We start from the raw sequence: 459,311 nt of genomic DNA on the forward strand, positions 1-459,311 counted from the left end.
CAGATATATTGATTTTTTCCGTAGCCGCCGATAAGACCCGGATCGGTCGGGCCGTAAAGCGTAATATTAGGGCGATCCAGCGCCGCTGTCAGGTGGCTTAGCCCCGTATCAACGGAGACCACCGCCGTTGCGCCAGCCAGCGCTTGCGCCACGCCGTCGAGTTTCATGCGCGGCAGGACGTCCACATAATCAAACCCTTCGGCCAGACGTTTTGCCCGCGCTTCTTCGTGCGGTGCGCCCCACGGCAGTTTAATACGCAGCCCGGCGTTGCCCAACAGGCCGATCAACTCACGCCAGTGTGCTTCCGGCCAGTGCTTGTCGTCACGGGTCGTTGCATGAAGGAAAATCAGATAAGGCGAGCTTTCTTGCGGCGAACCGTGCAAGAAATGCTGCGAAATGGCGTAATCGCCCTGCGTCTCAGGCTTTGCATAACCGAGGCTTTTTGCAAACAGCTCGCGGGTGCGTTCCACGGCGTGCTGCTGCTTAGCGATGTGGTGGCGGCGGTTGTAAAACAGGCTTGCCAGCGGTTCGCGGGCGGTTTGCCAGTCCATGCCGTGTTTGACGCCGTGCGCCAGACGCGTCACCAGCGCCGCGCTTTTTACCAGCCCTTGCGCATCGATGATGGCATCGTAATGTTGAGCCTGCACCGCATCACGAAAGGCTTTGCGCTCGGCTTTAATGGGGGCGGAGAACCACGCTTTACGCCAGCGGCGGATCGCCACCGGGATCACGCGGTCGACCGCTGCATGCCAGGTGGGGATCTGCGCGAAGCCTTCTTCCACCACCCAGTCAAAACGAATGCCGGGAATGGCCTGCATCGCGTCCGTCAGCGACGGCAGCGTATGCAGAACATCACCCATGGAAGAGGTTTTAACGATCAATACCCGCATCCGTTATCCTTCTTCCTTCAACAGCAGATCGTTGAGTTCTTCCAGAACGCGTTGCGGTGTAATGTCGATCAGGCTTTGGTGGTAGCCCTCCGCTGCATCGCCTTTACGCACTTTGTGGTAGCCGCTAATCAGGCGGATCACGCGCGCTTTATGCGACAGCGGGGGTGTGAAATCCGGGCTGCTTGGGCCATACAGCGCTACCAGTGGGCGGTCCAGCGCGGCGGCGACGTGCATCAAACCGGAGTCATTAGTGACCACGGCTTTACAGGCGGCAAGCAGAATAACCGCCTGCTCCAGCTGCGTTTCGCCGGCCAGATTGCGACACCAGGCCTGCTGTTCGTTGCTCAGCGTGGTGAGAATTTCGTTGCCCGCCTCGTGGTCTTTTGCCGAGCCGAAAAGCACCACCTGGTAGCCTTCGTCGATCAGCTGTTTCGCCAGTTCCGCGTAGTGATAGTGCGGCCAGCGCTTTGCCGGGCCGAATTCTGCGCCAGGGCAGAACCCGATGATTGGGCGTTCGGACGAAATACCAAACGCGTTACAGGTCTGGGATTTTTCACCCTCATGCACCTGTAGCTGCGGCCACAGCAGCGGCTGCGGCAGGTCTTTCGCGCTGCGCATCACGCCTTTGTCGTAGGCCAGCGCGACATAACGCTCGACCATCAGCGGCCAGGCGTCTTTATCCAGCACGCGTGCGTCGTTCAGCAGGCCATAACGCATTTCCCCTCGCCAGCCGGTGCGATGCGGTACGCCTGCAAAGAAGGGCACTAAGGCCGATTTAAAGGAGTTAGGCAGGACATACGCGCGGTCGTAGCGCTTCTCGCGCAGGCTATGACCGAGCTTGCGGCGTTCGCCGATTTCCAGCGCCCCGTGGCCGAGCGGCATCGGGATCGCCTCGTTGACTTCCGGCATGCGCGACAACAACGGACGGCACCATGCAGGTGCCATCACGTCGATTATCGCCTGGGGATAGCGCGCCTTGAGCGTGCGATAGAGACTTTGCGACATCATCATGTCGCCCACCCATGACGGGCCGATCACCAGAATTTTCATACTTACGCGTCGCGGTTCAGCCAGGCCATGTATTCCGTTACGCCTTCGGCAACGGTCTTGAACGGTTTGTCGTAACCCGCTGCGCGCAGGTTGGTCAGATCCGCCTGGGTAAACGCCTGGTAGCGGCCTTTCAGTTTATCCGGGAACGGAATGTACTCGATGCTGCCTTTCTTGTGGTACGCCAGCGTTGCGTCAGCCACCGCCTGGAAGGATTCCGCGCGGCCCGTACCCAGGTTGAAGATACCGGACACGCCGTTTTCCCAGAACCACAGGTTTACGGCGGCTACATCGCCCACATAAACGAAGTCACGCTTGAAGCCGTCGCTGCCTTCAAACAGTTTTGGGCTTTCGCCATTATTCAACTGGGTGTTCAGGTGGAACGCTACGCTCGCCATGCTGCCTTTGTGGCCTTCGCGCGGCCCGTAGACGTTGAAGTAGCGGAAGCCGACAATCTGGGAGTTCGCTTCTGGCAGGATCTGACGCACATACTCGTCGAACAGGAATTTGGAGTAACCGTAGACGTTCAGCGGCTGCTCATATTCGCGGGATTCGATGAAGTCAGAGGTGCGTCCGCCGTAGGTTGCCGCAGAAGAGGCGTACAGGAACGGAATTTCACGCTCCAGGCAGTAGTGCAGGATCTCTTTGGAGTACTGATAGTTGTTGTCCATCATGTACTTGCCGTCCCACTCGGTGGTGGAGGAGCATGCACCTTCATGGAAGATGGCTTCGATCTCGCCGAACTCTTCACCTGCCATAATCTGGATAAGGAAGTCTTCTTTATCCATGTAGTCAGCAATGTTCAGATCCACCAGGTTGACGAACTTGGTGCCGTCTTTCAGGTTGTCCACCACCAGAATGTCGGTGATGCCTTTGTCATTGAGAGCCTTAACAATATTGCTGCCGATAAAGCCCGCGCCGCCGGTAACGATGATCATAACTGTAACCTTTGAAGTGTGGAGTCCGGGGACAATCCCGGACGCTAATGTTTCTATCATATCATTAGTATGGCTGCCCTTCAGCCATTCACCGATATGCAGCAGGGGTACACGTGATTTATGCTGCAAAAACGACAAGAGATAATGTGTCATCTCGTCATGAAGTATAGGTTTGGGTAATATGTGCCGAAATTTGCCGAGTCTGGAGAATTGCAATGCGTGGTGATTTTTACAAACAGTTAAACAGCGACCTCGATACCGCACGTGCGGAAGGGTTGTTCAAAGAAGAGCGTATTATCACGTCTGCCCAGCAGGCGGACATCACCGTTGCCGACGGCAGCCATGTGATCAACTTTTGTGCGAACAACTATTTAGGTCTGGCGAATCACCCTGATCTGATTGCCGCGGCGAAAAACGGCATGGACACCCACGGCTTCGGTATGGCCTCCGTGCGCTTTATCTGCGGGACGCAGGACAGCCACAAACAGCTTGAGCAAAAGCTGGCGAACTTCCTTGGGATGGAAGACGCAATTCTGTACTCCTCCTGCTTCGACGCTAACGGCGGTCTGTTTGAGACGCTACTTGGCGCAGAAGATGCAATTATCTCCGACGCCCTCAACCACGCCTCCATCATCGACGGCGTTCGTCTGTGCAAAGCGAAGCGTTTCCGCTACGCCAACAACGACATGGTTGAGCTGGAGGCACGCCTGAAAGAGGCGCGCGAAGCCGGTGCTCGCCACGTGCTTATCGCTACCGACGGCGTGTTCTCTATGGATGGCGTGATCGCCAACCTGAAAGGCGTATGTGACCTGGCAGACAAATACGACGCGCTGGTAATGGTTGATGACTCGCACGCTGTCGGTTTCGTTGGCGAAAACGGCCGTGGTTCGCATGAATACTGTGACGTTATGGGCCGCGTGGACATCATCACCGGTACGCTGGGCAAAGCGCTCGGCGGCGCGTCTGGCGGCTATACCGCCGCGCGTAAAGAGGTAGTTGAGTGGCTGCGCCAGCGCTCTCGTCCGTATCTGTTCTCCAACTCCCTCGCACCGGCGATTGTTGCCGCCTCCATTAAAGTGCTGGAGATGGTGGAAGCAGGCAGCGAGCTGCGCGACCGTCTGTGGTCTAACGCCCGCCTGTTCCGTGAGAAAATGAGCGCAGCAGGCTTTACCCTGGCCGGTGCTGACCACGCGATCATTCCGGTGATGCTGGGTGATGCGGTGGTGGCGCAAAACTTTGCCCGTGAACTGCAGAAAGAAGGGATTTACGTCACCGGATTCTTCTTCCCGGTGGTGCCAAAAGGTCAGGCGCGTATCCGCACCCAGATGTCTGCGGCGCACTCGCCTGAACAAATTGAACGTGCGGTGGAAGCCTTTACCCGCATCGGCAAACAGCTGGGCGTAATTGCCTGAGGACGTGTGATGAAAGCGTTATCCAAACTGAAAGCGGAAGAAGGGATTTGGATGACCGACGTGCCGGAGCCGGAAGTCGGTCATAACGATCTGCTGATCAAAATTCGTAAAACAGCCATCTGTGGTACTGACGTTCACATCTACAACTGGGACCAGTGGTCGCAGAAAACCATCCCTGTGCCGATGGTTGTGGGCCACGAATATGTCGGCGAAGTGGTCGGGATCGGCCAGGAAGTGAAAGGCTTTAAAATTGGTGACCGCGTCTCCGGTGAAGGCCACATTACCTGCGGCCACTGCCGTAACTGCCGCGGTGGACGTACTCACCTGTGCCGCAATACCGTCGGTGTGGGCGTAAACCGTCCGGGCTGCTTCGCGGAATATCTGGTGATCCCGGCGTTCAACGCGTTCAAAATTCCGGACAATATCTCTGACGATCTGGCCTCCATCTTCGACCCGTTCGGCAACGCGGTGCACACCGCGCTCTCCTTCGATCTGGTAGGTGAAGACGTGCTGGTCTCTGGCGCAGGCCCAATCGGTATTATGGCGGCGGCAGTCGCGAAACACGTGGGCGCGCGCAACGTTGTGATCACCGACGTGAACGAATACCGCTTGTCACTGGCGCGCAAAATGGGCGTCACCCGCGCGGTGGATGTCTCCAAAGAGAGCCTGACCGACGTAATGGAAGAGCTGGGCATGACCGAAGGCTTTGACGTGGGTCTGGAGATGTCCGGTGCACCACCGGCGTTCCGCACCATGCTCGATACCATGAATCACGGCGGCCGTATCGCGATGCTGGGTATTCCACCGTCGGATATGTCCATCGACTGGAACAAAGTCATCTTTAAAGGTCTCTTCATCAAAGGCATCTATGGCCGTGAGATGTTCGAAACCTGGTACAAAATGGCCGCGCTGATCCAGTCTGGTCTGGATCTGTCTCCGATCATTACTCATCATTTCTCTATTGATGAGTTCCAGCAGGGCTTCGACGCGATGCGTTCCGGGCAGTCCGGAAAAGTTATCCTGAGCTGGGATTAAGTAAGGAAGCGCCTTCGGGCGCTTTTTTTATGTCCTCTTCACGTTTTTTTATCCGCAATCAGATTATTTCGATTTTCTCTTCGCTTTTTTACCCACACGCTTATAAAGTTTGTTGAACATCCGTTTACGTTTACAGTGCCTATGTTCAAGCTCACCGTTTGTTTATTGACCTGTAATTCCGCTCGTTTGCTGCGTGAGGTGCTCCCTCCGCTACTGACCGTGGCCGATGAAATTGTGGTTGTGGATTCTGGCAGTACGGATGCCACGCTTGATATCTGCCGCGAGTATGGGCTTTCTCTTCACCATCATCCTTATGCGATGCACGGCGCGCAGATGAACTATGCCATCGATCTGGCGGCAAATGACTGGGTGCTCTGCATGGACAGCGATGAGATCCTGGATGCAGAAACCGTCGATTTCATTCTGGCCCTAAAAGCCGGTGAGGAGCCTGCCGCGGACCACGCATGGCGTATCGCGCGCTACTGGCACGTGTTGGGGGAAGAGGTTCGCACGATTTATCCCGTCTCTTCACCGGATTTCCCTGTACGGCTGTTCAACCGTACCCAGGCCCGGTTTAACCACCGACCGGTAGATGACAAAGTTGAAGGCAAACTCAGCACCGTCAAAATGCCGGGGCGGGTGCGTCACGACACGTTTTACACTCTCCATGAAGTCTTCAACAAGCTGAACAGCTACACCACCCGGCTGGTGAAATATCAACCTGTACGCCCCTCTATCGGACGTGGTGTGATAAGCGCGATCGGGGCGTTTTTCAAATGGTATCTGTTTAGCGGTGCCTGGCGTCAGGGGAAAGTGGGTGTCGTGACAGGGCTGTACGCCACTGCATACAGCTTCTTAAAATATTTCAAAGCCTGGTATCAACATCAGGAGAAAAAAGAGTCCGTTGCTAAAGAGCATTCGGACTCTCATGTGGCGGAGTAAACGTCAGCCGATCAGGCTTTCTTACCCCAGCCCTGCCACTGCTGCTGAACATATTTCACCAGCGTGCTTTCACTGACGCTCTCACCAATCACCGAGAAGAAACGGGCCGCGTTGACCGGCTCAAGCGGCTGCTTCGGCTTGCAGCTCTTCACACCACGGAACGGGTTGCGCGGTGCAGGAGAGGCTGGTTGCCCCTGGTTCGGCGTGGACGTATCCACCTGCGGTTCATTAAGCAGATCGCTCGGGCGGACCAGCGTGATATCGGAAGGTAAGGTCGGCAACATCTGTTGCAGGACGCGCACTGTTGAAGGATGCGGGTGACCAATAGCAATGGCTGATCCATTTCGGCGGGCCAACTGCACGGCGCGATTGAACTGTACGCGGATATCCGCGTCGTTCTGGGTGTCGTCCAGGAACACCTTGCGCTTGATGACCTTCACGCCTGTACCCTGAGCGGCACGCATGGCCTGGCTGTTACCGATGGTCATGCTGTCGAGGAAATAGAGATTATAACGCTCCAGCGCCTGCATCACTTTCAGCATACCGTACAGGCTGGAGGTCATCGCGCTGCCCATGTGATTATTCAGCCCCACGGCATACGGCACCTTGTTGTAAGCGTCGCGGATGATACGGTCGATCTCATCGCTGCTCATATCCGGGCGCAGGGTGTCTTTTTCCAGCGGTTGCTTGCTGAGCGGTGCCATCGGCAGGTGGATCAAAACCTGATGACCGCTATTATGTGCTTTTGTCGCCATTTCACGCGCATGGGGTGCATTAGGAAGGACGGCGACGGAAATGGCTGACGGCATGGCCAGCACCTGGTTTTCGTAGTGTGGACGATAACCGAAGTCATCAATCACAATGGCGAGTTTGCCTGCGTATACCGGTGCAGCCAGCGCCAGTGCGCTGGCGACGGAGAGAACGATTCGACGAAATTGAAGCAAAACTTATCTTCCCAACCACGGCTGTGGATTGACCGCCTGACCCTGGCGACGAATTTCGAAATAGAGTGACGGGCGGCCCTGACCGCCACTGCTGCCCACAAGGGCGATGGGTTGGCCCGCGCGCACCTGAGTGCCGACGCTGACCAGCGCGCTCTGGTTGTAACCGTAGAGGCTCATATCGCCTTTACCGTGTTCGACCACCACCACAAGCCCATAACCCTGCAGCCAGTCGGCCAGGATCACGCGGCCATCGGCAATGGCTTTCACTTCGCTACCTTCAGACGCACCGATAACTATCCCTTTCCAACGTAGTTCACCCTGCAGTTGTTCGCCATAGCGATGCAGAATTGAACCGCGAACGGGCCAGTAAGCCTGACCACGCGGAGAGCCTAAACCGCCAGTACGCGACATCAGGGAACGTTCGCTCTCGGTTGGCTTGTAGGTGGTGCCTTTGCGGGAGGCTTCCTGCTGCTTATTGCGCACGGCCTGCGCTTCACGCGCTTCTCTTTCAGCGCGGGCTTTCGCCGCCGCTTCCGCACGGGCAATACTGTTGCGCAGTTTCGATTCGTTGGCGCGCATTTCGCTCAACTGGCTCTGACCTTCCTGAATGGAAGATTCAAGGCCAGAAAGGGTTTTCTTACGCTCGTTACGTGCCTGCTCGAGCTTCGCCTGCTGCGCCTGCTGCTCGTAGAGCAATGTCTGCTGCTGGCTCTGTTTCTCTTCAAGCTCCGCTTTTTGCGTAGTGACCTCTTCGCGCGTCTGCTTCAGCTGCGCGATCGTCTCCTGACGCGCCTGGTTCAGATAGCCGAAGTAGGCCTGCAGACGCTGACCGCGCTGGCTCTCTTCACCGCTGAGGATCAACTGAAGCCCGGTGTGTTCACCCTGGCGGAAAGCGGCATCAAGCTGTGCAGCAAGATTGCGTTCCTGCGCATCCCGCTGGCGCTCCAGTTTGGCAATCGACGCGTTCATCTCGTCGATCTGTTTATTCAACTGGGCGAGGGTATTTTGTGTTTCACGGAGTTTGCGCGCGGCGGCAGAGATCACCTCTTCCTGCTGCTTAAGCTGAGCGAGCAGTGCGGAGCGCTGCTGTTGCTGCTGGCGAACCGCGCGCTCTTTGGCGGCGATATCGGCCTGAATGGATTTAAGCTGGTCGCGGTCATCCGCGTGGGCGGACGCGGCGCACAGCAATACGCCAGCGCTGAGTGCGCTGGCGTAAAACAGAGGTCTGACTGATAACCTAAGCGGCTTCACGACCCATGTGATTGAAAAAATCGCCTTTCCCCTCATGGGGAGCGATTATTCCACGATGAACAGCGGCTTACCAGTCATCTCTTCAGGGATCGGCATACCCATCAGCGTCAACATGGTTGGCGCGATGTCGGAAAGTTTGCCGCCTTCCACTGCTTTCACTGATTTATCACCCACATAAATCAGTGGAACAGGCAGGTTGGTGTGGGCAGTATGTGCCTGACCTGTCGCCGGGTCGCGCATCTGTTCCGCGTTACCGTGGTCGGCGGTGATCAGCAACTGGCCGCCAACGGATTCAACCGCTTTCGCGACCTGCTCAACGCAGTTATCCAGCGCTTCAACCGCTTTAACCGCGGCTTCCATCACGCCGGTATGACCTACCATGTCGCCATTCGGGTAGTTACAGATGATGGTGTCGTATTTGCCGCTTTCGATCGCCGCAACCAGTTTTTCGGTCAGCTCGGCAGAGCTCATTTCTGGCTGCAGATCGTAGGTAGCCACTTTCGGAGAATTAATCAGAATGCGCTCTTCACCTTTGAACGGCTCTTCGACACCGCCGTTAAAGAAGAAGGTGACGTGCGCGTATTTCTCGGTTTCGGAGATACGCAGCTGCGTTTTGTCGTTCTTCGCCATCCACTCACCGAAGGTATTTTCCAGTGACGCTGGCGGATAAGCGCAAGGCGCGTTGATATCTGCGGCGTATTCGGTCAACTGGATGAAGTCGAGTTTCATCGCTTTCTTACGGGCGAAACCGTCGAAGTCGCTGTTGACGAACGCACGGGTGATTTCACGCGCGCGGTCGGCACGGAAGTTCATGAAGATCAGCGCATCGCCATCTTCCATAGCGGCATCAGCCTGGCCTTCAGCGCGGATTACAGTTGCTTTCACGAATTCGTCGTTTTCATCACGTGCGTAAGCCGCTTCCAGCGCGTCAACGGCGGTCGCGAACTGGAATTCACCTTTTGCCAGCGTCAGCAGGTCATAGGCCTGTTCAACGCGGTCCCAGCGGTTATCGCGGTCCATCGCGTAGTAACGACCAATGATGGACGCCACGCGGCCTTTACCCAGTGCGGCGAATTTATCTTCGAAGGCTTTCAGAGAACCTTCTGCGCTGCGCGGTGGCGTATCGCGGCCATCCAGGAACGCGTGCAGATAGATTTTATCCGCACCGCGTTCTGCTGCCAGCTCAACCATTGCCATGATGTGATCTTCGTGGCTGTGAACGCCGCCCGCAGAGAGCAGACCCATGATGTGAACGGCTTTGCCTGCGGCAACGGCTTTATCCACCGCACCAGCAAGCGTTGGGTTGGAGAAGAAGGTGCGTTCTTTGATTTCAACGTCCAGACGCGTCAGATCCTGATAGACGATACGACCTGCGCCCAGGTTCACGTGACCGACTTCAGAGTTGCCCATCTGACGATCCGGCAGGCCGACTTCCAGACCAGACGCATCAATCAGGGTGTGCGGACGTTTTGCCCACAGCGCATCCATAACCGGAGTTTTGGCGTTGAAAATGGCGTTATCCTGGCTGTCTTCGCGATAGCCATAGCCATCCAGAATCACCAGTACCATAGGTTTTTTAGAAACCGACATTGCGACAACCTCATGCTCAAGAGACAAAAAATTTGCGTAATTTTACTACAGCTGAATCGATCAAATAGCCGCAGAAGATCAAAGAATGCGTAGGGGCAAGGCGGTTCTCAGGAGATTTTGAGGCTTTTTTTTCGTGGCATGCCGCAGAAAATGGATTAGCTTATTGTCGCTGGCTGTATTTGCCACAGCGCACAGGTATACTCCTGTCCTGGTTTTTTTAATCACTTAGTCGGGAGTTGTTACCCCCCATGCAAGAAATTATGCAATTTGTTAGCCGCCACCCGGTTCTGAGCATCGCGTGGATTGGCCTGCTGGCCGCTGTGCTTTTCACCACGTTTAAAGGCCTGACGTCTAAAATTAAGGTGATCACCCGTGGTGAAGCGACACGTCTGATCAACAAAGAAGACGCCGTCGTCGTCGATTTGCGTCAGCGCGACGATTTCCGTAAAGGTCATATCGCGGGTGCGATCAACCTGCTGCCTGCTGAAATCAAAGCCAACAATATTGGTGAGCTGGATAAGCATAAAGCCCAGCCGATTATCGTTGTTGATGGTACCGGCATGCAGGCACAGGAATCTGCCAACGCTCTGCATAAAGCAGGCTTTGAAAACGTAACGATACTGAAAGAAGGCATTTCCGGCTGGAGCGGGGAAAATCTTCCTTTAGTTCGCGGAAAATAAGGAGTTCAGTGATGGCCAATATTGAGATCTACACCAAAGCAACTTGCCCGTTCTGCCACCGCGCAAAAGCGCTGCTGAACAGCAAAGGCGTAACGTTCCAGGAACTGCCGATCGATGGTGACGCGATCAAACGCGAAGAGATGATCCAACGTAGTGGTCGCACGACGGTTCCGCAGATTTTTATTGATGCGCAGCACATTGGCGGCTGTGATGACTTGTATGCGCTCGACGCCCGTGGTGGACTCGATCCCCTGCTGAGCTAAGAGACTTTAGGACAATTAAAAAGGGTTTTTCCATGTCAGAACAAAACAACACCGAAATGACTTTCCAGATCCAGCGCATCTACACCAAGGATGTCTCTTTCGAAGCGCCAAATGCACCACACGTTTTCCAGAAAGATTGGCAGCCAGAGGTTAAACTTGATCTGGATACCGCATCCACCCAACTGGCGGATGACGTGTATGAAGTCGTACTGCGTGTAACGGTGACCGCTTCTCTGGGCGAAGAAACTGCATTCCTGTGCGAAGTGCAGCAGGGTGGCATCTTCTCCATCGGCGGCATTGAAGGCAACCAGATGGCGCATTGCCTGGGTGCATACTGCCCGAACATCCTGTTCCCGTATGCGCGTGAATGCATCACCAGCCTGGTTTCTCGCGGTACATTCCCGCAACTGAACCTTGCGCCAGTTAACTTCGATGCGCTGTTCATGAACTATCTGCAGCAGCAGGCTGGCGAAGGTGCCGAACAACATCAGGATGCCTGATGAGCACTGTTAATGCGTCAATGACTGTGATCGGTGCCGGCTCTTACGGCACCGCTCTTGCCATCACGCTGGCAAGAAATGGTCACGAGGTGGTCCTCTGGGGCCACGATCCAAAACATATCGCGACGTTGCAACATGACCGCTGCAACGTGGCGTTTCTCCCGGACGTTCCGTTCCCTGATTCCCTGCATCTGGAAAGCGATCTGGCAACCGCGCTGGCGGCCAGCCGCAATATTCTGATTGTGGTGCCAAGCCATGTCTTTGGCGAAGTCCTGCGTCAGATTAAGCCGCTGATGCGCCCGGATGCGCGCATTGTATGGGCGACAAAAGGGTTGGAAGCGGAAACCGGACGCCTGCTGCAGGACGTTGCCCGCGAAGCGCTGGGTGATGATATCCCGCTGGCGGTGATTTCCGGACCAACGTTCGCCAAAGAGCTGGCTGCTGGCCTGCCGACGGCGATCTCGCTTGCCTCAACCGATCAGGCATTCTCTGACGATCTCCAGCATCTGCTGCACTGTGGCAAGAGTTTCCGCGTTTACAGCAACCCTGATTTCATCGGTGTACAGCTGGGCGGTGCGGTGAAGAATGTGATTGCTATTGGTGCCGGGATGTCTGACGGCATTGGTTTTGGCGCGAATGCACGTACCGCGCTGATCACCCGCGGTCTCACTGAAATGTCTCGTCTCGGCGAAGCGCTGGGAGCCGATCCGGCTACCTTTATGGGAATGGCGGGTTTAGGCGATCTGGTGCTGACCTGTACCGACAACCAGTCCCGTAACCGTCGCTTTGGCATGATGCTCGGACAGGGCAGCGATGTGAAAGGCGCGCAGGAGAAGATTGGTCAGGTGGTTGAAGGCTACCGCAATACCAAAGAAGTCCGCGAGCTGGCACACCGCTTCGGTGTCGAAATGCCAATAACCGAGGAAATTTATCAGGTATTGTATTGCGGAAAAAATGCGCGCGAGGCAGCATTGACCTTATTAGGTCGTGCGCGCAAGGACGAGCGCAGCAGCAACTAGCCGGGAACTATCGTCACCTGAATGACCCAGCCAGCGCAGAACTGGCTGGTCATTAACTATCGTCTGGAGTAAGCAATGCCGTGTGAAGAACTGGATATCGTCTGGAACAATATTAAAGCCGAAGCGCGAGCTTTGGCAGACTGTGAGCCTATGCTGGCCAGTTTCTACCACGCGACGCTACTCAAGCACGAAGATCTCGGCAGCGCCCTGAGCTACATGCTCGCCAACAAACTGGCTTCCTCAATCATGCCTGCTATCGCCATTCGCGAAGTGGTGGAAGAGGCTTATGCCGCTGATCCGGAGATGATCGCCTCGGCCGCCTGCGATATTCAGGCTGTGCGCACGCGTGACCCGGCAGTCGATAAATATTCTACGCCGCTACTGTATCTGAAGGGCTTCCACGCGCTTCAGGCTTACCGCATCGGCCACTGGCTATGGAACGAAGGCCGCCGCGCGCTGGCTATCTTCCTGCAAAACCAGGTTTCTGTCACTTTCCAGGTCGACATTCACCCGGCGGCAAAAATTGGCCGCGGGATCATGCTCGACCACGCCACCGGCATTGTCGTCGGTGAAACGGCAGTGATTGAAGATGACGTCTCTATTCTGCAATCGGTCACGCTGGGCGGTACGGGTAAAACCAGCGGCGATCGCCATCCGAAAATTCGTGAAGGGGTGATGATTGGCGCGGGTGCCAAAATCCTCGGTAATATCGAAGTCGGACGCGGGGCGAAAATTGGTGCGGGCTCGGTTGTGCTACAGCCTGTGCCGCCGCACACAACTGCAGCGGGCGTACCGGCGCGCATTGTCGGTAAGCCAGACAGCGATAAACCCTCAATGGATATGGATCAGCACTTCAACGGAATTCACCATACGTTTGAGTATGGCGACGGTATTTAACCCGCCAGCGCCATCTGACAAAAAAGCCCGGTGCATTGACTCACCGGGCTTTTTTATTACTTGCGGTATAACACTTTGATAATGTGGTAACCGAACTGTGTGTGCAGCGGGCCAGTCGGCTCCAGCACCGGGCAGGAAAACACGACTTTATCAAACGCCGGAACCATCTGGCCCTGACGGAACTCGCCTAAATCACCGCCGCGTTTGCCAGACGGGCAAATGGAGTGCTTCTTCGCCAGCTTGCCGAAGTCGGCACCATTTTTAATCTGTTCCAGAAGATCCTGTGCCAGTTTCTCTTCTTTAACAAGGATATGCAGTGCTGCTGCTGTTTTAGCCATGATCGTGCCTTGAGTGGTATGGATTAGGCTCGCTATACTACCACGCTGTTATTTCTCCCTCCTGACTTTCATTGAGTGATCATTTATGCGTTTAAACCCCGGACAACAACAAGCCGTCGAATTTGTCACCGGACCTTGCCTGGTGCTGGCGGGGGCTGGCTCCGGTAAAACCCGCGTGATCACCAATAAAATCGCCCATTTAATCCGTGGCTGCGGGTATCAGGCGCGCCACATTGCGGCCGTGACCTTTACTAACAAAGCGGCGCGCGAGATGAAAGAGCGTGTCGGTCAGACGCTGGGGCGCAAAGAGGCGCGCGGGCTGATGATCTCCACGTTTCACACGCTGGGGCTGGATATCATCAAGCGTGAATACGCGGCGCTGGGGATGAAATCCAACTTCTCGCTTTTCGATGACACCGACCAGGTGGCACTGCTTAAAGAGCTGACGGAAGGGCTGATTGAGGATGACAAAGTTCTGCTGCAACAGCTGATCTCGACGATCTCCAACTGGAAAAACGATCTGATGACGCCAGCTCAGGCGGCGGCGAGTGCCAAAGGTGAACGGGATCGGATTTTCGCCCACTGCTATGGTCTGTACGACGCACATATGAAAGCGTGCAATGTGCTGGATTTCGACGATCTGATCCTGCTGCCGACGCTGTTGCTTCAGCGTAACGAGGAGGTGCGCGAACGCTGGCAGAACAAAATCCGCTACCTGCTGGTGGATGAATACCAGGACACCAACACCAGCCAGTATGAACTGGTGAAGCTGCTGGTAGGACAGCGCGCCCGCTTTACCGTTGTGGGTGATGATGACCAGTCAATTTACTCCTGGCGCGGCGCGCGTCCACAAAACCTGGTGTTGCTGAGCAAAGATTTCCCGGCGCTGCAGGTGATTAAACTGGAGCAAAACTACCGCTCCTCCGGGCGCATTCTGAAGGCGGCGAATATCCTGATTGCCAATAACCCGCACGTGTTCGAAAAACGTCTCTTTTCCGAACTGGGTTACGGCACCGAACTGAAAGTGCTGAGCGCCAACAATGAAGAGCATGAAGCGGAACGCGTCACCGGCGAACTGATCGCTCACCACTTCGTCAACAAAACCGAATACAAGGATTACGCGATCCTCTATCGCGGCAACCACCAGTCGCGCGTTTTTGAAAAAATGCTGATGCAGAACCGCATTCCGTACAAAATTTCGGGCGGGACCTCGTTCTTCTCACGGCCTGAGATCAAAGACCTGCTGGCCTATTTGCGCGTGCTCACTAACCCGGATGACGACAGCGCGTTTCTGCGCATCGTGAATACGCCGAAACGCGAGATTGGCCCGGCGACGCTGCAAAAGCTGGGTGAGTGGGCGATGACGCGTAACAAAAGCCTGTTCACCGCCAGCTTTGATATGGGGCTGAGCCAGACGCTGACAGGACGTGGGTATGATAATTTAACCCGCTTTACCCACTGGCTGGGCGAAGTACAGCGCCTGGCGGAACGCGAGCCTGTCGCTGCTGTGCGCGACCTTATTCACGGCATCGATTATGAGTCCTGGCTCTATGAAACCTCCGCCAGCCCGAAAGCAGCCGAGATGCGGATGAAAAACGTCAACCAGCTCTTTAGCTGGATGACTGAAATGCTGGAAGGATCGGAGATTGACGAGCCGATGACCCTGACCCAGGTGGTTACCCGCTTTACGCTGCGCGACATGATGGAGCGCGGTGAGAGCGAGGAAGAGGCCGATCAGGTACAGTTGATGACCCTGCACGCGTCAAAAGGGCTGGAGTTTCCGTATGTCTATCTGGTCGGCATGGAAGAAGGTTTGTTACCGCACCAGAGCAGCATTGATGAAGATAACGTCGATGAAGAGCGTCGTCTGGCCTATGTGGGGATCACCCGCGCCCAGAAAGAGCTGGTCTTTACGCTGTGTAAAGAACGCAGGCAGTATGGTGAACTGGTTCGCCCGGAGCCGAGCCGTTTCCTGCTGGAACTGCCCCAGGACGATCTCATCTGGGAGCAGGAGCGCAAAGTGATTACGGCCGAAGAGCGTATGCACAAGGGCCAGGCGAACGTGGCGAATATTCGCGCCATGCTGGCAAAAGCCAAAGAGAAAGGATAATGATTTGTAAGCCGGGTAAGCGCAGCGCCACCCGGCAATGTACAGCGTACTACTTCACCTCAAGCACCCAGTGTACATAGCTCTGCCACTGGCACTCCTGTTCAATCATTTCCGCGCCAAGGGGATGATCTTCAAGCCAATTTTCCGGCAGCGTCAGCGTCAGTTTCTCATCGTCTGCCACCAGCGTAATGGCCGGAAGCAGATCGTCACGACGGCGGCTGGCAAACAAAATTGCCAGACGCAGCAAGCGGCACAGATGCTCGGCCACGCGTGGCGGTACGGCGTTCTGCTGGTGGAGTGAAGAGAGGTCAACCGCGTTGGTCTGGTTCAGCAGTAGCGTTGCCAGCAGCTTTTTCTGCGCCGGGGTGTAGCCCGGTAGATCGAGATTACGCACCAGATACGCGGCGTGAGCAGGTGCCTGTTTAAAATCGATACTCAGGCCCACTTCATGCAATGCACACGCACTGAGCAGTAAATCACGGCTTAACGGCTCAAGATCCCAGCTGTTCGCCACCTGATCGGCAAACAAAGAGGCCAGTTGCGCCACGCGATGTGCCTGATCGGTATCAACCATAAAACGGCGCTGAACGTTACGCAGCGTGCGGCTACGAATGTCCTGATCCACCGACAGATGTAACATCCCATAGACCAGACCTTCACGCAGCGCGCCGCCCGCCAGCGTCATACACTGGATATTCAGCTCGGTGAAAATAGCGATCAGAATGGCCAGCCCGCTGGGGAAGACCAGCGCACGTTCGAGCGTTAGCCCTTTAATTTCCAGCTCTTCCAGACGGCCGCACTGAATGGCGCGCTGTTTAAGCTGCTGGAGCTTGGCAAGCGTGATCCGCTCGTCCATCCCCTGCGCCATCATGATTTCCTGCAATGCCTGCACCGTACCGGAGGCACCCACGCACACTTTCCAGCCGTGATAGCGCAGTTCGTCCATGACCGGACGCAGCACCTCACGCGCGGCATTTTCAGCCTCGTCGAAGTTCTCTTGTGCGAGATTGCGATCGGTAAAGTAGCGCTCAAGCCAGGTTACACAGCCCATCGACAGGCTGAACAGTGAGGTCGCCTGCGCACCTGTGCCGGTGACCAGCTCGGTACTGGCTCCGCCAATATCTACCACCAGACGACGATCGTCACCGCCGGTAGTATGCGCCACACCCTGATAAATCAGGCGCGCTTCTTCTTCGCCGCTGATGACCTGCACCGGACAGCCGAGTATTTCCTGCGCTTTGGCAATAAAATCCACGGCGTTCACCGCCAGACGAAGGGTTGCCGTGGCGACAACGCGGATTTGCGTATGTGGGATATCCTGCAGCCGTTCCGCAAAGAGACGCAGACACTGCCAGCCACGTTCCATGGCTTCGGGGGAGAGGTGATTATCGCTGCTCAGGCCCGCCGCGAGGCGGACCTTGCGCTTAATGCGCGTCAGCGTTTGTATGCTTCCCGCCACCTCGCGCACAACCAGCATATGAAAACTATTCGAACCGAGATCAATTGCCGCATAAAGCGAGGTGGAGCTGAGCATATTTTCTTAACCTGAACGACGACGATTACGCGGTGCACCGGAACGGCGCGGGCCATTGCCAGAGCGGGCGCGAGTAAGGCGCTTCGGCGGCGGCAGTTCGCTTAACAGCGCTTCCGGGTTGTATTTGCTCTGCGGAATAGAGTGACCGATGTAGGTCTCAATGGCCGGAAGATTCAGCGCATACTCTTCACACGCAAGGCTAATCGAGTGACCGCTTGCACCTGCGCGACCGGTACGACCAATGCGGTGGACGTAATCTTCGCAGTCATCCGGCAGGTCATAGTTAAAGACGTGCGTGACGGCAGGAATGTGCAGGCCACGTGCGGCTACGTCGGTTGCAACCAGAATATCCAGGTCGCCACGGGTGAATTCGTCGAGAATACGCAGGCGTTTTTTCTGCGCGACGTCGCCGGTCAGCAGGCCAACGCGGTGACCGTCTGCAGCCAGATGGCCCCAGATATCTTCACAGCGATGTTTGGTGTTCGCAAAGATAATGGCGCGATCTGGCCACTCTTCTTCAATCAGCGTTTGCAGCAGGCGCATCTTCTCTTCATTAGACGGATAGAAGAGCTCTTCTTTAATGCGGTGGCCCGTTTTCTGCTCTGGTTCCACTTCCACATACTCGGCGTTGTTCATCTGTTCGAACGCCAGTTCGCGCACGCGGTAAGAAAGGGTGGCGGAGAACAGCATGTTCAGGCGCTGATTTGCCGCAGGCATACGGCGGAACAGCCAGCGGATGTCTTTAATGAAGCCCAGATCGTACATACGGTCAGCTTCATCCAACACCACAACCTGAATTGCGCCAAGGTTGATGTGATTCTGTTTTGCGTAGTCGATAAGACGGCCCGTGGTCCCAATCAGGATATCCACACCGCTTTCCAGCACCTTGAGCTGCTTATCGTAACCGTCGCCGCCGTAAGCCAGGCCCAGTTTCAGGCCAGTTGCTTGCGCCAGAGGTTCAGCGTCTGCGTGGATCTGTACCGCCAGTTCTCGCGTCGGGGCCATAATTAGCGCGCGCGGCTGGTTAACTTTGCGGTCTGCAATCGCTGGGTGAGAAAGTAAATAATGAAACGTTGACGTTAAAAACGCCATCGTTTTGCCAGTACCGGTTTGCGCCTGCCCTGCAACATCGCGGCCAGCCAGCGTCAGCGGCAGGGCGAGAGCCTGAATGGGCGTGCAGTTATGAAACCCTTTAGTTTCAAGGGCTTCGATCACCTTTGGGTGCAGGGCGAAGTCGGAAAACTTCTGTTCTGTTAAATGTGTTTTGCTCATAGTGTGGTAGAATATCAGCTTACTATTGCTTTACGAAAGCGTATCCGGTGAAATAAAGTCAACCTTTAGTTGGTTAATGCGACATCAACACGTCGTTGATGAAGGCAAAATCAACGCACCAGGCTTATTCCTGTGGAGTTATATATGAGCGATAAAATTATTCACCTGACTGACGACAGTTTTGACACGGACGTACTTAAGGCTGACGGGCTGACCCTCGTCGATTTCTGGGCTGAATGGTGTGGTCCTTGCAAAATGATCGCCCCGATTCTGGATGAGATCGCTGACGAATATCAGGGCAAACTGACCGTTGCCAAGCTGAATATCGACCAGAACCCTGGCACCGCGCCAAAATACGGCATCCGTGGCATCCCGACCCTGCTGCTGTTCAAAAACGGCGAAGTGGCGGCGACCAAAGTGGGCGCACTGTCCAAAGGTCAACTGAAAGAGTTCCTCGACGCTAACCTGGCGTAAGGTTTCTCAGCTGCGCGTCCAGAGCGCCTAAATTGTGTGGATCTCTGGACGCCCGGCTTTAGTCGTGCTAAGTTAGCTATGACTTCGTTTTAAACATATCTTGTTGTTTGAATCTGTTTTACCCGAGACTTCCCGTTGCTGACATAAACAATGCGTGAAGTTGCTAGATTCCGGGCTTGTCACTCAATCCGTCTTGTCGTTTCAGTTCTGCGTTTTTTCCCTGTAACCAGACAGCGAACAGACATGAGTTGATGGCCGCTAAACAGGCATGGATGACCCTGCCATACCATTCACAACATTAAGTTCGAGAATCACCCCGAGTTTAAGAACCCACACCATTATGAATCTTACCGAATTAAAGAATACGCCGGTTTCTGAGCTGATCACTCTCGGCGAAAATATGGGACTGGAAAACCAGGCTCGTATGCGCAAGCAGGACATCATTTTCGCCATCCTGAAGCAGCACGCTAAGAGTGGCGAAGATATCTTTGGCGACGGTGTGCTGGAGATATTGCAAGACGGATTTGGTTTCCTCCGCTCTGCAGACAGCTCCTACCTCGCCGGCCCTGACGACATCTACGTATCCCCTAGCCAAATCCGCCGTTTCAACCTCCGCACTGGTGACACCATTTCAGGTAAGATTCGTCCTCCTAAAGAGGGTGAACGCTACTTTGCGCTGTTGAAAGTTAACGAAGTTAACTACGATAAACCCGAAAACTCGCGCAATAAGATCCTGTTTGAGAACTTAACGCCGCTGCACGCGAACTCTCGCCTGCGCATGGAGCGTGGTAACGGTTCAACCGAAGACTTAACGGCTCGCGTTCTGGATCTGGCCTCGCCAATTGGTCGCGGTCAGCGTGGCCTGATTGTGGCACCGCCAAAAGCGGGTAAAACGATGCTGCTGCAGAATATCGCGCAGAGCATCGCCTACAACCACCCAGACTGTGTGCTGATGGTGCTGCTGATTGACGAACGTCCGGAAGAAGTGACCGAGATGCAGCGTCTGGTGAAAGGTGAAGTTGTGGCTTCCACCTTTGACGAACCAGCCTCCCGTCACGTTCAGGTTGCGGAAATGGTTATTGAGAAGGCGAAACGCCTGGTTGAGCACAAAAAAGACGTGATCATCCTGCTCGACTCCATCACCCGTCTGGCGCGCGCTTACAACACCGTTGTCCCGGCTTCCGGTAAAGTATTGACCGGTGGTGTGGATGCCAACGCCCTGCACCGTCCGAAGCGTTTCTTCGGTGCGGCACGTAACGTGGAAGAGGGCGGTAGCCTGACCATCATCGCAACGGCGCTTATCGACACCGGTTCGAAGATGGATGAGGTTATCTACGAAGAGTTTAAAGGTACAGGCAACATGGAACTGCACCTCTCTCGTAAAATTGCTGAAAAACGCGTCTTCCCGGCTATCGACTACAACCGTTCCGGTACGCGTAAGGAAGAGCTGCTCACCACTCAGGAAGAGCTGCAGAAAATGTGGATTTTGCGCAAAATCATTCACCCAATGGGCGAAATCGACGCAATGGAATTCCTCATCAATAAGCTGGCGATGACCAAAACAAACGACGATTTCTTCGACATGATGAAACGCTCGTAACGCAAATAATCCCAGTAAACGCCACGTTTTTACGTGGCGTTTTTCATTTATGGACTATACGCTATTACCACAGACTCCCATTTTTGAACTGTCGGTGCGACAATAGGACGGTTTGCACAGTCAAAGAAATAATTGATTGAAAAACATACAAAGGGAGTGGTAAGAGGCTGTCTTTAATCCTTCTGAGGCAGAGGCTTCATGGTTATACTTCCGGGACTAACATTTGTTGAGAGCAATCCATTGTGAATCTACTCACTGCAGTAACTGAGCTGATCAGTATTTTTTTATTCACAACCTGTTTTTTATTTATTGCGCGCAAGGTAGCAAAAAGAATTGGGTTAGTGGACAAACCGAATTTCCGTAAACGTCATCAGGGACTTATCCCGCTGGTGGGGGGGATCTCGGTTTACGCAGGCATCTGTTTCACATTCGGAATCGCGGATTACTATATTCCGCATGCCGCGCTCTATCTGGCATGTGCGGGCGTACTGGTGTTAGTCGGGGCGCTTGATGATCGATTTGATATCAGTGTGAAGTTCCGCGCCACTGTGCAGGCGGCGATCGGCGTCATCATGATGGTGGTTGGTGGCCTGTACCTGAGAAGCCTGGGTTATGTCTTTGGCCCGTGGGAGCTGGTACTGGGGCCCTTTGGTTTCTTCCTGACGCTGTTTGCCGTCTGGGCGGCAATTAACGCGTTCAACATGGTTGATGGTATCGACGGTCTGCTCGGCGGGTTGTCCTCTGTTTCGTTTGCCGCTATCGGCATCATTTTATGGTTTGATGGTCAATACAGCCTGTCAATGTGGTGCTTTGCCATGATTGCTGCCATCCTGCCTTATATCTGTCTCAACTTGGGTGTTCTCGGGCGTCGCTATAAAGTGTTTATGGGCGATGCGGGCAGTACCCTGATTGGCTTCACCGTTATCTGGATTTTGCTGGAAACCACCCAGGGTAAAACGCATCCAATTAGCCCCGTGACCGCACTGTGGATCATTGCCATTCCATTGATGGACATGGTGGCGATTATGTATCGCCGTCTGCGTAAAGGTATGAGTCCGTTCTCCCCCGATCGCCAGCACATTCATCACCTGATCATGCGCGCCGGTTTTACTTCCCGCCAGGCATTTGTTCTGATCACTCTGGCTGCGGCGATCCTTGCCGGGATTGGTGTTGCAGCAGAATATGCTCATTTCATTCCTGAATGGGTAATGTTGGTATTATTCTTGCTAGCATTTTTCCTGTACGGTTACTGCATTAAGCGCGCATGGAAAGTTGCGCGGTTCATCAAACGTGTAAAACGCAGGATGCGTCGGAACAGTGGCAAAAACACAACATTAACTAAGTAAAACCGGGACTATGATGACTCAACCGTTGGCGGGAGCGAAATCAGTGGTAACTGAGAATGAACTGGATATTCGTGGTTTGTTTCGCGTGTTATGGAAGGGCAAGCTCTGGATTGCCGGGCTCGCGTTAGGGTTCGCACTGCTTGCGCTTGCCTACACGTTCTTTGCAAAACAAGAGTGGAGCGCCACGGCGATTACAGACAGACCAACGGTTAACATGCTGGGAGGATTTTATTCCCAGCAGCAGTTCCTGCGTAATCTGGATATCAAGGCGAACCTTGCCACGCCAGATCAGGCTTCCGTGATGGATGAGGCCTATAAAGAATTTGTGATGCAGCTTGCTTCCTGGGATACGCGTCGTGATTTCTGGTCGCAGACGGATTATTACAAGCAGCGCATGGTCGGTAATAGCAAAGTCGACGCCGCGCTGCTGGATGACATGATTAACAATATCCAGTTTATGCCGGGTGACGTGCTGCGTAATATCAACGACAGCGTGAAGCTGATCGCGGAAACTGCGCCGGATGCCAATAACCTGCTGCGTCAGTATGTTGCGTTTGCCAGCCAGCGTGCGGCGAGCCATCTCAACGATGAACTGAAAGGGGCCTGGGCTGCCCGTACTATTCAGATGAAGGCGCAGGTGAAACGTCAGGAAGAGGTGGCGAAGGCCATTTTCTCTCGTCGCGTCCATAATATTGAGCAGGCGTTGAAGATTGCAGAGCAGCGCAATATTTCCCGCAGCGAAACAGACGTTCCAGCCGATCAACTGCCTGACTCCGAAATGTTCCTCCTGGGCCGTCCTATGCTGCAGGCGCGTCTGGAGAATCTGCAGGCCGTTGGCCCTGATTTTGACCTCGATTACGACCAAAACCGCGCCATGCTCAATACACTGAACGTGGGTCCAACGTTAGACCCGCGTTTTCAGACCTATCGTTATTTGAGAACACCTGAAGAACCTGTAAAACGCGATAGTCCGCGTCGCGCATTCCTGATGATTATGTGGGGGATTGTGGGTGCACTGACTGGCGCTGGCGTGGCGTTAATGCGTCGTCGCACAAATTAAGAACGCCGTCTACGATGAAGGCTGCGGCCTTCATCGCCTAATCGAAGAGAATCGATGTGAAAGTACTTACCGTATTTGGCACCAGGCCGGAGGCCATCAAGATGGCACCTCTGGTTCATGCGCTGGCCAGAGATCCTGATATTGAAGCGAAAGTATGTGTGACCGCCCAGCACCGGGAGATGCTCGATCAGGTTTTGACTCTCTTTTCTATTGTTCCGGATTACGACCTCAATATTATGAAGCCGGGACAAGGGTTGACGGAGATCACCTGCCGTATTCTGCAAGAGCTGAAGCCCATTCTGGAGTCATTTAAGCCTGATGTGGTGCTGGTGCATGGCGATACCACTACCACCGTGGCGACCAGCCTGGCTGCATTCTATCAGCGTATTCCTGTTGGTCATGTGGAAGCGGGGTTGCGCACCGGCAATCTCTATTCCCCGTGGCCGGAAGAGGCCAACCGCACGCTCACCGGGCATCTGGCGATGTATCATTTTGCGCCAACAGAAAACTCCCGCCAGAACCTGCTGCGTGAAAATATCGCGGATAACAAAATTTTTGTGACCGGAAATACGGTGATCGATGCGCTGATTTGGGTCCGCGATCGGGTACTGGCAAACGACGAGCTAAAGGCCGAACTTGCTGCGCGTTACCCGTTTTTGCATAACGGCAAAAAGACGATTCTGGTGACAGGCCACCGCCGCGAGAGTTTTGGTCGTGGCTTCGAGCAGATTTGCCATGCGCTGGCGGAAATTGCCGCGCAGAATGAAGATGTGCAGATTGTCTATCCGGTGCATCTCAACCCTAACGTCAGTGAGCCGGTGAATCGTATTCTGGGGCATGTTGAAAACGTCTTGCTGATTGAGCCGCAGGACTACATGCCGTTTGTCTGGCTGATGAACCACGCGTGGTTGATCCTGACCGATTCCGGCGGTATTCAGGAAGAAGCGCCGTCCCTCGGCAAGCCGGTGCTGGTGATGCGTGAAACGACGGAACGCCCGGAGGCGGTGAAAGCCGGTACGGTGCGTCTGGTCGGCACCGATACGCGTCTTATTGTCGAGGAAGTTACGCGCTTGCTGCACGATGAAGAAGAGTATCAGGCAATGAGCCGGGCCCATAACCCTTATGGTGATGGGCAGGCTTGTGGTCGTATTTTGCACGCACTTAAACACAATCGGGTATCGCTATGAGTTTTACTACCATCTCTGTCGTGGGTCTTGGCTATATCGGGCTGCCTACTGCGGCGGCCTTCGCCTCTCGTCAAAAGCAGGTTGTAGGCATAGACATCAACGCGCGGGCGGTGGAAACCATCAACCGTGGCGAAATTCATATTGTGGAGCCGGATCTCGACCGCGTGGTTAAAGCGGCTGTGGACGGTGGATACCTGCGAGCCAGCACCACGCCGGTAGAGGCTGACGCTTACCTGATTGCCGTCCCGACGCCATTCAAAGGCGACCATGAACCCGATATGGCGTATGTTGAAGCGGCAGCAAAATCCATTGCGCCGGTGCTGAAGAAAGGGGCGCTGGTCATCCTTGAATCCACTTCGCCTGTCGGCGCGACTGAACAGATGGCCCAGTGGCTGGCCGAAGCGCGTCCTGATCTCAGCTTCCCGCAGCAGGCGGGTGAACAGGCTGATATTAATATCGCCTACTGCCCTGAGCGTGTGCTGCCGGGCCAGGTGATGGTCGAACTGATTAAAAACGACCGCGTGATTGGCGGTATGACACCTGTCTGCTCCGCGCGCGCCAGCGAGCTGTATAAGATTTTCCTGGAAGGCGAATGCGTGGTCACCAACTCCCGCACCGCTGAAATGTGCAAGCTGACGGAAAACAGCTTCCGCGACGTCAACATTGCTTTCGCGAATGAACTGTCGCTGATTTGTGCCGATCAGGGGATTAACGTCTGGGAGTTGATTCGTCTCGCGAATCGTCACCCGCGTGTGAACATTCTCCAGCCAGGTCCGGGTGTGGGCGGCCACTGTATCGCCGTCGACCCGTGGTTTATTGTGGCGCAAAATCCAAATCAGGCTCGCCTGATCCGCACCGCGCGCGAAGTGAACGACAGCAAGCCGCATTGGGTGCTCAATCAGGTCAAAGCCACGGTAGCGGATTGCCTGGCTGACACCGGAAAACGCGCCAGTGAGCTGAAAATTGCCTGCTTTGGCCTGGCATTCAAACCGAACATTGACGATCTGCGCGAAAGCCCGGCGATGGAAATTGCTGAGATGATCGCGGAATGGCACAAGGGCGAAACGCTGGTGGTTGAGCCAAACATCCATGAGCTGCCCGCGAAACTGGCGGGACACTGCACGCTGACCGCGCTGGATGATGCGCTGACAACGGCGGATGTGTTGGTGCTGCTGGTGGATCACAACGAGTTCAAAGCTATACCGGCCGATACTGTAAAACAGCAGTATGTCGTGGATACCAAAGGCGTATGGCGTTGAGTTCACTCAATGGCGTGCTTGAGTCCCTTCAGTGGGAAAGCACTTTCTTTGCGCTTCCCTCAGCGATTGTGCGTGTGAGTGAAGATGCACCTGTACTCTCTGAGGCGGATTTCGCTGCCTGGCCGCGTGTGCAGGCCAAAATTCCGGCGCACCGTGCCGATCTGCTGGATGTGCTTCAACAGCATGGCTTCCGGCTGGTCGAAGGTGAGGTTGACCTTTCCATTACGCTTACCCGGCATGATGCACCCGGCGCGGAAATTGCAACGGAGCAGGATATCCCCGTGCTGCGCCAGATGGCGGCGCAGGCGTTTGCCCGAAGCCGCTTTCGCGCACCCTGGTATGCGCCTGACGACAGTGGGCGTTTCTATGCTCAGTGGGTAGAGAATGCGGTAAAGGGCACATTTGACCACGTTTGTCTGATTTTTCGCGCAGCGGATGGTCAGATTCAGGGCTTTGTTTCGCTGCGTAAGCTGAATGAGCGCGAGGCGCGCATCGGCTTACTCGCCGGGCGCGGCATGGGCGAGACGCTCATGCAGGCTGCGTTACACTGGGCTCAGCAGCAAAAGGTATCGACGCTGCGGGTGGCGACCCAGATGGGCAACACTGCCGCGCTTAAACGTTATATTGCGAGTGGTGCCAACATCGACGCCACGGCTTACTGGTTATACAGGTGACAAGATGATTCCATTTAATGCGCCTCCCGTGGTGGGAACTGAACTCGATTATATGCAGTCTGCTATGGGCAGCGGCAAACTCTGCGGCGATGGCGGTTTTACCCGTCGCTGCCAGCAGTGGATGGAACAGCGTTTTCACAGTGCCAAAGTGCTGCTGACGCCGTCCTGTACGGCCTCCCTGGAGATGGCCGCGCTGCTGCTGGACATCCAGCCTGGCGATGAAGTGATTATGCCGAGCTATACCTTCGTTTCGACGGCGAACGCGTTTGTCCTGCGAGGGGCGAAAATCGTCTTTGTGGATATCCGCCCGGATACCATGAACATCGACGAAACGTTGATTGAAGCGGCAATCACCGAAAAAACCCGCGTTATTGTTCCGGTTCACTACGCGGGTGTGGCCTGTGAAATGGACACCATCATGGCGATCGCCAAAAAGCACAACCTGTTCGTGGTGGAAGACGCCGCGCAGGGTGTGATGTCCACCTACAAAGGACGCGCGCTGGGCACCATTGGTCATATTGGCTGCTTTAGCTTCCACGAAACCAAAAACTACACTGCGGGCGGTGAGGGGGGTGCGACGCTGATTAACGATCGCGCGCTGGTAGAACGTGCCGAAGTGATCCGTGAAAAAGGGACTAACCGCAGCCAGTTCTTCCGCGGTCAGGTGGATAAGTACACCTGGCGCGATATCGGCTCAAGCTACCTGATGGCGGACTTGCAGGCCGCATACCTGTGGGCGCAGCTGGAGGCGGCGGAACGTATCAATCTGCAGCGCCTGTCACTGTGGCAAACCTATTACGACGCGCTGGAGCCGCTGGCGAAAGCCGGGCGCATTGAACTGCCGACCATTCCGGCAGATTGTGTTCACAATGCCCATATGTTCTACATCAAGCTGCGCGATAACGACGATCGCAGCAAGCTGATTGCCTGGCTGAAAGAAGCTGAGATTTTGGCTGTTTTCCACTATATCCCGCTGCATTCCAGCCCGGCTGGAGAAGCGTTCGGCATGTTTGCTGGTGAAGACCGCTACACCACCAAAGAGAGCGAGCGTTTGCTCCGTCTGCCTCTGTTCTACAACCTCGCGCCAGTTAATCAGCGTACGGTGATCAATACGCTTCTGAGTTATTTCGGCTGATATGTCTCTGGCAAAAGCATCCGTGTGGACCGCCGCGTCCACACTCGTCAAAATTGGTGCCGGGTTACTGGTCGTCAAGCTATTAGCCGTCTCATTTGGCCCTTCCGGCGTCGGGCTGGCGGGCAATTTCCGTCAGCTTGTTACTGTTCTTGGCGTGCTGGCTGGTGCCGGTATCTTTAACGGCGTCACTAAATACGTTGCTCAGTACCACGATGATGCGGCTCAGCTTCGCAGGGTGGTCGGTACATCTTCGGCGATGGTATTAGGTTTCTCGACCCTGCTGGCCGTCATATTTCTGCTGGCGGCATCACCCATTAGCCAGGGTCTGTTTGGGCACACGCATTATCAGGGGCTGGTGCGTCTGGTCGCGCTGGTTCAGATGGGGATTGCCTGGGCCAACCTGCTGCTGGCGCTGATGAAAGGCTTTCGCGATGCCGCCGGTAACGCACTGGCGCTGATCCTGGGTAGCATCATCGGCGTTATTGCGTATTATTTCTGCTATCGTCTGGGCGGCTACGAAGGCGCGCTGTTGGGGCTGGCGCTGGTGCCTGCGCTGGTGGTCATTCCGGCGGCGTTTATGTTGATGCGCAGAGGCGTGATCCCACTGCACTATCTCAAACCGCAGTGGGAAAAAGCCCTGGCGGGCCAGTTAGGCAAATTTACCCTGATGGCGCTCATCACCTCCGTGACGTTGCCGGTAGCCTATGTGATGATGCGAAACATGCTGGCAGCGCATTACAGCTGGGATGAAGTCGGGATCTGGCAGGGCGTGAGCAGCATTTCAGATGCTTACCTCCAGTTTATAACGGCTTCCTTTAGCGTCTGGTTGCTGCCAACCTTATCGCGCCTGACCGCCAAAAAGGATATTACCCGCGAGATTTTTCGCTCCCTGCGTTTTGTGTTGCCCGCCGTCGCGGCGGCCAGTTTTACCGTCTGGTTATTGCGCGATGTCGCCATCTGGCTGCTCTTCTCGGCAAAGTTTACCGCCATGCGCGATCTCTTTGCCTGGCAACTGGTGGGTGATGTGCTGAAAGTGGGCGCTTACGTTTTCGGCTATCTGGTGATTGCAAAGGCCTCGCTGCGGTTGTATATCCTGGCAGAAATCAGTCAGTTTACGCTGCTGACGGCGTTCTCACGCTGGCTGATCCCTGAGCACGGTGCGCTGGGGGCTGCTCAGGCTTATATGGCAACCTATATCGTTTATTTCGCTGCCTGTTGCGGCGTATTTTTACTTTGGCGTAAACGCGCATGACTGCACTGATTCACGTACTGGGATCGGATATCCCGCACCACAACCAGACCGTTTTGCGGTTCTTTAACGATGAGCTGGCATCCGGCACGCCTGATGCCCGTGAATTTATGGTTGCAGGCCAGGATAACGGCCTGAGTGCGGCGTGTCCGGCACTCAATATCACCTTCTGGCCGGATAAATCTGCGCTGGCGAAGGCGGTTGTCGCTAAAGCTAAAGCGGATCGTGAACAACGCTTCTTTTTCCATGGGCAGTTCAATACCGGCCTGTGGCTGGCGTTGCTGAGTGGCGGGATTAAGCCGTCGCAATGCAGCTGGCATATCTGGGGCGCGGACCTGTATGAAGTCTCGCGTGGCTGGAAATTCCGTCTTTTCTACCCGCTGCGTCGTATGGCGCAGGGACGCGTGGGTTGCGTTTTTGCCACGCGTGGCGATCTCAATTACTTTGCGAAGTTGCATCCCAACGTGCGCGGTGAGCTGCTCTATTTCCCGACCCGTATGAACCCGGCGCTCAACAATATGGCGAACGACACGCCGCGTGAAGGCAAGTTGACTATTCTGGTCGGAAACTCGGGCGACCGCAGTAATGAACATATCGCCGCGCTCCGTGCCGTACACCAGCAGTTTGGCGATACGGTAAATGTGGTCGTGCCGATGGGCTACCCGGCGAATAACGACGCTTATATTGCTGAGGTTCGCCAGCAGGGACTTGCGCTGTTTAGCCCGGAGAACCTGCACATTCTCAGCGATAAGCTGGAATTTGATGATTACCTGGCGCTGCTGAGAAAGTGTGACCTGGGCTATTTCATCTTTGCCCGCCAACAGGGGATTGGTACGCTGTGTCTGCTAATTCAGGCGGGGGTGCCGTGCGTGCTTAATCGCGAAAACCCGTTCTGGCAGGATATGGCTGAGCAGCATATACCGGTTTTGTTTACAGAGGATGCGCTCAGCGAGGATGTGGTACGAGAGGCGCAGCGTCAGCTGGCGCTGGTGGATAAAAATGCCATCGACTTTTTCAGTCCAAATTACCTCACGCCGTGGCACCGTGCGCTGCGTATCGCTTCAGGAGACACCCCATGAGCCAGTTGCAATTTAGCGGCTTGTTGGTGGTCTGGCTGCTGAGCACCTTGTTTATCGCCACGCTCACCTGGTTTGAGTTCAGGCGCGTGCGCTTTAACTTCAACGTCTTTTTCTCGCTGCTGTTTCTGCTGACCTTTTACTTTGGTTTTCCGCTGACCAGCATTCTGGTCTTCCGCTTTGATGTGGGCGTCGCGCCGCCGGAAATTCTGCTGCAGGCGCTGTTATCCGCAACCTGCTTCTACGCGGTGTATTACGTCACCTACAAAACGCGCCTGCGTTCTGCGAAAGAGACGGCACCACGTCGGCCACTCTTCACCATGAACCGGGTGGAAACGCATCTGACGTGGATAATGCTGATGACAATCGCGCTTGTGAGCGTGGGCATCTTCTTTATGCACAACGGCTTCCTGCTGTTTAAGCTGCAGTCCTACAGCCAGATTTTCTCTGCAGAGGTTTCCGGCGTTGCTCTTAAGCGCTTCTTTTACTTCTTCATTCCGGCGATGCTGGTTATTTTTTTCCTGCGTCAGGACAGCAAAGCCTGGCTGTTTTTCCTGGTCAGCACCGTTGCGTTCGGCATCCTGACCTACATGATCGTCGGCGGTACGCGCGCCAACATCATTATCGCGTTTGCGATCTTCCTGTTTATCGGCATCATTCGCGGCTGGATCTCGCTGTGGATGCTGGCGGCGGCAGGCGTGTTTGGCATTGTGGGGATGTTCTGGCTGGCGCTGAAGCGTTACGGGCTGAACGTGGCCGGAGATGAAGCGTTTTACACCTTTTTGTACCTCACGCGCGACACCTTCTCGCCGTGGGAAAACCTGGCGCTGCTGCTGCAAAACTACGACAAGATCGATTTCCAGGGCTTAGCGCCAATTGTCCGTGATTTCTACGTCTTTATCCCGACGTGGCTGTGGCCAGACCGCCCTGGCGTTGTGCTCAATACGGCGAACTACTTTACCTGGGAAGTGCTGAACAACCATTCGGGCCTGGCGATTTCGCCAACGTTAATTGGCTCACTGGTGGTGATGGGCGGAGCGTGGTTTATCCTGCCGGGTGCCATTGCCGTGGGGCTGATCATTAAGTGGTTCGACTGGCTCTATATGCGCGGTAATGAAGAGACGAACCGCTATAAAGCAGCGATTTTGCACAGTTTCTGTTTTGGTGCCATTTTCAATATGATTGTTCTGGCACGTGAGGGGCTGGATTCGTTTGTCTCACGTGTGGTTTTCTTCATGGTCGTTTTCGGCATCTGCCTGCTGCTGGCCAAACTGTTGTACTGGTTATTTGATAGCGCAGGGCTTGTGCACAGACGCGAGCCACGAGGCAGCACAACGCTGTCGCAAGTCTGAGTAGGAATTTTAATGACTGACACGATTTCCGCGCCGCGCTACGCGCTGCGTGGTCTGCAACTTATTGGCTGGCGCGATATGCAACACGCGCTGGATTACCTGTTCGCAAACGGACAGATGAAATCGGGCACGCTGGTGGCTATCAATGCGGAAAAGATGCTGGCGGTAGAAGATAACGCGGACGTCAAAAGCCTGATTGACGCGGCCGAGTTTAAATACGCAGACGGTATCAGCGTGGTGCGCTCTATCCGTAAAAAGTATCCTGGTGCTAATGTTTCCCGCGTGGCGGGAGCCGATCTCTGGGAAGAATTAATGGCGCGTGCCGGTGCAGAAGGAACACCTGTCTTCCTGATTGGCGGTAAACCAGATGTGCTGGCGCAGACGGAACAAAAGCTGCGCAGCCAGTGGAATGTTAACATCGTGGGCAGCCAGGACGGTTATTTCAAACCCGAAGATCGACAGGCACTGTTTGAACGCGTGCGCGACAGCGGGGCGAAAATTGTCACCGTCGCGATGGGATCTCCGCGTCAGGAGATCCTGATGCGCGATTGCCGCCAGGTCTGCCCGGATGCGCTCTACATGGGCGTTGGTGGCACCTACGACGTCTTTACCGGCCACGTAAAGCGTGCGCCTAAAGTCTGGCAAAACCTGGGGCTGGAGTGGCTGTATCGTCTGTTATCTCAACCGTCGCGTATTAAACGCCAGATCCGCCTGCTGCGCTACCTCACCTGGCATTACACCGGGCAGATGTAATCAAAATGTAGCGCGATATGCTATTCGCGCTGCATCTCTCCTGCAAAACTGCTGCGTTTATGTGCAATGCATTCATTTTTTTAATGCATCGTTTGCCATTTGGCAGAATTTAAGAAACCATTCCCACCGTATTTCAGTACCCCAAAAAATAATAACCGGCAGAAGTCGGGAAACAGCAAACACAACCGAGGATTTATGGCAGAGAAAAAACCTGAGCTACAGCGTGGGCTGGAAGCTCGACACATTGAATTGATCGCGCTGGGCGGCACTATCGGTGTTGGCCTGTTTATGGGTTCCGCAAGTACGCTTAAGTGGGCAGGTCCTTCCGTATTACTGGCGTATATTATCGCCGGGCTGTTCGTCTTCTTCATTATGCGTTCGATGGGGGAAATGCTCTTCCTGGAGCCGGTAACCGGCTCCTTCGCCGTTTACGCGCACCGTTACATGAGCCCATTTTTTGGCTATCTCACTGCCTGGTCGTACTGGTTTATGTGGATGGCGGTGGGTATCTCGGAGATCACCGCGATAGGGGTCTACGTGCAGTTCTGGTTCCCGGATATGGTTCAGTGGATACCGGCGCTTATCGCCGTGGGGCTGGTGGCGCTGGCAAATCTTGCCGCCGTGCGTTTGTACGGTGAAATCGAATTCTGGTTCGCGATGATTAAAGTCACCACCATTATCGTGATGATTGTTGTCGGGCTGGGCGTGATTTTCTTTGGCTTTGGCAACGGCGGGCACGCTATCGGTTTTGGCAATCTGACAGATCATGGCGGCTTCTTCGCCGGTGGCTGGAAAGGTTTCCTGACGGCGCTGTGTATCGTTGTCGCGTCTTATCAGGGCGTTGAACTGATTGGTATCACTGCCGGGGAAGCGAAAAATCCGCAAGTCACGCTGCGTAGTGCAGTTGGCAAAGTGTTGTGGCGTATCCTGATTTTCTACGTGGGCGCGATCTTCGTTATCGTGACCATCTTCCCGTGGAATGAAATCGGCACCACCGGCAGCCCGTTTGTCTTAACCTTCGCGAAGATTGGTATCACGGCAGCGGCAGGTATTATTAACTTCGTGGTGCTGACGGCAGCTCTCTCTGGTTGTAACAGCGGGATGTACAGCTGTGGCCGTATGCTCTACGCGCTCTCTAAAAATAACCAACTGCCAGCAGCGATGAGTAAAGTCTCCCGCGCGGGCGTACCGGTGGCAGGCGTGGCGGTGTCGATTGCGATCCTGCTGGTCGGCTCTTGCCTGAACTACATTATTCCTAATCCGCAGCGTGTGTTTGTCTATGTCTACAGCGCCAGCGTGCTGCCGGGGATGATCCCGTGGTTTGTGATTCTGATTAGCCAGCTGCGTTTCCGCCATGCACACAAAAAAGCGATTGCCAGCCATCCGTTTCGCTCCATTCTTTTCCCGTATGCGAACTATTTAACGATGGCGTTCCTGATTTGCGTATTAATCGGAATGTACTTTAATGAAGATACCCGCATGTCGCTGTTTGTCGGGATGATCTTCCTGGCTGCGGTCACGGCAGCGTATAAACTTTTTGGCCTGGGTCGCCATGCCACCACGCAGAAAGTGGAGGATTAAACGGCAAAATGTGCAAACCATAACCAAACGCGCATTTTTTTCAAAAAAGCACTAGACAGCGGGGTCGGAGGTACGTAATATCCAGCCCCGCAACGGCGCTAAGCGCCCGTAGCTCAGCTGGATAGAGCGCTGCCCTCCGGAGGCAGAGGTCTCAGGTTCGAATCCTGTCGGGCGCGCCATTTTAGTCCCGGCGCTAGAGCTGCGGTGGTCTGAGAAGTAGTCAGTACCGCGTGAAAGAATACAGTGGTGGCTATAGCTCAGTTGGTAGAGCCCTGGATTGTGATTCCAGTTGTCGTGGGTTCGAATCCCATTAGCCACCCCATTATTGAAAGAGTTGTGAATTGCGAAGGTGGCGGAATTGGTAGACGCGCTAGCTTCAGGTGTTAGTGTTCTTACGGACGTGGGGGTTCAAGTCCCCCCCCTCGCACCACGACTTTTTAATGAATTGAACTAAAAATTCAAAAAAGCAGTACATCGGCGAGTAGCGCAGCTTGGTAGCGCAACTGGTTTGGGACCAGTGGGTCGGAGGTTCGAATCCTCTCTCGCCGACCAATTTTGAACCCCGCTTCGGCGGGGTTTTTTGTTTTCTGCTGTTCCCTCTCCTGTAGTCTTATCCCGACAACCATCTCCTTTTTTGTCGCGTTTCAGCGACATATAACCTATTGATATATCTGTATTTAGTGTGTGACTGATATTGTTGTCGCTTCCAGGCGACAGATGATCACATTTTCGGGTTCCTGCGGAGGCTTAAGGCGAGCCTTAACGACAAAATTTCCTTTTATCTTAAAATGTTGCGCGATGTAAAAGTTCTGCGTGCCATGTTGGCACGTAACGTGCAATAATATACGCGTAGATGCTCATTCCATCTCTTATGTTCGCCTTAGTGCCTCATAAACTCAGGAATGACGCAGAGCCGTTTACGGTGCTTATCGTCCACTGACAGATGTCGCTTCGGCCTCATCAAACACCATGGACACAACGTTGAGTGAAGCACCAAATATGTTGTCATACAGACCTGTTTTAACGCCTGCTTTTATAGCAGGCGTTTTTTTATGTTTTAGCCACGAAAACGCGTCATCACCAGCGCAACGAAAAGCAGCGCGACGCCAGAGACTACATACAGCGCATGAAGTGCCCCTAGCATCGTCGTCGTCATTGCTGCGAGACCAGTAAAGAGAGAAGCGCTAAGCGTCTGCCAGCGCCAGGCTTTACTGCTTGCTGCCGGGATCTGTGCGATCTGAAAGCTACTAAGCACGCCAAACGTACCTGCCGCAAACACAATATTCGACGCCAGATGGGCAATAAAGATCATTCCCAGTGCAGGTGCAATCCACCCGGACAACAACGGAAGCACTCCGTAAGCAGCCAGAAAGACACTAAGACAGGCCATCAGTAGGGGAGGTTGCGTAGCAATACGCGTCAGGCTATCTCTCTTGAGCAACATCGGTCCGCAAAGTTGCCCCATATTTCTGGCGAAAAGCAGGGGTAGCGCAAGTTCTGTGGCATTCTCAGGCTGGAATTGCTGTGCCAGGGCGGGAAGTAATGCCATTGCCGGTGAGCCAACGGCTGCCAGCCCAGGCAAAATGAGGAGGCTGCGTTTTTGCCGTAGAGTTAACGTCTGCCAGCGTAATGCTACCGGCTCGTGAACATCTGCGGGTAGCGTTATCGTCGGTGCAGTAAATTCCCGCCCCGCCAGCCGTAGCATCAACAACGATCCCAGAAAACTGGCGGCATCAATAGCCAGCAAACCGGTTACCGACATTTTTTGGAACAGCACGACACCCAACCCGGTTCCTAAAAGTACTTGAGAAGCAAATATCAGATTCTCCAGACAGGTTGCAGCAGGCAGTTCTCCTTCACTGAGCCCACGTTTAAACAGCAGCGTTAGCGCAGGCCAACTCATCCCACTCAATAACGCCTCTGCGGATTGCACGGCAAGCAGGGCAGGAATGCTGTGATAATGTACGCCGAGCAAAGGAAAGAGCAGTGCGACTAAACCCAGTAACTCGGTGATTATCAGCAGAGATATCGGGGAAAACTGCTGGCATAGCCTCTCGCCAATTACGCTGCCGATAAATCCCGGAACCGTAGCCAAAAGAAATGCGAGAGTGAGCAGTAGCGGTGGCGCATCCCATTGTAGCAGTAAGCCGAAAACAACAACCTGGGTTAAGCCGTTCCCCAGCGACGAAAAGATAAAAGCGCAGGCAAGAAGGCGCAGCCAACGATGGCAGCGAAGCGCTTCAAAAAGCGCATATAAAAGCGAGTTCATGAAGATTTCCTTTCAAAAACGATTTATTCCACGCAGCAGAAGAGGCGTGTACGAAAAAAAGTTAATGAAAAGGCATCTTTACATTGGCGGGTTCGTTTCCTGATGAAGATACAACGAATGTAGCAGGAGAAGGACGATAAAAAAAGGAGGCCTTTAGGCCTCCTTCACGATTACTGTTGGGTGTTATTATTTTGCAACGTCAGCAGTAACCCGTCTCGCCGCATGGCTGCGGCCTCTTCTGGTTTATGCTGCTTGTCCAGTGAATCGGCAAGCCAGGCGTAGTCAAACGCGTCAGGGCGCTGTTTCAGCGCGGCGCGGAAGGCGAGGCTCGCCTCCTGCCATTCACCGTGCTTCATCAGCGACTGGCCCAGCGTGCTCCACAGCAGCGGGCGGTCGCCCACGGTTTTGATCTGCTGGCGCAGCGCTTTTTCGATTTGCTCAGGATTATTGGTTTTCAGACGCGGGATCACCAGCACCAGGCGGTCATCGTACTGGCGCTTAAGGCCATCAAGGATAATTTCCTGCGCCGTGTCATGGTCGTCACATTCAATCAGATGTTCCGCCATCGCCACCTGCAGTGGAACCTGCTGGCGTGTTTTACGGCTCTGATTTTTCCACCAGGTTTTCAGGCCGTCGCTGCCCAGATCGGCACGCGCCTGATCCATCAAGCCAATCCATGCCATACGCTGAAGCTCGTCACGATGTTCATCGTCACCGACATCGGCTTTCGCCATTGAAGGAATGATGTCCAGCAGCGAGCCCCAGGCACCGGTACGAATGTAAGCCTGTTCAGCAAGACGCAGCACTTCCGGGTGACGCGGGGTAATTTCCAGCAGACGGTCAATGCCGTGGCGCGCCGCGTGATTTTCATTACGCGCCAGCTGCAGGCGAACGCGGGTGATTTCCACCGGAATCGGATCTTTCGGTGAAAGCTCAGACGCACGCTCCAGATGCTGATTGGCGCGAGCTTCATCCCCACGCTGCTGCGCGGCTTCAGCGGCCAGCAGGTAGTTCACCACCGGCTGTTCAGCGTGGTCGGCATTTTTCGACATCAGCTTCTCAACCTGCTGATAATCCCCTTCGGCCAGCTTCAGCAGCGCCTGCTCGGTCTGCTTACGGGCGCGACGACGTTTACGGCCAACGAACCAGCCGCGGGTGTGCGCCCCGGTGCGGAAGATGCGACGCAGGAGCCATTCCACAGCAAACAGCACCACAACGCCGAGGATCAGGACGATCACCAGGCCCGTCACGCTGGTTTCGATATTGTAGTTATCGGTCTGGATCAGAACGTAGCCCTGATGGCCAGCAAGCATTGGCCCCAGAACGATCCCAGCGATCAGCAATAAGAAGAGTAAAAGCACTTTCAACATGATTACTCTCCTTGTGGCGCGCTTTCGGGCGCTGGCGCGGCGGCAGGGGCATCGGCGTTCGGCTCTGCCGGTACGCCGGGTTGCGCCAGAAGATTACGCACACGCGTCTGCATCAGCTTTTCCAGAATCGGCTGGCTGGCCAGTTTATCCGGCACGTTCATGGTGATGTTTTGTTGGCTCAGCTTATCAATGTCATCGAGGAACGCGGTGGTGGTTGCGTCATCGGTGTTGTAGTAAGCACGTACCCACGTAGAGACGTTATCCAGCGCCTGTTTGTAGGTCTCTTCCTGATGACGTGGCACGGCCTGGGCGGCAACCAGCAGGCGGGAGCGAATATTTTCGCGCAGATAGACATCCTGGTTTGGCGCTAACAGCGGCACAGCGGTCTCGTCGCGACGGCGGATAGTGATGAAGCTGTCCATAAAGTTCTGCCAGCTTTTTTGCAGGTTGATGCGCCACTCGCTGAGCGAGCTGGAAAGCTCAGTACCGTCAGAATCCATCGGGGAGTCGTCGTCGTTATTATCCGCAAGCTGCAGGTTATCAATCTGGTTCGAGAGCTGGTTAACCTTGAGGATGATACCGTCGTAATCCACCTGCGAAACCGCAGACAGGCTGGCGATATCTTCGGTAATCGCGCGGCGAGCATTGATCAGGCTCGGGTCGTTCATGTCTGCCAGGCTTGCATCGGCGCTTTTCAGCAGCGCGGCGGCGGTGGTGACGTCCTGATCGCTCCAGAGCTTACGTCCGGCCAGTTTCACCAGAAAATCAGCCTGAGAGAGGAGCCAGGTTTTGGCATCTGTACCGGAAATGGTCGCCACTTTTTGCTGCACGTCGCCAAGCTGTTTGGTCAACGCTTCCTGCTTGCTGTTCGCGTCGGCAAGTGCGGCAGCCTGCTGTTTAATTACGCTTTCCAGCTCGGATTTTTGTGTTTCCTGCGCTTTTTGCAACGCGGTGATTTGGTTTACCAGCGCGTCGCTGGTGGCCGTCTGATTGGTGCCCTGCTTCTTCACCAGCCCATACAGGCTAACGCCTGCGGCCAGTGCAATCGCGATGGCAATCACGCTCAGCGTCAGGCTGGTTTTGTTGCTGCCGTTTTTCTTCTCAGCGGTTTTCTCAGTCGTCTCTGGCTGTGGTGTGGTATCCACAGTCTCCCTGGTCTCTTCAACCACGGCGGAGGATTTTTCGTGTTCCGTCATTATGGCTTCCCATTTGAGAGTTATTGTAATGCGCGCAGCAGCGCATCGTTGTCGGCGTTATCAGCGATCCGAATATCTTGCCAGCCCAGCTCCTGGGCGTGGTTCGCCAGACGCTCACTGACGACCAGAAGCCGACAGCGGAGTAACCAGTTTTCACGATACCATTGCGGAATAAGCGACCAAAGCTGTTGCAACATTTCACCACTGGTGACCACCAGCGTGTTGATGCCGCGCGTGTGCCAGCGCATTGCCTCTTCCGCACCATCATAATGTTTTGCACAACGCTGATAGCATTCGCAGAACGTGACGTCAGCGCCACGTTCCCGCAGCGTTTCGCCCAGCAGTTCGCGCCCGCCGTTACCGCGTAAAATCAGCGCACGCTTTCCGGCAATAGTTTGTAATTCAGGTAATTGTAGCAAGACTTCGCTAATTTCCCGATCTAACGGGTAGCGAACGTCGATCCCGCTGGCGGTATGCAATGCCAGCGCCGTAGTGCGCCCGATAGCAAAATAGCGGGGGGGCGTTGGCCAGCTAAGCCTTTGTTGCTGTAGCTGCGCATGGGCAAACTCCACGGCATGTTGCGACAGCGCAAAGAGTAAATCACCTTCCTGCAGAGTATTCATATGGGCGGCGAGTGAGGACAACTGCCGACCAGGGGAGAATTCAATCAACGGAAAACTCCAGGCCACCTGCCCCAGTGCGCGCAGACGGCTCACTAATTGCTCTCCTGCGGGAGAAGGGCGGGTGACGAGAATACTCATGCAGGGGGTTCTCCGTTATAAACCTCGGCCAGAATTTCACGCGCGCCGTTATTCAGTAGCTCTTCCGCCAGCGACACGCCAAGCTGTTCGGCATCTTGCGGCTTGCCGCGGCGTTCCCCGCGCACCATCTGTGAACCGTCCGGTGCGCCAACCAGCGCACGCAGCCACAGCTCGCCGTCTGTCAATTCAGCATAGCTACCAATCGGCACCTGACAGCCCCCTTCGAGGCGGGTATTCATCGCGCGTTCAGCTTTTACGCGGATAGCGGTCTCGTCATGATTCAGCGGAGCAAGCAGGTCGCGGGTACGGGCATCATCCAGACGGCATTCAATACCGACGGCTCCCTGGCCCACAGCCGGGAGAGACAGCTCCGGTGGCAGCGCCACGCGAATGCGTGACTCCAGCCCCAGACGTTTCAGGCCCGCAACGGCGAGGATAATGGCGTCGTAATCACCGTTATCCAGCTTGCCGAGTCGCGTGCCCACGTTACCGCGCAGCGATCGGATGACCAGGTCCGGACGGCGTTCAGCCAGCTGGCACTGGCGGCGTAAACTTGACGTGCCAACCACGCTGCCTTCCGGCAACGCATCGAGCGAGTCATACTGGTTGGAGACAAACGCGTCGCGCGGATCTTCGCGCTCGCAGATCGTTACCAGCCCCAGCCCTTCCGGGAACTCAACGGGCACATCCTTCATCGAATGCACGGCGATATCGGCGCGGTTTTCAAGCAGTGCCAGTTCCAGCTCTTTGACAAACAAGCCCTTTCCGCCAACTTTCGCCAGTGGCGTATCAAGGATCACATCGCCGCGCGTGACCATCGGCACCAGCTCGACGCGTAATCCTGAGTGGCAGGCTTCAAGGCGCTGCTTAACATAATGTGCCTGCCAGAGCGCAAGAGGGCTTTGGCGTGTGGCAATTCTCAAAACATTGTCTAACATGCTTGTTACCGTCATTATCAATCGCTAACCATCCTAACATTGTTGACTCCCGGATGGCAGTTTTACGGTTGATGAAGAAAGAGAGGGAAAGGGCGGCGCGATAGTCGGCCACAGCCGTATTCAGGAATTTACACGTAAAGAACGATGCTACACTTGTATGTAGCGCATCTTTCTTTACGGTCAATCGGCAAGGTGTTAAATTGATCACGTTTTAGACCATTTTTTCGTCTGTACCACCATAAAGATAAGGGCGAAAAAGGGTAACGGTTATCTTTTTGAAATACTGCGGGTCCACCGTTATTCGTTTTTTGAATAACTTGTGCCACCCGGAAACATCAGGCGATACGTCTTGTACCTCTATATTGAGACTTTAAAACAGAGACTGGATGCCATAAATCAACTGCGTGTGGATCGCGCGCTTGCTGCCATGGGGCCTGCTTTCCAGCAGGTTTACAGTCTGCTGCCGACTTTATTGCACTATCACCATCCGCTGATGCCGGGTTACCTTGATGGTAACGTTCCCCAGGGCATCTGCCTTTTCACGCCTGATGAAACCCAACAGCATTATCTGAACGAGCTGGAACTTTACCGTGGCATGCCGCCACAGGAATCCCCGAAAGGCGAATTGCCGATCACCGGGGTTTACACCATGGGAAGTACCTCATCGGTAGGGCAAAGCTGTTCCTCTGACCTGGATATCTGGGTCTGCCATCAATCCTGGCTCGATAACGAAGAGCGCCAGCTGTTGCAGCGTAAATGCAGCCTGCTGGAGAGCTGGGCGGCCTCGCTCGGTGTGGAAGTGAGCTTCTTCCTGATTGATGAAAACCGTTTCCGCCATAACGAAAGCGGCAGTCTCGGTGGTGAAGACTGTGGCTCGACTCAGCACATCTTATTGCTGGATGAATTTTACCGTACCGCTGTTCGCCTCGCCGGGAAGCGTATTCTGTGGAATATGGTGCCGTGCGATGAAGAAGAGCATTACGACGATTACGTCATGTCGCTCTATTCGCAGGGCGTACTGACGCCAAACGAATGGCTGGATCTCGGCGGGCTTAGCTCCTTGTCCGCAGAAGAGTATTTTGGCGCGAGCCTCTGGCAGCTCTACAAGAGTATCGACTCACCGTATAAAGCGGTGCTGAAAACGCTGCTGCTCGAAGCCTACTCCTGGGAATACCCGACGCCGCGCCTGCTGGCGAAAGATATCAAGCAGCGTCTGCACGACGGGGAGATTGTCTCCTACGGGCTGGATGCCTACTGCATGATGCTGGAACGCGTCACCGAATACCTGAAAGCCATTGATGACACCACGCGTCTCGACCTGGTGCGTCGATGTTTTTATCTCAAAGTCTGTGAGAAGTTGAGCCGTGAACGCGCCTGCGTTGGCTGGCGTCGCGAAGTGGTCAGTCAGTTAGTCAAAGAGTGGGGATGGGACGACGAACGCTTGTCCATGCTCGACAACCGCGCCAACTGGAAAATCGATCAGGTGCGTGAAGCGCACAATGAACTGCTCGACGCGATGATGCAAAGCTACCGTAACCTGATCCGCTTTGCCCGCCGTAACAACCTCAGCGTTTCCGCCAGCCCGCAGGATATCGGTGTCCTGACCCGTAAACTGTACGCCGCATTTGAAGCGCTGCCGGGTAAAGTCACCCTGGTGAACCCGCAAATTTCACCAGACCTGTCAGAACCCAACCTGACCTTTATCTATGTGCCACCGGGCCGCGCGAATCGCACCGGATGGTATCTCTACAACCGTGCGCCAAGCATGGACTCGATCATCAGCCATCAGCCGCTGGAATATAACCGTTACCTGAACAAGCTGGTGGCCTGGGCCTGGTTTAATGGCCTGTTGACCTCGCGCACTCGCCTGTTTATCAAAGGCAACGAGGTGGTGGATTTAGCCAAGCTGCAGGAAATGGTGGCGGATGTTTCGCACCACTTCCCGCTGCGTCTGCCTGCGCCGACGCCAAAAGCGCTCTACAGCCCGTGCGAGATCCGCCATCTGGCGATCATCGTCAACCTGGAGTACGACCCGACGGCGGCCTTCCGCAATCAGGTGGTTCATTTTGATTTCCGCAAGCTGGACGTCTTCAGCTTTGGCGAGCAGCAAAACTGCCTGGTGGGCAGCGTCGACCTGCTGTACCGCAACTCGTGGAACGAAGTGCGTACCCTGCACTTCAACGGCGAGCAGGCGATGATCGAAGCGCTGAAAACGATTCTCGGCAAGATGCACCAGGACGCCGCGCCGCCGGACAGTGTCGACGTGTTCTGCTACAGCCAGCACCTGCGCGGTTTGATTCGTACCCGCGTGCAGCAACTGGTTTCAGAGTGCATTGAACTGCGTCTTTCCAGTACCCGGAATGAAACCGGGCGCTTTAAGGCGCTGCGCGTCTCAGGCCAGACCTGGGGCCTGTTCTTCGAGCGCCTGAATGTGTCGGTACAGAAGCTGGAAAACGCCATTGAGTTCTACGGCGCGATTTCACACAACAAGCTGCATGGCCTGTCTGTTCAGGTGGAAACTAACCACGTCAAACTGCCGCAGGTAGTGGATGGCTTTGCGAGTGAAGGGATTATTCAGTTCTTCTTCGAAGAGTCGGGCGATGATGCCGGTTTCAACATCTACATTCTGGATGAGACCAACCGCGCCGAGGTGTATCACCACTGTGAAGGCAGTAAAGAGGAACTGGTGCGTGACGTCAGCCGCTTCTATTCGTCGTCACACGACCGCTTTACCTACGGTTCGAGCTTTATCAACTTCAACCTGCCGCAGTTCTACCAGATTGTGAACGTCGACGGGCGTGCGCAGGTGATCCCGTTCCGTACTCAGGCGATAGCGCCAGCGGTGCCAGCGAGCCAGGATACTGCACCGCTGTTGCAGCAGTATTTCTCCTGATTTTTCAGCCGGGTGGCGCTGACGCTTACCCGGCCTACGGTCCGAGTCGCTGTTGCCGGGTGGCGCTGACGCTTACCCGGCCTACGGTCCGAGTCGCTGTTGCCGGGTGGCGCTGACGCTTACCCGGCCTACGGTCCGAGTCGCTGTTGCCGGGTGGCGCTGACGCTTACCCGGCCTACGGTCCGAGTCGCTATTGCCGGGTGGCGCTGACGCTTACCCGGTCTACGGTTCGAGTCGCTGTTGCCGGGTGGCGCTGACGCTTACCCGGCCTACGGCCCGAGTCGCTGTTGCCGGGTGGCGCTGACGCTTACCCGGCCTACGGTTCGAGTCGCTGTTGCCGGGTGGCGCTCATGCTTACCCGGCCTACGGTTCGAGTCGCTGTTGTCGGGTGGCGCTCATGCTTACCCGGCCTACGGTCCGAGTCGCTGTTGCCGGGTGATGCTCATGCTTACCCGGCCTACGGTTCGAGCCGTTGTAGGCCCGGTAAGGCGTCGCCGCCACCGGGCAACAAGACTACCTGAAACTAACTGCCTCACCCGCCTGCGCCGTGGCCGCCTGCTCCAGCAAATCCCAGAACGTTTCGCCGCTACGGTCGCAAATCCACTCGTCACCCTTCAGATCGAAGTGATAGCCGCCCTGTTTCGCTGCCAGCCACACCTGGTGAAGCGGCTCCTGACGGTTGATAATAATTTTGCTGCCGTTTTCGAAGCTCAGGGTCAGGATGCCGCCGTTGATTTCACAATCGATATCGCTGTCGCCGTCCCAGTCGTCGAGACGTTCTTCAATGGTCATCCACAGGGTGTCGGCAAGGCGATGGAATTCACTGTCGTTCATGGTTTTGTTCCTGTTTTTCGTGATGGCGGCAGTATAACGCTAAATAATTCCCGTTGCAGGAAAGCGGCAAACTCTTGCTTTTGTGTCTTCTCCTGCGATGATAGAAACAGATTTGAACTTACGGGCAACAACTAATGAAAAACGTTTTCCGAACGCTTGCCGTTCTCATCACTCTGTTTAGCCTGACTGGCTGTGGACTGAAGGGGCCGCTTTACTTCCCGCCAGCGGATAAAACCGCACCGCCACCAACGAAACCTGTACAAAGCGGTATTGAGTCTTCGACGCCGGACACGAACGATCGTGGCGACAATGGCGGCCCAACCCAGGTGAATTACTGACAATTACGTTCTGTACCCGCGCAATGGAGCAAATAATGCAGTTCTCTAAAATGCATGGCCTTGGCAACGACTTTATGGTCGTCGACGCGGTAACGCAGAATGTCTTTTTCTCCCCTGAGCTAATCCGTCGCCTGGCGGACCGGCATCTGGGCGTGGGGTTTGATCAGCTGCTGGTGGTTGAACCCCCTTACGATCCTGACCTTGATTTCCACTACCGCATCTTTAATGCAGACGGCAGTGAAGTCTCCCAGTGCGGTAACGGCGCGCGCTGTTTTGCCCGCTTTGTTCGCCTGAAAGGGCTGACCAACAAGCGTGATATCCGCGTCAGCACCGCGAATGGCCGCATGGTGCTCAGCGTCACCGATGACGAACTGGTGCGCGTGAATATGGGCGAGCCGAACTTTGAGCCGTCCTCCGTGCCGTTTCGCGCAAACAAAGCGGAAAAGACCTATATTATGCGTGCGGCCGAGCAGACAGTATTGTGCGGCGTCGTCTCGATGGGTAACCCGCACTGCGTGATTCAGGTTGATGATGTCGACACTGCTGCGGTCGAAACCCTCGGTCCGGTGCTGGAAGGCCACGAACGTTTCCCGGAGCGGGCAAATATCGGCTTCATGCAGGTGGTGAAGCGTGAGCACATCCGCCTGCGGGTTTACGAGCGCGGCGCGGGCGAAACGCAGGCCTGCGGAAGCGGTGCCTGTGCTGCCGTGGCGGTAGGCATCTCCCAGGGGTTACTGGCAGAAGAGGTTCGCGTGGAATTACCAGGCGGGCGTCTTGATATCGCCTGGAAAGGACCGGGTCATCCACTGTATATGACTGGCCCGGCGGCACATGTTTATGACGGGTTTATCCATCTATGAAACAACCAGGGGAAGAACTGCAGGAAACAGTGACGGAACTGGACGACAGAGCTGTTGTTGATTACCTGCTGAACAATCCTGAGTTTTTTATCCGCAATGCACGCGTCGTCGAACAGATGCGCGTGCCGCATCCGGTTCGCGAAACCGTGTCGCTGGTCGAATGGCACATGGCGCGCTCGCGCAAGCATATCAATCAGCTCGAAGAGAACATGACGCTGCTGATGGAGCAGGCCAACAATAATGAAAGCCTGTTCTATCGGCTGTTGCATCTGCAGGCGCGTCTGGCTTCGGCGCACAGCCTTGACGAGTTTCTCAGCCGTTTTCACCGCTGGGCGCGTGAGCTGGGTCTGGCAGGTGCGACGATTCGTCTCTTCCCTGACCGCTGGCGCATTAACGCGCCGTCCAGTTTTACCCACCTGGCGCTGAGCCGTCAGGCATTTGAGCCACTGCGTATCCAGCGTCTGGGACATGAGCACCACTATCTGGGGCCGTTGAATGGACCCGAGCTGCTGGTGGTGTTGCCGGAAGCCAAAGCGATTGGCTCGGTGGCGATGTCGCTGATGGGGCGCGACGGCGATCTGGGCGTGATGTTATTCACCAGCCGCGACGTGCATCACTACGAGCAGGGGCAAGGCACGCACCTGCTGCAGGAGCTTGCCCTGATGCTGCCTGAGCTGCTGGAGCGCTGGATTGAGCGCGTATGACGGACGAATTACTCGGCACTGACGTCACGCGCTTTCTGCGCTACCTGGGCGTTGAACGTCAGTTAAGCCCCATTACGTTGCTGAACTATCAGCGTCAGCTTGATGCCATCATGCAGATTGCCGACGAGATCGGCCTGAAAAGCTGGCAACACTGTGACGCTGCCACGGTACGCGGGTTCGTTGTGCGTAGCCGTAAAAAAAACTTAAGCCCGGCCAGCCTTGCGCTCAGGCTCTCTGCGCTGCGCAGTTTCTTCGACTGGCTGGTGAGCCAGGGGCGTTTAAAAGCCAACCCGGCGAAAGGTATCGCCACGCCAAAAGCCCCGCGCCATCTGCCTAAAAATATCGACGTCGACGACGTAAATCGCCTGCTGGATATCGACCTTAACGATCCGCTGGCCGTGCGCGACCGCGCCATGCTGGAGGTGATGTACGGAGCCGGGCTGCGTTTGTCTGAACTGGTGAACCTCGACTTAAAACATCTCGATCTGGAATCCGGCGAAGTGTGGGTGATGGGTAAGGGCAGCAAAGAGCGCCGCCTGCCGATTGGCCGCAACGCCGTCGCCTGGATTGAGCACTGGCTTGACCTGCGTGGGCTGTTTGGTGCAGAAGAAAACGCGCTGTTCCTGTCGAAACTCGGCAAGCGGATTTCCGCGCGTAACGTGCAGAAGCGTTTTGCAGAGTGGGGCATCAGGCAGGGGCTGAACAGCCACGTTCATCCGCACAAACTGCGCCACTCGTTTGCGACACACATGCTGGAATCAAGCGGCGACCTGCGCGGTGTGCAGGAGCTTCTCGGCCATGCGAATCTGTCGACCACTCAAATTTACACCCACTTAGACTTTCAACACCTTGCCTCGGTGTATGACGCGGCGCATCCACGCGCCAAACGGGGGAAATAATGCGTTTTTACCGCCCACTCGGTCAGATCTCAGCCCTGACGTTTGACCTTGATGACACCCTTTATGACAACCGCCCGGTGATCCTGCGTACTGAACAAGAATCGCTGGCGTTTGTGCAGAATTATCATCCTGCATTGAAAACATTACAGAACAAGGATTTTCAGCAACTGCGTCAGTCCCTGCGGGAGACCGAGCCGGAGATTTATCACGATGTCACCGAATGGCGTCGCCGCGCGGTGGAACAGGCGATGCTTAACGTCGGCCTGAGCGCGCGCGAGGCGGCCATTGGTGCGGAAGCGTCGATGGAGAACTTCGCCAAATGGCGCAGCCGCATTGACGTGCCGCAGGAGACGCACGATACGCTGGCAAAACTGGCGGATAAGTGGCCGCTGGTGGCGATCACCAACGGCAATGCCCAGCCTGAACTGTTTGGTCTTGGCGATTACTTTGAGTTCGTGCTGCGCGCGGGCCCGCACGGGCGTTCGAAGCCATTCAGCGACATGTATCACCTGGCGGCAGAAAAACTGGATTTGCCTCTCGGCGAGATCCTGCACGTGGGCGATGACCTGACCACGGACGTGGCCGGGGCGATCCGCTGCGGCATGCAGGCCTGCTGGATCAAGCCGGAAAACGCTGACCTGATGATAACCCCCGACAGCCGTCTTCTGCCGCACGTGGAAATTTCACGGTTGGCATCCCTCACGACGCTGATATAATCATCAATTGTTCTGTATAAATTAACAGGGTTTTGGCGAATGAAAACATTCGCCTGCCCGACATGACGTGACGGTGCCAATGGACGTTTCTTACCTGCTCGACAGCCTTAATGACAAACAGCGTGACGCGGTTGCCGCCTCGCGCACCAACATGCTGGTGCTGGCTGGAGCGGGCAGTGGTAAGACGCGCGTGCTGGTTCACCGTATCGCCTGGCTGCAGAGCGTGGAAAACTGCTCGCCGTACTCCATTATGGCGGTGACGTTTACCAACAAGGCGGCGGCAGAAATGCGCCACCGTATCGCACAGCTGATGGGCACCAGCCAGGGCGGCATGTGGGTTGGCACCTTCCACGGTCTGGCGCACCGTCTGTTGCGCGCACACCATATGGACGCCAACCTGCCGCAGGATTTCCAGATCCTCGACAGCGAAGATCAGCTCCGTCTGCTGAAGCGCCTGATCAAGGCGATGAACCTTGACGAGAAGCAGTGGCCGCCGCGTCAGGCGATGTGGTACATCAACGGCCAGAAAGATGAAGGGCTGCGCCCGCATCATATTCAGAGCTTCGGTAACCCGGTCGAGCAGACCTGGCAGAATGTCTATAAGGCCTACCAGGAAGCGTGCGATCGCGCCGGTCTGGTGGATTTCGCCGAGCTGCTGCTGCGCGCGCACGAGCTGTGGCTCAACAAGCCGCACATCCTGCAGCACTACCGCGAACGCTTCACTAATATCCTGGTGGACGAATTCCAGGATACCAACAACATTCAGTACGCGTGGGTCCGCCTGCTGGCCGGTGATACCGGCAAGGTGATGATCGTCGGAGATGACGACCAGTCTATCTACGGCTGGCGTGGTGCGCAGGTGGAAAATATCCAGCGCTTCCTTAACGATTTCCCCGGTGCGCAGACCATCCGTCTGGAGCAGAACTACCGTTCAACCAGCAACATTCTGAGCGCGGCCAACGCCCTGATTGAAAACAACAACGGGCGTCTGGGGAAAAAGCTCTGGACCGACGGCGTCGACGGCGAGCCTATCTCTATCTACTGCGCGTTCAACGAGCTCGACGAAGCGCGCTTCGTGGTGAACCGCATTAAAACCTGGCAGGACAACGGCGGCGCGCTGGAGCAGTGCGCCATTCTCTATCGCAGCAACGCCCAGTCGCGCGTGCTGGAAGAGGCGCTGCTGCAGGTGAGCATGCCGTACCGCATTTATGGCGGTATGCGCTTCTTCGAACGTCAGGAGATCAAAGATGCGCTCTCGTATCTGCGCCTGATTGCCAACCGTAACGACGACGCCGCGTTTGAGCGCGTGGTCAATACGCCAACCCGTGGCATTGGTGACCGAACGCTGGACGTGGTCCGTCAGGCATCCCGCGACCGTCAGCTTACGCTGTGGCAGGCATGCCGTGAGCTATTGCAGGAAAAAGCCCTCGCCGGACGTGCCGCCAGCGCCTTGCAGCGCTTCCTTGAGTTAATTGACGCGCTGGCGCAGGAAACCGCCGACATGCCGCTGCACGTGCAGACCGACCGGGTGATCAAAGATTCCGGCCTGCGCACCATGTACGAGCAGGAAAAAGGCGAGAAAGGCCAGACCCGTATCGAGAACTTAGAGGAACTGGTGACGGCAACGCGCCAGTTCAGCTACAACGAAGAAGACGAAGACCTGATGCCGCTGCAGGCGTTCCTCTCCCACGCCGCGCTGGAAGCGGGCGAAGGGCAGGCGGATACGTGGCAGGATGCGGTTCAGTTGATGACGCTGCACTCCGCGAAAGGTCTGGAGTTCCCGCAGGTATTCATCGTCGGGATGGAAGAGGGGATGTTCCCGAGCCAGATGTCGCTGGATGAAGGTGGACGTCTGGAAGAAGAACGTCGACTGGCCTACGTGGGCGTGACGCGAGCAATGCAAAAGCTGACGCTGACCTACGCCGAAACCCGTCGTCTGTACGGCAAAGAGGTCTATCACCGTCCGTCGCGCTTTATCGGCGAACTGCCGGAAGCGTGCGTGGAAGAGGTACGTCTGCGCGCCAGCATTAGCCGTCCGGTCAGTCATCAGCGCATGGGCGCGCCGATCTCAGAAAACGACACGGGCTACAAACTGGGGCAGCGGGTTCGCCATTCGAAATTTGGTGAAGGCACTATCGTGAATCTGGAAGGCAGCGGTGAACACAGCCGTTTGCAGGTGGCGTTCCAGGGGCAGGGGATCAAATGGCTGGTGGCTGCCTATGCTAAGCTGGAAACTGTGTAACTTTCAGAAAAATATCATTATTTTGTAATAATCTGCTAGCCTTATACATTGAAGGTCAATTAATGCCCTTCAGCGTTTCGTTGCGTGTTGACGCCACAGTTAATGCTGGCGTAACATGCGCGCACGATTACGCTAAGAGGACATTCGCCTTGGACACACCCAGTAGATACTGGCTCAATTCCCTGTCATCCAGGAACAACTCCTAAGGCTATCTCCCCTTGCTGATGGCCTTAGTGGTTGTCAGCGACTGCATTATTCCCGTCGCGCTGAGTCAGGCTGTTTAATGGTCTGAAACCCAAATTGTTTCTGTGTGCCCACCGAACTGTCCGATATTTTTTGCATTGGGAGTCCCGGTCATGTTGAGCGCATTTCAACTCGAAAATAACCGACTGACTCGGCTTGAAGCCGAAGAGTCACAGCCCCTCATTGATGCCGTATGGGTGGATCTGGTCGAGCCGGACGACGATGAACGCCTTCGCGTACAATCTGAGCTGGGGCAAAGCCTGGCGACCCGTCCGGAACTGGAAGACATCGAAGCATCCGCACGTTTTTTTGAAGATGAAGACGGTCTGCATATTCACTCCTTCTTCTTTTTTGAAGATGCTGAAGACCACGCGGGTAACTCCACCGTGGCTTTTACCATTCGCGATGGCCGCCTGTTTACCCTGCGCGAGCGCGAACTGCCTGCGTTTCGTCTCTACCGCATGCGTGCCCGCAGCCAGGCAATGGTGGACGGCAACGCCTATGAGCTGCTGCTGGATCTGTTTGAAACCAAAATCGAACAGCTGGCGGATGAAATTGAAAATATCTACAGCGATCTGGAAAAGCTGAGCCGCGTGATCATGGAAGGCCATCAGGGCGATGAGTATGACGAAGCGCTCTCTACGCTGGCGGAGCTGGAAGATATCGGCTGGAAGGTGCGTTTGTGTCTGATGGATACCCAGCGCGCGCTGAACTTCCTGGTGCGCAAGGCGCGTCTGCCGGGCGGTCAGCTGGAGCAGGCGCGTGAGATCCTGCGCGATATCGAATCCCTGTTACCGCATAACGAATCCCTGTTCCAGAAGGTGAACTTCCTGATGCAGGCGGCGATGGGCTTTATCAACATCGAGCAGAACCGCATTATTAAAATCTTCTCGGTGGTATCTGTGGTGTTCCTGCCGCCGACGCTTGTCGCATCAAGCTACGGGATGAACTTTGAGTTTATGCCGGAACTGAAGTGGAGCTTTGGTTACCCAGGCGCAATTGTCTTTATGATCCTCGCCGGGCTGGCACCGTATCTCTATTTTAAGCGCCGGAACTGGCTGTAAAAATCTGGCGGGTGGCGCTGCGCTTACCCGCCCTACGATCGAATTCCCTCTCCCCGTGGGAGAGGGTTAGGGTGAGGGCAACATCACAGCCCTTTGCGGGTCCTGCGCTGGGTATAAATCGCATCCGCGACAAATATCGCCAGCGCCACCCAGATAAACGCGAACGTCACCATCTTATCCATACCGGGTACTTCACCGTAGAACACTACCGCCAGCAGGAACATTAGCGTCGGGCCGATGTACTGGAAGAAGCCGAGTGTGGAGAGACGCAGGCGCGTCGCCGCACCGGTGAAACACAGCAGTGGGATGGTTGTCACCACGCCTGCCGCGACCAGCAGCAGGTTCAGGGACCATGGGTTGCTGTCCATATGACTGGTGGCGCTGTCGGCAATTCCGAACAGATAAATTGCGGCTACCGGCAGCAGCCACAGGGTTTCGAACAGCATCCCGGTTTGGGCTTCCACCGCAATTTTCTTACGCACCAGACCATAGAACGCAAAGCTGAACGCCAGGCCGAGCGCGATAATCGGCAGCGAGCCGAAGGTCCACAGCTGCACCAGCACGCCACAGAAGGCCAGAACCACCGCCAGCCACTGCATACGACGGAAGCGTTCGCCGAGGAAAATCATCCCCAGTACGATGTTTACCAGCGGGTTAATAAAGTAGCCCAGGCTGGCTTCGAGCATGTGATGGTTATTCACCGCCCAGATAAACAGCAGCCAGTTACCGCCAATCAATACCGCAGAGAGGGCGAGCAGAAACACCTTTTTCGGTGTTTTCAGCAGCGTTTTAACGCCTGACCACTGTCGACTGAGGCTCATCAACGCGATCATAAAGAAAAACGACCAAATCACGCGGTGAGTGAGGATTTCGTCAGCCGGTACGTAAGCGATAAGTTTGAAATATGCTGGCGCAATACCCCAAATAAAATAAGCGGCAAGGGCGAGTAAAACGCCCTGCCGCGTCTGTTTAGCATCCATCGGGAAAATCCGTTACAAAAAAGTGAAGTAATTTTACCCGATTTTATCGCCTCAACCCACCATATAAGTGGCGGTTGCGCTGGCGATATAAACCTGTTCTTCATTGTGCAGCTCGACGCGCGCCACGGCCACTTTATTGCCCGCGCGCAGCAGGCTACTGGTGGCGGTAAAGCGATTTCCGCGCCCCGGACGCAGATAATCGACGCGTAAATCAATGGTGCCCATGCGCGAGAGTCGCTGACGCAGTTCGTCTTCATTGATGGTGTCATGGCGCGTCAACGTACTGCCGACACAGACCAGCCCTGCCGCGACGTCCAGCGCCGACGCAATCACGCCGCCATGCAAGATGCTTTGCGCCCAGTTGCCCACCATCATCGGCTGGTTGTTGAAGCTGAGTTGGGCAAACTCTTTCTCATAACGCTCCAGCTCCAGACCCAGCGCGCGGTTAAACGGCATGTGGTAAACAAAAATCTCTCCCACGAGTTTTAAAACTTCTTCGGCGGTAAGCGTGGCTGACATGAGAAATGGCATCCTTGTTGTTAACAAAATGTTGATTTTATGCTTCGCGACGGAGGATTTCCACTTTCAGAAACGAAGAGGCGGAAGTTGCCGAAGAAGTCTGTAGAATGCACAGACAAAACGATTTATTAAATGTAACAATTTCAGGAGAACACCACCGATGCGGACGTATCTGGGTTGGTTACTGGCGGCGGTTGCGCTGCCCCTCACAGCATATGCGCAGGAAGCCACGGTTAAAGAGGTGCATGATGCGCCCGCCGTTCGCGGTAGCGTCATTGCTAACCTGCTTCAGGAGCATGACAATCCGTTCACGCTCTATCCGTATGACACAAACTACGTGATTTACACCCAGACCAGCGATCTCAATAAAGAGGCGATTAGCTCCTATAACTGGTCTGATAATGCGCGTAAAGATGAGGTGAAGTTCCAGCTCAGTCTCGCGTTCCCATTCTGGCGCGGCATTCTGGGGCCGAACTCTGTGCTTGGCGCGTCTTATACCCAGAAGTCCTGGTGGCAGCTTTCTAACAGCGGAGAGTCTTCACCGTTCCGTGAAACCAACTATGAGCCGCAATTGTTCCTCGGTTTCGCAACGGATTATGAATTTGCTGGCTGGACGCTACGCGACGTTGAAGTCGGTTTTAATCACGATTCCAACGGCCGTTCTGACCCAACCTCGCGTAGCTGGAACCGCGCCTACACGCGCCTGATGGCGCAGAACGGCAATTTCATGGTGGAAGTGAAGCCGTGGTATGTGTTGGGCAGCACCGATGACAACCCGGATATCACCAAATACATGGGCTACTACCAGCTCAAAGTGGGCTATCAACTGGGTGATGCGGTGCTGAGCGCGAAAGGCCAGTACAACTGGAACACCGGCTACGGCGGCGCGGAAGTGGGCTTGAGCTACCCGATGACCAAACATGTGCGTATCTACACGCAGGTTTACAGCGGTTACGGCGAGTCGCTGATCGACTACAACTTCAACCAGACCCGTGTCGGTGTTGGCGTGATGTTGAACGATATTTTCTAAGCCGCTCGAATGTTTTTGCGTTAAACGTTGAAGTTTCTCTCTCAGGCGCTGAAAATAGCGCCTGTTTCATTTCTGGCATATGGGGTTAATGTGGCGCAGGCGGAAGTATTGAATCAGGAATCGCTGGCTAAACAGGTTTTGCAGGAAACCTTTGGCTATCAGCAGTTCCGCCCTGGCCAGGAAACCATCATTGAAACCGTGCTGGAAGGCCGCGATTGTCTGGTGGTGATGCCCACCGGCGGCGGGAAATCACTCTGTTATCAGGTGCCCGCGCTGGTGCTTAACGGCCTGACGGTCGTGGTGTCTCCCCTCATTTCCCTGATGAAAGACCAGGTTGATCAGTTGCTCGCTAACGGCGTGGCGGCGGCCTGTCTGAACTCAACGCAGACCCGCGAGCAGCAGCAAGAGGTGATGGCCGGGTGCCGCACCGGGCAGATCCGCCTGCTGTATATCGCGCCAGAACGCCTGATGCTGGATAACTTCCTCGATCACCTGGCGCACTGGAATCCGGTGCTGCTGGCGGTAGATGAAGCGCACTGTATTTCCCAGTGGGGACACGATTTCCGCCCGGAATATGCCGCGCTCGGCCAGTTGCGTCAGCGCTTCCCCGAGCTGCCGTTTATGGCGCTTACCGCCACGGCGGACGACACCACGCGGCTGGATATCGTTCGTCTGCTGGGGCTGAAAGACCCGCTGATTCAGGTCAGCAGCTTCGACCGCCCAAACATCCGCTATATGCTGATGGAGAAATTCAAGCCGCTGGATCAGCTCTTGCGCTATGTGCAGGAGCAGCGCGGCAAGTCAGGCATCATCTACTGCAACAGCCGCGCGAAGGTAGAAGACACCGCCGCGCGTCTGCAAAACCGTGGCTTCAGCGCCGCCGCCTACCATGCCGGGTTAGAGAACCACATCCGCGCCGACGTGCAGGAGAAATTCCAGCGCGACGACCTGCAAATCGTGGTCGCGACGGTGGCATTTGGAATGGGCATCAATAAGCCCAACGTGCGCTTTGTGGTGCATTTTGACATTCCGCGCAACATCGAATCCTACTATCAGGAAACTGGCCGTGCCGGGCGTGATGGCCTGCCTGCGGAAGCGATGCTGTTTTACGATCCGGCTGATATGGCGTGGCTGCGCCGCTGTCTTGAGGAAAAACCGCAGGGGCAGTTGCAGGATATCGAGCGCCACAAGCTCAACGCGATGGGCGCGTTTGCCGAAGCACAAACCTGCCGCCGTCTGGTGTTGCTCAACTACTTTGGTGAGGGGCGTCAGGAGCCGTGCGGTAACTGCGATATCTGTCTCGACCCGCCGAAGCAGTACGATGGCCTGATGGACGCGCGTAAAGCGCTCTCGACCATCGGGCGCGTGAACCAGCGCTTCGGGATGGGCTACGTTGTAGAAGTGCTGCGCGGTGCCAATAATCAGCGTATCCGCGACATGGGCCACGACAAGCTGCCCGTCTATGGGATTGGCAAAGACCAAAGCCATGAGCACTGGGTGAGTATCATCCGCCAGCTGATCCACCTCGGCTTTGCCACGCAAAATATTGCCCAGCACTCTGCGTTGCAGCTTACCGAAGCGGCGCGTCCGGTGCTGCGCGGTGAAGTTGAACTCAAGCTCGCCGTACCGCGCGTCATCGCCCTGAAGCCGCGTGTGATGCAAAAATCTTACGGCGGCAACTACGACCGCAAACTGTTCGCCAAACTGCGCAAGCTGCGTAAAGCCATAGCCGACGAAGAGAACATCCCGCCATACGTGGTGTTCAACGACGCAACGCTGATTGAAATGGCCGAACAGATGCCGCTCAGCGCCAGCGAAATGCTCAGCGTCAACGGCGTCGGCACACGCAAGCTGGAGCGCTTCGGGAAAGAGTTTATGGCGCTCATCCGCTCTCACGCCGATGGTGATGACGAGGAGTAGTCAGCCGGGCAAAAAAGTGCCAGGATGGTGACTCACTGAATTATTTCCCCGCGAGCTAATTATGTTAATGCTATTTCTCACCGTGGCGTTAGTGCACATCGTTGCGCTGATGAGCCCAGGCCCTGACTTTTTCTTCGTATCACAAACGGCTGTCAGCCGCTCCCGCAAAGAGGCGATGATGGGTGTGCTCGGCATCACCATGGGCGTCATGGTGTGGGCGGCAGTCGCGCTGCTCGGCCTGAACCTGATTCTGGCAAAAATGGCCTGGCTGCATAACATCATTATGGTCGGCGGCGGTCTCTATCTGTGCTGGATGGGCTACCAGATGCTGCGCGGGGCATTGAAGAAAGAAGAGAAAAAGCCGGAAGAGCCGAAGGTTGAGCTGGCAACGGGCGGCCGTAGCTTCGTTAAAGGGCTGCTGACAAACCTGGCGAACCCGAAAGCGATTATCTATTTTGGCTCCGTGTTCTCGCTGTTTGTCGGTGATAGCGTCGGTGCGGGCGCGCGCTGGGGCATCTTCCTGCTGATTGTTGTTGAAACGTTCGCCTGGTTCACCATCGTCGCCAGCCTGTTTGCCTTACCGGCGATGCGCCGTGGCTACCAGCGCATCGCGAAGTGGATCGACGGCTTTGCCGGCGCGCTGTTCGCCGGCTTTGGTATTCATCTCATCATCTCTCGCTAAGCATGACGCGCTGACGCAAGCAGCGCGCCCACCAGCATAAACAGCGAACCGAACACTTTATTCAGGGCCTTCATCTGCTTAGGCCCTTTAATCCACGCCGCAATCCGCTGCGCCAGCGTCGCGTAGCCAATCATCACGATGATATCGACAATGATGGTGGTTGCGCCCAGCACCACGTACTGCATCACCTGCGGCTGATGCGGAACGATAAACTGCGGGAACAGCGCGGCGAGGAAAACGATGCTTTTCGGGTTGGTCAGGTTCACAAACACCGCGCGTTTAAACAGGCGACCGCGCGTTTGTGCATGGGCGAGCGTGTTAAGATCAATCGAGCCTGCTGCGCGCCACTGCTGAATGCCGAGCCAAATCAGGTATGCCGCACCAGCCCATTTCAGCACTTCAAAGGCCAGCACCGAGCGGGAGAATAACGTACCCAGACCAATCCCCACCAGCACGATGTGAATGCCCAGCCCGGTCTGTAAACCGGCGATGGACGCTACCGCGCCGCGATAGCCGTGGTTAATGGACGTGGTCATGGTGTTGATTGCGCCAGAGCCTGGTGAAAGGCTAAGGATGATGGATGTCAGCAGGTAAGCGAACCACCACTCGAAGGTCATTTGAAACTCCCGAATCGTCTGTTTTTATGCCACAATACGCTATTGTTACGTCATTTTGTGACCGGTTACGAAAAAAACTATATTCCCTGGATTACGGGGGGTGGAAACCCAATGTTTCAGCAGAAAAAGGACTGGGAAACACGAGAAAACGCATTTGCTGCTTTCTCTATGGGGCCGCTGACCGACTTCTGGCGGCAACGTGAGGAAGATGCGTTTACGGGCGTGGGTGATATTCCGGTACGCTTTGTTCGTTTCCGTGATGAGAAAAACGATCGGGTGATCGTGGTCTGCCCTGGGCGTATCGAAAGCTACGTGAAATACGCCGAACTGGCCTATGACCTGTTCCATCTGGGCTTCGATGTGTTGATTATCGACCATCGCGGTCAGGGGCTTTCTGGTCGCTTACTGTCGGACACCCATCGTGGCCACGTGGATAATTTTAGCGATTACGTTGACGATCTGGCTGCTTTCTGGCAGCAGGAAGTTGAGCCGGGCCCGTGGCGTAAGCGGTACATTCTTGCGCACTCCATGGGCGGCGCGATTTCGACGCTGTTTTTGCAGCGCCACGAGCACCGGTGTGATGCCATTGCGCTTACCGCGCCGATGTTCGGCATCGTGATCCGCTTACCTGACTGGATGGTGCGTCATATTCTCGACTGGGCTGAGGGCCATCAGCGCATTCGGGAAGGGTATGCCATTGGCACAGGACGCTGGCGCGCGCTGCCGTTTGCTATCAACGTGTTAACCCACAGTTGGCAGCGTTACCGCCGTAATCTGCGTTTTTATGCTGATGAACCGCGCCTGCGCGTCGGCGGCCCCACCTGGCACTGGGTGCGGGAGGGCATTCTTGCTGGCGAGCATGTGCTGGCAGGTGTTGGTGATGACGACACGCCGACGCTCCTGATTCAGGCAGAAGATGAACGTGTGGTCGATAACCGCATGCATGACCGCTTTTGTGAACTCCGCGCCGCTGCCGGACACCCTTGTGAAGGGGGTAAACCGCTGGTCATAAACGGCGCGTACCATGAGATCCTTTTCGAAAAGGACGCTATGCGCTCAGTCGCGCTCAACGCCATCGTTGAATTTTTCGACAGGCATAACTGATTATTGTTTTACCACCAGAGGTTGAAATCCCTATGTACCAGGTTGTTGCATCTGACTTAGATGGCACGCTGCTTTCCCCCGACCACACCCTGTCGCCTTACGCGAAAGAGACCTTAAAACTTCTGACAGCCCGTGGCGTAAACTTTGTGTTTGCCACCGGCCGCCACCACGTGGACGTGGGGCAGATCCGCGATAATCTGGAGATCAAATCGTACATGATCACCTCCAACGGTGCGCGTGTACACGACACGGATGGCAACCTGATCTTTACCCACAACCTGGATCGCGACATCGCCGCCGACCTGTTCGGTGTGGTGCATAACAATCCGGATATCGTCACCAACGTTTACCGCGACGACGACTGGTTCATGAACCGCCACCGCCCGGACGAAATGCGTTTCTTCAAAGAAGCCGTATTTAACTACTCCCTGTACGAACCGGGCCTGCTGGAGCCGGAAGGGATCAGTAAAGTGTTCTTTACCTGCGAAAGCCACGAAGAACTTCTGCCGCTGGAACAAGCGATCAACGCTCGCTGGGGCGACCGTGTTAACGTGAGTTTCTCCACGCTGACCTGTCTGGAAGTGATGGCGGGCGGTGTTTCCAAAGGCCACGCGCTGGAAGCGGTGGCGAAGCGTCTGGGCTTCGAGCTGAAAGACTGCATCGCCTTTGGCGACGGCATGAACGACGCCGAGATGCTCTCCATGGCGGGCAAAGGCTGCATCATGGCGAATGCGCATCAGCGTCTGAAAGATTTGCACCCGGAGCTGGAAGTGATCGGCACTAATGCTGACAACGCGGTACCTAAGTATCTGCGCAAACTGTTCCTTGAATAATCTTCATTTGGTTGTTTATTGTTCAGTTGTCAACTAAAGAGTTCGCTACAATGCCTGTCCTTCTTTCTGAGAGACAAGCATTGTGGCGCTACTCATTATCACCACTATCCTGTGGGCCTTCTCCTTTAGCCTGATTGGCGAATACCTTGCCGGTTCGGTCGACAGCTACTTCTCGGTGCTGATGCGCGTGGGGCTGGCGGCGCTGGTATTCCTGCCGTTCCTGCGTACCCGCGGACAATCGCTGCAAACGATTCTGCTGTACATGCTGGTGGGCGCGATGCAGCTCGGCATCATGTATCTGTTCAGCTTCCGGGCTTACGTCTACCTCTCCGTCTCGGAATTCCTGCTCTTTACCGTGCTCACGCCGCTCTATATCACGCTGATTTACGATGTGCTCAGCAAGCGTCGTTTGCGCTGGGGGTATCTGCTGAGCGCTGCGCTGGCGGTGATTGGTGCGGCGATTATTCGCTACGACAAAGTGAGCGATCACTTCTGGACCGGGCTGATGTTCGTCCAGCTCGCCAATATTAGCTTCGCTATCGGGATGGTGGGCTACAAACGTCTGATGGAGACCCGCCCGATGCCGCAGCATAACGCGTTTGCCTGGTTCTACATGGGCGCGGCGATCGTCGCGGTGGCGGCGTGGTTTATGCTTGGCAACCCGCAAAAACTGCCGACCACTTCCGTGCAGTGGGGCATTCTGGTCTGGCTGGGCGTGGTGGCTTCCGGGCTGGGGTACTTCATGTGGAACTACGGCGCTACCCAGGTAGACGCCGGTACGCTGGGGATCATGAATAACGTACATGTGCCTGCCGGGCTACTGGTGAACCTCGCCATCTGGCAGGAACAGCCGCACTGGCCGAGCTTCCTTATTGGGGGAGCGGTGATCCTGGCTTCGCTGTGGGTGCATCGCCGTTGGGTCGCTCCACGCTCCGCACAAACGGAAGGTGATCGCAGGCGTGGTTCCGCGCTGAGCGAATAAACGCTTCTGTGATCGGCTGACGCTGCTCGCCATCGCGCACGGCGGCGTACAGCCGGCTCCACAGTCCTTCTCCCAGGGTTTTGGTGACCACCAGGCCCTGGCGTTCAAAACTCTCCACCACCCAGTGCGGCAGCGCCGCGATGCCCATTCTGGCGGCAACCATCTGAATCAACAGCAGGGTGTTATCCACGCTTTTCAGCTGTGGGCTGATGCCTGCGGGCTGCAGGAAATGACGCCAGATATCCAGGCGACTGCGTTGTACCGGGTAAATCAGCAGCGTTTCTGTCGCCAGATCTTCTGGCGTAATGCGCGTTTTAGCGGCCAGCGGATGGTCCGGAGCCAGCACCAGGCGCACTTCAAAATCAAACATCGGCGAGTAGTGCAGACCGCTGCGCGGCAGAATGTCCGACGTCATCACCAGATCCAGATCGCCCTGCTGGAGCGACGGCTGTGGGTCGAACGTCACGCCGGATTTAAAGTCCATTTCCACCTGCGGCCATCTCTGACGGAAGTTTTCAAGCGCGGGAGTTAACCACTGGATACAGCTGTGGCACTCAATAGCGATACGCAGTTTAGTTTGCTGTGGCTCGTTGCAGGACTGCAGGGCGCTGGCAATCTGCGGCAACACCTGGTTCGCCAGCTGCAGCAGGATCTCGCCCTGCGGCGTAAACCGCAGAGGCTGACTTTTACGGACAAAAAGACGAAAGCCGAGGCGTTGTTCCAGATCGCTGAACTGGTGAGAAAGGGCGGACTGCGTCTGGTGCAGCGTGGCCGCAGCCGCTGCGAGCGAACCGCAGTTCCGCAACGCCTGGAGCGTTTTCAGGTGTTTTATCTCGATCATGAAAGTCCTTCACTTCGCCATGAACATTTTGCGCTTGAGGAATATACAGTACCTGCCAATTATAGATGTGTAAACATCTGGACGTCTAAATAACAAATTTCTCAAGGGGCATACCATGACAATTCGCAATCACACCCTCGGTTTCCCTCGCGTTGGCTTGCGTCGCGAGCTGAAAAAAGCGCAAGAAAGCTACTGGGCGGGTAACGCTACCCGTGAAGAACTGCTGGCGGTGGGCCGCGAGCTGCGCGCCCGTCACTGGGATCAGCAAAAACAGGCGGGCATTGACCTGCTGCCGGTGGGCGATTTCGCCTGGTACGACCATGTTCTGACCACCAGCCTGCTGCTTGGCAACGTGCCGGCTCGTCATCAGAACAAAGATGGATCGGTGGATATCGATACCCTGTTCCGCATTGGCCGTGGCCGTGCGCCAACGGGCGAGCCAGCGGCAGCAGCGGAAATGACCAAGTGGTTTAACACCAACTATCACTATATGGTGCCGGAGTTCGTGAAAGGTCAGGAGTTCAAACTAACCTGGACCCAACTGCTGGATGAAGTGGACGAAGCGCTGGCGCTGGGCCATCAGGTGAAACCTGTGCTGCTGGGGCCGGTAACCTACCTGTGGCTGGGCAAAGTGAAAGGCGAGCAGTTTGACCGCCTCAGCCTGCTGAACGATATTCTGCCGGTCTACAAACAGGTGCTGATCGAGCTGGGCAAACGTGGCATTCAGTGGGTGCAAATCGATGAGCCTGCGCTGGTACTGGAGCTACCGCAGGCGTGGCTTGATGCCTTCAAACCGGCGTATGACGCGCTCACCGGTCAGGTGAAGCTGCTGCTGACCACCTATTTCGAAGGCGTAACACCGAACCTCAGCACCATCACCACGCTGCCGGTTCAGGGGCTGCACGTTGATCTGGTTCACGGCAAAGACGATGTCGCTGAACTGCATAAGCGACTGCCGGAGGAGTGGCTGCTCTCCGCGGGGCTGGTCAACGGCCGTAACGTCTGGCGCGCCGATCTGACAGAGAAATACGCGCAGATTAAAGACATCGTCGGCAAACGTGAACTCTGGGTGGCCTCATCCTGCTCCCTGCTGCACAGCCCGATCGATCTGAGCGTTGAAACCCGTCTGGATGCGGAAGTGAAAAGCTGGTTCGCCTTCGCCCTGCAAAAATGTGAAGAACTGGTACTGCTGCGCGACGCGCTGAACAGCGGCGACACGGCGGCGATTAGCGAATGGAGCGCACCGATCCAGGCGCGTCGTCACTCGGCTCGCGTACACAATCCTGCGGTCGAAAAACGTCTGGCGGCCATCACCGCCCAGGACAGCCAGCGTCAAAGCCCCTATGAGGTTCGCGCTGAAGCCCAGCGTGCCCGCTTCAACCTACCAGCGTGGCCGACCACCACCATCGGCTCCTTCCCGCAAACGACCGAGATCCGCGGCCTGCGTCTGGACTTCAAAAAAGGCAATCTGGATGCAGCCAACTACCGCACCGGCATTGCCGAACATATCAAGCAGGCGATTATCGAGCAGGAGCGCTTAGGTCTGGACGTGCTGGTGCACGGTGAAGCCGAGCGTAACGACATGGTGGAATACTTTGGCGAACATCTGGACGGCTTCGTCTTTACCCAGAACGGTTGGGTGCAGAGCTACGGCTCCCGCTGCGTAAAACCGCCGGTAGTGATTGGCGACGTCAGCCGCCCGGAAGCGATCACCGTGGAGTGGGCGAAGTATGCCCAGTCTCTGACCGACAAGCCGGTAAAAGGCATGCTGACCGGCCCGGTGACGATTCTCTGCTGGTCGTTCCCGCGTGAAGACGTGACCCGTGAAACCATCGCCAAACAGATTGCGCTGGCGCTGCGTGATGAGGTGGCGGATCTGGAAGCAGCAGGCATTGGCATCATCCAGATTGACGAACCGGCGCTGCGCGAAGGTCTGCCGCTGCGCCGCAGCGACTGGGATGCGTACCTGAAGTGGGGCGTGGAAGCGTTCCGCATCAACGCGGCGGTCGCAAAGGACGACACGCAGATCCACACTCACATGTGCTACTGCGAATTTAACGACATCATGGATTCCATTGCCGCGCTGGATGCGGATGTGATCACCATTGAGACATCGCGTTCGGACATGGAGCTGCTGGAGTCGTTCGAGGAGTTCGACTACCCGAACGAAATCGGGCCGGGCGTATATGACATTCACTCCCCGAATGTCCCGAGCGTCGAATGGATTGAGGCGCTGCTGAAAAAAGCTGCCCAGCGCATTCCGGCGGAACGCCTGTGGGTGAACCCGGACTGTGGCCTGAAAACCCGTGGCTGGCCGGAGACGCGCGCGGCGCTGGCGAATATGGTGAAGGCGGCGCAGAATCTGCGTCAGGCTTGATGAAATGCAGGCCCGGTAAGGCGTAGCCGCCACCGGGCTTTTATTTTTACGCTTTCTTGCCACCGTACTGGCTGAACCACGTCAGCATCCGCTGCCAGCCATCTTTGGCAGATTCTGCGTGGTAGCTCGGACGATAATCGGCATTAAACGCGTGTCCGGCATCCGGGTACACCACGATCTCCGCCTTCGCGTTTGCCGCGCGCAGCGCCTGGCGCATCGTCTCGACCGTATCAAGCGGGATGCCGGTGTCCTGGCCGCCATAAAGCCCCAGCACCGGAGCATTCAAATCCGTCGCGATATCAACGGGTTGCTTCGGTGAGTTCAACGTCTTTTCCCCCACCAGCTTGCCGTACCAGGCGACGGCGGCTTTGAGCTGCGGATTGTGCGCAGCATACAGCCAGCTTATGCGTCCACCCCAGCAGAAGCCCGTGACCATAAGACGGTGCGGGTCGCCGCCGTTGCGTGCCGCCCAGCTGGCAACGTGGTCCAGGTCGGCCAGCACCTGTGCGTCCGGCACTTTGCTGACCAGGTTGCTGAACAGCGTCGGGATATCGCTGTAATCGTTCGGATCGCCCTGACGGAAATAAAGCTCAGGCGCAACGGCCAGGTAACCTTCCAGCGCCAGACGACGGCAGAGGTCGCGAATATGTTCGTGAACGCCAAAAATCTCCTGAACCACAATCACGATCGGCAGCGGACCGTCTGCCGATTTTGGCCGCGCGTGGTAAGCAGGCATATTCTCCCCCTGCGAGGGAATAGACGTCTCACCTGCAGTAATGGCTTCTTCAGGCGTTGAGACGATGGTGGAAGCATGCGGAGCCGCAGCAGGTGCAAAACCGGTTTTTTCAGTCATGGCATTCTCCGTACCAATGAGTTAGCGCAAAGGTAAATATAGTCACCAGGTTAACAACCCACAGTGCCTTATACAGTCTATCTTTTGTGCAGCATCCCACGATATAACTTGTTAATGTGATGTAAATCACTATTTTGTGGAAATTAACTGCAATCATTTTCATTCATGGTGAGTTTCATCACGAAATTAAGCCCTTTGCTTCTGTAAAGTACCGTTTTACTTCTTCTGACTAACCGACCCACAGAGGAGTCACCTATGTCCAAGTCTGATGTTTTTCATCTCGGCCTCACTAAAAACGATTTACAAGGGGCTACGCTGGCTATCGTCCCTGGCGATCCGGAGCGTGTGGAAAAGATCGCCGCGCTGATGGATAAGCCGGTCAAGCTGGCTGCCCATCGTGAATTCACCACCTGGCGTGCAGAGCTGGATGGCAAAGCGGTGATCGTGTGCTCCACCGGTATCGGTGGCCCGTCTACCTCTATCGCCGTGGAAGAACTGGCACAATTGGGCATTCGTACTTTCCTGCGTATCGGTACTACCGGTGCGATTCAGCCGCACATTAACGTGGGCGACGTGCTGGTGACGACCGCGTCTGTGCGACTGGACGGTGCCAGCCTGCACTTTGCACCAATGGAATTCCCGGCAGTGGCGGATTTCGAATGTACCACTGCGCTGGTTGAAGCCGCGAAATCTGTGGGCGCAACCACCCACGTGGGCGTCACTGCATCCTCTGATACCTTCTACCCTGGCCAGGAGCGCTACGATACCTTCTCTGGCCGCGTGGTGAGCCGCTTCAAAGGTTCAATGGAAGAGTGGCAGTCTATGGGCGTAATGAACTATGAAATGGAATCTGCAACCCTGCTGACCATGTGCGCAAGCCAGGGTCTGCGTGCCGGTATGGTGGCGGGCGTTATCGTCAACCGTACCCAGCAGGAGATCCCGAACGCTGAAACCATGAAGCAGACCGAAAGTCATGCGGTGAAAATCGTGGTGGAAGCGGCTCGCCGTCTTATCTAGTCCTCCCTTTCAAGATAAAAGGCCGGCGCGTTCGGCCTTTATTTTTTGCGTAGCGCCTCGCAGGAAAACCCTTTCAAACTGGACGTTTATACAGCACAATTCTATTTTGTGCGGTAATACATTGATGCAGGGGGCATTGTGGATCTCTCAATCCTGATTTATGCGGTGATTGCGCTGGTGGGCGTGGCGATAGGGTGGCTGATTTCAAGTTATCAGCACGCGCAGCAGAAGGCCGATCAACTGGCAGAGCGCGAGGAGATAGTTGCTGGGTTAAGTGCGGCAAAACAGCAGCTTGCTCTGAGCGAACGCTGGCGTGATGAGTGCGAACTGCTTAACAATGAACTGCGCAACCTGCGTGACATCAACACCTCGCTGGAGGCCGATCTGCGCGAAGTGACCACCCGTCTCGAATCCACCCAGTTGCATGCGGAAGACAAAATCCGCCAGATGATTAACAGCGAGCAGCGCCTCAGCGAGCAGTTTGAGAACCTTGCCAATCGCATTTTTGAGCACAGCAACCGCCGCGTCGACGAGCAAAACCGTCAGAGTCTTAACAGCCTGCTGACACCGCTGCGCGAACAGTTGGACGGTTTTCGTCGTCAGGTGCAGGACAGCTTTGGTCAGGAGGCGCGTGAGCGCCACACCCTGGCACATGAAATTCGCAATCTCCAGCAGTTGAACGCGCAGATGGCACAGGAGGCGGTCAACCTGACCCGTGCACTGAAAGGAGATAACAAAACCCAGGGAAACTGGGGTGAAGTCGTCCTGACGCGCGTGCTGGAAGCCTCTGGTCTGCGTGAAGGGTACGAATATGAAACGCAGGTCAGCATCGAAAACGATGCCCGTTCGCGGATGCAGCCGGATGTGATTGTGCGTCTGCCGCAGGGTAAAGACGTGGTGATTGATGCCAAAATGACGCTGGTGGCCTACGAGCGCTATTTCAATGCCGAAGACGATTACACCCGTGAGTCGGCGTTGCAGGAGCATATTGCCTCCGTGCGTAATCACATTCGTCTGCTGGGCAGGAAGGATTATCAACAGCTTCCAGGTCTCCGCTCGCTCGACTATGTCCTGATGTTTATCCCGGTAGAGCCTGCATTCCTGTTGGCGCTCGACAGGCAGCCCGAACTGATCACCGAAGCGTTAAAAAATAACATTATGCTGGTCAGCCCTACCACGCTGCTGGTGGCGTTACGTACCATTGCCAACCTGTGGCGCTATGAGCACCAGAGCCGTAACGCACAGCAGATTGCTGACCGGGCCAGCAAGTTGTACGACAAAATGCGTCTTTTCGTGGACGATATGTCCTCGGTTGGGCAGAGCCTGGATCGCGCGCAGGATAACTATCGTCAGGCGATGAAAAAACTCTCCTCCGGGCGCGGCAACCTGCTGGCGCAAGCCGAGGCATTTCGTAGCCTGGGCGTAGAAGTGAAACGCGAGATTAATCCGGAATTGGTTGAACAGGCAACGGCTCAGGACGAGGAGTTTCGCCTTCGCGCAGGAGAGGGTGAGCAAAAGACAGACAACAAAGACAACGATTTAGCGGCGGATTTATCGCCAGAAGAGCAGCCGACGCGTTTCTTTCGCGGTGGTTGAAACGTAGGGCAAACGCGCCCAATCTGTTACACTTCACGAACATTTGACTGATTAGCAGGCTCTGAGATGGTTGACGATTCACAAGACACGACGCACTTTGGCTTTCAGACTGTCGCCAAAGCGCAGAAGGCTGACATGGTGGCCCACGTATTTCATTCCGTGGCGGCGAAGTACGATGTGATGAATGACTTGATGTCGTTCGGCATTCATCGCTTGTGGAAGCGCTTCACCATCGACTGTAGCGGCGTGCGTCGCGGACAAACGGTGCTGGATCTGGCAGGTGGCACCGGCGACCTGACGGCGAAATTCTCCCGTCTGGTGGGTGAAACCGGCCGCGTGGTGCTGGCAGATATCAACGATTCCATGCTGAAAATGGGACGCGAGAAACTGCGTAACATCGGCGTGGTGGGTAATGTGGAATATGTGCAGGCAAACGCGGAAGCGCTGCCGTTCCCGGATAACACCTTTGACTGCATCACTATCTCGTTCGGGCTGCGTAATGTGACCGATAAAGACAAAGCGCTGCGCTCCATGTACCGCGTGCTCAAGCCGGGTGGACGCCTGCTGGTGCTCGAATTCTCTAAGCCGATTATCGATCCGCTGAGCAAAGCCTACGACGCCTATTCGTTCCACGTTCTTCCGCGTATTGGTGAGCTGGTGGCAAACGACGCCGAGAGCTATCGCTACCTGGCCGAATCCATTCGTATGCACCCGGATCAGGACACCCTGAAAGCCATGATGCAGGATGCGGAATTTGAGAATGTTGAATACTTCAATATGACGGCAGGTGTCGTTGCGCTTCATCGCGGTTATAAGTTCTGAGTGGAGGTCTCCTGTGCCCTTTAAACCCTTAGTCACCGCAGGCATTGAGAATGCACTGAACGCCTTTTTGTACCGCGCACCGGCGCTGAAAACCGCACGTCAGCGGTTAAACGGAAAGGTTTTGCGTATTGTTTTAAAAGAGTTCTCGACGCCGCTTGTGCTGGTTTTCAGCGAACGCCAGCTTGACGTTCTGGGTGAGTGGGAAGGCGAGGCTGACTGCTCGGTTATTACGCATTTGAGCGTGCTGCCCAAACTACGAGATCGTCAGCGACTGACGGCGCTGATCCGCAGCGGCGAGCTTGAAGTTGAGGGCGACATCCAGGTCGTGCAGAATTTCGTTGCACTGAGCGATTTAGCCGAGTTCGACCCGGCAGAACTGCTGGCACCGTATATAGGCGATATTGCTGCAGAAGGGATGAGCAAAGCCATTCATGGCGGTACGGCTTTCCTGCGCAAAAGCCTGCAGCGACAACAGCGCTATGCGGCAGAAGTGCTCACCGAAGAGTGGCGTATGGCACCCGGACCACTGGAAGTGGCATGGTTTGCGGAAGAGACCGCAGCGGTTGAACGTGCGGTTGATGCGTTAACCAAACGGCTGGAAAAACTGGAGGGCAAATGACGCCTGGTGAAATTCGGCGCCTCTACTTTATCGTCCACACCTTTTTGAGTTACGGGCTCGACGAGCTTATCCCCAAAATGCGTATCACGCTGCCACTTCGAATCTGGCGGCGGATGTTGTTCTGGATGCCCAATCGCCATAAAGGTCAGCCGCTGGGGGAACGCCTGCGTCTGGCGCTACAAGAGCTTGGCCCGGTATGGATCAAGTTTGGGCAGATGCTCTCTACCCGCCGGGATCTCTTCCCGCCGCAAATTGCCGATCAACTGGCCTTGCTACAGGATCGCGTCGCGCCGTTTGACGGCGAAAGAGCGAAGAAACAGATCGAAGAGGCAATGGGAAATATTCCTGTTGAAACCTGGTTTGACGATTTCGACATCCAACCCCTGGCGTCTGCGTCTATTGCTCAGGTGCATACGGCGCGGCTGAAGGAAAACGGCAAAGATGTGGTGATTAAGGTTATTCGCCCGGATATCCTGCCGATCATTAAAGCTGACATGAAGCTGATTTATCGTCTGGCTCGCTGGGTGCCGCGTCTGCTCCCTGACGGACGTCGTCTACGCCCACTGGAAGTGGTGCGAGAATATGAAAAAACGCTGATTGATGAGTTAAACCTGCTGCGTGAGTCAGCGAACGCCATCCAGTTGCGCCGTAATTTCGAAGACAGCCCGATGTTGTATGTTCCTGAGGTTTACTCTGACTATTGCAGCCAGAACATGATGGTGATGGAACGTATCTACGGTATTCCGGTATCGGATGTGGTTGCCCTGGAAAAACAGGGGACTAACATGAAGCTGTTGGCCGAGCGTGGCGTGCAGGTCTTCTTTACCCAGGTGTTCCGCGACAGTTTTTTCCATGCCGATATGCATCCGGGAAACATTTTTGTCAGCTATGAGCACCCTGAGAATCCGAAGTATATCGGTATTGATTGCGGGATTGTGGGTTCGCTGAACAAAGAAGATAAGCGTTACCTCGCCGAGAACTTTATCGCCTTCTTTAACCGCGACTACCGAAAGGTGGCCGAGCTGCACGTGGATTCAGGCTGGGTTCCGCCAGATACTAACGTCGAAGAGTTTGAGTTCGCGATCCGTACCGTGTGTGAGCCTATTTTCGAAAAACCCCTGGCAGAGATCTCCTTCGGCCACGTTTTACTGAACCTGTTCAACACCGCGCGTCGCTTCAACATGGAAGTGCAGCCTCAATTAGTTTTACTTCAGAAAACATTACTTTACGTTGAGGGCGTAGGCCGCCAGCTCTATCCTCAGTTAGACTTGTGGAAAACCGCGAAACCTTTCCTTGAATCCTGGATTAAGGATCAGGTCGGTATTCCAGCGCTGGTGCGCTCTCTGAAAGAGAAAGGCCCGTTCTGGATTGAAAAAATGCCTGAAATTCCTGAACTGGTTTACGACAGTTTGCGTCAGAGCAAGAACCTTCAGCACAGCATGGATAAAATCGCTCGCGAGCTTCAATCCAGCCGCGTGCGCCAGGGGCAGTCACGTTATCTCTTTGGGATTGGGGCTACACTGCTGTTAAGTGGCACGTTGTTGCTGATCAATCGCCCGGACTGGCAAATGATGCCCGCCTGGCTGATGGCTGCAGGCGCTGTGGTCTGGCTTGCTGGCTGGAGAAAAACGCGCTGAATTAGCGTCGCTATCGACGGGTCGCATACGTATAATGCGGCCTGACTAATTAATCATCTGTCACTGGGGAACATGTATGGGTGGTATCAGTATCTGGCAATTGTTAATTATTGCCGTCATCGTTGTGCTGCTGTTTGGCACGAAGAAACTCGGTTCTATCGGTTCCGATCTTGGCGCATCTATCAAAGGCTTTAAGAAAGCCATGGGCGATGATGAGAATAAGCAGGATAAATCCAGTCAGGATGCGGACTTTACTGCTAAACCCATCGCCGACAAGCAAGATGAAGCCAAAAAGGAAGACGCTAAACGCCACGATAAAGAGCAGGTGTAATTCGTGTTCGACATTGGTTTTGGTGAGTTGCTGCTGGTCTTTGTGATTGGCCTGATTGTACTGGGGCCGCAGCGTTTACCTGTTGCGGTGAAAACCGTTGCGGGTTGGGTGCGGGCGCTTCGCTCGCTGGCAACGACTGTACAGAACGAGCTGGCGCAGGAACTTAAGCTCCAGGAGTTTCAGGACAGCCTGAAAAAGGTTGAGAAGGCGAGCATGGAAAACCTGACGCCAGAGCTGAAAGCCTCTATGGACGAACTGCGCGAAGCGGCGGAATCGATGAAGCGTTCTTACAGCATCAACGATCCTGAAAAGGCGAGCGATGAAGCGAATACCATCCATAATCCGGTGGTGAAGGGCAGCGAAGAGCAGCGCGAAGGGGTAACGCCTTCCAGCGCAGAGCATCAGGCCGCCGCGCCAGAACAGACGCCGCAGGAATCCGAAGTGAAAAAACAGGTGCAACCGGAAGAGCCCGTTGTTAAAGCGGCTGAAGTAAAGCCCGCCGCGCCCGTTTCCGAATCATCCCCCTCGTCGAGTGATAAAGCGTAAACATGGCAGTAGATGATACTCAACCGCTCATTACGCACCTTATTGAGCTGCGTAAGCGCCTGTTAAACTGCATTATTGCGGTTTGCCTAATTTTCTTATGCCTGGTTTATTTCGCCAACGATATCTACCAGGTGGTTTCTGCGCCGCTGATTAAGCAGATGCCGTTGGGTGCAACGATGATTGCAACGGACGTTGCCTCGCCGTTTTTCACCCCGATCAAGCTGACGTTTTGGGTTTCGTTGATTGCGTCTGCGCCGGTCATTTTGTACCAGGTCTGGGCGTTTGTGGCCCCGGCACTGTACAAGCATGAACGTAAACTGGTGATCCCGCTGCTGGTATCCAGCTCGCTGCTGTTCTATATCGGTATGGCGTTCGCCTATTTCGTGGTCTTCCCGCTGGCCTTTGGCTTCCTGACGCATACCGCGCCGGAAGGCGTTCAGGTGTCGACGGACATCGCCAGTTACCTCAGTTTCGTCATGGCACTGTTTATGGCCTTTGGCGTGGCGTTTGAAGTGCCGGTCGCGATTGTTCTGCTCTGCTGGGTGGGCGTAACCACGCCAGAAGATCTGCGAAAAAAACGTCCGTATATCCTGGTGGGCGCGTTTGTTGTTGGTATGTTGCTGACGCCACCGGATGTTTTCTCGCAGACTTTACTGGCAATACCGATGTACTGCCTGTTTGAAGTTGGCGTGTTCTTCTCGCGCTTCTATGTAGGCAAGCGACGTCCACAGGACGACGAAGACGACGAACCTGAAAAGACCACAGAAGAATAAAACCAGCCGCCCGTCAGGGCGGTTGTTATATGGGGATTAGCATGTTTGATATTGGGCTTAACCTGACCAGCTCGCAGTTTGCGAAAGATCGCGATGAGGTGGTTGCGCGCGCCTTTACCGCCGGTGTGAAAGGGCTTTTGCTGACGGGGACTAATCTTCATGAAAGTGAGCAGGCGCAGCTACTGGCACAACGCTACGCACACTGTTGGTCTACTGCAGGCGTCCACCCTCATGACAGTAGCCAGTGGACAAATAACAGCGCAGAGTCGCTCCATAAACTTGCTAAAACGCCAGAGGTGGTTGCCATTGGCGAGTGTGGGCTCGATTTTAACCGTAACTTCTCTACACCGGAGGAGCAGGAAAAGGCATTCACCGCACAGCTTGCGCTGGCCGCAGAGCTTGGGATGCCGGTGTTTATGCACTGTCGCGACGCGCATGAGCGTTTTCTCGCACTCCTGGAGCCGTGGCTGGACAAACTGCCGGGCGCAGTACTGCACTGCTTTACCGGTTCTCGTCAGGAGGCGCTTGATTGCCTTAATCGCGGTCTTTATCTGGGCATTACGGGTTGGGTCTGCGATGAGCGCCGCGGATTAGAGCTTCGTGAGTTGCTGCCTGTGATCCCGGCCGACCGCCTGCTGGTTGAAACGGATGCACCGTATCTTCTCCCGCGCGATATGAAACCAAAACCAGCTTCGCGGCGTAACGAACCGGCTTATCTGGGGCATATTGTTGAGAGCGTCGCGCACTGGCGCGGGGACGATCCGCAGTGGCTGGCGGCGCAGACGGATGACAATGTGCGCCGCGTGTTCGGGGTGCAGTTTTAAACTTTGCGGAAGTCGGTGTTTTTAACGCTCTGTAACACCTGCTTGTTCAACAGATTGAGGAGCAGCATGGAGCGTGCTTCGCCATCCGGCTCAGAAAAGATAGCCTGTAATCCTTCAAAAGCACCTTCGGTGATCACCACGCTGTCACCCGCGTAAGGGGTCTCAGGGTCGGTGATGCCTTCAGGCTGTTGATAGACAGAAAGCTGGTGAATAACCGATGAAGGCACCATTGCCGGATGGGCACCAAAACGCACAAAATGGCTGACGCCGCGCGTGGCGCTAATGGTTGTGGTGTGGATCACTTCCGGGTCAAATTCAACGAACAGATAGTTCGGAAACAGAGGTTCACTGACCGTTGCGCGTTTCCCACGCTGCATTTTTTCAAGCGTGATCACGGGCGTCAGGCAGTTTACCGACTGACGTTCAAGATGTTCCTGCGCGCGCTGAAGTTGCCCGCGTTTGCAATACAGTAAATACCAGGCCTGCATAATCACTCTTTCCCTTAGTTCGGGGCGCAAGCATATCAAAACCCTGGCGGGATCGCTAAGGTGATTATAATGGCCTGAAAGGGAGTAAGTAGCGGAAGTTCACGCTAATTTAACAAAATTACAGCATCACGCTGGCTTACGCCGTATAATGAAGCGCTTACAGAGAGGCCATGACTAACTGCATGAAATACCACGATCTACGCGACTTCCTGGCGCTGCTGGAAAAGCAGGGCGAACTCAAACGCATTACGCTCCCTGTTGATCCTTATCTGGAAATGACAGAAATTGCTGACCGCACTCTGCGTGCCGGTGGCCCTGCTCTGCTGTTTGAAAACCCGAAAGGCTACTCTATGCCAGTGCTGTGCAACCTGTTTGGTACGCCTAAGCGCGTGGCGCTCGGTATGGGGCAAGAAGATGTCACGGCGTTGCGTGAAGTGGGTAAGTTGCTGGCCTTTTTGAAAGAGCCGGAGCCGCCAAAAGGCTTCCGCGATCTGTTCGACAAACTGCCGCAGTTTAAGCAGGTGCTGAACATGCCAACCAAACGCCTGCGCGGTGCGCCGTGCCAGCAAAAAGTGCTGGAAGGTGATGCGGTTGACCTGACCCGTATCCCGATTATGCAATGCTGGCCTGAAGATGCCGCACCGCTCATTACCTGGGGGCTGACCGTTACGCGTGGCCCACACAAAGAGCGGCAAAACCTCGGAATTTACCGTCAGCAACTGATTGGCAAAAACAAGCTCATCATGCGCTGGTTGTCCCATCGCGGCGGCGCGCTGGATTTCCAGGAGTGGTGTGCGGCACATCCGGGCGAGCGTTTTCCGGTATCCGTGGCGCTGGGTGCTGACCCGGCCACGATTCTGGGAGCCGTCACGCCTGTCCCCGATACGCTCTCTGAATATGCGTTTGCGGGCCTGCTGCGCGGCACCAAAACCGAAGTTGTGAAATGTATTTCTAATGACCTGGAAGTACCGGCCAGCGCTGAGATTGTGCTGGAAGGGTATATTGAGCAGGGTGAGCTGGCACCGGAAGGACCATACGGCGACCACACAGGTTATTACAACGAAGTTGATCACTTCCCGGTGTTCACCGTGACGCACATTACGCAACGTGAAGATGCGATCTACCACTCGACGTACACGGGGCGTCCACCGGATGAACCGGCGGTACTGGGCGTGGCGCTGAACGAAGTGTTCGTGCCCATTCTGCAAAAGCAGTTCCCGGAAATCGTTGATTTCTATCTGCCGCCGGAAGGGTGTTCCTATCGTCTGGCAGTCGTGACGATGAAGAAGCAGTATGCCGGTCACGCTAAACGCGTGATGATGGGCGTATGGTCTTTCCTGCGTCAGTTTATGTATACAAAATTTGTTATCGTCTGCGATGATGACGTCAACGCCCGCGACTGGAATGACGTTATCTGGGCCATTACCACGCGTATGGACCCCGCGCGTGATACGGTGTTAGTGGAAAACACACCGATAGATTATCTGGATTTTGCCTCGCCGGTTTCCGGTCTTGGCTCAAAAATGGGACTGGATGCCACGAATAAATGGCCCGGCGAAACCGAGCGTGAATGGGGTCGCCCGATCAGAAAAGATCCTGCCGTGACCGCGCGAATTGACGCGATCTGGGACGAACTGGCCATAATGAGTAACGGTAAATCTGAAGCTGACCGTTAAGCCCTATAGACTTCCCGACAGAGAGAGCGAATGACAACCTTAAGCTGTAAAGTGACCTCGGTAGATGCTATTACCGACACCGTATATCGCGTCCGTTTAGTGCCTGAAGCGGCATTCTCTTTCCGCGCTGGTCAGTACCTGATGGTCGTGATGGATGAGCGTGATAAGCGTCCTTTCTCGATGGCTTCCACGCCCGCAGAGCAGGAATTTATTGAGCTTCATATCGGTGCGTCTGAGCTTAACCTGTACGCGATGGCCGTGATGGACCGCATTCTGAAAGAACGTGAAATCGTGGTGGATATTCCGCACGGCGAAGCCTGGCTGCGTGAAGACGAGGACCGTCCGCTGATCCTGATTGCCGGTGGTACAGGTTTCTCCTATGTGCGCTCCATTTTGTTGACTGCACTGGCGCGTAACCCTAATCGTGATATCACCATCTACTGGGGCGGCCGCGAAGAGAAACATCTTTACGATCTGTCTGAGCTGGAAGCACTGAGCGTGAATCATCCTCACCTGCGCGTTGAGCCGGTTGTCGAGCAGCCGGAAGAGGGCTGGCGCGGGCGTAGCGGAACGGTGCTGACGGCAGTATTGCAGGATTACGGTACGCTGGCAGAACACGACATCTACATCGCGGGTCGTTTTGAGATGGCGAAAATTGCCCGCGACCTGTTCTGTAACGAACGTGGTGCACGTGAAGATCGTCTGTTCGGTGATGCGTTTGCGTTCATTTAAATAAAAAACCCGCCCCTGACAGGCGGGAAGAACGGCAACTAAACTGTCTCTCTTCGCCAACAGCGGTGAGATACCTCTCGTAGGCCGGGAAAGCGTAGCGCCTCCCGGCAAAAGCCCGATGGTGCGATGCTTATCGGGCCTACGTTATAGCCTTACACTCTCTCAAACACCGTCGCGATACCCTGACCCAGCCCGATACACATCGTCGCCAGACCAAACTGGGCATCTTTGCGTTCCATCAGGTTGAGCAGCGTGGTGCTGATACGTGCACCGGAGCAGCCCAGCGGGTGACCCAGCGCGATCGCGCCGCCGTTGAGGTTAATCTTCTCGTCGATCTGCTCCATCAGCCCCAGATCTTTAATGCATGGCAGGATCTGCGCGGCGAACGCTTCGTTCATCTCAAACAGATCGATATCGCTGGCGGTTAATCCCGCTTTTTTCAGCGCCAGCTTCGAGGCCGGAACCGGGCCGTAGCCCATGATTGAAGGATCGCAGCCGACGACGGCCATCGAACGCACGCGGGCGCGCGGCGTCAGGCCCAGCTCACGGGCACGGCTTTCGCTCATCACCAGCATCGCGGCTGCACCGTCAGACAGCGCAGACGAGGTGCCCGCCGTCACCGTACCGGTCACCGGATCAAAGGCCGGACGCAGCGTGGAGAGGGCTTCAACGGTCGTTTCCGGGCGGATCACTTCGTCGTAGTTGAACTGCTTCAGTACGCCGTCAGCATCGTGGCCACCGGTTGGGATGATCTCATTCTTAAACGCACCGGACTGCGTGGCAGCCCAGGCGCGAGCGTGTGAACGTGCGGCGAATGCATCCTGCATTTCACGGCTAATACCGTGAAGGCGGGAGAGCATTTCGGCGGTCAGCCCCATCATGCCCGCAGCTTTCGCCACGTTACGGCTCATGCCTGGATGAAAATCCACGCCGTGGCTCATGGGAACATGGCCCATATGCTCTACGCCACCCACCAGGCATGCCTGCGCATCACCGGTCATGATCATGCGTGCCGCGTCGTGCAGCGCCTGCATTGACGAACCACACAGACGGTTAACGGTGACGGCCGGAACGGAATGTGGGATTTCCGCCAGCAGCGAGGCGTTGCGGGCGATGTTGAAGCCTTGCTCCAGGGTCTGCTGCACGCAGCCCCAGTAGATATCGTCGAGCGCAGCGGGGTCCAGCGCCGGGTTACGCGCCAGCAGGCTACGCATCAGGTGCGCGGAGAGATCTTCCGCACGCACGTTCCGGAAAGCACCGCCCTTTGAACGGCCCATCGGGGTGCGAATTGCATCAACAATGACAACCTTTTCCATTGTGACTCCTTAAGCCGTTTTCAGCTCGCCAACCGGACGGGCTGGCTCCACTGCTGGATAATAGGGTTCGTTATGGCGCGCTTTGTTACGCAGACCTTCCGGCACTTCATACAGCGGGCCGAGGTGCTGGTATTGCTGAGCCATATCGAGATAGCGGGCACTGCCGAGCGTATCCAGCCAGCGGAACGCGCCGCCGTGGAACGGAGGGAAACCGAGGCCGTAGACCAGCGCCATGTCGGCTTCTGCCGGGCTGGCGATGATGCCTTCTTCCAGGCAACGCACCACTTCGTTGATCATTGGAATCATCATGCGGGCGATGATCTCGTCGTCGGTGAAGTCGCGTTTTGGCGGGCATACGTCGGCCAGCAGGCCATCCACCGCCGGATCTTCTTCTTTCTTCGGTTTGCCTTTGCTGTCTTCTTTATAGCGCCAGAAGCCCAGACCGTTTTTCTGCCCGAAGCGGTTGGCGTCGAACAGCGCGTCAATCGCGTCGCGATAATCTTTCTGCATACGCTGCGGGAAGCCTGCCGCCATCACCGCCTGCGCGTGATGGGCAGTGTCGATGCCGACGACGTCCAGCAGATACGCCGGGCCCATCGGCCAGCCGAACTGTTTTTCCATCACTTTGTCGATTTTGCGGAAATCTGCGCCGTCGCGCAGCAACTGGCTGAAACCGGCAAAGTAGGGGAACAGCACGCGATTAACAAAGAAGCCAGGGCAGTCGTTCACCACAATCGGCGTTTTGCCCATTTTGCTGGCCCACGCCACCACCTTCGCAATGGTTTCGTCAGACGTTTTTTCACCACGGATCACTTCGACCAGCGGCATGCGGTGTACCGGGTTGAAGAAGTGCATCCCGCAGAAGTTTTCCGGGCGCTTCAGCACGCTCGCTAGCTCGCTAATCGGAATAGTGGAGGTGTTAGACGCCAGCACGGTATCAGGGCGAACCTTGTCTTCGGTTTCCGCCAGTACCGCTTTTTTGACTTTCGGGTTTTCGACGACGGCCTCAACCACCACGTCCACACGGTCAAAACCGCTGTATTCCAGCGTCGGCTGGATAGTGGCGATCACGCCTGCAAGTTTCAGCCCATCAATCTTGCCGCGCTCCAGTTGTTTATTCAGCAGTTTGGCCGCTTCGGTCATGCCCAGCGTCAGGGATTTATCGCTGATATCTTTCATCACCACCGGCACGCCTTTCCAGGCCGACTGGTAAGCGATTCCGCCGCCCATAATGCCAGCGCCGAGTACCGCTGCGTGTTTTGGCGTTTCAACGTTTTTGGTCAGCTGTTTGGCTTTGCCTTTCACGAACTGATCGTTAAGGAAGATACCGACCAGCGCACGGGCTTCGTTGGTGTGCGCCAGCGGCACAAAGCTCTGGTTTTCGAGTTTCAGGGCTTCATCCCTGCCCAGACGAGCCGCCGCTTCAATGGTTTTCACCGCCGTGATTGGGGCCGGGTAGTGTTTACCCGCCGTCTGCATCACCATGCCTTTGGCGATGGTGAAACTCATAGTGGCTTCAATTTTGCTGAGCTTTAACGGCTCCAGCTTCGGCTGACGTTTGGCTTTCCAGTCGAGATCGCCGTTAATGGCCTGACGCAGGATGGCGATGGAGCCTTCAATCAGTTTTTCTGGCTTAACCACGCCGTCCACCAGGCCGATTTTTTGCGCCTGTTCCGCGCCGACATCTTTACCGGCAGCGATGATCTCCAGTGCGCTATCGGCACCCAGCATGCGCGGCATACGCACAGAGCCACCAAAGCCCGGCATGATGCCTAGCTTCGTTTCCGGCAGGCCAATGCGCAGGTCTGGCGTCGCCAGTCGGTAGTCGGTTGCCAGCACACACTCGCAGCCGCCGCCCAGCGCGTAGCCATTAACGGCGGAGATCGTAGGAACGGGCAAATCTTCCAGGCGATTAAAGACGCTATTGGCAAAATGCAGCCACTGGCTCAGTTGTTCTTCAGGCACCAGGAACAGCGAGAGGAATTCGGTGATATCGGCACCGACAATAAAGGCTGCTTTGTTGGAGCGCAGCAGCAACCCTTTTAAATCAGATTGCTTTTCAAGTACATCCAGCGCCTGGCCAAGACTGGCCACCGTCGCGGTATCGAGCTTATTCACTGAGCCGGGGGCATCGAACACCAGTTCGGCGATGCCATCTTCCAGCCAGTCTACGTACAGGGTGTCGCCTTTGTAGAGCATGTCAGTCTCCTGAATCCAGCAAGTGGATCTGGTCATACCAGATGAGACGGAGTGTGGAATTTATGTTAATAAAATGCAAATTACTCATTAAGAAATTGCTGCATTGATCACGGTCGGTGGAAATCACGCAGCCGGAGTCAGGTGTGCTAAGATGCGAGGACTTGAGGTCAAAAAAACGAAAGGAAGAATGATGGACTCACTGGCTTCGCTCTATAAAAATCATATCGTTACCCTACAGGAACGTACCCGCGATGTACTGGCGCGCTTTAAACTGGATGCTCTGCTGATCCACTCCGGCGAGCTGATGAATACATTTCTTGATGACCATGCCTATCCCTTCAAGGTCAACCCGCAGTTTAAAGCCTGGGTGCCGGTAACACAGGTTCCCAATTGCTGGCTGCTGGTGGATGGCGTGAATAAGCCGAAACTGTGGTTCTATCTGCCGGTGGATTACTGGCACAACGTGGAACCGCTGCCAACCAGCTTCTGGACGGAAGAAGTGGACGTCATTGCATTACCAAAAGCCGACGGCATTGGCAGCCAGCTGCCTGCTGCGCGCGGTAACATCGCCTATATTGGCCCGGTGGCGGAGCGTGCGCTGGGTCTGGATATTCCGGCGGACAAACTCAACCCGAAAGGGGTGCTGGATTATCTGCATTACTATCGCGCGTATAAGACCGACTACGAACTTTACTGCATGCGTGAAGCGCAAAAAACGGCTGTTACCGGCCACCGCGCGGCGCACGAAGCGTTCCTGTCCGGCATGAGCGAGTTCGATATTAACCAGGCCTACCTGACTGCCACCGGTCATCGTGATACCGACGTGCCTTACAGCAACATCGTTGCGCTCAATGAACACGCATCTGTTCTGCACTACACCAGACTGGATCACCAGGTTCCGTCCGAAATGCGCAGCTTCCTGCTGGACGCCGGTGCAGAGTACAACGGCTACGCGGCAGACCTGACCCGTACCTGGGCGGCGAATGGCGACACCGATTTTGCACACCTGATTAAAGACGTGAACGATGAGCAACTGGCGCTTATCAGCACCATGAAAGCGGGCACCAGCTATGTGGATTACCATATTCAGTTCCATCAGCGCATCGCGAAACTGCTGCGTAAGCATCAGATTGTGAAAGACATGAGCGAAGAGGCGATGGTGGAGAACGATCTGACCGGGCCATTTATGCCTCACGGTATTGGCCACCCGCTGGGTCTGCAGGTTCACGACGTTGCAGGCTTCATGCAGGATGATACCGGTACGCACCTGGCGGCACCGTCTAAATATCCTTACCTGCGCTGCACCCGTATTCTTGCGCCGCGCATGGTGCTGACGATTGAACCGGGGATCTACTTTATTGAATCGCTGTTAGCGCCATGGCGTGAAGGGCAGTTCAGTAAGCACTTCAACTGGGAAAAAATTGACGCGCTGAAGCCGTTTGGCGGCATTCGCATCGAAGATAACGTGGTGGTTCACGAAAACGGTATCGAGAACATGACGCGAGACCTGAAGCTGGCCTGATGGATAGCTGGCTGATACCGGCTGAACCGGTCACCTTTGTTGAGGAAATCAAGAAAAGCCGCTTTATTACGCTGTTGGCACATACCGATGGCGTAGAGGCGGCAAAGGTGTTTGTCGAGTCCGTCCGGGCTGAGCATCCTGACGCCCGTCACCACTGCGTGGCGTGGGTGGCAGGGCCACCGGACGATTCACAACAGCTGGGGTTTTCCGATGACGGTGAACCGGCAGGCACGGCCGGTAAACCCATGCTCTCTCAACTGATGGGCAGCGGCGTGGGCGAGATAACCGCCGTAGTGGTTCGCTATTATGGCGGTATTTTGTTAGGCACAGGAGGGCTGGTTAAAGCCTACGGTGGCGGTGTCCAGCAGGCACTTAATCTGCTGATAACAACCCGCAAAACGCCACTTACCGAATATACTTTGTTATGCGATTACGCCCAGCTCTCGGGTATAGAAACGCTGCTTAAGCAATTTAACGGTGTGATTGCACACAGTGAATATGAGGCAATGGTGCAATTACGCGTGGCGCTTCCTCAGGCGGAACTGGCTGCTTTTTCAGCAAAACTGGCTGATTTTAGTCGCGGCTCGTTGCAATTGCTGCCGATTGAAGAATAATCCCCACCTCACTTTTGAATACCAAAGGAAGCGGCAGAGATGCATTTTCGTGCCATTACCCGAATCGTTGGACTGCTGGTCATACTCTTTTCCGGGACGATGATTCTCCCTGGACTGGTGGCACTTATCTACCGGGACGGTGCGGGGCGCGCGTTTACCCAGACGTTTTTTGTCGCGCTGGCGATTGGCTCGCTGCTGTGGTGGCCTAACCGCAGGGAAAAGGGGGAGTTGAAATCTCGCGAAGGGTTTCTGATTGTGGTGCTGTTCTGGACGGTGCTGGGAAGCGTCGGTTCGCTGCCCTTTATCTTCTCTGAACAGCCCAATCTGAGTATTACCGATGCATTCTTTGAGTCCTTCTCTGGTTTAACCACCACCGGAGCGACAACGCTGGTGGGGCTGGATTCGCTACCGCACGCCATTCTCTTTTATCGCCAGATGCTGCAATGGTTCGGCGGGATGGGGATCATCGTCCTGGCCGTGGCTATCCTCCCTATTCTGGGCGTCGGTGGGATGCAGCTCTATCGCGCTGAAATGCCTGGCCCGCTAAAAGATAACAAGATGCGCCCGCGTATTGCTGAAACGGCGAAAACGCTGTGGCTGATCTATGTGTTGCTGACGGTGGCCTGCGCGCTGGCGCTGTGGTTTGCCGGAATGCCCGCTTTCGATGCCATCGGGCACAGCTTTGCGACTATCGCCATTGGTGGATTTTCCACGCACGATGCCAGCGTGGGCTATTTCGACAGCCCGACAATTAACACCATTATTGCTATTTTCCTGCTGATCTCCGGCTGTAACTACGGCCTGCACTTCTCTTTACTGAGCGGGCGCAGCCTGAAGGTGTACTGGCGCGATCCGGAGTTTCGCATGTTTATTGGCGTCCAGTTGACGCTGGTAGTTATCTGTACGCTGGTGCTGTGGTTCCATGATGTCTATAACTCGGCGGTAACGACGCTAAACCAGGCCTTTTTCCAGGTCGTGTCGATGGCAACCACGGCGGGCTTTACCACAGACAGCATTGCGCGCTGGCCGCTCTTCCTGCCGGTACTGCTGCTGTGCTCTGCGTTTATCGGGGGCTGTGCGGGGTCAACGGGCGGGGGCCTGAAGGTCATTCGTATTCTGCTCTTGTTCAAGCAGGGGAATCGCGAGCTGAAACGCCTGGTCCACCCGAACGCGGTATACAGCATCAAGCTGGGAAATCGAGCGCTGCCGGAACGTATCCTCGAAGCGGTGTGGGGTTTCTTCTCGGCGTATGCGCTGGTCTTTATCGTCAGCATGCTGGCCATCATTGCGACAGGTGTGGATGATTTCTCAGCATTCGCCTCCGTTGTAGCAACGCTGAATAACCTGGGGCCTGGGCTGGGGGTGGTGGCGGATAACTTTGCCAGCATGAACCCGGTCGCGAAGTGGATCTTGATTGCCAATATGCTGTTCGGGCGTCTTGAGGTCTTTACGCTACTGGTCCTGTTCACCCCAACATTCTGGCGCGAGTAAGGAGTCGTCGGTGAAAACACTTATTCTTTTCTCTACGCGAGACGGACAAACGCGTGAGATTGCCTCTTATCTGGCGTCTGAATTAAAAGAACTGGGCATTTACTCGGATGTGGTGAACCTGAATCGGGCGGAGCTGATAGCCTGGCAGGAATACGATCGCGTGGTGATTGGCGCATCTATTCGTTATGGACATTTCCACCCCGCGCTGGATCGTTTTGTGAAAAAGCATAAGGACGTGCTCAATAAGCTGCCCAGTGCGTTCTACTCGGTCAATCTGGTTGCCCGTAAAGCAGAAAAGCGTACGCCACAAACTAACAGCTACACGCGCAAGTTTTTGCTGAACTCTCCCTGGCAGCCAAAACTTTGTGCGGTCTTTGCCGGGGCGCTGCGTTATCCGCGATATCGCTGGTATGACCGCTTTATGATCCGTCTGATTATGAAGATGACTGGCGGGGAAACGGATACACGTAAAGAGGTGGTTTATACCGACTGGTCGCAGGTGGCCAGTTTTGCGCGGGAAATTGCGCATTTAACCGGCGATTCGCGGTTTAAATAAGCGTAAAGTTTGAAAAGTGAGCGAACGAAAAGTTTTTTGTATTTTGTGCTTGTCACCTCAGAATAACTCCCTATAATGCGCCTCCACTGACACGGAACAACGGCACACACGCCGCCGGGTCAGCAGGGAAAAGCGAAAACAAACGCTTGACTCTGAAGCGGGAAAGCGTAATATGCACACCCCGCGCCGCTGCGAAAGCGAAGCGGCACTGCTCTTTAACAATTTATCAGACAATCTGTGTGGGCACTCAAAGTGACATGGATTCTTAATGTCTTCGGACAATAAATGAATACCAAGTCTCTGAGTGAACATACGTAATTCATTACGAAGTTTAATTCACGAGCATCAAACTTAAATTGAAGAGTTTGATCATGGCTCAGATTGAACGCTGGCGGCAGGCCTAACACATGCAAGTCGAGCGGTAACACAGGGAGCTTGCTCCTGGGTGACGAGCGGCGGACGGGTGAGTAATGTCTGGGAAACTGCCTGATGGAGGGGGATAACTACTGGAAACGGTAGCTAATACCGCATAACGTCGCAAGACCAAAGAGGGGGACCTTCGGGCCTCTTGCCATCAGATGTGCCCAGATGGGATTAGCTGGTAGGTGGGGTAATGGCTCACCTAGGCGACGATCCCTAGCTGGTCTGAGAGGATGACCAGCCACACTGGAACTGAGACACGGTCCAGACTCCTACGGGAGGCAGCAGTGGGGAATATTGCACAATGGGCGCAAGCCTGATGCAGCCATGCCGCGTGTATGAAGAAGGCCTTCGGGTTGTAAAGTACTTTCAGCGGGGAGGAAGGCGATAAGGTTAATAACCTTGTCGATTGACGTTACCCGCAGAAGAAGCACCGGCTAACTCCGTGCCAGCAGCCGCGGTAATACGGAGGGTGCAAGCGTTAATCGGAATTACTGGGCGTAAAGCGCACGCAGGCGGTCTGTCAAGTCGGATGTGAAATCCCCGGGCTCAACCTGGGAACTGCATTCGAAACTGGCAGGCTGGAGTCTTGTAGAGGGGGGTAGAATTCCAGGTGTAGCGGTGAAATGCGTAGAGATCTGGAGGAATACCGGTGGCGAAGGCGGCCCCCTGGACAAAGACTGACGCTCAGGTGCGAAAGCGTGGGGAGCAAACAGGATTAGATACCCTGGTAGTCCACGCCGTAAACGATGTCGACTTGGAGGTTGTGCCCTTGAGGCGTGGCTTCCGGAGCTAACGCGTTAAGTCGACCGCCTGGGGAGTACGGCCGCAAGGTTAAAACTCAAATGAATTGACGGGGGCCCGCACAAGCGGTGGAGCATGTGGTTTAATTCGATGCAACGCGAAGAACCTTACCTGGTCTTGACATCCACGGAAGTTTTCAGAGATGAGAATGTGCCTTCGGGAACCGTGAGACAGGTGCTGCATGGCTGTCGTCAGCTCGTGTTGTGAAATGTTGGGTTAAGTCCCGCAACGAGCGCAACCCTTATCCTTTGTTGCCAGCGGTCCGGCCGGGAACTCAAAGGAGACTGCCAGTGATAAACTGGAGGAAGGTGGGGATGACGTCAAGTCATCATGGCCCTTACGACCAGGGCTACACACGTGCTACAATGGCGCATACAAAGAGAAGCGACCCCGCGAGGGCAAGCGGACCTCATAAAGTGCGTCGTAGTCCGGATTGGAGTCTGCAACTCGACTCCATGAAGTCGGAATCGCTAGTAATCGTGGATCAGAATGCCACGGTGAATACGTTCCCGGGCCTTGTACACACCGCCCGTCACACCATGGGAGTGGGTTGCAAAAGAAGTAGGTAGCTTAACCTTCGGGAGGGCGCTTACCACTTTGTGATTCATGACTGGGGTGAAGTCGTAACAAGGTAACCGTAGGGGAACCTGCGGTTGGATCACCTCCTTACCTTAAAGAACCTGCCTTTGTAGTGCTCACACAGATTGTCTGATGAAAAGTAAACAGCAAGGCGTCTTGCGATTGAGACTGTACGTCCCCTTCGTCTAGAGGCCCAGGACACCGCCCTTTCACGGCGGTAACAGGGGTTCGAATCCCCTAGGGGACGCCAAGCGTTAACTGATGAGGTCAGACCTCCCAGGGGACGCCACTTGCTGGTTTGTGAGTGAAAGTCACCGACCTCCATATCTCAAAACTCATCTTCGGGTGACGTTTGAGATATTTGCTCTTTAAAAATCTGGATCAAGCTGAAAATTGAAACGACACATCTTAATGGTGTGTTCGAGTCTCTCAAATTTTCGCAATCAGAAGTGAAACATCTTCGGGTTGTGAGGTTAAGCGACTAAGCGTACACGGTGGATGCCCTGGCAGTCAGAGGCGATGAAGGACGTGCTAATCTGCGAAAAGCGCCGGCGAGGTGATATGAACCCTTGACCCGGCGATGTCCGAATGGGGAAACCCAGTGTGTTTCGACACACTATCGTTAACTGAATACATAGGTTAACGAGGCGAACCGGGGGAACTGAAACATCTAAGTACCCCGAGGAAAAGAAATCAACCGAGATTCCCCCAGTAGCGGCGAGCGAACGGGGAGCAGCCCGGAGTCTGAATCAGCGTGTGTGTTAGTGGAACGGTCTGGAAAGTCCGACGGTACAGGGTGATAGTCCCGTACACGAAAATGCACATGCTGTGAACTCGAAGAGTAGGGCGGGACACGTGGTATCCTGTCTGAATATGGGGGGACCATCCTCCAAGGCTAAATACTCCTGACTGACCGATAGTGAACCAGTACCGTGAGGGAAAGGCGAAAAGAACCCCGGCGAGGGGAGTGAAAAAGAACCTGAAACCGTGTACGTACAAGCAGTGGGAGCCTACTTGTTAGGTGACTGCGTACCTTTTGTATAATGGGTCAGCGACTTATATTCTGTAGCAAGGTTAACCGAATAGGGGAGCCGAAGGGAAACCGAGTCTTAACTGGGCGTTAAGTTGCAGGGTATAGACCCGAAACCCGGTGATCTAGCCATGGGCAGGTTGAAGGTTGGGTAACACTAACTGGAGGACCGAACCGACTAATGTTGAAAAATTAGCGGATGACCTGTGGCTGGGGGTGAAAGGCCAATCAAACCGGGAGATAGCTGGTTCTCCCCGAAAGCTATTTAGGTAGCGCCTCGTGAACTCATCTTCGGGGGTAGAGCACTGTTTCGGCTAGGGGGCCATCCCGGCTTACCAACCCGATGCAAACTACGAATACCGGAGAATGTTATCACGGGAGACACACGGCGGGTGCTAACGTCCGTCGTGAAGAGGGAAACAACCCAGACCGCCAGCTAAGGTCCCAAAGTCATGGTTAAGTGGGAAACGATGTGGGAAGGCACAGACAGCCAGGATGTTGGCTTAGAAGCAGCCATCATTTAAAGAAAGCGTAATAGCTCACTGGTCGAGTCGGCCTGCGCGGAAGATGTAACGGGGCTAAACCATGCACCGAAGCTGCGGCAGCGACACTATGTGTTGTTGGGTAGGGGAGCGTTCTGTAAGCCGTTGAAGGTGGCCTGTGAGGGTTGCTGGAGGTATCAGAAGTGCGAATGCTGACATAAGTAACGATAAAGCGGGTGAAAAGCCCGCTCGCCGGAAGACCAAGGGTTCCTGTCCAACGTTAATCGGGGCAGGGTGAGTCGACCCCTAAGGCGAGGCCGAAAGGCGTAGTCGATGGGAAACAGGTTAATATTCCTGTACTTGGTGTTACTGCGAAGGGGGGACGGAGAAGGCTATGTCGGCCGGGCGACGGTTGTCCCGGTTTAAGCATGTAGGCGGAGGTTCCAGGTAAATCCGGTACCTTTTTAACGCTGAGGTGTGATGACGAGGCACTACGGTGCTGAAGTGACAAATGCCCTGCTTCCAGGAAAAGCCTCTAAGCATCAGGTAACATCAAATCGTACCCCAAACCGACACAGGTGGTCAGGTAGAGAATACCAAGGCGCTTGAGAGAACTCGGGTGAAGGAACTAGGCAAAATGGTGCCGTAACTTCGGGAGAAGGCACGCTGATATGTAGGTGAAGCCCCTGCGGGTGGAGCTGAAATCAGTCGAAGATACCAGCTGGCTGCAACTGTTTATTAAAAACACAGCACTGTGCAAACACGAAAGTGGACGTATACGGTGTGACGCCTGCCCGGTGCCGGAAGGTTAATTGATGGGGTTAGCGGCAACGCGAAGCTCTTGATCGAAGCCCCGGTAAACGGCGGCCGTAACTATAACGGTCCTAAGGTAGCGAAATTCCTTGTCGGGTAAGTTCCGACCTGCACGAATGGCGTAATGATGGCCAGGCTGTCTCCACCCGAGACTCAGTGAAATTGAACTCGCTGTGAAGATGCAGTGTACCCGCGGCAAGACGGAAAGACCCCGTGAACCTTTACTATAGCTTGACACTGAACACTGGTCCTTGATGTGTAGGATAGGTGGGAGGCTTTGAAGCGTGGACGCCAGTCTGCGTGGAGCCGCCCTTGAAATACCACCCTTTAATGGCTGGTGTTCTAACGTGGACCCGTAATCCGGGTTGCGGACAGTGTCTGGTGGGTAGTTTGACTGGGGCGGTCTCCTCCCAAAGAGTAACGGAGGAGCACGAAGGTCAGCTAATCCTGGTCGGACATCAGGAGGTTAGTGCAATGGCATAAGCTGGCTTGACTGCGAGCGTGACGGCGCGAGCAGGTGCGAAAGCAGGTCATAGTGATCCGGTGGTTCTGAATGGAAGGGCCATCGCTCAACGGATAAAAGGTACTCCGGGGATAACAGGCTGATACCGCCCAAGAGTTCATATCGACGGCGGTGTTTGGCACCTCGATGTCGGCTCATCACATCCTGGGGCTGAAGTAGGTCCCAAGGGTATGGCTGTTCGCCATTTAAAGTGGTACGCGAGCTGGGTTTAGAACGTCGTGAGACAGTTCGGTCCCTATCTGCCGTGGGCGCTGGAGAACTGAGGGGGGCTGCTCCTAGTACGAGAGGACCGGAGTGGACGCATCACTGGTGTTCGGGTTGTCATGCCAATGGCACTGCCCGGTAGCTAAATGCGGAAGAGATAAGTGCTGAAAGCATCTAAGCACGAAACTTGCCCCGAGATGAGTTCTCCCTGACTCCTTGAGAGTCCTGAAGGAACGTTGAAGACGACGACGTTGATAGGTCGGGTGTGTAAGCGCAGCGATGCGTTGAGCTAACCGATACTAATGAACCGTGAGGCTTAACCTTACAACGCCGAAGATGTTTTGGCGAAGAGACGATATTTTCAGCCTGATACAGATAACAGAATTTGCCTGGCGGCTGTAGCGCGGTGGTCCCACCTGACCCCATGCCGAACTCAGAAGTGAAACGCCGTAGCGCCGATGGTAGTGTGGGGTCTCCCCATGCGAGAGTAGGGAACTGCCAGGCATCAATTAAGTGAAGAGGCCATCCGGAAGGATGGCCTTTTTGCGTTTCAGGACATTCCTCGTTTCCATAAACTAATCACCTATCCCATCGTATATACGGTAAACTATCCCGGTTTTTGCATCAGGATAGCGTCTATGAACCACTCCCTTAAGCCCTGGAATACCTTTGGTATTCAACGGAATGCTAATCAAATTGTACGTGCCGATAATGCTCAGCAATTGCTGAACGCATGGCAAAACGCAACAGAAAACGGTGAACCCGTACTGATTCTGGGCGAAGGAAGCAATGTCCTGTTTCTCGATGATTTTGCGGGGACCGTGATCGTCAACCGCATCATGGGAATTGATGTTAAAGAGAGCGCAGACAGCTGGCATCTGCACGTGGGAGCCGGAGAAAACTGGCACCAACTGGTGCAATACACCCTCGAAAAAGGGATGCCGGGTCTGGAAAACCTTGCGTTGATACCGGGATGCGCCGGATCGTCACCCATTCAAAATATCGGTGCCTACGGCATCGAACTGAAACACGTCTGCGAATACGTTGACTGCATTGAATTAGCGACGGGAAACGCTCAGCGTTTAACCGCTGAGCAGTGCCGCTTCGGCTATCGCGACAGTATATTCAAACACGAATATCAGGATCGCTACGTCATTGTGGCCGTCGGCCTGCGTCTGGCGAAGCAATGGAAACCGATCCTCACCTACGGTGATCTCGTCCGTCTCGATCCGGCAACTGTTACTCCACGCGAAGTGTTTGATTCCGTTTGTCATATGCGCATGACTAAACTCCCCGATCCAAAAGTGAACGGAAATGCGGGTAGCTTCTTCAAAAATCCGGTCATCAGCAGCGAAAATGCGAAAGCGTTTCTCACCGGCTGGCCAACGGCTCCCCATTACCCTCAGGCGGATGGCTGCGTTAAGCTGGCTGCGGGTTGGCTTATCGATCAATGTGAATTAAAAGGGACTACAGTGGGTGGCGCTGCGGTTCATCGCCAGCAGGCACTGGTACTGATTAACCAAAACAATGCGACCAGCGATGATGTTGTGAAGCTGGCGCATTATGTTCGCCAGCGTGTGGGTGATAAATTCAACGTCTGGCTGGAGCCTGAAGTGCGCTTTATTGGCCGCACGGGTGAAGTCAATGCCGTGGAGGCAATCGCGTGAAGGACAATACTATCCCCTTAACCCTGATCGGCATTCTTTCGGATGGTGAATTCCATTCTGGCGAGCAATTGGGTGAACAATTGGGTATGAGTCGTGCCGCTATCAACAAGCATATTCAGACTCTTCGCGACTGGGGCGTGGATGTGTTCACGGTGCCAGGAAAAGGGTACAGCCTGCCAGATCCCATTCAGTTACTGAACGAAGAGACGATTCGCAGTCAGATTGGGTATGGCAATGTCGCCGTCCTGCCGGTCATTGATTCGACTAACCAGTATCTTTTGGACCGTCTGAGCGAACTGAAGTCTGGTGACGCATGCGTAGCCGAGTATCAGCAGGCTGGTCGCGGCCGTCGTGGTCGTAAGTGGTTCTCGCCGTTTGGGGCCAACCTCTATCTTTCCATGTACTGGCGTCTCGATCAGGGGCCAGCCGCAGCTGTTGGCCTGAGTCTGGTGATCGGCATTGTCATGGCCGAAGTGCTGCAGGATCTGGGGGCCGAAAAAGTACGGGTTAAATGGCCAAACGATCTGTACCTGAACGATCGTAAACTTGCGGGTATTCTCGTCGAACTTACCGGAAAAACGGGTGATGCAGCTCAGATCGTTATTGGCGCGGGGCTGAATATGGTGATGCGTAATGTGCAGAACGATGTCGTGAATCAGGCCTGGACTAATTTGCAGGAAGCGGGGATCACAATTGATCGCAACACCCTTGCAGTTCGTATGATCAACGAGTTGCGCAGTTCACTGACGCTCTTTGAGCAGGAGGGGCTTGCTCCGTTCCTGTCTCGCTGGAAAAAACTGGATAACTTTATCAATCGACCGGTGAAGCTGCTGATCGGCGATAAAGAAATTTATGGCATTTCCCGCGGCATTGATGCGCAGGGGGCATTACTTCTGGAGCAGGATGGAACCATTAAGCCCTGGGTGGGCGGTGAAATCTCACTAAGAAGCGCGGAATAAAAAAGGGAGCCAGTCTGGCTCCCTTTTTTAAATCTCTTACTGCGGATACGGCACCCAATCGCCGCCGTTCAGGCGAACATAAGGTTTGTTCTGGTACTGGATCACGACTGCATTGGCGTTTTCCGATACCTCTGCCGTTTGCGGCAGGCCGCTGGTGAGCTGGTCCCAGTTGACGCTATCTTCCACAAACAGCTTGCCGTCTACCGCGCGGGCAACCAGTTCTGAAATCGCCAGATAACTGCCTGGCTGTTCGATCTCAATTGGTGCCCCCTGATGTGGAGCCTTCATGCCGAAGAACTTTATCCCGGCAGGCACGTTGGTAATGGACGGGCTTGGGATATCACGCAGGCCGGAAACCTGCATTCTGTCGCCTTTCAGCGCACCGCCGTGCTCCGGCACGACCACCACCATCACTTTACGACCGGATTTTTCCAGCTCGGTAAAGAACGCATCCAGCTCATCAAAGAACTTCTGCGCGCGCACTTTGTAGTCTGCCGTTTTGCTCACACCAGGATAATGGTTACCGTCGTGAAGCGGCAGAGTGTTATAAAACGTCGCGCTGCGCGGGTTACTGTCTTTCTCAATGGTCTGAAGCCAGCGCTGCAGTACGGCAGTATCATCGTAGACAGGAGAGCCGTCAAAGCCCAACAGCGTAACCGGCAGGCCGGTCTGGTCCATCAGCGGTGCCTGCATACCACCTTCTTCACGCACTTCTTTCAGGAAGTTACCAAACTGACCGTTATGGCCCAGCATCAGGTGCTGCGTGAAACCGAGTCGGGACAGATTATCAAACAGATAGCACTGGTTTCCTGCTGGCTGGTAGAGGTTTTTATGCGAAGACTGACCACAGCTCGCACGCAGCAGGCGAATCGCTGCCGGGCCACTGTACGAGGTGGCCGAGTTAAAATCTTTAAACTGAATATCGAAGTGCGCCCACAGTGGGTGCGACATTAAACCAGCCGCCTCCACGTCCGCCCAGGAGAGGGAGCAGATGTTAATGACCAGCAGCTCAAACGGTTGGGCATCGGCAGGCAACGCGTCCGGGAATTTGGTCTGACGCTTTTCTTCCGCAGTGTAGAAGCTGGAGAGCCACGCATTCAGATTCGTTGAGGTCGGCGGTGCGGTTTGCGTTGGGATATCTCCCACAACAGGCGTATCACCCGCAGTCGCAACGGTTGCGGCGGCAGATCCTCCCGTGGTGGTGACCGTTGTGGTCGGTTGACCGGCAGGCCACAATGAGAAGCTCGGGCCAGCCAGCGTCAGCACATTCAGCCAGACCATAATAGCGACGACAAACACCGTGATGCGAATCCACTGAGACAGGAAGAGCCAGGCTACCAACAGCACAAATACTGCGCCAATCATCTGCCAGTTAATAAAACGCTCAACTAAATCAAGGATATAATCGCTACTGAAGCCCGCGACCTGCGAACCCTGGCTCATGATGCTTTCCGGGCCAGGCAGCCAGGTGTCATGCCAGAATAAGGCAAAGCCAACCGGAATCGCGATCCAGTGGCGTAAACGGTGCAGTTTGATGTTTGGAACAGGCATCAGCAGGAATGCCATAAACACCAGATTGAGGAGCGGGTGGAAATTAAGGTAGCCCGCCCACAGCAGACCAAACTTCACCAGAAAGTAGAAGTTCCAGCCGGAAAGGCCGCGCCAGTATTGCCAGAGCGGCGATGGTGCCGAAGTGGTAAAGGTAGAATTAGTCATGTTTTCGGTTTGCCTTGACGTTCGGATCGCGTGTCAGTGTTCCGGCTGGTTTAATGTAGCGAGGTTTTACAAACAGCACTCTGGCCGTATCGCGGATACGACGCAGTGAATGGCGAGCATAGTAGCCGAGCGGGAAAAAAATCAGCGCGCAAAGTACCACCAGTTGAATAATATCGCTGATATTCATAATGATGCGCCCTCCTGCTGCTCTGATAATAAGCGCAGTGGCTCGGGAACCCGACGCCAGACATGCCCGTCGTGCTTCGCATTGAGGATGGGGTTGAAATCACTCGTCATGGGTAACGGTTTCGCCCACTGCTCTGGTGCCAGCGTGCGCATCTGAACCAGTTCTGCGCTAATCAGACTATCTTCGAACCAAATCATGCGGTTAGAGAAGATATCTCCGGTAGGGAGGGGGAAGATATGGTTGAGGGCGGTATCAAGATCGTTCACCCGGCAGAAGGATAAAAACAGCACCAGCCGGTTATCGCCAATCGTCATAATGTCTCCGGTACGATTCGGGCGACATAATGTAAGCGCCTGCTCAACGCGGATACCCGGCACAGGACGCAGGGCGACCATGACGCCTTTTCCGTCTGCGGGCAGCAGTGTATTGCTCATCATATTGCTGACCGCATCGCAAAAGGTGTCCCATTTTTGATAGCCACGCAGTTTCATCGGTTGCGTCATTGAGAGCAGGGGGCCGATCTCTTCCGGAACATGACGATTAAACAGCTGCCCCTGGATGCTTTCGATAAGCGTCAGGCAGCGCGACAGCGGCGCGTTCCACGGTATAACCATATTTGCCCCGCAGCCCAGCAGCAGACGCTCGTCTGTCGCACGCAGGCTGGTATTGTTTTCACGCACCACAATTTTCAAGGCGCTACCGCGCTGGCGGCGTAACGTGTGAATTTGTCTCGCCAGCGTTTCGATTTGGTTATTTTGCATTAGAGAGAAAACAATGGTCGCCGCCTGTGTTGTACGGGCTTCATTAAATAAGGCTTCATTAGTTTCATACAGTGACCAGTTTTCAGAAAGCGCAGGCGCACCTTCTAATACCGCAATATGGCTGAGAATACGCTTTTCATCGCTGCGTGGCTGAACTACCGTTTCTTCCTGTCGGGCGACATGCCATTCGCCTTCGATATGTTTGAGAGTGAGTTGCTGTCGCGCACTGACTCCTTTTTCATTGCACCAGAACGCAATATCGTAAAGATAACTGTCAGTCTGGTCATGGATACTCGCCAGGCCGAAAAGAGAGCGATATTCACCCATTAACAGTGAGAAATGCTTGTCATTATTACTGCCAGGGTTAACGATCAAAAGCGTGAGATTTTGATTCCTTGCCCATTTATTGATCCTTCCTAACCAGTGCAGCAGTTTTTCGGCAGGGATATTTTGTAAGGCGTTATTTGCGCATTTAAAAATCAGTAAATAGTGATCCGGATCAATTGAGCACTGAATATCGCGGGGCAAAAAGTATAGACTATCTGTTTCCGCTGGCATGGAAAACAATCGTACCGTCTTTGGCCCCCGATCATTTTCAAGTCTGATGATTTTCTTCGGCGCTTCGCCCATTGTAATGACGGCCACGCGGGAATCCTTATCCTGCGCGGCGATCGTTTGGTTAACCAGACTGATGGCGTCTTCATTGCGATCCGTATTAATCCACCAGACTCCTCCGACTGGCATGTGGCGCAATTCGTCCCATAATGACTGGATGCCAATAGAAAATATGGAGTCCACGGTGTCCCTCTTTTCGTCGAATTTAGCTGTATCTCAGTTTACTAGCGAAAGCGTAGAAATAAACCTAACATTGAAATTAAAGAACATCAGATTTAGCATGTAAATGAAATTTCGTGGGCAGGATGCCTCGCTACATCTGAGCGTGTGATTTTATTCAAAGGGATGAAATAAGAATGCATAATAACGAACCCGGACCGCCGGTCGACTCTAGCCTGGGTTACACATTCCAAAACGATTTTCTGGCGCTTAAGCAGGCTTTCTCATTGCCTGAAATAGACTATACCGATATTTCCCAGCGGGAACAGTTGGCTGCGGCTATTAAACGCTGGCCGCTATTAGCTGAATTTGCCCAACAACAATAAGGAAGCCATTGATGGCCATACTAGGATTACAGGGCGTCCGTGGTGGAGTGGGTACAACATCCATCACTGCGGCGCTGGCGTGGTCATTACAGCTATTAGGCGAATCGGTGCTGGTGATTGATGCATGCTCCGACAATTTGCTGCGCATGTCTTTTAACGTTGATTTCTCACGCTCAGAGGGATGGGCTCGCGCGCTGCTTGATGGTAAAGACTGGCAAGATGCGGGCCTGCGTTACACATCTCAACTCGATCTGCTGCCTTTTGGTCAATTGACCACAGAAGAGCGCGAGAATGCGCTTACACATCAACATGTACTTACGCAATTCGCTCATGCCCTGCAGCAGCTGAAGGAAAAAGGCCACTACCAGTGGATACTGCTGGATCTGCCGCACGGCGTGGACCCGTTCACTCGCCAGCTGATCGCCCAGTGCGACCATATCCTCTCTATCGTGAATGTGGATGCGAATTGTCATATCCGCTTGCATCAGCAGGCATTGCCCGCAAATGCCCATATTCTGATTAACGATCTCCGCATCAGCAGCCAGATCCAGGACGATCTGTATCAGATTTGGTTACAGAGCCAGCGCCGTCTGCTGCCAATCGTGATCCATCGAGATGAGGGGATGGCGGAATGTCTCGCCTCCAAACAACCGCTGGGTGAATATCGTAGCGATTCGCTGGCAGCAGAAGAGATCCTGACGCTGGCAAACTGGTGTCTGCTGCACTACGCCGGACACCCGGAGCCAGCAGGGAGCGCGGTATGAGTCGTCTGTCGACCTGGTTACTCATTCCCCCGGTCAGTTCGCGTTTAAGCGAACGCTATCGACATTACCGGCGGCACGGTGCATCGTCGTTGAGCGCCGCATTCGGTTGTTTCTGGATGATCCTGGCCTGGATGTTCATTCCCCTCGAACACCCACGCTGGCAGCGCATTCGTGCGCGGCACGGTGAGCTATACCCGCACATTAATCCTGACCGTCCCCGGCCTCTCGATCCTGCACGCTATGCTATTCAGGCCGTCTGGCTGGTTGTGACATCGCCCCGAATGGAAAAATCCCGGCCCCGCTGGCGCAGTTTTGATCGTGCCCAGAATTTACGCGAACGCTACCATCAGTGGCTGGACAGGTTGCCCGATCGCGTAGGCGATAAAACCGGTCATCTGGATAACCACAAAGAGCTCGGGCATCTGCATCCGGGCTTACGTCGTTTTATTCTCGGGGTGATTGTCGTCTTCTCGCTTATTCTGGCGCTGGTGTGTATTACGCAGCCCTTTAACCCGCTGGCACAGTTCATCTTCCTGATCCTGCTGTGGGGCGTGGCGCTGTTAGTACGGCGAATTCCGGGGCGTTTTTCTGCCCTGATGCTGATTGTGCTGTCGCTCACCGTCTCCTGCCGCTACATCTGGTGGCGTTACACCTCGACGCTAAACTGGGATGATCCGGTCAGCCTGGTGTGCGGTTTGATTTTGCTGTTCGCAGAAACCTATGCGTGGATCGTCCTGGTGCTGGGCTACTTCCAGGTTATCTGGCCGCTCAACCGTCAGCCGGTTCCGCTGCCAAAAGACACCACCCAGTGGCCCTCGGTCGATCTCTTTGTGCCGACCTATAACGAAGATCTGACGGTGGTGAAAAATACCATCTATGCGGCGTTGGGCATCGACTGGCCGAAGGATAAACTCAAAATCTGGATACTGGATGACGGTGGCCGCGAAGAGTTTCGTCAGTTCGCACAAAGCGTTGGCGTGGAGTATATCGCCCGTACCAGCCACGAACACGCCAAAGCAGGTAACATCAATAACGCACTGAAATATGCCACGGGAGAGTTCGTCTCCATCTTTGACTGTGACCACGTGCCGACGCGCTCGTTCCTGCAGATGACGATGGGCTGGTTCCTGAAAGAGAAACAACTGGCAATGATGCAGACGCCGCATCACTTCTTCTCGCCGGACCCGTTTGAACGCAACCTCGGGCGTTTCCGTAAAACGCCTAACGAAGGCACCCTGTTCTATGGCCTGGTGCAGGACGGGAACGACATGTGGGATGCCACCTTCTTCTGCGGCTCCTGTGCGGTTATTCGTCGTAAACCGCTGGATGAAATTGGCGGTATCGCCGTCGAAACGGTGACCGAAGATGCCCATACTTCGCTGCGTTTGCACCGCCTTGGCTATACCTCGGCGTATATGCGCATTCCGCAGGCGGCGGGTCTGGCCACGGAGTCACTCTCGGCGCATATCGGCCAGCGTATCCGTTGGGCGCGCGGCATGGTACAGATTTTCCGTCTTGATAACCCGCTGTTGGGTAAAGGGCTGAAGCTGGCGCAGCGTCTGTGCTACGTCAACGCCATGTTCCACTTCTTGTCCGGTATCCCGCGGCTCATCTTCCTCACCGCGCCGCTGGCGTTCCTGCTGCTTCACGCCTATATCATCTACGCGCCCGCGCTGATGATTGCGCTGTTTGTTCTGCCGCACATGATCCACGCGAGCCTGACCAACTCGAAGATCCAGGGCAAATACCGCCATTCGTTCTGGAGTGAAATCTACGAAACGGTGCTGGCCTGGTACATCGCGCCGCCGACGATGGTGGCGCTGATTAACCCGCACAAAGGCAAGTTCAACGTCACCGCGAAAGGTGGGCTGGTGGAAGAGGAGTATGTCGACTGGGTGATCTCCCGTCCGTACATTTTCCTGGTGCTGCTCAATATCGTTGGCGTGATCGCCGGTATCTGGCGTTACTTCTACGGCCCTGAAAACGAAATCCTGACGGTGTTCGTGAGTATGGCATGGGTGTTCTACAACCTGATTATCCTCGGCGGCGCAGTGGCGGTTTCTGTGGAGAGTAAGCAGGTTCGCCGCGCGCATCGCGTTGAAATCAGCATGCCAGCGGCGATTGCCCGTGAAGATGGCCATCTCTTCTCCTGTACCGTCCATGACTTCTCGGACGGTGGCGTCGGCATCAAGATCAACGGCCAGGCGAAGGTGCTGGAGGGGCAGAAGGTTAACCTGCTGCTCAAGCGCGGTCAGCAGGAGTATGTCTTCCCGACGCAGGTTGTGCGTGTGTCAGGTAATGAAGTGGGTCTGCAACTGATGCCGCTGACCAAAAAGCAACATATTGATTTTGTGCAGTGTACGTTTGCCCGCGCGGATACGTGGGCTCTCTGGCAGGACAGCTTCCCGGAAGATAAACCTCTGGAAAGCCTGCTGGACATTCTGAAGCTGGGGTTCCGTGGCTATCGTCACCTTGCAGAATTTGCCCCGTCGTCGGTGAAATTAATTTTCCGGTCACTTACTTCACTGGTTTCCTGGGTCGTGTCGTTCATTCCGCGTCGTCCTGAGCGGGATGAAGCGAAGCAGGCGGACCCGGTTATGGCTCAACAATGATGATAACGCGATGAAAACAAAACTTTCCTGGTTATGTGCAGTGGCAATGGGGATGAGTGCGCTTCCCCCGATGATGGCTAACGCAGCCCCTGAAAACGCGGCGGCCACGCCTGCTCCAACGGTGCCTGTCGTCGCGCAAGCGACTGACCCGGTTGTGACTGCAGCGCCGGGGCAAACGGAAAACGTTGTCCCGAATCAGCCGACGGCGGGGAATACCTTGCCACCCGACCAGCAGGTTGTCGGGCAGGTGATGCCGGGCGTACGTGGTACCAGTGCGCCTGTCGTGGCGGAAAATATACCGTCACGGGAGGTGAAGCTCACCTTCGCCCAGATAGCGCCGCCTCCGGGCAGCATGGTGCTGCGTGGCATCAACCCTAACGGAGGGGTTGAGTTTGGTATGCGTAGCGATGAGGTGGTATCGAATGCGGTGTTGAACCTGGAATACACGCCATCACCGTCTTTGTTGCCCGTTCAGTCGCAGCTCAAGGTCTACCTCAATGATGAGCTGATGGACGTTCTGCCGGTCACCAAAGAGCAACTGGGTAAGAAAACGCAGGCTCAGGTGCCGATCAACCCGTTGTTCATCACCGACTTCAACCGCGTCCGTCTGGAGTTTGTCGGTCATTACCGTGACGTGTGTGAAAACCCGGCCAGCAGCACGCTGTGGATGGACGTCGGCCGTAACTCCTCGCTGCAGATGACTTACCAGTCGCTGGCGCTGAAAAACGATCTCTCGGCCTTCCCGGTACCGTTCTTTGATTCGCGCGATAACCGTCCGTTAACGCTGCCTGTGGTGTTTGCAAGTGCCCCGGATGTAACTGAACAGCTGGCGGCCACCATTGTGGCGTCGTGGTTTGGTTCCCGCTCCGGCTGGCGTGGACAACGTTTCCCGGTCATGTACGACAAAATGCCGGATAAAAATGCCATCGTGTTCGCCACTAATGCGAAACGTCCTTCTTTCCTGCGCGATCATCCGGACGTCAAAGCGCCGACCGTGGAAATGATCAGCCACCCGGATAACCCTTACGTCAAGCTGCTGGTGGTCTTTGGCCGTGATGAGAAGGACCTGATTCAGGCGGCAAAAGGTATTGCCCAGGGGAATATCCTTTTCCGTGGCAGTAGCGTGGTTGTGGATGAGGTGAAACCGCTGCTGGCGCGCAAACCTTATGACGCGCCGAACTGGGTACGCACCGATCGAGCCATCACCTTTGGCGAGCTGAAAACCTATGAAGAGCAACTGCAGTCAACGGGGCTTGAGCCGTCGCCAATCAGCCTGTCGCTGAACCTGCCGCCTGATTTGTACCTGCTGCGCACTAACGGGATCGATATCAACCTCAATTACCGTTACACCGCGCCAGCGACGAAAGACAGTTCGCGCATGGATATCAGCCTGAACAACCAGTTCCTGCAATCTTTCAGCCTGACCAGCAATCAGGAGACCAACAGGCTGATGCTCCGTCTGCCCGTGCTGCAGGGGCTGCTGGACGGCAAAACCGACGTCTCTATTCCGGCGCTGAAGCTGGGCGCGATAAACCAGCTGCGCTTTGACTTCCAGTATATGAACCCGATGCCCGGCGGATCGGTGGATAACTGCATCACCTTCCAGCCGGTACAAAATCATGTGGTGATTGGCGATGAATCCACGATTGATTTCTCGAAGTATTACCACTTTATTGCGATGCCGGATCTGCGCGCGTTTGCCAATGCCAGCTTCCCGTTCAGCCGCATGGCTGACTTGTCTGACACCATCGTCGTGATGCCAAAAGCGCCAAATGAAGGTCAGGTCACAACCCTGCTGGATACGATGGGGACTGTCGGTGCGCAAACCGGTTTGCCAGCCATTAACGTCACGCTCACTGACGATGGCAGCCAGATCCAGAACAAAGATGCCGATATCATGGTCATCGGCAACATTCCGGAAAAACTGAAAGATGACAAGCGTATCGATCTGCTGGTGCAGGCTGCCCAGTCCTGGGTCAACACGCCGCTGCGTCAGACGGAGTTTCCGAGCATCATGCCGGACAGCGGCGATCGGCAGGCCAACGTTAAAACCAGCGTCAGCTCGTCTGGCCCGATGGCCGCGATTGTCGGCTTCCAGTCACCTTACAATGAACAGCGCAGCGTGATCGCGCTGCTGGCGGACAGCCCGCGTGGCTATGCGTTGTTAAACACCGCCATGAACGACAGCGGTAAGCGTGCGGCAATGTTTGGTTCGGTGTCGGTGATCCGTGAATCGGGCGTGAACAGCCTGCGCGTAGGCGATGTGTACTATGTCGGACATCTGCCGTGGTTTGAACGTCTGTGGTATGCACTGGCGAACCATCCGGTGCTGCTGGCTGTTCTGGCCGCTATCAGCGTTGTGTTGCTGGCGTGGGTGCTGTGGCGTCTGCTGCGTATCATCAGCCGTCGTCGTCTGAACCCGGATGATGAGTAAGCCGTGATGAAAGCCTTACGCTGGTGGGTATTAGCCGCGTTGATGCTGGCGGCGACGAATCTGCGCGCCGCCTGCAGCTGGCCTGCCTGGGAGCAGTTTAAACAGGGCTATATCAGCGAGGGGGGGCGCGTCATTGATCCCAGTGACGCGCGTAAAATTACCACCTCCGAAGGGCAAAGCTATGCGCTGTTCTTTGCCCTCGCCGCTAATGACCGTAAGGCGTTTGATCTGCTGCTGGCATGGACGCGCGATAATCTCGCTCAGGGCGATTTGACGCAGCACCTGCCAGCCTGGCTATGGGGGCAAAAAGACCAGGAGACCTGGGCGGTTATCGATCCTAACTCCGCTTCCGATGCCGATATCTGGATTGCCTGGTCGTTGCTGGAGGCAGGGCGCTTGTGGAAAAACCCGGACTATACCCGCACAGGTAAGGCGTTGCTTAAGCGTATTGCCAGCGAGGAAGTGGTGAAAGTGCCGGGGCTGGGGTCTATGCTGCTGCCGGGTAAAATCGGCTTTGCGGAAGAGAACGTCTGGCGTTTTAACCCGAGTTATCTCCCGCCGCAGCTAGCGAGCTATTTTACCCGTTTTGGCGCGCCCTGGACGACGCTTCGCGAAACCAACCTGCGCTTATTACTGGAAACCGCACCGAAAGGCTTTTCCCCGAACTGGGTGCAGTACCGGAAAAATGGCGGCTGGCAGTTGAAGCCGGATGCCTCTCTGGTCGGGAGCTATGATGCTATCCGTGTTTATCTCTGGGTGGGCATGATGAATGACAACGATCCGCAAAAAGCCCGGCTGCTGGCGCGTTTCCAGCCGATGGCAACGGTGACCACAAAACAGGGCGTCCCGCCGGAGAAAGTGGATGTCGCAACCGGAAAACTCACCCGTACAGGCCCGGTCGGTTTTTCTGCCTCACTGCTCCCTTTTTTACAAAATCGTGAAGCACAAGCGGTACAACGCCAGCGTGTCGCCGATCACTTTCCCGATAATAACGCCTATTACAGCTATGTCCTGACCCTCTTCGGACAGGGCTGGGATCAGCATCGTTTTCGCTTCACCACACAGGGTGAATTAATACCGGATTGGGGCCAGGAATGCGCAAGTTCACAGTAAATCTACTCACGTTATCGCTTAGCCTGGCACTGATGCCGGTGGCTCTGGCCGTGAATTCCCCGCAGCAGAGACAACTGCTTGAGCAGGTACGGCTTGGCGAATCAACGCAGCGCGAGGATTTGGTGCGGCAGTCACTCTACCGCCTTGAGCTGATCGATCCGAACAATCCTGAGGTTATTGCCGCGCGTTTCCGCTATTTGCTGCGCCAGGGCGACTCCTCGGGTGCGCAAAAAGAGCTGGATCGTCTGAAAGGGATCGCGCCAGGCTCCAGTGTGTACCAGTCCTCCCGCAATACGATGCTGCTCTCCACGCCGGAGGGTCGACAGGCATTGCAACAGGCGCGATTACTCGCCACGACAGGTCACACTCAGGAAGCGATCACCGCATACGACAAACTCTTTGACGGTAACCCGCCGGGCGGCGATCTGGCGACGGAATACTGGAACGTCGTCGCCAAAGATCCGGCTCGTCGCAATTCGGCCATTAACCAACTGAAAAAAATTAACGCCAGCGGCCCCGGCAATACTCAGCTTCAGGCGACGCTGGCACAGCTTCTGTTTCAGAGCGGCCGTCGTGATGAAGGATTTGCGGTGTTGCAGGAGATGGCTAAATCTAACAATGGCCGCAATCAGGCCTCTGATATGTGGTATCAGCAGATTAAAGACCAGCCTGCCAGCAGCGCCAGCGTCAGCGCACTGCAAAAATACCTGAGCGTATTCAGTGAAGGCGATAACGTGACGGCGGCGCGTGCCCAGCTCGACGCGCAGCAAAAACAGCTTGCCGATCCGGCGTTCCGCGCCAAAGCAGAAGGGCTGGCAGCAGTCGATGCCGGGCAGGGCGGCAAAGCCGTAACGGAACTGCAGAAAGCGGTCAGCGCCAATCATGCCGACAGTGAAGCCGTGGGAGCGCTGGGCCAGGCGTATTCACAAAAAGGCGATCGCGCCCGTGCGGTGGCTCAGTTTGAAAAAGCGATCGCCCTCGATCCGCAGAGCGATAATCGCGGTAAATGGGACAGCCTGCTGAAGGTGAACCGTTACTGGTTGCTGATCCAGCAGGGCGATAACGCGCTGAAAGCGAATAAGACCGCCCAGGCGGAACGCTATTATCAGCAGGCGCGCAATATCGATAACACCGACAGCTATGCGGTGCTGGGGCTGGGGGATGCCGCGGCAGCGCGCAAAGATAACGAAGCCGCCGAACGTTATTACCGTCAGGCGTTGCGCATGGACCGTGGCAACAGCAATGCCGTGCGCGGTCTTGCCAATATTTATCGTGCACAGTCACCGGAGAAGGCCGCACAGTTTATTCAGTCGCTCTCCGCCAGCCAGCGCCGCAGTATTGATGATATTGAACGTAGCCTGACCAACGAGCAACTGGCTACCCAGGCAGAACAGCTGGAAAACCAGGGGAACTACGCGCAGGCGGCGGAAATTCAGCGCCGCCGCCTGGCGATGTGTGGATCACCTACCGTCTTTCGCGCGATCTCTATAGCGCCGGGCAGCGCAGCCAGGCGGATACTCTCATGCGCCAACTGGCAAGCCAGAAACCGTCTGACCCGGATCAGGTCTACGCCAGTGGCCTTTACCTCTCCGGTAACGATCAGGATCGCGCGGCACTGGCGCATTTGAACACCCTGCCACGCGATCAGTGGAACGGCAATATCCAGGAGCTGGCGGACCGTCTGCAGAGCAACCAGGTGCTGGAAACCGCCAACCGCCTGCGTGACAGCGGCAAAGAGCAGGAGGCCGAAAATTTACTTCGCCAGCAGCCTGCTTCCACGCGTATCGATTTAACGCTTGCGGATTGGGCAGAGCAGCGTGGCGATCATGACGCCGCGAAAACGGCTTACACCACCGTGTTGCAGCGTGAACCGCAAAATGAAGATGCGATCCTCGGTCTGACGGAAGTCTATATTGCTCAAGGCCATAAGGATGCGGCGCGCGCAGAACTGGCTAAATTGCCTGCTGCACAAAACGGCCAGCCGCAGTCGCTTAACATGCAGCGCCGGATTGCGATGGCGCAGGCGAGCCTGGGCGATACCGCTGCCGCAGAACAGACCTTCAGCAAGATTATTCCTCCGGCCAAATCGCAGCCTGCATCGCTGGAAAACGCGCTCGTGTTACGTGATGCGGCACGTTTCCAGACGCAAAACGGCCAGCCTCAACAGGCGCTGGAAACCTGGAAAGATGCGATGGTCTCTTCCGGCATTACCACCACGCGTCCGGCGAATAACGACAGCTTTACCCGCCTGACGCGTAATGATGAAAAAGATGACTGGCTGAAGCGCGGCGTGCGCAGCGATGCGGGCGAACTTTACCGTCAGCAGGATCTTAACGTTACGCTGCAGCACGAATACTGGGGCTCCAGCGGCACGGGCGGGTATTCCGACCTGAAAGCGCACACCACCATGTTACAGGTCGATGCGCCGCTGTCCGATGGGCGCATGTTCTTCCGTAGCGATCTGGTGAATATGGACGCCGGTTCGTTTTCCACCAATAACGGAACCTACGATCCGAAGTGGGGCACCTGCGCTGAAACGCCATGCCACGGCAGCACCAGTCAAACGGCAAATGGTGCGAGCGTGGCGGTGGGCTGGCAGAATAAAACCTGGGCGTGGGACATTGGTACGACGCCAATGGGCTTCGATGTGGTGGATGTAGTCGGCGGCGTGAGCTACAGCAGCGACCTGGGGCCAATTGGCTACACTCTGAACGCCCACCGCCGTCCAGTCTCCAGCTCCATGCTGGCGTTCGCCGGGCAGAAAGATCCCAACACCGACACCACCTGGGGCGGCGTGCGTGCAACTGGTGGTGGCGTCAGCGTGAGTTACGACAAGGGTGAAGCAAACGGCATCTGGTCAAGTCTGAATGCAGACAGCCTGACCGGGAAGAATGTGGAAGATAACTGGCGCGTCCGCTGGATGACCGGTTATTACTATAAGCTCATTAATAAAAACAACGAGCGTCTGACGGTCGGTGTCTCCAACATGCTGTGGCACTATGACAAAGATTTAAGTGCCTATACGCTGGGACAGGGTGGCTATTATAGCCCGCAGGAGTATGTCTCTTTTGCGCTACCGGTGACCTGGCGTAAACGCACCGAAAACTGGTCATGGGAACTGGGCGGCTCTGTCTCCTGGTCGCATTCGAAAACAGACGATGTGATGCGCTATCCGCTTCAGGGGCTAATCCCTTCTGATGAGCCGGGTCGCTATAGTGACAGAGGCGAAATGGAAACCGGTAGCAGCTCCTCAGGGACGGGTTATACCGCAAGGGCGATTGTGGAGCGCCGCGTAACGTCCAACTGGTTCGTGGGTCTGGGGGTGGATATCCAGGAAGCGAAAGACTATACCCCGAGCCATGCGCTTCTTTATGTACGCTATTCTGCTGCAGGCTGGCAGGGCGATATGGACTTGCCGCCGCAGCCGCTCATTCCGTATGCGGACTGGTGATCGGATTTTACTTAATCCATTTGTAAGTCTCTCTTAAAAGTACAGCAATCGGGTATACTCAGGCGCACCAGGTTTACACCCTGGTGCGCCCTGCGCTTCGAGTTTTGTGGAGAGTCATTTTGCGTGTCAGCCGTTCTTTAACGATCAAACAGATGGCGATGGTTGCTGCCGTCACGATGCTGTTTGTATTCCTCTTCTGCGTCATTTTGCTGTTTCATTCCGTACAGCAGAATCGCTATAACACGGCTTCGCAATTAGAAAGCATCGCCCGCTCGGTGCGTGAACCGCTGTCAGCCGCGATCCTGAAAGGGGATATTCCGGAGGCGGAAACCATCTTAAAACGCATTCAGCCAGCAGGAATTGTCAGCCGTGCGGATGTGGTGCTCCCTAATCAGTTCCAGGCGCTACGGATGAGCTTTATCCCTGAACGGCCTGTTCCGCTGATGGTAATGCGTCTGTTTGAACTGCCGGTACAAATCTCTCTGCCTGTTTATTCGCTCGAACGCCCGGCTAACCCTCAGCCGCTCGCCTATCTGGTACTGCAGGCGGACTCGTACCGCATGTATAAGTTCGTTATGAGCTGGGCTGCTACATTAGTGACCACTTACTTACTCTTGACGCTGATCCTGAGTGTGGCGCTCACCTGGTGTATTAACCGGTTGATTGTGCATCCGTTGCGCCGCATCGCCAGGGAGCTGAATGACCTCTCTCCACAGGAGCAGATGGGACACCAGCTTGAGTTACCGCGCCTGCATCATGACGATGAGATCGGCATGCTGGTGCGCAGTTACAATATCAATCAGCAGCGCATCATGCGTCAGCAGGATGAACTCAACAGCAATGCAACCCGTTTCCCGGTCTCCGAGCTGCCAAACAAAGCGTTCCTGATGGCAATGCTGGAACAGACCGTTGCCCGCCAGCAGACCACGGCGTTGATGGTGATCGCCTGCGAAACCCTGCAGGATACGGCGGGCGTGCTCAAAGAGAGCCAGCGCGAGATGCTGCTCCTGACGCTGGTGGAAAAGGTGAAATCCGTCCTGGCACCGCGCATGGTGCTTACTCAGGTCAGCGGCTACGACCTGGTGATTATCGCGAACGGTGTGAAAGAGCCGTGGCATGCCATCACGCTAGGTCAGCAAGTGCTCACTGTCATTAATGAGCGGCTGCCGATTCAGGGCATTCAGCTTCGTCCGAGCGCCAGCATCGGTATTGCAATGTTCTACGGCGACCTGACGGCGGAACAGCTTTATCGCCGTGCTTTCTCAGCGGCCTTCACCGCCCGCCGTAAAGGGAAAAATCAGATCCAGTTCTTTGACCCGGAGCAGATGGAAAAGGCGCAGCAGCGTCTCACCGAAGAGAGCGACATTCTGACCGCGATGGATAACCGTCAGTTTGCGATCTGGCTCCAGCCGCAGGTCAATTTGCTGACGGGTGAAGTCAAAAGCGCGGAAGCGCTGCTGCGTATGCAACAGCCGGATGGTTCGTGGGAACTGCCTGAGGGACTGATTGAACGGATTGAGTCCTGTGGCCTGATGGTCAGCGTCGGTTACTGGGTACTGGAAGAGACGTGCCGCCAGCTTGCGGCCTGGCAGGAGCGGGGCGTCACTCTGCCGCTCTCGGTGAATTTGTCTGCGCTACAACTTATGCATCCGACGATGGTGTCGGAGGTCCTGGAGCTTATCCATCGTTACCGTATCCAGCCCGACACGCTGATTCTGGAAGTGACGGAAAGTCGACGAATCGACGACCCAAATGAAGCCGTTGCCATTCTGAAGCCGCTGCGTAATGCCGGTATCCGTATCGCGCTGGACGATTTCGGCATGGGGTACGCCGGGTTGCGCCAGCTCCAGCACATGAAAACGCTGCCGGTTGATGTGCTGAAGATCGACAAAACCTTTGTCGACGGGCTGCCGGATGACAGCAACATGGTGCAGGCGATTATCCAGATGGCGCGCAGCCTGAATTTGCACATTATTGCCGAAGGCATTGAAACCGAAGCTCAGCGTGACTGGCTCGCGCAAGCGGGCGTGGAGAGCGGGCAAGGTTTCCTGTTTGCCCGCGCGGTGCCGGCGGATGTCTTTGAACAACGCTATCTTGCCGACCCTGGCAATAACGCAAAAGTGTAACTTTGTTGCTGGCTTGTGCGAGCCAGCTCAAAGTTCTTAACATTTGTGTTTCAAATTTGAACCTGGTTTATTTCTGTCCTGTTATGTGGGTGTTATTTTAAAGCCGCAGGTTAACCATGACCTTACAAAGCCTGTGGTTTTTCTTCCCAAGGACACCCTATGAAAACCTCAATCTTCAAGAGCCTTTACTTTCAGGTCCTGACAGCCATCGCAATCGGTATTCTGCTTGGTCATTACTACCCTGAACTGGGCGCACAAATGAAACCGCTTGGCGACGCGTTCGTTAAGCTCATCAAGATGATCATCGCGCCGGTAATTTTCTGTACCGTGGTGACCGGTATCGCTGGCATGGAAAGCATGAAGGCGGTAGGGCGCACCGGTGCTGTCGCCCTTCTCTATTTCGAAGTGGTCAGTACCATCGCGCTGATTATCGGCCTGATTATTGTTAACGTCGTGCAGCCTGGTGCGGGCATGAACGTTGACCCGGCCACGCTTGATGCCAAAGCGGTGGCCGTCTACGCCGAGCAGGCGAAAGACCAGGGCGTTGTCGCCTTCCTGCTGGACGTTATCCCAAGTAGCGTCATTGGCGCATTCGCCAGCGGGAATATTCTGCAGGTGCTGCTGTTTGCTGTGCTGTTTGGCTTTGCGTTGCATCGCCTGGGCAGCAAAGGCCAGCTGATTTTCAACGTTATCGAAAGTTTCTCGCAGGTCATCTTCGGCATTATCAATATGATCATGCGTCTGGCCCCGATTGGTGCCTTCGGTGCGATGGCGTTTACCATCGGTAAATACGGCGTCGGTACGCTGGTGCAGTTGGGTCAGCTGATTATCTGTTTCTACATCACCTGTATTCTGTTCGTGGTGGTGGTGTTAGGGTCAATCGCCCGCGCGGCAGGCTTCAATATCTTTAAGTTTATCCGCTACATCCGTGAAGAGTTGCTGATTGTTCTGGGCACCTCATCGTCTGAATCAGCACTGCCACGTATGCTTGATAAGATGGAAAAACTGGGCTGCCGGAAGTCGGTGGTGGGGCTGGTTATTCCCACGGGCTACTCGTTCAACCTGGACGGTACTTCGATATACCTGACGATGGCGGCCGTATTTATCGCTCAGGCGACCAACAGCCATATGGATATTTTCCACCAGGTTACTTTGCTGGTGGTGCTCCTGCTCTCCTCGAAAGGCGCAGCAGGCGTGACGGGCAGTGGCTTTATCGTGCTGGCGGCAACCATCTCTGCGGTGGGACATCTGCCGGTGGCGGGTCTGGCATTGATTCTCGGCATCGACCGCTTTATGTCTGAAGCCCGTGCCTTAACCAACCTGGTGGGTAACGGTGTGGCAACGGTTGTGGTGGCGAAGTGGGTAAAAGAGCTGGATCACAAAAAACTCGACGATACGCTGAATAATCGCCAGTCTGGCAGCAAAGCACCGGGATTATCCTCCTAATCTTGTCACAATTGCCCGCATTCCCTTGTGGGGATGCGGGCTCCTGCGCATAATAACTGTTCATACCTGTCATACTTCGACAAGATTTTTTTCGGGTATTTTTCGCTTCCGTCCGTGACGTTTTGCTGAACACGCGGTCTAATCGAAGTGTTTTCATCGTCATCTTTTAGAGTGCTCACGTCGCGAGACACTCTTTTTAACCAGGAATGTTGATCAGGGGTTCACATGCAGGGCACAAAAATTCGACTCTTAACCGGCGGTTTGCTGATGATGGCAGCAGCCAGTTATGTGCAGGCAGATGCGCTCCAGCCAGACCCGGCCTGGCAACAAGGGACTCTGGCAAATGGTTTTCAGTGGCAGGTTTTAGCCACACCGCAACGTCCAAGCGACCGTATCGAAATCCGCCTGTCTGTGAATACAGGCTCCCTCACTGAAAGCACCCAGCAGACCGGATTAAGCCACTTTATTCCCCGTCTGGCGCTCACCCAGAGCGGCAGTTTGCAGGCGGTTCAGGTACGTTCGTTGTGGCAACAGGCGATTGATCCGAAACGCCCTCTGCCTCCGGCTGTGGTCTCTTACGACTACACCATGTTTAACCTGAGCCTGCCGAACAACCGCAACGATCTGCTGAAAGAAGCACTGACCTACCTGTCTGACGCCACCGGCAAGCTGACGATTACGCCTGAAACCGTGAATTATGCGCTGAGCAACAGCGACATGGTCGCCACCTGGCCTGTGGACACCAAAGAGGGCTGGTGGCGCTACCGCCTGAAAGGATCAACCCTGCTGGGGCATGATCCGGCGGAACCGCTGAAACAGCCGGTCGATCCTGAGCAGGTCAAATCCTTCTACCAGCAATGGTACACCCCGGACGCAATGACCCTGATTGTGGTCGGTAATGTTGATAGCCGCGCCGTGGTTGAGCAGATCAACAAAGCGTTTGGCGATCTGAAAGGCAAACGTGAGACCCCCGCCCCTGTACCAACCCTGTCGCCGCTGCGCCCGGAGCCTGTCAGCATCATGACGGACAGCGTGCGTCAGGACCGTCTCTCAATGATGTGGGATACCGCCTGGCAGCCGATCCGCGAGTCATCCGCGCTGCTGCGCTACTGGCGTGCGGACCTGGCGCGTGAAGCGCTGTTCTGGCACGTTCAGCAAACGCTCAGTAAAAACAACGTGAAGAATATTGGTCTGGGCTTTGACTGCCGCGTGCTGTTCCAGCGTGCGCAGTGTGCCATTAACGTTGAATCGCCGGGCGACAAGCTGAACGCAAACCTGGGTGTGGTGGCAAAAGAACTGGCAAAAGTGCGTGAAGAGGGCCTCTCTGAAGAAGAGTTCAACGCGCTGGTGGCACAGAAAAAACTTGAGCTACAGAAGCTGTTTGCCACGTATGCCCGCGCCGATACCGATATTCTGATCAGCCAGCGTATTCGCTCGCTGCAAAATCAGGTGGTGGACATCGCGCCAGAGCAGTATCAGAAACTGCGCCAGGATTTCCTCAGTGGTCTGACCGTTGATATGCTGAATCAGGATCTGCGTCAGCAGCTGTCTCAGGATATGTCCCTGGTTCTGCTGCAGCCGAAAGGTGAACCGGAGTATGACATGAAGGAACTACAGGCAACCTGGGACGGGATTATGGCTCCGGTATCGCAGGCGGCACAGCCTGCGGCGGCAGATGATCTCCACCAGGATGCGACGGATATTCCGCAGGGCCAGTAACCTCCATCTTCACCCTCTCCCGTCCGGGAGAGGGTTAGAGGCTTACGCTGGCATTGCCTCACGTGGAATAATCGCCCCGCGATACTGAATCACGGTGCTGGCCGTCAGATGGCCACGCTGTGCTGCTGCTTCAGGTGTTCCACCCGTCAGGCGCACCGCCAGATAACCCGCACTGAATGAATCACCCGCCGCAGTGGTATCGATCACTTTTTCTTTGGCTAATTTCACCGCCGGAACCTCGACCACCGGTTCGCCCGCAATCGCCACCAGGCAAGAGTCAGCCCCGCGTTTTATCACCACTTCACTGACGCCTGCAGCCAGCGTCCGCGCGATAACCTCATCAACCGGTTTCTCTCCCCACAGGGCGTCTTCGTCGTCCAGCGTCAGGAACGCGATATCAGTGCATTGCAGCATCTGCTGGTAAACCTGCTGCGTCTCTTCGCGGCTGGCCCACAGGCGTGGACGGTAGTTGTTATCGAAAATCACTTTGCCGCCGTTGGCACGGCATTCGCGCAGCAGCGACAGCAGCTTTTCACGGCTCTCAGGGCTCAGGATTGCCAGGCTGATACCGCTCAGATAGAGATAATCAAACGTTGCCAGTTCTTCACAGATGGCTGCGGCGGCATCGCTTTCCAGCCAGAATTTGGCCGCTGCTTCGTTACGCCAGTAGTAGAACGTGCGCTCGCCAGTGCTGTCGGTTTCGATGTAGTACAGACCTGGCAGGCGGTTTTCCATGCGCTGAATGAGTGAGGTCTGGACGTTCTCACCTTGCCAGGCTTCCAGCATCTGCTGGCTGAAGCTGTCCGTTCCCAGCGCCGTAACGTAATGCACGCTAAGTGCATCGGCAGCCACCTGGCGGGCTATATAAACGGAAGTATTCAATGTATCGCCACCAAAACCGCGGCTGACTTCCGCGCCTTTTTGGGACAGCTCAATCATGCATTCGCCAATCACGGCAATTTTTTTAGACATAGTCGTGAACCTGAACAAAGTAATTAACGGTAGTGTGCGCTGAGTGGATTATGTGGTCAACTATATTAAAACGACGTTCCATTATTTTTCTTGAGCCAGCGCGTGTTCCGGCAAATTTCTGTCATCTTAATTTCATTTTCCCGGCGAACTGAACATAAAGTTCTCACCTGGCGCGCCGATAACCCAGTGACGAGTCCAGAAAGGCCATCCCCATACAACAGGACATCTGAAATGAAGTCAGAGCAGGTTATCCAGCGGCTGAACACTACGCCTGAGGCAAGTATTGAGAACTTGCAGGAGCATCGCTACTGGCTGCAATGTGAGCGAGCGTACACCTATCAACCGATCTATCGCACCGATGGCCGGTTGATGGCGATTGAGATTTTAACGGTCGTCACACACCCCTCGAACCCGTCACAGCGTATTGCGCCGGACCGCTATTTTGCCGAGGTTGCCGTTCGCCAGCGCATCGACGTGCTGGAAGAACAGCTTAAAATGCTGGCAACCAGGCGGGCATTCTTTGAGCAGCACGATATTCTGGCGTCGGTGAACGTGGATGGCCCGACCCTGATGGCGCTGCGTCAGAATACGAAACTACAGGAACTCATCGCTACGCTACCGTGGATGCGTTTCGAGCTGGTAGAGCATGTTCGTCTGCCGCAGGACTCATCGTTTGCCTCGATGTGTGAATTCGGCCCGTTGTGGCTGGATGACTTCGGCACTGGCATGGCGAACTTCTCCGCCCTCAGTGAAGTGCGTTATGACTATATCAAAGTCGCGCGTGACCTGTTCATTATGCTACGCCAGACCCCGGAAGGGCGGAATCTGTTCACGCTGCTGCTGCAGCTCATGAACCGGTATTGCCAGGGCGTCATTGTGGAAGGCGTTGAAACGCTGGAAGAGTGGCGCGACGTGCAAAATTCCCCGGCTGCTGCGGCACAGGGCTATTTCCTCTCTCGCCCGGTTCCGATGGATATGCTGGAAAACGTGATAACCACCCTCTGATCTGACCGTTTCCCTTTGTCTGAACTATAGTTTTATAGGCAAGTTCAACAGGAAAGGGGACAACAATGACAAAAACAACCAGGGTCATCTCCTGGACCGCAGGGATTTTCTTGTTGTTGATCGTGGTCGCAATCATCATTATCGCCACGTTTGACTGGAACCGTCTCAAACCGACCATCAACCAGAAAGTCTCAACCGAGCTGAACCGACCCTTCGCGATACGCGGCGATTTGGGTGTGGTATGGGAACGCCAGAAAGAGGAGACCGGCTGGCGAAGCTGGGTGCCCTGGCCGCACGTCCATGCCGACGACATTATTCTCGGCAATCCACCGGATATTCCTGAAGTCACCATGGTTCATTTGCCCCGCGTCGAAGCCACGCTGGCACCGCTTGCGTTGCTGACCAAAACGGTTTACCTGCCGTGGATCAAGCTCCAGCAGCCTGATGCGCGCCTTATCCGTCTGTCCGAGAAAAACAATAACTGGACGTTTAATCTCGCCAGCAGCGAAGAAAAAGATCCCAGTGCACAGCCTTCGTCATGGTCTTTCCGTCTCGACAATATTTTGTTCGATCGCGGGCGGATCGCCATTGACGATAAGGTCAGCAAAGCCGACGTTGAGATCCTGGTCGATCCGCTGGGAAAACCGCTGCCGTTTAGCGAAGTGACGGGCAGTAAAGCAAAAGGGGACAGCAGCAAAGCGGGCGATTATGTTTTCGGCCTGACGGCGAAGGGGCGTTATAACGGCCAGCCGCTGACCGGTAACGGTAAAATCGGCGGGATGCTGGCGCTGCGCAGTGAAGGCACGCCGTTCCCGGTGCAGGCGGATTTCCGTTCCGGGAATACCCGCGTGGCGTTCGTTGGGACGGTCAATGACCCGATGAAGATGGGCGGGGTCGATCTGCAACTGAAGTTTGCCGGTGACTCACTGGGCGCGCTGTATGAGCTGACTGGCGTGCTGCTGCCGGATACGCCACCGTTTGAAACGGACGGGCATCTGGTTGCGAAAATCAATACGGAAAAGTCCTCGGTCTTTGATTACCGCGACTTCAATGGCCGCATTGGTGATAGCGATATTCACGGCTCGCTGACCTACACCACCGGAAAACCGCGGCCGAAACTGGAAGGGGATGTCGAGTCCCGCCAGCTTCGTCTGGCCGATCTGGGCCCGCTGGTTGGCGTTGATTCCGGCAAAGGCACGAAGTCTAAAGAGGTAAAAAAAGACACTCAGCCTGCGGATAAAGTCCTGCCGTATGATCGCTTTGAAACCGACAAATGGGACGTCATGGATGCCGATGTACGCTTTAAAGGGCGCAAAATTGAACATGGCAATACATTACCCATCAGCAACCTCTCAACGCATATCATCCTCAAAAATGCTGACCTGCGTCTGCAGCCGCTGAAGTTTGGTCTGGCGGGCGGTACGATCTCATCAAATATTCACCTGGAGGGTGATAAAAAGCCGATGCAGGGACGGGCAGATATTCAGGCGCGCAGGCTGAAGCTGAAAGAGCTGATGCCGAACGTTGAATTGATGCAGAAAACGCTCGGTGAAATGAACGGCGACGCTGATATTCGTGGCGTGGGTAACTCTGTGGCGGCACTGCTGGGCAGCAGTAACGGGAACCTGAAGTTGCTCATGAACGACGGCTTAATCAGCCGGAATTTGATGGAGATCCTGGGGCTTAACGTGGGTAACTTTATCATTGGTCAGATTTTCGGAGACGATGAAGTCCGCGTGAACTGTGCGGCGGCGAATCTGGATCTGGTCAACGGCGTGGCGCGTCCGCAAATCTTCGCCTTCGACACGGAAAACGCGGTCATCAATGTGACCGGCACCGCCAGCATGGCCTCTGAGCAGCTTGATCTGACCATCGATCCGGAGAGTAAGGGGATTCGTATCATTACCCTGCGCTCGCCGCTTTATGTTCGCGGCACTTTCAAAAATCCGCAGGCGGGTGTGAAAGCCGGGCCACTGATTGCGCGTGGTGCCGTTGCGGCAGCTCTTGCCACGCTGGTCACGCCAGCCGCGGCGCTGCTGGCGCTGATTTCGCCGTCTGAAGGTGATGCGAATCAGTGCCGGAACATTTTAACGCAGATGAAGAAGTAATTTTTACCGGGTAGCGCTGCGCTTACCCGGCCTGCAGGGCTGGAGAGTTTTGTAGGCCGGGTAAGGCGTAGCCGCCACCCGGCATTAGCTTACAGCGACTGATGCTTCGTCTCATGCGTCAGCAGCAGTGCAATCAACGTCAGCGCTGCCATGGCTGCCAGATAGACACCCACATAGAACAGACCATAATTCGCCTGCAGCCAGGTGGCGATATACGGCGCAACAGACGCACCCAGAATAGAAGATACGTTATACGAGAACGACGCCCCGGTATACCGTACCTCCGTCGGGAACAGCTCCGGCAGCAACGCACCCATCGGGCCGAACGTCAGCCCCATCAGGCTCAGGCCAATCAGCAGATACGCCATCACCAGCGCAGGGCTGCCTGAACCCAGCAGCGGCGGGAAGACGAACAGGGCAAAGAGAATAATCAGCGAGGTGATGACAATCATGCTTGCGCGACGGCCAAACTTATCCGCCAGCAGGCCCGCAATCGGCACCATCACGCCAAACCCAATGACCGCCATCATCAGCATCCACAGCACTTCGTTACGCGGCAGGCCCAGGCCAACCGGTGCGGCGGCGGTGCTGTAGGTCATTGAATAGACGGTCATGATGTAGAACAGCGTATAGGTCGCCAGCATGATAAACGTGCCCAGTACGGTCACGCGGACGTGTTTGGTCAGCAGTGTGCCCAGCGGCACTTTCACCTGCTTTTTCGCCGCGGCGACTTTGGCAAACACGGGCGTCTCATGCAGGGAGACACGCACATACAGGCCAATCAGCACCAGAACCGCAGAGAAGATAAACGGAATACGCCAGCCCCAGCTCATGAACTGTTCATCCGTCAGCAACCAGGAGAGCAACAGGAACGTCCCGTTAGCGAAGAAGAAGCCAATTGGCGCGCCCAGTTGCGGGAAGGAGCCGTACAGCGCACGCTTACGTGCAGGAGCGTTCTCGGTCGCCAGCAACGCCGCGCCGCCCCATTCACCGCCCAGACCGAGACCCTGACCAAAGCGCGCCAGCGCCAGCAGCACCGGCGCTAAAATCCCGATGGTATCGTAGGTTGGCAGCAGGCCGATCGCCACGGTTGAAATTCCCATGGTCAGAAGAGAGGCAACCAGCGTCACTTTACGACCAATGCGATCGCCAAAGTGACCAAACAGCGCAGAGCCAATCGGACGTGCGACGAACGCGATGGCAAAGGTTGCCAGCGACTGTAGCGTAGCTGCTGTCGGGTCGCCCTGCGGGAAGAAGATATGCGGGAAGACGATGACCGCTGCGGTGGCATAAATGTAAAAGTCGAAGAACTCAATGGCGGTGCCAATCAGCGATGCGACGACAACTTTATTGCGCGAGTTGACCGGAACGTTTTCCGCCCCGGAATCGAGTGTGGTGGCTGTTGCTTGCATAATATTTTCTTATTTTTTGACGAACGAACGGCCATATTAGGCATAGCAAAAGCGACATTTCAATGTGTAACAAACCCACGCGCTGGCGATAAAACCAACAAAAAGCGGATAATATTTAGACCTGCAAAAACCCTTCTATGAAATGCTTCACACTTTTTAAATATCAGAGAATAAAACTGGTTTTTGGTTAAATAAAAGTTACGGACTGGATTTTAATGCTGAAAAGTTGGATCGGGCTGACGTTTTCAGCCCGACATAAGATTTAGCGGTGCGTTTTCCCCGGCATGCGCGGGTCATCTTTGTACTCGGCAGTGGCGATCCACGCGGCGCAGAACAGCGTCAGGCGGGCAAAGAAGTAGAAGAAGGCCATCAGCCCCAGCACCGAGCCAAACGCCGCTCCGGACGGAGATTTCACCAGCGACGGCAGGGTGTAGGTCATCACGATCTTGATCACTTCAAAGCCAATTGCCGCAATCAGCGTTCCGCGGATCAGCGCCTTCTTGCGCGGGCGATGACGCGGTAAACGCCAGAAGATCCAGAAGAACAGCAGGTAGTTCGCAAAGATGGATATTGCCAGCCCAATGCCGCGCCAGGCAGGTTTGAGCCACTCGATGTAATCGAGATAAAGCGCGGAGATAATCATCTGCTGCGCGGAACCGGCAACAGAGGTAATGGAAAGGGTGATGATCAGAGCCACGAGCAGACCAATCAGCGAAATAAAGTCGCGGAAATACTTAACCCAAATTTTCTCCTGGTCCTGCGGGGTACGCTCCCACACATCGCGTGACTGGGCGCGAATGGCTTCACGCAGGTTACCCATCCAGTTAACGCCGGAGTAGAGCGCGATCAGCAAACCGACGATACCGACGGTGGTACGCTGCTGCACGGCAGTATTGATGGTGCTTTTGAGCGTTGTGGCGAGCGTCGGGTCGCTGACGTTAGTCAGGATCTTATTGAAGATATCCTGCAGCAACGTCGGGTGCGACGCGAGGACAAAACCGGCCGCCGCGAACGACACCATCAGGATCGGGATCATCGATAAAAATGAGAAGTAGGTGATCGCCGCGCCGAACTGGTTACCCATACGGTCATTGAAGCGCTCAGTGGCGCGTATCAGGTGCGCAATCATGGGCAATTGCTGAATTTTTTCAGCCAGGGTGGTGGCTGTGTTCAGCGCTTTGCTGGCGGTTCCTGGCGATTTCACCTCTTCAGGCCCGGTTTCCATCTTTTTGATGGGATCGTAATCTAAATGTTGAGTTGGTCGTTGCGGGTTATTTTCCGGCGTCACGCGCATTTTCCTTTTCGTTGAGCTGGATGTTATTGAATTATAGCTCGCGGCTAGTCCACGTAATCTTTTGTGAGTTCGGTAAGCCATTCCATAAACAGATGAACCCGGCGAGAGAGGTTACGGCGATGCGGGTAAATCAACGACACGGGCATAGGTTCCGCGCGATATTGGGGCAAGACTTCAACCAGCTTCTTCGTGCGAAGAGAATCACGTACCCCGACGCGTGGCACCTGGATAATCCCCAGCCCGGCGATACAGGCCGCCTGGTAAGTCTCGGTGCTATTGACGGTTAAAACGCCACCGGTTTTAACCCACCGTGTGGTGCTGCCAGTGTAATACTCAAAGCCCTGGGGACGCGTTCCGAGGCTGGCGGAGTAGTGAATGACGGCGTGTGATCCCAAATCATCCAGTGTTTCCGGGTAACCAAAACGCGCCAGATAATCAGGGCTGGCGCAGTTTATTACCGACAATTTGCCGAGCGGACGGGCAATCAGCCCTGAGTCCTTCAACGTGCCCACACGCACAACACAGTCAAACCCTTCGCGAACCACATCGACCAGCCGGTCGCTGCTGCTCAGTTCCAGCTCAATACCGGGATACTGTTGTAAAAACGCCGGCAGTTTAGGGATGACTAAATTTCGCGCAACACCAACGGGCATATCCACGCGTAACCGCCCGCTGATGCTGGAGGGGTCGTGCTGGAACATACCATCCAGTTCGTCGAGGTTCGTCAGCAGATCTTTTGCGCGCTCGTAATAGACCATCCCGTCCTGCGTGAGGCTGACGCGGCGCGTGGTGCGGTGCAAAAGCTGCGTTCCCAGCTGGTTTTCCAGCGCCTGGATCTGACGCGAAACACTTCCTTTTGGCAGGCTTAATGTTTCCGCCGCGCGGGAAAAACTCTCCAGTTCCGCGACACGAATGAAGAGTTGCATTGCGTGAATTTTATCCATAGGCAAGGCTCATTGTTGCTTTAACTGAAACAGTGAAGCGTTTTTTACGCTATTTATTGATTTTCTATCATCTAATAAGCTCTTTCTCAATCTCCACAGCAGCCGAAACGAGGTTTCTTATGACTGAACGTATTGCATTAGTGACAGGTGGTAGCCGTGGCCTGGGTAAAAACGCGGTTTTGAAGCTGGCAGCGGAAGGGACAGGCATTATTCTGACGTATAACAGCAGCGAGCAGGAAGCGCTCGACGTTGTGCGTGAAATTCAGCAAAAAGGCGTGAAAGCGGCAGCATTACAGCTTAACGTCGGGAATATTGCCAGCTTCGATGCGTTTGCTAAAAACGTGCAGGAAACCCTTATGCGCGTCTGGCAGCGTGAGACGTTCGATTATTTATTGAACAATGCCGGAACCGGTTTATACGCCCCGTATACCGAGACCACGGAAGCCCAGTTTGATGAAGCGATGAACATTCATTTTAAAGGACCGTTTTTCCTGACGCAGCGCCTGTTGCCGATGATGAATGACGGTGGGCGTATCCTGAACGTCTCCAGCGGCCTGGCCCGCTTTACTCAACCTGGCTCCGGCACTTATGCGGCAATGAAAGGTGCGATGGAAGTGCTCACCCGCTATCAGGCGAAAGAGCTGGGCGCGCGCGGGATTTCGGTCAATATTATTGCGCCAGGCGCGATTGAAACCGATTTTGGTGGCGGACGGGTACGTGACAACGCGGAGCTTAACCAGTTGCTGGCCTCGCAAACGGCGCTGGGTCGTGTGGGCCTGCCTGACGATATCGGCGATGCCATTGCGGCGTTGCTCAGCGACAAGCTGGGCTGGATGAACGCACAACGTATTGAGGTTTCAGGCGGAATGTTCCTGTAACGTCAAATCTGAAGGGGAAGGAGCCTCTTCAGATAATCCTTAAGAGAGATATGTCGAAATCCTGGCAGATTAAAGATCGCTCGGTGATTTGTAACGTATCCGTTCATTGAGTTTTTTCTCAAAAAAGGCCTATGTAGAATCCCCCCTCGCTATTCTCAGAGGGAGAAAAACCATGCGAGTAATCATGTTTGACAGGCAGTCGATATTTATTCATGGAGCGAAACACAGTCTGCAGAAGTTAATTCCGGAAATAAATATGGCAGGGACAAGTCAGACTGATGACTTATGGGCGCTGCTCTCAGCATCACCTTCCGCTATCGTGATGATTGACGGGACATTACTGGAAGACAACGGCATGGTGATGCTGGAAGAGATGATGTCTCGCTTCCCGGCATTACGCGTGGTGATGATCCTGGCAAAAAAAGAGGCCAGGTGGGTTGAGCAGTTAATGCAGCGCAATGTGATGGCGATTGTGCCGCGTAATGCGAGCCCGGAGATGTTCTCTTCGGTTCTGGATTCCGTATCAAAAGGGATGGTCTGTTTTCCATGTGAGTGGTTAAGCATGGCTTCGTCGTCTCAGCAGGAGCTTTCCTCCCTGAGCGAACGCCAGCGAGAGGTGTTGAAATTACTGGCGGCCGGGGAATCAAATAAAGAGATTGGCCGCAATCTGAACATCAGTGCCGCAACGGTAAAAGCGCACCTTGAAGCGCTTTTCCGTCGGCTGGACGTCAAGAACCGAACCCAGGCGGCAATGTTCTACACGCGGGCCACAGCCTGAAGGAGCGCTTTTGGCAGTGGGGTTGTCACATCGAAATTGAATATTAATGCGACCAGCGTGTCGTGCTGCTGTTGGGTTAATGGTCGTGTAATATTTTCCCGCAGCAGTGCCTCGCAAAATTCAATATCGTCATATAACAAATATTCCGCCTGAACGGGGGTAATCACGCCGCGAAAAGTTTCCCACTGACGGATAACGTGGCCATAACCGATTACCCATAAACCGCTTTCATCCCGATATTTTTCCAGCGAAAGTCCTTGCTGTTTTTTAATTAACTCAATGGCAGCAGATGATGTCTTGAGCGTATGAAAGGTCATAATCGTTTCCTCTTAATTGCATTACTGTAGAGGAAAAGTTGTGCGAGAAATATCCGCCAAATGGCCGTAGATCGCCGTTTTTTCGCGAGGTGCGCCCGTTACGACTGCTGCCCTGGTGTGGCTGTAAAGCGAAGTGTTCAGATTCTCCTGAATCATTTTAAATCATTATAGAGTTGTCACTTTATTTCAACAGAAAGTCAGGTATGTTTAACCTCGTATAAATAAAAAGAAAAACGGCTGTCGGTGGCCATTTGGTTGTATTCGTTGTCTCTCAAGGAAAACAATGACGCTCAGCACATCGCATCATATCCGCGAGCAGTTTGAACACTGCCTGGCGGTTATTCGTCAGGCATCGGTGGAAATTTTACTTCTTCTGAATGTCCACGTTTCGGAAGGAAAAGATCCACGCTGGTTCCTGGAACAACTGGATAGCGCCCGCCTGGGGCTGGGCGGCTGGACAGCCGTTGCCAGACAGCTCAACCTGAACGATGCTGAAATGTCGGAGTTTACGCTCCAGCTGCGCTTGCTGCAGCAGCGCGTTCCGCAATATGAGAGTGGGCAGGATGTCAGTGAAAACCAGCTCATTGCGGCTATGCGTTTTGTCACCGCGCTGGAGCATCTGCGTCAGCAACAGCCGCTTCTGATGTACAGCACCGAACTGGCGTCGGGAAACGACATCCAACAGCAGCAGGCACACAAGCAGGTTCGTGCGATTGAGCTGATGCTTAAAGGGCTGATTCAACAGGCATGGCCTGACCCGACGCGGCTGAATAACCACCTGAAAACACTGTTTAATGCCGATCGCGTTCGCCGCTGGCTGAAATTGGGTGAAATCAATGATGTCCTGAGTGGCATGATGTTCAGCGAGCTGGCGCAGATGATCGTAGATAAAAAGGAGTTCAGCCGTTACTACGCCTCGTTGTTCAGTGACCCGAGCATGCTGACGCTGCTGGTGGAGCCGCGTAAAACCCTGCAAACTTTCCTTGATGACATCCGGCAAATCCGCAACTGCCTGACCGTGCAGCAATCTTTAAGCCCGGCTCAAATCCTGCTGCTGGATAGCTACTATTCGCAAATTACCCGCCCTGTGCAGCGTGCGTTTGAAGAGGGACGCACGCGTATTAACCCGGCGGGGCTGATGGCGGTAGATGCCAGCGAGCTGCATGCGTTCTGGGAAAAGGCGCAGAAAATGGACCGTGTGACCGGTGGCGATCTCTTTGAGGTGCGTGACACCATAGAGAAGCCGACCCAGCGCGCGGCCCGTACCCCAGAACAACGTGAACAGCTGATCTCCGGCGTGCTGTGGGGTGCCGTTGGCGTGATGGTTATCGCCATTGTGGTGGGGGGATTCTGGCTGGTGACCAGCAGTAAACCGCAACAGGCCGTCGCGAGTACGGCGCAACCCGCACAGCCGCAGGAGATGCGTGAAACGCCCTCCTCGCGAGAAACGCTGACGCGCATGGGCATCACCTGGGACGAGAATAACTTCCGTTCGGCCATTAACCGGAATGATACGCGCGTGGCGCTGTTGTTCCTGCAGGGGGGAATGGACTGGAAACTGTCATGGACAGAAGAGGCGATGTCGGCGGGCTTTGAGGGTGTGCTGGAGTTAATGCTGCGCTACCGCCAGCAGATGGTGGAGCAGAAACCGTGCCGTCGCTTTATCAACACGCTCAGCCACGCTATGTCTAACGGAGAGTCCCTTAATTCAATGCGTAAAGCGTATCTCAGGGAATTTTGTACTGTACCGGCGGTGGTGAAACGCCAGCAGCATGATGTGGAGATGGCGAAGCGCCGTGCGCAGGCGCAGCCCGATGCCAGCACAAAAAAATGGCAGTCCATCCAGACCGCCATTTATGAGGTCATTCGTTAGGGGGCGACTACGGCTCCCCGTACAGCCCAATCAATCGCCGTACCACGCCGTTGGTCCAGCCGAACCCGTCCTGCAGGGGATACTCCCCGCCGCCACCTTCCCGCGGCGTACTGCTGGCGATGTGATACTTCTCAATAAGTTTGTGGTGGGTTTTATAGAAATGATTCACCGTATGCAGCCAGCTCCAGGCGATCTCATCGCCCAGAGAGTCGTTGCCGTACTGCTTGAAACCCTGAATCGCCATCCACTGTAGCGGTGCCCAGCCGTTGGGTTTATCCCACTGTTCACCGGTCTCATACTCGGTAGCCAGAATACCGCCCGGCGTCAGCAGGCGTGCTTTGACGGCGTCAGACAGCTTCTCCGCCTGCTCATGCGTGGCCATGCCAACATACAGCGGTACAATGCTGGCGGCAGAGAAGAGTGCCAGTTCTTCGCGACGCCAGTCGTAATCCCGGTAACAGCCGTTCTCCTCATCCCACAGATAACGGTTTACTGCCGCACGTCGATCGGCGGCTTTCTGGCGGAACTGGTCGGCGGTCTCTTTATCCCCCTTTGAAGCCGAGATATTGGCAATCGCGCTCTCCAGCTTGAACAGGAAGGCGTTCAAATCAATGGGAATAAACTGGGTCGTGCGAATACTGGCGAGCCGCGACGGATCGCGTAGCCAGCGGGACGAGTAATCCCAGCCGGACGCCGCACCGGCGCGCAGATCGCGATAGACCTCATTCGGTGGACGGCCAGAGTGTCGCGCTGTTTCCACATCCTCAATCCAGGATTCATCGCGCGGGGTGTCACGATCATCCCAGTAACGGTTGAGCAACGAACCATCCGGCATACGGACTGCGCTACGGTACGCCTGGTTAAGTAGCAGCGACTCCGCACCGTCCATCCAGAAGGCGTACTCCATTTTCAGGTGATCGAGGTAGCGCTTCGCACCGCGCACGCCATCCTCTTCGAACAGCTCCACCATGAGCGCAAAGACCGGCGGCTGGGAACGGCTGAGATAATAGGTTCGGTTACCGTTCGGGATATGGCCGTAGCGCTCAATCAGCCACGCAAAATTATCCGCCATACACTTCAGCAGATCGTCCCGGCCACTCTCGGCCAGCCCCAGCATCGAGAAGTAGGAGTCCCAGTAATAGGTCTCGCTGAATCGTCCGCCAGGGACGATATAAGCCTGCGGCAATGCCAGCAGGGATGACCAGGGGATATGGTCCTGAGGCTCGCGCGTCAGCACCGGCCACAGGCTATCGATATGCTCTTTAAGCGACAGACCGGGATCGGAAACATACTCGGTGGAAAGCACCTCCGGTAACCAGAAGTGGTTTTCCACAAAGCGCGCCAGGTCGAAATCCCGATGACGGCGCACTTTGCGGTAGCGGATCAGGATATCCAGTGGGTCCATTTTCGGCGCGCAGTCAGGAAACGTTTTGCTGTCGGCAAACAACCGCGAGGACTGCACGTGCTCAAACAGTTCAAGGTAGCGATCGGCAGGGGTCAGGGCGTCGGAAGCGGGTAGACCCTCGATCATTTCCGGTTCCGGCTCTGCCTCGATCATTTCATCCAGTTTTAACTCGCAGGGATCGGTCTCGTAGCGCAGTTCTTCTGCAATCTCGAATTCGATGTTCTCGGCTGCCTGTAGTTTCTGGTTGAACATGGTAATAAGGACCTCCGGTTGTGTGTTCTAAAAGACAGGTTTTTCCGGGCGTCTTATAAGCGTAGACATTCGCTTCGGTGGATGTGGAGGGAAATGTGCGGTTGATCACGGTTTTCATGACGACGTCTAAGCGATCAAAATTAACTATCTGACTGATATTATTTATTAAAAATGCCTGGCAGCGGGTTGGGGCGCAAAACGAAATTCAGAGCATTCGTTTTGCAACCATTTATGAATATCCGGTTTATTGCATGAAAAGGCGAACAACGATTGTCATGTCATCATTGCGTAACGCCAGGTTCCCGAGATGTTCACGAAGCGAATCCTCAGAAAGGGTGTCAGGAAGTAATAACGGAAAATTACACCAAAAGCCATCGGTCGCCAGCATAACAGGCAGCGCCAGATCTAACTGCAATCGTTGATAATCTGGCTGTGTATATCGCTTCCCAATAAGACGTTGAAACAAGGTATTTCGTTCTGGCAAAGAACATACAGGTTGCTCTTCACGTATCCCGTTAGCCACAACCAGATTATACGGCAGATTGAGCCATTCAATGCTTCCATTCGCCAGGGTGCCAATCCGGCAATCTCCGGAATAAAAACAATGCTGTGTTACATTGTGGCGGTCGATAACCAGATTTGCTTAAGTTCTTCGAAATTAGATGTCGGCATGAAATAGTTTCTCCTCCAGCAGCTCCAGGGCTACTTTCATTTCTCTGGGATTGCCCAAACGTACCGCATCCATTAACGCGAGATATGCATAGAGTTCAGGATCTTGCTTTACTGCATATGGTACTGATTTGTAGAGAGGAGTAATCGCCTGGCCCATCTCCTTACCCAGTGGATCGGGCCAGACCATAATAAGTTCGCCGCCCGAAAGCAGCCTTCCGGATAAAATCGGCGCGGCAAAGGTTGTCGGAAGCCCTCTTTCAATGCGCCCTGGTTTAACAGGGAACACCAGCCGTAAACCGTATTTTATAAAATTGAATAAGACTTTCTTATTCACAGCAGGTTTGTTGCTGCTCCGATCGATTTTTATCAGGTTCACATCAAGGCAACGATAAAAACTATTATTGACTTCGCTTTTACTGAAGCCTAACGAATCGGAAAGTCCTCTGATTGTAAAAAGAAAGTCCAGATGCTTCTGCGCGGCGTTCAGCGAGTCAAAATAATGAGCATCAGGAAGGGGGGGGGTACAGGCAATGCTATCGTTATCTGAAGCAACCAACAGGTCACGAGCCGTCAGCCGCCCCAGACAGATAATTTTCGAAAGCAGGAGTAGGTCTTGCCCTTTCATATCGACTTTACGGCTCGCTGTCCACAAATTGCAATTTATGGACAAATCATTTCAGCATGATTTTAAAAAGTCAATAAATTTGTTACGGCCGAACTGCTCGTCATTTCGGCCGTAACACGATCAGCGCATTGTCACAAACTCTTCCGCCGCCGTTGGGTGGATTGCTACGGTGTTATCGAAGTCTTTCTTCGTCGCGCCCATCTTCAGCGCCACCGCGAAGCCCTGCAGGATTTCGTCCATGCCGAAGCCAATGCCGTGGATACCGACAATCTTCTCGTCCGGCCCAACGCATACCAGCTTCATGCGGCACGGCTGACGGTGGGAGGTGACGGCGGTATACATCGCGGTAAACGCCGATTTATACACTTTCACCTGGTCGTCGCCATACTGCTCGCGCGCCTGCGGCTCGGTTAAGCCAACGGTGCCGATTGGCGGGTGGCTGAAAACGACGGTCGGGATATTGCTGTAATCCAGATGTTCGTCCGGCTTGTTGTTAAACAGGCGCTCGGAAAGACGACGGCCCGCCGCAACGGCAACCGGGGTCAGCTCAACGGCACCGGTGTTATCACCGACGGCGTAAATGCCCGGTACGCTGGTGTTCTGGAACTTATCGACAACGATATAGCCTTTGTCGTTGGTTTTCACACCCGTCGCGGCCAGGTTGAAGTTGTCGGTTGCAGGTTCACGACCGATCGCCCAGATCAGGCAATCGACGGTCTGGCTGCGGCCATCTTCCAGCTCCAGTGTCAGGCTGCCGTCTGCATTTTTCACCACCGCTTTTGGCACGGCGTTAGTGTGCAGGGTTGGGCCTTCGGTGTTCATGACTTCGACAAGAGTGTCGACAATCAGCGGGTCAAAGCTACGCAGCGGCGCGTGTTTACGCACGAACAGGTGCGCTTCAGCGCCCAGGCCGTTAATCACGCCGGCCAGTTCAACTGCAATGTAACCTGCGCCCACTACGGCAACGCGCTTAGGTAAGGCAGGCAGCTCGAAGAAACCGTCGGAGTCGATACCGTATTCCACACCCGGAATGTCCGGATGGCTTGGACGGCCACCGGTGGCGATCAGGATATGATCGGCGGTGATCGTCTCGCCGTTCACTTCGATCGTTTTCGCATCCACGAAGCGGGCGAAACCATGAATGACGTCGACGTTATTCTTGCCCAGCACGTTGTCGTACGAGGTATGAATACGGTCGATGTAGGCGGTACGGCTGGCAATCAGCTTGTCCCAGTCGAAGTTATTGATCGTGGTATCAAAGCCGTAATCCGGGCCATACATATGAATCGCTTCGCGGATTTGCGCCGCGTGCCACATCACTTTCTTCGGTACACAACCCACGTTCACGCAGGTGCCGCCCAGCGCTTTGGCTTCAATCAGCGCACACTTCTGGCCGTACATGGCTGCACGGTTAATAGAGGCGATGCCGCCGCTGCCGCCACCAATGGCGATGTAGTCATAATGCTTGCTCATGGGTCTTATCCTTAATGTCTGATTGCCGCGATTGTATACCTGAAATCAATAGGTTCCATCAATGGCTGCGATTACTCAGGCACGATCCAGCTAACGGTTGCATGGCCTGTCCCGGCGGGTACAAGCGTTTTGTGCAGCCACGGCAGCACGTTGTTCATCTGCGCTTCGAGCTTCCACGGCGGGTTGATCACAATCATGCCGGAGGCCGTCATGCCGCGCTGGTCGCTGTCAGGGCGTACCGCCAGCTCAATCTGCAAAATTTTGCGGATACAGGTGGCTTCCAGATCTTTGATCATGCGTTTGATCTGCGCGCGCAGCACCACCGGATACCACAGTGCATAGGTGCCGGTTGCAAAGCGTTTATAGCCGTCGTTAATACCGGTCACCACCGCCTGATAGTCGGTTTTGATTTCGTAAGGCGGGTCGATCAGCACCAGACCACGGCGGGACACCGGTGGCAGTTTGGCTTTTAGCTGCTGGTAACCATCGGCTTTTTCCACACGGGCGCGGTTATCTTTCTGAAACTCAGAACGCAGCAGCGGGAAGTCGCTCGGGTGCAGTTCTGTCAGTTGCAGGCTGTCCTGCTCACGCAGCAGCTGGCGCGCAATTAATGGTGAGCCAGGGTAGTAGCGCAGCTGGCCGCTGCGGTTGAAATGCTTCACCACGCCGATGTACGGCTCCAGCTCGGCAGGCAGGTCGTCCTGTTGCCAGATGCGGGCGATGCCTTCAAGGTATTCACCAGTACGCTCAGCATGCTCGCCGCTCAGCTGATAACGGCCCGCGCCTGCGTGGGTGTCCAGGTAGAGAAACGGCTTATCTTTCTCTTTAAGCGCTTCAATGATCAGGCTCTGAACGGTGTGTTTAAGGACGTCGGCGTGGTTGCCAGCGTGGAAGCTGTGGCGATAACTAAGCATGGATGAATGTGTTCCAGGTAGTAAACGTAGGCCCGATAAGCGTAGCGCCATCGGGCAAAAATAGAGCGTATCGCCACAGTATACAGAAAAGTTTCCACGGCCGCGAAAGCGCAACGTCCGGCATTGAAATCCTCTACACTTAACCCCATTACTGAAAACAATATGCACAGCGCCGGATGCGCGCTTCATTCACTATTTCAACAGGACAGCGTTTATGACCAATCCATTACTGACGCCTTTTTCGTTGCCACCGTTTTCTAAAATCCTCCCTGAGCATGTGGTTCCAGCCGTTACCCAGTCGCTGGAAAATTGCCGCGCGGCGGTAGAAAGCGTAGTAGCGCAGGGCGCGCCGTACACCTGGGAAAATCTGTGTCAGCCGCTGGCCGAAGTGGACGACGTGCTGGGGCGCATCTTCTCTCCGGTGAGCCACCTGAACTCGGTGAAAAACAGCCCGGAACTGCGTGAAGCCTATGAGCAAACCCTGCCGCTGCTCTCTGAGTACAGCACCTGGGTGGGTCAGCACGAAGGGCTGTACAAAGCCTACCGCGACCTGCGCGACGGCGACCACTATGCCGAACTGAACACGGCGCAGAAAAAATCGGTTGATAACGCTCTGCGTGATTTCGAGCTGTCCGGGATTGGCCTGCCAAAAGAGAAGCAGACCCGCTACGGTGAAATCGCCGCGCGTCTGTCCGAGCTGGGCAATCAGTACAGCAACAATGTACTCGACGCCACCATGGGCTGGACGAAGCTGATTACCGACGAAGCTATGCTTTCCGGTATGCCGGAAAGCGCGCTGGCGGCGGCGAAAGCTCAGGCCGAAGCGAAAGAGCAGCAAGGTTTCCTGTTAACGCTGGACATTCCGAGCTACCTGCCGGTGATGACCTACTGCGACAACCAGGCGCTGCGTGAAGAGATGTACCGCGCCTACAGCACCCGCGCCTCCGATCAGGGGCCGAATGCGGGCAAATGGGACAACAGCCCGGTGATGGCCGAAATCCTCGCCCTGCGCCACGAGCTGGCACAGCTGCTGGGCTTCGACAGCTATGCTGATAAATCCCTCGCCACCAAAATGGCGGAAAACCCACAGCAGGTGCTCGACTTCCTGACCGACCTGGCGAAACGCGCCCGTCCGCAGGGTGAAAAAGAGCTGGCCCAGCTGCGCGCCTTCGCCAAAACGGAGTTCGGCGTGGACGAGCTGCAGCCGTGGGACATTGCCTACTACAGCGAAAAGCAGAAGCAGCATCTCTACAGCATCAGCGACGAGCAGCTGCGTCCGTACTTCCCGGAAAACAAAGCCGTTAACGGCCTGTTTGAAGTCGTGAAACGCATCTACGGCATCACCGCCAAAGAGCGGACCGATATCGACGTCTGGCACCCGGACGTGCGCTTCTTCGAGCTGTATGATGAGAAAAACGAACTGCGCGGCAGCTTCTATCTGGATCTCTACGCGCGTGAGAACAAACGCGGCGGGGCGTGGATGGACGACTGCGTCGGCCAGATGCGTAAAGCCGACGGTTCTCTGCAAAAGCCGGTCGCCTACCTGACCTGTAACTTCAACCGTCCGGTGAATGGCAAACCTGCGCTGTTCACGCACGACGAAGTGATCACTCTGTTCCACGAGTTCGGTCATGGCTTGCACCACATGCTGACCCGCATCGAAACCGCAGGCGTGGCCGGTATCAGCGGTGTGCCGTGGGATGCGGTCGAGCTGCCGAGCCAGTTTATGGAAAACTGGTGCTGGGAGCCGGACGCGCTGGCGTTTATCTCTGGCCACTATGAGACCGGCGAACCGCTGCCAAAAGAACTGCTGGATAAAATGCTGGCGGCGAAAAACTACCAGGCGGCGATGTTTATCCTGCGCCAGCTGGAGTTCGGCCTGTTCGATTTCCGTCTGCACGCCGAGTTCAGCCCGGAGCAGGGGGCGAAAATCCTCGAAACCCTGGCCGAGATTAAAAAGCAGGTTGCCGTGATCCCAGGTCCAACCTGGGGCCGTTTCCCGCACGCGTTCAGCCACATCTTTGCAGGCGGCTACGCGGCGGGCTACTACAGCTACCTGTGGGCCGACGTGCTGGCGGCGGATGCCTTCTCTCGCTTTGAAGAAGAGGGGATTTTCAACCGCGAAACCGGTCAGTCGTTCCTTGATAACATCCTGACCCGCGGCGGCTCCGAAGAGCCAATGGAGCTGTTCAAACGCTTCCGTGGCCGCGAACCGCAGCTGGATGCCATGCTTGAGCATTACGGGATCAAAGGCTGATTGTTACGTGAAGATCTGCTTAGTGGATGAAACAGGCACCGGAGACGGTGCCTTATCTGTTCTGGCCGCCCGCTGGGGGCTGGAGCACGATAAAGAGAATCTGATGGCGCTGGTGATGACTACAGCGCATCTTGAATTACGCAAGCGCGACGAACCGAAGCTCGGCGGGATTTTTGTCGACTTTGTGAGCGGAGCGATGGCGCACCGGCGCAAGTTTGGCGGCGGTCGCGGTGAAGCAGTCGCTAAAGCGGTCGGCATTAAGGGAAGTTATCTTCCGGATGTGGTGGATGCCACGGCGGGGCTGGGGCGCGATGCCTTTGTGCTGGCCTCGGTGGGCTGCCGCGTGCGGATGCTGGAGCGTAACCCGGTGGTGGCGGCACTGCTCGACGACGGTCTGACGCGCGGTTATGCGGACCCGGAAATCGGCCCGTGGTTGCAGGAGCGTTTGCAGCTGATCCATGCCTCAAGCCTGACGGCGTTAACGGATATCACGCCGCGCCCGCAGGTGGTTTATCTCGACCCGATGTTCCCGCATAAGCAGAAAAGCGCGCTGGTGAAGAAAGAGATGCGGGTGTTTCAGTCGCTGGTGGGGCCGGATCTTGACGCGGATGGACTGCTGGAGCCCGCTCGCCAGCTCGCGACGAAACGGGTTGTGGTGAAGCGGCCTGACTATGCGCCACCCCTGGCGGACGTTGCCACCACCAACGCGGTGACCACGAAAGGGCATCGGTTTGATATATATTCGGGGACGCCGGAATAGTGCGGTCTGATGCCCTCACCCTAACCCTCTCCCACAGGGAGAGGGAACAAACATTAAAAACGGCAACCCTGTTGCCGTTTTGCTTTTACCTTGTAGGCCCGGTAAGCGTTAGCGCCACCGGGCTTTTTTGCACTTACTCGTCTTCTTCGTCACGCAGTGGAACAATCAGCATATCCACGTGAACGGTGTTAATCAACTGGCGCGCGGAAGACATCAGCTTGCTCCAGAAGTCCTGGTGATGACCGCAAACCACCAGGTCCATGTCGTATTTCTTAATTGCATCAACCAGTACCTGGCCCAGATCGCCGCTGCCGCTTAAGGTTTCGGTGATCGGATAGCCCGCGTTGGTAGACAGTTCGCTCAGTGCGTGATGCGTCTCTTCGGAGATGCGTTTCTGCATATCGCCAAGGTTCACGTCGATCAGACCGGTGTAGAGGTCGGAGTAGTTCACATCAACGTGAATCAGCGAGACTTTCGCGTTGTAGGGACGTGCCATGGATACCGCTTTATCAACCAGCACTTTGCTCTCCGGAGAGAGGTCTACCGCGATGAGAATGTGTTTGTAAGCCATAGTGTTACTCCTTCCTTAAGTTATCGATGACTAAAAGAGAATGCCGTCGTCTGATACTTTCATTACGGCCCAGTTAAACATATTTTTCAAGCATTGGTGTTGATAACGATTAACCTTGTGGCAAAAAAATTAACGGATCTCCTACACTATTTAATGAGCCGTTCGGATATTAAAACGCGAACCGGATCGAATTTTAGTCATTCTTTCACTGAACTGTCTGTCAGGGCATTGGGGTGCGGTAGCTCAGAAGCCTTGCTTCGTGGGTGGACGCCGGGGAGGATGTATGATTAGCACCGTCGCATTGTTTTGGGCGCTATGCGTGGTTTGCATAGTGAATATGGCGCGCTACTTCTCATCGTTACGCGCGTTGTTAGTGGTACTTCGTGGTTGCGATCCGTTGCTTTATCAGTATGTGGACGGTGGAGGGTTCTTCACCTCGCATGGACAGCCCAGCAAACAGATGCGTCTGGTGGGGTACATATACTACCAGCGCTACCGCGATCATCACGATGAAGAGTTTATCCGTCGTTGCGAGCGCCTGCGTCGTCAGTTCATTTTGACCAGCGCCCTGTGCGGGCTGGTCGTGGTCAGTATGATTGCATTGATGATTTGGCACTGAGCATAAAAAAAGCGGGTCAGTTTCCTGACCCGCTTTTTTGTCGCCTTCAACTGATTAAATCAGCTTCAGCGAAATCCAGTACAGACCGCCAGACAGCAGGATAGACGCCGGGAGGGTGAACACCCAGGCCATCAGAATGTTGGTGACGGTTTTGCGTTGCAGACCGCCACCGTCAACAATCATAGTCCCTGCCACGGACGAGGAAAGTACGTGGGTAGTTGATACTGGCATACCGGTGTAGCTCGCCAGACCGATAGAAACGGCCGCCGTCATCTGCGCGGACATACCCTGCGCATAGGTCATGCCTTTCTTACCAATCTTCTCGCCGATGGTGGTCGCCACACGACGCCAGCCAATCATCGTACCGATACCGAGCGCCAGCGCGACTGCCATGATGATCCAGATTGGCGCGTACTCAATGGTATTGAGCATATCGCTTTTCAGTTTCTTCAGTAGACGCTGGTCATCAGCATTCACTTCCGGCAGCTTCGCGACTTTATCGGTAATATCAGAGATGCAGAGCATAATACGACGCAGCTGACCACGTTGTTCAACCGCCAGTTTGTCGTAGCTTTCGATATCGCCCAGCATACCTTTGGCACGTTCCAGCGCGTTAATCGCGTTTGCCGGATGGCAGTGGAACTCACCTGGTGCGGTAGTTGCACCCGCTTCCGGAGACGGAATCAGCTGGTCAACGCCGGTCGCTTTCTTCAACAACTCAGGGTGTTGCTGGAAGTAAACTTCAACGTTGTTAATGGCGTCACGGGTACGGGTGATTTCGTAACCGGAGGCGTTCATGTTAACCACGAAACCTGCCGGAGCCACGCCAATCAGAACCAGCATCACCAGACCAATGCCTTTCTGACCATCGTTTGCACCGTGAGAGAAAGCCACGCCGATAGCGGAAATGATCAGCGCGATACGTGTCCAGAATGGCGGCTTTTTCTTGCCGTCTTTCTTCTCACGCTCTGCTGGCGTCAGGTGGATACGCGCACGTTTTTTCGTGTTGCTCCAGTAGCGACGCAGAATGAAAATTAATCCACCTGCAACCACCAGACCGACGATAGGAGAGATGATCAGTGAGCCGAAAATCCCCAGCACTTTCGGGATGTTCAGCGCATCAACGACGGAGGTCCCGGTCATCAGAGCATTGGTTAACCCGATACCGATAATCGCGCCGATGAGGGTGTGAGAACTGGATGCAGGCAGGCCGAAATACCAGGTTCCGAGGTTCCAGATAATTGCAGCAAGCAGCATTGAGAACACCATAGCAAGGCCATGGCCAGAACTAACGTTAAGCAGCAGATCCGTTGGCAGCATATGCACGATGGCATACGCAACGCTCAGTCCGCCCAGGAGGACACCAAAAAAGTTAAATACCGCCGCCATAACAACCGCAAGCTGCGACCGCATTGCGCGCGTGTAGATAACCGTTGCTACTGCGTTTGCAGTGTCGTGGAAGCCGTTGATTGCTTCGTAAAACAGTACAAAAACCAGAGCAAGCAATAATAAAAGCCCGGTATGTAAATCCAGGCCAGCAAACAAATGTAGCATAGGACGTTACGCCATTTTGAGGACATGAACGCGGCGCATTATCCAGGACAAATGCGCAACGGGCAAAGTGAAATATAGCTTTTTTTTGATATTCCTTGGGCTTTGTTTAGCGCAGGTAAAGAAATATATTTTATATTTCAGATATATGACTGATATCTGGGTTATTTGCGCTGGTGTGACCACAGAGGAAACTTTACAATCCGCGGCAGTTAACGAAGAGGATTTTGACGTGGAAAGGTTTGATGCCGTGGTAATTGGTGCCGGTGCGGCGGGTATGTTTTGTGCGGCAATGGCCGGACAAGCGGGTCGCCGTGTGCTGCTGCTGGATAACGGTAAAAAGCCTGGCCGCAAGATCCTGATGTCCGGTGGCGGGCGCTGTAACTTCACTAATCTCTATGTCGAACCTGCGGCCTATTTGAGCCAAAATCGTCATTTTTGCAAATCGGCGCTGGCACGCTATACCCAGTGGGATTTTATTGAGCTGGTGGGCAAGCACGGCATCGCGTGGCATGAAAAGACGCTGGGACAGCTGTTCTGCGACGACTCCGCGCAGCAGATTGTCGATATGCTGATGACCGAGTGCGAGAAGGGCGGCGTGGTGATGCGCCTGCGCACGGATGTGCTGGACGTGGCGCGCGACGAACAGGGCTATACGCTGCAGCTCAACGGTGAAAGCGTCAGCGCCGGAAACCTGGTGATCGCCAGCGGCGGCCTGTCGATGCCAGGGCTGGGCGCTTCCCCGTTCGGCTATAAGATTGCTGAGCAGTTTGGCCTGAAGGTGCTGCCGACGCGCGCAGGGCTGGTGCCGTTCACGCTGCATAAACCTCTGCTGGAACAATTACAGACGCTTTCTGGCGTTTCTGTTCCATCGGTCATTACCGCCGAAGACGGTACGGTGTTCCGCGAAAATCTGCTGTTCACCCATCGCGGGCTCTCCGGCCCGGCGGTGCTGCAAATTTCCAGCTACTGGCAGCCGGGCGAGTTTGTGGCGGTGAATCTGGTGCCGAACTGCGATCTCGACGCATTCCTCAATGAGCAACGCACCGCGCACCCGAATCAGAGCCTGAAGAACACTCTGGCGATGCAGCTACCGAAACGTCTGGTGGAGTGCCTGCAGGTGTTAGGGCAGATCCCGGACGTCGCGCTTAAGCAGTTGAACAGCCGCGAACAGGAAACGCTGGTCGAGACGCTGACGAACTGGCGCGTTCAGCCAAACGGGACAGAAGGCTACCGGACGGCGGAAGTTACGCTCGGCGGTGTGGATACTCATGAGCTTTCATCACGCACCATGGAAGCGCGCAACGTACCGGGGCTCTATTTTATCGGCGAAGTGATGGATGTTACCGGCTGGCTGGGTGGGTATAACTTCCAGTGGGCATGGGCGAGTGCCTGGGCGTGTGCGCAGGCGCTTGCCGAAAAGAACGGTTAATATTGACTTTTTAGAGTGCTGCGCCCCTAACAAGGCCCACTCTTTTTATTTACTGGCTCAGGCCAGTCTGCATGGTTTTTGTGTTTTGCCTCCAGAAAAGGGTTGTGTATGTCTGCTGCTCATCTCGGTTTCCCCACGGAAACCGTTGTTGTCTTTGTTGTGATGGCCGTTGGGGCGATGTTTATCGACCTCTTTATGCACCGCCACGATAAACCGATCTCGCTGAAAAGCGCCGCGATGTGGTCCATTTTTTGGGTCATGATGGCGATGGCCTTCGCCGGGTTCCTGTACGTTCACCACGGTGCCGAAATGGCGAGCCTATTCCTGACAGGGTATGCGCTTGAAGAGGTGCTCTCCGTCGATAACCTGTTCGTGATGATGGCGATCTTTGCCTGGTTCGGCGTGCCGGATAAGTATCGTCACCGTGTGCTCTACTGGGGTGTGCTGGGGGCGATTGTTTTCCGCGGCATTTTTGTGGCTATCGGTACCAGCCTGCTGAGCCTGGGGCCATACGTTGAGGTGATTTTTGCGCTGGTCGTTGGCTGGACGGCAGTGATGATGCTCAGGCGTAATGAAGAGAGCGACGAAGTCGAGGATTACTCCGGTCATCTGGCATATCGTCTGGTAAAGCGTTTTTATCCGGTCTGGCCGAAAATCAGCAGCCACGCGTTTATTCTGACGCAGAAAGAGGTGGATGCGGAGCTTGAGAAACCCGAAAACCAGGACGTGATGGTGGGGCGCGTGAAGAAAGCAAAGCGCTACGCCACGCCGCTGCTGCTCTGTGTGGCGGTGGTGGAACTCTCTGACGTGATGTTCGCGTTTGACTCTGTGCCAGCCATTATTGCGGTGAGCCGCGAGCCGCTGATTATCTACAGCGCGATGATGTTCGCCATCCTCGGTCTGCGTACCCTCTACTTCGTACTGGAAGCGCTGAAACAGTATCTGGTGCATCTGGAGAAAGCGGTGGTGTTACTGCTGTTCTTTGTGGCGTTCAAGCTCGGTCTGAATGCGACGGATCATTTCTGGCATCACGGCTACAATATCGGCGCGACGGCGAGCCTGTTTGTGGTGCTGGGCGTGCTGGCGCTGGGGATTATTGCGAGCGTGATGTTCCCTGGCAGGAAAGAGGCCTGATTCATCGCCCGGTGGCGCTTCGCTACCGGGCCTACGGTTCGAATGTAGGCCGGGTAAGGCGCAGCCGCCACCCGGCAAAAAGGCTACTTGATGGGTGAATTCCGGCGCTTGCGCGGATGATGGAAATGCCGCCAGTGCGGGTCCTGCGCTGCCGCCAGCAGTTCATGATCGCCACGGGTATCGCCCCATGCGCGCAGGTGGTAATCGTTCAGATTGCCATAGACTTTTTCCAGCCTTGCCACCTTCTGAGCACAACGGCAGTTGTGGCCGGTGATACGCCCGGTCAGCTTGCCGTTTTTTACTTCCAGTTGGGTGCCAATCAGCTTAATGCCGAGCTTATCGGCCCACGGCTGCAGGACCAGCGCCGGAGACGCGGAGCAGATGGTCACTTCCGCACCCGAATTCACTTCAGCCGCTACCGCCAGCACGCCTGCCGGACGCATCAATTTATCCCAGTATTTTTCACAAAATGCTTCCGCCTGTTGACGTAACCAGTGTTCGTCCACGCCCGTCAGGAAGGTTCTGATCAACACCTCTTTCAGCTCATCACGCGTTAGCTTGCGGCGTACACAGTGCAGCGTTGGCAGCGCCATGCGCACCAGGCGGCCCGCGAAGTAGCGTTTACCAAAGGCAAAACGCAGGAAAGGGATAAAGCTGTCGTGATGGGTCAACGTTCCATCAAAGTCAAAGACAGAGAGCACGTTGGACCGGGCTACTGCCTCGTCGGCGATCATATTGGTCATAAATACGTCTTAGCTGAAATACACATTCTGCTCATTAGTTTACCTGCTTTACCTCTGGAGTCCTTCTGTCACGTGCATTTTTTTATCAATCTTGCGACCTGAAAGTGAGTCCATTTTTGGTCTCGATAAACGTTGGGTAAAAAATGAACTGTCTATATTATCGCCACATCGAAAGATATTTCGGAGGAACATTGGCCTCCACTGGTACGGAAAAACTCACTCACTGCTTTTTTCTTGATATGACTTTTAGATCGCTTATTTCAATACTCTCGTTAAGTTTTGCCTCATTTTCTGCATTGAGCTTTCAACTGCCTGCCTCAATGCTTGCGCCACATAATGCGTTTTTTGCCTCTCCGGCGAAAACCGCGCTTGAGCAGCCGGAAACCGGTCCGCTTCGCTCGCGTATTCTGGATCAATACCAGAAGTGGAAAGGCACCCAGTATCAGTGGGGCGGTACGACGCACCGGGGTGTGGATTGTTCTGCGCTGATGCAGCATCTGTTCAGTGATGCCGCTCATCTCAGCCTGCCACGCACCACGGGCGAGCAGATCCGGCGCGGTGTCCGGGTCGCGCAGTATCGCCTGAAAGCGGGCGATCTGGTGTTCTTCCAGACCGGTCCGCACCGCCGACACGTGGGGGTTTATATCGGTGACAGCCAGTTTATTCACGCCTCAAGCAGCCAGGGCGTGACGGTATCAACCCTGACTGACAACTACTGGCAGGCGCGCTTTATCACTGCCCGCCGGGTTGCAGGCAGTACGGCCTGATGACATTAAATAATGTCATCTACCACGCCACCGTCGACGCGTAACGCCGCGCCGGAGGTGGCGGAGGCCTGAGCTGAACAGACATACACCACCATATTGGCGACCTCTTCTACCGTTGCGGCACGCTGGATAACCGAGCTTGGGCGATTGGTCATGACAAACTCTTTCGCCAGCTGTTCCAGCGACTTGCCGGTTTTTTCGATTTCATCCTTCATCATTTCAGCGAATCCGTCCGACATTGTCGGGCCAGGCAGCACGCTGTTCACCGTGACACCGCTTCCCGCCACGAATTTCGCCAGCCCGCGCGCCAGCGAGAGCTGCGCCGTTTTGGTCACGCCGTAGTGGATCATGTCAGCCGGAATATTGCAGGCCGACTCGGATGAGATAAACACCACGCGACCCCAGCCTTTTTGCACCATGCCTGGCAATAACGCGCGGGAGAGGCGCACGCCGGACATCACGTTGGTCTGCCAGTAACGCTCCCAGGTGTCATCGTCGGTAGAATAAAAATCCTGTGGTCCATAAATCCCGGCGTTATTCACCAGAATATCGACGTCGGAAGCCACTTTCAGGAGTGAGTCTACCCCCTCCTGCGTGCTGAGATCGGCAATGGCCGCGCGTACCTGAACGCCAGGCACCACCTGCTGTAGCGCCTGAATACCTTTATTCACCGAGTCGGTGCTTCGGCCATTGATAATCACCTCCGCACCGCTTTCCGCCAGCCCTCTGGCGATGGCAAACCCAATGCCGCCGGTTGAGGCGGTTACCAGTGCGACTTTCCCCGTAAAATCGATTTTCATGATCCGCTCCTGTCTTTTTCACTGTTCAGACATAAAGCGTAGCAGTTGATGATGGAGGCCTTTCATCTACAGGGCATTAACGAAGAGAGTGGCTTATACCCTGGACATTCCGTGATGTGTAATCGACCCGGTGGTCAGGGTAAAGGGTGTCGGTGTACAGACGGCAAGGCTCAACGAACCAAGCCGTAACTGGCTCACCGAGTGGGATCGGGAGGTGCTGTCGATGCTGACAATCTGCCAGGCGCTGCCGCCACGCTGCTTCACAATGGCCTCTTTTCGCGTCCAGATGCGCCAGAAGGCGGCGAGCTTTGCCTCTGGATCTTCGCGCTCAAGCTCGGCATGTTCCGCCACGCTGAAAACGGCGTTAGCCAGCGCCTGCCAGTTTTCGTGCGGGCGTATCACTTCAATATCACAGCCCACTTCGCCTTCATCGCTCAGCAGAAGCGCAATATCATCACCGCTGTGGCTCAGGTTAAACCAGAAAGGATACGCATCCACGAAGGCGGGCTTCCCCTGTTCACCAACGATGATTTCAGGCAGAGGAGAGGGCGATAACGCGCTGGCGAGCAGCGTCCGTCCTGCAATCCAGGATGCGCTTCTCGCACCCTGAGGTGCCATATCTGCAAGCGTTGACGCCAGCGGGTCCGCGCTAAGGGTAGAGATTTTTCCCAGTAGAAACTGGTACATAGTTACGCCCGGCGTTTAATGATTATCGAGGTATGAAGGCCGCCAGAGACAGCGTGATTGCGTTGCAAACACTCGCTATTAATCTGACGGGCTTTCCCCATAATATAATCTAAAGCGCCACATTGCTCATCTGGTTGTCTTAAATTGAGCGTCGGAGCGAACCTGTCTTTATGCCTCATCCTGTCAGGCCGACTATCCCGGTAATCGGCTTTTTGGCCGACCTGGACCCAGCAGAATGGCGAGTTTGCTGCCACCTTTGGTGGTCTCCATCCAGATTTTGCATACGCTGGTCAGCGGCACTGATAACAGCATCCCGACCGGTCCCAGCAGCCATCCCCAGACCAGTAAGGATAAAAAGACGACCAGCGTCGACATTCCCAGTCGATGGCCCATCATGCGCGGTTCAACGATATTCCCCAACACCATATGCACAACAAGGAAAAGCGCGCCTACCAGCATGCATTCGTAAAATCCGTTAAACAGAAAAGCCTGAATCATCGGCGGCACGGCAGACAGCACCGCGCCGATATTGGGAACATAGTTCAGCAAAAACGCCAGTACGCCCCACATCAGGGCAAACTGGACGTCCAGCAGCGTGAGGCCAAGCCAGACGATGACCCCGGTCCAAAGACTCAGTAACGTTTTAAGCGCCAGATATTTGGTCACGCCTTTCAGGGCCCGATGCAGACCCGCAATATGAATTTGCGGATTGGTCAGGGCGAAGCGCAGTTTGTACGGTACGTGGCGCACTTCAAAGAGCATAAACACCACCGTCATCACCAGCAGAAGAATGCTGGCCATGGCTCCGGAAAGCCCGGTCATCAGCGTGGTGGCGTAGGTCATTAGCTTCTCGGAGTCCATTCTGCGCAGCATCCGCTCCGGCGAAATATGCAGGTTAAGGAAGGGCATCATCTCCTGCAGGTCTACGATCTTCCGCGTCAGCTCTCTGTTGTATTTCGGCAGCATGGTGGAGAATTCGCTGAGTGATGCCGCCAGCACGCCAAACAGCGCCGTAAGCACAATCAGCATCACCGCGACGACGATAGTGATGGCGACCGGGCGGCTAACGCCACGGCGCAAAAACCAGGTCACAAGCGGGTTGAGTACGATAGCAAAGAAAAGCGCCAGCAGGAGCTGGACAAGAATATCGGCAGCAGCATGGATACCCGCAAGGATAACCACGAGACAGGCCAGTTTTAACAAAATATGGAGTCCCGCTTTATCGGGCTGGGTGGGTGTCATACGGATTCCTTTTACCGGTAGCCCGTTAAGTGTAGTGTGCGGGATGCGCTTCGTCTGGCACTGTTAATCTTAAAGTCGCTGCTGATTTTCGCCTCTCTTCATGGTAATAGTGAAACACTGTTGCAAAACCCAGGTAGATCTCCATGCCCGAACCTGCCGTCGAACCGGCGCTGAGCGGATTGCGCCTCAATCTGCGGATTGTTTCTGTTGTCATTTTTAACTTCGCCAGTTACCTGACGATTGGCCTGCCGCTGGCGATCTTGCCGGGTTACGTTCACGACGTGATGGGCTTCAGCGCGTTCTGGGCGGGGCTGGTGATCAGCCTGCAGTATTTTGCCACGCTAATGAGTCGCCCGCACGCAGGGCGCTATGCGGATTTGTTCGGGCCGAAAAGCATTGTCGTCGTGGGGCTGTGTGGCTGCTTCCTGAGTGGTCTGAGCTACTTTCTGGCAGCGACGGCCAGCCACTGGCCGCTGGTCAGCCTGGTGCTGCTCTGCCTGGGGCGTGTGATCCTCGGCATCGGGCAAAGCCTTGCAGGAACCGGCTCGACGCTGTGGGGCGTAGGCGTCGTTGGTGCGCCGCATATTGGCCGGGTTATCTCCTGGAACGGCATTGTTACCTACGGCGCGATGGCGATTGGCGCGCCGCTTGGGGTGGTGTGCTACGCGTATGGTGGGCTGTACGGGCTGTCCATCACCATTATGGCGGTCGCGCTGCTGGCGATCCTGTTGGCACTGCCGCGCCCGAAAGTGAAAGCCAGCAAGGGCAAGCCGTTGCCGTTTCGCGCGGTGCTGGGGCGCGTCTGGCCCTACGGTATGGCGCTGGCGCTGGCAACCACCGGTTTTGGCGTGATAGCCACCTTCATTACGTTGTTCTACGACGCCAAAGGCTGGGACGGCGCGGCCTTTGCCTTAACCCTGTTTAGCTGTGCGTTTGTCGGTGCACGTTTGCTCTTCCCGAACGGCATTAACCGTCTGGGCGGGCTGAACGTGGCGATGATCTGCTTTGCTGTGGAGATTGTCGGGCTGCTGCTCACCGGGTTCGCCAGCGCGCCGTGGATGGCGAAAATCGGCGTATTCCTCGCGGGCGCAGGCTTTTCGCTGGTCTTCCCGGCGCTGGGCGTGGTGGCAGTAAAAGCCGTGCCGCAGCAAAACCAGGGGGCGGCGCTGGCAACGTATACGGTGTTTATGGATATGTCGCTGGGCATTACCGGACCGCTGGCAGGGCTGGTGATGGCGTGGGCGGGCGTGCCGGTTATCTATCTTGCGGCGGCGGGGCTGGTGGTGATGGCGCTCTTGCTGACGTGGCGGCTAAAAAAATGGCCCCCGGCGCAAGCACCGGAGGCCACGTCATCATCGTGAAAAATTACTGAATCACGATGGTGTTAATGATGTTTTCCGCGGCGGTCTGCGCTTTCTGCTGATCGTCTGCTGGCAGCGTAATCTGGATAGTCAGCAGTTTGTTATCCACCTTGCCCAGCACCACAGACGAATAAGCCGTCTGGCCTTTTGCAGAGATGATGCTGTCCAGTTGCTGGAGCGTGTGGCCTTTCAGTTCGATGGATTTATTGGTCACCACCTGCAACTGCGGGTCGCGGCTACGCTGCTGATCTTCCAGACGTTTGGACAGCACGCCCAGCTCCTCGCTGGTATCGTCGCCAACAATCACAATCACTGCTTTTTGTCCGGTTGCGTCGGAATAGACGTGCATGTTGTTCGCCTGAGTGCCGAGCTTGCCGCTCTGATCGGTCATGTCTGCTGGCAGAGAGAAACTGAGTTTGCCATCCATCAGGTTCACCGGCTGACCGGTCGCGTTGCTTTCTGCGGACGCGCCCTGAGCAGGCGTTTTGGTGTCGCTGTTATCACAGGCTGCAAGGCCAACAACCAGCAGGCCAATCCCGACATATTTAACCAGATTGCGCATTGACTTCTTCCTTTCGATAAACGGCCATAACGGCTCATTCGTTCATCTTATCACAACTGATAAAGCGAACCCTTAACCTGCCTGCAATGCGGAGATTTCAGATTTATCTGCCAGCCTTTTCAGCAGCATATTGAGCAATACGCCATACATCGGCAGGAAGAACACGATGCTGATGAGCACCTTGAAGCAGTAGTCCACGAGGGCGATTTCCATCCAGTGTTCGGCCATAAAGGCATCCGGGCTGCGCCAGAAGGCGATAAAGAAGAAGGCCAGCGTATCGCTCACGTTACCGAACAGCGTGGAGGCGGTTGGTGCCATCCACCAGCGATGGTTTTGACGCAGGCGGTTGAACACATGAACGTCAAGGATCTGTCCCAGCGCGTAGGCCATAAAGCTGGCGGCGGCGATACGGGCGACAAACAGGTTGAAGTGCGTCAGCGCCTCAAAGCCCTGCCAGCTTCCCATGTAAAACAGGGAGGAAATCACATACGAAATGAACAGCGCCGGGAGCATCACCGCGAAAATAATGCGCCGCGCCAGCGGTGCGCCAAAGATCCGCACGGTCAAATCGGTGGCGAGGAAAATAAACGGAAAACTGAACGCGCCCCAGGTGGTGTGGAAACCAAAAATGGAGATCGGGAGCTGCACCAGATAGTTGCTGGAGGTGATCACCAGCAGATGAAATAGCGAAAGCCAGAACAACGCCTTTACGCGCTGCGATTGAGAAAACTGCGTCATATTGTGACCTTTTTGAACGTTGGGGTGAGGGAACCCAATAAAAACCGCCGCATAATACTGCTTTGACTGGACTTTGCAATGGCTAATTTTCACGCAATCGTTAACCTGGTTTGCATTGATGGCAACGGGGCGTAAACTACAGCCGTTTTATTATGATCGAGAAGAAAATGACCGACCTGTTCTCCAGCCCAGACCACACCCTTGATGCCCAGGGCCTCCGCTGTCCGGAACCTGTCATGATGGTGCGCAAAACCGTGCGCACTATGCAGACCGGCGAAACGCTGTTAATTATTGCTGACGATCCGGCGACCACGCGCGATATCCCCGGTTTTTGTACCTTTATGGAACATGAGCTGGTAGCGCAGGAAACAGAAGCATTACCGTACCGGTATGTGATCCGTAAGGGGTAAACCCTCACCCCGGCCCTCTCCCAAAGGGAGAGGGAGAAAACCTTTCTAAACCATCGTTTCAGAAATTCGCGCTTTTGTGAGGCGCTTCACCTCCGCTTTTCCAGCCGTAGTCTAATTTTTAAGCGTACAAAACTAAAACACCGTTTTAACGCTTACCTCACTACCCTGGAGTTGACTCGATGAAAACGACCCTCAAGCCGTTACTGGCCGCTCTGTGTCTGTCTGCTTTTGCCTGCTCCGTTTCTGCTCAAACCATTAAAGCTGCTGATGTTCATCCTGAAGGCTACCCGAACGTGGTGGCGGTGCAGCATATGGGTGAAAAACTCAAACAACAAACCGATGGCAAACTGGAGATCAAGGTTTTTCCTGGCGGTGTATTGGGTGATGAAAAGCAGATGATTGAACAGGCGCAGATGGGGGCTATCGACATGATCCGTGTCTCGATGGCACCTGTTGCCGCCATCCTGCCGGATATTGAAGTCTTTACGCTGCCCTATGTGTTCCGCGATGAAGACCATATGCACAAAGTTATCGACGGGGATATCGGCAAACAAATCGGCGATAAACTGACCGCCAACCCGAAATCCCGGCTGGTCTTCCTCGGCTGGATGGATTCCGGTACGCGTAACCTGATCACCAAAGAGCCGATCGTCAAACCGGAGGATCTGAAAGGGAAGAAGATCCGTGTGCAGGGTAGCCCGGTTGCGCTCGCCACGCTGAAAGATATGGGGGCGAACTCGGTGGCGATGGGCGTCAGCGAGGTTTACAGCGGCATGCAAACCGGCGTGATTGACGGCGCAGAGAACAACCCGCCGACCTTTATCGCCCATAACTACATGCCAGTCGCCAAAAACTACACCCTGAGCGGCCACTTTATCACCCCGGAAATGCTGCTCTACTCAAAAGTGAAATGGGACAAACTCAGCGCCGACGAGCAGCAAAAAGTGCTGACCCTGGCGCGTGAAGCGCAGTTTGAGCAGCGCAAGCTGTGGGATGCTTATAACGCCCAGGCGCTGGAGAAAATGAAGGCGGGCGGGGTGCAGTTCCACGACATCGACAAAACGGTGTTCATCAAAGCCACAGAGCCGGTGCGCGCCCAGTATGGCGAAAAGCATCAGGATCTGATGAAAGCCATCGCTGACGTCCAGTAAACCGGAGTACGTATGTCCGAACTCTACCTGAAGTGGATGGATCGTCTGTACCTGCTCGCCATGACCGTGGCGGGCATTTCCCTGCTGGTGATGACGGTTGTGATCCCGATTGGCATCTTCTCGCGCTACGTGCTTAACCGCGGCGAGTCCTGGCCGGAGCCGATTGCCATTATCTGCATGGTGACGTTTACCTTCATTGGCGCGGCGGTAGGCTACCGCGCCGGGTCGCATATTGCGGTAAACATGCTCACGGACCGGCTGCCAGAAGGGCTGAAAACCCTGTGCGCCCGCGTGGTCGACCTGCTGATGTTGCTCATCTCCGCTCTGATGTTCTGGTATAGCCTCTGGCTGTGCGTCGATCTCTGGGAGCAGCCTGTCGCGGAATTCCCGATCCTGACCTCCGGTGAAAGCTATCTGCCGCTGCCGGTCGGGTCCGCCATTCTGATCCTGTTTGTTGTTGAACGCCTGCTGTTTGGCTCGCAGGAAAACCGTCCCGTCGTGCTGATCGGCAACCACAGTTAAGGGGTGAACAATGGATGCATTTGTTTTGTTATTCACCCTCGCCATTTTGCTGGCGCTGGGGATGCCGGTGGCCTTTGCCGTCGGGCTAAGCGCCGTGGCAGGGGCGCTGTGGATTGATCTGCCGCTGGAGGCGCTGATGATCCAGATCACCAGCGGGGTGAACAAATTTACCCTGCTGGCGATCCCGTTCTTCATCCTTGCCGGGGCGATCATGGCGGAAGGGGGCATCGCGCGACGGCTGGTGAATTTCGCCTACGTGTTTGTCGGCTTTATACGCGGCGGGCTGTCGCTGGTGAACATCGTCGCTTCAACGTTTTTTGGGGCGATTTCCGGTTCGTCGGTGGCGGACACGGCCTCCATTGGCAGCGTGATGATCCCGGAGATGGAGAAGAAGGGCTACCCGCGCGAATACGCGGCGGCGGTGACGGCCAGCGGGTCGGTACAGGCGATCTTAATCCCGCCCAGCCACAACTCGGTGATTTACTCGCTGGCGGCGGGCGGCACGGTTTCTATCGCCACGCTGTTTATCGCGGGCGTGCTGCCGGGGCTGCTGCTCGGCGTAAGCCTGATGGTGCTGTGTCTGGGGTTTGCCCGCAAATGCGGCTATCCGAAAGGAGAAAAAATTCCGTTTAAGCAAGCGCTAAAAATCATGCTCGATGCACTGTGGGGGCTGATGACGGTAGTAATTATCCTCGGCGGGATTTTGTCCGGGATATTCACCGCAACCGAATCCGCAGCCGTGGCCTGCCTGTGGGCGTTCTTTGTCACGATGTTTATCTATCGCGACTACAAGTGGAACGAGCTGCCAAAGCTAATGTGCCGGACGGTCAAAACCGTCACCATCGTGATGATTTTGATCGGCTTTGCCGCGGCGTTTGGCGCGGTGATGACCTATATGCAGTTGCCGACGCGCATTACAGAGTTCTTCACCTCGCTGTCGGATAACAAATACGTGATCCTGATGTATCTCAATATCATGCTGCTGCTGATTGGCACGCTGATGGACATGGCTCCGATCATTTTGATCCTGACGCCGGTGCTGCTGCCGGTGACTAATTCGCTGGGGATAGACCCGGTGCATTTCGGGATGATCATGATGGTTAACCTGGGGATCGGGCTGATCACCCCGCCTGTCGGGTCAGTGCTGTTTGTGGCGAGCGCGGTGAGCAAACAGCGGATCGAAACGGTAGTCCGCGCCATGCTGCCGTTCTACGGCATGCTGCTGGTGGTCTTGGGGATGGTGACGTATATCCCGGCAATTTCTTTATGGTTGCCGAGGGTGTTAGGGATGCAGTAACGCCGCTCTTCTCCCTCTCCCTGTGGGAGAGGGTTGGGGTGAGGGCATCAAGCCGCACCCCAACCCATTGCCGGGTGGCGGCTACGCCTTACCCGGACTACGGTTCGATAACGATTTTATTTCCGACGTAATAACCGCAACGCGTTCGCCGTGACCAGCACCGTCGCCCCCGTATCCGCCAGCACTGCCAGCCATAGCCCGGTCATGCCGAGCAGCGTGGTTACAAGGAAAATGCCCTTCAGACCCAGCGCAATGCCAATGTTCTGGCGGATATTGGCGCGGGTTGCCCGTGCCAGCCCAATCATCTGCGCCAGCCCGGTCAGTCGGTTGTGCGTGAGCGCCGCGTCCGCCGTCTCCAGCGCCACGTCGGTGCCGCTGCCCATCGCAATGCCGATGGTGGAGGCTTTCATCGCCGGGGCATCGTTAATGCCGTCTCCGACCATCGCCAGCGGCGCGTGCGCGTTCAGTTCTGCCACGGCACGAACCTTATCCGCAGGCAATAATCCGGCTTTGAATTCCAGCCCCAGTTCACCGGCAATCGCCGCCGCCGCGCGCGGGTTATCGCCTGTCAAAATCACACCCTGCACACCCATCTGATGCAGCGCCGTCACGGCGTCTTTTGCGTCATCGCGCAGGGTATCACGCAGCGCCAGTATCCCTTTCACCACATCGTCCTGCATCACGGCAACGACCGTCTGCCCGGCCTGCTCTAACGCCTCAACCTGCGGATGAGGGAACTTGCCCGCCGCAATAATCAGCACTTTTTTCCCTTCGACGACGGCCTCAATCCCTGACCCGACCAGCGCTCGTTGTGCGGTTGCCATCGGAATGTTCAGCCCGCGCGCCTGCGCTTCACGCACAATCGCCTGCGCCAGCGGGTGGGTTGACCCCTGCTCCACGGCGGCGGCCAGCGTAAGCAGTTCGTTTTCACTGATATCCTGCGGATACACACCGGTGACCTGCGGCTTGCCGACGGTCAGCGTGCCGGTTTTGTCGAACGCAATATGTTGAACCTGGCTCAGCTGTTCCAGCGCCGCGCCGCCCTTAATCAACGCACCGCGACGTGCCGCTGCCGCCAGGCCGGACGTAATCGCTGCTGGCGTGGAAATCACCAGCGCACACGGGCAGCCAATCAGCAGCAGCGTCAGCCCTTTATAAATCCAGCCTTCCCACGGCGCGCCGAAGAACAGCGGTGGGACGAGCGCCACCAGCAGGGCAACCAGCATGATGGCAGGCGTGTAAACCCGGCTAAAGCGGTCGATAAAACGTTCGACCGGCGCGCGGCGCTCTTCGGCCTCTTCAATCAGCTTCAGGATGCGGTCAATGGCGCTGTCGCCTGGCTCAGAAAGTACCTTCAACTGCACCAGGCGATCGACGCTGGTGGCTCCGGCAGGCACTTTTTCACCCGCCGCGCGTTCTACCGGAATGGACTCTCCGGTGAGAGCACTTTCGTCAAAGCTCGCGGTGGCGGTGAGCAGCGCGCCATCCGCAGGCAAACGCCCGCCGGCGGCGACTTCAATGACATCGCCAGGGCGCAGGGTAGAAATAGCGGTTGTTTCGCGATTGCCGTTCACGACCCGCGTGGCGGTTTCGGGCTTCAGGGCCATTAACGCACTGACGCCTTTACGTGCGCGGCTTGCCGCCCAGCCCTCAAGACGTTCGCCGATTAAGAACAGCAGCAGAACCATCGCCGCTTCCGCCGTCGCGCCGATAAACAGCGCACCAATGGCCGCCACGCTCATCAGCGTTTCGATGGCAAACCAGCTGCCGCTTTTCATCAGACGCAGCGCCTGACGGGCAATCGGGAACAGCCCGACCAGCGTGGTGGCGATAAACGCCAGGTTGCCGAACGGATGGTTAATCTGCTCCAGACCCCAACTGAGGGCCATCATGATGATGAGGGTGATCAGTGGCAGATTTTCTTTTAAAGATGACGTTTTCTCTGCGGGGACGGTTTCGCTACGCAGGGCGTAACCCGCCTTGCTGACGGCGGCTTCAATCTGTTGGCTGACGTCAGTATCGGCGCTTACCAGCAGTTTTTCAGTAGCGAACAGTACCTGAACGTGGCTGACGCCCGGCACCTGTTTGACTGCGTTTTCCACTTTACGGGCACAGGCCGCGCAGTCCATACCGTTGACCAGCCAACTGTAGCGGTTGCCGCTTTCAGGCAGCGGCGCACTATTTGTGTCGCACGCTCCGTCGCAGCAGCATTCCTCTTTCGGTGGAACCGGGTTGAGCTTAAGTGCCGAGAATTGCGGGATTTTTTTAGGTATTTCTGGAGTCGACATGGCAGTCTCCGGTAATGATAATTTTCTCATTAACCGCAGCATACACTCTGGAGTCGACTCCAGAGTCAAGCGTTATTTAGATATACAGCGAACGCACAATCAGGAAGTGTCCGGCAAAGTAACAGGCGGCGGAAATCGCGTTATCCGCGCGGAAGCGGCGGCGATAATGGCTGCCCAGCCAGACGATATTACCGAGTAACAACAGCGCTGCACCGAAGAAGGCGGACATCGCCTGCGACGTTGGACGGAAGAACCACAGCTCGCCCGCCAGCCACACCATCACCAGCGTCATGGCGATAAACGTACAGACCGGCAGACGCATCTCTTCCAGACGCGTCCAGATCACCGCGATCAGCAGCGCGCCAATCACCAGCAACACCAGCGGCAGTGGCCAGAAGAAAGAGAGCGTCATCTGGCTGGCAAAGTAGATGGTATAAAGCAGATGCGACAGGAAGAACGCGCCCACGGCATACAGCAGACGCTGGCGCGGCAGCAGAGTTAAGGCATCACCAATCAACGACGCGCACAGCCCTGCAAGCACCAGATAGCTGATGGCGTTAAACATCGGTGCCTGCCAGGCCAGCAACAGCAGGAGCAGCAACGTGACGGGTTTAAACAACCAGCGCTGCCAGGCAGGGCCGCGGTACGACGCATCGACAAAAAGCCATGCGGACAAACAGACGGCGATAAATGACCAAAGCATATTAACTCCCTGTATCTGTTAAGGCTGAAAATCAGTTTCTGATCCAGTGTAGTGACGCGGGCGGGCGTTTGGCAATGCCGGGGCAGGCAAGGTATCCTGATTTCCGCATAATCTGATGGGATTTTTAAATGAGCAAGATGCCGCTGTTTTTCATTATCGTGGTGGCGATCATCGTCATTGCCGCCTCGTTCCGTTTCGTGCAACAGCGCCGTGAGAAAGCGGACAATGACGCCGCGCCGCTGCTGCAAAAGCGCGTGGTGGTGACGAACAAACGCGAGAAAGCGCTCAATGACCGCCGTTCCCGCCAGCAGCAGGTGACGCCTGCGGGAACCACGATGCGCTATGACGCGAGCTTTAAGCCGGAAACCGGCGGGCTGGAGATGACTTTTCGTCTGGACGCGCAGCAGTACCATCAACTGACGGTGGGAGAGAAAGGGACGCTGAGCTATAAAGGATCGCGGTTTGAAGGTTTTACACCTGAGCAGTAATGCCGGGCGGCACTGCGTTTGCCCGGCCTACGGGGTTTCGTAGGCCCGGTAAGCGAAGCGCCACCGGGCAATAGCGCACCTTACTTCTTCACCTGCGCTTTAAACTTTTTCATCCACACCAGCAGTTCAAACACGCCGAAAATAAACACCCGTAGCTGCTGCCAGCCGGTCATCTGTGGGCCATCTTTCGGCAGGCCGTTTTTCAGCATCACCATCTGCAGGGCGTGCATGAATGAGGTGAAAATCAGCGCGACGTTAACGAAAATGTTCATCGGGCGCGGGAACGGATGCACCAGGTTCAAAATCAAAAACGCCCAGACGCCCAGCATCAGTAAACGTCCCAGGTTAATCAGTACCGGCATCGGAGCCTCCTTGTGCCTGACGGTGATACAGACGATAAGCGACCTGGCCTGCCACTTTTTCGCGGTGCAAATCCCAGTGCACGGGCACCGGCGGTAAACCGTTTTCCACTTCACTCTCTACATAAATAAGCGCGTCATCCGCCAGCCAGCCATTTTGCTCCAGCAGGGATAACGTCTCTTCCAGCAGCCCCTTGCGGAACGGCGGGTCGACAAAGACCACGTTGTGCGGCGTGCCCTTTTGCGCGAGAAAACTCAGCGTATTGGTGTTCACCACTTTTGCGTTGGTGGCTTTCAGCGTCGCCAGATTTTGCTGCAGCGTCTGCGCAACGCTGCGTTCCATCTCCAGCAGCGTGGCGCTGGCGGCATAGCGCGACAGCGCTTCCAGCCCTAATGCGCCGCTTCCGGCGAAGCAGTCCAGGCAATGGGCGTCTACCATTGACGGGGCCAGCCAGTTAAACAGCGTTTCGCGCACGCGGTCGGTGGTGGGGCGTAAACCGGGGCTATCCGGTACCGGTAATTTCCGGCCTCGCCACTGACCGCCGATAATACGAATTTGACCGGCCGGGGCGCGGTTGGGTTTCTTCATTTCAGGAAAGCTCTGTTAACAATTGGCCTGCGATTGCGGGCGGTGATGTCAATTAAGTAAAGTGTTAGACTATTTCATCATTTTTTTAGCTTCCATGTATATAGCGCCGCGAGGAGTGTAGTCGCAGATGGCAAAACAAAAAAAACGTGGCTTCTTTTCCTGGCTGGGTTTCGGTGAAAAAGAGCAAGAAACAGAACAGAAAACCGAAGAACAACAGGTTGTAGAAGAGCAGTCACAGCCTGAAACGCCTGTAGAGACCGCTGCGGTTGTCGAAGCGGAAGAGCCTGCCCACAGCAAAGAAGAGATTGAATCTTTTGCACAAGAGGTGGTTGAGGTCACTGAACAGGTTCAGGAGAGTGAGAAGCCAGAACCGGTCGTCATCGGAGCCGTTACCGAAGCGCCGCAGGCCGTTATCGAACACGAAGAGCTACCGCTGCCGGAAGAGGTGAAAGCCGAAGCGATTTCTGCCGAAGAGTGGCAGGCTGAAGCGGAAACCGTTGAAATCGTTGAGGCGGTGGAAGAAGAAGCGGCCCTGGAGCCAGAGCTGACTGACGAAGAGCTGGAAGCCCAGGCGCTGGCGGCAGACGCCGCGGAAGAAGCGGTTATCGTCGTGCCGGTGGAAGAACAGGCCGAAGCGGAAATCGTTCAGGAACAGGAAAAACCGACCAAAGAAGGTTTCTTCGCTCGCCTGAAACGTAGCCTGCTGAAAACCAAAGAAAACTTAGGTTCCGGATTTATCAGTCTTTTCCGCGGCAAAAAGATCGACGACGATCTGTTTGAAGAGCTGGAAGAGCAACTGCTGATTGCGGACGTGGGTGTCGAAACCACCCGTAAGATTATCGCCAACCTGACCGAAGGGGCGAGCCGCAAACAGCTGCGCGATGCCGAAGCGCTGTACGGCCTGCTGAAAGACGAGATGGGTGAAATTCTCGCAAAAGTTGACGAACCACTTAATATTGAAGGCAAAACGCCTTTTGTTATTCTGATGGTTGGCGTCAACGGCGTGGGGAAAACCACCACCATCGGCAAGCTGGCGCGTCAGTTCGAGCAGCAGGGCAAATCGGTGATGCTGGCGGCGGGCGATACCTTCCGTGCGGCGGCGGTTGAGCAGCTGCAGGTCTGGGGCCAGCGCAACAACATCCCGGTGATTGCCCAGCATACCGGTGCGGATTCCGCGTCTGTGATCTTCGATGCCATCCAGGCGGCGAAGTCGCGCAATGTGGACGTGCTGATTGCCGATACCGCAGGGCGTTTGCAGAACAAAGCGCACCTGATGGAAGAGTTGAAGAAAATCGTCCGCGTCATGAAGAAGCTGGACGAAGACGCACCGCATGAAATTATGCTGACTATTGATGCCAGCACCGGACAGAACGCTGTTAGCCAGGCGAAGCTGTTCCATGAAGCGGTAGGACTGACGGGGATCACGCTGACCAAGCTGGACGGCACCGCCAAAGGTGGGGTGATCTTCTCCGTGGCCGATCAGTTCGGCATTCCTATCCGTTACATCGGTGTGGGCGAGCGTATTGAGGATTTGCGTCCGTTTAAGGCGGACGACTTTATTGAGGCATTATTTGCCCGAGAGGACTAACAATGATTCGCTTTGAACACGTCAGCAAGGCCTATCTCGGTGGGAGACAAGCGCTGCAGGGGGTGACATTCCACCTGCAGCCAGGCGAGATGGCATTCCTGACCGGCCATTCCGGCGCGGGGAAAAGTACCCTGCTCAAGCTGATCTGTGGGATCGAACGGCCCAGCGCCGGGAAAATCTTTTTCAGCGGCCACGACATCAGCCGCCTGAAAAACCGCGAAGTGCCGTTCCTGCGTCGTCAGATCGGCATGATTTTCCAGGATCACCACCTGCTGATGGATCGCACCGTTTTTGATAACGTCGCTATCCCGCTGATTATTGCCGGTGCCAGCTATGATGACATCCGCCGTCGCGTCTCTGCGGCGCTGGATAAGGTCGGGCTGCTGGACAAAGCGAAGAACTTCCCAATCCAGCTTTCCGGCGGTGAACAGCAGCGTGTGGGCATTGCCCGTGCGGTGGTGAACAAGCCTGCCGTGTTGCTGGCGGATGAACCGACCGGTAACCTGGACGACGCCCTGTCCGAAGGGATTTTGCGTCTGTTTGAGGAATTTAACCGCGTGGGGGTCACGGTATTAATGGCGACGCACGACATCGGGCTGATCTCCCGTCGTTCGTACCGCATGCTGACCCTGAGCGACGGTCATTTGCACGGAGGCCACGGTGAATAAGCGTGATGCAATAAACCAGATTCGGCAGTTCAGCAACCGGTTTGACCGTTTCCGCAAGCCGCAGGGCGGCGGTGACAGCAATCGCAATGCGCCGAAGCGTGCGAAAGCCGCGCCGAAGCCAAATTCCCGCAAGACTAACGTTTTCAACGAGCAGGTGCGCTACGCTTTCCACGGCGCGCTGCAGGATTTGAAAAGCAAACCGCTGGCGACATTCCTGACGGTGATGGTTATCGCCATCTCCCTGACGCTGCCGAGTGTCTGTTACATGGTTTACAAGAACGTGAATCAGGCGGCATCGCAGTATTACCCGTCGCCGCAGATCACCGTTTATCTGGACAAGGCGCTCGACGATAACGCGGCGGCGCAGGTGGTTGGGCAAATCCAGGCCGAACAGGGTGTGGAGAAGGTTAACTATCTTTCGCGCGATGAAGCGCTGGGTGAGTTCCGCAACTGGTCCGGCTTTGGCGGTGCGCTGGATATGCTCGAAGAGAACCCGTTGCCTGCCGTGGCGGTAGTGATCCCGAAGCTCGATTTCCAGGGCACCGACTCGCTTAATACCCTGCGCGACCGTATCACCCGTATCAACGGGATAGATGAAGTGCGCATGGACGACAGCTGGTTTGCGCGCCTCTCTGCCCTGACCGGGCTGGTGGGCCGTGTGGCGGCAATGATTGGCGTACTGATGGTAGCGGCGGTGTTCCTCGTCATCGGTAACAGCGTGCGCCTGAGCATCTTCGCCCGTCGCGACACCATCAACGTGCAGAAACTGATTGGTGCGACGGATGGTTTCATCCTCCGTCCGTTCCTCTACGGTGGTGCGTTATTAGGTTTTTCGGGTGCATTTCTTTCATTGATTTTGTCAGAAATTTTGGTGATGCGGCTTTCGTCTGCCGTCACCGAAGTGGCGCAGGTTTTCGGAACGAAGTTTGATATCAGTGGCTTAGGGTTCGATGAGTGCCTGTTGTTACTGCTGGTCTGCTCCATGATTGGCTGGATAGCCGCATGGCTGGCAACTGTGCAACATTTACGTCACTTTACTCCCGACTAATAAAAGCGTGGTATAATCTTTCCCTGCACCGAGATGTTCGCTCTGCAGGGAAAGAGTCCCTGTTGTCTCTTCCCCGCATTATCATTTCCATGTCACATTTTGTGCGTAATTTATTCACCGTTGCACCTGGAACTTGTGGATAAAATCACTGTCTGATAAAAGAGTGAGTGCTAATCTCGTTGCTCAAACGCTTTGGCATGGTTGTTGCCTGACGGGGACAACCTGGACCAGAAGAAACATTGAGAGGAATGAATGACCAAAGAAATGCAAACTTTAGCTTTAGCCCCTGTTGGTAACCTGGAATCTTACATCCGGGCTGCGAACACCTGGCCGATGTTAACGGCCGAGGAAGAAAAGGAGCTTGCTGAAAAGCTGCATTACCAGGGCGATCTGGAAGCAGCGAAGAAGCTGATCCTGTCTCACCTGCGCTTTGTTGTTCACATTGCTCGTAATTATGCGGGCTATGGCCTGCCGCAGGCGGACTTGATTCAGGAAGGTAACATTGGTCTGATGAAGGCTGTACGTCGCTTTAACCCGGAAGTGGGTGTGCGACTGGTCTCTTTCGCCGTGCACTGGATCAAAGCTGAAATTCACGAATACGTGCTGCGTAACTGGCGTATCGTGAAGGTCGCCACGACAAAAGCGCAACGCAAACTGTTCTTCAACCTGCGTAAAACCAAGCAGCGTCTGGGCTGGTTCAATCAGGATGAAGTGGAAATGGTGGCGCGCGAGCTGGGTGTATCCAGCAAAGACGTCCGCGAGATGGAGTCCCGTATGGCCGCGCAGGACATGACATTTGATATGTCCTCCGACGACGACGCGTCCGACAGCCAGCCGATGGCCCCGGTTCTGTATCTGCAGGATAAAACCTCTAACTTTGCCGACGGCATTGAAGAGGACAACTGGGAAGACCAGGCCGCAAACAAACTGACCCATGCGATGGAAGGTCTCGACGAGCGTAGTCAGGACATCATCCGCGCCCGCTGGCTGGACGAAGACAACAAGTCCACGCTGCAGGAGCTGGCCGACCGCTACGGCGTCTCCGCTGAACGTGTGCGTCAGCTTGAAAAGAACGCCATGAAAAAACTTCGCGCCGCTATCGAAGCGTAATTTCCGCGAAGTACACCGAGAACCCTCGAATGCAAATTCGGGGGTTTTGTTTTTTTAGCGCCCGCTCTGGCGAATTTCTCCCCCCTGGCAAACACTTACTGATGCGCTAAGCAGGCGACTTTCTCAGGGGGACAGGGTGAAAAATAACGAACTGAACGACCGGCGTTTACAGGCGACGCCGCGTGGCATCGGCGTGATGTGTAACTTCTATGCCGATAAAGCCGAAAACGCCACGGTGTGGGACGTGGAAGGCAACGAGTACATCGACTTCGCCGCCGGGATCGCCGTGCTGAATACCGGCCATCGCCATCCAAAAGTTATCTCTGCCATCGAAAAACAACTCCATGCGTTTACCCATACGGCGTACCAGATTGTGCCGTACGAAGGCTATGTGTCGCTCGCTGAGCGCATTAACGCCCGCGTCCCGATTGACGGCCCGGCGAAAACGGCGTTCTTCTCCACGGGCGCAGAGGCGGTTGAGAACGCGGTTAAAATTGCCCGCGCATATACCAAACGCCCCGGTCTTATCACCTTCGGCGGTGCCTTCCACGGGCGCACCTTTATGACCATGGCGCTGACGGGCAAAGTCGCGCCGTACAAGCTCGGCTTCGGGCCGTTCCCCGGCTCGGTGTATCACGCGCACTATCCGAATGAACTGCACGGCGTCAGCACAGCAGAGGCGTTAAAAAGCCTGGAGCGCATCTTCAAGGCGGATATCGCGCCGGATCAGGTAGCGGCCATCATTCTTGAGCCGGTGCAGGGTGAGGGTGGGTTCAACGTCGCCCCCGCTGATTTTATGCAGGCGTTACGGGCCCTGTGCGATACCCACGGAATTTTGCTGATCGCCGACGAAGTACAAACCGGCTTCGCGCGTACCGGCAAACTCTTCTCGATGGAAAACCACTGCGTGAAGCCGGACCTGATCACCATGGCGAAAAGCCTGGCAGGTGGGATGCCGCTCTCTGCGGTCTCTGGCCGGGCAGAGGTGATGGATGCGCCCGCGCCCGGCGGGCTGGGTGGGACCTATGCGGGCAATCCGCTGGCGATTGCGGCAGCTCATGCGGTGCTGGACGTGATTGACGAAGAGAACCTCTGCACGCGTGCGGCGCATCTCGGTCACCACCTGGTGGAAGTCCTCAACAAAGCGAAAGACGGTTGCCCGTATATCGCGGATATTCGTGCGCAAGGCTCAATGGTCGCGGTGGAGTTTAACGATCCGCAAACCGGCCAGCCGTCACCGGAGTTCACCCGTGAAGTACAAGCGCGTGCATTGCAGGAAGGGCTGTTGCTGCTGAGCTGCGGCGTCTATGGCAACGTCATCCGCTTCCTGTATCCGCTCACTATCCCTGAGGTTCAGTTCCGCAAGGCACTGGATATTATCTCTGCGTCGCTGACTCGTTAAAGCCAGAAGCCCGACGGAAATCTCTGTCGGGCTTAGCATATATACATTTCAAATTAGCTATTCCAAAATCATAAAAATGGGGTATGTTTTAGCAGAGTGTGCTGAAAAAGCGCGAGTGGCACACCTATAAACGAAATAAAGCGCTACACAACAACATCACAACAATCGTAATAACCATAATAATGGGGAATCTCAGGATGAACATGAAGGGTAAAGCGTTACTGGCAGGATGTATCGCGCTGGCATTCAGCACCATGGCTCAGGCAGATATCAAAGTGGCTGTTGTTGGGGCGATGTCCGGTCCGGTAGCGCAGTACGGCGATCAGGAGTTTACGGGCGCGGAACAGGCGGTTGCAGACATTAATGCTAAGGGCGGTATCAAAGGCGAAAAACTGCAGATCGTAAAATATGATGATGCCTGTGACCCGAAACAAGCGGTCGCGGTGGCGAACAAAGTGGTGAACGACGGGATCAAATACGTTATCGGTCACCTGTGCTCCTCCTCCACGCAGCCTGCGTCTGACATCTATGAAGACGAAGGCATTCTGATGATCACGCCTGCCGCGACTGCACCGGAACTGACCTCGCGCGGTTATAAGCTGATCCTGCGTACCACGGGTCTGGACTCCGATCAGGGCCCGACTGCCGCGAAATACATTCTGGATAAAGTGAAACCGCAGCGTATTGCGATCGTTCATGACAAACAGCAGTACGGTGAAGGTCTGGCGCGTGCGGTGCAGGATAACCTGAAGAAAGGCAACGCTAACGTGGTGTTCTTCGACGGTATCACCGCCGGTGAGAAAGACTTCTCCACCCTGGTGGCGCGTCTGAAGAAAGAGAATATCGATTTCGTTTACTACGGTGGCTATCACCCGGAAATGGGCCAGATCCTGCGTCAGGCACGTGCGGCTGGCCTGAAAACCCAGTTCATGGGGCCAGAAGGTGTGGCGAACGTCTCCTTGTCTAACATCGCGGGTGAATCTGCTGAAGGCCTGCTGGTGACCAAGCCGAAGAATTACGACCAGGTGCCTGCGAACAAACCGATCGTAGATGCCATCAAGGCGAAGAAGCAGGACCCAAGCGGTGCGTTCGTGTGGACCACCTACGCTGCGCTGCAGTCTCTGCAGGCGGGCCTGAACCAGTCAGCCGATCCGGCTGAGATTGCCACCTGGCTGAAAGCGAACTCCGTCGACACCGTGATGGGGCCGCTGTCCTGGGATGAGAAGGGCGATCTGAAAGGCTTCGAGTTTGGTGTGTTTGACTGGCATGCGAACGGTACCGCTACAGACGCCAAATAAAAGCAAAAAGGCAACGTAAGTTGCCTTTTTTAATGTTTTCTCCCTCTCCCCGTGGGAGAGGGCTGGGGTGAGGGCAACAGGCCGCACACATCAACTCTGACGCTTCTCCCACCCGTTCGCCTGCGCCGTAAACCCTAACGCCTGCATAAACGCCGCCATCACGCCGCGGTCTTCCACGCCCACGTCGGCCATCCACCAGGAGGTGACGCTCGGGTTTTCGCGGATCACTTCTTCAATCAAATACTGCCCCACGCCACGGCGACGGGTAACGTCACGCACGCGCAGTGAATCCAGCGCGCCCTGCGTGCCGCTCAGCGTCACGCGAACGGCGGCCAGTAAACGCTCGTTAAAGCGTGCGGCATAAATGCGGTGATTCTCGTCAACGCTCAGTGATGAAGGGGAGTATTCCGGCCAGATTTTGCCCAGGTCGATATGATCCTGGTCGCTAAAGGTCACCAGACGAACGATAGTCAGTTTCATTAGCTGCTTGTCCAAATCAAAAAGAGTAAGGGCAGTGTACTCAATTTATTCCGCCAGCGGCTTCCTCTTTTTATATCCATATACCAGGTGATTAGTTTTTTGGTAACGCCATGTGTAGTTCGAAAATACATGGATCGAAAAATAAGCAGAATTTTAACCTAAATGGTAGTGATTTATTCGGCGCAATGTACCGTTATTTTATGCTGCCAACTGTGCTTTTATTTGTTTATCTCTGCCTGATTTCAGAATATTATCTTTGCTTAATCGCCTGAAAAATAGAGATTTTAGTCTGGTTTTTGACAAAAAACTGCGCTAAACCATTAAAGGCACTGGTAAAAATAGCGTTGTTCAATAAAAGTACAGAATGCTTTTTAACCATAATAAAACAAAATATAAACATCACGTCACGAATGGGGATTCAGAGATGAAAAGGAACGCGAAAGCATTAATCGCGGGAATGGTTGCACTGTCGATTTCGCAGGCAGCCATGGCGGACGATATTAAAGTTGCCGTTGTCGGTGCCATGTCCGGTCCGGTTGCCCAGTGGGGCGACATGGAGTTCAACGGCGCGCGTCAGGCCATCAAAGATATCAATGCCAAAGGCGGTATTAAGGGCGACAAACTGGTCGGCGTAGAGTATGACGACGCCTGCGATCCTAAACAGGCCGTCGCGGTTGCCAACAAAATCGTGAACGATGGCATCCAGTACGTCATCGGCCATTTGTGTTCATCCTCCACGCAGCCCGCGTCTGATATCTACGAAGACGAAGGCATTCTGATGATCACCCCAGGCGCAACCAACCCGGAACTGACCCAGCGCGGCTATCAGCACATCATGCGTACCGCTGGTCTGGACTCCTCTCAGGGGCCAACGGCCGCAAAATACATCCTTGAGGCCGTCAAGCCGCAGCGCATCGCCATTATTCATGACAAGCAGCAGTACGGCGAAGGTCTGGCGCGCTCGGTTCAGGACGGCCTGAAAAAAGGCGGCGCGAATATCGTCTTCTTTGATGGCATTACCGCAGGCGAGAAAGATTTCTCCGCGCTGATTGCCCGTCTGCAAAAAGAGAATATCGACTTCGTTTACTATGGTGGCTACTACCCGGAAATGGGCCAGATGCTGCGTCAGGCGCGCGCGACTGGTCTTAAAACCCAGTTCATGGGGCCAGAGGGCGTGGGCAATGCTTCCCTGTCTAATATCGCGGGCGATTCTGCCGAAGGCATGCTGGTAACAATGCCAAAACGCTATGACCAGGAGCCGGCAAACAAGGCTATCGTAGAGGCGCTCAAGGCGCAGAAGAAAGATCCAAGTGGTCCTTACGTCTGGATCACCTACGCCGCGGTACAGTCTCTGGCCACCGCGCTGGAACGTACCGGCAGCAAAGAGCCGCTGGATCTGGTGAAAGATTTAAAAGCACACGGGGCGAACACCGTGATTGGGCCGCTGAACTGGGATGAGAAAGGCGATCTGAAGGGATTTGAATTTGGTGTCTTTAAGTGGCACGCCGACGGGTCTTCCTCGGTCGCCAGATAATTATCCCGCCGCCCGGATTACCGGGCGGGTATAAAAAGGTTTCCTTATGTCCGAGCAGTTTCTCTATTTCTTGCAGCAGATGTTTAACGGCGTCACGCTGGGAAGCACCTACGCGCTGATCGCCATCGGCTACACGATGGTTTACGGCATTATCGGCATGATCAACTTCGCCCACGGCGAGGTGTACATGATCGGTAGCTACGTCTCTTTTATGATCATTGCCGCCCTGATGATGATGGGCATCGACAGTAGCTGGCTGCTGGTCGCCGCCGGGTTTGTCGGCGCGATTGTGATTGCCAGCGCCTACGGCTGGAGTATCGAGCGCGTGGCCTACCGGCCGGTGCGCAGCTCCAAACGCCTGATTGCGCTGATCTCCGCGATTGGTATGTCTATCTTCCTGCAAAACTACGTCAGCCTGACCGAAGGTTCGCGCGACGTGGCGCTGCCTAGCCTGTTCAACGGCCAGTGGATTGTGGGGGCCAGCGAAAACTTCTCTGCCTCTATCACCACCATGCAGCTGGTTATCTGGATTGTGACCTTCCTGGCAATGCTGGCGCTGACTATTTTCATTCGCTACTCCCGCATGGGACGCGCCTGCCGCGCCTGCGCGGAAGACCTGAAAATGGCGAGTCTGCTCGGTATCAACACCGACCGCGTGATTGCGCTCACCTTCGTGATCGGCGCAGCGATGGCGGCAGTGGCGGGCGTGCTGCTTGGTCAGTTCTACGGCGTGATCAACCCGTACATCGGCTTTATGGCCGGGATGAAAGCCTTCACCGCGGCGGTACTGGGCGGTATCGGCAGTATTCCGGGCGCGATGATCGGCGGCCTGATCCTGGGCGTGGCCGAAGCGCTCTCCTCGGCGTACCTGAGTACGGAATATAAAGATGTGGTGTCGTTTGCCCTGCTGATTCTGGTTCTGCTGGTAATGCCTACCGGTATTCTGGGCCGTCCGGAGGTAGAGAAAGTATGAAACCGATGCATTTTGCAATGGCGCTGCTCTCTGCCGCCATGTTCTTCGTGCTGGCGGGCGTCTTTATGGGCGTCCAGTTAGAACTGGATGGCACTAAGCTGGTGGTGGATACCGCCGCCGACATCCGCTGGCAGTGGGTGTTTATCGGTACTGCCGTGGTGTTCCTGTTCCAGCTTCTGCGTCCGGTATTCCAGAAGACGCTGAAAGGCGTCTCCGGGCCGAAATTCGTGCTGCCTGCTATCGACGGCTCTACCGTGAAGCAGAAGCTGTTCCTCGTGGCGCTGCTGGTGGCGGCTGTAGCGTGGCCGTTCATGGTGTCGCGCGGCACGGTAGATATCGCCACCCTGACCATGATTTACGTGATCCTCGGTCTCGGTCTGAACGTGGTGGTGGGCTTGTCTGGCTTGCTGGTACTGGGCTACGGCGGTTTCTACGCCATCGGCGCGTACACCTTTGCGCTGTTGAACCACTATTACGGCCTCGGCTTCTGGACGTGCCTGCCGCTGGCGGGGCTGGTCTCTGCAGCCGCGGGCTTCCTGCTCGGCTTCCCGGTGCTGCGCCTGCGCGGTGACTACCTGGCGATTGTGACCTTAGGCTTCGGCGAAATCGTCCGTATCCTGCTGCTTAACAACACTGAAGTGACCGGCGGCCCGAACGGCATCAGCCAGATCCCGAAACCGACCTTCTTCGGCCTGGAGTTCAGCCGTTCCGCCCGTGAAGGTGGCTGGGACACCTTCAGCAACTTCTTTGGCATCAAGTATGACCCGTCCGACCGCGTGATCTGGCTCTACCTGGTGGCGCTGCTGCTGGTGGTCATTACCCTGTTCGTGATTAACCGTCTGCTGCGCATGCCGCTGGGCCGCGCGTGGGAAGCGCTGCGTGAAGATGAGATCGCCTGTCGCTCGCTGGGCCTGAACCCGACCCGCATCAAGCTGACCGCGTTCACCATCAGCGCCGCGTTTGCCGGTTTCGCCGGGACACTGTTCGCCGCGCGTCAGGGCTTTGTCAGCCCGGAATCGTTCACTTTTGCCGAATCGGCCTTCGTGCTGGCGATTGTGGTGCTCGGCGGGATGGGCTCGCAGTTCGCCGTGATCCTCGCGGCTATCCTGCTGGTGGTCTCGCGTGAGCTGATGCGCGACTTTAACGAGTACAGCATGCTGATGCTGGGTGGTTTGATGGTGCTGATGATGATCTGGCGTCCGCAGGGCCTGCTGCCGATGACCCGTCCACAGCTGAAGCTGAAGAACGGGCAAGCAAAAGGAGAGCAGGCATGAAGCCTTTATTATCTGTTAACGGCCTGATGATGCGTTTTGGTGGCCTGCTGGCGGTCAATAACGTCAATCTGGATCTGCACAAAAAAGAGATCGTCTCCCTGATTGGCCCGAACGGCGCGGGGAAAACCACGGTGTTTAACTGCCTGACCGGTTTTTACAAGCCGACGGGCGGCACCATCATGCTGCGTGACCAGCATCTTGAAGGGCTGCCGGGCCAGCAGATTGCCCGCATGGGCGTGGTGCGTACCTTCCAGCACGTGCGTCTGTTCCGCGAGATGACGGTGATTGAGAACCTGCTGGTGGCGCAACACCAGCAGCTTAAAACCGGCGTCTTTTCTGGCCTGCTCAAAACCCCGGCCTTCCGCCGCGCGCAGGAGGAAGCGCTTGACCGCGCGGCGACCTGGCTCGACCGTATTGGCCTGCTGCAACATGCCAACCGTCAGGCGAGCAACCTGGCCTATGGCGACCAGCGTCGTCTGGAGATTGTGCGCTGCATGGTGACGCAGCCGGAAATCCTGATGCTCGACGAACCGGCGGCGGGCCTCAACCCGAAAGAGACCAAAGAGCTGGACGAGCTGATTGCCGAGCTGCGCGATCATCACGACACCACTATCCTGCTGATTGAGCATGACATGAAGCTGGTGATGGGCATTTCAGACCGTATCTACGTGGTAAACCAGGGTACGCCGCTGGCGAATGGCACACCGGAAGAGATCCGTAACAACCCGGACGTGATCCGCGCATACCTTGGTGAGGCATAAGATGGAAAAAGCGATGTTAACGTTCGACAAGGTGAATGCCCATTACGGCAAGATCCAGGCGCTGCACGACGTCAGCCTGCATATCAATCAGGGTGAAATCGTCACCCTGATTGGGGCCAACGGCGCGGGGAAAACCACGCTGCTCGGCACGCTGTGCGGCGACCCGCGCGCCACCAGCGGGCGAATAGTGTTTGATGGCAAAGACATCACCGACTGGCAGACTGCCAGGATCATGCGTGAGGCGGTAGCAATTGTCCCGGAAGGGCGTCGCGTGTTCTCGCGTATGACGGTGGAAGAGAACCTGGCGATGGGCGGTTTCTTTGCCGATCGCGATCAGTTCCAGACCCGCATCAAGTGGGTATATGAACTCTTCCCGCGCCTGTGGGAGCGGCGCATTCAGCGTGCGGGCACCATGTCCGGCGGTGAACAGCAGATGCTGGCGATTGGCCGCGCGCTGATGAGCCAGCCGCGCCTGCTGCTGCTGGACGAACCGTCGCTCGGTCTTGCACCGATCATCATCCAGCAGATTTTCGACACCATCGAACAGTTGCGCAAAGAGGGGATGACCATCTTCCTCGTCGAGCAGAACGCCAACCAGGCGCTGAAGCTCGCCGATCGCGGCTACGTGCTGGAGAATGGTCGCGTGGTGCTCTCCGATACCGGCGACGCGCTGCTGGCGAACGAAGCGGTGCGGAGTGCGTATTTAGGCGGCTAAGCCGTCTGTATCGCCCGGTGGCGCTTACGCTTACCGGGCCTACGGGATCGAGTAGGCTGGGTAAGGCGTAGCCGCCACCCGGCTTTTTTTACCCCCCACCCCCTTCACACAACCATCATCCCCCTGACGCTTTGTTGTCACTTATCTGTAAACAAACAGTTATTTTTCTGTCATTCGAGCATGTCATGTTACCTCGCGAGCACAAAACGCGTGATATCGCGCATCCGGCACAATAAGAGAGATGACAATGACATCGTTACGACATACAGCTTTGGGTCTGGCAATCGGTCTGGCTTTTGCGACGAACGCAATGGCTGTCACCACCATTCCGTTCTGGCATTCCATGGAAGGGGAGTTGGGTAAAGAGGTTGACTCCCTGGCGCAACGTTTCAACGACGCCCACCCGGATTACAAAATTGTGCCGGTGTACAAAGGCAACTACGAACAGAGCCTGAGCGCGGGTATCGCCGCCTTCCGTACCGGTAACGCACCTGCCATTCTGCAGGTTTATGAAGTGGGCACCGCCACCATGATGGCCTCTAAAGCCATCAAACCGGTCTATGAAGTGTTCAAAGACGCAGGCATTAACTTCGACGAATCCCAGTTCGTGCCGACCGTCTCCGGTTACTACACCGATTCTAAAACCGGCCATATGCTGTCGCAGCCGTTCAACAGCTCCACGCCGGTGCTGTACTACAACAAAGACGCCTTCAAAAAAGCCGGTTTAGACCCGGAGCAGCCGCCAAAAACCTGGCAGGATCTGGCGGAGTACACCGCGAAGCTGAAAGCGGCGGGGATGAAGTGCGGCTACGCCAGCGGCTGGCAGGGCTGGATTCAGATTGAAAACTTCAGCGCCTGGCACGGTCTGCCGGTCGCCACCAAAAACAACGGCTTCGACGGTACGGATGCCGTGCTGGAGTTCAACAAGCCAGAGCAGGTGAAGCACATCGCGCTGCTTGCCGATCTGAACAAGAAGGGCGACTTCAGCTACTTTGGCCGTAAAGACGAATCCACCGAGAAGTTCTACAACGGCGACTGCGCCATTACCACCGCCTCTTCCGGCTCGCTGGCAGACATCCGCCACTACGCCAAATTCAATTACGGCGTGGGCATGATGCCATACGACGCTGACGTAAAAGGCGCGCCGCAGAACGCCATCATCGGCGGGGCGAGCCTGTGGGTGATGCAGGGTAAAGACAACGGCACCTACAAAGGCGTGGCCGAGTTCCTCGACTTCCTGGCGAAGCCGGAAAATGCCGCCGAATGGCACCAGAAGACCGGCTATCTGCCGATCACCAAAGCTGCGTATGACCTGACCCGTGAGCAGGGCTTCTACAGCAAAAACCCAGGAGCCGATATCGCCACGCGCCAGATGCTGAACAAGCCGCCGTTGCCGTTCACCAAAGGCCTGCGTCTCGGCAACATGCCGCAGATCCGCACCATCGTGGATGAAGAGTTAGAGAGCGTGTGGACCGGTAAGAAGACGCCTCAGCAGGCGCTGGACTCTGCGGTAGATCGCGGGAATCAGCTGCTGCGCCGCTTTGAGCAGTCGACCAAATCGTAATCTGTGATTTGCCCGGTGGCGCTTCGCTTACCGGGCCTACGACGTGCCACATCCAGGCCGGGTAAGGCGTAACCGTCACCCGGCATTGTTCAGGAACCAAATGTCAATGTCCTCATCCCGTCCGGTGTTCCGTTCCCGCTGGCTGCCGTACCTGCTGGTCGCGCCGCAGCTGGTCATCACCGTTATCTTCTTTATCTGGCCTGCGGGCGAAGCGCTGTGGTACTCGGTGCAAAGCGTCGATCCGTTTGGGCTTTCCAGCCAGTTTGTCGGGCTGGACAACTTCACCGCGCTGTTCCATGACAGCTACTATCTTGACTCCTTCTGGACGACAATGAAGTTCAGCGCGCTCGTCACCGTCAGCGGCCTTGTGGCGTCGTTGTTTTTCGCCGCGCTGGTGGATTATGTGGTGCGCGGCAGCCGTCTGTATCAGACCCTGATGCTGCTGCCCTACGCCGTGGCCCCCGCCGTGGCCGCCGTACTGTGGATCTTCCTGTTTAACCCTGGTCGCGGGCTGATCACCCATTTCCTGGCAGAATTTGGTTATGACTGGAACCACGCCCAGAACAGTGGTCAGGCGATGTTCCTGGTGGTGTTTGCCTCGGTGTGGAAGCAGATCAGCTACAACTTCCTGTTCTTCTTTGCCGCGTTGCAGTCCATCCCTCGTTCGCTGGTGGAAGCCGCCGCGATTGACGGCGCAGGTCCCATTCGTCGTTTCTTCCGATTATCGCTGCCGCTGATCGCTCCGGTGAGTTTCTTCCTGCTGGTGGTCAACCTGGTGTACGCCTTCTTCGACACCTTCCCGGTGATCGACGCGGCCACCGCAGGCGGACCGGTACAGGCAACGACAACGCTGATTTATAAGATCTACCGCGAAGGCTTTGCGGGGCTGGATCTCTCGGCTTCGGCCGCGCAGTCGGTCGTGCTGATGTTCCTCGTCATCATCCTCACGGTGGTGCAGTTCCGCTATGTTGAAAGTAAGGTGCGCTACCAATGATTGAGAACCGTCGCGGGCTGACGATTTTCAGCCATACCATGCTGATTCTGGGCATCATCGTCATCCTGTTCCCGCTGTACGTGGCCTTTGTTGCCGCCACGCTGGACACCAAAGCGGTATTCGACACGCCGATGACGCTGATCCCTGGCGGGTACCTTTTCGAGAACATGAAGACCATCTGGACCCAGGGCGTGGGGGCCAACAGCGCACCGTTCTGGCTGATGATGCTCAACAGCTTCATCATGGCGTTTGGCATCACCGTGGGCAAAATCACGGTGTCGATGCTCTCGGCCTTCGCCATCGTCTGGTTCCGCTTTCCGCTGCGTAACCTCTTCTTCTGGATGATCTTCATCACCCTGATGCTGCCGGTGGAAGTGCGTATTTTCCCGACGGTGGAAGTGATCGCCAACCTCAGGATGCTCGACAGCTACGCGGGCTTAACCCTGCCGCTGATGGCCTCGGCGACCGCCACCTTCCTGTTCCGCCAGTTCTTTATGACCCTGCCGGACGAACTGATTGAAGCCGCGCGTATCGACGGCGCGTCGCCGATGCGCTTCTTCCGCGACATCGTGCTGCCGCTGTCGAAAACGAACCTCGCGGCGCTGTTTGTGATCACCTTTATCTACGGCTGGAACCAGTATCTGTGGCCGCTGCTGATTATTCAGGACGTCAACCTCGGCACCGCCGTGGCGGGCATCAAAGGCATGATCGCCACTGGCGAAGGCACCACCCTCTGGAACCAGGTGATGGCGGCGATGCTGCTGACCCTTATCCCCCCGGTCGTTATCGTTTTAGCCATGCAGCGTGCGTTTGTGCGTGGTTTAGTGGACAGTGAGAAATAAGATGGCAGGTTTAAAATTACAGGCAGTCACCAAAAGCTGGGATGGCAAAACCCAGGTCATTCAGCCATTAACGCTCGACGTGGCGGACGGAGAGTTTATCGTGATGGTCGGTCCGTCCGGCTGCGGCAAGTCAACGCTGCTGCGCATGGTGGCGGGGCTTGAGCGCGTCACCTCCGGGGATATCTGGATTGACCGCCAGCGCGTCACCGAGATGGAGCCGAAAGACAGAGGCATCGCGATGGTGTTCCAGAACTATGCCCTCTATCCGCACATGAGCGTGGAAGAGAACATGGCCTGGGGGCTGAAAATCCGCGGCATGGGCAAAGGTCATATCGACGAGCGCGTGAAAGAGGCCGCGCGCATTCTGGAGCTGGATGGCTTGCTGAAACGCCGCCCACGAGAGCTTTCCGGCGGTCAGCGCCAGCGCGTGGCGATGGGGCGCGCCATCGTGCGCGACCCGGCCGTATTCCTGTTCGATGAGCCGCTCTCTAACCTCGACGCCAAGCTGCGCGTGCAGATGCGCCTTGAGCTGCAGCAGCTGCATCGTCGTCTGAAAACCACCTCGCTGTACGTCACGCACGATCAGGTCGAGGCCATGACCCTCGCCCAGCGCGTGATGGTAATGAACAAAGGCATCGCCGAGCAGATTGGCACCCCGGTGGAAGTGTACGAAAAACCGGCCAGCCGCTTTGTGGCGAGCTTTATCGGCAGCCCGGCAATGAACCTGCTGGAAGGGCGCATCAGCAGCGCGGGCACCCACTTTGAGCTGGAAAGCGGGATGGCATTACCGATCAACTGGTACTATCGTGGCTACGCCGGGCGTAAGATGACGCTCGGTATCCGCCCGGAACATATTGCTTTAACCTCTCAGGCGGACGGCGGCGTGCCGCTGGTGATGGACACGCTGGAGATGCTGGGCGCTGATAACCTGGCGCATGGACGCTGGGGCGAGCAAAAAATGGTGGTGCGACTGGCGCATCAGGAGCGCCCTAAAGCGGGCAGCACGCTGTGGCTGCATCTGCCGGAAAATCACCTGCACTTATTTGACGGTGAAACAGGACAACGAGTATGAGCAACTGGCCTTATCCCCACATCGTCGCTCACCGTGGCGGCGGTAAACTGGCACCGGAAAACACCCTGGCCGCCATCGACACGGGGGCGCGTTTCGGTCACACGATGATCGAGTTCGACGCCAAACTGTCGAAAGACGGTGAGATTTTCCTGCTGCACGACGACAACCTCGAACGCACCAGCAACGGCTGGGGCGTGGCGGGTGAGCTGCCGTGGCGCGATCTGCTGAAGGTGGATGCCGGAAGCTGGTATAGCGGCGAATTTAAGGGTGAACCGCTGCCGCTGCTGGCGGACGTGGCGGACCGTTGTCGTCATCACGGGATGATGGCCAACATTGAAATCAAACCGACCACCGGCACCGGGCCGTTAACGGGTAAGGTGATTGCGCTGGCCGCGCGTGAACTGTGGGAAGGCATGACCGCGCCGCTGCTGTCGTCATTTGACATCGACGCGCTGGAGGCCGCGCAGGCTGCTGTGCCGGAGCTACCGCGTGGGCTGCTGCTGGACGAGTGGCGTGAAGACTGGCGCGCGCTGACGACCCGCTTAGCCTGCGTGTCGATCCACCTGAATCACAAGCTGCTGGATGAAGCACGAGTGAAAATGCTGAAAGACGCGGGGCTGCACATTCTGGTCTATACCGTTAACAAACCCCAGCGTGCGGCCGAGCTGCTGCGCTGGGGCGTGGACAGCATCTGTACCGATGCGATTGACCGGATCGGCCCAAACTTTAGTTCTGCGGATTATTAAGCATACTGCCGTTCGACTGCGACGGCAGCATATGCTGCTGACCGCTGTTTAACGTGCTACCACCGCTCAGCATCCCGCCGTTTTTATTCTGCAGCGGCTGCTCACGCACCTGACCCTGCTGGATGCGCTGCGTATTGGCGTTCATCTGGTTTTGCAGGCTTTGTTGCTGTACCTGCGTCTGTGTTCTCAGTTGCTGGTTCAGCATCCCTTTCTGCTGTTGCTGCTGGCTCATCATCTCCGTCTGCATGCGCTGCTGGCTCGGAATGACGTAACCCTGCTGGTTAGGGTTATTCAGGGTATTCAGTGGCTGTGCGAGCGCCGCGAACGGGAGCAGCGCCGTAAGAATCAGTAAGCGTTTCATTGTCATCTCCTCCTTTTGAGGCTTCTCTTAAGTTTACCCTGATTCAACCATAACGATGATTTTTTAGGAGTTGTGAACCAGGCTTAAGCGGGGAATATGGGCCCCTTCACCTGGAGAACAATAATGATGAAACCAACGTTTTTGCGCTGGGTAGCGATCGCCGCGCTGATGGCAGGCGGCACATTTAGCGTGGCGGCCAACCCGCCCGCGGCTCCGCCAGTGTCCTACGGCGTGGAGGAAGATGTTTTTCATCCCGTGCGGGCGACGCATGGCATGGTGGCGTCAGTGGATGCGCTTGCGACGCAGGTGGGCGTCGATATTCTCAAGCAGGGCGGTAACGCGGTGGATGCGGCGGTCGCAGTGGGATACGCGCTGGCGGTGACGCACCCGCAGGCGGGTAACCTCGGCGGCGGCGGCTTTATGATGCTGCGTACCAAAGACGGTAAAACCACAGCCATCGATTTCCGCGAAATGGCTCCCGGTCAGGCTTCCCGCGATATGTTCCTCGACGAGCAGGGGAACCCGGACAGCAAAAAATCCCTGACCTCGCATCTGGCGTCCGGTACGCCGGGCACCGTTGCGGGCTTCTCGCTGGCGCTGGAGAAATACGGCACGATGCCGCTGAACAAAGTGGTGCAGCCTGCCATCAAACTTGCGCGGGATGGCTTTGTGGTGAACGACGCGCTGGCCGACGATCTCAAAACCTACGGCAGTGAAGTCATTCCCAATCATGAAAACAGCAAGGCGATCTTCTGGAAAGAGGGCGAACCGTTGAAAAAGGGCGACAGGCTGGTGCAGAAGAACCTTGCGAAAAGCCTGGAGTTGATTGCCGAAAACGGCCCGGATGCCTTCTATAAGGGGGCGATTGCCGATCAGATTGCCGACGAGATGCAAAAGAACGGCGGGCTTATCACCAAAGCGGATCTGGCCGAGTACAAGGCGGTGGAGCGCGAGCCGATTAGCGGCACCTACCGCGGCTACGAGGTCTTCTCCATGCCGCCACCGTCTTCCGGCGGCATTCACATCGTGCAGATCCTCAACATCCTTGAAAACTTCGATATGCACAAGTTCGGCTTCGGCAGCGCGGACGCCATGCAGGTGATGGCAGAAGCGGAAAAACGCGCCTACGCCGACCGCTCGGAGTACCTCGGCGATCCGGACTTCGTGAAGGTGCCGTGGCAGGCGCTGACCAACAAGGCCTATGCCAAATCGATTGCCGATGAGATCGACATCAACAAGGCCAAACCGTCCAGCGAGATCCGCCCCGGCAAGCTGGCCCCGTATGAAAGTAACCAGACCACGCATTTCTCTGTGGTGGATAAAGACGGGAATGCGGTGGCGGTGACCTACACGCTGAATACTACCTTCGGCACCGGGATTGTCGCGGGCAACAGCGGCATTTTGCTGAACAATGAAATGGATGACTTTTCGGCCAAACCGGGTGTACCAAATGTCTACGGGCTGGTCGGCGGCGATGCGAATGCCGTCGGGCCGAAGAAGCGTCCGCTGTCGTCCATGTCCCCTACCATCGTGGTGAAAGACGGCAAGACCTGGCTGGTGACCGGGAGCCCTGGCGGGAGCCGGATTATCACTACTGTGCTACAAATGGTGGTGAACAGCATCGATTTTGGGATGAACGTCGCCGAAGCGACCAATGCTCCGCGTTTCCACCACCAGTGGCTGCCAGATGAGCTGCGCGTCGAGAAAGGCTTTAGCCCGGACACGATCAAACTGCTGGAGCAGCGCGGGCAGAAGGTGGCGGTGAAAGAGGCGATGGGCAGCACCCAGAGCATTATGGTCGGGCCGGACGGTGCGCTGTTCGGGGCGTCCGATCCGCGTTCGGTGGATGATTTAACGGCGGGATATTGATTTTGTTGCCCGGTGGCGCTGCGCTTAGCGGGCCTACAACGGCATGAACGTAGGCCGGGTAAGGCGAAGCCGCCACCCGGCAACAAACTATTTCATACGCGCCATATAATACGCATCCACATACTCGCCGTTGCGCAGGGCGTAGCGCTTGCCGGTGCCTTCAATCTCAAACCCGTGCTTTTTATACACCGCAATCGCCGGTGCGTTATCAACAAACACTGTCAGCTCAATACGGTCGACGCGCAGCCAGTTGTCGCACATGTCGATCATGGTGCGAATCAACGCGCTGGCCACGCCGCGGTTATGCCACTGTGCGCCTACGCAGATACCGAAATCGGCAACGTGGCTGCGGCGCGGTCGCTGGGCGACGTCAATGGTGAGGTGGCCGACCACGATATCATCAATGCAGGCAACCAGCTGCTTAATGCCCGGCTGCTCGCCTAGCCGCATTTGCCACATTTCCATTGAAGGATGGGGAACCTGTAGCGTGTTGTGATACACCTCCGGCTGGGCGTGGATCTGACGAATGGCGTCGTAATCTTTCGGTTCCGCGTGGCGTATCACTATTTCACTCATTCCTTCATCCTCTGTCAGTTAAAAATCCCTTCCAACATCATTGACTTTAAAATTTGCGTCAACTGCTATTTTTTGCAAAAAGTGTTGGACAAGTGCGAATGAGAATGATTATTATTGCTCTGCGTTCAGGAAGACCGTTACGGGAACCTGAAAGCACGACATTGCTCACATTGCTTCCAGTATTATTTTAGCCAGCTTTTAGCTGGCTTTTTTTTTGCCCTTTTTCTCTCTCCCCGTGGGAGAGGGCTGGGGTGAGGGCAAAACATGCGCTATGGTAAAACCCAGTAACCTTCCAAAAGGACTGAGCCATGACACTACATTGTGCATTTATTGGATTTGGCAAAAGCACCACGCGTTACCACCTTCCGTATGTTCTCAACCGTAAAGATACCTGGCATGTGGCCCATATCTACCGCCGCAGCGCGAAGCCCGAAGAGCAGTCCCCGCAGTATTCGCACATTCATTTCACCAGCGATCTTGATGAAGTGTTAAATGACCCGCAGGTGAAGCTGGTCGTCGTCTGTACTCATGCCGACAGCCATTTCGACTACGCGAAACGCGCGCTCGAAGCGGGCAAAAACGTGCTGGTTGAAAAACCGTTCACCCCGACCATCGCCGAAGCGAAGGAACTGTTCGCGCTGGCGAAAAGCAAAGGGTTAACCGTCACGCCGTATCAGAACCGTCGCTTTGACAGCTGCTTCCTGACGGCGAAAAAGGCGATTGAGAGCGGCAAGCTCGGTGAGATCGTCGAAATGGAGAGCCATTTCGACTACTACCGCCCGGTGGCGGAAACCCAACCTGGCCTGCCGCAGGACGGCTCATTCTATGGTTTGGGCGTACACACTATGGACCAGATCATCTCCCTGTTTGGTCGCCCGGACCATGTGGCATATGACATCCGCAGCCTGCGCAATAAAGCCAACCCGGACGATACCTTTGAAGCACAGCTGTTTTACGGTGACCTGAAAGCCATCGTCAAAACCAGCCATCTGGTAAAAATCGATTACCCGAAATTTATCGTTCATGGCACCAGAGGCTCGTTTATTAAGTACGGCATCGACCAGCAGGAGACCAGCCTGAAGGCCAACATCATGCCGGGCGAGCCGGGCTTTGCGGCGGATGATTCCGTGGGCGTGCTGGAGTACGTGAACGACGAAGGTGTGACGGTCAGAGAAGAACTGAAACCGGAAACCGGCGACTATGGCCGCGTCTACGATGCGCTGTTTGAAACCCTCACCAACGGCGCGCCGAATTACGTCAAGGAATCTGACGTACTGACCAACCTGGAAATCCTCGAACGGGCCTTTGAGGAGGCTTCTCCTGCCACGGTAACCCTCGCGAAATAAGTAAAAATGGCTCCTCTGGGTTTGTTCTAAATTTTTGAACAGAGGAGTCAATTTTCACCCTCTATGATCCCTGGGCGTTTGCGTCCACACTTACTCCATAGAAACGAACTGAGGGTGAAAACAATGATCTACTTACGCAAAGCAAACGAACGTGGTCACGCGAATCATGGCTGGCTGGACTCATGGCATTCATTCTCGTTTGCCGACTACTACGACCCGAACTTTATGGGCTTCTCCGCACTGCGCGTGATTAACGACGACGTGATTGATGCAGGCCAGGGCTTCGGCACTCACCCGCACAAAGACATGGAAATCCTGACCTATGTGCTGGAAGGGGCGGTTGAGCACCAGGACAGCATGGGCAATAAAGAGCAGGTTCCGGCGGGTGAGTTCCAGATCATGAGCGCGGGAACCGGTGTGCGTCACTCGGAATACAACCCGAGCAAAACGGAAAAACTGCACCTGTATCAAATCTGGATCATTCCAGAAGAAACCGGCATCACGCCACGCTACGAGCAGCGCCGCTTCGACGCGAAACAGGGCAAACAGCTGGTGCTGTCCCCGGATGCGCGTGAAGGTTCCCTGAAAGTGCATCAGGATATGGAACTGTACCGCTGGGCGCTGGCGAAAGACGAACAGTCTGTACACCAGATTGCCGCTAACCGCCGCGTGTGGGTCCAGGTGGTGAAAGGTGAAGTGTCCATCAACGGCACGAAAGCGACAACGGCGGATGGCCTGGCCGTCTGGGATGAGCAGGCGCTGTCCGTTCATGCCGACAGCGAAAGCGAAATCCTGCTGTTTGATTTGCCACCAGTATAAATAATTTCTCAACCTTCCCCTTAAACGGGGAAGGTTGAGCTTTGTCCGTGATAAACTGAGCAAATCTCTCACTTCAAGATTTCTCAGGACGATGAAAAAGAAACGCCCCGTACTTCAGGATGTTGCCGATCGCGTCGGTGTGACCAAAATGACGGTCAGCCGTTTTTTACGTAACCCGGAACAGGTTTCCGTGGCGTTGCGTGGCAAGATTGCCGCCGCCCTTGATGAACTGGGTTATATCCCCAACCGCGCACCCGATATTCTCTCCAATGCGACCAGCCGTGCGGTGGGCGTCCTGCTTCCTTCCCTGACCAACCAGGTTTTCGCCGAAGTGCTGCGCGGTATTGAAAGCGTCACTGATGCCTTTGGTTATCAGACCATGCTCGCCCACTACGGGTACAAACCGGAACTGGAAGAAGAACGTCTTGAATCGATGCTTTCCTGGAACATCGACGGCCTGATTTTAACGGAACGTACTCACACGCCGCGCACGCTGAAAATGATTGAAGTCGCCGGTATTCCGGTAGTGGAACTGATGGACAGCCAGTCGCCGTGCCTCGATATCGCCGTGGGCTTTGATAACTTTGAAGCGGCGCGTCAGATGACGGCGGCAATCATCGCCCGTGGTCATCGCCACGTAGCCTACCTGGGTGCGCGTCTGGATGAACGTACTATCATCAAACAGAAGGGATACGAGCAGGCGATGCTCGACGCAAACTTAACGCCGTACAGCGTGATGGTTGAGCAGTCATCATCCTACACGTCGGGGATTGAGCTGATGCGTCAGGCACGACGCGAGTATCCGCAACTGGACGGTATTTTCTGTACCAACGATGACCTTGCGGTCGGTGCCGCGTTCGAATGCCAGCGTCTGGGGCTGAAGATCCCTGATGACATGGCGATTGCCGGTTTCCACGGCCACGACATTGGCCAGGTGATGGAGCCGCGTCTGGCGAGCGTCCTGACCCCGCGTGAGCGCATGGGCCGCATTGGTGCAGAACGCCTGCTGGCGCGCATTCGTGGCGAGGTGGTTACCCCTAAAATGTTAGATTTAGGTTTCACCTTGTCACCGGGTGGATCTATTTAATCCGACAAATTTGAAGTAGCTCACACTTATTCACTTCGCGCACGTTTGGATATTGCTTCTCTTATGCCCCGGCAGGACAATGTTACCGATAACTGTTACCCGTAACAATTGACTGAGGGACACCTTTTGAGCACGACTAATCATGATCACCACGTTTACGTCCTGATGGGCGTTTCCGGTAGCGGTAAATCAGCCGTCGCCAGCGAAGTGGCGCATCAACTCCATGCGGCGTTTCTTGATGGCGACTTCCTCCATCCGCGCAGCAACATCATGAAAATGGCCTCCGGCGAGCCGCTGAACGACGACGACCGCAAACCGTGGTTGCAGGCGCTGAATGACGCCGCGTTTGCGATGCAGCGCACCAACAAAGTGTCCCTGATCGTCTGCTCCGCGCTGAAAAAAACCTACCGCGACCTGCTGCGCGACGGCAACCCGAACCTCTCTTTCATCTACCTGAAAGGCGATTTCGAGGTCATTGAAAGCCGTCTGAAGGCGCGTAAAGGCCACTTCTTTAAAACTCAGATGCTGGTAACGCAGTTCGAGGCGTTGCAGGAGCCGGGCGCGGACGAGCAGGACGTATTAGTGGTTGATATCGATCAGCCGCTGGAAGGTGTTGTGGCCAGCACCATCGAGGTTATTAATAAAAGGCAGTAAGTTTTGAGTACATTAACGCTTGTTTTAACAGCAGTTGGCTCTGTTTTGCTGCTGCTGTTTTTAGTGATGAAGGCGCGTATGCATGCCTTCGTTGCTTTGATGGTGGTGTCTATTGGTGCAGGTCTCTTTTCCGGTATGCCGCTCGACAAGATCGCAGCGACCATGGAAAAAGGGATGGGAGGCACGCTGGGCTTCCTGGCGATTGTGGTCGCGCTGGGCGCGATGTTTGGCAAGATTTTGCATGAGACGGGCGCGGTCGATCAGATTGCCGTCAAGATGCTGAAATCCTTCGGGCACAGCCGTGCGCACTACGCGATTGGTCTGGCTGGCCTGATCTGTGCGCTGCCGCTGTTCTTTGAAGTGGCGGTTGTGCTGCTGATTAGCGTGGCGTTCTCGATGGCGCGCCATACCGGCACCAACCTGGTGAAGCTGGTTATTCCGCTGTTTGCGGGTGTGGCGGCGGCTGCGGCGTTTCTGCTGCCGGGGCCTGCGCCGATGCTGCTGGCCTCCCAGATGCACGCTGACTTTGGCTGGATGATCCTGATTGGCCTGTGCGCCGCCGTTCCGGGGATGATCATTGCCGGTCCGCTGTGGGGTAATTTCATCAGCCGTTACGTTGAGCTGCACATTCCGGACGACATCACCGAGCCACATCTGGGCGAAGGTAAAATGCCGTCCTTCGGTTTTAGTCTGTCATTGATCCTGCTGCCGCTGGTGCTCGTTGGGCTGAAAACCATCGCTGCGCGTTTTGTGCCGGTTGGCTCTACTGCCTACGAATGGTTTGAGTTTATCGGCCACCCGTTCACTGCGATTCTGGTCGCGTGTCTGGTGGCGATCTACGGTCTGGCGATGCGTCAGGGCATGCCGAAAGACAAAGTGATGGAGATCTGCGGTCACGCGTTGCAGCCTGCGGGCATCATTCTGCTGGTGATTGGTGCAGGCGGCGTGTTCAAACAGGTGCTGGTCGATTCCGGCGTGGGTCCGGCGCTGGGCGAAGCACTGACCGGAATGGGCCTGCCGATTGCCGTCACCTGTTTCGTGCTGGCTGCGGCGGTGCGTATCATTCAGGGCTCCGCGACCGTCGCGTGCTTAACCGCCGTGGGTCTGGTAATGCCGGTGATTGAACAGCTGAACTACTCCGGCGCGCAGATGGCGGCACTCTCTATCTGCATCGCGGGCGGTTCGATCGTGGTATCGCATGTTAACGACGCGGGTTTCTGGCTGTTCGGTAAATTTACCGGCGCGACCGAAGCGCAAACCCTGAAAACCTGGACGCTGATGGAAACCATCCTCGGCACGACGGGTGCGATTGTCGGGATGATTGCGTTTACGTTGCTGAGCTAACGAGGCCGTATGTGTGTCGGGTGGCGGCTTCGCCTTACCCGACCTGCAACTCACTCCGGTTTTCTCCCTCTCCCCGTGGGAGAGGGCTGGGTGAGGGCATCAGGCCGCAGAGACTGTATTTTGTCGGGTGGCGGCTTCGCCTTACCCGACCTACAACTCACTCCGGTTTTCTCCCTCTCCCTGTGGGAGAGGGCTGGGGTGAGGGCATCAGGCCGCAGAGGCCGTATTTTGTCGGGTGACGGCTTCGCCTTACCCGACCTGCAAAAAACTCAGGTCCCGTAGGCCGGGTAAGCGTAAGCGCCACCCGGCTTTTTTACAGCGGCACGATGCCTTCCTTTGTGCGCAACCAGCGCGGCGCTTTCAGCGTATCACTGTAAAACCCCACTAAATCCTGCAACAAATCTCCTGCGACTCTTTCATCACTTTCTGACAGCAAATGCGCTAACAGCAGTTGCGTTAACAGCTGGCAATATCGCCCTAATTGATCCACTTACGGTTCGAATACCGGCACATCCATTGGCAGGTCATCCACCGTCAGGCTGGCTTTTAAATATTCCGGAACAGGTTCAAGCAGCGTAGGCTGGAGCAGTGCGAGGCAGGCTGATAGCCGTCCGCACAGCGCCATCTTCTGGGCTGGATCGTCACATTCAACCAGCACGTCTACGAATCGCTCACAGTTGTCCGCCAGCGCGGTGAAATCGGTGGTGTGATCGAATGGGGTGGTGGAACCAGACAGGGTTAGCCTTACCGGCCTCATCAGCTACCGGCGCGTCTTGCGACGCCCCCGCCTGGCCCACCATTGGAGTGTAGCTAAGCGCACGACACGATAACACTCGTGTCGCTGATGAGGTAGTTCAGGAGGCTAATCCTGACGCCTGATTTTGCAGGCGCGGCAAGAAGATACTGCGTTGGGGGCGGGGTGGCAAGAGAGGCTCTTGAAGGCGGCTCGCAAAACGAAATATTATTTTAGGGTGCGGCCTGTTGCCCTCACCCCGGCCCTCTCCCACAGGGAGAGGGTGCAAACACTAAAAACGACAACTTTCGTTGTCGTTTTGCTTTTACCTTGCTACCCCTTCATCCACGCGCGAATTCCATCCAGGAACATCTGCGTCGCCATCATCACCAGAATCAGCCCCATCAGACGCTCCAGGGCGTTCACCCCTTTCTCACCCAGCAGGCGCAGGAACAGCGACGACTGCAGCAGGATGATAAACGTCCCGCCCCAGGCAATCAGCAGGGCAATCACCAGATGGCTCATCTGATTCGGATACTGGTGCGACAGCAGCATCAGCGTGGCCAGAATCGTCGGCCCGGCGACCAGTGGGATCGCCAGCGGTACGATAAACGGCTCCTCACCCGCGGGCAGGCCGCTGCTACTGCCTTCGGCGCTTGGGAAAATCATCTTAATGGCAATCAGGAACAGGATAATCCCGCCGGAAATGGAGACCGTTTCAGCGCGCAGATTCAGGAAGGCGAGGATTTTTTCACCGGCAAACAGGAAGATAAACATCACCAGCAGGGCGATGAGCAGTTCGCGGATCATGATCGCCCGACGGCGCTTTGGCTCGGTGTGCTTCAGCACCGACATGAAGATAGGCAGGTTTCCGAGTGGATCCATAATCAGGATCAATAAAACCGCTGCGGAAATGATTTCACTCATCTTAAATTATCCCTGATACTTACTGTGGTTATTTCGATGATTAGCGCTTTTTCTGATTGCCGGGCAATCATCGATTAATTTCGCTTGCGACTTTGGCAGCATTTTGTAATGTGAAGCATATCCCAGTTCAATACTGGCTTGCACAATCAGCACACACCCTCTGCAGGAAAAAATGCTATGAAAAACGTTGGTTTTATCGGCTGGCGCGGTATGGTCGGCTCTGTACTCATGCAACGCATGGTTGAAGAGCGCGATTTCGACGCTATCCGCCCGGTCTTCTTCTCCACTTCCCAGCTCGGCCAGGCTGCGCCTTCATTCGGCGGCACCACCGGCACGTTGCAGGATGCTTACGATCTGGAAGCGCTGAAGGCACTCGACATTATTGTTACGTGCCAGGGCGGCGATTATACCAACGAAATCTATCCAAAGCTGCGTGAAAGCGGCTGGCAGGGCTACTGGATTGACGCAGCCTCTTCGCTGCGTATGAAAGACGATGCCATCATCATTCTCGACCCGGTTAACCAGAACGTGATAACCGACGGCCTGAACAACGGCGTGAAAACCTTTGTCGGCGGCAACTGCACCGTCAGCCTGATGCTGATGTCCCTGGGCGGCCTGTTCGCGCAGGATCTGGTGGAGTGGGTCTCCGTGGCGACGTATCAGGCGGCTTCCGGCGGCGGCGCGCGTCACATGCGCGAGCTGCTGACCCAGATGGGCCAGTTGCACCACAGCGTTGCGACCGAACTGGCAGACCCGGCGTCCGCCATTCTCGATATCGAACGTAAAGTCACTCAGTTGACCCGCAGCGGCGAGCTGCCGGTGGATAACTTTGGTGTACCGCTGGCTGGTGGCCTGATCCCGTGGATCGACAAACAGCTGGATAACGGCCAGACCCGCGAAGAGTGGAAAGGCCAGGCCGAGACTAACAAAATCCTCGCGACCGCGAACACCATTCCGGTTGACGGCCTGTGCGTGCGTATCGGCGCGCTGCGCTGCCACAGCCAGGCCTTCACCATTAAACTGAAAAAAGATGTGTCTATTCCGACCGTGGAAGAGCTGCTGGCCGCGCACAACCCGTGGGCGAAAGTGGTGCCAAACGATCGCGATATCACCATGCGTGAACTGACTCCGGCAGCCGTTACCGGCACGCTGACCACGCCGGTTGGCCGTCTGCGTAAGCTCAATATGGGGCCGGAGTACCTCTCCGCCTTCACCGTCGGCGACCAGCTCTTGTGGGGCGCAGCCGAGCCGCTGCGCCGCATGCTACGCCAGCTGGCGTAATATTTTGTTAAATACCGGGGGTGATTTTCACCCCCTTTTTTTGCGTACTACATGGAGTAAAACGCGTATGTCTTATTTTTTATCAGGAGTCATTTAGAGCGTTGGCTATGCTTTAAGGAAGATTTGTTTCTTACCTGAGGTTAGGACGGGGCTGAGAGGATGCCCGTTCAGGTCACATTAAAGTCGTCCCAGGCGCTAAAAAAGGACGACATAAAAAACAGGATGAATACCATGTCCGATCGTGTGGATAGAGACGTGATTAATGCGCTTATTGCGGGTCATTTTGCTGACCCCTTTTCGGTGCTCGGCATGCACCGTACAGAGGCTGGACTGGAAGTCCGGGCGCTGTTGCCGGATGCCACAGAAGTCTGGGTGATTGAACCTAAAACCGGCCGCAAGGTGGGTAATCTGGAATGCCTCGATTCCCGTGGCTTCTTCTCGGGCGTAATGCCCCGTCGTAAAAACCCTTTCCGCTATCAGCTCGCCGTTATCTGGCACGGCCAGCAAAACCTGATTGACGATCCCTACAGCTTTGGTCCGCTCTTAAAAGAGATGGATGCCTGGCTGCTGTCCGAAGGGACCCATCTGCGGCCTTATGAAACGCTGGGTGCGCATGCGGATACGATGGACGGCATTACCGGCACGCGCTTTTCCGTATGGGCACCGAACGCCCGGCGCGTCTCCGTGGTCGGGCAGTTCAACTACTGGGATGGTCGCCGTCATCCCATGCGCCTGCGCCGTGAAACCGGCATCTGGGAGCTGTTTATCCCCGGCGCGCACAACGGTCAGCTCTATAAATTTGAAATGATCGACGCCAACGGCAAGCTGCGCATTAAGGCTGATCCGTATGCCTTCGAAGCGCAGATGCGCCCGGATACCGCCTCGCTGATTTGCGGCCTGCCGGAAAAAGTTGTCCAGAGCGAGGAGCGCAAGCAGGCCAACCGTTTCGATGCCCCGATTTCGGTCTATGAGGTGCATCTCGGCTCCTGGCGTCGCCACACTGATAACAATTTCTGGCTGAGCTACCGCGAGCTGGCCGATCAACTGGTGCCGTATGCCAAATGGATGGGCTTTACCCATCTTGAGTTGCTGCCGGTTAACGAACATCCGTTCGACGGTAGCTGGGGCTACCAGCCAACCGGGTTGTATGCCCCGACGCGGCGCTTTGGCACGCGCGATGATTTCCGCTATTTCATCAACGCCGCGCACGCCGCCGGGCTGAACGTGATCCTCGACTGGGTGCCGGGCCATTTCCCGTCCGATGATTTCGGCTTATCCGATTTCGATGGCACGAAGCTGTACGAGCACAGCGACCCGCGCGAAGGCTATCACCAGGACTGGAACACGCTGATCTACAACTACGGTCGCCGTGAAGTGACGAACTACCTGGTGGGGAACGCCCTCTACTGGATTGAACGTTTCGGCATTGATGCCCTGCGTGTCGACGCGGTGGCGTCAATGATTTATCGCGACTACAGCCGTAAAGAAGGGGAGTGGATACCGAACGAATTTGGCGGTCGTGAAAACCTCGAAGCGATAGAGTTCCTGCGCAACACCAACCGCATTCTCGGTGAGCAGGTGGAAGGCGCAGTCACCATGGCGGAAGAGTCGACGGATTTCCCCGGCGTCTCCCGTCCGCCGTCAACGGGTGGCCTGGGGTTCTGGTACAAGTGGAACCTCGGCTGGATGCACGACACGCTCGACTACATGAAGCTCGATCCGGTTCATCGCAAGTACCACCACGATAAGCTCACCTTCGGGCTGCTCTACAACTACACCGAAAACTTCATGCTGCCGCTGTCCCACGATGAAGTGGTTCACGGCAAGAAATCTATTCTCGATCGTATGCCGGGTGATGCGTGGCAGAAGTTCGCCAACCTGCGCGCCTACTACGGCTGGATGTTCGCTTTCCCTGGTAAGAAGCTGCTGTTTATGGGCAATGAGTTCGCCCAGGGGCGCGAGTGGAACCACGACACCAGCCTCGACTGGCATCTGCTTGAGGGCGGCGACAACTGGCACCACGGCGTACAGCGTCTGGTGCGCGACCTGAACCTGACCTATCGCCACCACAAGGCGCTGCACGAGCTGGATTTCGACCCTTACGGCTTTGAGTGGCTGGTGGTGGATGACCATGAACGCTCGGTGTTTGTCTTTGTGCGTCGTGATAAGGCCGGTAATGAGATTATCGTCGCCAGCAATTTCACGCCTGTTCCGCGCGAACATTACCGTTTCGGCATTAATCAGGCCGGTAAATGGCGCGAAATTCTGAATACCGACTCCATGCACTACCACGGCAGTAACGCCGGAAACGGTGGGCTGGTGCAAAGCGATGCCATCGAAAGTCACGGTCGTCCGAATTCCCTGAGCCTGACGCTGCCGCCGCTCGGCACCATCTGGCTGGTGCGGGAGGGAGAATGACGCAACTCACTGCAGGGAAACCCGAACCGCTCGGGGCGAGTGTTGACGGAAAGGGGGTGAATTTCACGCTCTTTTCCGCGCACGCGGAGCGGGTAGAACTCTGTGTGTTTGACGGGGAAGGCAACGAGCACCGCTACGATCTGCCTGCGCGTACAGGGGATATCTGGCATGGTTACCTGGCCGGAGGGCGTCCGGGCATGCACTACGGTTTTCGCGTTCACGGCCCGTGGGAGCCTTCGCAGGGGCACTGGTTTAACCCGGCGAAGCTGCTGATCGACCCGTGTGCGCACCGCGTGGACGGCGAGTTTAAAGACGATCCGATTTTCCACGTTGGCTACGGTGAACCCGATCATCGTGACAGCGCATCCGTCGCACCGAAAAGCGTGGTGGTGAACGATCTCTACGACTGGGAAGACGATGCCCCGCCGCGCACGCCGTGGGGTAACACGGTTATCTACGAAGCGCATGTAAAAGGGCTGACGTACCTGCACCCGTCGATCCCGAAAGAGATGCGCGGCACCTATATGGCGCTTGGGCATCCGACGATGGTGGCCTATCTAAAGCATTTAGGGATCACTGCGCTGGAACTGCTGCCGGTGGCGCATTTCGCCAGCGAGCCGCGCCTGCAGCGCCTGGGGCTAAGTAACTACTGGGGCTACAACCCGCTGGCGATGTTCGCCCTCGACCCGCGCTATGCGGTGCACCCGGAGAAGGCGCGGGACGAGTTTCGCGATGCGGTGAAAGCGCTTCATGCGGCGGGCATTGAGGTCATTCTGGACGTGGTGTTAAACCACAGCGCCGAAAGCGATCTCGACGGCCCGACGCTCTCGCAGCGCGGAATTGATAACCGTAGCTATTATTGGATCAGGGAGGATGGTGATTACGACAACTGGACCGGTTGCGGTAACACGCTCAATCTCAGCCATCCTGCGGTGACGCATTACGCATACGAATGCCTGAAATACTGGGTGGAAACCTTCCACGTGGACGGTTTTCGTTTCGATTTAGCACCGGTGATGGGGCGGACACCGGCATTCAGCCAGCAGGCACCGCTGTTTGAGGCGATCAAAAACTGCCTGGTGCTTTCACAGGTGAAGCTGATTGCCGAGCCGTGGGACATTGGCGAAGGCGGTTATCAGGTGGGAAATTTCCCGCCGCTGTTTGCCGAGTGGAACGATCATTATCGCGATGCCATGCGCCGCTTCTGGCTTGAGAGGAGCCTGTCGCTGGGGGAATTTGCCGGACGTTTTGCCGGTTCGAGCGATCTCTTTAAGCGCGACGGCAAACGCCCGTCGGCCACCATCAATCTGGTGACGGCGCACGACGGTTTTACGCTGCGCGACTGCGTTTGTTTCAATCAGAAACACAATGAAGCAAACGGCGAAGAGAATCGCGATGGGACTAACAATAACCATAGCTTTAACCATGGTATAGAAGGGTTAGGCGGAAGTCTGGACATCATTGAGCGGCGACGCGCCAGCGTTCATGCGCTGCTGACGACGCTTTTGTTGTCTCAGGGGACACCGATGCTGCTGGCGGGCGATGAACACGGCCACAGCCAGCACGGTAACAACAATGCCTATTGCCAGGACAACACCTTAACCTGGCTCGACTGGGGGGAAGCGAACAGCGGGTTAACCCATTTTACCGCGGCGCTGATCCACCTTCGCCAGCAGATCCCCGCCCTCACCGCCGACAGCTGGTGGGAAGAGGGCGACGGCAACGTCTGCTGGCTCAACAAAGACGCGCAACCGTTGAGCGCGCAAGAGTGGCAACACGGCGTACCCTGCCTGCAAATCCTGCTTTCGGACAGGTGGCTGGTGACGCTGAATGCGACGGATGACGTCGCTGAGATTGTTTTACCTGACGGGGAGTGGCGCGCCATTCCCCCCTTTGCCGGAGCGGATAATCCGGTTGTTATGGCTGTCTGGCACGGGCCTGCGCACGGAGTGTGCGTATTCCAAAGATGATAAAAAAGGAGTTAGTCATGGTTAGATTAGAGAAGAACGATCCCTTAATGTTGGCACGCCAGCTACCATTAAAAACTGTTGCCCTGATACTCGCAGGCGGGCGTGGCACCCGTCTTAAAGATTTGACCATCAAGCGCGCCAAACCGGCCGTTCACTTTGGTGGTAAGTTCCGCATTATCGACTTCGCGCTGTCCAACTGCCTGAACTCCGGCATTCGCCGCATTGGCGTTATTACTCAGTATCAGTCGCACACGCTGGTGCAGCACATTCAGCGCGGCTGGTCTTTTTTCAGCGAAGAGATGAACGAGTTTGTCGACCTGCTGCCTGCGCAGCAGCGCGTTCACGGTGAAAACTGGTATCGCGGCACGGCGGATGCGGTGACGCAAAACCTCGACATCATTCGCCGCTATAACGCGGAATACATCGTGATCCTCGCCGGGGACCATATCTACAAGCAAGACTACTCCCACATGCTGATCGACCACGTCGAAAAAGGGGCGCGTTGCACCGTAGCGTGTCTGCCGGTGCCCGTTGCGGAGGCGACAGCGTTTGGCGTGATGCACGTGGATGCAGATGACAAGATTATCGACTTCGTTGAAAAACCGGCGAACCCACCGACCATGCCAGGGGATGACACCAAATCGCTTGCCAGCATGGGGATCTATGTCTTTGATGCCGATTACCTTTACGCGCTGCTGGAAGAGGACGACAAAGACGAAAACTCCAGCCACGACTTCGGTAAAGACATTATCCCGAAAATCACCAAAGCTGGCATGGCGTATGCACATCCCTTCCCGTTGTCCTGCGTACAGTCTGACCCGAATTCTGAACCGTACTGGCGCGATGTCGGCACCCTGGAAGCGTACTGGAAGGCGAACCTGGACCTGGCGTCCGTCACGCCGGAGCTGGATATGTATGACCAGAACTGGCCGATTCGCACGCATATGGAGTCCCTGCCGCCCGCGAAGTTTGTGCAGGATCGCTCCGGCAGCCACGGCATGACCCTGAATTCGCTGGTCTCTGGCGGGTGCATTATCTCCGGTTCGGTCGTGGTGCAGTCAGTGCTGTTCCCACGCGTGCGCGTGAACTCATTCTGTAACATCGACTCGGCGGTTCTGCTGCCGGATGTCTGGGTGGGGCGCTCATGCCGTCTCCGCCGTTGCGTAATCGACCGTGCCTGCGTCATTCCTGAAGGCATGGTGATAGGAGAAAACGCGGAGGAGGACGCACGTCGCTTCTACCGTTCAGAAGAAGGGATCGTGTTGGTCACACGGGAAATGCTGCGGAAACTGCAGGTCAAACAGGAGCGATAATGCAGGTTTTACATGTATGTTCAGAGATGTTCCCGTTATTAAAAACGGGCGGTCTGGCGGATGTTCTTGGCGCATTACCCGCGGCGCAAATCGCCGGAGGTGTGGATACCCGAGTCCTGTTGCCCGCCTTTCCGGATATCCGGCGCGGCATTCCTGATGCTCAGGTTGTGACCCGCCGTGAGACCTTCGCCGGACGCATCACCCTGCTGTTTGGACATTACAATGGCGTTGGAATTTACCTGATTGACGCGCCGCACTTATACGACCGACCGGGAAGCCCGTATCACGATACGAACCTGTTCGCGTATACCGACAACGTGCTGCGCTTTGCGCTGCTGGGCTGGGTGGGGGCGGAGATGGCGGTTGGGCTGGACCCATTCTGGCGTCCGAATATTGTGCACGCGCATGACTGGCACGCCGGGCTTGCCCCGGCTTACCTGGCGGCGCGCGGCCACCCGGCGAAATCGGTCTTTACCGTACACAACCTGGCGTATCAGGGTATGTACTACGCCCATCACATGAATGACATCGATCTGCCATGGTCGTTCTATAACATGCACGGGCTGGAGTTTAACGGGCAGATCTCGTTCCTGAAAGCGGGGCTGTACTACGCCGATCACATTACGGCCGTCAGCCCAACCTATGCGCGTGAAATTACCCAGCCGGAGTTTGGCTACGGCATGGAAGGGTTACTGCAACAGCGTCACCGTGAAGGTCGTCTGTCGGGGATTTTAAACGGCGTTGATGAAAAAATCTGGAGCCCGGAAACCGATCTTCTGCTGCCCTCACGCTATGGCCGCGACTCGGTGGAAGACAAAGCTGAAAATAAACGCCAGCTGCAGATTGCGATGGGGCTGAAGGTGAATGACAAAGTGCCGTTGTTCGCCGTAGTCAGCCGCCTGACCAGCCAGAAAGGGCTGGATCTGGTGCTTGAGGCCCTGCCGGGGTTACTGGAGCAGGGCGGGCAACTGGCGTTGCTCGGTGCGGGCGACCCGGTGTTGCAGGAAGGTTTCCTGGCGGCCGCCGCGGAGCACCCTGGGCAGGTCGGTGTACAGATTGGTTATCACGAAGCGTTTTCACACCGCATTATGGGCGGCGCGGACGTCATTCTGGTGCCGAGCCGTTTCGAACCTTGCGGGCTTACGCAGCTCTACGGCCTGAAATACGGCACCCTGCCGCTGGTGCGTCGCACGGGCGGGCTGGCGGATACGGTGTCTGACAGCTCGCTGGAAAATCTGGCGGACGGTATCGCCAGCGGGTTTGTCTTTGAGGACAGTAATGCCTGGTCGCTGCTTCGGGCGATTCGGCGTGCTTTCGTCTTGTGGTCCCGTCCGTCGCTTTGGCGTTACGTTCAACGCCAGGCGATGTCCATGGACTTTAGCTGGCACGTTGCGGCGCAGTCATACCGCGATCTCTATCAACGCTTGATGTAACGAGGCGAAGTTACTGATATGAATGCTCCTTTTAGCTACTCTTCACCGACACTCAGCGTTGAGGCGTTAAAGCACTCCATCGCCTACAAGCTGATGTTCACCATCGGGAAAGATCCGGTTATCGCCAACAAACACGAATGGCTGAACGCCACCCTGTTTGCGGTGCGTGACCGCTTAGTTGAACGCTGGCTACGCTCCAACCGCGCCCAGCTTTCGCAGGAAACGCGTCAGGTGTACTACCTGTCGATGGAATTTTTGATTGGCCGCACCTTGTCTAACGCGCTGTTGTCGCTCGGTATTTATGACGACGTCAAAAGCGCACTGGAAGAGATGGGGCTGGATTTAGAAGAGCTGATTGACGAAGAAAACGACCCTGGCCTCGGTAACGGCGGCCTGGGGCGTCTTGCCGCCTGCTTCCTGGATTCGCTGGCGACGCTGGCGCTGCCGGGGCGTGGCTACGGTATTCGCTACGACTACGGGATGTTCAAACAGAACATCGTCGACGGGCGGCAGAAAGAGTCGCCGGATTACTGGCTGGAATACGGCAACCCGTGGGAGTTCAAACGCCACAACACGCGCTACAAAGTGCGCTTTGGCGGACGTATTCAGCAGGAAGGGAAAAAATCCCGTTGGGTGGAAACCGAAGAGATCCTGGCCGTGGCCTATGACCAGATCATCCCCGGTTACGACACCGATGCCACCAACACGCTGCGTCTGTGGAGTGCGCAGGCCAGTAGCGAGATCAACCTCGGTAAATTCAACCAGGGCGACTACTTTGCGGCGGTGGAAGATAAAAACCACTCTGAAAACGTGTCCCGCGTGCTGTACCCGGATGACTCGACCTATTCTGGCCGCGAGCTGCGCCTGCGTCAGGAGTATTTCCTCGTCTCCGCGACGATTCAGGATATCCTCAGCCGTCACTACCAGCTGCACAAAACCTACGCCAATCTGGCGGAAAAAACCGCGATCCACCTTAACGACACCCATCCGGTGCTTTCGATCCCGGAACTGATGCGCCTGCTGATCGACGAGCATAAGTTCAGCTGGGACGACGCCTTTGAGGTGACCTGCCAGGTGTTCTCGTACACTAACCACACGCTGATGAGTGAAGCCCTGGAGACCTGGCCGGTCGATATGCTGGGCAAAATTCTGCCGCGCCATCTGCAAATCATCTTTGAGATTAACGATTACTTCCTCAAGACGCTGCAGGAGCAGTACCCGAACGACACCGGCCTGCTGAGCCGCGCGTCGATCATCGATGAGTCAAATGGTCGTCGCGTGCGCATGGCCTGGCTGGCGGTGGTGATCAGCCACAAGGTAAACGGCGTGTCTGAGCTGCACTCGAACCTGATGGTGCAGTCTTTGTTCGCTGATTTTGCGAAGATCTTCCCGACGCGTTTCTGCAACGTGACCAACGGCGTCACGCCGCGGCGCTGGCTGGCGCTGGCGAACCAGCCGTTATCTGACGTGCTGGATGAACACATTGGTCGTACCTGGCGTACCGATTTGAGCCAGCTGAGCGAGCTTGAACAGCACATTGATTTCCCGACGGTGAACAAGGCCGTGCGTGAAGCCAAACTGCTGAACAAAAAGCGGCTGTCGGTGTATCTTGCGCTGCACCTGAACGTGGTGGCGAACCCGAAAGCGCTGTTCGATGTGCAGATCAAACGCATCCATGAGTACAAGCGTCAGCTGATGAACGTGCTGCATGTGATCACTCACTACAACCGTATCAAAGCCGACCCGACGGCCGAGTGGGTGCCGCGAGTGAAAATCTTTGCCGGTAAGGCGGCGTCCGCGTACTACATGGCGAAGCACATTATTCATCTGATCAACGATGTCGCGAAAGTGGTGAACAATGACCCGGACATCGGCGACAAGCTGAAGGTGGTGTTTATCCCGAACTACAGCGTGAGCCTGGCGCAGCTGATCATTCCGGCGGCGGATCTCTCAGAGCAGATTTCCACGGCGGGGACGGAAGCGTCCGGCACCAGTAACATGAAGTTTGCCCTGAACGGCGCGCTGACCATCGGCACGCTGGACGGCGCGAACGTCGAGATGCTGGAGCATGTTGGGGCAGATAATATCTTTATCTTCGGTAATACGACGGAAGAGGTGGAGGCGCTTCGCAAGAAGGGCTACTCGCCACGCGAGTATTACGAGGACGATGAAGAGTTACGCCAGGTTCTGACGCAGATTGCCACCGGCGTGTTTAATTCTGACGAGCCGGGCCGCTACCGCGATCTGGTGGATTCGCTGATTAACTTTGGCGATCACTATCAGGTGCTGGCGGATTATCGCAGCTATGTGGATTGTCAGGACAAGGTGGACGAGCTGTATCGTCAGCAGGAGAAGTGGACCAGTGTCGCGATGCGTAACATCGCCAATATGGGCTATTTCTCGTCGGACAGAACCATCAAAGAGTATGCCGATACCATCTGGCATATTGATCCGGTGCGGTTGTAAAAACATTGCCCGGTGGCGCTGCGCTTACCGGGCCTACGGGATCGAGTAGGCCGGGTAAGGCGGAGCCGCCACCCGGCTTTTTTTCAATTACGACGCTAACGACAATTCACGCTTTCCCGCATGTTGCTGCAACCACTGCGCCACGCGAGACTGCTGCTCGGCGTTTAGCCACATTCCTTCTTTGGTACGACGCCAGATAGCATCCTCCAGGCGGCGAACCCACTCATGCTCAACCAGATAACGCAGCTCGGCTTCATATAATTCGTGGCCGAAATGTTCGCCCAGGTCGGCAAGCCCTTTTGCCTCGCCCAGAATCAGTTCGGTATTACTCCCGTAAGTGCGGGCGTAGTGGCGTGCCATGCCTTCGGTGATGAACGGATAGCGGCGGCGCAGTTTCGCGGCAAAATCATCGCGATTGTCACCGATGTCACCACCAGGCAGTACCGCGCCTTTCGTCCATGCCGGGCCAATGCCTTTGTAATACGGTGCCAGTTTCTCCAGCGCGTGTTCGGCCAGCTTACGATAGGTGGTGAGCTTGCCACCAAACACCGACAGCAGCGGTGCCTGGCCGTCCACGTCATGAATATCAAGCGTATAGTCGCGGGTGATGGCCTGCGGTGAGTCAGATTCGTCGTCGCACAGCGGACGCACGCCGGAGTAAGTCCAGACCACATCATCACGTGCGAGCTGTTTCTTAAAGTGCGCGTTATACACTTTCAGCAGGTAATTCACTTCGCTCTCGTCGATCTCGACGTTTTTCGGATCGCCTTTGTACTCCACATCGGTGGTGCCGATGATCGAGAATTCGTCCATCCACGGGATCACAAACACGATGCGCTTATCTTCGTTTTGCAGAATGTAGGCCTGCTTTTGGGTATGTACACGCGACACAACAATGTGGCTGCCTTTGATCAGGCGGATGCCGTAAGGGGATGGCAAATGCATGCCGTCGTCGAAGAACTGCTTCACCCACGGGCCGGTGGCGTTCACCAGACCACGTGCTTTCCAGGTGAATTTCTCGCCGGTATCCACATCTTCCGCTTCCACAATCCACAGGCCGTTTTCACGACGGGCAGCGGTCGCGCGGGTACGGGTTTTCACCTCGCCGCCTTTCTTCTCGACCATCTGCGCATTCGCCAGCACCAGACGTGCATCGTCCACCCAGCAGTCGGAATATTCGAATCCGCGCACGATTTCAGGTTTAAGGACCGATTCTGAGCCAAAACGCAAACCGTTCGAACCCGGCAGGCTGGTGCGTTTCCCCAGATGATCGTACATAAACAGACCAATGCGGATCATCCACGCCGGACGCAGGTGCGGGCGATGGGGCAGGCGGAAGCGCATCGGGATCGCCAGATGCGGGGCCATTTTCAGCAGCACTTCACGTTCGGCCAGCGCTTCGCTGACCAGGCGGAATTCGTAGTGTTCCAGGTAGCGCAGGCCGCCATGAATCAGTTTGGAGCTGGCGGACGACGTCGCGCAGGCGAGATCGTTAGCTTCCAGCATCAGTACGGATAAACCGCGTCCTGCGGCATCGACCGCAATACCGGCACCGTTGATGCCACCGCCTATCACAATCAGATCTTTGGTTTCCATAACACCCTCACGCACTTTCGTTAAAGCTCATAAATGTTCGATATCGCTCATAATAGCAAAGGAACGCGCCTTTGGTAACATCAAAAAAACAATTTAGAGTGATATGGATAACATAATGGCGTTTACCCGCCGCCAGGACGTACACTACGGGGTAAAATAGTGCGACTAACTTTTCTCCGTCACCCCTCACCCTAACCCTCTCCCCAGAGGGGCGAGGGAATGGTTTGCTCCCTCTCCCTTATAGGGAGAGGGCTGGGGTGAGGGTCAGCAGGTCGCATAAAATCTGAATAATCGAAAGAGAACTCCATGGATCAGTTTGAATGTATTAACGTAGAAGAAGCCCATCAGAAGATGCACCAGGGAACGGCGGTGCTGGTGGACATCCGCGATCCGCAAAGTTTCGCGATGGGCCACACGCCGGGCGCGTTCCATCTGACCAACGACACACTGGGCGCGTTTATGCGCGATAACGATTTCGACACGCCGGTGATGGTGATGTGCTACCACGGCAACAGCAGTAAAGGCGCGGCGCAGTATCTGCTCCAGCAGGGCTACGACGCGGTGTATAGCGTCGACGGCGGCTTCGATGCCTGGCACCGGCATTTTCCGGCGGAAGTTGAATACGCGTTTGAGCGCTAATCCCGCTATACTGTCCCCTTTTGTGTGGAAATAAGCGACCGCCGCCCATGTTGATGATCACCTCCTTTACCAACCCGCGCGTCGCCCAGGCGTTTGTCGACTATATGGCAACGCAGGGCGTCATTCTGACCGTTCAGCAACATACGCAAACCGATGTCTGGCTGGCAGATGAAAGCCAGGCCGATCGCGTCAATGCCGAGCTGGCGCGGTTTCTGGAAAATCCAGCCGATCCGCGCTATCTGGCAGCAAGCTGGCAATCCGGTCAGACCGGTAGTGGCTTGCATTATCAGCGTTTCCCTTTCCTCGCCACCCTGCGTGAGCGTGCGGGGCCTTTTACGCTACTGCTGATGGCCGCCTGCATTATCGTCTTCATCCTGATGAACGTGGTGGGCGACCAGAGCGTGATGATTGCCCTGGCGTGGCCCTACGATCCGTCGCTGGAGTTTGACGTCTGGCGCTACTTCACCCACGCGCTGATGCACTTCTCGGTGATGCATATCCTCTTTAACCTGCTGTGGTGGTGGTATCTCGGTGGTATCGTGGAGAAGCGCCTGGGCACTGGAAAACTGGTCGTGATTACGATTATCAGCGCCCTGTTAAGCGGCTATGTGCAGCATAAATTCAGCGGTCCGTGGTTTGGTGGGCTTTCTGGTGTGGTATACGCCCTGATGGGGTACGTCTGGCTCAGAGGCGAGCGCGACCCTGAAAGCGGCATCTATCTGCAACGCGGATTAATAACCTTTGCATTAATATGGCTAATTGCCGGATGGTTTGATCTGTTTGGTATGTCTATCGCCAACGGTGCGCACGTCACCGGGCTGGTTGTTGGGCTGGTGATGGCCTTTGCCGACACGCTCCATGCGCGGAAACGAACATAATTCCCAGGGATATTTCATGAAACAAACACAACGTCATGACGCCATTATCGAACTGGTCAAAAAACAGGGATACGTCAGCACCGAGGAGCTGGTGGAGCAGTTTGCCGTCAGCCCGCAAACCATCCGTCGTGATCTGAACGACCTCGCCGATCAAAACCGTATTCTGCGCCACCACGGCGGTGCCGCGCTGCCGTCCAGCTCGGTCAACACCTCGTGGCATGACCGTAAAGCCACGCAGACGGCAGAGAAAGAGCGCATCGCCCGTAAAGTGGCAAGCCAGATCCCGAACGGCGCGACGCTGTTTATTGATATCGGCACCACGCCGGAAGCGGTCGCTCATGCGTTGCTGGACCACGAGAACCTGCGTGTGGTCACCAACAACCTGAACGTGGCTAACACCCTGATGCAGAAAGACGATTTCCGCATCATCCTCGCGGGTGGCGAACTGCGCAGCCGCGACGGCGGGATTATCGGCGAAGCGACGCTCGATTTTATCTCTCAGTTCCGCCTCGATTTCGGCATTCTGGGGATCAGCGGCATCGACAGTGACGGCTCGCTGCTGGAGTTTGATTACCATGAGGTGCGCACCAAGCGCGCGATTATCGAGAACTCACGCCACGTGATGCTGGTGGTGGATCACTCGAAGTTTGGCCGTAACGCGATGGTAAACATGGGCAGCATCAGCATGGTGGATGCGGTCTACACCGACGTGATGCCGCCGGCTGGGGTGATGCAGGTGATTAAGGATAACAATCTACAGTTAGAACTCTGCTAGCGGTTGTGTCGGGTGGCGCTGCGCTTACCCGACCTACAAAATTTTCTCCCTCTCCCACAGGGAGAGGGCCGGGGTGAGGGCATCAGGCCGCACAAAACCTACACCCCGTACCCCATCATCTTCAGCAACTGCTGTGCATGCTGCACTGCATCCTGACGATGCGCCACGCCCAGCTTCTGATACAAATTGCGAATGTGCGTTTTGATGGTGGTCGCCGCAACCGCCAGTTCCCCGGCAATCTGATCGTTACTGTATCCGGAATAGATCAGCCCCAGAACCTGCCATTCACGCTGAGTGAGCGGGCTGGTGCGGATAAGTTCCGGCACTTCTGGATGATTCAGCAGACGTTCAACAAAGTTCTCATCAAAATGCGCAAATTTGTGGCGATGGTGCTGGTTAATCTCGCGCAGAATACGCTGGGCGCGATGCTGGTCCAGTTCCGGTAGCGTATTGAGCTGAATAAGCTGACGCAACTGCTGCGCCATCACTTCACCTTCAATCACGAAGTGGCTGATAAACCCGGTGCGGTTAGCCAGTTGCAGCGCCTCCAGCAGCACGCGCTGGGCATCGTTTTTACGACCGGCCTGCCAGTAAAGCTGGTTCAGCAGCAGCAGGTTACGGTTCAGGTCGCTCATCAGGCGCAGGCTGCGGGCGTTTTCGTTTAACTCTTCCAGCACGATCTCGGCAGGCTCAAACTCGCCCAGCAGGATCTGCACGCGGGCAATATTCCGCCACTGGCTTTGCAGGAAGTGGTTGTTGGCAAATTCAGGTTTTGGCGTCTGGCGCAGCCAGTTGGCGGCGGATTTTTTATCGCCGGTCATCTGCCAGTAAATCACCCGGACTTTATCGGCGTTTGACACCCAGTCGCTATGGTACTGACCATTACCGAGCAGGTTTTCCAGGCGGTTAAGGTGATTGCGCGCGTTATCCAGATCTCCGCGCGCCAGCGAGCACTGTACCAGCAGCGCCAGACACTGCAGCTGTTGCTGCGGCTGGAACCCGGAGAGCACGTCCACGCCCTGACGGGCGCAGCTTTCTGCTTCATCCAGACGCGACCATGCCCACAGCAGTTGAGCGCGAATACGTAACAGGAACTCGTGCATCGGCAGCTGTTCCAGATGTTGTTCACGAATAAGCTGGAACGCTTTTTCCTGGTTTTCCCATGCCGCTTGCAGGAACCCCTGCGCAAATAAAATCTCGCTTTGCTGGATCAGGCTCCACAAAGCGTAGTGCCAGACGTCGTGACGGCGCGCCATCTGCTCGGTTTGCTGCATGAGCGAGAGCGAACGCGTCAGGTCACCTTTGCAGTGCAGCACTTCGCCGTGTACTGACGTCGCCACGATGCGGCTGTAGAAGTTCGCCAGCGGCAATTCATCCAGTGCAACCATCGCCAGGCGTTCTGCCTCTTCCGGGTCGCCGTCGTTGATCGCGACCTGAGCACGCAGGGCATTGAATTCGCCGTGGAGAGTGGCATCCATTTCGCTCTCCATCTCCTGCTCGGCACGCGCCAGCAGGGTGTTCACTTCGCTGTAGCGATGCTGGCTCTGCATCAGCCAGGCCTGCAGCAGCACCAGACGCGGGTTCTCCAGCAGGCTTTCCCACGGTAGCGCTTTTAACGACTCTTCGAGCAGCGTCAGTTCGCTGTGGTTGAACAGCCCCCACGCGTGGTTGAGCAAAATATCGCGCAGCATACTGGCATCACCCGCGGCCAGTGCATGGTGGATAGCCTCACTCGGGAAACCTTGTGCCATCCAGCTTTCGGCCGCAGCGCGGTGGATATCCGGCAACTCGGTCGCAAGTTCCCACTGACAGCGCTGGCGCAGGAAGCTGCCAAACAGCGGGTGATAGCTAAACCATTCACCGGGATCGTCCATGCGCGTCAGGAACAGACCCTGACGTTCAATCTCTTCAAGCTGGAGCTGACCGTTTTCAATGCCCGTCACGCGCACAATTAGCGCATCGTTCATGGAACGCAGCAGGGAGCTTTTCAGCAGGAAATGGCGGGTGGAGAGATCGACGCTGTCGAGCACTTCATCGACCAGATAATCCGAAAGGTGGCTGGCGTTGATCCCTGCCAGACGCCGCGCCGACTGGTGTGTCGGGCTATTATTTTGCCGGGCGGATAACGCAATCAACTGCAGCGCCGTTGCCCAGCCTGCAACGTCATCGCACAGACGGCTGCTTTCGGACGCCTCAATCGGCGAGGTCAGGCGGCAGTCAAAGAACTGTTTCGCTTCCTGGTGGGTAAAGGCCAACTGCTGGCTGCCGATTTCCAGTAGCTGATCGCGCACGCGCAGATTGGCAATGCCTAACTGCGGCAGATTACGCGACAAGACCACCAGGGTCAGATTTTCCGGCTGATGGCGCAGGAAGAAACGCATCGACTCATGGATCACCGGATTGGTGATCAGATGATAATCGTCAATCACCACATACAGCGGACGATGCCATTCGGCCAGTTCAACAAATAGCTGTGAGAAAAGGGAAGACAGGCTGGCGTACTGGCGCTTTTGCACCATCACCTCACTGGTGACGCAGTGCCCGTTGGTTGCCTGCTGAATAGCAGCAATCAAATAGCTGGCAAAACGTTCTTGCTGGTTATCACCCTCATCAAGAGAGTACCAGCCAAGATCGCTTTTACCTGCGGCCCATTGTGAAATGAGCGTTGTTTTTCCATAACCTGCAGGGCTCGTAACCAGCGCCAGTCGGAAATTATGTGCGCCGGAAAGTTTAGCCAACAGGCGTTCGCGGACCACAGTATGGTCAAGACGAACCGGGCGACTTAATTTAGACGGAATCAACATAGTTTTCACTTCACTGTGGGGAACGAGAGAATTTATTTTTTTTGCGCTTCGTAATTAATAGATATAAGGTCGGCCAATAAGACGACTATTGCAAGTTATGTCTGGGTTTTGTGGCTGTGAATTTGCACTCTGTCACAAAACATTCCGCATAAATGCGGAACTTTCTAAAAATGGCTCACATCCCGCGTGGATGCTGGATTGTATGCTTTTAGTGCGGTATCACTGAAACGGGTTTCAGCAAGGAATAATCAAGACAAAGTTAATAAAGTTTCGGTAACGTTCAGCAAACTGAATAGTGACGCAGGGAAATCCTTATTTGCAGAAATATTATTCTACGTAAGTAATCATTTCTGCGCCGATTAATTTCTTACGAAACTGCATTTCATTTTTTTGACACTCTTCCGGGATATCTTTTCTCCTTCAGAGCACACTCGCAGAGTGGCCTCGATCACACTTTTATGCTCATCCCCGCTACTCCTCCCTGTCTAATCCCCCACGGGAGGAGGAAGAGGCGGAATGAGCCAGGCACACTAGCGCTAATGTGTTTTTTCTCTCTACAGGATGCCGATTCCCTATGTCACAGCCTACCTTCAACAAAGCTCAATTTCAGGCTGCCCTGACGCGTCAGTGGCAGCGTTTTGGTCTTCGTGCTGCAAACGAAATGACGCCTCACCAGTGGTGGCAGGCGGTGAGCGGGGCGCTCGCAGAGCAACTGGATGCTCAACCTCTGGCGAAGCCGGTGAAAGGCCAGCGCCACGTAAACTACATCTCGATGGAATTCCTGATTGGCCGTCTGACCGGCAACAACCTGCTGAACCTCGGCTGGTATCAGGAGGTAGGCGATGTGCTGAAAGAGCACGACATTAACCTTACCGATCTGCTGGAAGAAGAGATTGACCCGGCGCTGGGTAACGGTGGTCTGGGGCGTCTGGCGGCCTGTTTCCTGGACTCCATGGCAACTGTCGGCCAGTCGGCCATTGGCTATGGCCTGAACTACCAGTACGGCCTGTTCCGTCAGTCGTTTGCCGATGGGCACCAGATGGAAGCGCCGGACGACTGGCACCGCAACACCTACCCGTGGTTCCGCCACAACGCGCAGCTGGATGTGCAGGTGAACATTGGCGGGAAAGTGACGAAGCAGGGGCTTTGGGAGCCGGCGTTCACCTTTACCGGCGAAGCCTGGGATCTGCCGGTGCTCGGCTACCGTAACGGCGTGGCACAGCCGCTGCGCCTGTGGCAGGCGAAGCACGCCCATCCGTTCAACCTGACCAAATTCAACGACGGCGATTTCCTGCGCGCCGAGCAGCAGGGTATCGACGCCGAGAAGCTGACCAAAGTTCTCTACCCGAACGACAACCATCTGGCGGGCAAAAAACTGCGTCTGATGCAGCAGTATTTCCAGTGCGCATGCTCTGTAGCGGATATCCTGCGTCGTCATCACCTGGCGGGCCGCAAGCTGGCACAACTGCCGGACTTCGAAGTGATCCAGCTTAACGACACGCATCCGACCATTGCGATTCCTGAACTGCTGCGCGTGCTGATCGACGAGCATCAGTTGAGCTGGGATGACGCGTGGGCGATCACCAGCCGCACCTTCGCCTACACCAACCACACTCTGATGCCGGAAGCGCTGGAGTGCTGGGATGAGAAGCTGGTGAAAGCCCTGCTGCCGCGCCATATGCAGATCATCAACATGATTAACGACCAGTTTAAAAAATTGGTGGAGAAAACCTGGCCGGGCGATAAAGCCGTCTGGGCGAAGCTGGCGGTGGTTCACGATAAACAAGTGCGCATGGCGAACATGTGCGTAGTCAGCGGCTTCGCGGTGAACGGCGTGGCGGCACTGCACTCGGATCTGGTGGTGAAAGATCTCTTCCCGGAATACCACCAGCTGTGGCCGACCAAATTCCACAACGTGACCAACGGCATCACGCCGCGCCGCTGGATCAAGCAGTGCAACCCGCTGCTGGCCAGCCTGCTGGATAAAACCCTGAAAAAAGAGTGGGCCAACGATCTGGACCAGCTCATCAACCTGGAAAAACAGGCCGACAACGCGAAATTCCGCGAGCAGTACCGCGCCATCAAGCAGGAGAACAAAGTTCGTCTGGCGGAGTTTGTGAAAGTGCGTACCGGAATTGAGATCAACCCGAATGCCATTTTCGATATCCAGATTAAACGCCTGCATGAGTACAAACGCCAGCACCTGAACCTGCTGCACATTCTGGCGCTGTACAAAGAGATCCGCGAGAACCCTCAGGCTGACCGCGTTCCACGCGTATTCCTGTTCGGCGCGAAAGCGGCACCGGGCTATTATCTGGCGAAAAACATTATCCTTGCCATCAACAAAGTGGCTGCTGCGATCAACAACGATCCGAAAGTAGGCGACAAGCTGAAGGTCGTGTTCCTGCCGGATTACTGCGTCTCTGCCGCTGAGATGCTGATCCCGGCGGCGGATATCTCTGAGCAAATTTCCACGGCAGGTAAAGAGGCTTCCGGCACGGGCAACATGAAGCTGGCGCTGAATGGCGCGCTGACCGTCGGTACGCTCGACGGCGCAAACGTCGAAATCGCGGAGAAGGTCGGCGAAGAGAACATCTTTATCTTCGGCCATACTGTGGAGGAAGTGAAAGCCATTAAAGCCAAAGGCTACGACCCGGTGAAATGGCGTAAGAAAGACAAAGTGCTTGATGCGGTGCTGAAAGAGCTGGAGAGCGGCAAATACAGCGACGGCGACAAGCACGCGTTTGACCAGATGCTGCACAGCATGGGCAAACAGGGCGGCGATCCGTATCTGGTCATGGCGGATTTCAGAGCCTATGTGGACGCGCAAAAACAGGTCGATGTCCTGTATCGCGACCAGGACGCCTGGACCCGTGCGTGTATCCTGAACACCGCCCGCTGTGGCATGTTCAGCTCGGACCGCTCAATCCGTGATTATCAGGCCCGTATCTGGCAGGCAAAACGCTAAGGAAGCGCGATGGAGAGTAAACGTCTGGACAGTGCCGCGCAGGCGGCGGGGATCAGCCTCAGTTACATTAATGCTCACGGCAAACCGCAGTCTATTGGTGCGGACACCAAAAGGCGTTTGCTGGATGCCATGCACAAACCCGACGCGAAAGCGTCGGTTGCTCCTGTCCCCAATGTGAAGGTCTTTACTGCGGGCAAAAAAATGCCGCTGGCGGTGGCAGGGCGCGGCGAGTTTAGCTGGCTGCTCACTACCGAAGAGGGGCAGCAGCACAAGGGACACGCCACTGGCGGAAAAACAATTCATCTTCCGGCGAAGCTGCCGGAGGGCTACCACTCATTGACGCTCACCCAGGGTGATGCGCGTTATCACTGCCGGGTGATTGTTGCGCCAAAACGCTGCTATGAACCACTGGCGTTGCCCGAAGGCAAAAAGCTGTGGGGTGCCTGCGTGCAGCTCTACACGCTGCGTTCGGACAGTAACTGGGGCATCGGTGATTTTGGCGATCTGAAAAAGATGCTGGCAGACATCGGCGAGCGTGGCGGTGCCTTTATTGGACTCAACCCGATCCACGCACTCTATCCGGCTAACCCGGAGAGCGCCAGCCCGTACAGCCCATCGTCCCGCCGCTGGCTGAACGTGATTTACATTGACGTTAACGCGTTAGACGATTTCAAAAACAGCAAAGAGGCGCAGGCATGGTGGAAACTCAGTACCACGCAGCAGGCGCTGAAGCAGGCGCGCGATGCGGACTGGGTGGACTATGCCACCGTCACCGCGCTGAAGATGGCGGCGCTGCGTCTGGCATGGAAAGGCTTCGCGAGACGCGATGACGAACAGATGTCGGCCTTCCGCCAGTTTGTCATGCAGGAGGGCGAGAGCCTTTACTGGCAGGCGGCGTTCGACGCGCTGCATGCGTATCAGGTCAAAGAGGATGAAATGCGCTGGGGCTGGCCGGTGTGGCCGGAAGCGTATCAATCCGTTGATACGCCTGAAGTGAAAGCCTTCTGTAAGAAATATGCTGATGAGGTGGACTTCTACCTGTGGCTGCAGTGGCTGGCCTACAGCCAGTTTGCTGCCTGCTGGCAGGTGAGCCAGGGGTATAAAATGCCGATTGGCCTGTACCGCGATCTGGCTGTGGGTGTCGCAGAAGGTGGTGCAGAAACCTGGTGTGACCGTGAACTCTACTGCCTGAAAGCCTCCGTCGGTGCGCCGCCAGATATTCTTGGCCCGCTTGGTCAGAACTGGGGCCTGCCGCCAATGGACCCGCACGTGATGGCCGCCCGCGCGTACGAGCCGTTTATCGACCTGCTGCGCGCCAATATGCAGAACTGTGGAGCGCTGCGCATCGACCACGTGATGTCTGTGCTGCGTCTGTGGTGGATACCGTACGGTGAAACGGCCGATCACGGGGCGTATGTACAATACCCGGTTGACGATCTGCTCTCGATCCTGGCGCTGGAAAGTAAACGTCATCAGTGCATGGTGATCGGCGAAGATCTCGGTACTGTACCGGTTGAGATTGTCAGTAAACTCCGCGACAGCGGCGTGTACTCTTACAAAGTGCTCTATTTTGAGAACGACCATGAGAAAACCTTCCGCGCGCCGAAAGCGTATCCGGAACAATCAATGGCAGTCGCGACGACGCATGATCTTCCTACGCTCAGAGGCTACTGGGAAAGCGGCGACCTGACGCTCGGTAAAACGCTGGGGCTGTATCCTGATGAAGAGGTCCTGCGTGGACTGTATCAGGATCGCGAGCTGGCGAAACAGGGTCTGCTTGATGCGCTGCATAAACATGGCTGCCTGCCGAAACGCGCCGGACATAAGGCGTCGCTGATGTCGATGACGCCTACGCTCAACCGCGGCTTGCAGCGCTACATTGCCGACAGCAACAGCGCCCTGCTGGGGCTACAGCCGGAAGACTGGATTGATATGGCAGAGCCGGTGAACATTCCGGGCACCAGCTATCAGTACAAGAACTGGCGTCGTAAATTGTCCACAACCCTTGAGAAGATGTTTGCCGATGACGGGGTGAACAGGCTGATTAAGGATTTGGATAAGCGGCGAAAAGCAGCCGGGAAGACGTGATAAAAAACCCGCCATCGGCGGGTTTTTTATTGCCCGGTGGCGCTGCGCTTACCGGGCCTACATTGCTTAAGTAAGCCGGGTAAGGCGTCTCCGCCACCCGGCTTTTTTACATCAGACAACCATATTCAACAGCAGAACCCCGACTAGGCCGCACACCGAAATAATGGTTTCCAGCGCGGACCATGACTTGATGGTTTCACCGATCGTCAGGTTGAAATACTCCTTGAACAGCCAGAAGCCTGGGTCGTTTACGTGAGAGAAAATTACGCTACCGGAACCGACCGCGATAACCATCAGCTCCGGGCTTACGCCCGTCGTTGCAATCAGCGGCGCAACAATACCACCTGCGGTGATGGCCGCAACGGTCGCAGAACCCAGTGCAATACGCAGAACCGCAGCGATGGACCAGGCCATCAGGAGCGGAGAAACGCTGGTTTCATGCATCATGGCAGCGATGTATTTGTCCACGCCGCTGTCGACCAGTACCTGTTTGAACGCACCGCCACCGCCGATGATCAGAAGCATCATGGCAATGATTTTGATGGAAGAGGTCAACGTATCGTTGATCTCTTCCATCGAACGGCCACGGTTCAGGCCGAAAGTGAACATCGCAATCAGCACGGCAATCAGCGTTGCCATCACCGGATCACCCAGGAACTCGGCAACGGCCAGGAATGCATGGCCTTTCGGCAGGATCATCTCTGCCACGGCACGCATGGCCATCAGAATGACCGGCACCAGTGACGTCCAGACGCTGACGCCAAAGCCCGGCATCTCTTCTTCGGTGAACGTTTTCGCGCTGTACAGACCTTCCGGGATTGGCTTATCAATACCTTTCAGGAAACGCGCATAAACAGGGCCTGCCAGAATCACGGTTGGGATCGCCAGAATCGTACCGAACAGCAGGGTTTTACCCATATCGGCGTGGAAAATGGTCGCGATTGCGGTAGGGCCTGGATGCGGAGGCAGGAAGCCGTGCGTCACGGACAGCGCCGCCGCCATTGGCACACCGACGTACAGCAGCGGAATATTTGCCGCAGCTGCAATGGTGAATACCAGCGGCAGCATCAGCACAAAGCCCACTTCATAGAACAGCGCAAAACCGACGGTAAAGCCGGTTAATACCACTGCCCACTGGATGTGCTGCTTACCAAATTTGGCGATAAGCGTGGTGGCGATACGCTGCGCACCACCGCAATCCGCGAGCATTTTACCGAGCATGGCACCGAAGCCCATGATCAGCGCCAGGCTGCCGAGCGTACCGCCGACCCCGGCTTTAATGGAGCTGATAACTTTCACCAGCGGCATCCCTTGCATCAAACCGACTGCAAGTGCCACCAGAACCAAAGCGATAAATCCGTTCATTTTGAAGCGGATCATCAAGAGCAGTAATAACACAACACCTATAGCGACGATGACTAATGGCATGATTTACCTGGCCTTTGAATTGTTATGGGTAACGTCATTGTTTCAACGACAAAATCCGATTGTCCCAACAGGGAACAGAGCGTTAACGGCACTAATACTGATGCCTGTGAAACGATTAAGTTTAGTCGGCTGTTATGTGGGTGCTTAGTGCCCATGAGAATGATACGGGTAACATGGCGTGATTGAGAATCACCCAGGGCAGCTAAATTTGAATTATGAGACGCAGGTCAACATATAGAGGGGGGGAGGCAGGAAAACAAAAGCCGGGTGGCGGCTTCGCCTTACCCGGCTTACGATGCGTATGAACTGTTTTTGTAGGCCCGGTAAGCGCAGCGCCACCGGGCAAAACAGAAGGGCATTGAATTAGTAGTAAGAGTGCTCGCCGCGCTGGTGTTCGGTCAGATCGCGCACGCCTTTCAGTTCCGGGAACTCGTTCAGCAGTTGCTTCTCGATCCCTTCTTTCAGCGTCACGTCGACCATGGAACACCCGTTACAGCCGCCGCCAAACTGCAGGATCGCCAGACCATCTTCGGTGATTTCCATCAGGGAAACACGACCGCCGTGGCCTGCCAGTTGTGGGTTGATCTGCGATTGCAGCAAATACTCTACACGTTCCATTAGTGGGGCATCGTCCGACACTTTACGCATTTTTGCGTTTGGCGCTTTCAGCGTCAGCTGAGAACCGAGCTGGTCGGTGACGAAATCAATCTCCGCATCTTCAAGATACGGTGCGCTCAGCTCATCAACGTAGGCGGTGAGCTGGTCAAATTTAAGGGCAGTGTCAGTTGCTTCCACGGCGTCCGGAGGACAATAAGAGACACCACATTCTGCATTCGGAGTGCCTGGATTGATCACAAACACGCGGATCTGCGTCCCTTCTTCCTGATTTGCCAGCAGTTTGGCAAAGTGCGCTTGTGCAGAATCGGAAATACGGATCATAGCTTTGGCCTAATAGTTGACTAAATTACCTGGGTATAATAATACGCCCATTGGAGAAGGGCTACAAGGTACGGCACAGACACCATACCTGAACCGACGCAGCGCCGCTTCGCAAAAGCAGTCGGGAAAGTTCAGCAACGGTACTGCCCGTGGTGACGACATCATCCACAATCGCGATATGGAGGCCGTTAACGGGCAATTCAAGGCGAAAGGCATTTTTAAGGTTCCTTTTGCGCAGCCGCGCACTGAGTTGATGCTGGATTGCTGTCGCCTGCACGCGCCTCAGCGCAGAGGCGTCGTAACGGCATCTGAGCCAGCGGGCGAGCGGGCGGCAGAGCAGGTCACTCTGATTATAGCCACGTCGCCAGTGACGACGCCGGTGCAACGGCACATTCATAATTATGTCCACTGCCGGTAACCCGCGGGTACGTCGCGCCTGTAAAACCGCCAGTACAAGTAGCCGGGCGAGCGGCCGCGCCAGCGTACTCTGGTGAGAAAATTTCAGTTTATGGATGAGGCCGCTCAGCGGAGGAGCATAACCGTCCACCGCCACCAGGGCGTTCCACGGCGGGGATTTCTTCAGGCAACGCCCGCAGGGGATCACCTGGCTTGTGGCCGGTAAACCGCATTGCGGGCAGCCGTTGATTCGGCCTTCCAGCGATCGTGTACAAACGGAACAGACTCCCCACGCACTCAGCGCAAGTGGCATTCGGCATAGCCAGCACAAGCCGGGCACTGTTAGCATGTGCAACCTCCATGTAAAAAAGAGAACAGTAACTGATGAAGACACTGTGGTGGCAGACCGTAGGGACGGGAAATTGCCATCTTGTGCTGCTGCACGGATGGGGACTGAACGCTGAAGTATGGCGTTGCGTAAGTGAGGAACTCGCCTCGCAATTTACGTTACATCTGGTTGATCTGCCGGGTTATGGCCGTAGCCACGGCTTTGGCGCGATGACGCTTGACGCGATGGCGAAGCAGGTTTTGGACGCTGCGCCGCAAAAAGCGATCTGGCTCGGCTGGAGCCTGGGCGGGCTGGTGGCAAGTCAGATTGCGCTGAGCCATCCCGAACGCGTGCAGGCACTGGTGACGGTGGCCTCTTCGCCGTGCTTTAGCGCACGTGAAGCGTGGCCGGGCATTAAGCCTGAGGTGTTGACCGGGTTCCAGCAGCAACTGAGCGAAGATTTCCAGCGAACGGTTGAGCGTTTCCTGGCGCTGCAGACGATGGGAACCGAAACCGCCCGTCAGGATGCCAGATTGCTGAAACAGACGGTGCTCTCCCTGCCGATGCCGGACGTTAAGGTACTTAACGGTGGTCTGGACATTCTGAAGACGGTCGACCTGCGTGAGCCGCTGGCGTCGCTGACGATGCCGCATCTGCGTATTTATGGCTATCTGGATGGACTGGTGCCGCGCAAAGTGGTGCCGCTGCTGGACACCCTGTGGCCTGAAAGTGAATCGCGGGTGATTGCCAAAGCCGCGCACGCGCCGTTTATCTCCCATCCCGCTGAGTTCTGCGCGGCACTGGTTGCGATAAGTCAACGTGTAAACTGATTATTTCCCGTCCATCCTGGAAAAAGTTTCATACCGCAACAATACTTCAGAGGTCGTTGCGGTTGAGCTGCCGACGATGATCAAAACAACAATCTAAGGAGAGGCTGATCTATGAAACTTGTCACAGGTATTGTTACATCTCTGGTTATTGGGTCACTGTCATTTGGCGCATTTGCCGCAGAAGAGCTGGATAAAGATAAGGTCAAAGAGATGAATCTGACCAAAGTGGGGACAATCACCACTTCTGATACCACGGCTCCGATGGATGCGAAACGTGAACTGTCCAAAAAAGCGGATGAGCTGGGCGGTAAATATTTCGTTGTTACCAGTGCACAGAAAGATACGAAAGACGTTCATGCAACGGCAGAGGTTTATAAGTAATACCAAAAAGCCGGGCGGTATGGCCCGGCTTTATTAGCGCAGCGCCCACCACTCTCTGAGGCAGGCTTTCCCTTCGGGGCAGCTTTTGCAACTGCCGGACAAACAACCATCCGCATCTTCCTGAATGCGCACGGCTTTCCCCATTGCTTCCAGCCGTTGCAGCATGGCATCAATCATCGGTTGCGGCGTATGCAGGCTGTAGCTTAGCTGTTTTGCCTCCATTCTTCCCTGCAATGCCAGCAAATCACGAACCTGAATCAACGATGCCATGTGTTTACCTTTTAGTGACAGTCGCCAGCCGGGCTGCTGCAACAGGTGGCGGCGGTTTTACGTGTCGCCAGCAGGTTGACATCCACGCGGCTCCGCGCTCTGCGCAGAAGGCCAATGACAACCACGTTGAACAGGATCACCGCCAGGATGCAGACCAGGCTATAACGCGGGTGCTGGCTGAAATTGGCGGTCTGATAAAAGACCGTCGCCAGCGAGTAAGCGATGTTCAGCCCCCACAGTACCGAGAAGCCCATCCAGCCGCGGCTGGACTCGCGGGCAATCGCCCCCATCACCGAAATGCACGGAACGTAAAGCAGCACGAAGATCAGGTAGCTGTAGGCCGCTGACGCGCTGCCAAATTTCTCGCTCATCACGCCCATCGCGCCGGTCGCCATTTCGCCGTCGCCTTTGCTGGCTTCGATTGGGTTTGCCAGCACGCTCAGGCTGAAGGTGTCTTTCAGGCTCTGCCAGGTCTCCTCTACGGCACCAAGCAGCTCGTCACCGAGGTTAAATTCTGCCGGGTTAAACTCCTCTTCCTGAATGTTCTCAGCGGTGTAGAGTGTGTTCAGCGTCCCGACAACCACCTCTTTTGCCATCGCCCCGGTGAACAGGCCGACAGTCGCTTGCCAGTTATCCTCATGCACGCCAATCGGTTTAAAGACCGGCGTAATGACGCGGCTGACGGAGGCAAGGGCGGAGTCGTTGATGTTGTCCGCTGCCTGGCCGCTCAGCGTGAAGCTGTTCAGCGCACTCAGGAAAATACTGACGACGACAATCACTTTACCGGCGCGCAGCACAAACCCTTTCAGGCGTTGCCAGGTCTGGATCACCAGGCTTTTAAGATGGGGAACGTGGTAGACCGGTAGCTCCATCACGAACGGCGACGCTTCACCACGCATGATGGTATGTTTCAGCATCAGGCCGGTCAGGATCGCCATCACGATACCGAGCACATACAGAGAGAATACCGCCAGCGCCCCTTGCTGACCAAAGAAGGCCGCCGCAAAGACCGCGAAGATCGCCAGACGTGCTCCGCAGGACATAAACGGTGCCATCATGATGGTCATCAGGCGTTCACGCGGCGCATCCAGCGTGCGGGCACCCATCACCGACGGAACGTTACAGCCGAAGCCGACAATCAGCGGCACGAAGGATTTTCCGGGCAGGCCCAGCGCCTGCATCAGGCGATCCATGACGAAAGCCGCGCGCGCCATGTAGCCGGAGTCCTCAAGGAAGGAGAGGAACAGGTACATCATGCCGATTTGCGGCACCAGCGGCAGAACGGTATTGATGCCGCCGCCGATCCCCTGGGCGAGGAAGATGGTCAGCCATTCCGGGAAGTGCAGGGTATAACCGACCCACTGAATACCGTGCACGAAAATCGCGACGGAACCGGCATCGAAAACAGGCTGTAACGCACCGCCAATGTTGATGGCGAGCAGGAACATCAGGTACATCACCAGTAAGAAGACCGGCAGGCCGAGGAAACGGTTCAGAACGATTTTATCGACGGCGGCGGTAAAGCGGCTTGGTTCAGCCGTTAATGCGTTGCTGGCCACATCGCAAATCGCGGCGATAGACTGATAACGCGCATCCGCAATGTGCAAAGCAGGGTCACTCAGTTCGTCGCTCAGGCGCGCCAGCGATACGTCCAGTTTGTCTGCCGCATCGCCTGCATACGCGCGGCTGTAGATGTCACCTTCCAGCATCTGCAGGCCGAGCCACTGGCGCTGTCGGGCAGGCATGGTGTTATCCATCTCCTGCGCCAGCAGGTTGGCTTCGCGAAGCAGCGGTTGCGCGTAGTGCACCAGCTCAACATCGGTGTTGCCCGCGTGTCGGTCAACCGCCAGCTTCAGGGCATCAATACCGCGAGCGCGGGTGGAGACCAGCGGAACCACCGGACAGCCCAGACGTGAAGAAAGGGCATCGATATCAATGCGCAGCTTTTGCTTTTCCGCAATGTCGAGCATGTTGAGTGCCACGATGCAGGGAATACCCAGTTCCAGCAGCTGCAGCGTGAGATAAAGGTTGCGCTCCAGGTTGGAGGCATCGACCACGTTAATTAATAAATCCGCATCGCCGCTCAAAATATAGTGGCAGGCAATCTGCTCATCGAGGGACGTTTGAGATGAAATAGTGGTTAACGAATAGGTGCCGGGCAGATCAACCAGGGTAACCTGATTGTCTGTTGTCATGAACTGACCTTCTTTGCGCTCAACCGTTACGCCTGCCCAGTTTCCCACACGCTGGCGTGCGCCAGTTAACTGGTTAAATAAAGTTGTCTTGCCGGAATTAGGATTGCCAATTAAGCCAATAGTTAATTTTTTCATTGTATTAGACCCACTGAAACCGCTGGCTTGTTATCGGGATACGTTTTCGACTTCTAATAATGCGAGATCTTTCTTACGCAGTACCAGATTCACTCGTCGGGTTTCGATATGAACAGGATCGCCCAACGGTGCAACGCGTACAACCTGGAATGACGAGCCGGGTAGCATGCCCAGTGACAGCAGCTTCTGCCGATAGGCCGGGCTAATCTCACGGGTAAAACCGATAATTTTCCATGCACTGTCTGGAGTGAATTGCATAGCGCCTACTTTACGAGAGGTTAAATAATCTACACTGCGATGATAATGAGAATAGTTTTTATCAGCAATAATAAAAATGTGACGGAATGTTGTTAATGGTATTAATTTACGGCCAGTTTGACCTTGCTCAATATTTATTGAATTTGATGGCGGGAAGACAGGGGGATTTATTTGTTAATGAAGTGATAATTGATGGTTTAAATATGGATATGCAATCGGTTTCATATTTATTAATTAATGAGTGAGTACATCTTTATTTATTTAAATGCCCGGCAAACGTAGTGTCACCGGGCATTAACCGTATTACCGTTTTTTACCCATTGCCGCTGCCAGCGCATCCATCATCGCGCTGTTGCCCGCAGGCTGAGCGTCGCGACCGCGCGGTTTGGCGGCTTTCGCAGCCGGACGTTGCGGCTCGCGGTTGCCACCACGACGCGCGTTGGTCTCGCCTGGCTGCTCGTCCAGACGCATGGTCAGGGCGATACGCTTACGCTGCAGATCAACCTCCAGCACTTTCACCTTCACGATGTCGCCCGCTTTGACCACGGTGTGCGGATCTTCAACGAACTTGTCGGCGAGGGAAGAGATGTGGACCAGACCATCCTGATGCACGCCGATATCCACAAACGCGCCGAAGTTGGTGACGTTCGTGACTGCGCCTTCCAGCACCATACCTGGCAGCAGGTCGTTCATGGTTTCGACGCCGTCTGCAAAGGTCGCGGTTTTAAACTCAGGGCGCGGGTCACGGCCTGGTTTTTCCAGCTCTTTGATGATGTCGGTGACCGTCGGCACGCCGAACTGCTCGTCGGTGAAATCTGAGGCTTTCAGGTTGCGCAGCGCGTTGCTGTCGCCCATTAGCGCTTTCAGCGCCTGCTGGGTTGCCGCCAGAATGCGTTCCACGACAGGGTACGCTTCCGGGTGAACGGTAGAGGCATCCAGCGGGTTATCGCCGTGGTTGATACGCAGGAAGCCCGCGCACTGCTCAAAGGCTTTCGGCCCCAGTCGGCTCACCTTCAGCAACTGCTGACGGTTCTGGAACTGGCCGTTCTCATCACGCCAGGCGACGATATTCTGCGCCATCATGCGGGTTAAGCCCGCCACGCGGGTCAGCAGGGGAACGGAGGCCGTGTTCAGGTCAACGCCGACGGCGTTTACACAGTCTTCCACGACTGCATCCAGCTTACGCGCCAGCTGCGTCTGGCTTACGTCGTGCTGATACTGGCCCACACCGATAGATTTCGGGTCGATCTTCACCAGCTCCGCCAGCGGGTCCTGCAGACGACGAGCGATAGAGACTGCACCACGCAGGGAGACGTCCAGGTCCGGGAACTCCTGCGCCGCCAGTTCAGACGCGGAATAGACGGATGCCCCGGCTTCGCTGACGATCACCTTCTGCGCCGTCACTTTCGGGAACTGTTTTTGCACGTCGAGATAGAAACGCTCGGTTTCACGGGACGCCGTACCGTTACCGATGGCGACCAGCTCAACGTTGTATTTCTCGCACAGTGCCGCCACCACAACCGCCGCTTTCGCTGCCTGGCCGGTATGCGGATAAATGGTGTCGGTAGCCACCAGCTTGCCGGTGCTGTCAACGACGGCCACTTTCACGCCGGTACGCAGGCCCGGATCGAGCCCCATTGTCGCGCGCAGGCCAGCAGGGGCGGCCATCAGCAGGTCGTGCAGGTTACGGGCAAAGACGTTGATTGCTTCATCTTCAGCGCGCTCGCGCACGGTGCCCATCAGCTCGGTTTCGAGGTGCATCAGCACCTTAATGCGCCAGGTCCAGCTCACCACGCCTTTGCGCCAGCTGTCCGCCGGGGCGTTGTTCAGGCGCAGGCCGAGGTGATCAATAATGATCTGCTCGCAGTGGCTCTCTTTCGGCGGCTCGTCAAACTGCGGGTCGGCATTCAGCGAGAGTTGCAGCACGCCTTCGTTGCGGCCGCGAAACATCGCCAGCGCACGGTGTGATGGGGCGGTTGAAATCGGTTCGTGGTGATCGAAGTAGTCGCGGAATTTCGCCCCTTCTTCCTCTTTCCCTGCCACCACGGTGGAGACGATGTGGGCATTCTTCCACAGATAATCTCGCACTTTGGCGAGCAGGGCGGCGTCTTCGGCGAAGCGTTCCATCAGAATATAGCGTGCGCCATCGAGCGCGGCTTTGGTGTCCGCCACGCCTTTGTCGGCGTCGATAAACTTCGCCGCTTCGGTGTCCGGGTCGTGTGACGGCTCGTTCCACAGCAGCTCAGCCAGCGGCTCCAGACCTGCTTCAATCGCAATCTGCCCGCGCGTGCGGCGCTTCGGTTTGTAGGGAAGGTAGAGGTCTTCTAATTCGGTTTTGCTCAGGGTGCCGTTAATGGCTTTTTCCAGATCACTGGTCAGTTTGCCCTGTTCGCCGATGGATTTGAGGATCGCCTGACGACGGTCTTCCAGCTCGCGCAGGTAACCCAGACGGGTCTCCAGGTTACGCAACTGCGTGTCATCCAGACCGCCAGTGACTTCCTTACGATAACGTGCAATAAACGGCACGGTGTTCCCTTCATCAAGCAGGCGAACGGCAGCTTCTACCTGTTCGGCTCTGGCCTGAAGTTCACCCGCAATAATGCGGCAGAGCGAATCTTTCATCATGGCTATTTCATCTGTTGAGTCGAAAAAAATCAGGGGATAGTTATACGGACTGGCACGAAAAAATGCCAGCCGTGGAGGGCGCTCTCGGACTATTTTACGTACTCGATCTCATTCACATACCAGCTGGCTTCACCGCCAGGTGTCTGAACAATGGCCAAATCGCCCACTTCCTTTTTCAGCAGCGCGCGGGCCATGGGGGAATCAATGGAGATATAATCTTTACGGCCAAAAATTTCATCGTAGCCGACGATGCGAAAACGCAGGGTGTCGCCGTCATCATTTTCGATCTCCACCCAGGCTCCGAAGAACACTTTGCCTTCCTGCTGCGGGGAGTAATCGACAATCTTGAGGTTCTCAAGGCATTTGGTCAGATAGCGCACCCGACGGTCGATTTCACGCAGGCGCTTTTTGTTGTACTGGTAGTCAGCATTCTCGCTGCGATCGCCCAGGCTTGCCGCCCAGGTGACCTTTTTGGTCACTTCAGGGCGCTCTTCGCGCCACAGGTAATCCATCTCTTTTTTGAGTTTTTCGTACCCTTCGCGGGTGATCAGTGGCGTTTTCATGCGGTGACCTTCAGACTCGACATCATTGCAAACCTTGCGCACATTACGTATCACATAGAATAACCGACAGCATTAATAATGATTTATGTGATGAAATGTGCAGATAAGCTGCTGTTAAATATGCTTTGTAACAATTTCGACTAGAATTTATACCAGAATTAGCTGGTCGAACACGTGCACTTTTTTAGAATACGCTGTTATTAGACTATCCGAACCTTTGGGAGTACACACAATGCAAGAGAACTACAAAATTCTGGTCGTGGATGACGACATGCGCCTGCGTGCGCTGCTGGAGCGTTATCTGACCGAGCAGGGCTTCCAGGTTCGTAGCGTCGCGAACGCTGAGCAGATGGACCGCCTGCTGACCCGTGAGTCCTTCCATTTGATGGTGCTGGATCTGATGTTGCCTGGCGAAGACGGGCTTTCCATTTGCCGCCGTCTGCGCAGCCAGAGCAACCCGATGCCGATCATTATGGTGACGGCGAAGGGCGAAGAAGTTGACCGTATCGTGGGCCTCGAAATCGGTGCGGATGACTACATTCCTAAACCGTTCAACCCGCGTGAACTGCTGGCGCGTATCCGCGCTGTGCTGCGCCGTCAGGCGAACGAACTGCCTGGCGCGCCATCACAGGAAGAAGCGGTGATTGCGTTCGGTAAGTTCAAGCTGAACCTCGGCACGCGCGAGATGTTCCGTGAAGATGAGCCCATGCCGTTGACCAGCGGCGAGTTCGCGGTACTGAAAGCACTGGTCAGCCACCCGCGTGAGCCGCTCTCTCGTGACAAACTGATGAACCTGGCGCGTGGCCGCGAATACTCCGCAATGGAACGCTCCATCGACGTGCAGATCTCTCGTCTGCGCCGTATGGTGGAAGAAGATCCGGCGCATCCTCGTTATATTCAGACCGTGTGGGGTCTGGGCTACGTATTTGTCCCGGACGGCTCTAAAGCATGAGGCGAATGCGCTTCTCACCGCGAAGCTCGTTTGCCCGCACCCTGCTACTGATTGTCACCTTGCTGTTCGTCAGCCTGGTGACAACCTACCTGGTGGTACTGAACTTTGCGATCCTGCCGAGCCTCCAGCAGTTTAATAAGGTCCTGGCCTACGAAGTGCGTATGCTGATGACCGATAAACTGCAACTGGAGGACGGCACGCAGCTCGTTGTTCCCCCGGCGTTTCGCCGTGAAATCTACCGTGAGCTGGGCATTTCGCTCTACTCAAATGAAGCAGCAGAAGACGCGGGGCTGCGCTGGGCGCAGCACTATGAATTCCTTAGTCAGCAGATGGCACAGCAGCTTGGCGGCCCGACGGAAGTGCGCGTTGAGGTCAACAAAAGCTCGCCGGTTGTCTGGCTGAAAACCTGGCTGTCACCCAACATCTGGGTGCGCGTTCCACTGACTGAGATCCACCAGGGGGACTTCTCGCCGCTGTTCCGCTATACCCTTGCCATTATGCTGCTGGCGATAGGGGGCGCGTGGTTGTTTATCCGTATCCAGAACCGACCGCTGGTCGACCTTGAGCACGCGGCGCTGCAGGTCGGGAAAGGGATTATTCCGCCACCGCTGCGCGAGTATGGCGCGTCGGAGGTCCGTTCGGTGACGCGCGCGTTTAACCATATGGCGGCAGGCGTGAAGCAGCTGGCAGACGACCGCACGCTGCTGATGGCGGGGGTCAGTCATGACCTGCGCACGCCCCTGACGCGTATCCGTCTGGCAACGGAGATGATGGGCGAACAGGACGGTTACCTCGCCGAGTCCATTAACAAGGACATCGAAGAGTGTAATGCCATCATCGAGCAGTTCATCGACTACCTGCGCACCGGGCAGGAGATGCCGCTGGAAATGGCCGATCTCAATGCGGTGCTGGGCGAAGTGGTGGCGGCGGAAAGCGGCTACGAGCGTGAAATTGAGACTGACCTTCAGCCGGGCGAGATTCAGGTGCGTATGCATCCGCTCTCCATCAAGCGTGCGGTGGCCAACATGGTGGTCAACGCGGCGCGCTACGGTAATGGCTGGATCAAAGTCAGCAGTGGCTCGGAACTCAACCGCGCCTGGTTCCAGGTGGAAGATGATGGTCCGGGCATTAAACCTGAGCAACGTAAGCACCTGTTCCAGCCGTTTGTGCGCGGCGACAGCGCGCGCAGCACCAGCGGGACCGGCTTAGGGCTGGCGATTGTGCAGCGTATTGTCGATAACCATAACGGGTTGCTGGAGATTGGGACCAGCGAGCGGGGTGGTTTGAGCATTCGGGCGTGGTTGCCAGTGCCGGTGACGCGCGGGCAGGTAAAAGAGAGTTAATTTCCCCTCACCCCGGCCCTCTCCCACGGGGAGAGGGAGAAAACATGAAAAAAGGCAACTTTCGTTGCCTTTTTATTTTCACCTACAGCTTCGGTCCCGCACTCACCAGTGCAGTACCCGCCGGGGTATCGGTATACTTCTCGAAGTTCTCGATAAACAATTTCGCCAGCGATTCCGCCTTCTCACGCCACTGCTCCGGTGAGCCGTAGGTATTGCGTGGGTCGAGGATACGCGTATCCACGCCCGGCAGTTCTGTCGGGATCGCCAGGTCAAACATCGGCAGCGTAAAGGTTTCGGCGTTATCCAGCGAACCATCCAGAATGGCGTCAATAATGGCACGCGTATCTTTGATGGAGATGCGCTTGCCAGTGCCGTTCCAGCCAGTATTGACCAGATAAGCCTGTGCGCCAGATGCCTGCATACGCTTCACCAGCACTTCTGCATACTGCGTCGGGTGTAGCGACAGGAATGCCGCGCCGAAGCAGGCAGAGAAGGTTGGCGTTGGCTCCGTTACGCCGCGCTCGGTTCCCGCCAGTTTAGCGGTAAAACCGGAGAGGAAGTGGTACTGCGTCTGGCTGGCAGTCAGGCGAGACACCGGCGGCAGTACGCCGAACGCGTCAGCGGTCAGGAAAATCACCTTCGTGGCATGGCCCGCTTTCGACACCGGCTTCACGATATTGTCGATGTGATAGATCGGATACGAGACACGGGTGTTTTCAGTTTTCGAGGCGTCGTCGAAATCGACAGAGCCATCGGTGCGCACGGTGACGTTTTCCAGCAGCGCATCGCGACGGATGGCGTGGAAGATATCCGGCTCAGCCTCTTCAGACAGGCGAATAGTCTTCGCGTAGCAACCGCCTTCGAAGTTAAACACGCCGTCATCATCCCAGCCGTGTTCGTCATCGCCAATCAGACGGCGTTTCGGATCGGTTGAAAGGGTGGTTTTGCCCGTGCCGGAAAGACCAAAGAACACCGCCACATCGCCTTTTTCGCCGACGTTCGCCGAGCAGTGCATAGAGGCAATGCCCCGCAGCGGCAGCAGGTAGTTCATCACCGAGAACATCCCTTTCTTCATTTCGCCGCCGTACCAGGTCCCGCCGATGAGCTGGATACGCTCGGTCAGGTTGAAGGCAATGAAGTTTTCGGAATTCAGGCCCTGCTCTTTCCACTGTGGATTCGTGCATTTCGCACCGTTCATCACGATGAAATCAGGGGTGAAATCCTGCAGCTCTTCGTCGGTTGGACGAATAAACATGTTTTTCACGAAATGCGCCTGCCAGGCCACTTCGGTGATAAAACGAACGGAAAGACGGGTGTCGGCGTTAGCGCCACAGAAAGCATCCACAATGAACAGACGCTTGCCGGAAAGTTGATGAGTGACGAGCCCTTTCAGATGCTGCCAGGTTTCCGGGGAGAGTGGTTTGTTATCATTCTTCCCTTTGCCTTTATCAGCCCACCACAGCGTATCGCGGGTGGTGTCGTCTCGGACGATATACTTATCTTTCGGCGAACGGCCGGTAAAAATACCGGTATCGACGGCGATAGCACCAAGGTTCGTCAATACACCTCGCTCGTATCCTTCCAGTGCTGGATTGAGCTCTTCCTGATACAGCGTATCGTAGTCGGGGTTGTAGACGATTTCCTGGACGTCGTGAATACCATAAGCCTTGAGATCTTGCGGGGTTAAACCATTAACACGCATATCACTGCTCCTTAGCCAATATGTACTGCCTGAAATTGTAGGGTTTTTCTGAGGTTGTTAACCGCGACGGGGCTCATAGATTTACGTATCTGGACAAAACCCTTGCTAACGGAAAACGCTGCGACTCCAGTCACAGGGCGGGCAGATTATCGCAGGAATCGCTTTTTGGTTGGGGAAAATGTTCTTAAAAGGTTAAATGACGGTGAATTTAACCGAAGGAATGTGAATGTAATCGCATACATGTTGGAAAATTACGTAAGAGTTACAGTGTGAAAAACGATTCATGTCTCCTGCCACAGAAGATATTTCAGATTTTATTGTGGGGACCCATTTATCGCTTTGGTGAAACAATACGCTTTTCATGAATAAGGGATGAGAGATGGAAAACAGTGCAACGTTGTCCCCTTCAACGCGCCTTGCGGTGGTGCTGGCGGGTGCATTACAGGGTGTCATCTGCTATTTGATTACATGGTATATCGGCTACGCGGAATTGCCGTCCGATACGCTGTGGTTACTGTGCGTGGTACCTGCCACGGTAGTGATGACCACCACACTGTCGCTTTCCGTAACGTCATTCAGAACGCCTTTCCTGTGGCTGGCGTTAGGGATCGCTGGCGCTGTCGTTGCAGGTATGGGAGCCTGGCTTAAGTGGAATGTTGCAGGGCAGGATAGTTGGGAGATCAGGGAGGCGGTGCTATTTTTTGGTTTTCACCTTTTGCTGATGACACTGTTCATGCTGCCGTGGCTTCAACGGCGTTTGACGCCCTCGCCAACGGCCTCATTTTACAGCGACTTTTACAACAGAAACTGGCATAACGCCCTGACGTTGCTGATTATTTTTTTCAGCAATGGCTTGTTCTGGCTGGTGCTTTTCCTGTGGGCTGAACTTTTCAAACTTATTGGCATACGCTTTTTTGATCAGCTTTTCTTCAATTCTGACGGGTTTATTTCAGTGGCGATTGGCGTGGTTTCTGCGAGTGCGGCAGTGCTGGTGCGAATGCAGGTGCGGCTGATCCTGGCATTACAAAACCTGTTGACGTTGATAGCCACCGGCTTACTGCCCCTGCTGGCTGCGTTGGCGTTACTCTTTATTGGTGCATTGCCCTTTGTTGGCCTGGAGGCCATCTCAGCACGAATTTCCGCCGCGGGCCTGCTGACTACGTTAGCGATACTGCTGCTTTTTCTGGTGACGGTCGTCTGGCACCCGCAGCGTCAAATATTGCCTTACTATTCCCCCCTGCGCGGCATGGTTCGACTTGCCGTGATGGTTGCCCCCGTTTATCCCGTACTGGCAGGTTGGGCGTTGTGGTTGCGCATTTCACAATATGGCTGGTCACCTGAGCGTCTGTATGGCGTGTTGGTTACGATCGTCGCGCTGGTATGGGCCGTCGGTTTTTGTGTCAGCGTTCTTTTTTACCGCCGTGAACCGCAAAAGCTACAGGCGTATGTCACGCCAGCGACAGGATTACTCTCTCTCGCCTTCCTGATCTTGATCCATACGCCGGTGCTCGATCCCTGGCGGATCAGCGTTGAAAGCCATATGGCCCGTTATCAGGACGGCAGAATAACCGCGGATCAGGTCAGCCTGTATATGCTCAGCAATGCCGGACGAAAGGGACGAGAGGCTTTGCTCACCCTGCAAAACGATCCGCAGTTTATCTCAAACCCAAAGCGCCAGCGTGAGGTTAATGGCCTTCTCTCTGGAAACCGCGATAGAGCGGGGAAAATGACCGCCGCGATGCTGGAAGAGCAGATCCAGCTTGCTCCGGGGATGGCTCGTCCTGATAAGGGATTATGGCAAGCGATGCTGAGTAATCAGTATCGATTCGAGTCCTGCAGTCATGCGCAGGGAAACTGTTTGCTGATGCCGCTGGATCTGAACGGTGACGGCAAACCGGAAGCCGTGCTGTATCAATTTACCGATCGCACAATCATGGTATATACCCAAACGGATACGAGCTGGAGGCTTGCAGGAGACGCATGGAAAATGCCGGAGGGATTGACCCGAGAGGAGCTAGACCGCGCATTACGACAAGGGAAGGTTAAATCGGTTGTTAAACCCTGGGCGGATATTCAGATTTTCGGCGAACGTGTTGATATGAGCTACGATAGCTACAACAACGCGCAGTGGCGTTAACAAAAACGGCTCCTTCAGAAGGAGCCGTTTTGTCATGCTTAGTGAACCTGCGGATCGGCCGGGGAGGCGTTATTGCGGATCTCCGCGATATCCATCGAATTAAACACATAGTGTGTACCGCAGTAGTCACAGTGCATGTCGATTTCACCGTCTTCCGCCATGATGCTGTCGATCTCTTCATCAGGCAGGGTTTTCAGCGCGCCAGCACAGCGTTCGCGGGAACAGGTGCATTTAAATTCCACCGCCTGCGGGTCGTAAACCGTCACCTCTTCTTCGTGGTACAAACGCCACAGCACATCGGTCGCGGACAGGTTGAACAGCTCTTCCGCTTTGATGGTTTCTGTCAGCGTTGCCAGATGCTCGAAGTCGTTGGTCTGGGCATCTTGTGCAGGCAGAACCTGCAGCAGCATACCGCCCGCAGCAGGCTGACCGTTCACTTCACCGGTACGGATGAACAGGCGAGTTGGCAGCTGTTCGGAACGCATGAAGTAATCTTCCAGGCAGGCCGCCAGGGTATCGCCTTCCAGACCGACCACACCCTGATAGCGTTCACCTTCTTCCGGGGAAATGGTGATCACCAGGTAGCCATTGCCGACCAGCGTTTTCAGGTCCGCATTTTCAGGCACATCGCCCTGAACGCGCGCCACGCCGCGCATCTGCTGCTGGTTGTTGCCGTTGATCACTGCCAGCGTCATTGGACCGTCGCCCTGCAGTTGCACGGTGATATCACCGGCGAACTTCAGCGTGGCGGTCAGCAGGCTGGTGGCAACCAGCAGTTCGCCCAACAGGGTTTTCACCGGCAGCGGGTAGTTGTGGTTTTCCAGAATCTGTTTCCAGGTTTCGGATACGGTCACCAGCTCGCCGCGCACGGCGAATTGTTCAAACAGATAGCGGTGTAATTGGTCGTGTTGGGCCATAATAGTCTCTCGTGCAGGTGAGAATTACTCGCTCTCACCGTGTTTAAATTTCATCAGATCGCGGCGCTCTTTTTTATCCGGTCGCCGGTCAGGGTGTGGCATTGTCAGCGCATTCATTTTGCGTGCCAGCGCGGTCTTCTCACGCTTTTCAATGCTTTCAGCCGTCTCTTCATAAAGCTGTACGGCCTCAGTTGCGGGGCGTCGCTGTTCGGTAATGGCTTTTACCACGACCGTTTTTTCGTCGTTGCCCTGACGCAGCGTTAAGGTGGCATTCAGCTCAACCAGCTTGCTCGGCTTGCTGCGCCGGCCGTTGTAATGCACTTTCCCGCCGTCAACCATCTCGCGGGCAAGGGCGCGCGTTTTATAAAAACGGGCCGCCCACAGCCATTTATCCAGTCTTACCCCGTTAGCGGGCTTTTCTTTCATGGCGTCTCCTTCACGGTCAGTGAGGGGATCATCCGGCGATAGTCGTTCAGCCCCGGATGGCGAAGGTAACTTTTTTCAGCCAGGCCAGAATCAGGATTCGTGACGCCCAGGCAATAGCGAATGCCGAATGTCGCTGCGGAATCCAGAATCGGCTCGCTGTCGTCAATGAACAGGGTACGTTCCGGCTGCAAACCGGTCTCTTCTGCCACCGCATGCCACAACCGCTGATCCTCTTTCGGATAACCAAATGTGTGGGTGGAAAGTAATAAATCAAGGTGTGAAGCCAGACCCGTATGTTCCAGCTTCACGGCCAGATTGTGAGGATGCGCATTGGTGAGCAAAATACGGCGCTTGCCGCTTGCTTTTAGCGCGTCCAGGAAGGGGACGGTATCTTCACGCAACACGGCGCGTGGCCCCTGGGCGGTGGTCATGGCACAAATATCCAAACCGAGTCGCTCACTCCAGTAGTCAAGACAGTACCAGTTTAGCGTATGCTGCACCGCGCTATATTGCGAACGAATGAATTCCTGCGCTTCCGCCGGGGAGATGCCCTGCTGCTTACCATAGGTTTCCGGCACCAGCGTTTGCCAGAAGTAGTTATCAAAGGCGAGATCGAGCAGCGTGCCGTCCATATCCAGCAGGACGGTATCAACCTCCTGCCAGGCGATATCAAGATGCATAAGGGGAACTCCAGCCAGAAGAAACGTGCGCGACAGGGTAGCATAACTTGTCGCGCCGTGAGGTTATCCGATCAGGCTATCGGGAGCGGGGATCAGTTTAGGATTGAGGCAATTTTCATAGTATTGCTGGATTTCAGCCAGTCGCGTGCGCGAGCGTTGATAGCGACGCAGCGCTGTATACCCATTCCAGAAGATACATACCAGCATCGCCATCATCAGCAGGGATGTGCCGATATAGCGCCATAAGCCTGCGCTGTCCGGCATCCGGTGCAGGTCGATGTGGCGCGTACCGTTGGCATCGGTAAATATCCCTGTCACGATCCCTTCCGCGCTAAACGGCGTTTGCATCAGCATTTGCGCCAGCCGCTGGAACTCGGCCCATTGATCCTGCGCCGGGTAATCATAAAGTGCGACCTGGGGATAAGGCTGATCGACCAGATCGCTGCCTTCATCGCTGACAATCACAAAACCGCCCGGAGCCGGGCTGTTCAGCGCCTGTGCCGCACGGGTGGTTTCACGCATCACGAACGGCGCGGTAGACGTGGCGACCAGATTGTCCAGCGACTCGGCGCTCACCGGACGCAGCAGCACGTTCACGCCGTCCAGACGGCCCGCTTCGGCGCGTTTCACCAGAGCATCCCAGTCTTTACTGTTGCCGAGATTCACCAGGGCATTTTTAAGCCGCACACACTCATCCTGGGCGGAACATAAATCCTCCGTTTTCAGGACGATTTCACCAAAGTCATCGAGCAGCACCATGCCAGATTTTTGAATGGCGGAACGCAGGGCAGGGCTGACGCGAGAATCATCGTCTGCTTTCGGGTGAAGCTGACGATTGACCGTTTGCGTGAGCGCGGTTGCCTTGTTGACCACGTCGGATTCCGGCAACGGTAGCGGCGGGGCATCATTCCAGATAATTTGTGAACAGTCGAACGGCATAAACGGCGAGTTTTGCCGCGTGTTCCAGGCCCCTGGAGCATGGATGTTACACATCCCGGTTCCCTTCAGGCGCAGCGTATCACCCACCCGCACACCCGCCTCTTCCAGCTGTTTGACGCTGGTGGCTTCTACGGTTTGTGCCCCTTTAATCCAGGACAGGGTGAATTTAATCGGCATATCCAGCGGCACGAAAAGCAGCAGCAGGGCGAAGACCAGCGCCGCGCCGCCAGCAATCACCGTGCTGCGCAGCCAGTGCTGAAGCGGGAAGTTTTTCACTTCGTCATGCAGAGATAAATAACGCCCCTGACGCACCACATGGCGGTCGAGATAGATATCAATATCGGTTTTATGCCCTAAATCCTGGGCAATCCATGGCTGCCAGTGGCGCGGGTAGATGAGATCAATAATACCAAGCGAGATATTGTTGATATGTTCCTGATCGTTCTCACCGAATAGCCCCCAGCGTTTAGGCGTTCCGCGCAGGCAGTGAATTTCACGCAGAGACGTTTTCGCCGGAGGCGCAAACAGCCCCCACAGTCCGGCCGCCAGCAGCAGCACTGCGCCACCTGCCAGCCAGGGAACGAAGACGTCTGGTGTCAGCAGGCAGAAGAAAAAGAGCAGGAACGCCGCGACAATCAGCACCGCTTCGCGAATACCGTCCGGGCGACTCAGCGCGTACTCTTCATGCGTCTCCTGACGAATATTTAGCAGTTCAATCTGCTCTGTCTCTTCACCACGAATAGAGGCCTGCGTTGAGCTTGCGCGTTCCAGCGCAAAGCGCGGCGCTTCCTGAACATATTCACTCAGGGTATGGCCGTTTAAAGAGATAACCAGCGGTAACGAGTCGGTATGGATTAGCTCTACGCTGTTTTCATCATTAATATACTGCTCCCAGAAGGGGGGCAGATGAACCTCAACGGAATCAAGGTAGTAGCGCCATTTATTCGGATCGTCGGTGGTGATGCCATAGCGGGTGATCGAACGCGTCACGCACAGCACCGTGTCGCTTTGTGCGTTAAGATTGAGCGAAACCGGAGCAGCACTGGCACCCGTTGGCCCAGGCGATTGCTGAGATCGGTTTAACGTGTCGAGGTAGTGTTCTACGGAACTGCGTTCTTCAGGCGTGAGCTTACGCGTGGTCGCGCCAGCGAAGGCGTTTAAAAAGGGCAGCCGATATCGGCGTTGAACGCGACGCCTGTATACCCACCCTGCAATCAAAGCGCCGGCCAGCATAGCAGCGAGAAAAATCAAAATGGTGCTCATGCTTTCCCCATCTTACTTATCTTCTTACAGGTGTAGTCAATTGCACCTTTAACAATGAATGAGAGTCTGTGGTTGGCTATCGGCAAGTATGGAGTCTAACTTGAGCATTTTGACGCGCATCCCAGTGACTGATGATGATAGCAAAGCCTGCCATGGCGCGATATCAGCAAATTCCTGGAAACATTTCAACCTCTTGACTTTTGTTTTGAAATGAGGACGCCTTCCTGATACGTTGCATAAATGTAAATAAAGAACAATTGACATTGCCGAAACCGTGCGGCATATCGCACAATAAAGCCAGTTCACCCAGCAAAGACCCATCACGATGAGCAAACCATTACAAAAACCCACCATTCTGAATGTTGAAACAGTCGCAAAATCGCGTCTGTTTAATGTCGAAAGTGTGGACCTGGAGTTCAGCAACGGTGTGCGTCGCGTTTATGAACGTATGCGCCCCTCTTCGCGCGAAGCGGTGATGATAATCCCCATCGTTGACGACCACCTGATCTTGATCCGCGAATATGCTGTGGGAACAGAATCCTATGAGCTTGGGTTTTCAAAAGGGCTTATCGACCCAGGCGAGTCCGTGTTTGAAGCGGCAAACCGTGAACTGAAAGAAGAGGTCGGTTTTGGTGCGAACGAGTTGTCGTTCCTGAAAAAACTGAGCATGGCACCGTCCTATTTCTCCAGCAAAATGAATATTGTTGTCGCGGAAGATCTCTACCCGGAATCACTGGAAGGGGACGAGCCGGAGCCGTTGCCGCAGGTTCGCTGGCCGCTGGCGCATATGATGGATCTGCTGGAAGAACCAGACTTTAACGAAGCGCGCAACGTGAGTGCGCTGTTCCTGGTTCGCGAGTGGCTGAAGGGGCAGGGGCGGCTGTAGCCCATAAAAAAGCCGGGTGACGGCTTCGCCTTACCCGGCCTGCGATGTTATGCCCGATTTTTATCGGGCATTTTATTGTTTAAAACAGCTCGTGCGTCTCGCCGTTATCAATGAGCGTTGTACCCACCTCATGCACCGCCTGCGTGGTTGGCTGTGTGCCCTCGATGAAATACTCTTCGCGGCTGTTACCACCGTTAGCAAGCTGCCCGGTGCTGCGGTCAATATTGACGGTGACCACACCCGGTGGTGGCGTCAACGGCTGTTCCGGTACACCTTCCAGAACGGCTTTCATGTAAGCATCCCAGGCTGGTTGCGCACTCTTCGCGCCGCCTTCATAACCGGAAATCTGATCTTTAATCGCGCCAGAGGCCGTGGTGCGCCCCAAATCACGACGATGATCGTCAAAGCCGATCCAGACTGAAGTCACCACTCCCGGACCGTAGCCTGAGAACCACGCATCTTTCGAACTGTTGGTCGTCCCGGTTTTGCCGCCAATGTCATGACGCTGCAAATCACGGCCTGCGCGCCAGCCAGTTCCCTGCCAGCCGGGTTCACCGAAGATGTTGGTGTTCAGCGCGCTTTTGATCAGGAATGACAGCGGCGTGCTGATCACATGCGGGGCATACTCTTGCGCACCGCTCTGCGCCACCAGCGCCTGGTTAGCCTGCTCCAGCTGAGGTTGTGGTACGGCTAAATTCTGCTGTTCCTGGGAGATCGCGACGTCTTCCATGTCTTTGTTCTCAAGAACATTGGACTTCGGCGTATCACCATAAATCACCGGAATGTCGCACTCGGCACAGGCGATTTTCGGTTTCGCTTCGAACAGGACGCCGCCCTGGTCGTTTTCGATTTTACTGATGAAATACGGATCGATCAGGAACCCGCCGTTAGCCATCACCGAGTAACCGCGCGCGACCTGAAGCGGTGTAAAGGAGGCAGAGCCCAGCGCCAGCGATTCGGTATGGACGATATTCTGTGCCGGGAAGCCGAAGCGCTGCAGGTACTCAGCCGCATAGTCGACGCCCATCGCGCGCATTGCGCGAACCATGACCACGTTTTTCGACTGTCCCAGACCCTGACGAAGACGAATAGGGCCGGCGTACTGAGCCGGGGAGTTCTTCGGCTGCCAGTCAGAACCGGCACCGGCATCCCAGCGGGAAATCGGCACGTCGTTGAGTATGCTGGCGAGCGTCAGTCCTTTATCCATCGCTGCGGTGTAGAGGAACGGCTTAATGTTGGAGCCGACCTGACGCAGCGCCTGCGTGGCGCGGTTAAATTTGCTCTGGTTAAAATCAAACCCACCCACAAGCGCCATCACGGCACCGTTCTGCGGATTAATGGATACCAGTGCAGAGTTCACGTCCGGAACTTGCGCCAGCCACCAGGCATCGCCCACCTGACGCACCCAGATTTGCTGGCCGATCTGAACGGCGTCGGTCACTTTACGTGGCGTCGGCCCTTGCAGGGTATCGGAGCGGTACGGACGCGCCCAGCGGATACCGTCCATGCGCAGAGAAACGGACGTACCATCCGCCATTAACGCTACGGCTTCCTGCGGGTTGGCTTGCGTCACAACCGCGGGCAGTAGCGGACCATAGGTCGGCAGGGTTTTCAGCGAGTCAGTAATCTTTTTACTGTCCCATGCGCTTTCACCCACTTTCCACAGCACGTTAGACGGGCCGCGATAGCCGTGGCGCATATCGTAATCCATCACGTTGTTACGCACCGCCTGCTGCGCGGCCTGCTGCACTTTGCGGGTTACGGTGGTGTAAACGCGATAACCATCTTCGTAGGCATTTTCACCGTAGCGGCGAACCATCTCCTGACGAACCATCTCCGTCAGGTAGGGCGCGGAGAACGCAATTTCCGGCGCATGGTAGTTAGCGTCGATGACATCGTTACGTGCCTGGTCGTACTCGGTCTGGCTGATATAGCCTTCACTCAACATACGTGACAGCACAACGTTACGCCGCGCGGTGGCGCGATCGAGCGAGTAGAGCGGGTTAAAGGTCGACGGCGCTTTTGGCAAACCGGCAATGGTCGCCATTTCGCTAAGCGTTAACTGTTCAATCGGTTTACCGAAGTAAACCTGCGCAGCAGCGCCGACGCCATAGGCGCGGTAGCCCAGGTAGATCTTGTTGAGGTAAAGCTCAAGGATCTCGTCTTTGCTCAGCAGTTGCTCAATGCGGATCGCGAGGAACACCTCTTTGATCTTACGCATCAGCGTTTTTTCAGGGCTGAGGAAGAAGTTACGCGCAAGCTGCTGCGTAATAGTACTCGCCCCCTGAGACGCATGGCCGGAGAACAGCGCCACGCTTGCGGCACGGAAAATACCGACCGGATCGACGCCGTGGTGCTCGTAAAAACGGCTGTCCTCGGTGGCAATGAAGGCTTTCACCATCACGGGCGGGATTTGGTTTAAGGTCAGCGGGATACGGCGTTTTTCGCCATATTGCGCCATTAACTCGCCATCGGCGCTATAGACCTGCATAGGGATCTGGAGTCGCACATCGCGAAGCGTGGCAACATCAGGCAGCTGCGGCTCAATATATTTGTACAAACCATAAATCGAGCCTGCTCCCAGCAGAATGCAACAGACTGCAAGGATCAATAAATACTTTACGAACTTCACCGGAGATTTCCCATTTGGTTTCACTTGGGCAGTTTCTAAACAATCGCGCGGTAGTATAAAGGCAAGCCTGATTCATTGATATAGCCGTCAACCTGACGGGCGATAAGGAGATCGTGAAGCATGGCTTTCAAAACATGGCAAACCGGCGTTCATATTCAACAAGATAAAGCGCTGATCGTTGCGCTGACCAAAGAGAAATCGGCATGGTGCTTGCGCCGCTGGTGGTCTGTTCCGCTGACGGAGGGCATCATCCGTGACGGAAAGATCCTCAGGCCAGATCAACTGGTTGACGCGCTACGCGACTGGCGACGAACGCTGCCGCACCATCACCGGATATTTCTCTCATTCCCTGCAGCACGTACCTTGCAGAGGGCGTTGCCTCGTCCGGCTATTTCACTGCGCGACAGTGAACAGGTCTCGTGGGTGGGTTCCGCGTTATCACGTGAACTGGAGATGCCCGTCGAGACGCTCTGTTTCGATTATGCACAAGACACGTTTAGCAACACATTCCGTGTCACCGCCGCGCAAAACAAAGAGGTCGACACGCTTCTGACGCTGGCGAAAGCGCTGCGCTTGCACCTGGCGGCGATTATCCCGGATGCCGGGGCGCTGGCGAACTTTCTTTCTGTGATTGCACCTGCGACGTGTGTCGCCTGGCGCGATGAGCACCAGTGGCTGTGGGCGATGCGACATCAGTGGGGGCGACGTTTTACCACCGAGGCGGCGAACGCCGACGAACTCGCAGCCTTGCTTGCGCTGGCTCCGACAGATATCGCCCTGTTTGATGCAGATCGCGATCCGTGGGAAACGCTGGCTCGCTGTCAGCCACCGCTGCCTGCGGATGGGGCCGGATTTACCGTCGCACTGGCGCTGGCCATGAGCGAGGTCGCGGGATGAGCATGGCGAATCTTTTACCCTGGAGGCAACAACGACGTGCCCGCTGCCTGCGTTTCTGGTATGCGCTGTTTACCGCGACGTTGCTGGTCACGCTGGCTGTTGCTCTCATCCTGCGAATGAACAGCAGCGTAAAACGGCGTGCCCTGCAAACTGAACTGACGGGAATGTATGCGGTGCAACATGCGCTTAACGCGCGCCGGAGCGTGGCTATACAAACACCTCCAACTACGCTGCCGCCGCAGATAGCCTGGCAACCGATGCTGGACTCGCTCTCTGATGTGATTCCAGCTCAGGTGTGGCTGACGGCGCTACGCTATCAGCCACCTTCGCTGATGTTGACCGGGTATGCCGCCACGCTACCGGCACTTTCTGCTATGGCGGACGCGCTTAAACGGATAACCGGTTTTAGCCCAGGCACGGCCGGTGAATTGCAGCAGGATAGCCAGGGACGCTGGATGTTCACTTTTCAGCTGAACAGCCGGGGGTAGCGGGTGGATCTCATCTTTCAACGCTGGTGTGAAAGCCGTCCTGCTATGCGGGTGCTTGGCTGGTGTGTGGCGTCGTGCGCCGTGGCTCTGGTTATCTGGGGGATGCTGGTCAGGCCCGTCAATCGTCAGAGTGAAGAACTCAACGCACAGGTGAACCGGACACGTCAGACAAATGCCTCGCTGTGGCCCGTGGTCAGACGGCAACACCCGACACCAGAAGCGGGCGTAGCACGGCCAGTTCAACCCTTTTCTCCTCTGGAATTCCAGGCTCACGGTGTGACGCTGGTGCACTGGAAACCGCAGCAGAGTGGAGGAGAGCTGGCGCTGGACGCGGGTTGGTCGGATATTCCGGCGTTGTTCTCCCGGCTGGCGTTGCGGGACGTGCGGGTGAGCCTGTTTGACATCATCCCGCAGGGGACGCTTCTGCGTGTGCGCATACAGCTGGAGATCAACCATGCGCAATAAGATGCGTTACCTGGTTTTGTGTCCCTTGTTGTTCCTGACGGGGATGCGTGATCCTTTCCAGCCACCGGAAGATCTCTGTGCGGCAGGGCAGCTTGCCCAGTGGCGATACCACGGGATGGTGAAGGGGAACACAGGAACAGGCATTTTGCAGGATGGAAAAAAGCGCTGGCACCGCGTGACGGTGGACGAGCGCGTCGCTGTGGGATGGCGGGTTACTGCTATGGATGAACATGAACTGACGGTGGATGTCGGCGAAAAATGCGAGCCGAAACAATGGACATGGCAACGAGAAGGAACAAAAAAGAGTGAAGATAAGGATAGTGCTGTTGTTGATGGTGCTCAGTCATCCCGTGTGGGCCGTCGCACCCAGGCCGATCACCCTCGTGGTGGATGATGTTCCGGTGGTGCAGGTGCTACAGGCGTTGGTCGCGCAGGAGAACCGTAATCTGGTGGTGTCACCCGATGTTAGCGGGTCGCTTACGTTGAATTTGACGCGTGTGCCCTGGCGTCAGGCGCTGCAGACGGTTGTGAACAGCGCCGGGCTTGTTCTGCGTGAAGAGAGCGGTATTTTTTACGTTCATACTGCGGCCTGGCAACGAGAACAACAGACGCGCAAAGAGCAGGAGCAGGCTCGTCGGCAGCTTGATGCCCCGTTGTTATCACGAAGTATCCCCTTTGCCTATGCTGATGCCGGAGAACTGCAGAAAACGGCGGAAAAACTACTGAGCCCAAAGGGTAGCTTATCGGTAGATAAGCGCACCAACCGCCTGCTGGTACGGGATAACCAGACGGTACAGGAGGCGATCCAGCGCTGGGCGGAGCAGATGGACATACCCGTCGAGCAGGTGGAGCTGGCGGCACATATTGTCACGATCAATGAAAAGAGTCTCCGCGAACTGGGCGTGAAATGGAATCTCGCGGAGGCTACGGAAGCGGGCAAGGTTGGGCAAGTCACTACGCTTGGGGCGGATCTGTCGGTTGCCAGCGCCACCACTCATGTCGGGTTTAATATCGGGCGCATTAACGGCAGGTTGCTGGATCTGGAACTGTCGGCGCTGGAGCAAAAGCAGCAGGTCGATATCATCGCCAGCCCGCGACTGCTGGCTTCACACATGCAACCGGCCAGCATTAAGCAGGGCAGTGAGATCCCGTATCAGGTCTCCAGCGGTGAAAGCGGGGCGACCTCCGTGGAGTTCAAAGAGGCGGTGTTGGGGATGGAGGTCACGCCGGTAGTATTGCCGGGGGGCCGCGTGCGTCTGAAACTTCATATCAGCGAAAATATGCCTGGGCAGGTGCTACAGCAGGCGGATGGTGAAACGCTGGCAATTGATAAGCAGGAAATCGAAACGCAGGTGGAAGTAAAAAGCGGAGAAACGCTGGCGCTGGGCGGTATTTTCTCGCAAAAGAATAAAAGCGGGCGGGATAGCGTACCGGGGCTGGGCGATATCCCGTGGCTTGGGCAGCTTTTTCGTCATGACGGGAAAGATAATGAACGGCGTGAACTGGTGGTGTTTATTACGCCACGGCTGGTGGGTATTCACTGATGGGTAACGATCCCCGCAATGATTTTGCATTCATATTGTTGCAGATGTTTGACGTGGGACATGAATTAGCATACAAGGAGTACCGATTTGAGTCGGTCTTACGTCTTGTTGCCTTATGCGGCTGGAACGGTGATTTAATCAGTTGCCAAACAAGCCGGAGTATTGAGATAATTTTTAGTCTGACTCTCGCTCTATTGCATATGAGGTTTCAGTTCATGTCCTGCTACGCTGGGTGTCTGCGAAGCGGGGATTACCATTAACGAATAGTCTTAGTAGTACCGAAAAAATGGCAGAGAAACGCAATATCTTTCTGGTTGGGCCTATGGGTGCCGGCAAAAGCACTATTGGGCGTCAGTTAGCTCAACAACTCAATATGGAATTTTACGATTCTGATCAAGAGATTGAGAAACGAACCGGAGCGGATGTGGGCTGGGTCTTCGACGTAGAAGGCGAAGAAGGTTTCCGTGACCGAGAAGAAAAAGTGATCAACGAACTCACGGAAAAACAGGGCATTGTGCTGGCAACTGGCGGCGGCTCTGTGAAATCTCGCGAAACCCGCAACCGTCTCTCCGCCCGTGGCGTTGTGGTCTATCTTGAGACGACGATTGAAAAACAGCTGGCACGTACGCAGCGCGATAAAAAGCGCCCGCTGCTGCAGGTTGAAACGCCGCCACGTGAAGTTCTGGAAGCCCTGGCAGGCGAACGCAATCCTCTGTACGAAGAGATTGCGGATGTGACCATTCGTACTGACGACCAGAGCGCTAAAGTGGTTGCAAACCAGATTATTCATATGCTGGAAAGCAACTGATTCTGGCTTTATATACACTCGCCTGCGGGTAAAAGCATTTAAGGTGGATGTCGCGTCATGGAGAGGATTACAGTTACTCTCGGGGAACGTAGTTACCCTATCACCATCGCGGCTGGTTTGTTTAACGACCCAGCTTCCTTCTTACCACTGAAAGCGGGTGATCAGGCGATGCTGGTCACCAATGAGACACTGGCTCCGCTTTACCTCGACCGCGTCCGTCACCTGCTTGAGCAGGCGGGCGTGAAGGTCGACAGTGTGATTCTGCCTGATGGCGAGCAGTATAAAAGCCTGACGGTACTGGATACCGTTTTTACCGCACTTCTGCAAAAACCGCACGGTCGCGATACGACACTGCTTGCCCTGGGCGGCGGTGTTGTGGGCGATCTGACGGGTTTTGCCGCCGCAAGTTATCAACGTGGCGTGCGCTTTATTCAAGTTCCTACCACGTTGCTGTCTCAGGTCGACTCGTCTGTCGGCGGTAAAACGGCAGTTAACCATCCGCTCGGCAAAAACATGATTGGCGCGTTCTACCAGCCCGCTTCGGTGGTGGTGGATCTCGACTGTCTGAAAACCTTGCCTGCCCGCGAGCTGGCGTCTGGCCTTGCTGAAGTGATCAAATACGGCATTATTCTCGACGGCGAGTTCTTCACCTGGCTGGAAGAGAATATGGATGCCCTGCTGCGCCTTGACGGACCCGCGTTAGCGTACTGTATTCGCCGTTGTTGTGAGCTGAAAGCCGAAGTCGTTGCGGCAGACGAGCGTGAAACCGGCTTACGTGCTTTACTGAATCTGGGGCATACGTTTGGCCACGCCATTGAAGCCGAAATGGGCTATGGCAACTGGCTTCACGGCGAAGCGGTTGCGGCCGGTATGGTTATGGCTGCGCGTGCGTCTGAACGTCTGGGTCAGTTCACACCGGAAGAGACGGCCCGGATCATCGCGCTGCTCGAACGTGCTGGCTTGCCGGTTTCAGGCCCGCAGGAGATGTCTGCGCAGGCGTATCTACCCCACATGATGCGCGATAAAAAAGTATTGGCAGGCGAGATGCGTCTTGTACTCCCGCTTGCAATAGGGAAAAGTGAAGTGCGCGGCGGAGTGCCGCACGACGTGGTTCTTGGCGCTATTGCTGATTGTCAGCAGGCGTAACTATTAGAAAGGTCAGGCCGCTGTAACAGGTGGTCGTTTAGCTTCAGGCGAAATGCAAAGTCGTTGGCATAAGCCTTTGAGTGGGGTGTTAAATGGATGAATTCAAACCAGAAGACGAGCTGAAACCCGATCCCAGCGATCGTCGTACTGGTCGTTCTCGTCAATCTTCAGAACGTGATAACGAGCCGCAGATCAACTTTGACGATGTTGACCTGGATGCAGACGATCGTCGCCCTTCGCGCAGCCGCAATGCGCGTGATGAGCGAGAAGAAGAGGGTTATGAGTCCGAAGAAGATTCAATGGACGAAGAGCCCGTAGAGCGTCGCCCGCGCAGACGTAAAAAAGTGGCAGCGGCAAAACCAGCTTCCCGCCAGTACATTATGATGGGGTTGGGCGTTCTGGTGCTCGTGCTGCTGATTGTCGGCATCGGCTCCGCGCTGAAAGCGCCATCAACAAACTCAAATGAGCAAACGGCGTCTGCTGAGAAGAGCATCAATCTGTCTGGTAACGATGCATCCGATCAGGCGAATGGTGCGCAGCCAGCGCCAGGCACGACCTCAGCAGAACAGACGGCTGGTAATACCGCACAGGATATCTCTCTGCCGCCAGTGTCGCCTACCCCGACTCAGGGACAAGCTCCCGTCACGCCAGAAGGCCAGCAGCGTGTAGAAGTTCAGGGCGATCTGAATAACGCACTGACGCAGCCGCAGAATCAGGACCAGATGAACAACGTCGTGGTCAACTCTACGCTGCCAACCGAACCTGCGACCGTCGCCCCGATTCGGGGTGGTCACGCTCAGCCGCAAACCGCTGCAACGGAAACCAAACCGCGCCAGACGCAGACAGCCCCGCGTCAGGAACGTAAGCAGGTAGTGATTGAGCCGAAGCGTGAAACCAAACCGCAGGTTGTGGCAAAAGCGCCTGAAGTGAAAGCGCCAGCCCAGACGAAGCCCGCAGTGAGCGAGCCAGTTAAAACACCAGCGGCAACGCCTGCGCCGAAAGCGACTGCAACCACAACAGCGCCAGCCGCTACTGCGGCACCTGCTGCGACTGCGTCCAGCGCTGCGGCAGGTAAAACGGCAGGCAACGTCGGTTCCCTGAAATCTGCGCCATCCAGCAATTACACGCTGCAGCTGAGCAGTTCGTCTAACTACGACAACCTCAACGGTTGGGCGAAAAAATCGAATCTGAAAAACTACGTGGTTTATCAGACGACCCGTAACGGGCAGCCGTGGTATGTGCTGGTGAGCGGCGTTTATGCTTCCAAAGATGAGGCAAAACGTGCCGTGGCGACGCTGCCAGCCGATGTTCAGGCGAAAAACCCGTGGGCGAAACCGATTCATCAGGTTCAGGCCGATCTGAAGTAATGTTTAAAGCGCAGGATGCTGTCGGAGCTTTCTCCACAGCCGGAGAAGGTGTAATCAGTTAGTCAGCATGAAAAAAAATCGCGCTTTTCTGAAATGGGCAGGGGGCAAATACCCCCTGCTCGACGATATTAAAAAACACCTGCCGAAAGGCGAGTGTCTTATCGAGCCCTTTGTGGGCGCGGGATCGGTGTTTCTGAATACCGATTTTTCTCGTTATATTCTGGCGGATATCAACAGCGACCTGATCAGTCTCTATAACATCGTAAAACAGCGTACCGATGAGTACGTTGATGAGGCGCGCAAGCTCTTTACGCCTGAGAACAACAACCCGGACGTCTACTATCAGTTCCGCGCAGAGTTTAATCAGAGCCATGATCCTTTCCGCCGGGCGCTGTTGTTCCTCTATCTCAACCGTCATGGTTACAACGGCCTGTGCCGTTATAACCTGCGTGGCGAATTCAATGTGCCGTTTGGCCGCTATAAGCGCCCCTATTTCCCGCAGGACGAGTTGTACCACTTCGCGAAAAAAGCGCAGAATGCAGAGTTCCACTGCCTTTCGTATGAAGAGTGTATGAGCCGTGCAGATGTAAACTCGGTGGTCTACTGCGATCCGCCTTACGCGCCGCTGTCCGCGACGGCGAACTTTACCGCTTATCACACCAACAGCTTCAGCCCTGCCGAACAGGCGCGTCTGGCGGAGATAGCGGAAAAGCTGGTCAGCAAAAGAATTCCGGTGTTAATTTCGAATCACGATACGCCTGATACGCGCGAATGGTACAAAGCCGCGAAGCATTTTCAGGTTAAAGTCCGGCGCAGCATAAGCAGCAATGGCGGCACACGTAAAAAGGTGGACGAACTCCTGGCTCTTTATCGACCCTGAGCCGTTTTGCCCGCCGGTAAACACATTTCAAGGAGATGCGGATGAAACAGTTTTTGATTGCTCCCTCAATTCTGTCGGCCGATTTCGCCCGCCTGGGTGAAGATACCGCTAAAGCGCTCGCGGCTGGTGCGGATGTCGTCCATTTCGACGTTATGGATAACCACTACGTTCCCAATCTGACCATCGGCCCGATGGTGCTCAAGGCGCTGCGCAATTACGGCATTACCGCACCGATTGACGTGCATTTGATGGTGAAGCCCGTTGATCGCATCGTCCCTGATTTCGCCGCTGCGGGTGCCAGTATTATTACATTCCATCCTGAAGCCTCCGAACACGTAGACCGCACGCTGCAGCTGATTAAAGAGAACGGCTGTAAAGCGGGCCTGGTCTTTAACCCGGCTACCTCGCTGAGCTATCTCGACTACGTGATGGACAAGCTGGATGTCATTTTGCTGATGTCTGTTAACCCAGGCTTTGGCGGACAGTCGTTCATCCCTCACACGCTTGATAAACTGCGTGAAGTACGTCGCCGTATTGATGAGTCAGGCTATGACATTCGTCTGGAAGTGGATGGCGGAGTAAAAGTGAACAACATTGGTGAGATTGCGGCAGCGGGCGCGGATATGTTCGTTGCTGGCTCCGCCATCTTTGATCAACCGGATTACAAAAAAGTCATTGATGAAATGCGCCGTGAACTGGCGAAGGTAAGTCATGGATAAATTGCAGGCAACCCGAGGTATTGCATTTGACCTCGATGGCACGCTGGTCGACAGCGCGCCGGGCTTAAGCAGCGCAGTCGATCAGGCGCTGTATGCCCTTGAATTACCCGTTGCGGGTGAAGATCGTGTCGTGACGTGGATTGGTAATGGCGCGGATGTGTTGATGGAACGGGCCCTGACCTGGGCTCGCAAGGAACGTGCCGCTCAGCGTTCCGCGCAGGGTAAACCGAGCGTTGATCATGCTGATATCCCACAGGAAGAGCAGCAGCGTATTCTGCGCAAACTGTTTGACCGTTTCTACGAAGAGACCGTAGAGGAGGGCAGCTTCCTGTTCCCGGATGTCGCTGAAACGCTGAGCGCCCTTCACGCCAAAGGTATCCCGCTGGGGCTGGTCACGAACAAGCCGACGCCGTTTGTTGCGCCTTTGCTGGAAGCGCTGGATATTGCGAAATACTTCTCGGTGATTGTTGGCGGCGATGACGTGAAAAACAAAAAGCCGCATCCGGAGCCGCTTTTGCTGGTGGCAGGAAAATTATCCTTAACACCTGCGGAGCTGCTCTTTGTCGGGGATTCACGCAATGATATTCTGGCCGCCAGAGCAGCAGGTTGTCCTTCCGTTGGGTTAACCTATGGCTACAACTACGGTGAGGCCATCACGCTGAGTGAGCCGGACGTTGTGTTCGATCACTTCAAAGATTTGTTGCCCGCTCTCGGGCTTTCGCACAGTGAACATCAGGAATTGAAAAATGACTAAGCCCATCGTTTTTAGTGGCGCACAGCCTTCAGGTGAATTGACCATTGGTAACTACATGGGTGCGTTGCGTCAGTGGGTGAGCATGCAGGATGATTACCATTGCATCTATTGCATCGTGGATCTGCATGCCATCACCGCCCGTCAGGACCCTGAGAAGCTGCGTAAAGCCACGCTGGATACGCTGGCGCTCTACCTGGCCTGCGGTATCGATCCTGAGAAAAGCACGATCTTTGTTCAGTCACACGTGCCGGAGCACGCGCAACTCGGCTGGGCGCTGAACTGCTACACCTATTTCGGTGAGTTGAGCCGTATGACCCAGTTCAAAGATAAATCTGCCCGCTACTCGGAAAACATCAACGCCGGTCTGTTTGACTACCCGGTACTGATGGCGGCTGACATTCTGCTGTACCAGACCAACCAGGTTCCGGTGGGTGAAGATCAGAAGCAGCACCTGGAGCTGAGCCGCGATATCGCCCAGCGCTTCAACGCGATTTACGGTGACGTGTTCAAAGTGCCAGAGCCGTTCATTCCGAAATCCGGCGCGCGCGTAATGTCGCTGCTGGAGCCGACCAAAAAGATGTCCAAGTCTGACGATAACCGTAACAACGTGATCGGCCTGCTGGAAGACCCGAAATCGGTGGTCAAAAAGCTCAAGCGCGCAGTGACCGATTCCGACGAGCCGCCAGTGGTGCGTTACGACGTGCAGAACAAAGCGGGCGTGTCTAACCTGCTGGATATTCTTTCTGGTGTGACTGGCCAGAGCATCCCTGAACTGGAGCAGCACTTCGAAGGTAAGATGTATGGTCATCTGAAAGGTGAAGTGGCAGAAGCCGTCTCCGGCATGCTGACCGAGCTGCAGGAGCGTTATAACCGCTTCCGTAACGATGAAGCCTTCCTGCAGAAGGTGATGAGAGACGGCGCGGAAAAAGCCAGCGCGCGCGCGTCCGAAACCCTGAAAGCGGTGTATGAGGCGATTGGGTTTGTGGCGAAACCTTGAGTCTGTTTGCCGGGTGGTGGCTTCGCCTTACCCGGCCTACGGAACAGTGTAGGTCGGGTAAGCGTAGCGCCACCCGACAAAAGACCGTACCGCCCAAACAAAAAAAACCGGGAAATTCCCGGTTTTTTTACGCCTGAAAAACGCTTACTGCTGTGCCGCTGGTCCACAACCACCGATGATCTTCGAAATGGAGATCGCCGGGTGCAGCAGGTAATCGTAGCTGCAGTTATTTTTGGTATTTTGCACGTGACCAGTACAGGCAGTCAGGGTCGATAATACGCCTACCAGAATGGCGGCTTTTGCCAGTTTGAACATACGCATTCCTTGTCTAAAAAACTTTAATTGGATGTAACACGAGGGAATAAATGGAAAAGTTCCATTTCGCGGGCGGGATAGTAGCGGGAGTCGGAAAAAGAAAGTAGTCCGTATAAGGACTACTTTCCACGCTAAAACGCGATGCCTGGACAGGCGGAAGAAGGCAAGGCAGATCGAAATCTGCCCTGATGATCAGAATGTTTTCTTGAACGTCATCATCAGACCTTTGTCATTGATGTTGTCTTCCTGCCACTGGTAAGCATCAACGCTTAACGCCTTGTCTTTATCGCTGTATTTCACACCCACTGAAGCCAGGCTGTTGATACCGCCGCCTTTCTGTCCATCATCGACGGCGAACTGCTGGCCTGCCGCACCCTGCAGCGAAGCAGTACGCTGGCTCTTCGTATAGCTCAGGTTCGGGCCACCTTCCAGCGTGGCGCTGACGCCCCAGCCGTTTTCCCCGGCGTAATCCAGTTTCATACCGACAATGGAATCGACCGCCGTTTCGCTGCCCGCGTTCATTGAGAGGTTGAAATCTCCGGCGCTGCGCTCTTTATAGCCATCTTCCATTGTATGGCGGAGTTTTACACCTGCATAAGGCGTGACTTTCAGTGCGTCACCCAGCATGGAGAAGGTTTTTGCGCCTTCGCTGCGGAACTCAAGATACTGCTGACGCGCATCAGATTCCGCCGCTTTGCTGACGTCGCCATAGGAAACGGAACGGCTACTGTCGAGGTGGTGTACGTCATAGCGCAGGGCGTTGTTCCAGTTCAGGCCGTCATCATTGAGCGCCATACTGTGTTTCAGACCGAAGAACTGGCTGTAGCCGCCGGTCACGCCGTTATCGCCAGCCGCCTGCGCACCGCTACCGTCCAGCCGCGCGATACCGTACTCCAGCGTCAGGCTTTGGCTTTCGGTGATATCCAGCGTCTGACGCAGCGCCAGCATATCGTACCGGGCATCGTTACCCAGCTCGGCGCGCGGGTCGCCTTTCGCTACCACGTTGAAAGACAGACCGTTACCCATCTGCGGAGCAGCATTTGCCAGCATGTTGAAACGGTTGCTCAATACACGCGCTTCACGGAAGACCGTCGTGGCCTGGCTGCCGCTAATCTGTTTCAGCGCGCTGTTTAGTTCTGCGGTGGTGCCAACGTTGAGGCTGGTGTACAGCTCGTTGTTGGTGTAACCCGAATCCAGCGCCTGTGCTACGCCGGACACGCTGCCGTCCGTCGCGACATCCGCATAGGCATTTTTGGTCATGGTGACGTCAACATTGCCCTCACCGTCGGTACTACCCTGAGCGTTCCATACCACACTGGTGGAGGTGATTTTTTCCGCGCCCTGGATATTGTTGCCGGTAAAGGCGTTATCCACGACGACGGTAGTGGCAGAAGTGCCTGCGGTAAAGCCAGTATTGACTTCAACGTTGTCGCCAATCACCAGGTTGTTGGCTTTTAGCGAGCCGGAACTGCCATCGGCATTAGTGCCGACAATATAGTTGGACAGCATCTGCGGCGCATTCGGATCGGCCGGTGCATCCGGCACGTTGCCCTGAGCCGGTGCGGTGTTGGCATCCGGAATCGCGATATCAGACGTACCGTTGTGATCGTCCAGGGTGCCTGTGGTGCCGGGCGCATAAATGTCACAACCGGTATCGCAGAGCAGGTTAATTTCACCGTTGTTGATAATGGCTTTGGTCTGCCCGCCAAACGCGTATGAGTTATCCGCATAGACGTTGATCACGCCGTCGGCGGTATTATTGATGGTTGTGGCTTTACCGTTGCCTTTTATACCGATAAGCCCTGTACCGTTTGTACCGTCTTTTTGGCCCTGCTCAGTACCCACGTTGATGGTGCCGCTGTTGACCAGATTAACGTTATAGCTGGTGGTGCCGCCGCTGATCGCTACCGCGTTATCACCCTGGACGTTGATGGTGCCTTCATTGCCAAAGTTAAAGCCGCGGCTCAGATTAATGAGCGGTGCATCCGGGTTGATACCGTTAATCACGCCGGTTGCCGTGTTCCAAATCCAGACAGGATTGTTACTGGCGTTTGCCGTGGTAATGGCGCTGTAACCGTTGGTCGCCGTGATTGTGCCACTGTTAACCTGGGTAAGAGAGTCGCTGGTACGCGTCAGGTTAATGATGGTATTTTCACCGCCTTCTACTGCGTTGCCGCTGTTGGTCAGCGTTGCACCCTCCTGGTTATAGAAGACGAAACTACCCTCGATCAGTGATTTCCCGTCTGCTGCCACCGTCATGTTGCCCGTGTTGACGATCTCTTGTTGGTAGCTGGTCCCCGCGATGGAGCCGGTGAAATCCCCTTCGTTAAACAGCGTGACGTTACCGTTGAGCGTGAGCAGGTTTGTGGTGATGCTGCCGTCCGCACGGTTATAGATCCCGCTGTGAGTGTTGATGGTATCAGCGTTGAGTGTGCCTTTGTTTTCCAGGCCACCGGTGTTGATATTCAACTCTCCGTTGACGGTTAAGCTGGCATCCGTTTCGTTATACAGCCAGTCCCGGATGTCCACATCACCGTTCAGCGTGGCGTTACCGTAGTTCGCTACCGCATCACTGGTGAAAAAACCGGTATCGGAGGTTTGAGTGCTGCTCTCGCCGCTACCGGGCAGGGTTTGTATCCAGGCTTTATCGGTCGGTGTGGCTCCCATATGCGAGTCGTCATCCGCCATCGGGGAGCCATCCAGGTTAATGGTGCCATTGTTGATAACGTAGCTGTTTTCATCCGTGAGGAAAGCCTGTCCATAGTCAGCGTCGATATTGATGACGCCAGTGGTATCGTTGATCACCACGCCTTTCTTAAGCGCTGCCATTGCTACCAACTGATTGGGTTCACCGGTGACGCCCTCATCTGCGATCAGATTAATGGTGCCCTGGTTAATGGCTGTACCACCGTTAAGCGCGGTCATACCGAAACCGGCATTCTTGATGGTGATAGTACCGGTGTTGATAGCGGTAGCGTCGCCTCTGCCTGGGTCATCGGAACCAACAATCATCGCTGCGCTGGTGTCATAGAGATAGGATTGCGGGGCTTGCCAGTAGCTTGAGCTAATGATATTCCCTGCGTCATCTAAAACAGGAACGAAGCCATCCAGATAAATATCTCCGGCGTTAAGCGCAGTACCTTGAACGGCTGACAAGCCATAGACCCCCGCGCCATGTAATGAAATGGTCGCGCCTGCATCATTGCTGACTTCACCGTAATCATACGCCGACATAGCGTAAAAAATTTGATGGGTATAGGTGATTGGGGTTAATGGCAGACCTCCATCAGAGCTTCCGACGGGGGTTTCCAGTGACGTTAAATTGATGATACCGCCACTGCCATTATGTGCAGTCGAATTCTTACCGTTTGCACTGACGAATGTTTCTACCTCAGTGGAGTCACCGACGTTGACAACAGTAGTCAGAACCCCTTTGTTTATCACCGTCCCTTCATTTTCGGCGGACATTAACGCCGTGATACCGTTACTTTCGATAGTCCCCTCATTCACTATCGAAGAGCCTTCTCCGCTGGCATTTAACAAGGAGTAGTAATCGAAAAAATCAGTTGAGTTCATGGTCTTGTTAAGGACGATTTCAGAATCCTTATTCAGAATGAGATGGCCGCCATTTTGCACATTCGCCAGCATCTGGGGGCCACCTGTGAGCGAATTGATGGTTAGCGTGGAGCTACCGCCCAGATTAACGGTATTGGCACCGTTAATGTAAATACCGGTAGTAAGCGCTTCTTCAGACTGGGGCCGTGATGAAACATCCATATTCAGACCCTGAGTAATGTTTACGGTATTATTCTCACCTTCAACAGTCAGCCCTGTGGTATTGATGATGTCAATTGATGTGGTGTCATCGTGCACATCCATATTCAACTCACCGTCCAGAGTCACGGTATTGCCGCTGCCGCTGACCATCACGCCGTTAACGGAATCACTGCTATCAATTTGGTCATCTGTGGCGAAGAGTGTGCTGATGTTGAGGTCGCCGGAAATTGTCGTGGTATTGGCATCCCCTGATACCGTCACGCCTGTTGCGCCATGCATCAGGCCATCGCTCCCTTTTGCTGCCGTGACGAGGATATCGCCGTCAAGTTTTACCGTGGACTCATCGCCATTGACCAGTGTGCCGATGCCGTTCAGAGAGACATCGATGTCCCCCTTGTTACTGAAGGTGTTGTTTTTACCTGCGACGATGAAGCCGATTGAGCCATCGTCACGCACTGTTGCTTTTCCTGCGTTGGCGATCAGATTATCTTCGCCGTAGCTCAGGATGCCATACGCGCCATTGGTGACGATCAAATCGCCATTCTGGATAATATTGGCATCATTACCCGCGATGGCGATCCCAATGGAGGATTTTCCATCGGCGTGGATCGTGCCGCTGCTGTAGGTTGTGTTCCCGTTCCCTGAAATCAGTACCCCGGCACCGCCGTCTTCCGCGGAAATCTCACCTTCATTCGTGAATATAGAATCATCACCTTCAATAATGGCACCAATCGATCCCGTACCGATCGCTTCAACCGTTCCGTGGTTATCGAGACGTGAATCATCACCGTCAATCAATACACCCCAGCCGCCATCTGTCGTTGTCGTTTTACCGTTCAGGGTCGTATCAGCGCGGTTTCCTGAGATATGAATGCCGATGGCACCATCACTGACGCTATCACTGTTAAATGTGTTTGTTGTATCGTCGCCCGTAATGATATAGCCAGTTGCGCCGTTACTCGTTGCAATGTCACCATTTATGGTATTGTTTGTTTTGTCTCCGGAAATAATATTGGTGATTTTATTTTTGCCATCAATGGTTATTGCGTCATCGAAGTTGTTATTCGCATTGTCCTGATCCGTAATAACGGTTTGATCTGATGCAAGAATAAAGTTTCCGCGGCTGTCGTATTTCCAGAAATGCCCGTCGTCGGTCGTGCCACTAAATACGGCATTCATCCCGTTTCCGCTTTCCGGGGCAGTGGCATGCCAGTTATCGACAAGCAGCGTGGTGCCGTCTGGCGCAGTCAGAATATAGTGCTTGCCATCTTCAGTGCTGGCGTAAGTGAAAGTGACGTCTGTAAAGGCCGTGCCGTTTATATCAAGATAATCAATGGTAATGGTTTTCTGTGCGCGATTAAGCGTTACGCCATTATCGTACGTTGTTACGCGGGTATCGGGTACGGGAGTGTCGTCATCGTCATCGGGTGGCACAGGCGTGTTATCGCCGCCATCGTCCGGTGGCACCGGAGTCACATCGCCGCCATCATCTGGCGGTACGGGAGAGACGTTATTGTGATGAGCGTCATCCCCTCCGTTATTTTCTATACCAATCGCCACACCCGCAGCCAGTGCCGCGATACCACCGGAGATCCATCCCCAGTGGTTATCTTGCTCAGCTAACGGAATGAGACATTTATCAGAGAGTTTTTCTTTCTCTTGTTGTGATAATGACGAAATATTGGTTGGGCAATCATTATCATCATCAGGTGTTTCTGCAGCAAAAACGGGCGCATAAGACGTTTGCAGCGCAATAGCAATGGCAGCTGCAAGGAATTTTTTCCTTTGCATGTGGCAATCCCTCAAAAAGATTGGATGTATGAATTAATATTAATTATAAATCTGTATGGAGAATAAACGGGAGAAAAAAATGGTCTCTGGTTTTTTCGTATTATTTGTTTTGTGAATTATTCGCGGTTTTTTTATGGGTAAATCGTGTTTTACAGTTTTATTTATTCACGACGGCTATTAAATAAAAAATAAAGAAACGTAAATTCAGAGGGGCTAAATTGATTTATTAATAAATGCCCCGGTTACAGGGCATTTAACATTGTTCTTAATGATTGGAAAACCAGTTTAATTTTTCGCGAAGCGCGACCACGCGACCCACGACGATCAGCGCCGGGCTTTCAACCTGCTGTGCCAGTTCCCCTAACTGCGTCAGCACGCCATTCACCACGCGCTGCTTAATGGATGTTCCATTCTCTACCAGCGCGACGGGCATTGCTTCATCCATGCCATGCTCCAGCAGTTTTGCCTGGATGGTCGCGGCCTGATTCAGCCCCATATAGAACACCAGCGTCTGCTTTTCAGCGGCCAGGTTGTGCCAGTCCAGCTCGCTGCCGGTTTTCAGGTGACCGGTTACCAGACGCACGCTCTGGGCGTAGTCACGGTGGGTCAACGGAATACCGGAGTAGGCCGAACAGCCGGACGCCGCCGTAATACCTGGTACAACGGAGAACGGAATACCCGCGTTGCACAAGGTTTCCAGCTCTTCTCCGCCGCGGCCAAAGATAAACGGATCGCCGCCTTTCAGACGCACCACACGCTTCCCTTTTTGCGCTTCACGCAGCAGGATCTGGTTAATCTCTTCCTGCGGCACGCAGTGGTAACCCGCACGTTTGCCCACGAATACGCGGTCGGCGTCGCGGCGTACAAGGTTCATGATGTCATCGGAGACCAGACGGTCATAAACCACGATATCTGCCTGCTGGATCTGCTGCAGCCCTTTGAGCGTCAATAAGCCAGCATCGCCAGGACCCGCGCCCACCAGCACCACTTCGCCGCGATGATCCAGTGGTTCGCTAAGCAGTTGCTCCGTCGTCTCTGCAACGGCTTGTTGATCCTGATTCGCCAGCGACTGCGCCAGCCTGTCGTTCACAAAGAACTTTTCCCAGAAGCGACGTCGCTCACCGACGGTAGCGAAGGTTTTTTTCACGCGGGAACGCAACTGGCCTGCATAATGCGCCACCTGGCCGAGATGCTGAGGCAGAATCGATTCCAGTTTTTCGCGCAGCAGACGAGCCAGCACCGGCGAAATCCCGCCGGACGAGACCGCCACCATTAACGGCGAACGGTCAATAATCGATGGCATGATAAAGCTGGCTTCTTTCGGCGCGTCCACCACGTTGCAGAAGATTCGGCGCGTTTCGCAGGCATCGCTGACGCGCTGGTTCACTGCATCGTCATCCGTGGCGGCGATGGTCAGCCAGCAGGTATCAAGCAGGGATTCGTTGAACTCACCCTGCATGAGCGTGAGCATCCCTTCCTGCGCCCACACCTCAAACTGCGGCGCGAAGGTGAGGGCATTTACGGTGAGTCGGGCACCTGCTTCTAACAGCAAGCGCGCTTTGCGTTCAGCGACATCGCCGCCGCCTACAAGCAGGCAGTCGCGATTGCGTAATTGACAGAAAATCGGCAGGTGATCCACGACATTACCTCTTAAGAATGGGCTTTCGCCTGAGCAGTTGCGATGTTTGCCGGAGTCGGACGCTCCGCTTTCGGGGTAGCATACCAGTAACCTAACCCCATAAACACTGCACCTGAAAGGGTATTGCCCAGCGTTACCCACAACAGGTTATGGCCGATACCCGAAAGGGTGAAGGCGTCGTTGTGGTGACCAAACCAGGAGAGAGCGAACAGCGTCATATTGGCAACGGAGTGCTCGTAACCGGATGCGATAAACGCCAGCAGACACCACCAGATGGCGATGAACTTCGCCGCGCCTTCGGTACGAATTGCCATCCAGATAGCCAGACACACCAGCCAGTTACACAGCGCGCCTTTGAAGAACAGCACCATCGCGGGCTGCGTGGTTTTTGCCAGCGCCACGGTGTGAACGATGCTGGTATCCACCGGCAGCAGGCTACCGCCGCCCCAGCTGTACAGCAGCGCCACGAATACAGAACCCAGCAGGTTGCCCACCCAGGTCTGCGGCAGGATCGCCCACATCTGGCGGTGGCTGATGGTGCCCGCTTTCACGCCGAGCGTCAGGAACATCGTGTGGCCGGTGAAGAGTTCAGACCCGGCGATGATCACCAGCGTCAGCGCGATACCAAAGGTTGCGCCCATGACGAGGGGACGAACGGAAGGTTCGAGCAGATTCCCGAGCGTGAAAATTAAAATAATTCCCAGGCCGACATAAGCGCCTGCCATCGCGGAGCTGACCCAGAAGCCGAGCGGGTTATGTTGGCTGAGCCGTGCGATGCGCGCAGCGTTAGCCGCACACTTGTTAATAGTGTCTGTAAACATGGTTTGATTATCCTGAAAAATAAAAGAAAAAGTTTAAAAAGGGAGGCATTGCGCCTCCCTCAAAATAGTTAACCGCGTAACTGCACTTTACCGTCTTTCACGCGGACGTCGTAGTGCTTCACAGAGTGACTCTCATCTTCCATGCAATGCCCGTCACTCAAACGGAAACGCTGTTTTTTCAGCGGACTGGCGACCCACAGCTCACCCTGATGCTCTGCGATCAAACCGCGGGAGAGCACGCTGGCCTCGAAGAACGGGTCGATATTGCTGATGGCAAAGACCTGTTCATCGTGGCGAGGGCGGAAAATGGCGACCTGCTCTTTACCCAGCAGCGCACAGACGCCGGTGGCAGGCAGGATGTCGTTAATGTTGCAGATGTTTACCCACTGGCTCATACGTTTTCCTCCACCAGAGTCACCGGAATACGTTCATAAGGTGTCGCCGGACGATGCTGCTCGCGTTCTGCCACCACCTGCACGTTAGGGTCGCGCTGGGTGCTGTTGATAAAGTGTTTGAAGCGCGTCTGCGCCGCTGGCGTGTTCACGGTTTCGGTCCACTCGCAGATCACCGCGTCGCGCAGGCGAGCCATCTCTTCTTCCAGATGTTCGTTCAGACCCAGTTTGTCGTCGATAATGACCGACTTCAGGTAGTCGATGCCACCTTCCAGGTTATCCAGCCAGGAGGCGGTACGGGTCAGCTTATCGGCGGTGCGAATGTAGAACATCATGAAGCGGTCGAGGTATTTGATCAGCGTATCGTGGTCGAGATCCGCCGCCAGCAGGTCCGCGTGGCGTGGTTTCATCCCGCCGTTACCGCAGACGTACAGGTTCCAGCCTTTCTCGGTGGCGATGATACCCACGTCTTTACCCTGCGCTTCCGCACATTCACGGGTACAGCCGGAGACGCCGAACTTCATTTTGTGCGGGGTACGGATGCCTTTATAGCGGTTTTCCAGCTCCACGCCGAAGCCCACGCTGTCGCCCACACCGTAGCGGCACCAGGTGCTGCCCACGCAGGTTTTCGCCATACGCAGCGCTTTGGCATACGCGTGGCCGGTTTCGAAGCCTGCTTCAATCAGCTGACGCCAGATTTCAGGCAGATCATCTTTCTGCGCACCAAACAGGCCGATACGCTGGGAGCCGGTGATTTTGGTGTACAGGTTATATTCACGGGCGATACGGCCCACCGCGACCAGCCCTTCCGGGGTGATTTCACCACCCGCAGAACGTGGGATCACGGAGTAGGTGCCGTCTTTCTGGATGTTCGCCAGGAAGTTATCGTTGGTGTCCTGCAGCGGCGTGTGCTCTGGTTTGAGCACGTAGTCGTTCCAGCAGGAGGCCAGCAGGGAGCCAACGGTCGGTTTACACACTTCACAGCCGTAGCCCTGGCCGTGTTTTTCCAGCAGTTCATCGAAGGATTTGATGCCTTCCACGCGGATCAGGTGGTACAGCTCCTGGCGAGAGTAGGAGAAGTGCTCGCACAGGTTGTTGTTCACTTCGATGCCCTGTTTCGCCAGTTCGGCGTTCAGCACCTGCGTCACCAGCGGAATACAGCCGCCGCAGCCGGTACCGGCTTTGGTTTCCGCTTTCAGCGCCGCGACGGTGTGGCAGCCTTTGTTGATGGCGGAAATCAGCATGCCTTTGGTGACGTCGAAGCAGGAGCAAATTTGTGCGCTGTCCGGCAGTTTATCCACGCCGATAGACGGCTTACCGCTGGAAGCATGGGCCGGAAGGATCAGCGCGTCCGGGTTTTCCGGCAGCTCGATGGCGTTCAGCACCAGCTGGAGCAGGTTACCGAAGTCGCTGGTGTCGCCCACCAGTACCGCACCGAGCAGGGTTTTATTGTCCTGGCTGACGATGAGACGTTTGTAGACTTCTTTGCTTTCGTCGAGGTAAACGTAGCTGCGAGAGTTCGGGGTGCGGCCGTGCGCATCACCGATACCACCCACGTCCACGCCCAGCAGCTTCAGCTTGGCGCTCATGTCTGCGCCGGTGAAGGCGTTTTCGGTGCCGAGGATATGGTCAACGGCGACCTGCGCCATTTTGTAACCCGGAGCCACCAGGCCGTACACGCGGTTGTTCCAGCTGGCGCACTCGCCGATAGCGTAGATATCCGGGTCGGAGGTCTGGCAGGAGTCGTTAATCATGATCCCGCCGCGCTGCGCAACGGCCAGGCCGCACTGGGTGGCCATTTTGTCGCGCGGGCGAATACCGGTGGAGAAGACGATGAAGTCCACTTCCAGCTCGCTGCCGTCGGCAAAGCGCATGGTTTTACGCGCTTCAGTTCCTTCCTGGACGATCTCTTTGGTATTCTTGCTGGTGTGAACTTTCACGCCCATGCTTTCGATTTTACGGCGCAGTTGGTCACCACCCATGTGGTCCAGCTGTTCGGCCATCAGCATCGGGGCAAATTCGATAACGTGGGTTTCAACACCGAGGTTTTTCAGCGCGCCAGCCGCTTCCAGACCCAGCAGGCCGCCACCGACCACCGCGCCGCGTTTACTGCGACGTGCACAGTTTTCGATGGCTTTGAGGTCTTCAATGGTACGGTATACAAAGCAATCCTGCGTTTCCGAGCCTTTGATTGGCGGAACCCACGGATACGAGCCAGTCGCCATGATCAGCTTGTCGTAAAAAACCGTGCGTCCGGCGCTGGAGTGGATCACTTTTTCCTGACGGTTGATGGTGATAGCGCGTTCGCCCACCAGCACTTTTACGCCATGCTTCTCATAGAAACCTTCACGCACCAGAGAAAGCTCTTCGGCGGTATGATGGGAGAAGTAGGAAGACAAGTGCACACGGTCGTACGCCTTGCGGGGTTCTTCACAGAACACGGTAATATCGAACCGATCGGCATCGGCTTTATCGAGAAGATCCTCAATAAAGCGGTGGCCGACCATGCCGTTACCGATGATAGCGAGTCTGACTTTGCTCATTTTTGCCTCGATTTCTTTTCTATTACTGCCTACCTTAACGATTCAGCAACGGCGCTTATTGATGCAAATCAAATACGCCTTCAACTACCCCTTAGTGGGTAGATTGCTGATTTGTCAGGATTTTTATAAGTTGTGGAAATCGCTGGCTTTTCGTTCTCGTCGATTTTGTGTACAAACTGGAGGCGGATTTTTAAAAATGCGTACTCCTAAATTTCAGCCGCGTTTTTCGGGGGAAAGGTATGTCTACAACACCGCTTTGGCTTGTCCAGAATGTTCGTTTACCGGGTCGGGAAGGGCTGTGGCAAATCGCCATTGAGAACGGTCGTTTTGGTGACATTACGCCCATGGACGATACCCACACCGAAAGCTATGAGGTATTGAATGCTCGCGGCGGGCTGGCGATACCCCCGTTTATTGAGCCGCATATTCATCTTGATACCACCCAGACGGCGGGCGAACCGAACTGGAACCAGTCCGGGACGCTGTTTGAAGGCATTGAACGCTGGGCCGAACGCAAGGCGCTGCTCAGCCATGAGGATGTGAAAGCACGCGCATGGAAAACGCTGAAGTGGCAAATCGCCAACGGTATCCAGTTTGTGCGTACCCACGTCGATGTTTCTGACCCGACGCTTACCGCGCTGAAGGCGATGCTGGAGGTGAAGCAGGAGGTCGCGCCGTGGGTGACGCTGCAAATCGTGGCGTTCCCGCAGGAGGGTATTCTCTCTTACCCGAACGGCGCGGCGCTGCTGGAAGAGGCGTTAAGGCTGGGAGCGGATGTGGTGGGGGCTATTCCGCATTTCGAGTTCACCCGCGAATATGGCGTGCAGTCGCTGCATATTGCCTTCGAGCTGGCGAAGAAATACGACCGTCCGCTGGATATCCACTGTGATGAAATTGACGACGAACAGTCGCGCTTTGTCGAGACGGTCGCCACGCTGGCCTATGAGGCCGGGATCGGCCCGCGCGTGACCGCCAGCCACACCACCGCCATGCACTCCTACAACGGCGCTTACACCTCGCGGCTGTTCCGTCTGCTGAAGATGTCGGGAATTAACTTTGTCGCCAACCCGCTGGTAAACATCCATCTGCAGGGGCGCTTTGACGACTATCCGAAGCGTCGGGGCATTACCCGCGTGAAAGAGCTGCAGGACGCGGGAATTAACGTCTGCTTCGGTCATGATGATGTCTTTGACCCGTGGTATCCGCTTGGCACCGGCAATATGCTGCAGGTGCTATATATGGGGCTGCACGTCTGCCAGATGATGGGGTATCCGCAAATCGACAGCGGCCTGAATCTCATTACCCATAACAGCGCGCGAACCTTTGGCCTGAGCGATTACGGTATTGAGACGGGAAATCCGGCTAACCTGATTATTCTGCCTGCGGAGAGCGGGTTTGAAGCGGTACGCTGCCAGGTGCCGGTGCGCTGGTCGATTCGTCAGGGACGCGTGATTGCGACCACGCAACTGGCTCAGACCTGGATAAAAACGGACAAGGGGGGAGAAGAGGTGTTCTTTACCGGAAACAGCCCCTCTGCTGAGCGCAAAGGGGCGTAGGGATCAGTGAGACGCCGCTGCTACGTTGTGCTGGCGGTGGCGCGTCACGAAGCCGAGAACGAAGCACATAATGAACACCACGGCATATAGCCCGTTCGCGGTGTGCAGCGCGGCCAGTGGGCCGCTGTGCGCAACAATCGGGCCCGTGACGACGAAGGTCAGCATGGTGCCGATGGTGCCGCAGGTCAGCACAAAGTTAACCAGCTTCGGCGAGGCCACTTTGGTCTGCAGGGAACCGAGCGTGATGATGGAGGTGTAAATCGCGCTGGAGAAGAAGCCCAGGGTCAGAATGAACCACGGCATATGTTCCGGTGAACCGTTGATGAACAGATACATCAGCACCGTCGCCAGGCCTGCCAGCACGGTCAGGATGCGCTGCAGGTCGAAGAAGCGCAGGATGAAGCTAAACGCCCACATGCCGAACATGTAAGACATCCAGAAATCGCTTACCAGTTTACCGGCATCGTTCAGGCTCATGCCCAGACCTTTGGCGTACTCCGGCACCCAGGAGATAAAGCCCAGTTGGCCCAGGATGTAGCACAGTGCGGCAATGGAGAGAAACAGCACGCCGATGCCCCATTTCTCTTTCGCGACGGGTTCCTCAGTGGACTGCGCTTTTTTACCCAGCACCGGGAATTCACAGCCGAAGGTCAGAATGAAGATAGCGACGTAAACCAGACCAATGCAGGCATACACCCAGTACCACTCAATGCTGCGAGCAAGAAGATAGGCCGCCACCATCGGGAAAATCATCCCGGCCATGCTGAAGAAGGAGTCGGTAAACAGCAGACGCGCGCCGCGCTGGCGGCCTTCATACATATGGGTAATCAGGAACGTCCCGATCGACATGGTGATCCCGCTCACCAGGCCGAGCACGAACATGGCGGCAGAGAACAACGCGATGCTGTGGCTCAGCATCAGGCCAGCGACAGCGGCGACCATCAGCACAAAACCAAAGCGTAGCTGCGTTTTCAGCGGCACGATCTCCATCAGCCAGGCATTCAGGAAGATGGAGATCAGTATCCCCGCGTTGAGGAAGGTGAAGGTGTTACTCATGCTGGAAACGGGCAGCTGGAAGTAGTCTGCGATATTTCCCATCACCATCCCGGTGACGATCACCAACGCGCCGGTCAGGGCGTAGGAGAAGAAGCTGATCCATGTGAGCTTGATGCGATTGCTGTTAGTCATGTCTGGCCTGTTCAAAGTAAAGTAAAACGCATTGACTGCGTTTGAGCGGGCAGATTTTAGTCGCGAAAGTGATCCATTCATATCTTTTAAAGAAAATTTGAACTCTATTGCAGTTTTTAATGTGATCTGAGTCACATTAATCGGCGTGAAAACCAATCGTTTGCGCGGTTACAACTGTTTCAATTTCGTAAAATTAGGTAAAAGGCTGGTCTCAGTTCATACTGCTCTTTAGAATCAAGCCATTCGCTTTTTATACTGCGCTTTGTTAAGGAATTCTCATGCTCAAATCAACACTGGCGGCTGTCGCAGCTGTGTTTGCTCTTTCTGCCGTTTCCCCTGCTGCGCTGGCAGCAAACGGAGACCCCCACGTCCTGCTGACCACCTCCGCCGGGAACATTGAGCTGGAACTGAATAGCCAGAAAGCTCCCGTTTCTGTGAAAAACTTCCTCGACTATGTGAACAGTGGTTTCTATAACAACACCACCTTCCACCGCGTGATTCCGGGCTTTATGGTGCAGGGCGGCGGTTTTAATGAGCAGATGCAGCAAAAGCAGCCTAATCCGCCTATTAAAAACGAAGCAGACAACGGCCTGCTGAACAAACGTGGCACTATCTCTATGGCGCGCACTGCAGATAAAGACAGCGCGACCAGCCAGTTCTTCATCAACGTTGCGGATAACGCCTTCCTGGACCACGGCCAGCGTGACTTTGGCTATGCCGTTTTCGGTAAAGTTGTGAAAGGGATGGATGTGGCAGACAAAATCTCTCAGGTACAGACGCACGATGTCGGTCCATACCAGAATGTGCCGTCAAAACCGGTGGTTATCCTCTCCGCAAAAGTGCTGCCGTAATTACCATTAACACGGGCCCATCTCACTCGTGTTCTTTCGTCCTCCCTGCGAAAGCGCGTTTTGCTGCTTATACTTGTGGCAAACGGACATTCAGGGAGGCGTTAAGTGAAAAAACTCACCGACAAGCAAAAATCCCGTCTCTGGGAGCAGCAGCGTAACGTCAATTTTCAGGCCAGTTGCCTCCTTGAAAAAGGTAATGGTCCTTCAGAACCCCACATTGAGACGCTGGAACTGGGGCCGTCTGCGCCTGGTTTGCCCCATTTGTGTCTCATTCACCGCCATTTATACCGCAGAGAGATGAAACGGGCTGGCGAGCTTCGCACCGCCGACATTTCTAAGGGTGACATTCCTTTTTGTCATTTTGAGTACATCGAAAAGATGGGTAACGAACTGATGGCGGCGCTGGAAAGCGACAAGTATCTGGTGGGTCTTCAGAAAGAGGCGTTTACAGACAAAGTTAGCCATTACTACTGTGAAATCAACATGCTGCACCCTTTTATGAGCGGTAATGGCATTGCCCAGCGGATCTTCTTTGAACAGCTGGCGATCCATGCGGGTTATCAGCTGAGCTGGAAAGGTATCGACCCGGACGACTGGGCGGCGGCTAATCAGAGCGGGGCAATGGGAGATTTAACGGCCCTGAACGCCATCTTTGCCAAAGTAGTGAGCGAAGCGCGGGAAACTGAGTAGAATAGGGCGGCATTTTTTTCCGGAGCCGCCATGATCCTGCTGATAGATAACTACGATTCCTTCACCTGGAACCTTTACCAGTATTTTTGTGAACTGGGTGCGGAGGTGGTTGTCCGCCGCAACGATGAGATCGGCCTGGCCGACATTGACATGCTGGCCCCGCAGAAAATTGTGATTTCACCAGGCCCCTGTACGCCGTCGGAATCGGGCATTTCTCTCGATGTTATCCAACACTTTGCCGGCAAGCTGCCGATTCTGGGTGTCTGCCTGGGCCATCAGGCGATAGCGCAGGTCTTTGGTGCGACCATCGTGCGTGCCGCTAACGTTATGCACGGTAAAACCTCGCCGGTTACGCATACCGGCACGGGCGTATTCACTGGGTTAAATAACCCGTTAACCGTGACGCGCTACCATTCTCTGGTGATTGACCCGCCAACCCTGCCCGCCTGTTTTGACGTGACCGCCTGGAGCGACACCCAGGAGATCATGGGCATCCGCCATCGCGAGTGGGATCTCGAAGGGGTGCAGTTCCACCCGGAAAGCATTCTCAGCGAGCAGGGGCACGACCTGCTGGCGAATTTCCTTAATCGCTGAATATCTGTTGCCTTGCTGTGATTTTTTATGCATATTTTGTGATTATATTTTCACATTAACTGTGACATAAAAATGGATGGTCATGATATGGCAACTGAACAACCCGCAATTACCCGCGCAACATTTGATGAAGTGATCCTGCCGATTTATGCACCGGCTGAGTTTATCCCGGTAAAAGGAAAAGGCAGCCGCGTCTGGGATCAGCAGGGTAAAGAGTATGTGGATTTCGCGGGCGGTATTGCGGTGACGGCGCTGGGCCATTGCCATCCTGCGCTGGTGGAGGCGCTAAAAACCCAGGGCGAAACCCTGTGGCACACCAGCAACGTGTTTACCAACGAACCGGCGCTGCGTCTGGGGCGTAAGATTATTGATGCGACCTTCGCCGAGCGCGTGCTGTTTATGAACTCCGGCACCGAAGCCAACGAAACGGCCTTCAAGCTGGCGCGTTACTACGCAACCACGCGTCATAGCCCGTACAAAACCAAAATCATCGCTTTCCATAACGCCTTCCACGGGCGCTCCTTCTTTACCGTCTCCGTCGGCGGTCAGCCGAAATACTCCGACGGCTTTGGCCCGAAACCGGCCGATATCGTCCACGTGCCGTTTAACGATCTGCATGCGGTGAAAGCGGTGATGGACGACCACACCTGTGCGGTGGTGGTTGAGCCGATTCAGGGGGAAGGCGGTGTGACTGCCGCCACGCCGGAATTCCTGAAAGGGCTGCGCGAGCTGTGCGATGCGCATCAGGCGCTGCTGGTCTTTGATGAAGTTCAGAGCGGCATGGGGCGTACCGGAGACCTGTTCGCCTATATGCATTACGGCGTGACGCCGGACATTCTGACCAGCGCGAAAGCGCTCGGCGGGGGTTTCCCGGTCAGCGCGGTGCTGACCACGCAGGAGATTGCCTCTGCGTTCCACGTCGGGTCCCACGGCTCCACCTACGGCGGCAACCCGCTGGCCTGCGCTATTGCCGGTGCCGCGTTTGATATTATTAACACGCCGGAGGTGCTGAACGGCGTCAACGCGAAGCGCGAACGTTTTGTGCAGCATCTTCAGCAGATTGATGACCAGTACGACGTGTTCAGCGAGATCCGCGGCATGGGACTTCTGATTGGCGCTGAACTGAAGCCGCAGTACAAAGGTCGCGCGCGCGATTTCCTGCACGCCGCCGCCCATGAAGGGGTGATGGTGCTCAACGCCGGACCGGACGTGATGCGTTTTGCACCGTCGCTGGTGGTGGAAGAAAAAGACATTGAGGACGGATTAACCCGCTTTGCCGCAGCGGTCGCGAAGATCGTAAAAGGCTAATACTCGGTTCGTTTTAACCGGCGCGTTAACCAAATGCCGTGATGCGGACGCTGACGCCATGCCACCGACGAAATGGTGTGCATGGTGTTTAAATGCCCCAGTACGCGCTGCAAATGCTGCTCCAGGGTGCTCATCGGCCCGTGAGTTAACGTCTCCGGCGCTTCCAGAATATTCGAATCCCCTGACTCGCCCGGCGCGTCGTACTCCAGACGTTGCTGACACCGCTGCAGGGCAATTTCACACGATTGCAAATAGCGCTGCGCCAGATCCGGCGTTAGCATCGTATGCTCGCGCGCCAGCGTGGTCATGGCATTAATATGCTCGACGATAAACTGGCTGTGCGTTACCCACAGCTTCATATCAGCCAGATAGTGCGCGTTAAACCCCGGCTCCTGCATCGCCTGGTTCAGCGAGTTGAACAGGGCGTTATGCGCCTGGTTGACCTTCATGCGCTGATACGCCAGCGGGGAGGGCTGCGGGTCGTCGCTAAGGATTAAGCGTATCGCCTGCTGATCGGCCTCCAGCGCGTCGTGGGCGTTCTGCCTGAGCAACCCGCTCTGCCACTGCGGCCACAGCCAGACCATGCCGCCAAAGGCAATCAGGCAGCCAATCAGCGTATCAACCAGACGGGCGATAATAAACTGCTCGCCGTTGAGCGTCAGCAGTTGCAGGGTATACACCGCCGTGACTGTAAAGCCCACCATCGCCCAGCCGTAATTTTTACGGATAATCAGATAGCTGACCATCGTTATCGCCAGCATACCCACCAGCGTATAGCCTTCAGGCACGTGGAAGTGCAACGTCACGCCCGCAATAATCAGCCCCGCCATCGTTCCGCCTGCCCGATGCAGTATGCGTACCCGCGTGGCACCGTAGCCGTTCTGGGTCACAAACAGTACCGTCATTAAAATCCAGTACGGCTTCGGCAGGTGCAGCGCCATGCCCATCAGGCTGGCGATGCTGAGCATCACGCTTATCCGCGCGGCGTTGCGCAGGGCGGCAGATTTCAGTGAAAGATAGCTTTTCAGCGCGGGCAGCAGCGGCAGACGCTTCTGTTTATCGGCCATCAGATCGCGAGGGTAAAGTGGCCGCTGGGTGCGCAGCACGCGGGCGATGCGGCTGAAGTGCCAGGCGGCAAACTGCCCGACCGGGTTTTCCGGGTGCTGACGGGCGATTTTCTCCAGCGCGCCGAGCTGTTTGTCCATGGTGAATCGCGTCGGGTAGCGGTGATACAGAATATCGTCCGCCAGTACCCGCAGGCGCGCAGAAACGGTCTGCGCGTTCCAGCGGATCACCGCTTCGGCGTGGCTGCGCTCCACCAGCTTCTGCACTTCCTCCGGGTGATGCAGGCTCACGGAGATATGCTCCTGTAAATCCAGCCCCACCTGGAAGGTACGCAGCAGCCGCTTGTAATCATGGTTTTTATTGGCAGCCAGCATGTGTAATTGCTGATAGCACTGGCTTATCAGATCGACCACTTTTTGCTGACGCGCCAGCAGCGGCGGCAGTGATTTTTCCGGATCGGTGTGCTGGGTAAGCAGGGTATATTTGGCTTCGCAGTAATCTGCAAGCTGCACGTAGAGCAGGCTCAACGATTCACGCAGCGGTTGTTCGCGCCACAGCCAGAACCAGAACCAGTTAAACAGCCCGTACCACAGCGTGCCGAGGGCGTAGATCAGCAGCGGTTCCCACACCGGCATATTGCCCGCAAGGCTCAGAGTGAAGATGGCGGCAATCAGCGAAGCGGGGAGTAACCGGGCATGCAGCGAACTGATTTCGGCGGTCACGCCGAGCGTCATCGCCAGCACGGTCAAAATCAACGGCAGCGGAATATCGCGGGCAAGCAGGAGCTGTACGGCGAGGCTACAGCCTGCGAACAGGCAGCCACCAATAATCAGACGTTTGAAAAAGCGTTTATGCGGCGTATCCAGACCGGCAATGTTGCAGCAGGCGGGAACGAGAGAAAACAGCAGACCCTGCTGGAGATGTCCGAGGATCAGACCCACAGCCACGGGAAGACACAACACCAGCGTTTGTCGCAGTGCGTAGTTAACTTCCGGGTGATAAATCAGCCTGCGCCACATGGGAATAGAGACAAAAACGGCGTGCCACCTTGCGATGGCACGCCGTTTGGCCGGAATTAACGGGTTCCGTAAACCACGATAGTTTTACCGTGGGCAGAGATCAGGTTCTGGTCTTCCAGCATTTTCAGGATACGGCCCACTGTTTCGCGGGAGCAACCGACGATCTGACCAATTTCCTGACGGGTAATTTTAATTTGCATGCCGTCAGGGTGGGTCATGGCGTCTGGCTGTTTCGCCAGGTTCAGCAGCGTCTGCGCGATACGGCCGGTAACGTCCAGGAAGGCGAGGTTACCCACTTTCTCAGACGTGACCTGCAGACGGCGAGCCATCTGGGAAGAAAGACGCATCAGGATGTCCGGGTTAACCTGGATCAACTGACGGAATTTCTTGTAGGAAATTTCAGCCACTTCACATGCTGTTTTTGCACGAACCCAGGCGCTACGTTCCTGGCCCTCTTCAAACAGGCCCAGTTCACCGATGAAATCGCCCTGGTTCAGATAAGAAAGGATCATCTCTTTCCCTTCTTCATCTTTGATCAGCACTGCCACCGAGCCTTTAACGATGTAATACAACGTTTCGGCTTTTTCACCCTGGTGAATCAGAGTGCTTTTCGATGGGTACTTATGAATGTGGCAATGAGACAAGAACCATTCGAGAGTCGGGTCTGTTTGCGGTTTGCCAAGCACCATGCGCTGTTATCCTCTGTTATAAGCTGTCACCAGAGTCATAAGATGCATCCGGACTCTGGGGTTGCAATCGAATTCTTACCCATACCCTGGGAAGTCGGCTGTCGTAACGTTTCGCAGCCAGTAAAGTTTGATGTCCTCTGCATACATGTGTAACGTCAATGTATTACTGTAGCATCCAGAGTGTTTTAGCATAGCTTTAGCCGCGTGTCTCCTGGTGTCTCGCTTCAGCATGATGCAGGTCGCCTTCCGTTGCGAGAAATGTAACGCGCGCGTAATCTGTCATCAAAAATGCAACGTTGGAGTTAATGAATATGCAAGCGCGTGTAAAGTGGGTTGAAGGGTTAACGTTCCTGGGCGAGTCCGCTTCAGGACACCAGATTTTGATGGACGGGAACTCCGGCGACAAAGCCCCAAGCCCGATGGAGATGGTGCTGATGGCGGCGGGCGGATGCAGCGCAATCGACGTGGTGTCGATTCTGCAAAAAGGCCGCCACGATGTGACCGATTGCGAAGTCAAACTCACATCTGAACGCCGCGAAGAGGCACCGCGCCTGTTTACGCACATTAATCTGCACTTTATTGTTACCGGCAAGGAGCTGAAAGATGCGGCGGTATCACGCGCGGTGGATCTTTCTGCGGAGAAATACTGCTCTGTGGCGTTAATGCTGGAGAAAGCGGTAAAAATCACCCATTCGTATGAAGTGATTGAGGCTTAATCTTTTGGCGGGTGGCGCTTCGCTGACCCGCCCTACAAAAGCATGAACGTAGGCCCGGTAAGCGCAGCGCCACCGGGCAAAAAACTTACGCGATCTGCTTCCCTTCCATCAACCGCTGCACCAGCGGTGTCATAATTAACTCCATCGCCAGCCCCATTTTCCCGCCCGGCACCACCAATGTATTCATGTGAGAAATAAACGAGCCCTGCAGCATCGCCAGCAGCCAGGGGTAATCGATACCTTCGAGATTGCGGAAATGGATCACCACAAAGCTCTCATCCAGCGACGGGATACTTTTGGCGGCGAACGGGTTAGAGGTATCCACCGTGGGGACGCGCTGGAAGTTGATATGGGTGCGGGAAAACTGCGGCGTCAGGAAGTTAATATAATCTTCCATTGAGCGTACCACCGAATCCATCACCGCTTCACGCGAATGGCCGCGCTCGCTCATGTCACGCGTCAGCTTCTGTATCCACTCGAGGTTAACGATCGGCACTACGCCGACCAGCAGATCCACATGGCGCGCCACGTCGTGCTGCGGCGTAACCACGCCGCCGTGTAGCCCTTCATAAAACAGCACGTCGGTCGGTTCCGGCAGCGGCTGCCAGGGCGTGAACGTCCCCGGCACCTGGTTCCAGGGAACGGCTTCATCGTAGGTATGCAGGTATTTACGGGATTGCCCTTTACCGCTCTGACCGTATTCAGCGAAGGTTTGCTCCAGCAGGCCGAAATCATTGGCCTCCGGGCCGAAATAGCTGATGTGTTTACCCAGATCGCGCGCCTTGCGGATGGCCATGTCCATCTCCGGGCGCGTGTAGCGGTGAAAGCTGTCGCCTTCGACCTCTGCCGCCCGTAAATTCAACTGGGCGAAAATCTTGCGAAAGGCGAGGCTGGTGGTGGTGGTTCCCGCACCACTCGAACCCGTTACGGCAATAACCGGATGTCTGGCAGACATAGCAACTCCCTGACTGGAAAGGTTTTAAGCTCAGCCGTGAAACGCGTTGCGGGGCATGATATTGACTGTCTCATGCAGTTCGGACCACACCAGCACCACGTCGCCGCTTTTGAGCTGGCGCTTCACATCGCTGACCTTTTGCTCAAGCGAACGTTCATGTTCACCATAATCGGTGCCTTCACGTAATACAAAACTTTCAATCAGATTATCGAGCGTTTCGGGAGCCAGATCCTGCCAGGGAATAATCATTGTTTACCGTCCAGATAAGCCGTTAACCAGTCAGGAATGCGCGTTTCCAGCCACATTTTGGGCCGACGCAGCGTGCCGCCAACAAAGCCGACGTGTCCGCCGTATTCCGTAAGTTGATACTGCACGTTTGCCGGTAAATGGTCGGGTGCCGGAATAGAGTGGTGATCCATAAACGGGTCATCTTTGGCGTGGATAATCAGCGTCGGCTTTGTGATTTGGTTCAATAACGGCATCGCGCTGCACTGACGATAATAGTCAATGGCATCCGCAAAGCCGTGGATCTTCGAGGTGATCAGATCGTCAAACTCGCGCAGACGCTTCACGCGCTTGAGCTGTTGCAGGCTGACGGGCAACGTATCCGGATACGCCTTAAGTTTGCGAGCCGCGTTGGCTTTCAGCAGGTTAAGAAGGTAACGCTGATACACCCGTGAAAACCCTTTTTCCATATGGTAGCTGCACTGCTCCAGCATAAACGGCGCGGAAACAATTACCGCCGCCTCCAGCGGCACCGCGTCACCCTCTTTGGCCAGCAGGCAGGCCAGCATGTTGCCCCCCAGCGAGTAGCCCACGGCTGCGGTTGGCACTGTGCCAAAGTTCTCCCTCAGCCAGCGTAAAAACCAGGTGCCGTCTTCGGTTTCACCGGAGTGGTAAATGCGTTTCTGGCGGTTCGGCTCGCCGCTGCAGCCGCGAAAATGCATCACCACGCCGAGCCAGCCGCGCGCTTTTGCCGCCTGAATCAACCCGTGTGCGTAAGGGCTATTCAGGCTGCCTTCCAGACCATGAAAAACAACCAGACGCGGTTTATGGCGGGCCTGGTCTGGTGCTTCGCTCCAGGCGAGATCCACAAAATCACCGTCCGGCAACTCAAGGCGTTGCCAGTGTGGGGTGAACTGTAGCTTGCGGCGGATCAGGCGCGGCAGCATGGTCTGCAGGTGCGGGTTAGCCACGCCGCGCATCGGCACGAATCCGGCGCTCTCTTCGGCTGCAATGTCGAAGTCTGATGGAATGATTTGGGTCATAACGGCGATGTAATTATTGTCAGTTATTTACTATACCTTCCGAATTGTACCCCGTTTAGCCCGTTTTTCCGAAACATGAACTGATCCCGATCACAAATCTTTACCCTGATTATTACTCTCAGGCTAATGATTCCACTCTACGCTTAATTGATGCCTTTCTCACCAGAGCGCACACTTTACTCAACGTTAAGCAAATCAGAATGATGCGCTGAATCAGGAGGTTAATAATGTTATCTGGGCAAACACCCACCCGGCAATGGAACACTCGACGCACAGAAAAAGCGCGTCGTCTGGCGTCCATACCGGTGCAGGGCAAGGTACTGCCAACCGGCGATCTTGTCGCCATGCTGGAAAAACTGATCGCACCGGGCGACAAAGTCGTTCTGGAAGGCAACAACCAGAAGCAGGCGGATTTCCTTTCCCGTTCACTGGCTGAAGTGAACCCGCAAATCGTGCACGACCTGCATATGATCATGCCAAGCGTTGGCCGCAGTGAGCATCTGGATATCTTTGAGAAAGGCATCGCCCGCAAACTGGACTTCTCTTTCTCCGGCACCCAGAGCCTGCGTATCTCGCAACTGCTGGAAGATGGTCAGCTCGAAATCGGTGCGATCCATACCTACATCGAACTCTATTCCCGTCTGTATGTTGATCTCTCGCCCAACGTGGCGCTGATCGCGGGCTTTAAAGCGGATCGCAAAGGCAACCTCTATACCGGCGCGAGCACCGAAGATACACCTGCGCTGGTGGAAGCCGCCGCGTTCCATGACGGTATCGTCATCGCACAGGTGAACGAGCTGGTGGACGACGAATGCGACCTGCCGCGCGTCGATATTCCGGGTTCCTGGATTGATTACGTCGTCGTTGCGGATAAGCCGTTCTTTATCGAACCGCTGTTCACCCGCGACCCGCGCCTGATCAAACAGGAACATATCCTGATGGCGATGATGGCGATCAAAGGCATCTACGCGGAACACCAGGTGCAGTCTTTGAACCACGGGATTGGCTTTAACACTGCAGCGATTGAGCTGCTGCTGCCAACCTACGGTGAACAGCTCGGACTTAAAGGCAAAATCTGTAAACACTGGACGCTGAACCCGCACCCAACGCTGATCCCGGCGATCGAGAGCGGCTGGGTGGAGAGCGTGCACTGCTTCGGCGGCGAACTGGGGATGGAAGAGTATATCCGTGCCCGCCCTGATGTCTTCTTTACCGGTGCCGATGGCTCCATGCGTTCCAACCGCGCCTTCTGCCAGCTGGCAGGCCAGTATGCGGTCGATATGTTTATCGGTTCTACGCTGCAGGTGGATGGTTACGCTAACTCTTCAACGGTGACGCGTGGTCGTCTCTCCGGCTTCGGCGGCGCACCAAACATGGGCCATGACCCGCACGGCCGTCGTCATGCTACTCCGGCCTGGCTCAACATGATTACCGAGCCTGACCCAATGCAGCGCGGTAAAAAACTGGTCGTGCAGATGGTGGAAACCTTCCAGGCGGGTGTGAAACCCACCTTTGTGGAAAAACTGGATGCCATCGACGTGGCGAAAGCCTCCGGCATGCCGCTCGCGCCGGTGATGATCTACGGCGATGACGTGACTCACGTGCTGACGGAAGAGGGGATTGCTTACCTCTACCGCGCGAAAGACCTTGAGGAGCGTCGTGCCATGGTCGCGGCTGTTGCGGGTATCACCGATATCGGTCTGGGCGTTGACGCCAGACGCGTGGCGGAACTGCGCCAGAGCGGAAAAGTGGTGTACCCGGAAGATATGGGGATTCGCCGCACCGATGCAACGCGTTCTCTGCTGGCAGCAGGCAGCGTGTCTGACCTGGTGGAATGGTCCGGCGGTCTTTACAACCCACCTGCGAAATTCCGGAGCTGGTAATGAAACTTCTGCCCCGGATTCAGGTTGAAGGCGGTGCCGAATGGCTGGCGCGAACCGCCACGCAATGTCTGATTGACGAAGCACGATTAAGCCCTAAACCCGGTCTGGTGGACAGTCGGGGGAACGGCGCGCACCACGATTTATCACTTGCGCTGATGGAGCGCTCCGCGCACAGCCTGACCCCCACGTTTCAGGCGCTGGCGCAACAGAGCTGGCAGCGTCCCGCAGATATCGCGCTCAGACAAACCGTCGGGCGGCTCGGACGCGAAGGCGAAAAGCAGATGATGGCAGCAACCGGTGGCGTCAACACGCACCGTGGCGCGATTTGGGCATTGGGATTGCTGGTGAGCGCCGTGGCAATGCTGGGCGGTGACGCCCGTGCGCAAGCCGTTGCCAACACCGCCGCACAGCTGGCGAAACTGCCGGACGATGCAGCTCCAAAAGTGTTCAGTAAAGGGCTGCGCGCTACGCACCGCTACCGCGTGCCGGGCGCACGCGAAGAGGCGCAGCAGGCGTTCCCGCACATCATGCAACGCGCGTTGCCGCAGCTTCGCCTGAGCCGTCTCAACGGCAGCAGTGAAGCGCAGGCGAGGCTCAACGCGCTGATGGCGATCATGACCTCGCTCACCGATACCTGCGTGCTGTCTCGCGCCGGAATGGAGGGGCTGGATGCCATGCAGGACGGTGCCCGCGCGGTGCTCAACGCCGGAGGGTGCGCAACGTTCGCAGGCCAGCAGGCGCTGGCGAGGCTGGATCGCGAGATGCTGGCGCTGAATGCTTCTCCCGGCGGAGCCGCCGATCTGCTTGCCGCCACGCTGTTTCTTGACCGCGTCGAAACGCCATATTCAAAGCATTAAGAGGATGTTATGGAAAAAATCACATTAACCGTGCCAGCCAGCCGCGCATTAAGCGGCAGGGCGATGGCAGGGGTAGTCGGCTCCGGGGATATGGAGGTGCTATTCACCGCCGAACCGGGCCAGACCTTAACCATTGATATCACCACCTCCGTCGATAACAGCCGTGGTCGCTGGGAGGCGTTGTTCAACCGCCTGCAGACCGTCAGCAGCCTGCCTGCGGGCAAACTGACCATCCACGATTTCGGCGCAACGCCGGGCGTGGCACGCATTCGTATCGAACAGGTTTTTGAAGGGGTGAGCCATGCGTGATGACAGCAGCTTTATCGAATTGAAAGCGCGCCAGCGTGCGCAGGCGCTGCTGGATGACGGCAGCTATCGTGAACTGCTGGGGCCGTTTGAAGGCATTATCTCCCCGTGGCTTGGGCCTCAGGGTATTGTCCCGCAGGCGGATGACGGCATGGTTGTCGCCAAAGGCACCCTCAACGGTCAGCCTGCGGTGGTTGTGGCGATTGAAGGCGCGTTCCAGGGCGGCAGCATGGGCGAAGTGTCCGGCGCGAAAATGGCGGCGGCGCTGGAGCTGGCGGCAGAAGATAACCGCAACGGCATTCCGACTCAGGCGGTGCTGTGCCTCGAAACCGGCGGCGTGCGTCTGCAGGAAGCTAACCTAGGCCTGGCGGCGATTGCCGATATCCACGCCGCGATTGTTGACCTGCGTCGCTATACCCCGGTGGTCGGGATTGTCGCCGGGACCGTGGGCTGCTTCGGCGGGATGTCCATCGCGGCGGCGCTCTGCAGCTACCTGATTGTGACCCGTGAAGCGCGTCTCGGCCTCAATGGTCCGCAGGTTATCGAGCAGGAAGCGGGCATTGAAGAGTATGACTCCCGCGACCGTCCGTTTATCTGGAGCATGACCGGCGGCGAAGTACGCTATCAGAGTGGTCTGGTGGATGCGCTGGTGGGCGACGGTGTTAACGCCGTGAAACAGGCGATGAACGAGGCGATTGCTAAAGGTGTACCGGCAAAACATCGCACCGATAACTATGACGATTACCTGAAGCGTCTGACGAATTTCGACACCCGCAAACAGGCCGATGCCGAACAGATTAACGCGCTCTTTGCACGGGAGGTGAAATGATGACTAACTCAGTAAGCCGTGGCGAACTCTGGCTGGAAACCCTCGCCCCGAACGCCAAACGTCTGGAGGGATTATGCCCGTCCGTGCAGGCGGCCGATGGCGAGCTTAACGGTGAAGCGGTGCGTTTTGTTGCCGTCGTACCGGATGCCAACAACCACTTCCCGCGCGCGGCGAAAGGTGAAGTCGGCCTGCTGGAGGGCTGGACCCTGGCAAAAGTGGTCAGCGAAACCGTGGCTGCCGATGCTGATAAATCCGTGAAACGCCCGATTGTGGCAGTGATCGACGTCCCAAGCCAGGCCTATGGCCGTCGCGAAGAGGCGTTTGGTATCCACCAGGCGCTGGCCGGTGCCGCCGCTGCGTATGCTAACGCGCGTCTGGCTGGTCACCCGGTGATTGGGCTTATCGTCGGCAAAGCGATGTCTGGCGCGTTTCTGGCGCACGGCTACCAGGCCAACCGTCTGATCGCGTTCAACGACAAAGGTGTGCTGATCCACGCGATGGGCAAAGAGTCTGCGGCGCGCATTACGCTGCGTACCGTCGAGGCGCTGGAAAAACTGGCGGCGACCATTCCGCCAATGGCCTATGACATCAGCAACTACGCCACGCTGGGGCTGCTGTCTAACCTGCTGGATATCAGCAACCCGGATGCCCCGTCTGAAAACGATCTGACGCAGGTGAAAACCACCCTGCAACAGGCCATCCATGACGCTCGTCAGGACACCACGTTGAAAACCCGTCTGGGTGCTGACAACCGCCGCAGCTCAGCCCTCGTACGCGAACGTATGCGAGCAAGCTGGTAAGTAAAAAGAGACCTGCCAGATGCATTACCCCGCGGGCGCGAAGGCTGCGCCTGCGTGGGAACCTGCATCCTGAAAATAATAATCATCGCGCCAGTGCTACTTCTTTTTAATCACAGGTGATTTATGACTTACGTAATTGTTCATGCTCTTGCACCGATTTTCGTCATCATGCTGCTGGGATTCTGGGCCGGTAAGGCAAAGATGGTCGATAACAAAAATGTTTCCCTGCTCAATATTTTCGTGATGGATTTTGCCCTGCCTGCTGCGCTGTTCAGCGCGACCGTGCAGACCCCGTGGACCGGCATTGTGGCGCAGTCGCCGCTGATCCTGGTGCTGACGCTGGCGATGTGGATTACCTATGCGGCAATCTACTTCCTCGCCACCAAAGTCTTTAAAAAATCTCCGCAGGATGCAGCGGTGCTGACCCTGACGGTTGCTCTGCCAAACTATGCGGCGCTCGGTCTGCCGATTCTGGGTAGCGTACTGGGTGAAGGGTCTTCCACGTCGCTGTCTGTGGCGGTCTCCATTGCCTGCGGTTCGGTACTGATGACGCCGTTCTGCCTGCTGATCCTGGAGCGTGAGAAAGCGCGTGCTGAGGGGAATAACTCGGGTTCTACGCTCTCCATGCTGCCGGTGCTGATGTGGCGCTCGATTAAAAAACCGATCGTGATGGGGCCGCTGCTGGGTGTGATTTTGTCCGCCATTGGCATCAAAATGCCGGAGCTGGTGCTTGCTGCCATTAAACCGCTGGGACTGTCTGCGACCGCTGCGGCGCTGTTCCTGACCGGGGTGATCCTCTCTGCCCGTAAGCTGCAGATCAACACCATGGTTATCACTTCAACCATTGCCAAGCTGCTGATTCAGCCAGCCATTGCCTGGGGTATCGTTTTAATCTTCGGTCTGCACGGCTCCGTGGCGATCACCGCTATTCTGATGATTGCGCTCTCTGCGGGCTTCTTCGGCGTGGTATTCGGTAACCGCTTTGGCGTGCAGTCGCCGGATGCAGAAGCCGTGCTGCTGTTAAGCTCCGTACTGTGTATCCTGTCGCTGCCGCTGTTTATCTCGCTGACTTCAGGAATGTAATCATGACCACAACATTACGCCCGCACGACCTCATCTGGCTTAACGCGCGTGACGCGCTGGAAGGTATCACCGAATCCTGGGTGGATGCGGCGTGGCATACCGGCTTGCCGGTGGTAGTGCGGCGTGATGTTGATAATGAAGGCCGTATTCCCGTTGGTGTGCGTGGATTGCGTCGCGACCAGCGGGCGGCCGGATGGGTGAAACCTGAAAACGTGTTGCGTGTGGTTTCACCGGAAGATCTGAGCGTAACAGCCGATCTGCTGCGTTCACCCTTTGTGACTCAGCCACCGGTTCAGGTGGCGTTACAGCTTTCTCAGCAGGCGTGGCCGTGGACGTGGGGCATTACCGGCAGCACCGGCTACGCGCTGGCGACCGGTATTCCGGTTATTCATGCCGACAGCGATCTTGATCTGCTGATCCGCGCCCCACTGCCGATTGCCGCTGACGCCTTTTCTGGCTGGCAGTCTCAGCTCAGCCGCGCGTTGTGCCGGGCGGATACGCAGGTGGACACACCCGAAGGTGGATTCGCGCTGGCGGAGTGGCTGCGCGAGGGCAAAACGCTGCTGAAAACCGGCCGTGGGCCACGTCTGGTGACGGACCCGTGGCACAGGGAGGAGTGATGAAAATACTGTTTACCTTTCCGGGGCAGGGCACGCAGCACGAAGGTATGCTGCAGAACCTGCCGGGAACGGAGCTGGCTCAGGCGCGCGACGTGCTGGGTGCTGAAGTCGATACGCTGGACAGCACAGCCTCGCTGGCGCACACCCGTGCGGTACAGCTTTCACTGCTGATTGCAGGCGTGGCCTGGGCGCGTGAGCTGGAACGACGTGGCGTGTCGCCGGATATTGTCAGCGGGCTGTCCATTGGGGCATACCCTGCGGCGGTCGTCGCCGGTGCGCTGGACTTTACGGACGCGCTTACGCTGGTGGCGCTGCGCGGCGATCTGATGGAGCAGGCGTACCCGCACGGTTACGGTCTGACGGCAATCATGGGCTTAACCCTGCCGCAGGTGGAACAGCTTATCGAAGGCACCGGAACATATATCGCCAACCTGAATGCCGAAACGCAGATTGTGATTGCCGGAAGTGATGAAGGAATGGCGCAGGTGGCATCACGTGCGCTGGCGAAAGGCGCGAGTAAGGCGCATCGCCTGGCGGTCAGCGTGCCGTCGCACTGTGAACTGCTGGCGGAGCCCGCGCAGAAACTGGTCGACGCATTTAATTCCGTCACGCTTTCTCGCCCACGCTGTGCGTATCTGAGCGGCAGCACCGGGCGCGTGCTCTGGCAGCCGGAAAGAATCGCTGACGACCTGGCGATGAACATGGCGCGCACGGTGCGCTGGCAGGAGGCGGTGATTTCTGCGAATGAACGCGAAGCGCGGCTGGCGATTGAGATGCCGCCCGGAGGTGTACTGACCTGCCTGACGCGTCAGGCTGCATGGGAAGGAGAGGCGATTTCGCTGGAACGCAGCGGGGTGGACGTCGCGGTGCACCTGGCGGGTCGGCTTCAGCGTTGAGTTTTTTTGTCCGGTGGCGCTGCGCTTACCGGGCCTGCAGGTTCGGTGGAATGGGTTTGTAGGCCGGGTAAGACGCATCGCGTCGCCACCCGGCAAGGAATCAGGCACCCTCCTGCAAACTGCGGGCGTACATCCGCCCCTCGGCGGCTAATGCTCGCAGGCTCGGGTCCTGCTCGCGGTTGCGGGCAAAGACAATCGCAATAAGCTGCTGCATCTGGTACGGCTGCGCCAGCTTCAATAGCTGCACCGAATTCTCATACACCTTCTTCATCCTGCCCGGCATCAGCGTAAAGCCAACGCCCGCCTGCACCAGGCTCAGCATCGAGAAGATGTCATTCACGCGGGTGACGATCTCCGGCTCAAAACCGGCGATATGGAACGCTTCCTGGAAGCCTGCGTAAGTGGCGAAGCCTTCCGCCAGGGAGACAAATTTCTGATCTTTGTAATCACGCAGATCGGCCAGTCCGCTGGTATTCAGCGCGGCAGAAGCGGGTGCGGCAAGGAATATGTCGTCGTGAAACAGGGGCAAAACTTCGAGGCTGTTGCGGTCGATATCGCTTTCGGAGATGGAGATTAAAATCGCGTCCAGTGAGCCGTCGTCGAGCATATGCAGCAACGTGTCATTGGAGCCCATCGTCAGATCCATCTCCAGATCCGGGCGACGCAGCTTCATGCCCATGATCAGTCGTGGCACGGTTTCCAGCGTCAGCGAGTAGAGCGTACCGACGCGCAAGCGCCCCTGTCCGATACCGGCGATTTTGCGCGATTCTTCCAGCCCGCGCTCCATCACCTGCATCACTTCCTGGCAATACTCCAGCAGTGTCCACGCGGAGGGAAGCGCAATCAGGTTGCGACCCTTATGGGTGAAGAGCGGGCAGCGCACGTTTTCTTCCAGCGTATGCAGCGCACGATGGACGCTGACGCCGCTCAGGCCCAGAGTTTCGGCAGTACGCGCGATATTGCCTTTCTCCATGAACGTCATGAAGATGCTGAGCTTACGGAATGTAATGTCGCTCGTGATATCGAAACTCATACTCCTCCCGGCGTGTTAGTCGGCCTGCAGCATCGCTTCCAGCTGTTCCTGCGCGTCCAGCCACGCCATTTCACACGCTTCGAGGCTGGATTTCGTTTTCGCCTGGGTTTGCAGGCACTCCGTCAGTTCAGCTTTGCGGCTCTGATCGTACAGGTCGCTGTCGCCCAGCTTCTCTTCAACGGTGGCAAGCGTGGCGTTGAGTTTTTCCATCTCTTTTTCAAGGCGGGCAATCTCTTTACGCAGCGGCTGCGTCTGGGTGCGTAGCTCCGCTTCACGACGCTTCTGATCTTTACGCGCCTGCGCACTGTTGGCGTTATCTTTCGCTGACTCGTCCGGCTGGTTTTCCTGCTTCTGCACGTCCGTCAGCCACTGCTGATAGTCTTCCAGGTCGCCGTCGAACGGCTCGACTTTGCCGTCATGCACTAAGTAGAGATCGTCGGTGGTGGAGCGGATCAGGTGACGATCGTGCGAGACGACAACCAGCGCGCCTTCGAACTCAATCAGCGCTTCGGTCAGCGCCTGACGCATATCGAGATCGAGGTGGTTGGTCGGTTCATCGAGCAGCAGCAGGTTCGGGCGCTGCCAGACGATTAACGCCAGCACCAGACGGGCTTTTTCACCGCCAGAGAAGCGCTCGGTGTTTTCAGTGACCTTATCACCCTGGAAGCCAAAGCCGCCGAGGTAGTCACGCAGTTTCTGCTCCATCTCCTGCGGAGCCAGACGCGCCAGGTGCTGGATGGGAGATTCATCCGCGCGTAAAAATTCCAGCTGATGCTGGGCGAAGTAACCGAGTTTAATGCCCTTCGCCAGACCAATTTCGCCGCTGATCGGGTTAAGCTCGCCTGCCAGCAGTTTAATCAATGTGGACTTACCGGCACCGTTACGCCCCAGCAAACCGATACGTGAACCCGGTACCAGGTTAAGTTTAATGGAGTCGAGGATAATGCGATCGCCATAGCCCGCGCTGACCTTTTCCATCTTCAGCAGTGGATTCGGCAGGCTTTCCGGCTCGCGGAAATTGAAGTGGAACGGGTTATCCACGTGTGCCGGAGCAATCATCTCCATGCGTTCCAGCATCTTGATGCGGCTCTGGGCCTGCTTGGCTTTTGAGGCTTTGGCTTTGAAACGGTCAACGAAACTCTGCAGGTGCGCCACGCGCTGCTGCTGGCTTTCGTACATTGCCTGCTGCTGGGCAAGGCGCGTCGCGCGCTGGCGCTCGAAGGAGCTGTAATTGCCGGTGTACTCGAACATCGTTTGTTGTTCGATATGAATGATTTTATCCACCACCGGGTCGAGGAAATCACGGTCGTGGGAGATCAGAATCAGAGTGCCCTGATAGCTCTTGAGCCACTTCTCCAGCCAAATAACCGCATCGAGATCGAGGTGGTTCGTCGGTTCATCGAGCAGCAATAAATCAGAACGGCAGATCAGCGCCTGCGCCAGGTTAAGACGCATGCGCCAGCCGCCGGAGAAATCGCTGACCGGGCGTTCGAGCTGCTCGTTGCTGAAGCCCAGGCCGTGCAGCAGGCTGGAGGCGCGGGCGCGAATGGTCCAGGCGTCAATGGCGTCCAGCTTGCCATGAACGGTGGCGATGGCGTGACCGTCGTTGCGTTCGTTGGCGGCGTTGAGTTCCGCTTCCAGTTTGCGGTATTCACGGTCGCCGTCGATAACATAGTCGAGCGCCGGTTCGCTCAGGGCCGGCGTCTCCTGGTTTACCCATGCGAGCTGCCAGTTCCCCGGAAAGGTAAAGTTACCGCCATCCGCGCTAATCTCGTTTTTCAGCAGTGCCAGCAGGGTGGATTTACCGCAGCCATTTTTGCCGACCAGCCCGACCTTTTGACCCGGATTGATAGTGGCAGTGGCGTTATCCAGCAGGACGCGCACGCCGCGACGAATTTGTAACGAGGAGAAAACAATCATAGAAGCGCCGTATGTTCCGACTATGTTAATTTGTCATTATGATAATGTAAGGTGTGGGCCATTTTCCGCACCGGGCCGCCATGGTAGCCCAAAACAACGACGATACACAAAAACAGAAACAGAACCGGGAGGGGAATGATGTCTCAGACAGCAAAAGTGCTGCTGCTGTATGCCCATCCGGAATCTCAGGACTCGGTGGCGAACCGGGTACTGCTTAAACCGGCTACACAGCTCAGCAACGTGACGGTGCACGATCTCTACGCGCACTATCCTGATTTCTTTATTGATATTCCTTACGAGCAGGAGCTGCTGCGTCAGCATGACGTGATTGTGTTCCAGCATCCGCTCTATACCTATAGCTGTCCGGCGCTGCTCAAAGAGTGGCTCGACCGCGTGCTGAGCCGGGGTTTCTCCAGCGGGGTAGGGGGCAACCAGCTGGCGGGAAAGTACTGGCGTAGCGTCATCACGACCGGTGAGCCAGAGAGCGCTTACCGTCACGACGGGCTGAACCGCTATCCGATGAGCGATATCCTGCGCCCTTTTGAGCTGACGGCGGCGATGTGCCGTATGCACTGGATGAATCCGATTATTGTTTACTGGGCACGTCGTCAGCAGCCTGAAGCACTGGCGAGCCATGCCAGAGCCTATGGCGAGTGGCTGGCGTCACCGATTTCGGCAGGAGGTCGTTAATGGAAGGATCGAATTTGCTCCTTGCCGGGGTGTTGTTTTTATTTGCAGCGGTTGTGGCCGTGCCGCTGGCCGCGCGGATTGGCATTGGCGCGGTGCTGGGGTATTTGCTGGCGGGGATCGCCATTGGACCCTGGGGCCTTGGGTTTATCAGCGATGTGGATGAAATCCTCCACTTCTCGGAGCTTGGCGTCGTGTTCCTGATGTTTATCATCGGCCTTGAACTGAACCCGTCCAAGCTGTGGCAGCTTCGGCAGTCTATCTTTGGCGTCGGTGCCGCGCAGGTGCTGTTTAGCGCCGCGATTCTGGCGGGGCTGTTGATGTTGACGGACTTCTCGTGGCAGGCGGCGGTCATTGGTGGGATTGGCCTTGCGATGTCCTCGACGGCGATGGCGCTGCAGATGATGCGCGACAAAGGGATGAACCGTAACGAGGCGGGACAACTGGGCTTTTCGGTGCTGTTGTTCCAGGATTTAGCGGTGATCCCGGCGTTAGCGCTGGTGCCGCTGCTGGCGGGCTCCGGCGACGATCATTTCGACTGGGTGAAAGTCTCCATGAAGGTGCTGGCCTTCGCGGGGATGCTGATTGGCGGACGTTTTTTACTGCGTCCGGTGTTCCGCTTTATCGCCGCGTCGGGCGTGCGTGAGGTGTTTACTGCCGCCACGCTGCTGCTGGTGCTCGGCTCCGCGCTGTTTATGGATGCGCTGGGGCTGTCGATGGCGCTTGGCACGTTCATTGCCGGGGTACTGCTTGCCGAGAGCGAATATCGCCATGAGCTGGAGATTGCTATCGATCCGTTTAAAGGGCTGCTGTTAGGGCTGTTCTTTATTTCGGTGGGGATGGCGTTGAATTTGGGTGTGCTCTATACCCATCTTCTGTGGGTTATCGTCAGCGTTGCCGTGCTGGTGGCGGTGAAAACGCTGGTTCTCTATGTGCTGGCTCGTGTTTACGGGCTACGCAGTTCGGAACGCATGCAGTTTGCCAGCGTGTTAAGCCAGGGGGGAGAGTTTGCGTTTGTGCTGTTCTCTACCGCGTCGTCGCAGAAACTGTTCAAAGATGACCAGATGGCGCTGTTGCTGGTGACGGTCACGCTGTCGATGATGACCACGCCACTGCTGATGAAGCTGGTCGACAAACTGCTGTCACGCCGGTTAAACCCGGCAGATGATGAAGACGAAACGCCGTGGGTGGAAGATGATAAGCCGCAGGTGATCGTGGTGGGTTTTGGTCGCTTCGGGCAGGTTATCGGGCGTTTGCTGATGGCGAATAAGATGCGTATTACGGTGCTGGAGCGTGATATCAGCGCGGTGAACCTGATGCGTAAATATGGCTATAAGGTTTACTACGGCGATGCGACGCAGCTTGAACTGTTGCGCTCAGCCGGGGCGGAAGCGGCGGAGTCAATCGTCATTACCTGTAATGACCCGGAAGACACGATGAAGCTGGTAGAGCTGTGCCAGCAGCATTTCCCGCACCTGCATATCCTGGCGCGTGCGCGTGGACGTGTTGAAGCTCACGAACTTTTGCAGGCGGGTGTGAAACACTTCTCCCGCGAGACCTTCTCCAGCGCGCTGGAGCTTGGGCGTAAGGCACTGATTTCACTGGGTATGCATCCGCACCAGGCTCAGCGCGCCCAGATGCATTTCCGCCGGCTGGATATGCGAATGCTGCGTGAGCTGATGCCGGTACATACCGATACGGCGCAGATCTCCCGCGTGCGGGAGGCGCGTCGTGAGCTGGAAGAGATTTTCCAGCGTGAGATGCAACAGGAACGACGCCAGCTCGACGGCTGGGATGAATTTGAATAAAGGGTAACGAAAGATGGCTGTACGTAAACGCTTTATCGCGGGTGCAAAGTGCCCGTCCTGCCAGGCACAAGATACTCTGGCCATGTGGCGCGAAAATAATATCGATATCGTTGAGTGTGTTAAGTGCGGTCACCAGATGCGTGAGGCCGACAAAGAAGCCCGCGATCACGTTCGCAAAGAAGAGCAAGTGATCGGCATTTTTCATCCGGACTAGCGATATGCCCTGAGTTTTTTTAAGCTAAAGGGTACACGGGTGCAGATTTCCGCTACAATCTGCGCCAGCAATTTTCCCACGCTCAGGAGATATCATGAAAGTAGCAAAAGACCTGGTGGTCAGCCTGGCCTATCAGGTACGTACAGAAGACGGTGTGTTGGTTGATGAGTCTCCGGTGAGTGCGCCGCTGGACTACCTGCATGGTCACGGTTCCCTGATTTCCGGCCTGGAAACTGCGCTGGAAGGTCACGACGTTGGCGACAAATTTGACGTTGCTGTAGGCGCGAATGACGCTTACGGTCAGTATGACGACAACCTGGTTCAGCGCGTTCCTAAAGACGTGTTCATGGGCGTTGACGAACTGCAGGTTGGCATGCGCTTCCTGGCTGAAACTGACCAGGGTCCTGTGCCGGTTGAAATCACTGAAGTTGAAGACGACCACGTTGTGGTTGACGGCAACCACATGCTGGCTGGTCAGAACCTGAAATTCAACGTAGAAGTTGTTGCGATCCGTGAAGCGACCGAAGAAGAACTGGCTCACGGCCATGTTCACGGTGCGCACGGTCACGACCATGACCACGATCACGGCCACGACGGCTGCTGCGGTGGTCACGGCCACGATCACGACCATGGTCATGACCACGGTAAAGGTGGTTGCGGCGGTCATGGCGGTTGCGGTTGCCACTAATTCCGTTATGCGGAAAATAAAAAAGCGGGATATTCCCGCTTTTTTTACGCCTCAGTAATGAGGTGGTGGCGTCTCTTCTGACTGAGACGCAATGTTTGACGTCTGTGTGGCTTTCAGCTTTTCCGTCAACAGACGCAGGTGGTCACGCAGTTTCGCCATTTCAAGTTCATGCGCGGTCACGGTCTGGTTCAGTTCTTCGATGGTGATGTCCTGAAAAGCCAGGCGGCTTTCCAGTTCAGCCAGTCTCGCTTCTGTCATTGTGTCCTTCATCATTCACCTCGTTCATTTCTCAGTAGCCATAACAGGCCAGCGGCGGCGAAGTTTAACTGAGTTTATCCTTAAGTGCAGTATCCGCCCTCCTGGCAAGAAACTTATTTAAACAAAAATAGTCTGAAAAGTGGCGATAATCGGGGGAGTCTGTCTGTAGATTTCTTCCGCAACGATTTATAGTACGTCACTCATTTACGTTTAATGCTGGGGTGAGAGTCCCCAGGCCCTGGAGATATGGATGAAATCACTGTTTAAAGTAACGCTGCTGGCGACCACGATGGCTGTCGCGCTGAACGCACCGCTGTCTTTCGCTGCTGATACCGCTGCGAAGCCTGCTGCGACTGCAGACAGCAAAGCGGCGTTCAAAAATGACGACCAGAAATCCGCCTACGCACTGGGCGCATCTCTGGGCCGTTACATGGAAAACTCTCTGAAAGAGCAGGAAAAACTGGGCATCAAACTGGACAAGGCTCAGCTGATCGCGGGTGTTCAGGATGCGTTTGCAGACAAGAGCAAACTGTCTGACCAGGAAATCGAACAGACTCTGCAGGCGTTTGAAGCCCGCGTGAAAGGCGCTGCTCAGACCAAAATGGAAGCAGATGCTAAAGACAACGAAGCGAAAGGCAAAGCCTACCGTGATACCTTTGCTAAAGAGAAGGGTGTAAAAACCTCTTCTACTGGCCTGGTGTATAAAGTAGAGAAAGAAGGTACTGGCGACGCGCCAAAAGACAGCGATACCGTTGTGGTTAACTACAAAGGTACGCTGATCGACGGTAAAGAGTTCGATAACTCTTACACCCGTGGTGAGCCGCTCTCTTTCCGTCTGGATGGTGTGATCCCAGGCTGGACTGAAGGTCTGAAAAACATCAAGAAAGGCGGCAAGATCAAGATGGTCATCCCACCGGATCTGGCTTACGGCAAAACTGGCGTTCCGGGTATCCCGGCCAACTCTACGCTGGTCTTCGACGTAGAACTGCTGGACATCAAACCAGCACCGAAAGCGGATGCGAAAGCAGACGCGCCGGCTGACAACAAAGCCGCTGCTGCCAGGAAGTAATGTCACAGAAACCGCCGCCTTAAAGGCGGCGGTTTTTTTTATTGTGGGGCAGATATAATTAACACTGGAAAGCGTTATACACGCTGTATTAATTTAGTTGTCCGTGTAGATAATGAGCCTGCCCTGAAAACGTAACGACAGGCTCCTGAAAAGGAGTGTTTTTTTCATGTCCAGGTCGCTTTTAACCAACGAAACCAGTGAGCTTGATTTACTGGATCAACGTCCTTTCGACCAGACCGACTTCGATATTCTCAAATCCTACGAGGCGGTAGTGGACGGGTTAGCGATGCTCATTGGGTCCCACTGCGAAATCGTATTGCACTCCCTGCAGGATCTTAAGTGTTCCGCCATCCGCATCGCTAATGGTGAGCACACCGGCCGTAAAATTGGTTCGCCCATCACCGACCTTGCATTGCGTATGCTGCATGACATGACCGGCGCGGACAGCAGCGTCTCCAAATGTTATTTCACTCGCGCCAAAAGTGGCGTGCTGATGAAATCAGAAACCATCGCTATCCGAAACCGCGAGCACCGTGTGATCGGGCTGCTGTGCATCAACATGAACCTTGACGTGCCGTTCTCGCAAATCATGAGCACCTTTATTCCACCAGAAACGCCAGACGTTGGCTCATCAGTCAACTTTGCGTCTTCCGTTGAAGATCTGGTGACCCAGACGCTTGAATTCACAATCGAAGAGGTGAATGCCGATCGCAACGTCTCGAACAACGCCAAGAATCGTCAGATCGTACTGAATCTCTATGAGAAAGGGATTTTCGATATTAAAGATGCCATCAACCAGGTGGCCGATCGCCTGAATATCTCCAAACACACGGTCTACCTCTACATTCGCCAGTTCAAAAGCGGCGATTTCCTGGGGCAAGACAAGTAATGCGTTTTGCGTTGGTGGTGACAGGCCCGGCCTATGGCACTCAGCAGGCCAGCAGCGCGCTGCAGTTTGCGCATGCCCTCATTGAGGCTGGACACGAGCTGGTGAGCGTCTTCTTCTATCGTGAAGGGGTCTATAACGCAAACCGGTTTACGTCACCAGCGAGTGATGAATTTGACCTGGTGCGCGCCTGGCAAGCGTTGCACGAAAAGCAAGGCGTTGAGCTGCAAATTTGCGTGGCGGCGGCACTGCGTCGCGGTGTGACGGACGCTTCCGAAGCTGAACGTCCTGGTTTATCCGGTTCCAACCTGCAGCCCGGATTTTCGATGAGTGGCCTGGGCGCGCTGGCGCAGGCTGCATTGACCTGTGACAGAGTGGTGCAATTCTGATGAAGCGCGTGGCGTTTGTTTTTTCCTCTGCGCCGCACGGCAGTGCGTCTGGCAGAGAAGGGCTGGATGCGCTACTTGCGACCTCCGCATTAACGGAAGATATCGGTGTTTTCTTTATTGGTGACGGAGTGTTGCAGCTTCTGGCTGGTCAGCAGCCGCAGGCCATTCTCGCCCGAGATTACATCGCGACGTTTAAGGTTCTGCCGCTTTACGACATTGACACCTTTTATCTCTGCGCCGACTCTCTGGCTGCGCGCGGGTTAGATGATAAGACGCGTTTCGTGCTGGATGTGACAATTCTTGCCTCTGCGACGCTGCGCGAGAAACTCTCTCACTACGACACTGTTCTGACTTTCTGAGGCCGTCATGCTCCATACCCTGAGCCATTCACCGTGGCAATGTGATACCGATGCGTTACTGAGAATGTTGCGCGAAGGGGATGACCTGCTGCTCATTCAGGACGGCGTGCTGGCTGCGCTTGAAGGCAGCCGCTTTGTTGAAATCCTCAGCAATGCCCCCATAACCGTCTCAGCGCTGAAAGACGATCTGGATGCGCGGGGTCTTTCTGGTCAAATTTCAGCCAAAATTAACGTGGTTGGCTATACTGATTTCGTTAATCTTACTGTGACGCATACCAGTCAAATGAACTGGTGATTTGAGATCGCTGTATATTTCTTGACACCTTTTCGACGTAGCCCTAAAATTTCGCGTCCTCATATTGTATGAGGCCGTTTTATTACGTGTTTACGAAGCAAAAGCTAAAACCAGGAGCTATTTAATGGCAACAGTTAACCAGCTGGTACGCAAACCACGCGCTCGCAAAGTTGCAAAAAGCAACGTGCCTGCGCTGGAAGCCTGCCCGCAGAAACGTGGCGTATGTACTCGTGTATATACCACCACTCCTAAGAAACCAAACTCCGCACTGCGTAAAGTATGCCGTGTGCGTTTGACTAACGGTTTTGAAGTGACTTCCTACATCGGTGGTGAAGGTCACAACCTGCAGGAGCACTCCGTGATCCTGATCCGTGGCGGTCGTGTTAAAGACCTTCCGGGTGTTCGTTACCACACTGTTCGTGGTGCGCTTGACTGCTCTGGTGTTAAAGACCGTAAGCAGGCTCGCTCCAAGTACGGCGTGAAGCGTCCTAAGGCTTAATGGTTCTCCGTTAAGTAAGGCCAAACTGATTTATCTTAATGTCACACTAAACTCTTAGAGTTTTGGACAATCCTGAATTAACAACGGAGTATTCCCATGCCACGTCGTCGCGTCATTGGTCAGCGTAAAATTCTTCCAGATCCGAAATTCGGATCAGAACTGCTGGCAAAATTTGTAAATATCCTGATGGTAGATGGTAAAAAATCTACTGCAGAAGCCATCGTATACAGCGCGCTTGAGACCCTGGCTCAGCGCTCTGGTAAAAATGAACTGGAAGCCTTCGAAGTCGCTCTCGACAACGTGCGCCCGACTGTAGAAGTTAAGTCTCGCCGCGTTGGTGGTTCTACTTATCAGGTTCCAGTTGAAGTTCGTCCGGTTCGTCGTAATGCTCTGGCAATGCGTTGGATCGTTGAAGCTGCTCGTAAACGCGGTGATAAATCCATGGCTCTGCGTCTGGCGAACGAACTTTCTGATGCTGCAGAAAACAAAGGTACTGCAGTTAAGAAACGTGAAGACGTTCACCGTATGGCAGAAGCCAACAAGGCGTTCGCACACTACCGTTGGTAATCCCTTCGGAGTCGTAGTCACCAGGCGGGCGCTTCAGAGAAGCCGCCCGCTCTGGGTTACTTAACTGAACGCCTAAAGATATAAACGAGGAATCAAATGGCTCGTACAACACCCATCGCACGCTACCGTAACATCGGTATCAGTGCGCACATCGACGCCGGTAAAACCACTACTACCGAACGTATTCTGTTCTACACCGGTGTAAACCATAAAATCGGTGAAGTTCATGACGGCGCAGCCACCATGGACTGGATGGAACAGGAGCAGGAGCGTGGTATTACTATCACCTCCGCAGCGACTACTGCATTCTGGTCAGGTATGGCTAAGCAGTACGAACCGCATCGCGTAAACATCATCGACACCCCAGGGCACGTTGACTTCACCATCGAAGTAGAACGTTCCATGCGTGTTCTTGACGGCGCGGTAATGGTTTATTGCGCAGTTGGTGGTGTTCAGCCACAGTCTGAAACCGTATGGCGTCAGGCGAACAAATATAAAGTTCCACGCATCGCGTTCGTTAACAAAATGGACCGTATGGGTGCTAACTTCCTGAAAGTTGTTGGTCAGATCAAAACCCGTCTGGGCGCGAACCCTGTTCCGCTGCAGCTGGCAATTGGTGCTGAAGAAGGCTTCACCGGCGTTATCGACCTGGTGAAAATGAAAGCCATCAACTGGAACGATGCAGACCAGGGCGTTACCTTCGAATACGAAGATATCCCGGCTGATATGCAGGACCTGGCTGACGAATGGCACCAGAACCTGATCGAATCCGCAGCTGAAGCCTCTGAAGAGCTGATGGAAAAATACCTGGGTGGTGAAGAACTGACTGAAGAAGAGATCAAAAAAGCTCTGCGTCAGCGCGTTCTGAACAACGAAATCATCCTGGTAACCTGTGGTTCTGCGTTCAAGAACAAAGGTGTTCAGGCGATGCTGGATGCGGTAGTTGACTACCTGCCATCCCCGGTTGACGTTCCTGCGATCAACGGCATCCTGGACGACGGTAAAGATACTCCGGCTGAGCGTCACGCAAGTGATGACGAGCCGTTCTCTGCACTGGCGTTCAAAATTGCTACCGACCCATTCGTGGGTAACCTGACCTTCTTCCGCGTTTACTCTGGTGTGGTTAACTCCGGTGACACCATCCTGAACTCCGTGAAAGCGGCGCGTGAACGTTTTGGCCGTATCGTACAGATGCACGCTAACAAACGTGAAGAGATCAAAGAAGTTCGTGCGGGCGACATCGCTGCAGCTATCGGTCTGAAAGACGTGACCACTGGTGACACCCTGTGTGACCCGGATCACCCGATCATTCTGGAGCGTATGGAATTCCCTGAGCCGGTAATCTCCATCGCGGTTGAACCAAAAACCAAAGCTGACCAGGAAAAAATGGGTCTGGCTCTGGGCCGTCTGGCGAAAGAAGACCCATCATTCCGCGTATGGACTGATGAAGAATCTAACCAGACCATCATCGCGGGTATGGGTGAACTGCACCTGGACATCATCGTTGACCGTATGAAGCGTGAGTTCAACGTTGAAGCGAACGTGGGTAAACCTCAGGTTGCTTACCGCGAAGCGATTCGCGCGAAAGTTACCGACATTGAAGGTAAACACGCTAAGCAGTCTGGTGGTCGCGGTCAGTACGGTCACGTTGTGATCGATATGTACCCACTGGAGCCGGGCTCTAACCCTAAAGGTTACGAGTTCATCAACGACATCAAAGGTGGTGTAATTCCTGGTGAATACATCCCTGCCGTTGATAAAGGCATCCAGGAGCAGCTGAAAGCCGGTCCTCTGGCTGGTTATCCGGTTGTTGACATGGGTATCCGTCTGCACTTCGGTTCTTACCACGACGTTGACTCCTCTGAACTGGCGTTTAAACTGGCTGCGTCTATTGCCTTTAAAGAAGGCTTTAAGAAAGCGAAACCAGTTCTGCTTGAACCAATCATGAAGGTTGAAGTAGAAACTCCTGAAGAGAACACCGGTGACGTTATCGGTGACTTGAGCCGTCGTCGCGGTATGCTGCGTGGTCAGGAATCCGAAGTAACTGGCGTTAAGATCCACGCTGAAGTTCCGCTGTCTGAAATGTTCGGATATGCAACTCAGCTGCGTTCTCTGACCAAAGGTCGTGCATCATACACCATGGAATTCCTGAAGTATGATGATGCGCCTAACAACGTTGCTCAGGCCGTTATCGAAGCCCGTGGTAAATAAGCCGCAGGGTTAAAACCAAAGTCCCGTGCCCTCTCTGAGAGGGGGCACTATAGTAAGGAATATAGCCGTGTCTAAAGAAAAATTTGAACGTACAAAACCGCACGTCAACGTCGGTACTATCGGCCACGTTGACCATGGTAAAACTACCCTGACTGCTGCAATCACTACCGTTCTGGCTAAAACCTACGGTGGTTCTGCTCGTGCATTCGACCAGATCGATAATGCGCCAGAAGAAAAAGCGCGTGGTATCACCATCAACACCTCTCACGTTGAATATGACACCCCGACTCGCCACTACGCACACGTAGACTGCCCAGGCCACGCCGACTATGTTAAAAACATGATCACCGGTGCTGCGCAGATGGACGGCGCGATCCTGGTTGTTGCTGCGACTGACGGCCCAATGCCTCAGACCCGTGAGCACATCCTGCTGGGTCGTCAGGTAGGCGTTCCTTTCATCATCGTGTTCCTGAACAAATGCGACATGGTTGATGACGAAGAGCTGCTGGAACTGGTAGAGATGGAAGTTCGTGAACTGCTGTCTCAGTACGATTTCCCAGGCGACGACACCCCAATCGTTCGTGGTTCTGCACTGAAAGCGCTGGAAGGCGAAGCACAGTGGGAAGAGAAAATCATCGAACTGGCTGGCTACCTGGATTCTTACATCCCGGAACCAGAGCGTGCAATTGACAAGCCATTCCTGCTGCCAATCGAAGACGTATTCTCCATCTCCGGTCGTGGTACCGTTGTTACCGGTCGTGTAGAGCGCGGTATCATCAAAGTTGGCGAAGAAGTTGAAATCGTTGGTATCAAAGAGACTGCGAAGTCTACCTGTACTGGCGTTGAAATGTTCCGCAAACTGCTGGACGAAGGCCGTGCCGGTGAGAACGTTGGTGTTCTGCTGCGTGGTATCAAACGTGAAGAAATCGAACGTGGTCAGGTACTGGCGAAGCCAGGCTCAATCAAGCCACACACCAAGTTCGAATCTGAAGTGTACATCCTGTCCAAAGACGAAGGCGGCCGTCATACTCCGTTCTTCAAAGGCTACCGTCCACAGTTCTACTTCCGTACAACTGACGTGACCGGTACCATCGAACTGCCAGAAGGCGTAGAGATGGTAATGCCAGGCGACAACATCAAGATGGTTGTGACTCTGATCCACCCAATCGCGATGGACGACGGTCTGCGTTTCGCAATCCGTGAAGGCGGCCGTACCGTTGGCGCGGGCGTTGTTGCTAAAGTTCTGGGCTAATTAATTATCCCTGAATTAAAAAAGGACGCTTCGGCGTCCTTTTTTGTTTTCTCTTATACTGTGCTTGTCACAAATTTTCGCATTTTTTGCTTGTCCCCGCCCCGTATCCTGGATGCTGTGCTATTGTAATCATAACCATTCTCACTTACACTTTGCGCATATTTTGAACGGGAGTGTTTATGTACGTCTGTTTATGCAATGGTGTGAGTGACAAAAAAATACGTCAGGCCGTTCGCCAGTTCCAGCCTCAGTCATTCCAGCAGCTTCGCAAGTTTGTTCCGGTGGGAAATCAATGCGGTAAATGCGTTCGCGCAGCGCGTGAGATCATGCAGGACGAACTGATGCAGATCCCGGAATTCAAAGAGATCGCGTAAGCCTCTATCTTTTTTTTGACATCTCCGTAGCCCGATCTACGCTTCAATGAGTGGAAGCGGAGGGACTATATAATGAAAGGTGATGTTAAAATCATAAGTTATCTCAATAAATTATTGGGAAATGAGCTTGTCGCAATCAATCAGTATTTTCTCCATGCAAGAATGTTCAAAAACTGGGGACTGACTCGCCTCAACGATGTTGAATACCATGAGTCCATTGATGAAATGAAACACGCCGATAAATACATTGAGCGTATTTTATTTCTCGAAGGCATTCCTAACCTACAGGATCTCGGAAAACTGGGCATCGGAGAAGATGTCGAAGAGATGCTGCGTTCTGATCTCCGGCTCGAGCTGGAGGGTGCAAAAGACCTGCGTGAAGCCATTGCCTATGCGGACAGCGTACATGACTACGTCAGCCGCGATATGATGATCCAGATCCTGGCCGATGAAGAAGGGCACATCGACTGGCTTGAGACCGAACTGGATCTCATTAGCAAAATTGGCCTACAGAACTACCTTCAGTCTCAGATCAAAGTGGAAAGTTAATCAGGCTTTCCCAGCCAACGCATAAACCCGCTGCCGCCAGAAATGGCCCAAAAGGCAGTGGGTTTTTTAATGCCTGCTTACCGGCGGTGAACAACGAGACACCAACCAGATACAGCAGAGCCATTAACGCGGCCACTAATGCCAGTACTGGCAGTACACACCAGCCATGCCATGCTCCCAACGCCGCCAGATATTTTATGTCGCCATATCCCATCCCTTCACGTCGGCAGATGAGCCGGTATCCCCAATAGATAACGGCGAATCCGGCGTATCCTGCCATCGCACCGACTACCGCGCTCGGCAAAAAATCAGGATGGAGACAAAGCTGGTAGAGCAGGCCGATCCATAGCAGCGGGCAAAGAAATTTATCGGGAAGAAGCCCCGTGCGAATATCGGTGCGAACAAGCAAGGCCGATAACGCAAAATAGATCAGCAGAAAGGGGAGGGACAGTAGCATAGCGAGAGCCTCAAAATGGTTTGAGCGCATACTCGTTATAATCTGCATGTCCGGCAATGTGTAAAAACAGCAATTGCGCAGCGGCTTCAGACAAAGAGTTGAGAAGGGATACTTTGCATAAAAAGTTGCGAGGCCTTACGCAGAGTACGTCTTTGGCGCTTAATTTCTAAACGGCACTTGCGTCTTCCCCAGATTTACGTATAATGCGCGGGCTTGTCGTAATTGACGGCGGGTTCAATCTGAACCAGAGTAGCTCACTTTGTTACTCAACAATGCTCCCAATTGGGGAGCTACGTAAGAACGGTTACACTCTCCCATCAATCGTAATGGGTTTGAGGAGTAATCATTTTCGTTTATAAAATAATTGGAGCTCTGGTCTCATGCAGAACCAAAGAATCCGTATCCGCCTGAAAGCGTTTGATCATCGTCTGATCGATCAATCAACCGCGGAAATCGTCGAGACTGCTAAGCGCACTGGTGCGCAAGTCCGTGGTCCGATCCCGCTGCCGACCCGCAAAGAGCGCTTCACCGTTCTGATCTCCCCGCACGTTAACAAAGACGCGCGCGATCAGTACGAAATCCGCACTCACAAGCGTCTGGTTGACATCGTTGAGCCAACTGAGAAAACCGTTGATGCTCTGATGCGTCTGGATCTGGCTGCCGGTGTAGACGTGCAGATCAGCCTGGGTTAATCAGGTCATCGAGCGATTGAGAGGTTGATACAATGATTGGTTTAGTCGGTAAAAAAGTGGGAATGACCCGCATCTTCACTGAAGATGGCGTTTCTATCCCAGTAACCGTAATCGAAGTTGAAGCAAACCGCGTTACTCAGGTTAAAGATCTGGCTAACGATGGCTACCGTGCTGTTCAGGTGACCACTGGTGCTAAAAAAGCTAACCGTGTAACCAAACCAGAAGCGGGTCACTTCGCTAAAGCTGGCGTAGAAGCTGGCCGTGGTCTGTGGGAATTCCGTCTTGCTGAAGGCGAAGAGTTCACCGTAGGTCAGGACATTAGCGTTGAGCTGTTTGCTGACGTTAAAAAAGTTGACGTAACCGGTACCTCTAAAGGTAAAGGTTTTGCTGGTACCGTTAAGCGCTGGAACTTCCGTACCCAGGACGCTACTCACGGTAACTCCTTGTCTCACCGCGTTCCGGGTTCTATCGGTCAGAACCAGACTCCGGGCAAAGTGTTCAAAGGCAAGAAAATGGCAGGTCAGCTGGGTAACGAACGTGTAACCGTTCAGAGCCTGGACGTAGTACGTGTTGACGCTGAGCGCAACCTGCTGCTGGTTAAAGGTGCAGTTCCGGGTGCAACCGGTAGCGACCTGATCGTTAAACCAGCTGTGAAGGCGTAAGGGGATAGCAATGGAATTAGTATTGAAAGACGCGCAGAGCGCGCTGACTGTTTCCGAAACTACCTTCGGTCGTGATTTCAACGAAGCGCTGGTTCACCAGGTTGTTGTTGCTTATGCAGCTGGTGCTCGTCAGGGTACTCGTGCTCAGAAGACTCGTGCTGAAGTAACTGGTTCTGGCAAAAAGCCATGGCGTCAGAAAGGTACCGGCCGTGCGCGTTCAGGTTCTATCAAGAGCCCGATCTGGCGTTCAGGTGGCGTGACCTTCGCTGCGCGTCCACAGGACCACAGTCAAAAAGTTAACAAAAAGATGTACCGCGGCGCGCTGAAAAGCATCCTGTCCGAACTGGTACGTCAGGATCGTCTGATCGTTGTCGAGAAGTTCTCTGTTGAAGCGCCTAAAACTAAGCTGCTGGCACAGAAACTGAAAGACATGGCTCTGGAAGATGTGCTGATCATCACCGGTGAGCTGGACGAGAACCTGTTCCTGGCCGCACGTAACCTGCACAAGGTTGACGTACGCGATGCGACTGGTATCGACCCGGTTAGCCTGATCGCCTTCGACAAAGTCGTAATGACTGCTGATGCTGTTAAGCAAGTTGAGGAGATGCTGGCATGATTCGTGAAGAACGTCTGCTGAAGGTGCTTCGCGCACCGCACGTTTCTGAAAAAGCGTCTACTGCGATGGAAAAAACAAACACCATCGTTCTCAAAGTTGCTAAAGACGCGACCAAAGCAGAGATCAAAGCTGCTGTGCAGAAACTGTTTGAAGTCGAAGTCGAAGTCGTTAACACCCTGGTAGTTAAAGGGAAAGTTAAACGTCACGGACAGCGTATCGGTCGTCGTAGCGACTGGAAAAAAGCTTACGTCACCCTGAAAGAAGGCCAGAATCTGGACTTCGTTGGCGGCGCTGAGTAAGTCGGAGGAGTAATACAATGGCAGTTGTTAAATGTAAACCGACATCTCCGGGTCGTCGCCACGTAGTTAAAGTGGTTAACCCTGAGCTGCACAAGGGCAAACCTTTTGCTCCGTTGCTGGAAAAAAACAGCAAATCCGGTGGTCGTAACAACAATGGCCGTATCACCACTCGTCACATCGGTGGTGGCCACAAGCAGGCTTATCGTATTGTTGACTTCAAACGCAACAAAGACGGTATCCCAGCAGTTGTTGAGCGTCTTGAGTACGATCCGAACCGTTCCGCGAACATCGCGCTGGTTCTGTACAAAGATGGCGAACGCCGTTACATCCTGGCCCCTAAAGGCCTGAAAGCTGGCGACCAGATTCAGTCTGGCGTTGATGCTGCAATCAAAGCAGGCAACACCCTGCCGATGCGCAATATCCCGGTTGGTTCTACCGTTCATAACGTAGAAATGAAACCAGGTAAAGGCGGTCAGCTGGCGCGTTCCGCGGGTACTTACGTTCAGATCGTTGCGCGTGACGGTGCTTATGTCACCCTGCGTCTGCGTTCTGGTGAAATGCGTAAAGTCGAAGCAGACTGCCGCGCTACTCTGGGCGAAGTTGGCAATGCTGAGCATATGCTGCGCGTTCTGGGTAAAGCTGGTGCTGCACGCTGGCGTGGTGTTCGTCCTACCGTTCGCGGTACTGCGATGAACCCAGTCGACCACCCACATGGTGGTGGTGAAGGTCGTAACTTTGGTAAGCACCCGGTAACTCCGTGGGGCGTTCAGACCAAAGGTAAGAAGACCCGCAGCAACAAGCGTACTGATAAATTTATCGTACGTCGCCGTAGCAAATAATTTTAGAGGATAAGCCATGCCACGTTCTCTCAAGAAAGGTCCTTTTATTGACCTGCACTTGCTGAAGAAGGTAGAGAAAGCGGTGGAAAGCGGAGACAAGAAGCCCCTGCGCACTTGGTCCCGTCGTTCAACGATCTTTCCTAACATGATCGGTTTGACCATCGCTGTCCATAATGGTCGTCAGCACGTTCCAGTCTTTGTTACCGACGAAATGGTTGGTCACAAACTGGGTGAATTCGCACCGACTCGTACTTATCGCGGCCACGCTGCTGATAAAAAAGCGAAGAAGAAATAAGGTAGGAGGAAGAGATGGAAACTTTAGCTCAACATCGCCATGCTCGTTCTTCTGCACAGAAGGTTCGCCTTGTTGCTGACCTGATTCGCGGTAAGAAAGTGTCGCAGGCCCTGGACATCCTGACCTATACCAACAAGAAAGCTGCGGTATTGGTCAAGAAAGTACTGGAATCTGCCATTGCTAACGCTGAACACAACGATGGCGCTGACATCGACGATCTGAAAGTCGCGAAAATTTTCGTAGATGAAGGCCCAAGCATGAAGCGCATTATGCCGCGTGCGAAAGGTCGTGCAGATCGCATCCTGAAGCGCACCAGCCACATTACTGTGGTTGTGTCCGATCGCTGAGACTCTGGAGACTAGCAATGGGTCAGAAAGTACATCCTAATGGTATTCGCCTGGGTATTGTAAAACCATGGAACTCTACCTGGTTTGCGAACACCAAAGAATTCGCTGACAACCTGGACAGCGATTTTAAAGTACGTCAGTACCTGACTAAGGAACTGGCTAAAGCGTCTGTATCTCGTATCGTTATCGAGCGTCCAGCTAAGAGCATCCGTGTGACTATTCACACCGCTCGTCCTGGCATCGTTATCGGTAAGAAAGGCGAAGACGTAGAAAAACTGCGCAAGGTCGTAGCGGATATCGCTGGCGTTCCTGCACAGATCAATATCGCTGAAGTTCGTAAGCCTGAACTGGACGCTAAATTGGTTGCTGACAGCATCACTTCACAGCTGGAACGTCGTGTTATGTTCCGTCGTGCTATGAAGCGTGCTGTACAGAACGCAATGCGTCTGGGCGCTAAAGGTATCAAAGTTGAAGTTAGCGGCCGTCTGGGCGGCGCGGAAATCGCACGTACCGAATGGTACCGTGAAGGTCGCGTACCGCTGCACACTCTGCGTGCTGACATCGACTACAACACCTCTGAAGCGCACACCACTTACGGTGTAATCGGCGTTAAGGTATGGATCTTCAAAGGTGAGATCCTGGGTGGTATGGCTGCTGTTGAACAACCGGAAAAACCGGCTGCTCAACCTAAAAAGCAGCAGCGTAAAGGCCGTAAATAAGGAGCGTCGCTGATGTTACAACCAAAGCGTACAAAATTCCGTAAAGTGCACAAAGGCCGCAACCGTGGTCTGGCGCAGGGTACGGATGTTAGCTTCGGCACTTTCGGTCTGAAAGCTGTTGGCCGTGGTCGTCTGACTGCACGTCAGATCGAAGCAGCACGTCGTGCAATGACCCGTGCAGTTAAGCGTCAAGGTAAGATCTGGATCCGTGTATTCCCGGACAAACCGATCACCGAGAAGCCACTGGAAGTTCGTATGGGTAAAGGTAAAGGTAACGTGGAGTACTGGGTTGCCTTGATCCAACCGGGCAAAGTCCTTTATGAAATGGACGGTGTTCCGGAAGAGCTGGCCCGTGAAGCCTTCGGCCTGGCAGCAGCGAAACTGCCTATCAAAACCACCTTTGTAACTAAGACGGTGATGTAATGAAAGCAAAAGAGCTGCGTGAAAAAAGCGTTGAAGAGCTGAACGCTGAGCTGCTGAACCTGCTGCGTGAGCAGTTCAACCTGCGTATGCAGGCTGCAAGTGGCCAGCTGCAACAGACTCACCTGCTGAAGCAAGTGCGTCGCAATGTTGCACGCGTTAAGACTTTACTGACTCAGAAGGCGGGTGCGTAATGACCGATAAAATCCGTACTCTGCAAGGTCGTGTTGTTAGCGACAAAATGGAGAAATCCATTGTTGTAGCTATCGAACGTATTGTGAAACACCCGATCTACGGTAAATTCATCAAGCGTACGACCAAACTGCACGTACATGACGAGAACAACGAATGTGGTATCGGCGACAAGGTTGAAATCCGTGAATGCCGTCCACTGTCCAAGACTAAGTCCTGGACGCTGGTTCGCGTTGTAGAGAAAGCGGTTCTGTAATACAGTACGCCTTCTCAATACGAATAAACGGCTCAGCGATGAGCCGTTTATTTTTTCTACCCATATTGCAGAAGCGGTGTTATAATGCCGCGCCCTCGATATGGGGCTTTTTAACGGCTCTGATTTTAGAGTCTCAGGTAGTAGTTGACATTAGCGGAGCACTAAAATGATCCAAGAACAGACTATGCTGAACGTCGCCGACAACTCCGGTGCACGTCGCGTAATGTGTATCAAGGTTCTGGGTGGCTCGCACCGTCGCTACGCAGGCGTAGGCGACATCATCAAGATCACCATCAAAGAAGCAATTCCACGTGGTAAGGTCAAAAAAGGTGATGTGCTGAAGGCGGTAGTGGTGCGCACCAAGAAGGGTGTTCGTCGCCCTGACGGTTCTGTCATTCGCTTCGATGGTAATGCATGCGTTATTTTAAACAATAACAGCGAGCAGCCTATCGGCACGCGTATCTTTGGGCCGGTAACTCGTGAACTTCGTACTGAGAAGTTCATGAAAATTATCTCTCTGGCACCAGAAGTACTCTAAGGAGCGAATCATGGCAGCGAAAATCCGTCGTGATGACGAAGTTATCGTGTTAACCGGTAAAGATAAAGGTAAACGCGGTAAAGTAAAAAATGTTCTGTCTTCCGGCAAACTTGTCGTTGAAGGTATCAACCTGGTTAAGAAACATCAGAAGCCGGTTCCGGCCCTGAACCAACCAGGCGGCATCGTTGAAAAAGAAGCTGCTATTCAGGTTTCTAACGTTGCAATCTTCAATGCGGCTACCGGCAAGGCTGACCGTGTAGGCTTTAGATTCGAAGACGGCAAAAAAGTCCGTTTCTTCAAGTCTAACAGCGAAACTATCAAGTAATTTGGAGTAGTACGATGGCGAAACTGCATGATTACTACAAAGACGAAGTAGTTAACAAACTCATGACTGAGTTTAACTACAATTCTGTCATGCAAGTCCCTCGGGTCGAGAAGATCACCCTGAACATGGGTGTTGGTGAAGCGATCGCTGACAAGAAACTGCTGGATAACGCAGCAGCTGACCTGACAGCAATCTCCGGTCAAAAACCGTTGATCACCAAAGCACGCAAATCAGTTGCAGGCTTCAAAATCCGTCAGGGCTATCCGATCGGCTGTAAAGTAACTCTGCGTGGCGAACGCATGTGGGAGTTCTTTGAGCGCCTGATCACTATTGCTGTTCCACGTATCCGTGACTTCCGTGGCTTGTCCGCTAAGTCTTTCGACGGTCGTGGTAACTACAGCATGGGTGTCCGTGAGCAGATCATCTTCCCAGAAATCGACTACGATAAAGTCGACCGCGTGCGTGGTTTGGATATTACCATTACCACTACTGCGAAATCTGACGAAGAAGGCCGTGCTCTGCTGGCTGCCTTTGACTTCCCGTTCCGCAAGTAAGGTAGGGTTACTGAATGGCTAAGCAATCAATGAAAGCACGCGAAGTAAAGCGCGTAGCTTTAGCTGATAAATTCTTCGCTAAACGCGCTGAACTGAAAGCGATCATTTCTGATGTGAACGCTTCCGACGAAGATCGTTGGAATGCTGTTCTCAAGCTGCAGTCTCTGCCGCGTGATTCCAGCCCGTCTCGTCAGCGTAACCGCTGTCGTCAAACAGGTCGTCCACATGGTTATGTGGGCAAGTTTGGGTTGAGCCGTATCAAACTGCGTGAAGCCGCTATGCGCGGTGAAGTGCCAGGCTTGAAAAAGGCTAGCTGGTAATTACCAATTGAATCACGGGAGTAAAGACAGATGAGCATGCAAGATCCGATCGCGGATATGCTGACCCGTATCCGTAACGGTCAGGCCGCGAACAAAGTTGCGGTCACCATGCCTTCCGCCAAGCTGAAAGTGGCAATTGCCAACGTGCTGAAGGAAGAAGGTTTTATCGAAGATTTTAAAGTTGAAGGCGACACCAAGCCGGAACTGGAACTTACTCTCAAGTATTTCCAGGGTAAAGCTGTTGTAGAAAGCATTCAGCGTGTCAGCCGCCCAGGCCTGCGCATCTATAAGAAAAAAGATGAGCTGCCAAAAGTAATGGCTGGTCTTGGTATCGCAGTTGTTTCTACCTCTAAAGGTGTTATGACTGATCGTGCAGCGCGCCAGGCTGGTCTTGGTGGCGAAATTATCTGCTACGTAGCCTAATCGGAGGAAAGAATGTCTCGTGTTGCTAAAGCACCGGTCGTTATTCCTGCCGGCGTTGATGTAAAAATCGACGGTCAGGTTATTACGATCAAAGGTAAAAACGGCGAGCTGACTCGTACCCTCAACAATGCTGTTGAAGTTAAACATGCAGATAACGCTCTGACCTTCGGTCCACGTGATGGTTTCGTGGATGGATGGGCTCAGGCTGGTACCGCGCGTGCCCTGCTGAACTCAATGGTTGTTGGTGTTACCGAAGGCTTCACTAAAAAGCTTCAGCTGGTTGGTGTAGGTTATCGTGCAGCGATCAAAGGGAATGCAGTAGGCCTGTCTCTGGGCTTCTCACACCCTGTTGAGCATCAGCTGCCAGCCGGTATCACTGCAGAATGTCCGACTCAGACAGAAATCGTGCTGAAAGGCGCTGATAAACAGCTGATCGGTCAGGTTGCAGCAGATCTGCGCGCCTACCGTCGTCCTGAGCCTTATAAAGGCAAGGGTGTTCGTTACGCCGACGAAGTCGTGCGTACCAAAGAGGCTAAGAAGAAGTAAGGTAACACTATGGATAAGAAATCTGCTCGTATCCGTCGTGCGACCCGCGCACGCCGCAAGCTCAAAGAGCTGGGTGCAACTCGCCTGGTGGTACATCGTACCCCGCGTCATATTTACGCACAGGTAATTGCACCGAACGGTTCTGAAGTTCTGGTAGCTGCTTCTACTGTAGAAAAAGCTATCTCAGAACAATTGAAGTACACCGGTAACAAAGACGCCGCTGCAGCTGTAGGTAAAGCTGTTGCTGAACGCGCTCTGGAAAAAGGCATCAGCAATGTTTCCTTTGACCGTTCCGGGTTCCAATATCATGGTCGTGTCCAGGCACTGGCAGATGCTGCCCGTGAAGCTGGCCTTCAGTTCTAAGGTAGAGGTGTAAGATGGCTCACATCGAAAAACAGGCTGGCGAACTGCAGGAAAAGCTGATCGCGGTAAACCGCGTATCTAAAACCGTTAAAGGTGGTCGTATTTTCTCCTTCACAGCTCTGACTGTTGTTGGCGATGGTAACGGTCGCGTTGGTTTTGGTTACGGTAAAGCGCGTGAAGTTCCAGCAGCGATCCAGAAAGCGATGGAAAAAGCCCGTCGCAATATGATTAACGTCGCGCTGAACAACGGCACCCTGCAACACCCGGTTAAAGGTGTTCACACGGGTTCTCGTGTATTCATGCAGCCAGCTTCAGAAGGTACCGGTATCATCGCCGGTGGTGCAATGCGCGCCGTTCTGGAAGTTGCTGGGGTTCATAACGTTCTGGCTAAAGCATATGGTTCCACCAACCCGATCAACGTGGTTCGTGCAACTATTGATGGCCTGGAAAATATGAATTCTCCAGAAATGGTCGCTGCCAAGCGTGGTAAATCCGTTGAAGAAATTCTGGGGTAATTGACCATGGCAAAGACTATTAAAATCACTCAAACCCGCAGTGCAATCGGTCGTCTGCCGAAACACAAGGCAACGCTGCTTGGCCTGGGTCTGCGTCGTATTGGTCATACCGTTGAGCGCGAGGATACTCCTGCTGTTCGTGGTATGGTCAACGCGGTTTACTTCATGGTTAAAGTTGAGGAGTAAGAGATGCGTTTAAATACTCTGTCTCCGGCCGAAGGCTCTAAAAAGGCGGGTAAACGCCTGGGTCGTGGTATCGGTTCTGGCCTCGGCAAAACCGGTGGTCGTGGTCACAAAGGTCAGAACTCTCGTTCTGGCGGTGGCGTACGTCGCGGTTTCGAGGGTGGCCAGATGCCACTGTACCGTCGTCTGCCGAAGTTCGGCTTCACCTCTCGCAAAGCAGCGATCACAGCGGAAGTCCGTCTGTCTGACCTGGCGAAAGTTGAAGGCGGCGTTGTAGACCTGAACACGCTGAAAGCAGCTAACATTATCGGTATCCAGATCGAGTTCGCGAAAGTGATCCTGTCTGGTGAAGTTTCTACTCCGGTAACTGTTCGTGGCCTGCGTGTTACTAAAGGTGCTCGTGCTGCTATCGAAGCTGCTGGCGGTAAAATTGAGGAATAAGTAGCAGATGGCTAAGCAACCGGGATTAGATTTTCAAAGTGCCAAAGGTGGATTTGGCGAGCTGAAACGCAGACTGCTGTTTGTTATCGGCGCGCTGATTGTGTTCCGTATTGGCTCTTTTATTCCGATCCCTGGTATCGATGCCGCTGTACTTGCCAAACTGCTTGAGCAACAGCGAGGCACCATCATTGAGATGTTTAACATGTTCTCTGGTGGTGCTCTCAGCCGTGCTTCTATCTTCGCGCTGGGTATCATGCCGTACATTTCGGCTTCGATTATTATCCAGCTGCTGACGGTCGTTCATCCGGCCCTGGCAGAGCTGAAGAAAGAAGGGGAATCTGGACGTCGTAAGATTAGCCAGTACACCCGTTACGGCACTCTGGTGCTGGCAATATTCCAGTCGATCGGTATTGCTACCGGTCTTCCGAATATGCCTGGTATGCAGGGCCTGGTTCTTAATCCAGGCTTTGCATTCTATTTCACCGCTGTTGTAAGTCTGGTCACAGGGACGATGTTCCTGATGTGGCTCGGCGAACAGATTACTGAACGTGGTATCGGTAACGGTATCTCAATCATTATCTTCGCCGGTATTGTTGCGGGTCTCCCGCCAGCCATCGCCCACACTATCGAGCAAGCGCGTCAAGGCGACCTGCACTTCCTCCTGTTGCTGTTGGTTGCAGTATTAGTATTTGCAGTGACGTTCTTTGTTGTCTTTGTTGAACGTGGTCAACGCCGCATTGTGGTGAACTACGCCAAACGTCAGCAAGGTCGTCGTGTCTATGCTGCACAGAGCACACATTTACCGCTGAAAGTGAACATGGCGGGGGTTATCCCGGCTATCTTCGCTTCCAGTATTATTCTGTTCCCGGCAACCATCGCGTCATGGTTCGGGGGCGGTACTGGTTGGAACTGGCTGACAACAATTTCGCTGTATTTGCAGCCTGGGCAACCACTTTATGTGTTACTCTATGCGTCTGCGATCATCTTCTTCTGTTTCTTCTACACGGCGTTGGTTTTCAACCCGCGTGAAACAGCAGATAACCTGAAGAAGTCCGGTGCATTTGTACCAGGAATTCGTCCGGGAGAGCAAACGGCGAAGTATATCGATAAAGTAATGACACGCCTGACTTTGGTTGGTGCGCTTTATATTACTTTTATCTGCCTGATCCCGGAGTTCATGCGTGATGCAATGAAAGTACCGTTCTACTTCGGTGGGACCTCACTGCTTATCGTTGTTGTCGTGATTATGGACTTTATGGCTCAAGTGCAAACTCTGATGATGTCCAGTCAGTATGAGTCTGCATTGAAGAAGGCGAACCTGAAAGGCTACGGCCGCTAATTGGTCGCCTGAGAAGTTACGGAGAGTAAAAATGAAAGTTCGTGCTTCCGTCAAGAAATTATGCCGTAACTGCAAAATCGTTAAGCGTGATGGTGTCATCCGTGTGATTTGCAGTGCCGAGCCGAAGCATAAACAGCGCCAAGGCTGATTATTTCGCATATTTTTCTTGCAAAGTTGGGTTGAGCTGGCTAGATTAGCCAGCCAATCTTTTGTATGTCTGTACGTTTCCATTTGAGTATCCTGAAAACGGGCTTTTCAGCATGGTGCGTACATATTAAATAGTAGGAGTGCATAGTGGCCCGTATAGCAGGCATTAACATTCCTGATCAGAAACATGCTGTGATCGCATTAACTTCGATCTACGGCATCGGCAAGACCCGTTCTAAAGCCATTTTGGCTGCAGCGGGTATCGCTGAAGATGTTAAGATCAGTGAGCTGTCTGAAGGACAAATCGACACGCTGCGTGACGAAGTTGCCAAATTTGTCGTTGAAGGTGATCTGCGCCGTGAAATCAGCATGAGCATCAAGCGCCTGATGGATCTTGGTTGCTATCGCGGTTTGCGTCATCGTCGTGGTCTGCCAGTGCGCGGTCAGCGTACTAAGACCAACGCACGTACCCGTAAGGGTCCGCGCAAACCGATCAAGAAATAATCGGGGTGATTGAATAATGGCAAAGGCACCAATTCGTGCACGTAAACGTGTAAGAAAACAAGTCTCTGACGGCGTGGCTCATATCCATGCTTCTTTCAACAACACCATCGTTACCATTACTGATCGTCAGGGTAACGCATTGGGTTGGGCAACAGCCGGTGGTTCCGGTTTCCGTGGTTCTCGCAAATCCACTCCGTTTGCAGCTCAGGTTGCAGCAGAGCGTTGCGCTGAAGCCGTAAAAGAATACGGCATCAAGAATCTGGAAGTTATGGTTAAAGGTCCGGGTCCGGGTCGTGAATCTACTGTTCGCGCTCTGAACGCCGCTGGTTTCCGCATCACGAATATTACTGATGTGACTCCGATCCCTCATAACGGTTGTCGTCCGCCGAAAAAACGTCGCGTATAACGCTCGTTTTTTAGGTTAGTTGGAGATAGAAAATGGCAAGATATTTGGGTCCTAAGCTCAAGCTGAGCCGTCGTGAGGGCACCGACTTATTCCTTAAGTCTGGCGTTCGCGCGATCGATACCAAGTGTAAAATTGAACAAGCTCCTGGCCAGCACGGTGCGCGTAAACCGCGTCTGTCTGACTATGGTGTGCAGTTGCGTGAAAAGCAAAAAGTTCGCCGTATGTACGGTGTGCTGGAGCGTCAGTTCCGTAACTATTATAAAGAAGCAGCACGTCTGAAAGGCAACACAGGTGAAAACCTGCTGGCCCTGCTGGAAGGTCGTCTGGACAACGTTGTTTACCGTATGGGCTTCGGCGCGACTCGTGCTGAATCACGCCAGCTGGTTAGCCATAAAGCAATCATGGTAAACGGTCGTGTTGTTAACATCGCTTCTTATCAGGTTAAAGCGAATGACGTTGTTAGCATTCGTGAGAAAGCGAAAAAGCAATCTCGCGTGAAAGCCGCTCTGGAGCTGGCTGAGCAGCGTGAAAAGCCAACCTGGCTGGAAGTTGATGCTGGCAAGATGGAAGGTACGTTCAAGCGTCAGCCAGAACGTTCTGATCTGTCTGCGGACATTAACGAACACCTGATCGTCGAGCTTTACTCCAAGTAAAGCTTAGTACCAAAGAGAGGACACAATGCAGGGTTCTGTGACAGAGTTTCTAAAACCGCGCCTGGTAGATATCGAGCAAGTGAGTTCGACGCACGCCAAGGTGACCCTTGAGCCTTTAGAGCGTGGCTTTGGCCATACTCTGGGTAACGCACTGCGCCGTATTCTGCTCTCATCGATGCCGGGTTGCGCGGTGACCGAGGTTGAGATTGATGGTGTACTTCATGAGTACAGCACCAAAGAAGGCGTTCAGGAAGATATCCTTGAAATCCTGCTCAACCTGAAAGGGCTGGCGGTGAGAGTTCAGGGTAAAGATGAAGTTATTCTTACTCTGAATAAATCTGGCATTGGCCCTGTGACTGCAGCCGACATCACCCACGACGGTGATGTTGAAATCGTCAAGCCGCAGCACGTGATCTGCCACCTGACCGATGAGAACGCGGCTATTAGCATGCGTATCAAAGTTCAGCGCGGTCGTGGTTATGTGCCGGCTTCTGCCCGAATTCATTCGGAAGAAGATGAGCGCCCAATCGGCCGTCTGCTGGTCGACGCATGCTACAGCCCTGTAGAGCGTATTGCCTACAATGTTGAAGCAGCGCGTGTAGAACAGCGTACCGACCTGGACAAGCTGGTCATCGAAATGGAAACCAACGGTACAATCGATCCTGAAGAGGCGATTCGTCGTGCGGCAACCATCCTGGCAGAACAACTGGAAGCTTTCGTTGACTTACGTGATGTACGTCAGCCGGAAGTGAAAGAAGAGAAACCAGAATTCGATCCGATCCTGCTGCGCCCTGTTGACGATCTGGAATTGACTGTCCGCTCTGCTAACTGCCTCAAGGCAGAAGCTATCCACTATATCGGTGATCTGGTACAGCGTACCGAGGTTGAGTTGCTGAAAACGCCGAACCTGGGTAAAAAATCTCTTACCGAGATTAAAGACGTGCTGGCTTCACGTGGTCTGTCTCTGGGCATGCGCCTGGAAAACTGGCCACCGGCAAGCATTGCTGACGAGTAACCGGATCACAGGTTAAGGTTTTACTGAGAAGGATAAGGTCATGCGCCATCGTAAGAGTGGTCGTCAACTGAACCGCAACAGCAGCCATCGCCAGGCTATGTTCCGCAACATGGCAGGTTCACTGGTTCGTCATGAGATCATCAAGACGACCCTGCCTAAAGCGAAAGAGCTGCGTCGCGTAGTTGAGCCGCTGATTACTCTTGCCAAGACTGACAGCGTTGCTAATCGTCGTCTGGCATTCGCCCGTACTCGTGATAACGAGATCGTGGCAAAACTGTTTAACGAACTGGGCCCGCGTTTCGCGAGCCGTGCCGGTGGTTACACTCGCATTCTGAAGTGTGGCTTCCGTGCAGGCGACAATGCGCCGATGGCTTACATCGAGCTGGTTGATCGTTCAGAGAAAGCAGAAGCTGCTGCAGAGTAATCTGTAGTAACGTAAAAAAACCCGCTTCGGCGGGTTTTTTTATATCCGCAGATTCCCTACATCTCTACAATATCTGTATCTTTTCTGTTCATCCCCTGGAGTCCATCATGTGGTTGCTCGACCAGTGGGCAGAACGCCATATCAGCGATGCCCAACGAAAAGGCGATTTCGATAACCTTCCGGGTAGCGGCGAGCCATTAGTGCTTGATGATGACTCCTTTATCGCGCCTGAGCTACGAGCGGGTTATCGCTTACTCAAAAATGCCGGTTGCCTGCCACCGGAACTTGAACAGCGCAAAGAAGCAGTGGAACTTGCAGACCTGCTTAAAGGCATTCGTGAAGGTGATCCACGACACAAAGAACTTAGCCGTCGCCTGGCGCTCGTTGAGCTTAAGCTACGGCAGGCGGGTATGAATACTGACTTTCTGCGTGGAGAGTACAGCGAAAGGTTAATGCAGAAGATTAATGAGGAGTAACCATGTACCGTATTGGTGAACTTGCAAAGCTGGCAAACGTAACGCCGGATACTATCCGTTACTACGAAAAACAGGCGATGATCGATCATGAGGTACGAACCGAGGGTGGGTTCCGACTCTATACCGACAATGATTTACAGCGCCTGAGATTTATCCGCCATGCACGTCAGCTAGGCTTCACGCTGGATTCGATCCGTGAGCTATTATCGATCCGCATCGATCCAGAGCACCATACCTGCCAGGAGTCCAAAAGTATCGTCCAGGCCAGGCTGGATGAAGTGGAAGCGCGGATTCAGGAACTTCAAACGATGCAGCGCTCACTGCAGCGCTTAAATGATGCCTGTTGCGGAACGGCACACAGCAGTATTTACTGCTCTATTCTGGAAGCCCTTGAACAGGGGGCCAGTGGTGAAAACCGGGGCTGTTGATTTTAAGTCCACCCAGGTCTAGACTTCCGACGACGTAAACTAAACCCAGGAGATATTATGAGTCGCTATCAGCACACGAAGGGACAAATTAAGGACAATGCCATTGAGGCTCTACTTCACGACCCGCTTTTTAGACAGCGCGTTGAGAAAAGCAAAAAGGGGAAAGGAAGTTATCTGCGTAAAGGCAAACATACAAAACGGGGTAACTGGGAGGCCAGTGGCAAGCAAGCGAATCGCTTATTTACCACTGGCCTTCCTGCTTTCAACGGCTGATTAAGAGCGATTATTCTGCTCTTTTAACAGATCGCGAATTTCGCTCAGCAAGACTTCTTCTTTGGTCGGTGCTGGCGCTGCAGCCGGCTCTTCTTTTTTACGGTTAAGTTTGTTGATGAGCTTAATAGCCATAAAAATAGCGAACGCTACAATCACGAAATCAAATACGTTCTGAATGAATACGCCATAATGCATGACGACCGCCGGGATATCCCCTTGAGCCTCACGCAGCGTGAAGGCGAATTGTTTGAAATCAATGCCCCCAATTAATAGCCCTAACGGTGGCATGATAATGTCGGCTACTAATGATGATACGATCTTACCGAACGCCGCACCAATAATGACACCCACTGCCAAATCCACCACATTCCCGCGCATCGCAAATTCGCGAAATTCTTTAATAAAACTCATTATGTTCTCCTTGTGCCAGCTGACGACTATAAGTTTAACAAATGATTAGCTAATTGCCATTGGGGATAAATAATCGTTATGAAAAATAAAAGGCATGGAAATTAAAGGGTTAATGATCGGGCGCTCTTTACGAGCACCCAAATCATTACAGGAAGAATGGGCTGGGCTGGAATAAACGTTCGACGTCGGTAATAAACTTTTTATCCGTAAGGAACATAATGACGTGGTCACCTTGCTCGATACGCAAATTATCATTTGCAATCATGACGTCATTGCCGCGAACCACAGCGCCAATAATAGTCCCCGGTGGTAGCTTTATTTCATCAATGGCCCGCCCAACAACGCGTGACGTGGTTTCATCGCCGTGTGCCACCGCTTCAATGGCTTCAGCGACACCACGGCGTAACGATGAAACACCAACAATATCCGCTTTACGAACATGGCTTAGCAGTGCAGAAATTGTTGCTTGCTGAGGTGAAATAGCGATATCGATTACGCTGCCCTGAACGAGGTCAACGTAGGCACGGCGCTGAATAAGTACCATCACCTTTTTTGCCCCCATTCGCTTGGCGAGCATGGCGGACATAATATTCGCTTCGTCATCGTTAGTAACAGCAATGAAGAGATCAACTTGATCGATATGCTCTTCTGCCAGTAACTCTTGATCCGATGCATCGCCATAGAAGACGATCGTGTTCTGTAGTTTTTCAGCCAGTTCTGACGCGCGTTGTTGATCGCGCTCGATCAACTTCACGCTGTAGTCTTTTTCCAGTCGGTGTGCCAGCCCCGCGCCGATATTGCCGCCGCCAACCAGCATGATGCGTTTATACGGCTTTTCGAGGCGCTGAAGTTCACTCATTACAGCTCGAATATGCTGTGACGCCGCGATAAAGAATACCTCATCGCCCGCTTCTACAATCGTTGATCCCTGAGGGCGGATAGGTCTGTCATGGCGAAAAATGGCTGCAACGCGCGTATCAATATGCGGCATGTGCTCACGCATTGTGGACAGGGCATTACCGATCAATGGTCCGCCGTAATAGGCTTTCACGACGGCCAGGCTGACTTTGCCTTCGGCAAAGTTAACCACCTGCAAAGCTCCAGGGTATTCAATCAGGCGGTAAATACTGTCTATAACCAATTGTTCAGGCGCGATAAGGTGATCGATAGGCACCGCTTCAGAGTTAAACAGTTTCTCTGCGTCCCGGACGTAGTCCGGGGAACGGATACGGGCAATACGGTTTGGCGTGTTGAAAAGCGAGTAGGCAACCTGACATGCGACCATATTGGTCTCGTCAGAGCTGGTCACTGCGACCAGCATATCGGCATCATCGGCACCCGCTTCACGAAGCACGCGTGGATGTGAACCGTGGCCCTGCACGACGCGAAGGTCAAATTTGTCCTGTAACACACGCAATCGATCGCCATTCGTATCCACAATGGTGATGTCGTTGTTTTCCCCGACCAGATTTTCCGCCAGGGTTCCGCCAACCTGTCCTGCACCCAGAATGATAATCTTCATCTCTTGTGACCTGTTTTCAACATCACGCTTTGATTAGCTTAGCGTAAAAGAAGCCATCACCCTCTTCGGCACCAGGCAGGTTTTGCTGGCCCGGACATTCTGGTGTGCCGGTATCATGCAATGACGCATCGGGTGTTCGTTTCAGGAACGACGCGATTTGCAGACTGTTCTCTTCCGGGAGAACTGAGCAGGTCGCATAGACCAGCGTGCCGCCAGGTTTCAGGTGCGGCCAAATGGCATCCAGGATCTCGGATTGCAGTTGGGCAAGTTCTTTAATGTCGCGATCGCGGCGCAGCCACTTAATATCCGGGTGGCGGCGAATTACACCGGTTGCAGAGCATGGGGCATCCAGCAAAATACGGTCGAACTGCGTCTCGCCACACCAGTCTGCAGGTTTACGTCCATCGCCCTGTTTGACCTGCGCCTTCATTCCCAGACGTTTAAGGTTATCGTAGACGCGAGACAAGCGCTGCTCGTCGACATCAACCGCCATCACGTTAGCCTGCGGAGCTACTTCCAGAATATGCGTCGTTTTCCCGCCAGGCGCGGCGCAAAGGTCAAGGATCTGTTCGCCATTTTTCGGCTCAAGCCATTGCATACAGCCTTGTGCTGAGGCGTCTTGTACTGTCACCCAGCCGTCTTCAAAACCTGGAAGTGCATGCACGGCGGCAGGAGAGGCTAAACGCACGGCATCAGGGTAGGCTTCATGGGTGAATCCACTCATACCAGCCTCTTCCAGCAGAGCCAGCCACGCATCGCGGGTATGATGATTACGGTTAACGCGCAGCCACATTGGCGGACGCTGATTATTGGCTTCAGCAATTTCCTGCCACTGCTGTGGCCAGGCTTTTTTCAGGCGGTTCAGCAGCCATTCCGGGTGCAGAAAACGTTTTTCGGTTTGAGCAAATTCAGCTAAAAGCTCCTCCTGCTGACGCTGGAACTGGCGTAATACTCCGTTGATCAAGCCCTTGAGCTGAGGACGTTTAATGGCAACGGCACCTTCCACTGTTTCTGCCAGCGCTGCGTGAGGTGGAATGCGGGTATGAAGAAGCTGATAGAAGCCAACCATAATCAAATAATGCACAGTACGCTGTTTGCCCGTCATCGGGCGCGACATCAGCTTACTAATCAGCCATTCGAGCTGAGACAGAGTGCGAAGTACCCCGAAGCACAGCTCCTGAAGCAGTGCTTTATCTTTATCGGACACTTTTTGCTGCAGTGGGGGCAGGACATTGCTCAGGGACTGACCTTCCTCGACCACTTTTTCAACGGCCTGTGCCGCCAGACTGCGTAAATTTTGTTTTTTCATAGCCGTAAAAATAAAAATGCCCGGAAACACCGGGCCTTAAAAGTCAATGGGTTCAGGCAAGACGGTTGCCAGGGATAAACCATTCGCGACGGGAGTTTAACAGGTCTTGTGCGCTCATCGCTTTCTTACCCGCGGGCTGTAGGGATTCAAGATTCAAAATCCCTTCCGTGGTGGCGACCTGGATGCCCTGTTTGTTCGCATCAATGATCGTGCCAGGAGCCGCAGTCACGGGAGCATCAATAACGGAGGCTTTCCAGATTTTCACTGGCTGCTCATCAATCATCATCCAGCTCATTGGCCACGGGTTAAAGGCGCGAATGCAACGTTCCAGCTGAACCGCAGACAGCGACCAGTCGATTTGGGCTTCTTCTTTACTCAGCTTTTCGGCATAAGTCACCCGCGCTTCATCCTGGACTTCAGGTTTCGCGGTGTTGTCGGCAAGCTGCTTTAATGTCTCAATGAGACCCTGCGGACCAAGACCAGCCAGCTTGTCGTACAGCGTGGCGCTGGTATCGTCTGCAGTAATAGGGCAGGACAGTTTATACAGCATGTCACCGGTATCTAAACCTACGTCCATCTTCATGATTGTGACGCCAGTTTCAGCATCGCCCGCCCACAAAGCGCGCTGGATCGGCGCAGCACCGCGCCAGCGTGGGAGAAGTGAACCATGCACGTTGACACAACCCAGACGCGGCATATCAAGCACGGCTTTTGGCAAAATTAAACCGTAAGCCACCACCACCATTACGTCGGCATTCAGCTCAGCAACCCATTTTTGGTTTTCTTCAGGACGCAGGGATGCAGGCTGGAAAACAGGTAAACCGTGCTCTTCTGCCATTATTTTTACCGGGCTCGGCATCAGTTTTTTACCGCGACCAGCAGGACGATCCGGCTGGGTAAACACGCCAACCACCTGGTGACCAGACGATAACAGCGCGTCAAGATGACGCGCTGCAAAATCAGGAGTACCCGCGAAGATAATACGTAGTGTTTTAGACACGTTGTTCCTTGTATCCGGGGGGATGTTATGCGCGAGAGCGCAAACGATCCAGTTTCTCTACTTTTTGACGAATACGTTGCTGTTTCAGCGGAGAGAGGTAATCGATAAACAGTTTACCGACCAGGTGATCCATCTCATGCTGAATACAAATCGCCAGCAGGTCGTCTGCTTCCAGTTCAAACGGGTTACCGTCACGATCGAGTGCGCGAATCTTCACTTTTTCAGCGCGCGGCACTAACGCACGTTGTTCTGGAATGGACAGACAGCCTTCCTCAATACCAGTCTCACCACTTTTCTCAAGCAGTTCAGGGTTGATCAGCACCAGGCGGTCATCGCGATTCTCAGAAACGTCGATCACGATAATACGCTTGTGAATGTCTACCTGTGTTGCCGCGAGGCCAATGCCTTCTTCGGCATACATGGTATCGAACATATCATCGACGATACGCTGAATTTCTGCATTCACTTCTTTAACCGGTTCAGCGACGATGCGAAGGCGCTCGTCCGGAATATGTAACACTTGCAAAACTGCCATAAATTTCCAGAGTCGTGTTCAGGAGTTGATAAGAATATTATCTCTATTCTAGACAAATCCCCCATCGATTGACAGCATCAGTGACCAATCGCAAAGATTGCTGAGGCTGCTTATGGCAGGGAAAAGGATGACGTCCACAGAGATATGGTTACGGCTTATCAACATCGGTTCATTATGCGGTGATGTGATGCTGGAAGCCGCGCAAAAATTGCTTCGTAAGACAACGGTTGATACCGATTCTGTAAAAGAAGCAGGGCTTACAGCGAAGCATGCCGCAAGGTTCTTCTCGCTCAGTGAAAGTGAGCTTGAACGGAGTCTGAAATGGCTGGAACAACCGGGGAATCACCTTCTCCCTGCCGATCACCCACGCTTCCCGCGAATATTACGTACTGTCCCTGATTACCCCGGAGCGCTCTTTGTGAGGGGGAATGTCGATGCGCTTAACAGTCTGCAGCTTGCCGTAGTGGGCAGCCGTGCACCTTCCTGGTACGGTGAACGTTGGGGGAAAATCTTGAGTGAACAGCTGTCGCAATGCGGTTTTACCATAACCAGTGGGCTGGCCTGTGGTATTGACGGTGTCGCCCACAACGCGGCGCTATCAGTAAAAGGATGCAGTGTGGCTGTATTGGGCAACGGCTTGTTTAGTATTTACCCGCGCCGACATCAAGCTCTGGCTGAACAGATTATAGCGGCCGGAGGCGCGGTGGTTTCTGAGTTCTCCCTGTCAATGCAGCCCAGGCCGGGCAACTTTCCACGCCGTAACCGCATCATTAGTGGGTTGAGCCAGGGAGTGCTGGTTGTTGAGGCAGCCATACGCAGCGGATCGCTTGTTACCGCAAGATGTGCCCTGGAGCAGGGGCGTGAGGTATTTGCACTGCCTGGCCCGATAGGAAATCCCGGATGTGAAGGGCCGCACTGGCTGATAAAGCAAGGAGCAACACCTGTCACATGTAAAGAAGACATTCTGGAAAATTTGCAATATGGGTTGCACTGGTTGCCGGATGATCCCGAAAAGCGACATTATTCATCAGATCAGAAGGCGGTGGCATTGCCATTTCCCAAGCTCCTGGCTAACGTAGGAGATGAGGTAACACCTGTTGACGTTGTCGCTGAACGTGCCGGCCAACCTGTGCCAGTAACGGTAGCACAGCTACTCGAACTGGAGTTAGCAGGATGGATCGCAGCTGTACCCGGCGGCTATGTCCGATTAAGGAGGGCAAGCCATGTTCGACGTACTGATGTATTTGTTTGAAACTTACATCCACAACGAAGCAGAAATGCACGTGGATCAGGACAAATTGACACGGGATCTTACCGATGCAGGATTTGAGCGGGAAGATATTTATAATGCGTTGATGTGGCTGGATAAGCTGGCTGATTATCAGGACGGCCTCGCCGAACCGATGCTCCTTGCTTCTGATCCATTATCTGTGCGCATCTATACCGCTGAAGAGTGTGAACGGCTGGATGCCAGCTGCCGGGGCTTTATTTTATTCCTTGAGCAGATTCAGGTGCTAAACCTCGAAACGCGAGAAATGGTGATAGAGCGCGTCATGGCACTGGATACGGCAGAATTTGAACTGGAAGATCTCAAATGGGTGATTCTGATGGTTCTGTTCAATATTCCTGGCTGTGAAAATGCCTATCAGCAAATGGAAGAATTACTCTTTGAAGTGAATGAAGGTATGCTGCACTAATTCAATGTGCAGGACCAAGAATTGTTATGGCCAAATCAGCACTGTTCACGGTGCATAAAAACGAGCCCTGCCCACAGTGCGGGGCTGAACTTGTTATTCGGTCCGGGAAACACGGTCCGTTTCTCGGTTGTTCACACTATCCGGAATGTGATTATGTCCGTCCCCTGAAAAGCCAGGCGGACGGGCATATCGTTAAAATTCTGGAGGGACAGCTTTGTCCTCTCTGCGGGGGCGAATTAGCACTACGGCAGGGGCGCTTCGGTATGTTTATCGGATGCAGCCGTTACCCGGAATGCGAACATACAGAACAAATTGATAAGCCAGATGAAACGGCAATTTCTTGCCCTCAATGTCAGCGCGGCCAACTGGTGCAGCGTCGTTCACGTTACGGTAAGACCTTCCATTCTTGCGATCGTTATCCTGAATGTCAGTTCGTTATCAATTTCAAACCGGTAGCGGGTGTCTGCCCTCATTGCGATTATCCGCTGCTAATAGAGAAGAAAACGGCGCAAGGCATAAAGCGCTTCTGCGCCAGTAAACAATGTGGAAAGCCGGTATCGGCGGATCAAACCAGTGAATAATAACCTGCCATCAGACTCCATCGCGCATGTGGTGGACGTTTTGAAAAATGAAGAAGTCATCGCCTATCCAACTGAAGCTGTATTCGGAGTCGGTTGCGACCCGGACAGCGAAACGGCTGTGAGTCGTTTACTTGCCCTCAAACAGCGGCCCGTCGAAAAAGGGTTGATTTTGATTGCGGCCAGTTATGAGCAGCTTAAACCTTATATTGATGATTCGATGCTGACACCGGCGCAGCGGGAGACGATTTTCTCTGCGTGGCCTGGGCCTGTGACCTTTGTTTTCCCGGCGCAGCCGACAACGCCGCGCTGGTTAACCGGGCGTTTTGATTCTCTCGCTGTTCGGGTTACCGATCACCCGCTGGTGGTGAAACTGTGCCAGGCGTTTGGTAAACCACTGGTCTCAACCAGCGCTAACCTGTCCGGATTACCTCCTTGCCGGACAACCGAAGAGGTGCTGGCGCAGTTTGGTGAGGATTTCCCGGTAGCAGTAGGGGAAACCGGGGGACGCCTGAATCCGTCGGAAATTCGCGACGCCTTAACCGGCGAACGTTTTCGCCAGGGGTAGTATGATGGAAACTTATGCCGTTTTCGGTAACCCTATAGCACACAGTAAATCACCGTTGATCCATCAACTGTTCGCTGAACAGCTGAAGATTAATCATCCCTATGGCCGTGTTCTGGCACCGGTTGATGCATTTATTCCAACGCTGGATGCCTTCTTCGCTGCGGGAGGCAAAGGGGCCAATGTGACGGTGCCTTTTAAAGAAGAAGCCTTCGAACGTGCGGATGAACTGACCGAGCGTGCTTCTCTTGCCGGTGCCGTGAATACGCTTAAGCGGATTGAAGATGGTCGCCTTCTGGGCGACAACACAGACGGGATTGGTTTACTCAGCGATCTGGAAAGACTGTTATTTATTATACCAGGCTTTCGGATCTTGCTCATTGGGGCGGGCGGAGCGTCACGCGGTGTATTGCTCCCACTTTTGTCTCTTGATTGTGCAGTTACTATCACCAACCGCACTTTCTCCAGAGCAGAAGAACTTGCGGCATTGTTCGCTCACACCGGCAGCGTAAGTGCGGTAGCGCTTGATGATCTTGCGGATCATGAATTTGATCTTGTCATTAACGCTACCTCCAGCGGCATTAATGGTGAAATCCCTGCGATCCCGCCTTCTCTGGTGAGTGCCCACGTCTACTTCTACGATATGTTTTATCAGAAAGGGAAGACGCCTTTCCTGAACTGGTGCGAGCAGCACGGTGCGAAACATCTGGCCGATGGTCTGGGTATGCTGGTGGGGCAGGCGGCACATGCGGTATTGCTCTGGCACGGCGTATTGCCTGCGGTTGAACCGGTGATTGAAAAGCTGAAACAGGAACTCGCTGCATGAACCAGGCGATACATTTTCCGGACAGAGAAACCTGGGATGAGGGCAAGAAAGTGGTCTGTTTCCCGGTGCTGGTTCACGGGATGCAACTTACCTGCGCGATTAGCGGGGAAACGCTGCTGCGTCGCTTTGGCGGTTCAAATCCGCTAGAGGTATTTTGTGAGAATCGCTGGGATCTTGAAGAAGAAGCCAGCGATTTAATTCGCGATCAGCAGGAAGACGATCAGGGCTGGCTCTGGTTGTCCTGATCCAGATAGTCATTCTTCCATTTCACGTAGTTGCTCGCCGAGTATTTCAACCCTGCAATTTCCGCCTCTTTTAAGGGGCGGATCTGTTTCACCGGGCTGCCTAAATAGAGATATCCGCTCTCAAGCCGTTTGTTTTGTGGAACAAGGCTGCCTGCGCCGATCATCACGTCATCTTCTACTACGACGCCATCCAGCAAAATCGATCCCATACCAACAAGAACCCTGTTACCAATTGTGCAGCCGTGAAGCATCACTTTATGGCCGACGGTAACCTCTTCTCCGATGATCAGTGGATTACCTTCCGGGTTGTATGAGGATTTGTGGGTGACATGCAGAACGCTACCATCCTGAATATTGGTGCGCGCACCAATCGCCACATAGTTAACATCTCCCCTGATCGCAACGAGTGGCCAGATGCTGACATCATCGGCCATTCGGACATCACCAATGATCACGCTGCTGGCGTCGATCATCACGCGATCGCCTTTTTGGGGGAACAGATCTTTATAGGGACGTAATACTGCAGACATATCTACCTCGACAGATGAACGCTATACAGAAGACTTTGATCATATTATTGGATCGAGGCAAGGTGAAATACGTCAATATTTGAGCAGATCGGGTGGGATTTCAGCGAAAAGCGCGGAAAATCAGCAACCAGAAAAAAAGATCCAAAAAATGCTTGTGCTAAAAATTCGGCCCCCTATAATGCGCCTCCATCGACACGGCGGATGTGAATCACTTCACAGACAGCCCGGTCGGTTGAAGAGAAAAAATCCTGAAATAACGGGTTGACTCTGAAAGAGGAAAGCGTAATATACGCCACCTCGCGACAGAGCGCTGAAGCGCGTCGCAACTGCTCTTTAACAATTTATCAGACAATCTGTGTGGGCACTCAAAGTGACATGGATTCTTAACGTCGCAAGACGAAAAATGAATACCAAGTCTCTGAGTGAACATACGTAATTCATTACGAAGTTTAATTCACGAGCATCAAACTTAAATTGAAGAGTTTGATCATGGCTCAGATTGAACGCTGGCGGCAGGCCTAACACATGCAAGTCGAGCGGCAGCGGAAAGTAGCTTGCTACTTTGCCGGCGAGCGGCGGACGGGTGAGTAATGTCTGGGAAACTGCCTGATGGAGGGGGATAACTACTGGAAACGGTAGCTAATACCGCATAACGTCGCAAGACCAAAGAGGGGGACCTTCGGGCCTCTTGCCATCAGATGTGCCCAGATGGGATTAGCTGGTAGGTGGGGTAACGGCTCACCTAGGCGACGATCCCTAGCTGGTCTGAGAGGATGACCAGCCACACTGGAACTGAGACACGGTCCAGACTCCTACGGGAGGCAGCAGTGGGGAATATTGCACAATGGGCGCAAGCCTGATGCAGCCATGCCGCGTGTATGAAGAAGGCCTTCGGGTTGTAAAGTACTTTCAGCGGGGAGGAAGGTGTTGTGGTTAATAACCACAGCAATTGACGTTACCCGCAGAAGAAGCACCGGCTAACTCCGTGCCAGCAGCCGCGGTAATACGGAGGGTGCAAGCGTTAATCGGAATTACTGGGCGTAAAGCGCACGCAGGCGGTCTGTCAAGTCGGATGTGAAATCCCCGGGCTCAACCTGGGAACTGCATTCGAAACTGGCAGGCTGGAGTCTTGTAGAGGGGGGTAGAATTCCAGGTGTAGCGGTGAAATGCGTAGAGATCTGGAGGAATACCGGTGGCGAAGGCGGCCCCCTGGACAAAGACTGACGCTCAGGTGCGAAAGCGTGGGGAGCAAACAGGATTAGATACCCTGGTAGTCCACGCCGTAAACGATGTCGACTTGGAGGTTGTGCCCTTGAGGCGTGGCTTCCGGAGCTAACGCGTTAAGTCGACCGCCTGGGGAGTACGGCCGCAAGGTTAAAACTCAAATGAATTGACGGGGGCCCGCACAAGCGGTGGAGCATGTGGTTTAATTCGATGCAACGCGAAGAACCTTACCTGGTCTTGACATCCACGGAAGTTTTCAGAGATGAGAATGTGCCTTCGGGAACCGTGAGACAGGTGCTGCATGGCTGTCGTCAGCTCGTGTTGTGAAATGTTGGGTTAAGTCCCGCAACGAGCGCAACCCTTATCCTTTGTTGCCAGCGGTTAGGCCGGGAACTCAAAGGAGACTGCCAGTGATAAACTGGAGGAAGGTGGGGATGACGTCAAGTCATCATGGCCCTTACGACCAGGGCTACACACGTGCTACAATGGCGCATACAAAGAGAAGCGACCTCGCGAGAGCAAGCGGACCTCATAAAGTGCGTCGTAGTCCGGATTGGAGTCTGCAACTCGACTCCATGAAGTCGGAATCGCTAGTAATCGTGGATCAGAATGCCACGGTGAATACGTTCCCGGGCCTTGTACACACCGCCCGTCACACCATGGGAGTGGGTTGCAAAAGAAGTAGGTAGCTTAACCTTCGGGAGGGCGCTTACCACTTTGTGATTCATGACTGGGGTGAAGTCGTAACAAGGTAACCGTAGGGGAACCTGCGGTTGGATCACCTCCTTACCTTAAAGAACCTGCCTTTGTAGTGTCCACACAGATTGTCTGATGAAAAGTAAACAGCAAGGCGTCTTGCGATTGAGACTGTACGTCCCCTTCGTCTAGAGGCCCAGGACACCGCCCTTTCACGGCGGTAACAGGGGTTCGAATCCCCTAGGGGACGCCAAGCGTTAACTGATGAGGTCAGACCTCCCAGGGGACGCCACTTGCTGGTTTGTGAGTGAAAGTCACCGACACCTGTATCTCAAAACTGACTTGCGAGTCATGTTTGAGATATTTGCTCTTTAAAAATCTGGATCAAGCTGAAAATTGAAACGACACACAGTTAATGTGTGTTCGAGTCTCTCAAATTTTCGCAATCAGAAGTGAAACATCTTCGGGTTGTGAGGTTAAGCGACCAAGCGTACACGGTGGATGCCCTGGCAGTCAGAGGCGATGAAGGACGTGCTAATCTGCGAAAAGCGCCGGCGAGGTGATATGAACCTTTGACCCGGCGATGTCCGAATGGGGAAACCCAGTGCAATCCGTTGCACTATCGTTAACTGAATACATAGGTTAACGAGGCGAACCGGGGGAACTGAAACATCTAAGTACCCCGAGGAAAAGAAATCAACCGAGATTCCCCCAGTAGCGGCGAGCGAACGGGGAGTAGCCCGGAGTCTGAATCAGCGTGTGTGTTAGTGGAACGGTCTGGAAAGTCCGACGGTACAGGGTGATAGTCCCGTACACGAAAGCACACATGCTGTGAACTCGAAGAGTAGGGCGGGACACGTGGTATCCTGTCTGAATATGGGGGGACCATCCTCCAAGGCTAAATACTCCTGACTGACCGATAGTGAACCAGTACCGTGAGGGAAAGGCGAAAAGAACCCCGGCGAGGGGAGTGAAAAAGAACCTGAAACCGTGTACGTACAAGCAGTGGGAGCCTCTTTATGGGGTGACTGCGTACCTTTTGTATAATGGGTCAGCGACTTATATTCTGTAGCAAGGTTAACCGAATAGGGGAGCCGCAGGGAAACCGAGTCTTAACTGGGCGTTAAGTTGCAGGGTATAGACCCGAAACCCGGTGATCTAGCCATGGGCAGGTTGAAGGTTGGGTAACACTAACTGGAGGACCGAACCGACTAATGTTGAAAAATTAGCGGATGACCTGTGGCTGGGGGTGAAAGGCCAATCAAACCGGGAGATAGCTGGTTCTCCCCGAAAGCTATTTAGGTAGCGCCTCGTGAACTCATCTCCGGGGGTAGAGCACTGTTTCGGCTAGGGGGCCATCCCGGCTTACCAACCCGATGCAAACTGCGAATACCGGAGAATGTTATCACGGGAGACACACGGCGGGTGCTAACGTCCGTCGTGAAGAGGGAAACAACCCAGACCGCCAGCTAAGGTCCCAAAGTCATGGTTAAGTGGGAAACGATGTGGGAAGGCACAGACAGCCAGGATGTTGGCTTAGAAGCAGCCATCATTTAAAGAAAGCGTAATAGCTCACTGGTCGAGTCGGCCTGCGCGGAAGATGTAACGGGGCTAAACCATGCACCGAAGCTGCGGCAGCGACACTATGTGTTGTTGGGTAGGGGAGCGTTCTGTAAGCCGTTGAAGGTGGCCTGTGAGGGTTGCTGGAGGTATCAGAAGTGCGAATGCTGACATAAGTAACGATAAAGCGGGTGAAAAGCCCGCTCGCCGGAAGACCAAGGGTTCCTGTCCAACGTTAATCGGGGCAGGGTGAGTCGACCCCTAAGGCGAGGCCGAAAGGCGTAGTCGATGGGAAACAGGTTAATATTCCTGTACTTGGTGTTACTGCGAAGGGGGGACGGAGAAGGCTATGTCGGCCGGGCGACGGTTGTCCCGGTTTAAGCATGTAGGCGGAGGTTCCAGGTAAATCCGGTACCTTTTAACGCTGAGGTGTGATGACGAGGCACTACGGTGCTGAAGTGACAAATGCCCTGCTTCCAGGAAAAGCCTCTAAGCATCAGGTAACATCAAATCGTACCCCAAACCGACACAGGTGGTCAGGTAGAGAATACCAAGGCGCTTGAGAGAACTCGGGTGAAGGAACTAGGCAAAATGGTGCCGTAACTTCGGGAGAAGGCACGCTGATATGTAGGTGAAGCCCCTGCGGGTGGAGCTGAAATCAGTCGAAGATACCAGCTGGCTGCAACTGTTTATTAAAAACACAGCACTGTGCAAACACGAAAGTGGACGTATACGGTGTGACGCCTGCCCGGTGCCGGAAGGTTAATTGATGGGGTCAGCCGTAAGGCGAAGCTCTTGATCGAAGCCCCGGTAAACGGCGGCCGTAACTATAACGGTCCTAAGGTAGCGAAATTCCTTGTCGGGTAAGTTCCGACCTGCACGAATGGCGTAATGATGGCCAGGCTGTCTCCACCCGAGACTCAGTGAAATTGAACTCGCTGTGAAGATGCAGTGTACCCGCGGCAAGACGGAAAGACCCCGTGAACCTTTACTATAGCTTGACACTGAACACTGGTCCTTGATGTGTAGGATAGGTGGGAGGCTTTGAAGCGTGGACGCCAGTCTGCGTGGAGCCAACCTTGAAATACCACCCTTTAATGGCTGGTGTTCTAACGTGGACCCGTGATCCGGGTTGCGGACAGTGTCTGGTGGGTAGTTTGACTGGGGCGGTCTCCTCCCAAAGAGTAACGGAGGAGCACGAAGGTCAGCTAATCCTGGTCGGACATCAGGAGGTTAGTGCAATGGCATAAGCTGGCTTGACTGCGAGCGTGACGGCGCGAGCAGGTGCGAAAGCAGGTCATAGTGATCCGGTGGTTCTGAATGGAAGGGCCATCGCTCAACGGATAAAAGGTACTCCGGGGATAACAGGCTGATACCGCCCAAGAGTTCATATCGACGGCGGTGTTTGGCACCTCGATGTCGGCTCATCACATCCTGGGGCTGAAGTAGGTCCCAAGGGTATGGCTGTTCGCCATTTAAAGTGGTACGCGAGCTGGGTTTAGAACGTCGTGAGACAGTTCGGTCCCTATCTGCCGTGGGCGCTGGAGAACTGAGGGGGGCTGCTCCTAGTACGAGAGGACCGGAGTGGACGCATCACTGGTGTTCGGGTTGTCATGCCAATGGCACTGCCCGGTAGCTAAATGCGGAAGAGATAAGTGCTGAAAGCATCTAAGCACGAAACTTGCCCCGAGATGAGTTCTCCCTGACTCCTTGAGAGTCCTGAAGGAACGTTGAAGACGACGACGTTGATAGGTCGGGTGTGTAAGCGCAGCGATGCGTTGAGCTAACCGATACTAATGAACCGTGAGGCTTAACCTTACAACGCCGAAGATGTTTTGGCGAAGAGACACGATTTTCAGCCTGATACAGATTAACAGAATTTGCCTGGCGGCTGTAGCGCGGTGGTCCCACCTGACCCCATGCCGAACTCAGAAGTGAAACGCCGTAGCGCCGATGGTAGTGTGGGGTTTCCCCATGCGAGAGTAGGGAACTGCCAGGCATCAAATTTAGTGTGCTGATATGGCTCAGTTGGTAGAGCGCACCCTTGGTAAGGGTGAGGTCCCCAGTTCGACTCTGGGTATCAGCACCACTTTATACTTAGGTTAAAGTTCGGCAAGAAGTAAAAGAATTTGTCTGGCGGCTTTAGCGCGGTGGTCCCACCTGACCCCATGCCGAACTCAGAAGTGAAACGCCGTAGCGCCGATGGTAGTGTGGGGTCTCCCCATGTGAGAGTAGGGAACTGCCAGACATCAAACACGTGAAAAGGCCATCCGAAAGGGTGGCCTTTTTGCGTTTCTACGCCGCACAAGCTGCATAAACGGTAGGCCGGGTAAGGCGAAGCCCTCACCCGGCAAGAGCAAACGACTAATGGATCACCTGCGATAAAAAGGCCCGCGTACGTTCTGACTTCGGATGCGCAAAGAACTCATCCGGTGGTGCCTGTTCGACAATTTCTCCGCGATCCATAAATATCACCCGGTCAGCTACCGTTCTGGCAAACCCCATCTCATGTGTCACGCACAGCATTGTCATCCCGGATTGTGCCAACCCAATCATCGTATCCAGCACCTCTTTTACCATTTCCGGGTCCAGCGCTGATGTCGGCTCATCAAAAAGCATAATTTTAGGTTTCATGCACAGTGAACGGGCAATAGCCACACGTTGCTGTTGCCCGCCAGAGATCTGGCCAGGGAATTTGTTCGCATGTTCAGCAATGCGCACACGTTCCAGGTAGTGCATAGCCAGCGCCTCGGCCTCTTTTTTCGGCATCTTTTGTACCCAAATGGGGGCCAGCGTGCAGTTCTGCAAAACGGTCAGATGTGGGAAAAGATTAAAGTGTTGAAACACCATTCCCACTTCCTGACGTACGCGCTCGATATTGCGGACATCTTCATTCAGTTCAATACCATCAACGACAATCCTTCCCTGTTGATGCTCCTCAAGGTGGTTAATACAGCGAATGGTCGTTGATTTTCCTGAACCTGAAGGGCCACAAAGCACGATTCGTTCGCCCTGCTTAACCCTGAGGTTGATGTCCTTCAGAACGTGAAACTGTCCATACCATTTATTAACGTTTTCCAGCGTAATCATCGCGTCGGCAGGTGTCATACTAATCTGGCTCATAATTTCCTCAGTGCGGTGTACGCCCGGTGTTAAAGCGCTTCTCCAGGTGCTGGCTATAGCGCGACATACTAAAACAGAAGATCCAATAGATCAGAGCAGCGAAGACATATCCCTCGGTGGACATACCCAGCCAGACAGGGTCAACGGTAGCCTGCTGCACGCTACTGAAGAGATCGAATAATCCGATGATGATCACCAGACTGGTATCTTTGAAGAGTGCGATGATCGTGTTGACCAGCCCAGGGATAACCAGCTTAAGTGCCTGCGGAAGTATTACCAGCCCCTGTGTTTTCCAGTAACCGAGCGCCAGTGATTCCGCAGCTTCGTACTGACCTTTGGGTAATGCCTGCAGGCCACCGCGCACCACCTCAGCAACATAGGCTGACTGGAACAAAATCACGCCGACCAGGGCGCGGATCAGTTTGTCTATCGTTGTGCCTTCTGCCATAAACAGCGGCAGCATGACCGAAGACATAAACAGAACGGTAATAAGCGGCACACCGCGCCAGAACTCAATGAAAATAACGGAAAGCACACGGACGATGGGCATTTTTGAACGTCGCCCAAGTGCGAGTAAAATTCCCCATGGCAATGCACCAGCTATCCCGACTGAAGCAATAATTAACGTCAGCGTCAGACCGCCCCATTGACGGGTTTCGACACGCTCCAGCCCCAGAAAACCGCCATACAACAGCACCCATACAGTAATGGGATAAGCAATCGCCCAGCAGGCAATGTAACGTCCCCGATGAGGCAGCTTTTTCCAGAACATCACGGCGATAGAGATCAGGCCAATAATCAGTGCCAGATTAATCCGCCAGCGCTGTTCGTGCGGATACAGGCCATACATGAACTGACCAAAACGCTCGTGAATAAACACCCAGCATGCGCCCGCTTTCGTGCAGTCGGCACGCGTGGAACCCACCCAGTTCGCCTGCAAGAAAGCCCAGTTCAGTAGCGGTGGGATCAGTTCCCACATGAGCCACAGACAGACAATCGTCAGCAGGCTATTACTCCAGCTGGAGAACAGGTTCTTGCGTGCCCATGTTATGTAGCGCCCGCCTGGCGAACGGGTGGGACGCGCAGAGTGAGACAATATCGCTTTTGTCATCATGGCTCCTTAACGCTCAACCAGTGCGATGCGACGGTTATAAAGGTTCATCAACAGCGAGATCGCCAGACTGATAATCAGATAGACAGACATTGTGATAGCAATAGTTTCAATGGCTTGCCCGGTCTGATTAAGCACGGTTCCGGCAAACAGGGACACCATATCGGGATAGCCAATCGCGGCGGCCAGCGATGAGTTTTTTACAATGTTAAGGTACTGGCTGGTCAGTGGTGGAATGATGACCCGTAGCGCCTGGGGAATAATGACCTGACGAAGCGTTACCGTATTCGGCAACCCCAGTGAGCGTGCTGCCTCGTGCTGCCCGTAAGGCACTGCCTGAATACCCGCACGGATAATCTCAGCAATAAAGGCAGAGGTATAAATAGACAGCGCCAGCGTCAGAGCCGCCAGCTCAGGGATTAACACCATTCCCCCCTGGAAATTAAAACCACGCAGATGCGGAATATCCCAGTGCAACGCGGCACCAGATAACCCGTGAGCGATTAACGGCAGACCGATAATAAGCACTGCCGCGAGTGGCCATGTCTTACGAAGCTGGCCGGTTTTAATCTGATGTTTGCGGTTATAACGGAACAACCCCACTGAAACCGCAAGTGCGATGATAATGGCGACAACAAAGCCGTACAGCCCCTCGGCTACCTGCGGAGAAGGGATGTATAACCCGCGGTTGCTCAGGAAAAAAAGATCGAAAGCATCCACAGCCTGGCGTGGGCCAGGAAGGTTGCGCAGGACGGCGAAATACCAGAAAAAGATCTGCAGCAGCGGTGGGATATTACGAAACGTCTCGATGTATATGGTCGACAGTTTCCGCAGTAGCCAGTTTTCGGAAAGGCGGGCCAGACCAATAAAGAATCCGAGTACGGAGGCGAACACAATACAGAGCGCTGAGACCAGCAACGTATTCAGCAGACCCACGATGAAGACGCGTCCGTACGTATCGCCTTCCTGATAATCAATAAGATGCTGAACAATACCAAAACCTGCGCTGCGATCGAGGAAAGCAAAACCGGAGGTGATGCCTCGATTGTTCAGGTTGGTAACGGTGTTATGGATTAAATAAACGGCGACAACCACAACCGCGATGATAGCAATAGCCTGGAATAGCCACGCGCGGACCGCGGGATGAGAAAAGGATAGCGATCCTTTTACGGCTGAGCGGCGATGGGACATAAAGAAACCTCGGTAACCGTGACTCTGAATTGGGCACTGCAAGCGCAGTGCCCGTTACAGCAGATACTTAACGTACAGGCGGCGCGTACTGAATACCGCCGTTATTCCAGAGATTGTTCTGGCCACGTTTGATCTTCAACGGGCTTTCCGAGCCGACGTTGCGCTCGAAGATCTCTGCGTAGTTACCGACCTGTTTAACGATGTTGTAGGCCCATTTGTTGTCAAGTTTAAGATCTTTACCGAAATCACCCTCTTTGCCCAGCAAATGTGCCATATCCGGGGTAGACGGGTTCGCCGCTTTCTCATCAACGTTTTTCGAGTTAATCCCCATTTCTTCAGCATTCAGCATGGCAAACAGGGTCCAGCGCACAATGGAGAACCAGTCTTCATCGCCACGGCGGACGACTGGTCCGAGAGGTTCTTTTGAGATCACTTCAGGCAGGACGATCCACTCCGCCGGGTTGCTCAGCTTAATACGCAGCGCGTACAGCTGTGACTGGTCCGAGGCCAGCGTATCGCAGCGGCCGGACTCCAGCGCTTTGGCAGATTCATCTGAACGATCGAACGTGACGGGGGTGTACTTCATGTTATTCGCTTTGAAGTAATCTGCGACGTTGAGTTCAGTATCCGTACCGGCCTGAATACAAACGGTCGCCCCATCCAGTTCTTTGGCGCTTTTCAGGCCCGCTTTGTTGTGGGTCAGGAAACCGATACCGTCGTAATAGGTGACGCCAGTAAAGGACATCCCCATGCCTGCATCACGAGAGGAGGTCCAGGTCGTATTACGGGAGAGCATATCCACTTCGCCGGACTGCAGCGCAGTGAAGCGTTCTTTTGCCGTCAGCGGCGTGTATTTCACTTTGCTGTCATCGCCGAAAACCGCTGCCGCGACGCCGCGACAGACATCAACATCAATACCGGTAAATTTGCCGTTAGCGTCGGCATAAGAGAAGCCAGGTAACCCGTCACTGATACCACATTGTACGAAACCTTTCTTTTTAACAGCATCCAGTGTCGTACCCGCATGGGCCTGGCTGGCTACAGCAAACAGCACGCCCGCGGCGGCCAGGCTGGCTATCATCATCTTTTTCATAATGCATCCTGTGTGGCGAAATTTATCGTTATAAAGGCGTTTTAAAACGCTTTGACCTGTCTGTGGCATTGGCCAACGTTTATAAAGCAAACGTAATGCCAGGTTTTGTGCTCAGTGAAATAAGGCATCAATGAGCGCATCATGCTGAGTGTAGACAGGGTTATATAAATCGAGCGCCCCGAAATGGTGCAAATTTCCAACCTGCGCCACAAATCAGAGCAAAAGTTTGATTAACGGTGGGTTTAAACAATGGATAGTTTCTGGCGTGAATATTGGCAGGATCTTTAATGTAATTAATATGTGAAAATCATCACGATAAAATATGAAAATTGAATAGAGAAACAAAAAGGATGTGATTGTAATTTGCTTTAAATTAAAACTGGTGAAGACAGAAGGGCGATTTTTTTACTTACCAGGAAATACCTGCACTAATTAAAAGCAAAAGCGCGGACAATGCCGCGCTTTCAAATGAGTGAGTTTATTTGGTCAAGGCGACGATACCTAGCGTCAAACCGGCCACTGCCGCAGCACCACCGGCAATCGCGCCTGCAGTTTCCCAGTTATCCTGAGTTGTGCCTTTCATACAGGTATTGGTATGAACCAGTCGGCCTTGATCGTCGTATACCGGTACACAGGGGGAGTCGTGCGCGCAGCCAGCGAGTAGCGCAGCGAGAAGTGCAACGGAAATGAATCTTTTCATGATGTTACCTCAGTGTTTTCTCACATTCGCTATACAGTCAGGAGGACCATTAACGAATTGATGATTATTTTACCACCGTGGTACGCCTCCCTATCACGGGGAATAATCTCAAATTATGTGAATTGTAAAAATCATGGAGAAAAGCCGCTTCGCGAATGAATTAATGGAGAAAATATGGAGCTGAGGGACATTTTATTTCCACTGTTTCTTATAAATAAAAAAGGCACCAGCGGTGCCTTTCAGGTATGAGTTAATCTTTATGACGCGTAAATCGTCGACGGACAACCACAAAGAAAACAGGTACAAAGAAGATGGCCAGCAGAGTTGCGGACAGCATTCCCCCCATTACACCCGTCCCGACGGCGTTTTGTGCGCCACTACCGGCACCGCTGCTAATCACCAGTGGCATAACGCCAAGAATAAAGGCCAGTGAAGTCATCAGGATAGGGCGAAGACGCATCCGCGAAGCCTCCAGCGTGGCTTCAATAATTCCTTTGCCCTCTTTATCCATCAGATCCTTTGCAAATTCAACAATCAGAATGGCGTTTTTAGCAGACAAACCAATCGTCGTGAGCAGACCTACCTGGAAATAGACATCATTGTTCAGTCCGCGCATTGATGCTGCGAGCAGCGCACCAATCACCCCCAGCGGCACAACCAGCATTACGGAGAACGGGATAGACCAGCTTTCATACAGGGCCGCCAGACATAAGAACACGACAATCAGCGAAATGGCATATAGCGCAGGTGCCTGGTTACCGGAAAGTCGCTCCTGGTAAGACATCCCCGTCCAGTCATAACCGATGCCAGAAGGCAGTTTTGCTGCGAGGCTTTCCATCATGACCATGGCCTCACCGGTACTTTTACCGGGTGCGGACTCACCGAGGATTTCCATGGAAGGCATCCCGTTGTAGCGCTCCAGACGCGGTGAACCATATACCCAATGAGAGTTGCTAAAGGCTGAGAAGGGCACCATTTCACCGTTAGCGCTGCGTACATAAAGGCTATTAATATCCGTTGGCAGCATGCGGAAGCGAGCGTCGGCCTGTACGTAGACTTTTTTCACCCGGCCATGGTCGATAAAATCGTTTACGTAGGTGCCACCTAAGGCCGTTGAAATCGTCTGGTTTACATCAGAGAGGCTAATGCCCAGGGCTTGCGCTTTCTCCTGGTCGACATCCAGCTTGAACTGCGGGGTATCTTCCAGTCCGTTAGGACGCACACGTACCAGCAGGTCAGGGTGCTCTTTTACCATGCCGAGGAGTTGATTACGCGCTTGCGTCAGCTGTGCATGTCCGAGGTTTGCCTGATCAATCAATTCAAAGTCGAAACCTGTTGCGGTGCCCAGTTCAATGATAGCAGGCAGGTTGAACGGGAAGACAAGGCCATCTTTGATCTGGCTGAAGGCTTTTGTCGCGCGGCTAACAATCGCCCCAACGCCATTTTCCTCACCCGGACGTTCTTCCCAGGGCTTCAGGCTCACGAATGCGATGCCGGAGTTTTGACCCTGTCCGCTAAAGCTAAACCCGTTAACGGTAAAGACTGATTCAACGTTCGCCTTCTCTTTTGTCAGGTAGTAATCCTGAACCTGGTCTAGCACCTGCTGGGTACGCATCTGAGTTGCACCGGCAGGTAGCTGGACCATGGTCATAAACACGCCCTGATCCTCTTCCGGCAGGAAGGAGGTCGGCAAGCGCAGGAACAACACTGCCATGCCGCCAACAATGATCACATAAACCAGCAGATAACGTCCGGTCTTGCGTAAAATGCCGCTTACACTATTGCTGTAATGCTCCACGCTCTTGTCAAAAAGCGCGTTAAACCAGCCAAAGAACCCACCTTTTTTTTCGTGATGTTCATCGGAAACAGGTTTGAGCAATGTTGCGCACAGCGCGGGGGTTAAAATCAGTGCGACCAGCACGGATAGCGCCATTGCAGAGACGATGGTCAGCGAGAACTGACGATAGATCGCCCCCGTCGAACCACCAAAAAAGGCCATCGGAACAAAGACCGCCGACAGCACCATAGCAATGCCTACCAGTGCGCCCTGGATCTGTTCCATCGACTTCTGTGTCGCCTCTTTTGGCGGCAATTTGTCCTCTACCATGACGCGTTCGACGTTCTCGACGACCACGATGGCATCATCTACCAGCAGACCTATCGCCAGCACCATCCCAAACATCGTCAGGGTATTGATGGAGAAACCAAACGCCGCCAGTACGGCGAAAGTCCCCAGCAGGACGACGGGAACAGCGATTGTGGGGATGAGTGTTGCCCGCAGGTTTTGCAGGAACAGGTACATCACCAGGAATACGAGGATGATCGCTTCAAACAGTGTTTTCACCACTTCGTGAATCGAGATCTTAACGAACGGCGTGGTGTCGTACGGGTAGACAACTTTCAGCCCCTGAGGGAAGAATGGCTGCAGTTGCGCCAGCTTGCTCTTGATGGCCGCAGCGGTGTCCAGTGCGTTAGCACCGGTTGCCAGCTTGATCCCAAGACCGGTCGCTGCCTGGCCGTTGATTTTGGTGACCATGTTGTAGTTTTCGCCACCCAGCTCAATACGGGCCACATCTTTAAGATGAACCATAGAGCCATCCTGGTTGACCTTCAGTGTGACGCGACCGAACTCTTCAGGTGATTTCAGGCGAGTTTGCGCAATGATGGACGCGTTAAGCTGCTGCCCAGGTATGGAAGGTGTCCCGCCCAACTGGCCTGCCGCAATCTGGTCGTTCTGCGTTTTCAACTGGTTGATTACATCCAGCGGTGTAAGCTGGTATTTATTCATTGCGTTGCTGTCCAGCCAGATACGCATTGCGTACTGAGCACCAAACAGCTGCACATCACCTACTCCAGAAGTACGGCTAATCGCATCTTTAACATTCGAAGCAACATAGTCAGAGATATCATCCTGGGTGAGGTTTTTGTTATCTGAGACAAAACCTGCAACCAGCAGGAAGCTGCTGCTGGATTTCTCAACGCCGATACCCTGCTGCTGTACTTCCTGCGGCAGTAGTGGCATTGCCAGCTGAAGTTTGTTCTGGACCTGAACCTGAGCGATATCAGGGTCAGTACCCGACTCGAAGGTCAGGGTAATAGTCACGTTCCCGGCAGAATCGCTGGTGGACGACATGTACATCAGGTTATCGATGCCGTTCATGTTCTGCTCGATAACCTGCGTGACAGTATCCTGAACCGTCTGCGCATCTGCGCCAGGGTAGGTCGCCGTTACGGCAACCGCAGGCGGTGCAATAGTCGGATATTGTGCAACGGGCAGTTTTAAAATAGCCAGCCCGCCCGCAATCATCAGAATGATGGCGAGAACCCAGGCGAAAACAGGCCGTTGAATAAAGAAGTTAGCCATGCTGTCGTCCCTTAACTGGCTGGTTTGGCGGCGGTTTCAGGCGTTGCCACGACGGTGACACCTGGGCGGACTTTTTGTAAGCCGCTGACAATGACACGATCGCCATTTTTCAGCCCTTCCGTGACCAGCCAGCGATCGCCAATAGCCTGTGGCGCAACAATTGTGCGTGATTCAACCTGGTTTTTATCGTTCACAACCAGTACGGTTGCTTCTCCACGCGGTGTACGGGTTACGCCCTGCTGAGGGACCAGAATGGCGTCCGGCTGCGTACCTTCATCTATGCGGGCACGCACAAACATGCCCGGCAGAAGCATATGTTGAGGGTTAGGGAAGATGGCGCGCAGCGTGATTGAGCCGGTGCTTTCGTCGACCGTTACATCGGAGAACTGCAGCGTGCCTTTCAGCGGGTAGGGCTGGCCATTTTCCATGACCAACTCGACGGTGCTGGTGCTGTCACCTTTTTGCAGACTCGTCTGTTTCAGACGCATAAAGTCGCTGCTGGATTGTGTGACATCAACATAGATTGGATCGAGCTGCTGTACGGTCGCCAGCGCGGTAGATTGCCCGTTCGTGACCAGTGCCCCCTCTGTGACGCTGGACTTGCCGATGCGCCCGTCAATTGGCGAAGTGACTTTGGTGTAAGCAAGATTAATACGCGCGCTTTCAACGCCAGCCTGTGCGGCAACGACGCTGGCATCAGCCTGCTGCGCAGTTGCGACCGCCTGATCGTACTCCTGCTTGCTGACATATTGTGTGCCAACCAGCGGGACATAACGTTTCACCGTCAAATGGGCGATATTTGCCGCGGCTTGCGCTTTTGCCAGCTCGCCTTTCGCGCTGTCATAGGCGGCCTGATAGGTTGCAGGATCAATTTGGTAGAGAGAGTCACCCGCTTTCACATCGCTACCTTCCGCGAAATTGCGACGCAGAATGATACCGCTCACCTGAGGACGAACCTCCGCAACGCGAAAAGCGTCTGTTCTGCCCGGCAGCTCAGTCGTCACAGCCAATGGTGCGCTTTTAACAAGGTAAACGCTGACCTGAGGGGCTTGTGCATGCTGTTGCGTGTTTTCCTGCCCATCGCACCCGGCGAGTAGCGCAGCGCAGACAATAAAACCGGATAAGGGTAAGAGTCTGAAATGATTCGTCATTACTATTCCTTTAACTATCCATTAACCGATATTTACCGTGAATCGGTGAGAGGGTTAGGGGCAAAAAGTAAAAATGTAGCTGCGTATAGTAATGAGAGTATTTAATGTTTTTTAATTTATAAGTGCGGAGATAAGCCTGCTGACACAAAAATCAGAATCTGACCCAGTGCATTAAAGGATAAACTTCTGACAAGATAATCAGGTAAAAGCAATTTTATTAGCGCCATTCATATGTTCTGTGAATTTAATTGCATTGATATATTTGTTGTAATTATAAATTAAGAAGATTGACTTTTTTTGTGCAAAATTAAAAGTGATTTTAATGAATACTTTCATTGAAACCATCCGTTTTGTGTTTTCTTATAATGCAATAACCTTGTGAGCAACGAGTCGCAACCTATGGCGCGTAAGAAGAAAGAAGAGGCCCAAAAGACCCGACAGCAGCTGATCGAAGCAGCCATCGGGCAGTTTGCTACGCGCGGTGTGACTAACACGACGCTAACAGATATCGCCGATGCTGCGCATGTGACTCGCGGGGCGGTCTACTGGCACTTTTCCAGTAAATCAGAAATATTTAATGCCATCTGGGAACAGCAGTTACCGTTGCGTGAAATTATTCACGACCGGCTGTTACAGTCACAAAACGATGATCCTTTATTATTCCTTCGTGAGCAGTTTATCACTGCGTTGCAGTATATTGCGCATGAACCGCGTCAATGTGCGCTTTTGCAAATTCTGTATCATAAGTGTGAATTTAATGACGATATGATTTCAGAATGTGAAATTCGCAAGCGCATCGGATTTAACTATGAACATCTTCGAACAACGCTGGAACTCTGTATTGCGAGAAACATCATCTCGCCACAGGTTAATATTGATCTGGCACTGATTGTCTTTCATGGTTTCTTTAGCGGAATAATTAAAAACTGGTTAATGAATAGCGACAGTTTCAATCTTTACCAGCAGGCTCCGGCACTGGTCGACAATATACTGGCGACACTGCATATTACGCGCATACCGCCGGTGGTGTACGACGCCGCTTCATGAAGGCATCCGGGGCAGTAACAACTTCCCATGCAGACAGCGTTCCTCGACGGCTTGTACCGTCACGTACTTACCCAGCAAATAACCCTGCAGTGTATTAATCACCATCGAAATTGCCCCACGTCCGCCGCCAGCCAGATGCAGGCAGAGACACCCTGGCTCCCGGCGACGCTCAGTTAAGCAAACACGGTGGATGCGACGTTGGGCGGTTAATCAAGCTCTGAGCAATTCACTAATTTCAGCGGGTTCACGGAATTCATATTGCGACACTTATCGGTTTCGGTGCTCATGAGTTCAATCCACTGCATTAGCAGCGCATCGAACAGGAAAACAGAGACAGCAAAGACAACCAGCCACCAGTATTTACGAATCATGTGTCATTCCGGGAGAAGAGAACCTTCAGGTGGTGGAAATATACACGAAATGCAGCGGTTTAAAAGTGGGAAAAGAGAAGGTTTACAAAGCGTTGACGGTGGATAATGAGCGCGATAAAAAAGGCGCTTCCCCATGCCGAGTAGCGCCTTTTTAAACAAGCAATTTGCTGATGAGTATCAGTTCATGCCGTATTTTTTCAGTTTCTTACGCAGAGTACCACGGTTGATACCCATCATCAGGGCAGCGCGGGTTTGGTTACCGCGGGTGTATTGCATCACCATGTCCAACAGTGGCTGTTCAACTTCAGCCAGTACCAACTCATACAGGTCATTAACATCCTGACCATTCAGTTGAGCAAAATAGTTCTTCAGTGCCTGTTTAACCGAGTCACGCAGGGGTTTTTGAGTTACCTGATCCTGAGAGTTAACGGTAGAAACGGTCAGTACGTCAGAATTTACGCGTTGTTCGAACATAGTTCTGTCAGCTCTTTATTTCATTACGCAAAATTTTCGAAGTATGCCTCCAACGCCTCCAGCTGTTCGCTGGCATCCTCTATGGCGTTGAATGTGCGCCGAAACTGGTCATTTGGAGCGTGCTCCTGGAGATACCAGGAGACGTGTTTACGCGCAATTCGGTACCCTTTTGCCTGACCATAAAAGTCATGCAATTCCCGAACATGCGAACAAAGCAAGCGCTTGACCTCTGCCAGAGGCAGTGGAGCAAGCAGCTCCCCAGTGTCCAGATAATGCTGGATTTCCCGAAAGATCCAGGGTCTTCCCTGAGCTGCACGTCCTATCATCAGAGCATCAGCTCCCGTATAGTCGAGCACAGCTCTGGCTTTAAGCGGGTCAGTAATGTCGCCATTCGCGATAACCGGAATGGAAACTTTCTGCTTAACTGCCCGAATGCTGTCGTATTCAGCTTCACCATTAAACAAACAGGCGCGAGTGCGTCCGTGTATGGTCAGGGCCTGAATGCCACAGTCTTCAGCCAGTTGGGCAATCTCTACACAGTTACGGTGTTCCGGCGACCAACCCGTGCGAATCTTCAACGTAACAGGAACGTCCACTGCGCTGACAACCGCCGTCAGGATAGATTGCACCTGGTCGGGGTATTGCAGAAGGGCTGAACCTGCAAGTTTGCGATTCACCTTTTTGGCCGGGCAACCCATATTAATATCAATAATCTGGGCACCACTTTCCACGTTAATACGCGCGGCGTCTGCCATCTCTTCAGGCACGCTTCCGGCAATTTGCACGGTGCGAATACCTGGCTCATCAATGTGCACCATCCGAAGGCGGGACTTGTCGCTTTCCCATACCTGCGGGTTAGACGACATCATCTCGGAAACGGTTAACCCTGCTCCCATCTCGTAGCACAGCGTCCTGAACGGCCGGTCGGTAATACCTGCCATTGGGGCTGCGATCAGGCGATTTCTGAGCTGGTGGTGTCCGATGCGCATGAGTTAAGAAATGACCATACTGTGACTGCAAGGCGGCGTATATTACGCATTTTTTGCATGAGATGAAAGGCCAAACTTTGAACAATCCTCTGTTGTAGATCAAGGAATCGCCGCTCTGCCTTTTCAGTGAAAATTATTCATTAGTTAAATCATTAAGTTATGCTTTGGCGATTATTTTATGGGCGCTTACAATTTCCCGTAACTTCTCATCATTTCTGAAAAAATGAATCACTTGATCGGCATAATCTGCTGCTTTAAGCAGCAGATTAGCCCCCATCTTTGAGATCTGGCTCGCATTTCAGAACATGATCTCAGCGCAAAAATGCGCTTTATTCAACGACCAGACGACCGTGTAGCGACTGTACCGGGCGGTTATTATCGTGGTGCATCGTATGGGTGAATTTTTCGAGTTGTTCTGCAGAGACGCTCATCGGCTCCTTAAGGACAATCCAGGTCACGCCTTCAGAACACGGTGGCGTGGTCAGAGAACCGCTAAAGCGCCAGAAGGTTTTTGTCTCCGGCAGTAGTTTATTCAGATCCAGATTTGGCGTGATAGTGACATTCTGATCAACCTTTCCAGGCATGACACCCCACAGCTTTTCCAGCTCAGAATTTGCCGCTCCTTTATCGAACATCACGGCGACAACCACCAGTTCCCCACTGGCATTTTTATGCACCAGGTGCATCTCCATCGCGAACTTTTTACCATGTACCGTATTTTCGCTCGGGGCATGGAAATGGAACTGCTGTAAGGTCCAGGTCTGGTTATCGAGGGTGATACTGTCGCGCGTATCCGCTTTTTCGCCTGCCTGGATGGTATGGCCGTTATTTGTCAGGGTAATCGGGCCATCGCTATAGTGTGTTTGCAGTGGCGTTAAATGGGCTTTAGCGGTCGAATCGATGTTAATTGGTGATTGATTCATTCCACTGAGACAGGTCTTGTATGCATCATCCAGTTCGCTCCAGTGTTCAGGCGCGCCTTCGCCTTCGTAGCTCCAGTGTGATGCGTAAGCTGAAGCTGAAATCATGCTCAGTGCCAGCAGTGCTGCCTTGCCAATATAGTGATTCATAACATTCTTCCTGTGAATTTTATTATCCAAATCAATGATTATCATTATGATTTGAGGGGGTATTTTAGCGAAGAACGTCAGAGGGCGGGAGGAATATCAGAAAGGGAAAGGCGTGGTCAGATGACCACGCCAAATGCTTATTTTTTACGGCCGGTAATGCGGCACCACTCTTCTTTCTCAACCACGGGGTCGAGCATAAAGAGATCGGCGTAGGCTTCACAAACGCTGTCAGCCTGGCTTGCCAGGATGCCAGAAAGACCGAGCAGACCGCCCTCAACGGGCAGCACGCTGATTAACGGTGCCAGCTCGCGTAATGGGCCTGCCAGAATGTTTGCGACCACCACATCGGCTTTCATCGCCTCTGGCTGTGCATCGGGCAGATACAATTCCAGACGGTCGGATACGCCATTACGCTCGGCGTTATCGCGGCTGGCCTGAATCGCCTGCGGATCAATGTCGATCCCGATAGCTTTTGCTGCACCCAGTTTCAGTGCCGCGATGGCGAGAATACCGGAGCCGCAACCAAAGTCGATCACCGTCTTACCTTGCAGATCCAGACTATCCAGCCACTGCAGGCACAGTGAGGTGGTTGGATGTGTACCTGTACCAAACGCCAGACCCGGATCGAGCATCACGTTCACTGCGCTTTCATCGGGAACGTCGCGCCAGCTCGGGCAGATCCACAGACGTTTGCCGAACTGCATCGGGTGGAAGTTATCCATCCACTCGCGTTCCCAGTCTTTGTCTTCCAGCTGTTCGATTTTATGAACAAAACCCACGCCAAGCTGGGGATGGCTCTCAAGGATCGCGACAACGTCTTTCATGTCGGTTTCGGCATCGAACAGGCCGATAACGTCGGTATCACCCCACAGGCGCGTTTCGCCCGGCAGCGGCTCAAAGACCGGCGTGTCATGCGTGTCCTGGAAGGTGATCGAGACCGCACCGGCCTCCATCAGCGCATCACTCAGCTCTTCGGCGTTAGCGCCGGTTGTGTTCAGTTTTAGTTGGATCCACGGCATGGCAAAACTCTTTATTTATCAGTAGAAATCACGGCGGGCTGCGGAACGGGCTGACCGAAACGGTTTCCCACCACAAACGCCAGTAAGCTAATCAGTAATGAAGGCACAATCGGATGGAAGCCCAGATACTGAATATTAAATGTTGCGAGAACGGCATACAGCACACCGCCAACAATCATGCCGCTTAACGCGCCTGCTGCATTAGCCCGCTCCCAGTAAAGACCCAATACCAGCGGCCACAGGAAGACGGCTTCCAGGCCGCCGAAGGCGAGCAGGTTCAGCCAGATGATCATCTCCGGTGGACGCCAGGCGGCTAACAGCAGCAATGCTCCTAACACCAGAGTAATGACGGCCGACATACGCTTCAGGCGTCGTTCATTCGCCACCTGCTCAGGACGCAGGTTCAGATAGAGATCTTTAATGATCGTAGCGGAACTTTGCAGTAGCTGAGCGTTGATTGTCGACATAATGGCGGCCATTGGCGCGGCGAGGAAAATCCCCGCGGCGAATGGCGGCAATACTTTTACCATAAGGGTAGGTATGACCAGATCCGGCACGGTGAGATCGGGGATCACCGCGCGCCCTAATGCGCCGGCAAGGTGCATGCCAAACATCAGGATCGCGACAACAATCGTGCCGATAATGATACCTCTGTGTACGGCTTTACTGTCTTTATACGAGATACACCGCACGGCGGTATGCGGCAGGCCAATCACGCCAAAGCACACCAGTACCCAGAACGAGGTCATAAATGTCGGGGAAAGGATGTCATCCGCACCCTGCGGAGAGACCAGTTTCGGGTCGATGGCTTCGAGGGTTTCAACGGCATGACTCAGGCCACCCGCAGCGTGAACAATGCCCACCAGCAGAACAATCGTGCCGATGAGCATGACCATTCCCTGCATCGTATCGTTCAGCACGCTGGCCCGGAAGCCGCCAAACGCGGTATAGAGCGCGATACTCACGCCGAAGATGAGCAGCCCCGTTTCGTAAGGAATACCCGCCGCCGTTTCCAGCAGGCGTGCCCCGCCGATAAACTGCACCGTCATCGCACCCACAAAGGCCACCAGCAGACTCAGGCTCGCCAGCCACACCAGTAAGCGGCTCTGGTAGCGTGCAAACAGCATATCGTTCAGCGTCACGGCATTATAACGGCGAGCCAGGATGGCAAACTTTTTGCCCAGGACGCCCAGAGAGAGCCAGACGGCAGGAAGCTGGATCATGGCCAGCAGTACCCAGCCTAGCCCGTATTTATAGGCTGCGCCGGGGCCGCCTATAAACGAGCTGGCGCTGATATAAGTGGCAGTGAGCGTCATGGCCAGTACGACGCCGCCCATCGAACGGCTACCGAGGAAATACTCATTCAGGAAGGTGCCGGTCGCCCTTTTACGCATGGCATAAACAGACAAACCAAACACGACCAGCAGGTAAGCGATAAGCGGCAGAATAACTTCAGGCTGCATCATCGTCCTCCAGTGGAATATCGCGGTAGATGAATTTCACCATCGCCCAGCACAGCAGGATAAATACCAGCGGCACCAGCAGGCAGGCCATTTCAAACCAGTGTGGCAGGCCGGTAATCCCGATGGTTGAATCAGGTAAGTAAGCAGTTACTAACCATGCGGCAAGATAGAAAAGGGTCAGCCACAGCGCCCAGCGCGCTTCTTTATGGGCCTGAACAAAACGCTTGTCCATTTGTTGTCCCTTGTGGATGAAGAAAGCGGGGATTGTACATGATGGGGCTTTACGATCCCCAGAAATAAAAAAGGCCGGATAATCCGGCCTTTTCGCATTAATGCTTTCTTACTTCTCGTTCAGACCGAGTTTTTTCTCCAGATAGTGGATGTTGGTTCCACCATTCTGGAAGTGCTCGTCGCTCATGATACGCATCTGCAGATCAACGTTGGTTTTGATACCGTCGATGATCAGCTCCTGCAGGGCATTTTTCATGCGGGCAATCGCCACGTCACGGTTTTCGCCGTAGCAGATAAGTTTACCGATCATTGAATCATAGTACGGCGGTACGGTGTAACCGGCGTAAATATGAGACTCCCAGCGCACACCAAAGCCGCCCGGCGCGTGGAAACGCGTGATTTTACCCGGACTTGGCAGGAAGGTATTCGGGTCTTCGGCGTTAATACGGCACTCTACCGCATGGCCTTTCACCACAACTTCTTCCTGTTTGATGGACAGTGGCTGACCGGCAGCGATACGCAGCTGTTCTTTGATCAGGTCAACGCCGGTGATCATTTCGGTAACCGGATGTTCAACCTGAATACGGGTGTTCATCTCAATGAAGTAGAACTCGCCGTTTTCGAACAGGAACTCGAAAGTACCCGCCCCGCGATAGCCGATATCGACACACGCTTTGGCGCAACGCTCGCCGATGTAGCGACGCAGTTCAGGCGTAATGCCCGGTGCTGGCGCTTCTTCGACCACTTTCTGGTGACGACGCTGCATGGAGCAGTCACGTTCAGCCAGATAAATCGCATTACCCTGACCGTCAGCCAGCACCTGAATTTCGATGTGGCGTGGGTTTTCCAGGTATTTTTCCATGTACACCATGTCATTGCTGAAAGCCGCTTTCGCTTCCGCTTTGGTCATGGAGATGGACTGCGCCAGTTCAGCATCGCTGCGCACAACGCGCATACCGCGACCGCCGCCGCCGCCAGACGCCTTGATGATCACCGGGTAGCCAATGCGTTTCGCATGAGCACGGTTAGCATCCATGTCGTCGGTCAGAGGGCCGTCGGAGCCGGGAACGGTTGGCACACCGGCTTTCTTCATCGCGGTGATAGCAGACACTTTGTCGCCCATCAGGCGGATGGTGTCAGCTTTCGGGCCGATGAAGATAAAGCCAGAGCGTTCAACCTGCTCGGCAAAGTTGGCGTTCTCAGAGAGGAAACCATAACCCGGATGAATAGCCACCGCGCCGGTGATTTCAGCGGCGCTGATGATTGCCGGGATATTCAGATAGCTTTTTACGGACGGAGCCGGGCCAATACAGACCGTCTCATCCGCCAGCAATACGTGTTTTAAATCGCGATCCGCGCTTGAGTGCACAGCGACGGTCTTGATGCCCAGTTCTTTACAGGCACGAAGAATACGCAGTGCAATCTCGCCGCGGTTAGCGATGACAATTTTATCCAGCATGTTCGCCTCGTTACTCGATGACGACCAGCGGCTCGTCAAATTCTACCGGCTGACCACTTTCGACCAGAATCGCTTTCACAGTACCTGATTTGTCTGCTTCGATTTGGTTCATCATTTTCATGGCTTCAACGATGCACAGGGTATCGCCTACGTTGACTTTCTGACCCACTTCGATGAACGCTTTCGCGTCCGGGCTCGGGGTGCGGTAGAAAGTACCAACCATTGGGGAACGTACGATGTGACCACTGATTTCTGCAGCTGCTGCAGGTGCGGCTTCTGCTGCTGGCGCAACGGCTGCGGAAAGCGCAGGCTGCTGCACTGGCGCAGCATAGGCTTGCTGCATTACCGGGAAGCTAGCGGCTGGGGCTGCACGGCTGATGCGTACAGACTCTTCGCCTTCAGAAATTTCCAGTTCGGAGATGCCTGATTCTTCAACCAGCTCGATCAGTTTTTTAATCTTACGAATATCCATGAGTGGGTTCCGTACTCTTGTTTAGTGTGATTGTGACAAGCGTTTGACCGCTGTCTGTAAAGCGTATGAATAACCGTCTGCACCCAGACCACAGATCACGCCAGCGGCGATATCCGACAAATAGGAATGGTGGCGGAACGGCTCTCGGGCGTGCACGTTACTCAGGTGGATCTCGATAAACGGGATACTCACCGCAAGCAGTGCGTCGCGGATAGCAACACTGGTGTGCGTAAACGCGGCCGGATTGATCAGGATATAGTCCACATTGTCTTTAGCCTGATGAATACGGTCGATGAGTGCGTACTCCGCGTTAGACTGAAAATGGTCCAAATCCACATTGAGCGAAGCGGCTTCCGTACCCAGACGGTTAACAATTTCACTCAATGTCAGCGTGCCATACTTCTCTGGCTCACGGGTGCCGAGCATGTTCAGGTTCGGTCCGTTCAAAACTAAGATCTGGAATTTATCAGCCATTGTGCCGCTATCTCCTGCGATTCTCCGGTAAAAAACAAAATATACCTTCGATGCGCGATTGTCACCTTTTCAGAGGCCTGAAACCCCTGTCAGGAAAACCAAAGTCGCACATTATAACGATTTCGTAGCATTTGGCAGCTAAATACTGGTCTTATCAGGGAAGATTATCAACCGCTATCAGAAAAAGATTCACGGTTGATAAGTTTTCTGCGGGAAAACGCACAGTTTCGCGAACTATCGCAACCACTGGCGGAACTTCTTGTAACGCCATGCTAAAAGCGCCAATGCCAGCAGCGCATAGAGGATGGGCTGAGGGGATAAAATCTTCACCGACCACAGGTAATGAATGGGGGCGAGGATCGCGGCAAGATAGACGAAATTGTGCAGCAATTGCCAGCGCCTGCCCAGTTTTCGCTGCGCATACTGGGTAGACGTTAGCGCCAGCGCCAGTAAAATCATCCAGCTCACAATACCCAGCGTCAGATACGGGCGCGTCACCAGCTCACTACCCAGCAGTGTCAGGTTGTTAATCCCAAGCTCAAGCAACGCATAGCTGGTGAGGTGAAGCGTCGCCCAGGCAAAACACCATAGCCCCAACAGCCGACGGGTGCGTATCAATAATGGCTGTTTAGCGTAGCGCGCGAGCGGGGAAACCAACAAGGTCGCCAGTAAAAATTTCAGAGCCATCCTACCCGTAAAGTGTTGAATATCTTTTGCCGGGTCGGCGCTAAACGCACCGTGACTGGCTGCCCAAAACAGCCAGATAAAAGGAAGCAAACCGGCTAAGTGAAGCAGCACTTTCAGCCAGGTTATCTGCTTTGCCGTTAAACGCACTCAGAAGTTCTCCCGTAAATTAAGCCCGCGATACAGCGACGCCACTTCATCCGCATAGCCATTAAACAGCAGCGTTGGCTGACGCTTAACATCCAGCGCGCCGCCAGAACCGATAAACCGTTCAGTGGCCTGTGACCAGCGGGGATGATCCACATGCGGATTCACATTGGCAAAAAAGCCGTATTCGTCTGGCGCGGCCAGATTCCAGGTGGTTGGCGGGCGTTCGCGGGTGAGCTTAATACTGACAATAGATTTGATCCCTTTGAAACCATATTTCCACGGCACGGTTAAACGGACAGGTGCACCGTTTTGCGGCGGCAGTGCTTTACCGTAAACACCCACGGTCAGCAGCGTAAGCGGATGCAGCGCCTCATCGAGCCGTAATCCCTCGACATAAGGATACTCAAGCCCGCCGCCGATGAACCGGTCCTTCTGGCCAGGCATCTCGTCCGGGGCGTAGCGCGTCTGGAAGGCGACATATTTCGCATTGCCGGTGGGCTCAACCATCGCCAGCAGTTTATGCAGCGGGAACCCGACCCAGGGCACCACCATCGACCAGGCTTCCACACAGCGCATGCGATAAATACGCTCTTCGAGCGGGAAACGGGTGGTGAGATCGTGGTGGTCCAGCGTCAGCGGCTTTGCCACTTCGCCATCGATTTTTAACGTCCACGGGTCGGTTTTCATGCTGCCCGCGTTGGCAGCAGGATCGGCCTTATCCAGACCAAATTCGTAGAAATTGTTATAGCCGGTAACTTTATCTTCCGGCGTCAGCGTCAGTTTATTTTGCCACTCAGCAGGCTTCGTAAAGGTGAGCGGGGCACCGGAGGGCGCTTTCGGGCGATCGTTGCCTTTAAACCAGTCAAGCAAATCAGCATGCGCTGCCGGGGAAAGCGTTAGCGCGGTCGCGCTGATACCCAGCATTTTCAGGATCTGGCGGCGCTGTAACATAAAGACAGATTCGGACGTAACGTCGGCTTCCGTCAGTTTTCGGGTTTTCATGGCTTCCTCCGTCATGCGTTTTTCTAAGCATGACGGAGGAGAAGGGTTAGCGCGAATATGTCACGAAAATTTGAAGTTTAGGCGATTTTCACCAGCGCGCGGCCCTGGAACTGATTGTCCATGATCTTGCTGGCATATTCCGGTGCCTGGCTCAGGGTAATCTCGGTTGCGCTCTGGTCATAGAATGACGCCGGAAGATCGCGTACCAGGCGCTCCCAGGCCTCTGCACGACGGGCTGCTGGCGTCATAACAGAATCCACCCCTTGCAGGCGCACGTTACGCAGAATAAATGGCATCACCGTGGTTGGCAGGGCGAATCCTCCCGCCAGACCGCAGGCCGCCACACAGCCGCCGTAATTCATCTGCGCCAGCACCTTCGCCAGCACTTTGTCACCCACGGTATCTACCGCGCCAGCCCAGACCTGTTTCTCCAGTGGACGGGTTTCGGCAAACTCGTCACGGCTCAGAATTCGGCTTGCACCGAGTTGGCGTAGATAGTCATGTGTACTTTCGCGGCCAGAAACGGCAGTAACCTGATAACCCAGCTTATGCAGTAACGTCACTGCCGTGCTGCCGACGCCACCGCTGGCACCGGTCACGACAATCTCACCTGACTCAGGACGAATACCGGCATCTTCCAGTGCCATCACGCACAGCATGGCGGTAAAGCCTGCAGTACCGATGATCATTGCTTTACGGCCATCCAGACCCTTCGGCATCGGCACCAGCCAGTCGCCTTTCACGCGCGCCTGAGAGGCCAGACCGCCCCAGTGATTCTCACCCACGCCCCAGCCCGTAAGCAGCACCTGTTGCCCCGCGTGGAAACGGGGATCTTCGCTCGTATGTACGCGACCCGCGAAGTCGATTCCCGGCACTATGGGGAAATTTCGGATGATTTTACCTTTGCCCGTAATGGCCAGTGCATCCTTATAGTTAAGGCTGGACCAGTCAATGTCGACCGTAACGTCGCCTTCAGGCAGTCGGCTCTCCTCAATGGCTTGCACCGAGGCAAGCGTTTTGCCGTCCTGCTGTTCTAAGATCAAAGCCTGCATACCGGGTCCTCACTGCTCAGATGATTGGAAAATAATTTCTGAAGACTATACTCGCTCAATGAAACGCGATGCCGATTTAACGCAATAAATTGCCAGATACACCAGGTTTGGTAGTATGCCGCATCTGAAATGCAAGTTAGCGCTTACTTGCTACCCCATCAACCCACGGAGTAATCTCAAGGATGCGATTAACGACGAAATTCTCAGCTTTCATCACCTTGCTGACGGGGCTGACTATCTTTGTGACCCTGGTGGGCTGCTCCCTGAGCTTCTATAACGCCATTCAGGATAAGCTGGTCAATCGGGTACAGTCTGTTGCATCGGTCATCGATACTCGCCTGATTACTACCTCATTCCCGGTGCTGTCACGTGAGCTTGATGAACTGATGGTGCCAGTGGATATTGTCCGCATCGACATTCATCAGGGGAAAAGCACCGTTTTTAGCCATACCCGTCAGGGGAGCTATCGCCCGGCCGGGACGGTCAATCAGTACAAGGAAGTGACGATCCATTCGCTTAAACATCCGGGCATGGCTGTTCGCATCGTCTACCTGGACCCGATGGCCAATTACTTCCACTCGTTGTTGACCACCGCACCGCTGACCCTCTCCGTCGCCTTTATTGTGCTGCTGATTTTCCTCGCGGTACGTTGGCTGCGTCGTCAGCTCTCCGGCCAGGAACTTCTGGAAACCCGTTCAGTGCGGATACTGAACGGTGAACGTGGCCCGCAGGTGCGCGGTTCGGTATATGAATGGCCATCACGCACCAGCAGCGCGCTGGATGTGTTGCTCTCGGAAATTCAGTTTGCCAGCGATCAGCGTAGCCGTATGGACACGCTGATCCGTTCCTACGCCGCGCAGGATAACAAAACGGGGCTGAACAACCGTCTTTTCTTTGATAATCAACTGGCGACATTGCTGGATGACTCTGAGAAGGTCGGCACCCATGGAGTGGTGATGATGATTCGCCTGCCTGATTTTGACCTTCTGCGCGACACCTGGGGGCGACGCGTTGCGGAAGAGAATCTCTTTACGCTAATCAACCTGCTGTCGACCTTTATTATGCGCTATCCTGGCTCACTGCTGGCGCGATATCACCGCAGCGACTACGCCGTGTTGCTTCCCCATCGCACTCTGAAAGAGTCCGAAAGTATTGCCAGCCAGTTGCTGAAAGCCGTCGATGCATTGCCACAAAGCAAAATGCTCGACAGGGACGACATGGTGCATATGGGGATCTGTGCCTGGCGCGGCGGGCAGTCGACAGAGCAGGTGATGGAGCATGCCGAAGCCGCGACCCGAAATGCCGTGCTGCAGGGAGCAAATGGCTGGGCGGTTTACGATGATTCGCTGCCGGAAAAAGGACGCGGTAACGTGCGCTGGCGAACGTTGATTGAGCAAATGCTGAGTCGCGGCGGGCCGCGTATTTACCAAAAACCCGCGGTCATGAAAAATGGACATGTCCATCATCGGGAACTGCTGTGTCGTATTTTTGACGGTACGGAAGAGGTTATTTCTGCAGAATATCTGCCGATGGTGCTGCAATTTGGGCTTTCAGAAGAGTATGACCGCCAGCAAATTACCCGGCTGATCCCATTCTTATCGTTCTGGCCGGAAGAAAAACTGGCGTTACAGGTGACCGTTGAGTCATTGATTCGCCCGCGTTTTCAGCGCTGGTTACGTGATATTTTAATGCAATGCGAAAAATCGCAACGCAAACGCATTATTTTTGAACTTGCAGAGGCAGATGTTGGTCAACACATCAGCCGGTTACGTCCGGTGGTGCGTTTAATCAATGCGCTCGGGGCTCGTGTGGCGGTAACGCAGGCGGGGCTGACGCTGGTGAGCACCAGTTGGATCAAGGAGCTGGATGTGGAATTACTGAAGTTGCATCCAGGGCTGGTAAGGAATATTGAAAAACGCACGGAAAACCAGCTGCTGGTTCAGAGCCTGGTTGAAGCGTGTATGGGAACGCAAACGCAAGTATTTGCCACAGGCGTGCGCGCCAGAGGCGAATGGCAGATGTTGACAGAGCGTGGTGTGACGGGTGGTCAGGGGGATTTTTTTGCTGCCTCTCAGCCGCTTGACACCAATGTGAAAAAATATTTGCAAAGATACTCTGTTTGACCTGCCGTTTAATTTGTTTTCACGTAGAATATCGCGCCTGTAGCTTTGAGTATGACGAGCAAAAAGCCAGTGAACGACCTTTAACGGGTTACAAATGAAAGTGAGGACGCTACTGTTTACTCAGCCCTGAGGGATTCAGGGGATGAATTTGTAACAAAGGAAACGTACTGCACTAATTTTCACCGTCGCAGACGATTTTTGCGCCTTGTCGCTGCTGCGTGTGGTTGGTAAAGTAAGCGGATTTTGTTTTCCGCCCCAGCTTTCAGGATTATCCCTTAGTATGTTGAAAAAATTTCGTGGCATGTTTTCCAATGACCTGTCCATTGACCTGGGTACCGCGAATACCCTTATCTATGTAAAAGGACAAGGCATCGTATTGAATGAGCCTTCCGTTGTGGCCATTCGTCAGGATCGTGCTGGCTCGCCGAAAAGCGTGGCCGCAGTAGGTCATGACGCGAAGCAGATGCTGGGCCGTACCCCAGGCAACATCGCCGCGATCCGCCCAATGAAAGACGGCGTTATTGCTGACTTCTTCGTGACTGAAAAAATGCTTCAGCACTTCATCAAGCAGGTTCACAGCAACAGCTTCATGCGTCCAAGCCCGCGCGTTCTGGTGTGTGTGCCGGTTGGCGCAACCCAGGTTGAACGTCGCGCAATCCGTGAATCCGCGCAGGGTGCAGGTGCTCGTGAAGTGTTCCTGATTGAAGAGCCAATGGCGGCGGCAATCGGTGCGGGTCTGCCTGTGTCTGAAGCGACCGGTTCGATGGTGGTGGATATCGGTGGCGGTACTACTGAAGTGGCCGTTATCTCCCTGAACGGCGTGGTGTACTCCTCGTCCGTGCGTATTGGTGGTGACCGTTTCGACGAAGCCATCATTAACTACGTTCGTCGTAACTACGGTTCTCTGATCGGTGAAGCGACAGCAGAGCGTATCAAGCACGAAATCGGTTCTGCTTACCCAGGCGACGAAGTTCGTGAAATCGAAGTGCGTGGCCGTAACCTGGCTGAAGGTGTTCCACGCGGCTTTACCCTGAACTCCAACGAAATTCTGGAAGCGCTGCAAGAGCCGCTGACCGGTATCGTGAGCGCGGTAATGGTAGCGCTGGAGCAGTGCCCACCAGAACTGGCATCCGATATCTCCGAGCGCGGTATGGTTCTGACCGGTGGTGGTGCGCTGCTGCGTAACCTCGACCGCCTGTTAATGGAAGAGACAGGTATTCCTGTCGTAGTTGCAGAAGATCCACTGACTTGCGTCGCCCGTGGTGGTGGCAAGGCGCTGGAAATGATCGACATGCACGGCGGCGACTTGTTTAGCGAAGAGTAGTCGGGTGTGAAAGGGTAGCAATTTGCTACCCTTTCTCTCTGACGCGAGAATACGCATAGCCTATGAAGCCAATTTTTAGCCGTGGCCCGTCGCTACAGTTTCGCCTTATCCTGGCGGTGCTGGTTGCGCTTGGGGTCATTATTGCCGATAGCCGCCTCGGTACGTTCAGCCAGATCAGAACGTACATGGATACCGCCGTCAGTCCTTTCTACTTTATATCAAATGGTCCCCGTGAACTGCTCGACTCCGTTTCACAAACGTTGTCCTCACGCGACCAGCTCGAACTCGAAAACCGCGCGTTACGTCAGGAACTGCTGCTGAAAAACAGCGAACTGCTGATGCTGGGACAATACAAGCAGGAAAACGCGCGTCTGCGTGAACTGCTTGGCTCGCCGCTGCGCCAGGATGAACAGAAAATGGTCACCCAGGTGATCTCCACCGTGAACGATCCGTACAGCGATCAGGTGGTGATCGACAAAGGCAGCGTCAACGGCGTGTATGAAGGTCAGCCTGTTATCAGCGATAAAGGCGTTGTGGGTCAGGTGGTGGCGGTTGCTAAGCTGACCAGCCGCGTACTGCTGATTTGTGATGCTACCCATGCGCTGCCGATTCAGGTCCTTCGTAACGATATTCGCGTCATTGCGGCCGGTAACGGCTGTACGGACGATCTCCAGCTCGAACACCTGCCCGCCAACACGGACATCCGTGTGGGTGATGTACTGGTAACCTCTGGTCTGGGTGGACGCTTCCCTGAAGGCTATCCGGTTGCGGTCGTCTCTTCTGTGAAACTTGATACTCAGCGTGCTTATACTGTCATTCAGGCGCGTCCAACGGCGGGTTTACAGCGTCTGCGCTACCTGCTGCTGCTGTGGGGTGCCGATCGTAACGGTTCAAACCCGATGACGCCGGAAGAGGTGCATCGCGTGGCGAATGAACGTCTGATGCAGATGATGCCGCAGGTTCTCCCGCCGCCGGATGCGATGGGGCCACCTGCGCCCGTGCCGGCCCCTGCTACGGGCATAACGGATGCACCGCCACCGCCGCAACTCTCTCCGGGAGGGCAGTAGTGGCAAGTTATCGCAGCCAGGGACGCTGGGTTATCTGGCTCTCGTTTCTCATTGCACTGTTGCTGCAAATCATGCCCTGGCCGGACGACATCCTCGTTTACCGGCCAAACTGGGTATTGCTCATTTTGCTTTACTGGATACTTGCCCTGCCGCACCGGGTAAATGTTGGCACAGGTTTTGTGATGGGTGCCATACTGGATCTCATTAGTGGCTCTACGCTTGGCGTACGCGCGTTATCCATGAGCATTATTGCGTATCTCGTCGCACTTAAATTCCAGCTCTTTCGTAACCTCGCGCTCTGGCAACAGGCGCTGGTGGTGATGTTGTTGTCGCTTGCTGCGGATATCGTTGTTTTCTGGGCAGAGTTTTTAGTGATCAACGTCTCTTTCCGACCGGAAGTGTTCTGGAGTAGTGTAGTAAACGGTGTGCTCTGGCCATGGCTGTTCCTGCTGATGCGTAAAATTCGCCAGCAGTTTGCTGTGCAATAAAAGGTTTCTATGACGTCTGTATATCTTGCCTCCGGTTCACCGCGTCGTCAGGAGTTGCTCACGCAGTTGGGTGTCTCCTTCGAACGCATCGTTACGGGTATCGAAGAAAAACGCGCTGAGGGTGAAAGTGCCCGGCAGTACGTTTCCCGTCTGGCGCGTGAGAAAGCGCAGGCCGGTGTGGCACAGGTGCCGCGCGACTTACCGGTACTGGGGGCTGATACCATCGTAATTCTCAACGGTGAAGTGCTTGAGAAACCGCGTGACGCGGAACATGCGGCGAACATGCTGCGTAAAATGTCCGGCCAAACGCATCAGGTAATGACGGCGGTGGCGCTGGCGGATAGCCAGAACGTGCTGGATTGCCTGGTCGTTACGGACGTCACGTTCAGAGTGCTGACTAACGACGAGATCGCCGCGTATATTGCCAGCGGTGAACCGATGGATAAAGCAGGTGCATACGGTATTCAAGGGTTGGGTGGCTGTTTTGTCAGGAAGATTAATGGCAGCTATCACGCCGTGGTCGGCTTACCGCTGGTGGAAACGTATGAGTTGCTGAGTAATTTTAACTCACTGCGTGAGGGAAGGGATAATTATGACGGCTGAATTGTTGGTAAACGTAACGCCCTCGGAAACCCGTGTGGCCTACATTGATGGTGGCATTCTTCAGGAAATTCATATTGAGCGTGAAGCGCGGCGCGGAATCGTAGGCAATATCTACAAAGGTCGTGTCAGTCGTGTACTACCGGGTATGCAGGCGGCTTTTGTAGATATTGGGCTCGATAAGGCGGCATTTTTGCATGCCTCTGACATCATGCCGCACACCGAGTGCGTGGCAGGCGAGGAGCAAAAGCAGTTCGCCGTTCGCGATATCTCTGAGCTGGTGCGTCAGGGCCAGGATCTGATGGTGCAGGTGGTCAAAGACCCGCTGGGCACCAAAGGGGCTCGTCTGACGACCGACATTACGCTACCTTCCCGTTATCTGGTCTTTATGCCGGGGGCGTCACACGTAGGCGTCTCGCAGCGCATTGAGAGCGAAAGCGAGCGCGAGCGCCTGAAAAAGGTGGTGAGTGCCTACTGCGATGAACAGGGCGGATTTATCATTCGTACCGCCGCAGAAGGGATCAGCGAAGAGGATCTTGCGTCCGATGCCGCCTACCTGAAGCGCGTCTGGACCAAAGTGATGGAGCGTAAAAAACGCAACCAGACCCGCTATCAGCTGTACGGTGAGCTGGCACTGGCTCAGCGCGTACTGCGTGATTTTGCCGATGCGCAGCTTGACCGCATTCGCGTTGACTCCCGCCTGACGTATGAAGCGCTGCTGGAATTTACCGCCGAGTACATTCCTGAAATGCCCGGTTTGCTTGAGCACTACTCTGGCCGTCAGCCTATTTTCGATCTCTATGATGTCGAAAACGAGATCCAGCGCGCGCTGGAGCGCAAGGTCGAGCTGAAGTCTGGTGGCTATCTGATCATCGATCAGACCGAAGCGATGACCACCGTGGACATCAACACAGGGGCGTTTGTCGGCCATCGTAACCTGGATGACACCATCTTTAACACCAACATCGAAGCGACGCAGGCGATTGCGCGTCAGCTTCGTCTGCGCAATCTGGGCGGCATTATCATCATCGACTTTATCGATATGAATAATGAAGATCACCGCCGCCGCGTGCTGCACTCGCTGGAGCAGGCGCTGAGTAAAGATCGTGTGAAAACCAGTATCAACGGCTTCTCACAGCTGGGTCTGGTGGAAATGACCCGGAAACGGACCCGCGAAAGCGTGGAACATGTTCTGTGTAACGAGTGTCCTACTTGCCATGGACGCGGTACGGTAAAGACGGTAGAGACAGTCTGCTACGAAATCATGCGTGAAATCGTCCGTGTCCACCATGCCTACGACTCAGACCGTTTTCTGGTCTATGCTTCCCCTGCGGTGGCAGAGGCGCTGAAAGGTGAAGAGTCGCATGCGCTGGCGGAGGTGGAAATCTTTGTCGGCAAACAGGTAAAAGTACAAATTGAGCCGCTCTACAACCAGGAGCAATTTGACGTCGTCATGATGTAAGGCGCGGTGCGCTGCAAGAATAAAGGCTGACAAGGAGAGACGCGTGAGGCGATTGCCGGGGATTTTACTGCTTACAGGGGCAACGCTGGTCGTGATTGTCGCGTTGCTCGTGAGCGGGTTGCGTCTCGTATTACCTCACCTGGACAGCTGGCGTCCGCAGGTACTGGCAAAAATCGAATCCGCCACCGGTGTACCGGTGGACGTGAGCCAGATCAGCGCGAGCTGGCAGAATTTTGGCCCGACGCTTGATGCACGCGATATCAATGCCAGCCTGAAAGATGGCGGCTATCTTAAAATCAAACGCGTCACCCTGGCGCTGGATGTCTGGCAAAGCCTGCTGCATCTGCGCTGGCAATTTCGCGACCTCACCTTTTATCAACTCAAGTTTTTGACTAATACCCCGCTGCGCAGCGGTGACAGCGGTCGGGGGCTTGAAACCAACCGCATCAGCGATCTCTTCCTGCGTCAGTTCGATCATTTCGATCTGCGCGACAGCGAAGTGAGCTTTATTACGCTCTCCGGCCAGCGCGCCGAACTGGCGATCCCACAGCTGACCTGGCTGAACGGTAAAGAGCGCCATCGCGCTGAAGGACAGGTCAATCTCTCCAGCCTGAACGGGCAGCATGGCGTAATGCAGGTGCGTATGGATCTGCGCGACGACAATGGCCTGCTGAATAACGGTAAAGTATGGCTGCAGGCCGACGATGTGGATGTGAAGCCGTGGCTGGGAGACTGGTTGCAGCAAAATATGCAGCTGGAAACTGCCCGTTTCAGCCTGGAAGGCTGGATGACCCTGACTAACGGGGAATTTGCCAGCGGTGATATCTGGCTCAAGCAGGGCGGCGCGAGCTGGAAAGGGGAAAATAACCAGCATCAGCTTTCCGTTGATAACCTCACTGCGCACGTCACAAAAGAGCAAAAGGGCTGGCAGTTTGCTATCCCGGATACGCGTATCACCATGGACAGTAAACCCTGGCCACGTGGTGCGCTGACGCTGGCCTGGATACCAGAGCAGGACGTCGGCGGTGTAAGCAATAAACGTAGCGATGAACTGCGCATCCGCGCCAGCAATCTGGATCTGGCGGCAGTTGAAGGGCTGCGCTCAATGGCCGCAAAACTCTCGCCGGAGCTGGGCGAAATCTGGCTGGCGACCCAACCGAGTGGGCAGATAGACCGGCTTGCGCTGGACATCCCGCTACAGGCGACAGAAAAAACGCGCTTTCTGGCTTCCTGGAACAATCTCGCCTGGAAACAGTGGAAGCTGCTGCCGGGGGCCGAGCACTTTAGCGGCAAGCTGGAAGGGAGCGTTGAAAACGGCAGGCTGACGGCAGAAATGCATGACGCCAAAATGCCCTACGAAACGGTCTTTCGCGCGCCGCTGGAAATTGAAAAAGGTAACGCCACGCTTAACTGGCTGAGAAACGATAAAGGTTTTCAGCTTGATGGCCGCCATATTGATGTAAAAGCCAAAGCAGTACATGCGCGCGGGGATTTCCGTTATTTACAGCCTGTGGGAGACGATCCATGGCTGGGTATTCTCGCGGGGATCAGTACCGATGACGGCTCGCAGGCCTGGCGCTACTTCCCGGAAAACCTGATGGGCAAAGCGCTGGTGGACTATCTGAGCGGCGCGATTCAGGGCGGCCAGGCGGATAACGCCACGCTGGTCTACGGTGGTAACCCGCACCTGTTCCCTTACAAGCATAATGAAGGCCAGTTCCAGGTGCTGGTGCCTTTGCACAACGCGACTTATGCCTTCCAGCCCGGCTGGCCTGCGCTGAAGAACCTGGATATCGAACTCAACTTTCTCAATGACGGATTATGGATGAAGTCAGACAACGTTGCGCTGGGTGGCGTAACGGCAAGTAACCTGACGGCAAACATCCCTGATTATTCCAAAGAGAAGTTGCTCATTGATGCGGATATTCACGGCCCTGGTAAAGCGGTCGGTCCGTACTTTGAAGAGACGCCGCTGAAAGACTCCCTGGCGGCAACGCTTGAGCAGCTCCAGCTTGATGGCGATGTGAATGCTCGCTTACATCTTGATATCCCGCTGGACGGGGAGATGACTACCGCCAAAGGCGATGTTCACCTCAGTAATAACAGTCTCTACATTAAGCCGCTGGAGAGCACGCTGAAAAACCTGAGTGGGCAGTTCAGCTTTGTGAACGGTAATCTGAAAAGTGAGCCGCTAAAGGCCACCTGGTTTAACCAGCCGATCAATATCGACTTCTCGACGACAGAGGGTGACAAAGCCTATCAGGTGGCGGTCAATATGGATGCCAGCTGGCAGCCAGCGAAGATGAATGTATTGCCGAAGCCAATTGAGGAGTCCATCGACGGTGCGGTTGCCTGGAATGGCAAAGTGGCAATCGAGCTGCCTTATCATGCCAGTGCGCGTTATACCGTTGATATCAGTGGCGATCTGAAAAATATCAGCAGCCGGTTGCCTGCGCCGCTGGATAAGAAAGCCGGGCAGCCGTTACCGATGAAAATTAACGTCGATGGCGGCATGAACAGCTTTGAGTTAACCGGTAGCGCAGGCGGGACAAACCATTTCAACAGCCGCTGGCTATTGAACCGAAAGCTGACGCTCGACAGAGCTATCTGGACCACGGACAGCCGCACGACACCGCCGCTACCTGAGCAGGCAGGCATTGAGCTGAATCTGCCGCCGATGGATGGTGCAGAATGGTTGGCGCTGTTCCAGAAAGGCGTGGGACAAAACGTCGATGACGCTGCCCAGTTCCCGCAAACCATCACGGTGCGTACGCCTTCGCTGACGCTGGGTGGACAACAATGGAATAACCTGAGCATCGTTTCGCAGCCAACAATCAACGGTTCGAAAGTGGAGGCTCAGGGCAGAGAAATTAACGGTACGCTGACTCTGCGCGACAACGCGCCGTGGCTGGCGGCGATCCGTTATCTCTACTACAACCCGGCAACTGCGGCGGCCAACGATCGGCCGACAAGCGCATCGCCGTTCAGCAATGTCTCTCGCGTGGATTTCAGCGGCTGGCCCGATCTCCAGTTGCGCTGTGCTGAATGCTGGTTGTGGGGGCAAAAATATGGCCGTATCGATGGCGATTTCACTATTAAGGGTAATACCCTGAGTCTCGCTGGTGGTCTGGTTGATACCGGCTTTGGTCGCCTGACGGCCAATGGCGAGTGGGTGAATAACCCCGGCGAAGAGCGAACGTCACTGAAAGGCGACATTAAGGGTAACAAGCTGGATGCGGCGGCGAACTTCTTTGGCATCAGCACGCCGTTACGTGGATCGTCGTTCAATGTGAACTACGATCTGCACTGGCGCGCAGCGCCGTGGAAGCCAGACGAAGCCTCGCTGAACGGCATCCTGAAAACCCACTTCGGCAAGGGTGAAATTGCAGACGTCAGTACCGGCCATGCTGGTCAGATATTGCGTCTGCTGAGCTTCGATGCGCTGCTGCGCAAGCTGCGTTTTGACTTCAGTGATACCTTTAGCGAAGGTTTCTATTACGATTCCATCCGCAGCACGGCTTGGATCAAAGACGGCGTGCTGCATACTGACGATACGCTGGTGGACGGCCTCGAAGCGGATATCGCGATGAAAGGGTCGGTGAACCTTGTGCGTCGGGAGCTGGATATGGAAGCCGTCGTGGCACCTGAAATCTCCGCGACTGTCGGTGTCGCCGCAGCCTTTGTGGTGAACCCGATTGTCGGAGCCGCGGTATTTGCCGCCAGTAAGGTACTGGGACCACTGTGGAGCAAGGTTTCTATTTTGCGTTACCGGATCACGGGTCCGGTTGATAAGCCGCAGATTAATGAAGTGCTGCGCCAGCCGCGCAAAGATGCACAGCAATGATTTGACGTAGGCAGGTAATTGCCTCACTCTCAGTAAATATGATCTTTTTACCGCCACAAGCGGCAACGAACGAGTAGCAATACGATGAGTCTGAACCTGGTAAGTGAACATTTGCTCGCAGCGAACGGCCTGAGCCATCAGGACCTGTTCTCCATTCTTGGTCAACTGACCGAACGCCGTCTCGACTACGGCGATCTCTATTTCCAGTCGAGCTATCACGAATCCTGGGTTCTGGAAGACAGCATCATCAAAGATGGCTCTTACAACATCGACCAGGGCGTCGGTGTGCGTGCCGTCAGCGGTGAGAAAACCGGTTTTGCCTATGCAGACCAGATAAGCCTGGCCGCGCTGGAGCAGAGTGCGCAGGCTGCGCGCACCATCGTGCGTGAAACCGGTGATGGTCGCGTGAAAACGCTCGGTGAAGTTCAGCATTCTGCGCTTTATACCAGCATCGATCCGCTGCAGAGCATGAGCCGTGAAGAGAAGCTGGATATCCTGCGTCGCGTGGACAACGTGGCGCGCGCCGCAGACAAACGCGTGCAGGAAGTCTCTGCCAGCCTGAGCGGTGTCTATGAACTGATTCTGGTGGCGGCGACTGACGGGACGCTGGCCGCTGACGTGCGTCCGCTGGTGCGTCTTTCTGTCAGCGTGCAGGTAGAAGATGACGGCAAGCGCGAGCGCGGCTCCAGCGGCGGCGGTGGTCGTTTTGGTTATGACTGGTTCCTCGGTGATGTTGACGGTGAAGCACGTGCTGACGCATGGGCGAAAGAAGCGGTGCGTATGGCACTGGTGAATCTCTCGGCGGTTGCGGCTCCGGCGGGGACGTTACCGGTGGTACTCGGCGCAGGCTGGCCGGGTGTGCTGCTGCACGAAGCGGTGGGACATGGTCTGGAAGGGGACTTTAATCGTCGCGGTACGTCCGTATTTAGCGGCCAGATGGGACAACTTGTCTCCTCTGAACTGTGTACCGTGGTGGACGACGGCACGATGCAAGATCGTCGTGGCTCAATTTCTATCGATGATGAAGGTACGCCAGGCCAGTACAACGTATTGATCGAAAACGGCGTGCTGAAAGGCTACATGCAGGACAAGCTCAACGCGCGTCTGATGGGCGTTGCGCCAACGGGTAACGGTCGTCGTGAATCCTACGCGCACCTGCCGATGCCGCGCATGACCAACACCTACATGCTGCCGGGTCAATCCACACCACAGGAGATCATCGAATCCGTTGATTACGGGATCTTCGCGCCAAACTTTGGCGGCGGGCAGGTGGACATCACCTCCGGTAAGTTTGTCTTCTCGACTTCAGAAGCCTACCTGATTGAGAAGGGCAAAGTGACCAAAGCGGTGAAAGGCGCGACGCTGATTGGCTCCGGTATTGAAGCCATGCAGCAGATCTCCATGGTCGGTAACGATCTCAAGCTGGATAACGGCGTGGGTGTCTGCGGCAAAGAGGGCCAGAGCCTGCCGGTTGGCGTCGGCCAGCCAACGCTGAAAGTGGACAGTTTAACGGTGGGCGGAACGGCCTGACCTGAACAGTCATGAAAAAATGGCGCTACCCGAGAGTAGCGCCATTTTTTTAACGTAAGTTACCCAGCGGGATTTCCGGATCGGGTTCGTGAGTTATGCGATTACGCAAATCACGACGAATAATTTCGATCGACCAGAACCAGACCAGATGGCCCACGATCTCAGAGACGTGTTCGTACCACGGCAGTTCAAAAAGGGGTGGTGTAAGGCCCATCAGGGGGAATGAAATCATATGGACAAAAAGCTGGGCTAAAGCACCGGCGAGCAAACCTTGCCAGAGTTTAATTTTCGGGAAAACTTCAGCGACGATGCAATATCCTACGGCAAATACAATGGAGAAGATGATATGCGTGACGCCTACCCAGTTAAATATATGCCCGGCAAATGTATAAACTGCGGCGTTAGGATCGACCACCCCTAACCAGTCGCGCAGAAATACGTACGGTGGATTTAAAAAGTTGCGTGAGCAATCGATTTGGCTTGCCGCTCTAATTAATTGTTCTGGCCCGCACGCCCCGTTGAATAAATCGGTCGGGCTGCGTGGAGGAAGTGGAACCTCTGCGCCCCATTTTACAAACGCAGAGACAATCCCTGCAATCAAACCAATGAATACCGCGAGTCCGTAGCGCCTGCGTGAAGGCGGTGTTTGTTCAAAGAAATTCATTTTCTGGTCCTTGTTTAAAATGTTCCTGATAAATATTTGTTATTATTCTTGTGTGTAACAATAAAATAACAGCCTGAGTTTCAGACGACTTACAAGATAAATGGCGAGTGGCAAGAGTGTCAATTAACTATTCTTGATAGCAGGGAGGGGATATTCCTGAATTCCTGCTTATGAAACTCAGGAAATATTCATGCCAAATATAATTTCAGCCTTTAATTAATTACTCCTTCCTTCTTCCCCGCATACCCTGAAACAGCTCTGCGACTTCCACAAAATACTCGGTGAGGTAGTTAATGCAGACTTGCACTTTAAGCGGCAACTTATCTTTCTCGGTATATAACGCGTAAACCGGGCGTGGGTCGGACTGGTAGCGCGGGAACAGGATCTCCAGCTCGCCGCTGTTGATCTCTTTGATTACCCACATCAACGGTACGTAGGCAATTCCCGCCCCGGCAACCAGCCAGCGGGAGATAGTCATCGGGTCATTGGTGACAAACCGGCCCTCCGGCAGCAGTTTGGTGGAAAGCCCTTCCGGGGCAATCAGCTCAAATTCATTATCCGGGCGAACGCTGTATTCCAGCCATGAATGATTACTTAAATCGGCGGGCTTCTCCGGGACCCCGTACTGAGCCAGATAGTTTTTCGAGGCGCAAACCACCATCGGCATGCTGCCCAGCCGACGGGAGAAGAGGCTGGAGTCCTGCAGCGCACCAACGCGGATCACCACGTCCAGACCGTCGGCAATCAGGTCCGGGGCTGGAATGCCCGTCACCAGATTCACGGTTAATCCGGGATACTCTTTCAACATTTCCGCCGTCATGGCAGCGAGAACATTTTGTGCCATAGTTGAAGAACACCCAATGCGCAGCGTGCCGATAGGCGTGTTATTAAAGGCGTAGAGCTGCTCGTGAACATCCTGCACTTCATGCAGCATGCGACGACAGCCCTGATAATAAATTTTACCGGCTTCCGTCAGTCCGATGCTGCGGGTGCTGCGGTTCAGCAGCTTCACCTGCAACTCATCTTCCAGTTTAGAGACGGTCTGGCTGATGGAAGAGACGCTCATTTGCAGCTGCCTGGCGGCGGCGGTAAACGAGCCAAGTTCGACCACTTTGGCAAACACCGACATGCGTTTTAAACGTTCCATTGTTCACTCTGGCTTAAAAGTGATTTAGATCACATATTATAGATAACAGCATAACAGTTACGTTAATATATTATTAATTACACAACGGCTGCGCCACTCTCGCCCGGCTTTTCCTGCTCTCCTGCGGCGGCGCATGCTTAAAAATACTGTAGCCTGCACTCTCTCTAATCAAGGTCAACATGAGTCTGTTTCCCGTTATCGTGGTGTTCGGTCTGTCGTTCCCCCCGATCTTTTTCGAGCTTCTTTTATCACTGGCGATCTTCTGGCTGGTGCGCAAGGTGCTGGTCCCTACCGGGATCTACGATTTCGTCTGGCATCCTGCATTGTTTAACACCGCGCTGTATTGCTGCCTTTTTTATTTAATATCGCGCATGTTTGTCTGAGGTTGATGTGAAAACGCTAACAAGAAAAATCTCCCGCACTGCCATCACCATGGCGCTGGTTATCCTGGCGTTCATTGCCATTTTCCGCGCCTGGGTTTATTACACTGAATCACCGTGGACCCGCGATGCGCGTTTCAGCGCAGACGTGGTGGCGATAGCGCCTGATGTTGCTGGTCTTATCACCGCCGTTAACGTTCACGATAACCAGCTGGTGAAAAAAGATCAGGTGCTGTTCACCATCGACCAGCCCCGCTATCAGAAAGCGTTAGAAGAAGCGAACGCAGACGTAGCCTATTACCAGGCGCTGGCCGCGGAAAAACGTCGCGAAGCAGGGCGTCGTAATCAACTGGGCATCCAGGCGATGTCCCGTGAAGAGATTGATCAGTCCAATAACGTGCTGCAAACCGTGCTGCACCAGTTGGCGAAAGCGGAAGCGACGCGCGATCTGGCGAAGCTCGATCTGGAGCGTACCGTCATTCGTGCGCCTTCAGACGGCTGGATCACCAACCTGAACGTTTATGCCGGAGAATTTATCACGCGTGGCTCTACCGCTGTGGCGCTGGTGAAGCAGAACTCTTTCTATGTCCTGGCTTATATGGAAGAGACCAAACTGGAAGGCGTCCGTCCGGGCTACCGCGCAGAGATCACGCCGCTTGGCAGCAATCGCGTCTTTAAAGGCACCGTTGACAGCGTTGCCGCAGGCGTGACCAACGCCAGCAGCACCAACGATACCAAAGGTATGGCCACGGTGGATTCCAATCTTGAGTGGGTCCGTCTGGCGCAGCGTGTGCCGGTGCGTATCCATCTCGATGAGCAGCAGGGCAATCTGTGGCCTGCGGGCACCACAGCGACGGTTGTGATCACCGGTGAAAAAGACCGTGATGCCAGCCAGGATTCCATCTTCCGTAAAATCGCCCATCGCCTGCGCGAGTTTGGTTAATCGTTATGGGTATCTTTTCCATCGCCAGCCAGCACATCCGCTTCGCCGTGAAGCTGGCGTGCGCCATCGTGCTGGCGCTGTTTGTCGGTTTCCACTTCCAGCTGGAAACGCCCCGCTGGGCGGTGCTGACGGCGGCGATTGTCGCGGCAGGCCCTGCCTTTGCGGCGGGCGGTGAGCCTTACTCCGGCGCAATTCGTTACCGCGGGATGCTGCGCATCGTCGGGACGTTTATCGGCTGTATCGCTGCGCTCACCATTATCATTCTGATGATCCGCACGCCGCTGCTGATGATTATGGTGTGCTGCATCTGGGCAGGGTTTTGTACCTGGGTCTCCTCGCTGGTAAAGGTGGAAAACTCCTACGCATGGGGGCTGTCTGGTTACACCGCGCTGATTATCGTCATCACTATCCAGACCAATCCGCTGCTTGCTCCACAGTTTGCTCTGGAGCGCTGTAGCGAGATTGTGATTGGTATCGTCTGCGCCATCGTCGCTGACCTGCTTTTCTCTCCGCGCTCCATCAAGCAGGAAGTGGATCGCGAGCTGGACGCGTTGATTGTGGCGCAGTATCAACTGATGCAGCTGTGTATTAAGCATGGCGACAGTGAAGAGGTCGACAAAGCCTGGAGCGGGCTGGTACGTCGCGCGCAGGCGCTGGAGGGGATGCGCAGCAACCTGAATATGGAGTCCTCACGCTGGTCCCGTGCTAACCGCCGACTGAAAGCGATTAACACCGTTGCATTAACGCTGATTACTCAGGCGTGTGAAACCTACCTGATTCAAAATACCCGTCCTGAAGTGGTCACTGACACCTTCCGCGAGCTGTTCGCCGAGCCCGTCGAAACGGTGCAGGATGTGCATAAACAGCTTAAGCGTATGCGCAGGGTGATAGCGTGGACCGGGGAGCGTGACACGCCGGTAACGATTTACACCTGGGTTGGGGCGGCGACACGTTACCTGCTGCTGAAACGCGGCGTGATCGGCAATGCAAAAATCAGTGCCGCAGAAGAAGAGGTGCTACAGGGGGAAGTGGTGATCAAAGCGGAGTCGGCAGAGCGCCACCACGCGATGGTGAACTTCTGGCGTACCACGCTTGCCTGTATGCTTGGGACGTTGTTCTGGCTGTGGACTGGCTGGACGTCCGGTAGTGGTGCGATGGTGATGATTGCCGTTGTCACCTCGCTGGCGATGCGCCTGCCGAACCCGCGCATGGTCGCCATCGACTTCCTGTACGGGACGATTGCTGCACTGCCCATCGGGGCGCTCTATTTCCTGGTGATCATCCCGTCGACCCAGCAAAGCATGTTGCTGCTCTGCATTAGCCTTGCGGTCATGGCGTTCTTTATTGGTATCGAAGTTCAAAAACGCCGTCTGGGATCGCTGGGGGCGCTGGCGAGTACCATTAACATTATCGTGCTGGATAACCCGATGACGTTCCACTTCAGCCAGTTCCTCGACAGTGCGTTAGGGCAACTGGTGGGCTGCTTCCTGGCGATGATGGTGATCCTGCTGGTACGGGATAACTCGCAGGCGCGGACAGGTCGCGTGCTGCTGAACCAGTTTGTCTCCGCAGCCGTGTCGTCCATGACCACCAACACTGCGCGTCGCAGAGAGAACCATCTGCCTGCGCTCTATCAGCAGCTGTTTTTACTGCTCAATAAATTCCCTGGTGACATTGCGAAGTTCCGCCTGGCGTTAACCATGATCATTGCGCATCAGCGTCTGCGTAATGCGCCAGTGCCGATAAACGACGATCTGTCCGCGTTTCACCGCCAGCTGCGCCGTACTGCCGACCATGTGCTGTCTGCGTCCAGTGACGACAAAAGACGCCGTTACTTCCAGCAACTGCTGGAAGAGCTGGAGATATACCAGGAGAAGCTGCGTGTCTGGGAAGCCCCGCCTCAGGTGACCGAGCCGGTAGGTCGGCTGGTGGGGATGCTGCATCGCTATCAGAGTGCCCTTACGGATAACTGAAGAATGTAAAAAACCGACGCCAGAAGCGTCGGTTTTTTTGTGGCTATACTTATTTCTGCAGGCTCTTACATTCAGAAAGGGAGGACACATGACTACCCAGGCTCTCCAGGACAACATCCTTTTTCAGAACGGATATTTGGTTAACGGCATCTGGAAAACACTCGACACCACCTTTGATGTGCTGAACCCGGCGACGGGCGAGGTGATCGCCAAAGTGGCAAAAGCGGGTAAAGCAGAAACCGAAGAGGCAATTGCCGCGGCGACGAAAGCCTTCCCCGCATGGCGCGCCAAAACCGCGAAAGAGCGTTCAACGATCCTCTACCGCTGGTATGAACTGATTATTGAGAATAAGCGCTGGCTCGGGCGGTTAATGACCACCGAACAGGGTAAGCCCCTGAAAGAGGCCGAGGGTGAAGTGGAGTATGCCGCCAGCTTTATTCAGTGGTTTGCCGAGCAGGCTAAACGCGCCAACGGTGAAATCATCCCGCCGATCAAACCCGGCTCCCGCATTCTGGCAACTCGCGAGCCTGTTGGCGTGGTTGCCGCTATTACGCCGTGGAATTTCCCGATGGCAATGCTCACCCGCAAGCTCGGCCCGGCGCTGGCGGCAGGGTGTACCGGCGTCATCAAACCCGCCAATAACACGCCGCTCAGCGCCTTCGCGCTGCTGACGCTGGCAAAGCAGGCGGGTGTGCCGGACGGCGTCCTTAACGCGGTCGCGGGAAACACCTCTGAAATCAGCGATGCCATTATGGCCAGCCACGACGTGCGCAAAATTTCGTTCACCGGCTCGACTTCCGTCGGCAAAACGCTGGTACGCAACGCCGCAGAGACGATGAAAAAAGTCTCTATGGAGCTTGGCGGGAACGCGCCGTATATCGTCTTTGAAGACGCAGATATTGATGCCGCCGTTAAAGGGGCGATTGCGAATAAGTTCCGCAATGCCGGGCAGGTCTGCGTCAGCGTAAACCGCTTTTATATTCAGGAAACGGTTTACGACAAGTTTGTGAACCAGCTTGCCGACGCGGTGAATGCGCTGAAGGTCGGAAACGGTCTGGAGGAGGGCGTTGTCGTTGGCCCATTGATTGAGCCTTCTGCGGTTAACAAAGTGAAAGAGCACGTTGAAGATGCGGTTGCGAAAGGCGCTACCGTGCTGGCGGGTGGGAAACCACATGCGTTGGGCGGCAACTTCTGGACGCCGACGGTGCTTGGTGACTGCCACGAAGGGATGAAGCTGGCAGAAGAGGAGACGTTCGGCCCGGTGGCGGCCTGCTTCCGGTTTACGTCGGAAGATGAAGTGATTATGCGTGCCAACAATACGCCTTACGGGCTGGCAGCCTACTTCTATACCCAGAATTTGTCGCGCGTGTTCCGCGTCTCGCAGGCCATTGAGAGCGGTATGATTGGCATCAACGAATGTGCGGTGTCTACAGAGCTGGGGCCTTTTGGCGGCGTAAAAGAGTCCGGGCTGGGCCGGGAAGGGTCGGTGCTGGGGCTGGAAGAGTTTCTGGAAGTCAAAACCCTGCATATCGGGGGATTATAATAGTCAGGGCGGCATCTGCCGCCCGCGGGGATTGGGTGGCTGGCAATGAAAATCTATACCTTTGATTTTGACGAGATCGACAGTCAGGATGACTTCTATCGCGAATTTATCCGGGCGTTTGACCTGGAGCGGGAAAGCGTCACCAATCTTGATACGCTGTGGGATGTGGTCACCGGTAGTCAGTTGCCGTTACCGCTGGAGATAGAGTTTATTCATCTGCCTGATAAGCTGCGCAGACGCTTTGGCGCGCTGATTTTGCTGTTTGATGAAGCAGAAGAAGAGCTGGAAGGGCAGCTACGTTTTAACGCGCGCCATTAACAAAAAAGCCCCTGACCGGGAGGCCAGGGGCAAGTCGTATGATGAGATACGACGAGGGTTTATTTATACAGTTCTGCCGTCGCATGCCAGTGGTCACCCTGATTCAGTTCGGTGACGCGATAGCTACTGGCTCCTGCTTTTTCAGCTTTAGCGGCCAGTGCCTGGCGGATATCCATTGGTGAACTTGCAACGGAAGTGACGGCGATGCTCCCCATTGGCTGCAGGTTTTCTGCCTGCTGAGCGTTAACCTGTTGCACGGCTGCACTTGCGCCGAAAGAGAGAACAGAGGCCAGGCCGAGGGTAGCGATGATTAATTTGGTTTTCATAGTCTTTACTCCTGAAAAGGTTTTGCTCAACGGCGAGAAGGGTTGAACTGCTATTTTTATGCCTGGTGCCGTTGAGTGGAGAATAATGTCTTCGGTATTACTAAAACTTATTTATACAGCTCAGCGGTTGCGTGCCAGTGGTCGCCGGTACGCGCTTCAATGATGCGATAAGATGACGCACCCTGTTCTTCCGCTTTTTTGTTCAGCATCTCATGCATGTCCATCGGAGATGTCCCGACAGCACCAACAGAAACCGTACCGATTGCCTGACGGGACTGCGCCTGATCGGCATTGATGGTATCGGCAGCGAAAGCACCGAATGACAGAACAGACAGGACGCTCAGCGTTGCTACAGTGGTTTTGATTTTCATGATTTTTACCTCGTCGAATTTTTTACTGGGGTCTTCGTTTCGTGACCCTCATCACAAAATCAAGTATACACTAATCACGCAAAAAATTAATACCAGACTAATTGTTTCAGTGGTAATTACGTGTTAACAGATATAATTTTTATAACCAAATTGCATAAAAATGGTCATTTTATCGACACAATGTTAGGTTATGTCTAAAAAAATCATATGGATATGAGGCTTTGATTTTTTGTGCGATTTATTGATGTGGTATTCACTGGAGGAATGTTAATGGCTGGTAAAAAGCACTATTTGTCAAAGGAAAGGGCGGCATAAAAAAGGGGGAAACGAGACGGGAGCAGAATGATCCCCGCAGCCAGACGCCACGGGGCGGCGAAATTACAGTTCCTGTTCGAACAGAACCAGAATCGCTTCGTAGAGATCTTTAACGGAGAAACCATTTGCCGGGGTGGTGAAGATCGTATCGTCACCGGCAATGGTGCCCAGAATACCTTCCGCTTTCCCTAACGAGTCCAGCAGGCGGGCAATCAGCTGCGCGGCACCGGGGCTGGTGTGGATTACCACAACGGCGTCGTTGTAGTCGATGTCCAGAACCAGATTCTTCAGCGGACTGGAGGTGGTCGGCACGCCAAGTTCAGCAGGCAGGCAATAGACCATTTCCATTTTGGCGTTACGGGTACGTACCGCGCCAAACTTGGTTAACATGCGGGAGACTTTCGACTGATTGATGTTTTCGAAGCCTTGTTCCTGCAACGCCTGAACAATTTCTCCCTGAGAACTGAATTTCTCTTCTTTGAGTAGCGCTTTAAACGCCTTTACTAATTCTTCTTGCTTAGACGAGCTTCGCATAAGTCACCCGGAATATGACGATAGAAACAACATTATTATGCATGTGGATGAATTTTTATGCAAACAATCTGCCAGGACCCAGGCTGAAATAATGTTATGAAAGGGAATGATTTTATCAGATTTCGTTATCAGAAAACATGCCTGGGTCACGCCGCGCAAATAAGCCTAAAAGTAAATTAAATGTTATCAAAATGATGTTGTTTTGGTGGCGTGGCAGGGTGTATTGTAACCCCCTCTTGATTCGTCGCCCCCGAGGGTATGCTTACGAGGGTGAAAAGCGCGTGACCTCAAATTCTTTAGCTTCGAAAATTGTAATTATTTACCTGCTGAATTATGGTCGCCGCAACGGAGTTACAGATACTTAAGTTAACCATAATAAGGAGTTTAGGATGAAAGTCGCAGTCCTCGGCGCTGCTGGTGGTATCGGCCAGGCGCTTGCCCTACTACTGAAAACCCAACTGCCTTCAGGCTCAGAACTCTCCCTGTACGATATTGCTCCGGTGACCCCAGGTGTGGCGGTTGACCTGAGCCACATCCCGACAGCTGTGAAAATCAAAGGCTTCTCCGGTGAAGATGCACGTCCTGCGCTGCAGGGTGCCGACGTTGTGCTGATCTCTGCAGGCGTGGCGCGTAAGCCTGGCATGGATCGTTCTGATCTGTTCAACGTCAACGCGGGCATCGTGAAAAACCTGGTGCAGCAGATCGCTGAAATTTGCCCGAAAGCCTGTATCGGTATCATCACCAACCCGGTGAATACCACGGTTGCTATCGCGGCAGAAGTGCTGAAGAACGCGGGTGTTTACGACAAGAACAAACTGTTTGGCGTGACCACGCTGGATATTATTCGCTCCAATACCTTCGTGGCTGAGCTGAAAGGCAAACAGCCTGGAGAAGTGGAAGTGCCGGTTATCGGTGGTCACTCTGGTGTGACAATTCTGCCTCTGCTGTCACAGATCCCAGGTGTGAGCTTCACCGATCAGGAAGTGGCTGACCTGACCAAACGCATCCAGAACGCGGGCACCGAAGTGGTGGAAGCGAAGGCGGGTGGCGGTTCTGCAACGCTGTCTATGGGCCAGGCGGCGGCACGTTTCGGTCTGTCTCTGGTTCGCGCACTGCAGGGCGAGAAAGGCGTGGTGGAATGCGCTTACGTTGAAGGCGACGGCGAGCACGCCCGCTTCTTCTCTCAGCCGCTGCTGCTGGGCAAAAACGGTATCGAAGAACGTCAGCCTATTGGTAAGCTGAGCGCGTTTGAACAAAATGCGATGGAAGGCATGCTGGATACGCTGAAGAAAGATATCACCCTGGGCGAAGAGTTCGTTAACAAGTAACACGAACTGTCTCTTATAGGCCGGGTAAGCGTTCGCGCCACCCGGCAAAAAAACCGAAGCACTTACTGGCTTCGGTTTTTTTATGGCTGTCAGTTCGTTGCCGGGTATTCCTGAATCGTCACCTGAATCGTCAGCTTCTTATCATTACGCATGACTTCGACAGGGATGATTGAGCCAGGACGAATTTCTGCCACCTGGTCCATGGTCTCCAGCGCCGAAACCGCCGGAACGCCATTCACCGACACGATGACGTCGTTAACCTGAATACCCGCTGCTGCTGCCGGGCCACCAGGTGCCACTTCGTTGACCACAATCCCCTGGATCTGGTCGATACCGCCGCCCTGCGTATGCATTGGCGCAATCTCACGGCCGCCAATACCAATATAACCGCGGATCACGCGACCATCGCGGATCAGCTTATCCATAATCTTGGTGGCGAGCTGGAACGGAATGGCAAAGCCGATCCCTTCCGGTGTCTCGCCGTCGTTGCTCTTATCAAATGAGAGCGTGTTGATGCCCATCAGTTCGCCGAGCGAATTGACCAGCGCACCGCCGGAGTTACCGTGGTTAATCGACGCATCGGTCTGCAGGAAGTTTTGCCGCCCTGACGGGTTCAAGCCGATTCGACCGGTGGCGCTGATAATCCCCTGGGTGATGGTTTGCCCCAGGTTGTATGGGTTACCGATAGCCAGCACCACGTCGCCGATGTGCGGTGTCCGTTTACGGTTAATCGGGATGGTCGGCAGCCCGCCCGTGGCGTTGATCTTCAGTACCGCGAGGTCCGTCAGGCTGTCGGAGCCAACCAGTAAGGCCTCAAACACGCGGCCATCCTGCAATGCGACGATAATCTGGTCAGCATCGTTGATCACGTGTTTGTTGGTAATAATGTAGCCGCGATCGTCCATAATCACGCCGGAGCCGAGTGTGCGGATCTCCAGCTGGTTATGAGCCGAGCTGTTGAGACCACGGTTATAGACGTTTACCACGGCAGGCGCAGCACGGCGAACGGCCTGATTATAGGTGGCAGGCGTTTCATCCGCGCTGTCGAACTGGGGGGCCGTCAGCTTGCTAAACTGACGCAAAGACGGCATAGCCACTAACAGCAGGCCGGCAACGATCAAACCAATGACAATTGAACGAAAGAGCTTTACAAGCATGATGCGCGTATCGTTAAAAAAGGAACGGTTTGCAGCATAACATGAGTTATCCGGACATCACACGTAGCGGCGATGTCCGGAGTCGCAAATGCTTAACGCAGTAAAATGTAGATTGTGTCGTTGCCACGAATAATCTGCAGGGCAATGACCGTCGGTTTACTTTCCAGCACCTTGCGCATCTCCGCGATAGACTGCACGCGAGTGCGGTTCACGCCAATAATGACGTCGTCCTGATGCAAGCCAGCCTGTGCGGCAGGGCTACTCTTCTCGACGGTATCGACGGTAATGCCTTTCGTGCCGTCTTTCAGTTGCCCGTCGCTCAGCGTCGCCCCCTGCAGCGCCGGGGCGATAAGCTCTGCGCTGGCAGAAGAGGAGGTGCTCTTATCCAGCGTCACTTCCACGTCCAGCGGCTTACCGTCGCGAATCAGACCCAGTTTCACTTTCGCGCCAGGTTCTGTGGTAGCGATACGCGAGCGCAGCTCCGCGAAACTGCTGAGCGGCTTATCGTTCAGGCTGACAATCACATCACCAGATTTCACGCCCGCTTTGGCAGAGCCGGAGTTCGGCAGCACTTCGCTGACAAATGCCCCACGCTGGACGTTGACGTTAAAGGCTTTGGCGATATCCGCGCTCATCTCCATCCCTTTGATGCCCAGCAGCCCGCGTTTGACTTCGCCAAACTGAATTAATTGCTGAGACAGGGTTCTGGCCATATTGCTCGGGATGGCAAAGCCAATCCCAATACTGCCGCCGCCCGGTGCCAGAATGGCGGTGTTGATACCGATCAGCTCCCCGTTAAGGTTAAGCAGCGCACCGCCTGAGTTGCCGCGGTTGATAGAGGCATCGGTCTGGATAAAGTTTTCCAGCCCTTCCAGATTCAGACCACTGCGCCCCAGCGCGGAGACAATCCCGGAAGTGGCGGTCTGGCCTAAACCGAACGGGTTACCGACGGCAACGGCAAAATCACCGACGCGCAGTTTATCCGAGTCCGCGATTGTAATCTGCGTCAGGTTACTCGGGTTCTGCACCTGCAGCAGCGCGATATCGCTCTGGTCATCGCCGCCGATCAGTTTGGCGTCAAATTCGCGACCATCGTTCAGCTGGACGCTGATCTTATCCGCCTGGCTGATCACGTGGTTATTGGTCAGGATATAGCCTTTAGCCGCATCGATGATCACGCCTGAGCCCAGCCCTTCAAAAGGCTGAGCCTGCTGGTCAGGTGTTTCATCGCCAAAATATTTCTTCAACTCTTCCGGTACGCGCTGGCTTTGCCGTGCCGTCCCTTCGACCTTCACGCTGACCACGGCGGGCAACACTTTCTCCAGCATCGGCGCAAGGCTAGGAATAGCCGCTTGCCCCGGAACCTGTGAAGGCAATGACGCGGCGGCAGGGAAAGAGGCCGAGAGAGATAACCCGACACTTAACGCTAAGGCGCTCAACAGCTGGTTTTTTTTCTTCATCGATGCTGACTCTCGTATCCTGGAATGAAAGAAGAACGGCCCAAAAACATCTTGATGTTATTGAATTTTAAACCGCTGAACAATGAGGTGTTTGACTAAATAATAGCTGGGGACGGAAAGAAAAGACGGGCGCAACAGATGCGCCCGTAAAATATATTCAGGTTGTGCGATTAATCGCGTTTTGCGCCTCCGCGCAGCAGGCCGGACGCACCGTCAGAATAGTCGCGTGGCATCTGAACCGGAGCCTGATCGTTACCCGCTTCGGAGTCTGCCAGACGGTTGCGGAACGGGTTGGTTTCCGCCGTCATTTCCGGCAGCAGGCTGCTGGAGCTTTTCGCCATGTGTTGATACAGCTGGCGATAATCTGTTGCCATGTTGTCCAGCAGCTCGGCGCTACGGGCAAAGTGGCTGACCAGCTCTTCGCGGTATTCTTCCAGCTCGGCTTTGTTCTTTTCCAGTTCGTACTGCAGTGACTGCTGCTGACGCAATTTGCGATTACCGAAACGCATGGCCACAGCACCGATGATGATGCCGACGACTAAACCGATTAGCGCATATTCCCAGGTCATGAACTTCTCCCGTTGTCTTGTTGTTCCGTAGGGTGTTGGCTCGGCTCCTGCCTGTGCCTGATAATGCCACTATAACCGCTATTTCCGCAGAAGTGGAATCCTGACGTATCATCGCGTAGTGTAGAACGGCCTTTTTTTCATCAGTCGTGCTCGCTGGTGAGGTTTGATTGAAGGAATAACAACACTATTATGCAAAGCCTGTCCCCCGCATCGCGATATCAACATGCCCTGAATGAGGGTTCATACCAGCCAGATAACGTTCAACGTGACGCGGTTAACCGCCTGGATACGATTTATCAGGCGCTCACGGCAAAACCTGCGGAAGAAGCGCAAAGCAGCGGCCTGAAGGCGGTTTTCGGTCGATTGCTCGGAAAAAAAGAGCCACTGGCTAACGCTCCGGTGCGTGGCTTATATATGTGGGGCGGCGTTGGTCGAGGCAAAACCTGGCTGATGGACATGTTCTACCAGAGTCTGCCGGGAACGCGAAAACAGCGTCTGCACTTCCACCGTTTTATGCTGCGGGTTCATGAAGAGCTGACGGCGCTGCAGGGCAAAAGCGATCCGCTGGAGATCGTGGCCGACCGCTTCAAGGCCGAAACCGACGTGCTCTGTTTTGATGAATTTTTTGTCTCCGATATCACGGATGCCATGCTGCTGGGCGGCCTGATGAAAGCGCTGTTCGCGCGCGGCATTACCCTGGTGGCGACGTCAAACATTCCGCCGGATGAGCTTTACCGCAACGGCCTGCAGCGGGCACGCTTCCTGCCTGCGATTGATGCCATTAAGCAGCACTGCGACATTATGAACGTGGATGCGGGCGTGGACTACCGCCTGCGCACGTTAACGCAGGCCCATCTGTGGCTCTCGCCGTTGAATGCCGAAACCACAAACCAGATGGATAAACTGTGGCTGGCGCTGGCCGGGGCGAAACGCGATAACGCGCCGGTGCTGGAGATTAACCATCGTCCGTTACAAACGTTGGGTGTGGAGAATCAAACGCTCGCCGTCTCCTTCGCTACGCTCTGTGTGGATGCGCGCAGCCAGCATGATTACATTGCGCTTTCGCGACTCTTCCACACCGTGATGCTGCTGGAGGTTCCGGTGATGACGCCGCTTATGGAAAGTGAGGCGCGCCGTTTCATTGCGCTGGTGGATGAGTTTTATGAGCGCCACGTTAAGCTGGTGGTCAGCGCCGAGGTGCCTTTATATGAGATCTACCAGGGCGAGCGGCTGAAGTTTGAGTTCCAGCGCTGCCTCTCACGCCTGCAGGAGATGCAAAGCGAGGAGTACCTGAAGCGTGAGCATATGCCATAATAAAGGCTACCCTCTCCCGTGGGAGAGGGGCTGGGGGTGAGGGCACCAGACCTTAATAAATGCCACCCTCTCCCTGTGGGAGAGGGGCTGGGGGTGAGGGCACCAGACCGCACAAACCCCGGCTCCGAAAAACCCATTCCAAATCACATTTAAGGGTCGATCTTTGACCTCAACTTCTCTATAATCTTGCGACCCCACGTTACGAGAAGGTTTTTTTCCCGAAACTTTCTATGTGTCGGCATGAGCTATTCGAAGGGGTAGGTTTGCCGGACTTTGTCGTGTGAACCTCAACTGACTAAACGTTTGGGTGTTCACCAACGTGTAACTTATTATTTGGGTAAGCTTTTAATGAAAACTTTTACAGCTAAACCAGAAACCGTACAGCGCGACTGGTATGTTGTTGACGCGACCGGTAAAACTCTGGGCCGTCTGGCTACTGAACTGGCTCGTCGCCTGCGCGGTAAGCATAAAGCGGAATACACTCCGCACGTTGATACCGGTGATTACATCATCGTTCTGAACGCTGACAAAGTTGCTGTTACCGGCAACAAGCGTACTGACAAAGTGTACTATCACCACACTGGCCACATCGGTGGTATCAAACAAGCGACCTTTGAAGAGATGATTGCCCGCCGTCCTGAGCGTGTGATTGAAATCGCGGTTAAAGGCATGCTGCCAAAAGGCCCGCTGGGTCGTGCTATGTTCCGTAAACTGAAAGTTTACGCTGGCAACGAGCACAACCACGCGGCACAGCAACCGCAAGTTCTTGACATCTAATCGGGATTATAGGCAATGGCTGAAAATCAATACTACGGCACTGGTCGCCGCAAAAGTTCCGCAGCTCGCGTGTTCATCAAACCGGGCAGTGGTAAAATCGTTATCAACCAACGTTCTCTGGAACAGTACTTCGGTCGTGAAACTGCCCGCATGGTAGTTCGCCAGCCGCTGGAACTGGTTGATATGGTAGAAAAACTGGATCTGTACATCACCGTTAAAGGTGGTGGTATCTCCGGTCAGGCAGGTGCGATCCGTCACGGTATCACCCGCGCTCTGATGGAGTACGACGAATCCCTGCGTTCTGAACTGCGTAAAGCTGGCTTCGTTACTCGTGACGCGCGTCAGGTTGAACGTAAGAAAGTGGGTCTGCGTAAAGCACGTCGTCGTCCACAGTTCTCCAAACGTTAATCATTTTCTGCTCACGCAGAACGATTGGCGAAAAACCCGCTTCGGCGGGTTTTTTTATGGATAATGCGTAGGTTATCCACAATATCAATGCATATATCTCCTCTTTTTCCACATTTCCAGAATCCCCTCACCACAAAGCCATCAAAATCTGGTAAACTATCATCCAATTTTCTGCCCAAATATCGGTGAATACTCGGTTTTTGTTCGATTCTTGAACAATGTGTCTTCTCTGGGATGGGCGATACATCATCTGGCTGGCCTCGTTGGGCCAGTAGCAGTAAAAATTCTGAATATACCTGGAGGTTTTCATGGCTGTCGCTGCCAACAAACGTTCGGTAATGACGCTGTTTTCTGGTCCTACTGACATTTATAGCCATCAGGTTCGTATCGTGCTGGCCGAGAAGGGTGTCAGTTTTGAGATCGAGCATGTGGAAAAGGATAACCCGCCTCAGGATCTGATCGATCTCAATCCGAGCCAAAGTGTACCGACGCTGGTGGATCGCGAGCTGACCCTGTGGGAATCCCGTATCATTATGGAATATCTGGATGAGCGTTTCCCGCATCCGCCACTGATGCCTGTTTACCCGGTTGCACGTGGTGAAAGCCGCCTGTACATGCAGCGTATCGAGAAAGACTGGTATACGCTGATGAACGTGATCGTTAACGGTTCCTCTTCTGAAGCGGATGCTGCACGTAAACAACTGCGTGAAGAGCTGCTGGCCATTGCGCCAGTGTTTGGACAGAAGCCTTTCTTCCTGAGCGACGAGTTCAGCCTGGTGGATTGCTACCTGGCTCCGCTGCTGTGGCGTCTGCCTGTTCTGGGCGTAGAGTTCAGTGGCCCTGGCGCGAAAGAGCTGAAAGGCTACATGACTCGCGTATTTGAACGCGATTCCTTCCTGGCATCTTTAACTGAACCGGAACGTGAAATGCGTCTCGGCCGAGGCTAATGACTGTGGAAATGTCACAACTTTCACCACGCCGTCCGTATCTGCTGCGCGCCTTCTATGAATGGCTGCTGGATAACCAGCTCACGCCGCACCTGGTTGTGGATGTGACGTTGCCGGGCGTGCTGGTTCCGATGGAATACGCACGCGACGGACAGATTGTGCTGAATATCGCGCCACGCGCGGTGGGTAACCTTGAGCTGGCGAACGACGAAGTGCGCTTTAACGCGCGTTTCGGCGGTGTGCCGCGTCAGGTTTCCGTGCCGCTGGCTGCGGTGCTGGCTATCTACGCGCGTGAAAACGGTGCGGGCACTATGTTTGAGCCGGAAGCGGCTTATGATGAAGAAGGTGCCAGCCTGAATGACGATGACGCCTCCGGTGAACGCGAAAGCGACACGGTGATGTCTCTGATCGATGGCGACAAACCGGATCATCAAGACGACAACGACCCTGATGACGATCCGCCGCCACGCGGTGGCCGACCGGCATTGCGCGTTGTGAAATAATCAAACAGGCCCGTTGGGCCTGTTTTGCTTTCTGCCCCTTTTCGCCACCTGTTATTTCCTGTGTTATGATGAATTTTTCTTCCTTTCCGGCACCGGACTGCAATGAAACCGACTGATCTTAAAGCTGAAAACTCTGATGAAACCATTGGCCGCAGCCTGCGGCGTCGTCCGCTTGCGCGTAAAAAGCTGTCTGACATGGTGGAAGAAGAGCTGGAGCAGATGATCCGCCGGAAGGAATTTGCGCAGGGAGAACAATTGCCCTCCGAGCGTGAACTGATGGAGTTCTTCAACGTGGGTCGCCCGTCCGTGCGTGAAGCGCTGGCGGCACTCAAGCGTAAAGGCCTGGTGCAGATCAATAACGGCGAGCGCGCACGTGTCACGATGCCCTCTGCCGATACCATTATCAGTGAACTTTCCGGCATGGCGAAAGATTTCCTGACTCAGCCCGGCGGCATTGCCCATTTTGAGCAGTTGCGCCTGTTCTTTGAGTCCAGCCTTGTGCGCTTTGCCGCTGAATTTGCCACTGACGAGCAAATCGATCGCCTGACAAAAGCGCTGGAGATCAACAGCCAGTCGCTGGACGACAACACGCTGTTTATTCGCTCCGATGTTGATTTTCACCGCGTGCTGGCAGAGATCCCCGGCAATCCGATCTTCAACGCGATCCACGTTGCGTTGCTGGACTGGCTGATTGCCGCGCGCCCTAAAGTGCCGGATGCCGAGCTGTACCAGCACAACGAAGTCAGTTATCGCCAGCACATTGCAATCGTTGATGCGATCCGCCGCCGCGATCCCGATGAAGCCGATCGCGCTTTACAAACCCACCTCAATAGCGTTTCTGCCACCTGGCACGCCTTCGGTCAGATTTCCAAAGCCAAAAAATAACGATCCTTTAGTGAAGCAGATCGCAATATAAGCGTTCTGTATTCCACTGCTGCTAAAATGATCTGGTATAACAGGTATAAAGGTATATCGTTAAAACACACCCGTTATCATCTGAGGTATTTATGGCAACGCAATTACGCGGCGTAATGGCCGCACTTCTGACCCCGTTTAACCATCAGCAAACGCTGGATAAAGAGAGTCTGCGCCGTCTTGTGCAGTTCAATATTGCGCAGGGCATCGACGGTCTGTATGTCGGCGGCTCGACGGGGGAAGCCTTTGTACAAAGCCTTTCCGAACGCGAGGAGGTCATGGAGATCGTCGCGGAAGAGGCGAAGGGGAAGATCACCCTCATCGCCCATGTCGGCTGCGTCAGCACGGCGGAAAGCCAGCAGCTGGCAACGGCTGCCGCGCGTTTTGGCTTTGACGCTGTGTCCGCCGTCACACCGTTTTACTATCCCTTCAGCTTTGAAGAACATTGCGACCACTACCGTGCAATTATTGATTCGGCGGATGGTTTGCCGATGGTGGTTTATAACATTCCGGCGTTAAGCGGCGTGAAGTTAACTCTGGATCAGATCAACACGCTGGTGACGCTGCCGGGTGTGGGCGCGCTGAAGCAAACCTCTGGCGATCTGTTCCAGATGGAGCAGATCCGCCGCGCGCATCCGGATCTGGTGCTTTACAACGGCTACGACGAGATCTTCGCCTCCGGCCTGCTGGCGGGGGCAGACGGTGGGATCGGCAGCACCTACAACATTATGGGCTGGCGCTATCAGGCGATCGCCAAAGCGGTCCGAGAGGGAGATAACGTCACCGCACAACGCCTGCAAAGCGAGTGCAATAAGGTCATCGATCTGCTGATCAAAGCTGGTGTCTTCCGTGGGCTAAAAACGGTACTGCACTACATGGACGTGATCTCCGTGCCGCTGTGCCGTAAGCCATTTGCCCCTGTGGACGAAAAATTCGTGCCGGAGCTGAAAGCCCTGGCAGAGCAATTAATGGCGGAAAAACGCTAACGCATTGCCGGAGGGCGCTTCGCCGATCCGGCCTACAAAAACGCGATACGTAGGCCGGGTAAGGCGCAGCCGCCATCCGGCAAAACGACAAAAAATCGTCGGGAGAGTGAAATGAGTAAGTCTACCCAAAGCATCCCGTGGTACCGCCATCTTACCCGTCCGCAGTGGCGTGCGTTCTCCGCCGCCTGGCTGGGATACCTGCTTGATGGCTTCGATTTTGTATTGATTGCCTTAGTCCTGACAGAAGTAAAAAGTGAATTTGGCCTCACAACGGTGGAAGCCGCGAGCCTGATTTCGGCAGCCTTTATTTCACGCTGGTTCGGTGGGCTGTTGCTGGGGGCGATGGGCGATCGCTATGGCCGTAAGCTGGCGATGATCACCAGTATTGTCCTCTTCTCCTGCGGTACGCTGGCCTGTGGCTTTGCGCCGGGCTACGTCACCATGTTTATCGCCCGTATGGTCATTGGTATGGGGATGGCAGGCGAGTACGGCTCCAGTGCGACCTATGTTATTGAAAGCTGGCCGAAGCACCTGCGTAATAAGGCGAGCGGCTTTTTGATCTCCGGTTTCTCCGTCGGTGCCGTGGTGGCCGCTCAGGTCTACAGTCTTGTTGTGCCCGTGTGGGGCTGGCGTGCGCTGTTCTTTATCGGCATCCTGCCCATCGTGTTTGCGCTGTGGCTGCGTAAAAACATTCCTGAAGCGGAAGACTGGAAAACGAAGCACGAAGGCAAAGCGCCGGTGCGCACGATGGTTGATATCCTTTACCGTGGCAAATACCGCGTAATCAATATTGTGATGACGCTGTTTGCCGGTACTGCGCTGTGGTTCTGTTTTGCCGGTGAGCTTAACAACGCAGGGCTGGTGGTCATTCTCGGCCTGCTGTGCGCCATCGTCTTTATCAGTTTTATGGTGCAAAGCAGCGGCAAGCGCTGGCCGACGGGCGTTACGCTGATGGTTGTTGTCCTGTTTGCCTTCCTCTACTCATGGCCGATTCAGGCGCTGCTCCCGACTTATCTCAAAACCGAACTGGCATACGATCCGTCAACGGTGGCGAAAGTCCTGTTCTTTAGCGGGTTCGGCGCGGCGGTGGGGTGCTGCGTGGGCGGCTTCCTCGGCGACTGGCTGGGCACGCGCAAGGCTTACGTCTGCAGCCTGCTGGCCTCACAGCTGCTGATCATCCCCGTATTTGCGATCGGTGGCGCAAATGTCTGGGTGCTGGGCCTGCTCCTCTTTTTCCAGCAAATGCTGGGGCAGGGGATCTCAGGGATCTTACCCAAACTCATCGGCGGCTATTTCGATACCGACCAGCGTGCCGCTGGCCTCGGCTTTACCTACAACGTAGGAGCGCTGGGCGGGGCGATAGCACCGGTGATTGGTGCGCTGCTGTCGCAGGATATGGCGCTGGGCACGGCTCTCGGTTCGCTCTCCTTTGGCCTGACGTTTGTGGTGATCCTGTTGATTGGTCTGGATATGCCGTCCCGCGTTCAGCGCTGGATCAGACCCGAAGCGCTGCGCACTCACGACGCTATTGACGGTAAACCGCTGAGTGGCGCTTTTTCCGCAGGCAGTGTCAAAAGCGAGCAGGTGGTGAAATGACGACGCTGGCGATTGATATTGGCGGCACAAAGCTCGCCGCTGCCCTGCTGGAGGGGAACAATCTGTCGATGCGCAGGGAGTGCCCAACCCCCGCCAGCTATACGCCGGGGGCGCTGGAGGAGGCGCTACGCACCCTGATTTTACCGTTGGTTACCCACGCCCGACGCGTGGCGGTGGCATCAACCGGGATTATTCACAACGGAATACTGACCGCCATTAATCCGGCCAATCTGGGCGGGCTGGCGCACTTTCCGCTGGTCGCATTTCTGGAGGAGACCACGCAATTACCGGTGATGGCGATAAACGACGCGCAGGCTGCTGCCTGGGCTGAGTTCTGCGCGTTGCCCAATGATGACGACATGGTCTTTCTGACGGTTTCAACCGGCGTGGGCGGTGGCATTGTCCTCAATGGAAAGCTGCAGACGGGCAGCGGCGGTCTGGCCGGGCATCTGGGGCATACGCTGGCCGATCCTGCCGGGCCGCTGTGCGGTTGCGGGCGAAGAGGTTGCGTAGAGGCCATTGCGTCCGGGCGCGGCATTGCCGCCCAGGCGCAGGGCGAACTGGCCGGTCTGGATGCGAAAGCAATCTTCAACCTGGCGACAGAAGGCGTTCCGCAGGCACGCAAGCTGGTGGCGTATTCTGCACAAACGCTGGCGCGCCTTATCGCCGACGTTAAAGCCGTCACCGACTGTCAGATAGTTGTGGTCGGCGGCAGCGTGGGACTGGCAGAAGGGTATTTGCCATTGGTGGCTGAGTATCTCGCGCAGGAGCCCGCTGTTTATCAGGTCGCACTTCGGTCGGCCCACTATCGACACGACGCCGGGCTGTTGGGTGCGGCACTGTTAGCACAAGGAGACGCATGATGATAATAGGAGAGCTGCAGTCGCTGGCATCATCTGGCTTACATGAAGCACTGGTGAATGCGCTAACGCTGGCCGTTGCCGCGCGGCCTCAGGAGAAAGCCCCAGGGCATTACGAACTGCAGGGTGAAGAGGTTTTTATGAACATCATGCAGTTTGCCACGCAGCCGCCGGAGCAGAAAAAAGCCGAGTTGCACGAGCAGTATATTGATATCCAGCTGCTGTTAACCGGAGAAGAACGCATTCTGTTTGGCGTTGCGGGTTCTGCGCGTGAGTGCGAGGAGATGCATCACGATGAAGATTATCAGCTTTGCAGCCGCATTGATGGTGAGCAATCGGTGGTGTTGAAATCGGGGATGTTCGTGGTCTTTATGCCCGGAGAGCCGCATAAGCCAGGGTGTATTGTGGGAACAGCGGGAGAGATTAAAAAAGTCGTTGTGAAGGTTCGTGCCAGCCTGTTGACTGCATAAAAAAAGCCGGATGGAGATCCATCCGGCTTGTCTTTTACACTTCCAGGTAGTTCAAAATACCGTCTGCCGCTTTACGCCCTTCGGCAATCGCTGTTACCACCAGGTCAGAGCCGCGAACGATATCGCCACCAGCGAAGATTTTCGGATTGCTGGTCTGGAACGCGTTGTCGCTGCCTTCTGGCGCGATAATGCGGCCCTGAGAATCCAGCTCAACGCTGTGCTTCGCCAGCCATTCCATGCTGTGAGGACGAAAACCGAACGCCATTACGACCGCATCAGCCGGGATCACGTGCTCAGAGCCGGCTACGATTTCTGCACGACGGCGGCCTTTTGCATCCGGAGCACCCATCTCCGTGCGCGCCATTTTCACGCCGCTCACTTTGCCATTGGCATTCACTTCAATGCCCAGAGGCTGGATGTTGAACTGGAACTCCACGCCCTCTTCACGCGCGTTTTTCACTTCGCGTTTCGAGCCCGGCATGTTCTCTTCGTCACGGCGGTAAGCACAGATAACATGTGCCGCATTCTGACGAATGGAGGTGCGCACGCAGTCCATCGCGGTATCACCCCCGCCCAGTACCACCACGCGTTTGCCTTCCATGCTGACGAAAGGTTCATCGACCGTTTCGCCGTAACCCATAATCTGTTTGGTGTTGGCAATGAGGAACGGCAGCGCGTCGTACACGCCCGGTGCATCTTCGTTCTCCAGACCGCCGCGCATGGACTGATAGGTGCCCACGCCGAGGAATACGGCGTCGTAATCCTTCAGCAGATCGTCGAGCTGCACGTCGCGGCCCACTTCTACGTTCAGTTTGAACTCAATGCCCATACCGGTGAAGATTTCACGGCGGCGGGTCATGACCTCTTTTTCCAGCTTGAAGGCCGGGATACCGAAGGTCAGCAGACCGCCGATTTCCGGATGACGGTCAAAGACCACCGCCTTCACGCCGTTACGGGTCAGCACGTCCGCACAGGCCAGGCCAGCAGGACCCGCACCGATGATCGCCACGCGTTTGTCGGTTTGACGCACGCCGGTCATATCCGGACGCCAGCCCATCTCGAACGCCTTATCGTTGATATAGCGCTCGATGTTGCCGATGGTCACCGCGCCAAACTCGTCGTTCAGCGTACAGGAGCCTTCACAAAGACGGTCCTGAGGACACACGCGGCCGCACACTTCCGGCAGGGTGTTGGTCTGGTGAGACAGCTCGGCGGCTTCAAAAATACGCCCTTCGTTGGCGAGCTTCAGCCAGTTCGGGATGTAGTTGTGTACCGGACATTTCCATTCGCAGTAAGGGTTACCGCAGGACAGGCAGCGGTCTGCCTGTGCTTTGGCCTGGCCTTCTGAAAACGGCTCATAGATTTCAACAAATTCAATTTTACGGATCTTCAGCGGTTTCTTTGGCGGATCAACACGCTGCAGGTCGATAAACTGGTATACGTTCTGGCTCATCTGAATTCCTTACTGCGCCTGCACACGCAGCTCTGCTGCGCTACGACTACGGTGACCCAACAGGGCTTTAACATCGCTGGACTTCGGTTTAACCAGCGCGAATTTCGCAGAGAATGCTGGCCAGTTCGCCAGGATCTCTTCGCCGCGCGAAGAACCGGTATGCTGCACGTGTTCGGTAATCAAACCGCGCAGGTGTTCTTCGTGGATAGCCAGCGTATCAACGTCCAGCACTTCCACCAGTTCCGGGTTCACGCGTTTGCGGAACTCACCATCTTCATCCAGGACGTAAGCAAAACCGCCCGTCATGCCTGCGCCAAAGTTCACGCCGGTTTTACCCAGGACGCAAACAATCCCGCCCGTCATGTATTCACAGCCGTTATCGCCAATGCCTTCGACCACGGTGATGGCACCGGAGTTACGCACCGCAAAACGCTCACCCGCACGGCCCGCGGCAAACAGACGTCCGCCGGTTGCGCCGTACAGACAGGTGTTGCCAATGATGCTGGCTTCGTGGCTACGGAAGGCCGAGCCGACCGGAGGACGCACTGCCAGCAGACCGCCCGCCATGCCTTTACCGACGTAGTCGTTGGCATCACCGGTCAGGTACAACTCAACGCCGCCCGCGTTCCATACGCCGAAGCTCTGGCCTGCTGTACCGCTGAAGTGCGCGGTAATCGGATCGGCTGCCAGCCCCTGGTCACCGTGCGTCTGCGCGATGTAGCCAGAGAGTGACGCGCCGACAGAGCGGTCAGTGTTGCGGATATCAAACCAGAACGTTTTGCTCTGCTTCTCGTCCACGTACGGCTTCGCCTGCTGCAGTAACTGCGCGTTCAGCACGCCGTTGTCGAACGGCGGGTTGTTCTCGGTGCAGTAGACCGCTTTGCCTGGGTGTGGCTGCGCGGTTTCCAGCAATTTGCTCAGCTCCAGCTTCTGCTGTTTAGCCGTGAAGCCTTCCAGCTCTTTCAGCAGGTCAGTTCTGCCAATCAGATCTACCAGACGTTTCACGCCCAGCTGCGCCATCAGCTCGCGGGTTTCGCGGGCGATGAAGTCAAAGTAGTTGGTCACTTTGAACGGCAGGCCGTGATAATGGTTCTTACGCAGCTTCTCGTCCTGGGTCGCAACACCGGTTGCGCAGTTGTTCAGGTGGCAAATACGCAGGTATTTACAGCCGAGTGCCACCATCGGGCCCGTGCCGAAGCCAAAGCTCTCCGCACCCAGAATCGCGGCTTTGATGATGTCGAGGCCGGTTTTCAGGCCACCGTCCACCTGCAGGCGGATCTTGTGACGCAGGCCGTTAGCCACCAGCGCCTGCTGGGTTTCCACCAGGCCAAGCTCCCACGGACAACCCGCATATTTCACGGAGGAGAGCGGGCTTGCACCGGTACCACCGTCATAACCGGCGATGGTGATCAGGTCGGCATAGGCTTTCGCCACGCCGGTCGCGATGGTGCCAACGCCAGGTTCAGATACCAGCTTCACGGAGATCATCGCTTTCGGGTTGACCTGTTTCAGGTCGAAAATCAGCTGCGCCAGGTCCTCGATAGAGTAAATATCGTGGTGCGGCGGCGGGGAGATCAGCGTCACGCCCGGCACGGAATAGCGCAGTTTGGCGATGTACGGCGTGACTTTATCACCCGGTAACTGACCGCCTTCGCCCGGTTTAGCACCCTGAGCGACTTTAATCTGAATGACATCGGCGTTAACCAGGTACGCTGGCGTCACGCCAAAGCGACCGGATGCCACCTGCTTGATGCGGGACACTTTGTTGGTGCCGTAGCGAGCAGGATCTTCACCACCTTCGCCGGAGTTGGAGTTGCCGCCGATGCTGTTCATGGCTTCCGCCAGCGCTTCGTGGGCTTCCGGGCTCAGCGCGCCGATGGACATCGCAGCGGTATCGAAGCGTTTGAACAGCTCAGACGCTGGCTCAACATCGTCAATACTGACCGCGTCATCACCCGGATTCAGGGCAATGAGGTCGCGCAGCGTCGCCGCCGGACGGTTGTTCACCAGCGCGGCGTACTGCTGATAATCACTGTACTCGCCACTCTGAACCGCCTGCTGCAGCGTGCGCACCACGTCCGGGTTGTAGGCGTGGTATTCGCCACCGTGAACGTATTTCAGCAGACCGCCCTGATCCAGCGGCTTACGCGCCAGCCATGCGCGTTTTGACAGATTGACCAGATCCTGCTGGAAGTCAGCAAAACCGGCACCGCCGATACGGCTGATCACGCCCTGGAAGCAAAGATTTGCCACGTCGTCATGCAACCCGACCGCTTCAAACAGCTTCGAGCAGCGGTAAGAGGCGATGGTCGAGATGCCCATTTTGGACATGATCTTGTACAGACCTTTGTTGATGCCGTTACGGTAGTTCAGCATCACCGCACGGTAATCCTTGTCGATCGCGCGGGTGTCGACCAGACGGGCCAGCGTTTCGTAGGCCAGGTACGGGTAGATTGCCGTCGCACCAAATCCTAGCAGCACAGCAAAGTGGTGCGGGTCGCGCGCGCTTGCGGTTTCAACAATGATGTTGGCGTCGCAGCGCAGGCTCTTGTCCACCAGACGCGTCTGGATAGCACCCACTGCCATTGGCGCAGGCACCGGCAGGCGGTTTTTCGCGATGTTGCGGTCAGACAGCACCAGCAGAACCGTACCGTTACGCACCATCTGTTCGGCTTTGTCACACAGCGCATTCACCGTCTCTTCGAGGCTCGCTTCGGTCACGTCGAAGGTAATGTCGAGCGTGTCGGCGCGGTAGTGATCCTCTTTCAGAGTAGTGAGCTGTTTGAAATCGGAGTACAGCAGAATCGGTGATTTAAAGGTCAGACGGTGCGCCTGGCCTTCGGCTTCGCAGAAGACGTTCATCTCGCGACCAATGCTGGTCGCCAGTGACATCACGTGCGCTTCACGCAGCGGATCGATTGGCGGGTTGGTCACCTGCGCGAACTGCTGACGGAAGTAGTCGTAAATAATGCGCGGCTGGCTGGAGAGCACGGCAAACGGGGTATCGTCACCCATGGAGCCGACCGCTTCCTGGCCGTTTTCGCCCAGTACGCGGATAACTGAGTCCAGCTCTTCCGCGCTGTAGTTAAACTGTTTCTGGAAGCTCGCAAGAGCATCATCGTCCAGCTCGCGGCTGCCCACTTCTTCGTCCGGCAGATCTTCGAACGGCACCAGACGGCGCACGTTTTTCTCCATCCACTCTTTGTACGGATGGCGGCTTTTCAGATCGTTATCGGTTTCGGCGGAGTGCAGAATGCGCCCGCCGCGGGTATCGATAACCATCAGTTCGCCCGGACCGACGCGACCTTTCTCAACCACTTCGTCAGGCTGGTAATCCCAGATACCGACTTCAGAGGCGCAGGTGATGAGCTTATCTTTGGTGATGACGTAGCGCGCCGGACGCAGGCCGTTACGGTCCAGGTTACAGGCCGCAAAACGCCCGTCGGACATGACGATGCCTGCCGGGCCGTCCCACGGCTCCATGTGCATGGAGTTAAAGTCGAAGAACGCGCGCAGCTCAGGGTCCATATCCGGGTTGTTCTGCCATGCCGGCGGAACAAGCAGACGCATGGCGCGCACGATGTCCATCCCGCCTGCCAGCAGCAGTTCCAGCATGTTATCCATAGAGCTGGAGTCCGAACCGGTTTCGTTCACGAACGGCGCGGCATCGTGCAGGTCAGGGATCAGTGGCGTCTGGAACTTATAGGTACGGGCGCGTGCCCACTGGCGGTTACCGGTGATGGTGTTGATCTCGCCGTTGTGCGCCAGATAGCGGAACGGCTGCGCCAGCGGCCAGCGTGGAACGGTGTTGGTGGAGAAGCGCTGGTGGAACAGGCAAATGGCCGATTCCAGACGCAGGTCCGCCAGGTCCAGGTAAAAGCGCGGCAGGTCAGCCGGCATACACAGACCTTTATAGATGTTCACCAGGTTCGAGAGGCTACAGACGTAGAACTCTTTATCGTCCTGGAGACGTTTTTCAATGCGGCGACGGGCGATAAACAGGCGACGTTCCATATCACGTGGACGCCAGCCCGCAGGCGCGTTAACAAAAATCTGTTCAATACGAGGCAGCGAGGAGAGGGCGATTTCACCGAGCACCCCTTCGTTGGTTGGCACATCGCGCCAGCCGACAATCGACAGGGTTTCACGTTGAAGTTCTTCTTCGACGATGCGGCGTGAGGCGGCAGCTTTTTCAGCGTCCTGATTCAGGAACAGCATACCAACAGCGTAGTTTTTGGCTAAACGCCAGCCGCGCTCTTCCGCCACGATACGGAAGAAACGATCCGGTTTTTGCAGCAGCAGACCACAACCGTCGCCGGTTTTACCATCGGCAAGGATAGCACCACGGTGCTGCATACGGGCCAGTGCGTGAATAGCAGTACGCACTACCTTGTGGCTAGGTTCGCCTTCTATGTGGGCGATCAGGCCGAAACCACAGTTATCCTTCTCAAGGGATTTATCGTACAACATATCAGTGAACCTCCCCAGGCTCGTCGGGCTTCCCACTGAACTTTACCGTGGCGCACAGGCGCAGAAAGAGCATGGCGACGGGGTTTGCGTTTCATACGCGGACCTCGCATTCGCCCTCTTTTTCATCCTTTCGCGCAGGTAAACAAGTTTGAGGACTTGCTTCAGAGGGAATCTCAATTACTGCATAAATATGATGAGCAGGCCGCTCATCCAGAAAGCTTCCAGCGGATTTCCAACTTATCGGGAATTGGTACACAGGTCAAATGGCAATCTTATTTATACAAAAATGTGCTAAAGAGGCATTATCTATTTGTATGTAAAGGATATTTTACGCTATTTGCTATCGCAAAAAGCCCTGGAGAGGCATGGGGGAGTGTGATCTGACTCACTATCTGAAAGCGGTATTATCAATGCAGCATGCTGAATAGCGGTTTTATGGCAGAATAATAATCTGGAATGGGTTTCAAACCCGCATAATGTCACTGTTTTTCTGTGATGGCGCTATAAATGAAAAAAACCATCAAAACATAAGGAAAAATAATTACGCGTGGCGTGAATGAAATTGCAGTAATCTTGATTATTTATTCAAACAGATAAAAGCCATCCAGGGCGATTGATCCAGGTCATCGCCGACAGAGGCTAAAAATGGCAGGCTTGTCCCCTTTCTTCGGGACGGTCTATCAGATTATGCAGTTACAGAAATTAGTCAATATGTTTGGTGGGGATCTTTTGCAGCGTTACGGGCAAAAGGTGCATAAGCTGACGCTGCACGGCGGTTTTAGCTGCCCGAATCGCGATGGCACCATCGGGCGTGGCGGCTGTACTTTCTGTAACGTCGCGTCATTTGCCGATGAAGAACAGCAGCATCGCTCTATCGCTGAGCAACTTGCGCATCAGGCAAGCCTGGTGAACCGCGCAAAGCGGTATCTGGCCTATTTCCAGGCCTACACCAGCACCTGGGCAGAGGTGCAGGTGCTGCGTTCCATGTATCAGCAAGCCGTCACTCAGGCCAATATTGTCGGGCTGTGCGTAGGAACGCGCCCGGACTGCGTACCGGATGCGGTGCTGGATTTGCTCAGCGAGTACAAAGAACAAGGCTACGAGATCTGGCTGGAGCTGGGTTTACAGACCGCCCATGATAAAACCCTGCGCCGTATCAACCGTGGACATGATTTTGCCTGCTACCAGCGCACCACGCGTCTCGCCCGTGAGCGCGGGCTTAAAGTGTGTTCGCATCTGATTGTCGGCTTGCCTGGTGAAGGGCAGCAACACGGGCTGGAGACGCTGGAAAGGGTTGTTGAAACCGGCGTGGATGGTATCAAGCTGCATCCGTTGCACATTGTGAAGGGCAGCATAATGGCGAAAGCCTGGGAGGCAGGGCGGTTAAACGGGATTGAACTCGACGCGTATACCGTGACGGCGGGGGAGATGATTCGCCACACGCCGCCGGAGATTGTCTACCACCGCATCTCGGCAAGTGCCCGCCGCCCAACGCTTCTGGCACCGCTCTGGTGCGAGAACCGCTGGACGGGGATGGTGGAAATCGACCGTTATCTGCAGGAACACGGTGTACAGGGATCGGCGCTTGGCCGTCCGTGGGTTCCCCGTCTACCGACGGCGGCCGCCTAACAAGCTCCCCAGCATACCGCGCACAATCTGATTCGTGACCTGCCGCGCCGCGCTTTTCGCCATGGTCTGCACCACGCCATCGCGCTTGCCGCCGCGTGGCCCGGTACTGCCGAAGAGAATGTCCTTTAACCCGCCCAGAATGCCATCATCCACCGCGACAGACTGGCCTTTGGCGGCAGGCGCATCCTGCGACTCGGTGGCTGCCTGTACGCCTTTCTGCAGCATCTCGAACGCGGATTCCCGATCCACCTCGTCCTCGTACTTGCCATATACCGGGGAGTGGTTAATCAGACCGTTACGTTCCTCGTCGGTAACGGGTCCCATCCGCGAGCAGGGGGCGATCACCATTGCGCGCTCAACAATGGATGGGCTGCCCTTCGCATCCAGGAACGAAATCAGCGCTTCACCGGTGCCCAGCGCCTGAATGGCGGTTTCGGTATCAAAGGCCGGATTGGCACGCATGGTTTGCGCGGCGGCTTTCACCGCTTTCTGATCTTTCGGCGTAAAGGCGCGCAGGGCGTGCTGCACGCGGTTACCGAGCTGGCCCAGCACGTTATCAGGGATGTCCGAAGGGTTTTGCGACACAAACCAGACGCCGACGCCTTTGGAGCGGATCAGGCGGATGACCTGCTCAATCTTATCCAGCAAAACCTGCGGCGCATCGTTAAACAGCAGGTGCGCTTCGTCAAAGAAAAACACCAGTTTGGGTTTTTCCAGGTCGCCCGCTTCCGGCAACTGCTCGTACAGTTCGGAGAGCATCCACAGCAGGCTGGCGGCGTATAGCTTTGGCATCTGGTAGAGCTTCTCTGAACTCAGAATATTGATGATGCCTTTACCGTTGCTGTCGGTACGCATCCAGTCTTTGATATCCAGCATCGGCTCACCGAAGAAGTGCTCGGCACCCTGCTGCTCCAGGGTGAGTAGCCCACGCTGAATAGCCCCTATCGAGGCGCTGCTGATGTTGCCATACTGGTTCTGGAAGGATTTCGCGTTGTCGCCAATGTACTGCGTAATGGCGCGCAGATCTTTGAAATCAAGCAGCAGTAGCCCCTGGTCGTCCGCAATGCGGAAGATAATATTCAGTACGCCAGACTGTACGTCGTTGAGATTGAGCAGACGGGCGAGGAGCAGAGGACCCAGATCGGACACGGTCGCGCGCACCGGGTGGCCTTTCTCACCAAAGATATCCCACACCACCACCGGGTTGTTGTGCGGCGTCCAGTCATTCACGCCAATGTTTTTCAGGCGCTCAAGCAATTTTTCAGAGGGAGTACCTTCCTGTGCGATTCCGGTTAAATCGCCTTTCACATCGGCCATAAAGACCGGTACGCCGATCTCAGAAAGCGACTCAGCCAGCTTTTGCAGGGTGACGGTTTTCCCTGTCCCTGTCGCGCCGGTGATCAGGCCGTGGCGATTTGCCATCGCAGGCAGTAAAAACAGCTCTTTTTCCAGCGTCCGGGCAATTAACAATGGTGTACTCATGATGCGCTTCCTCTCATAGTCCTGGGTGCAGTATAGGCAACCTGACGGCAAAATGGCTGAGTAAATTCCTGACTTTGCGGCGCATTATCCAGTGCGGGCTATGCTTTTGCATACGGTTCACAAAATTTTGGAAAACTATGTCCAGATTCTTCTTTAACGATCGCAAACAGCTGGTCAACGATGCCATTGAAGGCATACTGATCTCCGCGCCGCACGGTAATCTCGTCAAACTTGATATCGATCCGGCCATTCGCGTGGTCGCCCGTGGCGACTGGGATAAAAGCCGCGTGGCGGTGATCTCCGGTGGCGGTTCAGGTCATGAGCCAGCCCATGCCGGGTTTGTCGGTAAAGGAATGCTGACGGCGGCGGTGTGTGGGGACCTGTTTGCCTCGCCGAGCGTAGATGCGGTGCTGAATGCCATTGTGGCGGTGACGGGCGATCGTGGCTGTCTGCTGATTGTCAAAAACTACACTGGCGACAGGCTGAACTTTGGTCTGGCGGCAGAGAAGGCCAAACGCTACGGTCTGAAGGTGGAGATGGTGATCGTGGCGGACGACGTCGCTCTGCCAGATAACAAACAGCCGCGCGGCATAGCGGGAACGGCACTGGTGCATAAGATTGCGGGCTTTGCGGCGGAGCATGGGAAATCGCTCAGTGAAGTGCGGGATATTGCGCAACAGGCTTGCGATAACCTCTGGAGCCTGGGGGTTGCCATGCAGACCTGCAACCTGCCGGGCAGTGACGATGAAGAGGGGCGCATTAAGCAAGGACATGTCGAGCTGGGACTGGGCATTCACGGCGAGCCGGGGGCTTCCGTGGTTGATACGCAAAACAGCAAAGCGATTATCGACACGCTGGTGACGCCGCTAAAAGCGCAGGCCGGCGAAGGACGCTTTGCGGTGCTGATCAACAACCTCGGTGGTGTCTCGGCGCTTGAGATGGCGCTGCTGACCAAAGAGCTGGCGCATTCGGCACTGAAAGAGAATATCGCGTATCTGATTGGCCCCGCGCCGCTGGTCAGTGCGCTGGATATGAAGGGCTTTTCGCTGACGTTGCTGAAGCTCAACGATCTTTTTGAAAAGGCTATCCATGAAGAGGTGGAGACGCTGGGCTGGCAGAAACCCGTAGCGTTTGCGCCATTGCGCACGATCCCACATAGCGCCATTCACGATCGCGTGGAATATACCGCCTCTGCAAATCAGCAGGTGGGCGAGTATGTCTCGGCAGTAACCAATACGCTGATTCAGCTTGAAAATCGCCTGAATGCGCTGGATGCCAAAGTGGGGGATGGTGATACAGGCTCCACCTTTGCGCAAGGTGCGCGGGATATTGCGCAGCTTCTGGAAGCCGGTAAGCTCCCGCTCAACGATGTGTCTGTGCTGCTGTCGCTGGTGGGTGAGCGACTGGCGACGGTGATGGGGGGGTCAAGCGGCGTACTGATGTCGATCTTCTTTACCGCGGCGGGTCAGAAACTGCATGACGGAAAACCGCTGGCAGACGCTTTTCTGAGTGGGCTTGCGCAAATGAAGCAGTATGGTGGTGCGGATCTGGGCGATCGTACCCTGATCGATGCGCTACAACCGGCGCTGGAGGCGCTGCAGAAAGGCGATCTTCAGGCCGCGGCGCAGGCTGCGCAGCAGGGTGCTGAGGCCACGGCAAAAATGGCGAAAGCCGGGGCGGGGCGCTCGTCGTATGTGAACAAAGAGAATCTGGACGGGGTGACCGATCCGGGGGCGGTTGCAGTGGCGGAAGTATTTTCTGCACTGGTGCGGTAGGTGGGAATCGCCCGGTGGCGCTGCGCTTACCGGGCCTGCAAAAATCTAATGCAGGCCGGGTAGGGCGAAGCCGTCACCCGGCAAATTCACATCAGAAATCCGCTTTCAACACTACGCGGTAGCGGGCTTTACCGTCGCGCACATGCTGGATGGCTTCGTTGATTTTCGACATCGGGTACAGCTCGGTGGTCGGTGCCACTTTGGTGCGTCCGGCAAACTTCATCAGTTTGCGCAACTCAAACGGCGTACCGGTCGCGGAGCCGGACACGCTGCGATCGCCGCCGATCAGGGTAAACGCCGGAACCGGCAGCGGCTTCAGTACGGCACCCACGGTGTGGAAGTTACCGCCGTAGGCCAGCGCTTCAAAGTACGGCTGCCAGTCGAGATCGACGTTGACAGTGTTGATGATCAGGTCAAACTGGCCCGCCAGCGCGTTCAGTGCTTCTGGATCGCGGCTGTTCACCACTTTGTCCGCCCCCATTGCCAGCACTTCTTTTTCTTTGGAAGGGTTAGAGCTGAACGCTGTCACTTCGCAGCCCATTGCGTGCAACAGTTTGATGGCAATATGCCCCAGACCGCCAATACCGATTACCCCCACGCGGCTGGTGGCGGTGATATGGTGCATCAGCAACGGTTTGAATACGGTAATGCCGCCGCACAGCAGCGGGCCTGCGGATTCGATATCAATGCTCTCCGGCAGCGGAATGACCCATTGCCAGTCGGCGCGCAGTTTGTCGGCGAAACCGCCTTTGTTCAGGATGGTTGGCGTAGCACCTTCGAGGCAGTTGATCTGGTTGCCGCTGATACAGGCGTCGCAGTGACCGCAACTGCGCGCCGTCCAGCCAATGCCCACGCGCTGGCCCACTTTCAGCCCTTTATCCTGCGCGGCGCTACCGAGCGCCACGACGCGGCCGATCACTTCGTGCCCGGCAACCAACGGATACTGTGAAAAGCCCCATTCATTGTCGATCATCGAGAGATCCGAGTGGCAGATCCCACAGTAATCAACCTGCACTTCGACGTCTTCTGCTTTTAGATCGCCCGCATCGTACTCGTACAGCTCAAGTTCTGCACCCGCCTGCGGTGCGGCGTAGCTTTTTATCTTCGACATCGTATTTCCCCCGTTATGGTGTGAACTGTGAGTGTAGAGCATTCAGTTTACAGTCGCTTAACAGAAGACGGCAGGAGCGAAATTTACAGCGTTTTCAGCATCCTGACTTCGCAATCGACATGGCCGGTACAGCCCAGCGGCGCATCAATATGCTCAAAGCCGAGATGTTCATACAGGCCAATGGCCTCTTTGAGGAAGGCGGTTGTTTCGAGGTAACAACGTTTAAAACCCTGAGCGTGGGCATGTTCAAGGGCGACCAGCGCCAGTTTCTTCGCCAGCCCTTGTCCACGCACGGCGGGCAGGAAATACATTTTCTGCAGTTCGCAGATATCCGGCTCGCTGCAGCTCAGTGGCGCAACGCCACCGCCGCCCACGACCTTTCCGTTCTGCTCGATAACCCAGTAGGCATGGCCTGGCTGGCTATAAAGCTGGAACAGTTCGTCCAGGTTCGGGTCGGCAACCGTATAGCCTTTATCAGCAGTCAGGCCATACTCGGCGGAAACGGTGCGGATAACGGCGGCAATAGCCGGGTTGTCTTGCTCAGTGATCCGACGCATCGTCGTCGCGACGGGGGTAATCACGCTCATAGCATTACTCATTACAAAAATTGACACACAACTGCTGTTAATAGCACCGCAGAAAGGGGAGTGCAAGCGAGGAGTTTTCAGGAAGGTTACCCCTTACGCCCTGAAGCGTAAGGGGTAAAAGCATTACAGGGCCGCGATAACTGCCTGCTGCTCGATCAGCTTGGTTTTAGCATCCGCAAAGGCAACCAGACGTTCACGCTCTTTCGCAATGACCGCTTCCGGCGCGCGGGCGACAAAGCCTTCGTTCGCCAGCTTGCCTTCGATTTTGCCAATTTCCACGTCGACTTTCGCCACTTCTTTCGCCAGACGAGCCAGCTCAGCGTCTTTGTCGATAAGGCCCGCCATCGGGATCAGCAGCTCGGCACCGTCGATGATTTTGGTCACGGAAACCGGACCTTTGTCATCAGCAGGCAACACGGTGATGCTTTCCAGACGTGCCATGGTTTTCAGGAAGGTGTTGTTCTCGCTCACGCGACGAACAGCAGCCTCGCTGCAACCGCGCAGCAGCAGCTCCAGTGGTTTGCCAGGGGCGATGTTCATTTCAGCACGGATGTTACGTACCGCAACGATCGCCTGTTTCAGCCATTCGGTATCCGCTGACGCCGCTTCATCAACCTTAGCCGCATCGAATTCCGGGAACGGTTGCAGCATGATGGTGTCGGCGCTAATGCCCGCAATCACCTTCACACGCTGCCAGATGGTTTCGGTGATGAATGGAATGACCGGATGCGCCAGGCGCAGCAAACCTTCCAGAACGGTAATCAGCGTGTTGCGCGTGCCGCGCAGTTCCGCCTCAGTTCCGCCGTTCATCACCGGTTTCGCCAGCTCCAGATACCAGTCACAGAACTGGTTCCAGGTGAATTCGTACAGGATGCCCGCCGCGATATCGAAGCGGTAGCTGTCCAGCGCGTCACGGAAGGATTTCACCGTCTGGTTGAATTCCGCCAGAATCCAGCGATCCGCCAGAGACAGAGTCATCTCGCCGCCGTTGAAGCCGCAATCCTGATCTTCGGTGTTCATCAGCACGAAGCGGCTGGCGTTCCACAGTTTGTTACAGAAGTTACGGTAACCTTCCAGACGCTTCATGTCCCAGTTAATGTCGCGGCCGGTCGAGGCCAGCGCCGCCAGGGTGAAACGCAGGGCGTCTGTACCGTGCGCTTCAATCCCGTTCGGGAACTGCTTCTCGGTGCGCTTGCGGATTTTCTCTGCCAACTGCGGCTGCATCATGTTGCCGGTACGTTTTTCCAGCAGCTCTTCCAGGGAGATACCGTCGACCATATCCAGCGGGTCGATAACGTTACCCTTGGACTTGGACATCTTCTGGCCTTCGTCGTCGCGGATCAGACCGGTCATGTAGACGGTATGGAACGGAACCTGCGGCTTGCCGTCTTCGTCTCTGATGAAGTGCATGGTCATCATGATCATGCGGGCGATCCAGAAGAAGATGATGTCGAAGCCGGACACCATCACGCTGGTTGGGTGGAACTGACGCAGCGCGTCGGTGTTCTCAGGCCAGCCGAGGGTGGAGAAGGTCCACAGCGCGGAGGAGAACCAGGTGTCCAGCACGTCTTCGTCCTGACGCAGCGCAACGTCTGCGCTCAGGTTGTTTTCCTGACGCACTTCGTCTTCAGTGCGGCCAACGTAGACGTTGCCTTCGTTGTCGTACCATGCCGGGATACGGTGACCCCACCACAGCTGACGGGAGATACACCAGTCCTGAATGTCGCGCATCCAGGAGAAATACATGTTTTCGTACTGCTTCGGTACGAACTGAATGCTACCGTTTTCAACCGCTTCCACAGCCGGTTTCGCCAGCACGTCAGCACGCACGTACCACTGGTCGGTCAGCATTGGCTCGATCACCACGCCGCCACGGTCGCCGTATGGCACGGTCAGATCGTGAGGTTTGATCTCTTCGAGCAGGCCGAGTGCGTCGACTGCAGCAACAATCGCTTTACGCGCGGCAAAACGTTCCATCTTCTGGAATTCTGCCGGGATTTCGCTGGAATAAACGTCAGACTCTTCGCCTTTGGTGTCGTACACTTCTGCGCTTTCGCGGATATCACCGTCGAAGGTCAGAATGTTGATCATCGGAAGTTGATGACGACGACCGACTTCATAGTCGTTGAAGTCGTGCGCAGGGGTGATTTTCACGCAGCCGGTGCCTTTTTCCATGTCGGCGTGTTCGTCGCCCACAATCGGAATACGGCGGTTAACCAGCGGCAGCACCACGAATTTGCCGATCAGATCTTTATAACGCGGATCTTCCGGGTTAACGGCCACGCCAGTATCGCCCAGCAGGGTTTCCGGACGCGTGGTCGCCACCACCAGGTAATCTTTACCGTCGGCGGTTTTTGCGCCGTCGGCCAGCGGATAGCGGATGTGCCACATAGAGCCTTTAGACTCGCGGTTTTCCACTTCCAGGTCAGAGATGGCGGTGCGCAGTTTCGGGTCCCAGTTGACCAGGCGTTTGCCACGGTAAATCAGGTCTTCTTTGTACAGACGGACGAACACTTCTTTCACGGCGTTGGACAGGCCTTCGTCCATGGTGAAGCGCTCGCGCTCCCAGTCCACGGAGTTGCCGAGACGGCGCATCTGACGGGTAATGGTGCCGCCGGATTCTGCCTTCCACTGCCAGATTTTATCAATGAACGCGTCGCGACCGTAGTCGTGGCGGGTTTTACCTTCTTCAGCGGCAATTTTACGCTCAACGACCATCTGGGTCGCGATACCCGCGTGGTCAGTCCCCGCCTGCCACAGGGTGTTTTTGCCCTGCATGCGCTGGTAGCGGATCATGGTGTCCATGATGGTTTGCTGGAAAGCATGACCCATATGCAAACTGCCGGTGACGTTCGGCGGCGGGATCATGATGCAGAAGGACTCTTTGCTTTCATCGCCGTTAGGCTTGAAATAGCCCTGCTGTTCCCAGTGCTCGTAAAGCGGCTGTTCGATATCGCGTGGGTTATATGTCTTTTCCATTATTTCCAGGTTGCCGTATTCAGGTTAAAACCAGCCAGGCGGTACGCTTTATAGCGTTCGCGCGCCAGTTGTTTCAAGGATTCTTCGTAAGGGACAAAGTCTACCACTTCTGTGAAAGCGGTGGCAAAATCTGCAAAGTCTGTCCGCAGGCTAATGAGAATATCGCGCGCGCTGCTGTTGCGCTTTTGCGGCCAGGCAATTTCGACCGGTGCACCACCGCGCGGACCTTCGCCCGACAGGTTATGCGGAACAAAACTCTCCGGTGGGCGCGCCCATAGCGCTTCATCGAGGCGAATCGCCTGCTGCTCATCTTCACAGGCAATCAGAACGCGTTTACCTGCGCGCCAACGTTCTGCGGCAATTTCACACACCAGTTGTTCAACGGCGCTGAGGCCATCCTGATGGGTGTCGTTGTCCAGAAGGTAGAACGTTGCATTCTTCATATATGGGGTTTCTTGTCGTGGATTTAAATGCAAAGCCGGGTGGCGCTACGCTTACCCGGCCTACGGTTGAGTGATGCTGTAGGCCGGGTAAGGCGAAGCCGCCACCCGGCGTTTTACATCACTCGTCGCCGTTAAAACCCGCACGATTGAGCAGGAACTGCGACAGCAACGCGACAGGACGGCCGGTTGCGCCTTTGGCTTTTCCGGAGCGCCATGCGGTGCCCGCGATGTCCAGGTGTGCCCAGTTGTACTTGCGGGTAAAGCGCGACAGGAAGCAGCCTGCAGTGATAGCACCACCAGGACGGCCGCCGATGTTCGCCATATCCGCGAAGTTAGACTCCAGCTGTTCCTGGAACTCGTCACCCAGCGGTAGACGCCATGCACGGTCGCCAGCCTGCTCGGATGCGCCGATAAGCTCATGCGCCAGCGGGTTGTGGTTCGACATCAGGCCGGTGATGTGGTGACCCAGCGCAATGACGCAGGCTCCGGTCAGGGTGGCCACGTCGATCACCGCTTCAGGCTCGAAGCGCTCAACGTAGGTCAGCACGTCGCACAGTACCAGACGGCCTTCCGCATCGGTGTTCAGCACTTCGACGGTCTGGCCGGACATGGTGGTCAGGATGTCTCCCGGACGGTAAGCGCGGCCGCCAGGCATGTTTTCGCAGCCCGCCAGTACGCCGATAACGTTAATCGGCAATTGAAGTTCAGCGACCATGCGCATCACGCCGTAAACCGCCGCCGCGCCACACATGTCGTACTTCATCTCGTCCATGCCTTCGGCAGGCTTGATGGAGATACCGCCGGAGTCGAAGGTCAGGCCTTTACCGACCAGCACGACAGGACGCGCGTCTTCGGACGGATTACCTTTGTATTCGATCACCGACATCAGGGATTCGTTCTGGGACCCATTACCGACCGCCAGATAAGAGTGCATCCCCAGCTCTTTCATCTGCTGTTCACCGATGACGCGGGTGATAACGTTCTTGCTGTAGGAGTCGGCCAGCTGACGTGCCTGAGACGCCAGGTACGCGGCGTTACAGATGTTTGGCGGCATATTACCGAGATCTTTGGCCGCTTTGATGCCTGCTGCAATCGCCAGACCGTGCTGAATAGCGCGCTCGCCGCTGGTCAGCTCGCGACGGGTTGGCACGTTAAAGACCATTTTACGCAGTGGGCGACGCGGCTCGCTTTTGTTGGTCTTGAGTTGGTCAAAGCTGTACAGGCTCTCTTTTGCGGTTTCGACGGCCTGGCGCACTTTCCAGTAGGTGTTGCGGCCTTTGACGTGCAGTTCAGTCAGGAAGCAGACGGCTTCCATTGAGCCAGTGTCATTCAGCGTATTGATGGTTTTCTGAATCACCTGCTTATACTGACGCTCGTCCAGCTCGCGCTCTTTACCACAGCCAATCAGCAGAATGCGCTCGGACAAGACGTTTGGAACATGGTGCAGCAACAACGTCTGCCCAGGTTTGCCTTCGAGTTCGCCACGGCGCAACAGAGCGCTGATATAGCCGTCACTGATTTTATCGAGTTGTTCGGCGATCGGAGAGAGTCGGCGCGGTTCAAAGACGCCCACAACGATGCAGGCACTCCGCTGTTTCTCCGGGCTACCGCTTTTTACACTGAACTCCATGCACTACGCTCCTGAATCTTAAAGACAACGACGGCTGCTACGGATAGAATTGAAACCTTTCGTAACTCATGTCCGCGGTTGTGGTGACTTCGTGTTAATCTTACGTTACTACGGTTTCGGCACGTCAATAAATGTTCTGAAGCGCGAATCCGCCGGGTTTTATAATCTTAGCGATGATTTCGACGACTCAAGAGAATAAATGACGTTTAAGCCATGAAACAAGCTAAATTCCTGCAAAAGACGAGTTTTAACGGGCGTATTTAAAGTGATAATCATAAGATATCTGGTGCGGGAGACGCTGAAGAGCCAACTGGCGATCCTCTTTATCCTGCTTCTGATCTTTTTCTGTCAGAAGCTGGTCAGGGTCCTCGGCGCGGCGGTTGACGGCGAAATTCCAACAAATCTGGTGCTTTCCCTGCTCGGGTTAGGCGTGCCGGAAATGGCGCAGCTTATTCTGCCGTTAAGCCTTTTCCTCGGTTTGCTGATGACGCTCGGTAAGCTCTATACCGAAAGTGAAATCACGGTAATGCATGCCTGTGGCTTAAGCAAAGCCGTACTGGTAAAAGCGGCTATGGTCCTGGCGCTGTTCACGGGGATCGTTGCGGCGGTGAATGTGATGTGGGCAGGCCCTACCTCCTCACGCCACCAGGACGAAGTGCTGGCGGAAGCCAAAGCGAACCCCGGTATGGCAGCGCTAGCGCAGGGGCAGTTCCAGCAGGCCACTGACGGTAATTCGGTGCTCTTTATCGAAAGCGTTGATGGCAGCCGCTTTAACGATGTATTTCTTGCCCAGATCCGCACCAAAGGCAATGCGCGTCCCTCTGTGGTGGTGGCCGATTCAGGTCAACTGGCACAGCGTAAAGATGGCTCTCAGGTTGTGACGCTGAACAAAGGTACGCGCTTCGAAGGGACGGCGATGCTGCGCGATTTCCGTATCACCGATTTCCAGAACTATCAGGCGATTATTGGCCACCAGACCGTCGCGCTCGACCCGACTGACACCGAGCAGATGGATATGCGTACGCTAATCAAGACGGATTCTAACCGCGCGCGCGCCGAGCTTCACTGGCGTATCACTCTGGTATTCACTGTATTTATGATGGCACTGATGGTAGTTCCGCTGAGCGTGGTGAACCCACGTCAGGGGCGTGTGTTGTCCATGCTGCCAGCGATGCTGTTATATCTGGTGTTTTTCCTGTTACAAACCTCGATTAAATCCAACGGTGGGAAAGGGAAAATTGATCCGGTCATCTGGACCTGGGTAGTCAATGGCCTGTATTTGCTGCTGGCGGTAGGCCTTAACTTGTGGGATACGGTGCCAATGCGTCGAATTCGTGCCCGGTTTACGCGTAAAGGAGCCATCTAATGCAGGCATTTGGCGTTCTTGATCGCTATATCGGTAAAACGATTTTTACCACCATCATGATGACGCTGTTCATGCTGGTGTCGCTCTCCGGCATTATCAAATTTGTCGATCAGCTGAAAAAAGCCGGGCAGGGGAGTTACGACGCGGTGGGCGCGGGAATGTATACCCTGCTCAGCGTGCCAAAAGATGTGCAAATCTTCTTCCCGATGGCCGCCCTGCTGGGTGCGCTGCTGGGGCTGGGGATGCTGGCGCAGCGCAGCGAGCTGGTGGTGATGCAGGCATCGGGCTTTACCCGTATGCAGGTTGCGCTGTCGGTCATGAAAACCGCGATCCCGCTGGTGCTGCTGACTATGGCGATTGGCGAATGGGTTGCGCCGCAGGGTGAGCAGATGGCGCGTAACTACCGCGCTCAGGCCATGTACGGCGGTTCACTGCTCTCCACACAGCAGGGGCTGTGGGCGAAAGACGGCAATAACTTTGTCTACATCGAACGTGTTAAAGGTGATGACGAACTGGGCGGCGTGAGTATTTACGCCTTCAATAATGAACGTCGTCTGCAGTCGGTACGTTATGCCGCGTCGGCCAAATTTGATGCGAACAACAAGCTGTGGCGTCTGTCGCAGGTTGATGAATCTGACCTGAAAGACCCGAAACAGATCACCGGTTCGCAGACGGTTTCCGGTACGTGGAAGACTAACCTGACGCCGGACAAGCTGGGGGTGGTCGCACTCGATCCCGATGCGCTCTCTATTAGCGGGCTGCATAACTACGTGAAGTATCTGAAGTCGAGCGGGCAGGACGCCGGACGTTACCAGCTCAATATGTGGAGCAAAATCTTCCAGCCGATGTCCGTGGCGGTAATGATGCTGATGGCGCTGTCGTTTATCTTTGGCCCGCTGCGTAGCGTGCCGATGGGTGTGCGCGTAGTGACCGGTATCAGCTTCGGTTTTGTGTTCTACGTTCTCGATCAGATCTTTGGCCCGTTAACGCTGGTTTACGGTATCCCGCCGATTATCGGTGCGTTGCTGCCGAGCGCCAGTTTCTTCCTGATCAGCCTCTGGCTGTTGCTGAGACGCTCCTGACAGACCTCTCCTCGCTCCCGTTTTTTCGGGGGCGAGGCTAATCTCCTGTTTCACCCCGCACTTTTTCTCACAACCTTCAACGCCTCGCCGCGAATTTGAGTATTATTGAGCGATAAAGTCTGAAGGGAACCTCTATGAAGCAAATTCGAATGCTTGCCCAGTATTACGTCGACCTGATGATGAAGCTCGGGCTGGTGCGTTTCTCCATGCTGCTGGCGCTGGCGCTGGTCGTGCTTGCCATTGTTGTGCAAATGGCCGTGACCATGGTTCTGCATGGGCAGGTGGAGAGCATTGATGTCATCCGCTCGATCTTCTTCGGTCTGTTAATCACGCCGTGGGCGGTCTACTTCCTCTCCGTGGTGGTGGAGCAGCTTGAGGAGTCCCGTCAGCGCTTATCAAAACTGGTGGATAAGCTGGAAGAGATGCGCGAGCGCGATCTGAAGCTCAACGTCCAGTTGAAGGATAATATTGCGCAGTTGAATCAGGAGATTTCAGATCGTGAGAAAGCAGAGGCTGAACGTCAGGCCACGCTGGAGCAACTGAAAATCGAAATGAAAGAGCGCGAAGTGACGCAGATCCAGCTCGAACAGCAATCTTCTTTCCTGCGCTCTTTTCTGGATGCTTCGCCGGATCTGGTGTTCTACCGCAATGAAGATAAAGAGTTCTCTGGATGTAACCGGGCGATGGAACTGCTGACCGGGAAAAGCGAAAAGCAGCTTATTCACCTGAAACCGCAGGATGTCTATTCCGAAGAGGCGGCGGCTAAAGTGATGGAGACGGATGAAAAAGTGTTCCGCCATAACGTCTCGCTCACCTACGAGCAGTGGCTCGATTACCCGGACGGGCGTAAAGCCTGCTTTGAGATCCGTAAGGTGCCGTATTACGACCGCGTCGGGAAACGCCACGGTCTGATGGGCTTTGGCCGCGATATCACCGAGCGTAAGCGCTATCAGGATGCACTTGAGCGCGCCAGCCGCGACAAGACTACGTTTATTTCCACTATCAGCCATGAACTGCGGACGCCGCTCAACGGCATCGTGGGGTTAAGCCGTATTCTGCTGGACACCGACCTGACCAGCGAGCAGGAAAAGTACCTTAAAACGATCCATGTTTCGGCGGTTACGCTGGGAAATATCTTCAACGATATTATCGACATGGACAAGATGGAGCGCCGGAAGGTGCAGCTTGATAACCAGCCGGTCGATTTTACCGGTTTCCTGGCCGATCTTGAGAATCTTTCCGGGCTGCAGGCGCAGCAAAAGGGGTTGAGCTTTGTTATGGAGCCGACCCTGCCGCTGCCGCACAAAGTGGTGACGGACGGCACGCGCCTGCGCCAGATCCTGTGGAATCTCTTCAGCAACGCCGTGAAATTTACCCAGAAGGGGCAGGTGGCGGTACGTATCCGCTATGACGAAGGGGATATGCTGCACTTCGAGGTTGAGGACTCTGGGATTGGTATTCCGCAGGAGGAGCAGGATAAGATCTTCGCCATGTATTACCAGGTCAAGGACAGCCACGGCGGGAAGCCTGCGACCGGCACCGGCATTGGTCTGGCGGTATCGAAACGTCTGGCGAAGAGTATGGGCGGGGATATTACCGTTGCCAGCCAGCCGGGCAAAGGTTCCACCTTTACGCTGACGGTACATGCGCCTGCGGTGGCGGAAGAGGTCGAAGATACCTTTGAAAACGACGATATGCCGCTTCCGGCGCTGCACGTTCTGCTGGTGGAAGACATTGAACTGAACGTGATTGTGGCGCGCTCGGTGCTGGAAAAACTCGGCAACAGTGTGGACGTGGCAATGACCGGAAAAGCCGCGCTGGAGATGTTTACCCCTGGCGAGTACGACCTCGTTCTGCTGGATATTCAGCTACCGGACATGACCGGGCTGGATATCTCCCGCGAACTGACGAGCAAGTATGCCGCTGACGATCTGCCGCCGCTGGTGGCGCTGACGGCGAATGTGCTGAAGGATAAAAAAGAGTACCTCGATGCCGGTATGGATGATGTACTCAGCAAGCCGCTGGCGGTGCCAGCCCTGACTGCCATGATCAAGAAGTTCTGGGATACCCGTGATGAAGAGGAGAGCACCATGACGTCTGTTGATAGCGCAAAAGCCCAAACGATACTCGATACCGCCATGCTGGAGCAGTACATCGATCTGGTGGGGCCAAAACTGATCACCGATGGCCTCGCCGTGTTTGAGAAAATGATGCCGGGATATTTGAGCGTGCTGGAGTCCAATCTGACGGCGCGTGACCAGAAAGGCATTGTTGAAGAAGGCCATAAAATTAAAGGCGCGGCTGGCTCAGTGGGGTTGCGTCATCTGCAGCAGTTGGGCCAACAGATCCAGTCACCGGATTTACCTGCATGGGAAGATAACGTAGGTGAATGGGTTGAAGAGATGAAACAGGAATGGCAAAACGATGTGGCGGTGCTGAAAGCCTGGGTGGACGCCAGAAAAAAATGACCCCGGCTTAACCGGGGTGCGCGAATACTGCGCCAACACCAGGGAAATCGTGGCTGCGCCTGATTTTTCGTGTTGTTTTCGCTTGGACGCCGCCTGAATATTTAGGCCGCACGCAGATAAGATAGCAAATCTTAAATAGTTTGTTACATGAATCAGTGAAATGTGTGAAGCATAGCGTTTTAATCAGAATTTTTAATGTGCTTCAGTGGGTTGCAAAGAAGGATCGTCATGATGAAAAAGATTGGTGTCGTGCTGAGTGGTTGCGGTGTTTACGATGGTTCAGAGATACATGAAGCCGTCATCACGCTGCTGGCATTGTCCCGACAGGGCGCAGAGGTTGTCTGCTTTGCACCGGATAAAAGCCAGGCCGATGTGGTTAACCATCTCACCGGTGAGCCGATGGCGGAAACGCGAAACGTCCTGATTGAGGCCGCACGCATTGCGCGGGGAGATATTCATCCACTGGCGCAGGCCGATGCCGCGGAGCTTGATGCGTTAATTGTGCCGGGGGGCTTTGGTGCGGCGAAAAATCTCAGCACCTTTGCGACTCAGGGGGCGGAGTGTGTGGTCGATCCGGATTTAAAGGCACTGTCTCAGGCGATGCACGCAGCGGGCAAGCCTCAGGGCTTTATCTGTATTGCTCCGGCCATGCTGCCAAAAATTTTTGATTTTCCTCTGCGCCTGACCATCGGAACGGACATTGATACTGCCGAAATCATCGAGGATATGGGGGGCGAACATGTCCCTTGTCCGGTGGATGATATTGTTGTGGATGAAGAGAATAAAATCGTCACCACGCCAGCGTATATGCTGGCACAAACGCTCTCTGAAGCCGCCACGGGCATTGAAAAGCTGGTGGAGCGAGTTTTGGTTCTTGCTGAATGAGCCGTAAATTTACTGCAGGCGCATGGGTGAAACGCATCCTGTTGCGCATCGTTATCGTGCTGGCAGTGTTCTGGGGGGGCGGTATCGCCCTGTTCAGTATCCTGCCCGTGCCGTTTTCTGCCGTCATGGTCGAGCGTCAGCTTAGCGCCTGGTTTACCGGTGATTTCAGCTATGTTGCCCATTCTGACTGGGTGGGGATGGATGAAATCTCACCCTGGATGGGCCTGGCGGTCATTGCGGCAGAAGATCAGAAGTTCGCGGAACACTGGGGATTCGACGTGGCGGCAATCGAGAAGGCGCTTGACCATAACGAACGTCATGAAAACCGCGTGCGAGGTGCGTCGACCTTGTCGCAGCAGACGGCGAAAAATATGTTTTTATGGGACGGTCGAAGCTGGGTGCGAAAAGGGCTGGAAGCGGGTCTGACCCTGGGGATAGAAACAGTCTGGAGCAAAAAACGGATTTTGACCGTCTACCTGAATATCGCGGAGTTTGGTGACGGTGTGTTTGGCGTTGAAGCTGCTGCACAGCGATATTTCAATAAGCCTGCCAGCCGCCTGAGTATGTCCGAAGCTGCGCTATTAGCTGCCGTTTTACCCAATCCAATTCGCTTTAAGGCCAATGCCCCGTCAGGTTACGTGCGTAGCCGTCAGGCGTGGATCATGCGGCAGATGCGCCAGTTAGGTGGGGAAGGGTTTATGGAGAGAAATAAGCTGATGTAGGGCGGGTAAGCGTAGCGCCACCCGCCAGAAAAGCAGTTGTTAGTCTTCGTCAAACCCGGCGTTAAACAGCGCAATCACCGCCGCCAGCGCTTCCTCTTCCTGCGGGCCGGTGGCTTCAACTTCAATCTGACGGCCTTTAGCGGAGTCCAGCATCAGCAGCGCAATCACGCTGTTTGCTTCCGCTTCTGTGCCTTCATCATTACGCAGCAGAACTTCGGCATCGAAACCCTGCATCAGCTCAAACAGCTTCATTGCCGGGCGCGCGTGCATGCCCAGCTTATTGGTGATCTCAACGGTCTGTTTTACGGTCATGTTTTGCGTTTTTCCAGCGTGCGATGACGGGACTGAACGTTCTTCCCGCGTGAGCGGAAGTAATCGGCCAGCTGTTCGGCAATGTAGACCGAACGATGTTTACCACCGGTACAGCCAATCGCCACCGTCAGGTAGCTACGATTGTTTGTCTCCAGCATAGGTAACCATAGCTCAAGGTAGCTTCGCGTCTGGTAGATAAAATTGTGAACTTCTGTGTGTCTGTCGAGGAACGCCGCCACGGGTTTATCCAGACCGGTCATCGGACGCAGTTTAGGGTCCCAGTGCGGGTTTGGCAGGAAGCGCACGTCGAAAACATAATCCGCATCGATAGGAATTCCGTGCTTAAAGCCGAAGGATTCGAACACCATCGTCAGCTCGCGCTCGCGTTTACCCAACAAGCGGGTACGCAGCATTTCCGCCAGTTCATGTACCGACATCTCAGAGGTGTCGACAATCAGATCGGCACGGGAGCGCAGTGGTTCCAGCAAATCGCTCTCTTCGTCGATGGCACTTTCCAGAGAGAGGTTTTTACTGGAAAGAGGATGCAAACGACGGGTGTCGCTGTAGCGACGGATCAGCGTATTACGATCGGCATCAAGGAACAGCAACTGCGGAGAGAAAGCCTCCGGCAGATTGCTCATCGCCTGCTCAAAAACTTCCGGGGATTCAGGCATGTTACGGACGTCAATACTGACGGCAGCAGAGATTTGCCTGTCAGCAAGTGTCCTCGCCAGCTCAGGCAACAACACCACCGGCAGGTTATCTACGCAGTAAAAGCCCATATCTTCCAGCGCACGCAGGGCAACGGACTTTCCCGATCCCGAGCGGCCGCTGACGATCATCAACACCATGTTCCATTTCTCCTCAGGACAACAGATGTGAAGGCCATCTCCCGATTATGCATCATCCTGACTGCCTTCTGCTTCGGTGATAATTTGATAGAGCTCTTCATCACTTTGGGCTGAGCGCAGGCGACGGCAGATCGTTTTATCAGCCAGACGTTTGGCAACCAGCGACAGCGTATGCAGATGGGTCTTAGTCTGATCTGCTGGCACCAGCAGCGCGAAGAGGAGATCGACAGGCTGGTTGTCAATGGCGTCGAAGGCAATAGGCGTTTCCAGCTGGACAAACACACCGACGGCACGCAAGGTGTCCTCTTCCAGTTTGCCATGCGGGATCGCAATGCCGTTGCCGATGCCGGTACTGCCCATTTTTTCTCGGGTCAGGATCGCTTCAAACACCACCTGCGGCGGCAGGCCCAGCTGTTTTGCGGCCAGTTCACTGATGATCTCCAGCGCACGTTTTTTGCTCTGGCAGTGAACACCACTGCGGGTACATTCCTGGTTAAGGACATTGCTCAGTTGAAGAGCGGAATCGTTGTTCATCATAATTTCACCTAAGCGCTAACTGTACAAACGGCCTGTTGTGTTTCACAACAGGCCTTACTGCACCCGTTAACTGCCCGGACAATTAGTGTTGTTTCAGTTTATCTTTATGTTTATTGAGCTGTCGCGCAAGTTTATCAATCAAGCCGTCGATAGCCGCGTACATGTCTTGCCCTTCCGCACTGGCATGGAGTTCGCCCCCGTTCACGTGTAGGGTCGCATCCGAGATATGAGTCACTTTCTCCACTTTCAACACAATATAGACCTGGTTGATCCTTTCGAAATACTGTTCGAGTTTTGCGAACTTTGTGTTCAAAAATTCGCGTAAAGCCTCAGTAATCTCGACGTTGTGTCCTGTGATATTGAGCTGCATAGTGTCTTCCTTATCGGTTGTGTCAGACCAGTTGTTTACGCTGGTTAGACGGCGGAATGGATAAAGACTCTCGATACTTCGCAACAGTACGACGTGCCACCATAATACCCTGATCGGACAGCATGGTGGTTAACTTACTGTCACTCAGTGGCTTCGCGGGATTCTCCGCGGCGATTAACTTCTTCACCAGTGCGCGAATCGCCGTTGACGAGGCTTCGCCGCCGCCTTCGGTATTCACGTGGCTGGAGAAGAAATACTTAAGCTCAAAAATACCGCGTGGACTGTGCAGATACTTCTGCGTGGTCACGCGGGAAATGGTTGATTCGTGCATCTCGACGGCCTGGGCGATATCTGCCAGCACCATCGGTTTCATATACTCTTCGCCCTGCTCAAAGAACGCCTGCTGCTGTTCGACAATACAACGGCTTACGCGCAGCAGCGTATCATTTCGGCTCTCCAGACTTTTGATCAACCATCGTGCTTCCTGCAAATTGCTACGAATATATTGGTTGTCGGCATCGTTACGTGCGCTGGTGCACATGGAGGCGTACTGCTGATTGATTTGCAGGCGAGGAATGCTGTCTGAGTTCAGTTCAACGACCCAGCGGCCATTGTGTTTTCTCACCAGCACGTCGGGAATGACATATTCCGGTTCGCTGGTCTGGATCGACTGGCCGGGGCGTGGATCGAGAGACTGGATCAGATTAACCGCCTCTTTCAGCACCTCTTCTTTCAGGCGCGTGACGCGCATCAGGGTGCGGAAATCATGGTTAGCCAGCAGATCCAGATGATCGCTGATAATTAAGCGCGCTTCTTCAATCCACGGTGTCTCTTTGGCGAACTGCGATAGCTGGATCAGCAGGCAATCGCGGAGATCTTTCGCGGCAACACCTACCGGGTCGAAACGCTGAATACGCTTCAATACGGCCTCGATCTCTTCGAGTTCGATCTCGTCATCACCGATGCTTTCCAGGATATCGTCCAGCGTGACCGTCAAGTAGCCGGTGTCATCAACGGCATCCACAATGGAGGTGGCAATGGCGCGGTCAGTATCGGAGAAGGGCGTTAACTCTACCTGCCACATCAGGTAATCCTGCAGTGACTGCGTGGTTTCGCCCTGATAGACCGGTAACTCATCGTCCTGGTAGTCTGCACGCGTTCCGGAAGGGGTTCCGGCGGTGTAGATTTCATCCCAGCTGGCATCCAGCGGTAGCTCGTCCGGCATCTCTTTTTGTTCGAGCGCGTCAACGGTGTCGAGCGTTTCAGTGTCCTGCGTTTGCTGCGTGTCTACCTCGTCATGAAGATCGGTTTGCTCCAGCAACGGATTGCTGTCCAGCGCTTGCTGGAGCTCCTGCTGGAGTTCTAACGTGGACAGCTGCAACAGACGGATCGCCTGTTGTAACTGCGGCGTCATCGCCAGTTGTTGGCTGAGCCGTAATTGCAAACCTTGCTTCATGTTCAGAGCGTTTTTCTCCGGTCCGGCGTTAAGTTACCTCTACCCTATCAGAGTCTGAAGTCTTCCCCAAGGTACACGCGCTTAACATGCTCATCTTCGAGGATTTGCTGTGGCGTACCGTGGGCAATCAGATGGCCCTGGCTGACAATATAGGCGCGTTCACACACGGCCAGCGTTTCACGAACGTTGTGGTCAGTGATCAGTACGCCCAGCCCGCTGTCGCGCAGGTGCTCAATAATACGTTTGATATCGATAACGGAGATCGGGTCAACGCCTGCAAACGGTTCATCCAGCAGGATGAATTTCGGGTTTGCGGCCAGCGCACGCGCAATCTCAACGCGACGACGTTCACCACCGGAAAGCGCCTGGCCGAGGCTGTCGCGCAGGTGTTCAATATGAAACTCTTCCATCAGCTCGTTAGCGCGGTCAGTGCGCTGTTCGCTGGTCAGATCGTCCCGGATTTGCAGCACGGCCATCAGGTTATCGAAAACGCTTAACCGACGGAAAATGGACGCTTCCTGTGGCAGATAGCCGATTCCACGACGCGCGCGTGCATGCAGCGGCAGCAGGCTAATGTCTTCGTCGTCGATGATAATGTTGCCTGCATCACGCGACACAATACCGACCACCATGTAGAAGGTGGTAGTTTTACCCGCGCCGTTAGGGCCAAGTAAACCCACAATTTCGCCGGAGTTGACGGTCAGGCTGACATCTTCGACGACGCGGCGACCCTTATAGGCTTTCGCAAGATTTTTTGCAGTTAATGTTGCCATATCGAATTAGTTACTCTTTTTCTGTGCCGGGGCCTGGTCTTTGCCTTTGTCCTGCAGCTGTGACGGAACAAGCACGGTGGTAACGCGTTTGCCTTTCTCGCTGGAGGCCTGCATTTTCTGCTCTTTCACCAGGTAGGTGATCTTGTCGCCGGTGATGTTGCTGTCCAACTGCTCCAGGTAGGCGTTGCCGGTCAGAATGACAAGATCCTTCGCCAGTTCATAATGCATATGCGTGGCGTGGCCTTTGACCGGCTTGCCGTTGTCCTGCATCTGGTAGAACGTGGCAGGATTGCCATAGCCATCAATGATCTCTTTGCCCTGCTCGCCGCCCGGACGGGTTACGACCACTTTATCGGCGTTAATTTTGATGGTGCCCTGGGTCATCACGACGTTGCCCGTAAAGGTCACGACGTTACCCTGCATATCCAGAGACTGCGTATCCGATTCAATATGAATCGGTTGTTCGGTATCACCCGTCACAGCAAGCGCGGGAAGAGTGGTCGCCAGCAGTGCACTGGCGATAATAACTTTAAGGCTGAGTTTGTTTGTTTTGAATTTCATAGGAGGTTCTAACCTTTTCAATCAGCTCGGCGTTTTTGCTGCGTAAGTTACCGCGCATTCTCAGACCGCTGGAATTAAATGTTGTGCCATACAGGGTGACCAGATCCTGCGACGTAACGTCCTGGGTAACCAGGTTGATCTGGGCATTATCCGTTGTGATTTTGCGCAGTTGCGAGTCAGCGGTCAGGGCGTTGACTTCAACATGGCCATACAGATAAAGCATACGGTCATTCGTCAGTTTTGCCCGGTCAGATTTGATCGACCACGTCGGTACTTTATCGGTATCAAAAGTGGTCATAACGGGTTGGGTAAACCAGGAGACGCCATCTTCTGAAAAATATTCCACGTGTTGGGCAATCAGGCGATAGTTCAGTGCACCTTCCGGGCTATACACCACGGTGTCGCTGTGATCGCTTTTGTATGTTGGATCGCTCGTGTTGACCACTTCTGTTTGCGTATCGTCACGGTCAGCAAGATTTACGCCAATCAATACCAGGGCGACAAGCGAAAGCAGAATGATAACCCAACGTCTGGTTTTACTCATATCGATTGCCCTTTGGCCTCATCAAGCCGGCCCTGCGCCAGCAGAAGCAGATCGCAGACTTCACGTACAGCCCCACGGCCACCGTTGATATGGGTGACATAATCAGCGCGTGGGATCAGCAGCGGATGCGCATCAGCAACGGCGACGCTGAGACCCACTTCAGCCATGACCGGCCAGTCGATCAGATCGTCTCCGACATAGGCAACGTTTTCAGGTGCGATGGCCAGTTTCCCCAGCAAATCGTTGAATGCGACCATTTTGTCAGATTGCCCCTGATACAGATGGGTAATGCCCAGCGTTTCGCAGCGATCTTCTACCAGTTTAGCTTTTCGTCCGGTGATGATGGCAACTTCAATGCCGGACGTGAGCGCGCAGCGAATACCGTAGCCATCGCGAACGTTAAATGCCTTCAGCTCTTCGCCATTATTGCCCATATAAATCAGACCATCGGAGAGCACTCCATCCACATCCAGGATCAGCAGACGGATATTTTCTGCCTTCGCCATCATGTGGGCGCTTACCGGGCCATAACAGGTTGCAAGGGATGCACCCGCATTACTCATTGTCTTATCCTTCATTACACTACGCCTGCGCGCAGAAGATCATGCATATGTACCACACCCAGCAGTTGGTCGCCATCGGCAACCATAACAGAGGTGATATGTCGGGTCTGCATCAGGTTCAGTACATCGACGGCCAGGATGCCTGGACGCACGCGAATTCCCCCCGGTGTCATGACATCGGCGATGCCCAGCGTGCGGACATCCACACCCATATCCAATACACGTCGCAAGTCGCCGTCAGTAAAGATCCCCTGAATTTTCATCTGCTCATCGCAAATGACCGTCATACCCAGATTTTTGCGGGTGATTTCCAGTAACGCATCGCGCAGCGAGGCCGCTTTGCTCACGTGAGGGATCTCATCACCGGTGTGCATAATATCGTTAACCCGAAGCAGCAGCTTACGTCCCAGCGCACCGCCTGGGTGTGACAGGGCGAAATCCTCAGGCGTGAAACCACGCGCTTCAAGCAGCGCAACGGCGAGGGCATCGCCCATGACCAGTGCAGCGGTTGTGCTGGAGGTTGGTGCCAGGCCAAGCGGACAGGCTTCTTTCGGCACTTTGACGCACAGGTGGATGTCAGCGGCACGCGCCATGCTGCTTTCGGGACGGCTGGTCATGCAAATCAGCGGAACCTGCAGTCGTTTCAGGACCGGAATCAGCGCCAGGATCTCATTGGATTCACCGGAGTTCGACAGCGCAATGACCACATCCTGCGGGGTCACCATGCCGAGATCGCCATGTGCGGCTTCACCAGGATGGACGAAGAACGACGACGTACCGGTGCTGGCAAAGGTCGCCGCCATTTTGCGTCCGATATGGCCGGATTTACCCATCCCCATGACCACGACTTTACCGGCACAGGTGAACATCTTCTCACAGGCCAGACTAAAATCCTGATTAATGTACTGATCTAACTGCGCCAGACCTTCACGTTCAATCTCCAGAACTTTTTTGCCTGCTTTCTGAAAGTCAAAATCCGGTTGCAATTCTATTTGCGACATAATGCGTTTCCGTTTACCCAGAGAGAAGAGGCGAGAGCCAGTACAGCATCGCCATCCATACGATAAATCCACCCGTCAGTAGCGCGCCCGCGCCTTTACCTATCTGACGTTTCCGTCGCCAGCAGAGCAGAGCAAAAATCACGCTCACCAGCAGCATTACTCCGTAATCGCGCGAGAACGCCAGCGGGTTAAATGGCCCTGGCGCTATCAGGGCGGGCAGTCCCGTCACGATGGCGATATTGAAAATGTTGGAGCCGATGATATTGCCAATGGCGATATCATCTTCACCTTTACGTGCGCCCGCGATGGCGGTTGCCAGCTCTGGCAGGCTGGTACCAATAGCAATGACCGTCAGGCCGATTGTCAGTTCGCTCATGGCGAAATAGTTCGCCAGCACGGTTGCGTTATCTACCACCATGCGTGTTGCCATCGGCATAATGATCAACGCGACGCCAAGCCAAAGCAGGGCGACGGGTAACGATCCTCCCCGAGGCAGTTCGGCAACGTGCTCTCGCGTCAGGCTATCGCTCCCTGCCTTTTCCGCCTGACGAGCGATTTTTACACTATACAGCAGCCAAATTCCGGCCAGTGCGAGCAGGAAAATGCCGTCATCGACGCTCAGCACGCCGTCATAAAGCACGTAGCCTGCCAGCAGGCTTACGATTAACATTAGCGGCAATTCACGGCGCAGAACATCGGAATGCACGCGAAATGGATGCAGCAGCGCGGCTAATCCTAAGATCAATAAAATATTGACGATGTTAGAGCCAATCGCGGTGCCGATAGCGAGGTCGACCTGGCCATGCAGCGATGCAGAGACAGAAACGATGATTTCAGGAAGCGAGGTGCCTGCACTGACCACCGTCATGCCAATAATGACGGGCGGCATACCGATAAGTCGGCACAGGATTGATGCTGCAAATACCAAACGGTCAGCACTGTAGACCACCAAAAGTAAACCAATTATTAACAGTGCTGTTGCTAAAAGCATCAAAAGTCCTTTCTTCAGGTATACTCGCCGGTCCACCGCGCGTGAATTAGTGGCGCTGCATACAGTCTGAGACGTAACGAATTCCTAATTTTGACTTTATGCGCCGGAAAAGTAAAACAAATGCCAGCTTTCGCTAACCTCAATGGCTAATATTCTGTAAAAATGTGGGGTTTAGGGCTGATTTAGGCTTCATGCTCAGTGTGAAGCAGGGTAAGAAAGGAACCGTAAATGAGCCAAACGATGGCGAATTTAGTCGATGTCCGTGGCGTCAGTTTTTCTCGCGGCAACCGATTGATATTTGATGATATTTCGCTGACCGTGCCGCATGGCAAGATTACCGCCATTATGGGGCCGTCAGGGATCGGTAAAACGACATTGCTGCGTCTCATTGGTGGGCAAATTCCACCTGACAGTGGCGAAATTCTCTTTGACGGTGAAAACGTCCCTGAGATGTCTCGCTCACGTCTGTATACTGTCCGCAAACGCATGAGCATGCTCTTTCAGTCGGGAGCGCTGTTCACCGATATGAATGTTTTCGATAACGTCGCCTACCCGCTGCGTGAGCATACGCATCTGCCGCCGGCGCTGCTGAAAAGCACGGTCATGATGAAACTTGAGGCCGTGGGACTGCGGGGGGCGGCCAAACTTATGCCGTCAGAGCTTTCCGGCGGTATGGCGCGCCGCGCCGCGCTGGCACGAGCCATTGCGTTAGAGCCTGATTTAATCATGTTCGACGAACCGTTCGTTGGGCAGGACCCGATCACTATGGGTGTGCTGGTGAAGTTGATTTCTGAACTGAACAGCGCGCTCGGCGTAACCTGCATCGTGGTGTCGCACGATGTGCCGGAAGTGCTGAGTATTGCTGATTACGCGTATATCGTGGCAGACAAAAAGATCGTCGCACATGGCAGCGCTCAGGCGTTGCAGGAAAATTGCGATCCGCGAGTGCGGCAGTTCCTGGATGGTATTGCGGATGGCCCGGTGCCGTTCCGCTATCCGTCCGGTGACTATCGTGACGATTTATTGGGAATAGGGAGTTAAGCCACTCATGCTGTTAAATGCGTTGGCCGCGCTCGGACACCGTGGCATAAAAACCATCAGGACGTTCGGGCGTGCCGGATTGATGTTGTTCAACGCGCTGGTCGGCAAACCGGAATTCCGCAAGCACGCGCCTCTGCTGGTGCGGCAGCTTTATAACGTCGGCGTACTGTCGATGCTGATCATCATCGTTTCCGGTCTGTTTATCGGCATGGTGCTGGGGCTGCAGGGCTATCTGGTACTGACAACCTACAGTGCGGAAACCAGCCTTGGAATGCTGGTTGCGCTCTCTCTGCTGCGTGAGCTTGGGCCGGTTGTCGCCGCGCTCTTGTTTGCCGGGCGCGCCGGGTCTGCATTAACGGCGGAAATTGGCCTGATGCGCGCAACCGAGCAGCTCTCCAGTATGGAGATGATGGCGGTCGACCCGCTGCGCCGGGTGATCTCCCCGCGTTTCTGGGCGGGTGTGATTTCGTTACCGCTGCTGACCATTCTGTTTGTGGCCGTCGGTATCTGGGGCGGGTCGCTGGTTGGCGTGCACTGGAAAGGCATTGATGCCGGTTTCTTCTGGTCTGCGATGCAGGATGCCATCGATCTGCGGATGGATCTGGTTAACTGTTTAATTAAGAGCGCGGTCTTTGCCATTACGGTGACCTGGATTGCGTTGTTTAACGGTTACGATGCCATCCCGACATCGGCGGGCATTAGCCGTGCAACGACACGTACTGTTGTTCATTCGTCGCTGGCCGTACTGGGTCTGGATTTTGTGCTCACCGCACTGATGTTTGGGAATTGAGTTCATGCAAACGAGAAAAAATGAAATTTGGGTCGGCGTATTCCTGCTGCTGGCACTGCTGGCAGCCCTGTTTATCTGCCTGAGAGCGGCGGATATCACCTCTGTTCGCACCGAGCCGACGTATCGCATCTATGCCACCTTCGATAATATCGGTGGCCTGAAGGTGCGCTCGCCGGTACGCATTGGCGGCGTGGTGATTGGCCGTGTGTCAGAAATCACCCTTGATGAGAAAACCTATCTGCCGCGTGTCGCGATGGATATTGAAGAGCGCTACAACCATATCCCGGACACCAGCTCGCTTTCTATCCGCACCTCTGGCCTGCTGGGGGAGCAATATCTGGCGCTGAACGTCGGCTTTGAAGATCCTGAGCTGGGAACGACTATCCTTAAAGACGGTAGCGTTATCCAAGATACGAAGTCCGCGATGGTGCTGGAAGATATGATTGGTCAGTTCCTTTACAACAGTAAAGGGGATGATAATAAGTCTGAAGCTGCCCCTGCGCAGGGTGAAGACCATACCAACGTCGAGCCGACGCCTGGTGCGGCGAATTAATTTCAGGAGAAGTCATTCATGTTTAAACGTCTGTTAATGGTTGCCATGCTGGTCATTGCCCCTCTCACTGCAGCCCACGCTGCGGATCAGAGCAACCCGTACAAACTGATGGATGAGGCTGCGAAGAAAACCTTCGACCGTCTTAAAAACGAACAGCCTAAAATTCGCGCTAATCCTGATTATCTGCGCGATGTGGTCGATCAGGAACTGCTGCCGTATGTGCAGATTAAATACGCGGGCGCACTGGTGCTGGGCCGTTACTATAAAGATGCCACGCCAGCACAGCGTGAGGCGTACTTTGCTGCGTTCCGTGAATACCTGAAACAGGCTTACGGCCAGGCGCTGGCGATGTACCACGGTCAGACCTATCAGATTGCCCCTGAGCAGCCATTGGGCGATGCGACTATCATCCCTATCCGTGTCACCATTATCGATCCTAACGGTCGTCCGCCGGTTCGCCTGGATTTCCAGTGGCGTAAAAACAGCCAGACCGGAAACTGGCAGGCGTATGACATGATTGCAGAAGGTGTAAGCATGATCACCACTAAGCAAAACGAGTGGAGCGACCTGCTGCGTACCAAAGGCATTGATGGCCTGACCGCACAACTGCAGTCTATCTCTCGTCAGAAAATTTCCCTGGACGAGAAGAAGTAATGTCGCAGCAACTGAGCTGGTCGCGTGAAGGTGAGACGTTAAAGCTGGCGGGGGAACTTGACCAGGATCTGCTGAATCCCTTGTGGGACGCTCGCCATGACGCAATGCAGGGCGTGACGCTGATTGATTTAAACGGCGTCACGCGAGTGGACACCGCAGGTATTGCTCTTCTGGCGCATCTGGTCGCCACAGGCAAAAAGCAGGGGATGAGCGTTGCACTGACGGGCGTAAGCGATAACGTTGTCACTCTTGCACAGCTTTATAATTTGCCCGAAGACGTATTACCTCGCTAATTTTTTCAGTACGTTACTTCTGAAAGCCCCGACAGTTTCCACGTCGGGGCTTTTTGCTTGTTTAAGACGACGCCACTTTGCTCTAAGATGTTGGGCTTGTTTTCACTATCAGATGATATAGACCCCATGGAAAATAATGAAATCCAGGCAGTGCTGATGAATGCACTCTCCCTTCAGGAAGCCCACGTCACTGGCGATGGCAGTCACTTCCAGGTTATTGCTGTGGGTGACATGTTCGACGGTATGAGTCGCGTGAAGAAGCAGCAGGCTGTGTACGCGCCGCTGATGGAATATATTGCGGATAACCGCATCCACGCCCTGTCGATTAAAGCGTTCACCCCGCAAGAGTGGGCACGCGATCGCAAACTAAACGGTTTTTGAGCTGAGGGCCAGAGCCAGCAGCACGGTTGAATTTATAAGAGAGCAAACACATGGATAAATTTCGTGTACAGGGGCCAACGCGTCTCCAGGGCGAAGTCACAATTTCTGGCGCGAAAAACGCCGCGCTGCCAATTCTTTTCGCTGCGCTGCTCGCGGAAGAGCCGGTAGAGATCCAGAACGTACCGAAGCTGAAAGATATCGACACGACCATGAAGTTGCTCACCCAGTTGGGCACTAAAGTGGAGCGTAACGGTTCCGTCTGGATCGATGCCAGCAACGTTAACAATTTCTCTGCCCCATACGACCTGGTGAAAACCATGCGTGCTTCCATCTGGGCGCTGGGCCCGCTGGTGGCGCGTTTTGGTCAGGGTCAGGTCTCTCTGCCGGGCGGCTGTGCCATCGGCGCGCGTCCGGTTGACCTGCATATCTTTGGCCTGGAAAAGCTGGGCGCGGAGATCAAGCTGGAAGAGGGTTACGTTAAGGCGTCCGTGAATGGCCGTCTGAAAGGCGCGCACATCGTCATGGACAAAGTGAGCGTTGGCGCAACCGTCACCATTATGTCAGCGGCGACGCTGGCAGAAGGCACCACCATCATTGAAAACGCCGCACGTGAACCGGAAATCGTGGACACGGCGAACTTCCTCGTGGCGCTGGGTGCGAAGATTTCCGGTCAGGGTACTGACCGTATCACCATCGAAGGCGTTGAGCGTCTGGGCGGCGGTGTGTATCGCGTTCTGCCGGATCGTATCGAAACCGGTACTTTCCTGGTCGCAGCGGCGATCTCCGGCGGCAAAATTGTCTGCCGTAATGCACAGCCTGATACGCTGGATGCCGTTCTGGCGAAGCTGCGCGATGCAGGTGCTGATATTGAGACAGGTGAAGACTGGATCAGTCTGGACATGCACGGACAGCGTCCGAAAGCGGTCAATGTGCGCACTGCACCGCATCCGGCCTTCCCGACGGACATGCAGGCCCAGTTTACGTTGTTAAACCTGGTCGCCGAAGGTACTGGCTTCATCACTGAAACCATTTTCGAGAACCGCTTTATGCACGTACCGGAACTGATTCGTATGGGGGCGCATGCCGAGATCGAAAGCAATACGGTTATCTGCCACGGCGTGGAAAAACTGTCTGGTGCGCAGGTCATGGCAACCGATCTGCGTGCGTCTGCAAGCCTGGTGCTGGCGGGTTGTATCGCGGAAGGGACGACGGTCGTTGATCGTATCTACCACATCGATCGTGGTTATGAGCGTATTGAAGATAAACTGCGTGCGCTGGGTGCGAATATCGAGCGAGTGAAGGGCGAGTAAGTTTTCCGGCACCCCCCTGCCTGACATGGCCGGGGGATTGCTGTTCCTGTCATATCGGCCGCGTTATTCCTGCGGGTCTTTCTTCGTTTTTTTCTGACGCATCATGCGTGTTCTGTCGATAAATTCATGGGTGATGGGATCGTGGTAGCGCGATGGCCAGATTATCCACGGGTGTGTGTCCAGCGCCGTCGCAATAATTAATTCCCCCTTTGGCCACGGGCGTGTCAGTGCATTCGCCAGCGTGGAAGAGCTTAACCCATTACGTCGTGACTCCGCTGCCAGTGATGTCCCTTTTTTGCGGAGCGCAGCAATAATATCAGCTGAATGCCAGTCGATGAATTTTGTATCCATAATGCTGTCCTTGTGTTCGTATTCGTCCACGTCATTTCTCGTGAAATGACAGCATTACTATATCTTGTTCGAACACGGGTTCTAAAAAGTTCGCGTTACTGGAAGCAATATTCAGAATATGACATGGCTTTATTCATGCGGCCTTTAAGCTGATGATTTAACGTGAATATGGAGTTTATGGGAGCTTATTGGAATCTCCCCGCGAGAGCCGCGGGGAGAGAGGGAAAGAATTAACGATCGCGCTGAACGGCGATGTGGGCAAGACCAATCAGTGCGTCACGCCATGGGCTGTCAGGAATAACCTGAAGTGCTTCGATGGCTTTGTCGGCCTCTTCTTCAGCACGCTGGCGCGTCCATTCAAGTGAACCACAGATAGCCATTGTTTCCAGTACAGGTTCCAGAAGATGGCGACCATTTCCCTGTTCTATCGCTTCGCGGATCATTTTTGCCTGGTCGGGCGTTCCGTTACGCATCGCATGAAGCAGCGGCAGAGTCGGTTTACCTTCGTTCAGGTCATCACCTACGTTCTTACCCAGGGTTTCGCCATCGGCGCTGTAGTCCAGTAAATCATCAATCAACTGGAATGCCGTACCGAGATAGCGCCCGTAGTCCTGTAGGCCACGCTCTTGTTCTTCTGTACATCCGGCCAGAAGGCCCGAGCACTGGGCTGCTGCTTCAAACAGGCGCGCGGTCTTGCTGTAGATCACACGCATGTAGTTTTCTTCGGTGATGTCCGGGTCGTTAACGTTCATCAACTGCAGCACTTCGCCTTCAGCAATAACGTTTACCGCCTCCGACATCACTTCCAGCACCTTGAGTGAACCGAGGCTGGTCATCATCTGGAAGGCTCGGGTATAGATAAAATCACCCACCAGAACGCTGGCCGCATTGCCAAATGCAGCGTTTGCGGTGGCTTTACCACGACGCATATCCGATTCATCCACCACGTCATCATGAAGAAGCGTGGCGGTGTGGATAAATTCGATCAGTGCCGCAATGGTGACGTGGGCATTTCCCTGATAGCCAACGGCTCTTGCGGCCAGAATGGCGATCATCGGGCGAATGCGTTTACCGCCGCCACTGACGATGTAATAGCCCAACTGATTGATCAGCTGAACGTCAGAGTTGAGTTGCTCCAGGATTGCTGCATTCACACCCGCCATATCTTGCGCGGTTAACTCGTTGATTTTTTCTAAATTCATCGCAAAAGCCGGGCTTTTCATCCTGTTTATCCCACAGAAGGTGGGTACACAAAGGGTTTCGGTTTATCAATAGTAGTGCTGATTGTACTGAAAAAACGGCTCAGATAAACGTTACCGTACGTGTTGTGTTTTTTTTCTTCATGTATTGACGGTAGCACTTGTCAAAGGCTCGCGTTTTGCGTAATATTCGCGCCCTATTGTGAATATTTATAGCGCACTCTGATTCATACGAGGATGTGCGCGGAAGCGGAGTTTATATGTACGCGGTTTTCCAAAGTGGTGGTAAACAACACCGAGTAAGCGAAGGTCAGACCGTTCGCCTGGAAAAGCTGGACATCGCAACTGGCGAATCTGTTGAGTTCGCAGAAGTTCTGATGATCGCAAACGGTGAAGAAGTCAAAATCGGCGTTCCTTTCGTTGATGGCGGCGTTATCAAAGCTGAAGTTGTTGCTCATGGTCGTGGCGAGAAAGTTAAAATCGTTAAGTTTCGTCGTCGTAAACACTACCGTAAGCAGCAGGGCCACCGTCAGTGGTTCACTGATGTGAAAATTACTGGCATCAGCGCCTAAGACCTGAGGAGAGATTTAAATGGCACATAAAAAGGCTGGCGGCTCCACACGTAACGGTCGCGATTCAGAAGCTAAACGCCTGGGCGTTAAGCGTTTCGGTGGCGAATCCGTTCTGGCGGGTAGCATCATCGTTCGTCAACGTGGTACTAAGTTCCACGCTGGCACTAACGTAGGTTGCGGTCGTGACCACACTCTGTTTGCTAAAGCAGACGGTAAAGTGAAATTTGAAGTTAAAGGCCCGAACAACCGTAAATACATCAGCATCGTTGCTGAGTAAGGTTTTCTCGGTCCGGTAACGGATTAAAGCCCCGCAACGTGTTGCGGGGCTTTTTACATTGGAAACCCGGAAAATTTTCTGTAGGGAAAACGGGCATGAAGCAGCAGGCCGGCATTGGTATTCTTTTGGCGCTCACCACCGCAATGTGCTGGGGTGCGCTGCCAATTGCAATGAAGCAGGTACTGGAAGTGATGGAGCCGCCTACGGTGGTGTTTTATCGCTTTCTGATGGCAAGCATTGGCCTGGGCGCTATCCTCGCAATTAAAGGTAAGCTGCCACCGCTGCGTATATTCCGTAAGCCGCGCTGGCTGGTGTTACTGGCTATCGCGACGGGCGGTCTGTTCGGTAATTTCATCCTGTTTAGCTCTTCCCTGCAATATCTTAGCCCCACCGCGTCGCAGGTGATTGGTCAGCTTTCACCGGTCGGCATGATGGTCGCCAGCGTCTTTATTCTCAAGGAGAAGATGCGCGGGACGCAGATTATCGGGGCGAGCATGCTGCTCTGTGGTCTGGTGATGTTCTTCAACACCAGCCTGATTGAGATTTTTACCCGGCTGACGGATTACACCTGGGGTGTGATTTTCGGTGTGGGGGCAGCAACGGTCTGGGTGAGTTATGGCGTCGCACAAAAGGTGTTATTGCGTCGCCTGGCTTCACAGCAGATCCTCTTTTTGCTGTACACTTTGTGTACAATAGCATTATTGCCGTTAGCAAAGCCGGGTGTGATTACCCAGCTCAGCGACTGGCAACTGGCGTGCCTCATTTTTTGTGGGCTTAATACGCTGGTCGGTTATGGCGCGCTGGCCGAAGCAATGGCGCGCTGGCAGGCAGCACAGGTCAGTGCATTAATTACGCTGACTCCGCTGTTTACGCTGTTATTTTCAGATTTGTTATCAATGGCCTGGCCCGATGTCTTCGTCAGACCGATGCTCAACCTGTTGGGCTATCTCGGTGCGTTTGTCGTGGTTGCGGGCGCGATGTATTCCGCCATTGGTCATCGTCTCTGGGGGCGTTGGCGCAAAAATGAAGCGGTTGTAGTAGTCCCCCGCTCAGGCGAATGAGTTACGGAGAGTAAAATGAAGTTTGTTGATGAAGCGACGATCCTGGTCGTGGCAGGTGATGGCGGCAATGGTTGCGTGAGCTTCCGCCGTGAAAAATATATTCCTCGTGGCGGTCCTGACGGCGGTGACGGTGGAGATGGCGGCGATGTGTGGCTGGAGGCGGATGAAAACCTCAACACGCTGATCGACTACCGTTTCGAAAAATCGTTCCGCGCTGAGCGTGGGCAAAACGGCCAGAGCCGCGACTGTACCGGTAAACGCGGTAAAGATGTGACCATCAAGGTGCCAGTGGGTACGCGTGTCATCGATCAGGGCACTGGCGAAACCATGGGTGACATGACCAAACATGGTCAACGCCTGATGGTGGCAAAAGGCGGCTGGCACGGTCTGGGCAACAGCCGTTTCAAATCTTCCGTTAACCGTACTCCGCGTCAGAAAACCATGGGGACGCCAGGTGATAAACGCGACCTGCAACTGGAGCTGATGCTGCTGGCCGACGTCGGTATGCTGGGCATGCCAAATGCGGGTAAATCAACGTTTATTCGTGCTGTATCCGCAGCCAAGCCAAAAGTAGCAGATTATCCGTTTACCACGCTGGTGCCTAGCCTGGGCGTTGTCCGTATGGATAATGAAAAGAGCTTCGTGGTTGCTGATATCCCAGGGCTGATTGAAGGCGCAGCGGAAGGTGCCGGTCTGGGGATTCGCTTCCTGAAACACCTTGAGCGTTGTCGCGTCTTGCTGCATCTCATCGATATCGATCCTATCGACGGTTCCGATCCGGTTGAAAACGCCCGTATCATCATCGGCGAGCTGGAAAAATACAGCGAAAAACTGGCGGATAAACCGCGCTGGCTGGTCTTTAACAAGATCGACCTGATGGATAAAGCAGAAGCCGAAGCAAAAGCCAAAGCGATTGCCGAAGCGATGGGTTGGGAAGATAAATATTACCTGATCTCTGCTGCAAGCCAGGTTGGCGTGAAAGACCTCTGCTGGGATGTGATGACCTTTATCATCGAGAACCCCGTTGTTAAGGCGGAAGAGGCGAAACAGCCTGAAAAAGTCGAATTCATGTGGGATGACTACCACCGTCAACAGCTCGAAGAGCTGGAAGCGGAAGAAGATGATGAAGACTGGGACGATGACTGGGATGAAGACGACGAAGAAGGCGTCGAGTTCATCTACAAGCATTAATTCCTGCAAGAAGCCCCTGTTAAGGGGCTTTTTTTTTAGCCTAACGTTGACGGCAACCAGCAACTGGCGATTAAGCCGCCCTCAGCGCCATTCTCCAGCGTTAAGTTGCCATGATGGAGCTGAACGATGCGCTGAACAATACTCAGCCCCAGGCCGCTCCCTCCGTAGCGCTGGTCAAGCCGACGGAACGGTTCGGTGATGGACTGGCGATGGGCTTCATCGATACCCGGCCCTTGATCAATCACGCTGACCTGAGTGCCACCGTCCTTTTCCGTCAGCTTCACCGTAATCGTCGTCCCTGTCGGGCTGTAGCGTGCAGCGTTCTCCAGCAGATTCCTCAGCATCAGGCGCAGCAGAACCGCGTCTCCCTGAACCGTTAGCGGGCTTTTTTCGGGCCAAATTACCGTGTGTTCTTTGGCTTCATGCTCAAGGCCCAGCGGTGCAATGATGTTCTCTGTCCAGGTGACGGTATCGTAATGTCCGCTTGCCATCGCTTGCCCGGCACGCGCCAGCATCAGCAGTTGCTCAACGGTATGCATCAGTTGATCGATACGGCTAATTAATGCCGTAGCCTGTGGTGAGCCAGACTGAGCCATTAATTCCAGATGCAGCCTGATCCCGGCGAGAGGTGTTCGTAACTCGTGGGCGGCGTCGGCGGTGAAGAGGCGTTCCTGCTGGATGGTATGATCCAGACGAGCCAGCAGTTGATTCAACGAGGTGGTGACCGCGCCAATCTCTTCCATGTCAGAATACATAGGCAGGGGCGTGAGATTGTCGGCTGAGCGGTTAGCGAGACTGGCTCGCAGTTTGTTGAGCGGCCGGGTTATCCACGTGACGGCCCAGAATGAGAAGAACAGGGTAAAACCGACCATCACCAGAGAAGGAACCAGCAGCGAGGCGATTGCCTCGCGGATCTCTTTCTCGACATGGTTGTTACGTGCTTTGGCCGACAGGGTTTCATTTACCAGAAAGCCAATTTGCTCGCGGCTCTCATGCCACAGCCAGACCACGCTTATCAGTTGAAAAAATAACAGAATCACCGCCAGCAGAACCATCAATCGCCGACGCATGCTGTTCATTTTTGGCTCTCCAGACGATATCCCACGCCGCGTACGGTTTTAATTCTGTCCTTGCCGAGCTTACGGCGCAGATTATGAATGTGAACCTCCAGGGTATTTGATCCCGGATCGTCCTGCCAGGAGTAGATATCCTGTTGCAGCGTTTCACGGTGCACCGTCTGCCCGCTACGCATGATCAGCCGCGTCAGCAGGGCAAACTCCTTTGGCGTGACTTCAACAGGCAGAGATTTACGCAGCACCTGCTGCGTTTGCAGGTTCAGCGTGATATCGCCGTCGGTCAGCAAATTATCGCTGTGCCCCTGATAGCGGCGGATCAGCGCCCGCACGCGTGCCTGCAGCTCTGCGAGGGCAAAGGGTTTCACCAGATAGTCATCCGCACCGGAATCCAGCCCGTTAATGCGATCTTCAATGGCATCACGCGCTGTGAGGATCAGCACCGGATTGTCGACGCCGCGACGCCGCCACTGGCTCAGCAGCGTGGCACCATCTTTATCGGGTAAACCTAAGTCGAGGATCACCAGACTGTACTCGCCACTCTGGATCAACGCATCGGCCTCGGCCGCCGTGGCGGCACAATCAAGGGCGTATCCTTCATTCGCCAGCGCGAGCGCCAGCCCTTCCTGCAATAACAGATCGTCTTCAACTATGAGTAGTTTCATCGCTAGTTATTCTGGTAGATGTCCTTGTATAGCCTGCTTTCGAAGCGTACCAGAGGAATTCGACGATTACGCTGGTCAGCGGGTTCGACGGCATAGCCGGAAAGATACTGCACGAACGCCATGCGTTGCCCGCTGGCGGTAGTGATAAAGCCTGCAAGGTTGTAAACACCCTGCAGTGAACCTGTTTTGGCTGAGACTTTGCCATCAACGCCTGCAGCGTGAAGCCCCGCGCGGTACTGCAGCGAACCATCGTGTCCGGCAAGCGGCAACATGGTAATAAAGTTTAGCTCAGTGTCATGCTGGGCAATGTACTGCAGCACCTGCATCATGGTGGCCGGGGAAATCAGGTTATGGCGCGATAACCCGGAGCCATCAACGGCGATGGTATTGCCAAGATCGATCCCCGCCTGCTGACGCAGGATCTGACGTACAGCATCGGAGCCGGCACGCCAGGTTCCCGGAACGCCGAAACGCGCGTGACCAATCATGCGGAACACCGTGTCAGCAATCATGTTGTCAGACTTTTTCAGCATTATCTTAAGCAAATCGTGCAGTGGCGCAGATTGTTTGCTGGCGATCACCGTACCAGGCTGATTAACCTGCGTCTGGCGCAGCAGCGAACCGGTATAAGTAATTCCTGCCTGCTTGAGTTCGTCTTTAAGAATGGCACCCGCATAGCCCGCACCGTCCTGAATGGCGAAAGCCAGCGGCAGCGGATCGGCACGCTGCGTCAGGCAGCCAGTCAGCGTATAGCGGTTCAGATCGCCCGGAACCACATCCAGCTCGCAATACTGCGCATCCGGGGAGCCTTTAGCCAGAGTACGTACCTGGCTAAACATGGTGACCGGGTAGTACGAGGCCACGCGGATAAACGCTAAATCATTAGGTTTTGGTGCGCTGTAAAGCGACACGGAGAAGCAGTTACGGTCAACAATAGCGGCGGCTGGCGGTGCGCTAAAGCACTGCGTCATGTCGTTCCACGGCCAGCCTGGCGCTTTATCGTGGCTGGCGAAAATGGAGGTGTCGATCAGCACGTTGCCATCGATCTTCTGCACGCCGGATTTTTTCAGCACCGCCACCATGTTGCGGATATCCTGGCGCTTAAAGGTTGGGTCCCCTCCGAAGCGGGCAATAAGATCGCCTTTCAGCTCACCGTCTTCAACGTTACCTTTGGTTTCAAGGGTCGTGGTAAAACGGAAGTCAGGCCCGAGCTGGAGCAGGGCGGCGAGTGCAGTGATCACCTTCTGGGTACTGGCAGGCAGCGCCATTTGTTGACTGTGATAGTCAATATTGGGTGCCTGTGCACCAACCTTCTGCACCATCAGTGCAAGGTTAGCGCCTGCAGGCAACTGATTAATGTATTCATCAACATTCGCGGCCTGAACGGTGAACGTTATACTGGTAGTCAATCCGATGATAAAACTGGAAAATCGCATAATCTCGCGCTAACAACCCGAAAACAAACCGTCATACTACGGTGCATAGCACTGCAAAGTAAACGATGACCCATAGTGAACTTCGCGGTAAAATGCGTATCAAATTGAAAAATTGCTGCTGACCTGGGGCGCTGCTTCCGGGTCGGTTTTCTTTTTGCTTCTGGCCCGCTCATGGTTTGATGTACGTGGGGACAGGGGCCGGAGCAGGTGACGCTGCTCCCTACAGGAATGTTTAAGAGGTATAACAAATGCAAGCTATTCCGATGACCTTACGTGGTGCCGAAAAACTGCGCGAAGAGCTGGATTTCCTGAAATCCGTACGTCGCCCTGAAATCATCGCCGCAATCGCGGATGCGCGTGAGCATGGCGACCTGAAAGAGAATGCTGAATACCACGCCGCGCGTGAGCAGCAGGGCTTCTGTGAAGGACGCATTAAAGATATCGAAGCGAAGCTGTCCAATGCGCAGGTGATCGATATCACCAAAATGCCAAACAATGGCCGTGTGATCTTTGGTTCAACCGTGACGGTTCTGAACCTGGATAACGACGAAGAGCAGACGTATCGCATCGTGGGCGATGATGAAGCCGACTTCAAACAGAACCTGATCTCTGTGAATTCACCGATCGCGCGTGGCCTGATTGGCAAAGAACAGGACGATGTGGTTACCATCCGCACCCCTGGTGGCGAAGTGGAATACGAAATTATTAAGGTTGAGTACCTGTAATTCGCATCTCCGCTAAGATGTTGATACATTGTAAAGAAAAGAAAAAGGCCGCATAGCGGCCTTTTATCAACTCAAGGAGCGTGGCATTTTGCTCACCTGCTGACAGAAATCCCTCGTTTTACACAGAAAATATGTGCAATTCAGGATATCCTTAGCGTGGCAGCGAGATTTTACGCTCTTTAGATGGGCGGTAGAGCACCAGCGTTTTACCGATGACCTGTACATTACAGGCACCGGTTTCACGCACGATGGCTTCCACGATCAGGTTTTTAGTGTCTCTGTCTTCAGAGGCGATTTTCACCTTGATCAGCTCGTGGTGTTCCAGCGCTTGTTCAATCTCGGCAAGCACCCCTTCGGTCAAACCATTGTTGCCAAGCATGACTACAGGCTTGAGCGGATGTGCCAGACCTTTAAGGTGCTGTTTTTGTTTAGTACTCAGATTCATCGTATATTTTTGCTTACGTTGGGATTGAAAACGGTTCATTCTACCGCCATCTCCCTTATATCGCCAAATAGCTGCGTAGAAATTTACGTCACAGGCAAGTAACGATGAACCAGGACGGAAATGTTAAATGACAGGTAAAAAGCGTTCTGCCAGCTCCAGCCGCTGGCTTCAGGAACACTTTAGCGATAAATATGTTCAACAGGCGCAGAAAAAAGGGTTGCGTTCCCGCGCCTGGTTTAAACTTGATGAAATACAGCAAAGTGACAAACTTTTTAAACCGGGCATGACGGTTGTCGACCTCGGTGCAGCACCTGGCGGATGGTCTCAGTATGCGGTCACGCAGATCGGCGGAACGGGGCGAATCATCGCATGCGATCTTTTACCAATGGATCCCATTGTTGGTGTCGACTTCCTTCAGGGCGATTTTCGTGATGAATTAGTGCTGAAAGCGTTACTTGAACGTGTGGGTGACAGTAAGGTCCAGGTTGTCATGTCAGATATGGCACCAAATATGTGTGGAACACCGGCGGTGGATATCCCCCGCGCCATGTATCTGGTGGAGCTAGCGTTAGAAATGTGTCGAGATGTACTAGCGCCTGGTGGTAGTTTTGTTGTGAAGGTGTTTCAGGGCGAAGGTTTCGAGGAGTACCTTAAGGAAATTCGCTCCCTGTTTGCGAAGGTCAAAGTTCGTAAGCCGGACTCTTCGCGGGCCCGTTCCCGTGAAGTGTATATTGTAGCGACCGGGCGAAAATGATAACCGGTAGATTTCAGACGAAAGTTTGAATGAAACTGGATATAGAGTATCCTGACGCTGTTTTTAACACAGTTGTAATATGAGGTTAATCCCTTGAGTGACATGGCGAAAAACCTAATACTCTGGCTGGTCATTGCCGTTGTGCTGATGTCAGTATTCCAGAGCTTTGGGCCCAGCGAGTCGAACGGCCGCAAGGTGGATTATTCTACCTTCCTGCAGGAGGTCAATCAGGACCAGGTTCGCGAAGCGCGTATCAACGGACGTGAGATCAACGTTACCAAGAAAGATAGTAACCGTTACACGACCTACATCCCGGTGAACGATCCTAAGCTGCTTGATAACCTTCTGACCAAAAACGTCAAAGTGGTTGGTGAGCCGCCTGAAGAACCAAGCCTGCTGGCTTCTATCTTCATCTCCTGGTTCCCGATGCTGCTTCTTATTGGCGTCTGGATCTTCTTCATGCGCCAGATGCAGGGCGGTGGTGGCAAAGGTGCCATGTCGTTCGGTAAGAGCAAGGCGCGCATGCTGACGGAAGACCAGATCAAGACCACATTTGCCGACGTCGCAGGCTGTGACGAAGCAAAAGAAGAGGTGGGCGAACTGGTCGAATACCTGCGTGAGCCGAGCCGTTTCCAGAAACTGGGCGGTAAGATCCCGAAAGGCGTTCTGATGGTAGGTCCTCCAGGGACCGGTAAAACCCTGCTGGCGAAAGCCATCGCGGGTGAAGCGAAGGTGCCGTTCTTTACTATTTCAGGTTCTGACTTCGTTGAAATGTTCGTGGGTGTCGGTGCATCTCGTGTGCGTGACATGTTCGAGCAGGCCAAGAAGGCAGCACCGTGCATTATCTTCATCGATGAAATCGACGCCGTAGGCCGCCAGCGTGGTGCGGGCCTGGGCGGTGGTCACGATGAACGTGAACAGACCCTGAACCAGATGCTGGTTGAGATGGACGGCTTCGAAGGTAACGAAGGTATTATCGTTATCGCGGCGACTAACCGTCCGGATGTCCTTGACCCCGCGTTGCTGCGTCCAGGCCGTTTCGACCGCCAGGTTGTGGTCGGTCTGCCGGATGTTCGTGGTCGTGAACAGATTCTGAAAGTCCACATGCGCCGCGTACCGCTGGCACCTGATATCGACGCGGCAATCATCGCGCGTGGTACTCCGGGCTTCTCCGGTGCGGATCTGGCGAACCTGGTCAACGAAGCAGCACTGTTTGCTGCTCGCGGCAACAAGCGCGTGGTGTCCATGGTGGAATTCGAAAAAGCGAAAGACAAAATCATGATGGGTGCGGAACGTCGCTCCATGGTGATGACGGAAGCGCAGAAAGAGTCCACGGCCTACCACGAAGCGGGTCACGCAATTATCGGTCGCCTGGTTCCGGAACACGATCCGGTACACAAAGTGACGATTATTCCACGTGGTCGTGCGCTGGGGGTGACCTTCTTCCTGCCTGAGGGCGACGCGATTAGCGCCAGCCGTCAGAAACTGGAAAGCCAGATTTCGACCCTGTACGGTGGCCGTCTGGCAGAAGAGATCATCTACGGTGCGGAACATGTTTCTACCGGTGCGTCGAACGATATTAAAGTCGCGACAAACCTGGCACGTAACATGGTGACTCAGTGGGGCTTCTCCGACAAACTCGGTCCACTGCTGTATGCAGAGGAAGAGGGTGAAGTATTCCTGGGCCGTTCTGTGGCGAAAGCGAAACATATGTCCGATGAGACGGCTCGTATCATCGATCAGGAAGTGAAAGCGCTGATTGAACGTAACTACGGTCGCGCACGCCAGATCCTGAACGACAATATGGACATTCTGCATTCAATGAAAGATGCGCTCATGAAATATGAGACCATCGATGCTCCACAGATTGACGACCTGATGGCTCGCCGCGAAGTGCGTCCGCCAGCAGGCTGGGAAGACCCAGGTGCTTCCAACAATTCTGACAACAATGGCACCCCGCGTGCGCCGCGTCCGGTTGATGAACCACGCACGCCGAATCCGGGCAACACCATGTCAGAACAGTTGGGCGACAAGTAAGTCATTGCTGTTGAAGCGTGTGTCTGTACCACAAACCCTGGAGCTTGCTCCGGGGTTTTTCTTTTCTGTTAAACCATATTAATACCAGGGATTTCGCCATGAAATTATTCGCCCAGGACTCGCATCTCGATCTCTCACACCCACATGTGATGGGTATCCTGAATGTTACCCCTGACTCCTTCTCAGACGGCGGCACGCATAACACGCTTATCGACGCGGTTAAACATGCGAATTTGATGATTAACGCGGGTGCCACCATCATTGATGTCGGCGGCGAATCGACGCGTCCTGGTGCAGCGGATGTTTCTGTAGAAGAAGAACTGGCTCGCGTAGTGCCCGTGGTTGAGGCCATCGCGCAGCGGTTTGAAGTGTGGATCTCCGTCGACACATCCAAGCCTGAAGTGATCCGCGAAGTGGCGAGAGTGGGCGCTCACATTATTAATGATATTCGCTCGTTAACGGAGCCGGGCGCGCTTGAGGCGGCAGCAGAAACCGGGCTGCCGGTATGCCTGATGCACATGCAAGGGCAACCGAAAACGATGCAGGATGCGCCAAAGTATGCCGACGTGTTTGCTGATGTGAATCGCTTCTTTATTGAGCATATTGAACGTTGCGAACGTGCGGGTATCGCAAAAGAGAAATTGCTGCTCGACCCAGGGTTCGGTTTCGGTAAAAATCTCTCCCACAACTATGAGCTACTTGCGCGCTTATCAGAATTTCATCATTTCGGCCTGCCGCTGCTGGTGGGGATGTCAAGAAAGTCGATGATTGGGCAGTTACTGAACGTGGGGCCGGGTGAGCGTCTGAGCGGCAGCCTGGCCTGTGCGGTGATTGCGGCGATGCAAGGCGCACACATTATTCGCGTCCATGACGTCAAAGAAACAGTAGAAGCCATGCGTGTGGTGGAAGCCACACTGGCAGCGAAGGAAAACAAACGCTATGAGTAATCGTAAATATTTTGGTACTGATGGTATCCGTGGACGCGTAGGCGATGCGCCAATTACTCCTGATTTCGTACTGAAGCTGGGCTGGGCTGCCGGAAAGGTTCTGGCACGTCATGGCTCCCGTAAGATCATCATTGGCAAAGATACGCGTATCTCAGGCTATATGCTGGAGTCTGCGCTGGAAGCCGGGCTGGCGGCGGCAGGACTTTCTGCTTCCTTTACTGGCCCCATGCCAACGCCTGCGGTGGCGTATCTGACGCGCACTTTCCGCGCAGAGGCGGGCATTGTTATCTCTGCTTCCCATAACCCGTTTTATGACAACGGCATCAAGTTCTTCTCCATCGACGGTACCAAGCTGCCGGATGAAGTGGAAGAGGCAATCGAAGCCGAAATGGAAAAAGAGATCACCTGCGTCGACTCTGCTGAGTTGGGCAAAGCGAATCGGATTGTCGATGCCGCTGGCCGCTATATTGAATTCTGCAAAGGCACCTTCCCGAACGAACTGAGCCTGGCCCATCTTAAGATTGTGGTGGACTGTGCAAACGGTGCGACGTATCACATCGCCCCGAACGTTTTCCGTGAGCTGGGCGCGAAAGTGATTACCATTGGTTGCGAACCGGATGGTCTGAACATCAACGAAGAAGTGGGGGCGACGGACGTGCGTGCCCTGCAGGCGCGCGTACTGGCAGAAAAAGCCGATCTGGGTATTGCCCTGGACGGCGATGGCGACCGTGTGATCATGGTCGACCATGAAGGTAACAAGGTCGACGGCGATCAGATCCTCTACATTATTGCACGTGAAGGTCTGCGTCAGGGGCAGTTGCGCGGTGGCGCTGTCGGTACGCTGATGAGTAACATGGGGCTGGAACTGGCGCTGAAACAGCTTGGTATTCCGTTTGTCCGCGCGAAAGTGGGCGACCGCTACGTGCTGGAAAAATTGCAGGAGAAGGGCTGGCGTATCGGTGCGGAAAACTCCGGTCACGTGATCCTGCTTGATAAAACCACCACCGGTGACGGCATTGTTGCCGGGCTGCAGGTGGTTGCAGCCATGGCGCGCAACCATATGAGCCTGCACGATCTCTGCAGCGGCATGAAAATGTTCCCGCAGATCCTGGTAAACGTGCGTTTCACTGCCGGTAAAGGCGATCCGCTGGAAAATGACAACGTGAAAGCGGTGATGGCTGACGTTGAAGCGGCCCTGGGCAACCGTGGCCGTGTATTGCTGCGTAAGTCCGGTACTGAACCGCTGATTCGCGTGATGGTGGAAGGTGAAGACGAAGCGCAGGTCACAGAATTTGCGCACCGCATTGCGGATGCCGTAAAAGCTGCATAATTTTTCACGTTAAGTGTTTAAAAAGGCAGCGCTTGCCGCCTTTGTTTTAAGCAATTAATGGCTTTTTGCTGTTTTTTTCTGCAGTTGATACAATGCCTCAAAATTGCCCTTGCGAAGGTGATTCGCTTTGGTTAGTATTCACACCCGCTTCAGTGGGAAACACGAAATCCTGCTAATTGGTCGAAGCATTGGTATGCGGCAAATCCGCAAGGAACAGGTTGATTATGTACGAAGCTCTTTTAGTTATTTTCCTTATTGTAGCCATCGCTCTTGTAGCGCTGATCATGCTGCAGCAAGGTAAAGGCGCTGATATGGGAGCCTCCTTCGGAGCAGGCGCTTCCGGTACGCTGTTTGGTTCAAGTGGTTCTGCGAACTTCATGACCCGTACAACCGCGATTCTGGCTACGCTGTTCTTCATCATCAGTCTGGTGCTGGGCAATATCAACAGCAACAAGACCAGTAAAGGAAGCGAGTGGGAAAATCTGAGCGCGCCAGCAAAAACTGAGCAGACTCAGCCAGCTGCACCGGCTAAGCCAACCAGCGATATCCCGCAGTAAGTATTCTGTACCGAGGTGGTGGAATTGGTAGACACGCTACCTTGAGGTGGTAGTGCCCTAACGGGCTTGTGGGTTCGAGTCCCATCCTCGGTACCAATATTCCAGAAAAAAGACGTCGAAAGACGTCTTTTTTTTCGTCTGTACATTCTGTGTTTCCGATCTTTTGTAGGGCGGGTAAGCGCAGCGCCACCCGCCGTTTTGCCCGGTGGCGCTGCGCTTACCGGGCCTACGAAGACCACAAAAAAGGCGTCCATCGGACGCCTTTTGCATTTCATCTCGGCGATTACTTCTTATCGCTGTGTTCCAGGTTCTCAACCTGCGGCAGGCCGTTACCGGAATTCGCGGAGAGCAGACCGTTCTCAATATAGTTGAACAGCTTCTCACGGGTGTCGGTGATGTCCAGGTTACGCATGGTCAACTGACCAATACGGTCGTCCGGAGAGAACACGGACTCGCCTTTTTCCATCGTCAGACGCTCTGCTTTATAGGTCAGGTTGTCAGACACGGTGTTCAGGATAGAGTAGTCATTGCCACGACGCAGTTCCAGAGTGACTTCACCGGTGATCGCGCTTGCCACCCAGCGCTGCAACGCATCACGCAGCATCAGCGCCTGCGGATCGAACCAGCGACCCTGATACAGCAGTTTGCCCAGCTGACGACCATGAGAGTGATACTGCTCAATGGTGTCTTCGTTATGAATACCGGTCAGCAGACGCTCGTAAGCGATGTGCAGCAGCGCCATCCCCGGTGCTTCATAGATGCCGCGGCTTTTTGCTTCAATGATACGGTTTTCAATCTGATCGCTCATGCCCAGACCGTGACGGCCACCGATGCGGTTTGCTTCCAGCATCAGCTCTACGTCGTCAGAGAACGTTTTGCCGTTCAGGGCAACCGGATGGCCACGTTCGAAACGCACGGTCACTTCTTCCGCCGGGATCTTGACGTTCTCGTCCCAGAACTTCACGCCCATGATCGGGTTAACAATCTTCACGCTGGAGTTCAGGAACTCCAGATCTTTCGCTTCGTGCGTCGCACCGAGCATGTTGGAGTCGGTGGAGTAGGCTTTCTCGACAGACATTTTGTAGTCAAAGCCGCAGGCAATCATAAACTCGGACATTTCATGACGGCCACCCAGTTCGTCGATGAAGTCGGTATCCAGCCACGGTTTATAAATCTGCAGCTCAGCGTTGGTCAGCAGACCGTAGCGATAGAAACGTTCAATGTCGTTGCCTTTATAGGTACTGCCGTCGCCCCAGATGTTCACGCCATCTTCTTTCATGGCGGCAACCAGCATGGTGCCGGTCACGGCGCGGCCCAGTGGGGTGGTGTTGAAATAGGTCAGGCCACCGGTGGTGTTATGGAAAGCACCACACTGAATCGCAGCAATACCTTCAGCAACCAGCTGTTTACGGCAGTCAATCAGACGTGCGTTCTCAGCGCCATACTCCATGGCACGGCGAGGGATTGCGTCATAATCGTCCTCATCCGGCTGACCCAGGTTCGCAGTATATGCATAAGGAACCGCTCCCTTCTGGCGCATCCACAGCAGTGCAGCGCTGGTATCCAGGCCGCCTGAAAAAGCGATGCCAATACGTTGTCCTACCGGGAGATGCTTGAGAATCGTCGTCATAAAATAAAACCCTGCTTGATTGACTGATAAGAGACCGCTTTCGCTCTTGATGCATGTTTATGCAAAATAAGTGAGTATTCATTTAATCATCTTTTATCGATGACCGAAAGAGACTCGTGCGATTTTTGTAAAAATTTCCCTCGGTTTAGCCTGCTGGAAGCCGGGTTGACAGGTGGGGTCAACTATCAATATACTGAACGCCGATTTTACGTCCCGTCTTCGGTACCAAATCCCAGCATTATTTGCATTTTCTACCTAAAACGCGTAGAATTTGCCACGTTTCAGGCGCGGGGTGGAGCAGCCTGGTAGCTCGTCGGGCTCATAACCCGAAGGTCGTCGGTTCAAATCCGGCCCCCGCAACCACTTTCCCATAAAGTTCTTTTTCAAATATACTGTGAAGACGTAGAGCCTTCGTAGCTGGATTTGAAAAAATGCTTTCGGAGAGTGCTCCAGGCCACAGTTGTGGCTATAGGGTTCAGTTATCTAAAGCCCCGATTTATCGGGGTTTTTTGTTATCTGACTACAGAATAACTGGGCTTTACGCCCTTTTTTTATGTCTTGGGGGTGGGCTTGTCCACATTAGAGCAAAAATTAACAGAGATGATTACTGCACCGGTCGAAGCACTGGGCTACGAACTGGTCGGCATCGAATTCGTTCGCGGCCGCACATCGACGCTGCGCATCTATATTGATAGTGAAGATGGCATCAATGTTGATGATTGTGCTGATGTTAGCCACCAGGTGAGTGCGGTTCTTGATGTTGAAGACCCGATTACCGTTGCGTACAACCTGGAAGTTTCCTCACCTGGCCTCGATCGCCCGATGTTCACGGCCGAGCACTATGTGCGCTTTACCGGTGAAGAAGTGGCTCTCGTTCTGCGTATGGCCGTACAGAACCGCCGTAAATGGCAGGGAATTATCAAAGCCGTTGATGGTGAAATGATCACAGTGGCAGTCGAAGGCAAAGATGAAGTGTTCGCGCTGAGTAATATCCAGAAGGCGAACCTGGTTCCCCACTTTTAACAGTCTGGATTGAGGTGAAAAGCCCGCGATGAACAAAGAAATTTTGGCTGTTGTTGAAGCCGTCTCCAACGAGAAATCACTGCCGCGTGAGAAGATTTTCGAAGCGCTGGAAAGTGCCCTGGCTACGGCAACCAAGAAAAAATACGAACAAGAGATCGATGTTCGCGTAGAAATCGATCGCAAAAGCGGTGACTTCGATACATTCCGTCGTTGGGTAATCGTTGAAGAAGTGACCCAGCCGACCAAAGAGATCACGCTGGAAGCCGCACGTTTCGAAGACGAAAGCCTGAACGTGGGCGAGTACGTTGAAGATCAGATTGAATCTGTGACCTTCGACCGTATCACCACGCAGACCGCTAAACAGGTTATCGTGCAGAAAGTGCGCGAAGCCGAGCGCGCGCTGGTTGTCGATCAGTTCCGCGATCAGGAAGGCGAAATCATCACCGGTGTGGTGAAGAAAGTGAACCGCGACAACATCTCTCTGGAGATCAAATCCGAAGGGATGCCGGGTAACGCTGAAGCCGTGATCCTGCGTGAAGACATGCTGCCGCGTGAAAACTTCCGCCCAGGCGACCGTATCCGCGGTGTGCTGTACGCCGTGCGCCCTGAAGCGCGTGGTGCACAGCTGTTCGTGACCCGTTCTAAACCAGAAATGCTGGTTGAACTGTTCCGTATCGAAGTACCGGAAATCGGCGAAGAAGTTATCGAGATCAAAGCTGCGGCTCGCGATCCGGGTTCCCGTGCGAAAATCGCGGTGAAAACCAACGACAAGCGTATCGATCCGGTTGGTGCTTGCGTCGGTATGCGTGGCGCGCGCGTTCAGGCGGTTTCTACCGAGCTGGGCGGCGAGCGTATCGATATCGTTCTGTGGGACGACAACCCGGCGCAGTTCGTGATCAACGCAATGGCTCCGGCGGATGTGGCGTCTATCGTTGTTGACGAAGACAAACACACCATGGATATCGCTGTTGAAGCGGGCAACCTGGCACAGGCGATTGGCCGTAACGGTCAGAACGTTCGTCTGGCGTCACAGCTGAGCGGCTGGGAACTCAACGTGATGACCGTTGATGACCTGCAGGCCAAGCACCAGGCTGAAGCCCACGCGGCGATCGATACCTTCACTAAGTACCTCGACATTGACGAAGACTTCGCCACTGTTCTGGTTGAAGAAGGTTTCTCTACGCTGGAAGAACTGGCCTACGTGCCAATGAAAGAGCTGCTGGAAATTGACGGTCTGGATGAGCCAACCGTTGAAGCCCTGCGTGAACGCGCTAAAAACGCACTGACCACCCTGGCACTGGCTCAGGAAGAAAGCCTTGGCGATAAGAAGCCGGCTGATGACCTGCTGAATCTGGAAGGTCTTGATCGTGCGATTGCGTTCAAGCTGGCTGCCCGTGGTGTTTGTACGCTGGAAGATCTCGCTGAGCAAGGCGTTGATGACCTGGCTGATATCGAAGGTTTAACCGACGAGAAAGCCGGCGAACTCATCATGGCCGCACGTAATATTTGCTGGTTCGGCGACGAAGCGTAATAAACTGTAGCAGGAAGGAACAGCATGACTGATGTAACTGTAAAATCGCTGGCTGCTGAGATTCAGACCTCCGTGGACCGCCTGGTACAGCAATTTGCTGATGCAGGGATCCCGAAGGCTGCTGATGACTCGGTAACCGCGCAAGAAAAACAAACCTTGTTAGCGCATCTGAACCGTGAACACGGTTCTACGCCTGACAAGCTGACGCTGCAGCGCAAAACGCGCAGCACGTTGAACATCCCTGGTACTGGTGGCAAAAGCAAATCGGTACAAATTGAAGTCCGCAAGACACGCACCTTTGTAAAACGTGATCCGCAAGAGGCAGAACGCCTTGCTGCGGAAGAGCAGGCACAGCGTGAAGCGGAAGAACAAGCTCAGCGTGAGGCAGAAGCAACTGCCAAACGTGAAGCAGAATTAAAAGCTGAACGTGAGGCCGCAGAAAAAGCGAAACGCGACGCAAGTGATAAAGTGAAGCGTGAAGCTGCGGAAAAAGACAAAGTGAGCAATCAACAGACCGACGAAATGACCAAAACCGCCCAGGCTGAAAAAGCCCGCCGTGAAAATGAAGCTGCCGAGCTGAAGCGTAAAGCGGAAGAAGAGGCACGCCGCAAACTCGAAGAAGAAGCTCGCCGTGTCGCTGAAGAAGCGCGCCGTATGGCTGAAGAAAACGAGAAGAACGGTGTGAATACCGCTGAACCGTCTGAAGACAACAGCGACTATCACGTGACCACTTCTCAGCATGCGCGTCAGGCTGAAGACGACAACGACCGTGAAGTAGAAGGCGGCCGTGGCCGTGGTCGCAACGCGAAAGCGGCACGCCCGGCGAAAAAAGGCAACAAGCACGCTGAATCTAAAGCTGACCGTGAAGAAGCACGTGCTGCCGTTCGCGGTGGTAAAGGCGGTAAGCGTAAAGGTTCCGCACTGCAGCAGGGCTTCCAGAAGCCAGCTCAGGCTGTTAACCGTGACGTTGTGATTGGCGAAACCATCACCGTTGGCGATCTGGCGAACAAGATGGCGGTTAAAGGCTCTCAGGTCATCAAAGCGATGATGAAGCTGGGCGCAATGGCGACCATCAACCAGGTCATCGACCAGGAAACCGCACAGCTGGTTGCCGAAGAGATGGGCCACAAAGTTATCCTGCGTCGTGAAAACGAGCTGGAAGAAGCAGTCATGAGCGACCGTGATACCGGTGCTGCGGCTGAACCGCGTGCGCCAGTGGTGACCATCATGGGCCACGTTGACCACGGTAAAACCTCTCTGCTTGACTACATTCGTTCTACTAAAGTGGCATCCGGCGAAGCGGGTGGTATTACCCAGCATATCGGTGCTTACCACGTAGAAACTGAAAACGGCATGATCACCTTCCTGGATACCCCAGGCCACGCCGCGTTCACCTCAATGCGTGCTCGTGGTGCTCAGGCAACGGATATCGTTGTACTGGTTGTTGCAGCAGACGACGGCGTGATGCCGCAGACCATCGAAGCTATCCAGCACGCGAAAGCGGCGCAGGTGCCTCTGGTTGTTGCAGTCAACAAAATCGATAAGCCAGAAGCCGATCTGGATCGCGTGAAGAACGAACTGTCTCAGTACGGTGTTATGCCGGAAGAGTGGGGCGGCGAAGCGCAGTTCATTCCTGTATCTGCAAAAGCGGGTACCGGTATCGACGACCTGCTGAACGCTATTCTGCTGCAGGCTGAAGTCCTGGAACTGAAAGCGGTTCGTAAAGGTATGGCGAGCGGCGCGGTTATCGAATCCTTCCTGGATAAAGGTCGTGGTCCGGTTGCAACCGTTCTGGTTCGCGAAGGTACGCTGAACAAAGGCGACATCGTTCTGTGTGGTTTTGAATACGGTCGTGTTCGTGCGATGCGTAACGAACTGGGTCAGGAAGTGCTGGAAGCGGGTCCGTCCATTCCAGTGGAAATCCTGGGTCTGTCCGGTGTTCCGGCTGCCGGTGACGAAGTGACCGTTGTGCGTGACGAGAAGAAAGCGCGTGAAGTTGCACTGTATCGTCAGGGCAAATTCCGTGAAGTTAAACTGGCTCGTCAGCAGAAATCTAAACTCGAAAACATGTTTGCGAACATGACCGAGGGCGAAGTTCACGAAGTGAATATCGTTCTGAAAGCTGACGTTCAGGGTTCTGTGGAAGCGATCTCCGACTCCTTGCTGAAACTGTCTACGGACGAAGTGAAAGTGAAGATTATCGGCTCCGGCGTAGGTGGTATCACCGAAACCGACGCGACCCTGGCTGCAGCGTCCAACGCAATCCTGGTTGGCTTCAACGTTCGTGCTGACGCCTCTGCGCGTAAAGTTATCGACGCTGAAAGCCTGGATCTGCGTTACTACTCCGTCATCTATAACCTGATCGACGAAGTGAAAGCAGCGATGAGCGGCATGCTGTCGCCTGAGCTGAAACAGCAGATCATCGGCCTGGCTGAAGTACGTGACGTGTTTAAATCACCGAAATTCGGTGCGATCGCGGGCTGTATGGTTACCGAAGGTACGATTAAGCGCCACAACCCAATCCGCGTACTGCGTGACAACGTGGTTATCTACGAAGGTGAGTTGGAATCCCTGCGCCGCTTCAAAGATGACGTTAACGAAGTCCGTAACGGCATGGAATGTGGTATCGGTGTGAAGAACTACAACGACGTTCGCGTTGGCGATATGATCGAAGTGTTCGAGATCATCGAAATCCAGCGTACCATCGCGTAATCTTCGTCCACAGAAGATGAACTAGCGTAGGCCGGGTAAGCGAAGCGCCACCCGGCAATAATTTCAAAAAGGGGCTTTAGCCCCTTTTTTGTCTGGAGAATTTATTATGGCGAAAGAATTTGGTCGCCCGCAGCGCGTAGCGCAGGAAATGCAAAAAGAGATCGCTCTTATCCTGCAACGCGAAATTAAAGACCCACGTCTCGGTATGATGACCACCGTGTCTGGCGTAGAAATGTCCCGTGACCTGGCATATGCCAAAGTATTCGTGACCTTCCTGAACGATCAGGACGAAGCGGCAGTGAAAAATGGCATTAAAGCGCTGCAGGAAGCCTCTGGCTTCATCCGCTCTCTGCTCGGTAAAGCGATGCGCCTGCGTATCGTGCCTGAGCTGACCTTCTTCTACGACAACTCGCTGGTCGAAGGTATGCGCATGTCCAACCTGGTAACCAGCGTGGTGAAACATGACGATGAGCGTCGTGTTAACCCGGCGGACGACAGCAAGGAGGACTGATGAGTCGTCCTCGTCGTCGCGGTCGTGACGTGCATGGCGTGCTGCTGCTGGATAAACCGCAGGGCGCATCCAGCAACGACGTGCTGCAAAAAGTGAAGCGTATTTTTAATGCCAACCGCGCAGGTCACACGGGCGCGCTGGACCCGCTGGCGACCGGTATGCTGCCGATCTGTCTGGGAGAGGCGACAAAGTTCTCCCAGTACCTGCTGGATTCCGATAAGCGTTACCGCGTTATCGCTAAACTGGGCCAGCGCACGGATACCTCCGATGCGGATGGTCAGGTGGTGGAAGAGCGTCCGGTCACCTTCAGTGCAGAGCAACTCGATGCTGCGCTGGAGAGCTTCCGTGGTGACACGCTGCAGGTGCCGTCGATGTATTCGGCACTGAAATATCAGGGTAAAAAACTCTACGAATATGCGCGTCAGGGCATTGATGTCCCGCGTGAAGCCCGTCCAATTACCGTGTATGAACTGCTCTTTATTCGCCACGAAGGTGATGAGCTGGAGCTGGAAGTGCACTGTTCGAAAGGGACCTATATCCGGACCATCATTGACGATCTGGGTGAAAAGCTGGGCTGCGGCGCGCATGTGATTTACCTGCGTCGTCTGGCGGTCAGCAAATATCCGGTCGAGCGGATGGTGACCCTTGAGCATCTTCGCGCGCTGGTTGAACAGGCAGAAGAGCAGGGGATTGCGCCAGCAGATTTGCTTGATCCATTGCTGATGCCGATGGACAGCCCGGCGGCGGACTTCCCGGTTGTTAATCTTCCTTTAACATCGTCCGTTTACTTTAAGAACGGAAATCCGGTTCGCACGACGGGAGCGCCGCTTGACGGCCTGGTTCGCGTGACTGAAGGTGATGAGGGTAAGTTTATCGGCATGGGTGAAATGGACGGCGAAGGGCGCGTTGCTCCGCGCCGTCTGGTCGTTGAATATCCGGTCGAAGGCTAACGGCGATAACAGCTCACCTTGCGATAAGCAGGGGAGACGAGTAGAATATCGCCGCTTAACGCCTGGTAAATTGTTTAACATTTTGCAGGGCGTACACTGGGATTGCTGAATTAGAGATCGGCATCCTTACATTCTTTATACTTTGGAGTTTTAAAATGTCTCTAAGCGTTGAAGCTAAAGCTAAAATCGTTTCTGAGTTTGGTCGTGGTACTAACGACAGCGGTTCTACCGAAGTTCAGGTTGCACTGCTGACTGCACAGATTAACCACCTGCAGGGTCACTTTGCAGAGCACAAAAAAGATCACCACAGCCGTCGTGGTCTGCTGCGTATGGTTTCTCAGCGTCGTAAACTGCTCGACTACCTGAAACGTAAAGATGTTGCACGTTACACCGCGCTGATCGAGCGTCTGGGTCTGCGTCGCTAAGTCTTGCGAGTTTCAGAAAAGGGGGCCTGATGGCCCCTTTTTTCAACCAGACGGCAGCAATTCACTGGAAACTATTGTATTGTTGCTATAAATGATCTTCATTGCAGAGGTTCGCGCGGCTAATGAGAGGCTTCACCCATGGGGGTGTCGGTTGTCATTAGTCGCGAGGATGCGAAGAAGGTCGGGTTAAATCGTCAGCACACCGGTGGTGTGCTGTCAAACATTTAAGAAAGGACAGAATTTTGCTGAATCCGATCGTTCGTAAATTCCAGTATGGTCAGCATACCGTCACGCTGGAAACCGGCATGATGGCACGTCAGGCGACTGCTGCTGTTATGGTAAGCATGGATGACACTGCGGTTTTCGTGACCGTTGTTGGCCAGAAAAAAGCAAAACCAGGTCAGGACTTCTTCCCGCTGACCGTTAACTACCAGGAGCGTACTTACGCTGCCGGTAAAATCCCTGGTGGCTTCTTCCGTCGCGAAGGCCGTCCAAGCGAAGGCGAAACCCTGATCGCGCGTCTGATTGACCGCCCGGTTCGTCCGCTGTTCCCGGAAGGCTTCGTGAACGAAGTACAGGTTATCGCGACCGTTGTTTCCGTTAACCCTCAGGTTAACCCGGACATCGTTGCAATGATCGGTGCATCCGCAGCCCTGTCTCTGTCTGGTATCCCGTTCAACGGCCCAATCGGTGCTGCGCGCGTCGGTTACATCAACGACCAGTACGTGCTGAACCCGACTCAGGAAGAGCTGAAAGAAAGTAAGCTGGACCTGGTGGTTGCCGGTACTGAAGCGGCAGTGCTGATGGTTGAATCCGAAGCGGAACTGCTGAGCGAAGACCAGATGCTGGGCGCTGTGGTATTTGGCCACGACCAGCAGCAGATTGTTATCCAGAACATCAACGACCTGGTCAAAGAAGCCGGTAAACCACGTTGGGACTGGCAGCCAGAAGCGGCAAACGACGCGCTGAACGCCCGCGTTGCTGCACTGGCCGAATCTCGCCTGAGCGATGCGTACCGTATCACTGACAAACAGGAGCGTTATGCTCAGGTTGATGTGATCAAATCTGAAGTGACCGCGACCCTGGTTGCCGAAGACGAAACGCTGGATGCTAACGAAATTGGCGAAATCCTGCACGCTATCGAGAAAAACGTTGTTCGTAGCCGCGTACTGGCAGGCGAGCCGCGTATCGATGGTCGCGAAAAAGACATGATCCGTGGTCTGGACGTGCGTACTGGCGTACTGCCACGTACTCACGGTTCCGCACTGTTCACCCGTGGTGAAACGCAGGCGCTGGTTACCGCGACCCTGGGTACGGCACGTGACGCACAGATCATCGACGAACTGATGGGCGAGCGCACTGACAGCTTCCTGTTCCACTACAACTTCCCTCCGTACTCCGTAGGTGAAACCGGTATGGTTGGTTCGCCGAAGCGTCGTGAAATTGGTCACGGCCGTCTGGCGAAGCGCGGCGTGCTGGCAGTGATGCCAGAAGCAGACAAATTCCCGTACACCGTTCGTGTGGTTTCTGAAATCACCGAATCCAACGGTTCTTCATCTATGGCTTCCGTGTGTGGTGCCTCTCTGGCGCTGATGGATGCAGGCGTGCCAATCAAAGCCGCTGTTGCGGGTATCGCAATGGGTCTGGTGAAAGAAGGCGACAACTTTGTTGTTCTGTCTGATATCCTGGGCGACGAAGATCACCTGGGCGATATGGACTTCAAAGTAGCGGGTTCCCGCGACGGTATCTCTGCGCTGCAGATGGATATCAAAATTGAAGGCATCACCAAAGAGATCATGCAGGTTGCGCTGAACCAGGCTAAAGGTGCGCGTCTGCACATCCTGGGCGTGATGGAACAGGCGATCAACGCGCCGCGTGGCGATATCTCTGAATTCGCACCACGTATCCACACCATCAAGATCAATCCAGACAAGATCAAAGATGTCATCGGTAAAGGCGGTTCTGTTATCCGTGCGCTGACCGAAGAAACCGGCACCACCATTGAAATCGAAGATGACGGTACTGTGAAGATCGCAGCAACCGACGGCGAGAAAGCGAAATTCGCTATTCGTCGCATCGAAGAAATCACTGCAGAAATCGAAGTGGGCCGTATCTACAATGGTAAAGTGACCCGTATCGTTGACTTTGGCGCATTCGTTGCCATCGGTGGCGGTAAAGAAGGTCTGGTTCACATCTCTCAGATCGCTGACAAGCGCGTTGAGAAAGTGACCGATTACCTGCAGATGGGTCAGGAAGTACCGGTTAAAGTTCTGGAAGTTGATCGCCAGGGCCGTATCCGTCTGAGCATTAAAGAAGCGACCGAGCAGTCTCAGCCCGCTGCCGCGCCGGAAGCTCCGGCCGCAGAACAGCAAGGCGAGTAAGGTTGCCATTTGCCCTCCGCTTTGGCGGAGGGCTTATTATCAGGCAGGACGCCTTGTTAAGCCGCCGGGGGACAGGACGTTCATCCAATAGTTGTCTTCGGGAGTGGGAAATGAAGCCTTTTTTGCGCTGGTGTTTCGTTGCGACAGCTTTAACGCTGGCAGGATGCAGCAACTCTGCCTGGCGTAAGAGCGAAGTCCTCGCAGTGCCATTGCAACCGACTTTGCAGCAGGAAGTGATTCTGGCACGCATGGAACAAATTCTTGCCAGTCGGGCTTTAACCGATGACGAACGCGCACAGCTTTTATATGAGCGCGGAGTGTTGTATGATAGTCTCGGTCTGAGGGCATTAGCGCGGAATGATTTTTCACAAGCGCTGGCAATCCGACCTGATATGCCTGAAGTATTCAATTACTTAGGCATTTATTTAACGCAGGCAGGCAATTTTGATGCTGCCTATGAAGCGTTTGATTCTGTACTTGAGCTTGATCCAACTTACAACTACGCGCACTTGAATCGCGGTATCGCATTGTATTACGGCGGTCGTGATAAGTTAGCGCAAGATGATCTGCTGGCGTTTTATCAAGACGATCCTAATGATCCTTTCCGCAGCCTGTGGCTTTACATCGTTGAGCAGAAGCTCGATGAGAAGCAGGCAAAAGAAGCACTGAAACAGCGCTTCGAGAAATCGGACAAGGAACAGTGGGGATGGAACATTGTCGAGTTCTACCTGGGCAACATTAGCGAATCAACGCTGATGGAACGCCTCAAGGCGGACGCAACGGATAACACCTCGCTCGCTGAGCATCTCAGTGAAACCAACTTCTATTTAGGTAAGTATTACCTAAGTCTGGGGGATATGGACAGCGCTACGGCACTGTTCAAATTAGCGGTTGCTAACAACGTACACAACTTCGTTGAGCACCGTTATGCATTGTTGGAATTATCGCTCTTGGGCCAGGAGCAAGATGACCTGGCAGAATCGGACCAGCAATAGCTGACGACATAAACATCAGCCCGTAATCTTTTGATTGCCATCACCTTGACTGGTGAGGGCGTTGTTGTTCGTCAATACACCTACTTTGAGCCGGTTCACACTTTTCAATGAAAATTGCTAATCATTTTCACGATGAGCTAAGTAGACTGGCCGCCATTAATATCGAGGCACTTGTACTACATGGCTGAATTCGAAACCACTTTTGCAGATCTGGGCCTGAAGGCTCCTATCCTTGAAGCCCTTAACGATCTGGGTTACGAAAAACCATCTCCGATCCAGGCTGAGTGTATCCCACACCTGCTTTCTGGTCGTGACGTGCTGGGCATGGCCCAGACTGGTAGCGGTAAAACTGCGGCGTTCTCGCTGCCGCTGCTGAACAACATCGATCCGGACCTGCGTGCACCGCAGATCCTCGTTCTGGCTCCAACCCGTGAACTGGCTGTTCAGGTTGCTGAAGCCATGACGGAATTCTCTAAACATATGCGCGGTGTAAACGTGGTCGCCCTGTACGGTGGCCAGCGTTATGACGTGCAGTTACGCGCCCTGCGTCAGGGTCCACAGATTGTTGTCGGTACGCCGGGCCGTCTGCTGGATCACCTGAAGCGCGGTACGCTTGATCTCTCTAAACTGAGCGGTCTGGTACTGGATGAAGCAGATGAAATGCTGCGTATGGGCTTCATCGAAGACGTAGAAACCATCATGGCGCAGATCCCGGAAGGTCATCAGACCGCTCTGTTCTCTGCAACTATGCCAGAAGCGATCCGTCGCATTACCCGCCGCTTCATGAAAGAGCCGCAGGAAGTGCGCATTCAGTCCAGCGTCACCACTCGCCCGGACATCAGCCAGAGCTACTGGTCTGTGTACGGCATGCGTAAAAACGAAGCGCTGGTTCGTTTCCTGGAAGCGGAAGATTTTGATGCGGCGATTATCTTCGTTCGTACCAAAAACGCGACCCTGGAAGTGGCTGAAGCCCTGGAGCGTAGCGGCTACAACAGCGCAGCGCTGAACGGCGACATGAACCAGGCTCTGCGTGAGCAGACGCTGGAGCGTCTGAAAGACGGTCGTCTGGATATCCTGATCGCAACCGACGTGGCAGCACGTGGTCTGGACGTTGAGCGTATCAGCCTGGTTGTGAACTACGACATCCCGATGGATTCCGAGTCTTACGTTCACCGTATCGGCCGTACCGGTCGTGCGGGTCGTGCTGGCCGTGCGCTGCTGTTCGTTGAAAACCGTGAGCGTCGTCTGCTGCGTAATATCGAACGCACCATGAAGCTGACCATTCCAGAAGCTGAACTGCCAAACGCAGAACTGCTGGGCAAACGCCGTCTGGAAAAATTCGCCGCGAAAGTACAGCAGCAGCTGGAAAGCAGCGATCTGGATCAGTACCGTGCACTGCTGTCTCAGATTCAGCCGACCGCTGAAGGCGAAGAGCTGGATATCGAAACTCTGGCTGCAGCACTGCTGAAAATGGCACAGGGCGAACGTACGCTCATCGTTCCACCAGATGCGCCGATGCGTCCTAAGCGTGAGTTCCGTGACCGTGACGATCGTTTCGAACGTCGTGGTGACCGCAACGATCGTGGTCCACGTGGTGATCGTCCAGAGCGTGGTGGTGAAGACCGTCCACGTCGTGAGCGTCGTGACGCGGGCGATATGGAACTGTACCGCATTGAAGTGGGCCGTGATGATGGTGTTGAAGTTCGTCACATCGTTGGCGCGATTGCTAACGAAGGCGATATCAGCAGCCGTTACATCGGTAACATCAAGCTGTTCGGTACTCACTCTACCATCGAACTGCCAAAAGGCATGCCGGGTGAAGTTCTGCAGCACTTTACGCGTACCCGCATCCTGAACAAGCCGATGAACATGCAGCTGCTGGGCGATGCGCAGCCACGCCCTGACCGCGGTGGTGAACGTCGTGGCGGTGGTCGCGGTTTCGGTGGCGAGCGTCGTGAAGGTGGTCGTAGCGAAGGTCGTGGTGGTGAAGGTCGTCGTTTCTCCGGTGAACGCCGTGAAAACCGTGGCCCACGTCGTGAAGAAGGTGCGAGCCGTCGTCGTTTTGGTGACGCGTAAACCCTGCGTTTCTGACGTAAAGTAAAATATACAGCCCCGATACATGCTATCGGGGCTTTTTTTATTCCTTTTGTACTCTTGTACTGGTACAGTGCTGCGCATTAAAATTCAAACCACATTTTTGACTGGAGTAATGGCTGTATGGCGACACTAACCACCACCCAAACGTCACCTTCGCTGCTTGGCGGCGTGGTGATCATCGGCGGAACCATCATTGGTGCGGGGATGTTCTCCCTGCCTGTGGTCATGTCCGGTGCGTGGTTCTTCTGGTCGCTGGCGGCGCTGGTGTTTACCTGGTTCTGCATGCTCCATTCCGGGTTGATGATCCTTGAAGCCAACCTGAACTATCGCATTGGCTCCAGCTTCGACACCATCACCAAAGACCTGCTGGGGAAAGGCTGGAACCTGGTGAACGGGCTTTCTATCGCGTTTGTGCTCTATATCCTGACCTATGCGTATATCTCCGCGAGCGGCTCGATACTGCATCACACCTTCTCGGAGATGTCGCTGAACGTGCCGGCGCGTCTGGCCGGGCTATGCTTCGCGCTGGGCGTGGCGTTTATTGTCTGGATGAGTACCAAAGCCGTGAGTCGCATGACGGCGATCGTGCTGGGCGCAAAGGTCATCACCTTCTTCCTGACGTTTGGCAGTCTGCTCGGGCATGTGACACCCGCGACGCTGTTTAACGTGGCGGAAGTGAACACCTCTTACACACCGTACCTGCTGATGACCCTGCCGTTCTGTCTGGCATCGTTTGGCTATCACGGTAATGTGCCAAGCCTGATGAAATACTACGGCAAAGATCCGCGCACGATTGTGAAGTGTCTGGTTTACGGCACGCTGCTGGCGCTGGGGCTGTATGTGATTTGGCTGCTGGGAACGATGGGCAACATCCCACGTCCGGAATTTATCGGCATTGCGCAGAAGGGCGGAAACATCGATGTGCTGGTGCAGGCGCTGAGTGGCGTGCTGAACAGTCGCAGCCTGGATCTGCTGCTGGTGGTCTTCTCTAACTTTGCAGTAGCAAGCTCTTTCCTTGGAGTAACGCTGGGCCTGTTTGACTATCTGGCGGATCTGTTTGGTTTTGATGATTCTGCGATGGGGCGCTTCAAAACCGCACTGTTGACCTTCCTGCCGCCGATTGTGGGCGGTCTGCTGTGGCCGAACGGCTTCCTGTACGCCATCGGCTATGCCGGACTGGCGGCAACCATCTGGGCGGCGATTGTGCCGGCGTTGCTGGCGCGTAAATCACGTAAACGCTTCGGTAGCCCGAAATTCCGCGTCTGGGGCGGCAAGCCGATGATTGCCCTGATTCTGGTGTTCGGTATCGGCAACGCGCTGGTACATGTGCTGTCGAGCTTTAATCTGTTGCCAGTGTATCAGTAAGTCTTTGTGCCGGATGGCGCTACGCCTTATCCGGCCTACGGGTTCCTGTAGGCCCGGTAAGCGAAGCGCCAGCGGGCAAAACAATGGCTACCCCACCAGCTCCTCTTTCACCTGCATCGCTAAATCAAACGAATGCAAACGTGCCTGGTGATCGAAAATCTGGCCGTTAACCATAATCTCGTCCGCCTGCGTCTCTCGCAGCACCGCTTCCAGCCCGTGACGCACTTTCGCCTTATCACCTACCAGCGACATGCTCAGCGCCTGCTGCACGCCATACTGCTCTGACGCAGACCACAGCTGATGCATATTTTCTACCGGCGGTGGAAGCTGTCCGGTTTCGCCGCGACGCAGCTTCACAAAGGCCTGCTGCATGGAGGTAAACAGGAATTCCGCGTCGCGATTGCTGTCGGCGGCAATGATGTTGATGCACACCATTGCGTATGGCTTCTCCAGACGCCCGGACGGTTTGAAGTTCGTGCGATAAAGATGCAGTGCCTGGTGCAGCATATCCGGCGCGAAGTGCGAGGCAAACGCAAACGGCAGTCCCAACTGCGCGGCAAGCTGCGCGCTGTACAGACTTGAGCCTAACAGCCACACCGGGATCTTCTCGCCATAACCCGGCACCGGCCGCACGTGCGGGTTAGGGTCACGCGCGTCGAACCAGTCAACCAGTTCAGCCACATCACGCGGGAAGTTATCGATATCACCGCTCATATGGCGGCGCAGGGCACGCATGGTCGGCTGGTCACTGCCTGGGGCACGGCCAAGCCCTAAATCAATACGGCCCGGATAGAGGGTATTGAGCGTACCGAACTGCTCGGCGATCACCAGCGGGGCGTGGTTGGGCAGCATCACGCCGCCGGAGCCCAGGTGCAGGGTCGTGGTGTTTGCTGCCAGATAACCAATCAGTACCGAGGTGGCGGCGCTGGCAATGCCCACCATGTTGTGGTGCTCCGCCAGCCAGTAGCGGTGATAGCCGCGCTTTTCAGCCAGTTGAGCAAGATCGAGAGAGTGTGAAAAGGCCTCTCGCGCTGAGGAGCCCTGTGGGATCGGTGCCAAATCCAGCACCGAGAACGGAATGGTTTTATCAGTCATAACAGCTCACTTTGTCGACAGCGTATCTTTTAATAGTGCATTAAAAATGAATACACGTTGTTAACAAAGCGAGCTTTTTTTAAACCTGTAACTCCAGCCCTGCCAGTCGTTTCCAGTAACCATTGCAATCGCTGTTCGCCGTCAGCGGCAGCGGTGATGCGCCGTGTTCATTGGCGCGGAAGGCATCCAGCATCGCAAATACGCTGGTATCCAGCGGCGACAGACGCACCATATCCACCAGACCTTTCATCGACGCCAGCTCGTTGCCAAGGTTATACACGTAGCCGCTCATGGTCTGAATGCCGTTCAGGACAAATACCTGCTGATTCTCCTGAGAAAGCATACTGCGCCCGTTCGGGTACTTAATGCAGCAGGTTTCGCACTCGTCTTTCGGGCGGTCTTCCGAGCGTGCGGTAAAGCAGCGGGCGGAGTAGGCCAGCGGCAGATGACCGTAGCTCAGCACTTCCACTTCAAACTGGTTGCGAATGCCTAACTCATCGCACTGGTCCAGCAGATTCACCAGCCAGTCGCGAGAAAGCTCCACCGGCATGCACCAGCGCGTCATTCCCTGTTTGAGCAGCAGGCGCAGGGTCACTGCGTTATAACAGTTCAGCGCATGTCCGGCGACAAACGGCAGCTTGCGTTCGGCGCACATGTTCACCACACCCAGGTCGCTTGCTTCCAGCAGGAACTCACCGTTCTCGACGTAGCGTTTCAGTTCGCCCAGTTCGGACGAGGCCTGCACCAGCGCGAGCGTGGAGAGGACTACCTGTTTGCCGCTTCCGGCGAGGCTTTTCGCCATATCCAGCCAGTCGCCTACTTTGGTGGCGCGGCGCTTGCTGCAGACGGCTTCACCGAGATAAATCACATCGGCACTGCTGGTTGCCGCCTGTTGGTAAAAGTCTGCCAGCGTCTCTTTTGGCCAGTAGTAAAGCACCGGCCCTAATGAATATTTCATGGTTATCTCACTGCCATTTACGGTGGTACGCACCAAGCGTGGTTTGTGTGCCTTCGGACATCGCGCCAAGCGTCTCCATCCAGGCCGGTTGCGGAGCATAGTTCTGCGGGTCGGCCATGCAGCGGTCAATGGCCTGACGCCACACTTTCGCCACCTGGCTCACGTAGGCCGGGCTGCGCTGGCGTCCTTCAATTTTCACCGAGGCAATATTCGCCGCCAGCAGTTCCGGCAGCAGCTCCAGCGTGTTGAGGCTGGTTGGTTCTTCCAGCGCGTGGTAACGCTCGCCGTCGACCAGGTAACGGCCTTTACACAGCGTCGGGTAACCTGCGTTTTCGCCGTCCTGGTAGCGGTCGATCAGCACGTCGTTCAGGCGAGACTCCAGCCCCTGCGGGGTTTGCTGCCAGCGAACAAAGCGGGCAGGCGAGCAGGCACCTACGGTGTTCGGTGATTCACCGGTTAAATAGGAAGAAAGATAACACCGCCCTTCGGCCATAATGCACAGGCTACCAAAGGCAAAAACTTCCAGCGGCACTGGCGTGACGCGCGCGAGTTGCTTAACCTGATGAATAGAGAGCACACGCGGCAGCACCACGCGGGCGACGTCAAAGTGTTGATGGTAAAAACGCACCGCTTCTTCGTTGGTGGCGGATGCCTGAACAGAGACGTGGCGCTCAATATGCGGATAACGTTCTGCCGCATACTCAAGCATGGCGAGGTCGGCCAGGATTAACGCGTCGGCACCCAGTTGTGCCGCCATATCCACCGCGCGCTGCCAGCGGGCGTAGCCATCAGGATGGGCAAAGGTATTGATGGCAATATGCAGCTTACGGCGATGCTGATGAACGAAGTTAACGGCTTCCTGGAGCTTTTTTTCCGTAAAGTTAAGACCAGCAAAATGGCGGGCGTTAGTATCATCTTTCAGCCCGATATAGACCGCATCGGCCCCATTTTCGATGGCCGCCTTAAGCGCCGGAAGGTTTCCGGCAGGGCAGAGCAGCTCCATAATTTATCCTGATGTTGTCGATCGCAGCGATCGCAAAATTGTTAACGAACTGGGATTTTAATTAACCCATACGCGACAATTTTTGATTTAAGGCAGCTAATGGCGTATTGATGACACCAATAATGAGGTACACCGGACGACAGTTTGTTGATTTACGCCGCTATGTTCTCGCAGGGATATGGCAAAATAACAGGACTATAGATATCAGGGAGTAAAGCTCGTGCTGGATAAACTGCGTTCACGTCTCGTACAATTTGGCCCATCAATGCTGAGCGTACCGGTAAAACTGGCACCGTTTGCGCTAAAACGCCAGGTGCTGGAGCAGGTGCTGAGCTGGCAATTCCGCCAGGCGCTGCAGGACGGCGAGCTGGAGTTTCTGGAAGGCCGCTGGCTGAGTATTAATGTCCGTGATATTGGGCTGCGCTGGTTTACCTCGGTCGAGAACGACCAGTTAATTGTGCAGGAGTCCGCTGAGGCGGACGTGAGCTTTAGCGCCAATGCCAGCGATCTGCTGATGATCGCGGCACGTAAGCAAGATCCGGATACACTCTTTTTCCAGCGCCGTCTGGTCATTGAAGGTGACACGGAACTCGGCCTGTACGTTAAAAATTTGATGGATGCTATTGAGCTGGATCAGATGCCAAAAGCACTGCGTATCATGTTGATGCAAATGGCAGATTTCGTTGAGGCTGGGTTGAAAACCCCGCCGGAAAGTAAACACACTTCAGTAGGTGAGCCATGCTGATTCGAGTCGAAATTGGGATTGATGCACCAGGTATTGATGCGCTGTTACGCCGCGCTTTTGCGAGCGATGCGGAAGCTCAACTGGTTCACGATCTCCGCGAAGACGGCCTGATTACACTGGGGCTGGTTGCCACCGATGACGAAGGTCAGGTGGTTGGCTATGTTGCTTTCAGCCCGGTTACCGTTCAGGGCGAAGAGCTACAGTGGGTAGGAATGGCACCGCTGGCGGTTGATGAACACTACCGTGGGCAGGGGCTTGCGCGCCAGCTGGTTTACGAAGGGCTGGATTCACTGAACGAGTTTGGCTACGCGGCGGTTGTTGCGCTGGGCGATCCGGCGTTTTATGGTCGCCTGGGCTTCGAGCAGGCGGCGCATTACGATCTGCGCTGTCGCTGGCCGGGCACTGAATCCGCGTTCCAGGTGCATCGTCTGGCGGATGACGCGCTGAATGGGGTTAATGGTCTGGTGGAATACCACGACCATTTCAATCGCTTTTAATCAGGCTTTCGCGTAGCGCCTCAAAGGAGCCATCTCCGGTGACGAGGCGCTCTTTCTGGCGCTTTGTGAGCTGCTTAATGCGGTATTCCAGCCTGAGCGCCAGCGATCTGTCGCCCACGGCGGCAGAAAAGGCCAACTCTAATTCCCCTTTCCCCCGCAGCGCTTTTGCCCCTTTTCCCGTTTGATGTTGCAGGAAACGCCGCGCCACATCGGTGGTGATCCCGGTGTAGAGTGCGTTATCAGCCGTTCGGACAAGATAGAGAAACCAGCACACGGTATAAAGTTCAGTATGTTAAGGTGAACGCACCATAGCACGAGAGAGAACGAAAATGGAAACACTGGTCGCCATCAACCGCTGGCTGGCGAAGCAGCATGTTGTTACCTGGTGCGTGTATAGCGAAGGGGAGATGTGGTGTGCGAACGCGTTCTACTTCTACGATCCTGAGCGCGTTGCTTTCTATGTCATGAGTGAAGACAAAACGCGTCACGCGCAAATGACGGGCCAGCAGGCAAAGGTTGCAGGTACGGTTAACGGCCAGCCGAAAACGGTCGCGCTGATCCGCGGCCTGCAGTTTAAAGGGGAGATCCGTCGCCTCGACGGAGAAGAGAGCGACGCGCAGCGTAAACGCTATACGCGCCGCTTCCCGATTGCCGCTGCCTTAAACGCCTCGGTGTGGGAAATCCGCCTCGATGAGCTGAAATTTACCGACAACACGCTGGGCTTTGGCAAAAAGCTGCACTGGTTACGCGCCGAGCAGGCGTAGCGCTTCACGGTTGAAGGCGGGCAGATCGTCCGGGGTTCGGCTGGTGATCAACTGATCCTTATCGTTAACCACCTCCTGATCGTAAAACTCCGCGCCCGCATTTTTCAGATCGATAACGATCGGTTTCACGGCGGTGAGCTTACGCCCGCGTACCACGTCGGCGCTGATCAGCAGTTGCGGGCCGTGGCATATGGCAAAGACCGGCTTGCCAGTGTTAACGAAATCGCGGGTGAAGGTCACGAAGCGTTCGTCTCCGCGCAGGGAATCCGGTGAATGGCCGCCGGGTAACAGCAGGGCATCGAAATCAGACGGACTGACGTTATCAATAGATTCGTCAATCGTCACGCTGGCTTCGCCTTTGTGGCCTTTCACGGTTTTACCCGCCTCTTTCTCAATGGTGATGACCTCATGTCCCGCCTTGCGGAATGCCTCTGCAGGAGAGGTGAACTCTGAATCTTCAAACTCGTCGGTAATCAGGACTGCGATTTTTTTACCCATGGTTCCTCCGTTGTTTTCGCTTCAGACTGTTTATTTCCCGTTTGTGGTAAATACTTACCTGAACAGACTTTTAAGTGTGGTAGAGCTGGTTGAAATCGCAAACGGACAATTCTGTAAAGGGGGAGAGATGAGCCAGGTACTGATTACAGGTGCAACAGGGCTGGTGGGTGGACACCTGCTGCGGTTGCTGCTCCAGGAGCGCAAGGTGAATTACATCGCTGCGCCGACGCGTCGCCCGCTTGCTGACATATCCGGCGTCTTTAATCCCTGTGATCCCCAACTGACTGATGCGCTGGCGCAGGTGCAGGACCCGATTGATATTGCTTTTTGCTGCCTCGGTACGACGCGTCGCGAGGCGGGCAGTAAAGAGGCATTTGTCCACGCCGACTACACGCTGGTGGTGGATACCGCCCTGACGGCGAAAAAGCTGGGTGCGAAACATTTCCTGGTGGTTAGCGCGCATGGCGCGAACGCAAGCTCGCCCTTCTTCTACAACAAGGTGAAGGGCAAGATGGAAGATGCGCTGATTGCGCAAAACTGGGAACAACTGACGATCGTGCGCCCCTCTATGCTGCTTGGGCACCGCGACGAACGCCGTTTTAACGAGTCGTTTTTCGCCCCTCTGTTCCGCATCCTTCCCGGTAACTGGAAATCCATCGAAGCACGGGATGTGGCGCGCGCGATGCTGAAAGAGGCGTTAACTCCCTCGAAAGAGGGTGTGAACATTATTCCTTCGGCAAAACTGCGTGAAATCGCGCAGGGCGAGGCGTAAACTCCCCGAGCTTATTAAATAATACTCTCCGGGGAATGCTATGACTGGTCAGTCTTCATCTCAGGCGGCAACACCTGTTCAGTGGTGGAAGCCCGCACTCTTCTTTCTCGTGGTCATCATTGGCCTCTGGTACGTGAAATGGCAGCCGTATTACGGTAAAGCCTTCACCGCCGCCGACACGCACAGCATCGGTAAATCCATTCTCGCCCAGGCGGATTCCAGCCCGCTTCAGGCAGCGTGGGATTATGCGATGGTCTACTTCCTTGCCGTCTGGAAAGCCGCTGTGTTAGGCGTGCTGCTGGGTTCACTGATACAGGTGTTGATCCCGCGCCACTGGCTGGTGAAAACGTTAGGCCAGCCACGCTTTCAGGGCACGCTACTGGGGACGATTTTCTCTCTGCCGGGCATGATGTGCTCCTGCTGCGCTGCGCCAGTTGCGGCAGGCATGCGCCGTCAGCGCGTGTCGATGGGCGGTGCGCTGGCATTCTGGATGGGTAACCCGCTGCTCAACCCGGCAACGCTGGTGTTTATGGGTTTTGTTCTCGGCTGGTATTTCGCGTTTATCCGCCTGGTTGCAGGGCTACTGACGGTACTGGTGGTGGCGACGCTGGTGCAATATCTGGTGAAAGACAAAACGGTGGAGCCTGCGTCTGTTGAGCTTGACGTCAGCGAGCCGCAGGGCGGTTTCTTCGCCCGCTGGGGCAAAGCGCTGTGGCAGCTTTTCTGGAGCACCATCCCGGTTTATATCCTGGCGGTACTGGTGCTGGGAGCGGCGCGCGTATGGCTGTTCCCGCATGCGGATGGCGCTATTGATAATTCTCTGCTGTGGGTGATTGCGATGGCGGTGGCAGGGTGCCTGTTTGTGATCCCAACGGCGGCGGAAATTCCAATTGTCCAGACCATGATGCTGGCCGGTATGGGCACCGCGCCGGCGCTGGCGCTGTTAATCACGCTACCGGCGGTAAGCCTGCCGTCGCTTATCATGCTGCGTAAGTCTTTCCCGGCGAAAGCGCTGTGGTTAACGGCGGGGCTGGTGGCGTTAAGTGGGGTGATTGTGGGAAGTATTGCGTTGGTTTAAAAAAAAGCCCGGTGGCGCTAGCGCTTACCGGGCCTGCAGTCAGATGTGGATTACTTAATGTAGGTAAACGCGGTGGTGACGTGCTTCACGCCGCTCACCCGGCTGGCGATATCCGCTGCCGCTTTGCCTTCACGTTCCGTCACCAGGCCCAGCAGGAACACTTCGCCGTTCTCGGTGGTGACTTTCACGTTTGAGGATTTCACCTGGTCTGTACCCAACAACTGGGAACGTACTTTGGTGGTGATCCAGGTATCGGACGACGCCGTGCCCAGACCAATCGGCTGGCCCTGACGCACTTCGTTAAACACCTCTGACGTCCCTTCGACACCCATTGCAATCTGTTTGGCGCGGTTGGCGAGATCCATATTCGGTGCCTGGCCTGCCAGCAGCACTTTGCCCTGGTATGCCGTCACGTTGATGCGCGCTTCTTTCTTGATCTGTTCGTCTTTCGACAGCGCACTGTTAACGCGCAGCTCCAGCGTACCGTCATCAACCTGTGTGCCGACAGAGCGCGGATCGGTCGCCGCTTTGGTGCCGACAGCTGCCGTACCCACAACGGCCGCCGCGATACATCCCTGAAGTAGCAGTGCAGACATCACGACTGCGAGGGTCGATAAAGCCTTCATTAGAACTCCTTAATCATCCTGGTGAGGGAAAAGCGTGTTATCGATCAAATCGCATAAACAGTTCACCGTGAGCATATGCATCTCCTGGATGCGAGCGCTACGGTGTGAAGGAATGCGGATCTCCACATCCTGCGGCCCCAGCAGACCGGCTAGCTCACCGCCGTCATAGCCGGTTAACGCAACGATGGTCATATCGCGGGTCACCGCCGCTTCAACGGCTTTGACGATATCCCGGCTGTTGCCGCGCGTGGAGATGGCCAGCAGCACGTCTCCGGTATGGCCTAAGGCGCGCACCTGCTTTGCGTAAATCTCGTCATGCAGACGATCGTTTGCAATCGCAGTTAAGACCACATTATCGGTATTTAGTGCAATAGCAGGCAAACTTGGACGTTCTGTTTCAAAACGATTGATCATGCTGGCAGCAAAATGCTGTGCGTTGGCGGCGGAGGTGCCATTGCCACAACAGAGGATTTTGTTGCCGTTGAGCAGAGACTGGACCAGCGTCATCGCTGCGCGGGAGATCGCATCCGGCAGGGCTTCTGCCGCGGCAATCTGCGTTTGAATGCTTTCCGTGAAGCACACTTTAATTCTTTCGAGCACGTTATCCCTTTTAAATCTTAATTATGCGTCTTCGCCAAAAGCGTTTTTCAGCCAGTCGATCTCGTTTCCGGTGAAGGCTACCACATCGAACCGGCAATCCACAGTATCAAAACTCCCATTATGGCGGGCAAGCCACAAGTGGGCAGTCTGTAATAATTTATGTTGTTTGGCGAGCGTCACGCTGGCGGCAGCACCGCCAAAACGGGACGACTGTCGGAAACGCACTTCTACAAACACGGTGACCTGACCATCTTTCATAATCAGGTCGATTTCGCCGCCACGTCCACGCACGTTGGCGGCGATAAAGCGCAGTCCTTTGCCTTCAAGCCAGCGACGCGCTTTTAACTCCCACGCATCGCCGGTCTGTTTGCGGCTTAACTGGCCGGGACGATCTGCCCCTGCTGGTATTTGAGCCATGATAACTTCCTGTTAATCACACAATCCTGAGTGGCGGTCAGATCGCCGGTGTTGCCGTTAAGCTCAAAGCCCGGCACCTGACGCATCTGGGTAAAGTGGTTTGCCAGCGCCCATGCATCCACGCCCATGGCGTACAGACGCGCCAGAGAGTAGTCGTTACGCACTGCGCTCAGCGCCTGCTGCATCAGCGCCGGGTTGCTGCCCGCCAGCATGGGGATCTCGCTGTACTGCAAGCCTTCCATTTCCAGACGGAAATCCGGGCCTGCCGTGCCTTGCGCGCTGCGCGAGCTGGCATAGAGCGTTGCACCGCTCTGGCTGCCATTACGCATCGCGATCATTGGCTTGATAAAGGCGATCTCTTCCGGCGTGGCAACGATATAAGCCGCATCCACTTTGCCACCACCGCTGATCTGCGCATCGGTTGGCGGGGCAGGGATAGTCAGGCCACCGATGGTCACGCTCTGCTGCTGCGGCAGGCTTGCGGTGACCGGACTACCGTTGAGCGCAATACCCGCGCCGCCGTTTACGCCTGCTCTCAGTTCAGAAGCAGAGCCAAATTTCTGCTGCAGCACTACGCCACCGCCGATCTTCTGCCACTCTTCGGCAAACGCAGTTGCCACGCGGTCACCCAGCGCACTGCGTGGGATCAGCAGTAAGGGGGCCTGTTTCCCCTGCTCGTGAATGTGACGTGCTGCATCGCGGGCTTCGTCTTCAGGAGAAAGCGCGAAATAGCAGATGTTAGCGCGGTTCTGCACCTGCTCAGGCTGGTTGAGCGCCAGCACGTTCAGCGTGGTATTGCTTTTCATCAGCGCTTCGACGTTATTTTTCAGCAGCGGGCCAACAACGATACTGGCCCCGTCCTGCTGAACCTGCGCCAGAACCTGGTCAAGCGGCTGTGCGCTGGTGTCGTAAATTTTCAGCTCAGCACCAGGGTTAGCGCTGGTGGTTGCAACAGCCTGTGGCTGTGCTGCCGGTTGCTGTTCTGGTTGAGTTGTCTGCGGTGGCGTCTGTTCCGCATCGACCGGAGCCTGAACGGCAGGTGCAGGTGCAGGTGCCGCAGCCGGAGGCGTGGTCGGTGCCGTGACCGGGTTCTGCATTGTGCCCTGCGCAGGCGTTTGTGCAGTGGTCAAATCGCTGGTCTCTGCCGCAGAAGGGCTGACAACATCGTTCACATTCGCTGCCTGCGCCGCCTGCATTGGAACCGCACTGCCGGTCACCGCAGTCGTACCGTTTTTCGCGGCTTCAAAACCCTGCTGAATGGTACGACCAAACACCGCTGCCTGGCCGTTCAATGGCAGTAGCAGGGCGATTTTGCTGGTGGACGCGGGTTTAAAGTTCTGCACATTCACCAGCTGCGTTGGCAGCATTTTGGCACCAGGATTTTGCGGATAGCGGGTCTGCCAGTCGGTGATACCGGCTTTCAGCATGTTGGGATCGCTGCGGTTGTTGAACCACATTTGCTGTAGATCCAGCCAGCCCTGCAGCACGTTCTCATCCGCGTTAATGACCAGAGTCTGGGCTTGTTCCTGGGTCATGGAGGCCAGCGCCTGCCAGGTGGCATCGATATTTTTTTGCTTATCCGCACCGCTAAGCAATGGCTCTTGCGCGATCAACGCGCGAAGAAGTTGCAGAGAAGGACGCCCCTGCTCCGCCGTGATGCCCGCCTGCCAGAAACGGGCCTGCTGGTTTTTATCCAGTGCGCTCAGGTCAATGTTGCCGAGGGTCTTTTTCGCCGCCGCGTAATCTTTCTGCGCCACTTTCAGCTCGGCAGACAGTAAGCTCTGCTCACGACGCTGTGTGTCGTTAAGATCCTGCGGCAACTGGTTGAACAGTTCGGCGGCCTGCTGCGTTTTGCCTTCTTTCAGCAGTGCACGAATGGCGAGTAATTGCCAGTTGATCCTGGTATCATTTGAGCTCTGCGACATTTGTTGCAGATAAAAGCCAGAATCAGCCTGAGCGGAACCCTGCATATGGGCAGTGCTCTGGTCGGGTGCCTGGGTGCCACAGCCTGCAAAGATCAGGGCTGCCAGCAGAAGCGGCACGCTGCGCGCGGCTTTTGTTCGAAGAAACGTTAACGGTACCATACTGTATCCAGTGATTTTTTACGCAATGCTCAATATTAAATCGGCAATACGGACTAAACAATGAAACAACACGAAACGGCAGATAATTCTCAAGGCCAGCTTTATATTGTACCTACTCCTATCGGGAATTTGTCTGATATTACCCAACGTGCGCTGACCGTATTGCAAGCTGTTGATTTAATTGCCGCTGAAGATACCCGTCATACGGGGCTACTGCTGCAACACTTCGCAATTAACGCCCGTTTGTTTGCCCTGCACGATCACAATGAGCAACAAAAAGCCGACACGCTGGTCGCGAAGCTGAAAGAGGGGCAGAACATTGCGCTGGTCTCCGACGCGGGGACGCCGCTGATTAACGATCCTGGCTACCATCTGGTGCGTACCTGCCGTGAAGCGGGCATCCGCGTGGTGCCGTTGCCGGGGCCGTGTGCTGCCATTGCGGCGCTAAGCGCTGCGGGTCTGCCGTCCGATCGTTTCTGCTATGAAGGTTTCCTGCCAGCTAAATCCAAAGGCCGTCGCGATGTGTTAAAAGATCTGGAAGCCGAACCGCGCACGCTGATTTTCTACGAATCCACCCATCGTCTGCTGGAAAGCCTGGAAGACATGGTCACCGTCTGGGGCGAAGGCCGCTACGTGGTGCTGGCGCGCGAGCTGACCAAAACCTGGGAAACCATCTACGGTGCGCCAGTGGGTGAATTGCTGGCGTGGGTGAAGGAAGACGAAAACCGTCGCAAAGGCGAAATGGTGCTGATTGTTGAAGGGCATAAAGCGGAAGAGGATGCCCTGCCAGCCGATGCGCTGCGCACGCTGGCGCTTCTGCAGGCAGAATTGCCCCTTAAGAAAGCGGCTGCGCTGGCGGCTGAGATCCACGGCGTGAAGAAAAATGCGCTGTATAAGTATGCGCTGGAGCAGCAAGGGGAGTAAATTTTTACTCGTTTGTTTTGCCGGGCAGAGCTGCGCTTGCCCGGCTTATAAACTTGAAACTATCAGCATCAATCCCGGAAAAGACAAATAAGCATATCTGTCCGGCATTTTTCTACATTGAGCAATAAAGACAAGACGTTTTTGGATGTAACCAAAGGAAGGACGCCGGTACTTTCGTTGAAACTTTTCTTTCTCTCAATGCCGAAAACGCTTGTTGCTTGCCTTCACCTGCAACCAGCAACAATACTTCTTTTGCCGCCAGTATATCTTTCAAGCCTAGTGTAATGCCTTGCTCGACAGGTCTGTCGGCCTGTTTAAGCATATCGTGCAAGCGAGTACGCTCATCAAGAGAAGTAATATGACAAGCAGGCTCCAGCCATTCATCCGGTTCGTTTAGACCCAGATGCCCGTTTTTGCCAATGCCTAACACACAAAGATCTAAACCACCGCACTCCGCAATTTCCCTGACAACGCGGGCCGACTCTTCGTGATCCGCTTTGTCGGGTGTAAACGCTATATAACGCTCAGGCTCAATGCCGAGTGGCTTAAGAAGATGCAGTTGCAGGAAAGCCTCGCAAGTCGCAGGGTTATCAGGTGCTAAACCTACCCATTCATCCAGCTTTACAAAGGTCACTCGACTGACATCTGCCTTTTCTGATTTTACTTTGTCAACGAAACGTTGATAGGTCAGTAATGGGGTTGCCCCCGTAGCCACGCAAATCACCGCATTGGGCTTACGCTGAACCAGTGCCAGTAATTGCTCGCTGGCGGCTTCGCTAACGCTTTCATAATCAGGATATTCCTGAAAAGAGATCATGTTCATTTAAAGAACTCCGAATGCCGAGCCGGCAATGGCCAGCACAAACGTAATGGCAATCAGCAGGACAGGATGCGCTTTCTTCACACGCAGCAGGTAATACATCAGCAAGGTATATCCCATCGGTAAAATATTGGGGAATACCTTGTCGAAGAAATCCTGCTGGAGTGCAACATTATGGGTGCTGTCGATGGCAAACGTAGTCACTACATTGATATGGACGTACGAGGCGATCAGTCCGCCAATAACCGTAATACCCAGTATGGTTGCCGAACGGGCAATCATCTGCGAATTTTCCCGCACCTTATCAATCGCCTTGATTCCGACGGTGTATCCAACATGCGTCCAGCCGACACGCAGGAAGAAAATCGCGAGATAGACGGCGAAGAAAAGGATGGGTCCCAATAAATTTCCCTGGCTGGCAAATGATGAGCAAATCCCGGCCATAATCGGCAGCAATGTAAACCAAAAAATTGCGTCACCAATCCCGGCAATTGGCCCGAAGAGAGCCACTTTCAACCCTTTTATCGTGCTGCGGTTTTCACCTTTCTCTTCCATTGAGATCAGCAAGCCCATCAGGAAACCCACCAGATTTGGATGGGTATTAATAAATTCCAGATGATCTTTCATTGCGGCGCTCAGACCATCTTTATCGTCTTTGTAGATCTTTTTGAGAATGGGCAGCATAGCCCAGGTAAACCCACCAGCCTGCATACGTTCGTAGTTAAAACTTGCCTGAAGCAAAGAAGAGCGGAATCCCAGGCGAGTAATATCTTTTTTACTGATTTCAGATCCCATTGCTGTAGTCCTCTTCATCGTTTTTTACGCTCGCAGCTGGAGGCTGGGCGGCATTTCTGGATTTAGCGTTAAAGAACTCATACACCGCGAACCCGGCACCCAGTACGGCGACAGGCAGCAAATTACTGACCTGGATATAACAGACGAACAAAAACCCGGCGATCAGATAAGGGATATACTGTGCTTTAAACATCACGCGAAGCAGCAAACCAAAGCCCACCGCAGGCAGGATACCGCCTGCGACTTCAAAGCCATGTGTAAGCCAGCCGGGCATGGCTTTTACCAGAGCCTGCATTGCGCCCTGTGCAAGGTAGGTACAAAGAAAAGCGATAATGGCGTAAGTGCAAGCGACAATGAGCGTTGTCGTCCAGTTGAGACGAGCAAACGCCGCAGTATTAGCCTCTTTCGCACATTTATCCGCCCTGGACATAAACAGTGAAAATGCCGAGTAAAAGAACAGGATGACGTACTGCATCAGCAGGCTAAATGGCAGACCAAGTCCGATGGCTGTTTTAGCGTCAACTCCCGTTGACCAGGCGATAACGGTGGTCATTACCCCAGCCATGATGGGATTGGGCGGCTGCACGCCTCCGGCCGGGGTTAGCCCGGCAAAAGCCAGTTCCGTCAGGCCGCCGGTGATCAAGCCAATATGGATATCGCCCAGAATCGCGCCTGTAAGTGTACAAACGATGATAGGGCGAAATAGAAAAAGAGCTTCCAGCCAAAAATCGATTCCCAAAATGAAGACTAATGCTGCCAGAGATAGACCCTGAACTAATGTTATTTCATGCATTTTATTGCCTCGTAATCGTGACCCGTTTTTTAGAATGTCGAGACAGCACAATTAGTCAGGAATGCCTTCTTTCGCATCACCAGGCACATCCTGAATAAAGATGTTTACGCCACTTCGTTTAATAAAACGAAGATCGTTCAGATCGTTATCGTCGACATAAACTTTGCTGCTGATTTGTCTCTTTCCTTCAGAAAAATGCATATTCCCCACGTTGACATCTTTCAGCGATACGCCACCTTCAATCAATTTTTTCACTGTTTCAGGCGTTCGACAGATCAGGAAAATTTTTTGATGTGGTGCGGCCTTAGCGATAATGGCCGTGGTTTTTTCAACAGAAAAAAACCGGATACCAAACCCATAGGTTTCTGCTGTTATTCCCATTAGCTTTTGCTGGATTTCGTCTTTTGCCACTTCATCATCAACGACTATCAACAAGTTCGCGCCAATTGTGGATGTCCAGGTCACACCTACCTGTCCATGTACCAGGCGATTGTCGATGCGAGTCAATAAAATATTCGGTGTACTCATATCCTCTGCTCCTAAACATTTTCTGGTGTTTACACATTTACACCGTCACAGGGTTCAACGTTAATTTATCCGCCGAACCGCAAACGATAATTTTGCTTCTGACCACTTCTTTCATCGCGTCCATGCCAACGCGCATGTAGAAACGTGGATCGTTACCCTGTGGATTTTCGGCAAACCAGGCTTTGACCGCGTCAGAGAAGGCAATTTTCAGCTCAGTTGCCACGTTGACTTTGCAGACCCCCAGTTCAATGGTACGGCGTACATATTCATCTGGCACATCACTCGCGCCGTGCAGTACCAGTGGAACCGTCACTACATCACGGATCTCGGCCAGTCGCTGGAAGTCAATTTTAGGGCGTTTGGTATACAGGCCATGCGCGGTTCCGATGGCGACGGCAAGGCTGTCGACGCTGGTCAACTCAATAAAGCGTTTTGCTTCCTGTGGGTCGGTCAGAAACGCGCTTTCGGCGTCGACGCTCATGTCATCTTCTACACCGCCCAGACGGCCCAGTTCGGCCTCGACGCTGCAGTCGTTGAGGTGGCAAAAATCAACCACGGATTTCACCAGCTTCACGTTTTGCTCAAACGGATAATGACTGCCGTCGATCATCGCACTTCGCACGCCAGCGTGGACCTTGCGACGAATATCGTCCAGTGATTCGTGGTGATCGAGATGCAGCGCCAGCGGCATGTCGTAGGTGATAGAGTACGCACTGCACAGGGCGTAGATCTCTTCGAGCGCAATATGTTTAAAAGTGCCCGGCGTGCCGGCGAGGATCACTGGCGAACGCATTTCGCTACACACTTCGAGGATCGCCTGGATCGTTTCGGCATTATGGATGTTAAATGCAGGAACGGCGTAACCTTTTGCCTGTGCATCCTGCAGAAGATATTTAGTTGAGATAATACTCATGATGCGATCCTCTTAAGCCTGCCACGGATGAATAATCACGCCCTGCACCACACGGTTGACTGTGCCGCTGGCTGATGGCGAATCCGGGGTGTTGCCTACATTCAGGGACTGGGTCAGGGCAAAAACCTGGGCGTACATCAGGAAGCAGAACGCCTGCTCCACATCGATAAACATGCGTGAAGGCGGCAGCAGAATATGCGGGCCCGCTTCGATGACCGGATCGGTTTCGGCGGCAATGGCGACCACGTGCATGGCCTGACGATCACGGCGCAGTTCTGCCAGCAGATCCAGATCGTATTGACGGGTATACGGATGGCTGGAGACAAACACGACGACCAGCGTTTTGTTATCTATCAGTGACTTCGGCCCGTGGCGGAAACCGGTGGGGGAATCATAGAATGCCGCCAGTTTGCCTGCGGTCAGCTCCAGCACTTTCAGCGCCGATTCACGCGCCGCGCCCTGTAGTCCACCGCTTCCCAGATAGACGATCCTTTTCCACGGATCGTTGCCGAAGACGCCGTGGCTGAAATCCCCAAGTGAGGTGAGGATCGCCTGACAGCGATCGGCCACGTCCCGGAACGTTGTGCTGTTGATCCGCTCCGGTGCAAATACGGCCAGGCAGCTTGCCATCATGGTGGTAATGCTGCTGGTCATCGCGAACCCGCGATCGTGCGTTTCAGCTGGCATCAGCAGTGCATAAGCGTTATCACTGTCGACGGCATTCTGGTACAGGCTTCCCGCCTCATTGCAGGTAATCGACAGGTGATAGCACTCCGGCACAAACTGGTCCGCCAGCTTAACGGCGGCTACGCTTTCAGGGCTATTGCCGGAACGGGCAAAAGAGACCAGCAGCAGTGGGTGTGCGGGGCTGAAGTAATCCATCGGGTTCGTGACCAGATCGGTCGTCGGTACGGCGGTGATGTTTTTACCGGTGTGGCTGGCGAGCCATGGCGCAATAATGTCGCCGATAAATGCGGAGGTGCCAGCGCCCGTCAGCACAATCTGCAGATCGTCCTTGCGCAGCAATGGCGTCAGGAAACTGTCGATCGACGAACGCAGGTTATCAATATTATTGAGCGAGCGGACCCAACAGGCGGGCTGCTGCAGTATCTCTTCTTCGGTCCAGGTGCCGGTGGTCGTGGCGGTTTTGATTTCTGGCATAACTCAGTCCTTAGTCTTGTGAATTCCACATCAGACGCTGGTAAACGTGCCGATGTCTTTCGTTTCGTTTCACTTGTTCACTTAATCAGTTAAATAAAATCTATAGAAAAGAAATCGAAAGTTCAACAAAAGAAAAGAAATAAAACGAAAAGTGTGATCGTAAAAGGAAAGCGAAGAATTAAGGAAAGGAAAAGAAAGGCCTTACGATCTTATGTCGTAAGGCCAATGGGGCACACAATGAAAGGGCTAAAGGGGGAGAGCCTGGCCCTGAATCCAGATCTGCTGGAGGAGTAAATCTCCGCCCAGCGCGATGATATTTGCGCGTTTGCCCGGCACTAACGATCCGAGATGTCTATCAATACCCAAAAGGCGGGCAGGATGTAGTGAGGCCATATGGATAGCGTCTTCGGCTGTTATCCCCGCGTGTTCCACCATATTTCGCACCGCGGCATCCAGCGACAATGTGCTGCCCGCCAGCCCACCGGAAGCGGTACGGACCACGCCGTTTTGCATCATGACCTCTTCGCCGCACAGCGAATACTGTCCGTCGGGCATACCTGCAGCCTGCATGGCATCGGTGATCAGTACTACCCGTTCTTTCGCACAACAGCAGCACAACTGCATCGCACCAGGGTGGACGTGATGCCCATCAGCGATCAATTCCAGCCATGCGCGTTTATCCGTAAGCCCTGCGCCCACCATGCCAGGTTCCCTGTGGTGCAGCCCCGTCATGCCGTTATAGCAGTGCACCAGCCCGTCAGCGCCTGCGTCAAAAGCAGCACGGGTTTGAGCATACGTGGCGGCGCTGTGTCCGAGCATGACCCGTATGCCTCGCTGTTTAAGATGGCGAATTGCCCGCAAAGCGCCGGGTTTTTCCGGTGCCAGCGCCACCACGCGTAACGTATTTTGCGAGACTGCAATCAGCGCATCCAGCTCGGGGATCTCCAGCTCCCGGAACAGCCCTGGCGGATGTGCCCCTTTGTTCTGCGGGGTAAAGTACGGGCCTTCCAGATAACTGCCCAGAACCTGTGCGCCAGGGCCACCGGACTGACAGCGTCGGGCAATTCGCGTTAGCGCCGCGTGAATGGTTTCCAGCGGCGCAGTGACGGTGGTCGGTAAAAATGCGCCTGCACCTTCACGCGCCTTATGCATAGCCAGAGTGTCCAGTACATCGGGTGCATCATCCATGACATCCACGCCCGCACCGCCGTGAACATGGGTATCGATATAGGCCGGGCAAAGCAGTTCAGCATCGCGGGTGGTCACGCCCGCAGGGATGGGTTCAATCGCCGTGATGACCCCATCTTCAATACGGAGCTGGTGGTCTTCAAGCCAGCCCTGTTCGGTAAGCAGACGACGCGCACGAAGCCGTTGGCTCATATCCCTTCCTCAGCGGGCGTTTCCTCACGGCAGCGTCCCAGTTCATCCACCAGGCTGGTCAGGCCGCGATGGCCACACTCCAGCGCCTGCAGACGAAACGCTTCGCTGCTTAACCCGTCGCGCTCCAGCACCATCTCAAGCAAAAGCTGAAGATTAGTGCCGGTAATGACTTCGCAACCCGGTCTTTGCATGGCGAGCGTAGAAGCAACACGAAACGGCGTCCCGCCCAGCAGATCGGTGAGAAACACAATATCGTGTTGTCCGTCCAGGTCGCTCACCGCCTGCTCAAGCTGAACGGTTAGTAGCGCGGTCGTTGACGTTTCAGGAAAATCTATGGCGATAAATTGCGGCTGTTCGCCGAGGATCTGCTTCATCGCTTGCTCAAGCCCGCTGGCAAAACCACCGTGACCCGTCAAAATAATGCCTAACATCGTAACCTCTTTGCTTTTACAGGAAGTGACAGAATTTACCGACAACGCCCAGCACTACGGTGATACCAATCAGGCGCAGCGGGCTCCAGCCACGGCGTACCAGCCAGAACATGGCCAGGGTGTAGACCAGTGGCAGGAAGGCAGGCATCAGCTTGTCGATCACGTCGGTTTGTAGTTTGACAACCGCATCACCCGCTTTGATTTCGAGCGTCGTATTAAGGCGGACATAGGTTGCGACCAGTGCGCCGATCACCGTCATCCCGACGATGGAGGCCGCGTGCCCGACCTTCCTGGTGTTGGCTTTAATCAGTGGGATTGCCGCAACGCCCATACGATAAGCGTAGTGCGCCAGACCAAAACGCAGGCCGAGATGCACCACGTTAAACAGCACGATGAAAACTACGGCACCAAGAATGGAGCCTTGAAGCGCCAGGCTGGCACCAATACCACCGCAAATTGGCAGTAGCGTCAGCCAGAACATAGCGTCACCGATACCGCCGAGGGGCGCACCCACGGCAATTTTGGTGCTCTGAATGCTGTTTACATCCTGCTTGGAGCGTTCCATCGCCAGAATAATGCCGATAACGAAGGTCACCAGGAATGGGTGAGTGTTGAAGAAGCCCATATGGCCCTTCATGGCGCGCGCCAGATCCCGCTTGTTGGTGTGGATTTTTTTCAGCGCGGGCAGTAACCCATACAGCCAGCCGGAGGCCTGCATACGTTCGTAGTTAAACGAGGCCTGCAAAAGCATGGAACGCCAGGCTACGCGGTTAATATCCTTTTTCGTCAACTCGGCACCGATGTTTTGGTCTTCATAGACGTTTTCATTTACGCCGGTGAGCAGCGTCTCTTCGCTTTCGGACACGCCCGGCAACGTTGTGTGATTAGATGCCATCTTCGAATTCCTCTTTCTGGGCTGCAGGGGCCGTCGGTTCAGGCGATTTACGCAGCAGGTCGATTAGCGCCATTGCCAGCGCGGCGGCTGCAATCGCCAGTACAGGCAACTTGAGCCAGGCGGCGGCAACAAAACCGATAATGAAGTAAGGGATGTAGACGTTTTTCATCATGATCTTCAGCAATACGGCGAAGCCGATGGCTGGCATGATGCCGCCCGCGACACCGAGGCCGTCAATCAGACGCTCCGGCAGGACATCAATGGCGGTTTTCGCATGTTCCGCACCGAAGTAAATTGGCAGGAACGCGCACAAAAAATAGAAAATACCGAGTGCCAGCAGCGCCAGATAGTTGACCCGTTCAATACCGTGGGTATCGGCATTGGCGGCCATGCGATCGCAGCGGGACATGACGCCGGACATCACCGAGAACAGGAAAGTAATCCCCATCTGCACCGCGACGGCAAACGGGACGGCGACGCCAACGGCGACATCCGGTTTTACGCCCGTAGTAATTGCGAATGTCGTACCCACAATGGTGCCGATAATCACGTTTGGCGGCTGTGCGCCTGCCAGCGGAGCCAGCCCCATCCAGACCAGCTCTAACGTACCGCCGGTCAAAATACCGGTATGCAGATCGCCCAAAATCAAGCCGACCAATGGCCCTAGCACAACCGGGCGGTGCATGTGTGTTAACCCGTTAAACATATCCAGGCCCGCGATAAAGGCGAGAAGGCCCAGTGCGAATGCCTGCAACAGACTGATTTCCATTGTGAATCCCTCAAAGCAGTTTAAAGAGATCCAAAGCAGTTTCTGTTGGAACGCCCTGAACGAAGCATTCCACTCCGGCAGATTTCAGGCCGTTGAACGCGGCGATATCGTTCGCGTCGACAGATACCGTTTTGGCAATTTGTTGTTTGCCATTGGCGTAGTGCATGTTTCCTACGTTGATACGGGTAATGGGCACGCCACCCTCAACCAGCGTTAAAAAATCGGCGGGTGATTTGCAGACCAGCAGGATTTTCTGACGGTCGGCGGCGCGGTGAATATTGTCGATCACTTTTTGCAGCGACCAGAAGCGAACGGCAATCCCTTCCGCAAGCACCATTTCCATCAGGTTTTGCTGAACCGGATCGTCTGCAACCTCATCGTTTGCCACCAGCACCAGGTTTGCCCCCGCAAACCCGACCCACTGCACGCCCACCTGACCGTGAATCAGACGTTCATCAATGCGGCATAAGACAATGTTTGGCATAGCGTTTTCCTCTTTTTAATTATGTGTTTTGAGTCGTTACGCCTTCGCAGGCGGCATGGTACTGCTGAAGTATGTCCTGAATGTGGTCGATGATGAGTTCCCGTGGTGTTGACTTGAGAGCACCCTCGCGAACTTTGCTGTACTGCAACGGCAGGTACTGGCTAATTAGCGGCAGCGGGATCGGTTCATCCACCAGGTTGCGTACCAGTCGTTCAAAGGCGTCGTCAATCTGGCTGTCGGGCCAGTAATAGCGCACGCGGTCGGAGTAGCTGTAGCCGCGCGCCAGGCGTCGGGCATTACCGTCACCGTGGTAATGGCTTTGCCAGTATTCCGGCCGGTCAAGCATCACGTTTTCCAGCACATGGCGCAGGCCAGAGCTGGCTTTTGCAGGCAGCAATTCTTCTTCAATGGCGGCCAGTGAGAACAGCGCTTCGCGCAGGGCGAAGGTCAGGGCAGGGCCAACTTTCAGGATGGCAAAGTGATCTTTCACCAGTTGACGAAGCGCCTGTGGTGTCTGGTAATCGGTGGAGTGCGCTTCAAACACCAGCGTGTCGTACGCTTCCACCATTTTGCTCAGCGCGACGGCTTTGTGTGGCTGATAATCGCAGACGTGCGCGTGGTCAAATTCGACGCCGGGCTGAACCACCAGACCAATAATGCGCGGCCAGATGTCGCTCAAGCCCTCTTTTTCGAATGCGTGGCGGTGCGCTTCAAGCGTGGCGCGGGCCGCGTCTGGCGTGGTGACGTCGAGTTCGGTCAGCGTCTCGTGTGCGCCGCCGGGAACGGGGACCTCTGTACCGATAACGTAAACCAGATCCGATGTACCAAACTGTTCGCGACAGGTCTTTTCGGCGATTTTCGCCAGACGAGCCGCACGTTGCGCGACGATTGCATCGGTTAACGGCACCGGATCGTCTTCACAGGACATGCTGCAGTCGAGATGGATCTTTTTGAATCCGGCAGCAACATAGCTTTTGATCAGATCGTCGGCATTTGCCATCGCCTGATGCGCAGGCAAATTTTGCCACCGGTTAGGCCCTAAATGATCGCCCCCGAGGATCAGCTGTGATGTCGGCAAACCGAGTGACGCGGCCAGCTGCCAGACAAACCCGTGAAAATCAGCGGGCGTCATACCGGTATAGCCGCCAAACTGATCCACCTGGTTGGAGGTGGCTTCAATTAATAGCGGCGTCTGATGCGAATGCGCGTAGCGAATTGCAGCTTCAAGTACCAATGGATGTGCGGAACAGACGGCATAAATCCCGTTTGCATTCCCCCGTTTATGTTGTTCCACCATTTCTGTCAGATGTTTCACTTTCCTCTCCATTTCGGATGGTGATGGTATTCATCTTTCGTTTTGTTTCATTTAATCCTGCATCATGGTGGTATAAAAATAAAACGAAAGATAATAGTTTTCCGATCTGTTTCACAAAAGAAACATAATGAAAGGTTTCAGCCGCTGGTATGCTTGTGTCTGATGGCCAGACAGGACTTGCATTCCCGTAAAAGAAAGGCCTTAATAGGCAAAACGAAATGAAACGAAAGTTTATTTATTAAGGAGCTCGCATGAGCAGCACCGATTCATCCGCAGAAAAACGCATCACCGGCACCAGTGAAAGGCGAGAGCAGATTATTCAGCGGTTGCGGGCGCAGGGAAGCGTGCAGGTTAACGATCTTTCTCATTTATACGGTGTGTCGACGGTGACGATCCGTAACGATCTGGCCTTCCTGGAAAAGCAGGGGATTGCCGTTCGCGCTTACGGTGGAGCGTTGATTTGCGAAGGGAATACGCCTGGCGTTGAGCCTTCCGTTGAGGATAAAAGCTCTCTGAATACGGCAGTGAAGCGCAGCATCGCTCAGGCGGCGGCTGAGCTGGTAAAGCCAGGACACCGTATCATTCTGGACTCCGGCACCACGACGTTTGAAATCGCCCGTATGCTGCGCCAGCATACGGATGTGATTGCGATGACCAACGGCATGAATGTCGCAAACGCGTTGCTGGAAGCGGAAGGGGTGGAATTGCTGATGACCGGCGGGCATTTACGCCGTCAGTCGCAATCTTTCTATGGCGACCAGGCGGAGCAATCATTACAGAATTACCATTTTGACCTGCTGTTTCTGGGCGTCGACGCCATCGATCTCGATCGCGGTGTGAGCACGCACAATGAAGATGAAGCACGCCTGAATCGCAAAATGTGCGAGGTGGCAGAGCGCATTATTGTGGTCACAGACTCTAGCAAGTTTAACCGCTCAAGCCTGCATAAAATCATTGATACGCAACGGATTGATATGATTATTGTCGATGAAGGTATTCCGGCGGAGAGTCTGGACGGGTTGCGGAAAAGCGGAATTGATGTGGTGCTGGTTTAAAGGCTCGGTGCAGTTTTTACCCTCTCCCCTGTGGGGAGAGGGCAGGGTGAGGGGACATCACGTCACCGGTGCCGGGTTAAACACCGCCAGCTGATTATGTAATCCCCATTGGTCGGAGAAGGTTTTCTTCCTGCCGCTCGCCACATCCAGAATGAAGTGGAACAACTTCCAGCCTACCTCCTCAATGCTCTCTTCCCCGGTGGCGATGGTGCCCGCGTTGATATCCATTAAGTCATACCAGCGGTTTGCCAGCTCGGTACGCGTCGCCATCTTGATGACCGGCACTGCCATCAGGCCATACGGCGTGCCGCGTCCGGTGGTGAAGACCTGCACCGTAATGCCGGATGCCACCTGCTGCGTGCCGCAAACAAAATCACTGGCTGGCGTTGCCGCATAAATCAGGCCGCGTTTGGTTGGGCGCTGGCCGGGAGAGAGCACTTCCGCAATGGCGCTCTGCCCGGATTTGGCAATTGAACCGAGGGCTTTTTCCACCACGTTTGCCAGGCCGCCTTTTTTATTCCCCGGAGACGGGTTGGCGCTGCGGTCGGTTTTACCCATATCAAGATAGTTATCGTACCAGGCCATCTCTTCCAGCAGGCGCTTGCCGACCTCTTCGCTGACAGCGCGCGGCGTAAGAAGATGGATGGCATCACGCACTTCGGTGACTTCTGAGAACATCACCGTGGCACCGCAGCGGACGAAAAGGTCGGACGCATACCCCACCGCCGGGTTAGCGGTGACGCCGGAAAACGCATCGCTGCCGCCGCACTGGGTACCCACCACCAGCTCAGAAGCCGGGCAGGTCTCGCGCTGGCGCGTGTTGAGTTTGTCCAGATGACGTTCCGCCACCTGAAGAATATCGTCGACCATTGAACGAAAACCGACGTGGTGTTCGTCCTGCAGACGCACGATGCTGGCATCGTCTGCCGGAATCGCTTTCACATCCTCGGTGCCCTGCAGCAGACGTTCTGGCTGTAGTTTTTCACAGCCGAGGCCAATCACCATGACCTCACCGCCAAAGTTCGGGTTCAGCGCGATGTTGTGGATGGTACGAATAGGCACGACCGCTGCGGGCGCGTTGATCGCCACGCCGCAGCCGTAAAGGTGGTTCAGCCCGACTACGCCGTCCACGTTCGGGTATTTCGGCAGCAGATCGCGTTCGATGATTTTCACCACGTAATCGACCACGCCCGCCACGCAGTGCACGCTGGTGGTAATGCCGAGCAGGTTTTTGGTGCCGACGCTGCCGTCCGCGTTGCGATAGCCTTCAAAGGTATACCCTTCCAGCGGTGGCAGCGGTTCAGGCACGCGTGTTGCCAGCGGCAGGGTGTTCAGCGGCGGCGCTTTAGGCAGCTCAACCAGCGACTCCTCAATCCAGCTTCCTTGCGGGATGGCGCGCACCGCATAGCCAATGACTTCCCCGTAACGCACGATTTCACCGTGCGCGGGGATATCCACCAGCGCAACTTTATGCCCTTGTGGAATATGCTCAATCAGTTCCAGCCCGTCCGGGAAACGGGTTCCCGCTTTTAAGCCGTTGTCGTTAACAATAATCGCCACGTTATCGGTATCGTGTACTTTTATATAAAACGCCGTCGGCGATGCTTGTCGAATTTCAATGTCGGCCATTGTTCAGTATTCTCCAGCAAAATGTCTGATAATAAATGCAGGCAGATCGGTATCTATTTTCTTATTATCGAAATAAAGATGCTGCTTTCTTAAATAAAGAATGTCAGGACTTCAGATATAAGAATGTGATCCAGATCACTCGCTGAGGCGAGAAGTGGCGCTACCTGGGTGCTAATCCGTGATTCTGTGCATTAGCGCCCAGTGCTTTGTGCATATGCTCAAAATATTATTAAAAATAGCGTCAATTATTGAGCTTTAATCCAGTGTTAAGCCACGGGTCGATGATTATACTGAATGACGATTTCATTGCGTCTGGTTAATTACCTGATATGACCTGCTATCGATAAATAATCAGGAAATACTCTTTTTAAAATTATAAATATAAAATATCGATATGCCCGAGGAAATAAACATGATACTGGATACCACTGTAGAATCAAAAAAGGGTGTGCCCACCCGATATTTAATTCTGCTCATTATTTTTATCGTCACGGCCATTAACTATGCTGACCGTGCGACGCTCTCCATTGCCGGTACGGAAGTCGCGAAAGAACTGCAACTGAGCGCCGTCTCAATGGGTTACATCTTTTCCGCGTTTGGCTGGGCCTACCTGCTGATGCAGATCCCCGGCGGCTGGTTGCTCGATAAGTTCGGCTCCAAAAAGGTTTACACATATAGCCTGTTCTTCTGGTCGCTGTTCACATTCCTGCAGGGCTTTGTGGACGTCTTCCCGCTGGCCTGGGCGGGCGTGTCGATGTTTATCATGCGCTTTATGCTCGGCTTCTCGGAAGCGCCGTCATTCCCGGCGAATGCCCGTATTGTGGCGGCCTGGTTCCCGACCAAAGAGCGTGGTACGGCATCGGCTCTCTTTAATGCGGCGCAATATTTCTCACTGGCAATCTTCTCTCCGCTGCTGGGCTGGTTAACCTTTGCCTGGGGCTGGGAACATGTCTTCACCGTGATGGGCGTGATTGGTTTTGTGCTGACCGGCATCTGGGTGAAGTTTATCCATAACCCGACCGACCATCCGCGCATGTCTGAGCAGGAGCTGAAGTTCATCTCCGAAGGCGGCGCGGTGGTGGATATGGACCACAAAAAGCCGGGTGCGCAGGTTGCGAGCGGTCCTAAGCTCCATTACATCAAACAGTTATTGACCAACCGCATGATGCTGGGCGTCTTTTTTGGTCAATACTTTATCAACACCATCACCTGGTTCTTCCTCACCTGGTTCCCGATTTATCTGGTGCAGGAAAAGGGAATGTCGATTCTGAAAGTGGGCCTGGTGGCCTCGATTCCGGCGCTGTGCGGTTTTGC

The 459,311-nt window shown here is 54.8% G+C and carries 428 protein-coding genes, 9 tRNA genes, 7 rRNA genes and 5 pseudogenes (2 of these 449 cut by a window edge); 282 read left to right on the plus strand and 167 right to left on the minus strand.

Annotated features, from left to right (window positions below; genetic code table 11):
* The 3 genes in view from rfaC to rfaD are tightly spaced (at most 3 nt apart) and all read right to left on the minus strand, a layout consistent with a single transcriptional unit that may run on beyond the window.
* Positions 1 to 890: the 5' portion of a lipopolysaccharide heptosyltransferase RfaC gene (gene rfaC, locus ABGB15_RS00820; RefSeq protein ID WP_215723063.1), read on the minus strand. 97 nt of this gene lie to the left of the window's left edge; 890 of the gene's 987 nt are visible here — the first part of the coding sequence; its start codon is at positions 888 to 890; its stop codon lies beyond the left edge, outside the window.
* A gap of 3 nt (positions 891 to 893) precedes the next feature.
* Positions 894 to 1,940 (minus strand): ADP-heptose--LPS heptosyltransferase RfaF, encoded by a 1,047-nt coding sequence (gene rfaF / locus ABGB15_RS00825; RefSeq protein WP_152082702.1) that lies wholly within the window; start codon positions 1,938 to 1,940, stop codon positions 894 to 896.
* Between the two features lie 2 nt (positions 1,941 to 1,942).
* Entirely contained in the window at positions 1,943 to 2,875 is a 933-nt protein-coding gene (rfaD, locus tag ABGB15_RS00830) for an ADP-glyceromanno-heptose 6-epimerase (protein ID WP_126545702.1), read from the minus strand.
* Positions 2,876 to 3,090: 215 nt separating this feature from the next.
* Between rfaD and kbl the strand changes: the two genes are divergently transcribed.
* The 3 genes from kbl to ABGB15_RS00845 all read left to right on the plus strand — a co-directional run bounded on the left by kbl (position 3,091) and on the right by ABGB15_RS00845 (position 6,264).
* Positions 3,091 to 4,287 carry a glycine C-acetyltransferase gene (gene kbl / locus ABGB15_RS00835; RefSeq protein ID WP_152082700.1) on the plus strand — a complete coding sequence of 399 codons (1,197 nt, stop codon included), beginning with the start codon at positions 3,091 to 3,093 and terminating at the stop codon, positions 4,285 to 4,287.
* 9 nt (positions 4,288 to 4,296) lie between these two features.
* Positions 4,297 to 5,322 carry an L-threonine 3-dehydrogenase gene (gene tdh, locus ABGB15_RS00840; protein WP_152082699.1) on the plus strand — a complete coding sequence of 342 codons (1,026 nt, stop codon included), beginning with the start codon at positions 4,297 to 4,299 and terminating at the stop codon, positions 5,320 to 5,322.
* A gap of 141 nt (positions 5,323 to 5,463) precedes the next feature.
* Positions 5,464 to 6,264, plus strand: a complete 801-nt coding sequence (locus ABGB15_RS00845; protein WP_152082698.1) for a glycosyltransferase family 2 protein — start codon at positions 5,464 to 5,466, stop codon at positions 6,262 to 6,264.
* Between the two features lie 11 nt (positions 6,265 to 6,275).
* Here ABGB15_RS00845 and ABGB15_RS00850 read toward each other — a convergent pair whose 3' ends face one another.
* From ABGB15_RS00850 to gpmM, 3 genes are read right to left on the minus strand one after another with little or no spacing between them, the layout of a single operon-like run.
* Complete coding sequence (locus tag ABGB15_RS00850) at positions 6,276 to 7,208, minus strand: divergent polysaccharide deacetylase family protein (RefSeq protein ID WP_152082697.1); 933 nt, start codon at positions 7,206 to 7,208, stop codon at positions 6,276 to 6,278.
* A 3-nt stretch (positions 7,209 to 7,211) separates the two neighbouring features.
* Complete coding sequence (gene envC / locus ABGB15_RS00855; RefSeq protein ID WP_313326958.1) at positions 7,212 to 8,471, minus strand: murein hydrolase activator EnvC; 1,260 nt, start codon at positions 8,469 to 8,471, stop codon at positions 7,212 to 7,214.
* A gap of 33 nt (positions 8,472 to 8,504) precedes the next feature.
* Entirely contained in the window at positions 8,505 to 10,049 is a 1,545-nt protein-coding gene (gene gpmM, locus ABGB15_RS00860; RefSeq protein ID WP_215723061.1) for a 2,3-bisphosphoglycerate-independent phosphoglycerate mutase, read from the minus strand.
* 248 nt (positions 10,050 to 10,297) lie between these two features.
* On the opposite strand from gpmM, the gene ABGB15_RS00865 reads away from it, so the two are divergent.
* From ABGB15_RS00865 to cysE, 5 genes are all read left to right on the plus strand, one after another.
* Positions 10,298 to 10,729, plus strand: coding sequence for a rhodanese-like domain-containing protein (locus ABGB15_RS00865; RefSeq protein ID WP_152082694.1), 432 nt, complete (start codon positions 10,298 to 10,300; stop codon positions 10,727 to 10,729).
* A gap of 11 nt (positions 10,730 to 10,740) precedes the next feature.
* Complete coding sequence (gene grxC, locus ABGB15_RS00870) at positions 10,741 to 10,992, plus strand: glutaredoxin 3 (protein WP_010426371.1); 252 nt, start codon at positions 10,741 to 10,743, stop codon at positions 10,990 to 10,992.
* Positions 10,993 to 11,024: 32 nt separating this feature from the next.
* Positions 11,025 to 11,492 carry a protein-export chaperone SecB gene (gene secB, locus ABGB15_RS00875; RefSeq protein WP_003860835.1) on the plus strand — a complete coding sequence of 156 codons (468 nt, stop codon included), beginning with the start codon at positions 11,025 to 11,027 and terminating at the stop codon, positions 11,490 to 11,492.
* Complete coding sequence (gene gpsA, locus ABGB15_RS00880) at positions 11,492 to 12,511, plus strand: NAD(P)H-dependent glycerol-3-phosphate dehydrogenase (RefSeq protein ID WP_152082692.1); 1,020 nt, start codon at positions 11,492 to 11,494, stop codon at positions 12,509 to 12,511. Before secB ends, gpsA begins: the two co-directional genes overlap by 1 nt.
* Positions 12,512 to 12,586: 75 nt before the next feature.
* Positions 12,587 to 13,408, plus strand: a complete 822-nt coding sequence (gene cysE / locus ABGB15_RS00885; RefSeq protein WP_010426365.1) for a serine O-acetyltransferase — start codon at positions 12,587 to 12,589, stop codon at positions 13,406 to 13,408.
* A gap of 56 nt (positions 13,409 to 13,464) precedes the next feature.
* On the opposite strand, the gene ppiC is transcribed toward cysE, so the two are convergent.
* On the minus strand, positions 13,465 to 13,746 hold the full coding sequence (gene ppiC, locus ABGB15_RS00890; protein ID WP_131635711.1) for a peptidylprolyl isomerase PpiC: 282 nt from the start codon (positions 13,744 to 13,746) through the stop codon (positions 13,465 to 13,467).
* An 85-nt stretch (positions 13,747 to 13,831) separates the two neighbouring features.
* Here ppiC and rep point away from each other — a divergent pair, with 85 nt between their 5' ends.
* Complete coding sequence (gene rep / locus ABGB15_RS00895) at positions 13,832 to 15,856, plus strand: DNA helicase Rep (protein WP_152082691.1); 2,025 nt, start codon at positions 13,832 to 13,834, stop codon at positions 15,854 to 15,856.
* Positions 15,857 to 15,905: 49 nt separating this feature from the next.
* On the opposite strand, the gene gppA is transcribed toward rep, so the two are convergent.
* Together gppA and rhlB are read right to left on the minus strand one after the other, a co-directional pair.
* Positions 15,906 to 17,390 (minus strand): guanosine-5'-triphosphate,3'-diphosphate diphosphatase, encoded by a 1,485-nt coding sequence (gppA, locus tag ABGB15_RS00900; protein WP_215723060.1) that lies wholly within the window; start codon positions 17,388 to 17,390, stop codon positions 15,906 to 15,908.
* A 6-nt stretch (positions 17,391 to 17,396) separates the two neighbouring features.
* Positions 17,397 to 18,662 carry an ATP-dependent RNA helicase RhlB gene (gene rhlB / locus ABGB15_RS00905; protein WP_152082689.1) on the minus strand — a complete coding sequence of 422 codons (1,266 nt, stop codon included), beginning with the start codon at positions 18,660 to 18,662 and terminating at the stop codon, positions 17,397 to 17,399.
* A gap of 144 nt (positions 18,663 to 18,806) precedes the next feature.
* Between rhlB and trxA the strand changes: the two genes are divergently transcribed.
* The 17 genes from trxA (at position 18,807) to ABGB15_RS00990 (ending at position 33,960) form a co-directional block, all read left to right on the plus strand.
* Positions 18,807 to 19,136 (plus strand): thioredoxin TrxA, encoded by a 330-nt coding sequence (gene trxA, locus ABGB15_RS00910; RefSeq protein WP_004386384.1) that lies wholly within the window; start codon positions 18,807 to 18,809, stop codon positions 19,134 to 19,136.
* Between the two features lie 340 nt (positions 19,137 to 19,476).
* The gene (gene rho / locus ABGB15_RS00915) at positions 19,477 to 20,736 is read left to right on the plus strand and encodes a transcription termination factor Rho (RefSeq protein ID WP_001054528.1); all 1,260 of its coding nucleotides are present in this window, start codon (positions 19,477 to 19,479) and stop codon (positions 20,734 to 20,736) included.
* A gap of 242 nt (positions 20,737 to 20,978) precedes the next feature.
* Positions 20,979 to 22,082, plus strand: a complete 1,104-nt coding sequence (gene wecA / locus ABGB15_RS00920) for a UDP-N-acetylglucosamine--undecaprenyl-phosphate N-acetylglucosaminephosphotransferase (protein WP_101738482.1) — start codon at positions 20,979 to 20,981, stop codon at positions 22,080 to 22,082.
* Between the two features lie 13 nt (positions 22,083 to 22,095).
* Positions 22,096 to 23,142, plus strand: a complete 1,047-nt coding sequence (gene wzzE, locus ABGB15_RS00925) for an ECA polysaccharide chain length modulation protein (protein ID WP_152082688.1) — start codon at positions 22,096 to 22,098, stop codon at positions 23,140 to 23,142.
* 56 nt (positions 23,143 to 23,198) lie between these two features.
* Positions 23,199 to 24,329 (plus strand): non-hydrolyzing UDP-N-acetylglucosamine 2-epimerase, encoded by a 1,131-nt coding sequence (gene wecB / locus ABGB15_RS00930; RefSeq protein ID WP_152082687.1) that lies wholly within the window; start codon positions 23,199 to 23,201, stop codon positions 24,327 to 24,329.
* Positions 24,326 to 25,588 (plus strand): UDP-N-acetyl-D-mannosamine dehydrogenase, encoded by a 1,263-nt coding sequence (wecC, locus tag ABGB15_RS00935; protein ID WP_152082686.1) that lies wholly within the window; start codon positions 24,326 to 24,328, stop codon positions 25,586 to 25,588. Before wecB ends, wecC begins: the two co-directional genes overlap by 4 nt.
* Positions 25,585 to 26,262 carry a dTDP-4-amino-4,6-dideoxy-D-galactose acyltransferase gene (rffC, locus tag ABGB15_RS00940; protein WP_152082685.1) on the plus strand — a complete coding sequence of 226 codons (678 nt, stop codon included), beginning with the start codon at positions 25,585 to 25,587 and terminating at the stop codon, positions 26,260 to 26,262. Before wecC ends, rffC begins: the two co-directional genes overlap by 4 nt.
* Before the next feature lie 4 nt (positions 26,263 to 26,266).
* Complete coding sequence (gene rffA / locus ABGB15_RS00945) at positions 26,267 to 27,397, plus strand: dTDP-4-amino-4,6-dideoxygalactose transaminase (protein WP_215723059.1); 1,131 nt, start codon at positions 26,267 to 26,269, stop codon at positions 27,395 to 27,397.
* 1 nt (position 27,398) lies between these two features.
* Entirely contained in the window at positions 27,399 to 28,649 is a 1,251-nt protein-coding gene (gene wzxE / locus ABGB15_RS00950; RefSeq protein WP_215723058.1) for a lipid III flippase WzxE, read from the plus strand.
* On the plus strand, positions 28,646 to 29,725 hold the full coding sequence (locus ABGB15_RS00955; RefSeq protein ID WP_215723057.1) for a TDP-N-acetylfucosamine:lipid II N-acetylfucosaminyltransferase: 1,080 nt from the start codon (positions 28,646 to 28,648) through the stop codon (positions 29,723 to 29,725). Before wzxE ends, ABGB15_RS00955 begins: the two co-directional genes overlap by 4 nt.
* Positions 29,722 to 31,074: an ECA oligosaccharide polymerase gene (gene wzyE / locus ABGB15_RS00960; RefSeq protein ID WP_152082681.1), complete on the plus strand. Its 1,353-nt coding sequence runs from the start codon at positions 29,722 to 29,724 to the stop codon at positions 31,072 to 31,074. The genes ABGB15_RS00955 and wzyE overlap by 4 nt, the downstream gene beginning before the upstream one ends.
* Positions 31,075 to 31,086: 12 nt before the next feature.
* Positions 31,087 to 31,827, plus strand: a complete 741-nt coding sequence (gene wecG / locus ABGB15_RS00965; RefSeq protein ID WP_152082680.1) for a lipopolysaccharide N-acetylmannosaminouronosyltransferase — start codon at positions 31,087 to 31,089, stop codon at positions 31,825 to 31,827.
* A 195-nt stretch (positions 31,828 to 32,022) separates the two neighbouring features.
* A complete protein-coding gene (locus ABGB15_RS00970; RefSeq protein WP_152082679.1) occupies positions 32,023 to 33,408 on the plus strand; it encodes an amino acid permease in 1,386 nt (461 codons plus the stop codon).
* Positions 33,409 to 33,510: 102 nt separating this feature from the next.
* Positions 33,511 to 33,587, plus strand: a tRNA-Arg gene (locus ABGB15_RS00975).
* 67 nt (positions 33,588 to 33,654) lie between these two features.
* Positions 33,655 to 33,730: transfer RNA gene (locus ABGB15_RS00980), tRNA-His, on the plus strand.
* Between the two features lie 21 nt (positions 33,731 to 33,751).
* A tRNA-Leu gene (locus ABGB15_RS00985) sits at positions 33,752 to 33,838 on the plus strand.
* Positions 33,839 to 33,883: 45 nt separating this feature from the next.
* A tRNA-Pro gene (locus ABGB15_RS00990) sits at positions 33,884 to 33,960 on the plus strand.
* A gap of 505 nt (positions 33,961 to 34,465) precedes the next feature.
* Here the strand turns inward: ABGB15_RS00990 and ABGB15_RS00995 are convergent.
* From ABGB15_RS00995 to hemC, 5 genes are all read right to left on the minus strand, one after another.
* Positions 34,466 to 35,677, minus strand: coding sequence for an MFS transporter (locus ABGB15_RS00995; protein ID WP_215723878.1), 1,212 nt, complete (start codon positions 35,675 to 35,677; stop codon positions 34,466 to 34,468).
* Positions 35,678 to 35,847: 170 nt separating this feature from the next.
* A complete protein-coding gene (gene hemY / locus ABGB15_RS01000) occupies positions 35,848 to 37,047 on the minus strand; it encodes a protoheme IX biogenesis protein HemY (RefSeq protein WP_152082677.1) in 1,200 nt (399 codons plus the stop codon).
* Between the two features lie 2 nt (positions 37,048 to 37,049).
* Entirely contained in the window at positions 37,050 to 38,243 is a 1,194-nt protein-coding gene (hemX, locus tag ABGB15_RS01005) for a uroporphyrinogen-III C-methyltransferase (RefSeq protein ID WP_152082676.1), read from the minus strand.
* Positions 38,244 to 38,263: 20 nt separating this feature from the next.
* Positions 38,264 to 39,004 carry a uroporphyrinogen-III synthase gene (gene hemD, locus ABGB15_RS01010; protein WP_215723877.1) on the minus strand — a complete coding sequence of 247 codons (741 nt, stop codon included), beginning with the start codon at positions 39,002 to 39,004 and terminating at the stop codon, positions 38,264 to 38,266.
* The gene (hemC, locus tag ABGB15_RS01015; RefSeq protein ID WP_152082674.1) at positions 39,001 to 39,942 is read right to left on the minus strand and encodes a hydroxymethylbilane synthase; all 942 of its coding nucleotides are present in this window, start codon (positions 39,940 to 39,942) and stop codon (positions 39,001 to 39,003) included. The genes hemD and hemC overlap by 4 nt, the downstream gene beginning before the upstream one ends.
* Before the next feature lie 349 nt (positions 39,943 to 40,291).
* Here hemC and cyaA point away from each other — a divergent pair, with 349 nt between their 5' ends.
* The gene (cyaA, locus tag ABGB15_RS01020) at positions 40,292 to 42,835 is read left to right on the plus strand and encodes a class I adenylate cyclase (RefSeq protein ID WP_152082673.1); all 2,544 of its coding nucleotides are present in this window, start codon (positions 40,292 to 40,294) and stop codon (positions 42,833 to 42,835) included.
* A 513-nt stretch (positions 42,836 to 43,348) separates the two neighbouring features.
* Here cyaA and cyaY read toward each other — a convergent pair.
* Positions 43,349 to 43,669 carry an iron donor protein CyaY gene (gene cyaY, locus ABGB15_RS01025; protein ID WP_152082672.1) on the minus strand — a complete coding sequence of 107 codons (321 nt, stop codon included), beginning with the start codon at positions 43,667 to 43,669 and terminating at the stop codon, positions 43,349 to 43,351.
* A 134-nt stretch (positions 43,670 to 43,803) separates the two neighbouring features.
* Between cyaY and ABGB15_RS01030 the strand changes: the two genes are divergently transcribed.
* The 8 genes from ABGB15_RS01030 to corA all read left to right on the plus strand — a co-directional run bounded on the left by ABGB15_RS01030 (position 43,804) and on the right by corA (position 50,735).
* Positions 43,804 to 44,007 carry a lipoprotein gene (locus tag ABGB15_RS01030; RefSeq protein WP_152082671.1) on the plus strand — a complete coding sequence of 68 codons (204 nt, stop codon included), beginning with the start codon at positions 43,804 to 43,806 and terminating at the stop codon, positions 44,005 to 44,007.
* 35 nt (positions 44,008 to 44,042) lie between these two features.
* On the plus strand, positions 44,043 to 44,867 hold the full coding sequence (gene dapF / locus ABGB15_RS01035; RefSeq protein WP_215723876.1) for a diaminopimelate epimerase: 825 nt from the start codon (positions 44,043 to 44,045) through the stop codon (positions 44,865 to 44,867).
* Positions 44,864 to 45,571: a DUF484 domain-containing protein gene (locus ABGB15_RS01040; protein ID WP_215723875.1), complete on the plus strand. Its 708-nt coding sequence runs from the start codon at positions 44,864 to 44,866 to the stop codon at positions 45,569 to 45,571. The genes dapF and ABGB15_RS01040 overlap by 4 nt, the downstream gene beginning before the upstream one ends.
* The gene (xerC, locus tag ABGB15_RS01045; RefSeq protein ID WP_215723874.1) at positions 45,568 to 46,470 is read left to right on the plus strand and encodes a tyrosine recombinase XerC; all 903 of its coding nucleotides are present in this window, start codon (positions 45,568 to 45,570) and stop codon (positions 46,468 to 46,470) included. Before ABGB15_RS01040 ends, xerC begins: the two co-directional genes overlap by 4 nt.
* Positions 46,470 to 47,186 carry a 5-amino-6-(5-phospho-D-ribitylamino)uracil phosphatase YigB gene (gene yigB, locus ABGB15_RS01050; RefSeq protein WP_215723873.1) on the plus strand — a complete coding sequence of 239 codons (717 nt, stop codon included), beginning with the start codon at positions 46,470 to 46,472 and terminating at the stop codon, positions 47,184 to 47,186. Before xerC ends, yigB begins: the two co-directional genes overlap by 1 nt.
* A 79-nt stretch (positions 47,187 to 47,265) precedes the next feature.
* Complete coding sequence (uvrD, locus tag ABGB15_RS01055; protein ID WP_215723872.1) at positions 47,266 to 49,428, plus strand: DNA helicase II; 2,163 nt, start codon at positions 47,266 to 47,268, stop codon at positions 49,426 to 49,428.
* Positions 49,429 to 49,577: 149 nt separating this feature from the next.
* Positions 49,578 to 49,634 (plus strand): YsgD/CorL family protein, encoded by a 57-nt coding sequence (ysgD, locus tag ABGB15_RS01060; protein ID WP_212743980.1) that lies wholly within the window; start codon positions 49,578 to 49,580, stop codon positions 49,632 to 49,634.
* 150 nt (positions 49,635 to 49,784) lie between these two features.
* Positions 49,785 to 50,735 carry a magnesium/cobalt transporter CorA gene (gene corA / locus ABGB15_RS01065; protein ID WP_152082665.1) on the plus strand — a complete coding sequence of 317 codons (951 nt, stop codon included), beginning with the start codon at positions 49,785 to 49,787 and terminating at the stop codon, positions 50,733 to 50,735.
* Between the two features lie 83 nt (positions 50,736 to 50,818).
* Here corA and rarD read toward each other — a convergent pair whose 3' ends face one another.
* On the minus strand, positions 50,819 to 51,715 hold the full coding sequence (gene rarD / locus ABGB15_RS01070) for an EamA family transporter RarD (protein ID WP_215723871.1): 897 nt from the start codon (positions 51,713 to 51,715) through the stop codon (positions 50,819 to 50,821).
* 51 nt (positions 51,716 to 51,766) lie between these two features.
* Positions 51,767 to 52,234 carry an acyl-CoA thioesterase YigI gene (gene yigI / locus ABGB15_RS01075; protein WP_152082663.1) on the minus strand — a complete coding sequence of 156 codons (468 nt, stop codon included), beginning with the start codon at positions 52,232 to 52,234 and terminating at the stop codon, positions 51,767 to 51,769.
* A 160-nt stretch (positions 52,235 to 52,394) separates the two neighbouring features.
* On the opposite strand from yigI, the gene pldA reads away from it, so the two are divergent.
* The 3 genes from pldA to rhtC all read left to right on the plus strand — a co-directional run bounded on the left by pldA (position 52,395) and on the right by rhtC (position 55,866).
* Entirely contained in the window at positions 52,395 to 53,264 is an 870-nt protein-coding gene (gene pldA / locus ABGB15_RS01080) for a phospholipase A (RefSeq protein ID WP_152082662.1), read from the plus strand.
* A gap of 90 nt (positions 53,265 to 53,354) precedes the next feature.
* Positions 53,355 to 55,184, plus strand: a complete 1,830-nt coding sequence (recQ, locus tag ABGB15_RS01085; RefSeq protein ID WP_215723870.1) for an ATP-dependent DNA helicase RecQ — start codon at positions 53,355 to 53,357, stop codon at positions 55,182 to 55,184.
* 61 nt (positions 55,185 to 55,245) lie between these two features.
* Complete coding sequence (gene rhtC, locus ABGB15_RS01090; RefSeq protein WP_010426287.1) at positions 55,246 to 55,866, plus strand: threonine export protein RhtC; 621 nt, start codon at positions 55,246 to 55,248, stop codon at positions 55,864 to 55,866.
* Here the strand turns inward: rhtC and rhtB are convergent.
* Entirely contained in the window at positions 55,863 to 56,483 is a 621-nt protein-coding gene (gene rhtB / locus ABGB15_RS01095) for a homoserine/homoserine lactone efflux protein (protein ID WP_152082660.1), read from the minus strand. The genes rhtC and rhtB overlap by 4 nt on opposite strands.
* Positions 56,484 to 56,594: 111 nt before the next feature.
* On the opposite strand from rhtB, the gene pldB reads away from it, so the two are divergent.
* The 3 genes from pldB (at position 56,595) to ABGB15_RS01110 (ending at position 59,402) form a co-directional block, all read left to right on the plus strand.
* Positions 56,595 to 57,587 carry a lysophospholipase L2 gene (gene pldB / locus ABGB15_RS01100; RefSeq protein ID WP_369064093.1) on the plus strand — a complete coding sequence of 331 codons (993 nt, stop codon included), beginning with the start codon at positions 56,595 to 56,597 and terminating at the stop codon, positions 57,585 to 57,587.
* A 32-nt stretch (positions 57,588 to 57,619) separates the two neighbouring features.
* Positions 57,620 to 58,420: a sugar/pyridoxal phosphate phosphatase YigL gene (gene yigL, locus ABGB15_RS01105; protein ID WP_152082658.1), complete on the plus strand. Its 801-nt coding sequence runs from the start codon at positions 57,620 to 57,622 to the stop codon at positions 58,418 to 58,420.
* A gap of 82 nt (positions 58,421 to 58,502) precedes the next feature.
* Positions 58,503 to 59,402: a carboxylate/amino acid/amine transporter gene (locus ABGB15_RS01110; protein WP_215723868.1), complete on the plus strand. Its 900-nt coding sequence runs from the start codon at positions 58,503 to 58,505 to the stop codon at positions 59,400 to 59,402.
* On the opposite strand, the gene metR is transcribed toward ABGB15_RS01110, so the two are convergent.
* Positions 59,290 to 60,243: an HTH-type transcriptional regulator MetR gene (gene metR, locus ABGB15_RS01115; RefSeq protein WP_215723867.1), complete on the minus strand. Its 954-nt coding sequence runs from the start codon at positions 60,241 to 60,243 to the stop codon at positions 59,290 to 59,292. The genes ABGB15_RS01110 and metR overlap by 113 nt on opposite strands.
* A gap of 115 nt (positions 60,244 to 60,358) precedes the next feature.
* Here metR and metE point away from each other — a divergent pair, with 115 nt between their 5' ends.
* Positions 60,359 to 62,620, plus strand: a complete 2,262-nt coding sequence (metE, locus tag ABGB15_RS01120; protein ID WP_215723866.1) for a 5-methyltetrahydropteroyltriglutamate--homocysteine S-methyltransferase — start codon at positions 60,359 to 60,361, stop codon at positions 62,618 to 62,620.
* Between the two features lie 46 nt (positions 62,621 to 62,666).
* Here the strand turns inward: metE and ABGB15_RS01125 are convergent, their stop codons facing one another.
* Positions 62,667 to 63,473, minus strand: a complete 807-nt coding sequence (locus ABGB15_RS01125; RefSeq protein WP_369064094.1) for a dienelactone hydrolase family protein — start codon at positions 63,471 to 63,473, stop codon at positions 62,667 to 62,669.
* A 255-nt stretch (positions 63,474 to 63,728) separates the two neighbouring features.
* Between ABGB15_RS01125 and udp the strand changes: the two genes are divergently transcribed.
* From udp to tatD, 9 genes are all read left to right on the plus strand, one after another.
* Entirely contained in the window at positions 63,729 to 64,490 is a 762-nt protein-coding gene (gene udp, locus ABGB15_RS01130) for a uridine phosphorylase (RefSeq protein WP_003860792.1), read from the plus strand.
* Positions 64,491 to 64,628: 138 nt separating this feature from the next.
* Entirely contained in the window at positions 64,629 to 66,086 is a 1,458-nt protein-coding gene (rmuC, locus tag ABGB15_RS01135; RefSeq protein WP_215723864.1) for a DNA recombination protein RmuC, read from the plus strand.
* A gap of 66 nt (positions 66,087 to 66,152) precedes the next feature.
* Positions 66,153 to 66,908, plus strand: a complete 756-nt coding sequence (gene ubiE / locus ABGB15_RS01140) for a bifunctional demethylmenaquinone methyltransferase/2-methoxy-6-polyprenyl-1,4-benzoquinol methylase UbiE (RefSeq protein WP_003860790.1) — start codon at positions 66,153 to 66,155, stop codon at positions 66,906 to 66,908.
* 13 nt (positions 66,909 to 66,921) lie between these two features.
* A complete protein-coding gene (gene ubiJ, locus ABGB15_RS01145) occupies positions 66,922 to 67,527 on the plus strand; it encodes a ubiquinone biosynthesis protein UbiJ (protein ID WP_152082652.1) in 606 nt (201 codons plus the stop codon).
* Positions 67,524 to 69,164: a ubiquinone biosynthesis regulatory protein kinase UbiB gene (ubiB, locus tag ABGB15_RS01150; protein WP_152082651.1), complete on the plus strand. Its 1,641-nt coding sequence runs from the start codon at positions 67,524 to 67,526 to the stop codon at positions 69,162 to 69,164. The genes ubiJ and ubiB overlap by 4 nt, the downstream gene beginning before the upstream one ends.
* 76 nt (positions 69,165 to 69,240) lie before the next feature.
* Positions 69,241 to 69,495, plus strand: coding sequence for a Sec-independent protein translocase subunit TatA (gene tatA / locus ABGB15_RS01155; RefSeq protein WP_152082650.1), 255 nt, complete (start codon positions 69,241 to 69,243; stop codon positions 69,493 to 69,495).
* 3 nt (positions 69,496 to 69,498) lie between these two features.
* On the plus strand, positions 69,499 to 70,041 hold the full coding sequence (tatB, locus tag ABGB15_RS01160) for a Sec-independent protein translocase protein TatB (RefSeq protein ID WP_152082649.1): 543 nt from the start codon (positions 69,499 to 69,501) through the stop codon (positions 70,039 to 70,041).
* 2 nt (positions 70,042 to 70,043) lie between these two features.
* Positions 70,044 to 70,814 (plus strand): Sec-independent protein translocase subunit TatC, encoded by a 771-nt coding sequence (gene tatC / locus ABGB15_RS01165; protein WP_152082648.1) that lies wholly within the window; start codon positions 70,044 to 70,046, stop codon positions 70,812 to 70,814.
* A gap of 41 nt (positions 70,815 to 70,855) precedes the next feature.
* The gene (gene tatD / locus ABGB15_RS01170; protein WP_215723863.1) at positions 70,856 to 71,638 is read left to right on the plus strand and encodes a 3'-5' ssDNA/RNA exonuclease TatD; all 783 of its coding nucleotides are present in this window, start codon (positions 70,856 to 70,858) and stop codon (positions 71,636 to 71,638) included.
* Here tatD and rfaH read toward each other — a convergent pair.
* Positions 71,635 to 72,126 (minus strand): transcription/translation regulatory transformer protein RfaH, encoded by a 492-nt coding sequence (gene rfaH / locus ABGB15_RS01175; protein WP_215723862.1) that lies wholly within the window; start codon positions 72,124 to 72,126, stop codon positions 71,635 to 71,637. The two genes, tatD and rfaH, sit on opposite strands and share 4 nt — an antisense overlap.
* 170 nt (positions 72,127 to 72,296) lie before the next feature.
* On the opposite strand from rfaH, the gene ubiD reads away from it, so the two are divergent.
* Both ubiD and fre read left to right on the plus strand, forming a co-directional pair.
* Entirely contained in the window at positions 72,297 to 73,802 is a 1,506-nt protein-coding gene (ubiD, locus tag ABGB15_RS01180) for a 4-hydroxy-3-polyprenylbenzoate decarboxylase (RefSeq protein WP_152082645.1), read from the plus strand.
* 30 nt (positions 73,803 to 73,832) lie between these two features.
* Positions 73,833 to 74,534 (plus strand): NAD(P)H-flavin reductase, encoded by a 702-nt coding sequence (gene fre / locus ABGB15_RS01185; RefSeq protein WP_152082644.1) that lies wholly within the window; start codon positions 73,833 to 73,835, stop codon positions 74,532 to 74,534.
* A gap of 152 nt (positions 74,535 to 74,686) precedes the next feature.
* On the opposite strand, the gene fadA is transcribed toward fre, so the two are convergent.
* On the minus strand, positions 74,687 to 75,850 hold the full coding sequence (gene fadA, locus ABGB15_RS01190; protein ID WP_152082643.1) for an acetyl-CoA C-acyltransferase FadA: 1,164 nt from the start codon (positions 75,848 to 75,850) through the stop codon (positions 74,687 to 74,689).
* Between the two features lie 9 nt (positions 75,851 to 75,859).
* Positions 75,860 to 78,049, minus strand: coding sequence for a fatty acid oxidation complex subunit alpha FadB (gene fadB, locus ABGB15_RS01195; RefSeq protein WP_215723860.1), 2,190 nt, complete (start codon positions 78,047 to 78,049; stop codon positions 75,860 to 75,862).
* Between the two features lie 190 nt (positions 78,050 to 78,239).
* On the opposite strand from fadB, the gene pepQ reads away from it, so the two are divergent.
* From pepQ to birA, 10 genes are all read left to right on the plus strand, one after another.
* On the plus strand, positions 78,240 to 79,571 hold the full coding sequence (gene pepQ / locus ABGB15_RS01200; RefSeq protein WP_215723879.1) for a Xaa-Pro dipeptidase: 1,332 nt from the start codon (positions 78,240 to 78,242) through the stop codon (positions 79,569 to 79,571).
* Positions 79,571 to 80,185 (plus strand): IMPACT family protein, encoded by a 615-nt coding sequence (locus ABGB15_RS01205; protein ID WP_215723859.1) that lies wholly within the window; start codon positions 79,571 to 79,573, stop codon positions 80,183 to 80,185. Before pepQ ends, ABGB15_RS01205 begins: the two co-directional genes overlap by 1 nt.
* Before the next feature lie 39 nt (positions 80,186 to 80,224).
* Positions 80,225 to 81,676: a Trk system potassium transporter TrkH gene (gene trkH, locus ABGB15_RS01210; protein ID WP_152082640.1), complete on the plus strand. Its 1,452-nt coding sequence runs from the start codon at positions 80,225 to 80,227 to the stop codon at positions 81,674 to 81,676.
* Positions 81,677 to 81,686: 10 nt separating this feature from the next.
* Entirely contained in the window at positions 81,687 to 82,232 is a 546-nt protein-coding gene (gene hemG, locus ABGB15_RS01215; protein WP_215723858.1) for a menaquinone-dependent protoporphyrinogen IX dehydrogenase, read from the plus strand.
* Positions 82,233 to 82,585: 353 nt separating this feature from the next.
* Positions 82,586 to 84,125, plus strand: a 16S ribosomal RNA gene (locus ABGB15_RS01220).
* 84 nt (positions 84,126 to 84,209) lie between these two features.
* Positions 84,210 to 84,285, plus strand: a tRNA-Glu gene (locus ABGB15_RS01225).
* Positions 84,286 to 84,506: 221 nt separating this feature from the next.
* Positions 84,507 to 87,411 (plus strand): 23S ribosomal RNA (locus tag ABGB15_RS01230).
* A 64-nt stretch (positions 87,412 to 87,475) separates the two neighbouring features.
* A 5S ribosomal RNA gene (gene rrf, locus ABGB15_RS01235) occupies positions 87,476 to 87,591 on the plus strand.
* The 16S, 23S and 5S rRNA genes sit together here with 1 tRNA gene alongside, the layout of an rRNA operon.
* Before the next feature lie 134 nt (positions 87,592 to 87,725).
* Positions 87,726 to 88,754, plus strand: a complete 1,029-nt coding sequence (gene murB, locus ABGB15_RS01240; protein ID WP_215723547.1) for a UDP-N-acetylmuramate dehydrogenase — start codon at positions 87,726 to 87,728, stop codon at positions 88,752 to 88,754.
* On the plus strand, positions 88,751 to 89,713 hold the full coding sequence (gene birA / locus ABGB15_RS01245) for a bifunctional biotin--[acetyl-CoA-carboxylase] ligase/biotin operon repressor BirA (protein WP_152082637.1): 963 nt from the start codon (positions 88,751 to 88,753) through the stop codon (positions 89,711 to 89,713). The genes murB and birA overlap by 4 nt, the downstream gene beginning before the upstream one ends.
* A gap of 36 nt (positions 89,714 to 89,749) precedes the next feature.
* On the opposite strand, the gene bcsG is transcribed toward birA, so the two are convergent.
* From bcsG to bcsE, 3 genes are read right to left on the minus strand one after another with little or no spacing between them, the layout of a single operon-like run.
* Positions 89,750 to 91,429, minus strand: a complete 1,680-nt coding sequence (gene bcsG, locus ABGB15_RS01250) for a cellulose biosynthesis protein BcsG (RefSeq protein WP_215723546.1) — start codon at positions 91,427 to 91,429, stop codon at positions 89,750 to 89,752.
* Positions 91,422 to 91,616, minus strand: coding sequence for a cellulose biosynthesis protein BcsF (gene bcsF, locus ABGB15_RS01255; protein ID WP_152082635.1), 195 nt, complete (start codon positions 91,614 to 91,616; stop codon positions 91,422 to 91,424). Before bcsF ends, bcsG begins: the two co-directional genes overlap by 8 nt.
* On the minus strand, positions 91,613 to 93,175 hold the full coding sequence (bcsE, locus tag ABGB15_RS01260) for a cellulose biosynthesis c-di-GMP-binding protein BcsE (protein ID WP_215723545.1): 1,563 nt from the start codon (positions 93,173 to 93,175) through the stop codon (positions 91,613 to 91,615). The genes bcsF and bcsE overlap by 4 nt, the downstream gene beginning before the upstream one ends.
* 173 nt (positions 93,176 to 93,348) lie before the next feature.
* Here bcsE and bcsR point away from each other — a divergent pair.
* From bcsR to ABGB15_RS01305, 9 genes and pseudogenes are all read left to right on the plus strand, one after another.
* Positions 93,349 to 93,545 (plus strand): annotated as a pseudogene (bcsR, locus tag ABGB15_RS01265) (cellulose biosynthesis protein BcsR); the annotation flags it as partial.
* Between the two features lie 3 nt (positions 93,546 to 93,548).
* Positions 93,549 to 94,301: a cellulose biosynthesis protein BcsQ gene (gene bcsQ, locus ABGB15_RS01270; protein ID WP_152082632.1), complete on the plus strand. Its 753-nt coding sequence runs from the start codon at positions 93,549 to 93,551 to the stop codon at positions 94,299 to 94,301.
* The gene (gene bcsA, locus ABGB15_RS01275; RefSeq protein ID WP_152082631.1) at positions 94,298 to 96,913 is read left to right on the plus strand and encodes a UDP-forming cellulose synthase catalytic subunit; all 2,616 of its coding nucleotides are present in this window, start codon (positions 94,298 to 94,300) and stop codon (positions 96,911 to 96,913) included. The genes bcsQ and bcsA overlap by 4 nt, the downstream gene beginning before the upstream one ends.
* 10 nt (positions 96,914 to 96,923) lie before the next feature.
* Positions 96,924 to 99,347 carry a cellulose biosynthesis cyclic di-GMP-binding regulatory protein BcsB gene (gene bcsB / locus ABGB15_RS01280; protein ID WP_215723544.1) on the plus strand — a complete coding sequence of 808 codons (2,424 nt, stop codon included), beginning with the start codon at positions 96,924 to 96,926 and terminating at the stop codon, positions 99,345 to 99,347.
* Positions 99,348 to 99,353: 6 nt separating this feature from the next.
* The gene (gene bcsZ / locus ABGB15_RS01285) at positions 99,354 to 100,460 is read left to right on the plus strand and encodes a cellulose synthase complex periplasmic endoglucanase BcsZ (protein WP_215723549.1); all 1,107 of its coding nucleotides are present in this window, start codon (positions 99,354 to 99,356) and stop codon (positions 100,458 to 100,460) included.
* Positions 100,442 to 103,911: pseudogene (bcsC, locus tag ABGB15_RS01290) on the plus strand (cellulose synthase complex outer membrane protein BcsC). Before bcsZ ends, bcsC begins: the two are co-directional and overlap by 19 nt.
* A gap of 119 nt (positions 103,912 to 104,030) precedes the next feature.
* Entirely contained in the window at positions 104,031 to 106,037 is a 2,007-nt protein-coding gene (gene hmsP / locus ABGB15_RS01295; protein ID WP_152082628.1) for a biofilm formation regulator HmsP, read from the plus strand.
* A 159-nt stretch (positions 106,038 to 106,196) separates the two neighbouring features.
* Positions 106,197 to 107,483, plus strand: a complete 1,287-nt coding sequence (locus ABGB15_RS01300; protein ID WP_215723542.1) for a dicarboxylate/amino acid:cation symporter — start codon at positions 106,197 to 106,199, stop codon at positions 107,481 to 107,483.
* Between the two features lie 225 nt (positions 107,484 to 107,708).
* The gene (locus ABGB15_RS01305; protein ID WP_152082626.1) at positions 107,709 to 109,202 is read left to right on the plus strand and encodes a pitrilysin family protein; all 1,494 of its coding nucleotides are present in this window, start codon (positions 107,709 to 107,711) and stop codon (positions 109,200 to 109,202) included.
* A gap of 42 nt (positions 109,203 to 109,244) precedes the next feature.
* Here the strand turns inward: ABGB15_RS01305 and ABGB15_RS01310 are convergent, their stop codons facing one another.
* A complete protein-coding gene (locus ABGB15_RS01310; protein ID WP_152082625.1) occupies positions 109,245 to 110,174 on the minus strand; it encodes a sugar kinase in 930 nt (309 codons plus the stop codon).
* Between the two features lie 231 nt (positions 110,175 to 110,405).
* Here ABGB15_RS01310 and pdeH point away from each other — a divergent pair, with 231 nt between their 5' ends.
* Both pdeH and ABGB15_RS01320 read left to right on the plus strand, forming a co-directional pair.
* Positions 110,406 to 111,179 (plus strand): cyclic-guanylate-specific phosphodiesterase, encoded by a 774-nt coding sequence (pdeH, locus tag ABGB15_RS01315; protein ID WP_152082624.1) that lies wholly within the window; start codon positions 110,406 to 110,408, stop codon positions 111,177 to 111,179.
* A gap of 65 nt (positions 111,180 to 111,244) precedes the next feature.
* Positions 111,245 to 113,287, plus strand: a complete 2,043-nt coding sequence (locus tag ABGB15_RS01320; RefSeq protein ID WP_215723541.1) for an AsmA family protein — start codon at positions 111,245 to 111,247, stop codon at positions 113,285 to 113,287.
* Positions 113,288 to 113,376: 89 nt separating this feature from the next.
* Here ABGB15_RS01320 and ABGB15_RS01325 read toward each other — a convergent pair whose 3' ends face one another.
* The 3 genes from ABGB15_RS01325 to ABGB15_RS01335 all read right to left on the minus strand — a co-directional run bounded on the left by ABGB15_RS01325 (position 113,377) and on the right by ABGB15_RS01335 (position 116,937).
* Complete coding sequence (locus tag ABGB15_RS01325) at positions 113,377 to 114,699, minus strand: MFS transporter (protein ID WP_152082622.1); 1,323 nt, start codon at positions 114,697 to 114,699, stop codon at positions 113,377 to 113,379.
* 262 nt (positions 114,700 to 114,961) lie between these two features.
* On the minus strand, positions 114,962 to 115,987 hold the full coding sequence (gene yhjD / locus ABGB15_RS01330) for an inner membrane protein YhjD (RefSeq protein WP_152082621.1): 1,026 nt from the start codon (positions 115,985 to 115,987) through the stop codon (positions 114,962 to 114,964).
* Between the two features lie 50 nt (positions 115,988 to 116,037).
* Positions 116,038 to 116,937, minus strand: a complete 900-nt coding sequence (locus ABGB15_RS01335; protein ID WP_215723540.1) for a LysR family transcriptional regulator — start codon at positions 116,935 to 116,937, stop codon at positions 116,038 to 116,040.
* Positions 116,938 to 117,056: 119 nt separating this feature from the next.
* Here ABGB15_RS01335 and ABGB15_RS01340 point away from each other — a divergent pair, with 119 nt between their 5' ends.
* Together ABGB15_RS01340 and ABGB15_RS01345 are read left to right on the plus strand one after the other, a co-directional pair.
* Positions 117,057 to 117,815 (plus strand): SDR family NAD(P)-dependent oxidoreductase, encoded by a 759-nt coding sequence (locus ABGB15_RS01340; RefSeq protein WP_152082619.1) that lies wholly within the window; start codon positions 117,057 to 117,059, stop codon positions 117,813 to 117,815.
* 172 nt (positions 117,816 to 117,987) lie between these two features.
* Complete coding sequence (locus ABGB15_RS01345; RefSeq protein WP_215723539.1) at positions 117,988 to 118,593, plus strand: response regulator transcription factor; 606 nt, start codon at positions 117,988 to 117,990, stop codon at positions 118,591 to 118,593.
* Here ABGB15_RS01345 and ABGB15_RS01350 read toward each other — a convergent pair.
* Entirely contained in the window at positions 118,572 to 118,910 is a 339-nt protein-coding gene (locus ABGB15_RS01350) for a lysozyme (protein WP_152082617.1), read from the minus strand. The genes ABGB15_RS01345 and ABGB15_RS01350 overlap by 22 nt on opposite strands.
* Before the next feature lie 283 nt (positions 118,911 to 119,193).
* Here ABGB15_RS01350 and ABGB15_RS01355 point away from each other — a divergent pair, with 283 nt between their 5' ends.
* Positions 119,194 to 120,783, plus strand: coding sequence for an STY4199 family HEPN domain-containing protein (locus tag ABGB15_RS01355; RefSeq protein ID WP_215723538.1), 1,590 nt, complete (start codon positions 119,194 to 119,196; stop codon positions 120,781 to 120,783).
* Between the two features lie 7 nt (positions 120,784 to 120,790).
* Here ABGB15_RS01355 and ABGB15_RS01360 read toward each other — a convergent pair whose 3' ends face one another.
* The 4 genes from ABGB15_RS01360 to ABGB15_RS01375 form a co-directional block, all read right to left on the minus strand.
* On the minus strand, positions 120,791 to 122,440 hold the full coding sequence (locus tag ABGB15_RS01360) for an alpha,alpha-trehalase (RefSeq protein WP_152082615.1): 1,650 nt from the start codon (positions 122,438 to 122,440) through the stop codon (positions 120,791 to 120,793).
* A gap of 658 nt (positions 122,441 to 123,098) precedes the next feature.
* Complete coding sequence (locus tag ABGB15_RS01365) at positions 123,099 to 123,737, minus strand: hypothetical protein (protein WP_369064095.1); 639 nt, start codon at positions 123,735 to 123,737, stop codon at positions 123,099 to 123,101.
* Between the two features lie 120 nt (positions 123,738 to 123,857).
* Positions 123,858 to 125,210, minus strand: coding sequence for a glutathione-disulfide reductase (gorA, locus tag ABGB15_RS01370; RefSeq protein WP_215723536.1), 1,353 nt, complete (start codon positions 125,208 to 125,210; stop codon positions 123,858 to 123,860).
* A 71-nt stretch (positions 125,211 to 125,281) separates the two neighbouring features.
* On the minus strand, positions 125,282 to 126,124 hold the full coding sequence (locus tag ABGB15_RS01375) for a 23S rRNA (adenine(2030)-N(6))-methyltransferase RlmJ (protein WP_215723535.1): 843 nt from the start codon (positions 126,122 to 126,124) through the stop codon (positions 125,282 to 125,284).
* A 214-nt stretch (positions 126,125 to 126,338) separates the two neighbouring features.
* On the opposite strand from ABGB15_RS01375, the gene prlC reads away from it, so the two are divergent.
* Positions 126,339 to 128,381 carry an oligopeptidase A gene (gene prlC, locus ABGB15_RS01380; protein ID WP_215723534.1) on the plus strand — a complete coding sequence of 681 codons (2,043 nt, stop codon included), beginning with the start codon at positions 126,339 to 126,341 and terminating at the stop codon, positions 128,379 to 128,381.
* Between the two features lie 7 nt (positions 128,382 to 128,388).
* The gene (gene rsmJ, locus ABGB15_RS01385; RefSeq protein WP_313327310.1) at positions 128,389 to 129,141 is read left to right on the plus strand and encodes a 16S rRNA (guanine(1516)-N(2))-methyltransferase RsmJ; all 753 of its coding nucleotides are present in this window, start codon (positions 128,389 to 128,391) and stop codon (positions 129,139 to 129,141) included.
* 133 nt (positions 129,142 to 129,274) lie between these two features.
* Here the strand turns inward: rsmJ and uspA are convergent, their stop codons facing one another.
* Complete coding sequence (uspA, locus tag ABGB15_RS01390) at positions 129,275 to 129,712, minus strand: universal stress protein UspA (protein WP_003861223.1); 438 nt, start codon at positions 129,710 to 129,712, stop codon at positions 129,275 to 129,277.
* 283 nt (positions 129,713 to 129,995) lie between these two features.
* On the opposite strand from uspA, the gene uspB reads away from it, so the two are divergent.
* On the plus strand, positions 129,996 to 130,331 hold the full coding sequence (gene uspB, locus ABGB15_RS01395) for a universal stress protein UspB (RefSeq protein WP_003861224.1): 336 nt from the start codon (positions 129,996 to 129,998) through the stop codon (positions 130,329 to 130,331).
* Positions 130,332 to 130,385: 54 nt separating this feature from the next.
* Here uspB and pitA read toward each other — a convergent pair whose 3' ends face one another.
* Positions 130,386 to 131,885 (minus strand): inorganic phosphate transporter PitA, encoded by a 1,500-nt coding sequence (gene pitA, locus ABGB15_RS01400; protein ID WP_152082608.1) that lies wholly within the window; start codon positions 131,883 to 131,885, stop codon positions 130,386 to 130,388.
* 229 nt (positions 131,886 to 132,114) lie between these two features.
* On the opposite strand from pitA, the gene ABGB15_RS01405 reads away from it, so the two are divergent.
* Both ABGB15_RS01405 and ABGB15_RS01410 read left to right on the plus strand, forming a co-directional pair.
* Positions 132,115 to 133,314, plus strand: a complete 1,200-nt coding sequence (locus tag ABGB15_RS01405) for an NAD(P)/FAD-dependent oxidoreductase (protein WP_215723532.1) — start codon at positions 132,115 to 132,117, stop codon at positions 133,312 to 133,314.
* 108 nt (positions 133,315 to 133,422) lie between these two features.
* Positions 133,423 to 134,448, plus strand: coding sequence for a TerC/Alx family metal homeostasis membrane protein (locus ABGB15_RS01410; RefSeq protein WP_152082606.1), 1,026 nt, complete (start codon positions 133,423 to 133,425; stop codon positions 134,446 to 134,448).
* Between the two features lie 83 nt (positions 134,449 to 134,531).
* On the opposite strand, the gene ABGB15_RS01415 is transcribed toward ABGB15_RS01410, so the two are convergent.
* Positions 134,532 to 135,191: an HAD family hydrolase gene (locus ABGB15_RS01415; RefSeq protein WP_152082605.1), complete on the minus strand. Its 660-nt coding sequence runs from the start codon at positions 135,189 to 135,191 to the stop codon at positions 134,532 to 134,534.
* Positions 135,192 to 135,430: 239 nt separating this feature from the next.
* Here ABGB15_RS01415 and ABGB15_RS01420 point away from each other — a divergent pair, with 239 nt between their 5' ends.
* Positions 135,431 to 135,958, plus strand: a complete 528-nt coding sequence (locus ABGB15_RS01420) for an NlpC/P60 family protein (RefSeq protein ID WP_152082604.1) — start codon at positions 135,431 to 135,433, stop codon at positions 135,956 to 135,958.
* Positions 135,959 to 135,963: 5 nt separating this feature from the next.
* Here ABGB15_RS01420 and ABGB15_RS01425 read toward each other — a convergent pair whose 3' ends face one another.
* The 4 genes and pseudogenes from ABGB15_RS01425 to ABGB15_RS01440 all read right to left on the minus strand — a co-directional run bounded on the left by ABGB15_RS01425 (position 135,964) and on the right by ABGB15_RS01440 (position 138,687).
* Complete coding sequence (locus ABGB15_RS01425) at positions 135,964 to 136,758, minus strand: SDR family NAD(P)-dependent oxidoreductase (protein ID WP_152082603.1); 795 nt, start codon at positions 136,756 to 136,758, stop codon at positions 135,964 to 135,966.
* Positions 136,759 to 136,851: 93 nt separating this feature from the next.
* Positions 136,852 to 137,445, minus strand: coding sequence for a 4'-phosphopantetheinyl transferase AcpT (acpT, locus tag ABGB15_RS01430; protein ID WP_152082602.1), 594 nt, complete (start codon positions 137,443 to 137,445; stop codon positions 136,852 to 136,854).
* 2 nt (positions 137,446 to 137,447) lie between these two features.
* Positions 137,448 to 137,606 (minus strand): annotated as a pseudogene (locus ABGB15_RS01435) (beta-ketoacyl-ACP synthase); the annotation flags it as partial.
* 31 nt (positions 137,607 to 137,637) lie between these two features.
* Positions 137,638 to 138,687, minus strand: coding sequence for an AI-2E family transporter (locus ABGB15_RS01440; RefSeq protein WP_152082600.1), 1,050 nt, complete (start codon positions 138,685 to 138,687; stop codon positions 137,638 to 137,640).
* Positions 138,688 to 138,787: 100 nt separating this feature from the next.
* On the opposite strand from ABGB15_RS01440, the pseudogene ABGB15_RS01445 reads away from it, so the two are divergent.
* Positions 138,788 to 140,048 (plus strand): annotated as a pseudogene (locus tag ABGB15_RS01445) (MFS transporter).
* 4 nt (positions 140,049 to 140,052) lie between these two features.
* Here the strand turns inward: ABGB15_RS01445 and ABGB15_RS01450 are convergent.
* Together ABGB15_RS01450 and ABGB15_RS01455 are read right to left on the minus strand one after the other, a co-directional pair.
* Positions 140,053 to 140,610 carry a DcrB family lipoprotein gene (locus ABGB15_RS01450; protein ID WP_152082598.1) on the minus strand — a complete coding sequence of 186 codons (558 nt, stop codon included), beginning with the start codon at positions 140,608 to 140,610 and terminating at the stop codon, positions 140,053 to 140,055.
* A 72-nt stretch (positions 140,611 to 140,682) separates the two neighbouring features.
* Positions 140,683 to 141,348, minus strand: coding sequence for a 7-cyano-7-deazaguanine/7-aminomethyl-7-deazaguanine transporter (locus tag ABGB15_RS01455; RefSeq protein WP_152082597.1), 666 nt, complete (start codon positions 141,346 to 141,348; stop codon positions 140,683 to 140,685).
* A 167-nt stretch (positions 141,349 to 141,515) separates the two neighbouring features.
* Here ABGB15_RS01455 and tusA point away from each other — a divergent pair, with 167 nt between their 5' ends.
* From tusA to ABGB15_RS01475, 4 genes are all read left to right on the plus strand, one after another.
* Positions 141,516 to 141,758 carry a sulfurtransferase TusA gene (gene tusA / locus ABGB15_RS01460; protein ID WP_126545892.1) on the plus strand — a complete coding sequence of 81 codons (243 nt, stop codon included), beginning with the start codon at positions 141,516 to 141,518 and terminating at the stop codon, positions 141,756 to 141,758.
* 179 nt (positions 141,759 to 141,937) lie between these two features.
* The gene (locus ABGB15_RS01465; protein WP_152082596.1) at positions 141,938 to 142,909 is read left to right on the plus strand and encodes a TRAP transporter substrate-binding protein; all 972 of its coding nucleotides are present in this window, start codon (positions 141,938 to 141,940) and stop codon (positions 142,907 to 142,909) included.
* Between the two features lie 12 nt (positions 142,910 to 142,921).
* Positions 142,922 to 143,431, plus strand: coding sequence for a TRAP transporter small permease (locus tag ABGB15_RS01470; RefSeq protein ID WP_215723530.1), 510 nt, complete (start codon positions 142,922 to 142,924; stop codon positions 143,429 to 143,431).
* Positions 143,432 to 143,441: 10 nt separating this feature from the next.
* Positions 143,442 to 144,728, plus strand: coding sequence for a TRAP transporter large permease (locus ABGB15_RS01475; protein ID WP_369064096.1), 1,287 nt, complete (start codon positions 143,442 to 143,444; stop codon positions 144,726 to 144,728).
* Between the two features lie 116 nt (positions 144,729 to 144,844).
* Here the strand turns inward: ABGB15_RS01475 and zntA are convergent, their stop codons facing one another.
* Together zntA and ABGB15_RS01485 are read right to left on the minus strand one after the other, a co-directional pair.
* Entirely contained in the window at positions 144,845 to 147,016 is a 2,172-nt protein-coding gene (gene zntA / locus ABGB15_RS01480; protein ID WP_215723528.1) for a Zn(II)/Cd(II)/Pb(II) translocating P-type ATPase ZntA, read from the minus strand.
* Positions 147,017 to 147,092: 76 nt separating this feature from the next.
* On the minus strand, positions 147,093 to 147,719 hold the full coding sequence (locus ABGB15_RS01485) for a lysoplasmalogenase (protein ID WP_152082592.1): 627 nt from the start codon (positions 147,717 to 147,719) through the stop codon (positions 147,093 to 147,095).
* 128 nt (positions 147,720 to 147,847) lie between these two features.
* On the opposite strand from ABGB15_RS01485, the gene ABGB15_RS01490 reads away from it, so the two are divergent.
* Positions 147,848 to 148,207 (plus strand): DUF2500 domain-containing protein, encoded by a 360-nt coding sequence (locus ABGB15_RS01490; RefSeq protein WP_215723527.1) that lies wholly within the window; start codon positions 147,848 to 147,850, stop codon positions 148,205 to 148,207.
* Between the two features lie 80 nt (positions 148,208 to 148,287).
* Here the strand turns inward: ABGB15_RS01490 and ABGB15_RS01495 are convergent, their stop codons facing one another.
* Positions 148,288 to 148,569: a DUF1145 family protein gene (locus ABGB15_RS01495; protein WP_010436509.1), complete on the minus strand. Its 282-nt coding sequence runs from the start codon at positions 148,567 to 148,569 to the stop codon at positions 148,288 to 148,290.
* Entirely contained in the window at positions 148,553 to 149,155 is a 603-nt protein-coding gene (gene rsmD, locus ABGB15_RS01500) for a 16S rRNA (guanine(966)-N(2))-methyltransferase (protein ID WP_215723526.1), read from the minus strand. Before rsmD ends, ABGB15_RS01495 begins: the two co-directional genes overlap by 17 nt.
* Positions 149,156 to 149,282: 127 nt before the next feature.
* Here rsmD and ftsY point away from each other — a divergent pair, with 127 nt between their 5' ends.
* The 6 genes from ftsY (at position 149,283) to livJ (ending at position 156,269) form a co-directional block, all read left to right on the plus strand.
* On the plus strand, positions 149,283 to 150,743 hold the full coding sequence (gene ftsY / locus ABGB15_RS01505; RefSeq protein ID WP_215723525.1) for a signal recognition particle-docking protein FtsY: 1,461 nt from the start codon (positions 149,283 to 149,285) through the stop codon (positions 150,741 to 150,743).
* Positions 150,744 to 150,745: 2 nt separating this feature from the next.
* On the plus strand, positions 150,746 to 151,411 hold the full coding sequence (gene ftsE, locus ABGB15_RS01510) for a cell division ATP-binding protein FtsE (protein ID WP_006177946.1): 666 nt from the start codon (positions 150,746 to 150,748) through the stop codon (positions 151,409 to 151,411).
* The gene (gene ftsX, locus ABGB15_RS01515; protein ID WP_152082588.1) at positions 151,404 to 152,459 is read left to right on the plus strand and encodes a permease-like cell division protein FtsX; all 1,056 of its coding nucleotides are present in this window, start codon (positions 151,404 to 151,406) and stop codon (positions 152,457 to 152,459) included. Before ftsE ends, ftsX begins: the two co-directional genes overlap by 8 nt.
* 252 nt (positions 152,460 to 152,711) lie before the next feature.
* Positions 152,712 to 153,569, plus strand: a complete 858-nt coding sequence (gene rpoH, locus ABGB15_RS01520) for an RNA polymerase sigma factor RpoH (RefSeq protein ID WP_028015143.1) — start codon at positions 152,712 to 152,714, stop codon at positions 153,567 to 153,569.
* A gap of 136 nt (positions 153,570 to 153,705) precedes the next feature.
* Positions 153,706 to 154,971 carry a 4-aminobutyrate--2-oxoglutarate transaminase gene (locus tag ABGB15_RS01525; protein ID WP_215723524.1) on the plus strand — a complete coding sequence of 422 codons (1,266 nt, stop codon included), beginning with the start codon at positions 153,706 to 153,708 and terminating at the stop codon, positions 154,969 to 154,971.
* Positions 154,972 to 155,168: 197 nt separating this feature from the next.
* Positions 155,169 to 156,269 carry a branched chain amino acid ABC transporter substrate-binding protein LivJ gene (gene livJ / locus ABGB15_RS01530; protein ID WP_215723523.1) on the plus strand — a complete coding sequence of 367 codons (1,101 nt, stop codon included), beginning with the start codon at positions 155,169 to 155,171 and terminating at the stop codon, positions 156,267 to 156,269.
* Positions 156,270 to 156,359: 90 nt separating this feature from the next.
* On the opposite strand, the gene panM is transcribed toward livJ, so the two are convergent.
* Entirely contained in the window at positions 156,360 to 156,749 is a 390-nt protein-coding gene (gene panM / locus ABGB15_RS01535) for an aspartate 1-decarboxylase autocleavage activator PanM (RefSeq protein WP_152082585.1), read from the minus strand.
* Between the two features lie 424 nt (positions 156,750 to 157,173).
* Here panM and livK point away from each other — a divergent pair, with 424 nt between their 5' ends.
* From livK to ugpQ, 10 genes are all read left to right on the plus strand, one after another.
* Complete coding sequence (gene livK / locus ABGB15_RS01540) at positions 157,174 to 158,283, plus strand: high-affinity branched-chain amino acid ABC transporter substrate-binding protein LivK (protein WP_215723522.1); 1,110 nt, start codon at positions 157,174 to 157,176, stop codon at positions 158,281 to 158,283.
* 46 nt (positions 158,284 to 158,329) lie between these two features.
* Entirely contained in the window at positions 158,330 to 159,256 is a 927-nt protein-coding gene (gene livH, locus ABGB15_RS01545) for a high-affinity branched-chain amino acid ABC transporter permease LivH (protein WP_040078237.1), read from the plus strand.
* The gene (gene livM, locus ABGB15_RS01550) at positions 159,253 to 160,530 is read left to right on the plus strand and encodes a branched chain amino acid ABC transporter permease LivM (protein WP_215723521.1); all 1,278 of its coding nucleotides are present in this window, start codon (positions 159,253 to 159,255) and stop codon (positions 160,528 to 160,530) included. Before livH ends, livM begins: the two co-directional genes overlap by 4 nt.
* Entirely contained in the window at positions 160,527 to 161,291 is a 765-nt protein-coding gene (gene livG, locus ABGB15_RS01555; protein ID WP_152082582.1) for a high-affinity branched-chain amino acid ABC transporter ATP-binding protein LivG, read from the plus strand. Before livM ends, livG begins: the two co-directional genes overlap by 4 nt.
* Before the next feature lies 1 nt (position 161,292).
* Positions 161,293 to 162,006: a high-affinity branched-chain amino acid ABC transporter ATP-binding protein LivF gene (gene livF / locus ABGB15_RS01560; RefSeq protein ID WP_152082581.1), complete on the plus strand. Its 714-nt coding sequence runs from the start codon at positions 161,293 to 161,295 to the stop codon at positions 162,004 to 162,006.
* A gap of 247 nt (positions 162,007 to 162,253) precedes the next feature.
* A complete protein-coding gene (gene ugpB, locus ABGB15_RS01565) occupies positions 162,254 to 163,570 on the plus strand; it encodes a sn-glycerol-3-phosphate ABC transporter substrate-binding protein UgpB (protein WP_215723520.1) in 1,317 nt (438 codons plus the stop codon).
* A 106-nt stretch (positions 163,571 to 163,676) separates the two neighbouring features.
* The gene (gene ugpA / locus ABGB15_RS01570) at positions 163,677 to 164,564 is read left to right on the plus strand and encodes a sn-glycerol-3-phosphate ABC transporter permease UgpA (protein WP_023618241.1); all 888 of its coding nucleotides are present in this window, start codon (positions 163,677 to 163,679) and stop codon (positions 164,562 to 164,564) included.
* Entirely contained in the window at positions 164,561 to 165,406 is an 846-nt protein-coding gene (gene ugpE, locus ABGB15_RS01575; protein ID WP_215723519.1) for a sn-glycerol-3-phosphate ABC transporter permease UgpE, read from the plus strand. The genes ugpA and ugpE overlap by 4 nt, the downstream gene beginning before the upstream one ends.
* Position 165,407: 1 nt before the next feature.
* The gene (locus ABGB15_RS01580) at positions 165,408 to 166,478 is read left to right on the plus strand and encodes a sn-glycerol-3-phosphate import ATP-binding protein UgpC (protein WP_152082578.1); all 1,071 of its coding nucleotides are present in this window, start codon (positions 165,408 to 165,410) and stop codon (positions 166,476 to 166,478) included.
* Complete coding sequence (gene ugpQ, locus ABGB15_RS01585; protein ID WP_215723518.1) at positions 166,475 to 167,224, plus strand: glycerophosphodiester phosphodiesterase; 750 nt, start codon at positions 166,475 to 166,477, stop codon at positions 167,222 to 167,224. The genes ABGB15_RS01580 and ugpQ overlap by 4 nt, the downstream gene beginning before the upstream one ends.
* Here the strand turns inward: ugpQ and ABGB15_RS01590 are convergent.
* A complete protein-coding gene (locus ABGB15_RS01590) occupies positions 167,205 to 167,585 on the minus strand; it encodes a DUF2756 family protein (RefSeq protein ID WP_215723517.1) in 381 nt (126 codons plus the stop codon). The two genes, ugpQ and ABGB15_RS01590, sit on opposite strands and share 20 nt — an antisense overlap.
* A gap of 123 nt (positions 167,586 to 167,708) precedes the next feature.
* Between ABGB15_RS01590 and ggt the strand changes: the two genes are divergently transcribed.
* Positions 167,709 to 169,454 carry a gamma-glutamyltransferase gene (gene ggt, locus ABGB15_RS01595; protein WP_215723516.1) on the plus strand — a complete coding sequence of 582 codons (1,746 nt, stop codon included), beginning with the start codon at positions 167,709 to 167,711 and terminating at the stop codon, positions 169,452 to 169,454.
* An 87-nt stretch (positions 169,455 to 169,541) separates the two neighbouring features.
* Here ggt and yhhY read toward each other — a convergent pair whose 3' ends face one another.
* Entirely contained in the window at positions 169,542 to 170,030 is a 489-nt protein-coding gene (gene yhhY / locus ABGB15_RS01600; protein WP_152082575.1) for an N-acetyltransferase, read from the minus strand.
* 308 nt (positions 170,031 to 170,338) lie between these two features.
* Here yhhY and ABGB15_RS01605 point away from each other — a divergent pair, with 308 nt between their 5' ends.
* From ABGB15_RS01605 to gntU, 5 genes are all read left to right on the plus strand, one after another.
* Positions 170,339 to 171,376 carry an oxidoreductase gene (locus tag ABGB15_RS01605; RefSeq protein ID WP_313327342.1) on the plus strand — a complete coding sequence of 346 codons (1,038 nt, stop codon included), beginning with the start codon at positions 170,339 to 170,341 and terminating at the stop codon, positions 171,374 to 171,376.
* Between the two features lie 123 nt (positions 171,377 to 171,499).
* The gene (locus ABGB15_RS01610; protein WP_152082573.1) at positions 171,500 to 172,195 is read left to right on the plus strand and encodes a pirin family protein; all 696 of its coding nucleotides are present in this window, start codon (positions 171,500 to 171,502) and stop codon (positions 172,193 to 172,195) included.
* Positions 172,196 to 172,286: 91 nt separating this feature from the next.
* Positions 172,287 to 173,282, plus strand: coding sequence for a gluconate operon transcriptional repressor GntR (gene gntR / locus ABGB15_RS01615; protein WP_152082572.1), 996 nt, complete (start codon positions 172,287 to 172,289; stop codon positions 173,280 to 173,282).
* A gap of 126 nt (positions 173,283 to 173,408) precedes the next feature.
* Positions 173,409 to 173,936 (plus strand): gluconokinase, encoded by a 528-nt coding sequence (gntK, locus tag ABGB15_RS01620; RefSeq protein WP_152082571.1) that lies wholly within the window; start codon positions 173,409 to 173,411, stop codon positions 173,934 to 173,936.
* A gap of 3 nt (positions 173,937 to 173,939) precedes the next feature.
* The gene (gene gntU, locus ABGB15_RS01625; protein ID WP_152082570.1) at positions 173,940 to 175,280 is read left to right on the plus strand and encodes a gluconate transporter; all 1,341 of its coding nucleotides are present in this window, start codon (positions 173,940 to 173,942) and stop codon (positions 175,278 to 175,280) included.
* Between the two features lie 313 nt (positions 175,281 to 175,593).
* On the opposite strand, the pseudogene ABGB15_RS01630 reads toward gntU, so the two are convergent.
* Together ABGB15_RS01630 and yhgN are read right to left on the minus strand one after the other, a co-directional pair.
* Positions 175,594 to 176,037, minus strand: a pseudogene (locus tag ABGB15_RS01630) (hypothetical protein).
* A gap of 309 nt (positions 176,038 to 176,346) precedes the next feature.
* Positions 176,347 to 176,940, minus strand: a complete 594-nt coding sequence (yhgN, locus tag ABGB15_RS01635) for an NAAT family transporter YhgN (protein WP_003861574.1) — start codon at positions 176,938 to 176,940, stop codon at positions 176,347 to 176,349.
* A 177-nt stretch (positions 176,941 to 177,117) separates the two neighbouring features.
* On the opposite strand from yhgN, the gene asd reads away from it, so the two are divergent.
* The 6 genes from asd (at position 177,118) to glgP (ending at position 187,821) form a co-directional block, all read left to right on the plus strand.
* Positions 177,118 to 178,221: an aspartate-semialdehyde dehydrogenase gene (gene asd / locus ABGB15_RS01640; RefSeq protein ID WP_152082569.1), complete on the plus strand. Its 1,104-nt coding sequence runs from the start codon at positions 177,118 to 177,120 to the stop codon at positions 178,219 to 178,221.
* A 231-nt stretch (positions 178,222 to 178,452) separates the two neighbouring features.
* Positions 178,453 to 180,639 (plus strand): 1,4-alpha-glucan branching enzyme, encoded by a 2,187-nt coding sequence (gene glgB, locus ABGB15_RS01645; RefSeq protein WP_152082568.1) that lies wholly within the window; start codon positions 178,453 to 178,455, stop codon positions 180,637 to 180,639.
* Positions 180,636 to 182,609 carry a glycogen debranching protein GlgX gene (glgX, locus tag ABGB15_RS01650; RefSeq protein ID WP_215723514.1) on the plus strand — a complete coding sequence of 658 codons (1,974 nt, stop codon included), beginning with the start codon at positions 180,636 to 180,638 and terminating at the stop codon, positions 182,607 to 182,609. Before glgB ends, glgX begins: the two co-directional genes overlap by 4 nt.
* A 17-nt stretch (positions 182,610 to 182,626) precedes the next feature.
* The gene (gene glgC / locus ABGB15_RS01655) at positions 182,627 to 183,922 is read left to right on the plus strand and encodes a glucose-1-phosphate adenylyltransferase (RefSeq protein ID WP_152082566.1); all 1,296 of its coding nucleotides are present in this window, start codon (positions 182,627 to 182,629) and stop codon (positions 183,920 to 183,922) included.
* Entirely contained in the window at positions 183,922 to 185,355 is a 1,434-nt protein-coding gene (glgA, locus tag ABGB15_RS01660; RefSeq protein WP_152082565.1) for a glycogen synthase GlgA, read from the plus strand. Before glgC ends, glgA begins: the two co-directional genes overlap by 1 nt.
* A gap of 18 nt (positions 185,356 to 185,373) precedes the next feature.
* A complete protein-coding gene (gene glgP, locus ABGB15_RS01665; RefSeq protein WP_152082564.1) occupies positions 185,374 to 187,821 on the plus strand; it encodes a glycogen phosphorylase in 2,448 nt (815 codons plus the stop codon).
* Positions 187,822 to 187,908: 87 nt separating this feature from the next.
* Here glgP and glpD read toward each other — a convergent pair whose 3' ends face one another.
* Positions 187,909 to 189,417: a glycerol-3-phosphate dehydrogenase gene (gene glpD, locus ABGB15_RS01670; RefSeq protein ID WP_313327356.1), complete on the minus strand. Its 1,509-nt coding sequence runs from the start codon at positions 189,415 to 189,417 to the stop codon at positions 187,909 to 187,911.
* Positions 189,418 to 189,723: 306 nt separating this feature from the next.
* Here glpD and glpE point away from each other — a divergent pair, with 306 nt between their 5' ends.
* Genes glpE through ABGB15_RS01685 form a run of 3 tightly spaced genes read left to right on the plus strand, consistent with a single transcriptional unit; the run spans position 189,724 to position 191,709 of the window.
* Entirely contained in the window at positions 189,724 to 190,056 is a 333-nt protein-coding gene (glpE, locus tag ABGB15_RS01675) for a thiosulfate sulfurtransferase GlpE (RefSeq protein ID WP_014885552.1), read from the plus strand.
* Between the two features lie 47 nt (positions 190,057 to 190,103).
* The gene (glpG, locus tag ABGB15_RS01680; protein ID WP_215723512.1) at positions 190,104 to 190,934 is read left to right on the plus strand and encodes a rhomboid family intramembrane serine protease GlpG; all 831 of its coding nucleotides are present in this window, start codon (positions 190,104 to 190,106) and stop codon (positions 190,932 to 190,934) included.
* Between the two features lie 16 nt (positions 190,935 to 190,950).
* Complete coding sequence (locus tag ABGB15_RS01685) at positions 190,951 to 191,709, plus strand: DeoR/GlpR family transcriptional regulator (RefSeq protein ID WP_008503060.1); 759 nt, start codon at positions 190,951 to 190,953, stop codon at positions 191,707 to 191,709.
* 98 nt (positions 191,710 to 191,807) lie between these two features.
* On the opposite strand, the gene malT is transcribed toward ABGB15_RS01685, so the two are convergent.
* The gene (gene malT / locus ABGB15_RS01690) at positions 191,808 to 194,513 is read right to left on the minus strand and encodes an HTH-type transcriptional regulator MalT (RefSeq protein ID WP_152082560.1); all 2,706 of its coding nucleotides are present in this window, start codon (positions 194,511 to 194,513) and stop codon (positions 191,808 to 191,810) included.
* 574 nt (positions 194,514 to 195,087) lie between these two features.
* Here malT and malP point away from each other — a divergent pair.
* Together malP and malQ are read left to right on the plus strand one after the other, a co-directional pair.
* Positions 195,088 to 197,481: a maltodextrin phosphorylase gene (malP, locus tag ABGB15_RS01695; RefSeq protein ID WP_215723511.1), complete on the plus strand. Its 2,394-nt coding sequence runs from the start codon at positions 195,088 to 195,090 to the stop codon at positions 197,479 to 197,481.
* Between the two features lie 9 nt (positions 197,482 to 197,490).
* The gene (gene malQ, locus ABGB15_RS01700; protein ID WP_215723510.1) at positions 197,491 to 199,569 is read left to right on the plus strand and encodes a 4-alpha-glucanotransferase; all 2,079 of its coding nucleotides are present in this window, start codon (positions 197,491 to 197,493) and stop codon (positions 199,567 to 199,569) included.
* 111 nt (positions 199,570 to 199,680) lie between these two features.
* Here the strand turns inward: malQ and gntT are convergent, their stop codons facing one another.
* From gntT to gntX, 3 genes are all read right to left on the minus strand, one after another.
* Positions 199,681 to 200,997: a gluconate transporter gene (gntT, locus tag ABGB15_RS01705; protein WP_215723509.1), complete on the minus strand. Its 1,317-nt coding sequence runs from the start codon at positions 200,995 to 200,997 to the stop codon at positions 199,681 to 199,683.
* Positions 200,998 to 201,360: 363 nt separating this feature from the next.
* The gene (gene nfuA / locus ABGB15_RS01710; RefSeq protein ID WP_152082556.1) at positions 201,361 to 201,936 is read right to left on the minus strand and encodes a Fe-S biogenesis protein NfuA; all 576 of its coding nucleotides are present in this window, start codon (positions 201,934 to 201,936) and stop codon (positions 201,361 to 201,363) included.
* 61 nt (positions 201,937 to 201,997) lie between these two features.
* Complete coding sequence (gene gntX, locus ABGB15_RS01715) at positions 201,998 to 202,681, minus strand: DNA utilization protein GntX (RefSeq protein ID WP_152082555.1); 684 nt, start codon at positions 202,679 to 202,681, stop codon at positions 201,998 to 202,000.
* Positions 202,682 to 202,716: 35 nt separating this feature from the next.
* Between gntX and bioH the strand changes: the two genes are divergently transcribed.
* Together bioH and ABGB15_RS01725 are read left to right on the plus strand one after the other, a co-directional pair.
* Positions 202,717 to 203,490 carry a pimeloyl-ACP methyl ester esterase BioH gene (gene bioH / locus ABGB15_RS01720; RefSeq protein WP_215723508.1) on the plus strand — a complete coding sequence of 258 codons (774 nt, stop codon included), beginning with the start codon at positions 202,717 to 202,719 and terminating at the stop codon, positions 203,488 to 203,490.
* A 111-nt stretch (positions 203,491 to 203,601) separates the two neighbouring features.
* Complete coding sequence (locus tag ABGB15_RS01725; RefSeq protein ID WP_152082553.1) at positions 203,602 to 203,871, plus strand: YdgH/BhsA/McbA-like domain containing protein; 270 nt, start codon at positions 203,602 to 203,604, stop codon at positions 203,869 to 203,871.
* 33 nt (positions 203,872 to 203,904) lie between these two features.
* Here ABGB15_RS01725 and feoC read toward each other — a convergent pair whose 3' ends face one another.
* From feoC to greB, 5 genes are all read right to left on the minus strand, one after another.
* Complete coding sequence (gene feoC, locus ABGB15_RS01730) at positions 203,905 to 204,141, minus strand: [Fe-S]-dependent transcriptional repressor FeoC (protein ID WP_152082552.1); 237 nt, start codon at positions 204,139 to 204,141, stop codon at positions 203,905 to 203,907.
* 11 nt (positions 204,142 to 204,152) lie between these two features.
* A complete protein-coding gene (gene feoB, locus ABGB15_RS01735; protein WP_152082551.1) occupies positions 204,153 to 206,471 on the minus strand; it encodes a Fe(2+) transporter permease subunit FeoB in 2,319 nt (772 codons plus the stop codon).
* A gap of 30 nt (positions 206,472 to 206,501) precedes the next feature.
* On the minus strand, positions 206,502 to 206,729 hold the full coding sequence (gene feoA, locus ABGB15_RS01740) for a ferrous iron transporter A (protein WP_152082550.1): 228 nt from the start codon (positions 206,727 to 206,729) through the stop codon (positions 206,502 to 206,504).
* A gap of 303 nt (positions 206,730 to 207,032) precedes the next feature.
* Entirely contained in the window at positions 207,033 to 209,354 is a 2,322-nt protein-coding gene (locus ABGB15_RS01745) for a Tex family protein (protein ID WP_215723507.1), read from the minus strand.
* Positions 209,355 to 209,443: 89 nt separating this feature from the next.
* Positions 209,444 to 209,917 (minus strand): transcription elongation factor GreB, encoded by a 474-nt coding sequence (greB, locus tag ABGB15_RS01750; RefSeq protein WP_152082548.1) that lies wholly within the window; start codon positions 209,915 to 209,917, stop codon positions 209,444 to 209,446.
* Positions 209,918 to 210,149: 232 nt separating this feature from the next.
* On the opposite strand from greB, the gene ompR reads away from it, so the two are divergent.
* Together ompR and envZ are read left to right on the plus strand one after the other, a co-directional pair.
* Positions 210,150 to 210,869 (plus strand): two-component system response regulator OmpR, encoded by a 720-nt coding sequence (gene ompR, locus ABGB15_RS01755; protein WP_001157751.1) that lies wholly within the window; start codon positions 210,150 to 210,152, stop codon positions 210,867 to 210,869.
* Positions 210,866 to 212,212, plus strand: coding sequence for a two-component system sensor histidine kinase EnvZ (gene envZ / locus ABGB15_RS01760; protein ID WP_152082547.1), 1,347 nt, complete (start codon positions 210,866 to 210,868; stop codon positions 212,210 to 212,212). Before ompR ends, envZ begins: the two co-directional genes overlap by 4 nt.
* A gap of 82 nt (positions 212,213 to 212,294) precedes the next feature.
* Here the strand turns inward: envZ and pckA are convergent, their stop codons facing one another.
* A complete protein-coding gene (pckA, locus tag ABGB15_RS01765) occupies positions 212,295 to 213,914 on the minus strand; it encodes a phosphoenolpyruvate carboxykinase (ATP) (protein WP_215723506.1) in 1,620 nt (539 codons plus the stop codon).
* A 379-nt stretch (positions 213,915 to 214,293) separates the two neighbouring features.
* On the opposite strand from pckA, the gene ABGB15_RS01770 reads away from it, so the two are divergent.
* On the plus strand, positions 214,294 to 216,051 hold the full coding sequence (locus ABGB15_RS01770) for a DUF4153 domain-containing protein (protein WP_215723505.1): 1,758 nt from the start codon (positions 214,294 to 214,296) through the stop codon (positions 216,049 to 216,051).
* A 38-nt stretch (positions 216,052 to 216,089) separates the two neighbouring features.
* Here the strand turns inward: ABGB15_RS01770 and hslO are convergent, their stop codons facing one another.
* From hslO to ABGB15_RS01790, 4 genes are all read right to left on the minus strand, one after another.
* Positions 216,090 to 216,968 carry an Hsp33 family molecular chaperone HslO gene (gene hslO, locus ABGB15_RS01775; protein ID WP_215723504.1) on the minus strand — a complete coding sequence of 293 codons (879 nt, stop codon included), beginning with the start codon at positions 216,966 to 216,968 and terminating at the stop codon, positions 216,090 to 216,092.
* A 24-nt stretch (positions 216,969 to 216,992) separates the two neighbouring features.
* Entirely contained in the window at positions 216,993 to 217,394 is a 402-nt protein-coding gene (gene hslR / locus ABGB15_RS01780) for a ribosome-associated heat shock protein Hsp15 (RefSeq protein WP_215723503.1), read from the minus strand.
* Positions 217,391 to 218,074 (minus strand): GMP/IMP nucleotidase, encoded by a 684-nt coding sequence (gene yrfG / locus ABGB15_RS01785; protein WP_215723502.1) that lies wholly within the window; start codon positions 218,072 to 218,074, stop codon positions 217,391 to 217,393. The genes hslR and yrfG overlap by 4 nt, the downstream gene beginning before the upstream one ends.
* 63 nt (positions 218,075 to 218,137) lie before the next feature.
* Entirely contained in the window at positions 218,138 to 220,276 is a 2,139-nt protein-coding gene (locus ABGB15_RS01790; protein WP_152082542.1) for an intracellular growth attenuator family protein, read from the minus strand.
* Positions 220,277 to 220,601: 325 nt separating this feature from the next.
* Between ABGB15_RS01790 and nudE the strand changes: the two genes are divergently transcribed.
* Entirely contained in the window at positions 220,602 to 221,162 is a 561-nt protein-coding gene (gene nudE / locus ABGB15_RS01795; RefSeq protein ID WP_152082541.1) for an ADP compounds hydrolase NudE, read from the plus strand.
* Positions 221,163 to 221,241: 79 nt separating this feature from the next.
* On the opposite strand, the gene mrcA is transcribed toward nudE, so the two are convergent.
* Positions 221,242 to 223,794: a peptidoglycan glycosyltransferase/peptidoglycan DD-transpeptidase MrcA gene (mrcA, locus tag ABGB15_RS01800; RefSeq protein WP_215723501.1), complete on the minus strand. Its 2,553-nt coding sequence runs from the start codon at positions 223,792 to 223,794 to the stop codon at positions 221,242 to 221,244.
* Between the two features lie 120 nt (positions 223,795 to 223,914).
* On the opposite strand from mrcA, the gene ABGB15_RS01805 reads away from it, so the two are divergent.
* The 12 genes from ABGB15_RS01805 (at position 223,915) to trpS (ending at position 233,859) form a co-directional block, all read left to right on the plus strand.
* Positions 223,915 to 224,691, plus strand: coding sequence for a DNA utilization protein HofM (locus ABGB15_RS01805; protein ID WP_215723500.1), 777 nt, complete (start codon positions 223,915 to 223,917; stop codon positions 224,689 to 224,691).
* Entirely contained in the window at positions 224,688 to 225,179 is a 492-nt protein-coding gene (locus ABGB15_RS01810; RefSeq protein ID WP_215723499.1) for a PilN domain-containing protein, read from the plus strand. The genes ABGB15_RS01805 and ABGB15_RS01810 overlap by 4 nt, the downstream gene beginning before the upstream one ends.
* A gap of 3 nt (positions 225,180 to 225,182) precedes the next feature.
* Positions 225,183 to 225,644, plus strand: a complete 462-nt coding sequence (locus ABGB15_RS01815) for a DNA utilization protein HofO (RefSeq protein WP_215723498.1) — start codon at positions 225,183 to 225,185, stop codon at positions 225,642 to 225,644.
* A complete protein-coding gene (locus tag ABGB15_RS01820) occupies positions 225,634 to 226,038 on the plus strand; it encodes a HofP DNA utilization family protein (RefSeq protein ID WP_215723497.1) in 405 nt (134 codons plus the stop codon). Before ABGB15_RS01815 ends, ABGB15_RS01820 begins: the two co-directional genes overlap by 11 nt.
* Positions 225,977 to 227,188, plus strand: coding sequence for a DNA uptake porin HofQ (hofQ, locus tag ABGB15_RS01825; protein ID WP_263974498.1), 1,212 nt, complete (start codon positions 225,977 to 225,979; stop codon positions 227,186 to 227,188). The genes ABGB15_RS01820 and hofQ overlap by 62 nt, the downstream gene beginning before the upstream one ends.
* 286 nt (positions 227,189 to 227,474) lie before the next feature.
* Complete coding sequence (gene aroK / locus ABGB15_RS01830) at positions 227,475 to 227,996, plus strand: shikimate kinase AroK (protein WP_010436374.1); 522 nt, start codon at positions 227,475 to 227,477, stop codon at positions 227,994 to 227,996.
* Between the two features lie 57 nt (positions 227,997 to 228,053).
* Positions 228,054 to 229,142 (plus strand): 3-dehydroquinate synthase, encoded by a 1,089-nt coding sequence (aroB, locus tag ABGB15_RS01835; protein WP_152082534.1) that lies wholly within the window; start codon positions 228,054 to 228,056, stop codon positions 229,140 to 229,142.
* 92 nt (positions 229,143 to 229,234) lie between these two features.
* Positions 229,235 to 230,509, plus strand: a complete 1,275-nt coding sequence (gene damX, locus ABGB15_RS01840; RefSeq protein ID WP_215723495.1) for a cell division protein DamX — start codon at positions 229,235 to 229,237, stop codon at positions 230,507 to 230,509.
* A 67-nt stretch (positions 230,510 to 230,576) separates the two neighbouring features.
* Positions 230,577 to 231,389 carry an adenine-specific DNA-methyltransferase gene (gene dam, locus ABGB15_RS01845; protein WP_152082532.1) on the plus strand — a complete coding sequence of 271 codons (813 nt, stop codon included), beginning with the start codon at positions 230,577 to 230,579 and terminating at the stop codon, positions 231,387 to 231,389.
* 41 nt (positions 231,390 to 231,430) lie between these two features.
* The gene (gene rpe, locus ABGB15_RS01850; protein ID WP_152082531.1) at positions 231,431 to 232,108 is read left to right on the plus strand and encodes a ribulose-phosphate 3-epimerase; all 678 of its coding nucleotides are present in this window, start codon (positions 231,431 to 231,433) and stop codon (positions 232,106 to 232,108) included.
* Positions 232,101 to 232,862 (plus strand): phosphoglycolate phosphatase, encoded by a 762-nt coding sequence (gene gph / locus ABGB15_RS01855; protein WP_215723494.1) that lies wholly within the window; start codon positions 232,101 to 232,103, stop codon positions 232,860 to 232,862. The genes rpe and gph overlap by 8 nt, the downstream gene beginning before the upstream one ends.
* On the plus strand, positions 232,855 to 233,859 hold the full coding sequence (trpS, locus tag ABGB15_RS01860) for a tryptophan--tRNA ligase (RefSeq protein WP_215723493.1): 1,005 nt from the start codon (positions 232,855 to 232,857) through the stop codon (positions 233,857 to 233,859). The genes gph and trpS overlap by 8 nt, the downstream gene beginning before the upstream one ends.
* A 144-nt stretch (positions 233,860 to 234,003) precedes the next feature.
* Here trpS and ABGB15_RS01865 read toward each other — a convergent pair whose 3' ends face one another.
* The 6 genes from ABGB15_RS01865 to nirB all read right to left on the minus strand — a co-directional run bounded on the left by ABGB15_RS01865 (position 234,004) and on the right by nirB (position 245,137).
* The gene (locus ABGB15_RS01865; protein ID WP_152082528.1) at positions 234,004 to 234,174 is read right to left on the minus strand and encodes a YhfL family protein; all 171 of its coding nucleotides are present in this window, start codon (positions 234,172 to 234,174) and stop codon (positions 234,004 to 234,006) included.
* Positions 234,175 to 234,366: 192 nt separating this feature from the next.
* Positions 234,367 to 239,742, minus strand: coding sequence for an autotransporter adhesin BigA (locus ABGB15_RS01870; protein ID WP_313327372.1), 5,376 nt, complete (start codon positions 239,740 to 239,742; stop codon positions 234,367 to 234,369).
* 265 nt (positions 239,743 to 240,007) lie between these two features.
* Positions 240,008 to 241,381 (minus strand): siroheme synthase CysG, encoded by a 1,374-nt coding sequence (cysG, locus tag ABGB15_RS01875; protein ID WP_369064097.1) that lies wholly within the window; start codon positions 241,379 to 241,381, stop codon positions 240,008 to 240,010.
* 11 nt (positions 241,382 to 241,392) lie between these two features.
* Positions 241,393 to 242,202, minus strand: a complete 810-nt coding sequence (gene nirC / locus ABGB15_RS01880) for a nitrite transporter NirC (protein WP_215723492.1) — start codon at positions 242,200 to 242,202, stop codon at positions 241,393 to 241,395.
* A gap of 68 nt (positions 242,203 to 242,270) precedes the next feature.
* Positions 242,271 to 242,597, minus strand: a complete 327-nt coding sequence (gene nirD, locus ABGB15_RS01885; RefSeq protein ID WP_152082524.1) for a nitrite reductase small subunit NirD — start codon at positions 242,595 to 242,597, stop codon at positions 242,271 to 242,273.
* Complete coding sequence (gene nirB / locus ABGB15_RS01890; RefSeq protein WP_215723491.1) at positions 242,594 to 245,137, minus strand: nitrite reductase large subunit NirB; 2,544 nt, start codon at positions 245,135 to 245,137, stop codon at positions 242,594 to 242,596. The genes nirD and nirB overlap by 4 nt, the downstream gene beginning before the upstream one ends.
* Before the next feature lie 239 nt (positions 245,138 to 245,376).
* Between nirB and ABGB15_RS01895 the strand changes: the two genes are divergently transcribed.
* Positions 245,377 to 246,693: a cytosine deaminase gene (locus tag ABGB15_RS01895; protein ID WP_215723490.1), complete on the plus strand. Its 1,317-nt coding sequence runs from the start codon at positions 245,377 to 245,379 to the stop codon at positions 246,691 to 246,693.
* A gap of 3 nt (positions 246,694 to 246,696) precedes the next feature.
* Here the strand turns inward: ABGB15_RS01895 and tsgA are convergent, their stop codons facing one another.
* A complete protein-coding gene (gene tsgA / locus ABGB15_RS01900; protein WP_215723489.1) occupies positions 246,697 to 247,881 on the minus strand; it encodes an MFS transporter TsgA in 1,185 nt (394 codons plus the stop codon).
* A gap of 278 nt (positions 247,882 to 248,159) precedes the next feature.
* Between tsgA and ppiA the strand changes: the two genes are divergently transcribed.
* From ppiA to ABGB15_RS01920, 4 genes are all read left to right on the plus strand, one after another.
* A complete protein-coding gene (gene ppiA / locus ABGB15_RS01905; RefSeq protein WP_152082519.1) occupies positions 248,160 to 248,732 on the plus strand; it encodes a peptidylprolyl isomerase A in 573 nt (190 codons plus the stop codon).
* A 105-nt stretch (positions 248,733 to 248,837) separates the two neighbouring features.
* The gene (locus ABGB15_RS01910) at positions 248,838 to 249,422 is read left to right on the plus strand and encodes a putative adenosine monophosphate-protein transferase Fic (RefSeq protein WP_215723488.1); all 585 of its coding nucleotides are present in this window, start codon (positions 248,838 to 248,840) and stop codon (positions 249,420 to 249,422) included.
* A gap of 30 nt (positions 249,423 to 249,452) precedes the next feature.
* Positions 249,453 to 250,016: an aminodeoxychorismate synthase component 2 gene (pabA, locus tag ABGB15_RS01915; protein ID WP_215723487.1), complete on the plus strand. Its 564-nt coding sequence runs from the start codon at positions 249,453 to 249,455 to the stop codon at positions 250,014 to 250,016.
* An 87-nt stretch (positions 250,017 to 250,103) separates the two neighbouring features.
* Positions 250,104 to 251,324 carry an aspartate aminotransferase family protein gene (locus ABGB15_RS01920; protein ID WP_215723486.1) on the plus strand — a complete coding sequence of 407 codons (1,221 nt, stop codon included), beginning with the start codon at positions 250,104 to 250,106 and terminating at the stop codon, positions 251,322 to 251,324.
* Here the strand turns inward: ABGB15_RS01920 and ABGB15_RS01925 are convergent.
* The gene (locus ABGB15_RS01925) at positions 251,321 to 253,408 is read right to left on the minus strand and encodes a YccS/YhfK family putative transporter (RefSeq protein ID WP_152082515.1); all 2,088 of its coding nucleotides are present in this window, start codon (positions 253,406 to 253,408) and stop codon (positions 251,321 to 251,323) included. The genes ABGB15_RS01920 and ABGB15_RS01925 overlap by 4 nt on opposite strands.
* Positions 253,409 to 253,464: 56 nt before the next feature.
* Complete coding sequence (gene crp, locus ABGB15_RS01930; RefSeq protein ID WP_000242758.1) at positions 253,465 to 254,097, minus strand: cAMP-activated global transcriptional regulator CRP; 633 nt, start codon at positions 254,095 to 254,097, stop codon at positions 253,465 to 253,467.
* A 311-nt stretch (positions 254,098 to 254,408) separates the two neighbouring features.
* Between crp and ABGB15_RS01935 the strand changes: the two genes are divergently transcribed.
* Positions 254,409 to 254,813 carry an OsmC family protein gene (locus ABGB15_RS01935; protein WP_010436331.1) on the plus strand — a complete coding sequence of 135 codons (405 nt, stop codon included), beginning with the start codon at positions 254,409 to 254,411 and terminating at the stop codon, positions 254,811 to 254,813.
* 85 nt (positions 254,814 to 254,898) lie between these two features.
* Here the strand turns inward: ABGB15_RS01935 and ABGB15_RS01940 are convergent, their stop codons facing one another.
* Genes ABGB15_RS01940 through ABGB15_RS01950 form a run of 3 tightly spaced genes read right to left on the minus strand, consistent with a single transcriptional unit; the run spans position 254,899 to position 257,036 of the window.
* Entirely contained in the window at positions 254,899 to 255,768 is an 870-nt protein-coding gene (locus tag ABGB15_RS01940; protein ID WP_215723485.1) for a phosphoribulokinase, read from the minus strand.
* Between the two features lie 30 nt (positions 255,769 to 255,798).
* Entirely contained in the window at positions 255,799 to 256,017 is a 219-nt protein-coding gene (locus tag ABGB15_RS01945) for a YheU family protein (protein ID WP_152082512.1), read from the minus strand.
* Positions 256,014 to 257,036: a hydrolase gene (locus ABGB15_RS01950; RefSeq protein ID WP_215723484.1), complete on the minus strand. Its 1,023-nt coding sequence runs from the start codon at positions 257,034 to 257,036 to the stop codon at positions 256,014 to 256,016. Before ABGB15_RS01950 ends, ABGB15_RS01945 begins: the two co-directional genes overlap by 4 nt.
* A gap of 227 nt (positions 257,037 to 257,263) precedes the next feature.
* Between ABGB15_RS01950 and mdcA the strand changes: the two genes are divergently transcribed.
* The 8 genes from mdcA to mdcH all read left to right on the plus strand — a co-directional run bounded on the left by mdcA (position 257,264) and on the right by mdcH (position 264,310).
* Positions 257,264 to 258,919: a malonate decarboxylase subunit alpha gene (gene mdcA, locus ABGB15_RS01955; RefSeq protein ID WP_152082510.1), complete on the plus strand. Its 1,656-nt coding sequence runs from the start codon at positions 257,264 to 257,266 to the stop codon at positions 258,917 to 258,919.
* The gene (locus ABGB15_RS01960) at positions 258,919 to 259,776 is read left to right on the plus strand and encodes a triphosphoribosyl-dephospho-CoA synthase (RefSeq protein WP_215723483.1); all 858 of its coding nucleotides are present in this window, start codon (positions 258,919 to 258,921) and stop codon (positions 259,774 to 259,776) included. The genes mdcA and ABGB15_RS01960 overlap by 1 nt, the downstream gene beginning before the upstream one ends.
* Positions 259,777 to 259,785: 9 nt before the next feature.
* The gene (gene mdcC / locus ABGB15_RS01965) at positions 259,786 to 260,085 is read left to right on the plus strand and encodes a malonate decarboxylase acyl carrier protein (RefSeq protein ID WP_152082508.1); all 300 of its coding nucleotides are present in this window, start codon (positions 259,786 to 259,788) and stop codon (positions 260,083 to 260,085) included.
* Positions 260,078 to 260,911 (plus strand): biotin-independent malonate decarboxylase subunit beta, encoded by an 834-nt coding sequence (locus tag ABGB15_RS01970; protein WP_152082507.1) that lies wholly within the window; start codon positions 260,078 to 260,080, stop codon positions 260,909 to 260,911. The genes mdcC and ABGB15_RS01970 overlap by 8 nt, the downstream gene beginning before the upstream one ends.
* Positions 260,911 to 261,711: a biotin-independent malonate decarboxylase subunit gamma gene (mdcE, locus tag ABGB15_RS01975; protein WP_215723548.1), complete on the plus strand. Its 801-nt coding sequence runs from the start codon at positions 260,911 to 260,913 to the stop codon at positions 261,709 to 261,711. Before ABGB15_RS01970 ends, mdcE begins: the two co-directional genes overlap by 1 nt.
* Positions 261,712 to 261,834: 123 nt before the next feature.
* A complete protein-coding gene (locus tag ABGB15_RS01980) occupies positions 261,835 to 262,794 on the plus strand; it encodes an AEC family transporter (RefSeq protein ID WP_024907941.1) in 960 nt (319 codons plus the stop codon).
* Positions 262,795 to 262,796: 2 nt separating this feature from the next.
* Positions 262,797 to 263,414 (plus strand): malonate decarboxylase holo-ACP synthase, encoded by a 618-nt coding sequence (locus ABGB15_RS01985; protein ID WP_215723482.1) that lies wholly within the window; start codon positions 262,797 to 262,799, stop codon positions 263,412 to 263,414.
* Positions 263,414 to 264,310: a malonate decarboxylase subunit epsilon gene (mdcH, locus tag ABGB15_RS01990; RefSeq protein ID WP_215723481.1), complete on the plus strand. Its 897-nt coding sequence runs from the start codon at positions 263,414 to 263,416 to the stop codon at positions 264,308 to 264,310. The genes ABGB15_RS01985 and mdcH overlap by 1 nt, the downstream gene beginning before the upstream one ends.
* Before the next feature lie 100 nt (positions 264,311 to 264,410).
* Here mdcH and ABGB15_RS01995 read toward each other — a convergent pair whose 3' ends face one another.
* Positions 264,411 to 265,343, minus strand: a complete 933-nt coding sequence (locus ABGB15_RS01995) for a LysR substrate-binding domain-containing protein (protein ID WP_152082504.1) — start codon at positions 265,341 to 265,343, stop codon at positions 264,411 to 264,413.
* A 15-nt stretch (positions 265,344 to 265,358) separates the two neighbouring features.
* Positions 265,359 to 267,263, minus strand: coding sequence for an ABC transporter ATP-binding protein (locus tag ABGB15_RS02000; protein WP_215723480.1), 1,905 nt, complete (start codon positions 267,261 to 267,263; stop codon positions 265,359 to 265,361).
* A gap of 138 nt (positions 267,264 to 267,401) precedes the next feature.
* Here ABGB15_RS02000 and kefG point away from each other — a divergent pair, with 138 nt between their 5' ends.
* The 4 genes from kefG to slyD all read left to right on the plus strand — a co-directional run bounded on the left by kefG (position 267,402) and on the right by slyD (position 270,660).
* Positions 267,402 to 267,953 (plus strand): glutathione-regulated potassium-efflux system ancillary protein KefG, encoded by a 552-nt coding sequence (kefG, locus tag ABGB15_RS02005; RefSeq protein ID WP_152084434.1) that lies wholly within the window; start codon positions 267,402 to 267,404, stop codon positions 267,951 to 267,953.
* On the plus strand, positions 267,953 to 269,758 hold the full coding sequence (kefB, locus tag ABGB15_RS02010; RefSeq protein WP_152082502.1) for a glutathione-regulated potassium-efflux system protein KefB: 1,806 nt from the start codon (positions 267,953 to 267,955) through the stop codon (positions 269,756 to 269,758). Before kefG ends, kefB begins: the two co-directional genes overlap by 1 nt.
* A 13-nt stretch (positions 269,759 to 269,771) precedes the next feature.
* Positions 269,772 to 269,972, plus strand: coding sequence for a YheV family putative zinc ribbon protein (locus ABGB15_RS02015; protein ID WP_003861689.1), 201 nt, complete (start codon positions 269,772 to 269,774; stop codon positions 269,970 to 269,972).
* A 94-nt stretch (positions 269,973 to 270,066) separates the two neighbouring features.
* Positions 270,067 to 270,660: a peptidylprolyl isomerase gene (gene slyD, locus ABGB15_RS02020; RefSeq protein WP_152082501.1), complete on the plus strand. Its 594-nt coding sequence runs from the start codon at positions 270,067 to 270,069 to the stop codon at positions 270,658 to 270,660.
* A gap of 51 nt (positions 270,661 to 270,711) precedes the next feature.
* Here the strand turns inward: slyD and ABGB15_RS02025 are convergent, their stop codons facing one another.
* Positions 270,712 to 270,930: a protein SlyX gene (locus ABGB15_RS02025; RefSeq protein WP_152084433.1), complete on the minus strand. Its 219-nt coding sequence runs from the start codon at positions 270,928 to 270,930 to the stop codon at positions 270,712 to 270,714.
* Positions 270,931 to 271,168: 238 nt separating this feature from the next.
* Between ABGB15_RS02025 and fkpA the strand changes: the two genes are divergently transcribed.
* The 11 genes from fkpA to bfr all read left to right on the plus strand — a co-directional run bounded on the left by fkpA (position 271,169) and on the right by bfr (position 279,368).
* Positions 271,169 to 271,987 carry an FKBP-type peptidyl-prolyl cis-trans isomerase gene (gene fkpA, locus ABGB15_RS02030; protein WP_215723478.1) on the plus strand — a complete coding sequence of 273 codons (819 nt, stop codon included), beginning with the start codon at positions 271,169 to 271,171 and terminating at the stop codon, positions 271,985 to 271,987.
* Between the two features lie 166 nt (positions 271,988 to 272,153).
* Positions 272,154 to 272,876, plus strand: coding sequence for a transcriptional regulator (locus ABGB15_RS02035; RefSeq protein WP_003861697.1), 723 nt, complete (start codon positions 272,154 to 272,156; stop codon positions 272,874 to 272,876).
* Complete coding sequence (gene tusD / locus ABGB15_RS02040) at positions 272,876 to 273,262, plus strand: sulfurtransferase complex subunit TusD (protein WP_152082499.1); 387 nt, start codon at positions 272,876 to 272,878, stop codon at positions 273,260 to 273,262. Before ABGB15_RS02035 ends, tusD begins: the two co-directional genes overlap by 1 nt.
* Positions 273,262 to 273,621 carry a sulfurtransferase complex subunit TusC gene (gene tusC, locus ABGB15_RS02045; protein ID WP_152082498.1) on the plus strand — a complete coding sequence of 120 codons (360 nt, stop codon included), beginning with the start codon at positions 273,262 to 273,264 and terminating at the stop codon, positions 273,619 to 273,621. Before tusD ends, tusC begins: the two co-directional genes overlap by 1 nt.
* A 7-nt stretch (positions 273,622 to 273,628) precedes the next feature.
* The gene (gene tusB / locus ABGB15_RS02050; RefSeq protein ID WP_152082497.1) at positions 273,629 to 273,916 is read left to right on the plus strand and encodes a sulfurtransferase complex subunit TusB; all 288 of its coding nucleotides are present in this window, start codon (positions 273,629 to 273,631) and stop codon (positions 273,914 to 273,916) included.
* A gap of 124 nt (positions 273,917 to 274,040) precedes the next feature.
* Positions 274,041 to 274,415 carry a 30S ribosomal protein S12 gene (rpsL, locus tag ABGB15_RS02055; protein ID WP_000246815.1) on the plus strand — a complete coding sequence of 125 codons (375 nt, stop codon included), beginning with the start codon at positions 274,041 to 274,043 and terminating at the stop codon, positions 274,413 to 274,415.
* A gap of 96 nt (positions 274,416 to 274,511) precedes the next feature.
* On the plus strand, positions 274,512 to 274,982 hold the full coding sequence (rpsG, locus tag ABGB15_RS02060; RefSeq protein WP_003861706.1) for a 30S ribosomal protein S7: 471 nt from the start codon (positions 274,512 to 274,514) through the stop codon (positions 274,980 to 274,982).
* Positions 274,983 to 275,078: 96 nt separating this feature from the next.
* Positions 275,079 to 277,193 (plus strand): elongation factor G, encoded by a 2,115-nt coding sequence (fusA, locus tag ABGB15_RS02065; RefSeq protein ID WP_152082496.1) that lies wholly within the window; start codon positions 275,079 to 275,081, stop codon positions 277,191 to 277,193.
* A 67-nt stretch (positions 277,194 to 277,260) separates the two neighbouring features.
* Positions 277,261 to 278,445: an elongation factor Tu gene (gene tuf, locus ABGB15_RS02070; protein WP_152082495.1), complete on the plus strand. Its 1,185-nt coding sequence runs from the start codon at positions 277,261 to 277,263 to the stop codon at positions 278,443 to 278,445.
* Positions 278,446 to 278,624: 179 nt separating this feature from the next.
* Positions 278,625 to 278,819 (plus strand): bacterioferritin-associated ferredoxin, encoded by a 195-nt coding sequence (bfd, locus tag ABGB15_RS02075; protein ID WP_003863268.1) that lies wholly within the window; start codon positions 278,625 to 278,627, stop codon positions 278,817 to 278,819.
* Positions 278,820 to 278,891: 72 nt separating this feature from the next.
* Positions 278,892 to 279,368: a bacterioferritin gene (bfr, locus tag ABGB15_RS02080; protein ID WP_003863270.1), complete on the plus strand. Its 477-nt coding sequence runs from the start codon at positions 278,892 to 278,894 to the stop codon at positions 279,366 to 279,368.
* Here the strand turns inward: bfr and ABGB15_RS02085 are convergent.
* On the minus strand, positions 279,352 to 279,825 hold the full coding sequence (locus tag ABGB15_RS02085) for an A24 family peptidase (protein WP_215723914.1): 474 nt from the start codon (positions 279,823 to 279,825) through the stop codon (positions 279,352 to 279,354). The genes bfr and ABGB15_RS02085 overlap by 17 nt on opposite strands.
* A 380-nt stretch (positions 279,826 to 280,205) precedes the next feature.
* On the opposite strand from ABGB15_RS02085, the gene rpsJ reads away from it, so the two are divergent.
* The 31 genes from rpsJ (at position 280,206) to ABGB15_RS02240 (ending at position 295,035) form a co-directional block, all read left to right on the plus strand.
* Entirely contained in the window at positions 280,206 to 280,517 is a 312-nt protein-coding gene (gene rpsJ / locus ABGB15_RS02090) for a 30S ribosomal protein S10 (RefSeq protein ID WP_001181005.1), read from the plus strand.
* A gap of 32 nt (positions 280,518 to 280,549) precedes the next feature.
* Entirely contained in the window at positions 280,550 to 281,179 is a 630-nt protein-coding gene (rplC, locus tag ABGB15_RS02095; RefSeq protein WP_006178923.1) for a 50S ribosomal protein L3, read from the plus strand.
* 10 nt (positions 281,180 to 281,189) lie between these two features.
* On the plus strand, positions 281,190 to 281,795 hold the full coding sequence (gene rplD / locus ABGB15_RS02100) for a 50S ribosomal protein L4 (protein ID WP_000424395.1): 606 nt from the start codon (positions 281,190 to 281,192) through the stop codon (positions 281,793 to 281,795).
* Positions 281,792 to 282,094: a 50S ribosomal protein L23 gene (rplW, locus tag ABGB15_RS02105; protein WP_000617546.1), complete on the plus strand. Its 303-nt coding sequence runs from the start codon at positions 281,792 to 281,794 to the stop codon at positions 282,092 to 282,094. The genes rplD and rplW overlap by 4 nt, the downstream gene beginning before the upstream one ends.
* 17 nt (positions 282,095 to 282,111) lie before the next feature.
* Complete coding sequence (rplB, locus tag ABGB15_RS02110; RefSeq protein ID WP_000301859.1) at positions 282,112 to 282,933, plus strand: 50S ribosomal protein L2; 822 nt, start codon at positions 282,112 to 282,114, stop codon at positions 282,931 to 282,933.
* A gap of 16 nt (positions 282,934 to 282,949) precedes the next feature.
* Positions 282,950 to 283,228 (plus strand): 30S ribosomal protein S19, encoded by a 279-nt coding sequence (rpsS, locus tag ABGB15_RS02115; protein ID WP_001138117.1) that lies wholly within the window; start codon positions 282,950 to 282,952, stop codon positions 283,226 to 283,228.
* A gap of 14 nt (positions 283,229 to 283,242) precedes the next feature.
* Positions 283,243 to 283,575: a 50S ribosomal protein L22 gene (gene rplV / locus ABGB15_RS02120; RefSeq protein WP_002919773.1), complete on the plus strand. Its 333-nt coding sequence runs from the start codon at positions 283,243 to 283,245 to the stop codon at positions 283,573 to 283,575.
* A gap of 17 nt (positions 283,576 to 283,592) precedes the next feature.
* Positions 283,593 to 284,294 carry a 30S ribosomal protein S3 gene (rpsC, locus tag ABGB15_RS02125; protein WP_000529945.1) on the plus strand — a complete coding sequence of 234 codons (702 nt, stop codon included), beginning with the start codon at positions 283,593 to 283,595 and terminating at the stop codon, positions 284,292 to 284,294.
* 12 nt (positions 284,295 to 284,306) lie between these two features.
* On the plus strand, positions 284,307 to 284,717 hold the full coding sequence (gene rplP, locus ABGB15_RS02130) for a 50S ribosomal protein L16 (RefSeq protein ID WP_002919759.1): 411 nt from the start codon (positions 284,307 to 284,309) through the stop codon (positions 284,715 to 284,717).
* The gene (rpmC, locus tag ABGB15_RS02135; RefSeq protein WP_003863282.1) at positions 284,717 to 284,908 is read left to right on the plus strand and encodes a 50S ribosomal protein L29; all 192 of its coding nucleotides are present in this window, start codon (positions 284,717 to 284,719) and stop codon (positions 284,906 to 284,908) included. Before rplP ends, rpmC begins: the two co-directional genes overlap by 1 nt.
* On the plus strand, positions 284,908 to 285,162 hold the full coding sequence (rpsQ, locus tag ABGB15_RS02140) for a 30S ribosomal protein S17 (RefSeq protein WP_008503489.1): 255 nt from the start codon (positions 284,908 to 284,910) through the stop codon (positions 285,160 to 285,162). The genes rpmC and rpsQ overlap by 1 nt, the downstream gene beginning before the upstream one ends.
* Positions 285,163 to 285,328: 166 nt before the next feature.
* Positions 285,329 to 285,700 (plus strand): 50S ribosomal protein L14, encoded by a 372-nt coding sequence (gene rplN / locus ABGB15_RS02145; RefSeq protein ID WP_002919748.1) that lies wholly within the window; start codon positions 285,329 to 285,331, stop codon positions 285,698 to 285,700.
* A gap of 10 nt (positions 285,701 to 285,710) precedes the next feature.
* Positions 285,711 to 286,025 carry a 50S ribosomal protein L24 gene (rplX, locus tag ABGB15_RS02150; protein ID WP_003863287.1) on the plus strand — a complete coding sequence of 105 codons (315 nt, stop codon included), beginning with the start codon at positions 285,711 to 285,713 and terminating at the stop codon, positions 286,023 to 286,025.
* 14 nt (positions 286,026 to 286,039) lie between these two features.
* A complete protein-coding gene (gene rplE / locus ABGB15_RS02155) occupies positions 286,040 to 286,579 on the plus strand; it encodes a 50S ribosomal protein L5 (RefSeq protein ID WP_001096206.1) in 540 nt (179 codons plus the stop codon).
* Positions 286,580 to 286,593: 14 nt separating this feature from the next.
* Positions 286,594 to 286,899, plus strand: a complete 306-nt coding sequence (gene rpsN, locus ABGB15_RS02160) for a 30S ribosomal protein S14 (RefSeq protein ID WP_003863291.1) — start codon at positions 286,594 to 286,596, stop codon at positions 286,897 to 286,899.
* 30 nt (positions 286,900 to 286,929) lie between these two features.
* Positions 286,930 to 287,322, plus strand: coding sequence for a 30S ribosomal protein S8 (rpsH, locus tag ABGB15_RS02165; protein WP_006178918.1), 393 nt, complete (start codon positions 286,930 to 286,932; stop codon positions 287,320 to 287,322).
* 12 nt (positions 287,323 to 287,334) lie between these two features.
* Entirely contained in the window at positions 287,335 to 287,868 is a 534-nt protein-coding gene (gene rplF / locus ABGB15_RS02170) for a 50S ribosomal protein L6 (protein ID WP_152082492.1), read from the plus strand.
* A 9-nt stretch (positions 287,869 to 287,877) separates the two neighbouring features.
* Positions 287,878 to 288,231 (plus strand): 50S ribosomal protein L18, encoded by a 354-nt coding sequence (gene rplR, locus ABGB15_RS02175; protein WP_003863297.1) that lies wholly within the window; start codon positions 287,878 to 287,880, stop codon positions 288,229 to 288,231.
* Positions 288,232 to 288,245: 14 nt separating this feature from the next.
* The gene (gene rpsE, locus ABGB15_RS02180; RefSeq protein ID WP_003863299.1) at positions 288,246 to 288,746 is read left to right on the plus strand and encodes a 30S ribosomal protein S5; all 501 of its coding nucleotides are present in this window, start codon (positions 288,246 to 288,248) and stop codon (positions 288,744 to 288,746) included.
* A 6-nt stretch (positions 288,747 to 288,752) separates the two neighbouring features.
* Entirely contained in the window at positions 288,753 to 288,932 is a 180-nt protein-coding gene (gene rpmD / locus ABGB15_RS02185) for a 50S ribosomal protein L30 (protein WP_003863301.1), read from the plus strand.
* A 3-nt stretch (positions 288,933 to 288,935) separates the two neighbouring features.
* Entirely contained in the window at positions 288,936 to 289,370 is a 435-nt protein-coding gene (rplO, locus tag ABGB15_RS02190) for a 50S ribosomal protein L15 (RefSeq protein WP_061706984.1), read from the plus strand.
* Between the two features lie 7 nt (positions 289,371 to 289,377).
* Positions 289,378 to 290,709: a preprotein translocase subunit SecY gene (gene secY / locus ABGB15_RS02195; protein ID WP_003863305.1), complete on the plus strand. Its 1,332-nt coding sequence runs from the start codon at positions 289,378 to 289,380 to the stop codon at positions 290,707 to 290,709.
* Positions 290,710 to 290,740: 31 nt separating this feature from the next.
* A complete protein-coding gene (rpmJ, locus tag ABGB15_RS02200) occupies positions 290,741 to 290,857 on the plus strand; it encodes a 50S ribosomal protein L36 (RefSeq protein ID WP_000868187.1) in 117 nt (38 codons plus the stop codon).
* 146 nt (positions 290,858 to 291,003) lie between these two features.
* Complete coding sequence (gene rpsM, locus ABGB15_RS02205) at positions 291,004 to 291,360, plus strand: 30S ribosomal protein S13 (protein ID WP_013099021.1); 357 nt, start codon at positions 291,004 to 291,006, stop codon at positions 291,358 to 291,360.
* Positions 291,361 to 291,376: 16 nt separating this feature from the next.
* Complete coding sequence (gene rpsK, locus ABGB15_RS02210) at positions 291,377 to 291,766, plus strand: 30S ribosomal protein S11 (RefSeq protein ID WP_003031137.1); 390 nt, start codon at positions 291,377 to 291,379, stop codon at positions 291,764 to 291,766.
* Positions 291,767 to 291,798: 32 nt separating this feature from the next.
* Positions 291,799 to 292,419, plus strand: coding sequence for a 30S ribosomal protein S4 (rpsD, locus tag ABGB15_RS02215; protein WP_004868345.1), 621 nt, complete (start codon positions 291,799 to 291,801; stop codon positions 292,417 to 292,419).
* Between the two features lie 25 nt (positions 292,420 to 292,444).
* Positions 292,445 to 293,434: a DNA-directed RNA polymerase subunit alpha gene (gene rpoA, locus ABGB15_RS02220; RefSeq protein WP_002919219.1), complete on the plus strand. Its 990-nt coding sequence runs from the start codon at positions 292,445 to 292,447 to the stop codon at positions 293,432 to 293,434.
* Between the two features lie 40 nt (positions 293,435 to 293,474).
* A complete protein-coding gene (gene rplQ / locus ABGB15_RS02225; protein ID WP_001216368.1) occupies positions 293,475 to 293,858 on the plus strand; it encodes a 50S ribosomal protein L17 in 384 nt (127 codons plus the stop codon).
* Positions 293,859 to 293,965: 107 nt separating this feature from the next.
* Positions 293,966 to 294,334, plus strand: a complete 369-nt coding sequence (locus tag ABGB15_RS02230; protein ID WP_215723913.1) for a DUF1992 domain-containing protein — start codon at positions 293,966 to 293,968, stop codon at positions 294,332 to 294,334.
* A 2-nt stretch (positions 294,335 to 294,336) separates the two neighbouring features.
* Positions 294,337 to 294,762 carry a Zn(2+)-responsive transcriptional regulator gene (gene zntR / locus ABGB15_RS02235; RefSeq protein WP_152082490.1) on the plus strand — a complete coding sequence of 142 codons (426 nt, stop codon included), beginning with the start codon at positions 294,337 to 294,339 and terminating at the stop codon, positions 294,760 to 294,762.
* Between the two features lie 57 nt (positions 294,763 to 294,819).
* Entirely contained in the window at positions 294,820 to 295,035 is a 216-nt protein-coding gene (locus tag ABGB15_RS02240) for an alternative ribosome-rescue factor A (RefSeq protein ID WP_215723912.1), read from the plus strand.
* Here ABGB15_RS02240 and mscL read toward each other — a convergent pair whose 3' ends face one another.
* The 5 genes from mscL to def form a co-directional block, all read right to left on the minus strand.
* A complete protein-coding gene (mscL, locus tag ABGB15_RS02245) occupies positions 295,036 to 295,446 on the minus strand; it encodes a large-conductance mechanosensitive channel protein MscL (RefSeq protein ID WP_152082488.1) in 411 nt (136 codons plus the stop codon). It lies immediately after the preceding gene.
* A 145-nt stretch (positions 295,447 to 295,591) separates the two neighbouring features.
* Positions 295,592 to 296,968: a Trk system potassium transporter TrkA gene (gene trkA / locus ABGB15_RS02250; protein WP_152082487.1), complete on the minus strand. Its 1,377-nt coding sequence runs from the start codon at positions 296,966 to 296,968 to the stop codon at positions 295,592 to 295,594.
* A gap of 22 nt (positions 296,969 to 296,990) precedes the next feature.
* Positions 296,991 to 298,277 carry a 16S rRNA (cytosine(967)-C(5))-methyltransferase RsmB gene (rsmB, locus tag ABGB15_RS02255; RefSeq protein ID WP_152082486.1) on the minus strand — a complete coding sequence of 429 codons (1,287 nt, stop codon included), beginning with the start codon at positions 298,275 to 298,277 and terminating at the stop codon, positions 296,991 to 296,993.
* A 52-nt stretch (positions 298,278 to 298,329) separates the two neighbouring features.
* Positions 298,330 to 299,277, minus strand: a complete 948-nt coding sequence (fmt, locus tag ABGB15_RS02260; protein WP_215723911.1) for a methionyl-tRNA formyltransferase — start codon at positions 299,275 to 299,277, stop codon at positions 298,330 to 298,332.
* Between the two features lie 25 nt (positions 299,278 to 299,302).
* Positions 299,303 to 299,812, minus strand: coding sequence for a peptide deformylase (def, locus tag ABGB15_RS02265; protein ID WP_152082484.1), 510 nt, complete (start codon positions 299,810 to 299,812; stop codon positions 299,303 to 299,305).
* A gap of 127 nt (positions 299,813 to 299,939) precedes the next feature.
* Between def and dprA the strand changes: the two genes are divergently transcribed.
* The 6 genes from dprA to ABGB15_RS02295 are packed head-to-tail and all read left to right on the plus strand — an operon-like array spanning position 299,940 to position 303,723.
* Positions 299,940 to 301,064 carry a DNA-protecting protein DprA gene (dprA, locus tag ABGB15_RS02270; RefSeq protein ID WP_215723910.1) on the plus strand — a complete coding sequence of 375 codons (1,125 nt, stop codon included), beginning with the start codon at positions 299,940 to 299,942 and terminating at the stop codon, positions 301,062 to 301,064.
* Complete coding sequence (gene smg, locus ABGB15_RS02275) at positions 301,036 to 301,509, plus strand: DUF494 family protein Smg (protein WP_152082482.1); 474 nt, start codon at positions 301,036 to 301,038, stop codon at positions 301,507 to 301,509. Before dprA ends, smg begins: the two co-directional genes overlap by 29 nt.
* 26 nt (positions 301,510 to 301,535) lie before the next feature.
* A complete protein-coding gene (locus ABGB15_RS02280) occupies positions 301,536 to 302,090 on the plus strand; it encodes a type I DNA topoisomerase (RefSeq protein WP_152082481.1) in 555 nt (184 codons plus the stop codon).
* Complete coding sequence (gene tsaC / locus ABGB15_RS02285; RefSeq protein ID WP_152082480.1) at positions 302,083 to 302,655, plus strand: L-threonylcarbamoyladenylate synthase type 1 TsaC; 573 nt, start codon at positions 302,083 to 302,085, stop codon at positions 302,653 to 302,655. Before ABGB15_RS02280 ends, tsaC begins: the two co-directional genes overlap by 8 nt.
* A 4-nt stretch (positions 302,656 to 302,659) precedes the next feature.
* The gene (aroE, locus tag ABGB15_RS02290) at positions 302,660 to 303,478 is read left to right on the plus strand and encodes a shikimate dehydrogenase (RefSeq protein ID WP_215723915.1); all 819 of its coding nucleotides are present in this window, start codon (positions 302,660 to 302,662) and stop codon (positions 303,476 to 303,478) included.
* Positions 303,475 to 303,723 (plus strand): DUF1488 domain-containing protein, encoded by a 249-nt coding sequence (locus ABGB15_RS02295; protein WP_215723909.1) that lies wholly within the window; start codon positions 303,475 to 303,477, stop codon positions 303,721 to 303,723. The genes aroE and ABGB15_RS02295 overlap by 4 nt, the downstream gene beginning before the upstream one ends.
* Here ABGB15_RS02295 and ABGB15_RS02300 read toward each other — a convergent pair.
* Positions 303,699 to 304,253 (minus strand): gamma carbonic anhydrase family protein, encoded by a 555-nt coding sequence (locus ABGB15_RS02300; protein WP_152082478.1) that lies wholly within the window; start codon positions 304,251 to 304,253, stop codon positions 303,699 to 303,701. The two genes, ABGB15_RS02295 and ABGB15_RS02300, sit on opposite strands and share 25 nt — an antisense overlap.
* 471 nt (positions 304,254 to 304,724) lie before the next feature.
* Here ABGB15_RS02300 and ABGB15_RS02305 point away from each other — a divergent pair.
* From ABGB15_RS02305 to rrf (ABGB15_RS02330), 6 genes are all read left to right on the plus strand, one after another.
* Positions 304,725 to 306,266, plus strand: a 16S ribosomal RNA gene (locus ABGB15_RS02305).
* An 84-nt stretch (positions 306,267 to 306,350) separates the two neighbouring features.
* Positions 306,351 to 306,426, plus strand: a tRNA-Glu gene (locus ABGB15_RS02310).
* Positions 306,427 to 306,647: 221 nt separating this feature from the next.
* Positions 306,648 to 309,551 (plus strand): 23S ribosomal RNA (locus ABGB15_RS02315).
* A 65-nt stretch (positions 309,552 to 309,616) separates the two neighbouring features.
* A 5S ribosomal RNA gene (rrf, locus tag ABGB15_RS02320) occupies positions 309,617 to 309,732 on the plus strand.
* A 14-nt stretch (positions 309,733 to 309,746) separates the two neighbouring features.
* Positions 309,747 to 309,822: transfer RNA gene (locus ABGB15_RS02325), tRNA-Thr, on the plus strand.
* A gap of 43 nt (positions 309,823 to 309,865) precedes the next feature.
* A 5S ribosomal RNA gene (gene rrf / locus ABGB15_RS02330) occupies positions 309,866 to 309,981 on the plus strand.
* 116 nt (positions 309,982 to 310,097) lie between these two features.
* Here rrf (ABGB15_RS02330) and ABGB15_RS02335 read toward each other — a convergent pair.
* The 7 genes from ABGB15_RS02335 to ABGB15_RS02365 form a co-directional block, all read right to left on the minus strand.
* Positions 310,098 to 310,856, minus strand: a complete 759-nt coding sequence (locus ABGB15_RS02335) for an amino acid ABC transporter ATP-binding protein (RefSeq protein ID WP_215722414.1) — start codon at positions 310,854 to 310,856, stop codon at positions 310,098 to 310,100.
* Positions 310,857 to 310,863: 7 nt separating this feature from the next.
* Positions 310,864 to 311,967 (minus strand): amino acid ABC transporter permease, encoded by a 1,104-nt coding sequence (locus tag ABGB15_RS02340; RefSeq protein ID WP_215722415.1) that lies wholly within the window; start codon positions 311,965 to 311,967, stop codon positions 310,864 to 310,866.
* A gap of 9 nt (positions 311,968 to 311,976) precedes the next feature.
* Positions 311,977 to 313,158, minus strand: a complete 1,182-nt coding sequence (locus ABGB15_RS02345; RefSeq protein WP_152082475.1) for an amino acid ABC transporter permease — start codon at positions 313,156 to 313,158, stop codon at positions 311,977 to 311,979.
* A gap of 67 nt (positions 313,159 to 313,225) precedes the next feature.
* Positions 313,226 to 314,251 carry an amino acid ABC transporter substrate-binding protein gene (locus tag ABGB15_RS02350; RefSeq protein ID WP_152082474.1) on the minus strand — a complete coding sequence of 342 codons (1,026 nt, stop codon included), beginning with the start codon at positions 314,249 to 314,251 and terminating at the stop codon, positions 313,226 to 313,228.
* 478 nt (positions 314,252 to 314,729) lie between these two features.
* Positions 314,730 to 314,951, minus strand: coding sequence for a lipoprotein (locus ABGB15_RS02355; RefSeq protein WP_008502867.1), 222 nt, complete (start codon positions 314,949 to 314,951; stop codon positions 314,730 to 314,732).
* A gap of 250 nt (positions 314,952 to 315,201) precedes the next feature.
* Positions 315,202 to 318,315 carry an efflux RND transporter permease subunit gene (locus ABGB15_RS02360; protein ID WP_152082473.1) on the minus strand — a complete coding sequence of 1,038 codons (3,114 nt, stop codon included), beginning with the start codon at positions 318,313 to 318,315 and terminating at the stop codon, positions 315,202 to 315,204.
* 11 nt (positions 318,316 to 318,326) lie between these two features.
* Positions 318,327 to 319,466, minus strand: coding sequence for an efflux RND transporter periplasmic adaptor subunit (locus ABGB15_RS02365; protein WP_152082472.1), 1,140 nt, complete (start codon positions 319,464 to 319,466; stop codon positions 318,327 to 318,329).
* Positions 319,467 to 319,865: 399 nt separating this feature from the next.
* On the opposite strand from ABGB15_RS02365, the gene envR reads away from it, so the two are divergent.
* Positions 319,866 to 320,513, plus strand: a complete 648-nt coding sequence (gene envR, locus ABGB15_RS02370; protein WP_152082471.1) for an acrEF/envCD operon transcriptional regulator — start codon at positions 319,866 to 319,868, stop codon at positions 320,511 to 320,513.
* A 206-nt stretch (positions 320,514 to 320,719) separates the two neighbouring features.
* Here envR and ABGB15_RS02375 read toward each other — a convergent pair whose 3' ends face one another.
* From ABGB15_RS02375 to ABGB15_RS02435, 13 genes are all read right to left on the minus strand, one after another.
* Positions 320,720 to 320,884, minus strand: a complete 165-nt coding sequence (locus ABGB15_RS02375; protein ID WP_063450987.1) for a DUF2556 family protein — start codon at positions 320,882 to 320,884, stop codon at positions 320,720 to 320,722.
* 177 nt (positions 320,885 to 321,061) lie between these two features.
* Positions 321,062 to 321,358: a DNA-binding transcriptional regulator Fis gene (gene fis / locus ABGB15_RS02380; protein ID WP_000462905.1), complete on the minus strand. Its 297-nt coding sequence runs from the start codon at positions 321,356 to 321,358 to the stop codon at positions 321,062 to 321,064.
* A gap of 23 nt (positions 321,359 to 321,381) precedes the next feature.
* Positions 321,382 to 322,347 carry a tRNA dihydrouridine synthase DusB gene (dusB, locus tag ABGB15_RS02385; protein WP_152082470.1) on the minus strand — a complete coding sequence of 322 codons (966 nt, stop codon included), beginning with the start codon at positions 322,345 to 322,347 and terminating at the stop codon, positions 321,382 to 321,384.
* A gap of 329 nt (positions 322,348 to 322,676) precedes the next feature.
* Positions 322,677 to 323,417 (minus strand): carbonic anhydrase, encoded by a 741-nt coding sequence (locus ABGB15_RS02390; RefSeq protein ID WP_152082469.1) that lies wholly within the window; start codon positions 323,415 to 323,417, stop codon positions 322,677 to 322,679.
* A 137-nt stretch (positions 323,418 to 323,554) separates the two neighbouring features.
* Positions 323,555 to 324,436, minus strand: coding sequence for a 50S ribosomal protein L11 methyltransferase (gene prmA, locus ABGB15_RS02395; RefSeq protein WP_215722416.1), 882 nt, complete (start codon positions 324,434 to 324,436; stop codon positions 323,555 to 323,557).
* 11 nt (positions 324,437 to 324,447) lie between these two features.
* Complete coding sequence (gene panF, locus ABGB15_RS02400) at positions 324,448 to 325,899, minus strand: sodium/pantothenate symporter (RefSeq protein WP_215722509.1); 1,452 nt, start codon at positions 325,897 to 325,899, stop codon at positions 324,448 to 324,450.
* A complete protein-coding gene (locus tag ABGB15_RS02405; protein WP_152082467.1) occupies positions 325,889 to 326,131 on the minus strand; it encodes a YhdT family protein in 243 nt (80 codons plus the stop codon). The genes panF and ABGB15_RS02405 overlap by 11 nt, the downstream gene beginning before the upstream one ends.
* 108 nt (positions 326,132 to 326,239) lie before the next feature.
* Positions 326,240 to 327,589 (minus strand): acetyl-CoA carboxylase biotin carboxylase subunit, encoded by a 1,350-nt coding sequence (gene accC / locus ABGB15_RS02410; protein ID WP_003860388.1) that lies wholly within the window; start codon positions 327,587 to 327,589, stop codon positions 326,240 to 326,242.
* 10 nt (positions 327,590 to 327,599) lie between these two features.
* Positions 327,600 to 328,061, minus strand: a complete 462-nt coding sequence (gene accB, locus ABGB15_RS02415) for an acetyl-CoA carboxylase biotin carboxyl carrier protein (protein WP_010436174.1) — start codon at positions 328,059 to 328,061, stop codon at positions 327,600 to 327,602.
* A gap of 21 nt (positions 328,062 to 328,082) precedes the next feature.
* On the minus strand, positions 328,083 to 328,535 hold the full coding sequence (gene aroQ / locus ABGB15_RS02420; protein WP_025756653.1) for a type II 3-dehydroquinate dehydratase: 453 nt from the start codon (positions 328,533 to 328,535) through the stop codon (positions 328,083 to 328,085).
* A gap of 234 nt (positions 328,536 to 328,769) precedes the next feature.
* Positions 328,770 to 329,369, minus strand: a complete 600-nt coding sequence (gene msrQ, locus ABGB15_RS02425; protein WP_215722417.1) for a protein-methionine-sulfoxide reductase heme-binding subunit MsrQ — start codon at positions 329,367 to 329,369, stop codon at positions 328,770 to 328,772.
* Positions 329,370 to 330,371, minus strand: coding sequence for a protein-methionine-sulfoxide reductase catalytic subunit MsrP (gene msrP / locus ABGB15_RS02430; RefSeq protein ID WP_215722418.1), 1,002 nt, complete (start codon positions 330,369 to 330,371; stop codon positions 329,370 to 329,372).
* Between the two features lie 77 nt (positions 330,372 to 330,448).
* Positions 330,449 to 331,423, minus strand: coding sequence for an MDR family oxidoreductase (locus ABGB15_RS02435; protein ID WP_215722419.1), 975 nt, complete (start codon positions 331,421 to 331,423; stop codon positions 330,449 to 330,451).
* Between the two features lie 182 nt (positions 331,424 to 331,605).
* Here ABGB15_RS02435 and csrD point away from each other — a divergent pair, with 182 nt between their 5' ends.
* From csrD to tldD, 8 genes are all read left to right on the plus strand, one after another.
* Complete coding sequence (gene csrD, locus ABGB15_RS02440) at positions 331,606 to 333,546, plus strand: RNase E specificity factor CsrD (protein ID WP_215722420.1); 1,941 nt, start codon at positions 331,606 to 331,608, stop codon at positions 333,544 to 333,546.
* 280 nt (positions 333,547 to 333,826) lie between these two features.
* Positions 333,827 to 334,870: a rod shape-determining protein MreB gene (gene mreB / locus ABGB15_RS02445; RefSeq protein WP_000913396.1), complete on the plus strand. Its 1,044-nt coding sequence runs from the start codon at positions 333,827 to 333,829 to the stop codon at positions 334,868 to 334,870.
* Positions 334,871 to 334,932: 62 nt separating this feature from the next.
* The gene (gene mreC / locus ABGB15_RS02450) at positions 334,933 to 335,937 is read left to right on the plus strand and encodes a rod shape-determining protein MreC (protein WP_215722421.1); all 1,005 of its coding nucleotides are present in this window, start codon (positions 334,933 to 334,935) and stop codon (positions 335,935 to 335,937) included.
* Positions 335,937 to 336,425, plus strand: a complete 489-nt coding sequence (gene mreD / locus ABGB15_RS02455) for a rod shape-determining protein MreD (RefSeq protein WP_029883265.1) — start codon at positions 335,937 to 335,939, stop codon at positions 336,423 to 336,425. Before mreC ends, mreD begins: the two co-directional genes overlap by 1 nt.
* A gap of 9 nt (positions 336,426 to 336,434) precedes the next feature.
* Positions 336,435 to 337,028 (plus strand): nucleoside triphosphate pyrophosphatase, encoded by a 594-nt coding sequence (locus ABGB15_RS02460; RefSeq protein ID WP_152082460.1) that lies wholly within the window; start codon positions 336,435 to 336,437, stop codon positions 337,026 to 337,028.
* Positions 337,018 to 338,487: a ribonuclease G gene (rng, locus tag ABGB15_RS02465; protein ID WP_112013115.1), complete on the plus strand. Its 1,470-nt coding sequence runs from the start codon at positions 337,018 to 337,020 to the stop codon at positions 338,485 to 338,487. The genes ABGB15_RS02460 and rng overlap by 11 nt, the downstream gene beginning before the upstream one ends.
* A gap of 43 nt (positions 338,488 to 338,530) precedes the next feature.
* Entirely contained in the window at positions 338,531 to 342,331 is a 3,801-nt protein-coding gene (gene yhdP / locus ABGB15_RS02470; protein WP_276851441.1) for an AsmA2 domain-containing protein YhdP, read from the plus strand.
* An 84-nt stretch (positions 342,332 to 342,415) separates the two neighbouring features.
* Positions 342,416 to 343,861 carry a metalloprotease TldD gene (gene tldD / locus ABGB15_RS02475; RefSeq protein ID WP_152082458.1) on the plus strand — a complete coding sequence of 482 codons (1,446 nt, stop codon included), beginning with the start codon at positions 342,416 to 342,418 and terminating at the stop codon, positions 343,859 to 343,861.
* Between the two features lie 49 nt (positions 343,862 to 343,910).
* On the opposite strand, the gene ABGB15_RS02480 is transcribed toward tldD, so the two are convergent.
* On the minus strand, positions 343,911 to 344,525 hold the full coding sequence (locus ABGB15_RS02480; RefSeq protein WP_215722423.1) for a YagU family protein: 615 nt from the start codon (positions 344,523 to 344,525) through the stop codon (positions 343,911 to 343,913).
* 220 nt (positions 344,526 to 344,745) lie between these two features.
* The gene (gene aaeR / locus ABGB15_RS02485; RefSeq protein WP_152082456.1) at positions 344,746 to 345,672 is read right to left on the minus strand and encodes an HTH-type transcriptional activator AaeR; all 927 of its coding nucleotides are present in this window, start codon (positions 345,670 to 345,672) and stop codon (positions 344,746 to 344,748) included.
* Positions 345,673 to 345,851: 179 nt separating this feature from the next.
* On the opposite strand from aaeR, the gene aaeX reads away from it, so the two are divergent.
* From aaeX to ABGB15_RS02510, 5 genes are all read left to right on the plus strand, one after another.
* Positions 345,852 to 346,055: a p-hydroxybenzoic acid efflux pump operon protein AaeX gene (gene aaeX / locus ABGB15_RS02490; protein ID WP_003860416.1), complete on the plus strand. Its 204-nt coding sequence runs from the start codon at positions 345,852 to 345,854 to the stop codon at positions 346,053 to 346,055.
* Between the two features lie 7 nt (positions 346,056 to 346,062).
* Complete coding sequence (aaeA, locus tag ABGB15_RS02495; RefSeq protein WP_152082455.1) at positions 346,063 to 346,995, plus strand: p-hydroxybenzoic acid efflux pump subunit AaeA; 933 nt, start codon at positions 346,063 to 346,065, stop codon at positions 346,993 to 346,995.
* Positions 346,996 to 347,000: 5 nt separating this feature from the next.
* On the plus strand, positions 347,001 to 348,968 hold the full coding sequence (aaeB, locus tag ABGB15_RS02500) for a p-hydroxybenzoic acid efflux pump subunit AaeB (protein ID WP_215722424.1): 1,968 nt from the start codon (positions 347,001 to 347,003) through the stop codon (positions 348,966 to 348,968).
* A gap of 88 nt (positions 348,969 to 349,056) precedes the next feature.
* Positions 349,057 to 350,511: an NAD-dependent succinate-semialdehyde dehydrogenase gene (locus tag ABGB15_RS02505; RefSeq protein ID WP_152082453.1), complete on the plus strand. Its 1,455-nt coding sequence runs from the start codon at positions 349,057 to 349,059 to the stop codon at positions 350,509 to 350,511.
* Between the two features lie 45 nt (positions 350,512 to 350,556).
* Positions 350,557 to 350,829: a barstar family protein gene (locus tag ABGB15_RS02510; RefSeq protein ID WP_152082452.1), complete on the plus strand. Its 273-nt coding sequence runs from the start codon at positions 350,557 to 350,559 to the stop codon at positions 350,827 to 350,829.
* Between the two features lie 59 nt (positions 350,830 to 350,888).
* Here the strand turns inward: ABGB15_RS02510 and yhcN (ABGB15_RS02515) are convergent, their stop codons facing one another.
* The 3 genes from yhcN (ABGB15_RS02515) to argR form a co-directional block, all read right to left on the minus strand.
* Complete coding sequence (yhcN, locus tag ABGB15_RS02515; protein WP_152082451.1) at positions 350,889 to 351,155, minus strand: peroxide/acid stress response protein YhcN; 267 nt, start codon at positions 351,153 to 351,155, stop codon at positions 350,889 to 350,891.
* A gap of 107 nt (positions 351,156 to 351,262) precedes the next feature.
* Complete coding sequence (yhcN, locus tag ABGB15_RS02520) at positions 351,263 to 351,526, minus strand: peroxide/acid stress response protein YhcN (RefSeq protein WP_152082450.1); 264 nt, start codon at positions 351,524 to 351,526, stop codon at positions 351,263 to 351,265.
* 378 nt (positions 351,527 to 351,904) lie between these two features.
* A complete protein-coding gene (gene argR / locus ABGB15_RS02525; protein ID WP_010436133.1) occupies positions 351,905 to 352,375 on the minus strand; it encodes a transcriptional regulator ArgR in 471 nt (156 codons plus the stop codon).
* A 389-nt stretch (positions 352,376 to 352,764) separates the two neighbouring features.
* On the opposite strand from argR, the gene mdh reads away from it, so the two are divergent.
* A complete protein-coding gene (gene mdh, locus ABGB15_RS02530; RefSeq protein WP_152082449.1) occupies positions 352,765 to 353,703 on the plus strand; it encodes a malate dehydrogenase in 939 nt (312 codons plus the stop codon).
* Positions 353,704 to 353,792: 89 nt separating this feature from the next.
* Here mdh and degS read toward each other — a convergent pair whose 3' ends face one another.
* From degS to zapG, 3 genes are all read right to left on the minus strand, one after another.
* Positions 353,793 to 354,860: an outer membrane-stress sensor serine endopeptidase DegS gene (gene degS, locus ABGB15_RS02535; RefSeq protein WP_152082448.1), complete on the minus strand. Its 1,068-nt coding sequence runs from the start codon at positions 354,858 to 354,860 to the stop codon at positions 353,793 to 353,795.
* A gap of 92 nt (positions 354,861 to 354,952) precedes the next feature.
* Positions 354,953 to 356,320, minus strand: a complete 1,368-nt coding sequence (degQ, locus tag ABGB15_RS02540) for a serine endoprotease DegQ (protein ID WP_152082447.1) — start codon at positions 356,318 to 356,320, stop codon at positions 354,953 to 354,955.
* A gap of 170 nt (positions 356,321 to 356,490) precedes the next feature.
* Positions 356,491 to 356,889, minus strand: a complete 399-nt coding sequence (gene zapG, locus ABGB15_RS02545) for a Z-ring associated protein ZapG (RefSeq protein ID WP_006178827.1) — start codon at positions 356,887 to 356,889, stop codon at positions 356,491 to 356,493.
* Positions 356,890 to 357,078: 189 nt separating this feature from the next.
* Between zapG and zapE the strand changes: the two genes are divergently transcribed.
* The 10 genes from zapE (at position 357,079) to nanQ (ending at position 365,665) form a co-directional block, all read left to right on the plus strand.
* Positions 357,079 to 358,203 (plus strand): cell division protein ZapE, encoded by a 1,125-nt coding sequence (gene zapE / locus ABGB15_RS02550; RefSeq protein WP_152082446.1) that lies wholly within the window; start codon positions 357,079 to 357,081, stop codon positions 358,201 to 358,203.
* 348 nt (positions 358,204 to 358,551) lie between these two features.
* The gene (gene rplM / locus ABGB15_RS02555) at positions 358,552 to 358,980 is read left to right on the plus strand and encodes a 50S ribosomal protein L13 (protein ID WP_032642418.1); all 429 of its coding nucleotides are present in this window, start codon (positions 358,552 to 358,554) and stop codon (positions 358,978 to 358,980) included.
* A gap of 15 nt (positions 358,981 to 358,995) precedes the next feature.
* Positions 358,996 to 359,388, plus strand: a complete 393-nt coding sequence (gene rpsI / locus ABGB15_RS02560) for a 30S ribosomal protein S9 (RefSeq protein ID WP_003860436.1) — start codon at positions 358,996 to 358,998, stop codon at positions 359,386 to 359,388.
* 308 nt (positions 359,389 to 359,696) lie between these two features.
* Positions 359,697 to 360,335: a stringent starvation protein SspA gene (gene sspA, locus ABGB15_RS02565; protein ID WP_152082445.1), complete on the plus strand. Its 639-nt coding sequence runs from the start codon at positions 359,697 to 359,699 to the stop codon at positions 360,333 to 360,335.
* Between the two features lie 5 nt (positions 360,336 to 360,340).
* A complete protein-coding gene (gene sspB / locus ABGB15_RS02570; RefSeq protein WP_215722425.1) occupies positions 360,341 to 360,838 on the plus strand; it encodes a ClpXP protease specificity-enhancing factor in 498 nt (165 codons plus the stop codon).
* 102 nt (positions 360,839 to 360,940) lie between these two features.
* The gene (gene nanR, locus ABGB15_RS02575) at positions 360,941 to 361,723 is read left to right on the plus strand and encodes a transcriptional regulator NanR (RefSeq protein WP_313326826.1); all 783 of its coding nucleotides are present in this window, start codon (positions 360,941 to 360,943) and stop codon (positions 361,721 to 361,723) included.
* A 122-nt stretch (positions 361,724 to 361,845) separates the two neighbouring features.
* Entirely contained in the window at positions 361,846 to 362,739 is an 894-nt protein-coding gene (gene nanA / locus ABGB15_RS02580) for an N-acetylneuraminate lyase (RefSeq protein ID WP_152082442.1), read from the plus strand.
* A 111-nt stretch (positions 362,740 to 362,850) separates the two neighbouring features.
* Positions 362,851 to 364,335: an MFS transporter gene (locus ABGB15_RS02585; protein WP_215722427.1), complete on the plus strand. Its 1,485-nt coding sequence runs from the start codon at positions 362,851 to 362,853 to the stop codon at positions 364,333 to 364,335.
* Entirely contained in the window at positions 364,332 to 365,198 is an 867-nt protein-coding gene (locus ABGB15_RS02590) for an N-acetylmannosamine kinase (protein ID WP_215722428.1), read from the plus strand. Before ABGB15_RS02585 ends, ABGB15_RS02590 begins: the two co-directional genes overlap by 4 nt.
* Entirely contained in the window at positions 365,198 to 365,665 is a 468-nt protein-coding gene (nanQ, locus tag ABGB15_RS02595; protein ID WP_215722510.1) for an N-acetylneuraminate anomerase, read from the plus strand. The genes ABGB15_RS02590 and nanQ overlap by 1 nt, the downstream gene beginning before the upstream one ends.
* 34 nt (positions 365,666 to 365,699) lie before the next feature.
* Here the strand turns inward: nanQ and gltD are convergent, their stop codons facing one another.
* Together gltD and gltB are read right to left on the minus strand one after the other, a co-directional pair.
* On the minus strand, positions 365,700 to 367,118 hold the full coding sequence (gene gltD / locus ABGB15_RS02600) for a glutamate synthase subunit GltD (protein ID WP_152082439.1): 1,419 nt from the start codon (positions 367,116 to 367,118) through the stop codon (positions 365,700 to 365,702).
* Between the two features lie 9 nt (positions 367,119 to 367,127).
* On the minus strand, positions 367,128 to 371,588 hold the full coding sequence (gene gltB, locus ABGB15_RS02605) for a glutamate synthase large subunit (protein WP_152082438.1): 4,461 nt from the start codon (positions 371,586 to 371,588) through the stop codon (positions 367,128 to 367,130).
* A 687-nt stretch (positions 371,589 to 372,275) separates the two neighbouring features.
* On the opposite strand from gltB, the gene ABGB15_RS02610 reads away from it, so the two are divergent.
* The gene (locus ABGB15_RS02610; RefSeq protein ID WP_215722511.1) at positions 372,276 to 373,217 is read left to right on the plus strand and encodes a TIGR01212 family radical SAM protein; all 942 of its coding nucleotides are present in this window, start codon (positions 372,276 to 372,278) and stop codon (positions 373,215 to 373,217) included.
* Here the strand turns inward: ABGB15_RS02610 and ABGB15_RS02615 are convergent.
* Complete coding sequence (locus ABGB15_RS02615) at positions 373,197 to 374,699, minus strand: helicase HerA-like C-terminal domain-containing protein (protein WP_215722429.1); 1,503 nt, start codon at positions 374,697 to 374,699, stop codon at positions 373,197 to 373,199. The two genes, ABGB15_RS02610 and ABGB15_RS02615, sit on opposite strands and share 21 nt — an antisense overlap.
* A gap of 137 nt (positions 374,700 to 374,836) precedes the next feature.
* Here ABGB15_RS02615 and ABGB15_RS02620 point away from each other — a divergent pair, with 137 nt between their 5' ends.
* Positions 374,837 to 376,474: a dihydroxyacetone kinase subunit DhaK gene (locus ABGB15_RS02620; protein ID WP_152082436.1), complete on the plus strand. Its 1,638-nt coding sequence runs from the start codon at positions 374,837 to 374,839 to the stop codon at positions 376,472 to 376,474.
* 91 nt (positions 376,475 to 376,565) lie between these two features.
* Here the strand turns inward: ABGB15_RS02620 and ABGB15_RS02625 are convergent, their stop codons facing one another.
* The 5 genes from ABGB15_RS02625 to pepA all read right to left on the minus strand — a co-directional run bounded on the left by ABGB15_RS02625 (position 376,566) and on the right by pepA (position 383,224).
* On the minus strand, positions 376,566 to 377,585 hold the full coding sequence (locus ABGB15_RS02625) for an NAD(P)-dependent alcohol dehydrogenase (protein WP_152082435.1): 1,020 nt from the start codon (positions 377,583 to 377,585) through the stop codon (positions 376,566 to 376,568).
* An 83-nt stretch (positions 377,586 to 377,668) separates the two neighbouring features.
* Positions 377,669 to 378,172 (minus strand): GNAT family N-acetyltransferase, encoded by a 504-nt coding sequence (locus ABGB15_RS02630; RefSeq protein ID WP_152082434.1) that lies wholly within the window; start codon positions 378,170 to 378,172, stop codon positions 377,669 to 377,671.
* A 123-nt stretch (positions 378,173 to 378,295) separates the two neighbouring features.
* Complete coding sequence (locus tag ABGB15_RS02635; protein ID WP_215722430.1) at positions 378,296 to 381,151, minus strand: valine--tRNA ligase; 2,856 nt, start codon at positions 381,149 to 381,151, stop codon at positions 378,296 to 378,298.
* Complete coding sequence (gene holC, locus ABGB15_RS02640) at positions 381,151 to 381,594, minus strand: DNA polymerase III subunit chi (protein ID WP_003861884.1); 444 nt, start codon at positions 381,592 to 381,594, stop codon at positions 381,151 to 381,153. The genes ABGB15_RS02635 and holC overlap by 1 nt, the downstream gene beginning before the upstream one ends.
* Before the next feature lie 118 nt (positions 381,595 to 381,712).
* Complete coding sequence (pepA, locus tag ABGB15_RS02645) at positions 381,713 to 383,224, minus strand: leucyl aminopeptidase (protein WP_152082432.1); 1,512 nt, start codon at positions 383,222 to 383,224, stop codon at positions 381,713 to 381,715.
* Positions 383,225 to 383,489: 265 nt separating this feature from the next.
* Between pepA and lptF the strand changes: the two genes are divergently transcribed.
* The 5 genes from lptF (at position 383,490) to mtgA (ending at position 389,747) form a co-directional block, all read left to right on the plus strand.
* The gene (lptF, locus tag ABGB15_RS02650; RefSeq protein ID WP_215722431.1) at positions 383,490 to 384,590 is read left to right on the plus strand and encodes an LPS export ABC transporter permease LptF; all 1,101 of its coding nucleotides are present in this window, start codon (positions 383,490 to 383,492) and stop codon (positions 384,588 to 384,590) included.
* Positions 384,590 to 385,672, plus strand: coding sequence for an LPS export ABC transporter permease LptG (gene lptG, locus ABGB15_RS02655; protein WP_152082430.1), 1,083 nt, complete (start codon positions 384,590 to 384,592; stop codon positions 385,670 to 385,672). The genes lptF and lptG overlap by 1 nt, the downstream gene beginning before the upstream one ends.
* A gap of 134 nt (positions 385,673 to 385,806) precedes the next feature.
* Positions 385,807 to 388,140: an aerobic respiration two-component sensor histidine kinase ArcB gene (arcB, locus tag ABGB15_RS02660; RefSeq protein WP_215722432.1), complete on the plus strand. Its 2,334-nt coding sequence runs from the start codon at positions 385,807 to 385,809 to the stop codon at positions 388,138 to 388,140.
* 231 nt (positions 388,141 to 388,371) lie between these two features.
* Positions 388,372 to 389,025, plus strand: a complete 654-nt coding sequence (elbB, locus tag ABGB15_RS02665) for an isoprenoid biosynthesis glyoxalase ElbB (RefSeq protein WP_215722512.1) — start codon at positions 388,372 to 388,374, stop codon at positions 389,023 to 389,025.
* A complete protein-coding gene (gene mtgA / locus ABGB15_RS02670; RefSeq protein WP_152082428.1) occupies positions 389,022 to 389,747 on the plus strand; it encodes a monofunctional biosynthetic peptidoglycan transglycosylase in 726 nt (241 codons plus the stop codon). The genes elbB and mtgA overlap by 4 nt, the downstream gene beginning before the upstream one ends.
* Before the next feature lie 39 nt (positions 389,748 to 389,786).
* Here the strand turns inward: mtgA and npr are convergent, their stop codons facing one another.
* The 11 genes from npr to ABGB15_RS02725 all read right to left on the minus strand — a co-directional run bounded on the left by npr (position 389,787) and on the right by ABGB15_RS02725 (position 397,706).
* Entirely contained in the window at positions 389,787 to 390,059 is a 273-nt protein-coding gene (gene npr, locus ABGB15_RS02675; protein ID WP_003861872.1) for a PTS phosphocarrier protein NPr, read from the minus strand.
* Positions 390,056 to 390,910: an RNase adapter RapZ gene (gene rapZ, locus ABGB15_RS02680; protein ID WP_152082427.1), complete on the minus strand. Its 855-nt coding sequence runs from the start codon at positions 390,908 to 390,910 to the stop codon at positions 390,056 to 390,058. The genes npr and rapZ overlap by 4 nt, the downstream gene beginning before the upstream one ends.
* A gap of 45 nt (positions 390,911 to 390,955) precedes the next feature.
* Positions 390,956 to 391,447, minus strand: coding sequence for a PTS IIA-like nitrogen regulatory protein PtsN (gene ptsN, locus ABGB15_RS02685; RefSeq protein WP_014833457.1), 492 nt, complete (start codon positions 391,445 to 391,447; stop codon positions 390,956 to 390,958).
* 82 nt (positions 391,448 to 391,529) lie between these two features.
* On the minus strand, positions 391,530 to 391,817 hold the full coding sequence (hpf, locus tag ABGB15_RS02690; protein ID WP_010436063.1) for a ribosome hibernation promoting factor: 288 nt from the start codon (positions 391,815 to 391,817) through the stop codon (positions 391,530 to 391,532).
* Positions 391,818 to 391,839: 22 nt separating this feature from the next.
* Positions 391,840 to 393,273, minus strand: coding sequence for an RNA polymerase factor sigma-54 (rpoN, locus tag ABGB15_RS02695; protein ID WP_152082426.1), 1,434 nt, complete (start codon positions 393,271 to 393,273; stop codon positions 391,840 to 391,842).
* 47 nt (positions 393,274 to 393,320) lie between these two features.
* Positions 393,321 to 394,046, minus strand: a complete 726-nt coding sequence (gene lptB, locus ABGB15_RS02700) for an LPS export ABC transporter ATP-binding protein (RefSeq protein WP_152082425.1) — start codon at positions 394,044 to 394,046, stop codon at positions 393,321 to 393,323.
* A gap of 6 nt (positions 394,047 to 394,052) precedes the next feature.
* The gene (gene lptA / locus ABGB15_RS02705) at positions 394,053 to 394,607 is read right to left on the minus strand and encodes a lipopolysaccharide ABC transporter substrate-binding protein LptA (protein WP_152082424.1); all 555 of its coding nucleotides are present in this window, start codon (positions 394,605 to 394,607) and stop codon (positions 394,053 to 394,055) included.
* The gene (lptC, locus tag ABGB15_RS02710; protein WP_152082423.1) at positions 394,576 to 395,151 is read right to left on the minus strand and encodes an LPS export ABC transporter periplasmic protein LptC; all 576 of its coding nucleotides are present in this window, start codon (positions 395,149 to 395,151) and stop codon (positions 394,576 to 394,578) included. The genes lptA and lptC overlap by 32 nt, the downstream gene beginning before the upstream one ends.
* Entirely contained in the window at positions 395,148 to 395,714 is a 567-nt protein-coding gene (kdsC, locus tag ABGB15_RS02715; RefSeq protein ID WP_152084426.1) for a 3-deoxy-manno-octulosonate-8-phosphatase KdsC, read from the minus strand. The genes lptC and kdsC overlap by 4 nt, the downstream gene beginning before the upstream one ends.
* A gap of 14 nt (positions 395,715 to 395,728) precedes the next feature.
* On the minus strand, positions 395,729 to 396,715 hold the full coding sequence (gene kdsD / locus ABGB15_RS02720; RefSeq protein WP_215722433.1) for an arabinose-5-phosphate isomerase KdsD: 987 nt from the start codon (positions 396,713 to 396,715) through the stop codon (positions 395,729 to 395,731).
* Positions 396,716 to 396,728: 13 nt separating this feature from the next.
* Positions 396,729 to 397,706, minus strand: coding sequence for a calcium/sodium antiporter (locus tag ABGB15_RS02725; protein WP_152082421.1), 978 nt, complete (start codon positions 397,704 to 397,706; stop codon positions 396,729 to 396,731).
* Positions 397,707 to 397,934: 228 nt separating this feature from the next.
* Between ABGB15_RS02725 and mlaF the strand changes: the two genes are divergently transcribed.
* The 7 genes from mlaF (at position 397,935) to murA (ending at position 402,728) form a co-directional block, all read left to right on the plus strand.
* Positions 397,935 to 398,747, plus strand: coding sequence for a phospholipid ABC transporter ATP-binding protein MlaF (gene mlaF, locus ABGB15_RS02730; protein WP_152082420.1), 813 nt, complete (start codon positions 397,935 to 397,937; stop codon positions 398,745 to 398,747).
* A 7-nt stretch (positions 398,748 to 398,754) separates the two neighbouring features.
* The gene (mlaE, locus tag ABGB15_RS02735; protein ID WP_152082419.1) at positions 398,755 to 399,537 is read left to right on the plus strand and encodes a lipid asymmetry maintenance ABC transporter permease subunit MlaE; all 783 of its coding nucleotides are present in this window, start codon (positions 398,755 to 398,757) and stop codon (positions 399,535 to 399,537) included.
* 4 nt (positions 399,538 to 399,541) lie between these two features.
* Complete coding sequence (gene mlaD / locus ABGB15_RS02740) at positions 399,542 to 400,090, plus strand: outer membrane lipid asymmetry maintenance protein MlaD (RefSeq protein WP_152082418.1); 549 nt, start codon at positions 399,542 to 399,544, stop codon at positions 400,088 to 400,090.
* Positions 400,091 to 400,108: 18 nt separating this feature from the next.
* Positions 400,109 to 400,744: a phospholipid-binding protein MlaC gene (gene mlaC / locus ABGB15_RS02745; RefSeq protein WP_152082417.1), complete on the plus strand. Its 636-nt coding sequence runs from the start codon at positions 400,109 to 400,111 to the stop codon at positions 400,742 to 400,744.
* Positions 400,744 to 401,037, plus strand: coding sequence for a lipid asymmetry maintenance protein MlaB (gene mlaB / locus ABGB15_RS02750; RefSeq protein ID WP_152082416.1), 294 nt, complete (start codon positions 400,744 to 400,746; stop codon positions 401,035 to 401,037). The genes mlaC and mlaB overlap by 1 nt, the downstream gene beginning before the upstream one ends.
* Before the next feature lie 126 nt (positions 401,038 to 401,163).
* Positions 401,164 to 401,418: a BolA family iron metabolism protein IbaG gene (gene ibaG, locus ABGB15_RS02755; RefSeq protein ID WP_152082415.1), complete on the plus strand. Its 255-nt coding sequence runs from the start codon at positions 401,164 to 401,166 to the stop codon at positions 401,416 to 401,418.
* A gap of 50 nt (positions 401,419 to 401,468) precedes the next feature.
* Positions 401,469 to 402,728 carry a UDP-N-acetylglucosamine 1-carboxyvinyltransferase gene (gene murA, locus ABGB15_RS02760; RefSeq protein ID WP_100166523.1) on the plus strand — a complete coding sequence of 420 codons (1,260 nt, stop codon included), beginning with the start codon at positions 401,469 to 401,471 and terminating at the stop codon, positions 402,726 to 402,728.
* A gap of 63 nt (positions 402,729 to 402,791) precedes the next feature.
* Here the strand turns inward: murA and sfsB are convergent, their stop codons facing one another.
* Both sfsB and ispB read right to left on the minus strand, forming a co-directional pair.
* Positions 402,792 to 403,079: a DNA-binding transcriptional regulator SfsB gene (gene sfsB, locus ABGB15_RS02765; RefSeq protein WP_152082414.1), complete on the minus strand. Its 288-nt coding sequence runs from the start codon at positions 403,077 to 403,079 to the stop codon at positions 402,792 to 402,794.
* Between the two features lie 230 nt (positions 403,080 to 403,309).
* A complete protein-coding gene (gene ispB, locus ABGB15_RS02770) occupies positions 403,310 to 404,281 on the minus strand; it encodes an octaprenyl diphosphate synthase (RefSeq protein WP_215722434.1) in 972 nt (323 codons plus the stop codon).
* Between the two features lie 257 nt (positions 404,282 to 404,538).
* Between ispB and rplU the strand changes: the two genes are divergently transcribed.
* The 4 genes from rplU to cgtA all read left to right on the plus strand — a co-directional run bounded on the left by rplU (position 404,539) and on the right by cgtA (position 407,379).
* A complete protein-coding gene (gene rplU, locus ABGB15_RS02775) occupies positions 404,539 to 404,850 on the plus strand; it encodes a 50S ribosomal protein L21 (protein WP_003025032.1) in 312 nt (103 codons plus the stop codon).
* Positions 404,851 to 404,869: 19 nt separating this feature from the next.
* Positions 404,870 to 405,127: a 50S ribosomal protein L27 gene (gene rpmA, locus ABGB15_RS02780; RefSeq protein WP_003861831.1), complete on the plus strand. Its 258-nt coding sequence runs from the start codon at positions 404,870 to 404,872 to the stop codon at positions 405,125 to 405,127.
* Between the two features lie 95 nt (positions 405,128 to 405,222).
* Complete coding sequence (locus ABGB15_RS02785) at positions 405,223 to 406,188, plus strand: DMT family transporter (RefSeq protein ID WP_152082412.1); 966 nt, start codon at positions 405,223 to 405,225, stop codon at positions 406,186 to 406,188.
* A 15-nt stretch (positions 406,189 to 406,203) separates the two neighbouring features.
* The gene (gene cgtA, locus ABGB15_RS02790) at positions 406,204 to 407,379 is read left to right on the plus strand and encodes an Obg family GTPase CgtA (protein WP_369064098.1); all 1,176 of its coding nucleotides are present in this window, start codon (positions 406,204 to 406,206) and stop codon (positions 407,377 to 407,379) included.
* 35 nt (positions 407,380 to 407,414) lie between these two features.
* On the opposite strand, the gene pmrB is transcribed toward cgtA, so the two are convergent.
* Genes pmrB through dacB form a run of 3 tightly spaced genes read right to left on the minus strand, consistent with a single transcriptional unit; the run spans position 407,415 to position 410,553 of the window.
* Positions 407,415 to 408,458: a two-component system sensor histidine kinase PmrB gene (pmrB, locus tag ABGB15_RS02795; protein WP_152082411.1), complete on the minus strand. Its 1,044-nt coding sequence runs from the start codon at positions 408,456 to 408,458 to the stop codon at positions 407,415 to 407,417.
* The gene (gene pmrA, locus ABGB15_RS02800; protein ID WP_215722435.1) at positions 408,455 to 409,117 is read right to left on the minus strand and encodes a two-component system response regulator PmrA; all 663 of its coding nucleotides are present in this window, start codon (positions 409,115 to 409,117) and stop codon (positions 408,455 to 408,457) included. Before pmrA ends, pmrB begins: the two co-directional genes overlap by 4 nt.
* Before the next feature lie 2 nt (positions 409,118 to 409,119).
* On the minus strand, positions 409,120 to 410,553 hold the full coding sequence (gene dacB, locus ABGB15_RS02805) for a serine-type D-Ala-D-Ala carboxypeptidase (protein ID WP_152082409.1): 1,434 nt from the start codon (positions 410,551 to 410,553) through the stop codon (positions 409,120 to 409,122).
* 248 nt (positions 410,554 to 410,801) lie between these two features.
* Here dacB and greA point away from each other — a divergent pair, with 248 nt between their 5' ends.
* Entirely contained in the window at positions 410,802 to 411,278 is a 477-nt protein-coding gene (gene greA / locus ABGB15_RS02810) for a transcription elongation factor GreA (protein ID WP_014171793.1), read from the plus strand.
* A gap of 151 nt (positions 411,279 to 411,429) precedes the next feature.
* Here the strand turns inward: greA and yhbY are convergent, their stop codons facing one another.
* Complete coding sequence (gene yhbY / locus ABGB15_RS02815; RefSeq protein WP_003861814.1) at positions 411,430 to 411,723, minus strand: ribosome assembly RNA-binding protein YhbY; 294 nt, start codon at positions 411,721 to 411,723, stop codon at positions 411,430 to 411,432.
* Positions 411,724 to 411,850: 127 nt separating this feature from the next.
* Here yhbY and rlmE point away from each other — a divergent pair, with 127 nt between their 5' ends.
* The 6 genes from rlmE to ABGB15_RS02845 all read left to right on the plus strand — a co-directional run bounded on the left by rlmE (position 411,851) and on the right by ABGB15_RS02845 (position 417,444).
* Positions 411,851 to 412,477, plus strand: coding sequence for a 23S rRNA (uridine(2552)-2'-O)-methyltransferase RlmE (gene rlmE, locus ABGB15_RS02820; protein ID WP_014171792.1), 627 nt, complete (start codon positions 411,851 to 411,853; stop codon positions 412,475 to 412,477).
* A 102-nt stretch (positions 412,478 to 412,579) separates the two neighbouring features.
* The gene (gene ftsH, locus ABGB15_RS02825) at positions 412,580 to 414,514 is read left to right on the plus strand and encodes an ATP-dependent zinc metalloprotease FtsH (protein ID WP_014833437.1); all 1,935 of its coding nucleotides are present in this window, start codon (positions 412,580 to 412,582) and stop codon (positions 414,512 to 414,514) included.
* 98 nt (positions 414,515 to 414,612) lie between these two features.
* Positions 414,613 to 415,461, plus strand: coding sequence for a dihydropteroate synthase (gene folP / locus ABGB15_RS02830; RefSeq protein ID WP_152082408.1), 849 nt, complete (start codon positions 414,613 to 414,615; stop codon positions 415,459 to 415,461).
* Positions 415,454 to 416,791, plus strand: coding sequence for a phosphoglucosamine mutase (gene glmM / locus ABGB15_RS02835; RefSeq protein ID WP_152082407.1), 1,338 nt, complete (start codon positions 415,454 to 415,456; stop codon positions 416,789 to 416,791). Before folP ends, glmM begins: the two co-directional genes overlap by 8 nt.
* Positions 416,792 to 417,015: 224 nt before the next feature.
* Entirely contained in the window at positions 417,016 to 417,348 is a 333-nt protein-coding gene (gene secG / locus ABGB15_RS02840) for a preprotein translocase subunit SecG (RefSeq protein WP_003861803.1), read from the plus strand.
* A gap of 9 nt (positions 417,349 to 417,357) precedes the next feature.
* Positions 417,358 to 417,444, plus strand: a tRNA-Leu gene (locus tag ABGB15_RS02845).
* Between the two features lie 187 nt (positions 417,445 to 417,631).
* Here ABGB15_RS02845 and argG read toward each other — a convergent pair.
* Positions 417,632 to 418,978: an argininosuccinate synthase gene (argG, locus tag ABGB15_RS02850; RefSeq protein WP_215722436.1), complete on the minus strand. Its 1,347-nt coding sequence runs from the start codon at positions 418,976 to 418,978 to the stop codon at positions 417,632 to 417,634.
* A gap of 286 nt (positions 418,979 to 419,264) precedes the next feature.
* Between argG and ABGB15_RS02855 the strand changes: the two genes are divergently transcribed.
* From ABGB15_RS02855 to mtr, 12 genes are all read left to right on the plus strand, one after another.
* A tRNA-Met gene (locus tag ABGB15_RS02855) sits at positions 419,265 to 419,341 on the plus strand.
* A gap of 207 nt (positions 419,342 to 419,548) precedes the next feature.
* Complete coding sequence (gene rimP, locus ABGB15_RS02860) at positions 419,549 to 420,001, plus strand: ribosome maturation factor RimP (RefSeq protein ID WP_152082405.1); 453 nt, start codon at positions 419,549 to 419,551, stop codon at positions 419,999 to 420,001.
* Positions 420,002 to 420,029: 28 nt separating this feature from the next.
* A complete protein-coding gene (nusA, locus tag ABGB15_RS02865; protein ID WP_028017046.1) occupies positions 420,030 to 421,532 on the plus strand; it encodes a transcription termination factor NusA in 1,503 nt (500 codons plus the stop codon).
* 24 nt (positions 421,533 to 421,556) lie between these two features.
* Complete coding sequence (gene infB / locus ABGB15_RS02870) at positions 421,557 to 424,244, plus strand: translation initiation factor IF-2 (RefSeq protein WP_152082404.1); 2,688 nt, start codon at positions 421,557 to 421,559, stop codon at positions 424,242 to 424,244.
* 106 nt (positions 424,245 to 424,350) lie between these two features.
* The gene (rbfA, locus tag ABGB15_RS02875; protein WP_152082403.1) at positions 424,351 to 424,755 is read left to right on the plus strand and encodes a 30S ribosome-binding factor RbfA; all 405 of its coding nucleotides are present in this window, start codon (positions 424,351 to 424,353) and stop codon (positions 424,753 to 424,755) included.
* A complete protein-coding gene (gene truB / locus ABGB15_RS02880) occupies positions 424,755 to 425,705 on the plus strand; it encodes a tRNA pseudouridine(55) synthase TruB (RefSeq protein ID WP_215722437.1) in 951 nt (316 codons plus the stop codon). The genes rbfA and truB overlap by 1 nt, the downstream gene beginning before the upstream one ends.
* Positions 425,706 to 425,860: 155 nt before the next feature.
* Complete coding sequence (rpsO, locus tag ABGB15_RS02885; RefSeq protein ID WP_003861789.1) at positions 425,861 to 426,130, plus strand: 30S ribosomal protein S15; 270 nt, start codon at positions 425,861 to 425,863, stop codon at positions 426,128 to 426,130.
* A 242-nt stretch (positions 426,131 to 426,372) separates the two neighbouring features.
* Positions 426,373 to 428,511, plus strand: a complete 2,139-nt coding sequence (pnp, locus tag ABGB15_RS02890; protein WP_152082401.1) for a polyribonucleotide nucleotidyltransferase — start codon at positions 426,373 to 426,375, stop codon at positions 428,509 to 428,511.
* 110 nt (positions 428,512 to 428,621) lie between these two features.
* Positions 428,622 to 429,506 carry a lipoprotein NlpI gene (gene nlpI / locus ABGB15_RS02895; RefSeq protein WP_152082400.1) on the plus strand — a complete coding sequence of 295 codons (885 nt, stop codon included), beginning with the start codon at positions 428,622 to 428,624 and terminating at the stop codon, positions 429,504 to 429,506.
* A gap of 107 nt (positions 429,507 to 429,613) precedes the next feature.
* Positions 429,614 to 429,694: a protein YrbN gene (gene yrbN, locus ABGB15_RS02900; RefSeq protein WP_097397692.1), complete on the plus strand. Its 81-nt coding sequence runs from the start codon at positions 429,614 to 429,616 to the stop codon at positions 429,692 to 429,694.
* Positions 429,687 to 431,582, plus strand: coding sequence for a DEAD/DEAH family ATP-dependent RNA helicase (locus ABGB15_RS02905; protein ID WP_152082399.1), 1,896 nt, complete (start codon positions 429,687 to 429,689; stop codon positions 431,580 to 431,582). The genes yrbN and ABGB15_RS02905 overlap by 8 nt, the downstream gene beginning before the upstream one ends.
* Positions 431,583 to 431,723: 141 nt before the next feature.
* Complete coding sequence (mtr, locus tag ABGB15_RS02910; protein ID WP_152082398.1) at positions 431,724 to 432,968, plus strand: tryptophan permease; 1,245 nt, start codon at positions 431,724 to 431,726, stop codon at positions 432,966 to 432,968.
* A gap of 87 nt (positions 432,969 to 433,055) precedes the next feature.
* Here the strand turns inward: mtr and ABGB15_RS02915 are convergent, their stop codons facing one another.
* The 3 genes from ABGB15_RS02915 to ABGB15_RS02925 all read right to left on the minus strand — a co-directional run bounded on the left by ABGB15_RS02915 (position 433,056) and on the right by ABGB15_RS02925 (position 436,024).
* Positions 433,056 to 434,063: a luciferase-like monooxygenase gene (locus tag ABGB15_RS02915; RefSeq protein ID WP_152082397.1), complete on the minus strand. Its 1,008-nt coding sequence runs from the start codon at positions 434,061 to 434,063 to the stop codon at positions 433,056 to 433,058.
* Positions 434,064 to 434,142: 79 nt separating this feature from the next.
* Complete coding sequence (locus ABGB15_RS02920) at positions 434,143 to 435,021, minus strand: U32 family peptidase (RefSeq protein ID WP_215722438.1); 879 nt, start codon at positions 435,019 to 435,021, stop codon at positions 434,143 to 434,145.
* A 7-nt stretch (positions 435,022 to 435,028) separates the two neighbouring features.
* Positions 435,029 to 436,024, minus strand: coding sequence for a peptidase U32 family protein (locus ABGB15_RS02925; protein WP_152082395.1), 996 nt, complete (start codon positions 436,022 to 436,024; stop codon positions 435,029 to 435,031).
* Between the two features lie 220 nt (positions 436,025 to 436,244).
* Here ABGB15_RS02925 and ABGB15_RS02930 point away from each other — a divergent pair, with 220 nt between their 5' ends.
* Positions 436,245 to 436,769, plus strand: a complete 525-nt coding sequence (locus ABGB15_RS02930; protein ID WP_152082394.1) for an SCP2 domain-containing protein — start codon at positions 436,245 to 436,247, stop codon at positions 436,767 to 436,769.
* Positions 436,763 to 437,266, plus strand: a complete 504-nt coding sequence (locus ABGB15_RS02935) for a GNAT family N-acetyltransferase (RefSeq protein ID WP_152082393.1) — start codon at positions 436,763 to 436,765, stop codon at positions 437,264 to 437,266. The genes ABGB15_RS02930 and ABGB15_RS02935 overlap by 7 nt, the downstream gene beginning before the upstream one ends.
* On the opposite strand, the gene ABGB15_RS02940 is transcribed toward ABGB15_RS02935, so the two are convergent.
* Positions 437,253 to 437,540, minus strand: a complete 288-nt coding sequence (locus tag ABGB15_RS02940; RefSeq protein ID WP_152082392.1) for a GIY-YIG nuclease family protein — start codon at positions 437,538 to 437,540, stop codon at positions 437,253 to 437,255. The genes ABGB15_RS02935 and ABGB15_RS02940 overlap by 14 nt on opposite strands.
* 55 nt (positions 437,541 to 437,595) lie before the next feature.
* On the opposite strand from ABGB15_RS02940, the gene ABGB15_RS02945 reads away from it, so the two are divergent.
* Positions 437,596 to 438,030, plus strand: a complete 435-nt coding sequence (locus ABGB15_RS02945; RefSeq protein WP_215722439.1) for a YhbP family protein — start codon at positions 437,596 to 437,598, stop codon at positions 438,028 to 438,030.
* Here ABGB15_RS02945 and ABGB15_RS02950 read toward each other — a convergent pair.
* Positions 438,010 to 438,528 carry a type 1 glutamine amidotransferase domain-containing protein gene (locus ABGB15_RS02950; RefSeq protein ID WP_152082390.1) on the minus strand — a complete coding sequence of 173 codons (519 nt, stop codon included), beginning with the start codon at positions 438,526 to 438,528 and terminating at the stop codon, positions 438,010 to 438,012. The genes ABGB15_RS02945 and ABGB15_RS02950 overlap by 21 nt on opposite strands.
* A 127-nt stretch (positions 438,529 to 438,655) precedes the next feature.
* On the opposite strand from ABGB15_RS02950, the gene ABGB15_RS02955 reads away from it, so the two are divergent.
* Both ABGB15_RS02955 and ABGB15_RS02960 read left to right on the plus strand, forming a co-directional pair.
* On the plus strand, positions 438,656 to 439,300 hold the full coding sequence (locus tag ABGB15_RS02955) for an NAD(P)H-binding protein (RefSeq protein ID WP_215722440.1): 645 nt from the start codon (positions 438,656 to 438,658) through the stop codon (positions 439,298 to 439,300).
* 40 nt (positions 439,301 to 439,340) lie between these two features.
* Complete coding sequence (locus ABGB15_RS02960) at positions 439,341 to 440,378, plus strand: permease (protein WP_215722441.1); 1,038 nt, start codon at positions 439,341 to 439,343, stop codon at positions 440,376 to 440,378.
* A 50-nt stretch (positions 440,379 to 440,428) separates the two neighbouring features.
* Here the strand turns inward: ABGB15_RS02960 and dolP are convergent, their stop codons facing one another.
* From dolP to ABGB15_RS02980, 4 genes are read right to left on the minus strand one after another with little or no spacing between them, the layout of a single operon-like run.
* The gene (gene dolP / locus ABGB15_RS02965) at positions 440,429 to 441,004 is read right to left on the minus strand and encodes a division/outer membrane stress-associated lipid-binding lipoprotein (RefSeq protein ID WP_152082387.1); all 576 of its coding nucleotides are present in this window, start codon (positions 441,002 to 441,004) and stop codon (positions 440,429 to 440,431) included.
* Positions 441,005 to 441,013: 9 nt separating this feature from the next.
* On the minus strand, positions 441,014 to 441,604 hold the full coding sequence (diaA, locus tag ABGB15_RS02970) for a DnaA initiator-associating protein DiaA (protein ID WP_045331019.1): 591 nt from the start codon (positions 441,602 to 441,604) through the stop codon (positions 441,014 to 441,016).
* A 21-nt stretch (positions 441,605 to 441,625) separates the two neighbouring features.
* Positions 441,626 to 442,021 (minus strand): YraN family protein, encoded by a 396-nt coding sequence (locus ABGB15_RS02975; RefSeq protein WP_152082386.1) that lies wholly within the window; start codon positions 442,019 to 442,021, stop codon positions 441,626 to 441,628.
* Complete coding sequence (locus tag ABGB15_RS02980) at positions 441,979 to 444,105, minus strand: penicillin-binding protein activator (RefSeq protein WP_215722442.1); 2,127 nt, start codon at positions 444,103 to 444,105, stop codon at positions 441,979 to 441,981. The genes ABGB15_RS02975 and ABGB15_RS02980 overlap by 43 nt, the downstream gene beginning before the upstream one ends.
* 60 nt (positions 444,106 to 444,165) lie before the next feature.
* Here ABGB15_RS02980 and rsmI point away from each other — a divergent pair, with 60 nt between their 5' ends.
* The gene (gene rsmI / locus ABGB15_RS02985; protein ID WP_152082384.1) at positions 444,166 to 445,029 is read left to right on the plus strand and encodes a 16S rRNA (cytidine(1402)-2'-O)-methyltransferase; all 864 of its coding nucleotides are present in this window, start codon (positions 444,166 to 444,168) and stop codon (positions 445,027 to 445,029) included.
* A 112-nt stretch (positions 445,030 to 445,141) separates the two neighbouring features.
* Here rsmI and ABGB15_RS02990 read toward each other — a convergent pair whose 3' ends face one another.
* The 12 genes from ABGB15_RS02990 to kbaZ form a co-directional block, all read right to left on the minus strand.
* Positions 445,142 to 445,846, minus strand: a complete 705-nt coding sequence (locus ABGB15_RS02990; RefSeq protein WP_215722513.1) for a galactosamine-6-phosphate isomerase — start codon at positions 445,844 to 445,846, stop codon at positions 445,142 to 445,144.
* Positions 445,847 to 445,852: 6 nt separating this feature from the next.
* On the minus strand, positions 445,853 to 446,644 hold the full coding sequence (gene agaD / locus ABGB15_RS02995) for a PTS galactosamine transporter subunit IID (RefSeq protein WP_152082383.1): 792 nt from the start codon (positions 446,642 to 446,644) through the stop codon (positions 445,853 to 445,855).
* Complete coding sequence (gene agaC, locus ABGB15_RS03000) at positions 446,634 to 447,437, minus strand: PTS galactosamine transporter subunit IIC (protein WP_152082382.1); 804 nt, start codon at positions 447,435 to 447,437, stop codon at positions 446,634 to 446,636. Before agaC ends, agaD begins: the two co-directional genes overlap by 11 nt.
* Positions 447,438 to 447,488: 51 nt before the next feature.
* Positions 447,489 to 447,965: a PTS galactosamine transporter subunit IIB gene (agaB, locus tag ABGB15_RS03005; protein ID WP_152082381.1), complete on the minus strand. Its 477-nt coding sequence runs from the start codon at positions 447,963 to 447,965 to the stop codon at positions 447,489 to 447,491.
* Between the two features lie 37 nt (positions 447,966 to 448,002).
* Positions 448,003 to 448,878 carry a tagatose-bisphosphate aldolase subunit KbaY gene (kbaY, locus tag ABGB15_RS03010; protein ID WP_215722443.1) on the minus strand — a complete coding sequence of 292 codons (876 nt, stop codon included), beginning with the start codon at positions 448,876 to 448,878 and terminating at the stop codon, positions 448,003 to 448,005.
* Between the two features lie 12 nt (positions 448,879 to 448,890).
* Positions 448,891 to 450,039: an SIS domain-containing protein gene (locus ABGB15_RS03015; RefSeq protein WP_152082379.1), complete on the minus strand. Its 1,149-nt coding sequence runs from the start codon at positions 450,037 to 450,039 to the stop codon at positions 448,891 to 448,893.
* Between the two features lie 246 nt (positions 450,040 to 450,285).
* Positions 450,286 to 451,419 carry an N-acetylglucosamine-6-phosphate deacetylase gene (gene nagA / locus ABGB15_RS03020; protein WP_215722444.1) on the minus strand — a complete coding sequence of 378 codons (1,134 nt, stop codon included), beginning with the start codon at positions 451,417 to 451,419 and terminating at the stop codon, positions 450,286 to 450,288.
* Positions 451,416 to 451,850: a PTS galactosamine/N-acetylgalactosamine transporter subunit IIA gene (gene agaF, locus ABGB15_RS03025; protein WP_215722445.1), complete on the minus strand. Its 435-nt coding sequence runs from the start codon at positions 451,848 to 451,850 to the stop codon at positions 451,416 to 451,418. The genes nagA and agaF overlap by 4 nt, the downstream gene beginning before the upstream one ends.
* Positions 451,851 to 451,866: 16 nt before the next feature.
* A complete protein-coding gene (gene agaE, locus ABGB15_RS03030; protein ID WP_152082376.1) occupies positions 451,867 to 452,745 on the minus strand; it encodes a PTS N-acetylgalactosamine transporter subunit IID in 879 nt (292 codons plus the stop codon).
* Entirely contained in the window at positions 452,735 to 453,514 is a 780-nt protein-coding gene (agaW, locus tag ABGB15_RS03035) for a PTS N-acetylgalactosamine transporter subunit IIC (RefSeq protein WP_152082375.1), read from the minus strand. Before agaW ends, agaE begins: the two co-directional genes overlap by 11 nt.
* A 10-nt stretch (positions 453,515 to 453,524) precedes the next feature.
* Complete coding sequence (gene agaV, locus ABGB15_RS03040) at positions 453,525 to 453,998, minus strand: PTS N-acetylgalactosamine transporter subunit IIB (RefSeq protein ID WP_215722446.1); 474 nt, start codon at positions 453,996 to 453,998, stop codon at positions 453,525 to 453,527.
* Positions 453,999 to 454,017: 19 nt separating this feature from the next.
* A complete protein-coding gene (kbaZ, locus tag ABGB15_RS03045) occupies positions 454,018 to 455,325 on the minus strand; it encodes a tagatose-bisphosphate aldolase subunit KbaZ (RefSeq protein WP_152082373.1) in 1,308 nt (435 codons plus the stop codon).
* Between the two features lie 239 nt (positions 455,326 to 455,564).
* Between kbaZ and ABGB15_RS03050 the strand changes: the two genes are divergently transcribed.
* Positions 455,565 to 456,368 carry a DeoR family transcriptional regulator gene (locus tag ABGB15_RS03050; RefSeq protein ID WP_215722447.1) on the plus strand — a complete coding sequence of 268 codons (804 nt, stop codon included), beginning with the start codon at positions 455,565 to 455,567 and terminating at the stop codon, positions 456,366 to 456,368.
* 57 nt (positions 456,369 to 456,425) lie between these two features.
* Here ABGB15_RS03050 and garD read toward each other — a convergent pair whose 3' ends face one another.
* Positions 456,426 to 457,997 (minus strand): galactarate dehydratase, encoded by a 1,572-nt coding sequence (garD, locus tag ABGB15_RS03055; protein WP_215722448.1) that lies wholly within the window; start codon positions 457,995 to 457,997, stop codon positions 456,426 to 456,428.
* Positions 457,998 to 458,409: 412 nt separating this feature from the next.
* On the opposite strand from garD, the gene ABGB15_RS03060 reads away from it, so the two are divergent.
* Positions 458,410 to 459,311 carry the 5' portion of an MFS transporter gene (locus ABGB15_RS03060; RefSeq protein WP_152082370.1) on the plus strand. It continues 433 nt past the right edge of the window, so only the first 902 of its 1,335 coding nucleotides appear in the window; its start codon is at positions 458,410 to 458,412; its stop codon lies beyond the right edge, outside the window.

The organism is Enterobacter sp. MALB-1 (assembly GCF_041021625.1).
GTDB classification, from domain to species: domain Bacteria; phylum Pseudomonadota; class Gammaproteobacteria; order Enterobacterales; family Enterobacteriaceae; genus Enterobacter; species Enterobacter oligotrophicus.

Bases quoted from the DNA above. Each gene is read 5' to 3' on its own strand.
- tusA (WP_126545892.1), top strand. From the start codon at position 141,516: ATGACCGACCTGTTCTCCAGCCCAGACCACACCCTTGATGCCCAGGGC.
- yrfG (WP_215723502.1), bottom strand. From the start codon at position 218,074: ATGCATCTTGATATCGCCTGGCAGGAGGTTGATACCGTCCTGCTGGAT.
- kbaZ (WP_152082373.1), bottom strand. From the start codon at position 455,325: ATGGAGAGGAAAGTGAAACATCTGACAGAAATGGTGGAACAACATAAA.
- ABGB15_RS02375 (WP_063450987.1), bottom strand. From the start codon at position 320,884: ATGATTCGTAAATACTGGTGGCTGGTTGTCTTTGCTGTCTCTGTTTTC.
- rplX (WP_003863287.1), top strand. From the start codon at position 285,711: ATGGCAGCGAAAATCCGTCGTGATGACGAAGTTATCGTGTTAACCGGT.
- ABGB15_RS01770 (WP_215723505.1), top strand. From the start codon at position 214,294: ATGGAAAACAGTGCAACGTTGTCCCCTTCAACGCGCCTTGCGGTGGTG.
- ABGB15_RS01450 (WP_152082598.1), bottom strand. From the start codon at position 140,610: ATGCGCAATCTGGTTAAATATGTCGGGATTGGCCTGCTGGTTGTTGGC.
- rpsD (WP_004868345.1), top strand. From the start codon at position 291,799: ATGGCAAGATATTTGGGTCCTAAGCTCAAGCTGAGCCGTCGTGAGGGC.
- nusA (WP_028017046.1), top strand. From the start codon at position 420,030: ATGAACAAAGAAATTTTGGCTGTTGTTGAAGCCGTCTCCAACGAGAAA.
- rpmJ (WP_000868187.1), top strand. From the start codon at position 290,741: ATGAAAGTTCGTGCTTCCGTCAAGAAATTATGCCGTAACTGCAAAATC.
- rpsE (WP_003863299.1), top strand. From the start codon at position 288,246: ATGGCTCACATCGAAAAACAGGCTGGCGAACTGCAGGAAAAGCTGATC.
- ABGB15_RS01980 (WP_024907941.1), top strand. From the start codon at position 261,835: ATGACTTACGTAATTGTTCATGCTCTTGCACCGATTTTCGTCATCATG.
- rep (WP_152082691.1), top strand. From the start codon at position 13,832: ATGCGTTTAAACCCCGGACAACAACAAGCCGTCGAATTTGTCACCGGA.
- ABGB15_RS02035 (WP_003861697.1), top strand. From the start codon at position 272,154: ATGTCCAGGTCGCTTTTAACCAACGAAACCAGTGAGCTTGATTTACTG.
- ABGB15_RS02085 (WP_215723914.1), bottom strand. From the start codon at position 279,825: ATGCTACTGTCCCTCCCCTTTCTGCTGATCTATTTTGCGTTATCGGCC.
- yhbY (WP_003861814.1), bottom strand. From the start codon at position 411,723: ATGAATCTGAGTACTAAACAAAAACAGCACCTTAAAGGTCTGGCACAT.
- ugpQ (WP_215723518.1), top strand. From the start codon at position 166,475: ATGAGCAACTGGCCTTATCCCCACATCGTCGCTCACCGTGGCGGCGGT.
- ABGB15_RS02340 (WP_215722415.1), bottom strand. From the start codon at position 311,967: ATGACAAAAGCGATATTGTCTCACTCTGCGCGTCCCACCCGTTCGCCA.
- malP (WP_215723511.1), top strand. From the start codon at position 195,088: ATGTCACAGCCTACCTTCAACAAAGCTCAATTTCAGGCTGCCCTGACG.
- rpsH (WP_006178918.1), top strand. From the start codon at position 286,930: ATGAGCATGCAAGATCCGATCGCGGATATGCTGACCCGTATCCGTAAC.
- greA (WP_014171793.1), top strand. From the start codon at position 410,802: ATGCAAGCTATTCCGATGACCTTACGTGGTGCCGAAAAACTGCGCGAA.
- yigL (WP_152082658.1), top strand. From the start codon at position 57,620: ATGTACCAGGTTGTTGCATCTGACTTAGATGGCACGCTGCTTTCCCCC.
- zntA (WP_215723528.1), bottom strand. From the start codon at position 147,016: ATGTCGACTCCAGAAATACCTAAAAAAATCCCGCAATTCTCGGCACTT.
- ABGB15_RS02355 (WP_008502867.1), bottom strand. From the start codon at position 314,951: ATGAAAAGATTCATTTCCGTTGCACTTCTCGCTGCGCTACTCGCTGGC.
- ABGB15_RS02300 (WP_152082478.1), bottom strand. From the start codon at position 304,253: ATGTCTGCAGTATTACGTCCCTATAAAGATCTGTTCCCCCAAAAAGGC.
- nanR (WP_313326826.1), top strand. From the start codon at position 360,941: ATGAAACCGACTGATCTTAAAGCTGAAAACTCTGATGAAACCATTGGC.
- ABGB15_RS02950 (WP_152082390.1), bottom strand. From the start codon at position 438,528: ATGGGTAAAAAAATCGCAGTCCTGATTACCGACGAGTTTGAAGATTCA.
- hemC (WP_152082674.1), bottom strand. From the start codon at position 39,942: ATGTTAGACAATGTTTTGAGAATTGCCACACGCCAAAGCCCTCTTGCG.
- nfuA (WP_152082556.1), bottom strand. From the start codon at position 201,936: ATGATCCGTATTTCCGATTCTGCACAAGCGCACTTTGCCAAACTGCTG.
- ABGB15_RS01125 (WP_369064094.1), bottom strand. From the start codon at position 63,473: ATGACTGAAAAAACCGGTTTTGCACCTGCTGCGGCTCCGCATGCTTCC.
- rplD (WP_000424395.1), top strand. From the start codon at position 281,190: ATGGAATTAGTATTGAAAGACGCGCAGAGCGCGCTGACTGTTTCCGAA.
- fis (WP_000462905.1), bottom strand. From the start codon at position 321,358: ATGTTCGAACAACGCGTAAATTCTGACGTACTGACCGTTTCTACCGTT.
- ABGB15_RS02460 (WP_152082460.1), top strand. From the start codon at position 336,435: ATGACGTCTGTATATCTTGCCTCCGGTTCACCGCGTCGTCAGGAGTTG.
- ABGB15_RS02935 (WP_152082393.1), top strand. From the start codon at position 436,763: ATGCTGATTCGAGTCGAAATTGGGATTGATGCACCAGGTATTGATGCG.
- ABGB15_RS01995 (WP_152082504.1), bottom strand. From the start codon at position 265,343: ATGAGTTTCGATATCACGAGCGACATTACATTCCGTAAGCTCAGCATC.
- hemX (WP_152082676.1), bottom strand. From the start codon at position 38,243: ATGACGGAACACGAAAAATCCTCCGCCGTGGTTGAAGAGACCAGGGAG.
- rpmA (WP_003861831.1), top strand. From the start codon at position 404,870: ATGGCACATAAAAAGGCTGGCGGCTCCACACGTAACGGTCGCGATTCA.
- rffA (WP_215723059.1), top strand. From the start codon at position 26,267: ATGATTCCATTTAATGCGCCTCCCGTGGTGGGAACTGAACTCGATTAT.
- bfd (WP_003863268.1), top strand. From the start codon at position 278,625: ATGTACGTCTGTTTATGCAATGGTGTGAGTGACAAAAAAATACGTCAG.
- dolP (WP_152082387.1), bottom strand. From the start codon at position 441,004: ATGAAGGCTTTATCGACCCTCGCAGTCGTGATGTCTGCACTGCTACTT.
- ABGB15_RS02435 (WP_215722419.1), bottom strand. From the start codon at position 331,423: ATGCAGGCTTTGATCTTAGAACAGCAGGACGGCAAAACGCTTGCCTCG.
- ABGB15_RS02295 (WP_215723909.1), top strand. From the start codon at position 303,475: ATGAACCAGGCGATACATTTTCCGGACAGAGAAACCTGGGATGAGGGC.
- ABGB15_RS02345 (WP_152082475.1), bottom strand. From the start codon at position 313,158: ATGTCCCATCGCCGCTCAGCCGTAAAAGGATCGCTATCCTTTTCTCAT.
- rpsO (WP_003861789.1), top strand. From the start codon at position 425,861: ATGTCTCTAAGCGTTGAAGCTAAAGCTAAAATCGTTTCTGAGTTTGGT.
- rplF (WP_152082492.1), top strand. From the start codon at position 287,335: ATGTCTCGTGTTGCTAAAGCACCGGTCGTTATTCCTGCCGGCGTTGAT.
- yigI (WP_152082663.1), bottom strand. From the start codon at position 52,234: ATGTCAGCCACGCTTACCGCCGAAGAAGTTTTAAAACTCGTGGGAGAG.
- kefB (WP_152082502.1), top strand. From the start codon at position 267,953: ATGGAAGGATCGAATTTGCTCCTTGCCGGGGTGTTGTTTTTATTTGCA.
- rhtC (WP_010426287.1), top strand. From the start codon at position 55,246: ATGTTAATGCTATTTCTCACCGTGGCGTTAGTGCACATCGTTGCGCTG.
- wzyE (WP_152082681.1), top strand. From the start codon at position 29,722: ATGAGCCAGTTGCAATTTAGCGGCTTGTTGGTGGTCTGGCTGCTGAGC.
- hofQ (WP_263974498.1), top strand. From the start codon at position 225,977: ATGGTGCTCAGTCATCCCGTGTGGGCCGTCGCACCCAGGCCGATCACC.
- pmrB (WP_152082411.1), bottom strand. From the start codon at position 408,458: ATGAACAGCATGCGTCGGCGATTGATGGTTCTGCTGGCGGTGATTCTG.
- hslR (WP_215723503.1), bottom strand. From the start codon at position 217,394: ATGAAAGAAAAGCCCGCTAACGGGGTAAGACTGGATAAATGGCTGTGG.
- arcB (WP_215722432.1), top strand. From the start codon at position 385,807: ATGAAGCAAATTCGAATGCTTGCCCAGTATTACGTCGACCTGATGATG.
- ABGB15_RS02915 (WP_152082397.1), bottom strand. From the start codon at position 434,063: ATGACTGATAAAACCATTCCGTTCTCGGTGCTGGATTTGGCACCGATC.
- ABGB15_RS03050 (WP_215722447.1), top strand. From the start codon at position 455,565: ATGAGCAGCACCGATTCATCCGCAGAAAAACGCATCACCGGCACCAGT.
- nudE (WP_152082541.1), top strand. From the start codon at position 220,602: ATGAGCAAACCATTACAAAAACCCACCATTCTGAATGTTGAAACAGTC.
- tatA (WP_152082650.1), top strand. From the start codon at position 69,241: ATGGGTGGTATCAGTATCTGGCAATTGTTAATTATTGCCGTCATCGTT.
- ABGB15_RS01440 (WP_152082600.1), bottom strand. From the start codon at position 138,687: ATGACACCCACCCAGCCCGATAAAGCGGGACTCCATATTTTGTTAAAA.
- tatC (WP_152082648.1), top strand. From the start codon at position 70,044: ATGGCAGTAGATGATACTCAACCGCTCATTACGCACCTTATTGAGCTG.
- nanQ (WP_215722510.1), top strand. From the start codon at position 365,198: ATGATAATAGGAGAGCTGCAGTCGCTGGCATCATCTGGCTTACATGAA.
- ABGB15_RS01470 (WP_215723530.1), top strand. From the start codon at position 142,922: ATGTCCGAACTCTACCTGAAGTGGATGGATCGTCTGTACCTGCTCGCC.
- ppiA (WP_152082519.1), top strand. From the start codon at position 248,160: ATGCTCAAATCAACACTGGCGGCTGTCGCAGCTGTGTTTGCTCTTTCT.
- rfaH (WP_215723862.1), bottom strand. From the start codon at position 72,126: ATGCAGGCCTGGTATTTACTGTATTGCAAACGCGGGCAACTTCAGCGC.
- rng (WP_112013115.1), top strand. From the start codon at position 337,018: ATGACGGCTGAATTGTTGGTAAACGTAACGCCCTCGGAAACCCGTGTG.
- rpoA (WP_002919219.1), top strand. From the start codon at position 292,445: ATGCAGGGTTCTGTGACAGAGTTTCTAAAACCGCGCCTGGTAGATATC.
- pmrA (WP_215722435.1), bottom strand. From the start codon at position 409,117: ATGAAACTACTCATAGTTGAAGACGATCTGTTATTGCAGGAAGGGCTG.
- agaC (WP_152082382.1), bottom strand. From the start codon at position 447,437: ATGCATGAAATAACATTAGTTCAGGGTCTATCTCTGGCAGCATTAGTC.
- envZ (WP_152082547.1), top strand. From the start codon at position 210,866: ATGAGGCGAATGCGCTTCTCACCGCGAAGCTCGTTTGCCCGCACCCTG.
- garD (WP_215722448.1), bottom strand. From the start codon at position 457,997: ATGGCCGACATTGAAATTCGACAAGCATCGCCGACGGCGTTTTATATA.
- ABGB15_RS02725 (WP_152082421.1), bottom strand. From the start codon at position 397,706: ATGCTTTTAGCAACAGCACTGTTAATAATTGGTTTACTTTTGGTGGTC.
- aroB (WP_152082534.1), top strand. From the start codon at position 228,054: ATGGAGAGGATTACAGTTACTCTCGGGGAACGTAGTTACCCTATCACC.
- ABGB15_RS01940 (WP_215723485.1), bottom strand. From the start codon at position 255,768: ATGTCTGCCAGACATCCGGTTATTGCCGTAACGGGTTCGAGTGGTGCG.
- rpsN (WP_003863291.1), top strand. From the start codon at position 286,594: ATGGCTAAGCAATCAATGAAAGCACGCGAAGTAAAGCGCGTAGCTTTA.
- dprA (WP_215723910.1), top strand. From the start codon at position 299,940: ATGACGTCCACAGAGATATGGTTACGGCTTATCAACATCGGTTCATTA.
- ABGB15_RS01415 (WP_152082605.1), bottom strand. From the start codon at position 135,191: ATGACCAATATGATCGCCGACGAGGCAGTAGCCCGGTCCAACGTGCTC.
- ABGB15_RS01935 (WP_010436331.1), top strand. From the start codon at position 254,409: ATGCAAGCGCGTGTAAAGTGGGTTGAAGGGTTAACGTTCCTGGGCGAG.
- elbB (WP_215722512.1), top strand. From the start codon at position 388,372: ATGAAAAAGATTGGTGTCGTGCTGAGTGGTTGCGGTGTTTACGATGGT.
- lptB (WP_152082425.1), bottom strand. From the start codon at position 394,046: ATGGCAACATTAACTGCAAAAAATCTTGCGAAAGCCTATAAGGGTCGC.
- accC (WP_003860388.1), bottom strand. From the start codon at position 327,589: ATGCTGGATAAAATTGTCATCGCTAACCGCGGCGAGATTGCACTGCGT.
- rho (WP_001054528.1), top strand. From the start codon at position 19,477: ATGAATCTTACCGAATTAAAGAATACGCCGGTTTCTGAGCTGATCACT.
- tatD (WP_215723863.1), top strand. From the start codon at position 70,856: ATGTTTGATATTGGGCTTAACCTGACCAGCTCGCAGTTTGCGAAAGAT.
- ABGB15_RS02610 (WP_215722511.1), top strand. From the start codon at position 372,276: ATGCAGTTACAGAAATTAGTCAATATGTTTGGTGGGGATCTTTTGCAG.
- livJ (WP_215723523.1), top strand. From the start codon at position 155,169: ATGAACATGAAGGGTAAAGCGTTACTGGCAGGATGTATCGCGCTGGCA.
- zapG (WP_006178827.1), bottom strand. From the start codon at position 356,889: ATGACCTGGGAATATGCGCTAATCGGTTTAGTCGTCGGCATCATCATC.
- ABGB15_RS01310 (WP_152082625.1), bottom strand. From the start codon at position 110,174: ATGTCTAAAAAAATTGCCGTGATTGGCGAATGCATGATTGAGCTGTCC.
- ABGB15_RS00995 (WP_215723878.1), bottom strand. From the start codon at position 35,677: ATGAACTCGCTTTTATATGCGCTTTTTGAAGCGCTTCGCTGCCATCGT.
- dapF (WP_215723876.1), top strand. From the start codon at position 44,043: ATGCAGTTCTCTAAAATGCATGGCCTTGGCAACGACTTTATGGTCGTC.
- rpmC (WP_003863282.1), top strand. From the start codon at position 284,717: ATGAAAGCAAAAGAGCTGCGTGAAAAAAGCGTTGAAGAGCTGAACGCT.
- rlmE (WP_014171792.1), top strand. From the start codon at position 411,851: ATGACAGGTAAAAAGCGTTCTGCCAGCTCCAGCCGCTGGCTTCAGGAA.
- rbfA (WP_152082403.1), top strand. From the start codon at position 424,351: ATGGCGAAAGAATTTGGTCGCCCGCAGCGCGTAGCGCAGGAAATGCAA.
- yhhY (WP_152082575.1), bottom strand. From the start codon at position 170,030: ATGAGTGAAATAGTGATACGCCACGCGGAACCGAAAGATTACGACGCC.
- yrbN (WP_097397692.1), top strand. From the start codon at position 429,614: ATGAAAATTGCTAATCATTTTCACGATGAGCTAAGTAGACTGGCCGCC.
- ABGB15_RS02615 (WP_215722429.1), bottom strand. From the start codon at position 374,699: ATGAGTACACCATTGTTAATTGCCCGGACGCTGGAAAAAGAGCTGTTT.
- folP (WP_152082408.1), top strand. From the start codon at position 414,613: ATGAAATTATTCGCCCAGGACTCGCATCTCGATCTCTCACACCCACAT.
- fadA (WP_152082643.1), bottom strand. From the start codon at position 75,850: ATGGAAAAGGTTGTCATTGTTGATGCAATTCGCACCCCGATGGGCCGT.
- mscL (WP_152082488.1), bottom strand. From the start codon at position 295,446: ATGAGTTTTATTAAAGAATTTCGCGAATTTGCGATGCGCGGGAATGTG.
- glpG (WP_215723512.1), top strand. From the start codon at position 190,104: ATGTTGATGATCACCTCCTTTACCAACCCGCGCGTCGCCCAGGCGTTT.
- ugpA (WP_023618241.1), top strand. From the start codon at position 163,677: ATGTCCTCATCCCGTCCGGTGTTCCGTTCCCGCTGGCTGCCGTACCTG.
- metR (WP_215723867.1), bottom strand. From the start codon at position 60,243: ATGATCGAGATAAAACACCTGAAAACGCTCCAGGCGTTGCGGAACTGC.
- tusD (WP_152082499.1), top strand. From the start codon at position 272,876: ATGCGTTTTGCGTTGGTGGTGACAGGCCCGGCCTATGGCACTCAGCAG.
- mtr (WP_152082398.1), top strand. From the start codon at position 431,724: ATGGCGACACTAACCACCACCCAAACGTCACCTTCGCTGCTTGGCGGC.
- lptA (WP_152082424.1), bottom strand. From the start codon at position 394,607: ATGAAATTCAAAACAAACAAACTCAGCCTTAAAGTTATTATCGCCAGT.
- ugpB (WP_215723520.1), top strand. From the start codon at position 162,254: ATGACATCGTTACGACATACAGCTTTGGGTCTGGCAATCGGTCTGGCT.
- glpE (WP_014885552.1), top strand. From the start codon at position 189,724: ATGGATCAGTTTGAATGTATTAACGTAGAAGAAGCCCATCAGAAGATG.
- ABGB15_RS01335 (WP_215723540.1), bottom strand. From the start codon at position 116,937: ATGGATAAAATTCACGCAATGCAACTCTTCATTCGTGTCGCGGAACTG.
- hslO (WP_215723504.1), bottom strand. From the start codon at position 216,968: ATGGCCCAACACGACCAATTACACCGCTATCTGTTTGAACAATTCGCC.
- kefG (WP_152084434.1), top strand. From the start codon at position 267,402: ATGTCTCAGACAGCAAAAGTGCTGCTGCTGTATGCCCATCCGGAATCT.
- truB (WP_215722437.1), top strand. From the start codon at position 424,755: ATGAGTCGTCCTCGTCGTCGCGGTCGTGACGTGCATGGCGTGCTGCTG.
- glgX (WP_215723514.1), top strand. From the start codon at position 180,636: ATGACGCAACTCACTGCAGGGAAACCCGAACCGCTCGGGGCGAGTGTT.
- feoA (WP_152082550.1), bottom strand. From the start codon at position 206,729: ATGCAATTCACTCCAGACAGTGCATGGAAAATTATCGGTTTTACCCGT.
- ABGB15_RS02230 (WP_215723913.1), top strand. From the start codon at position 293,966: ATGTGGTTGCTCGACCAGTGGGCAGAACGCCATATCAGCGATGCCCAA.
- ABGB15_RS03015 (WP_152082379.1), bottom strand. From the start codon at position 450,039: ATGCCAGAAATCAAAACCGCCACGACCACCGGCACCTGGACCGAAGAA.
- lptG (WP_152082430.1), top strand. From the start codon at position 384,590: ATGCAGGCATTTGGCGTTCTTGATCGCTATATCGGTAAAACGATTTTT.
- fusA (WP_152082496.1), top strand. From the start codon at position 275,079: ATGGCTCGTACAACACCCATCGCACGCTACCGTAACATCGGTATCAGT.
- ABGB15_RS01300 (WP_215723542.1), top strand. From the start codon at position 106,197: ATGAAAACCTCAATCTTCAAGAGCCTTTACTTTCAGGTCCTGACAGCC.
- ABGB15_RS02960 (WP_215722441.1), top strand. From the start codon at position 439,341: ATGACTGGTCAGTCTTCATCTCAGGCGGCAACACCTGTTCAGTGGTGG.
- ubiD (WP_152082645.1), top strand. From the start codon at position 72,297: ATGACTAACTGCATGAAATACCACGATCTACGCGACTTCCTGGCGCTG.
- ABGB15_RS02365 (WP_152082472.1), bottom strand. From the start codon at position 319,466: ATGACGAATCATTTCAGACTCTTACCCTTATCCGGTTTTATTGTCTGC.
- ABGB15_RS02945 (WP_215722439.1), top strand. From the start codon at position 437,596: ATGGAAACACTGGTCGCCATCAACCGCTGGCTGGCGAAGCAGCATGTT.
- kbl (WP_152082700.1), top strand. From the start codon at position 3,091: ATGCGTGGTGATTTTTACAAACAGTTAAACAGCGACCTCGATACCGCA.
- ABGB15_RS01305 (WP_152082626.1), top strand. From the start codon at position 107,709: ATGCAGGGCACAAAAATTCGACTCTTAACCGGCGGTTTGCTGATGATG.
- kdsD (WP_215722433.1), bottom strand. From the start codon at position 396,715: ATGTCGCAAATAGAATTGCAACCGGATTTTGACTTTCAGAAAGCAGGC.
- ABGB15_RS01360 (WP_152082615.1), bottom strand. From the start codon at position 122,440: ATGTTCAACCAGAAACTACAGGCAGCCGAGAACATCGAATTCGAGATT.
- ABGB15_RS01605 (WP_313327342.1), top strand. From the start codon at position 170,339: ATGACACTACATTGTGCATTTATTGGATTTGGCAAAAGCACCACGCGT.
- dusB (WP_152082470.1), bottom strand. From the start codon at position 322,347: ATGCGCATCGGACACCACCAGCTCAGAAATCGCCTGATCGCAGCCCCA.
- ptsN (WP_014833457.1), bottom strand. From the start codon at position 391,447: ATGATGAACAACGATTCCGCTCTTCAACTGAGCAATGTCCTTAACCAG.
- feoC (WP_152082552.1), bottom strand. From the start codon at position 204,141: ATGGCATCGTTGATTCAGGTTCGTGATTTGCTGGCATTGCAGGGAAGA.
- ABGB15_RS02980 (WP_215722442.1), bottom strand. From the start codon at position 444,105: ATGGTACCGTTAACGTTTCTTCGAACAAAAGCCGCGCGCAGCGTGCCG.
- ugpE (WP_215723519.1), top strand. From the start codon at position 164,561: ATGATTGAGAACCGTCGCGGGCTGACGATTTTCAGCCATACCATGCTG.
- udp (WP_003860792.1), top strand. From the start codon at position 63,729: ATGTCCAAGTCTGATGTTTTTCATCTCGGCCTCACTAAAAACGATTTA.
- degS (WP_152082448.1), bottom strand. From the start codon at position 354,860: ATGCTTGTAAAGCTCTTTCGTTCAATTGTCATTGGTTTGATCGTTGCC.
- rhlB (WP_152082689.1), bottom strand. From the start codon at position 18,662: ATGAGCAAAACACATTTAACAGAACAGAAGTTTTCCGACTTCGCCCTG.
- ABGB15_RS02590 (WP_215722428.1), top strand. From the start codon at position 364,332: ATGACGACGCTGGCGATTGATATTGGCGGCACAAAGCTCGCCGCTGCC.
- rplW (WP_000617546.1), top strand. From the start codon at position 281,792: ATGATTCGTGAAGAACGTCTGCTGAAGGTGCTTCGCGCACCGCACGTT.
- ggt (WP_215723516.1), top strand. From the start codon at position 167,709: ATGATGAAACCAACGTTTTTGCGCTGGGTAGCGATCGCCGCGCTGATG.
- mdcA (WP_152082510.1), top strand. From the start codon at position 257,264: ATGTTATCTGGGCAAACACCCACCCGGCAATGGAACACTCGACGCACA.
- gpmM (WP_215723061.1), bottom strand. From the start codon at position 10,049: ATGTCGGTTTCTAAAAAACCTATGGTACTGGTGATTCTGGATGGCTAT.
- ABGB15_RS01465 (WP_152082596.1), top strand. From the start codon at position 141,938: ATGAAAACGACCCTCAAGCCGTTACTGGCCGCTCTGTGTCTGTCTGCT.
- rapZ (WP_152082427.1), bottom strand. From the start codon at position 390,910: ATGGTGTTGATGATCGTCAGCGGCCGCTCGGGATCGGGAAAGTCCGTT.
- rplO (WP_061706984.1), top strand. From the start codon at position 288,936: ATGCGTTTAAATACTCTGTCTCCGGCCGAAGGCTCTAAAAAGGCGGGT.
- ABGB15_RS02955 (WP_215722440.1), top strand. From the start codon at position 438,656: ATGAGCCAGGTACTGATTACAGGTGCAACAGGGCTGGTGGGTGGACAC.
- trxA (WP_004386384.1), top strand. From the start codon at position 18,807: ATGAGCGATAAAATTATTCACCTGACTGACGACAGTTTTGACACGGAC.
- bcsA (WP_152082631.1), top strand. From the start codon at position 94,298: ATGAGTCGTCTGTCGACCTGGTTACTCATTCCCCCGGTCAGTTCGCGT.
- ABGB15_RS00970 (WP_152082679.1), top strand. From the start codon at position 32,023: ATGGCAGAGAAAAAACCTGAGCTACAGCGTGGGCTGGAAGCTCGACAC.
- ABGB15_RS01820 (WP_215723497.1), top strand. From the start codon at position 225,634: ATGCGCAATAAGATGCGTTACCTGGTTTTGTGTCCCTTGTTGTTCCTG.
- bcsG (WP_215723546.1), bottom strand. From the start codon at position 91,429: ATGACTAATTCTACCTTTACCACTTCGGCACCATCGCCGCTCTGGCAA.
- agaB (WP_152082381.1), bottom strand. From the start codon at position 447,965: ATGAGTACACCGAATATTTTATTGACTCGCATCGACAATCGCCTGGTA.
- smg (WP_152082482.1), top strand. From the start codon at position 301,036: ATGTTCGACGTACTGATGTATTTGTTTGAAACTTACATCCACAACGAA.
- grxC (WP_010426371.1), top strand. From the start codon at position 10,741: ATGGCCAATATTGAGATCTACACCAAAGCAACTTGCCCGTTCTGCCAC.
- glgC (WP_152082566.1), top strand. From the start codon at position 182,627: ATGGTTAGATTAGAGAAGAACGATCCCTTAATGTTGGCACGCCAGCTA.
- ABGB15_RS02630 (WP_152082434.1), bottom strand. From the start codon at position 378,172: ATGAGCGTGATTACCCCCGTCGCGACGACGATGCGTCGGATCACTGAG.
- rsmB (WP_152082486.1), bottom strand. From the start codon at position 298,277: ATGAAAAAACAAAATTTACGCAGTCTGGCGGCACAGGCCGTTGAAAAA.
- ABGB15_RS01590 (WP_215723517.1), bottom strand. From the start codon at position 167,585: ATGAAACGCTTACTGATTCTTACGGCGCTGCTCCCGTTCGCGGCGCTC.
- yigB (WP_215723873.1), top strand. From the start codon at position 46,470: ATGCGTTTTTACCGCCCACTCGGTCAGATCTCAGCCCTGACGTTTGAC.
- pckA (WP_215723506.1), bottom strand. From the start codon at position 213,914: ATGCGTGTTAATGGTTTAACCCCGCAAGATCTCAAGGCTTATGGTATT.
- ABGB15_RS01725 (WP_152082553.1), top strand. From the start codon at position 203,602: ATGAAACTTGTCACAGGTATTGTTACATCTCTGGTTATTGGGTCACTG.
- sfsB (WP_152082414.1), bottom strand. From the start codon at position 403,079: ATGGATACAAAATTCATCGACTGGCATTCAGCTGATATTATTGCTGCG.
- rsmD (WP_215723526.1), bottom strand. From the start codon at position 149,155: ATGAAGAAACCCAACCGCGCCCCGGCCGGTCAAATTCGTATTATCGGC.
- murA (WP_100166523.1), top strand. From the start codon at position 401,469: ATGGATAAATTTCGTGTACAGGGGCCAACGCGTCTCCAGGGCGAAGTC.
- tdh (WP_152082699.1), top strand. From the start codon at position 4,297: ATGAAAGCGTTATCCAAACTGAAAGCGGAAGAAGGGATTTGGATGACC.
- ABGB15_RS02620 (WP_152082436.1), top strand. From the start codon at position 374,837: ATGTCCAGATTCTTCTTTAACGATCGCAAACAGCTGGTCAACGATGCC.
- tusB (WP_152082497.1), top strand. From the start codon at position 273,629: ATGCTCCATACCCTGAGCCATTCACCGTGGCAATGTGATACCGATGCG.
- ABGB15_RS02905 (WP_152082399.1), top strand. From the start codon at position 429,687: ATGGCTGAATTCGAAACCACTTTTGCAGATCTGGGCCTGAAGGCTCCT.
- gntR (WP_152082572.1), top strand. From the start codon at position 172,287: ATGAAAAAGAAACGCCCCGTACTTCAGGATGTTGCCGATCGCGTCGGT.
- uvrD (WP_215723872.1), top strand. From the start codon at position 47,266: ATGGACGTTTCTTACCTGCTCGACAGCCTTAATGACAAACAGCGTGAC.
- rpmD (WP_003863301.1), top strand. From the start codon at position 288,753: ATGGCAAAGACTATTAAAATCACTCAAACCCGCAGTGCAATCGGTCGT.
- ABGB15_RS01345 (WP_215723539.1), top strand. From the start codon at position 117,988: ATGCGAGTAATCATGTTTGACAGGCAGTCGATATTTATTCATGGAGCG.
- wecG (WP_152082680.1), top strand. From the start codon at position 31,087: ATGACTGACACGATTTCCGCGCCGCGCTACGCGCTGCGTGGTCTGCAA.
- ABGB15_RS02335 (WP_215722414.1), bottom strand. From the start codon at position 310,856: ATGAGCCAGATTAGTATGACACCTGCCGACGCGATGATTACGCTGGAA.
- ABGB15_RS01945 (WP_152082512.1), bottom strand. From the start codon at position 256,017: ATGATTATTCCCTGGCAGGATCTGGCTCCCGAAACGCTCGATAATCTG.
- zapE (WP_152082446.1), top strand. From the start codon at position 357,079: ATGCAAAGCCTGTCCCCCGCATCGCGATATCAACATGCCCTGAATGAG.
- gph (WP_215723494.1), top strand. From the start codon at position 232,101: ATGGATAAATTGCAGGCAACCCGAGGTATTGCATTTGACCTCGATGGC.
- ABGB15_RS02390 (WP_152082469.1), bottom strand. From the start codon at position 323,417: ATGAATCACTATATTGGCAAGGCAGCACTGCTGGCACTGAGCATGATT.
- wecC (WP_152082686.1), top strand. From the start codon at position 24,326: ATGAGTTTTACTACCATCTCTGTCGTGGGTCTTGGCTATATCGGGCTG.
- tusC (WP_152082498.1), top strand. From the start codon at position 273,262: ATGAAGCGCGTGGCGTTTGTTTTTTCCTCTGCGCCGCACGGCAGTGCG.
- tsgA (WP_215723489.1), bottom strand. From the start codon at position 247,881: ATGACTAACAGCAATCGCATCAAGCTCACATGGATCAGCTTCTTCTCC.
- glgP (WP_152082564.1), top strand. From the start codon at position 185,374: ATGAATGCTCCTTTTAGCTACTCTTCACCGACACTCAGCGTTGAGGCG.
- ABGB15_RS01865 (WP_152082528.1), bottom strand. From the start codon at position 234,174: ATGTTCAAACTGGCAAAAGCCGCCATTCTGGTAGGCGTATTATCGACC.
- argR (WP_010436133.1), bottom strand. From the start codon at position 352,375: ATGCGAAGCTCGTCTAAGCAAGAAGAATTAGTAAAGGCGTTTAAAGCG.
- ABGB15_RS02505 (WP_152082453.1), top strand. From the start codon at position 349,057: ATGACTACCCAGGCTCTCCAGGACAACATCCTTTTTCAGAACGGATAT.
- rpsI (WP_003860436.1), top strand. From the start codon at position 358,996: ATGGCTGAAAATCAATACTACGGCACTGGTCGCCGCAAAAGTTCCGCA.
- rpoN (WP_152082426.1), bottom strand. From the start codon at position 393,273: ATGAAGCAAGGTTTGCAATTACGGCTCAGCCAACAACTGGCGATGACG.
- ABGB15_RS01985 (WP_215723482.1), top strand. From the start codon at position 262,797: ATGACCACAACATTACGCCCGCACGACCTCATCTGGCTTAACGCGCGT.
- ompR (WP_001157751.1), top strand. From the start codon at position 210,150: ATGCAAGAGAACTACAAAATTCTGGTCGTGGATGACGACATGCGCCTG.
- asd (WP_152082569.1), top strand. From the start codon at position 177,118: ATGAAAAACGTTGGTTTTATCGGCTGGCGCGGTATGGTCGGCTCTGTA.
- ABGB15_RS02635 (WP_215722430.1), bottom strand. From the start codon at position 381,151: ATGGAAAAGACATATAACCCACGCGATATCGAACAGCCGCTTTACGAG.
- ABGB15_RS00845 (WP_152082698.1), top strand. From the start codon at position 5,464: ATGTTCAAGCTCACCGTTTGTTTATTGACCTGTAATTCCGCTCGTTTG.
- ibaG (WP_152082415.1), top strand. From the start codon at position 401,164: ATGGAAAATAATGAAATCCAGGCAGTGCTGATGAATGCACTCTCCCTT.
- rpsK (WP_003031137.1), top strand. From the start codon at position 291,377: ATGGCAAAGGCACCAATTCGTGCACGTAAACGTGTAAGAAAACAAGTC.
- secG (WP_003861803.1), top strand. From the start codon at position 417,016: ATGTACGAAGCTCTTTTAGTTATTTTCCTTATTGTAGCCATCGCTCTT.
- ABGB15_RS01810 (WP_215723499.1), top strand. From the start codon at position 224,688: ATGAGCATGGCGAATCTTTTACCCTGGAGGCAACAACGACGTGCCCGC.
- ABGB15_RS02000 (WP_215723480.1), bottom strand. From the start codon at position 267,263: ATGATTGTTTTCTCCTCGTTACAAATTCGTCGCGGCGTGCGCGTCCTG.
- ABGB15_RS01455 (WP_152082597.1), bottom strand. From the start codon at position 141,348: ATGACGCAGTTTTCTCAATCGCAGCGCGTAAAGGCGTTGTTCTGGCTT.
- ABGB15_RS01325 (WP_152082622.1), bottom strand. From the start codon at position 114,699: ATGCAAGCAACAGCCACCACACTCGATTCCGGGGCGGAAAACGTTCCG.
- rplR (WP_003863297.1), top strand. From the start codon at position 287,878: ATGGATAAGAAATCTGCTCGTATCCGTCGTGCGACCCGCGCACGCCGC.
- argG (WP_215722436.1), bottom strand. From the start codon at position 418,978: ATGACGACGATTCTCAAGCATCTCCCGGTAGGACAACGTATTGGCATC.
- acpT (WP_152082602.1), bottom strand. From the start codon at position 137,445: ATGTACCAGTTTCTACTGGGAAAAATCTCTACCCTTAGCGCGGACCCG.
- dam (WP_152082532.1), top strand. From the start codon at position 230,577: ATGAAAAAAAATCGCGCTTTTCTGAAATGGGCAGGGGGCAAATACCCC.
- panF (WP_215722509.1), bottom strand. From the start codon at position 325,899: ATGCAGCCTGAAGTTATTCTGCCGCTTATCGCTTACCTGCTGGTCGTG.
- mdcE (WP_215723548.1), top strand. From the start codon at position 260,911: ATGACTAACTCAGTAAGCCGTGGCGAACTCTGGCTGGAAACCCTCGCC.
- msrP (WP_215722418.1), bottom strand. From the start codon at position 330,371: ATGAAAACCCGAAAACTGACGGAAGCCGACGTTACGTCCGAATCTGTC.
- uspA (WP_003861223.1), bottom strand. From the start codon at position 129,712: ATGGCTTACAAACACATTCTCATCGCGGTAGACCTCTCTCCGGAGAGC.
- rpsL (WP_000246815.1), top strand. From the start codon at position 274,041: ATGGCAACAGTTAACCAGCTGGTACGCAAACCACGCGCTCGCAAAGTT.
- mreB (WP_000913396.1), top strand. From the start codon at position 333,827: ATGTTGAAAAAATTTCGTGGCATGTTTTCCAATGACCTGTCCATTGAC.
- mtgA (WP_152082428.1), top strand. From the start codon at position 389,022: ATGAGCCGTAAATTTACTGCAGGCGCATGGGTGAAACGCATCCTGTTG.
- pepA (WP_152082432.1), bottom strand. From the start codon at position 383,224: ATGGAGTTCAGTGTAAAAAGCGGTAGCCCGGAGAAACAGCGGAGTGCC.
- livG (WP_152082582.1), top strand. From the start codon at position 160,527: ATGAAGCCTTTATTATCTGTTAACGGCCTGATGATGCGTTTTGGTGGC.
- ftsY (WP_215723525.1), top strand. From the start codon at position 149,283: ATGGCAAAACAAAAAAAACGTGGCTTCTTTTCCTGGCTGGGTTTCGGT.
- livK (WP_215723522.1), top strand. From the start codon at position 157,174: ATGAAAAGGAACGCGAAAGCATTAATCGCGGGAATGGTTGCACTGTCG.
- ABGB15_RS01365 (WP_369064095.1), bottom strand. From the start codon at position 123,737: ATGAAAGGGCAAGACCTACTCCTGCTTTCGAAAATTATCTGTCTGGGG.
- glgA (WP_152082565.1), top strand. From the start codon at position 183,922: ATGCAGGTTTTACATGTATGTTCAGAGATGTTCCCGTTATTAAAAACG.
- rpsQ (WP_008503489.1), top strand. From the start codon at position 284,908: ATGACCGATAAAATCCGTACTCTGCAAGGTCGTGTTGTTAGCGACAAA.
- envR (WP_152082471.1), top strand. From the start codon at position 319,866: ATGGCGCGTAAGAAGAAAGAAGAGGCCCAAAAGACCCGACAGCAGCTG.
- trpS (WP_215723493.1), top strand. From the start codon at position 232,855: ATGACTAAGCCCATCGTTTTTAGTGGCGCACAGCCTTCAGGTGAATTG.
- pdeH (WP_152082624.1), top strand. From the start codon at position 110,406: ATGAAGTCAGAGCAGGTTATCCAGCGGCTGAACACTACGCCTGAGGCA.
- ftsE (WP_006177946.1), top strand. From the start codon at position 150,746: ATGATTCGCTTTGAACACGTCAGCAAGGCCTATCTCGGTGGGAGACAA.
- rplC (WP_006178923.1), top strand. From the start codon at position 280,550: ATGATTGGTTTAGTCGGTAAAAAAGTGGGAATGACCCGCATCTTCACT.
- feoB (WP_152082551.1), bottom strand. From the start codon at position 206,471: ATGAAAAAATTAACTATTGGCTTAATTGGCAATCCTAATTCCGGCAAG.
- ABGB15_RS02625 (WP_152082435.1), bottom strand. From the start codon at position 377,585: ATGTCGAAGATAAAAAGCTACGCCGCACCGCAGGCGGGTGCAGAACTT.
- ABGB15_RS01495 (WP_010436509.1), bottom strand. From the start codon at position 148,569: ATGCCGGTACTGATTAACCTGGGACGTTTACTGATGCTGGGCGTCTGG.
- panM (WP_152082585.1), bottom strand. From the start codon at position 156,749: ATGAAACTGACTATCGTTCGTCTGGTGACCTTTAGCGACCAGGATCAT.
- nirC (WP_215723492.1), bottom strand. From the start codon at position 242,202: ATGTTTACAGACACTATTAACAAGTGTGCGGCTAACGCTGCGCGCATC.
- degQ (WP_152082447.1), bottom strand. From the start codon at position 356,320: ATGAAGAAAAAAAACCAGCTGTTGAGCGCCTTAGCGTTAAGTGTCGGG.
- corA (WP_152082665.1), top strand. From the start codon at position 49,785: ATGTTGAGCGCATTTCAACTCGAAAATAACCGACTGACTCGGCTTGAA.
- cysE (WP_010426365.1), top strand. From the start codon at position 12,587: ATGCCGTGTGAAGAACTGGATATCGTCTGGAACAATATTAAAGCCGAA.
- rpe (WP_152082531.1), top strand. From the start codon at position 231,431: ATGAAACAGTTTTTGATTGCTCCCTCAATTCTGTCGGCCGATTTCGCC.
- pepQ (WP_215723879.1), top strand. From the start codon at position 78,240: ATGGACTCACTGGCTTCGCTCTATAAAAATCATATCGTTACCCTACAG.
- trkA (WP_152082487.1), bottom strand. From the start codon at position 296,968: ATGAAGATTATCATTCTGGGTGCAGGACAGGTTGGCGGAACCCTGGCG.
- gltD (WP_152082439.1), bottom strand. From the start codon at position 367,118: ATGAGCCAGAACGTATACCAGTTTATCGACCTGCAGCGTGTTGATCCG.
- hemD (WP_215723877.1), bottom strand. From the start codon at position 39,004: ATGAGTATTCTCGTCACCCGCCCTTCTCCCGCAGGAGAGCAATTAGTG.
- livM (WP_215723521.1), top strand. From the start codon at position 159,253: ATGAAACCGATGCATTTTGCAATGGCGCTGCTCTCTGCCGCCATGTTC.
- agaE (WP_152082376.1), bottom strand. From the start codon at position 452,745: ATGGCATCTAATCACACAACGTTGCCGGGCGTGTCCGAAAGCGAAGAG.
- ABGB15_RS01040 (WP_215723875.1), top strand. From the start codon at position 44,864: ATGAAACAACCAGGGGAAGAACTGCAGGAAACAGTGACGGAACTGGAC.
- pabA (WP_215723487.1), top strand. From the start codon at position 249,453: ATGATCCTGCTGATAGATAACTACGATTCCTTCACCTGGAACCTTTAC.
- accB (WP_010436174.1), bottom strand. From the start codon at position 328,061: ATGGATATTCGTAAGATTAAAAAACTGATCGAGCTGGTTGAAGAATCA.
- mdh (WP_152082449.1), top strand. From the start codon at position 352,765: ATGAAAGTCGCAGTCCTCGGCGCTGCTGGTGGTATCGGCCAGGCGCTT.
- ABGB15_RS01960 (WP_215723483.1), top strand. From the start codon at position 258,919: ATGAAACTTCTGCCCCGGATTCAGGTTGAAGGCGGTGCCGAATGGCTG.
- aroQ (WP_025756653.1), bottom strand. From the start codon at position 328,535: ATGGCTGATAAATTCCAGATCTTAGTTTTGAACGGACCGAACCTGAAC.
- bcsQ (WP_152082632.1), top strand. From the start codon at position 93,549: ATGGCCATACTAGGATTACAGGGCGTCCGTGGTGGAGTGGGTACAACA.
- hpf (WP_010436063.1), bottom strand. From the start codon at position 391,817: ATGCAGCTCAATATCACAGGACACAACGTCGAGATTACTGAGGCTTTA.
- ABGB15_RS01870 (WP_313327372.1), bottom strand. From the start codon at position 239,742: ATGCAAAGGAAAAAATTCCTTGCAGCTGCCATTGCTATTGCGCTGCAA.
- mlaD (WP_152082418.1), top strand. From the start codon at position 399,542: ATGCAAACGAGAAAAAATGAAATTTGGGTCGGCGTATTCCTGCTGCTG.
- secY (WP_003863305.1), top strand. From the start codon at position 289,378: ATGGCTAAGCAACCGGGATTAGATTTTCAAAGTGCCAAAGGTGGATTT.
- hemY (WP_152082677.1), bottom strand. From the start codon at position 37,047: ATGTTGAAAGTGCTTTTACTCTTCTTATTGCTGATCGCTGGGATCGTT.
- lptC (WP_152082423.1), bottom strand. From the start codon at position 395,151: ATGAGTAAAACCAGACGTTGGGTTATCATTCTGCTTTCGCTTGTCGCC.
- nagA (WP_215722444.1), bottom strand. From the start codon at position 451,419: ATGAGCCAACGGCTTCGTGCGCGTCGTCTGCTTACCGAACAGGGCTGG.
- mlaB (WP_152082416.1), top strand. From the start codon at position 400,744: ATGTCGCAGCAACTGAGCTGGTCGCGTGAAGGTGAGACGTTAAAGCTG.
- zntR (WP_152082490.1), top strand. From the start codon at position 294,337: ATGTACCGTATTGGTGAACTTGCAAAGCTGGCAAACGTAACGCCGGAT.
- fadB (WP_215723860.1), bottom strand. From the start codon at position 78,049: ATGCTCTACAAAGGCGACACCCTGTACGTAGACTGGCTGGAAGATGGC.
- bioH (WP_215723508.1), top strand. From the start codon at position 202,717: ATGAAGACACTGTGGTGGCAGACCGTAGGGACGGGAAATTGCCATCTT.
- malT (WP_152082560.1), bottom strand. From the start codon at position 194,513: ATGTTGATTCCGTCTAAATTAAGTCGCCCGGTTCGTCTTGACCATACT.
- nirB (WP_215723491.1), bottom strand. From the start codon at position 245,137: ATGAGCAAAGTCAGACTCGCTATCATCGGTAACGGCATGGTCGGCCAC.
- aroE (WP_215723915.1), top strand. From the start codon at position 302,660: ATGGAAACTTATGCCGTTTTCGGTAACCCTATAGCACACAGTAAATCA.
- ABGB15_RS01610 (WP_152082573.1), top strand. From the start codon at position 171,500: ATGATCTACTTACGCAAAGCAAACGAACGTGGTCACGCGAATCATGGC.
- metE (WP_215723866.1), top strand. From the start codon at position 60,359: ATGACAATTCGCAATCACACCCTCGGTTTCCCTCGCGTTGGCTTGCGT.
- cyaY (WP_152082672.1), bottom strand. From the start codon at position 43,669: ATGAACGACAGTGAATTCCATCGCCTTGCCGACACCCTGTGGATGACC.
- ABGB15_RS02350 (WP_152082474.1), bottom strand. From the start codon at position 314,251: ATGAAAAAGATGATGATAGCCAGCCTGGCCGCCGCGGGCGTGCTGTTT.
- kdsC (WP_152084426.1), bottom strand. From the start codon at position 395,714: ATGAGTAATGCGGGTGCATCCCTTGCAACCTGTTATGGCCCGGTAAGC.
- rplP (WP_002919759.1), top strand. From the start codon at position 284,307: ATGTTACAACCAAAGCGTACAAAATTCCGTAAAGTGCACAAAGGCCGC.
- yhgN (WP_003861574.1), bottom strand. From the start codon at position 176,940: ATGAGTGAAATCATTTCCGCAGCGGTTTTATTGATCCTGATTATGGAT.
- ABGB15_RS01475 (WP_369064096.1), top strand. From the start codon at position 143,442: ATGGATGCATTTGTTTTGTTATTCACCCTCGCCATTTTGCTGGCGCTG.
- ABGB15_RS01895 (WP_215723490.1), top strand. From the start codon at position 245,377: ATGTCTACAACACCGCTTTGGCTTGTCCAGAATGTTCGTTTACCGGGT.
- aaeX (WP_003860416.1), top strand. From the start codon at position 345,852: ATGAGTCTGTTTCCCGTTATCGTGGTGTTCGGTCTGTCGTTCCCCCCG.
- ABGB15_RS02480 (WP_215722423.1), bottom strand. From the start codon at position 344,525: ATGAATTTCTTTGAACAAACACCGCCTTCACGCAGGCGCTACGGACTC.
- rhtB (WP_152082660.1), bottom strand. From the start codon at position 56,483: ATGACCTTCGAGTGGTGGTTCGCTTACCTGCTGACATCCATCATCCTT.
- agaD (WP_152082383.1), bottom strand. From the start codon at position 446,644: ATGGGATCTGAAATCAGTAAAAAAGATATTACTCGCCTGGGATTCCGC.
- rfaF (WP_152082702.1), bottom strand. From the start codon at position 1,940: ATGAAAATTCTGGTGATCGGCCCGTCATGGGTGGGCGACATGATGATG.
- ubiB (WP_152082651.1), top strand. From the start codon at position 67,524: ATGACGCCTGGTGAAATTCGGCGCCTCTACTTTATCGTCCACACCTTT.
- ABGB15_RS02585 (WP_215722427.1), top strand. From the start codon at position 362,851: ATGAGTAAGTCTACCCAAAGCATCCCGTGGTACCGCCATCTTACCCGT.
- ABGB15_RS00955 (WP_215723057.1), top strand. From the start codon at position 28,646: ATGACTGCACTGATTCACGTACTGGGATCGGATATCCCGCACCACAAC.
- npr (WP_003861872.1), bottom strand. From the start codon at position 390,059: ATGACCGTAAAACAGACCGTTGAGATCACCAATAAGCTGGGCATGCAC.
- ABGB15_RS02990 (WP_215722513.1), bottom strand. From the start codon at position 445,846: ATGATCTCTTTTCAGGAATATCCTGATTATGAAAGCGTTAGCGAAGCC.
- kbaY (WP_215722443.1), bottom strand. From the start codon at position 448,878: ATGAGTATTATCTCAACTAAATATCTTCTGCAGGATGCACAGGCAAAA.
- trkH (WP_152082640.1), top strand. From the start codon at position 80,225: ATGCATTTTCGTGCCATTACCCGAATCGTTGGACTGCTGGTCATACTC.
- malQ (WP_215723510.1), top strand. From the start codon at position 197,491: ATGGAGAGTAAACGTCTGGACAGTGCCGCGCAGGCGGCGGGGATCAGC.
- pitA (WP_152082608.1), bottom strand. From the start codon at position 131,885: ATGCTACATTTGTTTGCTGGCCTGGATTTACATACCGGGCTTTTATTA.
- ABGB15_RS01410 (WP_152082606.1), top strand. From the start codon at position 133,423: ATGTCTGCTGCTCATCTCGGTTTCCCCACGGAAACCGTTGTTGTCTTT.
- ABGB15_RS02510 (WP_152082452.1), top strand. From the start codon at position 350,557: ATGAAAATCTATACCTTTGATTTTGACGAGATCGACAGTCAGGATGAC.
- mlaE (WP_152082419.1), top strand. From the start codon at position 398,755: ATGCTGTTAAATGCGTTGGCCGCGCTCGGACACCGTGGCATAAAAACC.
- ABGB15_RS01925 (WP_152082515.1), bottom strand. From the start codon at position 253,408: ATGTGGCGCAGGCTGATTTATCACCCGGAAGTTAACTACGCACTGCGA.
- ABGB15_RS01790 (WP_152082542.1), bottom strand. From the start codon at position 220,276: ATGAGCACCATTTTGATTTTTCTCGCTGCTATGCTGGCCGGCGCTTTG.
- mlaF (WP_152082420.1), top strand. From the start codon at position 397,935: ATGAGCCAAACGATGGCGAATTTAGTCGATGTCCGTGGCGTCAGTTTT.
- glmM (WP_152082407.1), top strand. From the start codon at position 415,454: ATGAGTAATCGTAAATATTTTGGTACTGATGGTATCCGTGGACGCGTA.
- ABGB15_RS01805 (WP_215723500.1), top strand. From the start codon at position 223,915: ATGGCTTTCAAAACATGGCAAACCGGCGTTCATATTCAACAAGATAAA.
- gppA (WP_215723060.1), bottom strand. From the start codon at position 17,390: ATGCTCAGCTCCACCTCGCTTTATGCGGCAATTGATCTCGGTTCGAAT.
- yhcN (WP_152082451.1), bottom strand. From the start codon at position 351,155: ATGAAAACCAAATTAATCATCGCTACCCTCGGCCTGGCCTCTGTTCTC.
- aaeB (WP_215722424.1), top strand. From the start codon at position 347,001: ATGGGTATCTTTTCCATCGCCAGCCAGCACATCCGCTTCGCCGTGAAG.
- bfr (WP_003863270.1), top strand. From the start codon at position 278,892: ATGAAAGGTGATGTTAAAATCATAAGTTATCTCAATAAATTATTGGGA.
- glpD (WP_313327356.1), bottom strand. From the start codon at position 189,417: ATGGAAACCAAAGATCTGATTGTGATAGGCGGTGGCATCAACGGTGCC.
- prmA (WP_215722416.1), bottom strand. From the start codon at position 324,436: ATGCCGTGGATCCAACTAAAACTGAACACAACCGGCGCTAACGCCGAA.
- ABGB15_RS01420 (WP_152082604.1), top strand. From the start codon at position 135,431: ATGACTTTTAGATCGCTTATTTCAATACTCTCGTTAAGTTTTGCCTCA.
- ABGB15_RS01425 (WP_152082603.1), bottom strand. From the start codon at position 136,758: ATGAAAATCGATTTTACGGGGAAAGTCGCACTGGTAACCGCCTCAACC.
- ABGB15_RS01340 (WP_152082619.1), top strand. From the start codon at position 117,057: ATGACTGAACGTATTGCATTAGTGACAGGTGGTAGCCGTGGCCTGGGT.
- ABGB15_RS01350 (WP_152082617.1), bottom strand. From the start codon at position 118,910: ATGACCTTTCATACGCTCAAGACATCATCTGCTGCCATTGAGTTAATT.
- fkpA (WP_215723478.1), top strand. From the start codon at position 271,169: ATGAAATCACTGTTTAAAGTAACGCTGCTGGCGACCACGATGGCTGTC.
- ABGB15_RS01970 (WP_152082507.1), top strand. From the start codon at position 260,078: ATGCGTGATGACAGCAGCTTTATCGAATTGAAAGCGCGCCAGCGTGCG.
- agaW (WP_152082375.1), bottom strand. From the start codon at position 453,514: ATGGAAATCAGTCTGTTGCAGGCATTCGCACTGGGCCTTCTCGCCTTT.
- agaF (WP_215722445.1), bottom strand. From the start codon at position 451,850: ATGTTAGGCATTATTTTGACGGGTCACGGTGGTTTTGCCAGCGGGCTT.
- sspA (WP_152082445.1), top strand. From the start codon at position 359,697: ATGGCTGTCGCTGCCAACAAACGTTCGGTAATGACGCTGTTTTCTGGT.
- rarD (WP_215723871.1), bottom strand. From the start codon at position 51,715: ATGGATGCTAAACAGACGCGGCAGGGCGTTTTACTCGCCCTTGCCGCT.
- gorA (WP_215723536.1), bottom strand. From the start codon at position 125,210: ATGAGCAAGCATTATGACTACATCGCCATTGGTGGCGGCAGCGGCGGC.
- livH (WP_040078237.1), top strand. From the start codon at position 158,330: ATGTCCGAGCAGTTTCTCTATTTCTTGCAGCAGATGTTTAACGGCGTC.
- ABGB15_RS01920 (WP_215723486.1), top strand. From the start codon at position 250,104: ATGGCAACTGAACAACCCGCAATTACCCGCGCAACATTTGATGAAGTG.
- ABGB15_RS01580 (WP_152082578.1), top strand. From the start codon at position 165,408: ATGGCAGGTTTAAAATTACAGGCAGTCACCAAAAGCTGGGATGGCAAA.
- wzxE (WP_215723058.1), top strand. From the start codon at position 27,399: ATGTCTCTGGCAAAAGCATCCGTGTGGACCGCCGCGTCCACACTCGTC.
- pldA (WP_152082662.1), top strand. From the start codon at position 52,395: ATGCGGACGTATCTGGGTTGGTTACTGGCGGCGGTTGCGCTGCCCCTC.
- gntT (WP_215723509.1), bottom strand. From the start codon at position 200,997: ATGCCATTAGTCATCGTCGCTATAGGTGTTGTGTTATTACTGCTCTTG.
- ABGB15_RS02405 (WP_152082467.1), bottom strand. From the start codon at position 326,131: ATGGACAAGCGTTTTGTTCAGGCCCATAAAGAAGCGCGCTGGGCGCTG.
- rplE (WP_001096206.1), top strand. From the start codon at position 286,040: ATGGCGAAACTGCATGATTACTACAAAGACGAAGTAGTTAACAAACTC.
- ubiE (WP_003860790.1), top strand. From the start codon at position 66,153: ATGGTTGACGATTCACAAGACACGACGCACTTTGGCTTTCAGACTGTC.
- rplM (WP_032642418.1), top strand. From the start codon at position 358,552: ATGAAAACTTTTACAGCTAAACCAGAAACCGTACAGCGCGACTGGTAT.
- bcsF (WP_152082635.1), bottom strand. From the start codon at position 91,616: ATGAATATCAGCGATATTATTCAACTGGTGGTACTTTGCGCGCTGATT.
- rfaD (WP_126545702.1), bottom strand. From the start codon at position 2,875: ATGATCATCGTTACCGGCGGCGCGGGCTTTATCGGCAGCAATATTGTT.
- rplN (WP_002919748.1), top strand. From the start codon at position 285,329: ATGATCCAAGAACAGACTATGCTGAACGTCGCCGACAACTCCGGTGCA.
- uspB (WP_003861224.1), top strand. From the start codon at position 129,996: ATGATTAGCACCGTCGCATTGTTTTGGGCGCTATGCGTGGTTTGCATA.
- ABGB15_RS01950 (WP_215723484.1), bottom strand. From the start codon at position 257,036: ATGACCCAAATCATTCCATCAGACTTCGACATTGCAGCCGAAGAGAGC.
- infB (WP_152082404.1), top strand. From the start codon at position 421,557: ATGACTGATGTAACTGTAAAATCGCTGGCTGCTGAGATTCAGACCTCC.
- ispB (WP_215722434.1), bottom strand. From the start codon at position 404,281: ATGAATTTAGAAAAAATCAACGAGTTAACCGCGCAAGATATGGCGGGT.
- ABGB15_RS01030 (WP_152082671.1), top strand. From the start codon at position 43,804: ATGAAAAACGTTTTCCGAACGCTTGCCGTTCTCATCACTCTGTTTAGC.
- bcsB (WP_215723544.1), top strand. From the start codon at position 96,924: ATGAAAACAAAACTTTCCTGGTTATGTGCAGTGGCAATGGGGATGAGT.
- bcsZ (WP_215723549.1), top strand. From the start codon at position 99,354: ATGAAAGCCTTACGCTGGTGGGTATTAGCCGCGTTGATGCTGGCGGCG.
- ABGB15_RS02925 (WP_152082395.1), bottom strand. From the start codon at position 436,024: ATGGAGCTGCTCTGCCCTGCCGGAAACCTTCCGGCGCTTAAGGCGGCC.
- ABGB15_RS01355 (WP_215723538.1), top strand. From the start codon at position 119,194: ATGACGCTCAGCACATCGCATCATATCCGCGAGCAGTTTGAACACTGC.
- rpoH (WP_028015143.1), top strand. From the start codon at position 152,712: ATGACCAAAGAAATGCAAACTTTAGCTTTAGCCCCTGTTGGTAACCTG.
- csrD (WP_215722420.1), top strand. From the start codon at position 331,606: ATGCGATTAACGACGAAATTCTCAGCTTTCATCACCTTGCTGACGGGG.
- ABGB15_RS01375 (WP_215723535.1), bottom strand. From the start codon at position 126,124: ATGCTTAGTTATCGCCACAGCTTCCACGCTGGCAACCACGCCGACGTC.
- rplV (WP_002919773.1), top strand. From the start codon at position 283,243: ATGGAAACTTTAGCTCAACATCGCCATGCTCGTTCTTCTGCACAGAAG.
- mlaC (WP_152082417.1), top strand. From the start codon at position 400,109: ATGTTTAAACGTCTGTTAATGGTTGCCATGCTGGTCATTGCCCCTCTC.
- ftsH (WP_014833437.1), top strand. From the start codon at position 412,580: ATGGCGAAAAACCTAATACTCTGGCTGGTCATTGCCGTTGTGCTGATG.
- ABGB15_RS02240 (WP_215723912.1), top strand. From the start codon at position 294,820: ATGAGTCGCTATCAGCACACGAAGGGACAAATTAAGGACAATGCCATT.
- ppiC (WP_131635711.1), bottom strand. From the start codon at position 13,746: ATGGCTAAAACAGCAGCAGCACTGCATATCCTTGTTAAAGAAGAGAAA.
- ABGB15_RS02975 (WP_152082386.1), bottom strand. From the start codon at position 442,021: ATGGCTCAAATACCAGCAGGGGCAGATCGTCCCGGCCAGTTAAGCCGC.
- dacB (WP_152082409.1), bottom strand. From the start codon at position 410,553: ATGCGATTTTCCAGTTTTATCATCGGATTGACTACCAGTATAACGTTC.
- yhcN (WP_152082450.1), bottom strand. From the start codon at position 351,526: ATGAAAATCAAAACCACTGTAGCAACGCTGAGCGTCCTGTCTGTTCTG.
- mdcH (WP_215723481.1), top strand. From the start codon at position 263,414: ATGAAAATACTGTTTACCTTTCCGGGGCAGGGCACGCAGCACGAAGGT.
- rplQ (WP_001216368.1), top strand. From the start codon at position 293,475: ATGCGCCATCGTAAGAGTGGTCGTCAACTGAACCGCAACAGCAGCCAT.
- rpsG (WP_003861706.1), top strand. From the start codon at position 274,512: ATGCCACGTCGTCGCGTCATTGGTCAGCGTAAAATTCTTCCAGATCCG.
- gltB (WP_152082438.1), bottom strand. From the start codon at position 371,588: ATGTTGTACGATAAATCCCTTGAGAAGGATAACTGTGGTTTCGGCCTG.
- slyD (WP_152082501.1), top strand. From the start codon at position 270,067: ATGAAAGTAGCAAAAGACCTGGTGGTCAGCCTGGCCTATCAGGTACGT.
- wzzE (WP_152082688.1), top strand. From the start codon at position 22,096: ATGACTCAACCGTTGGCGGGAGCGAAATCAGTGGTAACTGAGAATGAA.
- rplU (WP_003025032.1), top strand. From the start codon at position 404,539: ATGTACGCGGTTTTCCAAAGTGGTGGTAAACAACACCGAGTAAGCGAA.
- ABGB15_RS01490 (WP_215723527.1), top strand. From the start codon at position 147,848: ATGAGCAAGATGCCGCTGTTTTTCATTATCGTGGTGGCGATCATCGTC.
- cgtA (WP_369064098.1), top strand. From the start codon at position 406,204: ATGAAGTTTGTTGATGAAGCGACGATCCTGGTCGTGGCAGGTGATGGC.
- ABGB15_RS01685 (WP_008503060.1), top strand. From the start codon at position 190,951: ATGAAACAAACACAACGTCATGACGCCATTATCGAACTGGTCAAAAAA.
- ABGB15_RS02920 (WP_215722438.1), bottom strand. From the start codon at position 435,021: ATGAAATATTCATTAGGGCCGGTGCTTTACTACTGGCCAAAAGAGACG.
- fre (WP_152082644.1), top strand. From the start codon at position 73,833: ATGACAACCTTAAGCTGTAAAGTGACCTCGGTAGATGCTATTACCGAC.
- pldB (WP_369064093.1), top strand. From the start codon at position 56,595: ATGTTTCAGCAGAAAAAGGACTGGGAAACACGAGAAAACGCATTTGCT.
- ABGB15_RS02785 (WP_152082412.1), top strand. From the start codon at position 405,223: ATGAAGCAGCAGGCCGGCATTGGTATTCTTTTGGCGCTCACCACCGCA.
- ABGB15_RS01320 (WP_215723541.1), top strand. From the start codon at position 111,245: ATGACAAAAACAACCAGGGTCATCTCCTGGACCGCAGGGATTTTCTTG.
- prlC (WP_215723534.1), top strand. From the start codon at position 126,339: ATGACCAATCCATTACTGACGCCTTTTTCGTTGCCACCGTTTTCTAAA.
- xerC (WP_215723874.1), top strand. From the start codon at position 45,568: ATGACGGACGAATTACTCGGCACTGACGTCACGCGCTTTCTGCGCTAC.
- gntX (WP_152082555.1), bottom strand. From the start codon at position 202,681: ATGCTAACAGTGCCCGGCTTGTGCTGGCTATGCCGAATGCCACTTGCG.
- holC (WP_003861884.1), bottom strand. From the start codon at position 381,594: ATGAAGAATGCAACGTTCTACCTTCTGGACAACGACACCCATCAGGAT.
- ABGB15_RS00865 (WP_152082694.1), top strand. From the start codon at position 10,298: ATGCAAGAAATTATGCAATTTGTTAGCCGCCACCCGGTTCTGAGCATC.
- ABGB15_RS01745 (WP_215723507.1), bottom strand. From the start codon at position 209,354: ATGATGAAAGATTCGCTCTGCCGCATTATTGCGGGTGAACTTCAGGCC.
- ABGB15_RS01485 (WP_152082592.1), bottom strand. From the start codon at position 147,719: ATGCTTTGGTCATTTATCGCCGTCTGTTTGTCCGCATGGCTTTTTGTC.
- nlpI (WP_152082400.1), top strand. From the start codon at position 428,622: ATGAAGCCTTTTTTGCGCTGGTGTTTCGTTGCGACAGCTTTAACGCTG.
- rplB (WP_000301859.1), top strand. From the start codon at position 282,112: ATGGCAGTTGTTAAATGTAAACCGACATCTCCGGGTCGTCGCCACGTA.
- secB (WP_003860835.1), top strand. From the start codon at position 11,025: ATGTCAGAACAAAACAACACCGAAATGACTTTCCAGATCCAGCGCATC.
- aroK (WP_010436374.1), top strand. From the start codon at position 227,475: ATGGCAGAGAAACGCAATATCTTTCTGGTTGGGCCTATGGGTGCCGGC.
- rpsJ (WP_001181005.1), top strand. From the start codon at position 280,206: ATGCAGAACCAAAGAATCCGTATCCGCCTGAAAGCGTTTGATCATCGT.
- gpsA (WP_152082692.1), top strand. From the start codon at position 11,492: ATGAGCACTGTTAATGCGTCAATGACTGTGATCGGTGCCGGCTCTTAC.
- greB (WP_152082548.1), bottom strand. From the start codon at position 209,917: ATGAAAACGCCACTGATCACCCGCGAAGGGTACGAAAAACTCAAAAAA.
- def (WP_152082484.1), bottom strand. From the start codon at position 299,812: ATGGCAGTTTTGCAAGTGTTACATATTCCGGACGAGCGCCTTCGCATC.
- agaV (WP_215722446.1), bottom strand. From the start codon at position 453,998: ATGCCAAACATTGTCTTATGCCGCATTGATGAACGTCTGATTCACGGT.
- rpsC (WP_000529945.1), top strand. From the start codon at position 283,593: ATGGGTCAGAAAGTACATCCTAATGGTATTCGCCTGGGTATTGTAAAA.
- ABGB15_RS02025 (WP_152084433.1), bottom strand. From the start codon at position 270,930: ATGAAGGACACAATGACAGAAGCGAGACTGGCTGAACTGGAAAGCCGC.
- nirD (WP_152082524.1), bottom strand. From the start codon at position 242,597: ATGAGCCAGTGGGTAAACATCTGCAACATTAACGACATCCTGCCTGCC.
- mdcC (WP_152082508.1), top strand. From the start codon at position 259,786: ATGGAAAAAATCACATTAACCGTGCCAGCCAGCCGCGCATTAAGCGGC.
- ABGB15_RS01205 (WP_215723859.1), top strand. From the start codon at position 79,571: ATGGATAGCTGGCTGATACCGGCTGAACCGGTCACCTTTGTTGAGGAA.
- crp (WP_000242758.1), bottom strand. From the start codon at position 254,097: ATGGTGCTTGGCAAACCGCAAACAGACCCGACTCTCGAATGGTTCTTG.
- glgB (WP_152082568.1), top strand. From the start codon at position 178,453: ATGTCCGATCGTGTGGATAGAGACGTGATTAATGCGCTTATTGCGGGT.
- tldD (WP_152082458.1), top strand. From the start codon at position 342,416: ATGAGTCTGAACCTGGTAAGTGAACATTTGCTCGCAGCGAACGGCCTG.
- nanA (WP_152082442.1), top strand. From the start codon at position 361,846: ATGGCAACGCAATTACGCGGCGTAATGGCCGCACTTCTGACCCCGTTT.
- rpsS (WP_001138117.1), top strand. From the start codon at position 282,950: ATGCCACGTTCTCTCAAGAAAGGTCCTTTTATTGACCTGCACTTGCTG.
- livF (WP_152082581.1), top strand. From the start codon at position 161,293: ATGGAAAAAGCGATGTTAACGTTCGACAAGGTGAATGCCCATTACGGC.
- aaeR (WP_152082456.1), bottom strand. From the start codon at position 345,672: ATGGAACGTTTAAAACGCATGTCGGTGTTTGCCAAAGTGGTCGAACTT.
- murB (WP_215723547.1), top strand. From the start codon at position 87,726: ATGAACCACTCCCTTAAGCCCTGGAATACCTTTGGTATTCAACGGAAT.
- ABGB15_RS02280 (WP_152082481.1), top strand. From the start codon at position 301,536: ATGGCCAAATCAGCACTGTTCACGGTGCATAAAAACGAGCCCTGCCCA.
- rsmI (WP_152082384.1), top strand. From the start codon at position 444,166: ATGAAACAACACGAAACGGCAGATAATTCTCAAGGCCAGCTTTATATT.
- ABGB15_RS02015 (WP_003861689.1), top strand. From the start codon at position 269,772: ATGGCTGTACGTAAACGCTTTATCGCGGGTGCAAAGTGCCCGTCCTGC.
- damX (WP_215723495.1), top strand. From the start codon at position 229,235: ATGGATGAATTCAAACCAGAAGACGAGCTGAAACCCGATCCCAGCGAT.
- mreC (WP_215722421.1), top strand. From the start codon at position 334,933: ATGAAGCCAATTTTTAGCCGTGGCCCGTCGCTACAGTTTCGCCTTATC.
- ABGB15_RS02360 (WP_152082473.1), bottom strand. From the start codon at position 318,315: ATGGCTAACTTCTTTATTCAACGGCCTGTTTTCGCCTGGGTTCTCGCC.